This window comes from Roseovarius sp. EC-HK134, from assembly GCF_902498815.1.
In the GTDB taxonomy this organism is placed as follows: Bacteria; Pseudomonadota; Alphaproteobacteria; order Rhodobacterales; family Rhodobacteraceae; genus Roseovarius; species Roseovarius mucosus_A.
Genome location: NZ_LR701544.1, coordinates 881,874 through 1,333,192, shown reverse-complemented (window position 1 = coordinate 1,333,192; position 451,319 = coordinate 881,874). Strand labels below are relative to the sequence as shown.

The 451,319-nt window shown below is 60.0% G+C and carries 452 protein-coding genes, 2 tRNA genes, 2 pseudogenes and 1 riboswitch (2 of these 457 cut by a window edge); of the genes and pseudogenes, 217 read left to right on the top strand and 239 right to left on the bottom strand.

The window, feature by feature from the left end; all coding sequences use genetic code 11:
* A protein-coding gene (gene pyk, locus GC127_RS10380; RefSeq protein ID WP_081507474.1) for a pyruvate kinase crosses the window boundary here: on the bottom strand, positions 1-1,344 show its 5' portion. 102 nt of this gene lie to the left of the window's left edge; only the first 1,344 of its 1,446 coding nucleotides appear in the window; it begins with the start codon at positions 1,342-1,344; its stop codon lies off the left edge, out of view.
* A gap of 106 nt (positions 1,345-1,450) precedes the next feature.
* Between pyk and GC127_RS10375 the strand changes: the two genes are divergently transcribed.
* The 4 genes from GC127_RS10375 (at position 1,451) to GC127_RS10360 (ending at position 4,772) form a co-directional block, all read left to right on the top strand.
* Entirely contained in the window at positions 1,451-2,212 is a 762-nt protein-coding gene (locus GC127_RS10375; protein ID WP_085976963.1) for an N-formylglutamate amidohydrolase, read from the top strand.
* Positions 2,213-2,235: 23 nt separating this feature from the next.
* A complete protein-coding gene (locus tag GC127_RS10370) occupies positions 2,236-2,550 on the top strand; it encodes a DUF1244 domain-containing protein (RefSeq protein ID WP_037296793.1) in 315 nt (104 codons plus the stop codon).
* 53 nt (positions 2,551-2,603) lie between these two features.
* On the top strand, positions 2,604-3,299 hold the full coding sequence (locus tag GC127_RS10365; RefSeq protein WP_151977980.1) for a glutathione S-transferase family protein: 696 nt from the start codon (positions 2,604-2,606) through the stop codon (positions 3,297-3,299).
* Between the two features lie 99 nt (positions 3,300-3,398).
* Complete coding sequence (locus GC127_RS10360) at positions 3,399-4,772, top strand: L-serine ammonia-lyase (RefSeq protein ID WP_037296801.1); 1,374 nt, start codon at positions 3,399-3,401, stop codon at positions 4,770-4,772.
* Between the two features lie 206 nt (positions 4,773-4,978).
* On the opposite strand, the gene arsC is transcribed toward GC127_RS10360, so the two are convergent.
* Genes arsC through GC127_RS10345 form a run of 3 tightly spaced genes read right to left on the bottom strand, consistent with a single transcriptional unit; the run spans position 4,979 to position 6,710 of the window.
* Positions 4,979-5,326 carry an arsenate reductase (glutaredoxin) gene (gene arsC / locus GC127_RS10355; protein WP_199861225.1) on the bottom strand — a complete coding sequence of 116 codons (348 nt, stop codon included), beginning with the start codon at positions 5,324-5,326 and terminating at the stop codon, positions 4,979-4,981.
* Complete coding sequence (locus tag GC127_RS10350; RefSeq protein WP_151977978.1) at positions 5,317-6,375, bottom strand: quinone-dependent dihydroorotate dehydrogenase; 1,059 nt, start codon at positions 6,373-6,375, stop codon at positions 5,317-5,319. Before GC127_RS10350 ends, arsC begins: the two co-directional genes overlap by 10 nt.
* Entirely contained in the window at positions 6,372-6,710 is a 339-nt protein-coding gene (locus GC127_RS10345; protein WP_008279531.1) for a DUF952 domain-containing protein, read from the bottom strand. The genes GC127_RS10350 and GC127_RS10345 overlap by 4 nt, the downstream gene beginning before the upstream one ends.
* A 98-nt stretch (positions 6,711-6,808) precedes the next feature.
* Between GC127_RS10345 and GC127_RS10340 the strand changes: the two genes are divergently transcribed.
* Entirely contained in the window at positions 6,809-7,420 is a 612-nt protein-coding gene (locus tag GC127_RS10340) for a d(CMP) kinase (RefSeq protein ID WP_151977976.1), read from the top strand.
* A gap of 23 nt (positions 7,421-7,443) precedes the next feature.
* On the opposite strand, the gene GC127_RS10335 is transcribed toward GC127_RS10340, so the two are convergent.
* Positions 7,444-7,890, bottom strand: coding sequence for a hypothetical protein (locus tag GC127_RS10335; protein ID WP_151977974.1), 447 nt, complete (start codon positions 7,888-7,890; stop codon positions 7,444-7,446).
* A gap of 226 nt (positions 7,891-8,116) precedes the next feature.
* On the opposite strand from GC127_RS10335, the gene GC127_RS10330 reads away from it, so the two are divergent.
* From GC127_RS10330 to rpsA, 3 genes are all read left to right on the top strand, one after another.
* The gene (locus GC127_RS10330; RefSeq protein WP_008279533.1) at positions 8,117-8,506 is read left to right on the top strand and encodes a DUF4168 domain-containing protein; all 390 of its coding nucleotides are present in this window, start codon (positions 8,117-8,119) and stop codon (positions 8,504-8,506) included.
* 72 nt (positions 8,507-8,578) lie between these two features.
* Positions 8,579-9,007: a pentapeptide repeat-containing protein gene (locus GC127_RS10325; RefSeq protein WP_008279535.1), complete on the top strand. Its 429-nt coding sequence runs from the start codon at positions 8,579-8,581 to the stop codon at positions 9,005-9,007.
* Positions 9,008-9,233: 226 nt separating this feature from the next.
* Positions 9,234-10,913 carry a 30S ribosomal protein S1 gene (gene rpsA / locus GC127_RS10320; RefSeq protein WP_081507470.1) on the top strand — a complete coding sequence of 560 codons (1,680 nt, stop codon included), beginning with the start codon at positions 9,234-9,236 and terminating at the stop codon, positions 10,911-10,913.
* 313 nt (positions 10,914-11,226) lie between these two features.
* Here the strand turns inward: rpsA and glmM are convergent, their stop codons facing one another.
* Positions 11,227-12,567: a phosphoglucosamine mutase gene (gene glmM / locus GC127_RS10315; RefSeq protein WP_037296805.1), complete on the bottom strand. Its 1,341-nt coding sequence runs from the start codon at positions 12,565-12,567 to the stop codon at positions 11,227-11,229.
* Positions 12,568-12,699: 132 nt separating this feature from the next.
* Here glmM and GC127_RS10310 point away from each other — a divergent pair, with 132 nt between their 5' ends.
* Positions 12,700-14,040, top strand: coding sequence for a UDP-glucose/GDP-mannose dehydrogenase family protein (locus tag GC127_RS10310; protein WP_151977972.1), 1,341 nt, complete (start codon positions 12,700-12,702; stop codon positions 14,038-14,040).
* Between the two features lie 4 nt (positions 14,041-14,044).
* Complete coding sequence (locus tag GC127_RS10305; protein WP_151977970.1) at positions 14,045-14,818, top strand: SDR family NAD(P)-dependent oxidoreductase; 774 nt, start codon at positions 14,045-14,047, stop codon at positions 14,816-14,818.
* A 155-nt stretch (positions 14,819-14,973) separates the two neighbouring features.
* On the opposite strand, the gene GC127_RS10300 is transcribed toward GC127_RS10305, so the two are convergent.
* From GC127_RS10300 to GC127_RS10285, 4 genes are all read right to left on the bottom strand, one after another.
* Positions 14,974-15,324, bottom strand: coding sequence for a RidA family protein (locus GC127_RS10300; RefSeq protein WP_037296808.1), 351 nt, complete (start codon positions 15,322-15,324; stop codon positions 14,974-14,976).
* Positions 15,325-15,392: 68 nt separating this feature from the next.
* Positions 15,393-15,872, bottom strand: a complete 480-nt coding sequence (locus GC127_RS10295; protein WP_151977968.1) for a hypothetical protein — start codon at positions 15,870-15,872, stop codon at positions 15,393-15,395.
* Positions 15,873-16,172: 300 nt separating this feature from the next.
* Positions 16,173-16,520 carry an antibiotic biosynthesis monooxygenase gene (locus GC127_RS10290; protein ID WP_008279542.1) on the bottom strand — a complete coding sequence of 116 codons (348 nt, stop codon included), beginning with the start codon at positions 16,518-16,520 and terminating at the stop codon, positions 16,173-16,175.
* 214 nt (positions 16,521-16,734) lie between these two features.
* Positions 16,735-17,046, bottom strand: coding sequence for an NIPSNAP family protein (locus GC127_RS10285; protein WP_151977966.1), 312 nt, complete (start codon positions 17,044-17,046; stop codon positions 16,735-16,737).
* 81 nt (positions 17,047-17,127) lie between these two features.
* Here GC127_RS10285 and GC127_RS10280 point away from each other — a divergent pair, with 81 nt between their 5' ends.
* From GC127_RS10280 to GC127_RS10250, 8 genes are all read left to right on the top strand, one after another.
* Positions 17,128-17,811, top strand: a complete 684-nt coding sequence (locus GC127_RS10280; protein ID WP_008279544.1) for a helix-turn-helix transcriptional regulator — start codon at positions 17,128-17,130, stop codon at positions 17,809-17,811.
* Between the two features lie 107 nt (positions 17,812-17,918).
* Entirely contained in the window at positions 17,919-19,394 is a 1,476-nt protein-coding gene (locus tag GC127_RS10275; RefSeq protein WP_151977964.1) for a PLP-dependent aminotransferase family protein, read from the top strand.
* A 239-nt stretch (positions 19,395-19,633) separates the two neighbouring features.
* Entirely contained in the window at positions 19,634-21,409 is a 1,776-nt protein-coding gene (gene xsc, locus GC127_RS10270) for a sulfoacetaldehyde acetyltransferase (protein ID WP_151977962.1), read from the top strand.
* Positions 21,410-21,412: 3 nt separating this feature from the next.
* Entirely contained in the window at positions 21,413-22,573 is a 1,161-nt protein-coding gene (locus GC127_RS10265; RefSeq protein ID WP_151977960.1) for an acetate/propionate family kinase, read from the top strand.
* Between the two features lie 137 nt (positions 22,574-22,710).
* Positions 22,711-25,530 carry a molybdopterin oxidoreductase family protein gene (locus GC127_RS10260; RefSeq protein WP_151977958.1) on the top strand — a complete coding sequence of 940 codons (2,820 nt, stop codon included), beginning with the start codon at positions 22,711-22,713 and terminating at the stop codon, positions 25,528-25,530.
* Positions 25,527-25,676 (top strand): hypothetical protein, encoded by a 150-nt coding sequence (locus GC127_RS22805; RefSeq protein ID WP_198133556.1) that lies wholly within the window; start codon positions 25,527-25,529, stop codon positions 25,674-25,676. Before GC127_RS10260 ends, GC127_RS22805 begins: the two co-directional genes overlap by 4 nt.
* On the top strand, positions 25,673-26,455 hold the full coding sequence (locus GC127_RS10255; RefSeq protein ID WP_151977956.1) for a 4Fe-4S dicluster domain-containing protein: 783 nt from the start codon (positions 25,673-25,675) through the stop codon (positions 26,453-26,455). Before GC127_RS22805 ends, GC127_RS10255 begins: the two co-directional genes overlap by 4 nt.
* Positions 26,455-27,327 carry a DmsC/YnfH family molybdoenzyme membrane anchor subunit gene (locus tag GC127_RS10250; RefSeq protein WP_151977954.1) on the top strand — a complete coding sequence of 291 codons (873 nt, stop codon included), beginning with the start codon at positions 26,455-26,457 and terminating at the stop codon, positions 27,325-27,327. Before GC127_RS10255 ends, GC127_RS10250 begins: the two co-directional genes overlap by 1 nt.
* An 18-nt stretch (positions 27,328-27,345) precedes the next feature.
* Here GC127_RS10250 and GC127_RS10245 read toward each other — a convergent pair whose 3' ends face one another.
* The gene (locus GC127_RS10245) at positions 27,346-27,927 is read right to left on the bottom strand and encodes a DUF1523 family protein (RefSeq protein WP_151977952.1); all 582 of its coding nucleotides are present in this window, start codon (positions 27,925-27,927) and stop codon (positions 27,346-27,348) included.
* A 12-nt stretch (positions 27,928-27,939) separates the two neighbouring features.
* Positions 27,940-28,206: a hypothetical protein gene (locus GC127_RS10240; protein WP_037296811.1), complete on the bottom strand. Its 267-nt coding sequence runs from the start codon at positions 28,204-28,206 to the stop codon at positions 27,940-27,942.
* Between the two features lie 102 nt (positions 28,207-28,308).
* Here GC127_RS10240 and GC127_RS10235 point away from each other — a divergent pair, with 102 nt between their 5' ends.
* Both GC127_RS10235 and GC127_RS10230 read left to right on the top strand, forming a co-directional pair.
* Positions 28,309-29,124, top strand: coding sequence for a cyclase family protein (locus tag GC127_RS10235; RefSeq protein WP_081507458.1), 816 nt, complete (start codon positions 28,309-28,311; stop codon positions 29,122-29,124).
* Positions 29,125-29,231: 107 nt separating this feature from the next.
* A complete protein-coding gene (locus GC127_RS10230) occupies positions 29,232-30,041 on the top strand; it encodes a PHB depolymerase family esterase (protein WP_151977949.1) in 810 nt (269 codons plus the stop codon).
* Between the two features lie 76 nt (positions 30,042-30,117).
* Here GC127_RS10230 and GC127_RS10225 read toward each other — a convergent pair whose 3' ends face one another.
* The 3 genes from GC127_RS10225 to GC127_RS10215 form a co-directional block, all read right to left on the bottom strand.
* Positions 30,118-30,360, bottom strand: coding sequence for a hypothetical protein (locus tag GC127_RS10225; protein WP_151977947.1), 243 nt, complete (start codon positions 30,358-30,360; stop codon positions 30,118-30,120).
* A 157-nt stretch (positions 30,361-30,517) separates the two neighbouring features.
* The gene (locus GC127_RS10220) at positions 30,518-31,396 is read right to left on the bottom strand and encodes a phosphotransferase (RefSeq protein WP_151992559.1); all 879 of its coding nucleotides are present in this window, start codon (positions 31,394-31,396) and stop codon (positions 30,518-30,520) included.
* 134 nt (positions 31,397-31,530) lie between these two features.
* A complete protein-coding gene (locus GC127_RS10215; RefSeq protein WP_151977943.1) occupies positions 31,531-32,490 on the bottom strand; it encodes a DUF808 domain-containing protein in 960 nt (319 codons plus the stop codon).
* A gap of 234 nt (positions 32,491-32,724) precedes the next feature.
* Here GC127_RS10215 and GC127_RS10210 point away from each other — a divergent pair, with 234 nt between their 5' ends.
* The 5 genes from GC127_RS10210 to GC127_RS10190 all read left to right on the top strand — a co-directional run bounded on the left by GC127_RS10210 (position 32,725) and on the right by GC127_RS10190 (position 37,469).
* Complete coding sequence (locus GC127_RS10210; RefSeq protein ID WP_037296997.1) at positions 32,725-33,216, top strand: Lrp/AsnC family transcriptional regulator; 492 nt, start codon at positions 32,725-32,727, stop codon at positions 33,214-33,216.
* 160 nt (positions 33,217-33,376) lie between these two features.
* A complete protein-coding gene (locus tag GC127_RS10205) occupies positions 33,377-34,519 on the top strand; it encodes a glycine cleavage T C-terminal barrel domain-containing protein (RefSeq protein WP_151977941.1) in 1,143 nt (380 codons plus the stop codon).
* Between the two features lie 28 nt (positions 34,520-34,547).
* The gene (locus GC127_RS10200; protein ID WP_151977939.1) at positions 34,548-34,997 is read left to right on the top strand and encodes an OsmC family protein; all 450 of its coding nucleotides are present in this window, start codon (positions 34,548-34,550) and stop codon (positions 34,995-34,997) included.
* A gap of 21 nt (positions 34,998-35,018) precedes the next feature.
* Positions 35,019-35,819 carry an enoyl-CoA hydratase gene (locus GC127_RS10195; protein WP_151977937.1) on the top strand — a complete coding sequence of 267 codons (801 nt, stop codon included), beginning with the start codon at positions 35,019-35,021 and terminating at the stop codon, positions 35,817-35,819.
* Positions 35,820-35,822: 3 nt separating this feature from the next.
* Positions 35,823-37,469, top strand: coding sequence for an acyl-CoA synthetase (locus GC127_RS10190; RefSeq protein WP_151977935.1), 1,647 nt, complete (start codon positions 35,823-35,825; stop codon positions 37,467-37,469).
* Here the strand turns inward: GC127_RS10190 and GC127_RS10185 are convergent.
* From GC127_RS10185 to GC127_RS10140, 10 genes are all read right to left on the bottom strand, one after another.
* A complete protein-coding gene (locus tag GC127_RS10185; RefSeq protein ID WP_008279564.1) occupies positions 37,466-38,317 on the bottom strand; it encodes an ATP-binding cassette domain-containing protein in 852 nt (283 codons plus the stop codon). The two genes, GC127_RS10190 and GC127_RS10185, sit on opposite strands and share 4 nt — an antisense overlap.
* Entirely contained in the window at positions 38,314-39,153 is an 840-nt protein-coding gene (locus GC127_RS10180) for an ABC transporter ATP-binding protein (RefSeq protein WP_151977933.1), read from the bottom strand. Before GC127_RS10180 ends, GC127_RS10185 begins: the two co-directional genes overlap by 4 nt.
* 4 nt (positions 39,154-39,157) lie before the next feature.
* Complete coding sequence (locus GC127_RS10175; protein WP_008279566.1) at positions 39,158-40,075, bottom strand: ABC transporter permease subunit; 918 nt, start codon at positions 40,073-40,075, stop codon at positions 39,158-39,160.
* The gene (locus GC127_RS10170) at positions 40,072-41,079 is read right to left on the bottom strand and encodes an ABC transporter permease subunit (RefSeq protein ID WP_008279567.1); all 1,008 of its coding nucleotides are present in this window, start codon (positions 41,077-41,079) and stop codon (positions 40,072-40,074) included. Before GC127_RS10170 ends, GC127_RS10175 begins: the two co-directional genes overlap by 4 nt.
* 71 nt (positions 41,080-41,150) lie before the next feature.
* Positions 41,151-42,695 carry an ABC transporter substrate-binding protein gene (locus tag GC127_RS10165; protein WP_085976967.1) on the bottom strand — a complete coding sequence of 515 codons (1,545 nt, stop codon included), beginning with the start codon at positions 42,693-42,695 and terminating at the stop codon, positions 41,151-41,153.
* 126 nt (positions 42,696-42,821) lie between these two features.
* Positions 42,822-43,445: a helix-turn-helix domain-containing protein gene (locus GC127_RS10160; RefSeq protein ID WP_254700065.1), complete on the bottom strand. Its 624-nt coding sequence runs from the start codon at positions 43,443-43,445 to the stop codon at positions 42,822-42,824.
* Positions 43,446-43,590: 145 nt separating this feature from the next.
* Positions 43,591-44,706, bottom strand: coding sequence for a Xaa-Pro peptidase family protein (locus GC127_RS10155; protein ID WP_037296825.1), 1,116 nt, complete (start codon positions 44,704-44,706; stop codon positions 43,591-43,593).
* Between the two features lie 128 nt (positions 44,707-44,834).
* On the bottom strand, positions 44,835-45,635 hold the full coding sequence (phnE, locus tag GC127_RS10150; protein ID WP_008279572.1) for a phosphonate ABC transporter, permease protein PhnE: 801 nt from the start codon (positions 45,633-45,635) through the stop codon (positions 44,835-44,837).
* The gene (locus GC127_RS10145) at positions 45,628-46,431 is read right to left on the bottom strand and encodes a phosphonate ABC transporter ATP-binding protein (protein ID WP_151977928.1); all 804 of its coding nucleotides are present in this window, start codon (positions 46,429-46,431) and stop codon (positions 45,628-45,630) included. The genes phnE and GC127_RS10145 overlap by 8 nt, the downstream gene beginning before the upstream one ends.
* 63 nt (positions 46,432-46,494) lie before the next feature.
* On the bottom strand, positions 46,495-47,352 hold the full coding sequence (locus GC127_RS10140) for a PhnD/SsuA/transferrin family substrate-binding protein (protein WP_008279574.1): 858 nt from the start codon (positions 47,350-47,352) through the stop codon (positions 46,495-46,497).
* Positions 47,353-47,468: 116 nt separating this feature from the next.
* On the opposite strand from GC127_RS10140, the gene GC127_RS10135 reads away from it, so the two are divergent.
* Positions 47,469-48,593, top strand: a complete 1,125-nt coding sequence (locus GC127_RS10135; RefSeq protein ID WP_199861224.1) for an alpha-D-ribose 1-methylphosphonate 5-triphosphate diphosphatase — start codon at positions 47,469-47,471, stop codon at positions 48,591-48,593.
* Positions 48,586-49,374 carry a GntR family transcriptional regulator gene (locus GC127_RS10130; RefSeq protein ID WP_151977924.1) on the top strand — a complete coding sequence of 263 codons (789 nt, stop codon included), beginning with the start codon at positions 48,586-48,588 and terminating at the stop codon, positions 49,372-49,374. The genes GC127_RS10135 and GC127_RS10130 overlap by 8 nt, the downstream gene beginning before the upstream one ends.
* Here GC127_RS10130 and GC127_RS10125 read toward each other — a convergent pair.
* Complete coding sequence (locus tag GC127_RS10125) at positions 49,356-50,393, bottom strand: LacI family DNA-binding transcriptional regulator (RefSeq protein WP_151977922.1); 1,038 nt, start codon at positions 50,391-50,393, stop codon at positions 49,356-49,358. The two genes, GC127_RS10130 and GC127_RS10125, sit on opposite strands and share 19 nt — an antisense overlap.
* A 110-nt stretch (positions 50,394-50,503) precedes the next feature.
* On the opposite strand from GC127_RS10125, the gene GC127_RS10120 reads away from it, so the two are divergent.
* From GC127_RS10120 to GC127_RS10100, 5 genes are all read left to right on the top strand, one after another.
* Positions 50,504-52,024, top strand: a complete 1,521-nt coding sequence (locus GC127_RS10120; RefSeq protein WP_151977920.1) for a tripartite tricarboxylate transporter permease — start codon at positions 50,504-50,506, stop codon at positions 52,022-52,024.
* Complete coding sequence (locus GC127_RS10115) at positions 52,021-52,476, top strand: tripartite tricarboxylate transporter TctB family protein (protein WP_151977918.1); 456 nt, start codon at positions 52,021-52,023, stop codon at positions 52,474-52,476. Before GC127_RS10120 ends, GC127_RS10115 begins: the two co-directional genes overlap by 4 nt.
* Before the next feature lie 47 nt (positions 52,477-52,523).
* Positions 52,524-53,483 (top strand): tripartite tricarboxylate transporter substrate binding protein, encoded by a 960-nt coding sequence (locus tag GC127_RS10110; RefSeq protein WP_151977916.1) that lies wholly within the window; start codon positions 52,524-52,526, stop codon positions 53,481-53,483.
* A 72-nt stretch (positions 53,484-53,555) separates the two neighbouring features.
* Positions 53,556-54,965 carry an aldehyde dehydrogenase family protein gene (locus tag GC127_RS10105; RefSeq protein ID WP_254700063.1) on the top strand — a complete coding sequence of 470 codons (1,410 nt, stop codon included), beginning with the start codon at positions 53,556-53,558 and terminating at the stop codon, positions 54,963-54,965.
* The gene (locus GC127_RS10100; protein ID WP_151977912.1) at positions 54,962-56,479 is read left to right on the top strand and encodes an AMP-binding protein; all 1,518 of its coding nucleotides are present in this window, start codon (positions 54,962-54,964) and stop codon (positions 56,477-56,479) included. The genes GC127_RS10105 and GC127_RS10100 overlap by 4 nt, the downstream gene beginning before the upstream one ends.
* 17 nt (positions 56,480-56,496) lie before the next feature.
* Here the strand turns inward: GC127_RS10100 and GC127_RS10095 are convergent, their stop codons facing one another.
* From GC127_RS10095 to GC127_RS10065, 7 genes are all read right to left on the bottom strand, one after another.
* A complete protein-coding gene (locus GC127_RS10095) occupies positions 56,497-58,350 on the bottom strand; it encodes a heavy metal translocating P-type ATPase (RefSeq protein WP_151977910.1) in 1,854 nt (617 codons plus the stop codon).
* Between the two features lie 124 nt (positions 58,351-58,474).
* A complete protein-coding gene (locus GC127_RS10090; RefSeq protein ID WP_151977908.1) occupies positions 58,475-59,272 on the bottom strand; it encodes a phosphodiesterase in 798 nt (265 codons plus the stop codon).
* Between the two features lie 2 nt (positions 59,273-59,274).
* Entirely contained in the window at positions 59,275-60,084 is an 810-nt protein-coding gene (locus GC127_RS10085; protein ID WP_008279586.1) for a carbohydrate ABC transporter permease, read from the bottom strand.
* Entirely contained in the window at positions 60,081-60,974 is an 894-nt protein-coding gene (locus GC127_RS10080; RefSeq protein ID WP_037296830.1) for a carbohydrate ABC transporter permease, read from the bottom strand. The genes GC127_RS10085 and GC127_RS10080 overlap by 4 nt, the downstream gene beginning before the upstream one ends.
* A gap of 75 nt (positions 60,975-61,049) precedes the next feature.
* Positions 61,050-62,306 (bottom strand): ABC transporter substrate-binding protein, encoded by a 1,257-nt coding sequence (locus GC127_RS10075; protein ID WP_151977906.1) that lies wholly within the window; start codon positions 62,304-62,306, stop codon positions 61,050-61,052.
* A gap of 42 nt (positions 62,307-62,348) precedes the next feature.
* On the bottom strand, positions 62,349-63,383 hold the full coding sequence (locus tag GC127_RS10070) for an ABC transporter ATP-binding protein (RefSeq protein WP_199861223.1): 1,035 nt from the start codon (positions 63,381-63,383) through the stop codon (positions 62,349-62,351).
* Entirely contained in the window at positions 63,383-64,159 is a 777-nt protein-coding gene (locus GC127_RS10065; RefSeq protein ID WP_037297008.1) for a DeoR/GlpR family DNA-binding transcription regulator, read from the bottom strand. Before GC127_RS10065 ends, GC127_RS10070 begins: the two co-directional genes overlap by 1 nt.
* Before the next feature lie 300 nt (positions 64,160-64,459).
* On the opposite strand from GC127_RS10065, the gene GC127_RS10060 reads away from it, so the two are divergent.
* Positions 64,460-65,344 (top strand): HAD-IIA family hydrolase, encoded by an 885-nt coding sequence (locus GC127_RS10060; protein WP_151977902.1) that lies wholly within the window; start codon positions 64,460-64,462, stop codon positions 65,342-65,344.
* Between the two features lie 36 nt (positions 65,345-65,380).
* On the opposite strand, the gene GC127_RS10055 is transcribed toward GC127_RS10060, so the two are convergent.
* A complete protein-coding gene (locus GC127_RS10055) occupies positions 65,381-66,136 on the bottom strand; it encodes a class II aldolase and adducin N-terminal domain-containing protein (RefSeq protein WP_008279593.1) in 756 nt (251 codons plus the stop codon).
* Positions 66,133-66,576 carry a glyoxalase/bleomycin resistance/extradiol dioxygenase family protein gene (locus GC127_RS10050; RefSeq protein WP_151977900.1) on the bottom strand — a complete coding sequence of 148 codons (444 nt, stop codon included), beginning with the start codon at positions 66,574-66,576 and terminating at the stop codon, positions 66,133-66,135. The genes GC127_RS10055 and GC127_RS10050 overlap by 4 nt, the downstream gene beginning before the upstream one ends.
* Before the next feature lie 62 nt (positions 66,577-66,638).
* Between GC127_RS10050 and GC127_RS10045 the strand changes: the two genes are divergently transcribed.
* Both GC127_RS10045 and GC127_RS10040 read left to right on the top strand, forming a co-directional pair.
* Positions 66,639-68,102: an AMP nucleosidase gene (locus tag GC127_RS10045; RefSeq protein ID WP_151977898.1), complete on the top strand. Its 1,464-nt coding sequence runs from the start codon at positions 66,639-66,641 to the stop codon at positions 68,100-68,102.
* Between the two features lie 132 nt (positions 68,103-68,234).
* Entirely contained in the window at positions 68,235-68,522 is a 288-nt protein-coding gene (locus GC127_RS10040) for an HU family DNA-binding protein (protein ID WP_037270194.1), read from the top strand.
* Positions 68,523-68,625: 103 nt separating this feature from the next.
* Here GC127_RS10040 and GC127_RS10035 read toward each other — a convergent pair whose 3' ends face one another.
* Together GC127_RS10035 and GC127_RS10030 are read right to left on the bottom strand one after the other, a co-directional pair.
* Positions 68,626-69,609 carry an NAD(P)H-quinone oxidoreductase gene (locus GC127_RS10035; protein WP_008279597.1) on the bottom strand — a complete coding sequence of 328 codons (984 nt, stop codon included), beginning with the start codon at positions 69,607-69,609 and terminating at the stop codon, positions 68,626-68,628.
* 16 nt (positions 69,610-69,625) lie between these two features.
* Positions 69,626-70,315 carry a COQ9 family protein gene (locus tag GC127_RS10030; RefSeq protein WP_151977896.1) on the bottom strand — a complete coding sequence of 230 codons (690 nt, stop codon included), beginning with the start codon at positions 70,313-70,315 and terminating at the stop codon, positions 69,626-69,628.
* Between the two features lie 106 nt (positions 70,316-70,421).
* Between GC127_RS10030 and rpsU the strand changes: the two genes are divergently transcribed.
* On the top strand, positions 70,422-70,628 hold the full coding sequence (rpsU, locus tag GC127_RS10025) for a 30S ribosomal protein S21 (protein ID WP_008207378.1): 207 nt from the start codon (positions 70,422-70,424) through the stop codon (positions 70,626-70,628).
* 136 nt (positions 70,629-70,764) lie between these two features.
* On the opposite strand, the gene GC127_RS10020 is transcribed toward rpsU, so the two are convergent.
* The 8 genes from GC127_RS10020 to GC127_RS09985 all read right to left on the bottom strand — a co-directional run bounded on the left by GC127_RS10020 (position 70,765) and on the right by GC127_RS09985 (position 77,589).
* Positions 70,765-70,953, bottom strand: a complete 189-nt coding sequence (locus GC127_RS10020) for a hypothetical protein (protein ID WP_008279599.1) — start codon at positions 70,951-70,953, stop codon at positions 70,765-70,767.
* A 105-nt stretch (positions 70,954-71,058) separates the two neighbouring features.
* Entirely contained in the window at positions 71,059-71,778 is a 720-nt protein-coding gene (locus tag GC127_RS10015) for a gamma-glutamyl-gamma-aminobutyrate hydrolase family protein (protein ID WP_151977894.1), read from the bottom strand.
* Positions 71,775-72,728 (bottom strand): amidoligase family protein, encoded by a 954-nt coding sequence (locus tag GC127_RS10010; RefSeq protein ID WP_151977892.1) that lies wholly within the window; start codon positions 72,726-72,728, stop codon positions 71,775-71,777. The genes GC127_RS10015 and GC127_RS10010 overlap by 4 nt, the downstream gene beginning before the upstream one ends.
* A gap of 4 nt (positions 72,729-72,732) precedes the next feature.
* Positions 72,733-73,911, bottom strand: coding sequence for a 23S rRNA (adenine(2503)-C(2))-methyltransferase RlmN (rlmN, locus tag GC127_RS10005; protein ID WP_151977890.1), 1,179 nt, complete (start codon positions 73,909-73,911; stop codon positions 72,733-72,735).
* 115 nt (positions 73,912-74,026) lie between these two features.
* A complete protein-coding gene (gene speB / locus GC127_RS10000) occupies positions 74,027-74,995 on the bottom strand; it encodes an agmatinase (protein WP_151977888.1) in 969 nt (322 codons plus the stop codon).
* Positions 74,992-75,741: a C40 family peptidase gene (locus tag GC127_RS09995; RefSeq protein ID WP_151977886.1), complete on the bottom strand. Its 750-nt coding sequence runs from the start codon at positions 75,739-75,741 to the stop codon at positions 74,992-74,994. The genes speB and GC127_RS09995 overlap by 4 nt, the downstream gene beginning before the upstream one ends.
* Entirely contained in the window at positions 75,738-77,117 is a 1,380-nt protein-coding gene (locus GC127_RS09990; RefSeq protein WP_151977884.1) for a M17 family metallopeptidase, read from the bottom strand. The genes GC127_RS09995 and GC127_RS09990 overlap by 4 nt, the downstream gene beginning before the upstream one ends.
* A 79-nt stretch (positions 77,118-77,196) precedes the next feature.
* A complete protein-coding gene (locus GC127_RS09985) occupies positions 77,197-77,589 on the bottom strand; it encodes a hypothetical protein (protein ID WP_254700061.1) in 393 nt (130 codons plus the stop codon).
* 146 nt (positions 77,590-77,735) lie between these two features.
* Between GC127_RS09985 and GC127_RS09980 the strand changes: the two genes are divergently transcribed.
* A complete protein-coding gene (locus GC127_RS09980) occupies positions 77,736-78,386 on the top strand; it encodes a carbonic anhydrase (RefSeq protein WP_008279607.1) in 651 nt (216 codons plus the stop codon).
* A gap of 112 nt (positions 78,387-78,498) precedes the next feature.
* Here the strand turns inward: GC127_RS09980 and GC127_RS09975 are convergent, their stop codons facing one another.
* The 9 genes from GC127_RS09975 to GC127_RS09935 form a co-directional block, all read right to left on the bottom strand.
* The gene (locus GC127_RS09975; protein ID WP_151977879.1) at positions 78,499-80,697 is read right to left on the bottom strand and encodes a 3-hydroxyacyl-CoA dehydrogenase NAD-binding domain-containing protein; all 2,199 of its coding nucleotides are present in this window, start codon (positions 80,695-80,697) and stop codon (positions 78,499-78,501) included.
* A 15-nt stretch (positions 80,698-80,712) separates the two neighbouring features.
* A complete protein-coding gene (locus tag GC127_RS09970; RefSeq protein WP_151977877.1) occupies positions 80,713-81,924 on the bottom strand; it encodes an acetyl-CoA C-acetyltransferase in 1,212 nt (403 codons plus the stop codon).
* A 15-nt stretch (positions 81,925-81,939) separates the two neighbouring features.
* Positions 81,940-82,575 (bottom strand): glutathione S-transferase family protein, encoded by a 636-nt coding sequence (locus GC127_RS09965; RefSeq protein WP_151977875.1) that lies wholly within the window; start codon positions 82,573-82,575, stop codon positions 81,940-81,942.
* 163 nt (positions 82,576-82,738) lie between these two features.
* A complete protein-coding gene (locus GC127_RS09960; RefSeq protein ID WP_151977873.1) occupies positions 82,739-83,884 on the bottom strand; it encodes an acyl-CoA dehydrogenase family protein in 1,146 nt (381 codons plus the stop codon).
* A 5-nt stretch (positions 83,885-83,889) separates the two neighbouring features.
* Complete coding sequence (locus tag GC127_RS09955) at positions 83,890-84,246, bottom strand: hypothetical protein (RefSeq protein ID WP_151977871.1); 357 nt, start codon at positions 84,244-84,246, stop codon at positions 83,890-83,892.
* 2 nt (positions 84,247-84,248) lie between these two features.
* Positions 84,249-84,461 (bottom strand): hypothetical protein, encoded by a 213-nt coding sequence (locus tag GC127_RS09950; protein WP_008279613.1) that lies wholly within the window; start codon positions 84,459-84,461, stop codon positions 84,249-84,251.
* A gap of 28 nt (positions 84,462-84,489) precedes the next feature.
* Positions 84,490-86,268 carry an acyl-CoA dehydrogenase C-terminal domain-containing protein gene (locus tag GC127_RS09945; RefSeq protein ID WP_008279614.1) on the bottom strand — a complete coding sequence of 593 codons (1,779 nt, stop codon included), beginning with the start codon at positions 86,266-86,268 and terminating at the stop codon, positions 84,490-84,492.
* A 34-nt stretch (positions 86,269-86,302) separates the two neighbouring features.
* Positions 86,303-86,704 carry a MerR family DNA-binding transcriptional regulator gene (locus GC127_RS09940; RefSeq protein ID WP_037296838.1) on the bottom strand — a complete coding sequence of 134 codons (402 nt, stop codon included), beginning with the start codon at positions 86,702-86,704 and terminating at the stop codon, positions 86,303-86,305.
* Between the two features lie 171 nt (positions 86,705-86,875).
* Positions 86,876-87,244: a MerR family DNA-binding transcriptional regulator gene (locus tag GC127_RS09935; RefSeq protein WP_151977869.1), complete on the bottom strand. Its 369-nt coding sequence runs from the start codon at positions 87,242-87,244 to the stop codon at positions 86,876-86,878.
* A gap of 118 nt (positions 87,245-87,362) precedes the next feature.
* Here GC127_RS09935 and GC127_RS09930 point away from each other — a divergent pair, with 118 nt between their 5' ends.
* From GC127_RS09930 to GC127_RS09905, 6 genes are all read left to right on the top strand, one after another.
* Positions 87,363-87,785, top strand: a complete 423-nt coding sequence (locus GC127_RS09930; RefSeq protein WP_008279618.1) for a PaaI family thioesterase — start codon at positions 87,363-87,365, stop codon at positions 87,783-87,785.
* Positions 87,785-88,294 (top strand): PaaI family thioesterase, encoded by a 510-nt coding sequence (locus GC127_RS09925; RefSeq protein ID WP_037296845.1) that lies wholly within the window; start codon positions 87,785-87,787, stop codon positions 88,292-88,294. Before GC127_RS09930 ends, GC127_RS09925 begins: the two co-directional genes overlap by 1 nt.
* Positions 88,287-89,639: an MATE family efflux transporter gene (locus tag GC127_RS09920; protein ID WP_151977867.1), complete on the top strand. Its 1,353-nt coding sequence runs from the start codon at positions 88,287-88,289 to the stop codon at positions 89,637-89,639. The genes GC127_RS09925 and GC127_RS09920 overlap by 8 nt, the downstream gene beginning before the upstream one ends.
* A gap of 55 nt (positions 89,640-89,694) precedes the next feature.
* Positions 89,695-90,117, top strand: coding sequence for an alternative ribosome rescue aminoacyl-tRNA hydrolase ArfB (arfB, locus tag GC127_RS09915; protein WP_037296848.1), 423 nt, complete (start codon positions 89,695-89,697; stop codon positions 90,115-90,117).
* A gap of 105 nt (positions 90,118-90,222) precedes the next feature.
* On the top strand, positions 90,223-91,344 hold the full coding sequence (locus tag GC127_RS09910) for a beta-ketoacyl-ACP synthase III (protein ID WP_008279622.1): 1,122 nt from the start codon (positions 90,223-90,225) through the stop codon (positions 91,342-91,344).
* A gap of 111 nt (positions 91,345-91,455) precedes the next feature.
* A complete protein-coding gene (locus tag GC127_RS09905) occupies positions 91,456-91,914 on the top strand; it encodes a phage regulatory CII family protein (protein WP_008279623.1) in 459 nt (152 codons plus the stop codon).
* A 16-nt stretch (positions 91,915-91,930) separates the two neighbouring features.
* On the opposite strand, the gene GC127_RS09900 is transcribed toward GC127_RS09905, so the two are convergent.
* A complete protein-coding gene (locus GC127_RS09900) occupies positions 91,931-92,506 on the bottom strand; it encodes a HupE/UreJ family protein (protein ID WP_008279624.1) in 576 nt (191 codons plus the stop codon).
* A 139-nt stretch (positions 92,507-92,645) separates the two neighbouring features.
* Positions 92,646-94,043 carry an aspartate aminotransferase family protein gene (locus tag GC127_RS09895; protein ID WP_008279625.1) on the bottom strand — a complete coding sequence of 466 codons (1,398 nt, stop codon included), beginning with the start codon at positions 94,041-94,043 and terminating at the stop codon, positions 92,646-92,648.
* 427 nt (positions 94,044-94,470) lie between these two features.
* Between GC127_RS09895 and GC127_RS09890 the strand changes: the two genes are divergently transcribed.
* From GC127_RS09890 to GC127_RS09880, 3 genes are all read left to right on the top strand, one after another.
* Positions 94,471-95,469 (top strand): ABC transporter substrate-binding protein, encoded by a 999-nt coding sequence (locus GC127_RS09890; RefSeq protein ID WP_037296853.1) that lies wholly within the window; start codon positions 94,471-94,473, stop codon positions 95,467-95,469.
* A gap of 88 nt (positions 95,470-95,557) precedes the next feature.
* Complete coding sequence (locus tag GC127_RS09885) at positions 95,558-96,367, top strand: taurine ABC transporter ATP-binding protein (protein WP_008279627.1); 810 nt, start codon at positions 95,558-95,560, stop codon at positions 96,365-96,367.
* Positions 96,364-97,629 (top strand): ABC transporter permease, encoded by a 1,266-nt coding sequence (locus tag GC127_RS09880; protein ID WP_151977865.1) that lies wholly within the window; start codon positions 96,364-96,366, stop codon positions 97,627-97,629. The genes GC127_RS09885 and GC127_RS09880 overlap by 4 nt, the downstream gene beginning before the upstream one ends.
* A gap of 703 nt (positions 97,630-98,332) precedes the next feature.
* On the opposite strand, the gene GC127_RS09875 is transcribed toward GC127_RS09880, so the two are convergent.
* Genes GC127_RS09875 through GC127_RS09865 form a run of 3 tightly spaced genes read right to left on the bottom strand, consistent with a single transcriptional unit; the run spans position 98,333 to position 99,999 of the window.
* On the bottom strand, positions 98,333-99,178 hold the full coding sequence (locus GC127_RS09875; RefSeq protein ID WP_151977863.1) for a DUF1989 domain-containing protein: 846 nt from the start codon (positions 99,176-99,178) through the stop codon (positions 98,333-98,335).
* A gap of 1 nt (position 99,179) precedes the next feature.
* Positions 99,180-99,395, bottom strand: coding sequence for a hypothetical protein (locus tag GC127_RS09870; RefSeq protein WP_008279630.1), 216 nt, complete (start codon positions 99,393-99,395; stop codon positions 99,180-99,182).
* A 4-nt stretch (positions 99,396-99,399) separates the two neighbouring features.
* Positions 99,400-99,999: a DNA-3-methyladenine glycosylase I gene (locus GC127_RS09865; protein ID WP_151977861.1), complete on the bottom strand. Its 600-nt coding sequence runs from the start codon at positions 99,997-99,999 to the stop codon at positions 99,400-99,402.
* A gap of 108 nt (positions 100,000-100,107) precedes the next feature.
* On the opposite strand from GC127_RS09865, the gene GC127_RS09860 reads away from it, so the two are divergent.
* From GC127_RS09860 to phbB, 3 genes are all read left to right on the top strand, one after another.
* Complete coding sequence (locus GC127_RS09860) at positions 100,108-100,944, top strand: EAL domain-containing protein (RefSeq protein ID WP_151977859.1); 837 nt, start codon at positions 100,108-100,110, stop codon at positions 100,942-100,944.
* A 141-nt stretch (positions 100,945-101,085) separates the two neighbouring features.
* The gene (locus tag GC127_RS09855; RefSeq protein WP_008279633.1) at positions 101,086-102,261 is read left to right on the top strand and encodes an acetyl-CoA C-acetyltransferase; all 1,176 of its coding nucleotides are present in this window, start codon (positions 101,086-101,088) and stop codon (positions 102,259-102,261) included.
* A 170-nt stretch (positions 102,262-102,431) separates the two neighbouring features.
* The gene (gene phbB, locus GC127_RS09850; RefSeq protein ID WP_037270259.1) at positions 102,432-103,154 is read left to right on the top strand and encodes an acetoacetyl-CoA reductase; all 723 of its coding nucleotides are present in this window, start codon (positions 102,432-102,434) and stop codon (positions 103,152-103,154) included.
* A 52-nt stretch (positions 103,155-103,206) separates the two neighbouring features.
* Here phbB and GC127_RS09845 read toward each other — a convergent pair whose 3' ends face one another.
* Entirely contained in the window at positions 103,207-104,244 is a 1,038-nt protein-coding gene (locus GC127_RS09845) for a LacI family DNA-binding transcriptional regulator (RefSeq protein WP_151977857.1), read from the bottom strand.
* 136 nt (positions 104,245-104,380) lie between these two features.
* On the opposite strand from GC127_RS09845, the gene GC127_RS09840 reads away from it, so the two are divergent.
* The 9 genes from GC127_RS09840 (at position 104,381) to GC127_RS09800 (ending at position 112,276) form a co-directional block, all read left to right on the top strand.
* Positions 104,381-104,560 carry a hypothetical protein gene (locus GC127_RS09840; protein WP_008279636.1) on the top strand — a complete coding sequence of 60 codons (180 nt, stop codon included), beginning with the start codon at positions 104,381-104,383 and terminating at the stop codon, positions 104,558-104,560.
* Positions 104,561-104,585: 25 nt separating this feature from the next.
* Positions 104,586-105,734 carry a TRAP transporter substrate-binding protein gene (locus GC127_RS09835; protein WP_008279637.1) on the top strand — a complete coding sequence of 383 codons (1,149 nt, stop codon included), beginning with the start codon at positions 104,586-104,588 and terminating at the stop codon, positions 105,732-105,734.
* Positions 105,735-105,842: 108 nt separating this feature from the next.
* A complete protein-coding gene (locus GC127_RS09830) occupies positions 105,843-106,349 on the top strand; it encodes a TRAP transporter small permease (protein WP_008279638.1) in 507 nt (168 codons plus the stop codon).
* Positions 106,350-106,361: 12 nt separating this feature from the next.
* Positions 106,362-107,687, top strand: a complete 1,326-nt coding sequence (locus GC127_RS09825; protein ID WP_008279639.1) for a TRAP transporter large permease — start codon at positions 106,362-106,364, stop codon at positions 107,685-107,687.
* Between the two features lie 9 nt (positions 107,688-107,696).
* Complete coding sequence (gene hisD, locus GC127_RS09820) at positions 107,697-109,004, top strand: histidinol dehydrogenase (RefSeq protein WP_151977855.1); 1,308 nt, start codon at positions 107,697-107,699, stop codon at positions 109,002-109,004.
* Positions 108,997-109,755: an SDR family NAD(P)-dependent oxidoreductase gene (locus GC127_RS09815; protein WP_151977853.1), complete on the top strand. Its 759-nt coding sequence runs from the start codon at positions 108,997-108,999 to the stop codon at positions 109,753-109,755. The genes hisD and GC127_RS09815 overlap by 8 nt, the downstream gene beginning before the upstream one ends.
* Positions 109,752-110,735 (top strand): zinc-binding dehydrogenase, encoded by a 984-nt coding sequence (locus tag GC127_RS09810; protein WP_008279642.1) that lies wholly within the window; start codon positions 109,752-109,754, stop codon positions 110,733-110,735. Before GC127_RS09815 ends, GC127_RS09810 begins: the two co-directional genes overlap by 4 nt.
* 15 nt (positions 110,736-110,750) lie before the next feature.
* Positions 110,751-111,155 carry a universal stress protein gene (locus tag GC127_RS09805; protein WP_008279643.1) on the top strand — a complete coding sequence of 135 codons (405 nt, stop codon included), beginning with the start codon at positions 110,751-110,753 and terminating at the stop codon, positions 111,153-111,155.
* 8 nt (positions 111,156-111,163) lie between these two features.
* Positions 111,164-112,276: an alpha-hydroxy acid oxidase gene (locus GC127_RS09800; RefSeq protein WP_151977851.1), complete on the top strand. Its 1,113-nt coding sequence runs from the start codon at positions 111,164-111,166 to the stop codon at positions 112,274-112,276.
* Between the two features lie 141 nt (positions 112,277-112,417).
* Here GC127_RS09800 and GC127_RS09795 read toward each other — a convergent pair whose 3' ends face one another.
* The gene (locus GC127_RS09795; RefSeq protein WP_151977849.1) at positions 112,418-113,542 is read right to left on the bottom strand and encodes a transporter; all 1,125 of its coding nucleotides are present in this window, start codon (positions 113,540-113,542) and stop codon (positions 112,418-112,420) included.
* 235 nt (positions 113,543-113,777) lie between these two features.
* The gene (locus tag GC127_RS09790) at positions 113,778-114,224 is read right to left on the bottom strand and encodes a hypothetical protein (RefSeq protein ID WP_151977847.1); all 447 of its coding nucleotides are present in this window, start codon (positions 114,222-114,224) and stop codon (positions 113,778-113,780) included.
* A gap of 381 nt (positions 114,225-114,605) precedes the next feature.
* Between GC127_RS09790 and GC127_RS09785 the strand changes: the two genes are divergently transcribed.
* Positions 114,606-115,370: a Hint domain-containing protein gene (locus GC127_RS09785; RefSeq protein ID WP_008279647.1), complete on the top strand. Its 765-nt coding sequence runs from the start codon at positions 114,606-114,608 to the stop codon at positions 115,368-115,370.
* A 2-nt stretch (positions 115,371-115,372) separates the two neighbouring features.
* On the opposite strand, the gene GC127_RS09780 is transcribed toward GC127_RS09785, so the two are convergent.
* On the bottom strand, positions 115,373-115,873 hold the full coding sequence (locus GC127_RS09780; protein WP_008279648.1) for an Lrp/AsnC family transcriptional regulator: 501 nt from the start codon (positions 115,871-115,873) through the stop codon (positions 115,373-115,375).
* 197 nt (positions 115,874-116,070) lie between these two features.
* Between GC127_RS09780 and trxB the strand changes: the two genes are divergently transcribed.
* Complete coding sequence (trxB, locus tag GC127_RS09775) at positions 116,071-117,015, top strand: thioredoxin-disulfide reductase (protein WP_151977845.1); 945 nt, start codon at positions 116,071-116,073, stop codon at positions 117,013-117,015.
* Between the two features lie 60 nt (positions 117,016-117,075).
* On the opposite strand, the gene yghU is transcribed toward trxB, so the two are convergent.
* Together yghU and GC127_RS09765 are read right to left on the bottom strand one after the other, a co-directional pair.
* A complete protein-coding gene (gene yghU / locus GC127_RS09770) occupies positions 117,076-117,936 on the bottom strand; it encodes a glutathione-dependent disulfide-bond oxidoreductase (RefSeq protein WP_151977843.1) in 861 nt (286 codons plus the stop codon).
* Between the two features lie 112 nt (positions 117,937-118,048).
* Positions 118,049-118,171 (bottom strand): annotated as a pseudogene (locus tag GC127_RS09765) (S-(hydroxymethyl)glutathione dehydrogenase); the annotation flags it as partial.
* On the opposite strand from GC127_RS09765, the gene GC127_RS09760 reads away from it, so the two are divergent.
* Positions 118,172-119,284, top strand: coding sequence for an S-(hydroxymethyl)glutathione dehydrogenase/class III alcohol dehydrogenase (locus GC127_RS09760; RefSeq protein ID WP_151992576.1), 1,113 nt, complete (start codon positions 118,172-118,174; stop codon positions 119,282-119,284).
* Positions 119,285-119,388: 104 nt separating this feature from the next.
* Here the strand turns inward: GC127_RS09760 and glmU are convergent, their stop codons facing one another.
* The 11 genes from glmU to GC127_RS09705 form a co-directional block, all read right to left on the bottom strand.
* Entirely contained in the window at positions 119,389-120,744 is a 1,356-nt protein-coding gene (gene glmU, locus GC127_RS09755; protein WP_151977793.1) for a bifunctional UDP-N-acetylglucosamine diphosphorylase/glucosamine-1-phosphate N-acetyltransferase GlmU, read from the bottom strand.
* Between the two features lie 455 nt (positions 120,745-121,199).
* Positions 121,200-121,421, bottom strand: a complete 222-nt coding sequence (gene rpmE, locus GC127_RS09750; protein ID WP_008279682.1) for a 50S ribosomal protein L31 — start codon at positions 121,419-121,421, stop codon at positions 121,200-121,202.
* Positions 121,422-121,432: 11 nt separating this feature from the next.
* Positions 121,433-121,816 (bottom strand): 50S ribosomal protein L19, encoded by a 384-nt coding sequence (rplS, locus tag GC127_RS09745; protein ID WP_008279681.1) that lies wholly within the window; start codon positions 121,814-121,816, stop codon positions 121,433-121,435.
* A gap of 247 nt (positions 121,817-122,063) precedes the next feature.
* Positions 122,064-122,867, bottom strand: a complete 804-nt coding sequence (gene trmD / locus GC127_RS09740; RefSeq protein ID WP_151977791.1) for a tRNA (guanosine(37)-N1)-methyltransferase TrmD — start codon at positions 122,865-122,867, stop codon at positions 122,064-122,066.
* Entirely contained in the window at positions 122,864-123,373 is a 510-nt protein-coding gene (rimM, locus tag GC127_RS09735; protein ID WP_008279679.1) for a ribosome maturation factor RimM, read from the bottom strand. Before rimM ends, trmD begins: the two co-directional genes overlap by 4 nt.
* A gap of 70 nt (positions 123,374-123,443) precedes the next feature.
* Positions 123,444-124,073: a 5,6-dimethylbenzimidazole synthase gene (bluB, locus tag GC127_RS09730; RefSeq protein WP_151977789.1), complete on the bottom strand. Its 630-nt coding sequence runs from the start codon at positions 124,071-124,073 to the stop codon at positions 123,444-123,446.
* Positions 124,074-124,091: 18 nt separating this feature from the next.
* Complete coding sequence (rpsP, locus tag GC127_RS09725) at positions 124,092-124,469, bottom strand: 30S ribosomal protein S16 (protein WP_008279677.1); 378 nt, start codon at positions 124,467-124,469, stop codon at positions 124,092-124,094.
* Positions 124,470-124,518: 49 nt separating this feature from the next.
* Positions 124,519-124,815 carry a chorismate mutase gene (locus tag GC127_RS09720; RefSeq protein ID WP_008279676.1) on the bottom strand — a complete coding sequence of 99 codons (297 nt, stop codon included), beginning with the start codon at positions 124,813-124,815 and terminating at the stop codon, positions 124,519-124,521.
* A gap of 34 nt (positions 124,816-124,849) precedes the next feature.
* Positions 124,850-125,413: a GNAT family N-acetyltransferase gene (locus GC127_RS09715; RefSeq protein WP_151977787.1), complete on the bottom strand. Its 564-nt coding sequence runs from the start codon at positions 125,411-125,413 to the stop codon at positions 124,850-124,852.
* Positions 125,414-125,486: 73 nt separating this feature from the next.
* Positions 125,487-126,992, bottom strand: coding sequence for a signal recognition particle protein (gene ffh / locus GC127_RS09710; protein ID WP_081507401.1), 1,506 nt, complete (start codon positions 126,990-126,992; stop codon positions 125,487-125,489).
* Positions 126,993-127,146: 154 nt separating this feature from the next.
* Entirely contained in the window at positions 127,147-127,695 is a 549-nt protein-coding gene (locus GC127_RS09705) for a hypothetical protein (RefSeq protein WP_151977786.1), read from the bottom strand.
* A gap of 121 nt (positions 127,696-127,816) precedes the next feature.
* Here GC127_RS09705 and GC127_RS09700 point away from each other — a divergent pair, with 121 nt between their 5' ends.
* From GC127_RS09700 to GC127_RS09690, 3 genes are all read left to right on the top strand, one after another.
* Positions 127,817-128,698: a LysR family transcriptional regulator gene (locus GC127_RS09700; protein ID WP_151979689.1), complete on the top strand. Its 882-nt coding sequence runs from the start codon at positions 127,817-127,819 to the stop codon at positions 128,696-128,698.
* The gene (locus tag GC127_RS09695) at positions 128,683-129,597 is read left to right on the top strand and encodes a DMT family transporter (protein WP_254700051.1); all 915 of its coding nucleotides are present in this window, start codon (positions 128,683-128,685) and stop codon (positions 129,595-129,597) included. Before GC127_RS09700 ends, GC127_RS09695 begins: the two co-directional genes overlap by 16 nt.
* Before the next feature lie 107 nt (positions 129,598-129,704).
* Positions 129,705-130,343 carry a hypothetical protein gene (locus GC127_RS09690; protein WP_151977784.1) on the top strand — a complete coding sequence of 213 codons (639 nt, stop codon included), beginning with the start codon at positions 129,705-129,707 and terminating at the stop codon, positions 130,341-130,343.
* 124 nt (positions 130,344-130,467) lie between these two features.
* Here the strand turns inward: GC127_RS09690 and GC127_RS09685 are convergent, their stop codons facing one another.
* The gene (locus GC127_RS09685; protein WP_081508612.1) at positions 130,468-130,803 is read right to left on the bottom strand and encodes a metalloregulator ArsR/SmtB family transcription factor; all 336 of its coding nucleotides are present in this window, start codon (positions 130,801-130,803) and stop codon (positions 130,468-130,470) included.
* Between the two features lie 147 nt (positions 130,804-130,950).
* Here GC127_RS09685 and GC127_RS09680 point away from each other — a divergent pair, with 147 nt between their 5' ends.
* The 13 genes from GC127_RS09680 to GC127_RS22800 all read left to right on the top strand — a co-directional run bounded on the left by GC127_RS09680 (position 130,951) and on the right by GC127_RS22800 (position 139,246).
* Entirely contained in the window at positions 130,951-131,364 is a 414-nt protein-coding gene (locus GC127_RS09680; protein WP_151977782.1) for a universal stress protein, read from the top strand.
* A gap of 199 nt (positions 131,365-131,563) precedes the next feature.
* Entirely contained in the window at positions 131,564-131,905 is a 342-nt protein-coding gene (locus tag GC127_RS09675) for an AtpZ/AtpI family protein (RefSeq protein WP_008279667.1), read from the top strand.
* Positions 131,895-132,677 (top strand): F0F1 ATP synthase subunit A, encoded by a 783-nt coding sequence (locus tag GC127_RS09670; RefSeq protein WP_037296858.1) that lies wholly within the window; start codon positions 131,895-131,897, stop codon positions 132,675-132,677. Before GC127_RS09675 ends, GC127_RS09670 begins: the two co-directional genes overlap by 11 nt.
* 100 nt (positions 132,678-132,777) lie before the next feature.
* Entirely contained in the window at positions 132,778-133,014 is a 237-nt protein-coding gene (locus tag GC127_RS09665) for a F0F1 ATP synthase subunit C (protein ID WP_008279665.1), read from the top strand.
* An 85-nt stretch (positions 133,015-133,099) separates the two neighbouring features.
* On the top strand, positions 133,100-133,633 hold the full coding sequence (locus GC127_RS09660) for a F0F1 ATP synthase subunit B' (protein WP_008279664.1): 534 nt from the start codon (positions 133,100-133,102) through the stop codon (positions 133,631-133,633).
* A 5-nt stretch (positions 133,634-133,638) separates the two neighbouring features.
* Positions 133,639-134,199 carry a F0F1 ATP synthase subunit B gene (locus GC127_RS09655; RefSeq protein WP_008279663.1) on the top strand — a complete coding sequence of 187 codons (561 nt, stop codon included), beginning with the start codon at positions 133,639-133,641 and terminating at the stop codon, positions 134,197-134,199.
* Between the two features lie 349 nt (positions 134,200-134,548).
* Positions 134,549-134,932 carry a succinate dehydrogenase, cytochrome b556 subunit gene (gene sdhC, locus GC127_RS09650; RefSeq protein WP_008279661.1) on the top strand — a complete coding sequence of 128 codons (384 nt, stop codon included), beginning with the start codon at positions 134,549-134,551 and terminating at the stop codon, positions 134,930-134,932.
* Between the two features lie 10 nt (positions 134,933-134,942).
* The gene (sdhD, locus tag GC127_RS09645) at positions 134,943-135,314 is read left to right on the top strand and encodes a succinate dehydrogenase, hydrophobic membrane anchor protein (protein WP_008279660.1); all 372 of its coding nucleotides are present in this window, start codon (positions 134,943-134,945) and stop codon (positions 135,312-135,314) included.
* A gap of 12 nt (positions 135,315-135,326) precedes the next feature.
* Positions 135,327-137,129 (top strand): succinate dehydrogenase flavoprotein subunit, encoded by a 1,803-nt coding sequence (gene sdhA, locus GC127_RS09640; RefSeq protein WP_151977780.1) that lies wholly within the window; start codon positions 135,327-135,329, stop codon positions 137,127-137,129.
* The gene (locus tag GC127_RS09635) at positions 137,129-137,449 is read left to right on the top strand and encodes a succinate dehydrogenase (protein ID WP_151977778.1); all 321 of its coding nucleotides are present in this window, start codon (positions 137,129-137,131) and stop codon (positions 137,447-137,449) included. Before sdhA ends, GC127_RS09635 begins: the two co-directional genes overlap by 1 nt.
* A gap of 14 nt (positions 137,450-137,463) precedes the next feature.
* Positions 137,464-138,243 (top strand): succinate dehydrogenase iron-sulfur subunit, encoded by a 780-nt coding sequence (locus GC127_RS09630; RefSeq protein ID WP_008279657.1) that lies wholly within the window; start codon positions 137,464-137,466, stop codon positions 138,241-138,243.
* Between the two features lie 15 nt (positions 138,244-138,258).
* The gene (locus GC127_RS09625) at positions 138,259-138,972 is read left to right on the top strand and encodes a ZIP family metal transporter (protein WP_151977776.1); all 714 of its coding nucleotides are present in this window, start codon (positions 138,259-138,261) and stop codon (positions 138,970-138,972) included.
* Between the two features lie 103 nt (positions 138,973-139,075).
* Complete coding sequence (locus GC127_RS22800; protein WP_199861222.1) at positions 139,076-139,246, top strand: hypothetical protein; 171 nt, start codon at positions 139,076-139,078, stop codon at positions 139,244-139,246.
* 51 nt (positions 139,247-139,297) lie between these two features.
* On the opposite strand, the gene GC127_RS09620 is transcribed toward GC127_RS22800, so the two are convergent.
* The 3 genes from GC127_RS09620 to GC127_RS09610 form a co-directional block, all read right to left on the bottom strand.
* Positions 139,298-139,645, bottom strand: a complete 348-nt coding sequence (locus GC127_RS09620) for a DUF2794 domain-containing protein (RefSeq protein WP_151977774.1) — start codon at positions 139,643-139,645, stop codon at positions 139,298-139,300.
* A gap of 53 nt (positions 139,646-139,698) precedes the next feature.
* Positions 139,699-141,345, bottom strand: a complete 1,647-nt coding sequence (locus GC127_RS09615) for a DNA polymerase Y family protein (protein ID WP_008279653.1) — start codon at positions 141,343-141,345, stop codon at positions 139,699-139,701.
* Positions 141,346-141,648: 303 nt separating this feature from the next.
* Positions 141,649-141,915 (bottom strand): I78 family peptidase inhibitor, encoded by a 267-nt coding sequence (locus GC127_RS09610; protein ID WP_008279652.1) that lies wholly within the window; start codon positions 141,913-141,915, stop codon positions 141,649-141,651.
* Between the two features lie 130 nt (positions 141,916-142,045).
* Here GC127_RS09610 and GC127_RS09605 point away from each other — a divergent pair.
* The 6 genes and pseudogenes from GC127_RS09605 to yihA all read left to right on the top strand — a co-directional run.
* Positions 142,046-142,272, top strand: a pseudogene (locus GC127_RS09605) (alcohol dehydrogenase catalytic domain-containing protein); the annotation flags it as partial.
* A 35-nt stretch (positions 142,273-142,307) separates the two neighbouring features.
* On the top strand, positions 142,308-143,177 hold the full coding sequence (gene ttcA, locus GC127_RS09600) for a tRNA 2-thiocytidine(32) synthetase TtcA (RefSeq protein WP_151977772.1): 870 nt from the start codon (positions 142,308-142,310) through the stop codon (positions 143,175-143,177).
* A 45-nt stretch (positions 143,178-143,222) separates the two neighbouring features.
* Positions 143,223-144,740 carry a bifunctional diguanylate cyclase/phosphodiesterase gene (locus tag GC127_RS09595; protein ID WP_151977770.1) on the top strand — a complete coding sequence of 506 codons (1,518 nt, stop codon included), beginning with the start codon at positions 143,223-143,225 and terminating at the stop codon, positions 144,738-144,740.
* Between the two features lie 112 nt (positions 144,741-144,852).
* Positions 144,853-146,688 (top strand): membrane protein insertase YidC, encoded by a 1,836-nt coding sequence (gene yidC / locus GC127_RS09590; protein ID WP_008281347.1) that lies wholly within the window; start codon positions 144,853-144,855, stop codon positions 146,686-146,688.
* On the top strand, positions 146,685-147,428 hold the full coding sequence (locus GC127_RS09585) for an MOSC domain-containing protein (RefSeq protein ID WP_151977768.1): 744 nt from the start codon (positions 146,685-146,687) through the stop codon (positions 147,426-147,428). The genes yidC and GC127_RS09585 overlap by 4 nt, the downstream gene beginning before the upstream one ends.
* Positions 147,428-148,078 (top strand): ribosome biogenesis GTP-binding protein YihA/YsxC, encoded by a 651-nt coding sequence (yihA, locus tag GC127_RS09580; RefSeq protein WP_008281345.1) that lies wholly within the window; start codon positions 147,428-147,430, stop codon positions 148,076-148,078. Before GC127_RS09585 ends, yihA begins: the two co-directional genes overlap by 1 nt.
* A gap of 111 nt (positions 148,079-148,189) precedes the next feature.
* Here the strand turns inward: yihA and ccrA are convergent, their stop codons facing one another.
* Complete coding sequence (ccrA, locus tag GC127_RS09575; RefSeq protein WP_151977766.1) at positions 148,190-149,476, bottom strand: crotonyl-CoA carboxylase/reductase; 1,287 nt, start codon at positions 149,474-149,476, stop codon at positions 148,190-148,192.
* Positions 149,477-149,611: 135 nt separating this feature from the next.
* Positions 149,612-150,985 carry a 1-acyl-sn-glycerol-3-phosphate acyltransferase gene (locus GC127_RS09570; protein ID WP_008281342.1) on the bottom strand — a complete coding sequence of 458 codons (1,374 nt, stop codon included), beginning with the start codon at positions 150,983-150,985 and terminating at the stop codon, positions 149,612-149,614.
* A 187-nt stretch (positions 150,986-151,172) separates the two neighbouring features.
* Here GC127_RS09570 and GC127_RS09565 point away from each other — a divergent pair, with 187 nt between their 5' ends.
* The 3 genes from GC127_RS09565 (at position 151,173) to GC127_RS09555 (ending at position 154,972) form a co-directional block, all read left to right on the top strand.
* The gene (locus GC127_RS09565; protein WP_151977764.1) at positions 151,173-153,152 is read left to right on the top strand and encodes a protein meaA; all 1,980 of its coding nucleotides are present in this window, start codon (positions 151,173-151,175) and stop codon (positions 153,150-153,152) included.
* Positions 153,149-153,595 carry a GNAT family N-acetyltransferase gene (locus GC127_RS09560; protein WP_151977762.1) on the top strand — a complete coding sequence of 149 codons (447 nt, stop codon included), beginning with the start codon at positions 153,149-153,151 and terminating at the stop codon, positions 153,593-153,595. Before GC127_RS09565 ends, GC127_RS09560 begins: the two co-directional genes overlap by 4 nt.
* A 114-nt stretch (positions 153,596-153,709) precedes the next feature.
* Positions 153,710-154,972, top strand: coding sequence for a sensor histidine kinase (locus tag GC127_RS09555; RefSeq protein ID WP_151977760.1), 1,263 nt, complete (start codon positions 153,710-153,712; stop codon positions 154,970-154,972).
* A 418-nt stretch (positions 154,973-155,390) separates the two neighbouring features.
* On the opposite strand, the gene mepA is transcribed toward GC127_RS09555, so the two are convergent.
* Genes mepA through GC127_RS09540 form a run of 3 tightly spaced genes read right to left on the bottom strand, consistent with a single transcriptional unit; the run spans position 155,391 to position 158,280 of the window.
* Positions 155,391-156,314 carry a penicillin-insensitive murein endopeptidase gene (gene mepA, locus GC127_RS09550; RefSeq protein ID WP_151977758.1) on the bottom strand — a complete coding sequence of 308 codons (924 nt, stop codon included), beginning with the start codon at positions 156,312-156,314 and terminating at the stop codon, positions 155,391-155,393.
* Positions 156,299-157,678, bottom strand: coding sequence for an MFS transporter (locus tag GC127_RS09545; RefSeq protein ID WP_151977756.1), 1,380 nt, complete (start codon positions 157,676-157,678; stop codon positions 156,299-156,301). Before GC127_RS09545 ends, mepA begins: the two co-directional genes overlap by 16 nt.
* Before the next feature lie 56 nt (positions 157,679-157,734).
* Positions 157,735-158,280, bottom strand: coding sequence for an acyl-CoA thioesterase (locus tag GC127_RS09540; RefSeq protein WP_151977754.1), 546 nt, complete (start codon positions 158,278-158,280; stop codon positions 157,735-157,737).
* 129 nt (positions 158,281-158,409) lie between these two features.
* Here GC127_RS09540 and GC127_RS09535 point away from each other — a divergent pair, with 129 nt between their 5' ends.
* The 4 genes from GC127_RS09535 to yaaA all read left to right on the top strand — a co-directional run bounded on the left by GC127_RS09535 (position 158,410) and on the right by yaaA (position 162,630).
* The gene (locus tag GC127_RS09535) at positions 158,410-158,697 is read left to right on the top strand and encodes a YggT family protein (protein WP_008281335.1); all 288 of its coding nucleotides are present in this window, start codon (positions 158,410-158,412) and stop codon (positions 158,695-158,697) included.
* A 79-nt stretch (positions 158,698-158,776) separates the two neighbouring features.
* Positions 158,777-160,813, top strand: coding sequence for a DNA helicase RecQ (gene recQ, locus GC127_RS09530; RefSeq protein ID WP_151977752.1), 2,037 nt, complete (start codon positions 158,777-158,779; stop codon positions 160,811-160,813).
* Between the two features lie 220 nt (positions 160,814-161,033).
* Entirely contained in the window at positions 161,034-161,777 is a 744-nt protein-coding gene (locus GC127_RS09525) for a methyltransferase domain-containing protein (RefSeq protein ID WP_199861221.1), read from the top strand.
* Positions 161,778-161,865: 88 nt separating this feature from the next.
* Positions 161,866-162,630 (top strand): peroxide stress protein YaaA, encoded by a 765-nt coding sequence (gene yaaA, locus GC127_RS09520; protein WP_037297862.1) that lies wholly within the window; start codon positions 161,866-161,868, stop codon positions 162,628-162,630.
* On the opposite strand, the gene GC127_RS09515 is transcribed toward yaaA, so the two are convergent.
* The 6 genes from GC127_RS09515 to GC127_RS09490 all read right to left on the bottom strand — a co-directional run bounded on the left by GC127_RS09515 (position 162,615) and on the right by GC127_RS09490 (position 170,831).
* Positions 162,615-164,777: a response regulator gene (locus tag GC127_RS09515; RefSeq protein ID WP_151977748.1), complete on the bottom strand. Its 2,163-nt coding sequence runs from the start codon at positions 164,775-164,777 to the stop codon at positions 162,615-162,617. The genes yaaA and GC127_RS09515 overlap by 16 nt on opposite strands.
* An 86-nt stretch (positions 164,778-164,863) precedes the next feature.
* The gene (locus GC127_RS09510; protein WP_151977746.1) at positions 164,864-166,039 is read right to left on the bottom strand and encodes an acetyl-CoA C-acyltransferase family protein; all 1,176 of its coding nucleotides are present in this window, start codon (positions 166,037-166,039) and stop codon (positions 164,864-164,866) included.
* A 96-nt stretch (positions 166,040-166,135) separates the two neighbouring features.
* Positions 166,136-166,849 carry a metallophosphoesterase family protein gene (locus tag GC127_RS09505; RefSeq protein WP_037297859.1) on the bottom strand — a complete coding sequence of 238 codons (714 nt, stop codon included), beginning with the start codon at positions 166,847-166,849 and terminating at the stop codon, positions 166,136-166,138.
* A gap of 51 nt (positions 166,850-166,900) precedes the next feature.
* The gene (locus tag GC127_RS09500; RefSeq protein ID WP_199861220.1) at positions 166,901-167,761 is read right to left on the bottom strand and encodes a LysR family transcriptional regulator; all 861 of its coding nucleotides are present in this window, start codon (positions 167,759-167,761) and stop codon (positions 166,901-166,903) included.
* A gap of 233 nt (positions 167,762-167,994) precedes the next feature.
* Entirely contained in the window at positions 167,995-169,590 is a 1,596-nt protein-coding gene (gene serA, locus GC127_RS09495; protein WP_008281327.1) for a phosphoglycerate dehydrogenase, read from the bottom strand.
* Between the two features lie 86 nt (positions 169,591-169,676).
* A complete protein-coding gene (locus GC127_RS09490; RefSeq protein ID WP_151977742.1) occupies positions 169,677-170,831 on the bottom strand; it encodes a phosphoserine transaminase in 1,155 nt (384 codons plus the stop codon).
* Between the two features lie 158 nt (positions 170,832-170,989).
* Between GC127_RS09490 and serB the strand changes: the two genes are divergently transcribed.
* Positions 170,990-171,859, top strand: a complete 870-nt coding sequence (serB, locus tag GC127_RS09485; protein ID WP_151977740.1) for a phosphoserine phosphatase SerB — start codon at positions 170,990-170,992, stop codon at positions 171,857-171,859.
* Between the two features lie 15 nt (positions 171,860-171,874).
* Here the strand turns inward: serB and GC127_RS09480 are convergent, their stop codons facing one another.
* Entirely contained in the window at positions 171,875-172,684 is an 810-nt protein-coding gene (locus GC127_RS09480; protein ID WP_008281324.1) for a division plane positioning ATPase MipZ, read from the bottom strand.
* Positions 172,685-172,838: 154 nt separating this feature from the next.
* On the opposite strand from GC127_RS09480, the gene GC127_RS09475 reads away from it, so the two are divergent.
* Together GC127_RS09475 and GC127_RS09470 are read left to right on the top strand one after the other, a co-directional pair.
* Positions 172,839-174,368: an AAA family ATPase gene (locus GC127_RS09475; protein WP_081507136.1), complete on the top strand. Its 1,530-nt coding sequence runs from the start codon at positions 172,839-172,841 to the stop codon at positions 174,366-174,368.
* Entirely contained in the window at positions 174,365-175,084 is a 720-nt protein-coding gene (locus GC127_RS09470) for an SDR family oxidoreductase (protein ID WP_151977738.1), read from the top strand. Before GC127_RS09475 ends, GC127_RS09470 begins: the two co-directional genes overlap by 4 nt.
* Before the next feature lie 10 nt (positions 175,085-175,094).
* Here GC127_RS09470 and GC127_RS09465 read toward each other — a convergent pair whose 3' ends face one another.
* From GC127_RS09465 to greA, 9 genes are all read right to left on the bottom strand, one after another.
* Positions 175,095-175,871 (bottom strand): transglutaminase family protein, encoded by a 777-nt coding sequence (locus GC127_RS09465; RefSeq protein ID WP_151977736.1) that lies wholly within the window; start codon positions 175,869-175,871, stop codon positions 175,095-175,097.
* 63 nt (positions 175,872-175,934) lie between these two features.
* Positions 175,935-176,693 (bottom strand): TIGR02186 family protein, encoded by a 759-nt coding sequence (locus GC127_RS09460; RefSeq protein WP_008281319.1) that lies wholly within the window; start codon positions 176,691-176,693, stop codon positions 175,935-175,937.
* Positions 176,693-177,607 (bottom strand): sulfite exporter TauE/SafE family protein, encoded by a 915-nt coding sequence (locus tag GC127_RS09455; protein WP_081508587.1) that lies wholly within the window; start codon positions 177,605-177,607, stop codon positions 176,693-176,695. The genes GC127_RS09460 and GC127_RS09455 overlap by 1 nt, the downstream gene beginning before the upstream one ends.
* Before the next feature lie 107 nt (positions 177,608-177,714).
* Positions 177,715-178,131 carry a GNAT family N-acetyltransferase gene (locus tag GC127_RS09450; protein WP_151977734.1) on the bottom strand — a complete coding sequence of 139 codons (417 nt, stop codon included), beginning with the start codon at positions 178,129-178,131 and terminating at the stop codon, positions 177,715-177,717.
* Complete coding sequence (tsaB, locus tag GC127_RS09445; RefSeq protein WP_151977732.1) at positions 178,121-178,699, bottom strand: tRNA (adenosine(37)-N6)-threonylcarbamoyltransferase complex dimerization subunit type 1 TsaB; 579 nt, start codon at positions 178,697-178,699, stop codon at positions 178,121-178,123. Before tsaB ends, GC127_RS09450 begins: the two co-directional genes overlap by 11 nt.
* On the bottom strand, positions 178,689-179,252 hold the full coding sequence (locus tag GC127_RS09440) for a NifU family protein (protein ID WP_008281315.1): 564 nt from the start codon (positions 179,250-179,252) through the stop codon (positions 178,689-178,691). Before GC127_RS09440 ends, tsaB begins: the two co-directional genes overlap by 11 nt.
* An 88-nt stretch (positions 179,253-179,340) precedes the next feature.
* Positions 179,341-179,796, bottom strand: coding sequence for a universal stress protein (locus GC127_RS09435; RefSeq protein ID WP_008281314.1), 456 nt, complete (start codon positions 179,794-179,796; stop codon positions 179,341-179,343).
* 121 nt (positions 179,797-179,917) lie between these two features.
* Complete coding sequence (locus GC127_RS09430) at positions 179,918-180,934, bottom strand: hypothetical protein (protein ID WP_151977730.1); 1,017 nt, start codon at positions 180,932-180,934, stop codon at positions 179,918-179,920.
* Between the two features lie 14 nt (positions 180,935-180,948).
* Positions 180,949-181,419 carry a transcription elongation factor GreA gene (gene greA, locus GC127_RS09425; RefSeq protein WP_008281312.1) on the bottom strand — a complete coding sequence of 157 codons (471 nt, stop codon included), beginning with the start codon at positions 181,417-181,419 and terminating at the stop codon, positions 180,949-180,951.
* Between the two features lie 277 nt (positions 181,420-181,696).
* On the opposite strand from greA, the gene GC127_RS09420 reads away from it, so the two are divergent.
* From GC127_RS09420 to GC127_RS09410, 3 genes are all read left to right on the top strand, one after another.
* Complete coding sequence (locus tag GC127_RS09420; protein WP_151977728.1) at positions 181,697-183,346, top strand: electron transfer flavoprotein-ubiquinone oxidoreductase; 1,650 nt, start codon at positions 181,697-181,699, stop codon at positions 183,344-183,346.
* A gap of 110 nt (positions 183,347-183,456) precedes the next feature.
* The gene (locus GC127_RS09415; RefSeq protein ID WP_332306710.1) at positions 183,457-185,169 is read left to right on the top strand and encodes a tetratricopeptide repeat protein; all 1,713 of its coding nucleotides are present in this window, start codon (positions 183,457-183,459) and stop codon (positions 185,167-185,169) included.
* On the top strand, positions 185,159-185,983 hold the full coding sequence (locus GC127_RS09410) for a 4-(cytidine 5'-diphospho)-2-C-methyl-D-erythritol kinase (RefSeq protein WP_151979687.1): 825 nt from the start codon (positions 185,159-185,161) through the stop codon (positions 185,981-185,983). Before GC127_RS09415 ends, GC127_RS09410 begins: the two co-directional genes overlap by 11 nt.
* Here GC127_RS09410 and GC127_RS09405 read toward each other — a convergent pair.
* Positions 185,976-186,977 (bottom strand): polyprenyl synthetase family protein, encoded by a 1,002-nt coding sequence (locus GC127_RS09405; RefSeq protein ID WP_008281307.1) that lies wholly within the window; start codon positions 186,975-186,977, stop codon positions 185,976-185,978. The genes GC127_RS09410 and GC127_RS09405 overlap by 8 nt on opposite strands.
* 56 nt (positions 186,978-187,033) lie before the next feature.
* Between GC127_RS09405 and GC127_RS09400 the strand changes: the two genes are divergently transcribed.
* The 3 genes from GC127_RS09400 (at position 187,034) to GC127_RS09390 (ending at position 188,305) form a co-directional block, all read left to right on the top strand.
* Positions 187,034-187,249 (top strand): DUF2007 domain-containing protein, encoded by a 216-nt coding sequence (locus GC127_RS09400; protein WP_008281306.1) that lies wholly within the window; start codon positions 187,034-187,036, stop codon positions 187,247-187,249.
* Positions 187,239-188,012 (top strand): tRNA1(Val) (adenine(37)-N6)-methyltransferase, encoded by a 774-nt coding sequence (locus GC127_RS09395; protein WP_254700048.1) that lies wholly within the window; start codon positions 187,239-187,241, stop codon positions 188,010-188,012. The genes GC127_RS09400 and GC127_RS09395 overlap by 11 nt, the downstream gene beginning before the upstream one ends.
* Positions 188,013-188,134: 122 nt before the next feature.
* Positions 188,135-188,305, top strand: coding sequence for a YdcH family protein (locus tag GC127_RS09390; protein ID WP_008281304.1), 171 nt, complete (start codon positions 188,135-188,137; stop codon positions 188,303-188,305).
* A gap of 78 nt (positions 188,306-188,383) precedes the next feature.
* Here GC127_RS09390 and GC127_RS09385 read toward each other — a convergent pair whose 3' ends face one another.
* Positions 188,384-188,992 carry an alpha-ketoglutarate-dependent dioxygenase AlkB gene (locus tag GC127_RS09385; protein WP_008281303.1) on the bottom strand — a complete coding sequence of 203 codons (609 nt, stop codon included), beginning with the start codon at positions 188,990-188,992 and terminating at the stop codon, positions 188,384-188,386.
* Between the two features lie 210 nt (positions 188,993-189,202).
* Here GC127_RS09385 and dnaK point away from each other — a divergent pair, with 210 nt between their 5' ends.
* From dnaK to radC, 3 genes are all read left to right on the top strand, one after another.
* Positions 189,203-191,110 carry a molecular chaperone DnaK gene (gene dnaK / locus GC127_RS09380; protein ID WP_081507145.1) on the top strand — a complete coding sequence of 636 codons (1,908 nt, stop codon included), beginning with the start codon at positions 189,203-189,205 and terminating at the stop codon, positions 191,108-191,110.
* A 78-nt stretch (positions 191,111-191,188) separates the two neighbouring features.
* Positions 191,189-192,349, top strand: coding sequence for a molecular chaperone DnaJ (dnaJ, locus tag GC127_RS09375; protein ID WP_008281301.1), 1,161 nt, complete (start codon positions 191,189-191,191; stop codon positions 192,347-192,349).
* A gap of 87 nt (positions 192,350-192,436) precedes the next feature.
* Positions 192,437-193,192 (top strand): DNA repair protein RadC, encoded by a 756-nt coding sequence (gene radC / locus GC127_RS09370; RefSeq protein ID WP_151977726.1) that lies wholly within the window; start codon positions 192,437-192,439, stop codon positions 193,190-193,192.
* A gap of 6 nt (positions 193,193-193,198) precedes the next feature.
* Here radC and GC127_RS09365 read toward each other — a convergent pair whose 3' ends face one another.
* The 3 genes from GC127_RS09365 to secA all read right to left on the bottom strand — a co-directional run bounded on the left by GC127_RS09365 (position 193,199) and on the right by secA (position 198,547).
* A complete protein-coding gene (locus tag GC127_RS09365; RefSeq protein WP_151977724.1) occupies positions 193,199-194,755 on the bottom strand; it encodes a substrate-binding domain-containing protein in 1,557 nt (518 codons plus the stop codon).
* 25 nt (positions 194,756-194,780) lie between these two features.
* Positions 194,781-195,755, bottom strand: coding sequence for a hypothetical protein (locus GC127_RS09360; RefSeq protein ID WP_151977721.1), 975 nt, complete (start codon positions 195,753-195,755; stop codon positions 194,781-194,783).
* A 95-nt stretch (positions 195,756-195,850) separates the two neighbouring features.
* Complete coding sequence (gene secA, locus GC127_RS09355) at positions 195,851-198,547, bottom strand: preprotein translocase subunit SecA (protein ID WP_008281295.1); 2,697 nt, start codon at positions 198,545-198,547, stop codon at positions 195,851-195,853.
* Positions 198,548-198,739: 192 nt separating this feature from the next.
* Here secA and GC127_RS09350 point away from each other — a divergent pair, with 192 nt between their 5' ends.
* Genes GC127_RS09350 through mutT form a run of 3 tightly spaced genes read left to right on the top strand, consistent with a single transcriptional unit; the run spans position 198,740 to position 201,219 of the window.
* Positions 198,740-199,591: a peptidylprolyl isomerase gene (locus GC127_RS09350; protein WP_151977719.1), complete on the top strand. Its 852-nt coding sequence runs from the start codon at positions 198,740-198,742 to the stop codon at positions 199,589-199,591.
* Positions 199,592-199,594: 3 nt separating this feature from the next.
* A complete protein-coding gene (gene argJ, locus GC127_RS09345) occupies positions 199,595-200,824 on the top strand; it encodes a bifunctional glutamate N-acetyltransferase/amino-acid acetyltransferase ArgJ (RefSeq protein WP_151977717.1) in 1,230 nt (409 codons plus the stop codon).
* A complete protein-coding gene (gene mutT, locus GC127_RS09340) occupies positions 200,821-201,219 on the top strand; it encodes an 8-oxo-dGTP diphosphatase MutT (RefSeq protein ID WP_081507152.1) in 399 nt (132 codons plus the stop codon). Before argJ ends, mutT begins: the two co-directional genes overlap by 4 nt.
* Positions 201,220-201,628: 409 nt before the next feature.
* Here the strand turns inward: mutT and infB are convergent, their stop codons facing one another.
* The 5 genes from infB to GC127_RS09315 form a co-directional block, all read right to left on the bottom strand.
* Positions 201,629-204,133 carry a translation initiation factor IF-2 gene (gene infB, locus GC127_RS09335; protein ID WP_037297845.1) on the bottom strand — a complete coding sequence of 835 codons (2,505 nt, stop codon included), beginning with the start codon at positions 204,131-204,133 and terminating at the stop codon, positions 201,629-201,631.
* Positions 204,134-204,139: 6 nt separating this feature from the next.
* A complete protein-coding gene (locus GC127_RS09330; RefSeq protein WP_008281290.1) occupies positions 204,140-204,763 on the bottom strand; it encodes an RNA-binding protein in 624 nt (207 codons plus the stop codon).
* 23 nt (positions 204,764-204,786) lie between these two features.
* Complete coding sequence (gene nusA / locus GC127_RS09325; protein ID WP_081507153.1) at positions 204,787-206,409, bottom strand: transcription termination factor NusA; 1,623 nt, start codon at positions 206,407-206,409, stop codon at positions 204,787-204,789.
* A gap of 4 nt (positions 206,410-206,413) precedes the next feature.
* Entirely contained in the window at positions 206,414-206,989 is a 576-nt protein-coding gene (gene rimP / locus GC127_RS09320) for a ribosome maturation factor RimP (protein WP_008281288.1), read from the bottom strand.
* Between the two features lie 130 nt (positions 206,990-207,119).
* Positions 207,120-208,106, bottom strand: coding sequence for a P1 family peptidase (locus tag GC127_RS09315; RefSeq protein ID WP_151979683.1), 987 nt, complete (start codon positions 208,104-208,106; stop codon positions 207,120-207,122).
* Between the two features lie 156 nt (positions 208,107-208,262).
* On the opposite strand from GC127_RS09315, the gene GC127_RS09310 reads away from it, so the two are divergent.
* Positions 208,263-209,471, top strand: a complete 1,209-nt coding sequence (locus GC127_RS09310) for an aminopeptidase P family protein (protein WP_151977715.1) — start codon at positions 208,263-208,265, stop codon at positions 209,469-209,471.
* A gap of 21 nt (positions 209,472-209,492) precedes the next feature.
* Here GC127_RS09310 and GC127_RS09305 read toward each other — a convergent pair whose 3' ends face one another.
* The 6 genes from GC127_RS09305 to GC127_RS09280 form a co-directional block, all read right to left on the bottom strand.
* Positions 209,493-209,906, bottom strand: coding sequence for a BLUF domain-containing protein (locus GC127_RS09305; protein WP_008281285.1), 414 nt, complete (start codon positions 209,904-209,906; stop codon positions 209,493-209,495).
* A gap of 301 nt (positions 209,907-210,207) precedes the next feature.
* On the bottom strand, positions 210,208-211,281 hold the full coding sequence (pheS, locus tag GC127_RS09300; protein ID WP_037297935.1) for a phenylalanine--tRNA ligase subunit alpha: 1,074 nt from the start codon (positions 211,279-211,281) through the stop codon (positions 210,208-210,210).
* 69 nt (positions 211,282-211,350) lie between these two features.
* Positions 211,351-211,815 carry a DUF1203 domain-containing protein gene (locus GC127_RS09295; protein WP_151977713.1) on the bottom strand — a complete coding sequence of 155 codons (465 nt, stop codon included), beginning with the start codon at positions 211,813-211,815 and terminating at the stop codon, positions 211,351-211,353.
* 81 nt (positions 211,816-211,896) lie between these two features.
* The gene (locus tag GC127_RS09290) at positions 211,897-212,691 is read right to left on the bottom strand and encodes an ion transporter (protein ID WP_151977711.1); all 795 of its coding nucleotides are present in this window, start codon (positions 212,689-212,691) and stop codon (positions 211,897-211,899) included.
* Positions 212,692-212,770: 79 nt separating this feature from the next.
* Complete coding sequence (locus GC127_RS09285; protein ID WP_008281281.1) at positions 212,771-213,157, bottom strand: HIT domain-containing protein; 387 nt, start codon at positions 213,155-213,157, stop codon at positions 212,771-212,773.
* 9 nt (positions 213,158-213,166) lie between these two features.
* Complete coding sequence (locus GC127_RS09280) at positions 213,167-214,744, bottom strand: DUF5928 domain-containing protein (protein ID WP_008281280.1); 1,578 nt, start codon at positions 214,742-214,744, stop codon at positions 213,167-213,169.
* A gap of 150 nt (positions 214,745-214,894) precedes the next feature.
* Between GC127_RS09280 and GC127_RS09275 the strand changes: the two genes are divergently transcribed.
* From GC127_RS09275 to GC127_RS09245, 7 genes are all read left to right on the top strand, one after another.
* Positions 214,895-215,713 carry a sulfotransferase family protein gene (locus GC127_RS09275; protein ID WP_037297933.1) on the top strand — a complete coding sequence of 273 codons (819 nt, stop codon included), beginning with the start codon at positions 214,895-214,897 and terminating at the stop codon, positions 215,711-215,713.
* Positions 215,714-215,871: 158 nt separating this feature from the next.
* The gene (rpsT, locus tag GC127_RS09270; RefSeq protein ID WP_008281278.1) at positions 215,872-216,141 is read left to right on the top strand and encodes a 30S ribosomal protein S20; all 270 of its coding nucleotides are present in this window, start codon (positions 215,872-215,874) and stop codon (positions 216,139-216,141) included.
* Between the two features lie 482 nt (positions 216,142-216,623).
* Positions 216,624-217,970 (top strand): chromosomal replication initiator protein DnaA, encoded by a 1,347-nt coding sequence (gene dnaA, locus GC127_RS09265; RefSeq protein WP_008281277.1) that lies wholly within the window; start codon positions 216,624-216,626, stop codon positions 217,968-217,970.
* A 124-nt stretch (positions 217,971-218,094) separates the two neighbouring features.
* Entirely contained in the window at positions 218,095-219,213 is a 1,119-nt protein-coding gene (gene dnaN, locus GC127_RS09260) for a DNA polymerase III subunit beta (protein WP_008281276.1), read from the top strand.
* A 52-nt stretch (positions 219,214-219,265) separates the two neighbouring features.
* On the top strand, positions 219,266-220,375 hold the full coding sequence (gene recF / locus GC127_RS09255) for a DNA replication/repair protein RecF (RefSeq protein ID WP_151977709.1): 1,110 nt from the start codon (positions 219,266-219,268) through the stop codon (positions 220,373-220,375).
* Positions 220,372-220,803 (top strand): VOC family protein, encoded by a 432-nt coding sequence (locus tag GC127_RS09250; RefSeq protein ID WP_151977707.1) that lies wholly within the window; start codon positions 220,372-220,374, stop codon positions 220,801-220,803. The genes recF and GC127_RS09250 overlap by 4 nt, the downstream gene beginning before the upstream one ends.
* Entirely contained in the window at positions 220,800-221,420 is a 621-nt protein-coding gene (locus GC127_RS09245; protein ID WP_151977705.1) for a LysE family translocator, read from the top strand. The genes GC127_RS09250 and GC127_RS09245 overlap by 4 nt, the downstream gene beginning before the upstream one ends.
* Positions 221,421-221,497: 77 nt before the next feature.
* On the opposite strand, the gene GC127_RS09240 is transcribed toward GC127_RS09245, so the two are convergent.
* The 3 genes from GC127_RS09240 to GC127_RS09230 all read right to left on the bottom strand — a co-directional run bounded on the left by GC127_RS09240 (position 221,498) and on the right by GC127_RS09230 (position 225,488).
* Positions 221,498-221,944, bottom strand: a complete 447-nt coding sequence (locus GC127_RS09240) for a YtoQ family protein (protein ID WP_081507159.1) — start codon at positions 221,942-221,944, stop codon at positions 221,498-221,500.
* Between the two features lie 16 nt (positions 221,945-221,960).
* Positions 221,961-224,360, bottom strand: a complete 2,400-nt coding sequence (pheT, locus tag GC127_RS09235) for a phenylalanine--tRNA ligase subunit beta (protein ID WP_151977703.1) — start codon at positions 224,358-224,360, stop codon at positions 221,961-221,963.
* A 111-nt stretch (positions 224,361-224,471) separates the two neighbouring features.
* Positions 224,472-225,488 (bottom strand): D-cysteine desulfhydrase, encoded by a 1,017-nt coding sequence (locus tag GC127_RS09230; protein WP_008281270.1) that lies wholly within the window; start codon positions 225,486-225,488, stop codon positions 224,472-224,474.
* Positions 225,489-225,585: 97 nt separating this feature from the next.
* Between GC127_RS09230 and GC127_RS09225 the strand changes: the two genes are divergently transcribed.
* Positions 225,586-226,458, top strand: a complete 873-nt coding sequence (locus GC127_RS09225; protein ID WP_081507161.1) for a LysR family transcriptional regulator — start codon at positions 225,586-225,588, stop codon at positions 226,456-226,458.
* A 6-nt stretch (positions 226,459-226,464) separates the two neighbouring features.
* Here GC127_RS09225 and GC127_RS09220 read toward each other — a convergent pair whose 3' ends face one another.
* Together GC127_RS09220 and GC127_RS09215 are read right to left on the bottom strand one after the other, a co-directional pair.
* Positions 226,465-227,169, bottom strand: coding sequence for a hypothetical protein (locus GC127_RS09220; RefSeq protein ID WP_008281268.1), 705 nt, complete (start codon positions 227,167-227,169; stop codon positions 226,465-226,467).
* A gap of 24 nt (positions 227,170-227,193) precedes the next feature.
* A complete protein-coding gene (locus GC127_RS09215; RefSeq protein ID WP_037297840.1) occupies positions 227,194-227,427 on the bottom strand; it encodes a hypothetical protein in 234 nt (77 codons plus the stop codon).
* Positions 227,428-227,620: 193 nt separating this feature from the next.
* Here GC127_RS09215 and GC127_RS09210 point away from each other — a divergent pair, with 193 nt between their 5' ends.
* From GC127_RS09210 to GC127_RS09195, 4 genes are all read left to right on the top strand, one after another.
* Positions 227,621-228,022 carry a hypothetical protein gene (locus GC127_RS09210; protein ID WP_254700046.1) on the top strand — a complete coding sequence of 134 codons (402 nt, stop codon included), beginning with the start codon at positions 227,621-227,623 and terminating at the stop codon, positions 228,020-228,022.
* A gap of 27 nt (positions 228,023-228,049) precedes the next feature.
* Positions 228,050-228,550, top strand: coding sequence for a hypothetical protein (locus GC127_RS09205; RefSeq protein WP_151977699.1), 501 nt, complete (start codon positions 228,050-228,052; stop codon positions 228,548-228,550).
* 72 nt (positions 228,551-228,622) lie between these two features.
* Positions 228,623-229,246 (top strand): ribonuclease HII, encoded by a 624-nt coding sequence (locus tag GC127_RS09200; RefSeq protein ID WP_081507163.1) that lies wholly within the window; start codon positions 228,623-228,625, stop codon positions 229,244-229,246.
* A gap of 96 nt (positions 229,247-229,342) precedes the next feature.
* Positions 229,343-230,455 carry a site-specific DNA-methyltransferase gene (locus GC127_RS09195; RefSeq protein ID WP_081507164.1) on the top strand — a complete coding sequence of 371 codons (1,113 nt, stop codon included), beginning with the start codon at positions 229,343-229,345 and terminating at the stop codon, positions 230,453-230,455.
* An 83-nt stretch (positions 230,456-230,538) separates the two neighbouring features.
* Here the strand turns inward: GC127_RS09195 and GC127_RS09190 are convergent, their stop codons facing one another.
* Complete coding sequence (locus tag GC127_RS09190) at positions 230,539-231,903, bottom strand: MmgE/PrpD family protein (protein WP_151977697.1); 1,365 nt, start codon at positions 231,901-231,903, stop codon at positions 230,539-230,541.
* 129 nt (positions 231,904-232,032) lie between these two features.
* Positions 232,033-232,135: riboswitch (TPP riboswitch) on the top strand.
* A gap of 46 nt (positions 232,136-232,181) precedes the next feature.
* On the opposite strand from GC127_RS09190, the gene thiD reads away from it, so the two are divergent.
* Genes thiD through tenA form a run of 8 tightly spaced genes read left to right on the top strand, consistent with a single transcriptional unit; the run spans position 232,182 to position 238,097 of the window.
* Positions 232,182-232,976 carry a bifunctional hydroxymethylpyrimidine kinase/phosphomethylpyrimidine kinase gene (gene thiD, locus GC127_RS09185; RefSeq protein WP_151977695.1) on the top strand — a complete coding sequence of 265 codons (795 nt, stop codon included), beginning with the start codon at positions 232,182-232,184 and terminating at the stop codon, positions 232,974-232,976.
* On the top strand, positions 232,973-233,959 hold the full coding sequence (locus tag GC127_RS09180; protein WP_151977693.1) for an FAD-dependent oxidoreductase: 987 nt from the start codon (positions 232,973-232,975) through the stop codon (positions 233,957-233,959). Before thiD ends, GC127_RS09180 begins: the two co-directional genes overlap by 4 nt.
* Positions 233,943-234,140, top strand: a complete 198-nt coding sequence (gene thiS / locus GC127_RS09175; RefSeq protein WP_151977691.1) for a sulfur carrier protein ThiS — start codon at positions 233,943-233,945, stop codon at positions 234,138-234,140. Before GC127_RS09180 ends, thiS begins: the two co-directional genes overlap by 17 nt.
* A 1-nt stretch (position 234,141) precedes the next feature.
* Positions 234,142-234,912 (top strand): thiazole synthase, encoded by a 771-nt coding sequence (locus tag GC127_RS09170; protein WP_081507169.1) that lies wholly within the window; start codon positions 234,142-234,144, stop codon positions 234,910-234,912.
* On the top strand, positions 234,912-235,508 hold the full coding sequence (locus tag GC127_RS09165; protein ID WP_008281257.1) for a thiamine phosphate synthase: 597 nt from the start codon (positions 234,912-234,914) through the stop codon (positions 235,506-235,508). The genes GC127_RS09170 and GC127_RS09165 overlap by 1 nt, the downstream gene beginning before the upstream one ends.
* A complete protein-coding gene (locus GC127_RS09160) occupies positions 235,505-236,488 on the top strand; it encodes a HesA/MoeB/ThiF family protein (protein WP_151977689.1) in 984 nt (327 codons plus the stop codon). The genes GC127_RS09165 and GC127_RS09160 overlap by 4 nt, the downstream gene beginning before the upstream one ends.
* On the top strand, positions 236,485-237,417 hold the full coding sequence (locus GC127_RS09155; RefSeq protein WP_081507172.1) for an ABC transporter substrate-binding protein: 933 nt from the start codon (positions 236,485-236,487) through the stop codon (positions 237,415-237,417). The genes GC127_RS09160 and GC127_RS09155 overlap by 4 nt, the downstream gene beginning before the upstream one ends.
* On the top strand, positions 237,414-238,097 hold the full coding sequence (gene tenA / locus GC127_RS09150; protein ID WP_008281254.1) for a thiaminase II: 684 nt from the start codon (positions 237,414-237,416) through the stop codon (positions 238,095-238,097). Before GC127_RS09155 ends, tenA begins: the two co-directional genes overlap by 4 nt.
* Before the next feature lie 5 nt (positions 238,098-238,102).
* Here tenA and GC127_RS09145 read toward each other — a convergent pair whose 3' ends face one another.
* The 4 genes from GC127_RS09145 to GC127_RS09130 all read right to left on the bottom strand — a co-directional run bounded on the left by GC127_RS09145 (position 238,103) and on the right by GC127_RS09130 (position 243,065).
* Positions 238,103-238,486, bottom strand: a complete 384-nt coding sequence (locus tag GC127_RS09145) for a DUF3307 domain-containing protein (RefSeq protein WP_037297929.1) — start codon at positions 238,484-238,486, stop codon at positions 238,103-238,105.
* A gap of 126 nt (positions 238,487-238,612) precedes the next feature.
* Entirely contained in the window at positions 238,613-240,391 is a 1,779-nt protein-coding gene (locus GC127_RS09140; protein ID WP_050775758.1) for an adenylate/guanylate cyclase domain-containing protein, read from the bottom strand.
* A 41-nt stretch (positions 240,392-240,432) separates the two neighbouring features.
* The gene (locus GC127_RS09135) at positions 240,433-241,986 is read right to left on the bottom strand and encodes an NAD(P)-binding protein (RefSeq protein WP_151977687.1); all 1,554 of its coding nucleotides are present in this window, start codon (positions 241,984-241,986) and stop codon (positions 240,433-240,435) included.
* Positions 241,987-242,105: 119 nt separating this feature from the next.
* Positions 242,106-243,065 carry a LysR family transcriptional regulator gene (locus GC127_RS09130; RefSeq protein ID WP_008281250.1) on the bottom strand — a complete coding sequence of 320 codons (960 nt, stop codon included), beginning with the start codon at positions 243,063-243,065 and terminating at the stop codon, positions 242,106-242,108.
* A gap of 94 nt (positions 243,066-243,159) precedes the next feature.
* Between GC127_RS09130 and GC127_RS09125 the strand changes: the two genes are divergently transcribed.
* Genes GC127_RS09125 through GC127_RS09085 form a run of 9 tightly spaced genes read left to right on the top strand, consistent with a single transcriptional unit; the run spans position 243,160 to position 252,015 of the window.
* Positions 243,160-244,041: an ABC transporter permease gene (locus GC127_RS09125; RefSeq protein ID WP_254700043.1), complete on the top strand. Its 882-nt coding sequence runs from the start codon at positions 243,160-243,162 to the stop codon at positions 244,039-244,041.
* Positions 244,041-244,826, top strand: a complete 786-nt coding sequence (locus tag GC127_RS09120; protein WP_151977685.1) for an ABC transporter permease — start codon at positions 244,041-244,043, stop codon at positions 244,824-244,826. Before GC127_RS09125 ends, GC127_RS09120 begins: the two co-directional genes overlap by 1 nt.
* Before the next feature lie 34 nt (positions 244,827-244,860).
* Positions 244,861-246,003, top strand: a complete 1,143-nt coding sequence (locus GC127_RS09115) for a PotD/PotF family extracellular solute-binding protein (RefSeq protein ID WP_151977683.1) — start codon at positions 244,861-244,863, stop codon at positions 246,001-246,003.
* Between the two features lie 53 nt (positions 246,004-246,056).
* Positions 246,057-247,127 carry an ABC transporter ATP-binding protein gene (locus GC127_RS09110; RefSeq protein WP_008281246.1) on the top strand — a complete coding sequence of 357 codons (1,071 nt, stop codon included), beginning with the start codon at positions 246,057-246,059 and terminating at the stop codon, positions 247,125-247,127.
* A gap of 4 nt (positions 247,128-247,131) precedes the next feature.
* Positions 247,132-248,484, top strand: a complete 1,353-nt coding sequence (locus tag GC127_RS09105) for an aspartate aminotransferase family protein (protein ID WP_151977681.1) — start codon at positions 247,132-247,134, stop codon at positions 248,482-248,484.
* Positions 248,484-249,410, top strand: coding sequence for a 3-keto-5-aminohexanoate cleavage protein (locus GC127_RS09100; RefSeq protein ID WP_151977679.1), 927 nt, complete (start codon positions 248,484-248,486; stop codon positions 249,408-249,410). Before GC127_RS09105 ends, GC127_RS09100 begins: the two co-directional genes overlap by 1 nt.
* Positions 249,411-249,449: 39 nt before the next feature.
* Positions 249,450-249,893 (top strand): GNAT family N-acetyltransferase, encoded by a 444-nt coding sequence (locus GC127_RS09095; RefSeq protein WP_254700041.1) that lies wholly within the window; start codon positions 249,450-249,452, stop codon positions 249,891-249,893.
* Positions 249,890-250,912, top strand: a complete 1,023-nt coding sequence (locus GC127_RS09090; RefSeq protein WP_151977675.1) for a histone deacetylase family protein — start codon at positions 249,890-249,892, stop codon at positions 250,910-250,912. Before GC127_RS09095 ends, GC127_RS09090 begins: the two co-directional genes overlap by 4 nt.
* A gap of 2 nt (positions 250,913-250,914) precedes the next feature.
* Positions 250,915-252,015, top strand: coding sequence for an FAD-binding oxidoreductase (locus GC127_RS09085; protein ID WP_151977673.1), 1,101 nt, complete (start codon positions 250,915-250,917; stop codon positions 252,013-252,015).
* A 35-nt stretch (positions 252,016-252,050) separates the two neighbouring features.
* On the opposite strand, the gene GC127_RS09080 is transcribed toward GC127_RS09085, so the two are convergent.
* Both GC127_RS09080 and GC127_RS09075 read right to left on the bottom strand, forming a co-directional pair.
* Positions 252,051-252,716, bottom strand: a complete 666-nt coding sequence (locus GC127_RS09080) for a GntR family transcriptional regulator (RefSeq protein WP_037297925.1) — start codon at positions 252,714-252,716, stop codon at positions 252,051-252,053.
* 19 nt (positions 252,717-252,735) lie between these two features.
* On the bottom strand, positions 252,736-255,669 hold the full coding sequence (locus GC127_RS09075; RefSeq protein ID WP_151977670.1) for an FAD-binding and (Fe-S)-binding domain-containing protein: 2,934 nt from the start codon (positions 255,667-255,669) through the stop codon (positions 252,736-252,738).
* A gap of 140 nt (positions 255,670-255,809) precedes the next feature.
* Here GC127_RS09075 and GC127_RS09070 point away from each other — a divergent pair, with 140 nt between their 5' ends.
* The 9 genes from GC127_RS09070 (at position 255,810) to GC127_RS09030 (ending at position 264,815) form a co-directional block, all read left to right on the top strand.
* On the top strand, positions 255,810-256,994 hold the full coding sequence (locus GC127_RS09070; protein ID WP_151979679.1) for an alanine--glyoxylate aminotransferase family protein: 1,185 nt from the start codon (positions 255,810-255,812) through the stop codon (positions 256,992-256,994).
* A gap of 118 nt (positions 256,995-257,112) precedes the next feature.
* Entirely contained in the window at positions 257,113-258,087 is a 975-nt protein-coding gene (locus GC127_RS09065; RefSeq protein ID WP_037297832.1) for a TRAP transporter substrate-binding protein, read from the top strand.
* A 118-nt stretch (positions 258,088-258,205) separates the two neighbouring features.
* The gene (locus tag GC127_RS09060) at positions 258,206-258,760 is read left to right on the top strand and encodes a TRAP transporter small permease (RefSeq protein ID WP_151977668.1); all 555 of its coding nucleotides are present in this window, start codon (positions 258,206-258,208) and stop codon (positions 258,758-258,760) included.
* Positions 258,760-260,040, top strand: coding sequence for a TRAP transporter large permease (locus tag GC127_RS09055; RefSeq protein WP_151977666.1), 1,281 nt, complete (start codon positions 258,760-258,762; stop codon positions 260,038-260,040). Before GC127_RS09060 ends, GC127_RS09055 begins: the two co-directional genes overlap by 1 nt.
* A gap of 10 nt (positions 260,041-260,050) precedes the next feature.
* Positions 260,051-260,824 carry an enoyl-CoA hydratase/isomerase family protein gene (locus GC127_RS09050; RefSeq protein WP_151977664.1) on the top strand — a complete coding sequence of 258 codons (774 nt, stop codon included), beginning with the start codon at positions 260,051-260,053 and terminating at the stop codon, positions 260,822-260,824.
* Positions 260,821-262,023, top strand: a complete 1,203-nt coding sequence (locus GC127_RS09045) for a CaiB/BaiF CoA-transferase family protein (protein WP_151977663.1) — start codon at positions 260,821-260,823, stop codon at positions 262,021-262,023. The genes GC127_RS09050 and GC127_RS09045 overlap by 4 nt, the downstream gene beginning before the upstream one ends.
* The gene (locus GC127_RS09040; protein WP_151977661.1) at positions 262,020-262,754 is read left to right on the top strand and encodes a 2-keto-4-pentenoate hydratase; all 735 of its coding nucleotides are present in this window, start codon (positions 262,020-262,022) and stop codon (positions 262,752-262,754) included. Before GC127_RS09045 ends, GC127_RS09040 begins: the two co-directional genes overlap by 4 nt.
* Positions 262,755-262,974: 220 nt before the next feature.
* A complete protein-coding gene (locus GC127_RS09035; RefSeq protein WP_008281231.1) occupies positions 262,975-264,231 on the top strand; it encodes a sorbosone dehydrogenase family protein in 1,257 nt (418 codons plus the stop codon).
* Complete coding sequence (locus GC127_RS09030; RefSeq protein WP_151977659.1) at positions 264,231-264,815, top strand: cytochrome c; 585 nt, start codon at positions 264,231-264,233, stop codon at positions 264,813-264,815. Before GC127_RS09035 ends, GC127_RS09030 begins: the two co-directional genes overlap by 1 nt.
* Positions 264,816-264,879: 64 nt before the next feature.
* Here GC127_RS09030 and GC127_RS09025 read toward each other — a convergent pair whose 3' ends face one another.
* The 3 genes from GC127_RS09025 to GC127_RS09015 form a co-directional block, all read right to left on the bottom strand.
* The gene (locus GC127_RS09025; RefSeq protein ID WP_008281229.1) at positions 264,880-265,902 is read right to left on the bottom strand and encodes an aspartate-semialdehyde dehydrogenase; all 1,023 of its coding nucleotides are present in this window, start codon (positions 265,900-265,902) and stop codon (positions 264,880-264,882) included.
* Positions 265,903-265,976: 74 nt separating this feature from the next.
* Positions 265,977-267,149, bottom strand: a complete 1,173-nt coding sequence (locus tag GC127_RS09020) for an MFS transporter (protein ID WP_151977657.1) — start codon at positions 267,147-267,149, stop codon at positions 265,977-265,979.
* Positions 267,150-267,172: 23 nt separating this feature from the next.
* Entirely contained in the window at positions 267,173-268,102 is a 930-nt protein-coding gene (locus GC127_RS09015; protein ID WP_008281227.1) for a histone deacetylase family protein, read from the bottom strand.
* A gap of 270 nt (positions 268,103-268,372) precedes the next feature.
* Between GC127_RS09015 and rsfS the strand changes: the two genes are divergently transcribed.
* The gene (gene rsfS, locus GC127_RS09010) at positions 268,373-268,738 is read left to right on the top strand and encodes a ribosome silencing factor (RefSeq protein WP_008281226.1); all 366 of its coding nucleotides are present in this window, start codon (positions 268,373-268,375) and stop codon (positions 268,736-268,738) included.
* Positions 268,739-269,209 carry a 23S rRNA (pseudouridine(1915)-N(3))-methyltransferase RlmH gene (gene rlmH, locus GC127_RS09005; protein WP_151977654.1) on the top strand — a complete coding sequence of 157 codons (471 nt, stop codon included), beginning with the start codon at positions 268,739-268,741 and terminating at the stop codon, positions 269,207-269,209.
* Positions 269,210-269,248: 39 nt separating this feature from the next.
* On the opposite strand, the gene mscL is transcribed toward rlmH, so the two are convergent.
* The 6 genes from mscL to argH form a co-directional block, all read right to left on the bottom strand.
* On the bottom strand, positions 269,249-269,671 hold the full coding sequence (mscL, locus tag GC127_RS09000; protein ID WP_008281224.1) for a large conductance mechanosensitive channel protein MscL: 423 nt from the start codon (positions 269,669-269,671) through the stop codon (positions 269,249-269,251).
* Between the two features lie 158 nt (positions 269,672-269,829).
* Positions 269,830-272,430 (bottom strand): TIGR02302 family protein, encoded by a 2,601-nt coding sequence (locus GC127_RS08995; protein ID WP_151977652.1) that lies wholly within the window; start codon positions 272,428-272,430, stop codon positions 269,830-269,832.
* A gap of 37 nt (positions 272,431-272,467) precedes the next feature.
* Positions 272,468-273,733: a diaminopimelate decarboxylase gene (gene lysA / locus GC127_RS08990; protein WP_151977650.1), complete on the bottom strand. Its 1,266-nt coding sequence runs from the start codon at positions 273,731-273,733 to the stop codon at positions 272,468-272,470.
* 36 nt (positions 273,734-273,769) lie between these two features.
* Positions 273,770-274,090: a DUF2834 domain-containing protein gene (locus GC127_RS08985; RefSeq protein ID WP_037297828.1), complete on the bottom strand. Its 321-nt coding sequence runs from the start codon at positions 274,088-274,090 to the stop codon at positions 273,770-273,772.
* Positions 274,087-274,269, bottom strand: a complete 183-nt coding sequence (locus tag GC127_RS22795; RefSeq protein WP_037297825.1) for a hypothetical protein — start codon at positions 274,267-274,269, stop codon at positions 274,087-274,089. Before GC127_RS22795 ends, GC127_RS08985 begins: the two co-directional genes overlap by 4 nt.
* Positions 274,266-275,657, bottom strand: coding sequence for an argininosuccinate lyase (gene argH / locus GC127_RS08980; RefSeq protein ID WP_008281219.1), 1,392 nt, complete (start codon positions 275,655-275,657; stop codon positions 274,266-274,268). Before argH ends, GC127_RS22795 begins: the two co-directional genes overlap by 4 nt.
* 24 nt (positions 275,658-275,681) lie before the next feature.
* On the opposite strand from argH, the gene GC127_RS08975 reads away from it, so the two are divergent.
* Both GC127_RS08975 and GC127_RS08970 read left to right on the top strand, forming a co-directional pair.
* A complete protein-coding gene (locus GC127_RS08975) occupies positions 275,682-276,248 on the top strand; it encodes a TlpA disulfide reductase family protein (RefSeq protein ID WP_151977648.1) in 567 nt (188 codons plus the stop codon).
* Positions 276,249-276,301: 53 nt separating this feature from the next.
* Complete coding sequence (locus GC127_RS08970) at positions 276,302-276,706, top strand: hypothetical protein (RefSeq protein WP_151977646.1); 405 nt, start codon at positions 276,302-276,304, stop codon at positions 276,704-276,706.
* A 413-nt stretch (positions 276,707-277,119) separates the two neighbouring features.
* On the opposite strand, the gene GC127_RS08965 is transcribed toward GC127_RS08970, so the two are convergent.
* The 13 genes from GC127_RS08965 to rplO form a co-directional block, all read right to left on the bottom strand.
* Positions 277,120-278,811, bottom strand: coding sequence for an ABC transporter ATP-binding protein (locus GC127_RS08965; RefSeq protein ID WP_151977644.1), 1,692 nt, complete (start codon positions 278,809-278,811; stop codon positions 277,120-277,122).
* A 4-nt stretch (positions 278,812-278,815) separates the two neighbouring features.
* Positions 278,816-280,054, bottom strand: coding sequence for an ABC transporter permease (locus GC127_RS08960; protein WP_008281213.1), 1,239 nt, complete (start codon positions 280,052-280,054; stop codon positions 278,816-278,818).
* Positions 280,055-280,066: 12 nt separating this feature from the next.
* Complete coding sequence (locus GC127_RS08955; RefSeq protein WP_008281212.1) at positions 280,067-281,023, bottom strand: ABC transporter permease; 957 nt, start codon at positions 281,021-281,023, stop codon at positions 280,067-280,069.
* Positions 281,024-281,222: 199 nt separating this feature from the next.
* Positions 281,223-282,833 (bottom strand): ABC transporter substrate-binding protein, encoded by a 1,611-nt coding sequence (locus tag GC127_RS08950; RefSeq protein WP_151977642.1) that lies wholly within the window; start codon positions 282,831-282,833, stop codon positions 281,223-281,225.
* Between the two features lie 205 nt (positions 282,834-283,038).
* Positions 283,039-284,346, bottom strand: a complete 1,308-nt coding sequence (locus tag GC127_RS08945; protein ID WP_151977640.1) for a replication-associated recombination protein A — start codon at positions 284,344-284,346, stop codon at positions 283,039-283,041.
* Between the two features lie 3 nt (positions 284,347-284,349).
* Positions 284,350-285,726: a trypsin-like peptidase domain-containing protein gene (locus GC127_RS08940; protein ID WP_008281209.1), complete on the bottom strand. Its 1,377-nt coding sequence runs from the start codon at positions 285,724-285,726 to the stop codon at positions 284,350-284,352.
* 165 nt (positions 285,727-285,891) lie between these two features.
* Positions 285,892-286,314 carry a 50S ribosomal protein L17 gene (gene rplQ / locus GC127_RS08935; RefSeq protein WP_008281208.1) on the bottom strand — a complete coding sequence of 141 codons (423 nt, stop codon included), beginning with the start codon at positions 286,312-286,314 and terminating at the stop codon, positions 285,892-285,894.
* Between the two features lie 151 nt (positions 286,315-286,465).
* On the bottom strand, positions 286,466-287,482 hold the full coding sequence (locus GC127_RS08930; RefSeq protein ID WP_008281207.1) for a DNA-directed RNA polymerase subunit alpha: 1,017 nt from the start codon (positions 287,480-287,482) through the stop codon (positions 286,466-286,468).
* Between the two features lie 114 nt (positions 287,483-287,596).
* Positions 287,597-287,986: a 30S ribosomal protein S11 gene (rpsK, locus tag GC127_RS08925; RefSeq protein WP_008281206.1), complete on the bottom strand. Its 390-nt coding sequence runs from the start codon at positions 287,984-287,986 to the stop codon at positions 287,597-287,599.
* A gap of 15 nt (positions 287,987-288,001) precedes the next feature.
* Positions 288,002-288,370 (bottom strand): 30S ribosomal protein S13, encoded by a 369-nt coding sequence (gene rpsM, locus GC127_RS08920; protein WP_008281205.1) that lies wholly within the window; start codon positions 288,368-288,370, stop codon positions 288,002-288,004.
* 211 nt (positions 288,371-288,581) lie between these two features.
* Positions 288,582-289,226 (bottom strand): adenylate kinase, encoded by a 645-nt coding sequence (locus GC127_RS08915; RefSeq protein WP_081507195.1) that lies wholly within the window; start codon positions 289,224-289,226, stop codon positions 288,582-288,584.
* Entirely contained in the window at positions 289,223-290,587 is a 1,365-nt protein-coding gene (gene secY / locus GC127_RS08910; protein WP_037297822.1) for a preprotein translocase subunit SecY, read from the bottom strand. The genes GC127_RS08915 and secY overlap by 4 nt, the downstream gene beginning before the upstream one ends.
* Before the next feature lie 111 nt (positions 290,588-290,698).
* Positions 290,699-291,172 (bottom strand): 50S ribosomal protein L15, encoded by a 474-nt coding sequence (gene rplO, locus GC127_RS08905; RefSeq protein WP_151977638.1) that lies wholly within the window; start codon positions 291,170-291,172, stop codon positions 290,699-290,701.
* 379 nt (positions 291,173-291,551) lie between these two features.
* Between rplO and GC127_RS08900 the strand changes: the two genes are divergently transcribed.
* Both GC127_RS08900 and GC127_RS08895 read left to right on the top strand, forming a co-directional pair.
* Positions 291,552-292,190, top strand: a complete 639-nt coding sequence (locus tag GC127_RS08900) for a hypothetical protein (RefSeq protein ID WP_151977636.1) — start codon at positions 291,552-291,554, stop codon at positions 292,188-292,190.
* Positions 292,191-292,301: 111 nt separating this feature from the next.
* The gene (locus tag GC127_RS08895; RefSeq protein WP_037297819.1) at positions 292,302-293,024 is read left to right on the top strand and encodes a VWA domain-containing protein; all 723 of its coding nucleotides are present in this window, start codon (positions 292,302-292,304) and stop codon (positions 293,022-293,024) included.
* Positions 293,025-293,028: 4 nt separating this feature from the next.
* Here GC127_RS08895 and folD read toward each other — a convergent pair whose 3' ends face one another.
* The 13 genes from folD to GC127_RS08830 form a co-directional block, all read right to left on the bottom strand.
* Complete coding sequence (folD, locus tag GC127_RS08890; RefSeq protein ID WP_037297817.1) at positions 293,029-293,919, bottom strand: bifunctional methylenetetrahydrofolate dehydrogenase/methenyltetrahydrofolate cyclohydrolase FolD; 891 nt, start codon at positions 293,917-293,919, stop codon at positions 293,029-293,031.
* Between the two features lie 91 nt (positions 293,920-294,010).
* Positions 294,011-295,687 carry a formate--tetrahydrofolate ligase gene (locus GC127_RS08885; RefSeq protein ID WP_008281198.1) on the bottom strand — a complete coding sequence of 559 codons (1,677 nt, stop codon included), beginning with the start codon at positions 295,685-295,687 and terminating at the stop codon, positions 294,011-294,013.
* Between the two features lie 149 nt (positions 295,688-295,836).
* The gene (locus GC127_RS08880) at positions 295,837-296,442 is read right to left on the bottom strand and encodes an MOSC domain-containing protein (RefSeq protein WP_151977634.1); all 606 of its coding nucleotides are present in this window, start codon (positions 296,440-296,442) and stop codon (positions 295,837-295,839) included.
* 65 nt (positions 296,443-296,507) lie between these two features.
* On the bottom strand, positions 296,508-297,224 hold the full coding sequence (locus GC127_RS08875) for a methyltransferase domain-containing protein (protein WP_232279207.1): 717 nt from the start codon (positions 297,222-297,224) through the stop codon (positions 296,508-296,510).
* Positions 297,225-297,286: 62 nt separating this feature from the next.
* Positions 297,287-299,203 (bottom strand): ATP-dependent zinc metalloprotease FtsH, encoded by a 1,917-nt coding sequence (gene ftsH, locus GC127_RS08870; RefSeq protein WP_037297814.1) that lies wholly within the window; start codon positions 299,201-299,203, stop codon positions 297,287-297,289.
* Positions 299,204-299,282: 79 nt separating this feature from the next.
* Positions 299,283-300,539: a tRNA lysidine(34) synthetase TilS gene (gene tilS / locus GC127_RS08865; RefSeq protein WP_151977632.1), complete on the bottom strand. Its 1,257-nt coding sequence runs from the start codon at positions 300,537-300,539 to the stop codon at positions 299,283-299,285.
* Positions 300,536-301,378 (bottom strand): tol-pal system protein YbgF, encoded by an 843-nt coding sequence (gene ybgF / locus GC127_RS08860; RefSeq protein WP_151977630.1) that lies wholly within the window; start codon positions 301,376-301,378, stop codon positions 300,536-300,538. Before ybgF ends, tilS begins: the two co-directional genes overlap by 4 nt.
* A 20-nt stretch (positions 301,379-301,398) precedes the next feature.
* A complete protein-coding gene (pal, locus tag GC127_RS08855) occupies positions 301,399-301,917 on the bottom strand; it encodes a peptidoglycan-associated lipoprotein Pal (RefSeq protein ID WP_008281190.1) in 519 nt (172 codons plus the stop codon).
* A gap of 74 nt (positions 301,918-301,991) precedes the next feature.
* On the bottom strand, positions 301,992-303,317 hold the full coding sequence (gene tolB, locus GC127_RS08850) for a Tol-Pal system beta propeller repeat protein TolB (RefSeq protein WP_008281189.1): 1,326 nt from the start codon (positions 303,315-303,317) through the stop codon (positions 301,992-301,994).
* Positions 303,314-304,453, bottom strand: coding sequence for an energy transducer TonB (locus GC127_RS08845; protein WP_151977628.1), 1,140 nt, complete (start codon positions 304,451-304,453; stop codon positions 303,314-303,316). Before GC127_RS08845 ends, tolB begins: the two co-directional genes overlap by 4 nt.
* 11 nt (positions 304,454-304,464) lie before the next feature.
* Complete coding sequence (tolR, locus tag GC127_RS08840) at positions 304,465-304,938, bottom strand: protein TolR (protein WP_151977626.1); 474 nt, start codon at positions 304,936-304,938, stop codon at positions 304,465-304,467.
* A 3-nt stretch (positions 304,939-304,941) separates the two neighbouring features.
* The gene (gene tolQ, locus GC127_RS08835) at positions 304,942-305,637 is read right to left on the bottom strand and encodes a protein TolQ (protein ID WP_008281186.1); all 696 of its coding nucleotides are present in this window, start codon (positions 305,635-305,637) and stop codon (positions 304,942-304,944) included.
* A gap of 159 nt (positions 305,638-305,796) precedes the next feature.
* Positions 305,797-306,510 carry a response regulator transcription factor gene (locus GC127_RS08830; RefSeq protein WP_151977624.1) on the bottom strand — a complete coding sequence of 238 codons (714 nt, stop codon included), beginning with the start codon at positions 306,508-306,510 and terminating at the stop codon, positions 305,797-305,799.
* A gap of 299 nt (positions 306,511-306,809) precedes the next feature.
* On the opposite strand from GC127_RS08830, the gene GC127_RS08825 reads away from it, so the two are divergent.
* Positions 306,810-307,523 (top strand): redoxin domain-containing protein, encoded by a 714-nt coding sequence (locus GC127_RS08825; protein ID WP_008281184.1) that lies wholly within the window; start codon positions 306,810-306,812, stop codon positions 307,521-307,523.
* An 18-nt stretch (positions 307,524-307,541) separates the two neighbouring features.
* Here GC127_RS08825 and ybgC read toward each other — a convergent pair whose 3' ends face one another.
* Entirely contained in the window at positions 307,542-307,937 is a 396-nt protein-coding gene (gene ybgC / locus GC127_RS08820) for a tol-pal system-associated acyl-CoA thioesterase (protein WP_081507203.1), read from the bottom strand.
* Between the two features lie 215 nt (positions 307,938-308,152).
* On the opposite strand from ybgC, the gene GC127_RS08815 reads away from it, so the two are divergent.
* Genes GC127_RS08815 through GC127_RS08790 form a run of 6 tightly spaced genes read left to right on the top strand, consistent with a single transcriptional unit; the run spans position 308,153 to position 314,075 of the window.
* Positions 308,153-311,026, top strand: a complete 2,874-nt coding sequence (locus GC127_RS08815) for a monovalent cation/H+ antiporter subunit A (protein ID WP_008281182.1) — start codon at positions 308,153-308,155, stop codon at positions 311,024-311,026.
* A gap of 1 nt (position 311,027) precedes the next feature.
* Positions 311,028-311,390, top strand: a complete 363-nt coding sequence (locus tag GC127_RS08810) for a Na+/H+ antiporter subunit C (RefSeq protein ID WP_008281181.1) — start codon at positions 311,028-311,030, stop codon at positions 311,388-311,390.
* Positions 311,387-312,898, top strand: a complete 1,512-nt coding sequence (locus GC127_RS08805) for a monovalent cation/H+ antiporter subunit D (RefSeq protein WP_151977622.1) — start codon at positions 311,387-311,389, stop codon at positions 312,896-312,898. The genes GC127_RS08810 and GC127_RS08805 overlap by 4 nt, the downstream gene beginning before the upstream one ends.
* A gap of 13 nt (positions 312,899-312,911) precedes the next feature.
* A complete protein-coding gene (locus GC127_RS08800; RefSeq protein ID WP_008281179.1) occupies positions 312,912-313,403 on the top strand; it encodes a Na+/H+ antiporter subunit E in 492 nt (163 codons plus the stop codon).
* Complete coding sequence (locus GC127_RS08795) at positions 313,400-313,669, top strand: K+/H+ antiporter subunit F (protein WP_008281177.1); 270 nt, start codon at positions 313,400-313,402, stop codon at positions 313,667-313,669. The genes GC127_RS08800 and GC127_RS08795 overlap by 4 nt, the downstream gene beginning before the upstream one ends.
* 10 nt (positions 313,670-313,679) lie before the next feature.
* Positions 313,680-314,075 carry a Na+/H+ antiporter subunit G gene (locus GC127_RS08790; RefSeq protein ID WP_151977620.1) on the top strand — a complete coding sequence of 132 codons (396 nt, stop codon included), beginning with the start codon at positions 313,680-313,682 and terminating at the stop codon, positions 314,073-314,075.
* A 97-nt stretch (positions 314,076-314,172) separates the two neighbouring features.
* On the opposite strand, the gene GC127_RS08785 is transcribed toward GC127_RS08790, so the two are convergent.
* Complete coding sequence (locus tag GC127_RS08785; protein WP_151977618.1) at positions 314,173-315,096, bottom strand: sulfotransferase; 924 nt, start codon at positions 315,094-315,096, stop codon at positions 314,173-314,175.
* Positions 315,097-315,261: 165 nt separating this feature from the next.
* On the opposite strand from GC127_RS08785, the gene GC127_RS08780 reads away from it, so the two are divergent.
* From GC127_RS08780 to GC127_RS08770, 3 genes are all read left to right on the top strand, one after another.
* The gene (locus tag GC127_RS08780; RefSeq protein WP_237183574.1) at positions 315,262-315,885 is read left to right on the top strand and encodes a phage tail protein; all 624 of its coding nucleotides are present in this window, start codon (positions 315,262-315,264) and stop codon (positions 315,883-315,885) included.
* 81 nt (positions 315,886-315,966) lie between these two features.
* Positions 315,967-316,590 carry a phage tail protein gene (locus GC127_RS08775; RefSeq protein WP_151977616.1) on the top strand — a complete coding sequence of 208 codons (624 nt, stop codon included), beginning with the start codon at positions 315,967-315,969 and terminating at the stop codon, positions 316,588-316,590.
* Between the two features lie 57 nt (positions 316,591-316,647).
* A complete protein-coding gene (locus GC127_RS08770; RefSeq protein WP_151977614.1) occupies positions 316,648-317,274 on the top strand; it encodes a phage tail protein in 627 nt (208 codons plus the stop codon).
* Positions 317,275-317,331: 57 nt separating this feature from the next.
* Here the strand turns inward: GC127_RS08770 and GC127_RS08765 are convergent, their stop codons facing one another.
* The 4 genes from GC127_RS08765 to GC127_RS08750 all read right to left on the bottom strand — a co-directional run bounded on the left by GC127_RS08765 (position 317,332) and on the right by GC127_RS08750 (position 320,705).
* On the bottom strand, positions 317,332-317,652 hold the full coding sequence (locus GC127_RS08765) for a hypothetical protein (protein WP_037298678.1): 321 nt from the start codon (positions 317,650-317,652) through the stop codon (positions 317,332-317,334).
* A complete protein-coding gene (locus tag GC127_RS08760) occupies positions 317,639-319,480 on the bottom strand; it encodes a carbamoyltransferase N-terminal domain-containing protein (protein ID WP_151977612.1) in 1,842 nt (613 codons plus the stop codon). The genes GC127_RS08765 and GC127_RS08760 overlap by 14 nt, the downstream gene beginning before the upstream one ends.
* On the bottom strand, positions 319,477-320,400 hold the full coding sequence (locus GC127_RS08755) for a hypothetical protein (RefSeq protein WP_254700039.1): 924 nt from the start codon (positions 320,398-320,400) through the stop codon (positions 319,477-319,479). Before GC127_RS08755 ends, GC127_RS08760 begins: the two co-directional genes overlap by 4 nt.
* Positions 320,401-320,628: 228 nt before the next feature.
* A tRNA-Arg gene (locus GC127_RS08750) sits at positions 320,629-320,705 on the bottom strand.
* 147 nt (positions 320,706-320,852) lie between these two features.
* Between GC127_RS08750 and GC127_RS08745 the strand changes: the two genes are divergently transcribed.
* The 5 genes from GC127_RS08745 to pnp all read left to right on the top strand — a co-directional run bounded on the left by GC127_RS08745 (position 320,853) and on the right by pnp (position 326,747).
* A complete protein-coding gene (locus GC127_RS08745) occupies positions 320,853-321,878 on the top strand; it encodes a LacI family DNA-binding transcriptional regulator (protein WP_008282815.1) in 1,026 nt (341 codons plus the stop codon).
* A gap of 107 nt (positions 321,879-321,985) precedes the next feature.
* Complete coding sequence (locus GC127_RS08740) at positions 321,986-322,933, top strand: NAD(P)-dependent oxidoreductase (RefSeq protein WP_008282814.1); 948 nt, start codon at positions 321,986-321,988, stop codon at positions 322,931-322,933.
* 83 nt (positions 322,934-323,016) lie between these two features.
* Positions 323,017-324,009: a calcium-binding protein gene (locus GC127_RS08735; RefSeq protein WP_151977610.1), complete on the top strand. Its 993-nt coding sequence runs from the start codon at positions 323,017-323,019 to the stop codon at positions 324,007-324,009.
* A gap of 155 nt (positions 324,010-324,164) precedes the next feature.
* Positions 324,165-324,434 (top strand): 30S ribosomal protein S15, encoded by a 270-nt coding sequence (gene rpsO, locus GC127_RS08730; RefSeq protein WP_008282812.1) that lies wholly within the window; start codon positions 324,165-324,167, stop codon positions 324,432-324,434.
* A 171-nt stretch (positions 324,435-324,605) separates the two neighbouring features.
* Positions 324,606-326,747 carry a polyribonucleotide nucleotidyltransferase gene (gene pnp, locus GC127_RS08725; protein WP_151977608.1) on the top strand — a complete coding sequence of 714 codons (2,142 nt, stop codon included), beginning with the start codon at positions 324,606-324,608 and terminating at the stop codon, positions 326,745-326,747.
* 314 nt (positions 326,748-327,061) lie between these two features.
* Here the strand turns inward: pnp and GC127_RS08720 are convergent, their stop codons facing one another.
* The gene (locus tag GC127_RS08720) at positions 327,062-327,580 is read right to left on the bottom strand and encodes a glutathione peroxidase (protein WP_037298677.1); all 519 of its coding nucleotides are present in this window, start codon (positions 327,578-327,580) and stop codon (positions 327,062-327,064) included.
* 121 nt (positions 327,581-327,701) lie between these two features.
* Between GC127_RS08720 and msrB the strand changes: the two genes are divergently transcribed.
* Genes msrB through GC127_RS08705 form a run of 3 tightly spaced genes read left to right on the top strand, consistent with a single transcriptional unit; the run spans position 327,702 to position 329,611 of the window.
* Positions 327,702-328,151 (top strand): peptide-methionine (R)-S-oxide reductase MsrB, encoded by a 450-nt coding sequence (gene msrB / locus GC127_RS08715; RefSeq protein ID WP_008282809.1) that lies wholly within the window; start codon positions 327,702-327,704, stop codon positions 328,149-328,151.
* Positions 328,148-328,660, top strand: coding sequence for a peptide-methionine (S)-S-oxide reductase MsrA (gene msrA / locus GC127_RS08710; protein ID WP_008282808.1), 513 nt, complete (start codon positions 328,148-328,150; stop codon positions 328,658-328,660). The genes msrB and msrA (GC127_RS08710) overlap by 4 nt, the downstream gene beginning before the upstream one ends.
* Before the next feature lie 30 nt (positions 328,661-328,690).
* A complete protein-coding gene (locus GC127_RS08705; RefSeq protein ID WP_081507213.1) occupies positions 328,691-329,611 on the top strand; it encodes a DMT family transporter in 921 nt (306 codons plus the stop codon).
* Between the two features lies 1 nt (position 329,612).
* Here GC127_RS08705 and GC127_RS08700 read toward each other — a convergent pair whose 3' ends face one another.
* The 5 genes from GC127_RS08700 to GC127_RS08680 form a co-directional block, all read right to left on the bottom strand.
* A complete protein-coding gene (locus GC127_RS08700) occupies positions 329,613-330,938 on the bottom strand; it encodes an FAD-binding oxidoreductase (protein WP_151977606.1) in 1,326 nt (441 codons plus the stop codon).
* The gene (locus GC127_RS08695; protein WP_008282805.1) at positions 330,935-331,750 is read right to left on the bottom strand and encodes an ABC transporter permease; all 816 of its coding nucleotides are present in this window, start codon (positions 331,748-331,750) and stop codon (positions 330,935-330,937) included. The genes GC127_RS08700 and GC127_RS08695 overlap by 4 nt, the downstream gene beginning before the upstream one ends.
* On the bottom strand, positions 331,747-332,637 hold the full coding sequence (locus tag GC127_RS08690; RefSeq protein ID WP_008282804.1) for an ABC transporter permease subunit: 891 nt from the start codon (positions 332,635-332,637) through the stop codon (positions 331,747-331,749). The genes GC127_RS08695 and GC127_RS08690 overlap by 4 nt, the downstream gene beginning before the upstream one ends.
* A 4-nt stretch (positions 332,638-332,641) precedes the next feature.
* A complete protein-coding gene (locus tag GC127_RS08685; protein ID WP_151977604.1) occupies positions 332,642-333,766 on the bottom strand; it encodes an ABC transporter ATP-binding protein in 1,125 nt (374 codons plus the stop codon).
* A gap of 69 nt (positions 333,767-333,835) precedes the next feature.
* Entirely contained in the window at positions 333,836-334,921 is a 1,086-nt protein-coding gene (locus tag GC127_RS08680; RefSeq protein ID WP_199861219.1) for a polyamine ABC transporter substrate-binding protein, read from the bottom strand.
* 144 nt (positions 334,922-335,065) lie between these two features.
* On the opposite strand from GC127_RS08680, the gene GC127_RS08675 reads away from it, so the two are divergent.
* Positions 335,066-335,761: a GntR family transcriptional regulator gene (locus tag GC127_RS08675; RefSeq protein ID WP_151979676.1), complete on the top strand. Its 696-nt coding sequence runs from the start codon at positions 335,066-335,068 to the stop codon at positions 335,759-335,761.
* Positions 335,762-335,846: 85 nt separating this feature from the next.
* Complete coding sequence (locus tag GC127_RS08670; RefSeq protein WP_008282800.1) at positions 335,847-337,244, top strand: aspartate aminotransferase family protein; 1,398 nt, start codon at positions 335,847-335,849, stop codon at positions 337,242-337,244.
* A 7-nt stretch (positions 337,245-337,251) separates the two neighbouring features.
* Here GC127_RS08670 and GC127_RS08665 read toward each other — a convergent pair whose 3' ends face one another.
* From GC127_RS08665 to GC127_RS08605, 13 genes are all read right to left on the bottom strand, one after another.
* On the bottom strand, positions 337,252-338,316 hold the full coding sequence (locus tag GC127_RS08665) for a YeeE/YedE family protein (RefSeq protein ID WP_151977600.1): 1,065 nt from the start codon (positions 338,314-338,316) through the stop codon (positions 337,252-337,254).
* Positions 338,317-338,417: 101 nt separating this feature from the next.
* Positions 338,418-338,849, bottom strand: a complete 432-nt coding sequence (locus tag GC127_RS08660) for a DUF302 domain-containing protein (protein WP_151977598.1) — start codon at positions 338,847-338,849, stop codon at positions 338,418-338,420.
* Positions 338,850-338,886: 37 nt separating this feature from the next.
* Positions 338,887-340,155, bottom strand: coding sequence for an NAD(P)/FAD-dependent oxidoreductase (locus tag GC127_RS08655; protein ID WP_151977596.1), 1,269 nt, complete (start codon positions 340,153-340,155; stop codon positions 338,887-338,889).
* A gap of 28 nt (positions 340,156-340,183) precedes the next feature.
* The gene (locus tag GC127_RS08650; RefSeq protein WP_008282796.1) at positions 340,184-340,888 is read right to left on the bottom strand and encodes a c-type cytochrome; all 705 of its coding nucleotides are present in this window, start codon (positions 340,886-340,888) and stop codon (positions 340,184-340,186) included.
* Between the two features lie 9 nt (positions 340,889-340,897).
* On the bottom strand, positions 340,898-341,956 hold the full coding sequence (locus GC127_RS08645) for a c-type cytochrome (RefSeq protein WP_151977594.1): 1,059 nt from the start codon (positions 341,954-341,956) through the stop codon (positions 340,898-340,900).
* A complete protein-coding gene (gene soxC, locus GC127_RS08640; protein ID WP_008282794.1) occupies positions 341,940-343,223 on the bottom strand; it encodes a sulfite dehydrogenase in 1,284 nt (427 codons plus the stop codon). The genes GC127_RS08645 and soxC overlap by 17 nt, the downstream gene beginning before the upstream one ends.
* A gap of 26 nt (positions 343,224-343,249) precedes the next feature.
* The gene (gene soxB, locus GC127_RS08635) at positions 343,250-344,947 is read right to left on the bottom strand and encodes a thiosulfohydrolase SoxB (protein WP_151977592.1); all 1,698 of its coding nucleotides are present in this window, start codon (positions 344,945-344,947) and stop codon (positions 343,250-343,252) included.
* 99 nt (positions 344,948-345,046) lie between these two features.
* Positions 345,047-345,904: a sulfur oxidation c-type cytochrome SoxA gene (soxA, locus tag GC127_RS08630; RefSeq protein WP_081507220.1), complete on the bottom strand. Its 858-nt coding sequence runs from the start codon at positions 345,902-345,904 to the stop codon at positions 345,047-345,049.
* Positions 345,905-345,931: 27 nt separating this feature from the next.
* A complete protein-coding gene (gene soxZ, locus GC127_RS08625) occupies positions 345,932-346,261 on the bottom strand; it encodes a thiosulfate oxidation carrier complex protein SoxZ (protein ID WP_008282791.1) in 330 nt (109 codons plus the stop codon).
* A 22-nt stretch (positions 346,262-346,283) separates the two neighbouring features.
* Positions 346,284-346,700, bottom strand: a complete 417-nt coding sequence (gene soxY, locus GC127_RS08620) for a thiosulfate oxidation carrier protein SoxY (protein WP_008282790.1) — start codon at positions 346,698-346,700, stop codon at positions 346,284-346,286.
* 40 nt (positions 346,701-346,740) lie between these two features.
* Positions 346,741-347,211 (bottom strand): sulfur oxidation c-type cytochrome SoxX, encoded by a 471-nt coding sequence (gene soxX, locus GC127_RS08615; RefSeq protein WP_037298674.1) that lies wholly within the window; start codon positions 347,209-347,211, stop codon positions 346,741-346,743.
* Between the two features lie 107 nt (positions 347,212-347,318).
* The gene (locus GC127_RS08610; protein ID WP_151977590.1) at positions 347,319-347,897 is read right to left on the bottom strand and encodes a thioredoxin family protein; all 579 of its coding nucleotides are present in this window, start codon (positions 347,895-347,897) and stop codon (positions 347,319-347,321) included.
* Between the two features lie 15 nt (positions 347,898-347,912).
* A complete protein-coding gene (locus tag GC127_RS08605; RefSeq protein WP_008282787.1) occupies positions 347,913-348,650 on the bottom strand; it encodes a cytochrome c biogenesis CcdA family protein in 738 nt (245 codons plus the stop codon).
* Between the two features lie 85 nt (positions 348,651-348,735).
* On the opposite strand from GC127_RS08605, the gene GC127_RS08600 reads away from it, so the two are divergent.
* From GC127_RS08600 to GC127_RS08590, 3 genes are read left to right on the top strand one after another with little or no spacing between them, the layout of a single operon-like run.
* Positions 348,736-349,098: a hypothetical protein gene (locus GC127_RS08600; protein WP_254700232.1), complete on the top strand. Its 363-nt coding sequence runs from the start codon at positions 348,736-348,738 to the stop codon at positions 349,096-349,098.
* Between the two features lie 5 nt (positions 349,099-349,103).
* Positions 349,104-349,445, top strand: coding sequence for a helix-turn-helix transcriptional regulator (locus GC127_RS08595; protein ID WP_037298673.1), 342 nt, complete (start codon positions 349,104-349,106; stop codon positions 349,443-349,445).
* 42 nt (positions 349,446-349,487) lie between these two features.
* Positions 349,488-350,534 carry a YeeE/YedE family protein gene (locus tag GC127_RS08590; RefSeq protein WP_151977586.1) on the top strand — a complete coding sequence of 349 codons (1,047 nt, stop codon included), beginning with the start codon at positions 349,488-349,490 and terminating at the stop codon, positions 350,532-350,534.
* A 197-nt stretch (positions 350,535-350,731) separates the two neighbouring features.
* On the opposite strand, the gene GC127_RS08585 is transcribed toward GC127_RS08590, so the two are convergent.
* From GC127_RS08585 to GC127_RS08560, 6 genes are all read right to left on the bottom strand, one after another.
* Positions 350,732-351,616, bottom strand: coding sequence for an MBL fold metallo-hydrolase (locus GC127_RS08585; RefSeq protein ID WP_008282783.1), 885 nt, complete (start codon positions 351,614-351,616; stop codon positions 350,732-350,734).
* A complete protein-coding gene (locus tag GC127_RS08580) occupies positions 351,613-352,047 on the bottom strand; it encodes a DUF6691 family protein (RefSeq protein WP_081507225.1) in 435 nt (144 codons plus the stop codon). The genes GC127_RS08585 and GC127_RS08580 overlap by 4 nt, the downstream gene beginning before the upstream one ends.
* A 3-nt stretch (positions 352,048-352,050) precedes the next feature.
* Entirely contained in the window at positions 352,051-352,491 is a 441-nt protein-coding gene (locus tag GC127_RS08575) for a YeeE/YedE family protein (RefSeq protein ID WP_151977584.1), read from the bottom strand.
* 140 nt (positions 352,492-352,631) lie between these two features.
* Complete coding sequence (locus GC127_RS08570) at positions 352,632-354,122, bottom strand: tripartite tricarboxylate transporter permease (protein ID WP_008282780.1); 1,491 nt, start codon at positions 354,120-354,122, stop codon at positions 352,632-352,634.
* Positions 354,119-354,610 (bottom strand): tripartite tricarboxylate transporter TctB family protein, encoded by a 492-nt coding sequence (locus tag GC127_RS08565; protein ID WP_151977582.1) that lies wholly within the window; start codon positions 354,608-354,610, stop codon positions 354,119-354,121. Before GC127_RS08565 ends, GC127_RS08570 begins: the two co-directional genes overlap by 4 nt.
* Positions 354,611-354,686: 76 nt before the next feature.
* Positions 354,687-355,664: a tripartite tricarboxylate transporter substrate binding protein gene (locus GC127_RS08560; protein ID WP_081508596.1), complete on the bottom strand. Its 978-nt coding sequence runs from the start codon at positions 355,662-355,664 to the stop codon at positions 354,687-354,689.
* A gap of 148 nt (positions 355,665-355,812) precedes the next feature.
* Between GC127_RS08560 and GC127_RS08555 the strand changes: the two genes are divergently transcribed.
* A complete protein-coding gene (locus GC127_RS08555) occupies positions 355,813-356,721 on the top strand; it encodes a LysR family transcriptional regulator (RefSeq protein ID WP_008282777.1) in 909 nt (302 codons plus the stop codon).
* Positions 356,718-357,461, top strand: coding sequence for a sulfite exporter TauE/SafE family protein (locus tag GC127_RS08550; protein ID WP_081507229.1), 744 nt, complete (start codon positions 356,718-356,720; stop codon positions 357,459-357,461). Before GC127_RS08555 ends, GC127_RS08550 begins: the two co-directional genes overlap by 4 nt.
* Here the strand turns inward: GC127_RS08550 and GC127_RS08545 are convergent.
* The 6 genes from GC127_RS08545 to GC127_RS08520 are packed head-to-tail and all read right to left on the bottom strand — an operon-like array spanning position 357,458 to position 362,215.
* The gene (locus GC127_RS08545; protein ID WP_151977580.1) at positions 357,458-358,129 is read right to left on the bottom strand and encodes a fumarate hydratase C-terminal domain-containing protein; all 672 of its coding nucleotides are present in this window, start codon (positions 358,127-358,129) and stop codon (positions 357,458-357,460) included. The two genes, GC127_RS08550 and GC127_RS08545, sit on opposite strands and share 4 nt — an antisense overlap.
* Positions 358,126-359,085, bottom strand: coding sequence for a fumarate hydratase (locus GC127_RS08540; protein WP_151977578.1), 960 nt, complete (start codon positions 359,083-359,085; stop codon positions 358,126-358,128). The genes GC127_RS08545 and GC127_RS08540 overlap by 4 nt, the downstream gene beginning before the upstream one ends.
* The gene (locus GC127_RS08535) at positions 359,082-360,836 is read right to left on the bottom strand and encodes an L-aspartate oxidase (protein WP_151977576.1); all 1,755 of its coding nucleotides are present in this window, start codon (positions 360,834-360,836) and stop codon (positions 359,082-359,084) included. Before GC127_RS08535 ends, GC127_RS08540 begins: the two co-directional genes overlap by 4 nt.
* Complete coding sequence (sdhC, locus tag GC127_RS08530; RefSeq protein ID WP_008282772.1) at positions 360,836-361,177, bottom strand: succinate dehydrogenase, cytochrome b556 subunit; 342 nt, start codon at positions 361,175-361,177, stop codon at positions 360,836-360,838. Before sdhC (GC127_RS08530) ends, GC127_RS08535 begins: the two co-directional genes overlap by 1 nt.
* Positions 361,174-361,506 carry a succinate dehydrogenase gene (locus tag GC127_RS08525; protein WP_151977574.1) on the bottom strand — a complete coding sequence of 111 codons (333 nt, stop codon included), beginning with the start codon at positions 361,504-361,506 and terminating at the stop codon, positions 361,174-361,176. Before GC127_RS08525 ends, sdhC (GC127_RS08530) begins: the two co-directional genes overlap by 4 nt.
* The gene (locus tag GC127_RS08520; protein WP_151979675.1) at positions 361,499-362,215 is read right to left on the bottom strand and encodes a succinate dehydrogenase/fumarate reductase iron-sulfur subunit; all 717 of its coding nucleotides are present in this window, start codon (positions 362,213-362,215) and stop codon (positions 361,499-361,501) included. The genes GC127_RS08525 and GC127_RS08520 overlap by 8 nt, the downstream gene beginning before the upstream one ends.
* A gap of 281 nt (positions 362,216-362,496) precedes the next feature.
* Between GC127_RS08520 and GC127_RS08515 the strand changes: the two genes are divergently transcribed.
* From GC127_RS08515 to GC127_RS08500, 4 genes are read left to right on the top strand one after another with little or no spacing between them, the layout of a single operon-like run.
* A complete protein-coding gene (locus GC127_RS08515) occupies positions 362,497-363,912 on the top strand; it encodes a circularly permuted type 2 ATP-grasp protein (RefSeq protein ID WP_008282769.1) in 1,416 nt (471 codons plus the stop codon).
* A gap of 3 nt (positions 363,913-363,915) precedes the next feature.
* Positions 363,916-364,857 carry an alpha-E domain-containing protein gene (locus GC127_RS08510; protein WP_037298668.1) on the top strand — a complete coding sequence of 314 codons (942 nt, stop codon included), beginning with the start codon at positions 363,916-363,918 and terminating at the stop codon, positions 364,855-364,857.
* A gap of 3 nt (positions 364,858-364,860) precedes the next feature.
* On the top strand, positions 364,861-365,661 hold the full coding sequence (locus GC127_RS08505; RefSeq protein WP_008282767.1) for a transglutaminase family protein: 801 nt from the start codon (positions 364,861-364,863) through the stop codon (positions 365,659-365,661).
* A 15-nt stretch (positions 365,662-365,676) separates the two neighbouring features.
* Positions 365,677-366,408, top strand: a complete 732-nt coding sequence (locus GC127_RS08500; protein ID WP_037298666.1) for a proteasome-type protease — start codon at positions 365,677-365,679, stop codon at positions 366,406-366,408.
* Positions 366,409-366,421: 13 nt separating this feature from the next.
* Here the strand turns inward: GC127_RS08500 and GC127_RS08495 are convergent, their stop codons facing one another.
* Complete coding sequence (locus GC127_RS08495; RefSeq protein ID WP_151977572.1) at positions 366,422-370,027, bottom strand: hydantoinase B/oxoprolinase family protein; 3,606 nt, start codon at positions 370,025-370,027, stop codon at positions 366,422-366,424.
* 116 nt (positions 370,028-370,143) lie between these two features.
* Between GC127_RS08495 and GC127_RS08490 the strand changes: the two genes are divergently transcribed.
* From GC127_RS08490 to secB, 7 genes are all read left to right on the top strand, one after another.
* Positions 370,144-371,118, top strand: a complete 975-nt coding sequence (locus GC127_RS08490) for a TRAP transporter substrate-binding protein (RefSeq protein ID WP_237183428.1) — start codon at positions 370,144-370,146, stop codon at positions 371,116-371,118.
* 58 nt (positions 371,119-371,176) lie between these two features.
* Positions 371,177-371,737 (top strand): TRAP transporter small permease, encoded by a 561-nt coding sequence (locus GC127_RS08485; RefSeq protein WP_151977571.1) that lies wholly within the window; start codon positions 371,177-371,179, stop codon positions 371,735-371,737.
* A complete protein-coding gene (locus GC127_RS08480) occupies positions 371,727-373,031 on the top strand; it encodes a TRAP transporter large permease (RefSeq protein WP_151977570.1) in 1,305 nt (434 codons plus the stop codon). The genes GC127_RS08485 and GC127_RS08480 overlap by 11 nt, the downstream gene beginning before the upstream one ends.
* Positions 373,032-373,087: 56 nt before the next feature.
* Positions 373,088-373,528: a winged helix DNA-binding protein gene (locus tag GC127_RS08475; RefSeq protein WP_008282760.1), complete on the top strand. Its 441-nt coding sequence runs from the start codon at positions 373,088-373,090 to the stop codon at positions 373,526-373,528.
* A gap of 38 nt (positions 373,529-373,566) precedes the next feature.
* A complete protein-coding gene (locus tag GC127_RS08470; protein ID WP_254700038.1) occupies positions 373,567-374,475 on the top strand; it encodes a hypothetical protein in 909 nt (302 codons plus the stop codon).
* 255 nt (positions 374,476-374,730) lie between these two features.
* The gene (locus GC127_RS08465; RefSeq protein WP_151977566.1) at positions 374,731-375,504 is read left to right on the top strand and encodes a hypothetical protein; all 774 of its coding nucleotides are present in this window, start codon (positions 374,731-374,733) and stop codon (positions 375,502-375,504) included.
* A gap of 56 nt (positions 375,505-375,560) precedes the next feature.
* The gene (secB, locus tag GC127_RS08460) at positions 375,561-376,055 is read left to right on the top strand and encodes a protein-export chaperone SecB (RefSeq protein ID WP_151977564.1); all 495 of its coding nucleotides are present in this window, start codon (positions 375,561-375,563) and stop codon (positions 376,053-376,055) included.
* Here the strand turns inward: secB and dnaQ are convergent.
* Genes dnaQ through GC127_RS08440 form a run of 4 tightly spaced genes read right to left on the bottom strand, consistent with a single transcriptional unit; the run spans position 376,052 to position 378,801 of the window.
* Positions 376,052-376,747 (bottom strand): DNA polymerase III subunit epsilon, encoded by a 696-nt coding sequence (dnaQ, locus tag GC127_RS08455; RefSeq protein WP_151977562.1) that lies wholly within the window; start codon positions 376,745-376,747, stop codon positions 376,052-376,054. The genes secB and dnaQ overlap by 4 nt on opposite strands.
* Positions 376,740-377,360: a dephospho-CoA kinase gene (gene coaE / locus GC127_RS08450; RefSeq protein WP_151977560.1), complete on the bottom strand. Its 621-nt coding sequence runs from the start codon at positions 377,358-377,360 to the stop codon at positions 376,740-376,742. Before coaE ends, dnaQ begins: the two co-directional genes overlap by 8 nt.
* On the bottom strand, positions 377,357-378,205 hold the full coding sequence (locus GC127_RS08445) for a shikimate dehydrogenase (protein ID WP_151977558.1): 849 nt from the start codon (positions 378,203-378,205) through the stop codon (positions 377,357-377,359). The genes coaE and GC127_RS08445 overlap by 4 nt, the downstream gene beginning before the upstream one ends.
* Positions 378,202-378,801 carry a Maf family protein gene (locus tag GC127_RS08440; protein ID WP_151977556.1) on the bottom strand — a complete coding sequence of 200 codons (600 nt, stop codon included), beginning with the start codon at positions 378,799-378,801 and terminating at the stop codon, positions 378,202-378,204. The genes GC127_RS08445 and GC127_RS08440 overlap by 4 nt, the downstream gene beginning before the upstream one ends.
* Positions 378,802-379,220: 419 nt before the next feature.
* Between GC127_RS08440 and hemJ the strand changes: the two genes are divergently transcribed.
* From hemJ to GC127_RS08405, 7 genes are all read left to right on the top strand, one after another.
* Positions 379,221-379,670, top strand: a complete 450-nt coding sequence (gene hemJ / locus GC127_RS08435) for a protoporphyrinogen oxidase HemJ (protein ID WP_151977554.1) — start codon at positions 379,221-379,223, stop codon at positions 379,668-379,670.
* Positions 379,671-379,793: 123 nt separating this feature from the next.
* Positions 379,794-381,065: a transcription termination factor Rho gene (gene rho / locus GC127_RS08430; protein WP_037298660.1), complete on the top strand. Its 1,272-nt coding sequence runs from the start codon at positions 379,794-379,796 to the stop codon at positions 381,063-381,065.
* Positions 381,066-381,091: 26 nt separating this feature from the next.
* A complete protein-coding gene (gene mnmE / locus GC127_RS08425; protein WP_151977552.1) occupies positions 381,092-382,378 on the top strand; it encodes a tRNA uridine-5-carboxymethylaminomethyl(34) synthesis GTPase MnmE in 1,287 nt (428 codons plus the stop codon).
* Between the two features lie 12 nt (positions 382,379-382,390).
* Positions 382,391-384,253, top strand: a complete 1,863-nt coding sequence (gene mnmG / locus GC127_RS08420; RefSeq protein ID WP_151977550.1) for a tRNA uridine-5-carboxymethylaminomethyl(34) synthesis enzyme MnmG — start codon at positions 382,391-382,393, stop codon at positions 384,251-384,253.
* Complete coding sequence (gene rsmG / locus GC127_RS08415) at positions 384,250-384,855, top strand: 16S rRNA (guanine(527)-N(7))-methyltransferase RsmG (protein ID WP_151977548.1); 606 nt, start codon at positions 384,250-384,252, stop codon at positions 384,853-384,855. The genes mnmG and rsmG overlap by 4 nt, the downstream gene beginning before the upstream one ends.
* Positions 384,848-385,657 carry a ParA family protein gene (locus GC127_RS08410; RefSeq protein ID WP_151979674.1) on the top strand — a complete coding sequence of 270 codons (810 nt, stop codon included), beginning with the start codon at positions 384,848-384,850 and terminating at the stop codon, positions 385,655-385,657. The genes rsmG and GC127_RS08410 overlap by 8 nt, the downstream gene beginning before the upstream one ends.
* 16 nt (positions 385,658-385,673) lie before the next feature.
* Complete coding sequence (locus tag GC127_RS08405) at positions 385,674-386,579, top strand: ParB/RepB/Spo0J family partition protein (RefSeq protein ID WP_151977546.1); 906 nt, start codon at positions 385,674-385,676, stop codon at positions 386,577-386,579.
* Here GC127_RS08405 and hemW read toward each other — a convergent pair.
* From hemW to rph, 3 genes are read right to left on the bottom strand one after another with little or no spacing between them, the layout of a single operon-like run.
* On the bottom strand, positions 386,576-387,733 hold the full coding sequence (gene hemW / locus GC127_RS08400) for a radical SAM family heme chaperone HemW (RefSeq protein WP_151977544.1): 1,158 nt from the start codon (positions 387,731-387,733) through the stop codon (positions 386,576-386,578). The genes GC127_RS08405 and hemW overlap by 4 nt on opposite strands.
* Positions 387,726-388,334 (bottom strand): RdgB/HAM1 family non-canonical purine NTP pyrophosphatase, encoded by a 609-nt coding sequence (gene rdgB / locus GC127_RS08395; RefSeq protein ID WP_151977542.1) that lies wholly within the window; start codon positions 388,332-388,334, stop codon positions 387,726-387,728. Before rdgB ends, hemW begins: the two co-directional genes overlap by 8 nt.
* Positions 388,327-389,043 (bottom strand): ribonuclease PH, encoded by a 717-nt coding sequence (rph, locus tag GC127_RS08390; protein ID WP_151977540.1) that lies wholly within the window; start codon positions 389,041-389,043, stop codon positions 388,327-388,329. The genes rdgB and rph overlap by 8 nt, the downstream gene beginning before the upstream one ends.
* A 116-nt stretch (positions 389,044-389,159) precedes the next feature.
* Here rph and hrcA point away from each other — a divergent pair, with 116 nt between their 5' ends.
* Together hrcA and GC127_RS08380 are read left to right on the top strand one after the other, a co-directional pair.
* Positions 389,160-390,224 carry a heat-inducible transcriptional repressor HrcA gene (hrcA, locus tag GC127_RS08385; protein ID WP_008282742.1) on the top strand — a complete coding sequence of 355 codons (1,065 nt, stop codon included), beginning with the start codon at positions 389,160-389,162 and terminating at the stop codon, positions 390,222-390,224.
* Positions 390,225-390,233: 9 nt separating this feature from the next.
* Positions 390,234-390,794: a nucleotide exchange factor GrpE gene (locus tag GC127_RS08380; protein WP_151977538.1), complete on the top strand. Its 561-nt coding sequence runs from the start codon at positions 390,234-390,236 to the stop codon at positions 390,792-390,794.
* 18 nt (positions 390,795-390,812) lie between these two features.
* Here GC127_RS08380 and mutS read toward each other — a convergent pair whose 3' ends face one another.
* Complete coding sequence (gene mutS / locus GC127_RS08375; protein ID WP_151979673.1) at positions 390,813-393,446, bottom strand: DNA mismatch repair protein MutS; 2,634 nt, start codon at positions 393,444-393,446, stop codon at positions 390,813-390,815.
* A 168-nt stretch (positions 393,447-393,614) separates the two neighbouring features.
* On the opposite strand from mutS, the gene GC127_RS08370 reads away from it, so the two are divergent.
* Positions 393,615-394,478: a ribokinase gene (locus GC127_RS08370; RefSeq protein WP_151977536.1), complete on the top strand. Its 864-nt coding sequence runs from the start codon at positions 393,615-393,617 to the stop codon at positions 394,476-394,478.
* Here the strand turns inward: GC127_RS08370 and msrA (GC127_RS08365) are convergent.
* From msrA (GC127_RS08365) to GC127_RS08355, 3 genes are all read right to left on the bottom strand, one after another.
* Positions 394,469-395,137: a peptide-methionine (S)-S-oxide reductase MsrA gene (gene msrA / locus GC127_RS08365; RefSeq protein ID WP_151977534.1), complete on the bottom strand. Its 669-nt coding sequence runs from the start codon at positions 395,135-395,137 to the stop codon at positions 394,469-394,471. The genes GC127_RS08370 and msrA (GC127_RS08365) overlap by 10 nt on opposite strands.
* Before the next feature lie 129 nt (positions 395,138-395,266).
* On the bottom strand, positions 395,267-395,905 hold the full coding sequence (gene tmpT, locus GC127_RS08360) for a thiopurine S-methyltransferase (protein ID WP_151977532.1): 639 nt from the start codon (positions 395,903-395,905) through the stop codon (positions 395,267-395,269).
* A gap of 5 nt (positions 395,906-395,910) precedes the next feature.
* Positions 395,911-397,137 (bottom strand): argininosuccinate synthase, encoded by a 1,227-nt coding sequence (locus GC127_RS08355; protein ID WP_151977530.1) that lies wholly within the window; start codon positions 397,135-397,137, stop codon positions 395,911-395,913.
* A gap of 125 nt (positions 397,138-397,262) precedes the next feature.
* Here GC127_RS08355 and GC127_RS08350 point away from each other — a divergent pair, with 125 nt between their 5' ends.
* Together GC127_RS08350 and ilvA are read left to right on the top strand one after the other, a co-directional pair.
* The gene (locus GC127_RS08350) at positions 397,263-398,000 is read left to right on the top strand and encodes a threonine dehydratase (protein WP_151977528.1); all 738 of its coding nucleotides are present in this window, start codon (positions 397,263-397,265) and stop codon (positions 397,998-398,000) included.
* A gap of 39 nt (positions 398,001-398,039) precedes the next feature.
* Entirely contained in the window at positions 398,040-399,278 is a 1,239-nt protein-coding gene (ilvA, locus tag GC127_RS08345; RefSeq protein WP_151977526.1) for a threonine ammonia-lyase IlvA, read from the top strand.
* A gap of 3 nt (positions 399,279-399,281) precedes the next feature.
* On the opposite strand, the gene GC127_RS08340 is transcribed toward ilvA, so the two are convergent.
* Positions 399,282-399,617, bottom strand: a complete 336-nt coding sequence (locus GC127_RS08340) for an Hpt domain-containing protein (RefSeq protein WP_199861218.1) — start codon at positions 399,615-399,617, stop codon at positions 399,282-399,284.
* A 168-nt stretch (positions 399,618-399,785) separates the two neighbouring features.
* Here GC127_RS08340 and GC127_RS08335 point away from each other — a divergent pair, with 168 nt between their 5' ends.
* Entirely contained in the window at positions 399,786-401,042 is a 1,257-nt protein-coding gene (locus GC127_RS08335; protein WP_254700037.1) for a PP2C family protein-serine/threonine phosphatase, read from the top strand.
* Here the strand turns inward: GC127_RS08335 and GC127_RS08330 are convergent.
* Positions 401,017-401,460, bottom strand: a complete 444-nt coding sequence (locus GC127_RS08330; RefSeq protein ID WP_151977524.1) for an NUDIX domain-containing protein — start codon at positions 401,458-401,460, stop codon at positions 401,017-401,019. The two genes, GC127_RS08335 and GC127_RS08330, sit on opposite strands and share 26 nt — an antisense overlap.
* Positions 401,461-401,536: 76 nt before the next feature.
* Here GC127_RS08330 and GC127_RS08325 point away from each other — a divergent pair, with 76 nt between their 5' ends.
* The 5 genes from GC127_RS08325 (at position 401,537) to GC127_RS08305 (ending at position 406,100) form a co-directional block, all read left to right on the top strand.
* Entirely contained in the window at positions 401,537-402,535 is a 999-nt protein-coding gene (locus GC127_RS08325) for an Hsp33 family molecular chaperone HslO (protein ID WP_008282730.1), read from the top strand.
* A 4-nt stretch (positions 402,536-402,539) separates the two neighbouring features.
* On the top strand, positions 402,540-403,115 hold the full coding sequence (locus tag GC127_RS08320; RefSeq protein WP_199861317.1) for a CoA pyrophosphatase: 576 nt from the start codon (positions 402,540-402,542) through the stop codon (positions 403,113-403,115).
* The gene (locus GC127_RS08315; protein WP_151977520.1) at positions 403,112-404,257 is read left to right on the top strand and encodes a CCA tRNA nucleotidyltransferase; all 1,146 of its coding nucleotides are present in this window, start codon (positions 403,112-403,114) and stop codon (positions 404,255-404,257) included. The genes GC127_RS08320 and GC127_RS08315 overlap by 4 nt, the downstream gene beginning before the upstream one ends.
* A gap of 42 nt (positions 404,258-404,299) precedes the next feature.
* Positions 404,300-405,523, top strand: a complete 1,224-nt coding sequence (locus tag GC127_RS08310) for a class I SAM-dependent RNA methyltransferase (RefSeq protein WP_151977518.1) — start codon at positions 404,300-404,302, stop codon at positions 405,521-405,523.
* Between the two features lie 73 nt (positions 405,524-405,596).
* Positions 405,597-406,100, top strand: a complete 504-nt coding sequence (locus tag GC127_RS08305; protein WP_151977516.1) for a murein L,D-transpeptidase family protein — start codon at positions 405,597-405,599, stop codon at positions 406,098-406,100.
* Here GC127_RS08305 and GC127_RS08300 read toward each other — a convergent pair whose 3' ends face one another.
* On the bottom strand, positions 406,101-406,613 hold the full coding sequence (locus GC127_RS08300) for a CAP domain-containing protein (RefSeq protein ID WP_008282725.1): 513 nt from the start codon (positions 406,611-406,613) through the stop codon (positions 406,101-406,103).
* Between the two features lie 170 nt (positions 406,614-406,783).
* Between GC127_RS08300 and GC127_RS08295 the strand changes: the two genes are divergently transcribed.
* Complete coding sequence (locus tag GC127_RS08295; protein WP_008282724.1) at positions 406,784-407,389, top strand: L,D-transpeptidase; 606 nt, start codon at positions 406,784-406,786, stop codon at positions 407,387-407,389.
* A gap of 144 nt (positions 407,390-407,533) precedes the next feature.
* The gene (locus tag GC127_RS08290) at positions 407,534-407,722 is read left to right on the top strand and encodes a hypothetical protein (protein WP_008282723.1); all 189 of its coding nucleotides are present in this window, start codon (positions 407,534-407,536) and stop codon (positions 407,720-407,722) included.
* A 146-nt stretch (positions 407,723-407,868) separates the two neighbouring features.
* On the opposite strand, the gene GC127_RS08285 is transcribed toward GC127_RS08290, so the two are convergent.
* The 5 genes from GC127_RS08285 to GC127_RS08265 form a co-directional block, all read right to left on the bottom strand.
* Positions 407,869-409,224, bottom strand: a complete 1,356-nt coding sequence (locus GC127_RS08285; protein WP_151977514.1) for an IS5 family transposase — start codon at positions 409,222-409,224, stop codon at positions 407,869-407,871.
* 79 nt (positions 409,225-409,303) lie between these two features.
* Entirely contained in the window at positions 409,304-410,290 is a 987-nt protein-coding gene (locus GC127_RS08280) for a glycosyltransferase (RefSeq protein WP_151977512.1), read from the bottom strand.
* Positions 410,287-411,522: an FAD-dependent oxidoreductase gene (locus GC127_RS08275; protein WP_199861217.1), complete on the bottom strand. Its 1,236-nt coding sequence runs from the start codon at positions 411,520-411,522 to the stop codon at positions 410,287-410,289. Before GC127_RS08275 ends, GC127_RS08280 begins: the two co-directional genes overlap by 4 nt.
* Positions 411,523-411,605: 83 nt before the next feature.
* The gene (gene hemH, locus GC127_RS08270; RefSeq protein WP_008282720.1) at positions 411,606-412,670 is read right to left on the bottom strand and encodes a ferrochelatase; all 1,065 of its coding nucleotides are present in this window, start codon (positions 412,668-412,670) and stop codon (positions 411,606-411,608) included.
* Between the two features lie 59 nt (positions 412,671-412,729).
* On the bottom strand, positions 412,730-413,548 hold the full coding sequence (locus GC127_RS08265; RefSeq protein ID WP_151977508.1) for a methyltransferase domain-containing protein: 819 nt from the start codon (positions 413,546-413,548) through the stop codon (positions 412,730-412,732).
* Between the two features lie 47 nt (positions 413,549-413,595).
* On the opposite strand from GC127_RS08265, the gene GC127_RS08260 reads away from it, so the two are divergent.
* From GC127_RS08260 to GC127_RS08245, 4 genes are read left to right on the top strand one after another with little or no spacing between them, the layout of a single operon-like run.
* Entirely contained in the window at positions 413,596-414,294 is a 699-nt protein-coding gene (locus GC127_RS08260; protein WP_008282718.1) for a ComF family protein, read from the top strand.
* Positions 414,295-414,326: 32 nt separating this feature from the next.
* Positions 414,327-414,584 (top strand): glutaredoxin 3, encoded by a 258-nt coding sequence (grxC, locus tag GC127_RS08255; protein ID WP_008282716.1) that lies wholly within the window; start codon positions 414,327-414,329, stop codon positions 414,582-414,584.
* A gap of 5 nt (positions 414,585-414,589) precedes the next feature.
* Entirely contained in the window at positions 414,590-415,420 is an 831-nt protein-coding gene (locus GC127_RS08250; protein ID WP_151977506.1) for a carbon-nitrogen hydrolase family protein, read from the top strand.
* Complete coding sequence (locus GC127_RS08245; protein WP_008282714.1) at positions 415,421-415,867, top strand: MarR family winged helix-turn-helix transcriptional regulator; 447 nt, start codon at positions 415,421-415,423, stop codon at positions 415,865-415,867.
* A 179-nt stretch (positions 415,868-416,046) separates the two neighbouring features.
* Here the strand turns inward: GC127_RS08245 and ubiG are convergent, their stop codons facing one another.
* Positions 416,047-416,790, bottom strand: a complete 744-nt coding sequence (gene ubiG / locus GC127_RS08240) for a bifunctional 2-polyprenyl-6-hydroxyphenol methylase/3-demethylubiquinol 3-O-methyltransferase UbiG (RefSeq protein WP_151977504.1) — start codon at positions 416,788-416,790, stop codon at positions 416,047-416,049.
* 48 nt (positions 416,791-416,838) lie between these two features.
* Here ubiG and pip point away from each other — a divergent pair, with 48 nt between their 5' ends.
* Positions 416,839-417,816, top strand: a complete 978-nt coding sequence (gene pip, locus GC127_RS08235) for a prolyl aminopeptidase (protein ID WP_151977502.1) — start codon at positions 416,839-416,841, stop codon at positions 417,814-417,816.
* 4 nt (positions 417,817-417,820) lie between these two features.
* Positions 417,821-418,882 carry a cell division protein ZapE gene (zapE, locus tag GC127_RS08230; protein WP_008282711.1) on the top strand — a complete coding sequence of 354 codons (1,062 nt, stop codon included), beginning with the start codon at positions 417,821-417,823 and terminating at the stop codon, positions 418,880-418,882.
* Positions 418,883-418,990: 108 nt separating this feature from the next.
* Here the strand turns inward: zapE and GC127_RS08225 are convergent, their stop codons facing one another.
* The 4 genes from GC127_RS08225 to tsaD are packed head-to-tail and all read right to left on the bottom strand — an operon-like array spanning position 418,991 to position 421,729.
* Entirely contained in the window at positions 418,991-419,410 is a 420-nt protein-coding gene (locus tag GC127_RS08225) for an EVE domain-containing protein (RefSeq protein ID WP_081507268.1), read from the bottom strand.
* A complete protein-coding gene (locus GC127_RS08220) occupies positions 419,410-419,679 on the bottom strand; it encodes a YciI family protein (protein ID WP_037298645.1) in 270 nt (89 codons plus the stop codon). The genes GC127_RS08225 and GC127_RS08220 overlap by 1 nt, the downstream gene beginning before the upstream one ends.
* Entirely contained in the window at positions 419,679-420,635 is a 957-nt protein-coding gene (locus tag GC127_RS08215; protein WP_151977500.1) for an NAD(P)H-dependent glycerol-3-phosphate dehydrogenase, read from the bottom strand. Before GC127_RS08215 ends, GC127_RS08220 begins: the two co-directional genes overlap by 1 nt.
* The gene (gene tsaD / locus GC127_RS08210) at positions 420,632-421,729 is read right to left on the bottom strand and encodes a tRNA (adenosine(37)-N6)-threonylcarbamoyltransferase complex transferase subunit TsaD (protein WP_151979671.1); all 1,098 of its coding nucleotides are present in this window, start codon (positions 421,727-421,729) and stop codon (positions 420,632-420,634) included. The genes GC127_RS08215 and tsaD overlap by 4 nt, the downstream gene beginning before the upstream one ends.
* 73 nt (positions 421,730-421,802) lie before the next feature.
* Here tsaD and GC127_RS08205 point away from each other — a divergent pair, with 73 nt between their 5' ends.
* The 4 genes from GC127_RS08205 (at position 421,803) to GC127_RS08190 (ending at position 426,312) form a co-directional block, all read left to right on the top strand.
* Positions 421,803-422,534, top strand: a complete 732-nt coding sequence (locus GC127_RS08205) for a uroporphyrinogen-III synthase (protein WP_151977498.1) — start codon at positions 421,803-421,805, stop codon at positions 422,532-422,534.
* A 48-nt stretch (positions 422,535-422,582) separates the two neighbouring features.
* The gene (locus tag GC127_RS08200; protein WP_151977496.1) at positions 422,583-423,776 is read left to right on the top strand and encodes a COG4223 family protein; all 1,194 of its coding nucleotides are present in this window, start codon (positions 422,583-422,585) and stop codon (positions 423,774-423,776) included.
* Positions 423,777-423,795: 19 nt separating this feature from the next.
* A complete protein-coding gene (locus GC127_RS08195; RefSeq protein WP_081507272.1) occupies positions 423,796-425,268 on the top strand; it encodes a heme biosynthesis protein HemY in 1,473 nt (490 codons plus the stop codon).
* Positions 425,269-425,373: 105 nt separating this feature from the next.
* Complete coding sequence (locus GC127_RS08190) at positions 425,374-426,312, top strand: c-type cytochrome domain-containing protein (RefSeq protein ID WP_151977494.1); 939 nt, start codon at positions 425,374-425,376, stop codon at positions 426,310-426,312.
* A gap of 75 nt (positions 426,313-426,387) precedes the next feature.
* Here GC127_RS08190 and GC127_RS08185 read toward each other — a convergent pair whose 3' ends face one another.
* The 10 genes from GC127_RS08185 to GC127_RS08145 form a co-directional block, all read right to left on the bottom strand.
* Complete coding sequence (locus tag GC127_RS08185) at positions 426,388-427,611, bottom strand: hypothetical protein (RefSeq protein WP_151977492.1); 1,224 nt, start codon at positions 427,609-427,611, stop codon at positions 426,388-426,390.
* Positions 427,608-428,159, bottom strand: coding sequence for an SCO family protein (locus GC127_RS08180; protein ID WP_151977490.1), 552 nt, complete (start codon positions 428,157-428,159; stop codon positions 427,608-427,610). Before GC127_RS08180 ends, GC127_RS08185 begins: the two co-directional genes overlap by 4 nt.
* The gene (locus tag GC127_RS08175) at positions 428,156-429,982 is read right to left on the bottom strand and encodes a hypothetical protein (RefSeq protein WP_151977488.1); all 1,827 of its coding nucleotides are present in this window, start codon (positions 429,980-429,982) and stop codon (positions 428,156-428,158) included. Before GC127_RS08175 ends, GC127_RS08180 begins: the two co-directional genes overlap by 4 nt.
* Entirely contained in the window at positions 429,964-438,057 is an 8,094-nt protein-coding gene (locus GC127_RS08170; protein WP_151977486.1) for a hypothetical protein, read from the bottom strand. The genes GC127_RS08175 and GC127_RS08170 overlap by 19 nt, the downstream gene beginning before the upstream one ends.
* 425 nt (positions 438,058-438,482) lie before the next feature.
* A complete protein-coding gene (locus GC127_RS08165; RefSeq protein ID WP_151977484.1) occupies positions 438,483-439,262 on the bottom strand; it encodes a hypothetical protein in 780 nt (259 codons plus the stop codon).
* Positions 439,263-439,479: 217 nt separating this feature from the next.
* Positions 439,480-441,156: a carbamoyltransferase C-terminal domain-containing protein gene (locus tag GC127_RS08160; protein WP_151977482.1), complete on the bottom strand. Its 1,677-nt coding sequence runs from the start codon at positions 441,154-441,156 to the stop codon at positions 439,480-439,482.
* Positions 441,156-441,332 carry an acyl carrier protein gene (locus tag GC127_RS22790; protein WP_219434894.1) on the bottom strand — a complete coding sequence of 59 codons (177 nt, stop codon included), beginning with the start codon at positions 441,330-441,332 and terminating at the stop codon, positions 441,156-441,158. Before GC127_RS22790 ends, GC127_RS08160 begins: the two co-directional genes overlap by 1 nt.
* 86 nt (positions 441,333-441,418) lie before the next feature.
* Complete coding sequence (locus GC127_RS22785) at positions 441,419-443,572, bottom strand: cytochrome P450 (protein WP_199861216.1); 2,154 nt, start codon at positions 443,570-443,572, stop codon at positions 441,419-441,421.
* 5 nt (positions 443,573-443,577) lie between these two features.
* On the bottom strand, positions 443,578-445,077 hold the full coding sequence (locus GC127_RS08150) for an AMP-binding protein (protein ID WP_254700817.1): 1,500 nt from the start codon (positions 445,075-445,077) through the stop codon (positions 443,578-443,580).
* 193 nt (positions 445,078-445,270) lie between these two features.
* Positions 445,271-446,836, bottom strand: coding sequence for a radical SAM protein (locus GC127_RS08145; protein WP_151977476.1), 1,566 nt, complete (start codon positions 446,834-446,836; stop codon positions 445,271-445,273).
* Between the two features lie 661 nt (positions 446,837-447,497).
* Between GC127_RS08145 and GC127_RS08140 the strand changes: the two genes are divergently transcribed.
* Positions 447,498-447,573, top strand: a tRNA-Thr gene (locus tag GC127_RS08140).
* An 80-nt stretch (positions 447,574-447,653) separates the two neighbouring features.
* On the opposite strand, the gene GC127_RS08135 is transcribed toward GC127_RS08140, so the two are convergent.
* From GC127_RS08135 to GC127_RS08125, 3 genes are all read right to left on the bottom strand, one after another.
* Complete coding sequence (locus GC127_RS08135) at positions 447,654-448,070, bottom strand: nuclear transport factor 2 family protein (RefSeq protein ID WP_081507282.1); 417 nt, start codon at positions 448,068-448,070, stop codon at positions 447,654-447,656.
* A gap of 181 nt (positions 448,071-448,251) precedes the next feature.
* The gene (locus GC127_RS08130; RefSeq protein WP_037298637.1) at positions 448,252-449,484 is read right to left on the bottom strand and encodes an amidohydrolase family protein; all 1,233 of its coding nucleotides are present in this window, start codon (positions 449,482-449,484) and stop codon (positions 448,252-448,254) included.
* Positions 449,485-449,500: 16 nt separating this feature from the next.
* Positions 449,501-451,319, bottom strand: partial view of a branched-chain amino acid ABC transporter ATP-binding protein/permease gene (locus GC127_RS08125; protein WP_008282688.1) — the 3' portion only. The gene runs 722 nt beyond the window's last position; only the last 1,819 of its 2,541 coding nucleotides appear in the window; its start codon lies off the right edge, out of view; its stop codon occupies positions 449,501-449,503.

The following is a 451,319-nucleotide window of genomic DNA, read 5'->3' as shown; positions in this document are numbered from 1 at the left end:
GATCTGATCGCTCTCGGTCGCATAGCCATGCGCCCGCGCCGCCCGCGCGGCATTGATCACCGCCATCTTGAATCGCGTCAATTCGCCGGTCATGACGCAGGTCACACCCCAGGTCAGCGCCAGCCGCCGCGCCGTGCCCAAAAGGCTGGTCAGCGCCAGAATCGGCACGCGCGGACGCTCGCGCGCAGTCAAGAGCGCGGTGGTCCCGGATTCGGTATAGCAACAAATCACCTTGATATCGGCGGTCTCGGCGATCTCGCGCGCGGCGGCAACGATCCCGTCCGCCACACTCTGCCGGTTCACACGCCGACTGGCCTCGATCACCTCGCGATAGGTCGGATCGCTCTCGACCTCGATCGCGACATTGTCCATCGTGCGCACCGCCTCGACAGGGTAATGCCCCGCCGCTGATTCCGCCGAAAGCATGATCGCATCCGATCCTTCGTAAATCGCCGTGGCCACGTCCGACACTTCGGCGCGCGTCGGCATCGGGCTGTCGATCATCGACTCGAGCATCTGCGTCGCCACGATCACCGGCTTGGCCGCAGCCCGGCAGCGCCGGATCAACCGTTTCTGGATCGGCGGCACGTTCTGCACCGGCAATTCCACGCCCAGATCGCCCCGCGCCACCATGATCCCGTCGCTGACCGCGAGGATTTCGTCAAACCGCTTCACCCCTGCCGGCTTTTCGATTTTTGACATGATCGCGGCCCGGCCGCGTACCAATTCACGCGCCTCGGTCACATCTTCGGGGCGCTGCACGAAACTCAGCGCCAGCCAATCCACCCCAAGCTCGCAGATGAATTCCAGATCCGACAGATCCTTTTCCGACAGCGCCGCCAAGGGCAGCACCACATCAGGCACATTCACGCCCTTACGATTCGAAATCGTGCCCCCGGCAATCACCTCGCAATCGGCAAACTCGGGTCCGCACGCGGTCACGCGCAGGCGGATCTTGCCATCATTCACCAGCAGGTTCGCCCCCGGTTCCAGCGCCGCGAAAATCTCGGGATGCGGCAGGCAGACACGGGTCGCATCCCCCTCTGCTTCGTCCAGGTCAAGCCGGAACGCCGCCCCGGCAACCAGATCCTCTTCGCCCTTGGCAAACACCCCAACCCGCAGCTTTGGCCCCTGCAAATCCCCCAGGATCGCAATCGGGCTGTCCAGATCCTCTTCGACCTGCCGGATGATCCGGTGCCGCTCGGCAATATCGGCCTGCGTGCCATGGCTCATATTGAGGCGAAACACATCCGCCCCCGCCTCGTGCAACGCCCGGATCGTATCATAATCGGACGAAGCCGGGCCCAGCGTGGCCACGATCTTCACATTGCGGTTGCGTCTCATCTCATGCGTCCTTCATCTTTGACATCACGGGTTATGTTAACGCTAACATCCCCCTTTTGCGCCTTATCGCGCAATTCACATTATCCCGCAACTGTTCTAAAGGACGATGACAGGAAAAACCAAGCCAATGATGTATCACCCCTTTCAGATTGTCGGCCAGGACCGCCCCGAACGCTGGCTCGTGACCTGCGATCACGCCAGCAATTGTGTACCGGAATTCGTCAACGGCGGCTGTCTTGGCGTGGCCCCTCAGGATATGGCCCGCCATATCGCCTATGATGTTGGGGCCGCCGGTGTGACGCGCGCGCTTGCCGAGGCCTTGGGTGGCCCCGCCATCCTCAGCAATTTCTCGCGCCTCGTGATCGACCCAAACCGGGGCGAGGATGACCCGACCCTCGTGATGCGCCTGTATGATGGCACGATCATTCCCGGCAATCGCCACGCGAAACCCGAGGATATCGACCGCCGCCTTAACCGGCTCTATCGCCCCTATCACACCGCCTTGGCCGAACTCGCCGCACGCCGCGCCGATACCGTCATTGTCTCGGTCCACAGCTTTACGCCGCAACTGCGCGGACGCCCACCGCGCCCTTGGCATATCGGCCTGCTCTACGCCGCCGACCAACGCTTGGCCAAGCCGCTCATCGCCCGCCTCGCCCAAGAGCCCGACCTGTGCGTCGGCGATAACGAGCCCTACACCGGCCACCTGCCCGGCGATGCCATCGCCCGCCACGCCATCGCCTATGAGCGGCCCAATGTCCTCATTGAACTGCGCAACGACCTGATCGAAACCCCCGCGCAACAGACCGCTTGGGCGCTTCGCCTCGCCCCCATCCTGCAAGAGGTCGCCGCCCAAACCGGCCTTTGACCCCACCAACAAGGAGAATGATCATGGACGACCAGACCCGCATTGAACTCGAGGCCGCCGCCTTTCGCACCCTGCGTGCGCATCTGATGGAAAAACGCGCGGATGTGCAGAACATCGACATGATGAATCTTGCCGGGTTTTGCCGCAACTGCCTCAGCCGCTGGATGCAAGAGGCCGCCAATGATCGCGGCATCGAGATGTCCAAAGACGCCGCCCGCGAACTCTTCTACGGCATGCCCTATGACGACTGGAAAGCGCAGAACCAGACCGAGGCCAGCGCCGAGCAAAAAACCGCCTTCACCAAATCCTTCGCCGAAAACGTCGACCCCAAGGACTGAGCCCGCCTTTCATCGTTCTCTAAATACTCAAATTCCCCACCCAAGAGGACAGGATGACCGCCCCCTATCGCCTGCATTACGCCCCCGACAACGCCTCGGTGATCATCCGCCTCACGCTCGAGGAATTGGGCATACCCTATGACACAGTCTTGCTCGAACGCTCCAAACAGGCCCATGCCGCCCCCGCGTATCTGGCGCTCAACCCCGGCGGGCTGATCCCCACGCTGGAAACACCCGAAGGGCCTATTTTCGAAACCGGCGCGATCCTGCTCTGGCTTGCAGACCGGCACGCCCGGCTTGCGCCTGCGCCGCAATCGCCCGACCGTGGCGATTTTCTCAAATGGCTGTTCTTCCTTGCGAACACCGCCCATACCGCCCTGCGCATAAGCTTTTATCCCGAGAAATACGTGGGGTCAGATCCCGCCGCACAGGGCCTTTTGCGCGCCACGATGCAGGCGCGCTTTGCCGATCATCTGGATATTCTGGAAACCCGCGCTGCCCCTTGGTTCTCGCCCGAAACCCCCTCGGTGCTGGATTACTATCTCGCCTGCCTGATGCGTTGGCGCGCGCTTTATCCCGAGGGCACGCGCGGCACCTATGACGCAGGCGCTTGGCCACGTCTGCACGCGCTCTTGACGCATCTTGAAACCCGCCCCGCCACAAGCCGCGTGGCCACTGCCGAAGGGCTGGGCCCCCACCCCTTCACAGCCCCCCAGTATTGCAATCCGCCCGAGGGCAGCGCCACCTGATCCGATCACATGGCAAGGAGCCACCCTTGAAGCGTCGCTTTCGGACAAGTAGATCAAGGGTTAAGCAGCGATAAGACCCACGATCAGGGAGCGCGCCACATGTTTCTATCCGTCTTCGATATGTTCAAGGTGGGCATCGGCCCTTCCTCCTCGCATACCATGGGGCCGATGGTCGCCGCCGCGCGCTTTTTGGACAAAATGCGCGCCTCCCCCTTCCATTATGCCGGATTGCGCGGCTCGCTGCACGGCAGCCTTGCCTTTACCGGCGTAGGCCACGCCACCGACCGCGCCACCATCCTTGGCCTCGCAGGCTTTCTTCCCGACACCTATGACAATGACAAGGCCGAGGCGACGCTAGAGCATATTCGCGACAGCCATAGCGTCACCCCGCCCGGCCTGCCCACGCTCAAATTCCATCCCAAGGAAGATCTGGTCTTCGATTTCGGCCCCAACCTGCCCGGCCATGCCAATGGCATGATCCTGATGGCCACCGACGCCCAAGGCGACGTGATCCTGCAGGAAACCTATTATTCCATCGGTGGCGGCTTTGTGCTGACCGACGCGGAATTGGCCGCAGGCAAGGCCACCGACGACGGCACGCCGATCCCCTACCCGTTCAAATCCGCCGCCGAGATGCTGGAAATGGCCGAACGCTCGGGCAAGAGCATCGCCCAGATGAAGCGCGCCAACGAAATCGCCCGTGGCGGCCCTGAAAACCTGCGCTCTGGCGTGGCCCGCATCTGGCAGGTGATGAACGACTGCATCGAACGCGGCCTCAACGCCGAAGGCATCCTGCCCGGCGGCCTCAAGGTCAAGCGCCGCGCCAAGGGCATCCGCGACGCGCTGGTGGCCGAGCGTGGCACCAACCTCACCGCCCCGCACAAGATCAACGACTGGATGAGCGCCTATGCCATGGCGGTGAACGAGGAAAACGCCGCTGGCGGGCAGGTTGTAACCGCGCCCACCAATGGTGCCGCTGGCGTGGTGCCTGCGGTGATCAAATACTGGCTCGAGCATGTGCCGGGCGCGCATGAAACCCAGATCGAAGAATTTCTGCTCACAGCCGCCGCCATCGGTGGTCTGGTGAAATACAACGCCTCCATCTCGGGCGCCGAGGCAGGCTGTCAGGCCGAGGTGGGCAGCGCCGCCGCCATGGGCGCGGCTGGCCTTGCCGCCGTCTTGGGCGGCACCCCCGCCCAGATTGAAAACGCCGCCGAAATCGCGCTGGAACACCATCTTGGCATGACCTGCGACCCGGTGCGCGGCCTCGTGCAGGTGCCCTGCATCGAGCGCAATGGCTTGGGCGCGATCAAGGCGGTCTCTGCCGCCTCCCTCGCCCTGCGCGGCGATGGCACCCACCTCGTGCCGCTCGACGCCTGTATCGAGACCATGCGCCAGACCGGCCTCGACATGAGCGAGAAATACAAGGAAACCTCGCTCGGTGGTCTCGCGGTCAATATCCCGAATTGTTGAAGAGGCAAGTCGCCCCACAGACCCCGCGCGAATAGCACCGAAGGTGCCGCGCGGATCGCTGGGCCGTCCCGCGGCCTAGCGATTTTGAGAGGGCGCGCAATTCAGATGGGTCACACGGACTTGGCTGGCATAAACTGGCATCCACGTCCGTTGTTTCGCTAGTCCCCGGCCCAGCGACCGCGCGTCTCACCGCTTGGCGCAAATAGTCACAAAACCTCCAGCACCGCCTCCGGTGGCCGCCCGATCACCGCACGCGCGGCCCCGATCGCAATCGGACGCTCAATGAGGATCGGATGCGCCGCCATCGCCGCCAACAGATCCTCCGCCGCACTCTCGCGCCCCAATCCCAGCGCCTTGAACTGCGGCTCACAGGGGCGCATCATCTCAATCGGCGCACAGCCCAACAGCACCAAAACAGCCCGCAACTCTGCCACAGCCGGCGCATCCTCCAGATAGCGCCGCACAACCACCTCTGCCCCATGCTCCTCCAACAGCGCCAAACCAGCGCGCGATTTGGAACAGCGCGGATTGTGCCAATAGGTGATCACAGCCATGCGTCCCGCCCGGTGCCCACGGCCTCCGCCACGCTGCCAAACCCATCCCGCTGCAACAACCGCTCCAGACCCCGGGCAATCTCTGCGACCAAAGACATCCCCTGATAGACCAGCGCCGAATAAAGCTGCACGGCACTCGCCCCGGCGCGGATCTTGGCATAGGCCTGCTCTGCGCTGGCAATCCCGCCCACACCAATCAGCGGCATTTCCCCGCCCGTCAGTTGCGACAGCCGCGCCAATACCCGCGTTGATTTCTCGAACAATGGCTGCCCCGACAGCCCCCCCGCCTCACCCTTCGCGGCACTCATCAGCCCCTCACGGCCCAGCGTCGTATTGGTGGCAATGATGCCATTCAGGCCCGAGGCCCGCGCCACATCGGCAATCTCGCTCAATTCCGCATCGCTCAGATCCGGCGCGATCTTGAGGAAAATGGGGATCGGCTGCGGCAACCAATCGCGCGCCTCCATGACCCCTTTCAAGAGACCCATCAGCGCCTCCGCCCCCTGCAATTCGCGCAGCTTCTCGGTGTTGGGGCTGCTGACATTGACCGTTGCGAAATCCAGATGCGCCCCGCAATGCGCCAGCACGCGGGCAAAATCCTCGGCCCGGTCGGCGCTGTCCTTGTTGGCCCCAAGGTTAAGACCGATCACCGCGTCGCGTGGCCGCGCCGCCAACCGCGCCGCCGCCGCTTCCATACCTGCATTGTTGAACCCGAATCGGTTGATCACCGCCCGGTCTTCATTCAGCCTGAAGAGCCGCGGGCGCGGGTTGCCCGGCTGTGCGCGCGGCGTTACCGCCCCCACCTCGATAAATCCAAATCCGGCACGGGCAAGCGGCCCCAGCGCCTCGGCGTTCTTGTCAAACCCCGCCGCCAATCCCACCGGATTGGGCAGGCGCAACCCCGCCAGATTGGTCCGCAGCCGCGCGCTCGTATAGGCCCCCGGTGCGGGCACCAAACCCAGTTGCAACGCCCGGAGCGCCAGACCATGCGCCCGCTCCGGATCAACCCGGTGCAAAAGGCTGAGGCCAAGACGCTCCATCCCGCTCATTCCAGACCTGCCGGAAACTGATGCACGCCGTCCACCAGCGGCAAAGGCTGTGCCCATGCCACATCCGAAAGGCGCATCTCGCGGTAGAGATGCGGGAATAGCGCGCCACCGCGCGACACCTCCCATTTTAGCGCCTCGCCCAGCCGGTCCACGGCAACCGCCACCAGCATCAGGCCCTCGGCCCCGGCAAAATGCTTGGCCGCCGTTTCCGCCGCCTGTTCAGCGGTGGAAAAATGCACATAGCCATCGGCCAGATCGACCGGCGCGCCAGCACTCTCGCCCGCCGCCCGCAGTTGGGCCCATTCCGGCCCACGCAATATCTTGTATATCATCATAGAGGCGTGATGCCTTGGCCCTGCGCGCACGTCAAGCGATGCTTGAGGCCCGCGCCCCAATCGGCTAGTCAGAGGGTCCGATCACGAAAGGGCAGCCCATGGCATTCACCATCGCAATCGACGGCCCCGCAGCGGCGGGCAAAGGCACCATTGGCCGTGCTTTGGCCGCGCATTTCGGCTTTGCTCATCTGGACACTGGGCTGCTCTACCGCGCCACCGGGCGGCGGATGCTCACCGGGCTCGATCCGGTCGAGGCCGCCCAATCCCTGCGCGCCGAGGATCTCGACGCCGATGATCTGCGCACCCCGGATGTCAGCCAGGCCGCCAGCCGCGTGGCCGCCATCCCCGAGGTGCGCCAAGCGCTGCTCGATTTCCAACGCGCCTTTGCCCGGCGTGCAGGCGGGGCCGTGCTAGACGGGCGCGACATCGGCACCGTCATCTGCCCCGAGGCCGAGGTCAAACTCTACGTCACCGCCGCCGATGCCGAGCGCGCCCGCCGCCGCCACGTTGAACTGACCGGCAAGGGCCATGACGTGACCCTCGAAGAGGTGGCCCAAGACCTGCGCGACCGCGACGCCCGCGACAGCGCCCGGGCCACCGCCCCCCTCAAACCCGCCGAAGACGCGGTGCTGCTCGACACCTCTGAAATGACCATCGAAGAGGCAATTGGCAAGGCTGTGGCAGAGGTTGAAAAGCGGCGTACTGCATAAGCTTGGATTACGTAATCCCAAGCCTATCGCGAAGAGACCACCACAACTTCTCGTCGCCCACCGAGAGTAAGAACAAGGCCCAAAATTACAAAAATCGCACCTGCGATGAAGCCCACGAACATGGACGCGCCGACCATCAAACCGCCTCCAATCGTCGCGCCAACTGCTGTTGCCGCTTCAGTTCCCGAAGCTGATGCGTCTGAAATCATGGACGACCCCACTTGCGCACTAAGGCCGGTCATAAACAACGGCATTGCAATGAATAGAACGCCCACCATGAGGCAACCCCGCCCCCAAGCGCGTCTTCCAGAGGGTGCAAACAATGCTGCAAGCGCTGTGATGGCGAGAACGACTAGGAAGACAATGTTGCTTCCGCCACCAGAGACAAATAGCGCTGCGAGTGGTGACGCGACAATTGCCGCCAACACGCCCATCACCAATGCAGCCAGCACCTTTGAAAGCGTTCTCATTCAAGTTACCTCTTTTCGATACAAGGAAATTTCTAGCATCATTGGTGCGCAAAGGTAGCTATGTCTACACTCAAAAAGTGTGGATCGCCATCGTGACCGCCGCCCAAGGGTGAAGCCCCTTCCGGCGAGATGCCGCCCATCCGGTTGCATGCCCGGCCATGGTCCTTAGGTTTGTCTGCAACAGGCCCATCCTGTTGCACTTGAACCAGACCAGAAAGGAGGCAGCATGTCCTTCCACAAGACACTGACCGCATCCACCGCCGCCCTCGCCTTGGCGCTTGCTGCGGCCCCGATGACCGTGTTCACCGCCCAGAGTGCGGTGGCGCAAGAGGCCGCAGAGTATTCCGGAGACCAGCTTGACGCCTTCACCAGCGCCCTGATCGAAGTGGCCAGCGTGCGCGAGAAATACACCCCCCTCCTCCAGAGCGCCGAAACCGAGGATCAGCAAACCGCCATCATTAAAGAGGCCAATGCCGAGATCACCGACGTGATCGAGACAACGGACGGCATAACCATGGACAGCTATCTCGAAATCGCGCAGGCCGCGAGCCAGGATCAGGCGCTGAACCAACGCATCATCAAGCGCGTTCAAGCCCAGAACGAAACCCTCCAGTAACCTATGAACACCGGGGGCACCCCGCCCCCGGTTCTTTCACCCTGTGACTGGAACACCCCGGAGACCTATGCGATGACCCGCCCCCTCGCCTTGGCCGCCTGCCTCATGGCATTGGCAACCCCCACTTTCAGCGATTCGACCGAACTCAGCGATACCGGCTCTTGCCCCGGTTGCGATCTGACAAAGGCGGCTTTTGCCGGTCAGGCCTTCGTCGGGGCCAACCTCATCGGGGCCACGCTCGAGGATAGCGATTTTTCCACCACCGACCTCTTTCTTGCCCAGTTGGACGAGGCCCGCGCCGACCGCATCAACCTGCGCAATGCCTCGCTCAAGGCCGCAACCTTTGTTGGGGCCTCCCTGCGCGACGCCGACTTTCGCGGCGCGGACCTGTCCGGGGCTAGGCTCAAGGACGCCGACATCACCAACGCCCGCTTTGACGGGGCGATCCTGTGCAACACCGTGATGCCTGACGGCGAACTCAGCCGTGAAACCTGCCGATAAAGACCGGCTCCGGCCTCCGCCCCCGACAGGCTTGATTATCCCGCCAAGCCCCTGTATACGCGCGCCTGTCACCAAAGGCGAATAAGGCCACAGGACACAAGAGATCGAGCAGGGTCGGAACCACCGGCCCTCTTTGTTTTGTGACCCGCCCGACCAACGAAACCCTGAAAGACCGGCGGAGACAACCGCTCGGCCAGAAAACCGTTAAAAGGAAACCAGAGACCACATGGCTCAACATACATCTATGGAGGAATTCGAAGCCCTCTTGAACGAAAGCTTCGAAATGGACACACCCGAGGAAGGGTCTGTTGTCAAAGGCAAGGTCATCGCAATCGAAGCGGGCCAAGCCATCATCGACGTCGGCTACAAAATGGAAGGCCGCGTTGATCTGAAAGAATTCGCAAATCCCGGCGAGACCCCCAACATCTCCGTTGGCGATGAGGTCGAAGTGTTCCTGCGGTCCGCCGAGAACGCCAAGGGCGAAGCCGTGATCAGCCGCGAGATGGCCCGCCGCGAAGAGGCATGGGACCGTCTTGAAAAGGCCTATGCCGACGAAGAGCGCGTTGATGGGGCCATCTTTGGCCGCGTCAAAGGTGGCTTTACCGTCGATCTGGGCGGTGCCGTGGCCTTCCTGCCCGGCTCTCAGGTCGATGTCCGCCCCGTGCGTGACGCAGGCCCGCTGATGGGTCTCAAGCAGCCGTTCCAGATTCTCAAGATGGACCGTCGCCGGGGCAATATCGTCGTGTCGCGCCGTGCCATCCTCGAAGAATCGCGCGCGGAACAGCGCGCCGAGGTGATCGGCAACCTGACCGAAGGCCAGACCGTTGACGGTGTGGTCAAGAACATCACCGAATACGGCGCCTTCGTCGATCTGGGCGGTGTGGACGGCCTCTTGCATGTCACCGACATGGCATGGCGTCGCGTCAACCACCCCTCCGAGATCCTGACAATCGGCGAAACCGTCAAGGTGCAGGTCATCAAGATCAACAAAGACACGCACCGCATCTCGCTGGGCATGAAGCAGCTGCAAGAAGATCCGTGGGATCTGGTTGCCGCCAAATACCCGCTGGAATCGACCCATACGGGCCGCGTGACCAACATCACCGATTACGGCGCATTTGTTGAGCTGGAGCCGGGCGTCGAAGGTCTGGTGCACGTTTCGGAAATGTCCTGGACCAAGAAAAACGTCCACCCCGGCAAGATCGTGTCGACCTCGCAAGAAGTCGAAGTCATGGTGCTGGAAATCGACGGGGCCAAGCGCCGCGTGTCGCTCGGTCTCAAGCAGACCATGCGCAACCCGTGGGAAGTGTTTGCAGAAACACACCCCGAGGGCACCGAGGTCGAGGGCGAAGTCAAGAACATCACCGAATTCGGTCTCTTCATCGGTCTCGAAGGCGAGATCGACGGCATGGTCCACCTCTCGGACCTCAGCTGGGACGAGCGCGGCGAAGATGCCATCCAAAGCTACAAAAAGGGTGACATGGTTCATGCCGTTGTATCCGAAGTCGACATCGAGAAAGAGCGTATCTCGCTCTCGATCAAGGCTCTGGGCGGCGACAAGTTCTCCGAGGCCGTCGGTGGCGTCAAGCGTGGCTCGGTGATCACCGTTGCCGTGACCGCGATCGAGGATGGTGGCATCGAAGTGGAATACGAGGGCATGAAGTCCTTTATCCGCCGCTCCGACCTCAGCCGTGACCGTGCCGATCAGCGCCCCGAGCGTTTCTCGGTCGGCGACAAGCTCGACGTGCGCGTGACCAATGTCGACGCCAAGACCCGCCGTCTGGGTCTGTCGATCAAGGCCCGCGAAATCGCCGAAGAAAAAGAAGCCGTCGAACAGTATGGCTCCTCCGATTCGGGTGCATCGCTCGGCGACATCCTCGGCGCAGCCCTCAAGGGCGACCGCTAAGCAAACCGCAACCGGCCCCGCGCCGGTTGCAATGCGCCAGACACGAAGCGGCCCCACCGATCCGGCGGGGCCGTTTTGCGTTTGGGGGGGAAAGGTTTTTAACTCTATTCAGCCCTCGGAATGTCCCCGCGCGGAACAAGGCGCGGCACGCGCCGCCGCGCGGATCGCTGGGCCGTCCCGCGGCCTAGCGATGCTGAGGCGTTGCGCGACACTTCGAAGCCATACGGATTTTGCTGGCATAAATTGCCAGTTACAGATGTTGCGTCGCTAGTCCCCGGCCCTGCAATCCACGCAGCTCATCTCGTGATACCCCTCAGCTCTCCTGCCGCACCGCACCCACCACCGAGTCCATCACCTGATCCAGAACCCCCGGATTAAGCGCCTCTGCCATCACCCGGATCATCGGCTCGGTCCCCGAGGGCCGCACCAAGAGCCGCCCATCGCCCCCCAACAGCTTCTCCGCCGCCGCCACGGCGCTTTGCACCGCATCGGTCGCCATCGGGTTCTTGCCCTTGGCAAAGCGCACATTGATCAACTTCTGCGGCACCGGCTCGAACACCTGCGCCAGACTGCTGGCCTTTTCGCCCGTCTCGACCATCGCCGCCAGAAACTGCAACGCGCCGATCAAACCGTCACCGGTGGTGGCATAATCGGTCATCACGATATGGCCTGACTGCTCTCCACCAAGGTTATGACCGCCCGCGCGCATCTCTTCGACCACATAGCGATCCCCCACCGCCGTGCGCTTGAGCGCAATGCCCTGCGCCTCCAGATGCCGCTCCAGCCCCAGATTGGACATCACGGTCGCCACCAGAGTATTGCCCGCCAGACGCCCCTCACGTGCCCAGCGCGTGGCAATCAGCCCCATGAACTGATCCCCATCTGCGATCCGCCCCTGTTCGTCGATCAACACCACCCGATCAGCATCGCCATCCAGACAGATGCCCAGATCGGCCCGCGTCTCCAGCACCCGGCGCGCAGCGGCCTGCGGCTTGGTCGATCCACAATCGAGGTTGATGTTGAACCCGTCCGGCTCCACCCCCATCGGGATCACCTCAGCCCCCAATTCCCAGAGCACCTCCGGCGCCGTGCGATACGCCGCGCCATTGGCACAATCGAGCACGATCCGCAGCCCCTCCAGCCGCCGGCGATGCGGAAAGGTGGTCTTGGCATATTCCACATAGCGCCCGCGCGCATCCTCGATCCGCTTGGCCCGGCCGATCTTCTCCGGTGCCGCCAGCCGCGCGCCCTCATCCAGAAGCCGCGCAATCCCCGCCTCCGCCTCATCGCTCAGCTTGTAACCATCCGGCCCAAACAGCTTGATCCCATTGTCCGAGGCCGGGTTGTGACTGGCAGAAATCATCACCCCCACATCGGCGCGCAAACTATGGGTCAGATACCCAATCGCCGGCGTCGGCACCGGCCCCAGCAGAAACACGTTCATACCCGTCGAGGTGAATCCCGCCGTCAGCGCATATTCGATCATATAGCCCGACAACCGCGTATCCTTGCCGATCACAACGCGGTGCTCTTGCTTGTCGCGGCGAAAATATCCCCCCGCCGCCGCCCCAAGACGCAGCGCCACATCCGCTGTCATCGGCCAGCTATTCGCCTGCCCCCGAACCCCGTCCGTCCCAAACAGCTTTGCCGCCATCGTCTCTCTCCTTATCCACCCAACGCCACAGGCTTACCTGTTTTCCCCTACAGGACACCACAGCGCGTTGACACACCCGAGTCGACCCCCAATACAGTCTAATCCAGAGGTTTGCGTCAAAGGGCATGTAACATGAAAATTGCGATGATCGGAACGGGCTACGTGGGCCTTGTCTCGGGGGTATGTTTTTCCGATTTCGGCCATGACGTGACCTGCGTCGATAAAAACCCCGACAAGATCGCCATGCTCCTGCGCGGCGAGGTGCCGATCTTCGAGCCCGGGCTTGACGCGCTCATGGCCAAGAATGTCGAGGCCGGTCGCCTCCGCTTCACCACCGATCTGGCCCAGGCCATCGACGGCGCCGAGGCCGTGTTCATCGCCGTGGGCACCCCAACCCGGCGCGGCGACGGGCACGCCGACCTCAGCTATGTCATGGCCGCCGCCGAGGAAATCGCCCGCGCCGCCTCAGAGTATGTGGTGATCGTCACCAAATCCACCGTCCCCGTCGGCACCAACCGCGCCGTCAAGAAGGTGATCAAAAAGGCCAACCCGAACCTTGACTTCGATGTCGCCTCCAACCCCGAATTCCTGCGCGAAGGGGCAGCCATCGACGATTTCATGAAACCCGACCGCGTCGTCGTCGGTGTCCAGACCGACCGCGCCGCCGATGTCATGGCCGCGATTTACCGCCCCCTCTACCTGCGTGATTTTCCCATCGTCACCACCGATCTCGAATCCGCCGAGATGATCAAATACGCCGCCAACGCCTTTCTCGCGACCAAGATCACCTTCATCAACGAAATCGCGGCGCTGTGCGAACGCACCGGCGCGGATGTGAAACAGGTCAGCCACGGCATCGGCCTTGATGGCCGCATCGGCAACAAATTCCTGCACGCAGGCCCCGGCTATGGCGGCTCCTGCTTTCCCAAGGACACCCGCGCCTTGGCCCGCATCGGTCAGGATCACGGCCTGCCCATGCAGATCACCGAAAAAGTCATCACCGTGAACGAAGAAATGAAACGCCGCATGATCGACAAACTGCTCGATCTTTGCGACGGCTCTTTCAACGGCAAGACCATCGCAATCCTTGGCGTCACCTTCAAACCCAATACCGATGACATGCGCGATGCCCCCGCGCTCACCATCATTCCCGCCCTTGTCGGCGGCGGTGCGCGCGTCCGCGTCACCGACCCACAAGGCCAGCGCGAGGGCGAGGCGCTCTTGCCCGGCGTGTCTTGGCAAGAAGACCCCTATAAATGCGCCAACAAGGCCGATCTTTTGGTCCTACTCACCGAATGGAACGAATTCCGCGCCCTCGACCTCAAGCGTCTGGCGCGCAAGATGACCAGCCCCCGCATGGCCGACCTGCGCAATATCTACTCGGTCAAGGATGCCAAACGCGCCGGCTTCATCGCCTATGACAGCATCGGCCGCCCCGCCTATCGCCAAGACGCCACCCCGCAACAGGACTAAGCCCATGACCGACAGCCCAAAAACCGCCGCCCCGAAAACCGCTGTCGTCACCGGGGCCGCGCGCGGCATCGGCCTGGCCACCACCCGGCAATTTCTGGCCATGGGCTGGCGTGTGGTGATGATCGACCGCGACGCCGCAGCCCTGCAAAAGGCGGCAAGCCCGCTCTCGGGCGTTGATCCGGTGCTCTGCGATGTCTCGCAGCCCGATCAGGTGGCGCAGATGGCCGCCCATGTCACCGCCACCGCCCCCTCGGTTGACGCCCTTGTTAACAACGCGGGCGTGGCCGATTTCGGCCCCCTCGCCGAAACCGATTTCGCCCGTTGGCGCATCGTGATGGACACCAATCTCGACGGTGTGTTCCTGATGAGCCAAGCACTGCGCCCGGCGCTCTGTGCCGCCCGCGGTGCCATCGTCAACATCGCCTCCATCTCTGGCCTGCGCGCCTCGACCCTGCGCGTGGCCTATGGCACCTCCAAGGCCGCCGTCAAACACCTGACCCTGCAACAGGCGGCGGAATTGGGCGAATTCGGCGTGCGCGCCAATTGCGTCTGCCCCGGCCCGGTCGCGACCAAACTCGCCATGGCCGTGCATACCCCCGACATCATCGCCGCCTATCACGATGCGATCCCCCTCAACCGCTACGGCAGCGAGGATGAAATCGCATCGGTCATCACCTTCCTCTGCTCACCCGCCGCCAGCTACGTGACCGGCCAGATCATCGCCGTCGATGGCGGGTTCGAGGCGACGGGCATCGGCCTGCCCGCCCTGCGCAGCTAAGGCGCGCAAGAAAAACCCGCCCCGGATCACTCCAAGGCGGGTTCTAATTCGTGGTTCACGCCCTGGGCCTGACCCGGGGCCTCTCGCCCAGCAAAGCAAAGATCCCGGGTCAAACCCGGGACACGCATCACAAGACGCAAAGACGGGGCAAACCCTTACGCCTGCGCCGCCGTCACGATGAATTCGACCAGATAATCCGGCGTCGCAAGCTTCGCCTCACCCGCCGCGCGCGCGGGCGTGTGGCCCTGCGGCACCCAGGCATCCCAAACCGCGTTCATCTCGGCAAAATCCTTCATATCCGCCAGCCACACGATGGTTTGCAGAATGCGCGTCTTGTCGCTTCCGGTCTCGGCCAACAAGGCATCGACCTGCGCCAGACAGCTTTTGGTCTGCTCGGTCACATTGTCACCGGGCTTGCCAACCTGCCCTGCCAGATAGACAATGCCGTTATGCACAACCGCTTGGCTCATGCGGGGGCCGGTATGAAGACGGGTAATCTCACTCATGGGATGTCCTTTCAGATGTGGTCCTGCCCCTTTTAGGCAGCCCATCCCGCCCGCGCCAGTGCCAATCTCTACATCCACCACCGCGCCCGGTCATGCCGGGCCAACCAGCCGCCCACACTGAAATGATCCCGGCGGATCAGCAGCACCAAGGCGATCAGCGCCGCCAGAACCGCCAGATCAATCACCTGATTGCGGTTTACCGGGAATCCCCGCTCATTGACGGCGAAGGGATCAAAAAATCCCTCCCAGCGCCGCGTCACGGTAAAGAAATGCATGATCAACAGGCTGCCATAGGAAAAATACCGCAGCACCCCCAGCGCAACCAACAGGCAGAGCGCGATCTGCCCGCCCCCCGCAAGGTACACTTGGCTCAGGCTCACCTCGACCCCGTCGAAATTGCGCGCAAGATCCTGATACTGCCCCGGCGTGATGATCTTATGCGCCGCCCACAGGAAAATGAACCACGCCAATCCCAACCGCAGCACCAACAGCGCCACAGCATCGATCTTGTCCTGCGACGACAGAGTAATCTTTTCATGAATTGCCATATGCACCGATCCCCGTTCCAAACACCCATTGGCTAACGGCATCACCACATGGGTACAAATCACAGCTTGGCGAAGATTGTGTCAGCCCCCTGCACCTTGCTCCTTTTCTACCGCGTCCCTGCGCCCCTCACCATCACGCCCGCGCCCTGCGCCTAGCCGGGGCATGCCAGTCAAATCCTTGGCGCTCGAAATCCTTGCCCGAAACCCAGCCACAGCGCCCTTGCGCGCCTGATCTCGCCAGCCCCGTCTCAGCGTTCTGCCAGACCTCTGGCGTCAACATCCGCCACCGTGCACCCCAGCTCAGCCGCCATGCGCCGCACGACTGTCTTCGGGGGCTTCATCCCGCTCATGCATGCCGTAATCCCGGATCACGCTGACCACCCGCAAACGGTAGTCGTCAAACATCACCTGACGCCCCGCCCTTTGCGCCCCGCGATGTTCCGCCAGTTGCCGCCACCGGATCACCGCCGCCTCATCCTCCCAAAACGACAGCGACAAAAGCTTGCCGGGTTGGGTCAGGCTCTCAAACCGCTCGACGCTGATAAAGCCGGGAATCGCCTCGGCCAGCGGGCGCATCTTGGCCGCCATCTCCAGATACGGCTCCTTTTGCCCCTCACCGGGGATCACCTCGAATATCACTGCAATCATCTCACACCCTCCCGCTTGCCTGCGCCGTTTGCCATTACTGCGGTCCTTGGCTGCATACTGTGACCGCTTGCCTTGGCTCTCTGCCTTAGCCTATGGCCTCGGCTCTCTTCCACGGCTTTTTGCCTCGGCTTTCCGCTTGGGCGGCACTCCTCCACCATGGCCGCTTGCCCCCGTCTGCCGCCTGCGCACCACCGCGCCAGCCCGACAGTTTCCATCATCCCCCTCCGCTCACCAGCTTCAGGAAAATGCGGTCCTCACGCAACAAGAACCTCTCGCGCTGCGCAAACTCATAGTTCTCGCGCCCCAGCGGATCATCGGCCAGCCGCCCGCGATAGGCCTCATAAGCTGCCAAAGAGGGGATGTTGTAAATGCCATAGGCCAGCGTGCTGCTGCCTTCATGCGGGGCATAATATCCGATCAGATCCGCCCCACAGCGCGGGATCGCCTCACCCCAGTTGCGGGCATATTGTGCAAACTCCTCTCTCTTGGTTGGGTCGATATGATAGCGAATCACACATGTCAGCATGGCACGGCACTCCTTTCCAAATGGTTGCAGCCCCAGATCTACCCGATTGCGCGGCGTTAATGCTTCGGCTACCATCGAACTATGAAAACAGGCCCCGACATCGCCCGCATCGCCGCCCTCATCGGCGACCCGGCCCGCGCCAACATCCTGACCGCTTTGATGAGCGGCAAGGCACTCACCGCCACCGAACTGGCGGCAGAGGCGGGCGTGACCGCGCAAACCGCCTCCGCTCATCTTGCCCGTCTCGAAGCAGGCGGTCTTGTCACCCAAGCGCGACAGGGGCGGCACAAATACACCCGCCTCGCCTCGGATGAGGTGGCGCATCTTATTGAGGCCCTGATGGGCATCGCGGCAGGCGCGGGCCACCTGCGCACCCGCCCCGGTCCGCGCGACCCGGCTTTGCGCCGCGCCCGCGTCTGTTACAACCACCTCGCGGGCGACATGGGCACCCGGATGTATGACAGCCTGCGCGCACGCGGCTTTCTCCAGCAGGACGACACAACCCTCACGCTCACCGACAGCGGCCACCGCTTCATCACCTCCCTCGGGCTTGACCCAGACCACCTCCCGTCGCCCCGCACAGCCATGTGCCGCGACTGCCTCGACTGGTCCGAACGGCGCGCCCATCTGGCCGGGCGTCTGGGGCGTGGCCTGCTCGCGCATATCGAGGCTCTGGGTTGGGCGCACCGCGTCCCCGGCACCCGGATCGTCCGATTCACCCCAAAGGGCGACACGGCCTTCAACGCCGCCTTTCCGACGCCGTGACCGACCTTACAAAATCCCCTTACGGACCTTACACAGCTTACGATCCCCAGCCGCGCACCACACCAGACCAGATTGCGCACGCCATAAGTCCAGTCTAATCTGTCCCCATGGCGATTCCGGTCGAAACCTTTTTTCTCGCCCCCGAGGCTGAGGGCACGCTTCAGGCGCAGATCCAGCAGATGATCGCGCAGGGCATCCTGTCAGGCCGCTTTCGCAAGGGCGAGAAACTGCCCTCTTCCCGCAAACTCGCCGCACATCTGGGTGTCAGCCGCATCACCGTGACCCTGGCCTTGACCGAATTGCAGGCCAATGATTACCTCGCCTCGCGCGACCGTTCCGGCTACTATGTCTCTGAAAACGCACCAGAACCTCCGGCCTTCACAGCCCCCGCACCACGCGGCGACACGATTGATTGGTCCCGTGCACTTGGCCGCCGCTTCACCGGCGGCGATACGCCCGAAAAGCCACAGGATTGGGCGCGTTACCCCTATCCCTTCATCTACGGCCAGACCGATCCCGCGCTCTTCGATCACGCCAACTGGCGCCACTGCGCGCTACAGGCGCTTGGGGCCAAGGATTTTCTGGCCCTCACCGCAGATTACTACGATCAGGACGATCCCAAACTGATCGAGTTTATCGCCCGCCACACTTTGCCGCGTCGCGGCATCATCGCGCAACCCGATGAAATCCTTGTCACAATGGGCGCGCAGAACGCTTTATGGCTTACCGCGCAGGTGCTCTTGACCCAACGCCGCACCGCCGCGATCGAAAACCCCTGCTACCACGCTCTGCGCGACATTCTCATGCAATCGCGTTGTCACCTCATGCCGGTGGACGTCGACCGCGACGGTCTGCCGCCGGAAAACCTGCCCGATGAGGCCGACGTGATCTTTACCACGCCCAGCCATCAGGCCCCGACCAACGCCACCATGCCCCTTGCGCGGCGCAAGGCGCTGCTCACCCGCGCCGCCGAGATGGAGGCGCTGATCGTCGAGGATGACTACGAGTTCGAGGTCTCCTTTCTCCGCGCGCCCCTTCCGGCCCTGAAATCCCTCGATACCGAGGGGCGGGTGATCTACGTGGGTTCCTTCTCCAAGTCGATCTTTCCGGGCCTAAGGCTTGGCTATCTTGTTGGTTCCAAATCATTTATTCGAGAGTGTCGCGCCCTGCGCGCCTCGGTTCTGCGCCATCCGCCGGGCCATATTCAGCGCACAGCGGCCTATTTCCTCTCTTTGGGTCACTACGACAGCCTCGTGCGCCGCATGGGTCAGGTCTTTGCGCGCCGCCGCAGCGTGATGGAGAGCGCCTTGGCTGATCACGGTCTTGACGTCGCCGGGCGTGGCGTTTTTGGCGGCTCCTCCATCTGGATGCAGGCTCCGGATCACATAGACATGGGCCAGATTGATAACGCCCTCCGGCAGTCGGGCGTGTTGATCGAGCCGGGGCATCCTTTCTTTCACGGCACCGACAGACCACGCAATTTCTATCGTCTCGCTTATTCCTCGATCCCTTCAGACCGCATCCCCCAAGGAATTGCCCATATCGCGCGGGAATTGGCCTCGGCCTTCGGACAGGGCTCTTAGGAGATGAATTCAAATATTATTAAATATAATCAACATATTAGAAGATTTCGCCATTCATCCATCAGAGCAGCCAGAAAACTATAACTTCCAATTTTTGATACCCAGATTCTCATTTTTAAAATCTTCTGGCCTTACCCTACGTTGCCTTCTGGCCCTAGAAGTAACCCCCACACACCGCTAGTTTCGCTTCAGATATCCCTTTAACCGCCACTGCGCGCCCGATCCAGAGGACCCAGCCGATGAAGATGACCACCGAAGAGGCCTTTGTCAAAACCCTGCAACTGCATGGAATCCAACACGCTTTTGGGATCATTGGCTCTGCCATGATGCCGATCTCGGATATTTTCCCCAAGGCCGGGATCACCTTTTGGGACTGCGCGCATGAGGGCTCTGCCGGCATGATGGCCGATGGCTACACGCGTGCCACCGGCAAGATGTCGATGATGATCGCTCAGAACGGTCCCGGCATCACAAATTTCGTGACCGCCGTCAAAACCGCCTATTGGAACCATACCCCCTTGCTGCTCGTGACCCCGCAAGCCGCCAACAAGACCATTGGTCAGGGCGGCTTCCAAGAGGTCGAACAGATGAAACTGTTCGAAGATATGGTCGCCTATCAGGAAGAGGTGCGCGACCCTACCCGCATCGCCGAAACCCTTAACCGTGTGATTCTCAAAGCAAAACGTGCATCCGCACCAGCCCAGATCAACATCCCCCGCGATTTCTGGACCCAAGTCATCGACATCGAATTGCCCGCAATTGTCGAGTTTGAGCGCCCCTCGGGTGGCGAAGGCGCGATTGCCGATGCTGCCAAACTGCTGACCGAGGCCAAGTTTCCCGTCATCCTCAACGGCGCGGGCGTGGTGCTCGCGGATGGTATCGACGCCTCGCGCCAACTGGCCGAGCGTCTCGATGCCCCGGTCTGCGTCGGCTATCAGCACAATGACGCCTTCCCCGGCTCTCACCCGCTTTTCGCCGGGCCTTTGGGCTATAACGGTTCAAAAGCAGGGATGGAGCTGATCTCGCGCGCCGATGTCGTGCTCTGCCTTGGCACCCGCCTCAACCCGTTCTCGACCCTGCCGGGATACGGCGTCGACTATTGGCCCAAAGAGGCCAAAATCATTCAGGTCGACATCAACCCCGACCGTATCGGCCTCACCAAGAAAGTAACCGTGGGCATCGTCGGCGACGCCAAGAAAGTCGCCACTTCGATCCTCGCCCATTTGGGTGAAAGCGCGGGCGACACCGACCGCGCCGACCGCAAAGCCTTGATCGCACAGACAAAATCGACATGGGCACAACAGCTCAGCTCGATGGACCACGAGGATGACGATCCCGGCACAAGCTGGAACGAGCGCGCCCGCGCTGACAAACCCGATTGGATGAGCCCCCGTATGGCTTGGCGCGCGATCCAATCCGCCCTGCCGCGCGAAGCGATCATTTCCTCCGACATCGGCAACAATTGCGCCATCGGCAACGCGTATCCGTCGTTTGAAGAGGGCCGCAAATATCTCGCCCCCGGCCTCTTTGGCCCCTGCGGTTATGGCCTGCCCTCCATCGTTGGTGCAAAAATCGGCCAGCCCGATGTGCCGGTTGTGGGCTTTGCCGGCGACGGTGCCTTTGGCATCGCGGTCAACGAACTGACCGCCATCGGTCGCGGCGAATGGCCCGCCGTGACGCAGATCGTGTTCCGCAACTACCAGTGGGGTGCCGAAAAGCGTAACTCAACCCTTTGGTTTGACGACAACTTCGTCGGAACAGAGTTGGATCAACAGGTTAGCTATGCCGGTATCGCGCAGGCCTGTGGCCTCAAGGGCGTCATCGCCCGCACGATGGAGGAACTGACCGACGCGCTCAACACCGCGATCAAGGATCAGATGGAACACGGCAAGACCACGCTTATCGAGGCCATGATCAATCAGGAACTGGGTGAACCGTTCCGTCGCGACGCGATGAAGAAACCCGTGGCTGTCGCCGGGATCGACCCCGCCGACATGCGCGAGCAGCAGGTCTGACCCATGTCGAAACCCGGCAACAGCGATCTTGTTCTGGTCCTGAATGCCGGGTCATCCTCGATCAAGCTCGCCGTTTTTGACGGCCAGCTTACCCAAGTATTGACCGGGATCGCCGATGGTATCGGCGGCCCCGGCACGCTCAAACTGGGCGACGTAAAAACGACCCAAGCCTTCCCAGACCATGCAACCGCCCTACACGCCATCCTGCAGGCGCTTGAAACCAAAGGCTTTCCAATCAGTCGCTTTGCCGCCGCCGCACATCGCGTGGTGCATGGGGGCACGGCACTGACGCAGCCCACGCGCATCACCCCCGAGGTGCTCCGCGCGATCAAATCCTGCACGCCGCTCGCGCCCCTGCACAACCCCCACAATATCGCTGCAATCGAGACATTGGCCGCCCTCGCCCCCGACTTGCCGCAGGTGGCCGCGTTCGACACCGCCTTTCACGCGAGCAACCCCGAGGTCGCCACCCGCTATGCCCTGCCGCCTCAGATCGAGGCGCGCGGCATCCGGCGCTATGGCTTTCATGGCATTTCCTATGCCTCTCTCGTTGACGGCCTGCCCGGTTTGACCGGCACGCCCCTGCCCTCTCGCCTCTTGGCCTTTCACCTTGGCAACGGCGCGTCGATCTGCGCCATCCGTGACGGGAAATCTATCGCAACATCAATGGGCTACTCACCTCTTGAGGGGCTGACCATGGGCACCCGCACCGGCATGATCGACGGCAACGCGGTGCTGCGATTGGCCGAGGAGGACGGTATCGCCGCCACCCACACGCTTCTGAACAAGGAAAGCGGGCTGCACGGCCTCTCGGGCGGCCTCTCGGACATGCGCGCCCTGCTCGCAGACCCATCCCCGGCAAGCACCTTCGCGGTAGAGCATTTTTGCTATTGGGCCATCCGGCACGCCGGATCGCTCATCGCCGCAATGCAGGGGCTGGATGCCGTGGCCTTTACCGGCGGCATCGGCGAAAACGCCGCCCCCGTTCGCGCCCGGATCATGGATGGGTTCTCTTGGCTCGGGGCACAGATCGACGCGCGCGCCAATGCAGCGGGTGACAGCCGCTTGCACGCCCACAGCTCTGGCATCGCCTGCTGGATCATTCCCGCCCAAGAGGAACGCATGATTGCAGGCGATGCGCAACGCCTGCTGTCTGGCGACTGAGGTGAAAATTGGGAAAAAAGACCGTTAAATTCAGAATTCCCGAGATATGTTTTCAGGAAATGAAAATAATCAAGAAGATGGTCGCGATTGGGTTTCATCTGCCATAACGTGACGCCGACAGAGGACAAAGGCCAGCCATGACACATCAGCCACGCATCAACACCTCGCCGCATGTCTCGGATGAGGTGCGCAAAACCACCTGTTACATGTGCGCCTGTCGTTGTGGGATCAATGTGCATCTCAAGGGCGGCACAGTCGCATATATCGAGGGCAACCGCGACCACCCCGTGAACAAAGGCGTGCTCTGCGCCAAGGGATCTGCCGGCATCATGCAGGTCAACGCCCCCTCGCGCCTGCGCGCCCCCCTGAAACGTGTCGGCCCCCGCGGCTCGGGCGAGTTTCAGGAAATCTCTTGGGACGAAGCGCTGCAAATCGCTTGTGATTGGCTGGAACCGATCCGCAAATCCGATCCTTCAAAGCTCGCGTTTTTCACCGGACGCGATCAATCGCAGTCTTTCACCAGCTTTTGGGCGCAGAATTTCGGCACGCCGAACTACGCAGCACACGGCGGCTTTTGCTCGGTCAACATGGCGGCGGCGGGCATCTACACCATGGGCGGTGCCTTCTGGGAATTTGGCCAGCCGGATTGGGACCATACCAAGCTTTTCATCCTTTTTGGCGTAGCCGAAGACCATGACAGCAATCCGATCAAGATGGGCATTGGCCGGATCAAGGCGCGCGGCGCACGTGTCATTGGCGTGAACCCGATCCGCTCGGGTTACAATGCCGTGGCCGATGATTGGGTCGGCATAACCCCCGGAACTGATGGGCTTTTCATCCTGTCTCTCATTCACGAACTGATGCAGGCAGGCAAGATCGACCTCAACTATCTCGCCCGTTACACCAATGCGCCAGTGCTGGTGAATGCCGACCCCAAATCGCCCGAACATGGCCTTTTCCTGCGCGACGCCGATGGCAAACCGCTGGTAATCGACCGGGCCACCGGCGCGCTTACCGCCTTTGATAAACCCGGTGTGCGCCCCGACCTCAGCGCCACACACGTGGCCGATGGCATTACGCACCGTCCCGTCATGCACCTGATGGCAGAGCGCTACCTCGATCCGCAATACGCCCCCGAAGAGGTGGCCGCGCGCTGCGGCGTCACGCCGGATAAAATCCGACGCATCGCCGCCGAGATTGCTCGCGTGGCGTTCGAAGAGGAAATCACCCTAAATCACGAATGGACCGATTTCCGGGGCGAGACGCATCAGACCATGACAGGCCGCCCGGTCAGCTTTCACGCCATGCGGGGGATTTCAGCCCATTCCAATGGCTTTCAGACGGCACGCGCCCTGCACGTCCTGCAAATCCTGCTCGGGACCGTCGAAGTGCCCGGCGGTTTCCGCTTTAAGCCGCCCTATCCAAAGCCCGTCAGCGCCCATCCCAAACCTCATTGCGGCGTGCAACCCGATTGCCCGCTCGACGGCCCGCATCTGGGCTTTGTGCGCGGCCCCGAAGATCTCGCGCTCAAGCCCGACGGCACGCCCGCCCGCATCGACAAGGCGTTTACATGGGAAAATCCGATGTCCGCGCATGGGTTGATGCATATGGTCATCTCCAACGCCCATGCCGGCGATCCCTACAAGATCGACACGCTGTTCATGTACATGGCCAATATGTCGTGGAACTCCTCGATGAACACGCGCGGCGTGATCGAGATGCTGACGGACAAGGATGAGAGCGGCGATTATGTCATTCCCCGCATCATCTATTCGGATGCCTATAGCTCCGAAATGGTCGCCTATGCCGATCTGATCCTGCCCGATACGACCTATCTGGAACGCCACGATTGTATCTCGCTGCTGGATCGCCCGATTTGCGAGGCGGATGCCGCCGCCGATGCCATTCGCTGGCCAGTGATCGAACCTGACCGAAATGTGCGCGGCTTTCAAACCGTGCTGGTGCAACTGGCCAACAAGATGAAGTTGCCCGGCTTCACCGCCGAGGATGGCGCAGCGAAATATACCGATTACGCCGATTACATCGTCAATCACGAGCGTAAGCCCGGCATCGGCCCACTTTCAGGCTTTCGCGGCGATGGTTCTGATACCGGGCGCGGTGCGCCTAACCCCGAACAGCTGAACCGCTACATCGAGAACGGCGGCTTTTTCGTCAGCCACATCCCAGACGGCGCGAATTACTATAAACCATGGAACATGGCCTATCAGAACTGGGCCGTTGGCATGGGTCTCTTTGACACGCCACAGCCCTATGTCTTTGATCTCTATGTCGAAACCATGCGAAAATTCCAACTGGCCGCCGAGGGGCACGGCACCCGCCAACCCCCAGACCATCTGCGCGCGCGGATCAAGGCCACGATGGACCCGCTGCCGATCTGGTATCCGCCGTTCGAGGATGCGCATGTCGATCCCGATGAATTCCCCGTCCACGCGCTGACACAGCGCCCGATGGCGATGTATCACTCTTGGGGCACCCAAAACGCATGGCTCCGCCAGATCCACGGCCATAATCCGCTCTATTTGCCAACCAAGCTCTGGGAGAAACATGGGTTTAGCGACGGCGATTGGGCGTGTGTCACCTCTGCCCATGGCGAGATTACCGTGCCGGTGGCCCATATGGCAGCACTCAATGAGAACACGGTCTGGACTTGGAACGCTATTGGCAAGCGCAAGGGCGCTTGGGCGCTCTCTGACGATGCCCCCGAGGCGACGCGCGGCTTCCTGCTCAACCATCTCATCCACGAACTTTTGCCACCCAAGGGTGACGGCCTCAGATGGTCCAACTCTGACCCGATCACCGGACAGGCGGCGTGGTTCGACCTGCGCGTCAAGATCGCCAAGGCCACCGCGCCATCAGAGGCGCAGCCCGCCTTTGCCCCGATCAAATCGCCGGTCGGACACGGCCCTGACCATCTGGAATGGAAGGTCGGGAAATGAGCGGCAAAACCCTGACATTGCTGGCCATTCTGGCCTTTGTCGCCTTCAGTGTCGGTTCGTTCATCTGGTTCATCGCCACATGGGACAAGAGCCGCGAAGAACCGGTGAGCATCCGGCCCCATATCAATGAGGAGCGCCGCGCATGACAACGCTTCCTGCATCCACCACCCGCAAACTGGGCCTTGTGATTGATCTTGACACCTGCGTCGGCTGTCACGCCTGCGTGGTGTCCTGCAAGGGCTGGAACACCGAAAACTACGGCGCGCCACTGTCGGATCAGCAGCCCTACGGTGCCGATCCGTCCGGCACCTTCTTGAACCGCGTTCACAGCTATGAGGTGCAGCCGCTGGCAACCTCTGCCATGCCGCACCCCGCTGCACAACTGATCCATTTCCCCAAATCCTGCTTGCATTGCGACGATGCGCCCTGCGTCACCGTCTGCCCCACCGGGGCCAGCTACAAGCGGGTGGAGGATGGGATCGTTCTGGTCAACGAGACCGATTGCATCGGCTGTGGTCTCTGTGCCTGGGCCTGCCCCTACGGCGCGCGAGAGATGGATCAAGCCGAGGGTGTCATGAAGAAATGCACACTTTGCGTGGATCGCATCTATAACGAGAACCTTCCAGAGGTAGACCGCGTTCCCGCCTGCGTTCGGACCTGCCCTGCCGGTGCGCGCCATTTCGGCGATTTTGCCGATCCCGAAAGCAATGTCTCAAAGCTGACCGCCGAACGCGGCGGCCTAGACCTTATGCCGGAACAGGGCACCAAACCCGTCAACAAATACCTGCCGCCGCGCCCCAAGGACCGGCTCGATCAACCCAAACCAGTGGGCGAGATCGACATTCTGGCACCGTTCCTGGCCCCCGTGATTGAGGAACCCAAGGGCTTCCTTGGCTGGCTCGACAAGACCTTGGAGAAGCTCTGATGCATCCCGCCCCTTCCGTCATCGTCTTTACCACGCTCTCAGGTTTGGGTTTTGGCCTGCTTTTCTGGCTGGGTCTGGGCCTGCCTGCGGTCACGGGCCGGGTTGCCTTTGCCTTTTTCGCCATCGGCTATGCACTGGCTGTGGGCGGGCTCATGGCTTCGACCTTTCATCTCGGGCATCCCGAACGCGCATGGAAGGCGTTTAGCCAATGGCGGTCAAGCTGGCTCAGCCGCGAAGGTGTGTGCGCGGTTGCTGCACTTGTGTTGATGGCGCTCTATGGTGCGGGGCTCGTGTTTTTCGATGAGCGCTTGGCGCTCCTCGGCTGGCTTGGTTCAGCGCTCTCGCTTGCTACCGTTTTCACGACCTCGATGATTTATGCCCAACTCAAAACCGTGCCACGCTGGAAGACCCCGCTCACCCCCGCGCTCTTGATCGCGATTTCCTTGGCTGGGGGCGCACTTCTGGCGGGACAGGTCAGCACAGCGCTCATCCTGATCCCGATTGCGGGCGTTCTGCAAATCCTCTGGTGGGTGCGGGGCGATGGTGCGTTTAAAGCCTCGGGCACGGATATGGCGACAGCAACGGGCCTCGGGCATATCGGCGCGGTCCGCGCCTTCGAGCCACCCCATACCGGGCCAAATTACCTTTTGCGTGAACTGGTCTTTCAGGTTGGGCGCAAACATGCTCTGAAACTGCGCGGTATTGCCTTTGGTCTTGGCTACGCTGCGCCTGTCCTGCTGTTGCTGGTGCCGTTCAGCCATGCATTGGCTGTGATCGCAGTCATCGCCCATGTCGCCGGGATTGCCGCCTCACGCTGGCTGTTCTTTGCCGAGGCAGAGCATGTCGTGGGCCTCTACTACGGCAAACGCTGAAACGTTGGGGCGCGGTTTTCACCCGCGCCCGACGCTCCATTCGGTATCATCCTTTTCCTGTCGTCCCTGCCAGAACCGCCGCCAACGCACCCGGATCGCCCATGCCGCAGCAGCGAGCATCAGAAGAACCACGGTCTTGACCCAAGGAATGATCCGCACATCCGGCCCCTCGACCGGCCAAATGCTGATGGCATTGGGAAAAATCGAAAAGAACTCAATCCTCCAGCCATAATGGCGCACGACGACCCATTGAGCATTCCCGGCAGCTTTCTTCGACATCATATCCGAGGCTTCGGCCTGTAGGTTCGAGGTGTCGAACTTGAAATAGGGCGGCCAGCCCCAACCCGTATCCTCGTTGCGATAGATCATCGGCTTTTCATTGGCCCGGAACGTCTGGATGAAGAACACATCACGCTCGGTCGCCGAAGGGTCCTCGCCGGTATTGGCATTCGACCAGAACAGCGCATTGTCACCCGGATTGACCCGCTTTTCATAGGTATCCGTAATCCGCACCACGTCATGCTGCGGCAATGTGTAATGCAGAAACGCAATTACACCGGACCAGAACAGCCCCCAGAAAACCCATTTGACATAGACCATCGCGCGGCCCCCTTACATGAAGTTCGTCAGATATATAATGACCACCACCGCCGTCACCGGAACAATATAGACCAGCCAGATCAGCCGTTTGCGCAAAGAGCGCTCATACTGCACCATCCCTGCCTCTATATAGGTAGTCCTGTCGCCGGGACGACCCGCTTCTTCCCAATCAAGCTCCATTTTCCGCCGCCGGGCAGAGCGCGAATACCACGAAATCGCGAGATAGATCACCGTCAGGGCGATCAATCCAAAGATCAGCAACCGCATCAGTGCCACCATGGCATGCCCCTGTTTCCTCTTTGCGACCAAAGCCGCCCCTTGCATAGCGCAGAATCATGCTAGGCTGCACCCCATATGCGCCAAAACCCGAAAGGACATGCCATGTGTGACGCCTGCATCATCAACGCGGTCAAGGACAGGATGCTGTCGCGCCGTAACTTTTTCACCGCTGCAGCGGGGGCCGGGGCGGCGGCCGCCTTCTCGCCTCTCGGCGGCACGCCTGCTCTGGCGCATGGCCACGCCAAGGTCGAGGACCTGACCCATACCTATGACGCCGATTTCCCCACCTATTTCGGCGCACCCGGCATTTCGACCGAGCAGAATTTCAACTTTGCCGAAAACGGCTTTAACCTGATGACGCTGACGGTCAACGAACACACCGGCACCCATGTAGATGCGCCCCTGCATTTCTCTGCGGATGGCGCATCAGTGGATGAAATCGCTGTGGGTGATCTGGTGGCGCCGCTCTGTGTCGTGGATATCGCTGCCCGGGCCGCACAGGATGCCGATACAATGCTGACCCCCGATGACCTCAAGGCTTGGATTGCCGCCCATGGCCCGATCCCCGACGGGGCCTGCGTCGCACTCCATTCCGGCTGGGGTTCCAAGACTGGCACAGAGGCGTTTCGCGGCTTTGACGGCGAGAAACAGCACTATCCCGGCTTTCACATCGAGGCAGCGCAAATGCTGATCGAGGAAACCGGCGCCCGCTCGATTGCCAGCGATACGCTGTCACTCGATCATGGCCCATCGGCCGATTTCGCCACGCATTACGCTTGGTTGCCCACGGGCCGCTTCGGCATCGAATGTCTGGCCAATCTCGACAAGGTGCCCGCCTCTGGCGCGACCATCGTTATCGGCGCGCCCAAACATCGGGGCGGCTCTGGCGGGCCTGCCCGTATCTTTGCGCTGATCTAACCTATAGGGCCCCGGTGCGTTGGAACCGGGGCTCATTCTGACACCTTTGTGAGATGACATCTCAGGCACGGTGGTTAGGCTGACCGCAAGGTATGAGCAGGCGTAGTATGCGTTATTTGGTGGTGATCCTGTGTATATTCTGGGCTGATCTGGCAGTCGCAACCGAGGGCGCAATTGGCCAATGTCATGCCGAGGTACCCTGTATGCTTGGGGATCGATCATATCATGTGCTCGAGCCGGATGGGTGGGACGGCAAGACACCACTGCCAGTAGTTTTGCATTTTCACGGCTGGATGCGGCAAGGCACGATCGTGGTGAAACATCCTCGCGTCGCAGGGGCCACCCGACGCCGAGGCGTGCTGTTACTGGCCCCCAATGGCGAGGGCAAAACATGGGATTTCTGGACGTCCCAAACGGATGACGTCGCCTTTGCCACTGCCGTGATCGAGGATGCCGCCCTGCGTTATCCGATAGACCGCGAGCGTCTCTTTGTCTCTGGCTACTCCTTCGGGTCTGCGATGGCTTGGCGCTATGTGTGCGAGAACGGCAACGGCGTTGCTGCCCTGCTGGCGATATCAGGAACCCTTCGCCAATCAGAAACCTGTCACCAAGCCCCGCAAGAGATTCGCCACGTGCATGGGACCGCTGATACCGTCATGGACTTTCCGTTTGGCCCCAATGGCGAGAGCACATGGCCGGTCAAACTCTGGCGGGACAGGCTGGGATGTGCCGAACCGGGTGAGGAGCGCGGAGACTGGAGCGTGACAGAGATTTTAAGCTTTCAGCGCATCGCGTGGGAGGACTGCACCGAAGGCCGCGTTCTGCTTGATGTGCATAACCGCGGCCATTTCATCCCGCGCGGCTGGATTGGCAGACAGCTGGACGAGCTTTTGGCCCTGCCATCATCCTATCCTTAAAACAGCAAAAAACGGGCACTTATGCCCGTTTTCTGTATTACGTGTCTAAAATCCAGCCAGAAAAGCTGGAATGATCTTAGTTTGTGGTCGTCGTGGAGGACGAACCGTCGCCGCCCGATGCAGCAACTGCACCCACGATGACTGCGCCCGCGACCACAGCAACCACTGTGCCGGTGCTAACACCCAAACCCAGACCAGCGCCCGCACCTTGTGTCGAGACAAACGGATCAGCGTTCGTTTTGGCCTCTTCTGCAAGCACAGGAGCGGCAGCAGAAACAGCCAGAGCGGCAGCGGCGACAAAAGTCGTAATCTTGTTCATTTTATTCTCCTATCCATTATGGACCATGACATCCCAAAAGGACTTAGGGTTGCTTATGCCATAGCTCAAGGCTCAATGGAACCTGAAATTTCGCCATGCGCCTAATCTCGCCCGTAAGAGATATAGTTGCAACGGCAAGATTAATTTTTGTGCAATTTCAGGAAAGTGCCGTGCTCATCGCAGCGATTTCCGCCTCTGCACCTTCGGCAGCAGCGGCATCACCACGCGAATCGAGCCAGAGACAATAGGCCGCCATGCGCCAGTGATAGAAGGCCGCTAGCGCCTGATAACGCCGGATGATCCCCTGCTCTGGATAGGCCGCGAGAAACCTCTGGCGTTCGCTCTCTGATAATGAGGTGCCGCGATAGGCCATTTGCATCGCGGGGGACAGAAACAGGGCGATATCCTCACACGGATCGCCATATGCCGGACATTGCCAGTCTATCAATCGCCAGTCACCCGGATGTCCCACGATATTTCCAGGCACCGGATCGCCATGCAGAAAACAGGAGCGACCCAAAGGCGCAATCACACCAGAGGGACGAAGGCTCATAAAAGATTTTGCTTTGGCCGGGGGACAGCGGGACAGGATATCTTCTGTTTGACGTAGAAGAGCGTCACTCCCATCAGGTACCGCGCGCAGATGCACAGGCCCGCCCATGCCGTGAACCCGGTGCAAAAGCGTGGCAATCTCTGCCACACCCGTCTGCCAGGTTTGGCCAGGAACATGGTCGTAGATCACACAATGTCCCTCAGCCAAGGCAAAGTCATCCAACCATCTTGGGGCAAGGTTCAGACTGTCCAGATACCGAAGACTGGCCACCTCAGCGCTTGCATCATTGGGGAACAAGGGATTGTCAGAGCCCTTCCCAAAAAGTTTGACAACGAGAGAGAGGCCCCCGGCCTCGACCTTCCAACTCTGATTGGTGCGCCCGCCCATAAGGCGGGTCCACAAGGCATCGGATACGGCAAACCCGCGCTGCAAGAGCGCGGCACGCAACCCGGATTGCATCATCTTTGCCGAGTCACTTTTCAAAGGTTGCCACCGTGTCGCCAAGGAAATTTACGCGAAGCTAGAAGGAAGCGGGTGATCCCACAAGAGACGGAGTTTTGAACACCTTGCAAGATAGGAATAGCCATCGCTCTGCCGTTGATAGCCACGGAACGAAATCACAACTTCTCAGGAAAGAGCCAGCCGGACACCGGAACAATGGCGCGCGTGACCACCGGGATCAGTGCAAGGCCAGCCGTTAGCCCGACTATTCCGTCCAGCCCCGCCGTCACACCCCAAGTGACAAAGCCGGGCATCGCCCCGACCGCCTCTGCCGCCCATGTCGCGGCATGTTTGATCTGCTCATAGGGCAGATGCCAGCCAAGGTCATGCAAACCGTGCACAAGAATGCTCCCCCCGACCCACAGCATCGCAACCGTACCGATAGCCCCGATTCCCGCCAATACACCCGGCATAGACCGGACAATTCCACGCCCTAACGCGCGTGTTGGGGCAAAGTGCCCGGTCGTGCTGAGATGCAGGCCGACATCATCGGCCTTCACAAGCAAAGCCACGGCCCCATAAACCAAGACGGTGATGCCGATGGCCACCAAGGCCAAGGCAGCAGCCTGTATCCAAAAGGTACCAATGTCGATCTGTGACAAGGCGATGGTCATGATCTCTGCGGACAGGATGAAATCGGTTTTGATCGCCCCTTTGACACGCTGTTCTTCAAGATGCGCGGCCTCAAGGGTTTCGGCCTCCTGCGGGCCATGGTCCTTGTGTGGCACGATCAGATGCCAGACCTTCTCGCCCCCTTCGAAACACAGATAGGCACCGCCAATCATCAAAAGCGGCGTCAACATCCACGGCAGAAACGCATTCAACAAAAGCGCTGCGGGCAGCAGGATCACCAGCTTGTTGAAAAACGAGGCCCGCGCGATTTTCCAGACAATAGGCAATTCCCGCGCGGCAGGCAGACCAGTTGCATATTTCGGCGTGACAGCGGCATCGTCGATGATCACACCTGCGGCCTTAGTCCCTGCCTTGCTCGCCTGCGCCGCAACATCATCGAGTTGCGTCGCAGCCAGCTTGGCGATGGCAGCCACATCGTCGAACAAAGCCAGTAATCCGCTCATGACTTTCTCCGCCTTGGTTTGGGCCGCTCGCCCTAGACCTCTAGCAAGGAAACCACCCCATATTCAACGATCTCTCGCCAAGACTTGGTTGGCACACGACGATCACCGTCGTTTTTTGAGCAAAAGATGTTGCAATAGGACGACGGGGCGCGGATATGCGCGATACACTCTACAGGGCTTGCGCGGCGCGGCGCGATGACCAATGGCAACCCGGTGGCAAGGGGTTTTAATGGGATGAAACGGCTTGGGCTTGATGCAACGGATATCCGCATTCTCAATGCCGTCCAACAGCATGGCCCCCTGAGCAAGACACGGCTGGCCGAAATTGCCAACATCTCTCCGACACCGTGTTGGGCACGGCTGGACAGGCTCAAAGCGGCTGGATTTATCCGTGGTTATCACGCTGACATTGTTCTCGAAAAGATCTGTGATTTCACCGAAGTGGTCGTGACCGTCTCGCTCACGCATCACCGCAAAGTGGATTTCGATCGGTTCGAGGGGTTCGTGCGTGGCCGGAACGAAATCACAGAATGCATCGCGACCGGCGGCGGAATGGATTATGTCATGCGGGTCATCTGCCCCAGCCTTGCGCGGTTCCAGACCGTGATGGAGGCCATGCTTGCCGCTGAGTTGGGCATCGACCGTTACATGACCTATATCGCCACGCGACGGGTCAAATCCGGTCAGCCGAACCTCGCGATTCTCACGGCCAAAGACGGCAAGTGATCGTTACGACTGCGCAGTCCATACCCGCCCAAAAATCAGGCTATTCAGCCTGCGCGGATCGTTTTTTCAGACCAAATTGCAGCACTGAATGGCCCTAGAAGATCGCCAGTTTCAGACAGTCCGCCGCTTGTGGCGCGACGGGACAGCAAGGGCGAAAACCATGATGCAAGCAGACGACTTCGGCTTCGGCACCCAGATCCGCAAATCCCCTTATTTCGACGCCACCGTGCGGTGGGGCGCCAAGGGATTTTCGGTTTACAATCATATGTATATCCCTCGCGATTTCGGTGATCCCGAACAGAATTTCTGGAACCTCGTGAATGATGCCATCCTCTGCGATGTGGCGGTTGAGCGTCAGGTCGAAATCACGGGACCGGACGCCGCGCGCTTCGTGCAAATGCTCACCCCGCGCGACCTGTCCAAGATGGCGGTAGGCCAGTGCAAATACATCCTGATCACCAATGCGGACGGTGGCATTCTCAACGATCCGATCCTGCTACGTCTGGCCGAAAACCACTTTTGGATTTCGCTGGCAGATAGCGACATTCTTCTGTGGGCGCAGGGCGTGGCGGTACATTCCGGTATGGACGTCACCATTGGCGAACCTGATGTGTCGCCGCTGCAATTGCAGGGGCCGAAATCGGGCCTGATCATGCAAGAGCTTTTTGGCGAGAGCATCATGGAGTTGAAATACTACTGGCTGCGTGAGCTTGAACTGGATGGCATTCCCCTGCTTGTGTCGCGCACCGGCTGGTCAAGCGAGTTGGGCTACGAGATTTACCTGCGGGACAGCGCCCATGGCGATGCTCTGTGGGAGCGGATCATGGCGGCAGGTATGCCGTTTGGCCTCAAGCCCGGTCACACCTCTTCTATCCGCCGGATCGAGGGCGGGATGCTTTCCTATCATGCTGATGCCGACATCAAAACCAACCCCTATGAGTTGGGGCTGGACCGTCTGGTCAACGTCGATATTGAGGCCGAATTCATCGGCAAGGCCGCGCTGCGTCATATCAAGGCGCAAGGGCCGAGCCGCAAACAGATCGGCCTGATCATTGACGGCGCACCGCTCAAGGGGCCGAACACCACCTTCTGGGCGATAAATGTCGCGGGTGTGCAGGTGGGCAAGGTCACATCAGCCGTGTATTCGCCGCGTCTGGAGCGCAATATCGCACTGGCCATGGTCGCGGCAGAGCATGCCAACATCGGTGCCGAGGTCGAGATCGTGACCAGCCAAGGGCCAGTGCGCGCCGTGATGGTGGAACGCCCCTTCTACGACCCCAACAAGAAAATTGCCGCTGCCTAAGCGCGCCCAACCAAACGAGACCTGATAGATGTCTGACCTCGCAATCGAGCTGCATTGGCAGCGCGCCGAACCTGTGCTGCACACCGGCAAATATTCCAACGCCCATACCGTGCAGTTCAACAACCACCATGATGTGCAAGTGGATGCCGCCCCGGATTGGGGCGGCGATCCCGCCCACACCAATCCTGAACAGGCGCTCGCCTCGGCGCTGTCCAGTTGCCACATGATGACCTTTCTGGCGCTCGCGGCCAAGGCGGGCTGGCCAGTCGCGAGCTATCATGACTATGCCGTGGCCCATCTGGGCAAGAATCCCAAGGGACAGATGTCGGTCACGCGCATTGATTTGCATCCGGTGGTGCGGTTCGACACCGGCTTTACTTTGGATGACACGCAATTGGCCGAAATGCAGGACCGCGCGCACCGCTACTGCTTTATCGCCAACACGCTCGCCGAAAGCGTGGAGATCAACATTCTCTGACCTCTGAAAGGACGAGACCCCATGCAGAAAAGCGACATCCTTCTTTGTGACCTCGACGGCGCAGGTATCCTGCGCCTGACGCTCAATGACGTGGGACGGCGCAATGCGCTGTCCGAGGCGATGCTGGCGGAACTGGGTCGGGTCTTTCGAGAGGCCGGGAATGATCCTGCGGTGCGGGTCATCATTTTGGCGGCAAACGGGCCCGCGTTCTGCGCGGGCCACGATCTCAAGGAAATGACGGCTGGGCGCGCCAACCCTGACCGGGGGCGCGCCTATTTCACCACGGTGATGGCACTTTGTTCCGGCGTGATGCAAGCCATCGTCACTTGCCCCAAGCCGGTGATTGCCGAGGTGACAGGCATCGCCACCGCTGCGGGATGTCAGTTGGTCGCAAGCTGCGATCTGGCGGTTGCGGCGGAAACCGCCCAATTCAGCACGCCCGGTGTGCATATCGGCCTTTTCTGCTCGACACCGATGGTGGCCTTGTCGCGCAATGTGGCGGGCAAACATGCGATGGAACTGTTGCTCACCGGCGATATGATCCCGGCACCGCGGGCGGCGGAAATGGGCCTCATCAACCATGCGGTTTCCCCCGAGGACTTGCAGGCCGCTACGATGGCCATGGCCCGCAAGATCGCGTCGAAATCAAGCATGACCCTCGCGACCGGCAAGCGCGCCTTTTACGCACAGCGCGAGATGACCCTTTCGGATGCCTATGCCTATGCCTCTGCCGTGATGGTGGACAATATGCTGGCGCACGACGCCCAAGAGGGCATCGGTGCCTTTATCGAGAAACGCGCGCCCCAATGGCAGGATGCCTGACCCATGACACCGAACCCCTATAACTCTGATCTCGACCGCAACCCCGCAAACCACCAACCCTTGACGCCACTCAGTTTTCTGGAGCGTGCGGCGACCGTGTTCCCGGATCATACCGCGATTGTGCATGGGCCCCTGCGGCGCAGCTATGCGGCCTTCTATAACCGTTCACGCCAATTGGCCTCGGCGCTAGGCGCACATGGATTGGGGCGCGGCGATACTGTCTCGGTGATGCTGGCAAACACACCCGCGATGCTGGAATGTCATTACGGCGTGCCGATGTGCGGCGCGGTGCTGCATTCGATCAACACCCGGCTTGATGCTGGGATCATCGCGTTTCAGCTTGATCACGCGATGGCGCGGGTGGTGATCGTGGACCGCGAATTCATGCCGCTGATGCAAGAGGCTCTATCGCTCGCCAAAGTCACCCCACTTCTGATCCAATATGACGATCCCGAATTCAGCGGTCCAGAAATCGCAACCACAGCACAAGATTACGAAGCGTTCCTGTCAACGGGCGATCCGTCGTTCGACTGGCTGATGCCAGAGGATGAATGGGACGCGATTTCCATCAATTACACATCCGGCACCACCGGCGACCCCAAGGGAGTGGTGTCACATCACCGCGGGGCATATCTTTTGGCGCAGGGCAATGCCCTGACGACGTCGATGGCCAAGCATGCGGTCTATCTCTGGACCCTGCCGATGTTTCACTGCAATGGCTGGTGTTTCCCCTGGACGCTCTCTGCCATCATCGGCACACACATTTGCCTGCGCCAAGTGCGGGCAGAACCAATCTGGGAGGCGCTTGCGCAAGAGCGGGTAACACATCTCTGCGGCGCGCCGATTGTGATGTCGCTTATGATCTCTGCCCCCGAGACGGTTAAACGTTCCTTGGATCACACGGTGCAATTCTTTACCGCTGCGGCACCACCGCCTGAAAAGCTATTGGCGGATATGAAGGACGCCGGTTTTGACGTGACCCATCTTTATGGGCTGACAGAAACCTATGGGCCTGCCGTGGTGAATGACTGGCATGACAGTTGGTCGACGTTGCCCGCCTCAGAGCAAGCCCGCCTGAAATCACGTCAGGGCGTGCGCTATCTGGCACTTGAAGGGCTCGATGTTCTGGACCCGGAGACCATGAACCCTGTGCCCCGCGACGGCACGACCATGGGCGAGGTCATGTTTCGCGGCAATGTCGTGATGAAGGGCTATTTCCGCAATCCCAAGGCCACGCAAGAGGCCTTTGCCGGGGGCTGGTTTCATTCCGGCGATCTCGGCGTGCGGCACCCAGACGGATACATCCAGCTCAAGGACCGCTCCAAGGATGTGATCATTTCAGGGGGCGAGAATATATCGTCTATCGAGGTCGAAGAGGCGCTCTATCGTCATCCGGCGGTGGCCGTGACAGCCGTTGTCGCCATGCCGCATGAGAAATGGGGCGAAACCCCTTGCGCCTTTGTCGAACTGGCTGACGGGCAGGCGGCGGATGCGGAAACCCTGCGGGCGTGGTGCCGGGATCATCTGGCACCCTACAAGGTGCCGGGGCGGTTCGTCTTTACAGAAATACCGCGCACCTCGACCGGCAAGATCCAGAAATTCCTGTTGCGCACACGCGCCAAGGAAATGACGGAACCCGAGGCCGTTTAACCCTGCCTTGCGGCCTGACGCCGCGCGACACGCGCGCGGATAGCCGCGACATCGGTGATAGGTGTCGCGGCGAATAAGGCACGGGTATAGGGGTGCTGCGGATCGGCAAAAAGCGCCTCTCGGCTGCCCTGCTCGACCGCCTCACCTTTTGAGATCACCATCACATCGTCAGCAATGTATCGCACAACCGAAAGATCGTGGCTGACAAAGACGTAAGTTAGCTCAAACTCTTCCTGCAAATCCGCCAGAAGGTTGAGCACCTGTGCTTGCACCGAGAGATCAAGCGCCGACACCGGTTCATCAAGCACCAGCAGTGAAGGATTGAGCATGAGCGCGCGCGCAATCGCGATACGCTGCCGCTGCCCACCCGAAAACATATGCGGATAGCGGTTAAAATGCTCGGGCTGCAAGCCGACCTTCTTGATCATCGCCTCGGCGCGGTCGCGGCGCTCGGATGCGGGCATATCGGTGTTGATCACCAGCGGTTCCATCAGCACATTGCCGATTTTCTGGCGGGGATTGAGGCTACCGTAGGGGTTCTGAAACACCATCTGCACCTTGGAACGCAGGGCCGGGCTGGGGCGTTTGCGGGCAATATCAACGGGGTGATCGTCAATCCGCAATTCGCCGCTCGAGGGGGCATCAATCAGCGCGATAATCCGCGCGAGGGTAGACTTGCCAGAACCGCTTTCACCAACGATGGCCAGGGTCTTGCCCTTCTCGACAGCAAAGTCGATGCCGTTGAGCGCGCGCACCTTGCCCGCGCGGGCAAAAAGGCTGCCCGGCACTGCGTAGTCCTGAACAATGCCCCGACCTTCGACAACGGGAGAGTGGGCGTCAGCGGTCATCGTGCTGCCTCCTGCGCGAAGAAGTCAGAGACAGTGGGCAGCCGGTCGCCGGTTGCATTCTCGGGCAGGGCCGAAAGCAGAGCGCGAGTATAGGGGTGCTGCGGTACCTCGAAGAGTGAAAGGACGTCAGCCTCTTCCATCTTTTTCCCCTGATATTGCACCACCACCCGGTCGGCGGTTTCGGCCACGACGCCCATGTCATGGGTGATCAGGATCAGCGCCATGCCGTAATCCTCTTGCAGTTTCATCAACAGATCGAGGATCTGTTTCTGTATGGTCACATCAAGGGCTGTTGTCGGTTCATCCGCGATCAAAAGGCGCGGGTTCGACGCGATAGCGATGGCGATCATCACCCGCTGGCATTGGCCGCCTGACATCTGATGCGGATAGGCGTTGATCTTGGTCTCGGGCTCGGGGATGCCGACGGCCCGAAAGAGATCAAGCGCACGGGCGCGGGCATCGTCCCGCGAGAGCCCAAGGTTGAGACGCAGCACCTCTTCAATCTGAAAGCCCACGGTGAACGAGGGGTTGAGCGACGCCACCGGTTCTTGGAAAATCATGGTAATCTCGCGGCCAATCAGGTGGCGGCGCTCCGACGCAGAGAGGTTCGAGATGTCGCGCCCGTCATAGGTCATCTCATCAGCGGTGATGGTGGCGGTATCAGGCAAGAGACCCATAACCGCCAGCATCGACACCGATTTGCCAGAGCCGCTCTCACCCACGATGGCCAATACCTCACCTCGGTCGACATGCACGTCGATCCCGTCCACGGCGGTAAAGCTACCGGTGGCGGTGGCGAATTTGACGGTCAGGTTCTTGATGTTCAGAAGTGCCATATCGTCAACTCCGCTTCAGCTTGGGGTCAAGCGCATCGCGCAGCCCGTCGCCCATCAAGTTGATGGCCAGCACCGAAACCAGAATGGCAAGGCCGGGAAAGGTAACAACCCACCACGCGCGCAATATGAATTCGCGCGCCTCTGCCAGCATGGTCCCCCATTCTGGTGCAGGTGGCTGTGCACCCATGCCGAGAAAGCCCAAAGCGGCGGAATCGAGCACCGCCGAGGAAAACGACAGCGTGGCCTGCACGATCAACGGCCCAAGGCAATTGGGCAGGATCGTCTTGAACATCAGGCGCAGGTTGCCCGCCCCCGCCACGCGAGCAGCAGTGACATATTCGCGCTTCATCTCGGTCATCACGGCAGCGCGGGTCAGGCGGGCGAAATGCGGCTGATAGACAATGGCAATCGCGATCATCGCATTGGTCAGCCCCGGCCCAAGCACCGCCACCAGCACAAGCGCCAAGAGAAGCGACGGAAAGGCAAGGATCACATCCATCATCCGCATGATGACATTGTCGATCCAACCGCCAAAAAACCCGGCCAAGAGCCCAATGATGATCCCGCCAACAAGCGCGATAGAGACCACGACAATGCCGATAAAGAGCGAATACTGCGCCCCAAAGATCAGACGCGAAAGCATATCGCGCCCAACCGCATCCGTGCCCAGCAGGAATTGCGCACTGCCGCCTTCGGCCCAGACGGGGGGCACAAGCAACGCTTCGCGGTATTGCGTGGTCGGGTCGTGCGGGGCGATAATTCCGGCAAAGACCGCTGTTAGGACCAGCAGCACGAAGACCACCAGACCGATCACAGCGCCCCGGTTCTGGCTGAAGTAGAACCAGAATTCGGCCAGCATGCGGCGGCGGATCGCGGCGTCGGACAGCTTCACCGGGGCAGCAAGGTTGGATGTATCGCTCATTTCACACGAATCCTCGGGTTGATGAGGCCATAGGTCAGATCAACCAAAAGGTTGACGATCATCACCAGCGCCGCGATGAGCAGAAGGCCAGACTGCACGACGGGATAGTCGCGCCGGGAAATGGAATCGATCATCCATTTGCCGATACCGGGCCACGAAAAGATAGTTTCCGTCAGGATTGCACCCGCCATCAGCACGCCGATTTGCAGGCCGATAGTCGTGACCACCGGCACCATGGCGTTGCGCAGCGCGTGAATGCCAATGACGCGGTATTGTGGCATGCCCTTTGCCCGGGCGGTGCGAACGTAATCCTCGCCCATCACTTCGAGCATGGCAGACCGGGTCTGGCGGGCGATAACCGCAAGCGGGATCGTGGCCAACACCAAAGACGGCAGGATGAGATGGCTCAGCGCCGAGGTGAACGCCCCCTTTTGCCCCGAGAGCAGGCTGTCGATTAACATGAAGCCCGTCACATTGGGGAAATAATAAAGCAGGCTGATACGCCCCGACACCGGCGTCCAACCCAGAATGCCCGAGAAAAAGATTATAAGCAGCAACCCCCACCAAAAGATCGGCATGGAAAAACCCACAAGGGCAAGCGTCATGGAAATCTGATCAAACCAACTACCGCGACGGATGGCGGCAAACACGCCCACGGTGACGCCAATAACCGTGGCGATGATGATGGCGCAAAGACCCAATTCCACGGTCGCGGGAAAGAGGGTCAGGAATTCGTCCAGCACAGGCTTCTTGGTCACAAGCGAATTGCCCATATCGCCCTGCAAAAGGCGCCCGAGAAAATCGAAATACTGAAGCACAATAGGCTGGTCATAGCCCAGTTGGGCGCTGAGTTCGGCATGCCGTTCCGGGGTAACGCCACGCTCTCCGGCCATCAGCAGCACCGGATCACCGGGCAGGATACGCACAAAACTGAAGGCAATGATCGTGATCCCGATAAAGGTCGGGACCAAGTAGAGCAGTTTGGACAGGATAAATCGGATCATGCGCCGCTTTCCTTTGAAAACGCGCGAGGGCTGTGCCCCCGCGCGTCCGGTTTCATACCAAGGCGATCTGGTTATTCGGCAATGTCGACAGTCTCAAAGGTGAAGTCGCCCAAGGGGCTCATCACAAACCCCGAAACCTTGTTCGACATCGGCACGTATTGGGTGGAATGCGCGATGGTGAACCAAGGGGCCTGATCCTTGAAGATCACTTGCGCCTGCTCGTACAGCGCGGTCCGCTCTGCCGGGTCCGCAGTGATTTTGGCATCCTTTAGCAGCTTGGAAAAATCCTCGTTGCACCAGAAGGCACGGTTGGCACCGCCTTCACCAGCAGAATCGCAGGACAAGAGCACCGACAGGAAGTTGTCGGGATCGCCATTATCCCCGGTCCAGCCCAGCATCACCGCACCGTCACGGCCTGCTTCCATCGACTTTTGCAGATACTCACCCCACTCGTAGGACACGATCTCGACCGTGACGCCGACCTTGGAGAGGTCTTCCTGCATCAGTTCTGCCGAGCGGCGGGCATTGGGCATATAGGGGCGCTGTACCGGCATGGCCCAGATTTTCATCGAGAGGTCAGTCACGCCCTCTTCCTCCAGCATCTTCTTAGAGGCCTCGGGATCATAGGGATCATCGACGATCGACTCGTTATAGGACCACATGGTTGGCGGGATCGGGTTCTTGGCGGGTGCGGCAGCCCCTTGGAACACAGCCTCAACGATAGCGTCCTTGTTGATCGCCATGTTCAGCGCCTTGCGGACGCGGGCGTTGTCAAACGGTGCGACGGTGGTGTTATAGGCCAGATAGCCCACGTTCAGACCGGCCTGCTCATCAAGTTTTAGGTTGGGATCAGCTTTGATCGTCTCAATGTCAGCAGGGGCCGGATAGGGCATCAGGTGGCATTCGCCCGCCTTCAGTTTTTGCAGGCGCACGGCCGCATCGGGGGTGATGGCAAAGACCAGATCGTCAATGATTGCCCCGTCGCCCCAATAGTCGGCATTCTTGGTATAGCGGATCACCGCGTCCTTTTGATAGGCCAAGAACTTGAACGGGCCGGTGCCGATGGGCAGGTTGTTGAGATCTTCTTTGGTGCCTGCCGCATCCAGCGTATCGGCATATTCCTTGGACACGATCGAGGCAAAGGGCATCGCGATATTGGCAAGGAACGGGGCCTCGGGCTGGTTCAGGGTGAACTTGACCGTGTAGTCGTCGATCTTTTCGATGGATTTGATCAGCTCGGGCATCGCCATCGAGGTGTAGTATTCATAGGTCACACCGGCGATATACTGGTGCCAGGGATGATCGGCCGAACCCTGACGCTCGTAGGAAAAGATCACGTCATCGGCGTTAAAATCGCGGCTTGGCGTGAAGTTGTCGTTGGAGTGCCATTTGACACCCTCGCGCAGATGAAACGTGTATTCGGTGCCATCCTCAGACACATCCCAGCTTGTCGCAAGACCTGGTTCGACCTCGGTCGTACCCTTCTTGAATTCAGTCAGGCGGTTGTAGATTGGATGCGCAGAGGCATCAAAGGTGCCACCCGCAGTAAAGGGGGCGGGATCAAAACCCTCGGGCGAGGCTTCGGAGCAGTAAACAAAGGTTTTGGCCTCAGACATCGTGGCGGTCAGCGCCAGTGCCGAAGCGCAGAGCAGTAGGTGTTTCACGGGTTATTCTCCTTGTTGGATTTGGAAAGGTGCGCCGGTTAACCCGGCTGATACCTGCGCGACATGCTGTGGCGTCGTTCAGGGGATGTCAGGTTGTTGGGTCTCCGCGCCTGTGCGCGGCACATAGGAAGAAGGGGTTGCCCCATGCAGCATCTTGCCTGTCCATAGCAGGCGCGCCCAACCTTCGCTAACGTTGGACCAAGAATGCGGGTGCTGACCGAGGTAATGCATACTATCGCCGGTCCGCAGTAGAAACTGTTGACCGTTCACCACTTGCAGCACCTCACCATCGAGCACGAAAATCAACTCTTCGCCGGAATGTTGCACGGTTTCAGATTCGTAGCCGGGCGGGACATTGAGGATAAACGATGTGAGCTCATGCCCCGGAAATTCGGCGCCGATCTGTTCGTAGATGATCGAGGTGCCCGAAATTGAAAACTGCGGGCGCGTCTCTGCGCGTGTCACGCTATCTGCCTGTCGCGGGGTCGCGATAAAGTGGTCGATGCTGACATCGAGCGCCGCCGCAATCTCGGCTAGGGTGCCCAAGGTGGGCACCGCATTATCGCGCTCGATTTGGCTAAGATAGCTCACAGATACTCCACATCCGTTGCTGAGATCCTGCAAGGTCATCGACATGAGCTGCCGGCGTTTTCTTATGCGGCGCCCCAAGGCGAGCGGCGCACCGGCAGGTGTATGAGTCATCGGCATCCTTGGGTCAGAAGGCTTTCGTGAGGCCCACATCAGACGAAATGGAAAAGCATTGCAACAAAAATTTTCCCATGTGGAAAATTTTTTGTCACCGAAGCGGACCTATGTTGCCCCACACGCATAGGATGTTTCCACCTGATCACCCAACCAATGGGCGCACGATCAAATCACGCGGCATGTTGGAAAACACCTCTGGACCTTGGGGCCGCAGGATCACGATTTCCTCAAGCCGCAGCCCAAAGCGACCCTCGAGATAGATGCCCGGCTCGATGGAAAAGACATTGCCAACCGACAGCGGCGTCTCAGACGTTGCGGTAATGTAGGGCGGCTCGTGGATATCGATGCCAAGCCCGTGACCAGTGCGGTGCAAGAAACGGTCGCCATATCCAGCGGCGGTGATCACATCGCGCGCCGCCTTGTCGACGTCACGCGCCAATGCGCCGGGGCGCGCCGCAGCGAGAGCGGCGCGCACAGCCTGATCCACCACCGCGAATACTTCAGTATAGGTGGCATCGGGCGTTCCAAAATAGCCGCATCGCGTCATATCAGATGGATACCCATTGAGACGGCAGCCCGTATCGAGCAACACGGGCATGTCGCGCTCCAACCGCGTCGCGCCGGGCGTATGGTGCGGAAAGGACCCCGATGGGCCAAAGCAGACCGAGCAGAATTCCAGCGTCGCGCCATTCGCCCCATAGAAATCCTGAATAATCTGAACCAACTCGCGCTCGGTCATGCCCAAGCGGAGCGCATCAAAAGCGGCCTCAACCGCCCGATCATTGAGCAGGTGCGCAGCCTTGATCGCGTCGAATTCTGCGGCGTCTTTGCAGGCTCGCAGCGCACCGACTGTATCGTCGGTAAAACGTCGGTTCGGGGCCTGAAGATGATCCAGCAGCAACAGCGAAAAATCCGTACGCATGGTTTCATCGAGCACGACCGATAGGCCCGGGCGGTTTGCCTGACAGGCGCTCAGCATGTCTTGCAGGGCCGCATGCGGACCTTCGTCATCCCGCCACAAATGAAATGGTAAATCCGTTGATTGCCGCGCTGAGGCGGCATTGAGTGAGGGCATGAGAAACCCGGCATAATCGCGCGTGACCAACAGCATCACGGGCCGCTCGTCGCCATGCGGATGCACGCCCGAGAGCCATGCCATATGGCTCGACGGTCCAAGTGCCACAAGATCAGTCCCCGTAGCTTCCATACGGGTGCGTAGGTCTGCAAGGCGGGATTGGAGACGGGGAAAGGCGGTCATGACGGCTCCTGCCGATTAAAGGTTCCGGTCGACAGGTGGAGTCGCGGACACCATGCCCGGCGAATCGTCGCGGTTGGCCTTGACCATAGAAGACAATTTGAGGCCTCACACCCGTCTTCTGGGGGCGATCACTGCAGGCGGGCGCGCAATTTGTCTGTGCAAACTTCCATCAGCAGAACAATCACAAAGATCGCCAGAATGATCATCGAGGCATTGCGATACTGAAAAAGATCAAAGGCAACCTTGAGTTCCTGACCAATGCCCCCTGCCCCGACCAGCCCCAACACGACGGAAGAACGGACCGCCTTTTCCAATGCAAACAGCGAGGAGTTGATCAGTGACGGCATGATATCGGGCAGGATGGCCCCGATCAGGATCGACGGTCTGTTTGCACCGATGGCCGCGAGCGCCTCTTGCGGCTCCTTCTCGGCATCCTCCATCGCCTCGGCAAAGAAACGCCCGCAAAACCCGATGGTATCGACCATGATGGTCATCGTCCCCGCCACAGCCCCAAGCCCGATCGAAGCCACGAAGATTAGCGCCCAGACCAGATCAGGCACCGTGCGCAAAAACGAGATAGCCGCCTTGACCAAAACATTGCCGCGCCCGAGCGGGGACACACCCCGCGCTGCGCACCACGCAATAGGCAGGCTGAGGACAATACCGATGGCTGCGCCGACCAAGGCAATCTGAAAGGTTTCGATCATCCTCACCGCGATACGCGCCAGAAAATCCGGTTCTGTGTTGGGTGGCAGCATCCGACCGACCAAGTTTGCCATACCGGGCAACCCGTCAGCCAGCTGCTTGGGCGAGGGGGCGACTTGCCCCATGGAGGCAAGGAGGATCGCCGCAAGTGCGACGATCAAGACAAAGTTCAGCGTTGAAAACCGTCGAAACCTGTCAGGGGCCTGAGCCCGGCGATCAATCATCGAACGTGTCCTTGAGATCAGCAGGCGCAACCTTGGTCACAGGTCGGTCAAAGAATACCTTTCCGCGCTTTAGCGCGACAATCCGGTCGGCATAATCCATGGCATGCGCCATATCATGCGAGGTATAAATCAACGTAATGCCCTGCGTGCGGCACAGATGGGTAAAAAGCTCCATCACGTTGTGGCCGGACAGCGGATCAAGGCTGGCTGCGGGTTCATCGGCAATCAGCAGCCGCGGTCTGCGCACAATCGCGCGGGCGATGGCGACACGCTGTTGCTGTCCACCTGAGAGGGCATCCGCGCGGTGCAACGCCTTATGCTCCAGATCGACATCTGCAAGCGCCTGCATGGCGCGGTTGCGCCACTCGAGCGGCGCAAGGCTATGAGAAAAAGCGCGCCAACTTCCCGGCTCGCCGAACAGGCCATGGATCACATTCGACAGCACCGAGCGGCGTCGCACGAGGCAATGTTTCTGAAATACAAAGCCGGTCTGACGCCGCATGCGCAATCGCTGAGCGCGCCCTGCCTCTGGGCCGACCGGATGACCAAAACAGCTAAGCGTACCATCAGAAATCGAATGCAGCCCAATCAAGCTCTTGAGGAGGGTGGATTTCCCCGAACCGTTGGCACCAATCAGGGCGACGCGCTCGCCCTCATGGATTTCGAGATCAATTCCCTGAAGCACGGTTGCGCGAGTGTCATAGGCCTTGGTCAGCCCACGCGCGACGATCAGCGGTGCGACATCAGCCGCACGACCCTCGGGCGCGCTTGTCGTGGTCCGCTCTAGAACCTGCATCACCAGTCTCCGGAGTGCGTAAGGTCGTGGGCACACACCCCGGCCTTGTGGAATGAAGCCCTGTCAGTTTCCGACAAAGGATTTGGTATCCACGCCAATGGTGCCATACATCGAGCGGACATAGTCATAGTCGCTGTCCTGCACATTGGTCAGAAAGAACCCACCCTTGAATTTCTGGTTGTCCTCTCCGGTCAGGATCGCCGACATCAACTCTTCTGCGTGGTCCACAAACGCTGACTTGACGGCAGCAACAGCGTCCGCGTCGATGCCAGACCGTGCAACAAGAATATCATTGGGCAGATCTCGACCACGGGCGACGACGGTAAAGGACACATCTGGAAAGGCTTCGCGAATGCGACCAAGGTGGCTTTCGTTCATGCCGACCGCCGCAACATCCCCCCGGATCAGCGCCTCGATCGCCGTGTTACGAGAAATGATCTGTGGCTGGTAATCCTTGTTATACACAAGACCGAAATCAGCCAGAACCTGCGCAGGCCCAAGGTGCTGCGATGTCGAACCGACAGACCCAAAGGTCACGACCTTATCCTTGAGGTCCTGCACCGATTTGATCGGCCCGTCCGAAAGGGTGACGATCTGCGCAAAGTAATTCGGGCGCTGCCATGCGGTTACGATCTGTGCATCCGTCAACTCCTTGATGACGACATATTCAGCCGGGCCAGTTAGAACCAGATCCACCTGTTCCTGATTGAGCGCTTCTACGGCCGCAGTGCGTGAACTGACCGGGAAAAGCTCGATTTCCTGTCCTGTCATCTCTTCGAGTTTTGCCTCGAACGCACCAAACTCCTGTTGCAGGGCTTCGAGCCCCTCAATGTCAGTCACGGCGAATTTCAGCGGCTCTGCAAAGGCAGGCAAAGTGCTGGCAAGGGATACCGCAGCAGCGGCGAGCAGGGAACGGATCATGAGAGGTCTCCGGTGGGTTCGGGGCAAATCAGGGTTGCTGTGTATACAGGATCGTCACACAACCGAGGCATACGGGATTCGGTTGACACTTTCGTGACATGGAGATTTGCGACGACATGACGAATAACTGGACACTCACCGGCGGTCAGATGCTCTTGGGCGGAACTTTTGCGGCGCAGCCCCTGCATGTGACCAACGGCCGGATCACGCAAGAACCGGCTTCAGAGGCCGAATCCTACAACGCAGCCGGCCGGTTGATCCTGCCCGGTATCATTGATCTGCACGGCGATGGGTTCGAGGCCCTGGTTCAGCCGCGTCCGGGGGTGCATTTTCCCTACGATCTTGCCTATCGCGAGGCGGATGCGCAGCTCATATCCAACGGCATCACAACCGCCTATCACGGGCTGACGGTGTCGTGGGAGCCGGGATTGCGTGACATAGCGATCACGCGCGCCCTCCTATCGGCGCTGGAGCGCGTCGCGCCGACGCTCGACTGCGACACTCGGCTGAATATCCGGTGGGAGACTTTTGCACTCGACCATATAGACGAAGTTCTGGGTTGGTTGGCACGGCGGTCGGGCGACATCCTATCGCTCAATGATCACACAAGCGCCAATCACAAGCTGAGCGAGGAGAGCGCCAAACTCAAGCGGATGGCGGTGCGCATGGGCCTTGCGCCCACCGATGCCAAGGCTGCGATTGCGGCGGTTCTCGCCCGTCGGGATGAGGTGCCCGAAGCGATAGATCGGATATGCGCAGAGGCCGTCCAACTGGGCCGCCCGGTGCTGTCGCATGATGATATGACGCAAGAGGATCGTCGCACGGGACGCGCGCGCGGCGTGACATTGGCTGAGTTCCCGATGACCCAAGAGGCGGCGCAAGAGGCGCGCATCGCGGATGAGCCAGTGATCCTGGGCGGGCCCAACGCGCTGCGCGGCGAAAGTCACAATGGCGCACTCTGTGCGACCGAGGCGGTTCGGGCAGGTCTTTGCACGGTACTGGCGTCTGACTATTATTATCCCGCACCATTTCATGCCGTTTGGCGGCTGCACGATGCTGATGTCCTGCCACTTGCGCAGGCTTGGGCCTTGGTCTCGGCCAATCCTGCTGAGGCTGTCGGGCTGCGGGACCGCGGCACATTGGACGTTGGCAAACGAGCGGATATCCTTGTGGTAAACCCGGACACACGTAAGGTCGAGGCGGTGTTCGTCCAAGGTAGAAAGGTGTTAGCCCGTGGCTGACCTGTCTGATCTCTCACGCGCCGAGGCCGGACTCGCGGCGCTTGCGTGCACGGCCTATGATGCCCGGTCCACACGCCCAATCTGGCTGCAAATCTATGATCGTCTGGCTCAAGCGATTGAGGGGGCTGTCGTGACCCCCGGCAGCCGCCTGCCCGGTGAGGTCCAGTTGGCCGATATGTTTCAGGTTAACCGTGTCACCATGCGCCGCGCTCTGGCGCTCTTGCAAAGCGAGGGCAAATTGCAGGCGCGTAAAGGTGTAGGCATTTTCGTACGACAGGTGCCACGCGCCTTTGTGATCCGCAACGATATGCGCTTTGCCGACTCGCTGATTGATTGCGACGCCGAGGTGACATCGCGCACCCTCCGATTGGAACGCGCCCACCCCAGCCCCGAGGCCGCGAGTCTCTTTGATCTGGAACCAACCGATCGGGTGATCGTGTTGCACCGGATGCGCCTACTGGACGGCGCGCCGATCTATTTCACGCGCAAGGAATTACCCGCACACCGCTTCCCGGAGTTTGAGAAGATCTACCAAATCAGCCAATCGGTCAGCGCGGTTTACAAAGCGGCAGGCATCCCTTGGTTTCGCCGCGCCGAAACCCGCGTAAGCGGTGGGTTCGCGCAACCCGATGAGGCCGAAATCCTGTGTCTGAACGAAAACACCCCGGTGCAATATGTCACCGCCATTAACCGCGCCCCGGATGGAACGGCAATCGAGTTCAACAGAGGCTGCTGGCCAATGACCGGCGTGGAATTCGTGTTTCAGTCACCCATCGAGTGAACCGCGCGCGACGTGCCGCGCACGATGCATTCCAGCGGACAACGGATGCGGAAGTGATCTTCGCTTGCTCCGGTGATCAGGTCTGTGAACCGCTCGCCTGCAATCTCGCCGATACTGCGGGCGGGAATACGGATGGTGGTCAGGCCTGGCTCCATCTCGCTTGAGCCTTTGAAATCGCCGATTCCGATCACCGAGAGATCTTCGGGAACCCGCAAGCCACAGCTTTGCGCGCCATAGATCACCCCTTGGGCAATCACGTCATTGCCACACAAAAGCGCAGTGGGACGATGGGCGCGGCGCAAGAGATCCTGCGCCACCTGCTTGGCCTGCGCAATGCTATAGGGTGCCTCCCATTGCCAATCCGCAATCAGGGGCACGTCGGCCGCCAAGAGCCGGTCACGCGCGCCAGAGAGTCGGGCACTTGCGCGGTCATTGCCCTCGGGGCGGGGGAAAATCAACCCGATATCCCGATGACCAAGGCTGAGAAGATGATCAGCAGCACTGCGTCCCGCCTCGTGGTTGTCTGCCCCGACACAGGGCAAGGCTGAATCGGCAGCGTAGTTCCAAAGCGCCATCGCCGGGGTGCGATGGTGCTCCAAAAGTCGCAGGCTGGCATCTGAGTGTTCCAACCCAACAAGAGCAATGCCATCGACGCGATGCTCCATCAGTTTGCGCATCATCGCATATTCACGATCAAGGTCATAGGAATGCGACGCGATGAGCAGGGTGAAACCCGCCCGGTCGATAGAATCGGAAAAGGATTGAATCACCTCGGCAAAGATTGCGTGATCAATTGTCGGCACAATCAAACCGATGGTCGCGTTACGCCGTCCGTGCATCGACTGCGCTGCGCGATTGCGGATATAGCCCAGCTTTTCCACCGCACGGGTGATGCGTTTGCGGGTAGCTGGGCTGACAAGGCTGGGATGATTGAAACTGCGTGACACGGTCGATGGCGACACGCGCGCAGCCTTTGCAACAGCCACAATATCCACTTTTTCATTATATCTATCAGACACCTAAACCACCATTTCGGGGATTTTATGAAAACATTTGCATTACTATTTTCATCACTTACCGTAGAAGATCAACCGGCGTTTTCGTCGGAGACCGCAACGGGAGGTGCGCGTTGGAATTCATCTACTACTTCGGAGAGGTCTTTACGCCTATGGCCTTCATGCTGCTTTTGGGCGGCACGATCGGCGGGCTGATCCTTGGGGCCACTCCGGGCCTCTCGCCGACCATGGCGGTAGCCTTGCTCATTCCGTTCACCTTTCGACTTGAGCCAGCTCATGGTCTCATTCTGCTTGGGGCGGCCTATACCTCAACCGTTGCGGGCGGTGCGGTCAGTGCCATCCTGCTCAAGATCCCCGGTGCGCCCGCCAATATCGCAACGACACTGGACGGGCATACAATGGCCACGCAGGGCCGTGGGGCAGAAGCGTTGCAACTTTCGTTTTTATCCTCGGCGGCGGGCGGCATTTTTGGTGTTCTACTGCTGATCTTTCTCACGCCGATGCTGGCGAAATGGGCGCTCGCCTTTGGGCCATCGCATCTCTTTTGGCTGGCCATACTTGGCGTGACCGTGATCGGCACGCTGGATACCAACTCGGTCGTCAAAGGGCTGCTTTCGGGCTGCATGGGCATGTGGCTCGCAACTATCGGCTTTGACGATATCATGGGCGCACAGCGCTTTATCGTTCATCCTTCGCTGGCAGGTGGGATCAGCATTGTGCCCGCGCTGATCGGGCTCTTTGCCATTCCCCAAGTGCTGGCGATGTTCGCGCGAGGGCGTCAGCCAGCTGGGAGCGATGTGATCGCTGTACAAAAACACCCCATCGGCAAGGCAATGCGTGAAGTCATCCGCCGCTGGCGCGCGCTGAGCATCGGGACAGCTATAGGATCTATAATCGGTCTCATTCCGGGTATCGGAGGACAGATTGCCGGGCTGGTGGCCTATGATCAGGCCAAGAAGTTTAGCCCGGAGCGGCAAAAGTTTGGCAAGGGTCACTCTGAAGGCGTGATCGCCGCAGAAAGCGCCAACAACGCCATGGTCGGACCATCGCTGGTGCCACTCCTGACGCTCTCCGTGCCCGGTAGCCCGACAGCGGCGGTGCTCTTGGGGGGCTTGCTTATCCACGGGATTTTTCCGGGTAGCGACCTTTTCGACAATCACCCGGATGTGGCCTGGACCTTTATCAACTCTATGCTCATCGGGCAGGTGTTGATGTGCATCTTTGGCCTTTACGTGGCAGGTCTTGCCGCGCGGGTGGCGCAGGTGCCGCAATATGTCATGGCCGCAGTGGTGCTGGGATTGGCTGTCTTTGGCTCTTACTCAGTTCAAAACTCGATGGGCGATGTCTATGTGATGGCCGCATTGGGCATTGGCATGTTCTTTCTAGAGCGGTTCGGCTTTACCGCCGCACCGCTTGTGCTGGGTCTTATTCTAGGACCAATCGCCGAGGCCAATTTCACGCAAGGTTCGATGATCGCCGACGCGACCGATGGACGGTTCAGTTACTTCTTTGGCGGAACGCTGAATATCGCGCTGATCCTGATCGTGATCGCCTCTGTCGCCTATTCGGCCTGGATGGAGGTTCTGCAACGTCGTCAGGACCGCGCCGATCAGACCAAGGAGGCAAAGGCATGAGACAGTGGCAACATGTCATCCCGTCCGGGGCTATCGCCGCCCTTGGCCTCTGGGTCTGCTATGTCAGCTTTACGCAGCAACCGGCACAGGCGTTCCTGTTTCCAAGGCTGATTTCAAGCGTTTTTGTCGTGCTGGCACTCTGGACATTTGGTCGTGCGGTTATGGGCCTGTCGCGCGCCGGAACAGGAATTGGCCGCACGATGTTTCTCAACATCCTGCCGGGGCTGGTCGTGGCAAGTGTCTATATCTTCTGGGCCGCTGAAACGCTCGGATTTTACAGCGGCAGCGCACTGGCCTTCTTTGCACTGCTCAGCCTCTACGATCCCGCCCCGCATCGCGAAATCAAAAGCTGGATGCGCCGGGCGGTAATCACATCGGGGTTCATTCTCGTGATGTATTTGCTCTTTGCAAAGCTGCTCAGCGTGTTCACGCCACGCGGCCTGTTTTTCTAGAACTGCCGGAGCGATCCGGAAAATCAAAACCAAGGGAGGAGAAGACCATGACCAAGATACTCAAAGGGTTGGCAACGGCCCTATTGCTCGCGGCGTCCCCCGCCGTGGCACAGGACTATCCAGACCGCCCCGTGATGATGATGGTGAGTTATGGTGCCGGGGGAGCCACCGATTTTCAGGCCCGAATCGTGACGATGACGGCGGGAAATGAAGACACGCTTGGCCAACCTATCGCCATCATAAACAAACCCGGCGCAGGCGGGCGTGTCGGCTGGAATTGGCTGGCAACGCAGGCAGAGGCGGATGGCTACGCGCTTGGCGTTTACAACATCCCGCATTTCATCGCGCAGTCCATCGAAGGTGGGGTAGAATACAACGTCGACAGTTTTGAGCCGATTGCCAATTGGGGTGCTGATCCGGCAGTTTTCATCGTGGGTGCCGACAGTGAATTCAACTCGATGCAAGATGTGGTGGCCTGGGCCAAAGAGAACCCTGGCAAACTGACCTTTTCGGGGGCAGGCCTGTTTGTGGGGCACCATATCGCAGCGCTCCAACTCGAAGCAGCCGCAGAGGTCAAACTAGCCTATATTCCCAACAATTCTGGCGGTGCCGGTGCCATGAAGGCCGTGATCGCCGGAGAGGTCATGGGCGGCATCAACAACCTGTCGGACGCCTTTCGTGCCGCCGATGCGGGCAGTGTGAAGATTTTGGGTGTGTTCGACACCGAGCGCAGCAGCTTCCTGCCCGATGTGCCCACCTTGCAAGAGGCGGGCTATGACATCGACGATTCCAGCGTGAATTATCGTGGCATCATGGCCCCCAAAGGCACCCCTCAAGAGGCAATAGACAAGCTGGCAGCCGTGATGCCAGCCATGTTCGCCGATCCCAATGTCATGAAACAAATGGAGGCGGGCGGATCGCCGATCAAGATCATGACGCGGCAAGAGGTGATCGAGATGTGGGCTGCCCGTCAGAAGACACTCGAGAAACTCTTGGCCGGGCTTTGATCCCAACGCAAAGCCTACCTAAGCAGGGCAGCCCCCGGCATGCCCTGCATCCACCCCAATAAGGAACACCACATGAGCGCTGAAGGTGATATCGCCGCTGTCGAAAACGTCATGGCCAAGGCTCGGGCCGCGCAAAGTTCCTATGAGGCGGGCGGGTCGCAAGAGCGCTATGACCGCGCCGCGCAAGCCGCAGCCTGGGCGATCATGGAACCGACCCGCAACCGTGCCTTGGCGGAATTGTCAGTGGCCACCACCGGCATCGGCAATGTGCCGGACAAGATCACCAAAAACCACCGCAAGACGCTTGGGCTCATGCGCGACATTTCCGGGGTTAAGACCTTCGGTGTGATCCGTGACGATCCGACAACAGGGATTACTGAAATCGCGCGTCCCATCGGGGTCGTCGGTGCCGTGGTGCCCTCGACCAATCCGGGGGCCACCCCGGCCAACAACATCATCAATGCGCTCAAATGTGGCAATGCCATAGTGCTGTCGCCCTCACCCAAAGGGGTGCCGACCTGCGAGCGCTTGCTAGAGCATATCCATGCCGAGTTTGCCAAGATCGGGGCAAACCCCGATCTGGTGCAGATGGTGCCCGCTCCGGGCTCCAAGGCCAAAACGCAGCGGATGCTGGAATTGTCCGATCTGGTGGTTGTGACCGGAAGTCAGGACAATGTGCGCCGCGCCTATACCTGCGGCACGCCTGCAATTGGCGTCGGTGCTGGCAATGTATGTGTCATCGTGGATGAAACCGCCGATCTGACGGCAGCGGCAGCCAAGATTGCAGCCTCCAAGACGTTTGACAACGCAACCTCCTGTTCCTCGGAAAATGCGGTGGTGGTGGTGGATGCGGTCTATGACGCCTTTGTCGCAGCTTTGGCACGCGAAGGCGGCGCATTGATCCCCGAGAGCAATTCGCATGAAATCGTTGCGCGTCTCTGGCCCGATGGCCATCTCAACCGCGCAGTGATTGCACAGGACGCCCCCCGCATGATTGAGGCGCTTGGCCTTTCGGGGCGGGTACCAGAGGGAACCCGATTTGTTGCGGTGGAAACACGGGATATCGGGCCCGATCACCCCCTTTCGGGCGAGAAGCTGAGCCTTGTTCTCGCGCTCTATCGCGCCGCGGATTTCGAAGATGCGGCCGCTCTTGTCGAGCGCATCCTTACCCATCAGGGAGCGGGTCATTCCGTTGGCCTGCACAGCGCTGATGACAGCCGCGCACGCCATCTTGGGGCCACGCTGCCCACCTGCCGGGTGATCGTCAATCAGGCGCATTGCTTTGCAACAGGTGGTGCCTTTAACAACGGCATGCCCTTCTCACTCTCGATGGGCTGCGGAGGCTGGGGCGGCAATTCCATCGACGACAACCTCAACTGGCGACATTTCCTGCAAACCACCAAGATCGTGCGTGAAATCCCCCCAAGAGAGCCGACACTCGACGAGATTTTCGCTGATTACTGGCGGGTGGCAGGCCAATGAGGCTGTGCCGCGACACACCGCCCAAGGGCACGCTACGGGACTGGGTCGATGCCCGCGCCGAGGCGGGCGGCCCGGCACTGTCCTTTCCTGATGAAGGCACGGCGCTGGATTGGCCCGGTCTGCGTGACCGGGCCCGCGCCATCGCTGGCATGTTGACCACACAGGGCATCACCAAGGGCGAAAGCGTTGCGATCATGCAGCCCAACGGACAGGCGGCGATCGAAGCGATCTATGGTGCCCTCTACGGCGGATTTCGCGCCACGATGATAAACCTCGTCGCCGGGGCAGAGGCGATTGGCTATGCGCTCGACCATTCCGGGGCGCGGGTGGCTCTGGTGCATCCCTCCCAACAGGCGGTCTTCCAGAGCGTCAATCCCGGCGGGCGCATTGCCGCCCTCAGCCTGACTGCGGCCGCGCCAGACACTGTCCTGCATCCCGTCACACCCGACGACCACGCCTTGCTTATGTATACTTCGGGTACGACCGGGCGCCCCAAAGGGGTCGTGCACACCCAAGCCAGCCTTTTGGCCGGGGGGTGGACCACCGCCATCGCCCATAATCTCGGGCCAGAGGATACTGGGCTATGTGTCTTGCCTGTCTATCATATCAACGGCCTCTGCGTATCGGTGATGGGATCGCTTGTGTCGGGGGGACAGTTGGCCATGTGCGCACGGTTCTCTGCAAGCCGGTTCTGGGCACAGGCAGCCGAGACACGGGCCACTTGGTTTTCGGTCGTGCCCACCATTGTATCGCATCTGTTGCATGGGGAAACAGGACCAGACCCAGAGACGCGCAAACGGCTTCGGTTCGGGCGCTCTGCCTCCTCTCCGCTTCCGGTCGAGGTACATACGGCTTTTGAAGCTCGGTTCGATGTGCCCATTGTCGAGACGATGGGCCTCACAGAGACGGCGGCGCAAATCCTGTCAAACCCCCTGCCACCCGGCACGCGCAAGATTGGCTCTCCGGGTATCGCCTATGGCAATCAGGCCGAGGTCGCGGGGCCGGATATGCGCCCGCTCCCCCCCGGCCAAGAGGGTGAAATCATCGTCAAAGGCCCCAATGTGATGCTGGAATACCTCCGCAATTCCGAGGCCACGCGCACCAGTTTCACACCCGATGGCTGGCTGCGCACAGGCGATTTGGGGCGCAAAGACGCCGAGGGGTATTTCTTTGTTACCGGACGCCTCAAGGAGTTGATCATCAAGGGCGGTGAGAATATTGCGCCGCGTGAAATCGACGAGGTGCTCTATGCGCATCCCGATGTGGTCGAGGCGGCGGCCTTCTCTTGTCCTTGCCCGCGCTACGGCGAGCGGGTCGAGGCGGCAGTCGCCCTAAGGCCCGGCTCGACACTGACGGCTGAGACCCTTTTGACACTGTGCAAAGACCGGCTTGGGGCATTCAAAAGCCCGGATCACATATATTTTCTTGGGGAGTTACCCAAAGGGCCGTCGGGCAAAATTCAACGTGTCAGGCTCAAGGACTTGTTGGCCGGAGACCTCGAACCCAACCCATAAAATTGGACGGCCCACGGTCACGCACGGGGCGCGTCAACAGGGGAAATGCGCAGCGCGCGCAGGGCGTTCAAAATGACGGCAACATCAATCGCCTCTTGCAACAGGGCACCCTGCACCGGGCTGAGATAGCCAAAGGCCGCGGCGATCATGCCAAGCACCGATAGGCCGATCCCGGCAACAACGCTTTCCACTGCGATCCGGCGAGCCGCGCGGGCAATCTCGATCCCCGGCACCAGCCGGTCGATACGATCCACCAGAAGCACCACATCTGCCGCCTCGGCAGATGCGGCCGCACCCCGCGCCCCCATGGCGACGCCCACATCGGCGGCGCTGAGCGCCGGCGCGTCATTAACGCCGTCCCCCACCATCATCACCGGACCGCGCTTGCGCTCGGAAAGAACAAGCAGCACCTTTTGATCAGGCGTGAGACCCGCCCGCAACCCATCTAGCCCAAGCCCCTCGGTCACACGCTCGGCCACATCGGCGCGGTCGCCCGTTGCAAGCAGAATGCGCTCAACCCCTTCTCGCCGCAGCCTGTCGAGCATCGCGCCCGTGCCTTCGCGCAGCGGATCGGACATCACCAGATGCCCGGCCAAACGTCCGTCAATCGCAACCGCGACAAGAACAGCCCCAGCAGCCATGCTGGACGGGACCCCCGATTGCCCCGCGATGCGCGACGCAACAAAGCCATCCCCACCAACAATAACCCGGCACCCCGCGACATGGCCCATGAGCCCTTCACCGGGCAGTTCCACCACCTCTGAGGGCACAGGCAAGCTGAGACCGCGCGCCTTTGCCGCCGCAACGATGGCCTGCGCCACAGGATGTTTCGACGCCTGATCTAGCGCTGCGGCCAAGCGCAGGATTTCATCCTCGCTCTTGTCACTGTGACAGGCGATGGACACGATTTGGGGGCGACCATCCGTCAGGGTGCCGGTTTTATCCAGGATCAGCGTGTGGATACGTGCCATTGTCTCAAGTGGTCCCGCACCCTTGATCAGCACCCCGAAATGCGCAGCACGAGAGAGGCCCGCCACCAGTGCCACCGGCACAGCAAGAATTAACGGACAAGGCGTGGCCACAACCAGAACTGCGACCGCCCGGATCGGATCCCCGGTGAACCACCACGCGGCAAAGGCAATTGCAACCGTCACCACAAGAAACCCAAGCGACCAGCGGTCCGCCAGCCGGGACATCGGCGCCTTGGATGCCTGTGCCTCGGCAACCAACCGGACGATCCCGGCATAGGTGCTGTCTTTGGCGGGGCGCAAGGCTATGAGGTCAAAGGCCTCGCCTGCATTGGTCGCGCCGCTCATGGTCTCGGCCCCGCGCACAAGCCGCACCGGCAGGGATTCGCCCGTCAGCGCCGATGTGTCAACAAAACCAGTCTCTGACGCCAGAGTGCCATCAACCGGCACCACATCCCCCTGCCGGATCAACAGCCTGTCACCCGGTATGATCTCGTCCAGAGGTATATCCTCTAGCCCACCGCTTCGGTGTCTCGTCGCTGTGCGCGGAACGCGGGACAGCAAAGCGTGCATTTCTCGCCGCGCGCGGCCTTCTGCAAAGGACTCTAGAAATGTGCCGCCCGAATACATCACCGCGACGACCGCGGCTGCCAGTGTCTCGCCAAAGGCAAGCGCCGCCGACATAGAAAGCGCGGCAACGATATCGAGCCCGACCTCACCCCGGCGTAAGCTGCGGAGGATCTCGATGACAAGTGCGACGAGCGCGGGCGCAACCCCGGCAATCCAGAGGAATTTGGCTAAGCGGACCTCGCCCATAAAATAGAGCGCAAGCCCCAACAGCAGACCGGCTACCGCCAGCAGCAGAAGCACGATCTTGAGGCGGTCAGATCCGGTTTGTTCCATGCGACCGTGCTCTCCATGGTCACGCACAGGTTTCGCTTTATCCGCATCATCGCGCAGGCGCGACTAAGGGTCCAGTCCGCGTTTTACCGCAGGCTAACCAGCTTCGCGCCAGTGCGGATACGCCTCAGAACGCAAAAGGCCCATCCCCATGGCGCAGCGGCAGTTCTGTCCAGACGCCGCCTGGGCCCGTATCGATCAGCCCGCAACCCGTAGGACCTGTCATAAAGCCGACTGGCGCCTCCTGACGCAGGTCCAGTGCAAATGCACTGCAACAGGATGGTGCCGTCACGACCGGATGCCGCCCTAAAAGACCATGATAAACACCGTGCACATGCCCCGACAAAACCCAGATCGGAGCTTGATGCCGCTCCAGAACAAGGCGCAGGGCGTCGGGGTTTTCAAGCCCTATGGCATCCATGAACCGGATACCCGTGCGGAGCGGCGGGTGATGCAATGCCACCACCACCTGCCTTCCGCCCGTCTCTGCAAGCGCTTGGTCAAGGAACGCAAGACTTTCGGCCCGCAAGATGCCGCCGCCATTGCCCTCTATCAACGTATCAAGACCAATGACGCGCGTGTCTGCGATATCTGCAACCCAGTCGATCAGGCCGGTCGGCCTTATTTCGGGCAGGTCGGAAAACGCAGCTCTGAACGTCTCTCGACCATCGTGATTGCCGGGCACCACAAGCAACCTGTGTCCCAGTCGCTCGAGCTCCCGGCGCGCAATCGCGTAGCTCTCGGCGCTGCCATCCTCACTGAGATCGCCAGTGACAAGGATCGCATCTAGCGGCCCAATCGCATCTAGCCGTGTGCGGAGCGTGTCCACAGCCTCTTGCAGCAAGCGGCCCGTGTCGAGCCGACCAGAGACCAACTGCCCCTCGGGGACGACATGAAGATCGGACAGATGGAGAAACCGCGCCATGTTTACTTGATCCCTGTGCGCAAAAAGGCCTGTACGAACTGGCGTTGAAAGACAAGGAATGCCACGAGCAAGGGCGCCACTGACAGGATTGTCGCTGCGGAAATCACGCTGATATTCACCCCATTCTCAGGTGCGCCAAAGATCGACAACCCCACGGTCAGAGGCCGAGTATCCGGCGAGTTGGTGACAATCAGCGGCCAGAGAAAATTGTTCCAATGGGTCGAGACCGAGACCAGTGCATAGGCAAGGTAAGTGGGCCGCGCGAGGGGCACATAGACCCGCCACAAGATGCCGAACCAGCCGCAGCCCTCGACACGTGCCGCCTCATGCAGCTCAATAGGCACACCCTTAAAGGCCTGCCGCATCAGAAAGATACCAAAGGCAGATGCCATATAGGGCATGCCCACCCCAAGGATCGTGTCGAACAGACCAAGCCGCGAAACCATCACATAATTCTCGACGATCAACACCTCTGGCAGGATGAAGAGCTGCATCAAGACCAGAAGAAACACCACATCCCGCCCCGGAAACCGCACCTGTGCAAAGGCGAACCCGGCCAATGTCGTGACAAAAAACTGTCCGATCAGGATGACCGTCACCAAAAGAAATGTGTTGAGGAAATACTTCAGCCACGGCGCACCCGCCCAAGCGGTGCGAAAGTTGTCCAGAGTCCATGGCGCGGTCAGGTTGAAATTGACCGCATCCGAGGTTGTGTGAAACGCCGCCCAAAAAGCGAAGACCAGCGGCGAGATCCAGATCACGGCCAGCAAAAGCGCGCCAAAAGTCTCAAGATGTCGGGACAGGACGCTCATTGGTAATGTGTCCGCTTATCAAGAATGGTGAACTTGATCCCCGCCACGATGCCAAGAACGAGCAAAATAAGAATAGTCATCGCCGCCGCCTGCGGCGCATCGAAAAAGGCGAACGCCATTTCCCAGATGTAATATAGGATCAGCTTAGAGGCGTCGTTTGGGCCGCCCTTGGTCAGAATAAAGAGGTGGTCGATCAGCTTGACCGAGTTGATCAGAGCGTTGACCATGATGAAAAGCGTGGTCGGCATCAAAAGCGGCAGCACGATCCGGCGCGTATAGGTAAAGCGACTGGCCCCTTCGATATCAGCAGCTTCCTTGAGGTCTTCGGGGATGGTCTGAAGCGCGGCAAGGTAGAAGATCATAAAGAACCCCGCCTCCTTCCAGATCGTCACGATAATCACCGCCCATAATGCGGTTTCGGGCTGGCCCAGCCAATTGACCGACGGCAGGCCAAAGAGCGCCCCAATTTGATCCAGAACGCCCAATCCCGGCGTGTAAAAGAAGAGCCACAGATTTGCGGCGGCAATCATCGGAAGCACGGTCGGCGTGAAATAGGCGGTACGCACGAATCCGCGTGCCGGGATCTTGGAATTGGCCCACAGCGCCATGCCAAGAGCAATCGCTATGGAAATCGGAATTGTTGCGCCAGCATAGATCAGGTTGTTCGTCACCACCTTCCAAAAAGTCGGATCGGCGAAAAGATCCGTGTAATTCTCTGTGCCTACGAATTCACTGGGTTTGCGCCGCGTTTCGCGGCTGAACAGGCTTGTCCACAACGTCGCCATAGAGGGATAAAACGCAAAAGCCGTAAGCAGGATTGCGGCGGGGGATAGCAAAAGCCATCCGTATATCGCCTGTCTGCGGCGTTCTATATTCACGTGCTGCCCCATGTTCGGCCTTTTATACAGTCAATGTCGACGCCAGACCCAAGCCCGACGCCGACAAAAGGATCACCGGGCGACAAATTACCGGTAGTCTTTCAACAGCCGCTCGGCAGCCTCCTGCGCCTCGGCCAGTGCATCGGCGGGCGATTTGCCGCCCGTCAAGGCCGCCTGAATGGCGTTATTGAGCCCATCACGCACGCGCGCCGTCTCGAAAGTTGAGAATTCGGCAATCGCGTTCTCAAGCTGATTGCGCGCAACCAGAGCCGGTGGGAACTCTGCGGTATAGGCCTTGAGCGCCTCCGTTTCGTAGGACGCAGGCGACACGCCCATATAACCGGTAGCAATCGACCATTCGGCCGCCTGTTCGGGTGCAGTCATGAACGCGATCAGTTTGAGGGCTGCGGCGCGCTCTTCTGGGGTTGTGTCCTCGAAGACATAGAAATTGCCACCGCCGGTGGGCGAGCCGGGCCGCACATTCGCCGGAAGCACCGACACCCCGAAATCAAAGCTGGCTTCGTTCTTGACCGCCGTCAGGTTACCGGTGGAATGCCACATCATTGCGGTCTGCCCTTCGAGAAAGGCTTGACGCAATGTGCCCCATTCAACTGTGCCAGTCGGCATGATGCCATGCTCGGTCGAGAGCGATTTCCAGAACTCCAGCGTTTCGACGACTGCCGGGTCGTCGAAATAGGTTTCCAGCCCGTCGCCGGACATCAGCTCCTTGCCATTCTGGATGGCGAGCGCCTGAAACATCCAATAGGGATAGCCGGTCGAGGGGATCATCAGCCCATAGGTGCCATCCTTGGTCAGGGCCTTGCCCATGCTCACCATCTCGTCCCAGCTGGCCGGCGGGGCCTCTGGATCAAGACCTGCAGCGCGGAACATGTCCTTGTTGTAATAGGCCACGATGGTCGAGCGTTGGAACGGGATGCCCCATGTCTTGCCCTCGATCCGGCCATTGGCCATCAGCGCGGGATAAAAGCTATCGAGCCATCCTTGGTCGACGCCTTCGATATCCTCAAAGGCCACAATCTGGCCCTGCTCGATCAGGTCATAGGCGTCGATGGAAAACATCACCGCCAATTGCGCAGACTCCCCCGAGGCAATGGCCGAGAGCGCACGGACGCGCGTGTCGTCGTAGTTGCCCGAATAGATCGCGTTGACCTTGATATCCGGATTGGCCTCTTCGAACTTGGCGACGATGCCATCGACAACCTCGGTCAGCGCGCCGCCAACCGCAATCGGGTAATACATCGTCAATTCGGTTTGCGCAGCCACCGGCGCGGCAGTCAATGTCGCCAACGCGGTGGCCAGAGTGATCTTTCTGATAGTGTTCATGATGTCCTCCCAAGAATTAAACACGGTATTTCCAACGTGACCTCACGCCGTCACGCCATTCGGATGCCGAAGTCTGTTTCCTTCTGTGTCGAAGAAGTGCAGATCCTCATCGGCAAAATCTATGTCGAGCACGTCTCCGGCTGGGATGTTCCGCAATCCCGGCATCGCGATCACCAACCCATTCGCACCGGGATGTGTCAGCCCTACGAAGGTCTCTGACCCGAGGAATTCACATTCGGAGACGCGGCATTTCAGGCGCCCCTTGCCCGGACCGGCCAAACGCAAACTTTCTGCGCGCAGGCCAATTTTATCAGCCCCCTCAAAACCGGGCAGCGTCGCGCTATCAATCAATGCCATCGGCGGAGAGCCGACAAATTCGGCGACGAATGTATTGGCAGGGCGGTAATACAGGTCCTCGGGTGCGCCGGTTTGCTGGATGCGCCCGTCCTTCATCAACACAACGATATCGGCCATACTCATGGCTTCGGTCTGATCATGGGTCACGTAGATGACGGTGATACCCAGATCGACCTGTAGTTTCTTGATATCCTTACGCACGGACGCCCGCAGCTTGGCATCAAGGTTCGACAGAGGTTCATCCATCAAGCAAAGCGGCTGGTTCGCCACAATGGCACGGGCAAGCGCCACGCGCTGCCGCTGCCCCCCGGACAACTCACCCGGCTTACGTGCCTCGTACCCCAACAATCCGGTAATCTCGAGGGCGCGTTGCAACTTTTCCCGCCGCTCAGCCGCAGGCACCCGGCGCACCTTGAGCCCGAAAACAACATTCTCCGCGACACTGAGATGTGGAAAGAGCGCGTAGGACTGAAACACCATCGACAGATTTCGCTCAGACGGTGCGGCCGTGGTCACGTCCCGTCCATCAATCAAGATCTGCCCCTCATCCGGCAGTTCCAGCCCCGAGAGCAGGCGCAAAGTGGTCGACTTTCCGCAACCAGATGGCCCAAGCAGGGCCACAAACGATCCGCGCGGGATCGACAAGGAAACCCGCTCGACGCCAAGCTGCCCCTTCCAACGCTTTGCGACCTCTCGCACGTCTACAAACGCATCCGACATCAGCCAATGTCCTCTGCAAATGTGATCCGGCCTCCCAGACGCTCGACCAGTTGGTCAAACGGCGCGGCTGGCGCGCGGTCACAGATTATATGATCGATCTGGGCAATATTGCCGCCAACGGCGGGGGCCAGACGCCCGAATTTGCTACGATCTATCACAAGGATGGATGTTCGCGCGTTCTGCCACATGCGGTCGGTGGCCCGCACCTCGGCTTGATGGAACTCCAGCAACTCGCCCTCCGCTCCGATCCCCGCCGTTCCAAAGAGGGCGAATTCGGCGCGGTAACGACCAAAGAACTCGACCACCTCCTCGCCGACAAAATCGCGGTCTGGCAACCGGAGTTCCCCACCCGGAACGATGATGCGATTGGAAATCTCTTCGCTCAGCGCCATAGCAGCGCTGAGGTTGTTGGTGACGACGGTCAATTCCCTTTTGCGATGCAGCGCCCGCGCCACGCTGAGCACGGTAGAGCCGATGGAGATAAAGACCGTTGCCCCATTGGGGATCATCGCCGCCGCCGCATTGGCAATAGCGCGCTTTCCTACAAGATTGGTGCCCGCCCGCTGGTCAAACGGTGTATTGCGGCGGCCCTCGGCAAGCTCGATGCGCCCATGCGCGCGGTGGAGGGTTTCACCATCACAAAGCAGATCAAGATCGCGCCGGATCGTCTGCATCGAGACGCCGAACATGTCGGCGAGCGCGCCCACACTCACGCCTCCCTGTTCTTGAACAACCTGTTGAATAAGGTCGTGTCGCCGACTTTTCTTGGACGCCATGTGAGTTTCCATAACTTTGCGCGATTGTTGGTCACGAAATGCAACAAAGCAACATTTTTTTGCTTGGTTTCCCTCTAGTCGCAGGGCCAAAAAATTGAGATCATCACAGCAATCGCGAATACTCTCCAAATTAAACCCCTTTTACAGGCCTAACTCGAAAATATGACACCTATGTGAAATGTCGCTTTGTTGTTTTGTACTTTCAATTTCTTCTCTGCACTGTAAGTTTTCCTGAGCTGGGTCTATTCTGCGGCCTTGCGGCACACGCAGTTCGACCAAGTCGGAGGCTTCACCAAACTGATGGACACTGTCGCGACTATTTTCGACCGCTACGAGGCCGTGCGCCACCGCTTGCCAAGGGTTCACTCGCCAACACGGACGCGGGAAATCAGCTCTCTGCATGACATCGCGGCACAAGCGGATGCCTTTGTCTTTGACGCCTACGGTGTGCTGAATATCGGCGAGGCGGCCATACCCGGCGCAGCGCAACGTTTGAGAGAGTTGAGAGAAATCGGATGCCAGATTCGCATTCTCTCCAACGCGGCCAGCTACACCCATGCCGGCGCCATGACCAAGTTTCAAAATCTGGGCATGGGGGTTAGGGATCACGAGATCATTACAAGCCGAGATGCCACATTGGCGCATCTGGATGACAGGCTTTGGGGATGTATCGCCGCGCCACAGGACAATCTGTCCGACATTTCCGCCCCTACCCGGCGACTGGTGGATGACCCCATCAGCTATGATCAGGTCGAAGGCTTTGTTTTTCTCTCTACCGAGGTCTGGTCGCTGGATCGCCAAGCGCTGCTCGAAACCGCACTGTTAAAGCGCCCGAGGCCAGTGATCATCGCCAACGCCGATCTGGTTGCCCCGCGCGAACACGGCTTTTCGCTAGAGCCCGGTTATTTCGGGCATCAACTTGCGGATCGCGGCATTCCAGACGTGCGGTTCTTTGGCAAACCGTTTCCTGCCGTCTACGAAATGGTTGAGGCGTCCTTGTCTAACCTATCGCGCCATCGAATCGTCATGTGCGGCGATACGCTTCACACAGATATTCTGGGGGCTGCGGCGCGGGATTGGCAAACGGTCCTTGTGGAGCAAGACGGCCTCTTCTGTGGTCAGGACACCAGCGTCTATCTCAGTCAAGCGACCCTTTTCCCAACGTGGCGCCTGTCCCGCATCTGAGACAGGCGCGCCGTACGTCGCTGCAACGGCAAGACACTATTGCGCGTAGTCCGAGCCTTCAGCGTCCAAAATGGCCTTGAGTTCCGACAGATGCCGATCTGCCTGGCCCGGGTAATCATCAAGTTCCTGCGCCGTCTTCTCCGCAACCGCATCCGACAGAACCCGCAGGGGGCGCCCGGTTTGCAACGCCCGGATATAAGTCTCGGCGGCACGCTCGAAATAATAGAGGCGGTTGAACGTGTCCGCGACACTATCGCCGATCACCATCACCCCGTGGTTGCCCATGATCAGCACCTTCTTCTTGGGGTCGGTCAAAAGCCGTGCACAGCGCGCGCCTTCATCCTCGAACGCCAGCCCGCCATAGCCCTCATCGACCACATGCCGGTTATAAAACGTGGCACAGTTCTGGTCGATGGGCGGCAGGCGGCTATCGGCAAGGCTGGCCAACACGGTGGCATGAATAGAATGCACATGCATGGCGCAGCGGGCATGGGCGCAGTGCCGGTGCAGCCCCCCATGCAGGCCCCAGGCGGTGGGATCAGGCGCATTTGGCCCCTCTAGCGTTTCGGGATCATTGGCATCCACAACGATCAGATCGCTGGCGCGGATACGGGCGAAATGCATCTGGTTGGGGTTCATCAGGAACCGCGTGCCATCATCATTGATCGAGAGGCTAAAGTGATTGGCAACCGCTTCGTGCATGTTCAGGCGCGCGGTCCAACGAAAGGCCGCGGCAAGATCCACGCGCTCTTGCCAGTGGTCCATGTTGGGGCGCAGGTTTGTCACATTCATTTCGCTTTCCTTTCAATCTCGGTCAGGGGCCGGGAGGCGACCCACGCATAACCATTGGGGCACAGGATGCAGCATTCGCGCAGCCCGTGGGGTTTGTTGGTGGGCGGTTGCAGGATCATGCCGCCTGCATCCTCGGCGCGGGCGGCAACCGTGTCGGGATCGCTGTCGAAAAGGTGCAAAGACGCCCCGGCCCCGCGCGGCGGGCTCTCAGGCACAAGGCCAAGGATCGGGTTGGCGGCGTAGGTATGATCGGCATGCAGTTGCATCACCTGATCGCCATAGACCATGATCGCAAAATCTGCGCTTAGACGATGGGCCGCCATGCCGAAAACGCTGACAAGAAAAGCCGCCTCAACCCGCACATCGCGCACCAAGAGGTTGAGGCCAAGCCCGCGCAGGCTGGCCCCGAATTCCTCAGGCGTAATCGTTTCGTAATCCATGGCCTCAGCTTGATCATGCCCCCGGCACGTGTCAACCTGAGAGCATGCCGCAGGAGACACGCATGAGCATCAGCACCCCCGACAAGATCGCCCCAGAGGCGTTCACAGAGGCGCGCGCGGCGGTGGATCGGCTCTGTCAGCTTTATGCGGCAAGCACAGAGTTTCTCTGCACAGCCTTTGCAAAGGCTTTGGCCGGGCACCTGCCGATGGGCCGGGTGCGCGCCTATTATCCCGAAATACGTTTGACCACGACGACCTATGCCAAGGTCGACAGTCGGCTCAGCTTTGGCCATGTCTCGAACCCCGGCACCTATGCCGCAACGATCACGCGCCCCATCCTGTTCCGCGCCTATCTGGAGCAGCAGCTGGGCCTCTTGATGGACAATCACGGTGTCGGGGTCATGATCGGCCTCTCTGACACGCCTATTCCTGTGCATTTCGCGGTGGCGGGGGATGCAAACCTGAGCGTGCCACAAGAAGGTGCCGCAGAGTTCACCCTGCGCGATTACTTTGACGTGCCGGATCTGGCGACCACCAATGACGATATCGTCAATGGCACATGGCTGCCGGGGCTGGACGGGGCAGCCCCTTTGGCACCGTTCACTGCGCAGCGGGTGGATTATTCGCTGGCACGCCTCACGCATTACACGGCAACCGATCCCTGCCATTTCCAGAATTACGTGCTCTTCACCAACTATCAATTCTATGTCTCGGAATTCGAGACCTACGCCCGGCGCATGCTGGGGGACGCGAACAGCGGCTATTCGGCTTTTGTCAGCACCGGAAATGCCGAGATCACCGGGCCGGATGATATCCTACCTGCGCCCGAACGATTGCCGCAGATGCCCGCCTATCACCTCAAGCGGGCGGATGGATCGGGGATCACCTTGGTCAATATTGGGGTGGGTCCGTCCAACGCAAAGACCGCGACCGATCATATCGCCGTACTGCGCCCGCATGCTTGGGTGATGGTCGGCCATTGCGCGGGGCTGCGCAATTCGCAATCCTTGGGCGATTTCGTGCTGGCCCATGCCTATCTGCGCGAAGATCGCGTGCTTGACGCCGATCTGCCCGCATGGGTGCCCATCCCCGCGCTTGCCGAAATACAGATCGCACTGCAAGAGGCGGTGGCCGCCGAGACGCAGCTTGAGGGGTTCGACCTCAAGCGCGTCATGCGCACCGGCACAGTCGCCAGCGTAGACAACCGCAACTGGGAACTGCGCGAGCAATCGGGGCCAGTGCAACGCCTCAGCCAGTCGCGCGCCGTCGCGCTGGACATGGAGAGCGCCACGATTGCCGCCAACGGGTTCCGCTTCCGTGTGCCCTATGGCACGCTGCTTTGCGTTTCGGACAAGCCGTTGCAGGGCGAATTGAAGCTGCCCGGCATGGCCTCGGATTTTTACAAATCCCAAGTTTCACGTCACCTCATGATTGGGATTCGCGCCATGGAATCATTGCGCCGCATGCCCCTTGAACGCATCCACAGCCGCAAATTGCGCAGTTTTGAAGAGACAGCTTTCCTCTGACCCGACGGAAATCCGCACAAAATCCAGCAAAAGGGCTTGCTTTTGCCCACTAGCCGTTGTGTTTAGCCACATCATGGCGTTTAATCACGCGCATGAGGCCCAAGGGACGGGCAGTTGTAAGGAGACCATAAAATGGCAAAACCCATGACCAAGACCCAACTCGTCGCCGCTCTGGCCGATGATATGGGCAGTGACAAGAAGACCGCTGGCGCAGCTCTGGACGCCGTGATCGCGATCATCACCCGTGAAGTATCCGCCGGCGGTGCCGTGACCCTGCCCGGCATCGGCAAGATTTATTGCCGTGAGCGCCCCGAGCGTATGGTGCGCAACCCCGCGACAGGCGAGCAGATGAAGAAAGAGGCCGACAAGGTGGTCAAGATGACCATTGCAAAGGCACTCAAGGACAGCGTGAACGGCTGATCTGCGGCCCGCTGGCGCAGAATTCGCGCCGCCAGCCTGCACCAGAGATCAAAAGGGCCGCCCAATGGGGCGGCTTTTTATTTGTCTCGATCGTTGACCCGGGTCACGCAACCTTGAGGACGATTTTGCCGATGTGCCCGCTCGACTCCATCCGCGCATGCGCAGCAGCAGCCTTGGCCAGCGGATATTCGGAATCCATCACCGGCGCGATTTTACCCGCCTCCAGCAGCGGCCAGACATGGGTGCGCAGGCTTTCGGCAATCCGCGCCTTGGCGAGATCGCTTTGCGGGCGCAGCGTGCTGCCGGTGATCGTGAGGCGACGCATCATCACCTGAGAGAAATTCAGCTCGATCTTGGGGCCTTGGAGAAACGCGATCTGCACGAGGCGTCCATCATCGGCAAGCGCCTTGACGTTGCGGGGCAGGTAATCGCCGCCAACCATGTCAAGGATCAGATCTGCGCCGCCCTCGGCAGACAACACCTCGGTGAAATCCTCTTCGCGGTAGTTGATCGCGCGTTCGGCCCCAAGATCCATGCAGACCTGGCATTTCTCGGCAGAGCCTGCCGTGGTAAACACCCGCGCGCCGAAGGTGTGGGCGAGTTGAATGGCCGTGGTGCCGATCCCGGATGAACCGCCATGCACAAGAAACCGCTCGCCGCCCTTGAGTGCGCCGCGCTGAAACACGTTAGACCAGACGGTGAAGAAGGTTTCCGGCAGACAGGCGGCCTGTTCGAGGCTAAGACCATGCGGCACCGGCAAGCAATGCGCTGCGGGCGTGGCCACATATTCGGCATAGCCGCCACCGGGCAATAGCGCACAGACCTGATCGCCAAGCGTCCAATGCGTGACGCCCGCACCAAGCGCCACGATTTCCCCTGCCCCTTCAAGCCCCGGAAGGTCAGAGGCCGTGGGCGGCGGCGCATAGAGCCCGGCACGTTGCAAGGCATCCGGGCGGTTGACACCGGCATAGGCCAGCCGGATCACGACCTCGCCTGCGCGTGGCGCGGGAATGGGGCGAGTGGTCAGTTGCAATACTTCGGGGCCACCCGCCTGCGTGATTTCGACGGCCTGCATCGTCTTGGTCATTCATCTGTCCTTATATTCAGTTCGGGCCATTCCAGCGGCCCGGCATACCCGTCTGTGCGCCCGGCTGCGGCGCACGGATACGGCTCAAAAAACTGAGCGGTCCCGCCATGAGGCCCGACACCAAACGGTTGTCACGGGCCTGCGCCTTGAGCTTTTCGATCTGCATCACACCCTCGATGCGGCGATCAAGAAATTCCCATGTGCGGGTTTGGCCGTCACTGTCGTCACCCAACCAATAAAGAACGGTCGCGCCATAGACACCCGAGAGCGTTGCGCGTTTGGTGTACCAATTCACATCCTGCGATGTGTCCCCAAGAGCGGTCCAGATGTGATCAGCCGTTTGCCAGAGGGCGCGCGCACCATCGGCAGCATAGGGCGGCAAGGAAAAGAGGGTCATCCCCCGACGTACCAGTTCGCGATCCTCGACCGTCTCAAGGCGGACACGCACGGCAAACGCCACGCGATCCCGAAAACGCAGGGCGCTCAGGTCGGTCTCGGCCAGTCGTTTGAGCATCGCGGCATCGCCTGCCGCATGATAGGCAAGCGCCAAATCGACCGCGCCGCGCGGACAAATCGCGGACACAAGGCCGGGGGCAATCCCAGCATCCTCAGCGGCAAGACGCAGGGTGGTTTCGCTCCAGCCATCGAAGGGCACATGGAGCGCTGCGGCATCCAGCAAACGGGTCATCAGATCGGGTTCGGACATCGAAAATCCTCCTTGCGGCGCACCCTAGACAAATCCAAGATGCTTTGCTATACGGCGCCTTCCTGCAATCTATTGCAACTTTAACTTAGGAAGGTGGTGACACCACATGCAGGTTAGTGTTCGCGACAACAATGTCGATCAGGCGCTCCGCGCTCTGAAGAAAAAACTGCAGCGCGAAGGCGTTTTTCGTGAAATGAAGCTCAAGCAACATTTCGAAAAGCCGTCCGAGAAGAAAGCGCGCGAGAAGGCCGAAGCGATTCGCCGTGCCCGGAAACTGGCGCGCAAGAAAGCGCAGCGCGAAGGCATGCTCTAAGAGCGCTCTCCGCAGGTTTTTGCGGCACGTTTGACGACCCCCGGGCAGATGCTTCGGGGGTTTGTCGTTTTTGGGGCTTAGCCCCATCAGCCCAAGCGCCGGTCGCCTATAGATTTCAGCCAGAAACAGGCCGCGGTCAGCTCAGTTGGCAGAGCGGTGCATCCTGACGGATCGAGGTGACAAAACGCCCCTCGGCGGTGTCGCGGATCGCATAGCCATACCCGCGCAGGCGGTGCTTCCATTCCCGCTCGGAAACGGCGAGATGACGCTCGCGCATCACGAGATTGCGGATTTCGGTGCTGCTTTCATTCTGGTTCAGGTTCATTGTTTCTATCCCTGTTAAAATTTGCCTCTGACTTTAGGGATAGGTGACGGATGTGGCGGTAATCGTGCCGGATTATGGCAGGGTCGGGGAATTATCGCGACAGGGTCAACGTGCCACGGCGTCCACGCCGGGCAGTTGCGCCGCATGATCGCGCCGCGCTGCGGCCGCTGCGATGAGCGCACGAAAGATGCCCATTTGCCGATGCGCATAGAAAAGATGCTCGGGGTGCCATTGCACGCCCAAGGCAAAGGGTTCCTTGACCCGCTCGACAGCCTGAATCATGCCAGCACTATCCCGCGCAGCGATACGCAGACCGTCCCCCAAGCGATTAACGGCCTGGGTATGCAGGGCGTTCACCTTCATCGGTTGGGTGCCCGCAAGCTGTGCCAGACGGGTGCCGGCGGTGATCCGAACGGTCTTACGCGGCAGCACGGTGCGAATGTGATCGCTGGCGGCATAGGTCTCATACGCGTCTTGATGCAATGTGCCCCCAAGAGCGATGTTGAGCATCTGACTACCCCGGCAGATACCCAAAACCGGCTTGTCATGCGCAAAGGCGGCCAAGACCAGCCCACGTTCCAGCGCGTCCCGGTCGGGATCTAGTCGCGCGGATTTAACCAGCCGCCCGCCATAGAGATCCGGCGAGATGTCATCGCCACCGCCGATGATGAGCCCATCCACCGCCTCTATGTCAGCCGCGCGGCCCGCTTGCCACCGCAGGGCGCGCCCCCCCGCCAACCACACATTAAGCGCGATAAGCGGAAAGATACGCCACCCTGACCGGCGCGAAACTGTGACCCCGATCACGGGGCGGCGTGCGGTCATACTCGATCAAGCCCCGCCGATTGCAGGATACGACCTGCGCGATTGGCCCAGCTTTGACGCGACAGCGTGAGCAGGCCATGATCGTCCTGCCAGGCCTGCGACAGGCGCTTGAGCAGCGCGGTATCGGCGGCCACCCGTTCCACAGTCAACCAGCGTTGCCATTCATCGGCAATCGACCAAGCGGCCTCGTCTATCCGGCAGTCGGGCAAACGAAAATGAAAGGTCGGGCGTGCCGATGTCTTGTCGGAAATGGCCGCCTTGATCCGATCCGCGTCGAAATGCGCAAAGAGGGGCAGCATATCGAGACCGCGATTGCGGCTTGGCGTCAGTTCGAGATAGCTGCCGATCACCCTCTCACGCGCGGCCTCTGGCCCCATTTCGATCAGCGCACGGGTAAAATCAATCGGGTATGGGTCTGTAAAGGGTAAGAGACGGCGGGCCTCGTCAATAGGATTGGCGGCGCGCAGCCAGTCCTCGATCAGCGCATAGGCAAGCAAAGGGCGAACCGTGTCGGCATCAGAATCGCTGGCCATCTCAATGTTAAGATGCAGGCCAAACCCAAAGAACCAGCCCGCGCCGCTGCCCAAAGCCCCTGCATCCCGAAGCGTCATCCGCAAATCATCAAGGCGGGCAAGGCCATCCATATCAAGCGGTTTGGTGACGATTTCCACCGGCACCACTTCGCGTCCCAGATCTAGCGCCAGATCGCGCAGTTTGCTGTGTTCCGCGTTGCGCAGAAAGATGTCGAGATAGATGTCGATCTGTCCGATCTGGCTATTCTCAACCCGCCAGATATGGCTGTCTACCTGTTGCGCCGTGCCCCCCAATTCGGATGCACACAGGTCCGCCACGCGCGATTCCGGCAAGCCGCCAAGCTCGATTTCGACACCGACAAGGCGGGGATCACCCGTAGCGTTCAATGGCTGCGGCAGGGGGGCAAAGGCGGTCATTGGGCTAAAGCCCTGCCTCGGCCTCGATCTGCGCGCGGGACTTGCGGGAGCGTTCGGTGGCGGATTTCAACTGGCCGCAGGCGGCCATGATATCCTCGCCACGGGGCGTTCGGATCGGGCTGGCATACCCAGCCTTGTAGATGATGTCGGCAAAGCGTTCGATCCGCTCCCAATCGCTGCGTTGATACGGGCTGCCGGGCCACTCGTTGAATGGGATAAGGTTGATCTTGGCCGGAATGCCCTTGATCAGTTGAACAAGGCGGCGGGCATCGGCATCACTGTCATTGACACCTTTGAGCATGACATATTCAAAGGTGATCCGCTCGGAATTGCTCAGGCGCGGATATTCGCGCAGCGTGTCCAGCAGCGTGGCGATGTTCCATCGCTTGTTGATCGGCACCAGAGTATCGCGCACCTCATCCGTAGTGGCGTGAAAGCTGACAGCCAGCAAACATCCGATTTCCTTAGCCGTCTTGGCGATCTCGGGCACAACACCAGAGGTCGAGAGCGTGATACGACGGCGTGACAGGGAAATCCCTTCACCATCCATGGCGATTTTCATGGCATCGCGCACATTGTCGAAATTATAGAGCGGCTCGCCCATGCCCATCAGGACAATGTTGCTGATAAGGCGGGGGCGCTCGCCTGCAGGCTCGCCCGGTTTGGGCCATTCGTTCAAGTCATCGCGCGCCAGCATCACCTGACCGATGATCTCACCCGCCGTCAGGTTGCGCACCAGTTTCTGCGTGCCGGTGTGGCAAAACGAACAGGTGAGCGTGCAGCCCACTTGAGAGGAAATGCACAGCGTGCCGCGATCGGTTTCGGGGATATAGACCACCTCGACCTCATGGCCGCCCGCGATCCTTACCAGATACTTGCGCGTACCATCGGCACTGACCTGCTTGCTCACGACTTCCGGGATTGTCACCACAAAGTTTTCGGCCAATTGGGCACGATAGGCTTTGGCCAGATTGGTCATGGCATGAAAATCACGCACACCCCACTGATAGATCCATTGCCAGATCTGATTGACCCGCATCTTGGCCTGCTTTTCGGGCGTGCCATGCGCGATCAGCACCTCACGCAGCGCATCGCGCGTTAACCCCACCAGGTTGATCGGCCCGTCGGGCAGCTTGCGGGGGATGGTCAGCACATCCTGTGTAATGGGGGCAGTTTGGGTCATGGGCCTGTCGCGGTTCGGGCTGGGATATGATCCCATATAGGATTCGCGCACGGATTCCAAAGGGTTTGGCGGAGCGCGCCGCCAAACCATGCGTCATGTGTGATCTGTTGGGGCCTTACCCCTCGGCGTGTTGCCCCGCCATGACACAGAGCAGCTCAAACATGATCGACGCCCCTAGAAATGCCGTGCCGCCAGAGGCGTCAAACGGTGGCGACACTTCGACCAGATCAGCGCCGATGATGTTGACCCCGTGAAGCCCGCGCACGACCTGCAATGCCTGATAGCTGTTCGGCCCCCCCACCTCTGGCGTGCCGGTGCCGGGGGCAAAGGTTGGGTCAACAAAGTCGATGTCATAGCTGACGTAGGTGTCACCATCGCCTGCAATTTCACGCGCCTCGGCCATCACATCTTCGGGGCCGCGGGCGTGGAATTCCTCGATCAGGATCAGGCGGATACCCTCAGCTGCGGCGAAATCGCGATCTTCGGTGTCATACATCGTGCCGCGCAGGCCGATCATCACGACGCGTTTTGGATCAAGCAGCCCCTCTTCGACTGCGCGACGGAACGGCGTGCCGTGAGTATACATCGTGCCACCGAAATAAGAGTGATAGAGGTCTGTATGGCTGTCGAAATGGATCATGCCCACAGGCGCGCGGCGGGCCAGCGACCGCAGCACCGGCAGGGTCGTAAGGTGATCCCCGCCTGCGGTCAACGGTATGATCCCCGGACCGGTGACCGTATCGTAGAACTCGGAAATCCGGCGCATACTGTCGATGATATCCGCAGGGTTTGGCCCCACATCCCCCAGATCGGCGCAATTCACCGCCTCGAACGGGCGCATGCCGGATGTCGGATGCTGCGCGCGGATCATGGTTGAAGCATCGCGCAATTGGCGGGGGCCATGGCGGGGGCCGGGCCGGTTGGTGGTGCCGCTATCCCAGGGCACGCCGATCAGGCCAATTTGCACATCCTTGTAGCGCTCATGCCCGTTGGGCACATAGGGCAGCCGCATGAATGTGGGCACACCGGCAAAGCGCGGCAGCTCAAACCCGGAAATCGGGTGAAAGAAGGGATCAGAGGTCATGACAGTCCTTTCAGGCGTTTGCGAGAGGTGACGGGGCCGCCCCCCTGCGCGGTGATGCGGGCAATGGCATCCGCGATGGGTTCATAGGCCACGGCCATGTGATGCGCGTTGGCGTGGAGGAGCGTGGCGGGATCAGACACCCATGCGACATGCCCACGCCAGAAGAGAAGGTCGCCGCGTTGGAGGGGGGCGGATTCAGACAAAGGCGCGCCAAGGCTTTGCTCTTGCGGTCCGCTGTCGCCCGGGCAGGCAATGCCACACGCAAGACACCCAGTCTGCACCAACCCCGAACAATCAATTCCAAAACTGGAATTTCCACCCCAGAGATAGGGCGTGCCCAGCAGGGTTTCGGCCACGGTTACAGGATCAGGGTCGAGCACGTCCAGCGATGACAGATGGGCGTGCGGGACGTATCCCTGCGGCGTTTCGGCAAATCGGCCTTGTTGGGACAGCACCTGAAGCCGCGCACCATGGCTAAGGCTGAAGCGCTCGCGGGTCTTGAAATCCGGCGCGGGATAGAGATGCGTGGCGCGGGCGCTGACGCGGTGGGTAACTGTCCCCTCAGTCAGGGCGGAGTTAGGCACAAAACCCGAATAGCCGTCGCGGATGGCTGTAACCTCTGCCCATTCATCAGCGATCGACTGCACCGTGACGCCCTCACCCATCAGAAGTTGTCGATCACGCGGGCCGTCGGGGCGGCGCAATAGGTCAACGAGAGGCAAGGCAATCAGGCAGGGTGTGGTCACAGCCCCAGCACCTCTGGCAGCGCCTCCAAAAGCGCGCGCGCGCCCATGCCGACACCACCCTTGGGGCGTGCGGGGGCAGCCGTCGGCGACCAGCCGTAGATGTCGAAATGGCTGTAGTTCAGCCCACCCGCAAAGCGGCGCAGAAAGAGCGCAGCGGTGATCGAGCCTGCAAATCCGCCCGAGGGCGCGTTGTCAAGATCGGCGATGCCCGGCTCGATCATCGCCTCGTAGGGCGTGTGAAACGGCAGACGCCAAACCGGATCGGCCACGCGCGCAGCGGCGGCCTCGAGTGCCCCGGCAAAGCGAGTATCGTCAGTGTAATAGGGCGCAAGGTCCGGCCCAAGCGCCACGCGCGCTGCCCCGGTGAGGGTGGCCATGGAGATCATCAGATCGGGTGCATCCTCGGCCCCATAGGATAGCGCGTCAGCCAGCACCAATCGACCCTCGGCATCGGTATTGTTAACCTCAACCGTCAGACCATTGCGCGCGGTCAGGATGTCGCCGGGGCGAAACGCATTGCCGGCCACCGCGTTTTCCACCGCCGGAATGAGCACACGCAACTGCACCGGCAAGCCGAGCGCCATGATCATATGCGCCAGCCCCAGCACCGTAGCAGCCCCGCCCATGTCCTTTTTCATCAGGCCCATGGAAGAGCCGGGCTTGAGATTGAGCCCGCCCGTGTCGAAACAAACGCCTTTGCCCACAAGCGTCAGTTTAGGCCCCGTCTTGCCCCACCGCATGTCCATGAGGCGCGGGGCAACAGCCGAGGCGCGCCCAACCGTGTGGATCAGCGGAAAGTTCTGGGCAAGCAGATCTTCGCCCCGCACGCAGGTCACGCGCGCGCCCTGCTGATCGGCGATGGCGGCACATGCCGCCTCAAGCGCATCGGGGCCAAGATCATTCGCGGGGGTATTGATGAGGTCGCGGGTCAGCGCCTCGCCCGCCGCGATGATTTCCAACCGTGCCGCATCGACGCCTTCGGGCGCAACAAGCCTTGCCTTGGCCGGGGATTGGTCGCGATAGCGCTCATAGGCATAGTGCGACAAGAGCCAGCCAAGCGCCTCGGTCTCGGCCTGATCCTCGGGCAGGCCTGCAACGCGGTAGGTGCCCGCAGGCAAGGCCGCGGCAATCCCGGCAAGATGAAACCGCCCCCGTGCGCGCGACGTCGCCGATCCGTAACCGCCCAAACCCATGGCAATCCCACCCGCCGCATCGGGCACAACCAGCACGCGCCCAAGGGCACCCGTGAACCCCATGGCGCGCACCCATGCCGCAACTTCGGGCGCTTGCCCTGTAAGCCACCCCTCAAGGGCCTCCTCAGCTACAAGATGCAGCGGCAGGGCGGGCGTGTCGGGAGCAGCGAATCTGAGGCTCATTCTGGCAGACCTTTTGGCAGGAGTATTGCGCGCCAGCCTAGCCACGATTACGCCGCCTGCAACCCGTCAATTGATCCCGCTAATTGAGCGGGTCCGCCATATCCCAGATTTCGCAGAGCGAGCCTTCGCCAATCCGCAAAAGCCGTGCAAAGGTCGCGGCAAGTGCGTTGGCATCGCCCGCGTCGATAGAACCCGTCACATCCCCCGCCACCCGTGCCAGATGCAGCATGCCGATTTGATCCGCAATTGCGATCAGGCTACGCACACATTTACGCAGATCGGCCATTTGCCCCTCGCGGTAAAGCCGCTCAGCATGCGTGAGCCGCGCCGCCAGCTCCTCAAGCGCACGGCACACGACATCCTCGGCATTCCTATCGCCCAGTTGCAAATAGAGGGCCGCAAGCCGATGCGCGTCGAGCCGCACCTGCTCTTGTTGTTTCAGCAATGTCACCTGTTCCACATTCTCACCCACGTTGTCATGTTCACTCTGCCCCCACGGCGCGGGCATAATGACATTGTCGCGGTTCCCAAATGGTTTCCGGCAGCGCAAATTGTCCCTCGAATTCGAGGCGAATCCCGACTATTGACCAGTCGATTGCCCAAACCCCGGGAGAGACCATGGAACACGCCCGCCCCCTGCCCGCTTATCTGGTGCACCGCTTTCATGGCTGGAAGGCCACAAGCTATACCGAGAACCAGTCGTGGTATCGGCATCTGGCGCAGCAGGGTCAGCACCCGCGCGCCATGGTGATTTCGTGTTGCGACAGCCGGGTGCACGTGACCTCGATCTTTGGCGCGGATCAGGGAGAGTTCTTTATTCATCGCAATATCGCCAACCTTGTCCCGCCCTATGTGAGTGATGGTGCGCAGCACGGCACTTCGGCGGCTGTGGAATATGCGGTGACAGCGCTCAAGGTGGCGCATGTGATCGTGATTGGTCATTCCGCCTGCGGCGGGGTCAAGGGATGTCTTGATATGTGCTCGGGCCATGCGCCGGAACTGGACAAGCAGACCAGCTTTGTCGGTCGGTGGCTCGATATCCTGCGGCCAGGCTATGAGCGGGTCAAGGATATGGCTGACGCCGATGCCCAGATGAATGCGCTGGAAAAGCAGGCGGTGGTGATCTCGCTTGAGAACCTGATGACGTTTCCGTTTGTCGCCAAAGCCGTGTCAGAGGGCGCGCTGACGCTGCATGGGCTCTGGCATGAAATAGGTTCTGGTGCACTGGAGCAATATAGCGGCAATCAGGATGCCTTTGTGCCGCTCTGAGCGCATAGCCTCGTACGCCTCTCTGGGATCAGCCAAAGAAAAGATTATGAGTATTTGATCCAAGAAGAAGCCCGGCGCGCTCGAACAAGGCGCGCCGGGCTTTTTACTATGGTCAGGCTGCCGCCGCCTGTCCACCAAAGCGCCCATAAAAACTCTGGGTCTTGTCGGCCATCTCACGCAGCAATTTGGGGGTTGCGAAACGCGGGCCGAATTGCTCGGCCAACTGATCGCACCGCTCTGCGGCATAGGGCGTGCCAATGATGTCGAGCCAAGCAAACGGTCCGCCCGACCACGGCGCAAAACCCCAAGCGAGGATCGCCCCCACATCGCCTTCGCGGATGTCCTCAAGAACACCCTCCTCAAGCGCGCGAACCGCTTCGAGCACCTGAGCGAACATCAAACGCTGCTGAACCTCGTGCAGATCAGGCTGTTCGTCGGCGCGGGGGTATTGGGCGGCCAGCCCCGGCCAATACCCAAGACGCTTGCCCTTGTCGTCATAGTCAAAGAAGCCAGCCTTGGATTTGCGCCCCAGACGCCCCTCGCCCTCCATGTAAAAGATGACCTCATCCACGGCGGCATCCGGATAGGCGTCGCCCATCGCGGCCTTGGTGGCGCGGGCGATCTTGGCACCCAGATCAATCGAGGTCTCATCGACCAGTTGCAGCGGCCCCACCGGAAAGCCAAGCTGCCGCGCGGCATTGTCGATAAGCGCGGGGGCCACACCTTCGGCCACCATGCGTAGACCCTCGTTGATATAGGGAATGATGCAGCGGTTGCAGTAAAAGAAGCGGGCATCATTGACCACGATCGGCGTCTTGCGGATTTGCCGGACATAGTCGAGCGCCTTGGCGACGGCGCGGGGGCCGGTTTTCTGACCTTTGATGATCTCGACCAGCATCATCTTTTCCACCGGCGAGAAGAAATGGATGCCAATGAAATTCTCAGCGTTGTCAGATGCCTTGGCCAGTTCCGAAATCGGCAGGGTCGAGGTGTTAGTGGCAAAGATACAGTCCTCACCCACAACCTTGAGCACCTCTTTGGTGACTGCGGCCTTGACGGCAGGGTCCTCGAACACCGCCTCGATGATCAAATCGCACCCTTTGAGCGCTGCGTAATCCGTAGTGGCGGTGATAAGATCAAGCGTCGCCGCCTTCTTCTCGGCTGTGGCCTTGCCGCGCTTGATCCCCTGATCCATGAAATCGGCGGTGTAGGATTTGCCCTTGTCCGCGGCCTCCTGTTTCTGGTCGATCAGGACCACTTGCATGCCCGCCATGGCAGAGACAAGCGCGATGCCCGCGCCCATCATGCCGGCCCCCATGACGCCAACTTTCTTCACGCGCTGATCGGGCACATCGGGGCGGTTGGCACCCTTTTCCAACGCTTCCTTGTTGATGAAGAGCGAGCGGATCATCGCACTGGACGAGGGGTTCATCAGCACATTGACGAACCAGCGCGCCTCGATCTTGAGAGCGGTGTCAAAGGGCACGAGCGCGCCTTCATAAACCGCAGAGAGCAGCGCCTTGGCCGCCGGAAACGCACCTTGGGTCTTGCCATTGACCATGGCAGAGGCCCCGACAAAGGTCATGAAGCCCGCCGGGTGATAGGGCGCGCCGCCGGGCATTTTATAGCCCTTGTCATCCCAGGGTTTGACGATTTCGGGATTGCTCAGCACCCATTCGCGGGCCTTTTCGATCAGGTGATCGGCGGGCACCACCTCATCCACCACACCGGCGGCTTTGGCTTTTTTCGGATCGTTGAGCTTGCCCTCGAGCAGGAGCGGCGAGGCGGCCATCGCGCCCAGCTTGCGCACAAGCCGCGTAGTGCCACCCGCCCCGGGAAAAATCCCCACCATGATCTCGGGCAGGCCAATCTTGGCAGACGGATTGTCAGCGGCAAAGATCCGGTGGCAGGCGAGCGGAATCTCAAGCCCGATGCCAAGTGCCGTGCCAGGCAGCGCCGCCGCAATCGGCTTGCCACCCTTGTTGGTCTTGGGGTCCATGCCCGCGCGCTCGATCTTGCGCAGGATGGCGTGCATCCCCATCACCCCGTCAAAAAGCCCCTTTGCAGGATTGTCGCCCGCGTCATCGCGCATCTTGGCGATAATATTGAGGTCCATACCGCCCGCAAACGAGCCCGGCTTGCCCGAGGTGAGGATCACGCCCTTGACGGCATCATCCGCAAGCGCGTCATCAATCAGCGCCTCAAGGTCGAGAAACCCTTGCGCGTTCATCACGTTCATCGACTTGCCCTGCGTGTCCCAGGTGATGATCGCGACGCCATCGGCGTGTTTTTGAATTGTGAAATCAGTCATCTTGGTCAGCTCCTCTTACACGCGTTCGATGATGGTGGCGGCACCCATGCCAGAGGCGATGCAAAGCGTGGCAAGGCCGGTGCCCTTGCCCGTGCGCTCCAACTCATCCAGCAGCGTGCCGATGATGATCGCGCCCGTGGCCCCCAGCGGATGGCCCATGGCGATGGATCCACCGTTTACGTTCACAAGGTTTGGGTCGACATTGAACGCCTGCTGAAAACGCAGAACCACCGATGCAAAGGCCTCGTTCACCTCGAAAAGCTCGATGTCGGAAATCGACATGCCACTGTCGGCAAGAATTTTCTGCGTGGCCGGTACGGGGCCGGTCAGCATGATCGTTGGGTCCGTGCCGATTTTGCAGGTCTGCACGATCCGCGCGCGCGGCTTAAGGCCCCATTTCTCGCCAAATTCCTTGGACCCGATCAGCACCCCTGCCGCACCATCGACGATGCCGGATGAATTGCCCGCGTGGTGAACATGATTGATCCGCTCCAGATGGGGATATTTCATCTTGGCGATCGTATCAAAGCCCGGCATCACCTCGCCCATCGCCTGAAACGCCGGGGTAAGTGCGCCCAGTGTCTGCATATCGGTGCCCGGGCGCATATACTCATCATGGTCAAGAATGGTCAGGCCGTTCTGATCCTGCACCTCGATGATGGATTTCGCAAAGCGATTGTCATCCCAGGCCGCTTTGGCCCGGCGTTGGGATTCCATGGCAAGCGCATCTGCCTCGTCACGGGTAAAGCCATATTCGGTTGCGATGATATCGGCGCTGATGCCTTGCGGCACGAAATAGGTGTCCATCGCAATCGACGGGTCCACGGCAATCGCCGCCCCGTCGCTGCCCATGGCAACGCGGCCCATCATCTCGACCCCGCCAGCGATATAGGCCTCACCGGCCCCGCCCTTGATCTGGTTGGCGGCAAGGTTCACCGCCTCCATGCCAGAGGCGCAAAAGCGGTTGATGGCAAGGCCGGGGATGCTCTCGTCCAGATCAGAGGCGAGAACGGCAGTCCGCGCAAGGCAACCACCCTGCTCCATCACCTGCGTGACATTGCCCCAGATCACATCCTCGACGGCGTGACCATCAAGACCGTTGCGGGATTTCAGCGCATTGAGCACCTGTGCGCTTAGGCGCGCAGCCGTCACCTCGTGTAGCGCGCCATCTTTGCGGCCCTTGCCGCGTGGGGTGCGCAGGGTGTCGTAGATATAGGCGTCAGACATATCGGTCTCCTTCTTTCAGGCGCGGTCAGCGGGGCTGCCGGGCATCAGGTCATAGGGGTGTTTCCAGCCGGGCGTGGCGCTGATGTTGTCCAGCCACCGGTCGATATTTGGCCAATCCTTGCGGTCAAAACCGAAGGGCTCTGGATAGTAAAGGTAGCTGCAACAGCTCAAATCCGCATTGCTCAGCGCCTCCCCAACGATCCAGTCGCGCCCCGCAAGGTGCGTGTCGAGCGTTGTATAGGCCGCCTTGAGACGACCTTGGGCAAAGGGGATCACCGCCTCCGGGCGCTTGTCCTCGGGCAGAAAGTTAATCAGGAACCGCGTCATGCCCGCCTGAGAGCTGAGCTTGTGATTGTCCCAGAACATCCAGCGCATCACCTCACGCGCCTCTTCCGGTGTGGTCCCGCCGAATTTGCCGGTTTTCTCAGTGATATACATCTGCATGACGCCCGATTGGGTCAGGGTCACGTCGCGATCGACCAACACCGGCACCTCGCCCATGATGTTGATCTCGCGAAACGCGGGCTGCCGCGTCTCGCCGCCGAAGAAATCGACATAGACCGGCGTCCAGTCAAGACCGGAAAGCTCAAGCGCCAGCGCCGCCTTGTAGGCATTGCCGCTCTCGCCAAAGCAGTAAAGGTTGATGGTCATATGTGCCCTCCCGGCGTTTCGCCCATGTCGGGCGTTGGATTTGAATATTCTGGGAACAGTGAAAGCGCGGCCCGTGGTTCATCATGGCTGAAATACTCCACGGGGGTCCGGGGGTGTGAAACCCCCGGCTGCGACTGTGCCATGCTGACCGCCGCCCCAATCCTCACAGCGCCCTCGCGATCAGTTCTTTCATGATCTCGTTGGTGCCGCCGTAGATGCGTTGTACGCGGGCATCTGCCCACATTTCGGCGATGTCATATTCCTGCATATAGCCATAGCCGCCATGCAGTTGCAGGCACTCATCCAGCACCTCGCCTTGGCTGTCGGTCAGCCAGTATTTCGCCATCGCAGCCTTTTCAACGCTAAGGTCGCCGCGCATGTGTTCCGTGATGCACGCATCGAGAAAGGCGCGGCAGACGGCGGTTTTGGTCTGGCATTCCGCCAATTTGAAGCGGGTGTTCTGGAATTGCAGGATCGGACCGCCAAAGGCCTCGCGTTCCTTGCAATAGGTGATGGTGCGTTCCACTGCACCCTCCATCGCCCCCTGCGCGCCACAGGCGATGATGAGCCGCTCTTGTGGCAGTTGCTGCATCATCTGATAAAACCCGCGCCCTTCTTCGCCGCCAAGGATGTTCTCCGGCGGGATTTCGACATTGTCGAAAAACAACTCGGACGTATCCCCCGCATGCATCCCGACCTTTTCGAGATTGCGCCCGCGCGCAAAGCCCTGCGCGCCTTCGGTTTCCACAACCACCAAGGAGATGCCCTTAGCCCCTTCCTTGGGGTCGGTCTTGGCCGCAACGATGATCAGTTCGGCATGCTGGCCGTTGGTGATAAAGGTCTTTTGCCCCGAAAGCCGATACGCGTTGCCGTCCCGAATGGCGCGGGTCTTGATGCCCTGCACATCCGACCCGGCACCCGGCTCTGTCATGGCAAGCGCACCGACCATCTCACCCGACACCATTTTGGGTAGCCATTTCTGCTTCTGCGCCTCTGAGCCATAGGCGAGGATATAATGCGCGACGATGCCGGAATGGATGGGATTTCCCCAGCTTGCCAGATTGGCGCGGCCCTGTTCGATGCAGATTACGGCCTCGTGGCCGAAATCGCCGCCAGCCCCGCCGTATTCCTCGGGGATAGAGGTGCAGAGCAGGCCCAAAGCCCCCGCCTCGAGCCAGCAGTCGCGGTCCATGATCCCCGCCTTGCGCCAACGGGCGAAATGCGGCCGCCATTCATCGGTGATGAATCTGGCCGTCATCTCGGAGAGCATCTGATGCTCGTCTGTCATCCAGGCTGATGTCTGGGTCATTTGAGTTACCAAAACCTCCTGATTATCGCCGTTGCGATGCCCGCAGCAAAAAGCAGGACAAGTCCAATAGTGGCCCAAAGGATTGCAAAACCCGCCGCATAACCCGTGCCTACGAACCCTCTTGCTCTGCCGTTAACCGGCCATTGGCCGAGAAATTCTCCACAAGTTAGTGCGCCAGACGGCTCCAGTCTGCATTCGGCGCCCCACTGGATGATGAACTCAAAGCCGAGCAAAATAATAACGAGCGCAAGTGGTCCTAAAAGCACTCCGGCGATAACAAATGGTGCGGTGCGAGCGTTAAAGCGCCCGAACATAAGAGCCGCCAGAATGGGTATCCCTGCACCGATTACGATAAAACCCATTGCTATTTCTTTCGCGCCTCAAGCTCTGAATTGAAGAGCCTGAGGCGATGCGCAAAGGTTTCTTCATTGATCACGCTATCGAAATTCTCGAAGAGAAAGGACAGTGCCTCGCCCTCATCCAGCCCCGAGTCCTGTGCAAAGCGGCGCAGGCGGCGGTAGCCATCCTCGGTCATCGCCGCGTTGAAGCGGCGCGTGAGGCGAAAGCGTTTCGGCATCTGTCCCTCCTCCCCTAGCGATCTCTCCTCAGAACGCTTCGGCCTCGAGCGCCATGACCGTATCAGCACCGCTCTGGATGCGTGCCAGATGCAGGGCCGTCGCAGGCAGGCGGCGCTTCATGTAGAAGCGGCCGGTCGCCAGCTTGGTCTTGTAAAACGCCTCGTCCGACGTTCCCGCCTCTAGCGCAGCGTGGGCCGATTTCGCCATCCTTGCCCACATCAGGCCAAGGCAGACATGGCCAAAGAGGTGCATGAAGTCATAAGAACCGGACAGCGCCGCGTTGGGGTTCTTCATCCCATTCTGCATGAAGAACATGGCCGAGGCTTGCAGGTCCTTAGAGGCCGCCTTGAGTGGATCGAGGAAATCAGCCTTCAGCGCCTCATTGCCTTCGTTTTCCTTGAGGAAGGTTTTGACCAGTTCGAAGAAGGCCATGACATGCTTGCCGCCATCCTGCGCGAGCTTTCGCCCCACCAGATCAAGCGCCTGAACGCCATTGGCACCTTCGTAAATCATGGCGATGCGGGCGTCGCGGGTGAATTGCGACATGCCCCATTCCTCGATATAGCCGTGGCCGCCGTAAATCTGCTGCGCGAGCACGGTCATGTCATAGCCTTCATCGGTGAGAAAGCCCTTGATCACCGGCGTCATCAGCGAAATCAGCCCCTCGGCGGCGGCGTCATTGCCGCGATGCGAGCGGTCGATCAGCTCCGCGCCCCAGAGCATGAAAGCGCGCGCGCCCTCGATAAAGCTCTTTTGATCCATCAGCGAGCGACGGATGTCAGGATGCACGATCAGCGGATCGGCCGGGCCATTGGGGTTTTCGGTGCCGGTGACGGCACGGCCCTGAAGCCGGTCCTTGGCATAGGCGAGCGCGTTTTGATAGGCGACCTCGGCCTGTGCAAGACCCTGCATGCCCACACCGATCCGCGCCTCGTTCATCATGGTGAACATGGCGCGCATGCCCTTGTGCTCTTCACCCAAGAGCCAGCCGGTCGCCCCGTCATAGTTCATCACGCAGGTAGAATTGCCATGAATCCCCATTTTTTCTTCGATCTTGCCGCAAGTCACGCCATTGCGGTCGCCAAGGCTACCGTCTTCTTTGACGATGAATTTCGGCACGATGAAAAGCGACACGCCCTTGATCCCCTCGGGGCCGCCAGGGATTTTGGCAAGCACCAGGTGGATGATATTGTCGGCCATGTCATGCTCGCCCGACGAGATAAAGATCTTCTGTCCGGTGAGCTTGTAGCTGCCGTCGCCCTGCGGCTCGGCCTTGGTGCGCATCAGGCCCAGATCGGTGCCGCAATGCGGCTCGGTCAGGTTCATGGTGCCGGTCCACTCGCAATTGGCCATTTTCGGCAAATAGGTGGCCTTTTGATCCTCGGACCCATGCACAAGGATCGCAGAGGCCGCGCCGTGGGTCAGACCTTGATACATGGTAAAGGCCTGATTGGCGGCCGAGAACATCTCGCCCACTGCTGTGCCAAGGATATAGGGCATGTATTGCCCACCGAATTCCTCGGGCAGGTCGAGCGCGGTCCAGCCGCCCTCTTTCATCTGCTCGAACGCCTCTTTGAACCCTTTGGGCGTGCGCACCACGCCGTTTTCCAACACGCAACCCTCGGTATCGCCCACGGCATTGAGCGGCATCAGCACCTCAGAGGCAATCTTGCCCGCCTCTTCCAACACAGCCTTGGTAAAGTCGGGCTCAAGCTCGGCATAGCCGGGCGTGGTCTGCTCAGACACGTTCAGCACCTCGTGCAACACGAATTGCATGTCGCGGGTGGGGGCGGTGTAGCTTGGCATATGTCTCTCTCCCTAAAACAGGTGCCGGACCGGATTACTCGGCGGCTTTTTGGCTAGTCTTGAGCGAGGCCAGCATACGCTCGCCCCATGTCATCTGTTCGCGCAGCTCAGAGATTGCAGCCTCCAGCTCGTCGCGCTGTTTCTCCATTTCGGCCAGACGCATCCGTGCCACATCATAGGCGCGGGCAATCTGGCTGTGTTGCTGATCCCCTTTGTCGTAGAGGTCGAGCAACTGGCGCAGGTCCTCGAGGCTGAACCCGAAACGCTTGCCGCGTTGGATCAGTTTCAGCCGCGCCCGGTCGCGCCGGGTAAAGAGCCGTTTCTGCCCAACCCGGCGGGGCGAGAGCAGTTCTTTGGCCTCGTAGAAGCGTAGAGTGCGGGGCGTTACATCGAACGCTTCACACATCTGGCGAATGGTCATCATATCGTCGGTCATCAGTTTACCCATGTCACAGCACATTTGCCGACAATCTGCGGATCATGGAGTATGGTTACAACAGCCGGATGGCTTTACGTAACCACTACGTCGCGTCACTTTCAAGTTGACGTAAGATAAGGCAAGGTAAGCGGGGCAAAGTGGAAATATTCTTGCCCCAACGTCACCCGCTCAGCCAAGGCTCGCGGCGGTGTCGTCGCGCAATTTCTTCAATTCGGCCATCACTTCGTCAATCTGACGACGTTGTTCGGCAAGTCCCGCAAGCTGACGATCGGCCAATTCAATCCAGCTGCGCATCTGCGCATCAGTGCCTTCTTTCTCGTAGATCAAAAGCCATTGCCGAATCTCTTCCAAGGCAAATCCGAATTTGCGGCCGCGCAGGATCAGCGTCATGCGCGCGCATTCACGCGGGCCGTAATACCGTGCGCGCCCATCGCGCTCTGGCTCCAAAAGCTCGATGTATTCGTAATATCGCAGGGTGCGCGGTGTAACATCATAGGTCGCACACATCTCCTTGAAGGATAGTTTCTTATCCGACATGGCAAGCCCTCCTGTTGCTCAGACGTTAGGACCAAGACGCAGCCCTTGCAACCGGTGCTCTTGCAGCTTGTGTGGATTAGGGATCATAAAGACGACAGCACGATCCGTGAGGGATACCATGACCGACGCCAAAACCAAAATCGCACAGCAATTCATGCAGGCCCTGCCGCATGCGCGTGCGCTTGGCATGCGGCTCGTGTCCATGGGTGACGGACAGGCCGAGATCGAGATGGACTATGATCCGCGCTTTGTCGGCGATCCCGAGACGGGGGTAATCCATGGTGGGGCGGTTTCGGCCCTGATGGACACCTGTTGCGGGGCGGCGGCGATGAGCCATCCAGCATCGCCCGGCGGCACGGCGACAATTGATCTGCGCATTGACTATATGCGCCCGGCAACACCGGGGCAGCGCATTCGCGCGCATGCGGAATGCTACCATATCACGCGTTCTGTGGCGTTTGTGCGGGCGCGTGCGATGGATGAGGATGAGGCGCGCCCGGTGGCGACGGCCACTGGAACCTTTACCGTGGAGGGCAAATGATGGCCCGTGCCCGTCCCGAACCTGTGCAGGTTGTCAAACAGCGGCGTGATGCGGCGCTGAAAGCCTTGGTTGCGGGGGTTCCCTATATCGGATTTCTTGGGGTGCAGTTTGATCGGCGGGGGGATGAGTTGACCGCCGTGATGCCGTTTGAGGAAAAGTTGATTGGCAACCCCCTTTTGCCCGCGCTGCATGGTGGCGCGACAGCGGCGTTTCTAGAGATCACGGCGATTATCGGATTGAGCTGGGGGATGCTGTGGGAAGAGATCGAAAGTGGTGCGTTCGATCCCGAGGCGATTGTCGGCGGCAAGCTGCCCCGACTGCCAAAAACCATTGATTTCACAGTGGATTACCTAAGATCCGGCCTGCCGCGTGATGCCTATGCACGGGCACAGGTCAATCGCTCTGGCCGTCGCTATGCCAGCGTCCACGTCGAAGCGTGGCAGGACAATCGCAGCCGTCCCTTTGCCCAAGCCACCGGGCATTTCTTGATGCCGCGCCGCGATGGCTGAGGTCGCGCGGGCGGTCACGCATGCCCGTGTTCTGAAAATCGCCCTACCCATTGTGATTTCCAATGCCACAGTGCCCATCCTTGGTGCGGTGGATACTGGCGTTGTCGGGCAGATGGGCGCGGCGGCACCGATTGGCGCAGTGGGCATTGGTGCGGTCATAATTACCGGAATTTATTGGCTTTTCGGCTTTTTGCGGATGGGCACCACGGGACTGACCAGTCAGGCCCAAGGGGCAGGACAGGTGGGCGAGGTGGCAGCCCTGCTGACGCGGGCGCTGATGATCGGCTTTGCCGGGGGTATCGCGCTCATTGCCCTGCAAGTCCCTGTTTTCTGGGCCGCTTTTCAGATTTCGCCAGCCAGCGAAGAGGTCGAATCCCTTGCCCGGCAGTACATGGCGATCCGGGTCTGGAGCGCGCCGGCGATGATTGCGCTGTTCGGCATGACCGGATGGCTGATCGCGCAGGAACGCACGCGGGCGGTTTTGCTGCTGCAAGTTGCCATGAACGGCATAAATATCCTTTTGGATATGTGGTTTGTGCTGGGGCTCGACTGGGGAGTTGCGGGCGTGGCGCGGGCAACGGTGATTGCAGAATGGGGCGGTCTGGCGCTGGGGTTCTGGTTTTGCCGCGATGCCTTTGCGGTGCCCGCGTGGTGCGACTGGCCGCGGGTGTTTGATCGTGAGCGGCTGAAAAACATGGCGTCGGTGAACGGCGACATTCTTCTTAGATCATTGATGTTGCAGATAATTTTCATCTCATTCCTGTTTTGGGGCAGCGATTTTGGCGATGTCACGCTGGCGGCAAATCAGGTGCTGTTGCAGTTCCTGAGCATCACCGCGCATGCCTTGGATGGGTTTGCCTTTGCCGCCGAGGCGCTGGTGGGGCAGGCGTTTGGGGCGCGGTCCGTGGCCCATTTGCGGCGCGGGGCGCTGTTGACGAGCGTCTGGGGTGTGGTGGTCTGTGTGGCCCTCGCAGTCATCTTTGCCAGCTTTGGCGGGGCGTTGATCGACCTGATGGCCAAGGCACCAGAGGTGCAGCTAGAGGCGCGTAAATACTTGATATATATGGCGCTTGCGCCCGTTCTTGGGCTGGCGGCCTATATGCTTGATGGGGTTTTCATTGGGGCTACACGCACCCGCGACATGCGCAACATGATGGCGTTGAGCCTTTTGGTCTATATCGTTGCGGCGCTAGTGTTGGCCCCGTCGATGGGCAATCACGGCCTGTGGCTGGCGCTGTTGATCAGTTTTGTGGCGCGCGGCATCACGTTGGGGCTGCGCTATCCGGCATTGGAACGGGCCGCGAGCCCCCTTACAGACCTTACAAAACCCCCCTCGATTTTGTAAGGTCGTGGCACCGGTTTGCAGCGCCTGCCGGATGCTGAATCACGGAGCAGGGATCATGCTGCATATCACCGATCAGATCGCCATCGAAGACTGGGAATTGACCGAGCAGTTCATGCGCGCCTCGGGGCCGGGGGGGCAGAATGTCAACAAGGTGTCGAGCGCTGTCGAATTGCGGTTCGAGGCGGAGCGGTCGCCCAATCTGCCCTTGCCGGTCAAGACACGGCTGCGGCGATTGGCCGGGCGACGCTGGACCAAAGAAGGGGCGGTCGTGCTGCAATGCGACGAGACCCGCAGCCAGACCCGCAACCGCGAGATTGTGCGGGACAGATTGGCCGATCTGATCCGCCAAGCCTTGATCGCGCCCAAGCGGCGGGTGGCGACCAAACCGACGCTCGGATCGAAGAAACGCCGCCTTGCCGCCAAAAAGCAGCGCGGAGAGGTCAAGGCGCTGCGCGGTCAGGTGGAGGGCGAGGACTGAGCCGTAGCGCGATCGCGCCAAAACCGGCAAGACGGTGGCGCGACGTTGGGCTTGACCCGGCGGCGGGACTGAGGTGATCTGATCAAATCTTTGAGGAGAATGAGAATGGGTTTGCCCGCAATCACGGGAACGGGGGTGTTCACGCCGTCCGAGGTGATCACCAATGAGGAACTGGTCCTAGCCTTTAACGCCTATGCAGAGGCGTTCAACGCGCGCCATGCGTCTGAGATTGCGGCGGGAGAGATCGAAGCCAAGGGGCTATCCTCGCCCGAGTTCATTGTGAGTGCCTCTGGCATCGAGCAGCGGCATGTGATGGACAAGACCGGTGTGTTAAATCCCGAGGTGATGCACCCGCTGTTGCGGCAGCGTCGGGATGACGAACCGGGGATCATGGCCGAAATGGCAATGGACGCCTGCGCGCAGGCCCTTGCACAAGCGGGGCGGGCGGCGTCTGAGGTGGATCTGATCATTTGCGCTGCCTCGAACCACGAGCGGCCCTACCCGGCCATTGCCATCGAGATTCAGCAGCTTTTGGGCGCGGGCGGCTTTGCCTTTGACATGAATGTCGCCTGTTCCTCGGCCACGTTCGGGATTCAGGCCGCCGCGGACATGATCCGGGGGGGATCGGCGCGCCGCGCGCTGGTGGTCAGCCCTGAAATCTGCTCGGGTCATCTGGAATGGCGCGACCGCGACTGTCATTTCATTTTTGGCGATGTCTGCACCGCCGTTCTGATCGAGGCGGCGGACGAGGCCAAGGGCCCGCATTTCGTGATCCGTTCGACGCGCTGTGCGACGCAGTTTTCCAACAATATCCGCAATAACAACGGGTTTCTGCGCCGAACGCGCCCCGATGGTGTGGCCGACCGCCGGGATATGCAATTTGTGCAGGAGGGGCGAAAGGTGTTCAAAGAGGTGTTGCCGATGGTTTCGGCGCATATTCTGGGGCATCTTGCGGAGGAAGGTGTTGCACCGGATGACCTGCGGCGGTTGTGGCTGCATCAGGCGAACAAGGCGATGAATGATTTTATCGGGCGCAAGGTGCTGGGCCGGGTGCCAGAGGCGCATGAGCAACCCAATATCCTGCAAGATTATGCCAATACGTCCTCTGCCGGATCAATCATCGCCTTTTCCAAATATTCCGAGGATCTGATGCCCGGCGACCAAGGGCTGATCTGTTCGTTCGGCGCGGGCTATTCGGTGGGATCGGTTCTGGTGGAACGCGGCTAAGGGCGGCGCAAGCCCTTGGATCAGTTTGGAAATGACATCGGGCGGCAAAGTCAGTAAGGGAAAATTGAGCAAGGGTAGCCCTCGGGACAAGGGCTCTATTGGGGAAAGCGTATGTCGACGACGGGAAGTTACCTGAAAAAGCACACCGAAGCCTTGGTCAAGGATGTTGGAATCGAGGCGGCCTGTCAGTTGACGGGCAAGTCCAAGGCGACGCTTGGCCGCTATTATTCAGACCATGAGGAACACGCCGACAGGTTCATGCCGGTGGACACTGTTGCAGCACTTGAGGCGGCCGCGAGCTATCCGCATGTGACGAGCGCCTTGGCAGAGTTGGGCGGCGTCAGTCTGAGCCTGATCGCAGAGCGGCGCAACGCGCAGGAGCGGGCAAATGTGAACAGCGACGTGATCGCGCTGTCGCAGCGGTTCGCGATGCTCATGGCCGAGTATCAGCAGAGCATCGCGGATGGGCGTATCACCGTGAACGAAGCCAAGCGGCTATTGCGCGAAACGACGCAATTGCAGCAGGTTTTGATCGAAATGAAGCTGCATCTTGAGGAAGAAGTAACCTGACGCCAGTTTCAGGGCGTCAGATGAAGGCGATATAGGCCCCGGCGAGTGCGGTGGCCCCGCCCATCAAGCGGAGCGGCACGGCGCTGGCGTGGCGGGTTTCGCGCGCCGCGGTGAAGGCGATAACGAGACCCGCAGCGTGCAGAAGGGCCGTTGCGATGGCAAAGCCCGCGCCAAATTGCAGCGCCTGCGCCTGCCCCAATTCGCCGCCATGGGCGTGACCGTGAAAGAGTGCAAAGACCGCCACCAGCACCATCGCCAGCCCCGGCGCGGGGCGCAGGGCGAGCGCCACGACAAGGCCAAGGGCCATGATGGAGGCCAAGATCATCGGCTCAACCATCGGCAGGGGCAGACCGATGATGGCCGCCAGAAACCCCACGATCATCGCCAGAACAAAGGCGCTTGGCACAGTCCAGAGCGCGCGGCCGCCGATTTGCGCGGCCCAGAGGCCGACGGCGATCATCGCCAGCACATGATCAAGGCCAAAGAGCGGATGCGTCACACCCGCGAGGAAAGAGCCGTATTCGCCCTCAGGCAGATGCGCCGCAGCGGGGCTGGCGGCGAGAATTAGGAGCGGGGCGAGAAGGTGTTTCATCAAGGGTTCCTTATGGGGTCAACCGGCGCCTCGGGGTGAGTCGCGCCTGAGCCGCAGCATGGGGAAGGCAAAGGCGGGACGCAACAAAAAACCCGGCACGCGGGTGCGTGCCGGGTCAGGTGGGGAAACCCGTTTTGGATCAGCCAAACACGCGGGTCAGGGCCGCATCGGTTGCGGCGATCAGGTGGTTGATATCGTCCTTGGTGGCGATCAACGCGGGCGAATAGCACAGCGTGTTGTTGAAGCCGGGAATCGAGCGGTTGGTGGCCCCGATGATGACGCCCTGCGCCATGCAATCGGCGACAACGGCCTGAACCCGCTTTTCATCCATCGGTTCCTTGGTGGCGCGGTCAGCAACCAGTTCGGCCCCAAGAAACAGCCCCTTGCCGCGCACATCGCCGATGACGGCGTGCTTGTCCTTGAGGGCCGCCAGTTGATCGAGCATGTAATCGCCCATGGCGACGGTATTGCCCAAGAGGTCTTCTTCCTCGATGATCGCCATGTTTTCCAGCGCCGCTGCCGGACCGGCAGTGCAGCCCCCAAAGGTCGAGATGTCGCGGAAATAGTTCATCGGATCGGTGGTATCGTCCTTGAACATATCGAACACACGCTCGTTGGTGACGCAGCAGGCGATCGCTGCATAGCCCGAGGCCACGCCCTTGGCCATGGTCACGAAATCGGGTTCGACCCCGTAATGCTGATAGCCAAACCAAGTGCCGGTGCGCCCGATGCCGCAGACAACCTCGTCGATATGCAGGAGGATGTCGTATTTGCGGCAAATCTCTTGCACGCGGGGCCAGTAGCCGACGGGCGGGACAATCACACCGCCACCGGCGGTCACGGGTTCAAGGCAGAGCGCGCCGATGGTGTCGGGGCCTTCGGCCAAGATCACCTCTTCAATCGCGTTGGCGGCGGCGATGCCGTATTCTTCGCCCTCCAGATCCCATTGCGCGCGGTATTCAAGGCAATGCGGCACGCGCACGAAACCGGGGGTATAGGGGCCATATTGCGCGTTGCGCTGATCCTGACCGCCCGCCGAGAGACAGGCAATCGTGGTGCCGTGGTAATCGCGGTCACGGTAAAGGATCTTGTGCTTTTTGCCGCCGTAACGCTTGTGCGCGATCTGGCGGACCATTTTGAAGGCTTTCTCATTCGCCTCGGAGCCGGAGTTGGTGTAATACACGCGGCTCATTCCGGGCATTTTCGAGATCAGTTTCTCGGAAAACAGCGCGCCGGGGATCGAGCCTGCGGAACCTGCGAAATAGGGCAGTTTGATGAGCTGGTCGCGTACGGCATTGGCGATGCGTTCACGCCCGTAACCCACGTTCACGGTCCAGACGCCGCCCGACACGCCGTCGAGATGCTCTTTGCCCTTTTGGTCCCAGACGCGCATGCCGCGCCCCTCGACGATGATGCGGGGATCCGCCTTGGGGTCTGTGCCGCTCCAGGGCGCGTGCTGAATCAGGTGATGCCAGACATGCGCGCGGTCGGCCTCGACCACGTGGGAAATGTCGTTGTCGCGAAGTTTGCCGTCCATGGGGATGCTCCATCAGGTTGAGGCCCGGCGCGGGGCTCAGGCCGTCTTTATATATCATGGGTTGTTCTGTCCGCATATCAGCCGAGAATCCGGGCAGATCGTTAGGGCCAGAGTATACCATTAAATAGGTCCAGAATGGCCCGCCACCTTCTGAGTCTGGCTGTAACTCTCTGGCAAATTTCGGTTTTTCACCCAAAGGAGCGGAAGGGGCGGCTGTCTAAGGCTATCCGAAAACCCCTTTTCGGAAATACTGAAATGATCTTAGCTCTGCTATAATTGCGTTGATCAGTGCCTGTGGATCGGGTTCACTCTTGGCTGTTGCCTGTTTCGGAGTGCGTATGATCCACAAGACACTGACGCAGGAGAAACCCGCCGATACGTGCGGTGTAAGACAGAAAAACGACTGTAACCAACGGGAGAAGACAAGATGAGTATGAAAAGCAAACTGATGTCGGCAGTGGCTGGCGCGGCGTTTCTGGCGGGGGCCGGAGCGGCCAGCGCAGAGGAAATCACCGTTGCCTATTTCCTCGAATGGCCGATGCCGTTCCAGTATGCCAAGGAAATGGGCACCTATGACAAGGAAATGGGCGTCAAGGTTAACTGGCGCGCGTTCGACACCGGCACCGCGATGAGTGCTGCGATGGCATCCGGCGATGTGCATCTGTCGGTCAGCCAAGGCGTTCCGCCCTTCGTTGTGGCGACAAGCGCCGGGCAGGATTTGCAGACACTCGACGTGGCCGTCAGCTATGCTGACAACGACAACTGTGTCGTCGCCTCGGCACTGGAGATCGACAAGACCAATGCGGGCGAATTGGCCGGCAAGAAAGTTGCCGTTCCGCTGGGCACCGCTGCGCATTACGGGTTTCTCAAGCAGATGAACCATTTCGGCGTGGATATTTCCAGCATGGACGTGGTCAACATGGCCCCGCCAGAAGGGGCCGCCGCCATCGCGCAGGGCGCGGTTGATATGTTCTGCGGCTGGGGCGGTTCGCTGCGTCGCGCGCTGGAACATGGCAATGTGCTGTTGACCGGTGCGGAAAAGGAAGAGTTGGGCATTCTGGTGTTTGACGTGACATCCGGCCCGGCTGCTTTTGTCGCGGAAAACCCCGATCTGGTTGCGAAGTTCCTGAAAGTGACGGCTGATGCCAATGCGATGTGGGCCGATCCGGCCAATCGCGACACGATGCTGCCGGTCATTGCCAAGGATAGCGGCATGGATGTCGAGGCCACGGCAGCAACGATCGACACCTTTGTGTTCCCCTCTGCCGAAGAGCAGTTGACCGCCAAATGGCTGGGCGGCGGCGCGCAGGAATTCATGAAGGGCGTGGCTGAGGTGTTCGTCGAGGCAGGCAGCATCGATTCGGCGCTGGCCACCTATGAGAACAACGTCAACACCGGACCGCTGGCCGCTGCCAACGGCATGTAAGCCCGGCTGACGGACTGAAACGAGGCCCGCCCCGCACAAACGGGCGGGCCTCTGCCCAACAATCCCAAAAAAACAACAGGGGGTGGGGATGTCGACACTTACCATTGATAACATCTCGATGCGGTTCGATCTGCCGAATGGCAGCCATGTGCAGGCGCTTAAAAATGTCTCGCTAGAGATCAAGACCGGCGAGTTGATGAGCGTGCTGGGGCCGTCGGGCTGTGGCAAGACCACGCTTTTGAACATCCTTGCCGGATTTCTGGCCCCAAGTGAGGGGCAGATCACGCTGAACGGGCACCGTGTCACCGGCCCGGATGCCGAGCGCGGCATGGTATTTCAGCAAGGCGCGCTGTTTGAATGGATGAGCGTGCGCGACAACGTGAGTTTTGGCCCCCGTATGGCGGGCAAGCGGGAAAAGGAATGGGCGGGCACGGTCGATCATTTGCTCGATGTCGTGGGCCTGCGCGATTTCAAGGAAAAGGCGGTTTATGAGCTGTCAGGCGGGATGCAGCAGCGCGTGGCGCTGGCGCGCTGTCTGGCGAATGACCCCGATGTGATTCTGATGGACGAGCCACTTGGGGCGCTGGATGCGCTGACACGTGAAAAGATGCAGGGTCTGGTGCTGAAGCTGTGGAAAGAAACCGGCAAGACCATCATCCTGATCACCCATTCGGTGGAAGAGGCGCTGCTTTTGGGCGAGCGGCTCTTGGTGATGGCCCCACGACCGGGGCGGGTGCACAAGGAATACCGCCTGCCCTTTGCCGAAATGGGCGCGGGCCGCGATCTGCGCGAGGTCAAGAAAGTTCCTGATTTCGCCGCCAAGCGAGAGGAAATCCTGACGATGATCTGGGACATGGAAGAAGAGATCATGGGCCGGGCAGAGGAGGCGGGCGCATGATCATCCTGATTATCTATGTGGCGATTTTCGCGGCATCGTTCTTCGTCGTGCGCTTTGGCGTGCGCAAGTTTCGGCAGATGAACGATTTTACCTCACTCAAGACGGTGACATTCGGGGATGAAAGCGCTGTGCGCCCGGATCGCTGGGCGAGCGTGATTTCAATCGTGACGATCTTTTTGATCTGGGGCGCATTTACCGGCAGCAAATGGGTGCCGATCCATGCGCCGGGGCCGTTCATGGGCGATACCGAATTCACCTATACGCTAGAGGCCCCCGACGGCACGCGCGACGATGCGACGGTGACGGTGCGGGTGTTTACCGTGGGCGAGACGGTTGAAGATCCGGTGATCGAGCCGGGCGATGGGATTGCCAAGAATGACGTGCTGACAGTGGGCGCGTGGCGGTCGCAGCTGTTGTTGATGGACAAGAACGACGAGGTGACGCGTGATCAGGGCGCGCGGGTTGTCGCGATTGATGGCAAGCCGGTGAGCGAAGGGCAGACGATCAAGGTGGCCGATGGCACCGTGGCCGTGACCGCCAAGGGATCGCTGAATTTCGCCCCCGCCAAGGGCATGCAGATGGAGCCTATCTGGCTTCCGGCGCCTGAGGCGGTGGTGTCGCGACTGATCGAAGTGTCAAAGCAGGGGTATCAGAATTTCACCCTGTGGGAGCATCTTTATTGGTCGCTGTTCCGGGTGATCGTGGGCTTTGCCCTGGGTGCGCTGGTGGGGATTCCGCTGGGCTATGCCATGGGGCTGAGTGATTGGTTTCGCGGCTGGTTCGATCCGATTGTCGAATTCATGCGCCCGGTGCCGCCCTTGGCGCTGATCCCCTTGGTGATCATCTGGGCGGGCATTGGCGAGAGCGGCAAGATCATTCTGCTGTTTTTGGCCGCGCTCTGGATCATGACGATTTCGGCGCGCGCAGGTGTGTCGGGCGTGGCGATTTCCAAGGTGCATGCCGCCTATTCGCTGGGGGCAAGTAAATGGCAGTTGATGCGCCATGTCATTGTGCCCAACAGCCTACCCGAGATTTTCACCGGCGCCCGCGTTGCGATGGGGGTCTGTTGGGGCACGGTGGTGGCCGCCGAACTGGTCGCGGCGGAAAAGGGGGCAGGCATGATGATCATGGTCGCAAGCCGCTTTCAGCTTACCGATATCGTGCTGATGGGGATCATCCTGATCGGGATCATCGGCTATGGCATCGACATCCTGATGCGCAAGGCCGAAAACTGGCTGGTGCCGTGGAAGGGCCGCGTCTGAGGTAAGGTGCGGGCAGGGCCAACGCGCCCTGCCCCATTCTACGGGCACCCGGACGTGCGATCTTGGGCGCTAGTTGGCTGTCACAATATCAGGTTTAGATTGTAAACCACTTGCCTGAAACAAAAATGTGGATGAGCATAACTGCAAGCCTCGTTATGCTTTATTCATCTTCAGGAGAGTTAAATGCGAGTAGTTTTTCTTCTTGTCGCTGCGGTATCACTTGCGGCTTGTGACACGAGATCTTTGGGGACAAGCGGTCAAACAAAGAGCGGTGAATCTATTGTTGGAGAGATCGTTGTCGACTCGGTAAGAGGACAGACGAAACTGGTTATACAAAATCCTAAAGGTTGGGTATGTGAATCCGAATTCAGACCCATTCCAACAGGCTCTAACCGGACGAAGAACCAGAGCGTTCCACTCGTGTGCAACAATGGCGCAACGGGAAATGCGATTTCGACCTACGACGAGCTTAGCAAAAGCATAGTCGTAGTATTTAGCTTGTCGAACGGTGAGTCAGGCAGTCTACGGATGGGTCGAGTTTAAGTAACACTAAGCATTGCGCGATTGATTATGGCGCCTGATTTTTGTCTCGCACTAAGGATGTTGGTTTTACTCACGGTTAAGACTGCTAGTTCATGCTAACACTTTTGAGCCGCTGGCTTTCGCCATGAGGCAAAAACCTGTGGCTAAATCCTTATCCTTTTTACCGTCCGTGGCTGCCGTTATAGCCATTGCGCGCGGGGCTTTGCCAACCATTGAGCGCGCCGGGCGCGGGTGCAAAAACCTCGACCAGCATCGGGTAACAGGCGGCTGTGTCGCTGGTATGCTCAGAGGAGCAATCGCCGCCGGGACAGGCGCTGAGACATCCCAGAATGTCGATCTCGGCAAAGAACTCCAGATAGTCGCCGGGGCGCACGGGGCTGGCTTTCATGAAATACTGGCCGGTGTCGCGGGTGAAGCCGGTGCACATGAAGACGTTGAGCACATCATGAATATGGGGTTCTGCCTCGGCCAGTGTCACGCCCAATTCATCCGCCAAAGCGCGCGTGAGGTTGGAGTGACAACAGTGGTGATACTGCACACCTGACAAGAGGTTGCCGGTATAGGGATCGCAGCGCGTGCCGATCACGTCATGCACCGAGCCGCCGAAGGCGTCGATGCCATACCAGCCCAAGCTGTCGCCGGTGATCGTGGCCATCGGGCGCAGGTGCGGGAAGGACGACCAGAGCCGTTCACCGGTGGTCACATGGGTGCCGTGAAGCGCGCGGGTCTTGCCGGAATAGAACCGCTCTGTGAGGTCATGCGCGTTCCAAAGGTTGAGATCGCCCACTTGCGGGCCATCCACGCTGGTGATGCGAAAGAATTGCCCCGCCTCGGCGCGAAAGCAGGCCGCCTCGCGCGCAGGCACCAGCACCTCTGACACTTTGGTCGCACTGGCGCGCGCGGCGGCATAGAGCGCCAGATCCGGCACCGGCAGCGTATCATTGGGGTAGCAGATCACAGGCGGCACGGCGCGACGGGCGGCTGCATCGGCGGGGGCGTTGGTCATCTTAGTCCTCTTGGGTGTCGCGGGGATTTACCGCGCAATCCAAAGGCGGTTTGCCGTTGGATGTAAAGACCTGCGCGCCGCAAGCCATGCAGCGGTAATAGGATTGCCCATCGCGGTCTTGTCGCCGGTCCGCGCGCCAGCGGCAGGAGCGTGTCCGCCGGTTGGACAGGATCAACACCAGCACGAAGGCGATGACCAACCCCGCGACGACGAGCATGAAGCTATCCCTTGGCCATGGTGCCAAAGCGGCGGTCAGGGGCGGCCTGTCGCACCGGCGTATGACAGGGGCAGGTGACGAGGTGATCGTTGACCATCCCCACCGCCTGCATGAAGGCATAGGTGATGGTGGGACCGCAGAACTTGAAGCCGCGCTTTTTCAAATCCTTGGAAAGTTTTACAGAAATATCGGTTTGCGCTGGCACCTCTGCAAGCGTCTGCCATTCGTTCTGAATGGGCTGCCCGCCGACGAAATCCCAGAGGTAGCGATCAAAGCCCTCGTTGGCCTCGATCACCGCCCAGGCGCGGGCATTTCCTATGGTTGCCTCGATCTTACCGCGGTGGCGAATGATGCCGGGATCGGCCAAGAGGCGCGTGACCTCAGCCTCGCCCCAAGTAGCGATGACATGGGGATCAAACCCTTGGAATGCCGCGCGAAAACTCTCGCGTTTGCGCAGGATGGTGATCCAGCTCAGCCCCGCCTGAAACCCGTCAAGAATGAGCTTTTCCCAGAGGGCGCGGCTGTCATAGTCGGGCACGCCCCATTCGGTATCGTGGTAGGACAGGTAAAGCGGATCGTCACTGACCCAGCCACAACGCTCCATGCAACTTCCCCTCTGGCCCGGCGCGCAGGCGGTTTCGTTCAAATGCGCGCTTTAAGCCATCCTTAAGCCATCTGCCCCAATTTGAGAACAGGCGTTCCGGAGGGGCAAATGGGACAGAAACACAAATGGGCCGATATTCCAGCGGGATTCGATACTCCGCTGTCCTATGCCGTTTCGGCGCGGGACCGATCCGTGCTCGAAATGGTCAATCAGGCGGTGCATCACAAACAGGTGCTGTTGGCCTATCAGGCGGTGGTGCCTGCGCGCCAGCAGGATCGGCCTGCGTTCTACGAAGGGCTGATTCGTGTGCTCGATGCCACCGGACGGGTGATCCCCGCCAAGGATTTCATCACCCAGATCGAGGTGACGGAAACCGGGCGGATCATCGACTGTCTGGCGCTGGAAAAGGGGCTGCGCACGCTGATCAACTATCCTGATCTGCGGCTGGCCATAAATATGTCGGCGCGCTCGATCGGCTATTCCCGCTGGATGCGGACGCTGAAAAAGGGGCTGAGCGATGATCCCACCATTGGCGAGCGGCTGATTCTGGAGATCACGGAAAGCTCGGCGATGCTGGTGCCCGAACTGGTGACAGGCTTTATGAAAGAGTTGCAGGCCAAGGGAATCAGCTTTGCGCTTGATGATTTCGGGGCGGGCTATACCTCGTTCCGGTTTCTCAAGGAGTTCTATTTCGACATCCTCAAGATCGACGGGCAATTCGTGCGCGGCATCGCTACGGACCCGGATAATCAGGTGCTGACCGCCGCCTTGGCCAGCATCGGCCAGCAATTTGACATGGTGACAGTGGCCGAAAGCGTCGAGAAGCCAGAGGATGCCGCCTATCTTGCGGCGCTGGGGATCGACTGTTTGCAAGGGTATTACTTTGGGGCCCCCACGGTGCGGCCACCTTGGATTGACAGCGCCCTTGACCGCGCCACCGCTTGAATGTGACACTCCGTCCGTTGCCGCAGTGCGGCATCTACGATATGACGCCGCGTAACGGCGGAGGTGACAGACAGGGTGTGCATGAAAATGTGACACTGTCGTGCCATGCTCTGGCCCGGCAAATCCTGGTGGAGGACATAGATGACCAATGTAGTAATCGCATCCGCAGCGCGCACCGCTGTCGGATCTTTTGGCGGCGCTTTCGCCAATACGCCGGCGCATGATCTGGGCGCAGCCGTGCTTGAGGCAGTGGTTGCCCGTGCAGGCATCGAAAAGGGCGAAGTGTCCGAGACGATCCTCGGTCAGGTGCTGACCGCAGCGCAGGGCCAAAACCCCGCGCGTCAGGCGCATATCAACGCCGGTTTGCCGATTGAATCCGCCGCCTGGAGCATCAATCAGGTTTGCGGCTCTGGTTTGCGGGCCGTGGCGCTGGGCGCGCAGCACATCCAGTTGGGCGATGCCGCCATCGTCTGCGCCGGGGGTCAGGAAAACATGACGCTGAGCCCCCATGCCGCCTATTTGCGCGCCGGGCACAAGATGGGCGATATGACCTATATCGACACGATGATTCGCGATGGTCTGTGGGATGCGTTCAACGGCTATCACATGGGGCAGACCGCCGAGAACGTCGCCGACCAGTGGCAGATCACCCGCGACGTGCAGGACGAATTCGCCGTGGCCAGCCAGAACAAGGCCGAAGCCGCGCAGAAGGCGGGCAAATTTGACGAAGAAGTGATCGCCTTTGCCGTCAAGACGCGCAAGGGCGACATCATCGTCGACAAGGATGAATACATCCGCCACGGCGCGACAATTGACGCCATGCAGAAGCTGCGCCCCGCCTTTACCAAGGATGGCTCGGTCACGGCGGCCAATGCGAGCGGTCTGAATGACGGTGCGGCCGCGACATTGCTGATGAGCGCCGATGAGGCCGAGCGGCGCGGGATCGAACCGCTGGCGCGCATTGCGTCCTATGCAACCGCCGGGCTGGACCCGTCGATCATGGGCGTGGGTCCGATCCATGCCAGCCGCAAGGCGCTGGCCAAGGCCGGTTGGACTGTCGCCGATCTGGATCTGGTCGAAGCGAATGAGGCCTTTGCCGCGCAGGCCTGTGCGGTCAACAAGGAAATGGGCTGGGATCCGGCCATCGTCAACGTGAACGGCGGCGCGATTGCCATTGGCCACCCGATTGGGGCCTCGGGCTGTCGCGTGCTCAACACGCTGTTGTTCGAGATGAAGCGCCGCGGTGCCAAGCGTGGTCTGGCCACGCTCTGCATCGGTGGCGGCATGGGCGTTGCGCTCTGCGTCGAGCGTCCGTGAGGCGCGCTGGCGCGGTCTGAGACAGGATCAAGGGCACCTCAGACGGTGCCCTTTTTCTTGATCCCTTCGGCGCAAGCTGCATCGCAGAAAATTTATTGCGCAACAATATTGCGCAATTCAATTCAAACCGATAACCAAGTTTCAACGCACCAGCCATATTGGAGGATATCATGGCAAGAACCGCACTCGTCACCGGGGGCTCTCGTGGAATCGGCGCCGCCATTTCAAAGGCGCTCAAGGAGGAGGGCTATACCGTCGCCGCGACCTATGCCGGCAATGATGAGGCCGCCGCCAAGTTCACCGAGGAAACCGGCATCAAGACCTACAAATGGAACGTGGCGGACTATGACAGCTCCAAGGACGGCATCGCGCAGGTCGAAGCGGAATTGGGCCCGATTGACATCGTGATCGCCAACGCGGGCATCACCCGCGATGCACCGTTCCACAAGATGACGCCGCAGCAGTGGAAAGAGGTGATCGACACCAACCTTACGGGCGTGTTCAACACGGTTCACCCGGTCTGGTCGGGCATGCGCGACCGTGGCTTTGGCCGGATTGTGGTGATTTCCTCGATCAACGGGCAAAAGGGCCAATTTGGTCAGGTCAACTATGCCGCGACCAAGGCGGGCGATCTGGGCATCATCAAGTCGCTGGCGCAAGAGGGTGCCGCCAAGGGCATCACCGCGAATGCGATCTGCCCCGGCTATATCGCCACGGAAATGGTCATGGCCGTGCCGGAAGCGGTGCGTGAAAAGATCATCGGCATGATTCCGGCGGGCCGTCTGGGCGAGCCAGAGGAAATCGCGCGCTGCGTGACCTTCCTCGTGTCCGAGGATGCCAGCTTTATCAACGGGTCGACGATTTCGGCCAATGGTGCGCAGTTCTTTGTCTAACTGACTTGTGTGATGTTCAAGGCCCGCCCCGGTGATCCGGTGGCGGGCTTTGTCATGTTTTGGGGGCGGCGAGCGTGCCCCGAAAACAAAGGTTCGTGTCAAGGCAGACGGGGGTGGGAGCCACACCATCGCCAACCATATCGACCAAGAGGCGCGCCGCGGCGCGGCCCATGTCGCGGTGCGGGACATGCACGGTGGTGAGCGCCGGATCAACCACGGTTGCCAGTTCGATATCGTCAAAGCCGGTGATCGAGACATCCTGCGGCACGCTGAGTCCAAGCTGACGCGCCATTTGCAAGGCACCGACCGCGAGCACATCATTGCCGCAGACCACGGCAGTGGGCGGGGTTGGCAATGCCATAAGCTGCGCCATTCCCTCGGCCCCGTTGGCGATGCTGTAGGGCGTTTCGATCAGGTGCAACGTGGTGGGGTCTAATCCATGGCCGCGCAAAGCATCGTGAACCCCGGCAATCCGGTCGCGAGCACGGTCATTGCCCGCCGCGAGCGCGGAAATCATGCCGATATGCCGATGTCCGAGGCGCAGCACCTCATCGGCCAAACCTGCCATGGCGCGGCGGTTGTCAAAGCCTATCGAGGCGCGCGCCTGTGTGGGATCATAGGCCCAAGCTATCAACACGGGCACGCCGCGCTGCGCGAGAAAGTCATAAATTCCGGGATCGCGGTCATGGCCGATGAGCAAGAGCGCATCCGCCCCACGCGCCACCAAGGTACGAATCTGATCCGCCTCGATTTCAGGGCTGTAAGAGGACGAGGCCACCAGAAGGGTCAGGCCGCTGAGATGCAATTCTTCTTGAAAGGCCTGAATGGCGCGGGCAAAGATCGCGTTTTCCATCGTCGGAATGATTGCGCCGATGATGCCGGTCCGCCGTGCGGCAAGGGCGCGGGCACCGAAATTGGGGGAATAGCCAAGCGTTGCGACCGCGCTCAGCACCCGGTCGCGCGTGGCAGTCTGCACCTGCGCCGGCGAATTCAGGCAGCGGGAAACGGTGGCGGTCGAAACCCCCGCCACGCGGGCGACATCCGCCAGCGTGGGCAGGTTCGGAGCGGTGTCGGAGAGGCGTCGGTTCATCCTGTGGCCCGGTGTCTGCGTGATGGAATCTATCCGTCTGTAAGGACATTGGAGAAATATAACAGCTTGCGTGAAAATATGTAAGCGCTTACATTTCTCTCGAATCGTCGGCAATTCCGGCGAGAGGGAGGGCCGCATGTTCCTGATCGCAGCACTGATCCTGTTCGGCGCCTTTGGCGTGAATGTGGCGTTGGGGGCCTTTGCTAATGCCGCGTTTCTGACAGGTGTGGGGGAAATGCTGCTGCTTTTGGCGGCGGTTGTGACCTTTGTCGTTGCCACGTTGAGGAGCGAGGCGGCGCGCAAGCGCGGAAAATAAATCAGATCTCAGGGAGGAGACAAGAATGACTGAAGAAGCAAAAGAACTTGCGTCCGAAGAGCGGCGCAATTTTCTGAAACTGGCCACCACCGGCAGCTTTACCGCGGCGGTTGTCGCGGCGGCGGCGGGCACGCTCTGGTCATCCGAAGCAAGCGCACAGACCGCCAATGAAGAGCGCGAGCGCGAAGCGGCGGCCGAGCATGTGATGACGCTGGCCACGGAATATGTGATCGGCACCACCCGCAGCTATCCGATGATGCAGCTCGATGTGAAAGAGAACCTGCAAAACGCCTCGAACGGCAAGATCTATGTGAAGCTCGCGCCCGGCGGGCAGTTGGGTGTGGGGTCGGCGCTGGCGCAAAAGGTGCAGGGCGGCACGATCAATGCGGGGCAATTCTCGCTTTCGAATTTTGCCCCCTTCGCCCCGGCGGTGGATCTGATCAACATGCCCTATTTCTGCGGGGCCAATCAGCGGTTCGTCAATCTTGTGACCTCTGACATCTGGAAGACCGAGGTGAATGCGCTGGTTGAGGCGCGGGGCTTTAAGCCGATGTTCTATTTCTGCATCGACCCGCGTGTGATGGCCGTGCGTAAGGGCGGCGGTGGCCCGATCATGACGCCTGCGGATTTGCAGGGGGTCAAGTTCCGGGTGCCCGGTTCGCAGATGCTGCAACAGTTCTATCGCATGGGCGGGGCCAATCCGACGCCGGTTGCATGGGGTGAAACGCCTTCGGCGATCAAACAGGGTGTGGCCGATGCGCTCGACCCGGCGGTGGGCGCGCTCTATGCCTTTGGCTTCAAGGATATTCTGAGCCACGTCACCTTTACCCAAGCGGTGCCGGACAGCCAAACCTATGCCTGCAACCTCGAATGGTACAACACCCTGTCCAGCGATGTGCAGGAGGCGATTGAATGGGCCTCTGAAATGAGCTTCCATCAGAACCTTGCCAAGGTGCCGTCGTCGCGCACCTTTGCCATGGCTGAAATGGCCAAGTCGGGTGTGGAATTCCATTCGCTGAGCGCCGATCAACTGGCGGAGTGGCAGGACACGGTGGGCTATCAGCGCTCTGAGTGGGACAGCTTCAAGACCGAGCTGGCCGGGTCGATGGAGACCTTTGACAAGCTGGTCGAAGCCGCAGGCACGCAGGGCAAATTCTACGTCCACGACGCCTGAGCCGTGACCGACCGGGCGCGCGCGTGACCGCCGCGCCCGGCCTTTGCAACGACGCTAACGATAGGGACAGGGCCGCAACCTGCGTGCGCTGAACCGGAGAGGTTTGACATGCTCAGCACACTGGACCGCAATCTGGAGCGATGGGCGCTTCTGATCTTTTACATGATGCTTGTCGTCACCATGGCGATCGAGGTGATCCGGCGTGAGGTATTCGCCTATTCCTCGGTCTGGGGCGAAGAGATCGTGCGCTATGCCTTTATATATCTCGCGTGGATCGGGGCGGCGGCGGCGGTGCGCGAGCGCGCGCATATCCGCATCGACGTGATCATGCATTACGTGGGGCCGCGCCTGAAGGCGGCGCTGTATATTCTGGGCGATCTGGTGATGGCAGCGGTGGCAGTTGTCGCGCTTTACTGGTCGTGGGAGACGGTGCTGGTTTCGGCCAAGTTTGGCTCGGTCAGTGCCGGGTTGCGGGTGTCGATGGTGTGGTTCCTCTTGGCGGTGCCGGTGGGCTTTGGCCTGATGCTTTTGCGGCTCGTGCAATCCTTCTTGCGCGACGTGCGCGCCCTTCGTGACGGAACACCCGTTCACGAAGGCAATCAGCTGTTTGATTGAGGGGCGCGCGTCATGTGGAATACATTCTCGCAAACCGTCGATCTGGGCTGGGATTTTTACGGGCCGGTGATCCTATTCGTGGTGCTGGTGGCGCTGGCTGTGCCGGTCTGGGCGGCGATTGGATCGGCGGCGATTGTCATGCTGATGTGGTCGGGCGCGCTTCCGCTCAGCCTTGTGGGGGAGAGCCTGTTTGACGGGATCGACGCCTTTGCGCTGACGGCGGTACCGCTCTTTATCCTGACGGGTGATGTGCTGGTGCGAACCGGGCTCAGTCGCAAGTTTCTGAATGTGGCGGAGGCGCTGACACAGTTTGCCAAGGGCGGTTTCGGCTCTGCCACGGTGCTTGTCTGCGGCATGTTCTCGGCCATCTCGGGATCGGATGCGGCGGGCGCTGCGGCGGTGGGGCGGATGACCATCGACCGGCTGGTGGAATCGGGCTATCCGCGCCCCTATGCCTGTGCGCTGGTGGCGGCGGGGGCCTGTACCGGCATCCTTATCCCGCCGTCGATTGCCTATATCATCATCGGTCTGGTCTTGGGTATCTCGGCCTCGACGCTCTTTATGGCGGCGCTTATTCCGGGGATGCTGATCCTTGTGTCGATCCTGATCACCAATATCGTGGTCAATCGTATCTATGGCTATGAGGGCGGCGGCAATGTCGGGTTTGGCGAATATTTCGCCAATCTGGGCCGTGCGTTGGCGTCGGGCTGGTATGCCTTTATCGTGCCGGGGATCATCTTTTACGGCATCTTTTCGGGGCGGCTGACGCCAACCGAGGCGGGCGCGACTGCGGTCATTGTGACGGTGATCCTTGGCTTTATCCTTGGCACGCTCAAGCTGGCGGATTTTCCGGCCATGCTGATCAGTTCGGCCAAGGTCAACGGGGTGATCCTGCCCATCATCGCCTTTTCCCTGCCCTTGGCGCAGGCATTGGCGATCATGGGCGTGCCGCAGGGGTTTGTAACGGCGGTGACGGGGCTGACCGATGATCCGGCCACGCTCATTCTTTTGATGATCCTGATCCTGATCGCGGCGGGCTGCGTGATGGAGACGACGCCCAATATCGTCATCCTCGCGCCCATTCTGAAGCCGCTGGCCGACAATATCGGCATGAACGAGATTCAGTTCTGCATCATGATGATCACCGCCTTGGGTGTGGGCTTTATCACGCCGCCTCTGGGGCTCAATCTCTTTGTTGTGTCGGGCATTACCGGCGAATCCATCCTGCGGATTGCATGGCGTGCCGTGCCGTTCGTGTTCTTCATGCTCATCGTTGTGCTGCTGATTGCCTATGTCCCGGCGATTTCGACCACGATGCTCCCTGATGTCTACAAATAGGACCCTACCATGACCCGTGAATACCTGAAGAAAGCAACCCTGACCTCAACCTCGCACGCCAGTGACGTGCATGAGACCGTGCAAGGGATTCTGGCCGATATCGAAGCGGGCGGTGACAAGGTCGCGATGGACTATGCCGCCAAATTTGACCGCTATGAGGGCAATATCATCCTGACACCGGACGAGATTGCCGCTGCGACAGCGCTCGTGCCGGACAAGCTCAAGCGGGATATCGAGTTTGCCCATGCCAATGTGCGCCGCTTTGCAGAGGCCCAGCGCGAAACCTTGCGTGACATCGAGATCGAAGTGGTGCCGGGGCTGATTGCCGGGCAAAAGAGCATTCCGGTCCATGCGGCAGGCTGTTACGTGCCGGGCGGGCGCTATAGCCATATCGCGAGCGCGATCATGACCGTGACCACCGCCAAGGTGGCAGGGTGCCAGCATATCGTGGCCTGTTCGCCGCCCCGCCCCGGTGTGGGCGTGGCCCCGGCCATCATCTATGCGGCGCATGTCTGCGGCGCGGATGTGATCATGGCCATGGGCGGCGTGCAGGGTGTTGCGGCAATGACATTCGGCCTCTTTGGGCTTCCTAAGGCGAACATCCTTGTCGGCCCCGGCAATCAGTTCGTGGCCGAGGCCAAGCGCATCCTCTTTGGTCGAGTTGGCATCGACATGATCGCTGGGCCAACCGACAGCCTTGTTCTGGCGGATGCGACGGCTGATGCAATGGTGGTGGCGACCGATCTGGTCGGGCAAGCGGAGCATGGCTATAACTCGCCCGTCTGGCTGGTGACGGATCATCGCCCGCTGGCGGAAGAGGTCATGCGCCTTGTGCCGGACCTGATCGCCGATCTGCCCGAGGTCAATCGCGATAATGCCGCCGCCGCGTGGCGTGACTATGCCGAGGTGATCCTCTGCGCGGATCGCGAGGAAATGGCGGCCACCTCGGACGATTACGCGCCCGAGCATCTGACGGTGCAGGCCGAGGATCTGGATTGGTGGCTGGGGCGGTTGACCTGTTATGGGTCTTTGTTCCTTGGCGAAGAAACCACGGTCGCCTTTGGCGACAAGGCATCGGGCACCAATCACGTGCTGCCTACCTCTGGCGCGGCCAGCTATACCGGCGGTCTGAGCGTGCATAAATACATGAAGATCGTCACTTGGCAGCGCGCCACCCGCGAGGGGGCCAAGCCCGTGGCCGAAGCCACCGCGCGCATTTCGCGGCTGGAAGGGATGGAGGGGCATGCCCGTACCGCCGATATTCGCCTGCGCAAGTATTTCCCCGACGAAACTTTTGACCTGACCGCCAATGGCTGAACGGGGGCTATTTGACGTCGCGGGGCGCGTGGCGCTGGTGACCGGGGCGAGTGCTGGCCTTGGGCGGCGCGCAGCGACGGTGCTGGCGATGCGCGGCGCGCGCGTGGTGGGTGTGGCCCGCCGTGCCGATGCGCTGGCGGGATGGCAGGCAGAGGTGGGCGCGAATGGGGCCGTGATCGCGCATGATCTGGCGGATCGCGACGGTCTGGCCGATCTGGCGCGGCGCGCATCAGAGCCGTTTGGCGCGCCCGACATTGTGATCCACGCGGCGGGCATCAACACGCGGCAGGTGGCAGATGACGTGACGCCCGAAGGCTGGGATGTGACATTGGCGCTTAACCTCACCGCGCCGTTTTTCCTGAGCCAGCACCTTGTGCCCGCGATGCGCGCACGTGGCTGGGGAAGGATTGTCAATTTCGCGTCGCTGCAATCGTTCCGCGCCTTTCCGGGGGGCATCGCCTATGGGGCCAGCAAGGGCGGCGTGGCGCAGATGACCCGCGCCATGGCCGAGGCATGGTCGCCGGGTGGCATCAACGTCAACGCGCTGGCCCCCGGCTTTGTGCGCACAGAGCTGACCGCGCCGGTGTTCAATGACCCAGAGCGCGCCGCGCGCAATGCCGCGCAGACCTGCATCGGGCGCAATGGCGAGCCGGAGGATATGGATGGGCCGCTGCTGTTCCTGTGCTCGGATGCATCGAATTATGTCACCGGCCAAATCCTGATGCTGGACGGAGGATTCACCGCAAAATGAAGGCTTTAGTCTATACCGGGCCAGAGGCGCTCGACTATCGCGAGATGGCGGACCCGGCGCCGCAAGAGGGTGAGGCGCTGATCCGGGTTGAGAGCGTGGGCATTTGCGGATCAGATATGCACGCCTATCTGGGCCATGATGACCGCCGCCCCGCGCCGCTGGTGCTGGGGCATGAGGCGGCGGGTGTGGTGCTGAGCGGGGCCATGACGGGCGCGCGCGTGACAGTCAATCCGCTGGTGACATGCGGCACCTGCCCTGCCTGCCGGTCGGGGCGCGATAACCTGTGCAGCACACGCCAGATCATTTCCATGCCACCGCGCGAGGGGGCGTTTGCCGGGCTTTTGGCGATGCCAGAGCGCAATCTTGTGGCGGTGCCCGAGCATATGACCACGCATCAAGCGGCGCTGGCCGAACCGATTGCCTGCGGCTGGCATGGCGTGCGGCTGGGCCGTGCAGTTTTGGGTGAGGGTGCGCAGCGCGCGTTGGTGCTGGGCGGTGGTGCGATTGGTCTGGGTGCCGCGCTGAGCCTTGCTGCGCAGGGCATTGCGGATGTCACGATGGTTGAGCCGCATGCCGCGCGGCGGGCATTTCTGGACCTGCGGTGCGACCAAAAGGCGATTGCGCCCGATGCGCTGGACCCGTCCGAGCAGTTCGACATCGTGGTCGATGGCGTGGGCTATGAGGCCACGCGCGCGCAGGCCTCTGCCCATGCGCGGCCCGGTGGGGTGATCGTGCATATCGGTTTGGGGCAATCCACCGGCGGCCTCGATATCCGGCGCATGACGCTGCAAGAGATCACCTTTATCGGCACCTATACCTATACCGCGCAGGATTTCCGCGATTGTGCGCAGGCGATGTTCGACGGGCGTCTGGGCGCGCTCGACTGGGTGGAGGAGCGTGCGCTGAGCGATGGTGCGCGCGCCTTTGCCGATATTCGTGGTGGGCGCGTGACCAGCCCCAAGATCATCCTTGTCCCCTGAAGAGGAGTGAGCGTCATGTATCGCAAAATCATTGTCGGCCTGTCGCTGGAACACGGGATCAGCGAAAGCGCGTTGGAGGTTGCCCGCGCGCTGCGTGCTGACGGGGGCGAGATCATCGCCCTGCACGCCTATGAGCCGGTCCAAGGCTCGGTGCGGGCCTATCTGGATGAAGAGGTGGTCGAAGGGGCCTATAAGCGCGCGCAGGCGCAATTGGCCGAGCGGGTGGCGGGGGCGCCCGACGTGACGCCTGTGATGCTGCGCGGTCATTCGGGACGGGCGATCACGGATTATGCCGAAAAGCACGGTGCGGATTGCATCATCGTCGGGTCGCACAAACCGGGGCTGAGCGACTTTCTCTTGGGCTCGACGGCGGCGCGGGTGGTGCGGCATGCGCCCTGCGCCGTGCATGTGCTGCGCTAGGTAAGGCGATGGGGGCCGATGCCATTCATTCCGCCGAGGATGCGCGCCGTTTGGCGCGGCGACGTCTGCCGTGGATGGTGTTCGATTATATCGACGGCGCTGCGGGGGAAGAACATGGCGAGGCGCTCAATCGTGCGGCGTTGCGGGATTTGCGGCTGAAGCCGCGTGTTCTGTGCAATGTGGCCAAACGGGATTTGTCGCTGAATGTGTTCGGGCACGCGGCGCGCGTGCCCTTTGGCATCACGCCGATGGGGATGTGCAACCTGAGCACGCCGGGGGCCGATCTTATGCTGGCGCGGCTGGCGGCGCGGGATCGCGTGCCTTTGGGTGTTTCAACCGTCGCCTCGACCCCGCTGGAGCAGATGATCGAGGTAGCCGAGGGGCATGCGTGGTTTCAGCTCTATTTCAGTGGTGATGGTAGCGGCACCATGGCGCTGGTCGAGCGGGCGCGGGCGGCGGGCTATCAAACCCTTGTCGTCACGCTGGATGTGCCTGAAGTAGGCCGCCGCCCGCGCGAATTGCGCCACGGGTTCAAGATGCCGTTCAAGATCGGACCACGGCAATTCGTTGATTTCGCGCTGCATCCGCGCTGGTCGCTGGGCACGCTGCTGCATGGCAAGCCAGAGATGGCGAATTTCCGGCAGGGTGGTTTTGACCGCACCGCCAGCCGGGCGGCGGCGGATTGGTCCTATCTTGACCGTCTGCGCGCGGCCTGGCCCAGCAAGCTGGTGATCAAGGGCGTGCTGGACGTGGAGGATGCCGTGCGGCTGCGTGCGGCTGGGGTGGATGCAATTCAGGTTTCCAGCCATGGCGGGCGGCAGTTGGATGGCGCACCGGAGCCTATTTTGATGCTGGCAGAGATGCGCGCGGCGCTTGGGCCGGAATTTCCGCTGTTTTTCGATTCCGGGCTGCGGTCGGGCGAGGATATCGTCAAGGCACATGCCATGGGGGCGAATTTTGCCTTTCTCGGGCGGCCCCTGCTTTTTGCCATGGCGGCGGGGGGCGAGCGGGGGCTGCACCGGCTCTGGGAGGTGATGACCGAAGAGGTGAGCCTGACGCTGGCGCAACTGGGGCGCAAGAGCATGTCAGGCCTGCAAGAGTGTGTGCGGCGCGCGGCCTGAACCGCGCACCGCGTTACTTGGAGCTGGAGCGTCTGATCGGGGTCACATCGCCTCGGGCCTGACTAGGGACCTCTACGCAGGATCGGCGAGGTCCCGGGTCAAGCTCGGGGCGGGTGTCGTTTCGATGACAGGCAACACAGCTTAGAAAGCGTATTGCCAGCCCAGTGTCGTGGTCCAATCCGTTTCAAGCTGAAGCCCGTTCAGATCCTGATAGACCGGCGCGCCGACCTCGAGCGCCAGACGATGCCCGCGCAGCGCGCCCTTTTGCGCCACAAGGTTGACGCCCGCATAGAGCGTTACCGTTTCGCCGCCGTAGTTATCGGGATTGAGAGTGGGCGACGGGCCGACCATGCGCGAATCGCGCCCGCTGATGTCACCCACGCTCTTGGCCTCGATGCGGCCCGACAGGCTGATCCACGGCTTGGGCTGATAGCTGGCCCATGTGGTCATCGCCATCTCGTTTCCCAGATGGTAGCCGTTGTTCTTGCCGGTGCGGATCACGCCAGTCAGTTGCGCGCCCCAGCCGGTATTGCCCGACCGCGCGCTATAGGTGATGCCAGGCAAGAGATCGAAGGTGCCAGAACCCAACTGCATCCCGTAGGGCATGCGCATTGTCGCGAGCGCCCCTGTTGGGGTGAGGACTGTTGCCTGCTCCGTGGTAGAGCCAGTGGGCAGGCTGGCACCGAAATTCAGGTGCAGCTTGTGATTGCCCCAAGTCCCAAGCCCGTAGAGCGCGGAGACCTTGAGATCGCCCCAACCTTCGGATTGGCTCTTGAATGTGCCCAGACGGGTGGTGCCGGCGGGGCCTGCAAAGGTGATGTGGTTCATCTGCTTGGTGATATAGGGCAGCATGGCCATCAGAGTCAGTCGATCATTCGGCGCATACATTGCGCCAAACATATGCATATCCATGGTCATGCTGGTGGGCGCGACGCGGATGTTGGGCGGCTGGCCCGGCAGACCGAAAAACGTATTGGGCGTCATGGCCACCTGTTCGGGGCTAAGCCGGTTGGTGCCGCTGCGATAGCCCTCCATGTCCATATGCATGAAGCGGTAGGACAGCATCACTTCGCCGGTCTTGTGGCGGTGTTCGCCCATCACACCAATGGGGGCGTGGCCATCGGCGCGCAACGGCGGCAGATCGGTCACGCTAACGCGCAGCCCGTCCTTGGGGGCTGTGGTGCCGTCATGCGCCATAGCGGGCGCAGTCAGCCATAGGGCAAGCGCGGCGCAAAGAGCACCGGCCGTCAGAGAAGTCTGTGTCATGGTCTTTCAGTCTCTTGTTCTTGGGGATGCACGTCGGACCGGGCGCAAAAGAGCCCGCAACAGTCGCGACGGCGATCAATTGAAAATCAGGGTTTCATTCCGATGTCAGTTTTGGCCAAAGGGGGCTGGCATGGCTCACACGGGCGCGATGCAATGTGCTTAGCCCGCCATCTGGCCCGCTCGAGCGACCGATTGCCACGCAACGGCGGGGCGTGCCGGGTGGCACCTATACCAACTATCCCAAGGCAACCACGGGCGGTGCGCGCGGGCTATAGGCGATGGGCAGATCGCCCACTGCTGCGCGCATGTCATCGTAAACGCGCACAACCCGCGAAAAGCTATGCTCTCGCGCAATGAGCGCGATGGTCACATCCGTCAGCACCACCGGCGACTTGAAGAAGGGACAGGGTGTATTCAGATGCGGGCTGTCATGCTTGGCCTCGGCGGGGGGTGCAACAAGCGCGCCGGGATTCTCTTCGACCAGACACAGCGCACCGCCAAGCGCGATGGCCTCGATCTTGAGGAGGTCTTGGGCGTGGTGATGGGCCTGCGCGGCATCGGCCAATTCGTGTTGGCAATCGACGGCGGCGGCTGTGGCGACCCGAACGCTGAGCAACAAGACGAGCAGCGCCGGCGCAAAGCCAACCCTCTTTCGTCTGCGCATCCAGCGTCCAAAAATCATGATCATCAATCCCACAAGCTCAGGGCCTGCGCCACGTTATCTGATGCGTTTCGGGTCTGGGCGATCCGCAATCCCGAGGGGGTTTTAAACATTCCAAATTCAGAATACATCCCGAATGATCACTGCGTCAAGCAGGACAGGCAGGGGGTAGGTGATTCGCGGATATGGCTTTGAATTGTGGCAAGCCGATTGAGCGAAGCAGGGACAATCGCGCCGGATTGCCGCCACTTGTCACGGGCTGCGAACAATTACCCTGAAAGTTTGACTTAAAGCCCGCAACGCCCGCATATTGACCCCACTATACAAACAGATTTGTCCATCTGTCGTTGTCGGTGGGGGCCGACGCGGTTGTGACATCCTTGAATTCGAGGTGACACAGCAATGAGTATCCCCCGCCTGACGGCAAATGCCGCCTATGCGACGCCTGTGCGCCGCATTCTTGCGAATCCTGAAACACCTCGCCTGCCGATGCGGCATTATACCAACCTCTGGCTAAAGGCCGATGGTGGCATTGAGGAACGCGAGCATATGGCCCCGGCCCTGCCGCTGTTTGATGCAGCACATTCTGCCTTCGCGCGCGGCACGCTGATCACCACCACGCGCGGGCCGATTGCAATCGAAGACCTGCTGCCCGGTGATCTCTTGCAGACCTCGGCGCATGGCCCACTGCCGGTGCTCTGGATTGGTCGCATGACCCTGCGCCCCGAGGATATTGCCAGCCGTTCGGTGAAGCTGACGCGCATCATGGCCGATGCCTTTGGCATTGCGCGGCCAATGGCCGATTTGCTGGCCGGTCCCGGCGCGCGCATTCTGACGCGCCCACGCAACATGCGCGCAAGCATTGGATCGGATCACGTGTTGAGCCCGGCGCATGTGCTGGCGGATGGGCTACACGCCTTTGGTGTCACACCGCCGCGTGCGGTGACATTCTATCACCTCTGGCTGCGGCGACATGCGCTGATCACGGCCAACGGGCTTGAGGTCGAGAGCTTTCACCCCGGTGCCGGGTTCGAGCGCGACGTGGGGCCGAGCATGCTGTCGCTCTTCCTATCCCTTTTTCCGCAGATTCAAGAGCCGCATCAATTTGGCCCGCTGGCCCATCTGCGTCTGCCGCTTGATGCGCCTGATACGCTGAGCGTTGCCTGACCTCAGGCTGACTGGCTGAGCCGCGCCTCAAGGATCTCGAACGGCACGCCGGGTTCGTCCTTGGCCCCGCGAATGACCAGCGATGTCTTGACGCTGGCGACATTGTCGGCGGCTGTCAGTTCCTCGGTCAAAAAGCGCTGAAAGGTGCTGAGATCGGGGGCCACGCATTTGAGGATGAAATCCACCTCGCCGTTGAGCATGTGGCATTCACGCACCAAGGGCCAAGCGCGGCAGCGCGCCTCAAAGGCGCTCAGATCTGCCTCGGCCTGACTTTGCAGCCCGACCATGGCAAACACCTGCACCTCGAACCCGAGTTCGCGGGGGTCCACATCGGCGTGATAGCCGCGAATATAGCCCTGCTCTTCGAGCGTGCGGACCCGGCGCAGGCAGGGCGGGGCCGAAATACCCACGCGCTTGGCCAGTTCCACGTTGGTCATCCGGCCATCGGCCTGCAACTCCGCCAGAATCTTGCGATCTATGGGATCAAGACGGGACGCGGCCATGGGGGACTCCTTATTGAATTTCGCAATTGTTATAGCATCATGGGTCACATGCGCAATTATGTTTCGCTATTGCGCAAGATCATTTCCCGAATAGACCCCCCAGCGCCCTGTGCATATCCGCCCTGCAAGGGGTTACATGCCCCGCGCCAGAGGGCTATATCATGCGCCAAATCCGCAGATCACATGAGAGAGCCCCCATGCCCGACACCCGTCACACCAAATGCCTGATCATCGGTTCTGGCCCTGCTGGCTATACCGCAGGCGTCTATGCCAGCCGTGCCATGCTCTCGCCCATTCTGGTGCAAGGGATCGAGCCGGGCGGCCAGTTGACCACCACGACCGAGGTCGAGAACTGGCCCGGCGATACCGAAGTTCAGGGGCCAGACCTCATGGTTCGGATGGAGGCGCATGCCAAGGCGATGGGCTGTGACATCGTGGGCGATATCATCTCTTCGCTTGATCTGGATGTCCGTCCGTTTGTGGCCATGGGCGACAGCGGCACCACCTATACCGCCGATGCGGTGATCCTCGCCACCGGGGCGCGGGCCAAATGGCTGGGCCTGCCGTCGGAAGAGGCGTTCAAAGGGTTTGGCGTATCGGCCTGTGCCACCTGCGACGGGTTTTTCTATCGCGGTCAGGAAATCGTGGTGATCGGCGGGGGCAATACGGCGGTGGAAGAGGCGCTGTTCCTGACCAATTTCGCCTCAAAGGTCACGCTTATTCACCGCCGCGACACCCTGCGCGCCGAAAAGATCCTGCAAGACCGGCTGATGAAGAACCCCAAGATCGAAACCCTGTGGTTTCACACGCTGGACGAGGTCTTTGGCAGCGACAATCCCAAAGGTGTCGAGGGCGTGCGAGTGCGTCATGTCGAAACCGGTGCTATCACGGAAATCCCGTGCAAGGGCGTGTTCATCGCCATCGGTCACGCCCCTGCCAGCGAATTGGTCAAGGACCGGCTGGAGCTGCATAATGGCGGGTATGTCAAGGTTGTGCCGGGCAGCACGCGTACATCTGTTCCCGGCGTCTTTGCCGCAGGCGATCTGACCGACCATGTCTATCGTCAGGCGGTCACATCGGCGGGCATGGGCTGTATGGCGGCACTTGATGCCGAGCGCTGGCTGGCGGAACACGAGGGCTGAGGCCAGTTCAGAAGAAATGCGCCACGACCGCGCCTATGCGGGGCCGTGGCACCATCCGAATTAGCCGATCTTGTCTTGGGTCCGCGTGTCGAAATCCGTGGCCGCGTGGCGCTCGCGCAGTTGCTCCTGCGGCTCGCCAAAGCTGCGGTTGACCATGCGGCCCCGCTTCACCGCGGGGCGCGCGTCAATCTTTTCCGCCCAGGCCATGACGTGTTTATAGCTGGCAACATCCAGAAACGTCGCCGCATTATAAAGCCGCCCAAGGCAAAGCTGGCCATACCACGGCCATATCGCCATATCGGCAATGGTATACTCATCGCCTGCAATAAAGGGCCGCTTGGCCAATTGACGGTCGAGCACGTCAAGTTGGCGCTTCACCTCCATCGCGAAACGGTCGATCGGATATTGCCATTTCTCGGGCGCATAGGCGTAGAAATGGCCAAAGCCACCCCCCAGATAGGGTGCGCTGCCCATCTGCCAGAAAAGCCAATTCAGGGTTTCGGTGCGCGCAGGGCCACTCTTGGGCAAGAAGGCGCCAAATTTCTCGGCCAGATGCATCAGGATCGAGGCGCTTTCGAACACGCGCAGGGGCGTGTTGCCGGTGTGGTCCAGCAGCGCCGGGATCTTGGAATTGGGATTGACCGCGACAAAGCCCGAGCCGAATTGATCACCCTCGCTGATATTGATGTGCCAGGCGTCATACTCGGCGTCATGGCCTGCGGCGAGCAACTCTTCGAACATCACCGTGACCTTGACCCCATTGGGCGTGGCCAGTGAATAGAGTTGAAAGGGATGCGCGCCCTTGGGGAGTTCCTTGTCATGGGTCGCGCCCGAGATGGGGCGGTTGATCGAGGCGAATTGCCCGCCAGAGGGGGCCTCCCATGTCCAGACATCGGGCGGGGTATAGGTCGTGTCGCTCATCTTGTGATCCTCCATCGGGTTTGGCGGCAAATCTAATCGCTGGCGTGCCGCCCGCAATGCAAAACGCCGCACAGGGGGCTGTGCGGCGTTGCATGGGGTCTTGGGATAGCACTTAGTAAATCACCACGCTGCGGATGCTTTCGCCGGCGTGCATGAGCTCAAACCCTTTGTTGATATCCTCGAGCGGCATGGTGTGGGTGATCATCGGGTCGATCTCGATCTTGCCCTGCATGTAATGCGCACACGTGCTGCGGTTGCGGTTGAGGCAGGCCGCCCGATGGAGATCATGGAGGTGAACCTTGAGGGTCCGAAGGCGGGCGAGGTTCTGGTGGAGATCAAGGCGACGGGCCTGTGCCACACCGATGATTTCACCCTGTCGGGGGCCGATCCCGAGGGGGCGTTTCCGGCCATTCTGGGGCATGAGGGCGCGGGCGTCGTGCTCGAGGTGGGCCCCGGCGTCACCAGCCTGCAACCGGGCGATCACGTTATTCCGCTCTACACGCCCGAATGCCGCGAATGCGAATACTGCCTCAACCCGAAAACCAACCTGTGCCAGAAAATCCGCTCGACCCAAGGGCAGGGTGTGATGCCCGACGGCACCAGCCGGTTTTCGATGCTGGATGGCACGCCGATCCTGCATTACATGGGCTGCTCGACCTTTGCAAATCACACGGTCCTGCCCGAGATTGCGCTCGCGAAGGTGCGCAAGGATGCGCCCTTTGACAAGATTTGCTACATCGGCTGCGGTGTCACCACGGGTGTGGGGGCGGTGATCAACACCGCCAAGGTCGAGATCGGCAGCCGGGCGATTGTGTTCGGTCTGGGCGGCATCGGCCTCAACGTGCTGCAGGGGCTGCGGCTGGCGGGGGCGGATCAGATCGTCGGCGTCGATATCAACCCGGGCCGGATCGAGATGGCGACGCGCTTTGGCATGACCGATTTCGTCAACCCCAAAGAGGTCACGGGCGATCTGGTGGCGCATCTTGTGGCGCTGACCGGCGGGGGGGCCGATTACACATTCGATGCCACCGGCAATGTGGGCGTGATGCGCACGGCGCTCGAGGCGGCGCACAAGGGCTGGGGCGAGAGCATCATCATCGGCGTGGCGCCTGCGGGCGCGGAAATCAGCACGCGGCCGTTCCAACTGGTCACGGGACGGTCGTGGCGCGGCACGGCCTTTGGCGGCGCGCGCGGGCGCACGGATGTGCCCAAGATTGTCGATTGGTACATGCAGGGCAAGATCGAGATCGACCCGATGATCACCCACACCATGCCGCTCGAGGATATCAACAAAGGGTTTGAGCTCATGCACGCCGGCGAAAGCATCCGCAGCGTGGTGATTTACTAAGTGCATCCCGGCGCTGTCATAGCCGCGATATTCCAGACGCTTGAGCGCTTCAACCAGCAGCGGTGCCGCCTCGTGATCCCCCAGAACTCCGACAATCCCACACATCAGTTTGATCCTTTGTCGCGTTTTCCCGCGCGTGCTTTCAACATATCGAACAGCTTGCGCGCGCGCCCCGGCATGTCCACCTGTGGGGCGCGTGCAATGGCCAGCGCGTCCGGGGCCACATCGCGCGTAATCACCGATCCCGAGCCAGTCATCGCCCCGTCCCCCAATGTCACCGGGGCCACCAGCATCGTGTTCGAGCCCACGAAAACCCGCGCGCCGATCACCGTCTCATGCTTGCTCACACCGTCATAATTGCAGGTGATCGTGCCCGCGCCGATATTGCTCTCGTCGCCTACACGCGCATCGCCGATGTAGCTCAGGTGATTGACCTTGGCCCCCTCGCCGATCAGCGCATTCTTCACCTCAACGAAATTGCCAATGCGGGAATGTTCCGCCAATTCAGTGCCGGGGCGCAGGCGGGCATAGGGGCCCACCACCGCGCCACGCGCCACATGACAGCCCTCAAGATGGGAAAAGGCGCGGATATGCGCGCCCGTCTCGACCGTGACGCCGGGGCCAAAGACCACATAAGGCTCGACCAGACTATCGCGGCCCAACCACGTGTCATAGGCAAACTGCACCGTATCAGGCGCGACAAGCGTCACGCCAGTTTCCAGCGCCTCGGCCCGTTTGCGCGTCTGAAACGCGGCTTCGGCCCGCGCCAGTTCGGCGCGGGAATTGATGCCCATCGTCTCAGCCTCGTCGCAGGTGACAACGGTTGCCGATAACCCCCGCGCCCGCGCCAGACCCACGATGTCGGTCAGGTAATATTCACCTGCCGCATTCGCATTGCCCACCTCTGAAATCAGATCGAAAAGCAGCGCTGCCGGTGCCAGAACCACGCCGCTATTGCAGAGCGTGATCGCGCGCTCGGCCTCGGTCGCATCCTTGAATTCGACAATTTTAACAAGGCCTTGTCCCTGCATCACCAACCGACCATAGCGGCCCGGATCAGCCGCCTCGAACCCCAGCACAACGATGTCATGGGCGCTGCGCGCCGCTTGCATCCGTTCCAGCGTTTCAGGCTGAATAAAGGGTGTGTCGCCATAGAGCACCAGCGCATCGCCCGGATAATCCACCAGACGCGGCGCGGCTTGCGCCACCGCATGCGCGGTGCCCAGTTGCTCGGACTGGATTACGATCTCTGCGGTCTCGTCAAAGTCATGGGCCGCTGCACGCACCGCCTCGGCCCCGTGCCCGGCCACCACGATCACCTGATCTGGCTCCAATGTCGCGCCTGCCTGCATGGCATGCCCTAGCATCGGCGCGCCGCCGATAGGATGCAGCACTTTGGGAAGGTCGGAATTCATCCGCGTTCCCTGACCTGCTGCCAATATGATCAGTGCCGTCGCCATTCTGCGCCCTTTGCCCGTATGCCTGTCCGTTTTATCCGGTTGCGGCACAGGTGCAAGGGTGGGGGCTGGCTCAGCTAAAAATCGCCAAGATTATCGACAATTTTAACCTCTCCTTCACGCCAACCGGGTGCTGTAGTCCTGCTGCAACCCATTGCAGCGCAAGGAGGTGAGGAAACTGAGAGAACCCGACTTTCGGAAATGGATGGTTTTACTTGCAGCGGGCACGCTGCTCGTTGGGATCATCCGGCTCTTGATGGGGATCTAACCCCCTGAAAGAAAAGACCCTGCGGAGTAGCAGCTCCGCAGGGTCACGTTTTCGGTGAGGACACTGAAAACCGATTTTCGGATGTCCTGCTTATACCCCAATCCTTACCAAAAAGTAAAGCTGCGCCGGTGCCCCATGCAAAACGCCGCCCCAAAGGGCGGCGTTTGTCGTATCCGGCTGGAAACAGGGTTTAGAACCCGAGGCCAGCGTATTTGTTCTTGAACTTGGACACACGGCCACCGGCATCCATCAGACGCGAGCTGCCACCCGTCCAGGCGGGGTGCACCGTGGGGTCGATGTCAAGCGACAGCGTGTCGCCCTCTTTGCCATAGGTCGAGCGCATCTGAACGATGGTGCCGTCGGTCATCTTGACGTCGATGACGTGATAATCGGGGTGGATGTCTTTTTTCATCGTACCAATCCTTACGCGGAAGCGCCCGATTGGGCCTTGTAGTTGGAATCCTCTGCAATACGCGCAGACTTGCCGCGACGCGAGCGCAGGTAATACAGCTTGGCTCGACGTACGCGACCACGGCGAACAACCTCGATGTTGTCGATGTTGGTCGAATAGAGCGGGAACATACGTTCCACACCTTCGCCAAAGGAAATCTTGCGGACCGTGAAAGAACCGGCGATGCCCTTGCCATTCTTCCGGCTGATGCAGACGCCTTCAAAGTTCTGAACGCGGCTACGGGTGCCTTCGGTCACTTTGTAACCGACGCGGATCGTGTCGCCGGCTTTGAAATCGGGAATGGTCTTCCCGAGGGCGGCAATCTGTTCCGCCTCCAACTGAGCGATAATATCCATCGCTTCTCTCCTGATTTGCTTGCGGTTTTTCCCGCAAAGATGTCTCGCGTCCTCAGAGCTCTTGGTCTTCTTCCGGGTCCGCAGATGCGCCCGCCAGAGTTCAGGTCGTCCTTGTCTGTGATCCGTTTGCCGGGGCTGCCGCAGGCGACCGAAGAAAGTCTGGCGGGAGATTTAGCCAATAACAAACGCACCCGGAGCCGCAACCGATTCCAAGCAAGGCGGTGTATAGGCGCAAGCGTGGGCTGGATCAAGCCTTGTCAGGATGGGTTCTGCGGTGTTTTTCCCACAGATCGGGGCGTCGTTCGGCGGTCAGCCGCTCGGACATCGCGCGCCGCCATTCCGCCACCTTGGCGTGATCGCCAGAGGTCAATACCTCGGGGATGACCCGGCCCATCCATTCGGCGGGGCGGGTATAGTGCGGATGCTCCAGCAACCCGTTGGAATGACTTTCTTCTTCCGTGCTCTCGGCATTGCCCAGAACACCGGGCAACAGGCGCACACAGGCGTCGATCATCGCCTGTGCGGCTATTTCACCGCCGCTCATAACGAAATCGCCCAAAGACACCTCTTGGATGCCATAATGCTCGATCACGCGCTCATCCAGCCCCTCGAACCGGCCACAAATAAGGGTGACACCGGGGCGTTGCGACAGGTCTTGTGCCATGGCCTGATCAAACCGACGACCACGCGGGCTCAGGTAAATCAGCGGCCAGCCGGGCGGGGTGCCCGCCATCACCTCGTCAATCGCACGCCCCATCACATCCGCGCGGATCACCATGCCCGCGCCACCCCCGGCGGGCGTATCATCGACATTGCGATGTTTGCCCTCGCCATAGGGGCGCAAGTCAATGGCATCGAGCGCCCAGAGACCGTTTTGCAGCGCGCGTCCTGTCAGGCTCTCGCCCAACACACCGGGAAAGGCTTGTGGGACAAGGGTAATCACCCGCGCTGTCCAAACCCCCGCCAGTTCCGGCGTGGGCGTGATCAACTCGCGCGGGGTCATGGTGGCGCGGATGGATTTGCGCCCATGCGAGCGGGGGGTATCGCTCATGTCAGGCCATCGGGCGGATCGGCGATGATGCGCCCTGCGGCCAGATCGACGGTCGGCACCGCTTCGGTGGTAAAGGGCAACAGGATGGTCGCAGACATCCCCGGCGCATGGATTTCCAGAATGTCGGACGCGCCGTGGTTGAGCACGGCCTTGACCCGCCCCAATACCGCGCCGCCGGTGTCATACACCTCAAGCCCGATCAGATCAGCGTGATAGAATTCATCATCCGGCAGATTGGGCAATTGCGCGCGCAGCGCATAGAGCCGCATGCCGCGCAGCGCATCGGCGGCCTCTTTGGTGCTGATGCCAGAGAGTTGCGCGGTCAAGCCATTGGTGGTCTGGCCCGTCAGGGTCACGTCAAAGGCGCGTGCGCCATCCTCGGTGCTCAGCGGGCTATAGGCCGCGATGTCTTCGGGCATGGCGGTAAAGCTCTTGAGCCGCACCTCGCCACGCACGCCGAATGCGCCGCCGATGGCGCCTACGCAAATGCGGTCACTGTCGCTCATGGGGTTGTCTCCGGTTGTGCGGATAGGGGGATGATCCGCTCAATTCCCTTGATGCGCAACAGGGTCATGCTCAGCGCACCTCGGTTGGCAGGGTTGGACGGCGGGTTTCCCATCCGGCCAGCTCTAATTCGGGTGTGTCGCTCGCGGTCTCGGGCCAGCCGACGCACAGATAGGCCACCAGCGCCCAGTCAGCGGGTACCTCAAGATCGCGCGACAACTGCTCAGGGTCGAGGATCGACACCCAACCCACGCCCAGGCCCTGCGCGCGCGCCGCCAGCCAGAAATGCGTGATCGCGCCCACCACCGAATAGCGGCGCATCTCTGGCATGGTGCCGGCCCCCAGACCTGCGCCCTTGTCGGTTGCCTCGTCGCAATAAATCGCCAGTTGCACCGGGGCCTCTTGCATCCCCGATAGCTTCAAGCCCGCGTAAACGCGCGCCTTGTCGCTCTCATAGCCCGCCAACGCCTGCGCATTGGCTGTGGTGAAATTCTCTAGCGCCGCAGCGCGCGCGCCGGGCGATTGCACCCGGATCACGCGCCATGGTTCGCTCAGCCCCACAGAGGGCGATAGAAGAAAGGTGTCGAGGCAGTCTTGCAAGACAGCCTCATCCACCGCGTCCCTGCGAAAGCGGCGCACATCGCGCCGCCATCGCATGAGATCGCGCAGACCGGTCTGGAAGTCCTTGGAAAATTGCGACATTCCAGCGCCTTTCCAGTCTTATTCCTCGGCGGCTGCCTCTTCGGCAGGGGCGTTGGCGGCCTCGGCCTTGGCGGCTTTCTCGGCAGCGCGCTCTTGCGCTTTCTTGCCCGGAACGGCCTTTTTCAGGTTGGCACGCTCTTTCTTGGCAACGATACCTGCGGCTTCCAGCATGCGGCTGATGCGGTCGGTCGGCTGTGCGCCCTGTGCCAGCCAGTGCTGAACGCGCTCGATGTCCATCTTGACGCGATCTTCGCTGTCTTTCGGCAGGAGCGGGTTATAGGTGCCCAGCTTCTCGATAAAGCGGCCATCGCGCGGCATACGGCTGTCGGCTGCGACGATGCGGTAGAAAGGACGCTTTTTGCTGCCACCACGGGCGAGACGGATTTTCATGGCCATTTGATATTCTCCTTATAATGGCGTGGGTTTGGCGGGGCTCAGGCCCACCTTACGATTGGTGCTTCTGGTGATGTCGGATCACCTCGGCGATGATGAAGTTCAGAAACTCCTTGGCAAAGGCGGGGTCGAGATCAGCCGCTTTTGCCAATTCTTCGAGCCGTTCGATCTGTTGCGCCTCGCGCGCGGGATCGGACGGGGGAAGGTCGTATTCAGCCTTGAGTTTCCCCACGGCCTGCGTGTGCTTGAAACGCTCGGCCAGCGTAAAGACGAGGATCGCGTCGAGCCGATCAATGCTCTGGCGATGCTCCTTGAGAAGCTGCGCGGCAAGGGCGGTTGCGTCAGTCATGCGAGACTCCGGCGGCTGAAAGAAAAAGCGTGGGTCATGCGTAGGCCTCAACCGAGCCGTCATCATCGCGGCCAGAGGCGGCATCGGGGCCGGGGTGGCGATAAAGCAGGTCACGGCCCATGTGGATGTTGTCATATTCCCGCTCGAACCACGCGCCCAGCCGTTCGGCCAGCGCGACAGAGCGGGTATTGCCCGGCACGATATTCGAGGTCAGCGTATCAAAGCCCAGATCTTCATAGGCATAGCGGCGCGCGCGCGCGGCGGCCTCATAGGCGATGCCGCGCCCTTCAAACCCGGCATAGAGCGCCCAGCCCAATTCCGGCTCGGGCCAACCTTCGGGGTTCCAGATGCCCGCGATCCCTGCGGTCTCGCCAGTGTCCTTCATCTCGATGGTGAAATACCCATAGCCGTGAATATGCCAGTGACCGACGTTGAGCGCGAACCACCGCCACGCCTCGCCCCGGTTGGGTGATGACCCAAAGCCCTCGGACCGGTCGCGGTCGAGCAGAAAGGCGATTGTCGCCTCGATATCCCGTGGCTCTGGTCCACGCAGGACAAGGCGCGGCGTTTCCAGTGTGGGCGCTTGGGTCAGGGTCATGGCCGGGCCCCCCTCTGGCGGGGTGCCGGTTGCGGGGTCGGAGATGAGTATTTATGCCAAGAAGAAGCCATGGTCACTTCTTCTTGCCAAAGCCAGAGAGGCCGGGGGGCAGGCCCATGCCGCCGCCGAGGCCCGGCAATTTGCCACCCATACCGCCGGGCAGCTTGCCGCCCAATGCCTTGGCCGCTTCTTCCATGGCCTGCGGGTCGTTCATATCGGGCATGCCGCCCTTGCCAAACATGCCTTTCATCGCCTGTTTCAGCATGCCGCCTTTGCCCATCTTGCCCATTTTCTTCATCATATCCGCCATCTGGCGGTGCATCTTGAGCAGCTTGTTGAGGTCAGACACATCCATGCCCGATCCGGCAGCGATCCGTTTTTTGCGGCTGGCCTGAAGCAGCGCAGGATTGGCGCGCTCTTTCTTGGTCATCGACTGGATCATGGCGATCTGGCGGGTGAGCATCTTGTCGTCAAACCCGGCATCTTCGACCTGTTTGGCCATCTTGCCCATGCCGGGCATCATGCCCATCAGCCCCTGCATGCCACCCATCTTTTGCATCTGCTCAAGCTGACCCTTGAGGTCGTTCATGTTGAACTGACCCTTGGCCATGCGGCGCATCATCTTTTCGGCCTCAGCCGCCTCGATGGTCTCCTGTGCCTTTTCAACTAGGGCCACGATATCGCCCATGCCCAGAATGCGGCCTGCGATACGGTCCGGCTCAAAGGTTTCGAGCGCATCCATCTTTTCGCCAAGGCCGACAAAGCGAATGGGCTTACCGGTAATCGCGCGCATCGAGAGCGCCGCACCGCCGCGCCCGTCCCCGTCCATCCGGGTAAGAACAACGCCGGTCACGCCGATCTTGTCGTCAAACTCGGTGGCGACGTTGACGGCATCCTGACCAGTCAGGCCATCGACCACGAGCAGGGTTTCGCGGGGGTTGGCCACATCCCGCACCGCCGCCGCCTGCGCGATCAGCTCTGCGTCGATATGCAGCCGCCCTGCGGTGTCGAGCATATAGACATCATAGCCGCCCAAGGCCGCTTGGGTCTTGGCGCGTTTGGCGATCTGAACCGGGTCTTCGCCCTTGACGATGGGCAGGGTATCGACGCCAATCTGTTTGCCCAGAATGGCCAGTTGTTCCATCGCCGCCGGGCGGTTGGTATCAAGCGAGGCCATCAGCACCCGCTTGCCCTCGCGGTCCTTCAGCCGCTTGGCCAGCTTGGCGGTGGTGGTGGTCTTCCCCGAGCCTTGCAGACCGACCATCAGAATCGGCGCAGGCGGGTTGTCGATCTTGAGCGCGCCGGGATCGCCTTCGCCGCGCAATGTCTCGACCAGCGCGTCATGCACGATCTTTACGACCTGCTGGCCGGGTGTCACGGATTTGGTGACAGCCTGCCCAGTGGCGCGGCTCTCAACCGTCTTGATGAAATCACGCGCGACGGGCAGGGAAACGTCGGCCTCCAGCAGGGCGACACGCACCTCGCGCAGGGCGGTTTTCACATCCTCTTCAGACAGCGACCCCTGTTTGGTCAGCCGGTCAAAGACACCGGAGAGGCGTTCGGATAGATTTTCAAACATCGCTCAGGCTCCTATGCCGGTTGCTGCCATGTCACCCCATATAGGGGCAACGGTTCAAACGATAAACGCCCCCGTGGGCGCAACGCGCTGACGGGGGGCGATCCCGACACAGGGCCGGGACCGGAAGCATGGGCCTCCGGGATTGCGTGGGCGTTTAGCGCGCGGGTGGGGCAGAGTCAAGCATGGGGTCAGGAGCGCGCAACTCGGCCAACCAGTGATTGATCGCGCGCACCACCTCAGCCGACGCGCGGCTGCTGTCATAGATCTCGGTGATCGGATGCAAGAGCGGCGCGCCGCCCGCCCCATCCCGCAGAACAAGCGTGGGGCGATGCACGGGGCGGCGCACGCGCGACGGATCGGTGCTTGTCTCGCCGCCCGATAGCGTGCTCTCGCCCGTGGCGCGGATCACGTCCGAGAGGTCAAAGACCGTCTCGCGGTGACGCAGGATGGTTCGGCTGCGCAAAATCGCGGTGCCCGCGCGCGCATCCAAGATCACTTGCAGACGTTCAACAAAAATACACACACCTGCAAAGCCCAACCCGCCGCCGCCGATCAAAAAGACCAGCCCACCAACAAGGGTCTGCGGCATAACCAAAAGGCCGACACCTGCAAACAAAACTGTGAACAGGCCCAGCATGATCGCCATGAACCAAGGCATGTCCTCGATCATCAAAAGATCTGGGCTGCTGTGCGTGACTTTCATCGGTTGGCCGCTGCTGTGAGAGACGCGTACAGGCTACGCGCATTACGGGTGATTGCAACCGCCGCGTCGCCGCCGCATAGTTGCTAGGCGAACGGGATAGCTGGGCAGGGTGATCGGCGTGATGGAGAATTGGGACGAGGTGCGGACCGCCTATAATGTGGCGCGGATCGGCACCGTGAGCGGCGCGGCCGAGGTGCTGGGCGTGCATCATGCCACCGTTATCCGCCACATCGACGCGCTCGAAGAGAGGCTGGGCGTCAAGCTCTTTCAGCGCCATGCGCGGGGCTATACCCCGACCGAGGCGGGCGAAGACCTGTTGCGCGTGGCGCAGGCAACCGATGACCAGTTCAATCAGTTGGCCGGGCGGATCAAGGGGCAGGGCAACGATGTCTCGGGCGAGTTGGTCGTGACCTCGGTTGGCGGGCTCAGCCATCTGCTTGTGCCGGTGCTGGCCGCGTTTCAAGAGATGTATCCGGCATTGGTGGTGCGTTATTTGACCGGCGACCGCCTGTTTCGGCTGGAATACGGCGAGGCGCATGTGGCGATCCGGGCAGGCGCTGTGCCGGATCAGCCCGATAACGTGGTACAGCCGTTCTTTCAGCAGCAGTTCACGCTTTATGCCAGTGAAAGCTACGTCGCGCGCCATGGCCTGCCCAAAGGGCCCGAGGATATGCCGCATCACCGCTTTGTCGGCGCGGATGATCCCAAGACACGCGCACCGTTCCTGCGCTGGTTGCAGGACAATGTGCCGGGCGAGGCCATCGTGTTTCGCTCGGGCGATGTGCATGCACAACGCAACGCCATCCTAGCCGGGGCCGGGATCGGATTCACCTCGGTCTTGCAGGCCGCAGAGATGCCGGGGCTTATCCAGGTGACGCCGCCCCGTCCCGAATGGGCGGCCCCCCTTTGGCTGGTCACTCATATGGACCTGCACCGCACCACCAAAGTGCAAGCGTTCCTGAACCATCTCAAAGAGCGCGCGGCGGCATGGCCAGTGACGTGAGCGCGGGCATGACGCCTGCGCTCAAGGGGCATCTGGCGATGCTCTGTTTCTCTGGGCTGGTGGCGGGATCATTCGCGCTTGGGTCTATGGCGGCGCAGCATATCGCCCCCGCCGCCCTCAATGCGCCGCGTTTCTTGCTGGCCGCCGTGATCCTTGGCACAGGGGCGATGCTGGGCCGAGGCATTCCGCGCCGCACATGGTCTGCCCCATGGCGCTACCTCCTGCTGGGTGGGGCGATGGGCCTGTATTTCGTGATGATGTTCGAGGGGCTCAAGACTGCGGCGCCAGTTTCGGCAGCGGCGGTCTTTACGCTTACGCCGATCATGGCGGGCATCGCCGGCTATCTGCTCTTGCGCCAGATCACAACGCCGCGCATGGCGGTTGCCTTGGGCGTCGGGGCGATGGGCGCGCTTTGGGTCATCTTTCGCGCTGATGTCTCGGCGCTGATGGCGTTCGAGGTCGGGCGCGGCGAGGCTATCTATTTCTTCGGCTGCGCGGCCCATGCCATCTATACGCCGCTGGTGCGCCGCCTCAATCGCGGCGAGCGTCCGGTGGTGTTTTCCTTTGGAACGATGCTTGGGGCGGCGCTCTTGGTGACAGCCGCAGGTTGGGGCGACCTGCGCGCGACCGATTGGTCAAGCTTGCCCGCCATCGTCTGGATCACCATTGTCTACACGGCGGTCTTTGCCACGGCGATAACCTTTGTCTGCCTGCAATACGCCAGCCTCAACCTGCCCAGTGCCAAGGTGATGGCCTATACCTATCTCACCCCCACTTGGGTCACGCTCTGGCAGACGGCGTTGGGGCATCCCTTGCCACAGCCGGTGGTGCTCATGGGGGTGGGGCTGACGGTGGTTGCGTTGGTGCTGTTGCTAAAGGATGAGGAGTGTCGGGTCTGAAGTCCGGCTGAATACATGCTTGGCGACATGATCTTGCTTCACGTTCAACCAAGGGTTACGGATGACTGGAACTTTTCAAATGTGAGTGAGGTGAGGTGATGTTGAGCATGTCCAAGTCGAAATTCTGGATCAGCCTGGTGGTAGTTGCGCTGCTTGCAGTGGTGCAGCCAATTCATGTTGCCGCGCAGGGCGCGGACGATCCATTCAGAAAGAAAGTCTTTCTGATGGTGGTTGCCAATTCGGCCAGCAGTGTTCGTTTCGAATCGGCCACATTCTGTCCGGTTGAGCCGAACGGCCAGCTAGATTGCGGGAGAAAGTGGCGAGGCAAGCGGAATCTAAGCTTTAGGGTGAATTTGAAAGATCTGTCGCTGATGGACAATTCCGGGAACGCGAAAAGCCTGCACTGGAACCTGTTTTCACATGAATTCGTCTGGCAGGGACGCTACGCGGCATCGGCCGCCACATTCAGAGGGGTGACCCCCTCGAAAAATGACTTTGGTTTCTTTTTTGAGGCGCGGCCAGGCACGATTTATGTTCTTTATTCCGATGGGATGTCAAAAGAGGTCGCAATCGCCACCGCGAAAAAGGTTCTGTCCGAGGATGAAAGATTTGGGCATCGTCTGGGCGTGCTTGCGTTCGAGCCGGTACAGGCAGCGAAGGTAGCGTGTGAAGCAAGCTGGGAACTTTGCCAATTGGGCCAGAAGATTGATCCTAGCAAATTGAGCATGACCTTTCGACCGCGCTGATCCGAAAGAGAAGCGCTACGCGAAAATTTGGCTTGTACCTCAGAGAAAACTGGCACCCTGAAGATCGCCGCGCAACCGGAGCATTTCCGGCGGGCGCGGTCCGTCGTCCGGCAGGGGGCAGGCGTCAGCCCTCATCCGGCAGTTCCGCCTTGAGAAACCGCTCGAACGCATCAAGATTGACTGCCTCGAACTGCCCAAAGCTCTGCATCCAGATCGAGGCATCGCGCAGCGCGTCCGGTTCCAGCTTGCACCATGTCACGCGGCCCCGTCGTTCCTGAGTGATCAGCCCGGCGCGGCCCAGAATGCCCAGATGCTTGGAAATCGCGGCAAGGCTCATCTCGAATGGCTCCGCCACATCCGTGACCGCCATGTCATCCTCCAGCAGCATCGACAGGATCGCGCGCCGGGTGGGGTCGGCGAGGGCGGCAAAGACCATATCAAGGGCGAGCGCATTCTGCATGCCCTTCATAAGCCCAAGCGCGCGCCCCGCGTCAACGGCTGATCCATGCCGGGTGGGCTGAAACCGCCCTTGATCTGTGACAAGGTCGGGCGGCGCACCAGCCATTAGGCTGGGCGGACGCAAAACGGAAACACGAAAGGAAAGACGATGTTCTCGACAATCCTGGTTCCGGTCGATCTGCTCCACAAGGACACATTGGCCAAAGCGCTCGACGTGGCGGGGGATCTCGCCAAGCGGCATGGGGCGCGTATGATCGTGGCGGGCGTGGGCGGTGAACTGCCCAATGAGCTTGGCCATAACGCCGCCGAATTCACGCAGACCCTTCACAGCTTTGCCGAAAACCTGCGCAACAAATACGCCGTCACGGTCGAGGCCGAGCCGATCATCAGCCATGACCCCGAGGTCGAAACAACCTCGGCGCTGATGCAGGCAATCGAGCGAAGCGGTGCCGATCTGGTGGTCGTGGCCAGCCATGTGCCCGGCTTTCTCGAGCATATCTTTGCCTCGCATGGGGGCTATATCGCGCAACACGCCAAGGTCTCGGTCTTTGTCGTGCGCTGAAACTCAACCAAACGGTTGAATATACCAAACCGCCCCAGATCGCCTTTGGGGCGGTTGCGACGGAATGACCGCCCTGCATCTTCTTGGTAAAAATACTCAATAAAACAACACTTTAACCTAGCGCCACGCAGGGGTCTCTGGCGCTTGACTCAGGCGTGCTCAGGACGTAGCACATGCGCAACATCCTGAGGGGGCTCCCGTGACCGATCCCGAGCAGCGCGCGCAACTGGCAGAGCTGGAAGCGAAGATAGCGAGGCTCAAGGCCAAGGACGCACCACGGCCCCATCAGGAAGAGCATTATTCTCAGGCCCAGATGGCTTGGCGAATGGTGATCGAGCTGGTGGCCGGTCTTTTGATCGGTTTCGGCATGGGATACGGGCTTGATGTTCTCTTGGGGACGATGCCGGTGTTCCTTGTCATCTTCACGTTGCTGGGGGTGGCCGCGGGCGTCAAAACGATGATGCGCAGCGCCGCCGAAATCCAGCAAGGCATGGACAAGCCCGCGCAAGGCGGGGATGAGAGGGCAAAGAATGGCGACTGAAGCGCACGGTGCCGGGGAACCCGGTCTGGTTTTCCACCCGATGGATCAGTTCATGGTCAAGCCGCTCTTTGGCGAGGGTGCCGTGGGCGTGTTCACACTGACCAACGTCACGTTGTGGATGGCGCTGACAGTGCTCGCGATCATTGCGCTCATGGTCATGGGCACGTCGCGCCGGGCAACGATCCCAAGCCGCACGCAATCCGTGGTCGAGCTGCTCTATGATTTCATCCGCAAGATGGTCGAGGATGTGGCGGGCAAGGATGCGCTGGTGTTCTTCCCCTATATCATGACGCTGTTTCTCTTCATCCTCTTCGCCAACTTCTTGGGCCTCTTGCCGATGGCCTTTACCACCACCAGCCATATCGCGGTGACGGCAGTGATGGCGATGATGGTTTTCCTGACCGTGACCGTTGTCGGTTTTGTGAAACATGGTGTGGGTTTTCTGGGGCTCTTCTGGGTCAGTTCCGCGCCGCTCGCGCTGCGCCCGGTGCTGGCGCTGATCGAGGTGATTTCCTACTTCGTGCGTCCCGTCAGCCACTCCATCCGTCTTGCCGGTAACATGATGGCCGGTCACGCCGTGGTCAAAGTGTTCGCCGCCTTCGCGCCGATGATCCTGATCTCGACCGGGATCGGCATCGTGGTGACGCCGCTCTCGATCCTTGCCATCTCGACCATCTATGCGCTCGAGGTGCTGGTGGCCTTCATTCAGGCCTATGTCTTTACCATCCTGACCTGTGTGTATCTCAAGGATGCTCTGCACCCGAGCCACTAACAGGATGTGGTGGGTTTCACCCACCTTACGAAACGACGGCGGGTTCGCCCGCCCCACGACCAACCGATCAATGCCAATTCCAACGTAAGGAGACATCACTATGGAAGGCGATATCGTTCAAATGGGTGCATATATCGGCGCTGGCCTGGCCTGCATGGGCATGGGCGGGGCTGCGATGGGTGTGGGCAATGTTGCCGGCAACTTCCTCGCTGGCGCGCTGCGCAACCCTTCGGCCGCTGCTGGCCAGACCGCGACGCTGTTCATCGGCATCGCCTTCGCAGAAGCGCTGGGGATTTTCTCGTTCCTCGTCGCCCTTCTGCTGATGTTCGCTGTCTAAGTCTCTCGGGTAGCTGATCCTTACGGCTGAGGGGTGGCGCAACGCCGCCCCTCGGTGACACGGAACTTTCCCCTAGGAGGACGACATGGCAAGCGAAACGCATGACGCCGCTGGTCAAGCCGCATCCACGCCGGGCTTGCCCCAGCTGGATTTTACGACCTTTGGCAACCAGATTTTCTGGCTCCTCGTCACGCTGGTCGTGATTTACTTTGTCCTGTCGCGCATTGCGCTGCCGCGCATTGCGGCCGTGCTGGCAGAGCGTCAGGGGGCCATTACCAACGACCTCGCCGCTGCCGAAGATCTCAAGGTCAAGGCTGTCGAGGCCGAGCAAGCCTATCTCAAGGCGCTGGCCGATGCCCGCACCGAGGCGCAGACCATCGTGGGTCAGGCCAAGGCCGAGATCAAGGCAGAGCTGGACGCCGCAACCGCCAAGGCGGATGCCGAGATTGCCGCGCGTGCGGCAGAAGGCGAAAAGAAGATTGCCGATATCCGGGCCACTGCGATGGACAGCGTCAAAGAAGTGGCCGTTGCAGCCGCTGCCGAGATCGTTGCCGTCATGGGTGGCAAGGCCGACGAGAAAACCGTCGGGGCCGCTGTTGCCGACCGGATGAAAGGATAATCGCCATGCAAAAGATGCTTTTGACCATGGTTGCCGCCGTCTTCGCCAGCCCCGCGCTGGCGGCTTCGGGTCCGTTCTTTTCGCTCTCCAACACGAATTTCGTGGTCCTGCTCGCCTTCCTGCTCTTTGTTGGCTTCCTGATTTACGTCAAGGTGCCAACACTCTTGGGCAAAAAACTCGACGAGCGTGCCGCCAATATCAAGGGCGAACTCGACGAGGCGCGCGCCCTGCGCGAAGAGGCACAGACCTTGCTGGCCAGCTACGAGCGCAAGCAAAAAGACGTGCAGGCACAAGCCGACCGGATCGTGGCGCAAGCCAAGGAAGAGGCGAACGCCGCCGCCGAAGAGGCTAAGGAAGAGATCAAGGCTTCGATTGCCCGCCGCATGCAGGCTGCCGAAGAACAGATCGCCAGCGCCGAGGCGCGGGCCATCCGCGACGTACGCGATCAGGCTGTTGTCGTGGCGGTTGCCGCCGCGCGTGACGTGATCGCCAAGCAGATGACCGCCGCTGATGGAAATGCATTGATCGACGCGGCCATCGCGGATGTAGAAGCCAAGCTGCACTAAACAGCGCCATGGCACAGAATAGGCCCGGGTCGTAAGCGCCCCGGGCTTTTTCTTGTCTGCTTCAGTTTTGTGATCACAAAACCATGCGCTGTCCGGGCGAGTCCTAAGAGAGTTTCCCGCACCAGCCCAGAGACTCAGGGAAACCATCAGGGAAAACCTGATTCCCATTGGCCTAATTTGTGATCACACGATTATTTACGTGATCACAAAAGCAATATTTTTGCGGCCAATTGCCTCAAAACAGGGGTTTTGGCGCGCGGGACAGGTGACAGCGCCGAGAAAAAGTATAACAAGAAACCCAGCAAAAGACGGCTGTCGCGCCGCCCGCCATCTGCAAAGGAGTTGCTCCATGGCTGAAACCAAACCGGTTGAACGCCCGCTTTCGCCCCACCTGCAAATTTATCGCCCACAACTGACCTCGATCACCTCGATCCTGACACGGATCACCGGCAATGCCCTGATCGTGGCGGCGCTTCTGATCGTGTGGTGGCTTTTGGCGGCCTCTACCTCTGACGCCTATTTTGCCATGGCCGATGCGGTGCTGACCTCTTGGTTTGGCGATCTGGTTCTGTCCCTCTCGGCTTGGGCGGTGTGGTATCACTACCTCGCGGGGCTGCGGCATCTCTATTTTGACGCGGGCAAGGGAATGGACATTCCCACCGCCGAGAAACTCGGTTGGGGCTGCATCATCGGCTCGGTCGTGCTGACCGTCATCACCCTGCTTCTGGTCTGAGGAGAGCATCATGCGTTATCTGACCGCACGCAAACGCGCCGAGGGCAAAGGGGCCGCTGGCACCGGGACCGAACATTTCTGGTATATGAAACTTTCGGGTGTTGGCCTTGCCCTGATCATCCCGGTGTTTCTGGTGGCCTTTGGCCGCGCCCTTGGCGGTGACCGCGCCGAGGTGCTGGCCGCCTTTTCGCATCCGGCCATGGCCATTCTCACCGGCCTCGTGATTTTCTTTGGCCTGCGCCACTACGCAAGCGGCGCGCAGACCATGATCGAGGATTACAGCCACGGCAGCACGCGCCGGGGCCTGATTATTGCCGTGACCGTTCTAAGTTACGGGCTGATCGCCACCGGGCTTTTCGCCCTTGCCAAGATCGCGCTGTGAGGACCTGAACAAATGGCTGCTTATGAATACGAGACGCATGATTATGACGTCGTGGTTGTCGGCGCGGGCGGCGCGGGCCTGCGGGCGACACTCGGCATGGCCGAACAGGGCCTCCGTACGGCCTGCGTGACCAAGGTTTTCCCGACCCGCTCGCACACCGTTGCGGCACAGGGCGGCATTGCCGCATCGCTTGGCAATATGGGCCCCGATAGCTGGCAGTGGCATATGTATGACACGGTCAAGGGTTCGGATTGGCTGGGCGATACGGACGCAATGGAATATCTCGCGCGCGAGGCGCCCAAAGCGGTCTATGAGCTGGAACATTACGGCGTGCCGTTCTCGCGCACCGAAGAGGGCAAGATCTATCAGCGCCCCTTTGGCGGCCACACCACCGAATTTGGCGAAGGCCCGCCGGTGCAGCGCACCTGTGCCGCCGCTGACCGCACCGGCCATGCCATCCTTCACACGCTCTATGGTCAAAGCCTCAAGCAAAAGGCCGAGTTCTACATCGAATATTTCGCCATTGATCTGGTGATGACCGATGGGGCCTGCACCGGCGTCGTTTGCTGGAAACTCGACGATGGCACCATCCACGTCTTCAACGCCAAGATGGTCGTACTGGCCACCGGCGGCTATGGCCGCGCCTATTTTTCGGCGACCTCTGCTCATACCTGCACCGGCGACGGTGGCGGCATGGTGGCGCGCGCCGGTCTGCCGCTGCAAGACATGGAATTCGTGCAGTTCCACCCCACCGGCATTTTCGGCGCCGGGTGCCTGATTACCGAGGGCGCGCGTGGCGAGGGCGGATACCTCACCAATTCCGAGGGCGAGCGTTTCATGGAACGCTACGCGCCCAATTACAAGGATCTCGCCCCCCGCGACTATGTCAGCCGCTGCATGACGATGGAAATCCGCGAAGGGCGCGGCGTGGGCGCGGATGGCGATCACATCCACCTCAACCTCAGCCACCTGCCGCCCGAGGCGCTGCATCTGCGCCTGCCCGGTATTTCCGAGTCTGCGCGCATCTTTGCGGGTGTGGACGTGACCAAGGAGCCGATTCCGGTTCTGCCCACCGTGCATTACAACATGGGCGGCGTGCCGACGAATTATTGGGGCGAGGTGGTCAATCCCACTCAGGACAATCCCCATGCCGTCGTCCCCGGCCTCATGGCCGTGGGCGAGGCGGGCTGCGCCTCTGTGCATGGCGCGAACCGGCTTGGCTCCAACTCGCTCATTGACCTTGTGGTCTTTGGTCGCGCTGCTGCCATTCGCGCAGGCAAGGTGGTGGATCGCGACTCGGCCGTGCCCGCCACCAACAAGGCCGAGGTCGACAAGGCGCTGACGCGCTTTGACGGGCTGCGCCATGCCACCGGCGCTGTGCCCACCGCCGAATTGCGGCTCGAAATGCAGCGCACGATGCAGGCAGATGCCGCCGTGTTCCGCACCTCGAAAACGCTGGCCGAAGGCGTCGAGAAGATGAAGACCGTCGCGGCCAAGATGGATGACATCAAGGTCACGGACCGTAGCCTTGTGTGGAACAGCGACCTGATGGAAACGCTGGAACTGACCAATCTCATGCCCAATGCGCTCGCCACGATCTTTGGGGCCGAGGCCCGGCAAGAAAGCCGCGGCGCGCATGCGCATGAAGATTTCAGCACCCGCGACGACGAGAAATGGCGCGTTCACACGGTTGCGCGGGTCGACGGCAATTCCGTCGATCTCAGCTATCGCCCGATCGTCACCGATCCTCTGACAACCGAGGATCAGGGCGGCATCAGCCTCAAAAAGATCGCGCCAAAGGAACGGACGTTCTGATGCGGATCGCCTTGGCCTGTCTCGCGCTTGCGGCCCTCAGCGCCTGTGACGCGACCAATCAGGTCGCCGACACCCTCGCGCGCGAGCGGGCCAAGAGCGTGGTCAACACAGTCGTCGCACAGCGCTTTCCGGGCCTCAACGCTGCCCCGATCACCGATTGCGTGATTGATGCTGCCTCTGCCGGAGAGATCATTCAGATCGCAAGCGCCAGCGTGTCAGGCGTAACACCTGAAACCACGCAGCAAGTGATCGCAATCGCACAGCGCCCCGAGGCCGTGCAATGTATTGCCCAAAATAGCCTGACCCTCTTGGGCGGCTGACAAGGAGTAGCAAGATGGTTCAACTCACACTCCCCAAGAATTCGCGCATGACCACGGGCAAAACATGGCCCAAGCCCGAGGGTGCCAAGACCGTGCGCAAGTTCCAGATTTACCGCTGGAACCCGGACGATGGCAAAAACCCGCGGGTGGACACCTATTTCGTGGATATGGACACCTGCGGCCCGATGGTTCTGGATGCGCTGATCAAGATCAAGAACGAGATTGATCCCACGCTCACCTTCCGCCGCTCCTGCCGCGAGGGGATTTGCGGCTCTTGCGCGATGAATATCGACGGGATCAACACGCTGGCCTGCATCTATGGTATGGATGAAATCAAGGGCGATGTGAAAATCTACCCGCTGCCGCATATGCCGGTGGTCAAGGATCTGATCCCCGACCTTACGCATTTCTACGCGCAGCATGCCAGCATCATGCCGTGGCTGGAAACCAAAACCAACCGCCCCGCGAAAGAGTGGCGGCAGAGCATCGAGGACCGCGAGAAACTCGATGGGCTTTATGAATGCGTGATGTGCGCGTCCTGCTCTACCTCTTGCCCGTCCTACTGGTGGAATGGCGACAAATACCTTGGACCGGCCGCACTTTTGCATGCCTATCGTTGGATCATCGACAGCCGGGACGAGGCAACAGGCGAGCGGCTTGATGATCTTGAAGACCCGTTCAAGCTTTATCGGTGCCATACCATCATGAACTGCACGAAAACCTGCCCCAAGGGCCTTAACCCCGCCAAGGCCATCGCTGAGATCAAAAAGATGATGGTCGAGCGGCACGTCTGATCGGACACAGGGACAATGGCAAGCGAGGGCTTATGGTTTGCGCTGCTCTTGGCCCTGATCGCGGGTGCGGCCATGCCCCTTGGGGCGGCGCTCGCGCTCTCCGCAACCTTTAGGCGGCTGCCTGCGCCTGCGACCCATGGCATCGTTGCCTTTGGCGGTGGCGCGCTTTTGGCGGCGATTGCGCTGGTGCTGGTGCCCCATGCGCGCGATACGCTTTCCGCGCCGGTGGCGCTTGGTGCCTTTGCTGGCGGCGGGATCGCCTTTTTTGCCATCGACCGCTTTCTTGAATCGCACGGCGGGCGCGGCGCGCAGCTTATGGCGATGCTGCTCGATTTCCTGCCCGAGGCCATGGCCATCGGGGCCATGCTGACCGCGCAGGCCGAACGCGCGCTCTTGCTGGCCGGCCTCATTTTCCTGCAAAATCTGCCCGAGGGCTTTGCCGCCTTTCGCGACATCATGCGTGGTGGGGCGGTCCGGGGGCATCGGATCGTCTTGCTCTTTGCCGGGCTTGCCCTGCTTGGGCCGGTCTGCGCAGCCATCGGCTTTTCTTTTCTCTCCGAGATGCCGCAGGTTCTGGGGGTTATCATGATGTTTGCGGCGGGCGGCATTCTCTACCTGATTTTTCAGGATATCGCCCCCGCCGCCCGTGCGCGCCACAGTTGGTTACCGCCTCTGGGGGCGGTCTTTGGCTTCACGCTGGGTTTGGCCGGGGATATGCTGATCGGCTAAAATCCGTGCCTTGCATCAGACGCATGGCAAGACTGCGCGCTTGGCGGTTTATGCCGCAGCGCAGAAGATTATGTAAGTGCCATGGAAATATGGAGATAAACCCATGGCTTACCCGGTCAAAACCCCTGTCGCCCCGGCTGTGAAATCGGCCCCAATCACCCCGGATTGGGTCGCCGTCTATTACACGCCCGAGGCCCCCGCAAACCTGCCGCAAGCGCCCCAAGCGCCCGGTCTGGACGCGCTCGAACAGATGTATGCCTATTACGAGGCTTGAACGCCCCGGCACAAATCGGGGCAGGGCCTTATGCCTTGTCCCAGCCTTGCCTCACTCTACCGCCCGGATCAGTTTGCGCTCTAGCACCCGCAGCACGGTCTTCAGATCATGCCCGCGCTTGAGCACCTGACCATCCATGCCAATGACCGCATATTGCCCTTGCTTGCCCTGCAATTTTGGCCGCTTTTCGATCCGGTAGAGCGGATGTTCCGCCGTGCGCCGAAAGATCGAAAACACCGCCACCTCGCGCAGGCAGGAAATACCGTAGTCGCGCCACTCTCCCGCCGCGACCATGCGCCCATAGAGCGACAGGATCACGCCCAGTTCAGTGCGTTGGAACGCCACCTGAGTGGTTGAGGGATGCGCGCCCGCAATCGGGCCGAGGTTTTGCAAACTCATGCCTCCAGAGTTGCGCCAATCCTGCGCCAAATCAAGCGCTTTCCTGACCGGCCTCAGGCAAACCGCCCCTGACAGAACCACCCGCCCGAGATTTGCCCGCCATGGGCACGAAACAGCCACAGCCGCTCGCCGCGCGTCGTCACCACCTGCCAGTAGTCGCGCACCCCGCTGCGCCACGCCGGGTCCTCCAGCCACCATTCCGGCGCAATCCGCTCTGGTCCGCTGGCCCCGGCCACCTCATGCACCCGCCCGCGCCAGCGAAACGGCAGCGTGATATCCCCCGTCTCGGGCCGCGTTACTGCCTCGGGCGACCAGATCAGCAGCGGGCGGCGCGCCTCGGGTGTGGGCCAAGGCGCGGGGGCAGGCTCTGACCAGGCGGCGGCAAGGGTCAGCGCAGATTTCTCGGGAATATGGCTCTCGGCGGGATGGCGGCGGGTGATCGCCTCTAGTCCGATACGCCCGCCCAGCCGGGTGATCAGATCAGCCAGCGCCGCCTCTTGCGCACCGGGCCCCCGCCCACGGCCCAAACCGCTTTCGCCCTGCCGGGTTTCCATTCGCGCGGTCACAATCGTCTCTAGCCGCAGCATGTCGATCCCAAACCCGGCGTCGATCCTGTCAAGCTGCATCTCCAGGAGCGGGCGCATCGCCTCTGGCTGGTCCACCGCACGTGCCAGCCGCACCTCGACCGCTTGCAGCCCACCATCGGCACGATAGGCCTCGAGCCGCAGATGCCGCGCGCCCTGTCCCTTGCCCTGCAACAGAAGGCAGAGCCGCTCGGTCAATCGGCACACTGCGGCCTCCAGATCACCGCGCAATCCGATCGGGTCCGGCAGGCTCAGCCGGGTGGCAAAGCGCGGGGCCGGGGCCGAGGGCGACATCGGCTCTGGTACATGGCCCAAGGCCTGATCCAGCCGCAACATCACCTCGGGGCCAAAGCGGCGGGCAAGGCTGGCGCGCGGTTGCGCCGCCAAGTCCCCGATCCGCCGCAGCCCCAGCCGCGCCAGATCCGCCACCACCACAGGGGGCAGCCGCAGCGCCGCGACTGGCAAAGGTGCCAGCCGGTCTGGCAGATGCCCCGGCGGGGCAATCTCATCCGCCTCAGCGCCCACCGGCACCACAGGGGCCGCGCCGCCGCGCTCCCAATGCCGCCGCTTGGCGGCACGCGACCGGGTGGCGCGGGCCTCTTGGTCGATGGCATCGCCCGAACGCTGCGCCGCCACCCCTTGCCCGGCATAGCGCGCCAATGCCCATGCGCCCCCCACCGTATCCGCCAGCCCACAGCGCAGGCTGAGGCCCAGATCCCCGGCTTCGGCGCGCAGCGTGGCGATCAGCCCCGCTTCGCCGCCAAAGAGATGCGCACAGCCCGTGACATCCAAGAGCAGGCCCGCCGTGCCCTCGATCCCCACCAAGGGCGAGAACCGCCCGGCCCAACGCCCCAATGCGGCCAGAAATGCCGCCTCCGCCGCACGGTTGCGGGGGCGGGTGATCAGGTCCGGGCAGAGCGCCTGCGCCGTGCGCAGCGGCTGCCCCGGTTTCAGCCCCAGCGCCTCGGCGCGCAGTGACACAGAGGTCAGCACCTGATCCTGCGCCTCGGCACTGACCACCGCAAAAAGCCGCGTGTCCGGGTCTGTCACCCGCCGCAACAGGCGCTCGGCCCCAAGCCGGGGAAACCAGATCGACAGGATGCGGCGGGTGGGCATGGTGGGCTTCGTTCTCTATTTGTTCCATATCAAATAGAGCGGGGGATAGGCGGAGTCGAGTCAGCAGCCGCGCGGATTGCTGGGCCGGGGACTAGCGAAGCAGCGGCACCGTCTGGCACTTTATGCACGCAAAGTTCGTGTGATCCCACAGCATAGCGCTCCCTCTCCAAATCGCTAGGCCGCGGGACGGCCCAGCGATCCGCGCGGCGGCGCGTGCCGCGCCTTGTTCCGCGCGGGGGATAGCCGACACTGCCGTACCGCGCTGATCAAAGCCGTCACATCGAATTTCGACGTGGTGACCCCTCACCCACAGGCGATCCGTGTGATCACCCCGTCCGCGTCATGCTCGACATTCAGCCGATCGGGGCGGTAATCCATCGTTACCATCGCCCCCGGTGGCAGAATCCGCACCGCAGCGCGCCCGCTGAAATCCTGCGCCGCAACTGGCGTGCCGATCAGCGCCTGCATCTGCGCCGCACCGCAGGCATCGCCCTCAGGCGCCTTGTCCTGTGGGCCAACACACCCCGCCAATGCCCCGATCATCAGGGCTGTGCTAAGGATTTTCTTCATGGTTTCGCCTCTCTTGCCGGAAATTGCCGCAAAAAGTGCCGCAGTCCGGGGTCTGCGTGACGCTCTCGATATTGAATCACCGCGCCGCATGACGCAAGACTGCGGCAAATTGCAAAGGAAAGGATAACACATGCGCACACGTGCTGCGGTTGCGGTTGAGGCAGGCCGCCCGATGGAGATCATGGAGGTGAACCTTGAGGGTCCGAAGGCGGGCGAGGTTCTGGTGGAGATCAAGGCGACGGGCCTGTGCCACACCGATGATTTCACCCTGTCGGGGGCCGATCCCGAGGGGGCGTTTCCGGCCATTCTGGGGCATGAGGGCGCGGGCGTCGTGCTCGAGGTGGGCCCCGGCGTCACNTGCCTGCCCCCCACAAAACCCCTAAAGCCAGCCCATGCTAGACGAGTCCGAAGAGATCCATCCGCTATTCCACGGCGCGCCCAGCAGCACCGAATTCAAAAAGCTGCGCAAACGGATCGTGCGCCATACCCGCGAGGCGATCGAGCAATATGGCATGATCGCGCCGGGCGGCAAATGGCTCGTGTGCCTCTCGGGTGGCAAGGATAGCTACACCCTGCTCGCCGTGCTCTACGAACTCAAATGGCGCGGCCTTTTGCCGGTAGAGCTTTTGGCCTGCAATCTCGATCAGGGCCAGCCCGGTTTCCCGGCCACCGTCCTGCCGGATTTTCTCAGCCGTATGCAGGTGCCCCACCGCATCGAATATCAGGACACCTATTCCATCGTCATGGACAAGGTGCCTGCCGGGCGCACCTATTGCGCGCTCTGTTCGCGCCTGCGCCGGGGCAATCTCTACCGCATCGCCCGCGAAGAGGGCTGCACAGCGGTCGTGCTCGGCCATCACCGCGATGACATTCTCGAAACCTTCTTCATGAACCTCTTTCACGGTGGGCGGCTCGCCACCATGCCGCCCAAGCTCGTGAACGAGGAGGGCGATTTGTTCCTCTACCGCCCGCTTGCGCATGTCGCAGAAGAGGATTGCGAGCGGTTCGCCCGCGCCATGAATTACCCGATCATCCCCTGTGACCTTTGCGGGTCTCAGGACGGGCTGCAACGCCAGCAGGTCAAACAAATCCTCGACGGCTGGGAAGCGCGCAGCCCCGGCCGCCGTCAGGTCATGTTCCGCGCGCTGATGAACGCGCGGCCCTCGCATCTGCTTGATCCGAAATTGTTCGATTTCGCGGGCCTGACCACCGAATCGATAAAATCCGACGCAAATCCCGAAGGCTTGCCCAAACTCCGTTAACCCCCACCGCGCTAGGCTCATCGCCAGATTGCGGGACAAGGGTTGATGGTCACAGCAGGGCAAGAACGGATTGCAGGGATTGCGGCACGGCTGCGCGCGCGCCATTGGCCGCAATCGCTGGCGCTGATCGCGGCGGCGGGTCTGGCAACCCACTGGTTCGGGCTTGCGGCCCTGCTCTTGGCGCTACCGCTCACCCTTCTGGCGCTTGCCCTATCGGACCGCCGCCAAACCCCGCCCCTGACGGATGAGGCCGCGCGCAGCGCGCCCCTGCGCGCCGCTATCGCCGATAGCCTCTCCAACACGCGGCAGGGGGGCACACGCACCGCCTGCCTGCTTCTTCAGATCGACGAATTCGAGACGCTGACGCATCGCCACGGCCTTGCCGCCGCCGACCGTGTGATCCTTCAAAGCCTTGAACGCCTCGCGCGCATGCTGCGGCCCGCGGATCAGCTTTTCGATCTTGGCGACGGGCGGCTTGGGGTGCTCTTGGCGCCCAAGCCCGGCCTCACGCTGGGCCCGCTTCTGGCCTTGGCCGAGCGGCTGCGCACGGCACTGGCAGAGCCTATCGCGCTCGATGCCACCACGCTGCATATCTCTGCCTCGCTGGGCCTTTGTCTTGATGCACAGGCCCCCGCGCGCACCGCCACAGCCCTTTACGACGCCTGCCAAACCGCCCTGCATGAGGCGCAGCGCCACGGGCCTGCGGCGATCCGCGCCTATGGCCGCGGCATGGCCGCACCTACGCCTCCGCCGCGCGCCCTTGCACAAGAGGTGACAACAGCCCTGCAAGAGGGGCGGCTAATCACATGGTTCCAGCCGCAGATTTGCACCGATACCGGCCAAATCACCGGGTTCGAGGCGCTCGCACGTTGGCAGCACCCCACAGCAGGCTTGATCGCGCCTGCGGAATTCCTGCCGCTGCTCGCCGCCTCCGGCCGGATGGAGGTGCTGGGCGATGCCATGCTCGCCAATGCGCTCCGCGCCCTGCAAACATGGGATCACCTCGGCCTCGATATTCCCTGCGTCGGCCTCAACCTCTCTCCCGAGGAATTGCGCAATCCCACCCTGCCCGAGAAATTCGCCTGGGAGCTGGATCGCTGCGACCTGCCCGCCCATCGGCTGGTGATCGAAGTGCTGGAAACCGTGGTCGCCACCTCTGCCGACGATGTCATCACCCGCAATATCGCGGCACTGGCACGCATGGGCTGCCCCATTGACCTTGACGATTACGGCACCGGCCACGCCTCGCTCGCCACGATCCGCCGCTTTGCCGTCCACCGGCTCAAGATCGACCGGTCCTATGTCACCGCCATTGACCGCGACCCGGACCAACAGCGCATGGTGGGGGCCATCCTGTCGATGGCTGACCGTCTTGGCCTCGCCACACTTGCCGAAGGGGTCGAAACAGCGGGCGAACTTGCCATGCTCGCGCAACTGGGCTGCGCCCATGTGCAGGGCTTTGGCATCGCCCGCCCCATGCCCCTCGCGGCAACGCCCGACTGGATCGCGGCGCATCGCGCCAAACTCGGCCCCTTGCCCCGGATCGCCCGCGCCAAGGGCTGAACCCTGCGATGAATCCCCGCGCCTTGGGGTAAAATCCCCGGAATCCCCTTGACCTTTGCCGCCGCACTCTGTTGAACCGCCCTGACATGTAATACAGGGATGGCCATCGGCGATGGATGATCAGAACAAGAACCTTATCTTGGCAACAGCACTTAGTTTCGTCGTGATTCTAGTGTGGTTCGTGATGTTCCCACCACCCGAACCCGCCCCGGTCGATCCCAACGCCGCCGTACCCACGGCGACCGAGAGCCTGCCCACCCCCTCGGCCACGGGCGGCGCCGAGGCGACCACCGCCACAACCGCAGCCCCCGTGGCAGAGCCGGACGCGCCGCGCCTTACCATCGACACGCCCAGCCTGAAGGGCACGATTTCCCTGCAAGGGGGCCGGATCGACGACATCTTCCTCAAGAATTACCGCGAAACCATCGACCCCGCGTCAGAGATCGTGCGCCTGATGGCCCCTGTCGGCAACGAAACACCCTATTACGCCCTTTATGGCTGGGCGCCCGGCGCTGGCCTGACCCCCGATCAAGTGCCCGGCGCGAACACGCTCTGGCAGGTCGAGAGCGGCGAAAAACTGACGACAAGCACGCCCGTCACCCTCTCGTGGGACAATGGCGCAGGCCTCATCTTCCGCCGCGAACTCAGCGTCGACGAGGATTTCATGTTCTCCGTCCGCCAGTCGGTCGAGAATACCGGGGCAACCGCCGTCAGCCTTGCCCCTTACGGTATCCTTGCCCGTCATGGCCGCCCCGCCGACCTCAAGAACTTCTTCATCCTCCACGAGGGGTTGATCATGATGGCGGATGGCACCCTGTCGGAAATCGACTATGACGATGTCGAGGAATACCCGTTCAACGCCCGCGAAGGTGCGCCCGCCGAAGTCACCCAAGTGACCGAGAATGGCTGGATCGGCTTTACGGATCACTACTGGATGACCACCCTCATCCCCGCAGCGGGCAGCTCGTTCAAGGCGGTGGCCAAGTTCGATCCGCAACGCGGCATCTATCAGACCGAAGCCGTGCAACCGACCCAAACGGTCGAGCCAGGCCAGACCGCAAGCGCCGAAACCCGCCTCTTTGCCGGGGCCAAGGAATGGGCGACGATCCGGCACTATCAGAACGAACAGGGCGTTGACCGCTTTCTCGATTCCATTGACTGGGGCTGGTTCTTCTTCCTGACCAAACCGATCTTTGCGGTGCTGCATTGGCTCAATGCCCTGATTGGCAACATGGGCTGGGCGATCATCGCGCTGACGCTGCTGATCAAGGCGCTGGTGCTGCCCTTGGCCTATAAATCCTACGTCTCCATGGCCAAGATGAAAGACCTCCAGCCGCAGATGGAGAAGATCAAAGAGACCGCTGGCGATGACCGCCAGAAACTCCAGAAAGAAATGATGGAGCTTTACAAGCGGGAAAAGGTCAATCCGGCGGCGGGCTGTCTGCCGATCCTGCTGCAAATTCCGATCTTCTTCTCGCTCTACAAGGTGATCTTCGTCACGCTCGAATTGCGCCACGCGCCTTGGGTCGGCTGGATCAAGGATCTCTCGGCTCCCGATCCTTCGTCGCTCTTCAACCTCTGGGGCGTGCTGCCTTGGGCCGCGCCGGAACCGGGCTCGATCATGGCGCTGATCTTCATCGGCATCCTGCCCTTGGCTTTGGGCATCTCGATGTGGTTGCAGCAGAAACTGAACCCGTCACCCACCGACCCCACGCAAAAGATGATCTTTGCCTGGATGCCTTGGGTCTTCATGTTCATGCTGGGCAGCTTTGCCTCTGGCCTCGTGATCTACTGGATCGCCAACAACGTGATCACCTTCTCGCAGCAATACATGATCATGCGCAGCCAAGGCTATAAACCCGATGTGTTCGGCAACATCACCTCGGGCTTCAAACGAGAGAAACCCGCGGCCGAATCCACGCCCAAAACAACACCCAAGAAAAAATGACAGAGGTTCGCGCCCTCTGGCGGCATCCGATCAAGAGCCACGGGCGCGAAGCGCTGAGCACCGTCACGCTGACCGCCGGGCAGGCCATGCCCGGCGACCGTCTTTGGGCAGTCGCCCTCGAAATCGCCCGGCTGACGGACGGCGAATGGGGGCCTTGCGTCAACTTTTCGCGCGGGTCCAAGACCGGCGCACTCATGGCGATCAATGCGCAGTTGGATGAGGCGGCTGAGACCGTGACCCTCACCCATCCCGACCGCCCCGATATGACCTTTCATCCCGATCACGATGGGCAGGCGTTTCTCGATTGGGTGCGCCCCCTGATGCCGCCCGAGGGCACGCAGCCCCTGCGCCTCTACCGGCTTGATGGGCGCGGCTATACCGATACCGACTACCCGTCGGTGAGCCTGCTCAACCTCGCCTCAAACGCAGACCTCGCAGACAAGATGGGGGCCGATGTGTCACCCCTACGCTGGCGCTGTAACATCCATCTCGACGGGCTTGCCCCTTGGGCCGAATTCGACCTCATCGGTAAAACTCTGCGCCTCGGGACCGCCGAAATGATCGTGCGTGAACCGATCCGCCGCTGCTTGGCCACCACCGCCAACCCCGCGACCGGCGCGCGCGACCTCGACACGCTGGCAGCCCTCAACAAGACCTGGGATCATCAGGATTTCGGCATTTACGCCGAGGTGATCACCGGCGGCACCATCGCCCTTGGCGACCAGCTTGAGGTGCTGTGATGCAACTGCGTTTTCCCATCGCGCCAGAGCCTGAGCACGAGATTTCCGAACAAGGCCGCAAGCTCTTTGCCGGGCCGGTTGATTTCGTCAAAGGCGTCGTCGCCATGTCCGGCCTGCCGCCCGCCGACCGGCTCGAGGTGTGCTTTGCCGGGCGCTCCAATGTCGGGAAATCCAGCCTGATCAACGCGCTCACAGGCCGCAAGGCGCTCGCGCGCGCCTCCAACACCCCCGGTCGCACGCAGGAAATCAACTTCTTCGCATTGGGCGAGAGCCACTATCTCGTCGACCTTCCCGGTTATGGCTATGCCAATGCGCCGCTCGCCGTGGTGCAAAAATGGCAGGCGCTCTTGAAGCAATACCTGTCAGGTCGCCAAACCCTGCGCCGCGCCTTTGTGCTGGTCGATGCGCGCCACGGCATCAAAACCGTGGATGAAGAGATCATGTCGCTCCTCGACGCCTCCGCCGTGACCTTTCAATGCGTTCTGACCAAGACGGATAAGATCAACGCCGCCGACCGCGACCGCGTGCTGGATCAGGTGCGCGCCAAACTTGCCCCGCATCCGGCGGCCTATCCCGAGCTGATCCTCACCTCCAGCGAGAAATCCGAGGGGCTGGCCACCCTGCGCGCCACCATCGCTACGCTGGAATAGGGCACGCCCCTAACTCGGTCACGCCCCGCGCCACACCCAACCCCTTAAAAATAGATCGGCCCGCGAACCCCTCCTGATCCGCGAGCCGCTACTCCCTTTGCCAGACGCGCCTTACCGGCCGGCGTCCAGCACATCCTCCACCGTGCGCAGCCCGGTGCGTGGCGCCTGCACCAACACCGCCATATTCCCCGGCTTATGCTCGTTGCGCAGCATCTTGATATGCGCCTGCGGAATCTCTTCCCATGGGAACACCTCGGACATACAGGGATCAAGCCGCCGCTCGACCATCAGCTTATTGGCCGCCGCCGCCTGCTTGAGATGCGCAAAGTGACTGCCCTGCAAACGCTTTTGATGCATCCACATATAGCGCACGTCAAAGGTGCAGTTGAAACCGCTCGTCCCGGCGCAGATCACCACCATGCCGCCCTTTTTACACACCAGCGATGACACCGGGAATGTCGCCTCGCCGGGATGCTCGAACACCATATCGACGCTCACACCCTTGCCGGTGATGTCCCAGATCGCCTTGCCAAACTTGCGCGCCTCTTTCAGCCACTCGTTATACTCCGGCGAATTCACCTTGGGCAGTTGCCCCCAGCATTTGAAATCCTTGCGGTTGATAACGCCCTTGGCCCCCTGATCCAGCACGAATTGCCGCTTGCTCTCGTCCGAGATGACGCCAATCGCGTTGGCCCCGGCGGTATTCGCCAGCTGGATCGCATAAGAGCCCAGACCGCCCGACGCGCCCCAAACCAGAACATTCTGACCGGGCTTGAGATCATGCGGCGCATGGCCGAACAGCATCCGATAGGCGGTGGCCAGCGTCAGCGTATAGCAGGCACTCTCTTCCCATGTCAGATGCTTGGGCCGCGGCATCAATTGCTGCGCCTGCACGCGGGTGAACTGCGCGAATGACCCGTCTCCGGTCTCATAGCCCCAGATGCGCTGCGTGGGCGAAAACATCGGATCGCCACCGTTGCAATCCTCGTCATCGCCGTCGTCCTGATTGCAGTGGATCACCACCTCATCGCCGACCTTCCAGCGCTTGACCTTGTCGCCCACCTTCCACACGATCCCCGAGGCGTCAGACCCCGCGATGTGATAATCCTGCCCATGCACGTCAAAGGGGCTGATCGGCTGTCCCAGACCGGCCCAGACACCGTTGTAATTGACGCCCGCCGCCATCACCAGAACCAGAACCTCTTGGCTGTCGATATCCCAGACATCAACCACCTCTTTTTGAAACGACACATCGGGTTCGCCATGCCGCTCGCGGCGAATGGCCCAGGCGTACATCTTCTTGGGCACATAGCCCAAGGGCGGCATTTCCCCTACCTCATAAAGGTCCTTTTCGGGGGCGTCGTAGGGCGCGATGCCCGTCTTGGTATCCAGGGCCATGGTCAACCTCCTGTCTCAGAATGCCGCAATGCAGAATCGTCCGTCTTGCCCTGAAATACAAACGGCTAAGTAATAATGCAATAGCATTTGGTGATTTTTTGTAATTTTATAACCGAGCGGATGCAGAAAATCCACCTATCCCCTGCTGCGCCCGCAAAATAGATGGTCGATCGAGGCGGCATAATAGGCCACCACCGGCCGCTCTGCCTCGGTGATCACAAAGGCACCCTGCCGCTCTTCAATCATCCCGCGCTCGCGCAGCACCTGAATCCCAAACCGGGCCGCATATCCCAAATCCTTGCGCGGCAGATGCACATGCGCGCGCGGCACCGCGCCCAGCATCTCCGCCACCGCCGCATCAAGAGCGTCTCGCGTCAGCGGCCCCTCAGCCTGCATCAATGCCCGCGCCACCAAGGGCACCGGCAACACCGGCACTTCCGCCCCGATCCGCGCCATCAGGGCCCGCGCCAACCCCCTTAGCCCTGCCTCCGGATGGTCGCGCTCAAACTCTGCCAAAGACATCGGCGCGCCAAAACTCACCGCCGCATAGCCATGTCGGTGATAGCGCCGCCGCAGCCGCAGCCACACCTGCCGGAGCACGAATCCCGCCACGACAGAAATCCGCGCCGGAAACCGCCGCCCGCCCGCTTCCGCTGCGGCCACCAACAACCGATCCTCGAAGACCCGATCATAATTGATCGCCACCGGCACAAACACCACGTCGCGCCCATCGGGGCTGCGCTCTTCCACCATATATTTCAAGAGGCCCAGCTTGGGCGGCTGCAATCCCCCCGTCAGGCTCAGCCCGCCCTCAGGAAACATCGCCTGTGTCACGCCCCCATCCGTCGCCATCCCGACATAGCGCGCCAGCACCCGGCGATAAAGATCACCGCGCGATTTGCGCCGGATGAAATAGGCCCCCATCGCCTTGATAAGCCGGCTCAGCGGCCAGACCCGCGCCCATTCCCCCACCGCATAGCTCAGCGCCGACCGCTCTGCCGCCAGCCATGTCACCAGCACATAATCCATATTGCTGCGGTGGTTCATCACAAAAACCACCGTCGCTTCGCGGTCTACCGCCGCCAGCGCCTCTTCGTCGAAATGCCCCAACCGCACCCGATACAGCGACCGGCTCAGCCATTTCGCCAGCTTGATCGCAATGCCGAAATAGGCGGTGGCGGAAAAGCTTGGCACGATTTCACGCGCATAGCGCTTGGCCTGCTCAAACGCCACGTTTTCGGGGATGCCCTCGGCCTGCGCATGGGCGGCAATCGCCCGGCTCACCTCGGGATCATAGATCAACCGCTGGATCATGTCATAGCGCCGCGCCAGCTTGAACGGCTCAATCGGGCGCTGCAACCGCGTGTTCAGCCGCGCAACCGCCCGCTCCAGCCTGCGCCGCAGAAACCATCGCACCGACGGAAAAAGAAAATGACTGGCAAAGGTGACGGCCGCAAACCCCACCAACAACACTAACGCCCAGAGCGGCATGTCCACGGTCTGTCCCATAGCGCCACCAAATCAGGGTTTTTGGTTTTGGTAAATGGCAACATCATCCTCGGGCGCAACCCCAGGACCTCCCCAAAAAACATCCCGCCCACATGCCGCAACGCAGCGAATTGACAGCGCAACCTTCTTGCCTATACCCTCCCTCGAAACGTAACAAAATTGCGCACCCTGATTCACGAGGCCCCGTATGTCGCAGCCGCAGCAAGACCGCCCCAAGGACAAGCCTTGGCTCATCCGCACCTATGCGGGCCATTCCACCGCCGCGAAATCCAACGCTCTCTACCGCGCCAATCTTGCCAAGGGGCAGACCGGCCTGTCGGTGGCCTTCGATCTGCCCACGCAAACGGGCTATGACAGCGATCATATCCTCAGCAAAGGCGAGGTGGGCAAGGTCGGCGTGCCCGTCTGCCACTTGGGCGACATGCGCGCGCTCTTCGCGGATATCCCGCTCGACCAGATGAACACCTCGATGACGATCAACGCCACCGCGCCGTGGCTTCTGGCACTCTATATCGCCGTGGCCGAGGAACAGGGTGCCGATGTCACCGCCCTGCAAGGCACGGTGCAGAACGATCTGATCAAGGAATATCTCAGCCGGGGCACCTATATCTGCCCGCCCGCGCCCAGCCTGCGGATGATCGGCGATGTGGCCGAATACTGCTACACCAATGTGCCCAAATGGAACCCGATGAACGTCTGTTCCTACCATTTACAAGAGGCAGGTGCCACGCCCGAGCAGGAACTGGCCTTTGCCCTCGCCACCGCCATCGCCGTGCTCGACGAATTGCGCCCCCGCGTGCCCGCCTCTGATTTCCCGGCGCTCGCGTCGCGGATTTCCTTCTTTGTCAACGCGGGCATCCGGTTCGTGACCGAAATGTGCAAGATGCGCGCCTTCGTTGATCTCTGGGATGAAATCCTGCGCGACCGCTACGGCGTGGACGATCGCAAACACCGCCGCTTCCGCTACGGCGTGCAGGTCAACTCGCTTGGCCTGACCGAGCAGCAGCCCGAGAATAACGTCTACCGCATCCTGATCGAGATGCTGGCCGTCACCCTCTCGAAACGCGCCCGCGCCCGCGCGGTGCAACTGCCCGCCTGGAACGAGGCATTGGGCCTGCCCCGCCCTTGGGATCAGCAATGGTCGATGCGGATGCAACAGATCCTCGCCTATGAAACCGACCTCTTGGAATTCGATGACCTCTTCGATGGCAACCCCGCTGTGGATGCCAAGGTCGAGGCGCTCAAGGATGGCGCACGGCACGAATTGGCCAATCTCGAGTCCATGGGCGGCGCGGTGTCGGCCATCGAATACATGAAGTCCCGTCTGGTCGAGTCGAACGCAGACCGTCTTGGCCGGATCGAGCGCAATGAGACCATCGTTGTCGGCGTCAACCGCTGGCAGGCGGGCGAACCCTCGCCATTGCAAACCGAGGATGGCGGCATCATGACCGTTGATCCAGCGGTCGAGGCCGAACAGGTCGCGCGGCTCAATGACTGGCGCGCCGCGCGCGACACTGCCGCCGTAACCTCCGCACTTGCCGCGTTGCGTGCCGCCGCCGCAGAGGGGCGCAATGTGATGGAGCCGTCAATTGCCTGCGCCCGCGCCGGCGTCACCACTGGCGAATGGGCCGCACAGATGCGCGCCGTCTTTGGCGAATATCGCGGACCAACCGGCGTGTCTGCCAACCCCTCGAACCGGACCGAAGGGTTGGATGACATTCGCGCTGCCGTCAGCGCGGTTTCAGACCGGCTTGGCCGACGCCTCAAATTCCTTGTGGGCAAGCCCGGCCTTGATGGCCATTCCAACGGGGCGGAACAAATCGCCTGCCGCGCCCGCGATTGCGGCATGGATATCGGATACGAGGGCATCCGCCTCACCCCCGAACAGATCGTCAATGCCGCGCTCGAGGATCGCGCCCATGTCGTCGGCCTCTCGATCCTCTCGGGCAGCCATATGCCGCTGGTCGAGGATCTGATGGACCGTATGCGCGCGGCTGGTCTGGGCGACGTGCCCGTGATCGTCGGCGGCATCATCCCCGAGGATGACGCCCGCCGCCTGCGCGAAATGGGCGTGGCACGGGTCTACACACCCAAGGATTTCGAGTTGAACACCATTATGATGGATATCGTCACGCTGGTCGATCCGCAGGCCGTGGCAGCGGAATGACCGCGGCCCTCACCATCCGCCAGGTAGAACCCGCTGATCGCCCCGCATGGGGCGATCTTTGGCGCGCCTATCTCGATTTCTACGAAACCACCCTGCCAAAGCAGGTTTATGACACCACCTTTGCACGCCTCCTCTCGCCGGATCACCCCGACCAGAACGGTCTGATTGCGCTTCTGGCCGGTCGCCCGGTCGGGCTCGTGCATTATATCTACCACGCGCATAACTGGCGTGTGGAACAGGTCTGCTACCTTCAGGATCTCTACGCCGCCCCCGAAGCGCGCGGCCTTGGCGTGGGCCGCGCCCTGATCGAGGCGGTCTATGCCCGCGCCGATGCAGACGGCCGCCCAACGGTTTACTGGATGACGCAAGAGTTCAACACCACCGCGCGCCAACTTTACGATCGCATCGCCACCGTGACCCCATTCATCAAGTATAGCCGTTAACCGCTGATCCGCTCCGGCCCTGCAACCTTTCGGTGGCGCGGTCCGGGGCATCTCGCCTATGCTCGCAGGACGTGCCTTTCGTTTCATCCCCATAGGTCCGCCCATAGGCCCGCCATGACCGACCCGGCTAAATACCGTCGCCAGATCGAGATCCTCCGACACGCGGATGCCACCTCCGTGACGGAAATTCTCACGCGCTACGCCATCGTCATCGGCGCGGCGCTCCTTTTGTGGATCAGCACGGGGCAAACCCTCATGCTGATCTGGGGGTTTGTCTATACCGTGCTGAACGGGGTCTATATCTTCGTGCTGCGCGCACCCAATTTGCCCAAGACGCGCGGGGCCTATTGCGCGCTTTTTCTGGCGAGTATGATCATTTCCACGTGGTATGCGGCAATGACCATCTATCTCACCACCCTCGACAGCCGGGCTTATGAATTCATCGGCATTTGCGGGCTGATCGGCCTTGGCCTCTACAATCTCAGCCGCCACACCGATCTGACTTTTCTGGCGCTGTGGGATACGCTCTTGCTCACGCTCTGTGTCATAGGCATCGTTCTGGCCTTTGTCGCCAAGACCGAGACCCAAAGCCATCAGATCGCCATCGTCTTTGCCGGGTTCGGCATCAATGCCTATTACATGATGACCTATCTCTCGATGATGCGCACCCGCGCGACCCTGCGCAGCGCGCAAGAGGCCGAGGTGCAATCGCAAAAGATGCGCGCGGTCGGTCAACTGACCAGCGGCATCGCCCATGACTTCAACAACATCCTGACCGTGATCCGGGGCAATCTCGATCTCGCGTCGGAACTGCCCAATCTGGCAGAGCGTGAACTCATGCTGGACGAGGCCCGCGCCGGCACAGACCGCGCCGCCCATCTTGTTCGACAGTTACTGGCATTCTCGCGCAAATCCCAAATGATGCGAAGTGATATCGCCCTTGGCCCCTTTCTCGAAGACTTCGCGGTTTCGCTGCGCCGCCTTTTGCCCGAAACGGTGCGCATCGCCCTCTCTGGCACGCTGCCAGACCTCAGCCTGCGCGCGGATCGTCAGCTGTTGGAAACCGCGCTCTTGAACTGCGCCATCAACGCGCGCGATGCGATGCACCCCGAAGGCGGCATTTTGCGGCTCTCGGCCGTGGTCGACACAGCCGCGCACGAGGTGGCAATCCTGATCGAGGATACCGGCCCCGGCGTGCCCCCCGCCATGATCGACCGCATCACAGAGCCTTTCTTTACCACCAAGCAGGTGGGCGAGGGCTCAGGTCTCGGGCTGTCGATGGTCAAGGGCTTTGCTGAACAATCCGGCGGGCGGCTTGAGTTGCGCAATCACCCCTCTCACGGGCTACAGGTCGCGCTGATCCTGCCACTGGCCTGACACGGGCAAACCCCCTCCAAGGGCCCGCGCCCCGGATCTGATCCGCGCCTCACGCCGCCCCCCTTGCGCGCGACGGCAGGCAGAGTACGGAAATGCCGCAGACCTTACATAATCCCCTTACAAACCTTACGAAGCTTACACGCTGCGCCATCCAAATCAAAAGGGCCGTCCCAACCGGGAACGGCCCTCTAGAAGTCGCGGAGGTGGGCCGGTTAGGCGCACCAATTCAGGTCGTTTTCACCTCGGGGCTGCCCTAGGCGATCACCTCCCAAACTGTTCCGACACCTCGCTCCAATCCCTCTATAGACACTGGACCACCTCCTTTCGCTTGTTGAACTTACCCACAGGTTGCCACAGATTTTGCGCTTGTCAAAACAAAATCATGTGGTGCCCGCAAAATTTCTCGCATCATGCTGATTTATTCGGCTTGTAAAACGGCGACGCACTGCCCCGGCAGATCCGCCATTGTCAATTCGCGCTTGGGCTTGGGCGCAGGCGCATTGGGATCAGGTGGCGGCGGATTGAGGATATTGCGCACCCACTGTTCCGCCTCTGCACAGCCATCCCCCGGCGGCATCGCCTCCTGCGTCACGCAACCCGTTGCTCCGCTTGGACAATTCAGCCTGACATGAAAATGATAATGATGCCCATACCACGGCCGCACCTTGCGCAGCCACTCCCGATCACTGCCCTGTTCATCCTTGCACATCTGCGCCTTGGCCCCGGCGAAGATGAAAATCCGGGCTGTGCGCGGGTCCTTGGCAGCGGCTTTGACGATCTCGTGATGGGCGCGGGTCCACTGGCTGTTGGTATAGGCCCCGTTCGCCTTCTGCATTGAAATAGAAGAGATATTTTCTCTCTGCGCCACGCTGAGGTTTAGATTATCCGCCGGTCTTAGCCAGATATCTGCATCCAAACCCATCTGGTGGCTGGCATGTCCTGTCAGCATCGGCCCACCCCGTGGTTGACTGATATCCCCCACATAGAGGCCGCTCCACCCCGGCTGCTGCGCCGCAACGCGCGACAATTTCTGAACCAGATCAATGGTTTCCGGGTGCCCCCAGTTGCGGTTGCGGCTCAGGCGCATGGCCTGCCACGTAGGCCCGCTCTCAGGCAAGGCAACGCCCCCCGCCAAACAGCCCTTGGCATAGCTGCCATAGGCCGCCGGGCTATGCTCGGACGCACCCCGCTGCGCACCAAAAAGTTGTTTGGCTTGAATACCTTGCATCGACGCAGGGATGCTTTGGCTGGACAAAACGCCGGTTGCTTCGGGTTCCGGTTTAGACTGCATACAGCCCGCAAGCCCAAGCAAAAGCGCCGTGACGGCTACGATCCGACCCATGTTTCCTTGTCCCCTTCCGCTTTGACCCAGCGTAGCAGAACAAGGCCGATTACAAAAAGCAAAATCACAGGCGACACCCCGATGCGCGCCGACCCGCTGAGCGTGGTCACAAGGCCAATAAGTGCCGGTGCCATGAACGCCGTCGCCCGCCCCGAAAGCCCATAAAGTCCAAAGTTTTCAGTGGGTAATGCCGGATCAGTATGCCGCACCATCAGTGACCGGCTAGACGCTTGCAGCACCCCGCCAAAGCCGCCGATCAATACGCCACAGCCGAAAAAGATCATATCCGGCAGCGTGGATCCCTCCGCCAAGGGCACCCCGAAAATCTGACTACGATCCATACCCACCACGATGACGCAGACGCCGATCAAGGCCCAGATGGCAACCTTGATCACTGGCTTGGGCCCAAACCGCTTGTCCGCCTTGCCGCCCAACCAGCTAAACACCGCCCCGGCAATCGCCCCGATGATCCCGAACACCCCGACAGAGGTGATTGACCAGTTCAGCACCAGAATTGCATAGGTGCCGCCAAACCCGTACAATCCGTTAAGCGCATCCCGGTAGAACATCGACGATCCCAAATAGGTGCTCAGGCTCAACCGATGCCGCAAGCTCTTGATTGTTTTCATTAATGTTCCAAGCGCCACCGCCACGCCGCCGCCATGCCCCCTTGGGCCCGTGTCCCGCACCCATAGGAAATAGGGCACCATGAAGACCACGAACCAAAGCGCCGTGAATGGCCCCACGGCCCGCGTCCCTTCGCGCAGCGTTGCATCCAGCCCAAGGATCGGATCAAGCCCGATCAGGGTCTTGCCGCTTCTTTGCTCAACAAACAGCGCCAGCACGATCAAGAGCGACAGAACCCCGCCCAGATACCCAAAGGCAAAACCCGACCCCGAGATATCCCCCACCTCCTCCGGCTTGCCGAGCGAGGGCAGTTGCGAATTGATGAAAATCAGCGCGTATTCCGCCCCGACAAAGCCGAACCCAAAGGCAATAAGCCCCCACCAAAGGTTTGATCCATCCGGCAACATGCCCCAAATCGCCGTGGCACCAACCACGTAAATCATTGAAAACACAATGATCCATGGCAATCGCCGCCCGGTGGTATCGGCAAAGGCCCCCATAAACGGTGCCCCCAACCCGATGATCAGCCCCGTCGCCGTCAGACACCAAGACCACATCGCCTGTGCTTGCGCATCGGCCACTTCTTCGGGCAGGCCCGTGCCGATGAAATATTCCGACGCGACCGAGGCGAAATAGGGGCCAAAGATAAAGGTGACGAGCAGCGTGTGATAGGGTTGGCTGGCCCAGTCAAAGAAATACCAACCCCAGATCCGCTTGCGTGGCGATACGCCTGTCATGCCCCAACCCCTTTGGTTTCAAAGGGATATGACAACCCTCACAGGCTTTGCGCAAGCTATTCCTGCGCATCCTGCATCGGTGGCCAAGGACGTGTGGCATCCGCAGCAATCCACGCTTGCGCCCAGTCCGGCAATGCTGGCGCCGCTATGTCTTGCCCTAATTCGGCCACCACGCGATCTGGGGCGATGATCCCCTCACGCCCCGTAATCGCCGCGCGTAACAAGATGTGGTTGGCACATTCGCCAGATGCTTTCCACATGGATTGCTCGACATAGACAAATTTCTCATCCCATGACAGCAAGCGAGAGCGCATTTCGATCCGCTCCAACATGGTGATCCGGCGGCGATACCGCACACTCGCCCCGGCAATCGCCAAACCCCAGCGATTGCGCTTGAGCGCGCCAATCAGCCCCACACGCCCCGCCAGGGGTATTCGCCCCAGATCAAAGATCGTCAGCGTCCGACCATTGTTCAGCTCGCGCCACAGATCGATGTCCCAGGGCATGCAGATATGGTGCGAAACATGCGTCCCCGTAAGCGCGAGGCGCGGGGATTTGCGGTGCAGGAAAAGCTGCCACATCAGGCGCAGAACGGGGTACATCGGCAATCTCCTTCGCGGCTGGCTTGGCATTGCCACATTCATGCGTCAACCGCGACCGCGCGTCAGGCTTGCGCTTTGGCGCAGGCTTGCATAGGTCATAGGCGGCTAGACCCAGAGGATATTCGCCAAATGCAATCGCTTTTCCAGATCCTGATGCTCCTTCTCGACATCCTGTGGTTCTTTATCATCGCGCATGTGATCATGTCTTGGCTGATCAATTTTCAGGTTTTGAACCTGCGGCAGCAATTCGTCGCGCAGGTCTGGTATGGTCTCAATCGCCTGTTAGAGCCGATTTATGGCCGTGTGCGCCGGATTTTGCCGCCAATGTCCGGCATCGACCTTGCACCGCTTGTTGTTCTGGTCGCGGTTTACGCGCTGCGGATCGTGCTGATCAACAATGCGGCGGCGTTTTACTGATCGCCGGGGCTTGTTCACCTAATCTTAGTGTGAAAAACCTCTTGTAAGAGCAGATATAGTCAAAACTTACAGGGGTCTCATGTCAGGCGCTGCCACGCTATTGCGCGATGTGTTCGGATTCGATGCCTTTCGTCCGGGGCAGGAAGAGATCATTCACACCGTCGCCACGGGTTGCAACACGCTGGCAATCATGCCCACGGGCGGTGGTAAATCCCTCTGCTTTCAAATCCCCGCGCTGATGCGCGAGGGGGTGACGGTTGTAATCTCACCGCTCATCGCCCTGATGCGCGATCAGGTCCGCGCCCTGCGCGCCGCGGGTGTCGAGGCGGGCGCGCTTACCTCTGGGAATACCGACGAAGAAACCGCCGAGGTCTGGCAAGCACTTGAGGCGGGGCGCTTGCGCCTGCTCTATATCGCGCCGGAACGGCTGGCGGCGGGGTCGTCGCTTGGTATGTTGCGCCGCATTGGCGTGGGCCTCATCGCCGTGGACGAGGCCCATTGCGTAAGCCAGTGGGGCCATGATTTCCGCCCCGATTATTTGCGGATTGGGGAACTCAGGCGCGCGCTCAATGTTCCGCTTGCCGCGTTCACCGCCACCGCCGATGCCGAAACCCGTGACGAGATCGTCGAAAAACTGTTTGACGGACAGCCGCCACAAACCTTCTTGCAAGGCTTTGACCGGCCCAATATCCATATGGCCTTTGCCGCCAAGGACAATCCGCGCGCGCAGATCATGGCCTTTGCCGCCGCGCGCAAGGGACAGTCTGGCATCGTCTATTGCGGCACCCGCGCCAAGACCGAAACCCTCGCACGCGCGCTATTGGATGCGGGGCACTCTGCCTGCGCCTATCATGGCGGGATGGAGGCCGAGGCCCGGCGCATCGTCGAAGGCCGCTTCAGCAGCGAGGATGGGTTGATCGTTGTGGCCACCGTCGCCTTTGGCATGGGGGTGGACAAACCGGATATCCGCTGGGTCGCACATGCCGACCTGCCCAAATCCATCGAAGGCTATTATCAGGAAATTGGCCGCGCCGGGCGCGATGGCGCACCGGCCGAGACCCTCACGCTCTTTGGTCCCGACGACATCCGCCTGCGCCGCACCCAGATTGACGAAGGGCTTGCCCCGCCGGAACGGCGCATGGCCGATCACGGGCGGCTCAATGCCCTTTTGGGTTTGGCAGAGGCGCTGGAATGCCGCCGGGCCACGCTCTTGCGCTATTTCGGCGAGCAGGCCACACCCTGTGGCAATTGTGACCTCTGCGATACCCCACCCGAAACGTTTGACGGCACCGAGGCCGTGCGCAAGGCGCTCTCGGCGATCCTGCGCACCGGCGAGAGCTTTGGCTCTGGCCATCTGATCGACATCCTCACCGGCACCGCCACCGATAAGGTGCGCCAACGCGGCCACGAGGCGCTGCCAACCTTTGGTGTCGGGCGCGACATGGACAAACGCGGTTGGCAGGGGGTTTTTCGCCAAATGATGGGCCACGACCTGATCCGGCCCGACCGTGAGCGGCATGGCGCGCTGGTGATGACAGAGACCGCCCGCCCGATCCTGCGTGGCGAAGAAGGCGTGACCCTGCGCCGCGACACGATCGACCATACCCCGCGCCCCGCTGTGCGCGCGCTTGTGTCGGACGAGGATGCGCCGCTCCTTTCGGCGCTCAAGGCCAAACGCCGTGCCTTGGCAGAGGCGGCAGGCGTGCCCGCCTATATCGTCTTCAACGACCGAACCCTGATAGAGATGGCCGAAACCCGGCCAGAAACGCTGGATCAAATGGCCCGGATCAGCGGCGTCGGCGCCAAGAAGCTGGAGCGTTTCGGCGCCGAATTCCTCGAAGTCATCACCGGCGCACGAGAGCCTGTGCATCCCACCCGCCGCAAACTGGCCGGCAGCACCGCTGGCGAGGTCTACGACCGCCTGATGCAGGCGCAGGCCGATCTTAACCGGGGAGAGACGGGCATTGACCGCCCGCTCAGTTGCTCTTCCGCGCTCCTGGCCAAGGTTGCAAGCCAGCGACCCCGCACCGCACAAGAGATGCAACGTCTTCTGGGCGAGAAATACGCCGACCGCTTCGGCGCGGCGTTTCTCGCGGCATTACATCTGCAAGAGTGATGGAACCTGCCTGACCAAGCCCTGCTGCTCCGTTGTTGTTCACCGGCTTCTGTGCTAAATCCTGATCATTGGTAACACGCCGCAGAATAGGTTTTGGATGCGACATCTGTTAAAGCGTTTTTCAAATTTGTGGTCGGTTCATTCTTCGCCTTCCCAGACAAAACCTGACTCTGACAAGATACCTGATGCATCACCCCCCAAAAGACGTCCCAAGGACGCATTGCGCAAGAAATTCCTTGAGTCCTATGCGCTGGAGAATGGTCGAGGTTTGGAAATCGGCCCGTTTTGTCGCCCCGTCTTTCGGCGCGAGAGCTATCCCAACATGCTTTATGCCGATGTCAAATCAGAAGATTTTCTGAAACGACTGGTCAGAAAGGGCGACACATACAAAGAAGAAGATATCGTTCCGCTGGATTATGTGCTTGGCAATCAGCATCTGGATGCCGTTGTCGCACATGAAACGCTGGATTTCGTCTTTTGTGCGCATGTCCTTGAGCATGTTCCTGATATGATATCGTCACTCAAGGGGATTGAACGCGTGCTCAAACCCGGCGGTCTGTTTCTATGTTTCTATCCGGATCGCAGGTTTACGTATGACATCGACCGCCCCACAACGACGCTCTCACAGCTAGAAACGCGCCACAAACTTCGGATCACGCGCCCTGCCTCGGACACGGTGCTGGAACATTTCACGTTCAATCGAAAGGTTGACGCGGGAAAGGTGTGGGCGAACCACAACGATGCGGTTGGAGAGCGCCGGTTCACCGCGGAACAAGCACAGGAATTCGCCCTTCAGGCAACGCGCTCTTATGTTGATGTGCATTGCAATGTGTTCTCGGATTCAGAGTTTTCCGACATGATTGAGACTTTGGGCGCGGCGGGTCATATCTCGCTGCGTGTGGATCGCATGGTGCCAACTCGGGCACCGTTCAACGAGTTTCATGTCGCCTTGCGGAAACCATAACACGCCCATCGGGTAATCAGCTTGCAAAGCGCCTATAGCCTTCCATATGCAGGGCTATAACACAGGCACCGCAAACACAGGAAATCCCATGCTCGTCGTCGTATCCCCTGCCAAAAAATTGGACATGACCCCGGTCGAGGGGATTACACCCACCCGCCCCGTATTCGCTCAAGAGGCCGCTGAACTGGCACATGTGGCACAGGGATTGAATGTGGGTGATCTGCAAAAGCTGATGCATATCAGCGAAAGCCTTGCCCGCCTAAACGCCGACCGTTTCGCCGATTTTGGGCAAATGGCGCAGAAACCCGCCGCGCTCGCCTTTGCCGGGGATACCTATCAGGGGCTTGAGGCGGGATCGCTTGACCCAGACGAGATGGGCTGGGCGCAGGATCACTTGCGCATCCTGTCTGGGCTTTATGGTGTGCTGCGCCCACTCGACGCGATTGAGCCTTATCGCCTTGAGATGGGCAGCCGATTAAAGACCGCGCGCGGCAAGACACTCTACGACTACTGGGGGGCACAGATTTCCACGGCCCTGAATACGCAGGCAGAAACGCTTGGGGCAGAAACGCTCATCAACTGTGCGAGCCAAGAGTATTTCGGCGCGGTTGATCGAAACGCGCTGCGCCTGCGGGTGGTGACACCTGTGTTTATGGAGGAAAAGGCTGGCGCGCCAAAGATCGTCAGCTTCTACGCCAAACGTGCGCGAGGTGCCATGGCGCGCTTTATCATCCAGCATCGGTTGACCGATCCGGATGCCATTCTCGATTTCGACAGTGGCGGCTATCGGTATACGGCCAGCCTTTCAAAACCCGATCAACCGGTATTCCTACGCGATCATCCAGCGGCCTGATCCGGCGTCGCCTCGCCCTCTGGCGAACGCACGCCCTTCGGACAGGCGGCACGGATATGTTGGTGGATCATCTCTTTGCGCAGCGGCTTGGTCAGGTAGTGATCGAGGCCCGCTGCCAGAATTTCCGCGTCATCCCCGGTCATGGCATGGGCCGTCATCGCAACGATGGGCACATGCCGCCCGCTCTGCGCCTCGATGGCTCGAATAGCGCGCGTGGCCTCTTTGCCATCCATTTCAGGCATCGAGATATCCATAAAGATCACATCTGGCGCGAGTGACTGAAAGAGATCAACCGCCTCTTGACCATTCTCAGCGAAGGTCAGCTCAATATCCAACCCCTTGACCATGTTCGAAAAGACAAGGCGGTTGGTGCGATTATCCTCTGCCGCCAGCACCCGCATCGCCCGGCTGGATGCATCAGATGGGGGCATCACCCTAGCCAAGGCGTCAAAGAGATCGCGCCGCGCCACAGGCTTTTGCAGCACAGCCTGCACGTGAATGCGCGCCGGGTCCTGATCGGCATAGCCGGTGTTGGGACTGAACAGCAAAAACGGCGTGTCGTGCCCCGCTTCGCGCAGCGCCTCGGCCAGTTCCAGCCCGTCCATCCCGCTCATGTTATGATCGCTCACGATCAGGTCGAACCCGTTACCCGCCTGCGTCAAGGCCTCTGCCGCGCTTTGACAGGAAACTGCGGTGATCCCCAATTGTCCCAACTGTCGCTCCAGAATGGCGCGGCTGGTCGCCTGCGGCTCGACAATCAGGGCGCGGTATGTTCCCGCACTTAGATTGGGAAAGGCGATCTCGCCAACTTCCGCCACCGGCAAGGATATCGAGAAGCCAAAGATCGAGCCGTTGCCCGGCTCCGACTCGACCCAGATTTTTCCGCCCATCATCCGGATCAGCTTTTGCGTGATGGCCAGGCCAAGGCCGGTTCCCTCGAACTTGCGGTTGCGTTCGTCATCGACCTGATTGAACTCGCCAAAGATGTGGTCGATCTTGTCCGGCGGAATTCCAATCCCGGTATCCTCAACCGTCACATGGATACTCGCGCGCCCTTCGGTATCGGAGTAAACGCCCGTCACGCGCACCAGAACATGCCCATTTTCGGTGAACTTTACCGCATTGCCCAAAAGGTTGGTCATGATCTGCCGAATGCGCCCCGGATCACCGACAAATTGCGTTGGCAGGAACAGATCGTAATCCACCAGCACATCCAGCCCCTTATCACGGGCATTAACCTGCATCAGCGTCACCAGCTCGTGAATACATCGCTCCAGATCAAAGGGTTCAGCGTGCAGGATCAGTTTTTCCGCCTCGATCTTGGAGTAATCGAGCACATCGTTGATGATCACCAACAGCGCCTCGCCAGAGTTCTTGATGGTCGAGGTAAAGAGCCGTTGCTCTTCGGTCAGCTCAGTTTCCATCAACAGCTCTGCCATGCCCACCACCCCATTCATCGGCGTGCGGATTTCGTGGCTCATATTCGCAAGAAAGGATGATTTCGCCCTGTTTGCCGCCTCGGCCCGGCGACGAGCTTCCTTAAGTTCCTTCTCATATCGGATCGTATCGGTGATGTTGAGTGCCAGGCTCACGACATCGCCACCGTGCCCCCGCTGGTCAATCAGCTTGATATACTGCCCGTTCCAGAGGCGGATCACCTCTGGTTCGGGTTGCGTGCTCTGCCAGCGATCCAGCATTTTCTCGCGCCATTCCTGTGGTTTCAGCGCGCCGATATTGACGATCCCTTCTTCGGTGATGAATTGCAGGATCTCGATATAGCTGACACCAGGTTTGACCGCCTCAAGCCCGTCAAATACCGCAAGATAGGCATTGTTGGCCGCGATCATCCGGCTGTCGGCGTCAAAAAAGGCAAAACCGTCCTGAATCGTCTCGATCGAGTGCCAAAGACGACGTTCGGCAATCTCCACCTTTTGATAAGCGTCATTAAGATCGGATTTGACGCGCTGATTTTCGTCACGAACGGTTTGCACCTCGGCCCGCGTTTCATGAATCTCATGCGAGAGGGCAAGCGCATGCTTGCCCAATTTGCGATTGGCGGCCTGCAGTTCGGCTTGTTTCTGTTCCAGCAGGCGTTCGGCGGCCAATCTGGCCCGCCGTTCATCTGCCAGTTTGTTGGCGAGGCTCATGCCTGTCCTCCGACATGCCGGATCGTGATGACCTCACCATCCGGCATCGTCGTGAACAAGCGGTTAAAGCCACTGAAAATATGCTCTCAAAACCGCTCGATAGCCAAGGCAATCCCCTGACCACCACCAATGCACATTGTGATGATGGCCCGCTTGCCCCCGGTCCGCTCCAGTTCATAGAGCGCCTTGACCGTGAGGATCGCCCCGGTTGCCCCAACCGGATGGCCAAGCGCAATCGCGCCGCCATTGGGATTGACACGGGCGGGATCAAGGCCAAGGCCCTTGTTGACCGCAAGCGCCTGCGCGGCAAAGGCCTCATTGGATTCGATCACATCAAAATCCGAAGCCTCAAGCCCAATGCGTTTGAGCAGCATCTCGACAGCAGGGACCGGGCCAATGCCCATCACCTGCGGACGCACCCCGGCGTGGGCATATCCAAGAATACGCGCGCGCGGTTTAAGACCCGCTGCCTCCGCCGCATTGGCCCGCGCCAGAACAAGGGCTGCAGCCCCGTCGTTGATGCCGCTGGCATTCCCGGCGGTCACGGTGCCATCCTTTTGAAACACAGTCTTAAGACCGGCGAGCGCCTCGGGCGTTGTGGCCTTGGGATGCTCATCGGTATCAAAGGCCACCATGTCGCGTTTCACACGCACCTCTACCGGCACGATCTGGGATTTAAATCGCCCCTCGCTGATCGCCACACCAGCACGCCTCTGGCTCTCAAGCGCAAAGGCATCCTGATCCGCGCGGCTGATCTCATGTTCCGCTGCGACATTCTCGGCGGTGACACCCATATGGCCGGTGCCAAAGGGACAGTTGAGCGCACCCAGCATCATATCGAGCGTTTTGACATCGCCCATCTTGGCCCCCCACCGTTGGTCGGGGATGATAAAGGGCGAGCGGCTCATGTTCTCAGACCCACCGGCAAGGCCGAAATCGGCATCGCCCAGCATCAGGGATTGCACAACCGAAACAATCGCCTGCGCGCCAGAGCCGCAGAGGCGGTTGACGTTCATCGCCGGTGCCGTATCCGGGATACCCGCCTCCATCGCCGCCACGCGGCTGACATACATATCGCGCGGTTCGGTGTTGATGACATGGCCAAACACCACATGACCAATCTGCCCTCCTTCAACCCCAGACCGGGCAAGCGCCTCGCGCGCCACAATGGCCCCAAGAGCAGTGGGCGGCGTCGCGGCAAGCGCCCCACCAAAAGTGCCAATCGCCGTGCGGCATCCGTCCAGAATCACGATGTCGGTCATGGGTATCCTCCCCCGGGTTGCGTTGGCAGGAGCCTAGCGGCAGGGATGCACATCTGGCAACGGGGACGTGTCGTCAGACACCTTTGCCTGCCCTAGTCAGAGCGGAATACGGCCCCTTTCCGTCAGGAGCCACGCATCACGCCCTTCAAACACCGCAGGCCAGAGCGGGCGGCCATAGGCGGCCCCACCGTCCAAATCTATGCGGTTGCCAAAATGGGTGGGCATCTCGAGCGCGGTGTGACCATGGACAACAAGCCAAGGATGCGCCCCCTCATGGTCGAGAAAGCCGTCCCGGATCCACATCAGATCCGCGGGGTCTTGGGCGGTCAAGGCAACTCCGGGGCGGATGCCGGCATGAACAAAAAGCAGATCCCCCACCTCTTGCCAAAGCGGCAAACCCGCCAGCCAGTCGCGATGCGCCTGAGGCACAGCGCAGCGGGCCGCTTGCCATTGCGTCGCGTTCTCGGTCACGTCAAGCCCGTAGGAGGCCAGCGTCGCGACCCCACCCAAACGGTGATTCAACCATGAGAGGCCAGATCCGATATGCGGCGAATGGATCACGCCGGTATCGAGGAAATCGATCAACATCTGATCATGATTGCCGCGTAACACGGTCCAAGGACAGCCCTGCGCCTGCCCTGTCATAAGCCGGTCGATCACCGCGCGGCTATCTGGCCCCCGATCCACCAGATCCCCGAGGAATATGATCTCTGCCTCTGTCCCGCCATCGCGCGCGACAAGGTCAAGTGCAGCTTCTAGCAGGGCGTCCTGCCCGTGAATATCGGGAATGGCATAAATCGGATCAGTCATGGCCCCGTTGAACCCCTGCACGCGGCAGATGTCCAGCGATTCCCAAGCTGGTCAAAGCATATCGGCCAAACGCTCGCGCAGCCAACGATGGGCGGGATCGTTTTGGGACCTGACATGCCAGACCATAGCAACATCGGTCACCGCAATCGGCTCTGGCAGGGCATAAACCGCAAGGCCCTGCCCAGTAACCAGATGGACTGCAAGGGGCCGGGGCAGAATTGACACCAGTGGTGTGCGCGACAACATCGCCGCAAGGGTATGCACATCCGGCAGGGTAACGACCGTGCGCCCGGCTTTCTGTCCGGGGTTCGCGCCACAATCCGCCCGCGGCAGTTCTGCCAAAAGGTCGGAGGGCACCGTATCGCCGGGCGCAAGCCCCGCCGCCACAAGGCGCGGGTGATCTTGACGCGCCAAAAGCACCTGCCCCGCGCGATAGAGTGGCTGTGCCGCGGCCCAGTCGGGCAAGTCGCACATCGGGCAAAGCGCCAGATCAGCGCGTTTTAGCAGCAAAGCCTCAGAAGGGTCAGGACCGGACATCGTCGCACAGTAAAGAGTGACGCCGGGTGCCACAGACGCCAGATGCGCCATCAACTCGGGCAAGAGATGGGCACCCCAAAACTCTGCGCCCAGAATATGAAAATGCCGCTCGGACCGGGCAGGCTCGAAACTGGTCGGTCGCGTCAAAAGCGCCTCAGTCTCGGCCAGAATGGCACGAACAGGCTGTGCCAGCGATTGCGCATAATCTGTAGGCACCAGATGACGCCCTTCACGCAAGAAAAGCGGATCATTCAGTGCCACCCGCAAACGACCAAGGGCCGACGAGACAGCGGATTGCGAAAGCCCCACCTGTTGTCCCGCCACGGTGGTAGAGCGGGTGATGAGCAGCGCGTCGAGGACGCGCAAAAGATTCATGTCAAACTTTGAAAAATCCATCTTCTAGACGATATGTCCAACAGTGGTTCTCGGGCATTAGTCGGTTTGCATCGTGGATACGGGCAAACGTCGTGTGGTTTTAGGGTGGCAAGAACAGCTTTCAAGATTTTTCCGTTCAATAGTTCATCCCCAAAAAGAAAACCGCCGCCCGGCGCATGCAGGCGGCGATCATTGGTTCAAGTCACGTTGAGTGGCAGAGCTTGCGTTGCGCGTCAGCTCACGTCGAATCTCAATTCGCGGATCTGCTGAAACTTGCCCGTGGCATGCAAAGCCTTGATCGCCGCCTCGGGCACGGGGGCATCCACATAGAGGAGCGCAATCGCTTCGCCGCCTGCGTCCGACCGCCCAAGTGTGAAGTTGGCGATGTTGACGCCGTGATCACCCATTGTCATCCCCAAGGTGCCGATGATGCCCGGCACATCCTCGTTGGTGGTATAGAGCATGTGGCGACCGATTTCAGCGTCGATATTGATCCCCTTGATCTGGATGAAACGCGGCTTGCCATCCGAGAATACCGTGCCCCCGATAGACCGCTCACGCTTGTCCGTGACCACGGTAATTTTGATGTAGCCCTCAAAAGCGCCGGATTTGTCCTGCTTGGTGGTGCTGATCTTGACACCGCGCTCTTTGGCCACCACGGGGGCCGAGACCATGTTGACCTCGGGGTTGACCGATTTCATGATCCCCGCCACCGCCGCAGAGGTGAGCGCGCCAAGGTTCATCTCGGACACAACACCATCATAAAGGATGTTGATCGCCTTGATTGGCTCGTCGGTCATCTGGCCGATGAAATTGCCAAGGTGATCCGCCAGCTTGATCCACGGCCCCATCACCTTGGCCTCTTCCGCCGTCACCGAGGGCATGTTGAGCGCGTTGGTGACGGCGCCGGTCAGAAGATAGTCTGACATCTGTTCGGCCACTTGCAGCGCGACGTTTTCCTGCGCCTCTGTGGTGGCCGCCCCCAGATGCGGCGTGCAAACAACATTGGGCAGACCGAATAGCGGATTCTCAACTGCCGGCTCCTCGGTAAACACGTCAAAGCCAGCCCCGGCGACATGGCCGGATTTCAGGAGGTCAGCAAGTGCCTGTTCATCCACCAGACCGCCACGCGCGCAGTTGATGATGCGTACACCCTTCTTGGTCTTTTCAAGGTTCTCACGGCTTAGAACATTGCGGGTCTGATCGGTCAGCGGCACATGCAGCGTGATGAAATCGGACCGCTTCAGCAACTCGTCCAAGTCGACCTTTTCCACCCCCATCTTGTCAGCTTTTTCCTGACCCAAGAAGGGATCATAGGCGATCACCTTCATCTTGAGGCCGCGCGCCCGGTCACAGACAATACCCCCGATATTGCCCGCACCAATCACGCCGAGGGTCTTATTGAACAGCTCCACCCCCATAAAGGCGTTCTTCTCCCATTTGCCAGCATGGGTCGAGGCAGAGGCCTCGGGCAGCTGTCGTGCCACCGCGAACATCATCGCAATCGCGTGTTCTGCGGTGGTGATCATATTGCCAAAGGGCGTGTTCATGACGATCACGCCTTTCTTAGAGGCGGCTTCTTTGTCGATATTGTCGGTGCCAATCCCTGCGCGCGCGATCACCTTGAGCTTGTGCGCGTTGGCAAGGATTTTTTCCGTGACCTTGGTCGCGGACCGGATAGCGAGGCCATCATAGTCACCGATCACTTCGGCGAGTTTATCCTTGTCCTTGCCCAATTCGGGGCGGAAATCCACCTCGATGCCCCGATCGCGAAAGATCTGGACAGCGGTTTCGGAAAGTTTGTCGGAGACGAGAACCTTGGGCGCCATTGTAGGGCTCCTTGACTGAAAATCTTGAGGGGGAGACCCGGACTCTTGCACAAAGCCCGGGTCGATTTCTTTTCAAGAAATCGGGATCACGCCGATACGGACAGCGCGGCGATCTCGGTCTCGAACGCCCATTTGATCCACGGCATCAACGCCGCGACATCAGCGGTTTCGACCGTGCCACCACACCAGATCCGCAGGCCGGCAGGCGCATCGCGATAGGCCCCGATATCATAGGCGACACCTGCCGTTTCCAGCCGCTTGGCCACCGCCTTGGCAAAGGCTGCACCATCCTTGATCCGCGCATCCCCGAAGGTAAGGCAGACGGACGTATTCGAGCGGATCTCAGGATCAGCCGCCAGAAATGCGAGCCAATCGTTTTGCGTCACAAATTCCTCGACCGCCGCAAGATTGGCATTGGCGCGTGCCTGCAGGCCGGTCAGCCCGCCAATCGACGACGCCCAATCGAGCGCCACAAGGTAATCCTCGACCGCAAGCATCGAGGGCGTGTTGATGGTCTCGCCTACAAAGATGCCGTCAATCAGCTTGCCGCCCTTGGTCAGGCGGAAAATCTTGGGCAGTGGCCATGCGGGCGTATAGCTCTCCAGCCGTTCCACAGCGCGGGGGCTAAGGATCAGCATGCCATGCGCCGCTTCGCCCCCCAGCACCTTTTGCCAAGAAAAGGTCGTCACGTCGAGCTTGTCCCATGGCAGGTCCTGCGCAAAGGCCGCACTTGTCGCGTCACAGATTGTCAGACCCTGACGATCCGCCTTGATCCAATCGCCATTCGGTACGCGCACACCAGAAGTGGTGCCGTTCCAGGTGAACACGACATCCTTGTCGGTATCAACCGATGCCAGATCAACGATCTGGCCATAGTCAGCAGTTTTGACCACCGCATCGAGTTTGAGTTGCTTCACCGCATCGGTGACCCAGCCTGCGCCAAAGCTCTCCCAAGCCAGCATTTCGACGGGGCGCGCGCCGAGCAGGTTCCACATCGCCATCTCGACAGCTCCAGTGTCAGAGGCGGGAACGATGCCGATCTTGTAATCAGCAGGCACGCCCAGAATGGCGCGGGTGTTCTCGATGGCGGCCTTTAGCTTGGCCTTGCCCCCGGCAGCACGATGGCTGCGACCCAAGGGGGCATCAGACAGCATGTCGAGCGTAAATGTGGGGATTTTGGCACAAGGGCCAGAAGAAAAACGCGGATTCTCCGGCCGCGTTGCCGGTGCTTCAATAGCCATATAGCTACCCTCTCAGATAAGCGCCCTTCGTTGGGGAAGGGTGTCCCACTGACGGGATTACGGCCAAGCAGGGTCTTTCGCAAGTGCAGAAATGACGCTAGAACGCCGCTTGAGCTAGAAAATACGACACTGTGCGGCTACGATCGGAAACCTGCCCCATGTTTACCACCACCTTGATCGCAGCACCCGGTGCGCTTGACCCCGCCCTTGCCGAGGCATTGCGCAATGCCTGGGGCGGCGGGGCGGTGCAGTGGTTGGCCCCTGATGAGGCGGCGGAATTTGACATGCCCGAGTTGCCGGGCAACCGATGGGAGGTTTGGGCCGAACTGCAAAACCAAGCCGTTGATCTGGTGGTTCAGCCCACAGAGGGGCGGCGCAAAAAGATGCTGCTCGCCGATATGGACAGCACCATGATCCAGCAGGAATGTATTGACGAATTGGCAGAGGTCGCAGGCGTGGGCGCGCATGTCCGCGCCATCACTGCGCGGGCGATGAACGGCGAGCTGGATTTCGAGGGCGCGCTGATCGAGCGTGTGGCGCTGCTCAAGGATTTGCCCGAAACCGTGATTGCCGAGGTTCTCGCTAACCGGATCACCTATATGCCGGGAGGTTCCGCATTGGTCGCGACGATGCGGGCCAACGGGGCCTATTGCGCGCTGGTCTCGGGCGGGTTCACCGCGTTTACGCAATCGGTCGCCGCACATCTAGGCTTTGACGAAAATCGCGCCAACACGCTTTTGGTTGCGAAGGGTCGCCTGATTGGGGATGTCGCGCGCCCCATCTTGGGCCGCGCAGCCAAGGTGCAGGCACTGGAAGAGATCAGCGCACGGCTTGGGCTCTCAGAGACCGACGTGCTCGCCGTGGGGGACGGGGCCAATGATCTGGGCATGTTGGGGCGTGCGGGCGCAGGCGTAGCGCTTCATGCCAAGCCAAGCGTCGCCGCGCAATGTGACATCCGCATCCAGCACGCAGACTTGACGGCGTTGCTCTATATCCAAGGCTATGCGCGGGATCAGTTCGTGATCTGAGACGCGGACAGAGCGTTAGAAATTGGCGGTCACGCCCGGCAGGTTCAGCGCCTTGATCAATTCGCGCAATTCCTGACGCGCGGCGATGTTCGAGATGTTGAGACCCTTGACCCCGATATCCTTGAGGTCGAGCAGCGTCAAACCACGCGGGAACAACTCCCGAAAGATCACGCGCTCGTTAAAGCCCGGCGCCACGCGAAAGCCGATGCGCTTTGCGAGGTTGTCGACCGCATCGCCCATCTTCTTCTTGTTGACCATCTGTTGTGCGCCCAGACGGTTGCGCACCACCACCCAGTCAATCGCGCGCAGACCGGCTTGTGCCCGCAGTTGTCGCGCGCTCCAGACCATCTCGGAATAGACCGACGGGCCGAGGATCTTCTTGCCGTCGCTGTCGATCCGGGCGAGCAGATCAAAGTCGATAAAACTGTCGTTGAGGGGCGTAATAAGCGTATCGGCGAGGCTATGGGCCACTTGGCTCAGACGGGTGTGCGAACCGGGGCAGTCGATCACGATGAAATCGCTATCCGCCTCCAGTTCCGCCACCGCCGCCGAGAGCCGCCGATCATAGACATTCTCGCCCGGCTTGAGCTGATCCGCCGCCACTTCGGGCAGTTCGTGATACCGTGGGCTCGGCAAATCAAGGCCGGATGTCGCCAAGAATTTGGCACGGTTCTCCGCGTAGCGGCCAAAGGTCCGCTGGCGCAGGTCGAGATCAAGCGCGCTGGTTTTGTGGCCCATTCGGGCTAGGGCCGTCGCCACATGCATCGACACGGTCGATTTGCCCGCGCCGCCCTTTTCATTGCCGACGACGATGATATGCGCCATTGTCCATTCCCCTTGGTCGCGAGGTGCGGATCGTTGCCGCCCCCGGTCTTTTTGCCAGACAGTACCCGGCTGCGCTGCAATAGGGAAGTGCGCCCCGACTGGTCAAGCGCCTTTGGCTCTGGCACCTGCCCCACACCAAGGATAGGGTCGCGCCATGACGCAAACAGCACTGACATATTCGCCCGATCAGGCCGAGGCGCATGACCGTATCGCGGCGGCGCTGCGCAGTGTCGGTGTTGATCTTGACACAGGGCTATTGACCCCACCCCGCGACGGCAAGACTGCGGTCATGGCCGTCACCGGCAAGGCGGGATCCGGCAAGACATTGCTTTTGGCGGCGCTCTACCGCGCGCTGGAAGAGGCAGGCGTCGAGATCGTTTCAGGCGATTACGAGAGCCGCAAACGCCGGGACAAGCGCACGCTGGCCATCCTTGCGCCCACCAACAAGGCCGCGAGCGTGCTTCGGATGCGCGGGGTGCCTGCCACCACCATTCACCGCATCCTCTATACCCCCGTCTATCACCCGGAATATGAGAAGATCGCCGAATGGCTGGCCGGTCAGGGCGAGCGCCCCGAGATCGAGGGCTTGACCGATCTGGCGCTGGACCGTGCCTTTGCGTTTTACCAGAGCAACAAATCCATCCCCGGCGCGCTTGCCGCTGCTGGCCTGCGAGGCTCGGATTTCATCACCGGCTGGAAGCGTCGGGAAGAACCACTGGATATCGGCTTTGTCGATGAGGCGAGCATGCTGGATGGTCAGCAATTCGAGGATCTGCAAGAGATTTTCCCAACCCTTCTGCTCTTTGGCGATCCCGCACAATTGCCGCCTGTGAAATCGACCGGCGGTATGGTGTTTGAAACGCTGCCCGCGCCGGCGCGTCTAGAACTCAGCCGCATTCACCGGCAGGACGCGGACAACCCGATCCTTGACCTGGCCCACGCCCTTGCCGATCCTGCACTGGACTTTCACCAGTTCGAGCGCATGATTGAAGATGCAGCGCAGCGGGACGAACGGGTAAGATGGGCAGAGCGGGTCGAGGTTGATTTGATGGCGCGCTCGCCGGTGCTGGTCTGGCGCAATGCCACGCGCATCCGCCTGATCAATGCCTTTCGCGCGGTGCATGGCGCGCCCGAAACCGAGCTTCTGGCAGGTGAGCCTTTGATTTGCGACGGGATCGAACTACCGCTCAAGCATCGCAAAAAGCGGCTCGATCTCGAGGCGCGCGGGCTGATCAAGGGCGCGCAGGTGGTTTACCTTGGACCAGGACGCAGGCCCGGCTTTTCGCGCCTGCATGTGATCGGAGCGGAAGATCCGCAGATTTCTGCCGCGTCCATCGTCAAGATCGAAAAACCGGATGAAGAAGAGCCGTTCATCCCCTTTGCCGCCAATATGGGGGCAACGTTCCTGCATGGGGCTGCCGTGACGATCCACAAGGCGCAAGGCAGCCAATGGCAAGACGTGCAGGTGTTCGCCCCTGACATTTACGCCGCTGCACAGATGGGCCGCTCAGAGGCGGGGCAACCGCTCTGGAAACGGCTGGCCTATGTGGCAATTACCCGCGCCGAAGAACGGTTGCACTGGATCGTGCGCAACCGGCTATCCAAACCCTCGGCACCACTCACAGTTGATGATCTGCGCGGCGGGCCTGCGCCCCTGCAACTCGAACAGGAGGAAGAGACATGAAAACCGTTCTGATCACCGGCGCAAGCGCCGGTATCGGGGCCGCCTGCGCGCGCGCCTTTCTTGGGGCTGGCTGGCATGTCGGGCTGATGGCGCGGCGGCCAGAGGCGCTGGACGCTGTGGCAAAGGGGCATGATAACGCCGTGATCCTGCCCGGTGATGTCACAAACCCCGGCGATGTGGTGCGGGTGTTCGAGGATTTCATCGCCCGCGCCGGGCGGCTTGATGTGCTCTTCAACAACGCCGGCAGCTTTGGCCGCGCCGCGATGATCGACGAGCTGAGCTATGAGGAGTGGCGGCAAGTCGTGGATGTGAACCTGCATGGCATGTTTCTTTGTGCGCGCGCGGCCTTTGCCCAAATGCGCAATCAGTCCCCGATGGGGGGGCGGATCATCAACAATGGCTCGATTTCGGCGCATGCGCCGCGCCCCGGTTCGGTGGCCTATACCACCACCAAACATGCAATCACCGGCTTGACCAAGACGCTCAGCCTTGATGGACGCCCCTATGATATCGCGTGCAGTCAGATCGACATCGGCAATGCCAGAACCGAATTGCTGGAGGGGATCATCGCCGCCAATCCCGACGCGCCGCCACCCACGATGGACGTCGAGCACGTGGGCGCATCGGTGCTGCATATGGCGGATTTGCCGCTAGAGGCGAATGTGCAGTTCATGACGCTGATGGCAACGAAAATGCCCTTTATCGGGCGGGGCTAAAGACCCAAGATCACACCCGCCGAACATCGACCGCTTGCCAGAGGGGGCGCGCCCAGTCTTCGGTTTCCATGAAGGCCACATCGCTTGCGTCCCGACCAGAGCCGATCACCACCATGTCGGCGGCGCTGCTCATACCGGTGGCATCGACAAGGTGCCACGCCCCCTCTAGCCAAACCTCGGCCACAGCGTGAAAATCGGGCGGGTCCACATCAGCACCATAAACCGAGGTATAGCGCGCCGGGATATTGCCTGCGCGCGCCAGGCTGCATACGAGATGGGCGTAGTCGCGGCACACGCCCTTGCGGGCTATGAAACTGTCTATTGCCGAGGTTGTGGCACTGGATGAGCCGGACACATAGCTGATCTCGGAACGGGCCCAGTCTACAATCGCCGCAATCCGCGCTCCTCCTTCGAGACCGCGAAACTGTTGGGTCGCGAATTCGGTCAAAAGGTCGGATTGGCAGAACCGTGACGGGCGCAAGTAGCTCACAACCTCGCCGGGCAGGTCGCGCATCGCCGTGCCCACGAGCCTTTCCAAATCCGCACATGTGCGTGTCACCTCAACAAGTGCACGATACCGCAATCTCATCCGATCACTCGTCACATGCGCCCAGACCCGGCGCCCCGGCATCCCCTCAACCTCGATCCAACGCAGGTCGGCACCCTCAACGTCAAGCGTGCTCTCGATCACGGTTTGCCCATCGGTCTCGGCCGCTTCAAGCGTCAGGAGCACTGTGTCATGCCCCGTCAGCTGGTAATCCATGGTCACGTCGATGTTCAGGCGCATAAGCTCTCTATCTTGATCTCAGGGTTTTGGGCCGGTGCCTAAACGAAGCCGCCCGCAGCGATATCAGCCACGCCGCATCGCTTGAAACGCTGCGGACGCGCCCCAGCCCGCAGCGATGGCAATCGCCAGCGACATCAGGCCATAGACCAGCGGTTGCTGGCGGGACAGGGTGTAGAGCCAGCGTTCCAGCCCCACTTTCTGCACGTCAATCACGGTTTCGAGTTGCGATACCACACGCCCCTCTCGGGTCAGGAATATCCGGGTCAGATATTCCCCTTCGGTCAGATTGGCCGGGAGTTGGATCGCGCCACGAAAGAGCGTTTCCTGATCCAGCACTACTGCCCCTTCGCGCATGGCATAGGCCCCTTGATCCCGGCGAATACGGATCAGGGCATCTGTAAAGCGCTCTGCATCCTCGGCCATGCTGGCCGCGCCCACAGAACGGATTGCACGTGGGATCGAGACGCGATGCCGCAAATCCTCGGTATCGGACATGACCTTGTCGAGCGGGCCAGTCGTGGCGACGGCATAAAAGCTGGGGGCGGAATCAAGCACGACCATTTCCGTATTCACCCAGATGCCAAAGCGGCGATCCTTGCGGCGTACCGTCACCGGCTCTGACGGACCAGCAACCGCGATGACCACATCCAGCGGAATATCAGGAATCGGGGACTCGCGCTTGACCGCACCAAAGATCAAAATTTCCGAGCCTTCAAAGGTCGCCGTGATCGCCACCTTGTCTTTGCTCAGCCCCAATACAACCTCTTCGGCGCGCAGCGGCAGGGCGGCAAGGCCCAGCAAAAGCAACAGACGCCAGAACATCACGCCCCCCCACCCGTACCAAGCGAGTAGAGTTCCGATGGCGTGGCCAAGAGATCGAACGCCAGCTTGCCACAGACCGCCAACACCATGATCGCAAGAAGGATGCGCAATTGCTCGGCCTTCATCCTTGTGCCGATAGACGTTCCGAACTGTGCGCCGATCACGCCCCCCACCAGCAAGAATACGGCAAGGGCGATATCAACCGTGTAATTTGTCATTGCATGCAAGAGCGTGGTAAACGCAGTGACGAAGATGATCTGAAAAAGTGAAGTGCCCACCACAACCTTGGTCGGCATGCCCAAAAGATAGATCATCGCGGGGACCATGATAAAGCCGCCGCCGACCCCCATGATCGCTGCGAGAACACCCACACTGATCCCCACCAGAAGTGGCGGGATCACCGAAATATAAAGGCCACTGGTCCGAAACCGCATCTTGAACGGCAAGCCATGAACCCAGCCGTGCTTCTTGCGCTTGGGGGGCACGCCGCGCCGGGTGTTGCGGATGGCGCGCAGGCTTTCGATGAACATCATGCCGCCAATGACACCCAGAAAAACCACATAGCAGAGCGTGACCAAAAGATCGACCTGCCCCAACGACTTGAGATAGTTGAACACCATCACCCCAAGAGCGGCCCCAATGAGGCCGCCAATCAGCAGCACCGTGCCCATTTCGAGATCGACGGTCTTGCGCCTGAAATGCGCGAGAACTGCGGAAAAGGAGGCAGCCATGATCTGATTGGCGCCGGTCGCTACAGCGACCGCAGGCGGAATGCCGATAAAGAACAAAAGCGGCGTCAGAATAAAGCCGCCCCCAACCCCGAACATGCCCGAAAGAATGCCCACGATCCCACCCAACCCCAAGAGGAGAAAGATGTTGACCGACACCTCGGCTATGGGGAGGTAAATCTGCATGGCAATTCCTAGCCCCATGTTCCGCCATTTTGCAAGGGCGCGGGCGTGCAGAGCCGTCCAGGTCTGATGAATTTCTTGTAACTGGACCTATCGCGAGGCTATTCGGATCAGTCCAGCGTTTTATGCAGGATCAGCGCGTCCACTTTGGGCCCTTGGCTGCGGGCATAATATCCGGTGCGGCGCGCGCTTTCCCGGTAGCCAGCCGCATCATAAAGCGCGAGGGCCGGCGGATTGTCCTCGGCGACTTCGAGAAAGGCCATGGTCGCGCCGCGCGCGCGCGCTACCACCTCAAAGGCGCTGAGGCAGGCCCGCGCAAGACCGTTGCGGCGATGATCAGGATCGGTGGCAAGCGTCAGCACTTCGGCTTCATCGGCGATGACCCGACCCAGCACAAAGGCCCGCGCATCGCCGGATATGAAAACGAATGCGCTGTCCAGAAGCGTGGCGAATTCCTCAGCAGACCAAGCCCTGCCCGCCCCGGCAAAAGCGCGCGCGTGGCAGGTCGCGAGAGCCTCAGGCGTCATCGAGGATCACCGGTGGCCGATCCCGCGCGGGGGCGGCATCGGCGGGGCGCACATAAAGCGGGGCAGGCGGCGGGCTGTTGTTGGGTGCCAGAGCTGCCAGCCGCGCAATCAGTTCGGCCAGTCGCACCGGATCAGGCGGCAAGACAGGATCTGCGACAGAGGCAAGCGCAACCAATTCGGGCGCGGCGTTGCGGGTCTGGACATAGGCCATGTCGCGGGGTGCGGGCACGCAGGGCGTCCCTGCGCCAGCCTGCGCGCGGATCGCGTCAAGCGTGCTGATCCCGACTGTCGGAATTCCAAGGCTGAGGGCCAGCCCCCTCGCGGCCGCTACAGAAATTCGAATACCGGTAAAATTGCCGGGCCCGATGCCGACACCGATTCGGTTAAGGTCGCTCCATGTGACCCCGGCCTGATCCAGCACCTCTTGCAGCAAGGGCATAAGACGCTCTGCCTGTCCGCGCCCCATCTCTTCGGCACGTGCAGACAAAACGCGGCCTCCCCGCAACAAAGCGGCCGCGCAATGCGCGGCCGATGTGTCAAAAGCCAGTATCAGTGGTTCAGAGACCAACAGGGCGCACCTCTGTCACCTCGGGGATGTAGTGGCGCAGCAGGTTCTCAATGCCCATTTTGAGCGTGATGGTCGAAGACGGGCAGCCCGCGCAAGCACCCTGCATATGCAAATAGACCACGCCACGGTCAAAGCCGTGGAAGGTAATATCGCCGCCATCCTGCGCCACGGCGGGACGTACGCGGGTATCAAGCAATTCCTTGATCTGGTTCACGATCGCCGAATCCTCTCCAGTATGCTCGGCATGGCCGGAGGCCACAGCGCTTTCGCCCAACATGACTGGCTGACCGGATTGGTAATGCTCCATGATCGCCCCCAAGATCGCGGGCTTGATATGATCCCACTCAATCGCCTCGCCCTTGGTGACGGTCACGAAATCATTACCAAAAAACACGCCAGACACCCCGGGCACACGGAAAATACGCTCGGCCAACGGGGAACTTCCGGACTTTTCGGCGCTTGGAAAATCAGCGGTGCCAGCTTCAAGCACGGTTTGACCGGGCAGGAATTTCAGTGTCGCGGGATTGGGGGTGGATTCGGTCTGGATGAACATGGCGCGCCCTTTCGTGGTTACCAAAGATATGCGCCCGACGCCCTCTGGTGTCAAGGATTGGAACGATTCTAAACTGGAACTGCCCTGCTCAGGTAATGGCCTCGAGCCGTTCTTTGGTCAGATCGCCGGGCACAATGGTGATGGGAATGGGCAGGGTGCCAGCGGTCTTGGTCAGTTGCGTGACCAGTGGGCCAGGTCCCTTCTTGCCAGTGGCAGCCCCCAGAACCAGCACGCCGATGGCGGGATCATCCTGCACCTGCGCGATGATCTCGACTGCGGGATCGCCTTCGCGGATTACCAGCTCTGGATTAATCCCCTGCTTGTCACGCATCCATTTGGCAAAAACTTCGAAATGCGCCTCGATCCGCTCACGCTGTTCCTCACGCATGAGATCACCCACGCCGATCCAATGGTTGAATTCTTCGGGCGGGATCACAGCGAGGATTTCCACCCCAGCCCCGGTATGGGCGGCGCGCATGGCAGCAAAGCGCATGGCATTGAGACATTCGCGGCTATCATCCAGCACGACAAGAAACTTGCGCATCGGTTCTATCTCCTCAGGCGCGCATCATGCCGTGGATTTTTCGCGGGGGCAATCGCAGAGTCGGGGGGCGCTGCCCCCCGGCCCCCGAGGTATTTAAGGCCAGATGAAACCGAGGCGCGGATCAGTCGAAGGTGCCCGCGACACGCCCCAAGAGCATGAAGGCGCGGGCCGTGCGGGTTTCGGAGAGTTCCGAAATTTCGGCATCACTGGCGGTTTCGGCAAACTGTGTGAACATCTTGTCAAAGCGGCGCAGAAAATGGTGTGCAGCATCCCGAAAGATCGTGTCCTGCTTCATCCGGGCCGCTGTCAACGCCAAAGACGACCGGTCCCTGATACCGCCCAAGGCGGCGATGGTGCGGCCACGCTCGCCCCCGGCAAAGCGGCGCCAAACCTCGGGGCGGGCCATATCGGGGCGCAGGTCGTCCATATAGATGCCATCATGGGACATCAGCGTCAGGATATCCTGCGAGGCGCGGATCAATTGGGCGGTGGGCCGGTCCTTGAGTGCGCGGCGCAGCGCGGCAAATCCGATCTTGTCCTCGGGGTTGTCGGGGAAATTCAGGGCGCGGATGAAATCAGACCGCTCGAGTGGGGCCTGAATATCCTCAGCAGAGGTTCCAAGCGGCAACGACACCTGATCGCCGGGATCATTTGGCGAGGGTGCCGGGGCAAGCACCGGGCGGGGTTCTGGCAGACCCACACGGATCGAGGAAAACGTCGCCAATGCCGTTTCGGTCTTGCGCTGAGCGGCCGCGATTTCGTCGAGTTTCTGGCTGACGGTCTTGTCGACGGTCTGACCAAGCGTTTGGCTCTGAGCGACATAGGCGGCGCGGATGGCGTCGATGGCCGCGCGCAAGCGGCGACTTTCCTCGCGCATTACCCGGCTGGTGCGGGCGGCCGTGGCACCGACCCAAATCATCGCCACTGGCATGAAGACGGCAATCAGAACGATGACAAATTGCAGCGCACTGCCACCAGTTTCCAACTGCGGAGTGAGCACCAGAAAGAACACAGCCGAGCCCAAGAGCCATAGCGCCGAAAGCGCCACCGCGATCCATTCGATCGCGGTGACAGCTTCGGTTTCAGATTTCGTGTCAAACCCCTTGGAAGGGCCATTTTCGGTGCGGGCTGGGCGCATGATGGGGTGCCTGATCAGATATAGGCGACTTTTATCACCTCATAGCCGCGATCACCACCGGGCGTGCGCACTTCGACGCTATCGCCCTCTTCTTTGCCGATGAGCGCCCGGGCAATCGGCGATTTTATGTTCAGAAGCCCTTTTTCGATGCTGGCCTCGTGTTCGCCCACGATTTGATAGGTGCGTTCCTCGCCCGAATCTTCATCCACGAGCGTAACAGTCGCCCCAAATTTGATCGGGCCCGACAGCTTGGCCGGGTCGATCACCTCAGCCAGGCTGAGGATGCCTTCGAGTTCCTTGATCCGCCCTTCGATAAAGGACTGTTTCTCTTTGGCGGAGTGATACTCGGCATTCTCGCTGAGATCACCATGTTCGCGCGCCTCGGCAATGGCACGGATGATCGCCGGCCGTTCGACCGATTTCAGCTGCTTCAACTCGACCTCAAGCGCGGCATGGCCGCCAGCCGTCATCGGGATCTTTTCCATTTCAACCGTCCATTGTCAGAAGCGGGGCCGCTGGATAGCTGGCCCCGTGATAACATGCCCAAGATTTCAGCGCAGCTTGCCCGAAGCGCGCGCCCGATTGCAAGAGCGGATCGCAGACCCCATGAGATTAGGCCGCTGGCACGTGACGAAATGCCGTTTTCCATCTGGTTTTACGTCGTGTTTCAATTGACGCTTGACGCATGCGCAGGCTAGTCACACTCGCAACTTTGTTGCGCGTCAGGCCTTAGTTGCCGCGCCCGAGAAAAGGATGAGCACGATGACCGAGATAACACGCGAAACGATGGAGTATGACGTTGTAATCGTGGGCGCAGGCCCAGCCGGTCTGTCGGCTGCGATCCGCCTGAAGCAGCTTGATCCTGATTGCGCCGTTGTGGTTCTGGAAAAAGGATCCGAGGTTGGCGCGCATATCCTGTCAGGTGCGGTGCTTGATCCTTGCGGTCTCAACGCGCTGATCCCGGATTGGAAAGAGCGGGGCGCGCCCCTTCACACCCCCGTGACTGAGGATAATTTTTATATGCTGGGCGAGGCCGGACGCATTCGCGTGCCGAATTTCCCGATGCCTCCGCTGATGAACAATCACGGAAATTACATCGTCAGCATGGGCAATGTCTGTCGCTGGATGGCCGAGCAGGCCGAAGAGCTGGGCGTTGAGATTTTCCCCGGCATGTCCTGTTCAGAGCTGGTCTATGGTGGGTCTGGCGAGATCAAGGGTGTTGTCGCTGGCGAGTTTGGCAAGAATGAGGATGGCACGCCCGGCCCGAATTATGAGCCGGGGATGGAGCTGCACGGCAAATACGTATTTCTCTCAGAGGGTGTGCGTGGATCGCTCGCCAAAGAAGTGATCGCAAAATATGACCTGTCCAAGGGCAAGGAGCCGCAAAAATTCGGCCTTGGGATGAAAGAGATTTGGGAAGTCGATCCCGCCAAGCACCGCCCCGGCACTGTCACGCATACTATGGGATGGCCTCTGGGCAGCAATGCAGGCGGCGGATCGTTCATCTATCATCTTGAGAACAATCAGGTTTATGTGGGCTTTGTGGTGCATCTCAACTACAAGAACCCCTATCTTTTTCCTTATATGGAATTCCAGCGATTCAAGCATCATCCGATGGTGGCGGAGCTGCTGAAGGGTGGAAAGCGTGTGGCTTACGGCGCACGTGCGATTTCCGAGGGCGGGTATCAGTCGATGCCGAAAATGGTGGCACCCGGCGTGGCGCTGTTGGGCTGTTCGGTGGGCATGGTCAACGTGCCGCGCATCAAGGGCAATCACAACGCCATGCTGTCTGGCAAGGCCGCCGCAGAGGCAGCGCATGTAGCGCTCTCTGCGGGCCGCGCGAGTGATGAGTTGACCGATTACGAGACCGAAGTGCGCAGCGGTGCAATCGGCAAGGATTTGAAAAAGGTTCGTAATGTCAAACCGCTCTGGTCGAAATACGGCCTCTTGGCGTCGCTTGGTCTCGGTGGGTTCGACATGTGGACCAATACCGCGGGCTTCAGCCTGTTGGGCACGCTAAGTCATGGCAAGACCGATGCCGCCGCCACCGAACCCGCGTCGAAACACAAGCCCATCGACTATCCGAAGCCTGATGGAAAGCTGAGTTTTGACCGACTGACCAATGTCAGTTTCTCGATGACCAACCACGAGGAAAGCCAGCCTGCGCATCTGCACTTGAAGGATTCATCGGTGCCGATTGGCGTGAACCTGCCGAAATATGACGAGCCCGCGCAGCGCTATTGCCCGGCAGGCGTGTATGAGGTGGTGCGCGAAGAGGGCAAAGACCCGCGGTTCGTGATCAACTTTCAGAACTGCGTGCATTGCAAGACCTGCGACATCAAAGACCCAAGCCAAAACATCAATTGGGTCACGCCGCAGGGTGGGGATGGGCCGAACTATCCCAATATGTAAGGTTTGCGTGATCTTTGGGGTGTGGCGCGGCAATTATGCCGCGCCGCATTGCCTTGGGGGGGCGGGCATATTACCTTTGCGACAACCCAGACCATAAAAGGCAGGACAGCGTGACTCATCGACCCCTTGCAGCGCTTGCATTCACCGCCCTTTTGCAGGTCATGCCCCTGCCCGCGATGTCAGAGGTGTCTTCTGGCGCCTATCTCGCGGCACAGCAGGCGCGAGCCAGTGGGGATTTCGCGGCTGCCGCACAGTATTATGCGCAGGCGCTGACCCGCGACCCGTCAAATCCGGCCCTCTTGGAAAATGCGACAGTCGCCTATTTGGCCTTGGGCAAACTGGAGCCTGCAGTCGCCGTCGCGCGCAAGATCGAGGCGGACGGGCTACGCAGTCAGGTCAGTCAGATGGCGCTGGTCGCCGACGAAACGCGGCAAGGGCAGTGGGATGCTCTTTTGAAGCGGATCGAAGAGGGGCGCGGGGTTGGCGATCTGGCGGATGGCATGATTTCAGCCTGGGCCGATCTGGGCAAAGGCGACATGACTTCGGCGTTGGCGCGGTTTGATGATGTGGCCAAGGAACGTGGGTTGCGTAGCTTTGCCATCTATCACAAAGCGCTGGCTCTGGCCTCGGTCGGGGACTTTGAAGGCGCAGACAAGGTCTTCAGCGGCGAAGATGATGGACCAATCCAGCGGACAAGGCGCGGCGTCATCGGCTGGTCGCAGGTGCTGAGCCAACTCGGAGAGCACGAGCGCGCCGTCACGATCATCGACGATACATTTGGCACAGATCTTGATCCCGAGATCGAAACGCTGCGCGCACGGCTCGCGGACGGCGAGAGCCTCCCCTTTGATCTCGTCAACAGCGCATCGGACGGAATTTCCGAAGTCTTCTTTTCGCTTGGCCGCGCCCTGATGCAAGAGGCCAATGATGAGTATGTCTTGATCTATGCTCGCGTGGCCGAGATGATCAAACCTGCCCATGTCGATGCCGTGCTGATGGCGGCAGACCTGCTAGAGGATCTGGAGCGTTTCGATCTAGCAATCGAGGCGTTTAAGAAAGTACCGCGCGATCACCCCTCTTACCATCTGGCGGAACTGGGGCGCAGCGATGTGCTGCGTCGCGCTGGCAAGCCTGACGCGGCGATCGAAGTTCTGGAGCAATTGGCAAAAGACTATCCCAACCTTGCCGAAGTTCATGTTGCAGTGGGCGATCTCCATCGCTCACAAGAGGATTTTTCCGCCGCAGTGCCAGCCTATGACCGGGCGCTCGAGCTGTATCAGTCGCGGGGGAACGATCAATGGTTCGTGCGTTATGCCCGCGCCATCAGCCACGAACGCTTGGACAACTGGCCCGAGGCTGAGGCCGATTTTCGTCGTGCGTTGGAGTTGAACCCGGATCATCCACAGGTGTTGAACTATCTCGGGTATACGATGGTGGAAAAGCACATCAATCTCGATGAGGCACTGAATATGATCGAGCGCGCCGTCGCCGCGCAGCCCGATAGCGGTTATATTGTGGATAGTCTCGGATGGGTTCTCTATCGTCTTGGCCGGTATGAAGAGGCCATCGTGCAGATGGAGCGTGCCGCCGAATTGATGCCGACTGACCCGGTGGTGAATGACCATCTGGGAGACGTTCTCTGGGCTGTAGGCCGCAAGGTCGAAGCGCGGTTTCAATGGAAACGCGCATTGTCCCTGAACGAGAGCGAGCCGTCGCCCGATCTGGAACCTGAGCGCGTGCGCCGCAAGCTCGAAGTCGGTCTGGATCAAGTGCTGAAGGACGAAGGCGCGGAGCCGCTAAAACTTGTCAAAGATGGTAACTGACGGGTTCGCGCCCGCCAAGATCAACCTCTCGCTACATGTCACCGGCCAACGGGCAGATGGGTATCATTTACTCGATTCGCTGGTGGTCTTTGCCGATGTGGGAGACCGACTGCGCGTGCGGCCTGCGCCCGAGGCGCGGCTAACAGTGACCGGCCCCATGGCCGTGGGTGTGCCGGGCGGCCCAGACAACCTCGTGCTGCGCGCTGCGGCATTGATGGGGATCACCGCCGAGATAAGCTTGGACAAGCATCTGCCCGCAGCAGCTGGCATTGGCGGCGGGTCAAGCGATGCGGCCGCCTGCCTTAGGGCGCTGTCAGAATTGCGCGGTCAGCCTGTGCCAAACGATGTCCTGGCTCTTGGCGCCGATTTGCCGGTTTGCCTGCTGGCGCGCGCCGCGCGGATGCGCGGAATTGGCGAGGATGTGGTGCCCGTGGCAGGCTTGCCCACGCTTGATGCCGTGCTGGTCAATCCCGGCGTGCCGGTCTCGACGCCTGCGATTTTCCGCAGGCTGACACAACGTGAAAATCCAGCGATGCCTGCGCAAATGCCCGAATGGCCTGATGCCGCCGCTCTGATCGACTGGCTGCGCGCACAACGCAACGACCTGCAAGATGCGGCTATTACCTTAGAGCCGGTGGTGGCCGATGTGCTGCACGCGATTTCCGCGACGCAGCACTGTGCCCTAACGCGGATGTCGGGATCAGGAGCCACCTGTTTCGGGCTCTATCCCGATACCGTGACTGCTACGCGTGCTGCCCAAGCGCTGAGTGCTGCACACCCCGGCTGGTGGGTGCAGGCCACGCGCCTTAGCTGATCCGCGCCACCACATATCCCGCAAGACGATCGAGCATCCCACGCACCGGATGATCCGGCAGCACGGCAATCGCCGCCCGCGCGCGGGCGGCCCAATCCAATGCTTCGGCGCGGGTCTGTTCCAAGGCACCATGTGCCTGCATCAGCGCCAAGGCATGCTCCAGATCGCCATCGCGCTGATCGCCTTTTTCGATGGTGCGTTTCCAAAACGCACGCTCTTCGGCATTGGCCGCTGAAACCGCCTTGATCACCGGCAGGGTCAATTTCCGCTCGCGAAAATCATCGCCGACATTCTTGCCGGTGGATTTGGCGTCGCCCTGATAGTCGAGCAGGTCATCGACGATCTGGAACGCGATACCAAGCGCATCGCCATACTCGAACAGCGCCTTGATCTGCGTCTCGGGCGCACCTGCAATCACGCCGCCCACCTCGGTTGCGGCGGAAAAGAGCGCTGCCGTTTTACCACGCACCACTTGGAGGTAGATATCCTCGGTTGTGGCCAGATCCTGCGCCGCGCTCAGTTGCAATACCTCGCCTTCGGCAATCGTCGCCGAGGCGTTGGACAGGATATCGAGCACGCGGAGCGATCCCGGCTCGACCATCAATTGAAAGGCGCGTGCAAAAAGGTAATCGCCCACGAGAACACTTGATTTGTTGTCCCAAAGCAAGTTGGCGGTGGGGCGGCCCCGCCGCTGCGCGCTCTCGTCCACGACGTCATCATGCAAGAGGGTGGCAGTATGGATAAACTCAACCGTCGCAGCCAGATGCACATCAAACGGTCCGTCGTAACCACAGAGGTCTGCTGTCGCAAGCACAAGCATGGGGCGCAGACGCTTGCCGCCCGCCTCAACCAGATGCGCGGTGACTTGGGGGATGCGCGGCGCATGACGCGAGGCCATCCGCTCGCGGATCAAAAGATTGACCGCCTCCATCTTGGCTGCAAGATGCGCAGCAAGTTGTTCATGCGGTTTTGTGGCGATTTCGTCCAATCCCATACTTCCCCCGTCAACATGGCTCGACATAGAGCGCGCCCTGCCCTTATCTATGGCCTATGAAACAACTTTTGCGAACCAATGACATCGCGTCCATCGCCTTTGCTCAGGCTCTTCTTCAGGGCGAGGGTATAGACTGCTTTGAAATGGACGTAAACATGAGCATCCTTGAGGGCTCGATCGGCATTTTCCCGCGCCGTCTGATGGTCGCCAATGAAGATTACGAAGACGCACGGATCACGTTGATTGACAATGGTTTCTCGCTTGAGGACTGAGCCATTTGCCGAGGAAGACCTGAGCCACGATGCGTTTTTGGGGGGGCGTCTGCGCATGGCGCAACCCAAGACGGGCTATCGCGCCGGGGTCGATCCGGTGCTTTTGGCGGCAAGCGTTCCGGCGCGGGCGGGTCAGAGCCTGCTTGATCTGGGGTGCGGGTCGGGAATTGCTGCGCTTTGCGTTGCGTCACGGGTGCCGGGCGTCACTCTGGTTGGACTAGAGATTCAGGCCGCCTATGCGGCGTTGGCCCGCCAGAATAGCGCCTCCAATGGGATCGCACTTGAGGTTTTCGAGGGCGATATTGCCGACCTGCCCGCCAGCTTGCGGAGGCGTCAGTTCGATCACGTGATCGCCAACCCACCCTATTTCGAGCGTGACCGAAGCACTCCAGCCAGCGACACCGGGCGCGAAAAGGCGATGGGCGAGGCGTTGGCCTTGGCGGATTGGGTGCATGCCGCCGCTCGGCGTACGGGCGTTGGCGGCACCGTGACCTTCATTCAAAGGGTAGAACGATTACCGGACCTTCTGGCGGCAATGGCGACACATCTGGGCAGTATCGAGATTTTGCCGCTGATCCCACGCCGGGGCCGTGCGGCACGGCTGATTCTGCTGCGAGGGCGCAAAGGGGGGCGCGCCGCACTGCGATTGCACGATGGTTGGCTGCTTCACGCGGGTGAAAATCATGGGCAGGATGGGGCAGATTACACCACTGCAACCTCGGATGTGCTCAGGAACGCAGCAGCGCTGCCTTTTCCGGATTGATTTTTCTAAAATGCCGCAGGCAAAGCGCCGCGCAGTTTGCAGGTGCAGCGTGACAGTATTGTAAAAATGTGGTGCACTTCCCATGTCGAATAGACACATCCACACCACAGAGGAGACTGCCCATGAGCTTGAGTTCGCATATTGAAGAACTGAAGAAGAAACATCACGCGCTCTCGGAACAAGTGGAACGGGCGCAGCGCGCGCCGGGCAGCAGCACGCTGGAAATCGCGGAGCTGAAAAAGCAGAAACTCAAGATCAAAGAAGAAATCGAGCGCCTTTCTGTCAACGCGTGACAGCGCCGGTTCTTTTATTACGGGTCTTGTCCGCCAGTGCGCGGACAAGGCCTTTTTTATGCGCTACGGCGTGGCGCCTCACATCACCACCCGGCAGGTCAGATTGATCCGCCCACCCCCGCGCAATAGGCCTGAGGTGCCGGGTCTGATCCGGTCGATCCCATGATAGACCAGCCGTGCCGCGCCGCCCATGACCACCACGTCGCCAGACGCAAGCCAGAGCGAGTCGGTCTTGCCTCCGCGTGTCACATTGCCGATGCGAAAGAGCGCATCATCCCCCAAAGAAATCGACAGCACCGGCCAAGTAAAATCAGCCTCATCCCGATCTTGATGCAGGCCCATGCGCGCCTGCCCCGTGTAGTGGTTGATCAAGCAGCAATCCGGCAGCCGTGTTTCGCTGACCAAGGCGCGCCAGATTGCCAGAACAGTTTCGGGAATCGGGGGCCAACCCATTCCATCAGGATGATGGCCCGCGTAGCGATAGCCATTTCGGTCACTGATCCAACCACAGCGCCCCGCCGAAGTCATGCGCACACTCATCGCGCGGCCCGAGGGTGTCACCGGTTGAAAAAGCGGTGCCTGAGCCACCACATCGCGCAGGGACGCGATCAACGCCTCTTGTTCCAGAGGGTCGAGCCACCCTTTGTAGATTGCGACATCCCGCAGGATGAGCGTTGGCTCTGGCATCCTGTGCCTCCTTTTGCGCCGGACAGCGCCAATTCGGACCAAATTCGAGGAATTGCCCAGCAGCCACCGCTTGCAGGGGCACAATCCCCTGCCTATATACGCCCGGAACCACTGGTCATGCCACGGGCTGACCTGTCATTCACCGGGGGCCGGATGCCGTAACGGGTCAGGCCTCTGTCACATCGCCTAAGTTAGAAGGGATCGAACAACATGGCCAAAGTTATTGGTATTGACCTCGGCACCACCAACAGCTGCGTCGCGATCATGGACGGCTCTCAGGCCCGCGTGATCGAAAACTCCGAAGGCGCGCGCACCACCCCCTCCATCGTCGCATTTACCGAGACCGAGCGTCTCGTCGGCCAGCCCGCCAAGCGGCAGGCCGTGACCAATCCAGAAAACACCATCTTTGGTGTGAAACGTCTGATTGGCCGTCGCGCGGACGATTCGTATCTCGCCAAAGACAAAAAGAACATGCCGTTCACCGTTATTGATGGTGGCAATGGCGATGCCTGGGTTCAGGCACGTGGCGAGAAATACAGCCCCTCACAGATTTCTGCCTTCATCCTCGGCAAGATGAAGGAAACCGCCGAAAGCTATCTTGGCGAAGAGGTGACGCAGGCCGTCATCACCGTGCCCGCCTATTTCAACGACGCTCAGCGTCAGGCCACCAAGGACGCAGGCAAGATTGCCGGTCTTGAGGTGCTGCGTATCATTAACGAGCCGACGGCAGCGGCACTCGCCTATGGTCTGGACAAGAAAGATACGCATACCATCGCGGTTTATGACCTTGGCGGCGGCACCTTCGATGTCACCATTCTCGAGATTGACGATGGCCTCTTCGAAGTGAAATCGACCAATGGCGATACGTTCCTTGGCGGTGAAGACTTTGACATGCGCATCGTCAACTACCTTGCCGATGAGTTCAAAAAAGAGCATGGCGTTGATCTGACCAAGGACAAGATGGCGCTTCAGCGCCTCAAGGAAGCGGCAGAAAAGGCCAAGATCGAGCTGTCGAGCTCGTCCCAGACCGAGATCAACCAGCCATTCATTTCGATGGGTTCGAATGGCCAGCCGCTGCACATGGTCGTAAAACTGACCCGTGCCAAGCTCGAAAGCCTTGTGGGCGATCTCATCACCGCGTCGCTCAAGCCCTGTAAAGCCGCGCTCAAGGATGCGGGCCTTACCGCCGCCGACATCGACGAAGTGGTTCTTGTGGGCGGTATGACCCGCATGCCCCGCGTGGTTGAGGAAGTGACCAAGTTCTTTGGCAAAGAGCCGCACAAGGGCGTGAACCCCGATGAGGTTGTCGCCATGGGCGCTGCCATTCAGGCGGGCGTGCTTCAGGGCGACGTCAAGGATGTCGTGCTGCTCGACGTAACGCCGCTGTCGCTCGGGATTGAGACCTTGGGTGGCGTGTTCACCCGCCTCATTGACCGCAACACAACCATTCCGACGAACAAAAGCCAGATCTTCTCGACTGCCGAAGACAACCAGTCTGCCGTGACGATCCGCGTCTTCCAAGGCGAGCGTGAGATGGCAGCGGACAACAAGATGCTGGGCCAGTTCAATCTGGAACACATCCCACCCGCACCGCGTGGCATGCCGCAGATCGAGGTGACATTCGACATTGACGCCAACGGTATCGTGTCTGTTTCGGCCAAAGACAAAGGCACCAACAAGGAACAGAAGATCACGATCCAAGCGTCGGGCGGTCTCTCGGACGAAGACATCGAGAAGATGATCAAGGACGCAGAAGAGAATGCCGAGGCCGACAAGGCCCGTCGCGAACTGGTCGAAGCCCGCAATCAGGCCGAAAGCCTTATCAATTCGACCGAAAAGTCGATTGAGGAACATGGCGACAAGGTTGATCCAACCACAGTTGAGGCGATCGAACTGGCCATTGCCGCGCTCAAGGACGAGCTTGAGACCGACAATGTTGGCAAGATCAAATCTGGCATCCAAAACGTGGCCGAAGCCTCGATGAAGCTGGGCGAGGCGATCTACAAGTCCAGCCAGAGCGACCCGGACGACGAACCGCGTGCAGCCGATCGCGGCGGCGATGAGGATGATATCCTTGACGCCGATTTCGAGGATCTCGACGACAACAAGCGCGCCTGAGGCCCGTCTTGACCCTTCGGGGCCGGTTCGGCATCGCGCCGGATCGGTCCCATCAGGGTCACACCAAGGAGATCCCCGATGGCCAAACGTGACTATTACGAAGTGCTCGGGCTGTCCAAGGGCGCCTCGGCCGATGATATAAAAAAGGCCTATCGAAAGAAGGCCAAGGAACTGCACCCCGACCGCAACGCCGACAACCCCGACTCTGAACGCCAGTTCAAAGAGGCGGGAGAGGCGTATGACGTGCTCAAGGACCCGGAAAAGAAAGCGGCTTATGATCGCTTTGGTCATGCGGCCTTTGAAGGTGGCATGGGCGGCGGCGGCGCGCGTCCGGGTGGATTTGGTGGTGGTGCCGGCCAAGGCGACTTTGCCTCTGCCTTCTCTGATGTGTTCGATGACCTTTTCGGCGATTTCATGGGCGGTGCGCGTGGCGGCACCGGGCGGCAGCGTGCCGCACGTGGCGCCGACCTGCGCTATAACCTGCGCATAACGCTGGAAGAGGCCTATGCTGGCCTGCAAAAGACGATCAAAGTGCCCTCTGCCGTGCCCTGCGATGCCTGCGAGGGTTCTGGGGCCGAAGGCGGTGCGCAGCCCAGCACCTGCCCCACCTGTTCAGGCATGGGCAAGGTGCGCGCGCAGCAGGGTTTCTTTACCGTTGAGCGGACTTGTCCCACCTGCGGAGGCCTGGGGCAGATCATCAAGAACCCCTGCAAAAGCTGTCAGGGTCAAGGCCGCGTGCAGAAAGATCGCGCGCTCTCGGTCAACATCCCAGCCGGGGTGGAAACCGGCACCCGCATTCGGCTTGCTGGTGAGGGCGAGGCTGGCATGCGTGGCGGTCCGGCAGGCGACCTTTACATCTTCATCGAGGTGGCCAAGCATGAGCTGTTTGAGCGCGAGGAAACCAACCTCTTTTGCCGCGTGCCAGTGTCGATGACCAAGGCCGCACTGGGTGGCGATATCGAGGTGCCCACCATCGACGGCGGGCGCAGCCGGGTCAAGATACCACCCGGTTCGCAATCAGGCCGCCAGATGCGCCTGCGTGGCAAGGGGATGCCCGCGCTGCGCGGTGGGGCGCATGGCGACATGTTCATCGAAATGGCGGTTGAAACTCCGGTGAACCTTACCTCGCGGCAAACCGAGTTGTTGCGTGAGTTCGAAGCGCTGAGCGAGGACAATAGCCCCGAGAGCAAGAGCTTTTTCTCATCGGTCCGAAGTTTCTGGGACTCGATGAAGAGCTAAACCAAACCCGGCCAGACACGGCCGGGTTTTTTCATGCGCCGCGCAGTCGTTAACCTCTTGCTAAGGCTCTTGCGGCAATGTGGGCGCATGAGCAAACCCCGCGCCTTTTCCGATATGCCCCTTCCCCTCTTTGCCAATGACGTAGCAGAGAGGCAACGGAGTGCGTCACAGCCTTCCTATATTCGCGATCACCGCACCCGGCTGCGCAGTCGCTTTCTTGAAGGAGGGGCCGCAGCGATACCAGATTACGAGCTTTTGGAACTCGTGCTTTTTCGCGCCATTCCCCGGCGCGATGTGAAACCGTTGGCGCATGCGCTTTTGGCACAATTCGGGGATTTCAACGGGGTCATCTCTGCCCCGCTGGACCGGCTTATCGCGCTGCCCGGCGTGGGTGAAGCGGTGGCAACAGAGCTTAAGATCGTGGAAGCCGCAGCGCATCGTCTGGCCCGCGCCCGTGTGCTCCGGCGTCAGGTCATTTCCTCTTGGGATGCCCTGCTCGATTATTGCCACACCACAATGGCCCATGCCGAGATCGAACAGTTCCGCGTGTTTTATCTGGACCGCAAGAATATCCTCATCGCCGATGAGGAACAGGCGCGTGGCACCATTGATCATGTCCCTGTCTATCCGCGCGAGGTGGTCAAGCGTGCGCTACATCTCAATGCAAGCGCGCTTATCCTGGTGCATAACCACCCCTCGGGTGATCCTACGCCCTCCGCCGCTGATATCAGCATGACGCGACAGGTTCAGACCGCCGCAGAGGCGCTCGGCCTGACGCTGCACGACCATATCGTGATCGGTAAATCCTCTGAGGTCAGCTTTCGGTCGTCAGGCTTTCTCTGACGGCTGTCAGCGCACCCAGACTTCGACGCGACGGTTCACTTGCCGCCCCCAGGCTGTGTCATCGCAGGCCATCGGCATCGCCTCGCCAAAGGCATCCAACTCTAGGCCGATTCGCTCTAGATTTGCAGTCTCGGCGGCACGCATCACGGCACGCTGTACCGTCTCGGCACGGCGCAGGGCAATGTCGCGATTGGTGCCTGCCGGACCATCGCCATCGGAAAAGCCGACAAAGACCAATCGCCGTGCATCGTAATGGCCCAGTTCCATCGCTCGCGCCAACTGCTCGGCGTTAGAGCGGGATTGCGCATCAAGCCGCACCGATCCAGCCTCGAACCGAAAGGTTGTGGTCAGACGTTTGAGCGGCCCCAGAACCCTCACCATCCGTTGCAGTTCTTCCAATCCTACCTCTGTGCCTGCCTGCGCGATGGCATTGGCAAATCGGTCGCCTTGGGCGTTAATCTCGATTTCCTCTGGGGTTTGATCCACAAACCCGGCGCGTCGAATGACCAACTGCGCCGACGGATCCCTCAGATAGGTCATGAACTCGCGCCCCAGTTTCGGAAGCCGCCGTGCGGGCAAATAAATAAAGAGGGGGGCGGTCAGCGGATAATCCTCGGTCTTGACGGCGCGACGGGTGGCGCTGAGGGCAAAACCACAGTCCCCGCTCAGCGCCAGCTCCCAAGTGTTACCCTGTTCAGAACGTGTCGTGAGACCAATGGCAAATGGATCGCTGGCTACCGTCTCGGCAAAGGTCGCGCCGTCGGGGTGACGTTGCACGCGTTCCAGCACGTCCCGCCCCTCTGGTCGCAGCACCTGATCGACGCTGGCCTGACCAATGCCGGTCGCCGCATCCCAGAGGTGCACATCAATCGGCGCATCTGGCCCCCCCAAAGCGGCCCAATTGGTAACGTCACCCGACAGCACCTGCGCCAATTCGCGCAGGCTGATATCCTGAACCGGATTGCTTGGTGCGACCACGGGAATGAGTGCATCAAGTGCCAGCACGCGCACCTGTCCCGGGGCCATCAGATTGCCCAATCCCGCCTCGCGCGCGCGCGTGATCTCGTCCTGCCGCGCCTCGCGCAGGGTCATGGCAATATCGGCCTCATTAGCCAAAAGATCGGCAAAACCTTCGTCGGTATTGGTCAGGCGAAACACAAATTCGCCAACTAAAGTGCCGTCGCCCTGATTCAGCGCAAACCGCAGCTCTTGCGGGCTCAGATCTTCGCGGGTCACGTCGTAATTACCGCGAATGGCGAATGCCTCGATCAGAGCGGGCATCAACACCCGACCAATCGTGGGCGCCCCGGAAAACACCAGACGTGCCACGTAATGTTCCAGGTCAGGACAACCCGGCCCCTCACAGGCCACGCCAGAGCCATCTACCGTCAGCTCGCCATAAATCGTGTCGACGCGGTAAAACTCGCCATCAAAGCCCAAAAGATTGCCAGAAATCTCCACAGCGCCGTCGTGCGAGCGTAGCGTGACATCCTGCGCTCGGGCAAAGCCAGGTAAAATCAGAAACGAAAGTGCGGCGAAGAACGCCGCACGCACAATTGTCATAGCTTGCCCCCTGCAACACCGCGCTTTAGTTCGACGCGATCTTCAGGTCATTGAACAGGTTTTTCAACACAAGAAAGTCACCAATCCCCTCGCAGTCGGGCATTGCCAGCACAATATCTTGCACCACGAGTCCCTCTGCGCTCGTCGCGATAGACTGCGCTTCGAAATCCCGGCTGCAATTGGCGTCTGTTACCTCAGCCTCGACCTGAAAATGCACAACGCCATCTTGCAGCATGGCACCAGTGGGAAAGGTATAGACCTCGGCCCTCAGCCCCTGATCGAGATTCGGCTCACCAAGAGATGTCAGGAACCCACCCTCGCCCTTGAGCGCGCGTGTCATATCTTCACTGGCATTGGCCCAGACATGCCCAGAGCCACCGAATTCAGCACCATATTCGAACGCATGCAGATGCAGCACCTCGCCTCCGCGCCATTGCACGACAAAGCGGTCATAAAGCGCCAGCGTGTCCATTGTTGCAGTAGAAATGGCACCTTCGCCATCTTCGAACGCAGCAATAAACACCGCCGCTTCGGCCAATGCGGGGATGGTCAACGTGCTCTCACCCTGATCATCGGTGACGGCTGTGAACATCATGCCGTTGTGGTGCAACGTGAAATTTGTGTTGGGCTGACAGGGCGCACTGAGTGTCACCTCGACCATCGCGGCGGCCTGCGCGCGGGCCTCCATTATGTAATCACAGGCAAAACTGGGCGCGATCTCCTCTTCGGGCAGGGTGTCAGTCAAAGGCACATCCTCAGCCACGGCCAGCGTCACAGGTGTTGCAGGCAAGGCAACAGGCTCTGGCGCTGTCATCGGCGGCACCGCCCCTGCAGAGGTCAGCTCGATCTGGGTAATCTCAACCGGCGCTTCTAGGGCCGGGCCGGGGATTGCAGTGGCATTCTGCGCCGGGCTCTGAGCCCCGGCCTGCATGAAATACCCAATCCCCAAAGCACAGGCGAGCGTGCCGCCTGCAGTGATGTAACGTCTGGCCTTGGACATAAGACTCTCCCTGACACATCAATTGTCAGGGAAAGGCCTAATGCGTAAAAGTGGCCCCGGTATGGCGCGGAATGGGTGTCAATCGGGCGCTGGTGTCAGGCCAGACGCCCGTGGCAATGCTTGAATTTCTTGCCGGACCCACAAGGGCATGGATCGTTGCGCCCCGGATTGCCCCAAGTTGCAGGATCGTTTTCATCAAAACCGGGGGCTGCATTCTCATTCACTTCAGCTGGTTCGCTGGTGTCAGCAGCCGCCATCATCGCTGCGCGCTGCGCCGCCATTTCCTGCATCAGCTGCTGCTGCTCGGCCTCATTCATGGGGCGAATCTGAGCCAGTTTCTGCGTTACATCCATGCGCAGGCTGTCGAGCATGTTTTCGAACAATTGGAACGCTTCATTTTTATATTCGTTGAGCGGGTCGCGCTGTGCATAGCCACGGAACCCAACGACGCTGCGCAGATGCTCGAGCGTCAGCAAATGTTCGCGCCATTTTCCGTCGATGGTCTGCAACAGAATCTGCTTTTCAATCATCCGCATGGTATCGGGGCCGAATTGTGCTGCCTTGGCCGCCATCATCTCATCGGCGGCCTTGTCCAGCCGGGCGACAATATCCTCGTCGTCCACGCCGTCTTCTGCGGCCCAGTCGATAACCGGAAGGTCCATGTTGAGCTTTTCGATCACCGCCGCATAGAGACCTTGGGTGTCCCATTGATCGGCATAGGTCTTGGGCGGCATGTATTGATCGACCAGATCGTCGATCACCTCGCCGCGCATGTCCTTGATGATCTCACTCAGATCTTCGGCGCGCATGATGTCGAGACGCTGCTTGAAGATCACCTTGCGCTGCTCGTTCATCACATCGTCGAATTTCAGCAATTGCTTGCGGATGTCAAAGTTGCGGCCTTCGACCTTGGCTTGCGCGCGTTCCAGCGATTTGTTGACCCAAGGGTGAATGATCGCCTCGCCCTCTTTCATGCCTAGCGTTGCCAGCACCTTTTCCAGCCGTTCAGAACCGAAGATGCGCATAAGATCGTCTTCGAGACTGAGGAAGAAGGCGGATTTACCCGGATCGCCTTGACGGCCCGAGCGACCGCGCAGCTGATTGTCGATCCGACGACTCTCGTGTCGTTCGGTCGCCAGCACAAAGAGGCCACCTGCGGCCTTCACCGCCTCTTCATCGGCGGCATGTTCGGCCTCGATCCGTTTGCGAATTTCTTCGGGATCTGCTTCTGGATCGGCGGCGATAGCCTCCATGACCTTGAAGTCTACATTGCCGCCCAATTTGATGTCGGTGCCGCGTCCGGCCATGTTGGTGGCGATGGTCACCGCGCCCAACCTGCCCGCATCGGCAACGATCTGCGCCTCTTTTTCATGCTGGCGCGCGTTGAGCACGTTATGAGCAATGCCCGCTTCGGTCAGCAGCTTGCTCAGCATTTCGGATTTTTCGATAGAGGTGGTACCCACCAGCGTCGGCTGACCCTTTTCGCTCGCGGTGCGAATGGCCGAGGCAATCGCCTCGTATTTCTCGCGGGCGGTGCGATAGACGGCATCATCCTTGTCGATGCGCGCGATGGGCCTGTTGGTTGGCACCTCGACCACGCCAAGACCGTAGATTTCGCCAAATTCCTCGGCTTCTGTCAGGGCGGTGCCGGTCATACCCGACAGCCGGTCATAGAGGCGAAAGTAGTTCTGAAACGTCACAGAGGCCAGCGTCACATTCTCTGGCTGGATCGTGCAGCCCTCTTTGGCCTCAATCGCCTGATGCAAACCGTCCGACAGGCGCCGGCCCGCCATCATCCGGCCGGTAAATTCGTCAATCAACACCACATCGCCACCGCGCACGATATAGTCCTTGTCCTTGGTAAAGAGTTTGTGCGCGCGCAGACCCTGATTGACGTGATGCACGATGGTCGTGCTCTCGGGATCATAGAGAGATTGCCCCTCGGGCAGCACACCACGTGTCACAAGCAGGTTTTCGAGAAACTCGTTACCCTCTTCCGTGAATGTGACATTTCGGGTCTTTTCGTCCAGTTTATAGTGTTCGTCTTGCAACTCAGGGATCAGCGTATTGATCGACTGATAAAGACTGCTGCGGTCCTGACTTGGCCCAGAGATGATCAGGGGCGTGCGCGCCTCGTCGATCAGGATGCTGTCCACCTCGTCGACCACCGCGAAGTTATGGCCGCGCTGGTTCATATCCTCAAGCGACGATTTCATGTTGTCGCGCAGGTAATCGAACCCAAGCTCGTTATTCGTGGCGTAGGTCACATCAGCGGCATAGGCCGTCTTTTTCTCGGACTCGGGCTGTTGGGGATAGACCACACCCGTCGTCATTCCGAGCGCACCAAACACTTTGCCCATCCATTCGGCATCACGCTTGGCCAAGTAATCATTGACGGTGACGATGTGCACGCCTTTGCCCGAGAGAGCGTTGAGATAAGCGGGGAATGTCGCAACGAGGGTTTTGCCTTCGCCTGTCTTCATCTCGGCGATATTGCCCTGATGCAGAAATATCCCCCCCATCAATTGTACGTCAAACGCCCGAAGACCCAAGGCCCTGCGAGCCCCTTCGCGACAATTGGCAAAAGCCTCGGGCAAGAGGGCCTCTAGGCTTTCGCCCCCGGCGATCCGAGCCCGGAATTCGTTGGTCTTGTCGATGAGCGCCTGATCGCTCAGGCCTTGATACTCGGATTCAAGCGCATTGATCTTTGCGATCAACGGGCGCGTCGCCTTGATCTTGCGGTCATTCGGGGTGCCGAAGATCTTTTTGGCGACCGTTCCAATACCCAACATGTTTTATCCGTTCCGGTGTTTTGCCTATCCTTGGCAGGCAACCGCTTGCCCCTCTTGCCGCGTCCCCCTAAAACGGGGCGCAAGACGGCGGTTCTGCCTTGGTCTCAGGGCGATGTAAGGGCCAGCCGGTTGAGTGTCAACGCTGCGCACCCGCGCACCCCCGCTCTGCGGGCCCCACCAAAGGATGATTTCATGTACCGCCACTTGCTTTCGACCGCGGCCCTTGTCTCTGGCCTTGCCATTGGCGCTCAGGCCTTTGCGCAGGACACCCCAAGTGCCGAAACGGTGATGGCCACCGTTGGCGGCACCGATATTACCCTTGGGCATATGCTCGCGGTTCGCGCAGCCCTGCCCGCGCAATATGATCAGGTGCCCCCAGAGGCTCTGTTCAAGGGCGTTCTGGATCAACTGATCCAGCAGGAATTGTTGAGCCAAGCGCATGAGGGCGATTTGTCTCGTGCGGCTGCACTACAACTCGAGAACGAGCGCCGCGCCGTTTTGGCCGCCGATGTGGCAGAGGACGTTGTCAACGCCGACTTGACCGAAGAGCGCCTGCAAGCCGCCTATGACGCACAATATGCCGGGGCAGAGGACGAAACCGAATACAAGGCCGCGCATATTCTGGTCGAGACCGAAGAGGCCGCTCAAAACCTTGTGATCGAATTGGAGGGCGGGGCAAATTTTGCAGCGCTGGCGCAGGAGCATTCCATCGGCCCGTCCGGCCCGTCAGGCGGGGATTTGGGCTGGTTTGGTGATGGCGTGATGGTTCCAGAGTTCTTTGCCGCTGTGGCGGCCCTCGACGTGGGGGCTGTCTCTGCGCCAATCCAAACACAATTCGGTTGGCATGTTATCCAACTCAACGAGACGCGGATCAAGGAACGCCCGACGCTGGACGGGGTGCGCGACGAGCTGACCAACACCCTGCGGCAAGAGGCCTTTGATGCCTTTATCGCTGCGCGCGAGGCGGCGACCGAAGTGATCCGGACCGACACGACCGCAATGGACCCTGTTGTCATCAACCAAACCGACCTGCTGGAGAACTGAGCCATGGGCGCCAAACCGCCGCTTTCCCCGCTTGCCCCGGAAGGCTTTCCCAAGCTGCCCGTGATCGGCGGCGTGAGCTTTGCCACAACAGAGGCCGGAGTGCGCTATCAAAACCGCACCGACGTGCTTTTGGTGAGCCTCGCGCCCGGCACGGCCGTGGCAGGGGCCTTTACACGCTCGGCCACCCGCTCGGCCGCAGTGCTCGATTGTCAGGACAAGATCGGGTGCGATCCGGTGGCCGGTGCAGCCATCGTGGTCAACTCGGGCAATGCCAACGCATTCACCGGGCGGCGGGGGGCTGCCTCTGTGCAAGCCATCACCGAAGCGACGGCTAGTGCGCTGGGCATTCCAGCGAATCGCATCTTTTCCTCCTCGACCGGGGTGATTGGTGAACCGCTGCCGCATGAGCGTATCATCGACAAGCTAGAGGATCTGGCCTCTGCCCTTTCGCCCCATGCGATTGAAACGGCTGCCCGTGCGATTATGACCACTGATACCTTTCCCAAAGGGGCCTCAGAGGTGGTGATGGTTGATGGGCAGGCAGTGCATATCGCGGGGATTGCCAAAGGGTCAGGCATGATCGCCCCGGATATGGCGACGATGCTTGTCTATATATTCACCGATGCTGCGATAGATCAGGACATCCTTCAGGATATGGTCAGCGCGCTGAATCGTACGACGTTCAACTGCATCACCGTGGATAGCGACACCTCAACCTCAGACACTCTGCTCGTGGCCGCCACCGGTGCCTCTGGCCTTCGGATGACCGAGAACAGCATGGGCTTTATGGAGGGGCTGCGCCGTGTCATGCTCGATCTGGCGCATCAGGTGGTGCGCGATGGCGAGGGGGCGACGAAATTTGTCGAGATCTCGGTCACTGGTGCCGCCTCGGATGCCGAGGCGCATATCCACGCCAAGGCGATTGCGAACTCACCGTTGATCAAGACAGCCATCGCCGGTGAAGACCCCAATTGGGGCCGTGTGGTGATGGCCATCGGTAAATCCGGGGCACGGGCGGATCGTGACCTTTTGGCGATCTGGTTTGGCGATATGCAGGTGGCCAAAGACGGGTTTGTCAGCCCCAGTTATAACGAAGCCAGCGCCGCCGCCTATATGAAGCAACAGGAGATCGTGATTCATGTCGACCTGGGCCTAGGTGGTGGTACGGCACGGGTCTGGACCTGTGATCTGACCCATGGCTATATCGACATCAACGCGGATTACCGGTCTTGAAAACTGTTCTGGTTTCGGCGGTCGCCCTCATTGACGTGGACGGCCGCATTCTCTTGACCCAAAGACCGGAGGGGAAATCCATGGCCGGTCTGTGGGAATTTCCCGGCGGCAAGGTAGAGCCGGGCGAGACACCAGAGGCGGCGTTGATCCGCGAATTGGAAGAGGAGTTGGGCATCAACACCTGGGCCAGTTGTCTGGCCCCGTTGACCTTCGCCAGCCACTCCTATCCCGATTTTCACCTGCTGATGCCGCTCTTTGCCTGCCGCAAATGGGAGGGGATCGTGCAGGGGCGAGAGGGCCAAGCGCTCAAATGGGTGCGCGCGGCAGACTTGCGATCCTACCCCATGCCCCCAGCCGATATTCCCCTGATTCCCATTCTGCGCGACTGGCTTTGAGCCTTTTGTCGGCTTTTGCGCTGCCTAAAAATTCCTCATGTCAATGGTTTTCACACGGCTTTCTTGTGATATCGGGCGCGTCGCAAGAAAATTGAACGCTATGCGAAAAAGTTAGTATCTTTTTCACCATTTATGGAAATACTCAATCAATCTTCACAGCCTTGTTACATTCGGGGGGATGACATGCTGCGCACTGTTCAACTAGGGTCTTGTGTTTCCATTCAGGGTATTTTTGTGCGGCTTCTCAGCAATGGCTTGATGCAGGTCAGGGTAGGGAGCCGTCTTTATTCCGGTCGTCCAGTCGAACAGCGCACCGCCTGATTTCGCTTTATTCGATCTTCTCAACCTCAATCATGCGAAAGGGGCAGCCTAGCTGGCCGCCCCCATTATTTTGTCTCTGTCCTTTAGCTTAGGCCAGTGTCCGCGTCACTTCCTCGCGCTCGAAAATCTCGATCACGTCGTCAGGGCGGATATCGTCATAATTCTCAAAGGCCATACCGCATTCTTGACCGGATTGAACCTCGTTGACGTCATCCTTGAAGCGCTTAAGCGTCTTGAGCGTGCCCTCATGGACCACAACATCATCGCGCAAGAGACGCACACCGGCAGACCGCCGCGCGACACCCTCGGTCACAAGGCAACCTGCCACGCGACCAATGCCCGTAACCTTGAACACTTCCTTGATCTTGGCATAACCAATGAACTTCTCGCGAATTTCATTGCCCAACAGACCGCTCGCCGCCGCCTTCACATCGTCAACCAGATCGTAGATGACCGAATAATACCGGATCTCCACACCTTTCTGGTTGGCGGTGTTACGCGCAGGCGCATTGGCGCGAACGTTAAAGCCGAAGACCGGCGCACCTGACGCTTCGGCCAAGCCAATGTCGGATTCGGTGATGGCACCCACACCAGAGTGCAACACGCGCACGCGCACTTCGTTGTTGCCGATCTTTTCCATCGCCTGAACGATAGCCTCGGCAGAGCCCTGCACATCCGCCTTGACGACGATTGGCAGCTCTTTGACATTCTCGTCTTCCTTGGCCTTGGCCAAAAGCTGTTCGAGCGTGGTGCCAGCACCCACCGCCGCACGCTTTTCCTTAGACGCGTTGGCGCGGTATTCGGCGATCTCGCGCGCTTGCGCTTCGGTCTCGACCACGTTCAGCACGTCACCGGCCTCGGGCGTGCCGTTGAGGCCAAGAACCTCGACCGGCACCGACGGGCCAGCTTCTTTGATCCGCTCGCCGCGATCATTGATCAGCGCGCGCACGCGGCCATATTGCTCGCCCACAACAAAGACATCGCCTTGGCGCAGCGTCCCTTTCTTGACCAGAACGGTGGCGACAGGGCCACGGCCCACATCAAGCTGCGCCTCGATCACAGCGCCTTCAGCGGCACGGTTGGGATTGGCCTTGAGTTCAAGGATCTCTGCCTGCAGCGCGATAGCTTCCAGCAGTTCATCCAGACCCTGCCCGGTCACAGCCGACACTTCGACATCCTGCACATCGCCTGACATCTGTTCGACGATCACCTCGTGTTGCAAGAGATCGGTGCGCACCTTTTGCGGGTTGGCCTCGTATTTGTCGATCTTGTTGATCGCCACGATCATCGGAACCTTGGCCGCCTTGGCATGGTTAATCGCCTCGATGGTCTGAGGCATGACTGCGTCATCAGCCGCAACAACCAGAACCACGATATCCGTCACTTGTGCGCCACGGGCGCGCATGCTGGTAAAGGCCGCGTGACCGGGCGTATCAAGGAATGTGAGCAATGCACCGCTGTCGGTCTTGACTTGATAAGCACCGATATGCTGTGTGATGCCTCCAGCCTCGCCAGCCACAACCTTGGCATCGCGGATCGCATCCAGAAGCGAAGTCTTGCCGTGGTCGACATGGCCCATGATGGTGATCACAGGCGGCCGCGAGGCGAGATCCTCGGGCTTGTCATCGACTTGATCAATCACATCTTCGACATCCGAGTCGCTCACGCGAACCACGCGGTGCCCGAATTCCTCGATGATAAGTTCGGCGGTGTCGGCATCAATCGACTGGTTCTGCGTGACCATCATGCCATTCTGCATCAACGCTTTGACAATATCACCGACACGCTCGGCCATGCGGTTGGCCAATTCCGATACGACAATGGTCTCAGGTAGTTGCACGTCACGCACGATCTTTTCACGCTCTTGCAAGCCGCCCATTGCCTTTTGGCGGGCGCGTTCTTGCTTGCGCTTCATCGCAGCCATAGATTTCGGGCGCCCACCTTCGCCCCCGGCCAGGGCTTGATTGAGCGTGAGCTTGCCCGCGCGGCGGGCATCTTCGCCACCACGCGCCTTGCCACGGCGCGAAACCTGATCGTCTTCTTCGCGCTTGCGCGCGACAGGGGCTGCCTTGGAAGCCGGCGCACGAGTGGGCGCGGCTACGGGCGCAGCATCCGGCTCTGCCGCCGAAGCCGCAGCCTTGAGCGCAGCTTGTTCGGTGGCGCGCTTCTGGCGCTCCTCTTCCTCTAGTTTGGCACGCGCCTTTTCCTCGGCTTCGCGTTGTTCGCGTTCCTTGGCCTCAGCCTCTTCGCGACGGCGATTGCGCTCCTCTTCGCGGGCCTTTTCATCCGCCTCGCGTTGGGCTGCATCATCGGCTTCGCGCGCTCTGGCTGCGGCGAGCGCCTTCATCCGGCGCTCCAGCTCTGCATCAGAAATACCTGCCGGACGCTTGGACGCCGCTGTGATACCCGAAGACGTTCCAGAGCCCGCAGCCCCAGTGGCCGCCGCCGCAGGTTTGGGCACGACGACACGCTTGCGCTTGGTTTCCACCACGACGTTCTTGGTTCTGCCATGGCTAAAGCTCTGCTTCACGTTCCCCGGCCGGGAACCTGCGCCACGCACCCCCAAAGGTTTCTTTCCGTCGTTGTCGCTCATAGTCTTCTACTTTCCTTTCCGGCGCGCTGTCTCGCCGTCCGAGACGCGCAGACCTTTCAGTCTTGCCGCCTCCTCTACAACACGTTGCAACAAACCTCCAGCACCCAGTGCCGCGTGGATTGTGGTTTGTCGGCCAAAGGCCTGACCCAGCTCGTCCGCCGTAAGCCAGCCAATGAAAGAGCCGCCATAGGGCGTGCTCAGTTTAGATTTTCCGCGCTCAGAGCCATCGCTGGCCTGAATGAGAACACGCGCATCCTCGCGCATGAGCATGTCCTTGACCTTTTCATAACCCGACACGGCGCGCCCACCTTTTCGGGCAAGGCTGATGAGGTCGATCACCCGCCGCACCAAAAGCGCCTCGACCTGGTCAACCAACCCCTCAGGCACTTGGACAGTCTGCTTGGCTGCACGCGCAAAAAGCCCCTTATTTGCAGCCTTTTCGAGGGCGGCACGATCCGCCGCGACCCAGATACCACGCCCCGGTAGCTTTTCCGCCAGATCCGGCGCAATCTGGCCTTCGGGGCCGATCACAAAGCGAATAAGCCCATGCTTCGGCTGCACCTCACCCGTGGCGATGCATTTACGCTCGGGACCGTCACTCCGGTCTTTGGGTTCACCACCGCGCCCCATGATGTGCTCCAAGGCCTGAGCGATCAGGCCTCGGCCTCCTCGTCATCATCGCCGTCGATATCGGCCTCGTCAGCATCGGCCTCAAGTTCGGTCGGGTCGACCCAGCCCAGCATCACGCGGGCAGTCATGACCATATTCTGCGCCTCTTCGAGCGAGACGTCAAATTTCTCCAGAATACCTTCGTCTTTGACGCGCTCGCCCTTGACTGTGGTCCATCCACCGGCAAGCTCCCAATCGGCGCAGGTGGCGAAATCCTCAAGCGATTTCACATCATCTTCGGCCAATGCCAGCACCATCTGCGGGGTCAGACCCTCAAAGGCGATCAGGCTATCCTCGACACCCAATTCGCGGGCCTTGTCCAGAGCGGCCTTGGCCTGAGCCTCGATCACGTCGCGGGCACGCGCCTGAAGTTCTGCGGCGGTATCCTCGTCAACCCCGTCGATCACGAGCAATTCATCGACATCGACATAGGCCACTTCTTCGAGGTTGGTGAAGCCTTCGGAAACCAGCAATTGCGCAAAGAATTCATCCAGATCAAGCGCATCAACAAAGAGCTTGGTGCGCTCTTCGAATTCCTTCTGGCGGCGCTCGCTATCCTCGGCCTCGGTCATGATGTCGATATCCAGCCCGGTCAACTGGCTGGCCAGTCGCACGTTCTGACCACGACGGCCAATGGCAAGGCTCAACTGTTCTTCTGGAACCACGACTTCGATACGCTGCGCATCCTCATCGATCACCACCTTGCTGACCTCGGCAGGCTGGAGCGCGTTCACCAGGAAGGTCGCCTGATCTTCGTTCCACGGGATGATGTCGATCTTTTCACCCTGCAGCTCGTTCACAACCGCCTGAACCCGGCTGCCGCGCATACCAACGCAGGCGCCAACAGGATCAATCGAATTGTCATAGCTGATCACGGCGATCTTGGCCCGGCTACCCGGATCGCGCGCCACGGCCTTGATCTCGATGATGCCGTCATAGATTTCGGGCACTTCCATCTTGAACAGCTCTGCCATGAACTGCGGATCGGTGCGGCTCAGGAAAATCTGCGGTCCGCGCTGTTCGCGGCGCACATCCTTGATGTAGCAGCGCACGCGATCATTGGGCCGATACGCCTCGCGCCCGATCTTTTCATTGCGGCGCAGAATCGCTTCGCCACGGCCCACGTCGACGATGACGTTGCCGTATTCCTCGCGCTTGACCACACCGTTGATAATGGTGCCCAAGCGATCCTTGAATTCCTCGAACTGCCGATCCCGCTCGGCCTCGCGCACTTTTTGCAGAATGACCTGCTTGGCGCTCTGCGCGGCGATCCGGCCCATTTCGACGGGCGGCACTTCTTCGACATAGGTGTCACCGACCTTGGGGTCGTCGAGATACTGCTTGGCTTGCGCGACGGTCATCTCTGCCTGATAGTTCTCGACCGCCTCATCCTCGACAACAGTGCGGACACGGGTAAATTTGGCGCGCCCGGTCTTGCGGTCGATATTCACGCGAATATCCATCTCGCTACCGTACCTGCTCTTGGCAGCACGGGCGAGGCTTTCTTCCATCGCTTCGACCACCAGTGCTGGGTCGATCATCTTTTCGCGCGCGACCGCTTCTGCGGTCTGCAACAGCTCCAGCTGGTTGGCGGATGTGATTGCCATGGTGTCAGTCCTCCTCAGAACCGTTCTCGGTTTCGATCTCGTCAAATTGCTCTTCGTTGATCACGCCCGCCGCTTTGCGCTGCCGCAGCATTTCCTTGATCAACTCATCCGTCAGAACCAGCTTGGCATCAGAGAGCCAGTCGAATTCCAGCCCGATCGTGCCTTCCTCGACATTGATCAGCACTTCGCTGCCTTCAACACCCGCAAGAACGCCCTTGAAGCGACGGCGTCCGTCGATCAGCTCGGTGGTCTCGATCTTGGCCTCATAGCCCTCGAACATCTCGAAATCCTTGAGACGGGTCAAAGGCCGGTCAATTCCGGGGCTTGATACTTCGAGCGTATACGCCTCGACCAATGGATCCTCGACATCCAATACAGCGCTGACCGCTGTGCTGATCGCGGCGCAATCATCCACCTCGATCCCGCCTTCGGGTTTGTCCGCCATGATCTGAAGCGTGTGATATTGCCCGCCCATAAGCCGGACGCGCACCAATTCGTAGCCCAGATCCTCGATCACGGGTGTAATGATCTCGGCCAGTCTGCGATCAATCGCTGCCTTTGCAATCAAGTCGTTCGTCATGGTTCCCAAGCACAAAAAAACGGGCGCGCGGCCCGTTACACTCTCCGGTGGTGCATTCGAGTGGACCCGAAAGCGCCGCTGTTGAGGGGCATATACGCCCCTCGCCCTGAGTCTGCAAGAGGATTCCACCTTAGCCGAATCTGTCTTGCCACGCGGGCAGGGTATCGCCCGCGACAGACCGCGCTGCGTGCACGCCGCGTGCAATAGCCCGCGCCATCACGCAAGCGGCTGCGTGGCCAAGCATCACCTGTGCCGCGAGATCAGGCGGGGGATGCGCGCCTGTGGCCAAGGCAAAGATGGCGTCACCATCCATAAGCGTATGCGACGGCACAAGCGCCCGCGCAAAGCCGTCGTGCGCCGCCACCGCCAATCGGGTGCATTGTGCCTGGGTTAGTGCCGCGTCGGTTGCGATGATCCCAATCGTGGTATTGCCGTGCTGCGCCATCTTGGTCGGAGCCAGCAGAGGATCGGGATAGGCCCGCGCCAAGCCGCGCCCACCAAATTCTGCCCCCCTCTCGAACGGGGCCGCCCAAAACTCGGGCCCGTCCCCCACCGTGGCGGACCCAAGCGCATTTACCGCAACCAAGGCCCCCACCGTCACGCCAGAGGGCAAAACAACCGAGGCGGAACCTAGCCCTCCACGCAGGTTTGCCGTGGTCGCCCCGGTTCCGGCCCCAGTGCTGCCGATCTCGAAATCCTCAGACCTGCCCGCCAATGCCTTTCGGCCCAGACCCTTGTAGGGATTCTCACGCCATGCCTTGTCGCCACCGTTCAGCAGATCGAAAAGAATCGCCCCCGGAACGATGGGCACCCGCACATCGCCCACGGCAAACCCGCGCCCCTCATCGCGCAGCCCGTCCGCCACACCCGACGCAGCATCAAGCCCAAAGGCCGAGCCGCCCGACAGAACCAAAGCATCGACCTGCTCAACGACCCGGTCGGGGCTAAGCAGATCCGTCTCGCGCGTGCCCGGCGCACCGCCCATCACATGCACACCTGCGGTAAAGGGCGCATCGCCCACCAGCACTGTCACACCCGAGCGGAGCCGCATGTCCTGCGCATTGCCCACGCACAACCCAGGCACATCGGTGATCAGATTTCGTGCGCCGATTTTCATTCCCATGCCGCAATCCCTATATCCCTGTCGCAAACCCGCTTGCCAGACCCGAGCTAATCGGCAAAAACGCCATAGGCCCGGGCGATGGCGTCGCCCCAAAATGGCCTTTCCCCACAGTCCTGAACGCCGGGACCTTCTTTTGCAAGGAGGGTCACTATGACTGCACGTCCTGAATTCTATCGTTTCCACAACGGCGAAAAGGCACCGCTGGCCTTTGCCACATCTGAATATGAGGCCCGGATCAAGGGGCTGCGCGCGCTCATGGCCGAGCATGGCACGGCGGCGGTTGTTCTCACATCCATGCACAACATCGCCTATTACTCAGGCTTTCTCTACTGCTCGTTTGGCCGCCCTTATGGTCTTGTCGTCACCGACACCGATTGTGTGACCATATCGGCGGGGATTGACGCCGGTCAGCCGTGGCGTCGCTGTTTCTGTGACAACATCACCTATACCGACTGGCAGCGCGACAATTACTGGCGCGCAATCCTGTCGGTCACGGGCGAAGGGCGTGTTGTGGGCTATGAGGGTGACCACCTGACGCTGCTGCAACGCGACAAACTGGAAACTTTCCTAAAGCCTGCTGCGATGGTCGATCTTGCCCCTGCGACGATGCGGCAACGCATGCGTAAATCGGCGGCAGAGATTAGCCTCATCCGGTCCTGCGCGCAGGTGGCGGACGTGGGCGGCTATGCCATCCGCGATGCGGTTCAGATTGGCACCCGCGAGATTGACGTGGCCATGGCAGGCCGCGATGCGATGGAAGCTGAGATTGCCAAACGCTTCCCGGATGCAGAGTATCGCGACAGTTGGGTGTGGTTCCAATCGGGCCTCAACACGGACGGGGCGCATAACCCTGTGACTGCCCGCGCGATTGAACGCGGCGATATCCTGTCACTCAACACCTTTCCGATGGTGTCAGGCTATTACGTGGCGCTGGAACGCACCATGTTTGCCGGCGAAGTAGACGACGCCAGCCTGAAAATCTGGGAGGCCAACGTCGCCGCCCATGAATATGGCATGTCTCTGCTGAAACCCGGCGTCAGCTGCGCCGAGGTCACGCACAAGATCAACACCTTCTTTGAAGAGCGCCAATTGCTGCAATATCGCACCTTTGGCTATGGCCACAGCTTTGGCATCCTCAGCCATTATTATGGCCGCGAGGCAGGTCTGGAACTGCGCGAGGATATCGACACGGTGCTCGAGCCGGGCATGGTCATCTCGATGGAGCCGATGCTGACGCTGGCGGCGGATCAACCCGGTGCCGGGGGCTACCGCGAGCATGATATTCTGGTCATTACCGAAGACGGGAATGAGAATATCACTGGCTATCCTTATGGACCCGGTTTCAACGTGGTTGGCTGAATCAATGACTGCGGCGGGGGATCACCCCGCCGTATCACACCGCGATGCGGCCAGCCGCTGAAAGAACTTTAGCGCCTCCTGCCCAGCCGAAAACCGCTCCAACGCGCCGCCGCGCACTTCGGCGATGCTCCAGACCCAGCTTTGCGCCGGATCGTCCAGCATCGACCATTTGGGAAACATCCGCTCTTGCACTTCGCGGTGCATCAGGCGCACCGGATTGACATGCCGGTCATCCTGAATGATCCGATCATAGGTCGCCTCGACCTTGGGCTTCGGACCTTCCAAAAGTTGAAGATACATATCGCCGCGCACAATCAACGCACCGGTAATGTCGTCACGAGCGTTATAGCGCCGCGCATCCAGCAGGATGCCCGCCAGCATCGCCGGGTCAAAGCCAAAAGGCTGAGAGGCGTAGATCAACTGGGTCAGCGGCATGTCATGGCTCCTAAAGCCGAAAAGATATACGACGCAGACTGCGCCGTCGACGGGGTCTTCACACATCCAGTCAAGATGCGCCATTCCCGTGCCAAAAGCGATAGGCAGGCGCACAACCATGGATTATTTGCAGCACTCTACATGCCACCCAGATACGTATCCTATTGTCCCGTATCAACCCACCCACAGGTATACGCGATACGTTAGAATAGCGTTAAATGGCGATATTGATAGGAAGGAATCGCTTGGCCAGAGGCCTGCGTGATCCTTCCGCTCTGCTTAGCGCTATGGGTCTGCCCCCCTACCGCGACAACCCGCCATGCAGCGTCGGCTGATCAAGGCTCGCAAACCCGTAATGCCGCAGCCAGCGTAAATCAGAATCAAAGAACGCCCGCAGATCAGGAATCCCGTATTTCAGCATCGCGATCCGGTCGATCCCCATGCCAAAGGCAAATCCCTGCCACTCATTCGGGTCGATATTCCCCGCCTGCAACACCTTGGGATGGACCATTCCGGACCCGAGAATTTCAAGCCAGTCATTGCCCTCGCCCACCTTGAGCGTGCCACCTTCCCAAGAACAGCGGATATCCACCTCGGCCGATGGCTCGGTGAAGGGGAAATGCGACGCGCGAAAACGCAGATCGACATTGTCCACCTCAAAGAACGCTTTGACGAACTCTTCCAGCACCCATTTGAGATTGGCCATGGAAATGGCACGGTCAATCGCCAGACCTTCGACCTGATGGAACATGGGGGTATGGGTCTGATCGTAATCGGCACGATAGACGCGGCCCGGCGCAATGATCCGAATGGGCGCGCCATTGGCCTGCATGCTGCGGATCTGCACCGGGCTGGTGTGGGTGCGCAGGACATGCGGCGGCCGTTCGTCCCCGTCCGCCCGATGCGTGTAAAACGTGTCCATTTCGGCACGTGCCGGGTGATGGCCGGGAATGTTCAGTGCGTCGAAATTGAACCAGTCGGATTCTATTTGCGGGCCTTCAGCCACGGCAAAGCCCATGTCGGCAAAGATTGCGGTGACTTCCTCTGTCACTTGGCTGACCGGGTGGATCGTGCCCGCCCTGCGCCCGCGCGCAGGCAGCGTCACATCCAGCCACTCGCCCCGCAAGCGTTCATCCAGCGCGGCATCGCCCAAGGCTTGTTTCTTGGCGGCAAGTGCGCTTGTGATCTCGTCTTTCAGCGCGTTCAGGCGTGGTCCGGCCTCTTGCCGCTCTTCCGGGCTCATCCGCCCCAATTCGCGCATCGCAAGGCTGATTTCGCCCTTCTTGCCAACGGCCTGCACACGCAGATCCTCAAGCGTGGTCTCGTCGCCCGCATGGGCAATCGCCGTCAGATATTTTTCCCGCAGATCACTCATCGCATCCATCCCGCTGGTCTTTCCGGCGAGTTACCGCGCATCGGCGCGGCGTGCAAGCAATTGCGCCGGTCAAGCCCGGTCGATCCGCGCCTGATAGCAATTGTTGCGCGCCGAGCGAACATGGATATAGGCCACATCCCTCTGCTCGAACACCTGTTCGGCATAGGCAGGGATCTCGGCCGCCGCCACAACACGACCGGTGCCGTAAACTATTCGGTCCCGGCTGTTGTAACCCTTGAGCAGATAGTCGGGGCTGTCGCGCAAGACTTCGGGAATCGCTGTGCCGTCATGCCGCGCGCAGGCATCCGCACAGAGGAAAATCGGCCCGGTCTCCGCATAGGGATGCAACCCGGCAAAGGGCCGATAGGCGAGGATCAGCATCGCCGCCCCCTCGGGTATGAGGCGCAGACAATGGCGGCAAGGATTGCCAGATCCCTGCGCCACATGATGTTCAGGCGGGGTTCCATAGGCATCGGGCGCGCCAGCTTGCAAGGCGCGGACAGTCTCTGTGGGCAAGGCGGTGATAGCAATCATTCTCGGGCCTCCGGTTCGGGTTTCCCCAAATCTGCCCCAAGGCTGCGTCATAAGACGACCCGCTTCTTGCGCAATTTGCGCTCACCCTTTCGGTTTCTTGTCCTGAACGTCCCGGAGCAGCGCCTCGAGCTGTGTGAGTCGCGTCAACACCTCATCGCGGTAATTGTCGGTCTTTTCTACGTCCTCAGCGTGATGCGCATCCTGCATCGAGTTGACGATCAGACCGACCAGCAAGTTCACCACCGCAAAGGTCGTGACCATGATGAAGGGCACAAAAAACGCCCAAGCATAGGGGAATTCCTCCATCACCGGGCGCACGATGCCCATCGACCAGGATTCGAGCGTCATGATCTGGAAAAGCGAATAGGCCGAGCGACCCAGATCACCGAACCACTCCGGGTACGCCGCGCCAAACAATTTGGTCGCCATCACGGACCCGATATAAAACAGCATTCCCATCAAAAGGAACACCGACCCCATGCCAGGTAGGGCCGTCACCAACCCCTCGACCACCCGACGCAGTGAGGGCGCAACAGACACGACGCGCAACAGACGCAGGATACGAAGTGCCCGCAACACCGACAGGCCCTGAGTGGCCGGAACCAAAGAAATTCCCACGATAACGAAATCAAAGATATTCCAACCGTTCCGGAAAAATCCCCCGATTCCGCGCGCAAAAAGTTTGGCGGCGATCTCGACCACGAAAACCGCAAGACAGAGCTTGTCGAGCAAAAGGATCAGATCACCCGCCCGCTCCATGATCGGATCAGAGGTTTCCATGCCGAGGATCACGGCATTGAACAGGATCACGCCCAGAATCGCGTTTTGAAACAGAGAGGTGTCGATGAATGCGCCGACGCGGGTGCGAAAATTCATGAAGATGCCTGCCAAGTCCTATGTCTGACCAATGCGCCCCATATGGGCGCATCTCATCTGCGGCACAAGCGGGGCTGACTCAGGTTTCGGCGCGCGCTAGCATGCGGCCCAGCATTCGACCGCCGAGGATATGCAGATGGTAATGCGGCACCTCCTGCACACCATGGGCACCGGCGTTGGTAATCGCGCGAAAACCCTGACCATCTGCGCCCAGATCAACGCCCGTCTGGCGGCACACCTCGGCTACGGCGCGGTTGAAATCGACGATCTCAGCATCACTCGCCTCTGACGCAAAGTGATCGTAGCTGACATAGGCCCCTTTGGGGATCACCAGCACATGCACCGGGGCCTGCGGCTGGATATCGTGAAATGCAAGGGTATGCGCCGTCTCCAGCACCGTTTTATTCGGAATCTCACCGCGCAGGATTCGGGCAAAGATATTCTGGGGATCATAGGCATAGGGCATAGGGCGTCCTCAATCTGCAAACAGGTGGTCGGGCTCTGCGATTTCCTGCGCTTTTTCGCGCGGAATATCAAGGAAGCGCGCCAATAGATCGGCGCGTTGGCCCCGATCATCCGATTGCCGCAGGATCATGTGATTCTCGAATTCGGAATCGCGTATGCGGTCGCTCTCATAGGTCATGTCGCCTCGGATTGTGGGCAACAGCCGCTCTAATGTCTCGGGCGGGGTCTGTTCGCCCGCCAGTCCCACACGCATGGCATGACCAATCAGATACGCATCGGTAAAATGACACTGAACCTCCAAAAGCTTGGTCACAGCGCGGTCACCGCAGAAATCCTGCAAGAGATCAATGCTGCCGGGGTCCATGCAGACAAGCAGGCGATCCGTCTCATAGTAATCGAACAGCATCCGCATCAGGGCCCGCCGATGTCGGGTTCGTTTGGCCAAAGTACCCTGAATACCCCCCAGATCAGGCAGGGCTGTGCCCTCTTCGTTGAAAAGATATTCGATTGCAGGCAGGTTTGTGACCTGTCGGATGCGCTCCAGCAAACGCTTGGCCACATGCCATTTCTTGCACACAACGATCATCAGCTCGCGCTCACGCCCAAGCGTGCTTTCGGTTTCCCAGAACCGCTGCGCAAATCGTCGGCCTTCCCGGCCCCGCGCAGTCAGAAACTGAAACAGGCCGCGCCCCTCGTTCGAAATCTGGAACTGCGCGCGCTCGTCAGAATAGAGCGTGCCCAAACGCCGCTTCAGCTCCAATGCCTCGGGGCTGATCTTGCGGGCAAAAAGATAATCCTGACTGAGCAAGAGGTCGTAGTGGTCGTTGTAGAACGTGACCGGCATCCCATAGTCTGTGAACATGAGAAATGTCAGCGTGCGCGTCTCAATCTCACTCTCAGGCACCAGATGCCGCACAAGCGTTTGAAAGAACGTTTCATCGGGAATCCATGTGGTGCGAAAAAACCGCATCACATCGCGCCGTTTGCGGGTGAATTCCAAAATCCACTCGACTGTGCGCCGCCGCAGGCACCACCACTGGCTTCCGATCTGGATTTGGATGTCAGGCGGAATGGGGCGCGTCAGACCCAGTTTGCGCTGGAGGTTGTATGACGCGTAGAACCGCTTGGGCTGTGTGCGTTCGTTGAAGAAGTGGCGATAAATCAGCCGCTCTTCCTTCATCCCGGTTTTGATCCAGTCACTCTCGAAGTAGTCGAAACTTTCGACATAATCGACATCGCGATTGTCCAAAAATTGATGCGCAAAACGGGCCGACTTGATCGGCGCGCAATCGCCCGAGAGCATGTAAAAATGCGTGGCACGCGGAAATTCGTCAACCGCCGCCTCAACCGCGTAAAGCGTGGCTTGCACCAAAGACCAAGCGCCCCAACCGCATTTGATGCGCTTTCTCGCGAAGGTCACACTGGGATTATCCGCCAGGGCTGTCTTGATCCGGTTAAAAGCCTCAGGCTTGGCGCGTGCGTCAAAATGGATCGCCATATAGTCGCCCGCAGCCGTCAGCATCTCAGCCTGACGGATGATCGCCTCAGGGTCCTTGTGACACAGCAGGATGAATGCGATCTTTGCCATTACGGAAACGGTTTAACCTTCGATTTACCGACTGTTTATAGCATTAACGGTGAACAGCGCCTGAATAAACAGACTTTCTTTGGTTTTTTGAACAGGTTAGACAGGATCAAGCCTGCATCAAGCGGGAAAGTATTGGCGGAGGCAGTGATCATGGGATTTCCCGGAACCTGGATGACCGAAAGCGAGAGCGTGGTCTACCGCGTGGTCCCCAAGTGTGCCTGCTCGACCATCGGGCAAATTCTCTATTATTCCGATCATGGCGTGTTCTTTGATGGCGACATTCACGACGCAACAGAGGGCCTTCATAAATGGGCGCGCGAAGACAGTCAGAAGCTGATCAACGCCAATGTGAAAACCCATACCTCCTATGCGTTTTCCTGCGTGCGCAACCCATATACCCGCATCCTGTCGTCTTTTTTTGACAAGATTTGCGGCATTCAGCGCAACGGCAGCCGCTATCGCGGCAAGCTGGTGCCGACCATCATCCAGAAATACGGAATTGAAGTGGGCGGCGACGACGGCAAGCAAGAGTTTGACCAGATCAAAAGCTTTCGCCGGTTTTTGCTCTTTGCTCGGGATACCATCCGCTGGAAACGACCGATGGAGCCAGATATTCACTGGTCCGCGATGTCGGGCCATATCTCGACCTTTATCGTCAACGGTGGCCGCTACAACAAGATTTTCTGGACAGAGAAATTCGATGACGGCATGGGCGAGGTGCTGGGGGCGATCAACACCAAGCATACGATCGACCTCAAAACCATTCCTCGGTTCAACGAATCCGAAGGCCACGGGCCCAAACGCGCGCATCCTGTCGAAGAGTATTTCGACGACCTCTCGATGCATCTGATCTACGAAATATACAAACGCGATTTTGACCTCTTCAAATATGATTTCGAAAATCCAGCCAACAAGATGCCAATAGGTGAGATCGACCTTGACGAGGTGCATGCCAAGCTGGGCGACTGATCTGCCCCACGAGGGCTTGCATTCCGGGCCAACTGGCGTATACGGCACGCCAGACATGCGCGTGATGCCCGCTTAGGCAAGAATCACCCCGTTCGGCGGGGGTCCCGGTTGGGTATGACGTGCGTTTACACATATCGAACCGAGAAAGGGTCACTTACATGGCCAATACGCCGCAGTCCAAGAAACGCGCCCGCCAGAACGAAAAGCGTTTTGCCATCAACAAATCCCGCCGCTCGCGCATCCGCACCTTCCTTCGCAAAGTCGAAGAGGCCATCGCTTCTGGCGATAAGGACGCGGCCGTGACCGCCCTGCGCAATGCTCAGCCCGAATTGATGCGCGGCGTAACAAAAGGTGTGGTGCACAAGAACACCGCATCCCGCAAAATTTCGCGCCTCTCGTCGCGCGTAAAAGCAATCGCGCAAAGCTGAGAAGCAACCCTTTGAAACTAAAAGGCAGCGTCGTCGACGCTGCCTTTTGCATGTCTGCGGGTCCGGCTGCGGTCAGAGATTCTTTTCGGTCAAAGCCTCTGTCAAGCGCATAGAGTAGTTGCCGCAACAGGCCGGAGGTTGCTAGTTTCAGACCTGCGATTCACGCTTGGGGGGACAGGCTGTATCGGGGTCAAGCAGAAGAGGGAAACCCTCAGCTATGGCACCGCTACTGAGCACTCTGCTCTAGTCATGTCCAATGCGAATGTACTTTGCGGTCAGGAACCGCGTGGCTTTGGGACGGGCCGCGCATATACGGTGATTGATTTCAGAGTACGCGCTTGTTGACGAGGGGACATGCATCCGTTGCACCTAGCATCGGAACGCAAGTTGCTTTGCCGACTCAAAACTGTGTCGCGCCGGATCGAACAACTGCTGTCAGATCCGGCTTGAGAAGAACGGTAGAGTCGCGGAACGGGGACAGAATGACACAAGAGCAATGGGGCCAGTTGAAGCAAAAACTTCAGCAATCCGTCGGGCAGAGCAATTTCAAGAACTGGATAGAGCCGCTGGAATTTGCTCGCGTCGATGATGGTGTCGCGACCTTTCATGTCCCCACGACATTTCTTGGCAATTATGTATCGCAACATTTTGGCGAATTGATTCTCTATCAGATGAGCAATCTGTCTCCTGATGTCAGGCGACTGCAATTCCGTGTTGCCGCCAATAGTGGCGCGCGCCCCTCACGGCCTGCTACCGTAGCCTCGGTGGAACCTATCGCCGACAGCATCGTTCCGTCTGCGCCGCTGGACGAGAGGTTCACGTTTGATAGTTTCGTGGTCGGTAAGCCCAATGAACTAGCCCATGCCGCAGCGCGCCGGGTGGCCGAATGCGGCCCCGTTACATTCAATCCACTGTTTCTTTATGGCGGCGTCGGCCTTGGCAAGACCCACCTGATGCATGCGATCGCTTGGGAATTGAAGATCACCCGCCCCGATCTCAACGTTGTCTATCTCTCGGCGGAACAGTTCATGTATCGCTTTGTGCAAGCGCTGCGCGACCGCAAGATGATGGATTTCAAATCGGTGTTCCGTTCCGTCGATGTTCTGATGGTCGACGACGTGCAGTTCATCGCCGGCAAGGACAGCACGCAAGAAGAGTTCTTTCACACCTTCAATGCGCTTGTGGACCAGAACAAGCAGATCGTAATTTCCGCCGACCGCGCCCCCGGAGAGATTGCCAATCTTGAGGAACGCATCAAGTCGCGCCTGCAATGTGGCCTCGTGGTTGACCTTCACCCGACTGATTATGAATTGCGTCTTGGCATCCTGCAATCCAAGGTGGACCGCTACCGCGCGCAATACCCCGACCTTGCCCTTAGCGACGGCGTGCTTGAATTCCTCGCGCACCGGATCAGCACAAATGTGCGCGTGCTCGAGGGTGCGATGACCCGGCTTTTCGCCTTCGCCTCGCTGGTGCGCAAGCCGATCACACTGGAACTGACCCAAGATTGCCTTGCGGATGTGCTGCGCGCATCCGAGCGCAAAGTGTCTATTGAGGAAATTCAGCGCAAGGTCTCGGATCATTACAATATCCGGCTCAGCGATATGATCGGCCCAAAGCGAACGCGCTGCTACGCCCGCCCGCGACAGGTGGCGATGTATCTTTGCAAACAGATGACATCGCGGTCCTTGCCGGAAATCGGTCGGCGTTTTGGTGGGCGCGACCACACAACGATCATGCATGGCGTCAAGCGTATCGACGAGTTGCGCATTCAAGATGCACAGATTGCCGAGGATCTGGAGCTTCTGCGTCGCACGCTGGAAGGGTAAGTGGCGCCAGCCCTTGACGCTGTCGGTTTTCCAGCCGAAAACTCCAAAAAACACTTGAGGTGCGGGGTGGAGTTGCTACCTTGCCCCTCCCGGCATTGATCCGGCACCTGACAGGAGCGAGGGAATGAAACTCAGCATCGAACGCGGCGCATTGCTTAAAGCCGTGTCTCAGGCCCAATCGGTGGTCGAACGGCGCAATACGATCCCGATCCTCGCCAATGTCCTGATCGAGGCCGAAGGTAACAGCGTACAATTCCGCGCCACCGATCTTGATATCGAAGTGGTGGACAAGGCTCCTGCTCAGGTCGAGCGTGCCGGTGCCACAACTGTATCGGCAGTGATGCTCCATGAAATCGTGCGCAAACTGCCCGATGGGTCGCTGGTCACGCTCAGCGACGACGGGGCCTCGGGCCGTCTTACGGTGCAGGCCGGACGGTCAAATTTCAATCTCGCCACCTTGCCGAAAGAAGACTTTCCGGTGATGGCCTCCTCGGAATATGCCAGCAATTTCTCGGCCCCCGCGCCAGTGCTGCGCCGCCTCTTCGACAAATCGAAATTTGCCATTTCCACCGAGGAAACCCGCTATTACCTCAACGGCGTCTATCTGCACGTCTCGGACGCCGATGGCGGCAAGGTTCTGCGATGCGTCGCCACCGATGGTCACCGCCTTGCGCGTATTGATGCTGACCTGCCTGATGGAGCCTCGGACATGCCCGGCGTGATCGTTCCGCGCAAGACCGTGGGCGAACTGCGTAAACTGCTCGAAGACGATGACATGAAAATCGCGGTCTCGGTTTCAGAAACCAAGATCCGTTTTGCCACGCCCGACATTACCCTCACCTCTAAGGTGATTGATGGCACCTTCCCCGATTACACCCGCGTCATTCCGCAGGGCAACACCCGCCGAATGGAGGTGGATGCCGCAGAATTCGCGCAGGCGGTGGACCGTGTGGCAACCGTGAGCTCAGAGCGCTCGCGCGCGGTGAAGCTCTCGCTTGACGAAGATCGCCTGATCCTCTCGGTCAACGCCCCAGATAGCGGTGCCGCCGAAGAAGAATTGGCCGTGGCCTATGGCGATGAGCGGCTGGAGATTGGGTTTAACGCGAAATATCTGCTGGAGATCGCAAGTCAGGTGGATCGTGAGAACGCGGTCTTCCTCTTCAACTCTTCGGGTGACCCGACGCTGATGCGCGAAGGCAATGACACGACGGCGGTTTATGTCGTGATGCCGATGCGGGTGTGACACCCGTAGGTGCCTGCGGCGGGAGTGTTTCGGAACGATGAAAGGGCCGTGAATGCCCGGCCTTTACCTGTCGGAATTGACCCTCTCGCATTTCCGCTCTCATAAATCAGGGCGACTTTCGCTTGATGCGCGGCCTGTGGCGATTCATGGGCCGAATGGGGCGGGCAAGACGAACCTGATCGAAGCGATTTCACTCTTGTCCCCCGGTCGTGGTCTACGGCGGGCCGCAGCGCAGGACATGGCGCGACGCCCCGAGGCGCTCGGCTGGAAGATCACCGCGATCCTGAATTCTTTGCATCAGGTTCACGAAGTCGAGACCTTCGCCGAAGGCACCGCCGCCCGCCAAGTCCGGATCGACAGCAAGACCGCCACGCAATTGGCGCTTGGCCGTATCGCGCGCCTTCTCTGGCTCGTCCCAGCCATGGACCGCCTTTGGATCGAAGGGGCAGACGGCCGCCGCCGCTTTCTCGACCGCATGACCATGAGCTTTATTCCCGCCCATGCCGAGGTCACGCTCGCTTATGACAAGGCGATGCGCGAACGCAACCGTCTGCTCAAGGATCAGGTGCGCGATGCGCAGTGGTATCTTGCGCTCGAACGGCAAATGGCCGACGCGGGCGCCGAAATCCATGCCAACCGCCAGCACGCGCTCGCCCTGATCATGGGGGCGCAGATGCAAGCCGAAACCGCCTTTCCCACTGCAGAACTGGAGCTGACGCAAACCGAAGGGGAGATGCCGGACAGTGCCGACGATCTGCGTCAAGCATTGGCCGAGAGCCGTTTTCGCGATCTGATGGCCGGTCGCACCCTGATCGGACCGCACCGCGCCGATCTCTACGGTGTCTATGCCGCCAAGGGCGTGCCCGCCGCTGACTGCTCCACCGGCGAGCAAAAGGCGCTTCTGGTCTCGCTCATCCTTGCGAATGCCCGCGCCCTTGCGCGCGATTTCGGGGCGCCGCCGCTCTTGTTGCTGGATGAGGTCGCAGCCCATCTTGACGCCACCCGCCGCGCGGCCCTTTATGACGAAATCTGCGCACTCGGCGCTCAGGCATGGATGACCGGCACCGGGCCAGAGCTATTCTCCGAACTGGGCAACCGCGCACAACATATCCACGTCACAGACACCTCTGGCATCAGCCAGATCACACCAGAGGCCCCATGACCCCGCAACGCGTCACTCTCATTACCCTAGGCGTCGAGGATCTTGAACGGTCGCGTACCTTCTATGAAGCGCTTGGCTGGACCCCGACCGAGGCACTTCCAGAGGTGGTGTTCTACCAGATGAACGGTTTGGTGCTTGGTCTCTTCGGCAAGGCGCATCTCGCCGCCGATCAGGGCCGCCCGGATGCCGCCCTCGGGACCGGGGCAATCACGCTGGCCCAGAACTTTGTAACCGAGGCAGAGGTGGACGCCGCCTTTTCCACCGCGCTCGCCGCCGGGGCTGCCGCGCTCAAACATCCTGAAAATGTATTCTGGGGCGGCTATTCCGGCTATTATGCCGATCCCGACGGTCATGTTTGGGAAGTGGCGATGAACCCCTTTTGGCCACTCGCCGAGGATGGCAGCCTGACCTTGCCAGAGGCCCCATGACCATCGCGGCTTTCGATCTGATGCTCTATGCTGCGGCCATGGCAGGCCTCTGGGCTGTGCCGGGCCCGGTCTGGGTGGCATTGACGGCGCGCGCCCTCTCGGGCGGTATGCGCGGGGCATGGCCGCTGGCTGTGGGCGTTGCCTTGGGCGATCTGATCTGGCCGCTCTGCGCCATTCTCGGCCTTGCATGGGTTCTGTCGATCTATGGTGATGCGCTGAACCTGCTGCGCTGGATCGCAGCGGGCGTATTCATCGGTATGGGCCTCTTGCTGATCCGTGCGCCTGCGCGCGTCCCGGGTGCCGATAGCCGCATGACCCGCCCCGGCATCTGGGCCGGGTTTTCGGTTGGCGTGGCGGCGGTCATCGGCAACCCCAAGGCGATCCTCTTCTACATGGGTTTTCTGCCGGGTTTCTTCGATCTGGCGCAGGTTACCGTGCTAGACATCGCCGCGATTCTTGCGATTTCGGCGATCGTGCCCATGCTTGGAAATCTGGCACTGGCGCTTTTTCTCGACCGCGCGCGTCGCCTCTTGCAGAGCCCGGCAGCACTGCGCCGCATGAACATCAGTTCAGGCATGCTCCTGATTCTCGTGGGGCTTGTGATCCCCTTTACGTGACCGACCTTGCACGCTTCGTCAGACTGAGCATGCCCCAGGAGCAAGCCCGTTCTTGATCAAGGATAGCGCAGCCGCCCCTAGCCCGGCAGGGTACCAGTGAGCACATAGCGCAACAGATCCACAACCTGCGCCGGTTCTCGGGCCACAGCAAGAGCGGCGGCATCTACTTCTTTGAGCGCATGGTCATGTTCGGGGCGTTGCAAGATAATCAGCGACTTGCCAAGTGCCGCTGCATAACCTGCGTCAAAGGCTGCGTTCCATTGCTTGTACTGCTCACCAAAGCGCACCACGACAACATCCGCCTCGGTAATCCCCTTGCGCGTGCGAATGGCGTTGACCATCGCGCCCTTGTGGTCGTGCCAATATTTGTTCGGCTCTTCCCCAAGGATCGCCACGCCGCAATCATCGCTCGCCGCGTGATCCGTGACCGGGCCTGAGAACACCACATCAAGCCCTTTGGACCCTTCAACAATCTGATCGCGCCAATCAGTGTGGATTTCGCCTGAAAGATAGACCTTGAGCATGGTTTTCTCCTCTTGTTCAGCCACGCAGCACTCCGCCGGTCGCCTTTGTTACCTTTTCGATGATCTTGCCCGATACCGCTTCAATCTCGGCTTCGGTCAGGGTCTTGTCGCGGGGTTGAAGGCGTACGGTCAAAGCGAGGGATTTCTTGCCCTCACCCAGATTACCACCGCTGAAGGCATCAAACACGCGAACATCCTCGATCAGCGCCTTGTCGGCCCCAGCCGCCGCGTTGATGAGGGTCAGCGCCTCGGTTTGGACGTCTACCACAAAGGCGAAATCGCGCTCGACCGCCTGCAGATCGCTGATGTCCAATGCGCCCCTGCTGGCAGATGTCTTGCGCGGCAACGGAATTTCCGCCGGATAGAGGGTAAAGGCCACGGCAGGCCCTTTGACATCCAGCGCCTGCAAAATGCGCGGATGCACCTCGCCAAAGATACCCAGTACCTTTTTGGGTCCCAGACAGATCCGCCCATGCCGGCCCGGATGAAACCATGCCGGCCCGTCGCGCAAGATCTGCACCTTGGCAGGCGCTCCAATAGCGGCGAGGATCGCTTCGACATCGGCCTTGGCGTCGAAGACATCAACCGCCCGCGCTGCGCCATGTACCTCTTTGGGCCCCGAGCGCCCTACAAGAAGTCCCGCAACCTGCAAATGCTGTTCACCCGGCTCGCCACCATGAAAGGCGTGCCCCACTTCGAACAACGCCAGATCCATGATCCCTCGCGCCTGATTGCGGGCCGCAGCCCGCAACAGACCCGGAAGCAGGTCCGGACGCATGTGGCTAAGGTCTGCGCTGATCGGATTGGCCAGCATCGTCGCATCATCGCCTCCGCCAAAGAGCGTGGCTGCGGCATGGTCAATAAAGCTGTAAGTGACACATTCGTTATAGCCAAGCGCCGCACAGGTGCGGCGCGCGATCTGTTCGCGCTTTTGCATCGGGCTGAGGATCGGCTTGGGCACGCCAGGCAGGGCGCGTGCCATAGGGCGGCCTTGCAACTTGGTCAGAGATGCAATCCGCGCCACCTCTTCCACCAGATCCGCCTCGCCAAGAATATCAGGCCGCCAGCTTGGGACATAGGCCATGTTACCTTCGAGCTTGAAGCCGAGTGCAGTTAAACTCTGACGCTGCTCGCTTTCAGGAATTTCCATTCCCACCAGCGATTGCACCCGCGCAGGATCAAGCCGGTAGGCGCGGCTCACATCCGGAACCTTGCCCGCGACGACGCGGTTCGAAGGCGCACCACCACATAGGTCGAGGATCATTTGCGTCGCCAGATCCAGTGCTTCCATGTTGAACGCAGGATCAATACCGCGCTCGTTGCGATAGCGCGCGTCTGAGTTGATCCGCAGAGCGCGGCCCGTTGTGGCGATCTGCACGGTGTCCCATACCGCCGCTTCCAGAAAGACATTTACGGTTTCGTCGGTGCAGCCGGTCGCGAGCCCCCCCATGATGCCGCCAATGCTCTCAATGCCGGACTCGTCAGAAATCACCACCTGACCGAGGCCAAAGGTGTATTCCTTTTCATCCAGTCCGATCAATGTCTCGCCGCCTGTCGTGCGGTGTATGCGAAGGTCACCCTTCACCTTGTCCGCGTCAAAAACATGCAGGGGGCGATTGCGATCATAGGTGAAGAAGTTGGTGATATCGACCAGCGCCGAGATCGGACGCAGTCCGATGGCGCGCAGCCGCTGTTGCAACCATTCGGGAGAAGGGCCGTTCTTGACCCCCCGGATCAACCGCCCAGCAAAAACCTCACAGCCGCCGGTTGCCGTATCCGCATCAATCGTCACACCGATGGGGCAGGCGAACTGCCCCTCGATGTCGACAGTTTGCGCCGGTTTCATCTTGCCCATTCCCCGCGCTGCCAGATCAAGAGCAATGCCGCGCACGCCAAGCGCATCGGGACGATTGGGGGTGATGGCAATCTCGATCACGGGGTCAACCTTGGCCGGATCATGGGCGGCCAGCCAATCGGTAAACCGCTGGCCTACCTCGCCCGAAGGCAGTTCGATGATGCCGTCATGCTCTTCGCTAAGCTCCATCTCGCGCTCGGAACACATCATGCCGTGGCTCTCGATGCCCCGGATCTTACCAACGCCGATGGTGGTGTCGATGCCTGGCACATAGACGCCCGGCTTGGCGATCACGACGGTGATCCCTTCCCGCGCATTGGGCGCCCCGCAGATAATCTGGGTCTCTCCATCCGCTGTCGCGACCTGACAGACACGCAGCCGGTCCGCATCCGGATGCGGTTCTGCCTTGAGCACCTTGCCGATGGTAAAGTCACGCAGCCGCGCGGCGGGGTCGGCGATGCCTTCGACCTCTAGCCCAAGATCGGTCAGGGTCTCGGCGATCTCGGTAACCGAGGCCGTGGTTTCCAGATGCTCTTTCAGCCAGGACAATGTGAATTTCATGCGTGCTTTTCCGCCTGCAAATATAGGTTACAGAGCGCTTTACCGGATATGTCAGGCATGGAAAACCCCGCATTGCTGCGGGGCTTTGTCTTGTTCGCCCTTTGGGATGGGTTACTTTTTCCAGCGGCCCGAGAAATCAAAGGCGCTGTCATAGCCAAACAGCGCGACAGACCCCCCGGTATGCAGAAAGACGACGCGCTCACCTTTCTTGAAATGACCCTTGCGGATCAGGTCGATAAAGCCCGCAGCCCCTTTGGCCGAATACACCGGATCGAGCAGGATTGCCTCCAATTCGGCAAACATGTGAATGGCTTCGATGCCGGATTCCGTGGGAATGCCATAGCCTTCGCCAACATAATCGGTATTGGCAACCACATCCTCACGCTTGACCACTCCGGCGCAGCCCAGCTTTTCAGCGGTCGCGCAGGCGAGGTTATAGACGTTCTCTTCTTGCTTGGCCTTGGGCGCGCGGACGCCAATGCCCAAGAGCGGAATTTGCGCGTTCATCGCCTTGAGACCGGTGATCAGCCCCGCCTGCGTGCCAGCACTGCCGGTAGCATGAACAATGTGATCCACCTTGAGCGCCCGATCATTGAACTGCGCCAGCATCTCGAAGGCGCAGTTAACATAGCCAAGCGCGCCTGTCGGGTTCGAGCCACCACCGGGAATGGTATAGACATTGCGCCCATCGGCACGGAACTTGTCCGCGACCTTTTCCATCTCGGCATTCATGTCGCCGCCACCGGGGCGCTTTTCCGTGGTCGCCCCGTGCATGTGATCCAACAGAACGTTGCCGCCATTGTTGTAATTGGCGTTGTTCGAACCCGTGCGATCCTCAAGCAGCAGGTGGCAATCCATTCCCAGTTTGGCGGCAAAGGCCGCCGTTTGACGCGCATGGTTGGATTGCGTGGCCCCTTGGGTCATCACCATATCCGCGCCCTGCAATTCGGCCTCTGCCATCAGGAATTCCAGCTTGCGGGTCTTGTTGCCGCCGGTGCTAAGGCCGGTGCAATCATCCCGCTTGATCCAGATTTCAGGACCGTTCAATTCCTTGGTCAAACGGTCCAGCCGTTCCAGCGGAGTCGGCAGATGGGCGAGAAAACGACGGGGATAGCGGGCAAGATGCATGGGTGTCCTCCATTTAACATGCGTTTTTTGCAGGCTAAAGCGGGACAATACGCGCGTCCAATGCTATTATTGTCGTATATAATGCAAGGAATGCAATATGCGGCTAGAGTGGCTAGACGATATTCTGGCAGTTGCTGATGCTGGGTCATTGGCGCGCGCCGCCGAGACACGGCATGTGAGCCAATCCGCGTTTACCCGCCGCCTACGCGCGATTGAGGACGCGCTTGGCGTGCCGCTCTTTGATCGGCGGCGCAAACCCGTTGTGCTCTTGCCCGAGATCGAGGCGCAGGCGGGCGAGATGCGGGCGTTGGCCACGCAATTGCGCCACTTGCGCGAAAGCCTGATACAGCGCACCGGTACGCGGGGCCTCACGCTCGCCTGTCAGCACGCGATTACCACCACCCATTCCCCGGCGATCGTCAGCATTCTGACCGCCCAAGGAGGACGACCGGTACGGGTGCGATCCGACAACCGCGAGGAATGTCTTTTGCGCCTGCTCTCCGGCGAGGCCGATCTGGCCGTCGTTTATGCCGTGCCCGAGATTGCGCCACTCACGCTCAGCCGAAGTTTCGAACAGGTTCTGTTGGGGCGAGAGCGACTGAGGCCAGTGGCGGCCCCGCGTCTGGCGCAGGGCAGTGATCTGCCATTTATCGGCTATCCGGCAGACGTGTTTCTGGGACAGATCATGGCGCGCGCGATTCTGCCGCGTATCCCCGCAAACCGTATCCTGCGCCGCCGCGCCGAAACCGCGCTGACGCTCGCCGCCCATGAATACGCGCGCCGAGGAATCGGCGTGGCCTGGCTGCCTGAAGGCATGGTGCAACGCGATTTGGACGAAGGGCGTTTGGTGCCGCTTGATCAGGCGCTGCCGGGGCAAGACATGGAGCTTTGGATGATCCGGCTGAGTGAGCGCAACGATGACGGCTGGGCGCATGACTGGTCGCGGCTGGTCGCGGCCTTGGGCGTCTGAGACTGCTCAGATCACCCGGATCACAGCCTTGTCGATGGCCAGCATATACCCGCGCCGCGCAATATTCTTGACCAATAGCTCGCTCACCAACTGATTGCCCAACGTGTCGCGCAGGCGCTTGATGCGCGTTGCACCGGCGGCCTCTTCGCAATCCTCGGGTTTGCGCCCCGAAATCACGGCTTCAATCTCGGCCCCGGTCATCACATCGTCATCCATCCGGGCCTCTGCCAGTACACTCAACGTTTCCATGGCGGCATCAGTCAGCTTGAACCCCATATCGTTGAGATACACTGTCTTTTCATCGCGGCTGATGAGCAGGGAACTGACCTGAATCCCCGAGCGCTCGATCTGCGCCATGCGGCGGTTGAGGGTGATCAGCATCACCAGAAAAACCAGTGACGCCACCAGCAGAGCTGTTGCGAAGACCAACAGCACAAAGATCACCATCCGGTAGCTGACCAGTGTTTCTGAGAATGCCGTACCTGAAAGGGCAAGGATTTCCAGCAGTTTGATTTCGCCTTCACCGGTCAGCGCGTCATTCTCAACAAAGATCCGCTCGACCTTGGCGTTGAAGGCGTTGGCATCTGGCAGGCTGAGAAACAGGAACACCGCAGCACTGGTCAGAATTGCAACGATGGCCCCGACCCCGGCAATCACCACACGATTGCCGGATCGGCGTGCATCAGCGGCGGTGGTGGTTATCCCGCGCATCCGCGCACCCGTTGACCTATCACCTTAGGTTTCCTTCTTTGACAGCACCTTGAGCAAGGTCAGACCTTGCTGTGCCAATTGCGCCCGGAGCGCGGCCTCTGCTGAGGCGCAGGGCGCGTTTACGACGGTGACGTCGTAATACAGCTCAAGCGGTTTGTCGCGCTTGGCCTTGTATTCTACCTGACAGGCCGCCTGTGCCGTGGTTGCGGCAAGCATCAGGCCAAAGGCAAGGATAAAGGGGCGTGTTATCTGTTCCATGCCGCCAAGATGCGCCAAGGCCTGCGGCTATTCAATAACTTGTGCGACGGACTGGCCGGAAAACGGCGTGTTATCTGATATCATTGGGGCGTTATTGCCTGTCTGGGCGGGCTGATCCCATCCTCGGATTACAGCGTTCGGTCATGCGGACCGACGCAAGAAAACGACCGTCAGCATCCTGAAAGGAATGACCATGCACCGCAAGTTCATCGCTCTCATCATCGGCGCGGCTCTGACCGTGTCCAGCCTTACCGCAGCCCCAGCCCAAGCCCAGAACCGCGGCGAAACCGCGGCCATCATCGCCGGGGTTGCGGCGCTGGCCATCGTTGGGGCCGCACTTGCGGATGATCGCAATCGCGACCGCGATCGTCGCAACGACTATGCCACGCGGGGTCATGGCTATCAGCAGCACTATTACACCCCGAAACGGCACCACAAACAGGTCTACAAACCCAATCATCACCGCCACCACTACAACCAGCACCGCTCTTACGAACCGCAGCGCGGCTATGGCCGCCAGCATCAAGGGCGCCCGGTCTATCAGCGGGGCTATGGCAACCATGTCCCCTATCACCGCGACAACCATCGCAACTAGACCACTCGCTTGTGAAAGGATCATCCAATGTTCAGGAAAATTACCACAGCCCTTATTATTGGTGCCGTTGCGCTGACAACCGCCACCGCCACCCCCGCGCTTGCCCGCGACCGCAGCGACAACCGCAATCTTGCCGTGGGGATTGCCTTGGGCGCAATTGTGGGCGCGGCGATTGCCAGCAACAGCAAGCAGAAGAACAACGACGGCTATCGGGACAATGGCTCTTATCGCGACTACGACGGTCGCAATTACAGCACCCGTGACCGTCGGCATGACAAAGCCTATAACGATCACCGCTATGACAACGGCCGTGGGGGCTATGGCAAAAATTATGGCAAGGCACAGCGCGTCAATTTGCCGGGGGCTTGCAGGGTCTATGCAGGCAACCGGGCGGGATACTCTGGCCGCTGCCTGAACCAGCGCTACGGCTCTTACACTGCCCTGCCGTCGGCCTGCGCCGTGCGGGTGGGCGGGCATCATCAGGTGATCTACCGGGATCACTGTCTGAACCAATACGGTTTCTACTGAAAACATCGCGCGCGCAAGGGAGGGGCACGCCCCTCCCTTTGCATTTGCGCTCGGATCATGCGACGTGGGGTCATGCTTGGCCCTGATTTCACCCATGAACGCGCCGCCCTGTCAGAGGGGTATCTCCGCATTGCCGGGGTGGATGAGGTTGGGCGCGGGCCATTGGCTGGTCCGGTGACGGCCGCCGCCGTGATCCTTGATCCGGGCAATATTCCCGAGGGGTTGAACGACTCAAAGAAACTCAGCGCGGCGCGACGTGCCATACTTTGTGAGGCTATCCATGCCTCTGCCGAGGTCAGCGTGGCCCATGCCAGCGTCGCAGAGATTGATCAGCTCAACATTCTGCGCGCCGCGCATCTGGCGATGGAGAGGGCGATTGCAGCACTCGATCCTCCGCCCGATCTTGTCCTGATTGACGGTAACCTGATCCCGCGTGGCCTGACCCTGCCCGCCCGTGCCATTGTGCGCGGCGATGCGGTCTCGGTTTCGATTGCGGCGGCCTCAATTGTGGCGAAAATCAGGCGCGATCAGATCATGTGGGATTTAGCGCAACAGTTCCCCGGCTATGGCTGGGAACGGAACGCCGGATACCCATCGAAAAGCCACAGAGAGGCGCTCCTAAATCTTGGTGTGACCCCACATCATAGACGTTCGTTCAAGCCGGTGCACAACATATTGTATCAAGAAAATAACTAACCCTCTGATTCAAAAAAGAATTTGACGGCGAATCGGGTTTGACTCATCTTGGTCTCCAACGACCAGAGCGCAGAAGCGCCGGGACAGAGGCAGAAGATGACGACAATGACCAAAGCCAAGGGCGCGCCTGCGCTCCCTCTCAATACGATTATCGCCGGGGATTGCATCGAGGTGATGAACAGCTTGCCAGAGGCAAGCGTTGATCTCATCTTTGCTGATCCGCCTTATAATCTACAGCTCAAGGGCGACCTGCATCGACCCGACAATAGCCAAGTGGATGCAGTCGATGACGCGTGGGACCAATTTGCAAGTTTCGCCGCCTACGACAAGTTCACCCAAGACTGGCTCAAGGCGGCGCGCCGCTTGCTCAAACCTCATGGGGCAATCTGGGTCATCGGCTCTTATCACAACATCTTTCGGGTCGGTGCGGCGCTGCAGGATGCGGGCTATTGGATCCTGAACGATGTGATCTGGCGCAAATCCAACCCGATGCCGAATTTTCGCGGCAAGCGCCTGACCAACGCCCACGAAACGATGATCTGGGCGTCGAAATCCGAGGGTGCGAAGTACACCTTCAATTACGAGGCGCTGAAATCGCTCAACGACGGGGTGCAGATGCGCTCGGATTGGGTGCTGCCGCTCTGCACCGGGCATGAGCGGCTCAAGGATGACAACGGCGACAAGGCGCATCCGACGCAAAAACCCGAGAGCCTGTTGCACCGCGTTCTTGTCGGATCGACCAATCCCGGCGATGTCGTACTGGACCCGTTTTTTGGCACGGGCACCACGGGTGCCGTGGCCAAGATGCTGGGCCGCGATTACATCGGGATTGAACGTGAGGCAGCCTATCGCGGTGTTGCGGAAAAGCGGCTTGCGAATATCCGTAAATTCGACCGCGACGCGCTTCAGGTTTCAACATCCAAACGGGCAGAGCCCCGTGTGCCCTTTGGTCAGTTGATCGAGCGCGGAATGTTGCGCCCCGGTGAGGTTCTGACCTCGATCAACGGCAAAGCGGCCAAGGTGCGTGCCGATGGCACGTTGGTGGCCGATGGCGTTAACGGCTCGATCCATCAGATCGGTGCGCATCTCGAAGGCGCACCCTCGTGCAACGGCTGGACCTATTGGTGCTTCAAGCGCGAGGGCAAGGTGGTGCCCATCGACGTGCTACGCCAGCAAATTCGCTCGGAAATGGAAGAGCGACCTAACTGATTACCCAGACACCGCCGGTGCCCAAGGCCTGACTTTCTCGGGCACCATTGACTTGCCCCGCCCTCATGGCGGGGCTTTTTTTGTCATCGGTCCGGTGCAGGCGTGACCAGATCAGCCATCTCGGAAAAAAGCATATCTGGCTGCAACAGTCTGTGTTTCATATCCCAAAGCGCCGCAATGCGCCCCTCCGACAGCACATGCCCGGCCATCGCACCCAGCTTGGTGCGCACGTCCGCTTCGGGCATGGGGGCCTCTGGGCCGCCACGCGCGTTGACATCGCCTGAGGTCAGTCGCCGCCCGTCCTGCAGGATCGCCGTCACATCAGACCAGCGCCCGCCGGGAAAGCGGACAGAATGGCGCGGTTCTTCACGCACCGTGATCCGCGCGTGCAGGCGGGCGACCTCCGGATCATTCAGGCCCGAACCGGTGATGTGCTCTGGCCCGATGCGCCCATGCACCAGCAGCGTGGCAAGCGCAAAACCCAGCGAATACTGCGCCTCGCTCGTCGTCTTGGGAAGGCCCGGAAAAAGCGCGGCGGATTGGGCAAATGTCGCCACTTCAAGCCGCTCAATCTCTGCGGCGCGCAGCCCTTGCTCAACCATCAGCACACGCACCCCTTCCAGCGCGCCATGCGCCCAACGGCAAATCGGATAGGGTTTGATGTAGTTGCGCAGGATGGTCCAATCCTGTCCCAAATCTTCCCAAATATGCGCCACGTCTTCTCTCTCGACCGTAATCGCGGGCGCGCCGGTAAAGCCGCGTTCTGCAAGAAACAGTGACGAAATTCCTACAAGCGCCCCCATTCCCGATCCGTCATGCAACATGGTAGGATTGGCAATTTCGCGCATCATCTGGCTGCGCGGCCCATGATATTCCGCGATCCCCATAGCCTCGCGCAACACATCCGAGGGTTGCCCACGCAGATGCGCCCCAAGGGCCGCAACACCCAGCGCATTCCAAGCGCCCGAGGTGTGATAATCGCTGACCGTGGCATGAAGCGCCACACCGGCCCGTGCCGCCACCTCATAGCCCATCGCAAGCGCAGTGAGCGCCTGCCGCCCGGTCAACTGTGGATGCTGCCCAGCATAGGCAAAGAGCGCTGGCACCAGCGCGCAGCCGATATGCCCTTTGGTCGGGTTGTAGCCGTCATGCCCATCAAGATTGTCGATCTGCGTAGCAAGCGCCCAAGCCGCCCCAGGCATGGCACAGGTTCGCCCGTCAAATAGCAAAGTTGCGCTGTGTTTGTCACTAGAAGCCGCATGAAACTCTACCGCGAAATCGCGTACGATCTGACCCACCTCCAGTGTCGCGGCCCCCGCAGCGACGCCGAGCGTATCAATCAGCAGGAGGGCAATACGCTCCAGCACCTCTTGCGGAACGTCAAGCGCGGGATCGAGCACGAATTTCGCGACGCGGTCGAACTGAGGGCGGTCTAGAACACAGGACATCTGAGCAACTTTCTGCAAGAGGGACTGCCCCAAAGTGGCGTTTTTACACGCCGGTTTGACGGCTGTTTGCGACATTTCCTGTCTCGCATTCTCCTCTTGCAGCGCGCAGAACCGGCTGTTAGCAATCAGGCATATCCGTTGGGGTGCCCGTGTTCAGGGCTGAGAGGTGCAAAGCCAACCCATCGAACCTGATCCGGGTGATGCCGGCGTAGGGAACGGACCTCAGCACGCCCGGCGCGCACTCCGTCCGTTTCCCCGCAAGATGAGAGGAACGGCAGATGATTGCCACAGCTTTGACAATCGCGGGCTCCGACAGCGGCGGCGGCGCGGGCATTCAGGCAGATCTCAAGACGTTTTCGGCACTGGGCGTCTATGGAACGAGCGTGATTACCGCCGTGACAGCCCAAAACACCTGTGCGGTGACCGATGTGCATCCCATCCCTAACGCGACTGTTGAAGCACAGATTTTAGCTGTTTTAGGCGATATCAGGGTCGATTGCATCAAGATCGGCATGCTGGGCGACGCAGGTCTCATCGAAACAGTGGCGCGGGCTCTGGCGGAATATCATGGCCCCATCGTCCTTGATCCCGTGATGGTCGCAAAATCCGGCGCGCGCCTTTTGCCGGACGCTGCGCGTGCCGCCCTCGTGGAACACCTTGTGCCACGTGCCGATCTCCTCACCCCGAACCTGCCAGAGGCGGCAGCACTTTTGGGCATGTCAGAGGCGCGCGACAGTACGGAAATGCAGGCGCAGGGCGCGCTTCTGCGGGACATGGGTACCGTGGCCGTCTTGATGAAGGGCGGGCACGCGCAAGGCGAGACTTGCACCGATTGGCTGATTGCTGACGCAACATACCGCCTCGACGCCCCCCGCATCGCCACGCGCAACACCCATGGCACTGGCTGCACACTATCATCGGCCATTGCGGCACATCTCGCAAAGGGACTAACCTTGCCAAAAGCGGTTGAAACTGCCCATGGCTGGTTGCATCGCGCCATTCTCGCCGCAGATACGCTGGAAATTGGCAAGGGCCATGGCCCGGTGCACCACTTTCACGAGGTTTGGACATGACAGGGCCTGTCACCATCCGGGGCGCGGGCATCGTTGGCCTCTGCGTGGCAACCGAACTTGTCGCGCGTGGCATTGACGTTACTTTACGCGATCCCGCACCATCACCCGGCGCGCATGCCTGCTCTTGGTGGGCGGGCGGCATGCTGGCCCCATTTTGCGAGGGCTTTTCCGCAGAAGAGCCGGTGGTGCGATTGGGTCAAGCGGCCGCCGATTGGTGGGCGGCACAGGGAGTTGAGGTAATCCGACGGGGCTCGCTCGTTGTCACCTTGCAGCGCGACCGCCGCGAACTGGACCAATTCGCCCGCCGAACCAAGGGGCATCGATTTGTAACAGGCGAAGAATTGGCCATGTTAGAGCCGCATTTGGTTGAGCGCCACGACCGCGCACTTTTCTTTCCTGATGAGGCGCATATCAATCCTCGCGCGGCACTGCACCATCTGCACAAGCGCCTGGTGGACGCAGGCGTGCGATTCGAACAAGATGCGGCAGAGCCTCATGGTTCGGTGATCGACTGTCGCGGCCTCGCCGCGCAGGACAGTTTGCCCGATCTGCGGGGGGTCAAGGGAGAGATGCTGGTGCTGCGCAGCCGTGATGTGACCCTGACAAGGCCCATTCGCCTGTTGCACCCGCGGTTTCCACTCTACATCGTGCCACGGGGCGATGGTGTATTCATGCTGGGTGCGACACAGATCGAGAGCACAGAGCGCGGCCGTGCCTCGGCTCGGTCCGTGATGGAGCTGCTGTCGGCTGCCTATGCTCTGCACCCCGCTTTCGGCGAGGCGGAGGTGCTGGAAATTGGCGCTGATGCGCGCCCTGCTTTCCCCGACAACCTTCCGCGCCTTTCCCGCAAGGGGGGCACAGTTTATGTCAACGGCCTCTTTCGCCACGGCTTCCTCTTGTCGCCTGCGGTGGCGCGTATGGCAGCAGAGATGGTCTCGGGCGATACTCAGAAACCGGAGTTTTATCATGAAGATCACGGTTAACGGCACTGTGCAGGACACCGCTGCACCATCGCTTGATGCGCTGCTGATCGAGCTGGGTTATGGCGCGGCCAAGGTGGCGACTGCAGTGAACGAAAGTTTTGTTCCTGCCGTATTGAGGCCAGAACAGAGACTGAATGACGGCGACCGGATCGAAATCGTCGCACCACGGCAAGGGGGCTGACATGCCTGTTTTCTACGAGACCGAGATCACCTCGCGGCTGATGCTAGGCACTGCGCAATATCCCTCGCCCGCGATCCTCGCCGATGCCTTCAAACGCTCTGGCGCGGGCATCGCCACCGTCTCTGTGCGGCGTGAGGCAGGGGGCGAGCGCGCGGGCCAAGCGTTTTGGGATATGATCCGCGACCTTGATGTGCGCGTGCTGCCCAATACCGCCGGCTGCCATTCGGTCCGGGAGGCTGTAACAACGGCTCAGATGGCGCGGGAACTGTTTGACACGCGCTGGATCAAGCTTGAGGTGATCGGCCACGCCGACACCCTGCAGCCAGACCCCTTTGGCCTGGTCGAAGCGGCGCGCATCCTGACCGAGGACGGATTTCAGGTGTTTCCTTATTGCACAGAAGACCTTGTGCTCTGCGAGCGCCTGGTAGAGGCGGGATGCCAGGTGTTGATGCCTTGGGGTGCCCCGATTGGTACGGGGCTTGGCCTCAATAACATCTACGGCCTTCGCTCTTTGCGTGCGCATTTCCCCGATCTGCCGCTGGTGATCGATGCAGGCCTAGGCCTGCCAAGCCAAGCGGCACATGCGATGGAACTAGGCTATGACGCAGTGCTGCTTAACACAGCCGTGGCCAAGGCAGGCGATCCGGCGTCGATGGCCGACGGGTTCGCCCGCGCATTGGAGGCAGGGCGCCTTGCCTATGAGGCCGACCCGATGGAGCCGCGCGATATGGCCGCCCCCTCGACCCCCGTGTTAGGAAGGGCCTTTACCTGATGTCTCTGCCGCGTTTCTATCCGATTTTCGATCACACGGACTGGCTTCGCCGCGTGCTGCCACTTGGTGTTAAACTCGTGCAGTTGCGCATCAAGGATCTTACGGGCGAGGCCTTGAACGCGCAAATTACGCAGGCACAGAGCCTATGTCGGACCCATGGTGCCACTCTCGTGGTCAACGATCATTGGCAAGCCGCGATTGATGCAGGCGCGACTTGGGTGCATCTGGGGCAGGAGGATCTCGACACCGCCGACATTCCCGCCATGCGCCGTGCCGGGCTGAAGCTGGGGCTTAGCACCCATGATCATGCGGAGCTTGACCGGGCTCTCTCGCACGATCCCGATTACGTGGCGCTTGGTCCGGTCTATCCTACCATCCTGAAAAAGATGAAGTGGCACGAACAGGGTCTGGACAAGTTGACCGAATGGAAGCGCCTGATCGGCGACGTTCCCTTGGTCGCCATCGGGGGCATGTCGGTTGAGCGGGCGGGTGGGGCCTATGCGGCCGGGGCGGATATCGTTTCTGCCGTGACGGATATCACGCTCAATCCCGACCCCGAGGCGCGGGTGCAGCACTGGATTGAGGTCACGCGATGACCCGTTATGCGCGTCAGATCGCCCTGCCCGCGTTTGGGGTTGCTGGTCAGGATCGGCTTGCGGCAGCGCATGTGCTGGTGGTGGGTGCGGGCGGCTTGGCCGCCCCGGTGCTGCAATACCTCGTGGGCGCAGGGGTGGGGCGCATCACGCTGATGGATGGCGACCGGGTCAGTCTCAGCAACTTGCACCGTCAAACGCTGTTTCGCATGGCGGATATCGGCCAACCAAAGGCGCAGGTTGCCGCGGCACACATGACCTTGCTAAATCCAGATTGCAAGATTTCAGCCGTATTAGAGCCGCTTGATCCGGTCAATGCACCGGGCCATGTCGCGGTCGTTGATCTTGTGCTCGACTGCGCTGACAGTTTCGCGGCAAGTTACATATTGTCCGACACCTGCCATGGCTTGGGCAAGCCGCTCATCAGCGCGTCCATCGTTGGCACCTCTGGCTACGTCGGTGGCTTTTGCGGCGGCGCGCCCTCGTTGCGTGCGCTGTTTCCGGACCTGCCAGACCGATTAGGCAGTTGCGATGCTGATGGCGTGTTTGGTCCCGCTGTCGGCGTTATGGGCAGTCTTCAGGCGCAGATGGCAATCGCAAATTTAGCCGGAATAGAGCCTGATCCATTGGGGCAGCTTGTGACCTTTGAGGCGATCGGTTCCCGCTTCGGCGGCTTCCGCTTTGACAAAGCATCAGAGCCAAAGGATGGATTTCTTTTTATTGCCCCCGCTCAGATCACGCCCTCCGATTGGCTGATCGACCTGCGCGCCGAGGCAGAGAGCGGGCCCGCTTTGCCAAACGCCATCCGCCGTAGCGTTTCGGATTTCGATCACCCCAACACGCATCCGCAGGGGCCGCGCGCGGTGCTCGCGTGCCGCTCTGGTTTGCGGTCATGGCAAGCCGCAACACGGCTGCGCGGCCACTGGGACGGCGAAATTGCCCTGATCGCCCTTGGCGACGTTCAACAGGAGACAGATACATGAAACACCTCACCCTGATCTTTGCCCTTTTGGCCAGCCCGGCCATGGCGCAGGACAAGATGACCCTGATCCTCGATTGGTTCATAAACCCCGATCACGGGCCCATCATTCTGGCCGAGGAATTGGGATATTTCAAAGAAGCCGGACTCGAGGTAGAGGTCATTGCCCCCGCCGACCCAAGTGATCCGCCCAAGATGGTCGCCGCCGGGCAAGCCGATCTTGCGATTTCCTATCAGCCGCAATTGCACATGCAGATCGAGAATGGCCTTCCGCTGCGCCGCGTTGGCACGCTCGTTGCCACGCCGCTCAATTGTCTCTTGGTGTTAGAGGATGGGCCGATCAAATCGACGGCTGACCTTAAGGGCCGCAAGGTTGGTTTTTCGGTGGCTGGCGTCGAAGAAGTGCTGCTTTCAACAATTCTTGCGCAGCATGGCCACAGCCTGAGCGATATCGAACTGGTCAGCGTCAACTGGTCGCTGTCGCCCTCGCTCATGTCCGGTCAGGTCGATGCGGTGATCGGCGCCTATCGTAACTTCGAGCTTAATCAAATGGAGATCGAAGGCGTGCCGGGCCGCTGTTTCTATATCGAGGAAGAAGGTGTGCCCGCCTATGACGAGCTGATCTATGTCGCCAATCCCGATTCGATGGATGCCGAGATGATCCGCCGCTTTCTGCACGCCACTGAGCGCGCAACGCAGTACATCATGAACCATCCGCAAGACAGCTGGGAGATTTTCGCAGGCACTTCGCCCGAGTTGCAGGATGAGCTGAATGAAAAGGCTTGGGTTGATACCTTTCCGCGCTTTGCAACCCGGCCCGCCGCCTTGGATCACGCGCGCTACAAGCGGTTTGAACAATTCCTGCTCGACGCAGGAATGATCAGTGACGCGACCCCGGTTTCCGGGCTTGCCATGGACCTGAACGCAGAATGACGCGCGATTACGGAACGACCTTTCCCCGCTTGCGCGATGCGGCGGGCACGGTCTGGCAGGACTATACGCATCACGCCTTTGTCGAAGGATTGGGTAACGGCACGTTGCCGCGCAAGGCCTTCCTTGGCTATCTCGTGCAGGATTACGTATTCCTGATCCATTTTGCGCGGGCTTGGGCGCTCGCTGTGACCAAAGCCGATGCACTCGAGGAAATGCGCGCCTGCGCCGCCACCGTTGATGCGCTGGTCAATCACGAACTTAGCCTGCATGTGAAAACCTGCGCCGAGGCGGGGCTAAGCGAGGCGGATCTCTACACCGCAGAAGAGCATCCTGCCAACCTTGCCTATACGCGCTACGTGCTTGACGCGGGCCATTCTGGCAATTTTCTTGACCTTCTGGCCGCCCTTACCCCATGCGTCATGGGCTATGGCGAGATTGGCGCGCGGCTAGGGCCGGTGCCTGCGGATCACCCCTATGCGGATTGGATCAACACCTATGCAGGCGACGCCTATCAACAGGTTTGTCGCGATGCTGGCACGCTCTTTGACGGTGCCGTCCTTCTGCGGCTGGGAGCAGGTGCCGAGACAACCCCGGCCTGGGGGCGGCTTTGCCAGCGTTTTACTACGGCGACGCGGTTAGAGGTAAGTTTTTGGGATATGGGCCTGTCGTTTGGGGCGTGAAACGCTCAGGTCGCGCGGCTGACCACCACTGCGAAAAGCGCGATATACGTAAGCTGGTGCGCGGCCTGATCGAGCCCGAGGTAATACCAAAACCTCGGGTCGGTCTCGGTCAGATCCTCTATGCGCACGAGACGCGCCTTGGACCAGTCTATGTGATAATGCAGCGCCACCTCTGCCAGCACGAGACCAAGAGCAAAATTCCAAGGAAGAGCAAACCAGAGCAGGATAGGCAGGCTGAGTATCCCATGCACCCCGGCGTGCACGATACCCGCCAGATGCCCATACCTTCCTTTGTTCCGTGCGATCCATGCCGTCTGGAACTGAAAATCGCCAAGGTAATGCTTGATCTGAAACAGGATCAAAAGAAGGCACAGATCAAAAATACTCATCGTGAAAACCTCGGCAATTGCCATGAATGCTGGGCTCTGAACGAACACTCCGACGGAAACGTGGTTTGATACAATTTGGGTCTAGCGGTAATTCCGTTAGTCTATCACATCTCGCGGGCATTTGCATCACCGGCGCGGCAAACCCATCGACACAAGCGTTTCCAGGTCATCCTTGATCCCCGCCACCAGCGCGGGCCATTTTGGAAAGTGAAACCCGTATTTGATTACATCCAACGAGAAATCAGGCCGCACGGTCAAGGCCTGCGCCAAGGCACGCTCGGCCGTGGTCTGATCCCCGGCGCGCAAGGATAGAACAGCATAGGCGGAATGCACAAAGGCCTCCGCCCCAGGATTGCGCGCCGCAGGTTCGAGATACTGGCGCATATTCTCACCCAAGCTCATGTCGCGCATCCAGATGGCAACGGCGAGCATCCAGTAAAAGGACCACAGCATCGGATCCTGAGGGCTGAGGCGAATGGCCTCTAGCCCGGCCGCTTCCATCTCTTCGGTGTTGGGGTTCTTTTGGAAGAGGTTGATAAAGGTCTGCGCGTTATAGATCAGCGCATCGTTGTGATTGAGCGCCCGCGCGCGGGCCAACGCCTCTCTGGCATCGTTTTCTTGCCCTTGCAGCGTCAAAAGTTGCGCAAGCGTGATATGCCCAAGCTCGAGCCTGTCATCCAATTCGATGGCGCGATTGGCGTGAAACATGCCCTTCACCACATCCTCGCGGGGATTGCGGCTCCGGCCCGAGTAAATCCGCACCGCATGAACACGTCCTATCAGCGCATGGGGCAAAGCATAGGTCGGATCTGCCTCGGCGGCGGCATGAAAGAGGGCGGTTGCGTTACGGACGCCGCCAGAGGTGCGCATGTCAATCTCGGTCAGGCCACGCTGGCACATTTCCCAAGCTGACAGGCTCTCGGTGGGTTTGGCGCGCGACATGGCACGCTCATGCGCGCCAATCTCCGGTGTCAGCCCAGTCACGATACAGCGCGTGATGTCATCTTGCAGCGCAAAGAGATCAGCCATGTCGCGATCATAGCGATCAGACCATATCTGACGACCTGTCTCGGCCTCGATCAGTTGTGCTGTAACACGCAGACGGGCACCCGCACGGCGCACAGCACCTTTGACCACATAGCGCACACGCATGTCCTGCGCGATCTGGCGCATGTCTTGCGCGCGGTCTTTATACGCAAAGGAGGAGCCGCGTGCGATGACAAAAAGCGAGCGAAACCGCGACAACTCGTTGATCAAATCTTCGGCGATCCCATCCGCCAGAAACCCATCCTCGACCGAAGAGGACAAGTTATCGAAGGGCAGCACGATGACAGAAGGACGATCTGCGCTCTGGGTGACGGTGCTGCGGTTCTCGGCTTCGACCCCGGTTGTGACATGCCAAACCTCAACCGGCGTGGGGATGTTTCGGACAAATTGCATGCCTTGCCCGGTGATCGTCAGGCCCGGTTCCCGCGCCAGCATGTCGCGCACCGTGCGTGACACGCAAATGCCGCCGGGTGCCGATAGGGTTTCAAGCCGCGCCGCAATATTGACGACATCGCCCAGAACATCGCTTCCGTCGATCAGGACACTGCCGTGGTTTATCCCCACGCGCAGCCAGATACGCAGGTCGTCGGGTTCCTGAAGCTGATGCGCGGCAATAGCGCGTTGCGCGCTCAAAGAGGCATGGACCGCTGCGGCAGGGCCGGGGAATTCCACCAAAAGCCCGTCGCCCATGGATTTAACAACCCGCCCACCATGATCTGCAATCGCCGGGTCAATAATGGCGTGCCGCAAGATGCGCAGCCGCTCAAACACCCCCTCCTCGTCCATTGCGACGAGGCGAGAAAACCCCACCACATCCGCGGCGGCGATAGTTGTCGCCCTGCGCTCCAGCGCTTTCACCTCTGTCCCCTTCGTCGCGGCGCCCGTTCCGCCCCCAAAGTTTAAGGTAAGCGGGTGATCTTTGTCACCTGAGCATTTTGAGTGATACTTAGCGTCGGGGCCATTTGTTTCCAGATATCAAGCCAACCTTTTGACAAAACGGTAACTGCTGGCTTGTCGCTGAAAATCAGACCAAGGGTCAGGGGCAATGAAATCCAGATCATGCCATAATAGGCTGGGATTTGTTTCAGCGGGCCATATCCCTGCACCGAATAGGCATATTCCAGCATTCCGGTCAGGATCAGCAGATCATTCTTGGCGAGAAAATCGTAGAAGCTGTCATATTGCAGCAACTCCTTCGGCGCACTCAGCGGCATCGGCAGGGTCAGCCCACGGTAGATCGCCAAGAGCACGTCATATTCCGCCAAGCGCACAAAGATCTCCGCCTTGACCTTATCCTCATTGAACCCGGCCATCCAGTTTTCCGGATCGGCAAAGGGCTGGTTGGCCTCGTAGTAACCTTTGAGCAGGGTGTAGTCGTCATAATCCATCAAGGTGGCTGGGGCAGGCACGCCGGGAAACTGCCCTGTCGTCACCATGGCGCGGATTGAATGGCCTGCGGGGTCCTGGTGATCGGCGGTCAGAAACATGCCCTCGCGGATATTCCCGTCCATGAACCCGCAGGCGGCAAAATGCGCGGCCATCTTGTCATACGCGGGCGAGAGATAACAGGTGCCCAGTTCACAGGGTGTGGGTTGCCCATTGGGCGATGGTGTATCGTAGGTGACGGTATGCGTCTTGCCTCCGAAACGGTCTGTGGATTCGAGGATTTCGACATTGGTATAGCCCAAACCTTGCAGCCGATGCGCGAACATCATGCCTGAAGGCCCAGCCCCCAGCACAATGATAGGCGCCCCTTTGTCGGCAGGTAGCGACCAACCCAGCGCCGCCTGCTGATCCAGCAGCATCCCGCCATATTGCCAGCACTGCAGCACAGATTCAAAGCAGGTCGAGCCATGCACAAAAACCGTGTTGTTCTTGCCCTGCAGGCCCAGATAATTCCACGGTCCGCCACCGCGAAGACCCGTATTATCGAAATGGTCGAAATAGGGCGTCCTCAGATCGACCGGCGCGCCGGTGCTGTCGGTCACAATCTCATAATCCGGATAAGGCCACCAATCGAGCGTCGGCAGCGTCTGCTCCAGATTGGCGAGAAACTCCGCCTCGGTCATTGGCGGATTGGCCGGACCCTGTAGCTGATACACGGTGACAAGGTTCTCGGTCATGGAATTGGCGGTCTCTAACGAGAATTGCTTGGCTGTTTCATTGCGATACCCACTGACATGGCCCGCCATGGCCGAAATCTCTGTCGGCGCTAGAATGATGCCATATTGCGGCGCAGGATTGGGCACTTTTACCCTCACCAATGTGGTGTGAAAGGTAAAGTTGGTCAGCTGATCAAAGACCGCTGTTTCTGCTGCGGTATAGTCACAAATACTGCTCAGATTGCGTGGCTCGCAGGCGACGACCAAAAGATCGCAAGTTTTGGTGACTGGGGCAGCCCCATCAATGGCAACGGTCAGCGTGACGGCTGGGGAGGTCGTTGTGGGCGTCAAAACAGGTCTCCTGGAATCAGTGATGAAAAACTGGCCCGAAACGGGGCAATTTTGACGCTACACTGATTTGCGTAACGGTTGAATCTTTTATGCGGGGCACAAGCCTTGCGCGCAGAGCTCTAGCGATAGGTGCGCTCTTCAATCGGGGTTTCGTCAATCCGGGCCAATAGCCGATCAAGCAGGCTTTGTTCCGCCCGATTGAGCACGGCGCGCGGATTCCAGACAACGTGCACATCAACCGCCGCCGTCTGATCATAGGGGGGTAACTGCCACAAAAGCCCGTCTCGCACATCGCGCTCCGCCACATGCAACGGCAGCGGGCCCACGCCAATTCCCGCGATGATCATGCGCCGCACCTCTTCCAGATGGCTGGAGGTGGCGATGATCTGATCCCCCAATTCCGCCTGTGCCCGCATCAAGGTTACGGGTTTGAGAGCGTCTTGCAATCGGTCGGTTTCAAAGCTGACGGCAGAGCGCCCAGCAAGGTCCGCCCGCGTGAGATCACGTTGCCCAAACAGCGCATGGCGCGGCCCGCAAAACAGGCCAAAGAACTCTCGGTAAAGGCGCATATACTCTAGCTTGGGGTTGCGCTGATGCACAAGGCAGATGGCAAAGGAGGCCGAGCGCGCCGACACCGTTTCAATCGCCTGCGCAGAAGAATGCACCTCGATTGCCAACGTCGCGCGGGGGTTTTCAGCATGGAATTCTGCCAGAACCTGATCAAAAAGCGGGCAGATCACGTGAGAGGCCAAAGACAGGCGCACATGACCCGTCACCTCATCCGTCATATCGCGCATAAGGGTCGAGAGGCGCAAAATAGAGCCTTGGATATCTAGCGCCTCGCGATACAGAACCTCGCCCGCCTCGGTCAGTGCGAAATGCCCCGGTGTGCGGTGAATAAGACGTTTGCCAACCCGTTCCTCTAACCGTTTCAACGCTGTAGACACAGACGGCTGCGTCAGCCGCAACCGATGTGCAGCATCCGTAACAGAGCTGGACTGCGCCAGCGTGACAAAGGTGCGCAAGAGGTTCCAATCCATCTCGCGCATGATGCGTTCGGGGCTGTTACGATCATCCATAGGCTACATCTATTGTCACAATTCCCATTATCTATTTGATTAATGATGGCCTGCTTTGCACCCTCATCGCAAGCCCGCATTTGACGGGTCGCGCATGAAAGGGAGACGCATGTCGGTTGAGGCCCGCGAAGCGAGGCAGCCGTGGATTCTGTTGTCACCCGCCTTGGGGGCGGTGACGCTTCTTTTGCTTGTGCCGCTCATGTTCATCATCGTCTATTCGTTCTGGCTGCGCTCGGCGATGGGCGCGGATACGGTCGGCTTCTACCTCGACAACTGGCAAAAAACCCTCACGGATCGGTTTTACCGCGACATCCTGCTCAACACGTTGAAAATCGCGGCGATAACCACGGCAATCTGTGCCCTGATGGGGTATCCGGCGGCCTATTTCATCGCCCGTTCGCGCGGCAACAAGATGGTGCTGCTGCTCTTGCTTATGCTGCCGTTCTGGATCAGCTATATCATCCGCACGATGAGCTGGATCAACATTCTGGGCACATCCGGCGCGCTCAATTCCCTGCTCTTATCGCTTGGCATCATCAACGAGCCGATCCAGATGCTCTATAACGAGGCCACGGTGATCCTCGGGCTTGTGCATTTCTTGCTGCCCTTCATGGTGCTCAATGTCTACGTTAGCCTTGAGGGCATCGACACAAATCTGGAGGATGCTGCCAATTCGCTGGGGGCAACCCGGTGGCAGGCGTTTACCCAAGTCACCTTGCCGCTCTCGCTTCCCGGCCTTGCGGCGGGCGGCTTGCTCTGCTTTGTGCTGGGCGCTGGCACCTATATTACCCCGGTGATCCTTGGCGGGCCACGCGATGCGATGTTCGCAAATCTGGTGTTTGAGGCGATCATCACCCAGTTGAACTGGCCACTTGGATCGGCGCTGTCGCTCTTGCTGTTGATCGTATTGGGGCTGCTGGTCGCCATCTACAACCGCTATCTCGGCATGGCGCAACTGGCCAAGGGGCTGGGCTGATGGGGTGGCAGATCATCCGCGCTTGGACCGTTATGGTCTATGCTTTCATGTTTTTGCCGGTGGCGGTGGTGGTGCTCTTGTCATTTAACGCCAACCAATTCGGCAGTTTTCCGATGACTGGCGTATCGCTGCATTGGTTTCAGGAACTGTGGAATAACGACGCCGTGATGCGCGCCTTTCGCACGTCGCTTGTGCTTGGTCTGATGACCGCGGTGATCTCGACGACCTTGGGGATTTTGGCAAGCCTTGCCTTGGTGCGCTACAACATCCCCGGTCGCAACGCGATCACCACGCTGCTGATCGCGCCTATCCTTGTGCCAGAGGTGGTGCTGGCGGTGGCGCTCTTGCTATTTCTCAACTGGCTGGGCATCGGCAAGAGTTTCGCACTGCTTCTGGCAGGGCATGTGATCTTTACCCTGCCCTTCGTGATCCTTGTGGTGCAGGCGCGCCTTGTCAGCATCAAGCGCGATGTAGAAGAGGCCGCACTCAGCCTCGGCGCCTCGCCAGTGCAGACCTTCTTTTCCGTGACCCTGCCGTTGATGCTGCCCGCCGTCGCGGCGGGGGCGCTCTTTGCCTTTACCATCAGCTTTGACGACATCACCGGCACGCTCTTTTGGAAACCCGGCGGGGTCGAGACCGTGCCGACGCAGATCTTCTCGATGCTGCGCAATTCGATCAGTCCGGAAATCAACGCTCTTGGCACCGTGATGATCGTTATGACCGTGGGCCTTCCGCTGCTCGGAGCGGCGGTGGCCCGCAAACTCGCCATGAAAGGCGGCGCTTAAGAACCGCATTAACCCTCAACAAGGAGATATGAAAATGGACAATACCAAACGATACGAAAGACTACTCGACCGCTATCGCAACGGCGATCTGGACCGGCGCAATTTTCTGGGCCTGATCGGCGCTGCGGGGCTCGCGTATGGTGTGCAGACACCCTTTGCCAAGTTTGCCCAGGCCCAGGATATGAAACAGGTCCGGTTTGATGGCTGGGGCGGGGTAGTGTCCGAAGCGTTCCGCAAACATGCGTTTGACCCTTACACAGCAGAAACCGGGATTACCGTGGTCGATGGCACCTTTGCGGGCGGCGATGAATATCTGGCACAGGTCCGCTCTAGCCAAGAGGGTGAATATAACATCGCGCATCTGTCCGGCGTGTTCGACTATGCGCGCTATGTGAACTTTGGCCTGACAGTCGAGTTGAACCTCGACAACATCCCCAACATGGCGCTGGTGATGGATGCGCTGACCAATGCCTTCCGCCGGGTGACCCCGGATTACCTCTCGGCTGTGCCTTATGACTATGGAACCACGGGGCTGGCCTATAATCGCAAGTACATCTCAGATGAGGAGATGAAAGAAAAAGGTGCCTCGATCCTCATTGACGCCGCTTACAAGGGCAAGATCGGCGGTTGGTCAGATTGGCGCACGCGGGTCTGGTATGGCGCGTTGCAGACCGGGCAGGACCCGAACAACATTCAGGATATGGAAGCGGTCTGGGATGCGATCCGCAGCCATCGCGATCTGGCGCTGAAATATTGGTCCTCGGGTGCAGAGCTGATGAGCCTTCTGGCCGAAGAAGAGATCTACGTCACCGAAGGCTGGTCTGGCCGCATCGCCGCCCTTCAACAGCATGGCCACGACATCGGCTATTACGACGCGCCCGGCAGCTTTGCTTGGCAGGAATGTCTGCACGTGCTCAAGGGCAGCCCGGTTGAGGCGTGTGAGGAGTTGCTGAACTTTATGCTCGCGCCTGAAACCTCAATCGCTGTGGCCGAGGGGCAGAATTATCCGCCCGCTCTGGATGGGACCAAGGTGGATCTGGGGTCCAAGATCCCAACCCTGCCCGCCTACGACCCAACCGGCACGCTTGAATCGCTGACCTTTGCCAACCCGACGTACTGGAACGGCAATGAGGCCGAATGGTCCGAAACCTTCAGCCGCGTGCAGCGCGGGTATTGAGCCAGAACCGCGTCCCGATATGGGGCGCGGTCCACCCCGAGAGGACCCCGCGAATGAGCGCCGTCACCCTGAAGAACATCGTCAAGCGGTTCGGCACCTTTACCGCCGTGCATCGCACCACACTGGAAATTCCCGAGGGGGCTTTTGTCACGCTGCTTGGTCCGTCGGGCTGTGGCAAGACGACCAATCTGCGAATGATCGCGGGGCTTCTCGATCCCACCGAGGGCGAAATCCTCATTGGCGGCAAGCGTGTCAACGACGTGCCCATTCACAAGCGCAATCTTGGTCTCGTCTTTCAGAATTACGCGCTTTTCCCGCACAAGACTGTGGCAGAAAATGTGGCGTTTGGCCTGAAATACCGCAACGTCCCAAAATCCGAAATTCCAGCCAAGGTGCAGGCTGCGCTTGATCTTGTGCAATTGCCCAATGTCGGGGAACGCTATCCCAAGGAACTGTCGGGCGGGCAACAACAGCGCATCGCCCTTGCCCGTGCCATCGTGATCGAACCAGATGTGCTTCTCCTTGATGAACCGCTCTCGGCACTTGATGCCAATCTGCGCGAAGATATGCGCGTTGAACTCAAACGTATCCAAGAACGGATCGGCGTAACCACGGTCTTTGTCACGCATGACCAATCCGAGGCGCTGGCCATGTCCGATTTGATCGTTGTCATGTCCGAGGGGCGGGTAGAGCAAGTGGGCAAACCCGAAGAAGTTTATAACACGCCGGCCAGCGAATTTGTCGCGAACTTCCTCGGAGCGTCCAATATCTCTGAGGCGCGCTGCGTCGAACATGGCGCAGCGGTCGTCGTGGAGGATGCCATATTTGGCCGAGTGAGCGTGCCCGCCGCCAAGGCGCCTAATCTGAGCGGCACCGGTCCAGCCAAGCTGGTGGTGCGCGCCGAAAAGCTGAGGCTCGCGCGCGATCCCGCGCCCGAGGGTGTGATTTCTGTTCCCGCAACCGTGGAAACAGTAGATTATCAAGGGCAGGCTGTGCGGTATTTCGTGCGTGCAGGTGAGGCGCAGTTACAAGCCATCAACATGATCGACGACCACCCATTTGCGGTGGGCGCTGCGGTGCATCTGCACTTGCGCCCGCAAGATTGTGCGGCGTTACCGGGATAAGACAATGAACGTAAAACCCTCTCACCTTTTCTATCAGGGACGCGAGCGCAAGCCGGTCCTCGATCAGGCGCGCGGCGTCTATATGTGGGACGTGGATGGCAAGCGCTATCTTGATGGCTCATCTGGCGCGATGGTCTGCAATATCGGCCATTCAAACGAAAACGTGCTCGACGCGATGCGCCGCCAGATGGAGAAATCCACCTTTGGCTATCGCTTGCATTTCGAGACCGAGGCATCAGAGAAACTCGCCGCCAAGACCGCCGCCCTCTGCCCTGAGGGGCTGAACCGAGTGTTCTTTGTCTCGGGCGGGTCCGAGGCCGTGGAATCCGCACTGAAGCTGGCGCGCCAATACGCGCTGGCCATCGGAGAGGGCAGCCGGTGGAAGATCATAAGCCGCGCACCATCCTACCATGGCTGTACGCTAGGCGCGCTTGCCATCACCTCTTATGCGCCGCTCACCGCTCCCTTTGCGCCGATGATGCAGGCAATGCCAAAAATTCCCGCACCGCGCGCCTATCTCGATGGGCTGGACGCCGACAAAGAGGCGACCGGGCATCACTATGCCGACATGCTCGAGGCCAAGATCATCGAGGAAGGCCCCGAGAGCGTGCTTGCCTTTGTGGTTGAGCCTATCGGCGGCGCATCAACGGGCGCGCTGGTGCCACCGCGCGGCTATATGGAGAGGGTGCAGGAGATTTGCCGCAAATACGGCGTGCTTTTTATTCTGGACGAGGTAATGACCGGCGCAGGACGGACCGGCAAGTTTCTCGCCTCTGAGCATTGGAATCTCGCTCCTGACATTATCGTCATGTCAAAGGGCTTTGCCGCTGGATACGTGCCACTGGGTGCGATGGTTGCGCATGAGCGGTTGGTCGAGCCGGTCTTGGACGCTGGCGGCTTTCTCCACGGCTTTACTTACGCAGGCAACCCACTGGCCTGCGCCGCCGGTCTCGCCGTGATCGACGAAATTGAGCGGATGGATTTGGTGGGCAATGCCGCCCGCATGGGTGACCGCCTGCAAGAGCGTTTGCGTGGCTTGATGCAGCGCTATGCCATCATCGGTGATGTGCGCGGCAAGGGGCTGCTGACCGCGTTCGAATTCATGGCGGATCGCGGCACCAAGGCCCCGCTGCCCAAGGGTTTGCGCGCCTTCGACCGATTTGTGCAGATCGCCTATGACAAAGGTCTGATCGTCTACGCCCGCCGCACCCGTGACGGGGTTGAGGGGGATCATATCATCGTAGCCCCCCCGATGATCGTGACCGAGACGCATCTGGACGAGATCACCGAAATGCTGGATGCATCGCTGGCAGAGTTTACCGACGAAATTCGCCCGGCACTGGAGCGGGCTGTATAATGCGCGAAATCATAATTACTTGCGCACTTACAGGCTCGATCCATACGCCGTCCATGTCGCCGCACCTGCCCATTACCGGCGATGACATCGCCCGCGCAGGGATCGAGGCGGCCGAGGCGGGCGCGGCAATTCTTCACCTGCACGCCCGTGATCCAAAGACCGGGCGGCCCTCTGCAAAACCAGAACATTTCCAGGCCTTTCTACCACGCCTGAAAGAAGGCTGTGATGCGGTCCTGAACCTCTCGACCGGGGGCAGCGCCACGATGACGCTGGATGAACGCCTCGCCGCGCCGAAAGAGGCCGCGCCGGAAATGGCCTCACTCAACATGGGCACAATGAATTTCGCGCTCTATCCAATGGCAGAGAGGATCGCCGACTGGCAGCACGACTGGGAAAAACCCTTTCTCGAAGGGTCCGACGATCTGGTGTTCAAGAACACGCCCCGCGACATTGCCCGCATTCTGATGGAACTGGGCCAAGAGCGCGGCGCAAGGTTCGAGTTTGAGTGCTACGACCTGAGCCACCTCTATATGCTCCGACATTTCGCGGATCGCGGGCTGATCCGCGCCCCTTATTTCATTCAGTTTGTTTTTGGCGTCTTGGGCGGAATGGGCGCGGACCCCGAGAACCTCACGCATCTTGTGCGCATCGCAGACAAGCTTTTTGGTCAGGACTATATGTTTTCCGTTCTGGCCGCGGGACGGCAACAGATGCCGATGGCGGCGCAGGCGGCGGCGATGGGCGGCCATGTGCGCGTCGGGCTTGAGGATAGTCTGACCATCGGACGCGGCACGCTTGCCCGCTCTAACGCGGAGCAAGTCATCAAAGTGCGCGGCATTGTCGAGGCGTTGGGGCGCGTCGTGGCCAGCCCCGACGAGGCCCGCACTCTGCTGGGCCTCAAGGGTGCTGACCGGGTGGCGATCTGACCGATGGTAGATTTTCGCGCAGTCGAAACAGAGGACGACATGGCGTTGCTAGACGCGGCCCTGCGCCAGCTGAGTGCGGATTTGGGCGATGCGCATAGCGCCGGTCTTGACGCGTTGCGCGCCGGGCTGACAGGCAAGATACCGGCGGCATACGGCCTGCTCGCGCTTGAGGGCGATCTGATCGGTGCGGCCCTCTTTGGCCCGCTTTTTTCCACTGTGCGCGGGGCGGCAGGCGTTTATGTCTCCGACCTTTGGGTCACAAAAGCAGCGCGCGGTCAGGGACTTGGCCGCACGCTTTTGTCCGAGGTAGCGCGCCGCGCAGGTAGGCTGTGGCAGGCGGAATGGATGATGCTGGCGGTTTATGCGCATACACCCGCCTCGCGGCGGTTTTATGAGCGCCTTGGATTCGAGGCGCAACCGCAGGCCACGCAGATGCGCCTGCCGCAGCCTGCGATGCGGCGACTGAAGGGAGAAGACGGATGAAGGCGATTTTCGACGATCGGCAATGGCGACACGACCCCAAACATTTCATGGCGAACGGGGTGATCAAACCCTGCCCCGAGCAGCCTGAGCGTATCGCGCGCCTGACGGACGGGGCCAAAGCAGCCGGTTGTGACTTTGTTGCGCCAAAGGATGCCGGTCTTGGGCCCATCGCGGCGCTTCATTCACCAGAATATGTGACCTTCCTGCGCAACATTTACACCCGATGGCAACGCATCGACGGCGCAGGGGATGAGGTGATCCCAAATGTTCACCCCGCCAATCGCAGCGACAGTTATCCCAAATCCGCCGTAGGCCAAGCGGGCTATCATCAGGCGGATACCGCCTGTCCCATCGGGGCGGGCACATGGGAAGCGGCCTATTGGTCAGCACAGACCGCCATTACTGGGGCCGATATGCTCGCCGCTGGCGAGCGTGCCGCCTATGCCCTCTGCCGCCCGCCGGGGCATCATGCCTTTGGCGATCTGGCGGGTGGGTTCTGCTTTTTCAACAACGCCGGGATTGCGGCAGAGCGGCTGCGCACAAGCGGCCTGCGCCCCGCGATCCTTGATGTTGATGTGCATCACGGCAACGGAACCCAAGGGATATTCTATGACCGCGACGATGTGCTGACTGTCTCGATCCATGCCGATCCGGCGCGGTTCTATCCGTTCTTCTGGGGCCATGCCGATGAGCGCGGCACCGGGCGCGGCACCGGCTATAACCTCAATCTACCGCTTGAGCGCGGCACCGGGGATGACGCCTATCTGAAAACACTCGACACCGCGTTAGAGCGGGTGGCGAATTTCGGGGCTGATGTCGTGGTCGTGGCCCTCGGTCTTGATGCCTATGAGGGCGACCCGTTTCAGGGTCTGGCGATCACCACACCCGGGTTTGCGCGCATCGGGGCCGCGATTGCCGGGCTGGGGATACAGACACTCTTTGTGCAAGAGGGTGGGTATCTCTGTCAGGAATTAGGCCAGAACCTTACATCGGTTTTGACAGGGTATGAGGGGGCTTGATCATGGCCGATGTGATCGTGATCGGCGGCGGTATCGCCGGGATCAGCGCTGCTGCGGAACTGGCGCGCGGCGGGGCTGATGTATTGGTGCTCGAAATGGAGGGGCAGATTGGCTATCACGCCACAGGCCGCTCAGCCGCTATCTTTATCCGCAACTACGGCAATGCCACGCTGCGCGCACTCAATGCCGTGGCAGAACCGATCTTTGAGCAGCCGGGCGAAATCAGCGACCAACCGCTGCTTAGCCCGCGCGGCGAACTTATGGTTGCCTCCGAGGAAGAATTGCCAATCCTCGACGCCTATCTCGACGGCTCGACCGGCATTGACCGGCTGACCGGCAAGGAGGCCGCCGAGATTGTGCCGATCCTGCGCGCCGACCGTATTGCCGGGGCGATGATCGAACGCGGCGCGCGCGGCATCGACGTGGACCGTTTGCTACAAGGCTATGCGCGGATGCTACGCGCAAGAGGGGGACGAATCGTTACAGGTGCTGTGGTGACCGGCCTGTCGCATCGCGCCGGGCTCTGGCAGGTCAAGACCGCACAGGAACAGCATAGCGCCCCGATCATCATCAACGCGGCAGGTGGCTGGGCGGATGACGTGTCCGCCTTGGCCGGAGTGCCGCGCGCAGGATTGCAGCCCTACCGGCGCTCGGCCGCGATCATTCCAACACCCCAGGGCTATGAAACAGAGCATTGGCCGATCTTTGGCTCTATCGCAGAGACATGGTATGCCAAGCCCGAGGCAGGCAAGCTGATGGTTTCCCCCGCCGATGAAGACCCGGTAGAACCGCATGATGCCTGGGCCGATGACATGGTGCTGGCCGAGGGGCTGCATCGGTTCGAGCAGGCAGTCAGCGTGCCGGTGACACGGGTAGAGCATAGCTGGGCAGGCCTCCGCACCTTTGCCCCTGACCGAACGCCCGTAGTGGGATTTGATCCGCGCGCGACAGGCTTTTTCTGGCTGGCCGGGCAAGGCGGCTACGGGGTGCAGACCGCCCCCGCATTGTCACGCCTGACAGCGGCGCTGATTGCGGGGGTGGCACCAGACGTCTCGTCGGAGGTGTTGGCGGCTATGAAGCCGGGGCGGTTCGGGTTGGACTAACAGCATCCCGCTGCACAAGGTCTGCAGCCCTGCGCTCAGGCCTGCGTTTTGGCCTTGATCGATGCGAACTTGCGCAGCAGGTGATCTTTCATCAGTTTACCGCAACGCTCCGCATCCCGCGTGCGCAGCGCGTCCAGAATGGCCTCATGCTCTTCTACTGCCGCGCGCCAGCGTTCGGGGGTCAGGTTGGCCTGATAGCGTGCCCGCTGCACCCGAAAGGCCAAAAGCTCATGCGCGCGCAGCAAAGTCTCATTTTCAGCTGCGGCCAGAACCGCTTTGTGAATGGCTTGATTGATGCGGAAATACGTCGGGCGATCCGCCTCGTCATAGGTCCGTCGCAGGGCCGTTGTCATCTCTGCGATGTCCTGCACGGTCTCTGCGCTTGCCTGCATCGTGGCCAATTCGCCGGCCAAGCCCTCAAGTGCGGCAAGCACGCAGAACACCTCTGCCAATTCCGCCTCGCTCTGACGGGTGATGACAGCGCCGCGATGCGGGATAAGGTCAAGCAATCCCTCTGCCGCCAAAACCTTGAGCGCCTCGCGTAGCGGTGTGCGCGACACGCCGAATTGCTCGGTCAGGGCCTTTTCGTTGATCTTCTCACCGGGCTGCAATTGCCCCTCAAGGATCATCTGACGCAGTCGATTTGTGATCTCAACGGCGAGCGCGGTGCGGCCAATCGGATCGGGTTTGAGGGCGGTCATGGGGGCCTCCGGGCCGGGGTTATCCATCTTTGCGGCCCTCCCTTACAGCATTTTGCGATGCCCTGTCGAAGATTTCCGCGATATGCAGCGCGCGGCGGTCGGTGCCATCTGCGATCTGGTGGCGGCATGAGGTGCCGTTCGCGATCAAGAGATCATCGGATGCTGCGGCGCGCACGGCTGGAAGCAGAGACAGCTCCCCCATTTTTAGGGATACGTCGATGGTTTCAGCCTGATAGCCAAAGGCCCCCGCCATGCCGCAGCAGCTGCTCTCGATGGTCTTTGGGTCAAGGTCAGGGATCAGCGCCAGCGCCTGTCCCATATCGCCCATCACGCCCGCCGCCTTTTGATGGCAATGGCCGTGGACATGGGCAGTGTGCCCCAGAGTGCCCAGCGGCAGATCAAGCCGCCCAGCGCGCGCCTCGCGCGCGATAAACTCTTCGAAGAGATAGGCATTCTTTGACAAGAGCTGCGCCTCATCCCCCGGCAAGAGCGTGAGAAACTCATCCCGCAACGTGAGCAGGCAAGACGGCTCCAGCCCCACCACCGGCACGCCAGCGCGCACATGCGGCAAGAGCGCATCCAAGGTCCGCCGCGCCTCGGCGCGCGCCTTGTCGATCATCCCCGCCGCCAGATATGTCCGCCCACAGCAGAGCGGGCGACCGGGCGCATGTGCGGTGATCACCTCATAGCCTGCACGGGTCAGAACGCGCAAAGCGGCACGTGGAATCGCTGGCTCCATCCAGCGGTTGAACGTGTCAGTAAAGAGAATGATCTTGCCTGCCTTGGTCGACGAGTGGGCGCGCTTGACCTCAGAGTCCTTGAAAAAATCCCCTCGAAACATGGGCAGAGACCGCGCATGTGCCAGACCGGTAATCCGCTCGCCAAGCCCGGCGAGAAACGGCACCCGGTTGCGCAAGGCGATCAGGCCCCGCAGCGCCACCGCAAGTCGAGCATAGCGTGGCATCTCTGCAATCAGCCGCGCGCGCAGACCGAACCCCAGCTTTTGACCCCGCTGATAGAGCACCTCGGTCTTCATCTTGGCCATGTCGACACCGGTTGGGCATTCGCGCTTGCAGGCCTTGCACCCGACACAAAGCTTCAGCGTTTCGGCCATCTCATCCGAGAAAAGCGCGTTTTGGCCAAGCCGCCCCGAAAGCGCAAGGCGCAGCGTGTTGGCACGGCCCCGTGTTGCGTCGCGCTCATCTCGGGTCACGCGGTAACTCGGGCACATCGCCCCGCCTGCCAGCTTGCGACAGGCGCCGTTGTTGTTACACATCTCGACCGCGCCTTGAAATCCGCCGCCCTTGCCTGTCCAGGCAGACCAGTCGTGGCCGGTTTTCAGATCGGCGAAATCATAGCCCGGCGGATAGCGCATAAGGCTGCGGTCGTCCATTTTCGGCGCATGTACGATCTTGCCGGGGTTGAGGCGGGTGTCAGGGTCAAAGGCCGCCTTGACCTCTTCGAATGCCCTGAGGATTTGCGGACCGAACATCGCCCCATGGAATTCAGAGCGCACAATCCCGTCGCCATGTTCGCCCGAATGCGATCCCTTGTATTCCCGCACCATGGCAAAGGCCGCCTCGGCGATTTCGCGCATTTTGCGCACGTCCTGTTCCAGTTTGAGATTGAGGACAGGGCGCACATGCAGGCATCCTTCGGACGCGTGCGCGTACCACGTGCCGGTGGTGCCGTGACTATGAAACACCTCGGTCAGACGATCTGTATAATCCGCCAGATGTTCCAGCGGCACGGCACAATCTTCGACAAAGGACACAGGCTTGCCCGCCTCCTTCATCGACATCATGATGTTGAGACCTGCCTTGCGCAATTCACCAATCTCGGTGGCGAGGGACATATCCCAGACCTCGACCACGCCACCCTCATGGGCGGCACCGCCGCGCCCAAACCCATAGCCAAGGTCCGCCATCGTATCGGCCAGACGGCGCATGTTCTCTTCATTTTCGGGTGGGCTATCGGCGAATTCCACCAGCAGCATGGCAGCAGGCGCGCCGCGCACGAATTGCTCAAGTGTCTTGGCGTAAATGGGAATCGCGCGGGCAAGATCAATCATGGTGCTATCGACCAACTCGACCGAGGTCGGGCCAAGCGCGACCAGCGGCTTGGCGGCCTCCATCGCGGCGCGGAAAGTGGGGAAATGGCAGACACCCAGCACGCGGGTTTTCGATGGCAGCGGTGACAGCTTGATCTCTATCGCGGTCGACGTGGCCAGCGTCCCCTCGGACCCGATCAGCAGATGGGCGAGGTTGATGGGCGCGTCACCGGGGACCAGCGCGTCGATGTTGTAGCCACCGACTCGGCGTTGCACCTTGGGGAAACGCAACGCGATTTCGCCAGCTTCTCGCGCGCCAAGATCAAGCATTTGCCGCAGCAGAGGTTCGGGCACGCGGTTGCCAGAACCGGGGCCGAAATCGAAGGGGGTGCCATCGGCCAGAAATCCCTCAATTCGGGTTACATTATCCCGTGTCGTGCCATAGCGCAGCGACCGCGAACCGCAGGAATTGTTGCCAACCATGCCACCGATCGTGGCGCGCGACGCGGTCGAGACATCGACAGGAAACCACAGGCCGTGCGGCTTTAATGCGCGGTTCAGATCGTCCAGAACAATCCCCGGCTCGACCACCGCGCGCCGCCCTTCCACATCCAGTTCCAGAATGCGATTGAGGTATTTCGAGCAGTCGACAATCAACCCGGAGTTCACCGTTTGCCCACATTGCGAGGTGCCACCGCCTCGCATCGTGAGCGGCAAACCGGCGGCACGCGCGGCGTCGAGCGCGGCCAGAACATCCTGAGGTGCCTTGGCCAGAATCACTCCTGCCGGCATAATCTGATAGATCGAGGCATCCGTCGCGTAACGCCCGCGCGAAAAGGTATCAAAGCGCGTTTCGCCCTGCACCTCGCGGCTGAGGCGGCTTTGTATCGTGCTGTCCAGCATAGGGTCCCGATCCGGTCGATGGTCAGAGTTTGGTCTTGACAGAATATTGAATTCAGAATTCAATTCAACAGAATTCACCTTTGCCCCTGTCCAGATCTTACCGGCGGTGGGCAAGGATGCTGTCTATGGGAGGAATGACAATGACCGCTGGCCGCCACTTTCTGCAAATCCCGGGGCCCTCGAACGTGCCGGATCGCATTCTGCGGGCGATGGATTATCCGACCATGGATCATCGCGGCCCGGCCTTTGCCGATGTCGGCCGCAAGGCGCTTGAGGGGATGAAAAGCATCTTCAAGACCGAAGCCCGAGTGGTCATCTATCCCTCATCTGGCACTGGCGCTTGGGAAGCGGCCTTGGTCAACACGCTCTCACCCGGTGACACAGTTCTGATGTATGAAACTGGTCACTTTGCGGCGCTGTGGCAGAAACTGGCACTCAAACTGGGCCTGAACCCGGTCTTTATCGACAGCGACTGGCGCGCCGGGGCCGATGCCACACGGATCGAAGAGCATCTGCGCGCGGACAAGGCGCATGAGATCAAAGCCGTCTGCGTTGTGCATAACGAGACCTCTACCGGCTCTGTTACCGACGTGGCCGCGGTACGCCGCGCGATGGACGCCGCCAATCACCCGGCGCTCTTGATGGTCGATACGATTTCCTCGCTCGCCTCAGTGGACTACCGACACGACGACTGGGGTGTGGACGTCACCATATCCGGTTCGCAAAAGGGGCTGATGCTGCCGCCAGGCTTGTCGTTTAACGCGGTCAGCGCCAAGGCGATGCAAGTTTCCGAATCTGCCGCGCTGAAGCGTTCGTATTGGAGTTGGGCAGAAATGGCGGGCCCAAATGATACGGGCTACTTCCCCTATACCCCCGCGACAAACCTGCTCTACGGTTTGAACGAGGCAATCGACATGTTGCACGAGGAAGGGCTCGACACTGTCTTTGCCCGGCACAAGCGCCATGGCGCGGCGGCGCGCGCGGCGGTTGAGGCATGGGGCCTAGAGGTGCTCTGCAAGAAAGCGTCTGACCGCTCGCCAGTGCTCACCGCCGTGATGGTTCCCGAGGGGCATTCAGCCGATAATTTCCGTGCCGTGACCCTGCGTAACTATGATATGTCTCTGGGGAATGGTCTGTCCAAAGTGGCGGACAAGGTATTTCGCATCGGTCACTTGGGGGATTTCAATGATCTGATGCTGATCGGCACCCTTGCGGGCGTGGAAATGGGCCTGCGCGATGCGGGTGTGCCGCACCGGGCCGGGGGCGTACAGGCGGCGATGGATCTTTTGGGCCAGAAGTTCGAAAGCGCCCGCGCCGCAGCCTAACGTTATCGGTCCGGGACGGAAGAGGGGCCTTCCCGGACCAACTGTAATGATTGCACAATAAGGAAAGACCAAGGCGCGGCACAGCCCGCGCAGACACGAAAACCAAGGGAGGAAGACAATGAAAAAAGCAATAATTGCATCCGTAGTGGCGTCGTTTGTGGCGGTGCCCGCGATGGCGGCAGATGTCACCATGCGGTTTGGCCATGTGGGCGAACCGGGCTCGCTGTTTGAGGCAACAGCAAACCATTTCGCCGCCTGCGTAGGCGAAAAATCCGGTGGCAAGGCAGAGGTTCAGACCTTTGGCTCGTCGCAGTTGGGAAATGACAAGGAATTGCTGCAAAAGCTCAAGCTGGGTCAGGTCGACTTTGCGTTGCCCTCGTCGGTGATGTCCTCGGTTGATGGGCTGTTCGGTGTTTTTGAAATGCCCTACATCATCAAAGACCGTGACCATATGCGCCGCGTTCAGGATGCCATGATGGACACGTTCCAGACTGCCGCAAACAACAACGGGTATCACATCGTAGGGCTTGCGGAAAACGGGTTCCGGCATATCACCAACAACATCCGGCCGATCAATTTGCCCGAGGACCTGAAGGGGATCAAACTGCGCACGCCCAATGGCGAATGGCGCGTCAAGATGTTCCAAGAATACGGTGCCAACCCCACCCCGATGGCCTTTTCGGATGTGTTTACTGCGTTGCAGACGGGTGTGATGGACGGGCAGGAAAACCCCTATACACAGATCGCGACGGCCAAGTTCCAGGAGGTGCAAAAGTACCTTTCGGTCACGGGCCATGTCTATACGCCAGCGTATATTCTGTCGTCGAAAAAAGGGTTTGACGGGCAGGCAGAGGATGTTCGCGCAGTGCTCGCGGAATGTGCCACAGACACGCAGACCTTTACCTATGAGACGGCTGCACGGATGGAAACCGAACTGCTCGACGTGATCAAGGCTGCCGGGGTCGAGGTGAACGAGGCCGACAAGGACGCGTTCATCGCTGCGTCCAAGCCTGTCTATGACGCTTTTGCAGAGCAGGTCGAAGGTGGGCAAGAGCTGATCGACGCCGTGCTCGCACTTGGTAACGCAAGCTGATCTTACTCTGTGACGGTCCCTGTTCGGGGGCCGTCACAGGCGTTTGTCTACAAGATTTCGCGAACTTGAACCGGCATGCGCATGCCGGGCAACCTTTTGCACCGGAACGTTGCACAACATGACCCCTCTGCTTACCCAAACCAATCGGATCGCAAGCCGCCTGCTTGAATGGATCACGGTTCTGCTGATGGTCGGCTTGACGATCGTCGTGATCGTTGCCGTTATCGCCCGCCTCATGGGCCAGAGTTTCTCTTGGTACGATGAGGTTGCCGCGATCATGCTGGCTTGGATCACCTATTATGGCTCCGCTCTCGCGGCGCTGCATCGGCGTCATATCGGCTTTGACTCGGTCCTTCTCGCCCTACCCAACCGGTACCGGATGATTGCGGTTCTGGTAGGAGAAGCGCTGGTGCTGCTCTTTTTCGTGCTCATGGCGCGCGCCGGGTTTCAGGTGCTTGAAGTGCTGGAAGGCGATACGCTGACCTCGCTTACATGGGTGCCGGTGCAATTGACACAATCGGTGATCCCGATCGGTGCCATCCTCTTTATCATCTGCCAATTGCTCAGCCTGCCGCATTACTGGGTTCAGACATCGCGCGGCATCTCTCTGGAACACGCTGAGATCGAAGAAGAAGTCGAGACCGAATTGGCCAAGAACAAGGAGCGCGTGTGATGCTTATGCTGGGTATTTTCGCGGCCCTTGTGGCGATGATTTGCATCAACATTCCGATCGCCATCGGCTTGGCTCTTGCCGGGGTTTTGGGTCTCTTGCTTACTGAGGGGCCGAGCAGTCTGGTGACCATTGCACTCGATATGTATAGCGGGTCCACCAAGTTTTCGCTGATTGCCATCCCGATGTTCGTGCTGGCAGGGGCCATCATGAATGCGGGCGGTATCACGGACCGGCTGATCAATTTCGTCACCGCCATCATCGGCTTTGTTCGTGGCGGGCTGGCCATGGTAAATATCGGTGTGTCGCTTTTCTTTGCCGAAATCTCTGGCTCTGCGGTGGCGGATGTCGCAGCCATGGGATCGATCCTGATCCCGCAGATGAAGAAACGCGGGTATTCCAAGGAACTGTCGGCGGCTGTTACCTCGTCCTCGGCCTCGTTGGCGATCATCATCCCGCCGTCGATCCCGATGATCCTTTATGCGGCCTCTTCTAATACGTCGGTCGAACAGCTCTTTGTCGCGGGCGTGGTGCCGGGTCTTTTGGGGGCGGCAGGCCTGATGTTCGTGGCCTATGTCTTTGCCCGCCGCTACAATCTGCCGACGGAAGAGGCATTCAACATTCCCCGCCTGCGCGAGACTTTCGTTGATGCACTGCCCGCCTTCTTGCTGCCGGTAATTATCCTTGGCGGTATTTTTGGCGGCTATGTGACCGCAACCGAGGCGGCTGGTCTTGCCGTGATCGCAGCCATCGTCGTGTCAGCTTGGTATCGCCAAGTGGATATCAAACATCTGCGCCGCGCGATGCTGGATGGGGGCATGCAAACGGCTGTTGTCATGTTGCTGGTCGCGGCCTCTGTTTTGATGGGTGGGTTCTTGACCCGCGCACAGATCCCGCAGCATCTGGCGCAGGGCATTCTCAACATCACCGATCAGCAATGGGCAATCTTGCTCATCCTCAACTTCTTCTTCCTGATCATTGGCTTTTTCCTGCATTCCGCAGCAGCGATCATCCTTGTGATTCCAATCGTAATGCCGCTGATCACGGCGGCGGGTATCGACCCGGTGCATTTCGGCCTTGTGGTTACGCTGAACCTTGCGATTGGTCAGCAGACGCCGCCGGTTGCCTCGGTTCTGATTACCGCCTGCGCGGTGGCAAGGGCCAATATCTGGGAGGTATCCAAGGTCAACATCTGGTTCATCCTGGTCCTGTTGGCGGTGCTGATGCTCTGCACCTATGTGCCCTCGGTGCCGCTCTTCCTTGTTGAATACTTCTACCGTTGAGGGGGCTGCGATGACCGAGATTTTGTCGCAGGTCCGGGGGCAGACCCTCTGGATCACATTCAACCGGCCTGATGCGCGCAATGCACTGACCTTTGCGATGTATGAGGGGCTGGCCAGCCTATGCCGCGAGGTGCCGACAGATGGCAGCATCCGCGCGGTGGTGATCCACGGTGCAGGCGGCAAGGCGTTTGCGGCAGGCACCGACATGACGCAGTTTCGGGCCTTTGACAAACCGCAGGATGCGCTTGACTACGAGGCCCGGATTGAGCGTGTCCTAGAGGCGGTCGAGCGCTGCCCCTTGCCAACCGTCGCTGCGATCAACGGCGCCTGCACCGGCGGCGGCGCGGCAATTGCCGGAGTTTGTGACATCCGCATTGCCGCGGCCAATCTAAAGTTCGGCTTTCCCATCGCCCGCACCCTTGGAAACTGCCTGGCCGCCGCCAATCTGGCGCGCCTCTCATCCCTGATGGGGGCCGGGCGCGTGCGCGAGATGATCTTTACCGCCCGCCTAATTGGCGCAGAAGAGGCGCAGGGATGCGGCCTGATCTCGGAAGTGTTGGAGGATGAAGCCGCGCTTATGTCCCGTGCCGGGGCATTGGCCGAAACGCTTGCCGAAATGGCCCCCCTCACGCTGAGGGCGACCAAAGAGGCGATGCGCCGCGTGAGCGCAGCCACCCGTGTCGAGGACGCCGACCTTATCGAAATGTGCTACATGAGCCGCGATTTCCACCACGGGCTCGAGGCCTTCCTTGCCAAACAAAAACCAGAGTGGAGTGGGACATGAACGCCACTGGCCCCCTAGTGGGGATGAAGGTGATCGAACTGGCCCATATCATGGCTGGTCCGGTCTGTGGCCTGATGCTGGCGGATATGGGCGCGGATGTGATCAAGGTGGAAAAGCCAGACGGCGATGACAGCCGGCGCTTTGTGCCCCCTGCGATCAACGGCGAATCTGCTGCCTATATGATGATGAACCGCAACAAGCGGGGTGTGGCGCTGAACCTCAAGGACCCGGAGGCGGTCCAAGTGCTGCACCGTCTGCTGGAAGAGGCTGATGTGGTGATCGAGAATTACCGCATGGGCACGATGGAGCGTCTGGGGTTGGGCTATGACGATCTGCGCGCCATCAACCCGCGCCTTATCTATTGCGAAATCTCGGGCTTTGGCCGTACGGGACCGTATGCAGAGCGTGGTGGCTTTGACCTGATCGCCCAAGGCATGTCGGGCCTCATGTCGATCACTGGCGAGGGGCCGGGGCGGCCCCCGGTCAAGACTGGTGCGCCGGTTTCCGATATTACGGCCGGGATAGTGGCGGCGATGGGTGTTTCTGCTGCCTACGCTCGGATGTTGCAAACGGGACAAGGCCAAAAGGTGGATACCTCACTGTTTGAGGCCGCGATCACCCAAACCTATTGGCAATCGGCGATTGCCTTTGCCACTGGCGTGGCACCCGGCCCGATGGGGTCTGCGCATCCTTTGAACGGTCCCTATCAGGCGTTCCAGACCGCCGATGGCTGGATCAACGTGGGGGCCGCCAACCAACGCAATTGGCTACGGTTTCTCGATGTGATCGGGGCCCCCGAATTGAACGACGACCCGCGCTTTGCCTCAAACCATGACCGCATGCAGCACCTCAGGGAACTCGAAGATATCCTCAACGGCTATCTTCGCCACGAAACGTCCGAGATTTGGCTGGAACGGATGGAAGAGGCCGGTCTGCCTGCCGGCCCCGTGCTGGATATCCTGCAAATGCAGGCCGACCCACAGGCACAAGCCCGCGATATGATTGTTGAAGTGCAGCATCCTGTGGCTGGTCCGGTCAAGACCCTTGGACATCCGGTCAAGTTCGGCGAGACCCCGGCAAACATCCGCTGTGCCGCGCCCGTTCTTGGCCAGCACAGCCGCGAGGTGCTGCGCGAGGCTGGTTATAACACGCAGCAGATCGCGGCGATGATCGCCTCGGGCGCGGTGATCGCAGCATGACCGATCCCCTGACGAAGGCGCTGCTGGAGGCGCGGAACGGCGGCCCCAAACTGCCCGATACCTATGGCGAGGGGTTAACGCGCGAGCGCATCTTTGCGGTCCAAACAGAAGTCGCCTCTGCGCTTGGTTCTGTGGGGGGATTCAAGGTTGCTTGCCCGCCCGGCGCGCCCATCATCATCGCCCCAATCATGGCCCACGACATTTACGAGAGCCCCGCGAAAATTTCCCTCTCAGAGGGCGAAGAAGCGGGCGTCGAACTTGAATACGCCTTTCGCCTGATTGCCCCAGTGCCGGATACTGCTGCGTTTGATTTCGAGACGCGCTTGCGAGACTCGGTAGAACTGCTGCCTGCGTTTGAGTTGGTCCAGAGCCGCCTTGCCAATCCAAAGGGCGCCGGTGCAGCGCTCAAGATGTTGGACAATCAACTCAACGGCGCGGTGGTTCTGGGTGAGGCTTGTCGCGACTGGCAAGGGATTGACGTCACCAGTGCCCAGGCACATCTGACCCTTGGCGATGCCACCCTGCTTGATGGCGTGGCCAAAGTACCCGGCGAAGGTGCCTTTGCCACGCTCTGCGCTCTTGTGCGCGCCTTGGGGGATCATTGCGGCGGCTTGCAGCCGGGGCATATAGTGATCACCGGATCGCTCAACGGGCTGCCTTGGGTAACGCCGCCGATCACCGCCCAAGGCGAAATCGCAGGCCTCGGCAGCGTCACCATGACGCTGGAATGAGACCTACGACTTTGGTCGTAGAAATTTCAGGCAGCAAACCCTTGTTCCGCCCAAAAACTGCGATAGGGTCTGCATGTGCGAATGCAACGTAAACGGTATTCGCAGGGGCCGCGCGAAGGGGAGAGCGCGTTGGGTCAGCTTGAAGAAGTCTAGGATCACGGCCCTGTCTGGGCTTGGCAAGTCAGACAGGTCGAACGGATTTTCAAACGGGAGGAACCAAATGAAGCATCTGCTGTCATCCATCGCCACTCTGGCGCTCAGCGCCGGGCTTGCCCATGCGCAAGCTGCCAACGTGCCGGACAATCTGGAAAAACTTTCAAATTTTCAGTCCACCGGCGTCACTGATTTCACGTTCATCGAACAGGGCGGCGACTATGCCGAGGGGATCAAGAAAACGCTCGAGCAGATCAGCCTGCCCGACGGGTTCAAGATCGGCCTTTACGCGGTTGTGCCCGATGCGCGCCACATGGCTGTAGGTCCGCAAGGCATCGTGACCTTCGTGGGCACCCGCAAGGACAAGGTGTGGTCCGTTACCGACCGCAACAAGGACCGCGTCGCCGACGAGGTCAAGGATTTCGCCCCTTCGCTCCAATTCTCGATCCCCAATGGTCCCTGCTTTTCCAAGGACGGTTTTCTCTATATCGCTGAACAGAACCGCGTGCTGCTCTTTCCCGCCGCCGAGTTCTTTTACGAAAGCCCGGATGTGGCAGCCTTCAACCTTGTGGCCAAGGGTGATCTGATCCCAGAGGACGAAGAAAGCTTTAACCATACCGCGCGGGTTTGTGACATCGGGCCAGATGGCAAGATTTACATTTCGCTTGGTCAGCCCTTCAACGTGGCCCCCAAGGATCGGCTTGAGAAATATAACGAGGTGGGCATTGGTGGCATCATCCGCATGAACACCGATGGCACGGGGCGCGAGGTCTTTACCTATGGCGTGCGCAATTCGGTTGGTCAGGATTTCCATCCCGAAACCGGCGAGTTGTGGTGGACAGACAATCAGGTCGACGGCATGGGCGATGACATTCCGCCGGGCGAGTTGAACCGTCAAACCGAGGCGGGCCAGCATTTCGGCCATCCGTGGTATGGTGGTGGATCCGTGCGCACCAATGAGTACAAGGGTGAAGAAGTCCCTGTAGACGTGGTGATGCCTGCCGTCGAAACTGTGGCCCATGCGGCCGACCTTGGCATGGCGTTCTATACCGGCAAGATGTTCCCTGCCAAATACAAGAACGCCATCTTCTCGGCGCAGCATGGCTCTTGGAACCGCACTGAACCGGTTGGTGCCCGCGTGATGGTTACGTTCATCGACGCAGAGGGCAATGCCACGATGGAGCCCTTTGCCGAGGGTTGGATCGACGAGAACGGCGAATACCTTGGCCGCCCGGTCGATGTGGCGCAGTTGCGCGATGGTTCGATCCTTGTGTCTGATGACCTTGCCGGGGCGATCTATCGCATCTGGTATGAGGGCAATTGATGCTTAAGGCATGTATCTTGGGTCTGGGCGGGGTTTTCCTCGCCCAGATCGCCATGGCAGAGGGACTGACCGGCGACCCAGAGGCGGGGCGCAAACTGGCCGGTCAATGCCGCACCTGTCACGGTATCGAAGGCATGGCCAAAATGCCCATCGTGCCCCATATCGGCGGCGAGAACCCGGCCTATATCGAGCATCAACTGACCGCGTTCCGCGAGGGGCGGCGGGTGCATGAAATGATGAGCGTGGTCGCGGCCAGCCTCAGCGATCAGGCGATTGCCGATCTGGCGGCCTGGTATAGCAGCCAGACGCCGGTCGCCACTCTGGCCCCAAGCCAGACGGCCGAGAATGCGCCCGAGACCTGCACCGCCTGTCATGGCGCAGATGGGATCGCGCTGATCGACGATGCGCCCAATCTGGCGGGTGAGACGGTGATGTATATCGACACACAGCTCAAGGCATTCCGCACCGGCAAACGTCAGCACGACATCATGAGCGGCATCGCCGCTGAGATGTCGAATGACGAGATCCGCGCGGTGGCTGAATGGTATTCTTCCGTTCAGTTCAAGGTCGCGCCGGTGCAGTAATTGCCCCGAAAATGCAAACGGGCGCGCCTGATAGCGCGCCCGTCTTTAATCTGCCTGAGGTAGCTCAGCCCTTTTTCAGCACCCGTTGACCCAGCACTTCAGCGATCTGCACGGCATTCAGCGCCGCGCCCTTGCGCAGGTTGTCGCTGACGCACCACAAGTTAATGCCATTATCAATCGTCGGGTCCTGCCGAATACGGCTGATGAAGGTGGCGTAGTCACCGACGCATTCGATCGGCGTCACGTAGCCACCGTTCTCACGCTTGTCGATCACCATGATCCCGGGGGATTCGCGCAGGATGTCGCGCGCTTCAGCTTCGTCCAGATGATCCTCGAACTCGATATTGATGGCCTCGGAATGGCCGACAAAGACCGGAACCCGCACGCAGGTGGCTGTAACCTTGATCTTGGAATCGAGGATCTTCTTGGTCTCAGCGACCATCTTCCACTCTTCCTTGGTTTGCCCATCCTCAAGAAATACGTCGATATGCGGGATCACGTTGAACGCGATCTGCTTGGTGAATTTCTTGGCAGGCTTGTCATCGGTCGGGTTGTAGACCGCTTTGGTCTGGTCCCACAGCTCATCCATGCCCTCTTTGCCAGCGCCGGATACCGACTGATAGGTCGAGACGACAACGCGCTTGATGCGTGCGCGGTCGTGCAGCGGCTTGAGTGCCACAACCATCTGCGCGGTTGAACAGTTGGGGTTGGCGATGATGTTCTTCTTGGCATAGCCCATGACCGCATCGGCGTTCACTTCCGGAACGACCAGGGGCACGTCGGGGTCATAGCGATAGAGCGAAGAGTTGTCGATCACGACACAGCCCGCCTTGGCCGCCTTGGGGGCGTAGACCTTGGTTGCGTCCGACCCGATGGCGAACAGCGCCATGTCCCAACCTGAGAAGTCGAACGTATCAAGATCTTGGGTCTTGAGAGTTCGGTCGCCAAAGCTGACTTCGGTGCCCAGAGAGCGGCGGGACGCAAGTACCGCGATCTCATCGACCGGAAACTCGCGCTCGGCGAGGATGTTCAGCATTTCGCGGCCCACGTTGCCCGTGGCACCTGCGACGACGATCTTGTAACCCATGTGTGTCTGCCTCCATAGCGGGGGTTGCGGTGCGGGTCATACAGGGATTACAGCCAATGTGAAAGGGGCCGCACTCACTCCATGCTGTCGCGACTGAAGAGATAGATCACCAATCCGATGACAAGGGCAAATGTGAACAGCGCAAAAAGCGCTTTGTAGCCCGCGACTGCGCCCCCGGTCGCGGCAGAAGCAAAAAGCGGCCCCGAGGCAAACTGCGCCACGCCCGCACCGCCAATGCCAAAGAGATTGAGCAGCGTCACACCCCGCCCTGCCAAATGGGCCGGAAAGAACGCCCGCCCATGCGCGATCAGCACCGGGTATGTGGACCCAGCAAGGCCGATAACCGCCAAGAGGGCAATCGACAGCCCAAGGCTGCGTTCCGGCCAGAGCATCAAAATCATGAGGGCGGCTGCGCAGATGACATTTCCGGTAAAGATCACCCATTTGCGCGACTTGAACACCCGGTCGAGGGGGCCATACGCAAAGGTGCCCGCGATCATCGCCATCCCCATGACCAGCGTCGCCTGTCCGACCTGCACCGTATCAAGCCCAAAGATATCGCGCAGATAGGGACCGGCCCAAAGGCCCCGAAGCCCTGCCGCAGGCGCATAGGCCACGAACATCAGCGGTAGAATGGCCCAAACCACGGGCATCCGGAGCAGATCAAGAAGCGAGCCGCGCGTATCCCCTGCGACTGCCTCTGGGTCGCGCACCAGTGCCAAGATACCCAATGACGCCGCGACCGAAACCGCCGCCAATCCCCAAAGCGCCGCGCGCCATCCGATTGTTTCTGCCGCCCATGCCATCGGATAAGAGGCCACCAGATTGCCGAATGATCCCACCCCCAGCATGACCGCCGCCAGAGTGGCAAACCGTGCCGCCGAGAATTGCCGCGCGAAAATGTAGTAAGAAGCCATCAGGACTGGCGCGCAGCCTGCGCCGATCAACACCATCGCAAGGTTGATATGCAGCGGGCTGACAGCCATTGCAAAAAGCGCCGCGCCGCCACCGCCACCCAACAGCAGCAAAGCCGACGCCGTGCGCCGTGGCCCAATCCGGTCGAGCGCCCAGCCCACCGGCAATTGCATCGCCGCGAAGGTCACGAACATCAGACCCGAGGCCGTCGCCAGATCATCCGGTGTGGCCCCGACATCGCGCGCCAAGGGACCGCTCAGCACCGCCAGAAAGGCGCGAAAAAACTGGCTGAGCACATAGGCAAAGCACAGCAGGATCAGTCCGGCGCGCATCAGGTTTCCTTGTTGGTCAGGGATCAGGCTGCGCCGCGCGCAATCAGCACATCGACATGCGCAGCCACACTTTCGGCCAGCGCATAGAGGTTATAGCCGCCCTCAAGACAACTGACCAGTTTCCCACCACAAAGCTCATCCGCCAGATCACAGAGCCGCTCTGTAACCCAAGCGAAATCTTCCGTTTCCAGCATCAGATCGGCCAGCGGATCATCGCGATGCGCGTCAAACCCAGCAGAAACAAGGATCAGATCCGGCTTGAACGCCCGCACGCGCGGAAACACCTTTTCCTCATACTCTCGACGAAACACCGCCCCGCCCGAGCGCGGCGGCAGCGGCACGTTGAGGATCGTATCGTGCGGCCCGGTCTCATGTGCGGCGCCGGTGCCGGGCCAAAGCGGGTATTGATGCGACGAGGCGAAAAAGGCGCGCGGCTCATCCTCCAACAAATCCTGCGTGCCATTGCCATGATGCACGTCGAAATCGACGACCGCCACCCGTTTCAGCCCGTGATGATCCAGCGCATATTTTGCGGCAACGGCCACATTCCCAAAAAGACAAAATCCCATCGTCGTTTCGCGCTCGGCATGATGGCCCGGCGGGCGGGTGGCGACAAAGACATTGTCGGCCTCGCCCGACAACACCAGATCTACGGCGCGCACAGCACCGCCCGCCGCGCGATGCGCCGCCGCCAGCGTTCCCGGCGACATCCAGGTATCGGCATCCAATTGCACCTTGCCCGAAGCAGGAGAGGCCGCCCGGATCGCCTCGACATGGCTTTTGGGATGCACGCGCAAGAGGTCATCCTCGGCCACCAAGGGTGCCTTGACGAGGATCACGTCTTTGCCCTCCAACGCCTCCAGAATACGCTCAAGCCGCGCAACCTGTTCGGGGTGGCCCTCGGGCGTCACATGGCCCAGACAATCGGGATGGGTGATCAGGGCTGTGGTCATGGCGCTCCTCCGTCATTGAGGTGAAAAGAGCCTGAATTGCGCGGCTTGTCCAGACTGGCCTTTGGCCCGGCTTATCAGGTGCCACCGCGATTATGTGACATTACCTGCATTTCGGCGCGATCTGGAACAGGGTTTATTGAAAAGTCACGCAACTCTTGCTACTTTAGCCTTATACCTTGCACCGGGGTCCTGCGGTGCGCAGCAAAGGAGGACGATGTCCTGTCTTTTACGACATATGCGGCGAAGGCCGCTGACCAGGGGGCCATCGCAATGATGCCCACCATGACCGCAGACAGCGAAGCGCAGCTTGCGGCGATCCTGACCTCTCTTGACGATGACAAGGCCGAAGATGTTGTGCAGATCGACCTGCGCGGCAAAACAGCCATGTGCGACTATATGGTGATCTGTTCGGGGCGTTCCTCGCGGCAGGTGTCTGCCATCGCCGAGAAACTGATGGACCGTCTCAAGCAGGATATGGGGATCGTGTCCCGTACAGAGGGCAAGGAAACCGGCGATTGGGTGCTGATCGACACAGGCGATGTCGTCGTTCATGTGTTCCGCCCCGAGGTTCGCGATTTCTATCAGCTTGAGAAAATGTGGCTGCCTTCCGGGCAGACGGCGGCATCTCAAGTCTGAATGCGGGTTCATATCTGCGCGGTGGGCCGGTTGCGGACCGGCCCGGAACGTGTGTTGTTCGACGATTATGTCACCCGGTTCGATCGAACGGGGCGCGCGCATGGCCTTGGCCCAACGACGCTGATTGAGGTCGAAGATAAGAAGGGTGGGGGCATGTCCGCCGAGGCCACCTTGCTTGATCGGGTGATTCCCCAAGGTGCCGTGCTTGCGGTGCTTGATGAGCGCGGCAAAGAGATCACCTCTCCCGAATTTTCCGATACGCTGGCGGGCTGGCGCGATGCCGGGCGCAGCGATCTGGCTTTGGTGATCGGTGGGGCCGATGGCATCGCGCCTGAATTGCGCGCCCGTGCCGATTTCGCGCTGTCCTTTGGCCGCATGGTCTGGCCACATATGCTGGTGCGGGTGATGCTGGCGGAACAGCTCTATCGCGCGGCATCAATCCTCGCCGGTAGCCCCTACCACCGGGTTTGAGAGGACGAGAAGCGTAATTGCTCCTCGCCCTTGCCGTGCTTACTTTTTCAGCGCGTCGCGGATTTCCATCAGAATATCCAGTTCGGACGGGCCGGGATCAGCGGCGGCTGCCTCTGGTTTCGGCTTGGATGTGGCATCCTTGGCGCGGTTGACCAGCTTGACCAGAATGAACACCACCCAAGCGATGATCAAAAAGTTGATAACGGCCATGACGAACCGGCCATAAGCGAACACCGCGGCGCCCGCCTCTTCTGCGGCAGCGATCGAGGCATAGTCGCCCGAGCCCAGCACGATATAGAGGCCCGAAAAATCAATGCCGCCCAAGAACAGGCTGATGATCGGGTTGATCAGATCGGCAACAAGTGAGCCGACAATCGCCGTAAAGGCCGCCCCGATGATGATACCAACGGCCATGTCCATGACATTGCCCTTAGCGATGAAGTCCTTGAATTCCTGAATCATTTCCGTCCCTTTTTTACTGACACACAGGGGCGTGTTCGCGCGCCCGCGTCGGGATTTACCATATACTTGCAACAATTTGCGATAAATTCGAAAAACTGCCTGGGGAAATACCTCTTGCCTCTCCCCGCAAGAGCGGCGTTTGGATCGGTCAAAAAGACCTAGAACCGCTCCAGCAACCGCTTGAGATAGTCCAGTTCCACATCCGGCCGAGCGCCTTCGCCTGACCGCTTGCGGATCTCATCAAGCAATTCTCGCGCGCGGCGATAGACATCCTCACCCTGCAAGAGACTGTCTTGCGTGCCCACCTGTCGGCCCTGCCCGGCCTCACGCCCCAAAGGATCAGCCTGAGCCTGACCGGGCTGGCCTTCGGCCTCGCCCTGACCACCGGGATTCTGTTGTTCCGCCATGGCCTCGCCCATATTGCGCATGCCCTCACGCAGGGCCTCCATTGCCTCGGCCTGATTATCGATGGCCCCCGCCAGATCGTCGCTGCGCAGCGCGTCTTCGGCCCCTTCCATGGCGCGGCCAGCACGCTCCAGCGCATCGCGCGCGGCCTCGCCTGCCTCGCCACCCAGTTGCGGCAAACCCTGCCGCTGCCGCTCCAATTCCTGTCTCAGCGCCTCTTGCCGCTCAGCCAGCGACCCCTCGGCACCTTCGCCACCCTCGGCCTGTTCGCGACCTTCACCACCTTGGCCCTGTTGCTCGCCGCCTTGGCCACCTTGGCCTTGCTGACCATCATGGCTCTCGCCGCGACCCTCGCCGCCGCTGCGGCCCTCATTGTTCTGCGACTGGCCGGATTGCGCACCGGGATTGAACTGTTCTTGCAAATCGCGGAACGCCTGATCCGACAGGCCCTGCTGTTCGCGGAGCGTTTCTGCCAACCCCTCCATCGCCTGTTCGCCGGGGGATTGACCCTGCTGGCCCTGCCCCTGCGTGACCTGCATGTTCTCCATCATCTGCTGGAACTCTTCGAGTGCCTGCTGTGCCTCGGCATAGCGGCCCTGCTCCATCAACTCTTGGATGCGGTCCATCATGTCTTGCAGATCCTGTTGGTTCATCTGCATCATGTTCTCGGCGCTGCGTTGATCGCTTTCTTCCGGGTTTTCACGCTCTGCCTGCTGCATCTTTTGGCGCAGATAATCTTGCGTGGCATCGCGCAAATCCTGCATGAGGCGCGCAATCTCTTCTTCGCTGGCGCCGTTCTTCATCGCCTCGCTCAGGCGCTCTTGTGCAGCACGCATCCGCTCCAGCGCATCGCCCAGATCCCCATCCTCAAGCAAGACGCCAAGATCCCACAGCGCCTGCGCAATCTCATCACGCTCGGCCGCGTCCAGCCCATCGCTCTGCGTCATTGCCTCAAGCTGCCGGATGATGATCCGCAGGCGCAAATACGCTTTCTCTGAGCGAAAAAGCCGGCCTTCTGGCTTGTATGACACCGCCCGCAACACCTGCGCGACACGGGGCGCGTTCTGGCGCGACCACAAAAGATCGCGACGCTGCTCGATCACGGCTGCGGCCATTGGATCGAAAAACCGCCGTGCGGGCAGGCCCATCTGGAACGGCTCGGATTGCCCCTCTTGCCCCGCCGCATCCGCGACTTGCAAGCGCAGGGTGACGGGCAAATGCGCCCAAGGATGCTCGGACAGGTTCTCGACCAATGTCTCGGTAAACTCGGTCCGATCCCCGGCCAAAGGCATCGGTAGATCAAGGCTGATGGGGTCACGCGCGTCAGGCTCTACTGCCAGACCATGCCGCCGATCCACTTGCGCCAAATCGAGCGTAAAGATCGCGCCGCCGCTGACCACACCGTAATCATCGCGCGCGCCAAAGGGCTGGCTCATTTGCCCGTCAAAGGCAGTGCGGGCGTCGCGCTCGATGACCTCGACCGTCGGTGCCGCATCGGCGAGCGCTTGGACGGCCCAACTCCGACCGCCCGGCCCGTCAATGCGCAAGTCGCCAGTGCGGGTAACGTCAAAGTTCTGCTCTGGATCGGTGATTGCGGCCTCGGTGCTGCGACCTGACACTGTCTCAAACAGGCTGAGCGCCCCCACCTCGCCATAGAACCGCAAGGTGATGCGGCTGCCTTCGGGCACTTCGATCACCGCGCCCTGATCGGCCAGATAGAGGCTAGGAAGCCCGGTGTAGGCTGGCGGCTCTATCCAGCCTTCCCATGTCGGACCAGAGGCCAGCGCCGCCGCACCCCCACCTGGCACCATTTGGACGACAGACCCCGCGCGCCAGACCGAACCAAAAAGGAGGGCCACGATAAGACCCAAAAGCGCAATATAGCGGACGCCAAAGGGGTCTTGTCGTGACAAACGCAAATCCGGCTCGACCGCGCGCGCCTGCGCCGCGCGTGCCGCCATGCGCGCCTGATGCGCCTGCCAGAGTGCTGCCGACCCGGCATCGCCCGCGCCAATCGCCTGCACATCGCCAAGTGCTGCCAACGGCCTGCTGGGCATCGCTTCATCCAGCCGCGCCAGGGCCTCGGCCCGACGCGGGAACCGAAACCGGGCCATGCCCAGCACGCCAAAGGCGAGCACGGCTAAAGCGGCCAGCATAGCCGCACCCCAGACCACCTCGAATGCGGCCATATCCTGAAGGCCCAGCATCAGCGCCGCTGCGCTCAACGCGATCACGCTCCAGACCGGCCAAAAGGCGCGCACCAACCGCTCGGCGATCAACCCCGCCCATGTCAGCATGAGCGGTCGCCGCAACCGCGCGGTCATCACCTTCAGGGGGTTTTCGGTCGCAGCCATGCGCGGCACCTCATCTTGGCCCCGCGCGCCCATCGCGTCAGAGCCATTCAGGGATGGTATCGCGATTTATCATTTCGTCAAAGGTCGGTCTGCCCCGGATCACGGCAAAGTCACGCCCATGCACCAGAACTTCGGGCACCAGAGGCCGTGTGTTATACTCGCTCGACATCACCGCGCCATAGGCACCAGCACTGCGGAACGCCACCAGATCACCTTCGGCCAATGGCGGCAGCATGCGCCCTTTGGCAAAAGTATCGCCCGATTCGCAGACCGGCCCCACCACATCATAGGGGCGTTGCTCGACCCCCGGTGCCGCCTCGTGCAGGGGCACGATATCATGATGCGCATCATACATTGCCGGACGGATCAGGTCATTCATCGCGGCATCGAGGATCAGGAAATCCCGCCCTTCGCCGGATTTTACATAGATCACGCGGGCAACCAGAATCCCAGCATTGCCAGCGATCAAGCGGCCCGGCTCGATCTCGATCTCGCAGCCCAGATGCCCCAGCACCTCGCGGATCAGCGCGCCATATTCCGTGGGCAACGGCGGGGCCTCGTTCGAGCGGGTATAGGGTATACCCAGACCGCCACCCAGATCGAGGCGACGGATATCATGCCCATCGGCGCGCAGAACCTGCGTGAGTTCGGCGACCTTTTCATAGGCAAGGCGGAACGGTGCCAACTCGGTCAGTTGGCTGCCGATATGAACGTCGATCCCGATCACCTCGAGCCCCGGCAGGGCCGCAGCCTGCGCATAGACCTCGCGCGCTCGGGCAATCGGAATACCAAATTTATTCTCGCTCTTGCCGGTGGCGATCTTGGCATGGGTCTTGGCATCCACATCGGGATTGACACGAATTGTGATCGGCGCACGAAGGCCCAATTCCAGCGCCACGGCATTGAGCACCGCCATTTCCGGCTCGCTCTCGACGTTGAATTGCCGGATGCCGCCGATAAGCGCCATGCGCATTTCGTCCCGCGTCTTGCCCACACCCGAGAACACGATGCGCTCGCCCGGCACGCCTGCGGCACGCGCGCGCGCATACTCGCCGCCCGAGACCACATCCATGCCAGCGCCCAAACCCGCCAGCGTCTTGAGGATCGCTTGATTGCTCGCCGCCTTCATGGCGTAGCAAACCAGATGATCCATACCTGCCAGCGCCTCGTCAAACAGGCGGAAATGCCGAGACAGGGTAGCCGTGGAATAGCAGTAAAACGGCGTGCCGACCGCCTCAGCGATCTCTGAAAGCGGCACATCTTCGGCGTGCAACACGCCATTATGATAGAGAAAGTGATCCACGCGCCATCCTGCCCCGTTTCATCGTTCCAAAAATACTCAAATGTCGCGTAGGCCGCCCCGCGATGCCCGCAAGAACAAATAGAGCGGCAAACCGCAACTCACCCCAATGCAGAACGTCGCCGGAATGGCGATCAGGCCCAGCCAGTGCCGGTGCTTTACGGCCTCGGCAATCACCCAAACGGTAAGCGCCACGGCGGCAATCGTCAGATCCCAGACCAGACCCGAGCTTGCGGCGTTGGCGTGCCAGGCATCGACCATACCCATGAGATCATATCCGTTTTGCCCGAACCATTGCAGGAACCAGTACATCGGATGAATAGCGCCCCAAATGGCCAGCGCCGCAAAAACCCATCTCACAGGCCCAACCCCACGCCAAGATTGACGCCACCGACGCGAACACCACCGCCGACACCGACATTGACCCCATTGGTGCCAACACCAACGTTCACCCCCGCCGAGGGGCGCACCGGCTCTCCATCGACGCCGCAACCTGACAGAATCGCTAGGCCGAGCAAAGCAAACCCAAGTCGTTTCATCCCAACCGTTCCTTCCACCGCGCCACTTGCGCGCGCACCTGTGACGGTGCCGTACCCCCATAGCTCACGCGTGAGGCAACCGAATTATGCACGCCCAAGACATCATAGACCGACGCGGTGATTTCGCCATGCACCTCTTGCATCTCGGTCAGGCTCAGGTCTGGCAAATCGCACCCCTTGGCCTCTGCCTTGGCCACCAAGGCCCCTGTCACGTGATGCGCCTCGCGAAATGGCATATCGAGTACCCGCACCAACCAATCCGCAAGATCGGTTGCGGTCGAAAAGCCAGACCCGGCTGCGGCCTCCAGATTATCCGTCCGCGCCGCCATGTCGCGCACCATGCCTTCCATCGCGGCCAGCGCCAGCATCAGGTTGTCGGCGGCGTCAAAGACCTGTTCCTTGTCTTCCTGCATATCCTTGGAATAGGCCAGCGGCAGGCCCTTCATGACCATCATCAGTGCCACATTGGCCCCGAAAATCCGCCCCACTTTGGCGCGGATCAACTCTGCTGCATCGGGGTTCTTTTTTTGCGGCATGATGCTTGACCCGGTGGAAAACCGATCGCTCAGCGCCACAAACCGGAACTGCGCCGACGACCAGATCACCAACTCCTCGGCAAAGCGGCTTAGATGCATGGCACAGATGCTGGCCGCGCCCAGAAATTCCAGTGCGAAATCGCGGTCGCTGACAGCATCCAGGCTATTGGCGCAGGGGCGGTCAAAGCCCAGCGCCTTGGCTGTCATCTCGCGGTCAATCGGAAAGGACGTGCCCGCCAGCGCCGCCGCGCCCAAGGGGCATTCATTCATCCGCGCCCGCGCATCGCGCACACGGCTTAGATCGCGGCCAAACATTTCGACATAGGCCATCATATGATGCCCCCAAGTCACCGGTTGTGCGGTCTGCAAATGGGTGAATCCCGGCATCACCCAGTCTGATCCTGCCTCTGCCTGCACCAGAAGGGCATGCATCAACGCCTGCAACGCCTGATCTACCGCATCCAATTGATCCCGCACCCAGAGCCGGAAATCGGTGGCCACCTGATCGTTGCGCGACCGGCCGGTGTGCAACCGCCCAGCAGGCGCGCCGATCAAATCCTTGAGCCGCGCCTCGACATTCATGTGAATATCCTCAAGCGCCGTGGAAAACGTGAATTCCCCCGCCTCGATTTCTGACAAGACCGTGAGGAGGCCTTCCCTCATCGCGGCGGCATCACTATCACTGACGATACCTGTTGCCGCCAACATCGCGGCATGGGCCCTCGAGCCGGCAATATCCTGTGCCGCCATCCGCTTGTCGAATGAGATCGAGGCATTAATTGCCTCCATGATCGCATCCGGCCCGGCGGCAAAGCGGCCGCCCCACATCTGGTTCGAGGTCTTGTCAGTCATGTCTTTGGCCCTTCGGAGGGAATTATGAAACGCATTCGTCAGATCGTCCTTTATATGGCCATGGCCCTTGGTGCAAATGCTGCCATGGCCGATATTGCCACGCTTGAGGCGCTGCGCGACGGCGACATGAAAAAACTGAATTTCCACTCTGCACCCGCGCCCGTTCCTGAGACAGAATACACCCGCGCTGATGGCACCATCGGCACGCTCGCCGATTTTCAAGGGCGTCATGTCGTGCTGAATTTCTGGGCCACGTGGTGCGCCCCCTGCCGCGCCGAAATGCCCACGCTCTCGAATCTGCAAACTGAAATGGGAAGCGAGGATTTCGAGGTTGTGACCATTGCCACGGGCCGCAATGCCCCCACCGCCATGGCCAAATTCTTTGACGAGATCGGTGTCGACAATCTGCCACTGCACACCGACCCCAAAAGCGCGCTCGCCCGCGCCATGGGCGTCTTTGGCCTGCCCATCACGGTCATCATTGATCCGGAAGGCCATGAGATCGCGCGCCTGCAAGGGGATGCGCATTGGGACTCGGAAAGCGCCAAGGCGATCATTGCGGCCTTGGTGGAAGGCGATAGCGGCAGTTGAGCTTGGGCCGGAAGTGTGGCTAGAATCGGGGATTGCAGAAAGGTAACTCTCCGATGAACACCCGCATAGCATCATTGATCAAGGTGGCCTCTCTGGGACTGCTGGCCGCCTGTGCCACGCCGCGAGAGCAATGCATCTCTGGTGCAACCGAGCAATATCGCAGCGTTGAGGCCGCTATCGCAACCGCCCAGGGAAATATCGCGCGCGGCTATGCGCTACACACGCAAACGGTGCCCTACACGGTGCCGTCGACCTGCTATCGTAACGATCCGTACCGGAACATCGTGATCCCCTACCCCTGCCCCACAACGCAGTACCGCACCCAGACCACGCCAGTCGCAATTGACGTATCTGAGGAGCGCCGCAAATTGGCGGATTACCAGAAAATCCTCCCGCAACTGAGAAAGCAGGCGCAGGTTCAGGTCCAGCAATGCGTGGCGCAATTCCCTGAAGAATAAAAGCCCGAGTGCTGCATTGTGCTGAAAGGCCCTGTGCTCTGCAAAGGTCGGTTTCAGACACTGAGCCTTCGCAATCGCGCGATATGCCGAAATCGGGCAGGTGGCATGCCGTAAACGCATGGATTTTCGCCAAAATACCCATTGTGCAAACGCAGAAATCTATTATGTGCGCCCTGTGATCGTGAAAGCGATCCGGGGACGCAACGCTATAACGGAGGCAAGCCGATGACCCGCGACGAATTGAACCGCGAACTGCGCGCGCATAGTGCCTCTTGGCAGGCAGTGGTGATCGTCTATGGCGCGATCATCGGCACGTTCGTTTTCTCTGCCATGGCGATCCTGTAACGCCGCATCATCCATAAATCAGCGCATAGTGGCGCGGAGGGAGAGCCCCCTCCGCACCCGATGTAATATCAAAGGTTCGCACCCGAGACCTTGGGATCGTTTGGATCGATTCGCGCTGCGGCGGCATCGCCGACATTGTCTATCCCGCGCTCTTCGAGCAACGTGGTTAGCCAATTGGGGTCCATCTCTGGCACTGAGCTGAGCAGCAGATCAGTGTAGGGGTGGTGTGGCGGTGTGAACATCTCGTCCTTGGGGCCCTGCTCAACCACTTTGCCATGCTGCATCACCACCACCTCATCGGCGATGGAACGCACCGTTGCGAGATCATGGGTGATGAACATATAGGCCAGCCCCAACTCGTTCTGCAGCCGGTCGAGCAGGCGCAGGATACCTTCGGCCACAAGCTGATCAAGGGCCGATGTCACCTCGTCGCAGACGATAAAGGTTGGTTCCGCCGCAAGGGCGCGGGCAATACCGATCCGCTGCTTTTGGCCGCCAGACAATTCAGGCGGATAACGGTTGTAATATTGCGAGGGTTCCAACTCGATCAGATCGAGCAATTCGTCCACCCGGTTCTTGAGCGCGACCCCCTTGAGCCCCGAATAAAAGGCGGCCGGACGCCCGATGATCTCGGAAATCCGGACCTTGGGATTGAGCGCGGTATCCGCCATCTGATAGATCATCTGGCACTGGCGCAATTGATCCTTGGTGCGGTCCTTGTAGCTGGGTGGAAAGGGTTTGCCCTTGAACAACACTTCGCCCTTGGAGGGCGGCAAAAGACCTGTGATCACCCGCGCTGTTGTGGATTTACCCGAGCCGGATTCACCCACCACCGCAACGGTCATGCCTTCATAAATGTCGAAACTGACATCATCCAGCACCTTGGCCCCGCCGGTGTAGGAGGCGTCGACATTGCGCACTGAAATCAGGGGCACGCCATCCTTGGGGCGATGGCGTTGCGGGCTTTGAAAGCTGCGCACAGCCCAGAGGGATTTGGTATATTCTTCCTGCGGATTGTCGAGCATCTGCTTGGTGGGCGCTTCTTCGACCTCGCGCCCTTTGAGTAGCACCTTGATCGTGTCGGCCATCTGCGCCACTACGGCAAGGTCATGGGTGATGTAGATCGCGGCGGTGTTGAATTGATCGACGATGTCGCGAATCGCGGCCAAAACCTCGATCTGCGTGGTCACATCGAGCGCGGTTGTGGGTTCATCAAAGATGATCAGATCAGGCCGACAGGACATGGCCATCGCGGTCATTGCACGCTGCAACTGCCCGCCAGAAACCTGATGCGGATAGCGAAATCCGATTTCCTTGGGGTTGGGCAGGCGCAACCTCTCATAGAGGTCCATGGCATCCTCTTGCGCCTCTAGCCGCTTTTTCAGACGGTATTGCAGCGGCGCTTCGGTGTGCTGGTCGATGATCTTGTGCGCCGGATTAAAGGAGGCCGCCGCCGATTGCGCCACATAGGCAATGCGCGAGCCGCGCAGCATGCGCCGCTCACCCTCTGAGGCGGTGGTCAGCTCCATCCCGTCGAACTCGATCGAACCGTTGGAAATGCGCGTGCCATCGCGGGCATAGCCCATGCAGGCCGCGCCGATGGTCGATTTACCCGCACCCGATTCACCGATCAGGCCCATCACCTCGCCACGATGGAGGGTCAGGTCCACGCCCTTGATGATGTCCACCCAGGTTTCGTCGGAATAGCCCTGAATTTTCAGGTCACGGATTTTCAGAAGTACGTCTTTGCTCTTGATCATGGGGTCACACCTTCAGGCCGGAGGAACGGTAGAGCATCCAGTCCACCACGAAGTTAACCGCAACGGTCAGAAGCGCGATGGCCGCTGCGGGGATGAGCGGGGTGATATCGCCAAACGAGATCAGCGTTGCGTTCTCACGCACCATAGAGCCCCAGTCGGCGGTGGGCGGCTGAATGCCAAGCCCGAGGAAAGAAAGCCCCGCGATAAGCAAGAACACGAAGCAGAATTCAAGACCGAATTCCGCGATCAAAGGTGCCGTGGAATTGGGCAGAATCTCGCGGCGGATGAGATACCATCTGCGTTCGCCGCGCAGTTTCGCGGCCTCGATGTAATCCATCACAACCACGTTGCCCGCCACCGCCCGCGTCAGGCGGAAAACGCGCGGGCTATAGATGACCGCAACCACCAGAATAAGAATGATCTCGGACGGGTTGAAGATCGTCAGCATAAAGCCACCAAACAGTGCCGCGACCCCCGCAAGGATCGCAAGACCAATGACCCAGCCCATCAGGCTGCGCTCTGCAATTGCCGAGACGAGCAAAAGGCCCGTGATCCCGGTGAACGTCGAAAGCAACCAAAAGCTGGTGGTATCGTTCGCAAGGTCGCCACCAAAGATCGACAGCATCAGCAGGGCAAAGATCAGCGACGGAATCGACATGATCACATCCGAGGTCCGGGCTAGGAATTGGTCGAACCAACCACCCGAGGTTGCGGCCATGAGACCGGCGAGCGCCCCCAGAAGAAACGCCATGACCGTGCCCGCCAGTGCCAGCGCCACTGTGTTGCGCGCGCCATAGACCAGCCGGCTAAAGATGTCGCGGCCCAACTGATCCGCGCCAAGCAGCATATTTGCATCCGCCGGGGCAAAGGCCGAGGTGATAACCTCTGCCTCGCCATGGGGTGCGATGAGCGGAGCAAAGATCCCCGCGACGGCAACGGTAAAGATCACAAACATGCCAAAAGCCGCCGTGAGCGGCGCCGTGCGCAATTCCTTGGCAAGGTTCTTGGACGCTATCGCGACCAGAAACTCGCGGAAGGCATAGGAAACCATGGCCGAAAGCGCCAAGAGCCCCGCGAGAATGGCCACGATGCGAAGAGCCGAAACGCCGCCGATGATGCCCAGAACAAAGGAAACCAACGTCAGGGAAAAGAGCAGCAAAAAGGCGGACCGCTTGTTGAAATAGGCTGCAAGGCAGGATGCACCGAGCAACAGGGTATAGTAGGCGATGACGAATACACTCATATCTCTAGACCCTTACTTCGGATGCCGCAGGCGCGGATTGGTCAGGATTGAGCCCACATCCGCTGCGAGGTTGAGAAGGATGAAGGTCGCGGCAAAGATCAGGCAACACGCCTGAACCACGGGGAAATCCCGTTTGCTGACCGCATCGACCAGCGCCTGACCAATGCCCGGATAGACAAAGACAACCTCAACCAGCACCACGCCGGTGATGAGATAAGCCAGGTTGAGCGCCACCACGTTGATGATCGGAGCCCAAGCATTGGGCAGGGCATGTTTGACAATGACCTTCCAGGGGGGCGCACCCTTGAGGCGGGCCATTTCGATATAGGGCGACGCCAAAAGGTTAATGATCGCCGCGCGGGTCATCCGCATCATATGCGCAGTCACAACCAGAACGAGGGTCAGCGCCGGCAGGAATGTGCGGTAGAGCAGGTCACCAAAGCTCATGTCATTGCTGAGGCTGGCGATGGCGGGAAACATGCCCGTCTTGACCGCGAGATAAAGAATAAGAATGTAGCCCAAAAAGAACTCTGGGCTTGAAATCGAGGTGAGCGTCGCAACATTCGCCACCCGGTCAAAGATCGAGTTGCGCAGAAGCGCCACAAGGACACCCAGCACGATGGAAATCGGCACGGCAATCGCGGCGGCGTAGGCGGCGAGAAAAAGCGTATTGGCAAAGCGCTCGCCAATCGTTTCGGCCACGCTGGCCCCCGTCACGATGGAATTGCCGAAATCGAGCATCACCGCCCCAGAGAGCCAATGCAGATAGCGAATGATTGCGGGCTGATCGAGGCCCATTTCCTTGCGCAGTGCCGCCAGATTCTCGGGCGTTGCGCCCTGTCCCAGCACCGCCTGCGCGATGTCGCCGGGCAAAAGCTCGACCATAAAAAATATGATCACGGATATGACCAGTAGAATGATCAATCCCAATCCGAGCCGTTTTGCGACGAGCCCAAGGATATCCCCCATCTTTCCCTCCTGCTGTTTTTGCCTTTCGCCTTGTCACGTGGCGCGGCCTTTATGGCTTAGGCTAACAGTGTTTTGGGTCTCGGCGGAAAATATTTCCGCATCAGACCCATCGCAGTGACGCAAAATGCCGAAGCGGGCTTGCCCAGGCTTCGGTGGTTGAAAACCCGGCACCCTATGGTGCCGGGTCTTGAAAGTGGCGTCAGGCCTCAAACCACCAGCGGCTTGCGGCGCGTGCGCCATCACAGCCCCAGCTTGCCGCAACCTGTTCCGGGCGCTTGACGCCCTTGCCGCGCGCATAGACCCAGTTGTTGAAGAACGGAAGAAGGGTGCCACCGTCGTCGCGCATCAAAAGGCACATCTCACGATACATCTCGGCGCGCAGGGTCTGATCCAGTTCGGCCTTGGCCTTGAGCAGTAATTCGTTGAAGCGCTCGTTCTGCCAACGGCTTTCGTTCCAGGCGGCATCGTTCTTGTAGGCCAGCGTAAACATAACGTCGGGGGTCGGGCGTGCGCCCCAAGACACGGCGCTAAACGGCTTTTTCAGCCAGACATCAGAATAATAGCCATCGCTTGGCTCGCGCACGACCTTGATGTCGATCCCTGCCGCCTTGGCCTGTTCGGCATAGAGCACGCACATATCAACCGCGCCCGTATAGACGCTCTCGGCCACCGAGAGATTGACGGAAAGCCCCTCTTGCCCTGCCTCTTTGAGCAGCGATTTGGCCTGTTCCGGATCATATTCCCGCTGCGGGATATCCTCGGGCCAATAGGGCTGGACCGGCGAAAGATGGAAATCGTTGCCTTTGGTCGCGGCGCCAAAAGCAATCTTTTCGATAATTTCATCCCGGTTCATCGCAAGTTTCAGCGCGGTGCGCACGCGCACATCGCTAAAGGGTGCCGTGTCGCAGAACATCGGCATCGTGATTGCGCCGCCAGAGGGGATGTTGTCGACCGATATGTCCGGATTGCGCTGCAAGAGCGCCAGCGTCTTAAGCTCAATCAGCGACACGCAATCCACATCCCCCGTCACTAGCGCAGTTTGGCGTGCATTGGGATCGTTGAGGACGATCATCGTTACCTTGTCAAAATAGGCACCATCGCCGTGCCAGCCATCGTGGCGCGTCAATTCCCAGCGAATGCCGAATTCGCCAGAGTCGATCTTGTAGGGGCCAGAGCCGTCACCCGACTGCCAGTCAATAGTACCATCGCCATTCGAGGGGCAGATCGCAAAGTGATAGTCGGTCATGAGCCAAGGCAAATCGGCATTGCCACGGGCAAGGCTGATTGTAACCGTGTGGTCGCCATCAGCGGTGATGTCGGTCACATCCGTCAAAAGCGCCTTAGCGGCCGAGGTCGAGGCATCGCCCCGGTGATGATTGAGGCTGTCGATCACATCCTGCGCCGTCACCGGCTTGCCGCTATGAAAGGCAGCATCTGGATTGAGCGTGAAGGTCCACTGCATGGCGTCTGGCGTCGCCTCCCATCCGGTGGCCAAATCGCTACCAAGGGAGTTGTCCGGCTCAATCAGGGTCAGATAGCTGCGATGTGTGTGGGCCAAAAAGATCATCTGACGGGTCACATACGTACCCGGATCATGGGTGTCCGAGGTGTTGCCATCGTGAATGCCCCAGCGGAATGTGCCGCCCGGTGTCGGGTTGGCGGCGGCGGATGTGCCCCAAAGGCCGGTCGCGGCAGAGGCGGTCAGACCCGCAGCAGAGGCGAAATGCAGGAACGACCGGCGAGAGATTGCGCCGGTGCAAGCAGCCTGCGCAAGCCGGTCCAGAAGGACTTGATCAATATTCTTTTTCATAGGGTTTCCCTGTCTTGTTTTGTTTCTTGGATTTGCGAAGACGCGACATCAGCCCATCCAGAAACCTTGGGTTTCGGAGGGTCAACAAGGATGCACAAAAGCGACATTCTTATAACAAAACACGAAACGCGGCGCGTTTCCAGACCTTAATCGCACCCTGCCTATAGATAAAAAGGTCATAAATTCTGAGGTTTTATTGGTTTCCTCAGGTGCGACGCAGACGGAGCTTGGCGAAATACTCGAGTCGTTTTTTGAGCTCGCGTTCGTAACCGCGCTCGACCGGTTGATAGAGAACCGGTCGTTTCATGCCTTCCGGAAAGTAGTTCTGGCCAGAGAAACCATCCTCGGCGTCATGGTCGTAGGCATAGCCATCTCCGTAGCCCTGTTCCTTCATCAACCGGGTGGGAGCGTTGAGAATATGCTTTGGCGGCGGCGCGCTCCCGGTCTTTTTCGCCTCGCGCAGCGCGGCCTTGTAGGCTGCGTAACCTGCGTTCGATTTGGGTGCGAGCGCGAGATAGGCCACCGCCTGACCCAATGCTAATTCGCCTTCGGGGCTGCCGATCCGCTCATAGGTTTCCCAAGCATGCAGGCAGATGGATTGCGCTTGCGGATCGGCGAGGCCAATATCCTCGATCGCCATGCGCAGGATGCGCCGTGCAAGATAGCGCGGGTCCTCGCCCCCTGTCAGCATGCGCGCCAGCCAGTAGAGCGCTGCATCCGGGTCCGATCCACGCACGGATTTATGCAGCGCAGAGATGAGGTTGTAATGTTCATCTCCCGACTTGTCATATTTGGCGGCGCGCTTCATCAGGCGCGTGGCCAGAGCGGCGCTGTCCAGCTTGCCTTCGACTTTCCACGCGGCGACTTGTTCAATCAGATTGAGAAGCGCGCGCCCATCCCCATCGGCCATGTCAAGCAGCGCCTCTCGCGCCGGACCGTCGAGCGGCAAGGCGCGGCCCAACTCTTGTTCGGCGCGCTGTGCGAGGCGTTCCATATCTGCCAGAGTGAGGCGCGTCAGCACCAAAACTTGCGCGCGGCTGAGCAGCGCGGCGTTCAACTCGAAACTCGGGTTCTCCGTCGTGGCGCCAACCAATAGGATCGTGCCATCCTCCATATGCGGAAGGAACCCGTCCTGCTGCGCCTTGTTGAAGCGGTGGATTTCATCGACGAAAAGCAGCGTACCACGGCCCTGAGTGCGGCGATGCTTTGCCTCGTCGAACACTTTGCGCAGGTCTGGGACGCCGGTGAAGATTGCGCTGATCTGAACAAAATGCAGGTCCGTCTCAGCCGCCAAGAGCCGGGCAATGGTGGTCTTGCCCACACCGGGTGGGCCCCAGAACACCAGCGACGAAAGGCTTCCTGAGGCGAGCATCACCCCAAGCGGGGCCTCAGGGCCAAGCACCTGTTCCTGTCCGATCACATCCATCAGACGGCGCGGCCGGAGCCTGTCTGCCAGCGGACGGGGGCCAGTATCCGGGCGAGGCGTAGCGCCGCTATCGAAAAGATCTGCCACCACTTAGATCCTAAACCGCAGCGCCATGCGCCGCCCATCCCGCAAGACATCGAGGCTAAGGGTGGTCATCGCCTCTTCCAGCGCGTCCTTTGCGGCACGGCTGGTGCCGACGGGCACGCCGTTGACCGCGCGGAGAATGTCGCCGGGCCGCAATCCGGCCCGCGCACCAAATGGGCCGGGATCTTCCACCAACGCGCCCTCTGACATCAGCGGCAGCCGATATTGATCAATCACGACCGGATTGATGGTCACAAGGGTCAGTTGCGGGATTGCGGCGCGCGGACCAGTTTCCAAAGGGTCGCGCGGCGGGCTGTCGGGCGCGGCGATCATCGCAATCTCGATTTCCTGCTCTGTCCCCCCACGCAGGCGGGTAATATTGGTCGTTGACCCAATACCAGCGACTGACATGCGATAGATCACCTCGGCCGGGCTGTTGACGGGCTGGCCACCGACACGGGTGATGACATCGCCGGGGCGAATATCAGCGGCAAAGCTGCTTTGGGGATGAACCTCGGAAATCACGACGCCATCGGGGCGGGCGATACCCAGCCCCTCGGCCATGTCGGGCGTCACGGGCTGGCCCCCCAGACCGGCCCAAGGCCGCTCGAATTCCGTTTTGCCCGCGCGTGCCTGTGCCACGAATTGCGCCACAAGGCCGGCGGGGATTGCGAAGCCGATGCCGTTCGAGCCGCCTGAGCGCGACAGGATCGCCGTGTTGATGCCGATAAGGTCGCCGTTCACATCGACCAGCGCCCCGCCGGAATTACCCGGATTGATCGGCGCGTCAGTCTGGATGAAGTAGCCGCGCGCATTGCCCGTAGCCGTGCCCGACCGCGCAAGACCCGAGACTATGCCGCTTGAAACGGTCTGGCCCACACCAAACGGGTTGCCGATGGCCAACACCAATTCGCCCACTTGAACGGTGTCACTGTCGCGCAGGGTCAGGGCAGGCAGACTTGGGGCATTCTCGACCTGCAATAGGGCCAAATCCGCCTCTTCATCGGCCAAAAGGACGCGGGCGGCATATTCACGGCGGTCGTTCAACACCACGCGGATATCCGTGGCCTCACCCACAACATGATAGTTTGATACGACGATACCATCCGCCGAGAGGATCACGCCAGAGCCCAGGGAATTTTGCACACGTGGGCGGGTGCTGCCGAAATCGTTGAAGAAGCGCTCAAAAAACGGATCTCCACGAAATGGGCTGCGGCGTGCCTCGACGATGCGACTGGCATAGATATTGACCACCGCCGGAGCGGCCTCTTGCACCACCGGAGCAAAGCCGAGCTGGATTTCAACCTGCGAGGTTGGCACGCGGGTTTCGGCGCGCGGCAGGCCGGGAAGGGCCAACAGAACAAGGCAGAGAAAGCGGAACATGACAGGCTCCCCAAGGATTTTCTTGGCCTTTGAGATATGCTGGGAGTGACGCGGCAATGCAAGGCTTTGCGGCGCCTTGTGATGGTATGTTCCCGATGCCAGACATGCAAAACCCCCGCCGGTGAGGGCGGGGGTTAATCTGTAACCATCTGAAATGGTTAGATCTTATTCGTCGTCTGCCATCTCAAAGGCCGCATTGCGGGCCTTGTCCGATGCGCCTTTGGCATCAACGTCACGGTCCACGAATTCGATGATCGCCATCGGTGCCATGTCACCATAACGGAAGCCAGCCTTGAGCACACGGACGTAGCCGCCCTGACGGTCCTTGTAGCGGGGTCCGAGAATGTCGAACAGCTTGGCCACATAGGCGTCTTGCTTGAGTTGGCTTGCGGCCTGACGGCGGGCGTGCAGGTCGCCACGCTTGCCCAAAGTGATCAGCTTTTCGATGATCGGGCGCAGTTCCTTGGCCTTGGGCAGGGTGGTCTTGATCTGCTCATGTTCGATGAGCGAGCCAGCCATATTCGCCCACAGCGCCTTGCGGTGCTCATGGGTGCGGTTCAGGCGGCGGTAGCCTCTTGCGTGACGCATTTTCTATCTCCTTAGCGTGTTTTGCTTTGTCCGGCGGTCTGATGCGTGTCAGCCGCTCTCCTTGGGGCATTGGCCCGTATTTTCCCCGGCATTCCGGGCATTACCCCACCCTACGAAGCTCTCCGTAGGGTGGGTGTATCGCACGCGTATCTCAGAACGCGTCTTCGAACTTCTTGGCGAGGTCCTCGATGTTGTCTGGCGGCCAATCCTCGACATCCATGCCAAGGTGCAGGCCCATGCCCGAGAGCACTTCCTTGATCTCGTTGAGCGACTTGCGGCCAAAGTTCGGCGTGCGCAGCATCTCGGCTTCGGTCTTTTGGATCAGATCGCCGATGTAAACGATGTTGTCGTTCTTGAGGCAGTTGGCAGAACGGACCGACAATTCCAACTCGTCCACTTTCTTGAGCAGGAGCGGGTTGAATTCGAGACCGTCATCGTCATCCTGACGGCTGGCCGACTCGGGTTCGTCGAAGTTCACGAAGATCGACAGTTGATCCTGCAGGATGCGCGCGGCATAGGCCACGGCATCATCCGGGGTGATCGATCCGTCGGTTTCGATCTTCATCGTCAGCTTATCATAGTCCAGAACCTGACCTTCGCGGGTCGGTTGAACCTCGTAGCTGACGCGCGAGATCGGCGAATAGATGGCGTCGATCGGAATAAGGCCGATAGGCGCATCTTCAGGCTTGTTCTTGTCAGCCGACACATAGCCCTTACCCTGATTCACGGTCAGTTCCATGAAGAGGTCAGCGCCTTCGTCGAGGTGGCAGATCACATGATCCTTGTTGAGAATCTCGATACCCGCGCTGTCAGAGATGTCACCGGCAGTGACAACGCCCGGACCCTTGGCATTGACCGAAAGACGCTTGGGCCCTTCGACTTCCATGCGGATCGCAACACCCTTGAGGTTGAGAACGATGTCGGTCACGTCTTCGCGGACACCGGCCACCGAGGAGAACTCGTGCAGCACATTGTCGATCTGCACGGCGGTGATGGCCGCCCCTTGCAGCGAAGACAGAAGAACGCGGCGCAGCGCGTTACCCAGCGTGAGACCAAAGCCGCGCTCGAGCGGCTCGGCGATCAGAACCGCCTGACGCAGCGGGTCATTGCCGGGTTTTACTTCAAGCTGTGTCGGCTTGATCAATTCAGCCCAATTCTTGTGGATCATGCGTCCCTCCATTCTTGCCCTGTTCCCATGTCCAAAGGTTCAGAGCGCCCGAGGATGTAAAATGACGAAAGCGGGACCGCGCCAAGGCGCGGCCCCACCAAGAGATGTATCGGATCAGACCCGGCGGCGCTTCGGTGGGCGGCAGCCGTTGTGCGCCATCGGTGTCACATCACGGATCGACGTGATGTTAAAGCCGACAGCTGCCAAAGCGCGCAGCGCCGATTCACGGCCCGAACCCGGCCCCTGAACTTCGACGTCAAGCGAGCGCATGCCGTGTTCCTGTGCCTTGCGGCCAGCATCCTCAGCGGCCATCTGCGCCGCGTAGGGCGTGGATTTGCGCGAGCCTTTGAAGCCCATGGTCCCAGCCGAGGACCATGCGATGGCATTGCCCTGCACGTCCGAGATCAGGATCTTGGTATTGTTGAAGGAAGAGTTCACGTGAGCAACGCCAGTGGCGATGTTCTTGGAAACCTTTTTCTTGGTGCGTTTGGTATCGCGTGCCATATCTGCTGCCCTCCCTTATTTCTTCTTGCCGGCAATGGCTTTTGCCGGGCCCTTGCGGGTGCGGGCGTTGGTGTGGGTCCGCTGACCACGCACCGGCAGATTGCGACGGTGACGCAGGCCGCGGTAGCAGCCAAGATCCATCAAACGCTTGATGTTCATCTGGGTGTCGCGGCGCAGGTCGCCTTCGACAGTGTAATTCGCGTCGATATGTTCGCGCAGGGCCAGAGCCTCGGCATCCGAAAGCTCGTTTACGCGACGCGAAACGTCGATGCTGAGCGCTTCGCAGATGGATTTGGCCGAGGCATGGCCGATTCCGGTGATGTAGGTAAGGGCGATGGGAACCCGTTTGTTGGTCGGGATGTTGACGCCGGCGATACGTGCCAAGTGTAGCTTCCTTTTTCGTTGCGGTTCCGTAGCACCAGAACCTTTTTTCACAACGTAAGCCCGAAGCGATCACGCACCGGGCCGCGGCTGATTCCAAATGAGTGATTCGCATACCGGGTGGGACCCGGAACCAGAATCAATCTCGTGTTCGAGATAGGGCTGGTTATGGGGAAATGGTCGGGGCGTCAAGGCCCCGAAACCCTAGCAATCGCTATTTGTCAAGCGCTTCTGCAATCTCAGCCTGCACCGCGTCAATCTCAGCCAGACCATCGACCGAGGTCAGTTGACCATGGGCATAGTAATAGCCAAGCAGCGGCGAGGTTTTCTTGTAATATTCCATCAGACGATTCCGCAGCGCGTCTTCGTTGTCATCCGCACGGCGTTTGACATCTGTAGAGCCACACTTTGCGCATTTGCCATCCGCAGGCCACGGCTTGGTGATATCGTTATAGACCTCGCCGCACCCACCACAGGTTGAACGTGCCGTGATGCGCTGAACGAGCGCTTCGTCATCGACGCGCAATTCGATCACGGCCTCCAAGGTCTCGCCGGTTTCTTCGAGCAGATCGGCCAAGGCATCCGCCTGAGCGAGTGTACGTGGGAAGCCGTCAAAGATGAAGCCGCCTTTGCGCGCGCCTTGCAACTGCTCGCGGATCAGGCCGATCACGATTTCATCGGTCACCAGATCGCCGCGCGCCATGACATCTGCGACGATGCGCCCCATCTCAGAGCCGCTGTCCTTGGCGGCGCGCAACATGTCGCCGGTGGAGAGCTGGATCATATCCCGGCTTTCGACAAGATAATGCGCTTGCGTGCCCTTGCCTGCGCCCGGCGGTCCGAGAAGGATGATATTCATCGCCGCGCCGGTGCCTTTCTGCGGCTGCGTTTCTTGCCCTTGCCGCTCAGTTGGGATTTCTCGATCAAGCCCTCGTATTGATGGGCCAGAAGATGCGACTGAACCTGCTGAATAGTATCCATCGTCACGGAAACGACGATCAGAACCGAGGTGCCGCCAAAGTAGAAGGGAATGGCGAACTGGTTACGCAGGATCTCTGGCAGAAGGCAAACCGCAGCGAGATAGGCAGAGCCGATGACCAGCACACGGTTCACAACGAAATCAAGATATTCCGCCGTCCGTTTGCCCGGACGAATACCGGGAATAAAGCCATTCTGGTTCTTGAGGTTCTCGGCCACGTCATCGGTTTTGAACGCAACGTTGAAGGTGTAGAAATAGGCAAAGAACACGATCATGATCGTGAAGAACAGCAGATAGAGCGGCTGTCCAGGGCCGAAATAGGCCATCACGGTCGAGAGAACCGGATTGGTGGTATTTCCGGAGAACGTCGTGATCGTGGCCGGAAGAAGAAGAAGAGACGAGGCAAAGATCGCCGGGATCACGCCCGCCGGGTTGACCTTGACCGGCAGGTGCGACGAGCCGCCATCATAGATCTTCATACCGACCTGACGGCGGGGATATTGAATGTGGATCTTGCGCAAAGAGCGTTCCATGAAGACCACAAAGGCGATCACGGCCACGACCATCAGCATGACACCCACGATCACCGCAGGGCTGACCGCACCAGACCGGCCCGATGCGAAAAACTGTGCCAGGGCCGCGGGAACTTCGGCGATGATACCGACAAAGATGATCAGCGAGATGCCGTTGCCCACGCCGCGCGCGGTAATCTGCTCGCCCAGCCACATCAGGAACATGGTGCCCCCGATCAGCGTGATCATGCAGGACGCGATAAAGAACATGCCGGGATTGGAGACCATATCGCCCGACTGCAGCGATACGGCAAGCCCGTAGGATTGCAGCGTTGCAAGCGCAACCGTACCGTAGCGGGTATATTGGTTGATCTTCTTGCGACCCTGCTCGCCTTCTTTCTTGAGTTGCTCAAGAGCAGGCACCATGGCGGTCATCAGCTGAACAATGATCGACGCCGAGATATACGGCATGATGCCCAGAGCAAAGATGCCCATCCGCCCGAGCGCGCCGCCGGTAAACATGCTGAGCATGCCGCCGATTGAGGCCTGCGCGCCCTCCATGAATTCGCGCAGCGCCACACCGTCGATACCCGGAACCGGGATGAAGGTGCCCAGCCGGTAGACGATCAGCAGGCCGAGGGTGAACAGGATTCGTTTGCGCAGTTCGGTGGCTTTGCCCAGCGCGGACCAGCTGGTGTTGGCCGCCATTTGCTCTGCTGCAGATACCATTCGCGGGTCTCTTTCATTTGACAACGCCGCCTTGGGCTGTTTTCCAGCTCAGGCGGCGTCAAAGGAAAACTTGGGCTATATGTAAGCGGCACAGATGCCGCTCACAACCTCTTATTCAGCCGCTTGCGCGGTTGTGACCGAGAGGGAGCCGCCGGCCTTTTCGACCGCTTCAATCGCAGCGCGCGAGGCACCTGTGACCTGAATGGTCAACTTGGCGGTCACGTCACCCTTGTTCAGGACGCGGATACCATCAAGTCTGCGACGGACGAGACCCGAGGACACCAGTGTTTCTTCGGTGATCGGCGCAGAGCCGTCAATCTTGCCAGCCTCAACGAATTTCTGGATCAGGCCAAGGTTGATGACAGCAAAGGATTTGCGGTTCGGCTTGTTGAAGCCGCGCTTGGGCAGACGCTGATAGAGCGGCATCTGGCCACCCTCGTAGCCACCGATCGAAACACCCGAACGGGATTTCTGACCCTTGATACCCCGGCCAGCGGTTTTACCCATGCCGGAACCCGGACCACGGCCAACGCGCTTCTTGCGCTTGGTGGCACCGGGATTGTCGTGCAGTTCATGCAGTTTCATGTCGCTATCTCCTTGCCGGATGCGGCCCCCAGCGACGGGAGCGGCCGAACGCGGCGTGTGTGGGTTGAGTCGGACCCCATTACGAGGCCACCGGGGGCGTATAGACGGTGCCGAGGTCCTTGACAAGAGCGGCGCATCGCGCCCGGAACCGCGATAGCCTCGCTGGAAATTCTCGCGAGAACCCTGATTTTGCGCTATCCGTTGAGCGCAGCGCAGACAGGAAAAGACAAGCCACTGAGCCAGTCGGCGGTCGCGCCGGTAGCTTGATCAGCGGAATACCAGACTCCTCGATTTTGTCGCGGGCTGTGTTCGCTCGACAGAGCTTGGGGTCGAAATCGGACCATTTGGTCGCCCCCTCCTGACCGGACCGGATTGGAATGTGCGCTACGCCGATGTCAGCACCACAAACGAGCTGAGACGCCTTGCCAAGAGCAGCCCGCTGAGGCGCGTAGATCGGGTGGTTGAGGTCGATTATGTGCTCAGGAACATCACCCTGCCGCGGGCAATTCCGGGCACAGGGGTGCGCTTTGTCTTTGGGTCCCATGTTTATGAGCATATAGCCAATCTGCTTGGGTTTTTCCGTCAGCTTGCGGCTGAGATGGGTCCGGGCGGTGCCGTCATCGGGGCGTTTCCCGACCGTCGTTATACCTATGACATTGATCGCCCCAGAACGACACTTGGCCAGTTCATCGACCGCGAGACGCGCGATATCGCCAGCCCGGACGCACAGACGGTTTTTGACCATTTTTATCATTTCAGGCCGGTCAAAGCAGGACAGGTCTGGCAGCACGGCGCCAATCATGGTGTCGCGCGCCAGTTCTCGTTGGCACATGCGCGTAAGATGATGAACACCGCCCGCATCAGCTATGTCGACGTGCATTGCAACATCCTGACGGATCAAGAGTTTGTTGAACTGACCGAGACGTTTCCAGAACTTGGCATCAACCTTACTCTTCACAAATTGGTCGAGACTTTTCGACCGATGAACGAATTTCATTTCTGCCTGAAAGTCGTGTGACCGGTCGGAGAAAGCCCGTGCATGCTGCGCAAGTTTGGCAGGGTCAGTTCTCTGGACATATGCTGAGACCGCGATAGGCTAAGCGTGCGATCCTGAGACCGGAGGCCCCTGATGCGCGCGATTGCTCTCTGCCTAGCCCTCGCTGTTCTGCCGGGCCCAACGCCACAGGCGGCCACGGGCTGTGCCGCTGATGCGATGCTGGTATTTGACGGGTCTGGGTCCATGGCCGAGGTCGGACATGATCCAACTGCCGCAACCCGGATCATCGAGGCGCGCGCGGCGCTGCGGCGCGTGATGCCCGACGTTGCGCCCTATCGGCGGATTGGCCTCTTGTCCTATGGGGCTGGGGGTAGTCATCCCTGTTCGGGGATCACCCGGCACTTTGCCCCTATGCCGGATGCGGCGGCTGCGGTGGTGGTGGCGGTCGACGCGCTGATGCCCGGCGGCCTGACCCCGATTGCCGCCTCGGTGGCGGCGGCGGCAGAGGTTTTAGAGTATCGCACACAACCCGGGATCGTGGTCTTAGTTACGGATGGCAACGAGACCTGCGGCGGTACGCCCTGTGCGCTTGGGGCCGCTTTAACCGCAGAGGCGCGCGATTTGACGGTGCATGTGATCGGATTTCGCGTGGTGCATGACCCGTTCTCGTGGAACAGCCCCGAGGCGCAGGGCTATGACGGGCAGACCGTCGCAAAATGTCTGGCAGATGCGACGGGGGGAGTTTTTGTATCGACCGAAACAGTCGACGAACTGGTCGAAGCCCTGCGCGAGACGCTTGGTTGCCCGCTGATTGGTGGGCTTGGGGCAGGCGCCCCGCCACGTGGGCGGGGCTGATCGTTCAGGCCGTCAGGCCCTCTGGCTCTGCCAGACCATTGGCGCGGCAGCAGGCAGTGAGGGTATTGGCCAAAAGGCAGGCGATGGTCATCGGGCCAACGCCGCCCGGCACTGGGGTGATCGCCCCGGCAACAGCGGCGGCCGAGGCGTAATCGACGTCGCCGACCAACACAGTCTTGCCGTCCCGTTCGATCCGGTTGATGCCCACGTCGATCACGGTAGCCCCCGGTTTGATCCAGTCGCCCGGCACCATTTCAGGGCGACCGACGGCAGCCACGACGATATCGGCGCGACGGCAGACATCGGCGATATCCTTGGTCCGGCTATGAGCAATCGTGACAGTGCAGCTATCGCCCAAAAGAAGCTGTGCCATCGGCTTGCCCACGATGTTCGAGCGGCCAAGCACCACAGCATCCATGCCCGCCAACGAGCCGTGATGGTCGCGCAGCATCATCAGGCAGCCCAAGGGCGTGCACGGCACCATGGATTTCTGGCCAGTGCCCAAGAGGCCGACGTTGGAAATATGAAAACCGTCCACATCCTTGGCCGGATCAATAGAGTTGATCACCAGATCGGAATCAAGATGCTTTGGCAGCGGCAATTGCACGAGGATGCCGTGCACGGTGGCGTCTTTGTTGAGACGGTCGATCAGCGCCAGAAGATCAGCCTCTGACGTGTCAACATCCAGCTTGTGCTCGTAGGAATTCATGCCCACTTCGACGGTCTGCTTGCCTTTGGAGCGAACATAGACCTGACTGGCCGGGTCTTCGCCCACAAGCACCACCGCGAGGCCCGGCGTGATGCCGTTTTCCTCTTTCAGGCGCGTCACATGCGAGGCCACCTTGGTCCGCACCTCTGCGGCAAAGGCTTTGCCGTCGATCACTTTAGCCGTCATTCCCAGCCCTTTCATCGTGCTTTAAATCGTTCTGCGCAACGCGCAAGGCCGCCCAGAGCGCGATACTCTGGGCGGCCTTATTTGGTAAGGTTTAGAACAGGCCTTCGATTTGGCCGTCGTCGTTGAGACGGATCGTCTCGGCAGCAGGTTTGCTGGGCAGACCCGGCATTGTCATGATCTCGCCACAAACGACGACGACAAAGCCAGCACCGGCCGAAAGACGCACTTCGCGGACCGGTACGGAATGGCCGGTGGGCGCACCGCGACGGTTCGGATCGGTGGTAAAGCTATACTGCGTCTTGGCCATGCAAACTGGCAGATGGCCATAACCCTGCGCTTCCCATTCCTTGAGCTGGCTGCGGATCTTTTGATCGGCCAACACCTCGTCAGCGCGATAGATGCGCTTGGCGATGGTTTCGATCTTTTGGAACAGCGGCATGTCATCGGGATAGAGGGGCGCGAAATTGGCATTCCCGGCCTCAGCCACTTCGACCACTTTGCGCGCCAGAGGCTCAGAGCCTTCGGAGCCCAGTTCCCAATGGCGCGACAGCACGGCTTCGGCACCATGATTGGCGACAAAGGTTTTGACGGCTTCGATTTCTGCTTCCGTATCGGTGACGAAATGGTTGATCGCCACAACCACCGGCACGCCAAAGGATTTGACGTTCTCGATGTGGCGCCCAAGGTTCGGGCAACCCGCCTTGACCGCATCAACGTTCTCGGCACCCAAATCTGCCTTGGCGACGCCGCCGTTCATCTTCATCGCACGCACGGTGGCCACGATGACCACGCAATCGGGGGCAAGACCCGCCTTGCGGCATTTGATATTCATGAACTTTTCTGCACCAAGGTCAGCGCCAAAGCCCGCTTCGGTCACAACATAGTCGCTGATCTTGAGCGCGGTCGTGGTCGCGATGACCGAGTTACAGCCATGCGCGATATTGGCGAAGGGTCCGCCATGCACGAAGGCAGGGTTGTTTTCCAGCGTTTGCACAAGGTTGGGCTGCATCGCATCTTTGAGAAGCACGGTCATCGCGCCTTCGGCCTTAATATCGCGGCAGAAGACGGGGCTGCGGTCGCGGCGATAGGCCACGATCATAGACCCAAGACGCTCCTCAAGATCCTTAAGGTTCTTGGAGAGGCAGAGGATTGCCATGACCTCGGACGCGACAGTGATGTCAAAGCCATCTTCGCGCGCAAAGCCATTGGAAACACCGCCCAGCGACGAGGTGATCTGGCGCAGCGAACGGTCGTTCATGTCGACCACGCGACGCCACACAACACGGCGGGTGTCGATGTTCTGCTCGTTACCCCAATAGATGTGGTTGTCGAGCATGGCGCTGAGCAGGCTGTGTGCGCTGGTGATGGCGTGGAAATCGCCGGTGAAGTGCAGGTTCATGTCCTCCATCGGGACAACCTGTGCATAGCCGCCGCCGGCTGCGCCGCCCTTCATGCCAAAGTTTGGCCCAAGGCTGGCCTCGCGGATGCAAACGGTGGCCTTCTTGCCGATGCGATTCAGGCCGTCACCAAGACCAACAGTGGTCGTGGTCTTGCCTTCGCCTGCAGGGGTGGGGTTGATCGCAGTCACGAGGATCAGCTTACCGTTCTTGTTGCCCTGAACGGAGTCGATGAATTTCTGGCTGACTTTTGCCTTGTCATGGCCATAGGGCAGAAGATCGTCGTTCGAGATGCCCCGCTTTTCGCCGATCTCTTGGATCGGTCGCTTCTTGGCCTCCCGTGCAATCTCGATGTCGCTCTTGTAACCCATAGTCGTTTCCTTCCCTCGTCTGTTGGGCTTGATCTGACCACGGTGATAGCCAATTCTCGGCATCCCACAGCATGCGAATCCGACACATGGGCCTGTGCTTGCGGCGGATCACCGCAGACGGTGTCGGATCGGAAACCGAGAAAGGGGAGTCAGAGCAACGTGCCGCGCACACGCGAGAGTTCGGACCAGACCGGCTGATCGGGAATATGCAGGCGCAGCATTTGACCCAAGGCCAGCCGCCCTTCACGCTCGACCCAAGCGGTGACACCGCGCCGCCCGAGAGCCGCGCGCTTGAACCGTGCACCAAAACCTGGGGCGTGGGTCTCGATCACCTTGGCAGGCAGGTGACAGGGGCGATTTTCCATATCAATCACCAGCGTCACCCCATCCGGCCCTTGCAGGCGCGATGAGGGAGGTAAATGGCTGAGGTCGGGAATGCCACTGATCACCAGCGAGGCACCCAGCCAGCTTGGTTCAAGCCGTGCAACACCCATGGTGGCGGCGATAGCTGTCAGCTCTTCGTCTGAAAGGACGGAAAATTGCCGCGCATTGCGGATTTCGGTGCCTCTGGGGTGCTGGGAAATGACGCGGCTACATGAAGGGCGGGTCAGGCCCGCGTGCTCTTCGCCCGCGACACCGGCAAAGGTCACGTCGACCGCGTCGAGCGGTTCGGCTGCCAGAGACGCATCGCGCTGCGCCACTCGGCCCAGCCAAGTGATTCGGCCCTCATACTCGGTTGGCATCAATGCGGGCATTGATCTTTGCGCCTCGTTTCTTCTTGGTGGAAAATACTCGCCCCGCAGGGCCGTTCAAATTCAGGTCAGACGGTCAGGGTAAAGAACATGCGGCGGAACGGGAACAGCACAGTACCATCGGCACGAACCGGGTAGGCGCTATGCATCACCTCTTCGTAACGACGAATGAGATCGGCCTTTTCATCCGGCTCGAGCGCGGCCAGAACCGGACGGGCATAGGTGCTTTCGGTATAGCGGCGCACCGGGTGGCTCCCGGGTTCGGCGGTCAGCCTTTGATAATAATCCGTTTCCCAGAGGCGGAATTGACCGAGCGGCGCCAGAAGTTCCTCGTATTTGATCGGAGACATCACACCGGGGGTGCCCATCTTTTCGATCCGCCCGGCAAAGAGTTCCTCTGCCAGCGAGAGCCAGACACGGTGCGAGGGGGCCTTGTTCTGGTGCGGCATCTGCACAGCCAGCGTCCCGCCCTTGCCCAGCATGCGGACGAGCCGGGGCATAAGTGCTTCGTGATTACCAACCCAATGCAGGGCCGCGTTGGAATAGATCAGGCCCGGCGCGCGGCGCGGGTGCCACTCGGCGATGTCGGCCTGTTGGAGGGCGTCATAGCCCGTCCCTTGTGCCTTTTCGAGCATGGCGGGGCTGGCATCGACCCCCACAACCGCGCGATTGCCCGCGCGGGCACGCAGGGTTTCGATCATCACGCCGTTGCCGCATCCCAAGTCCACCACATCGCCCGCGCCCATCTGACCAACGGCGTTCAAAAGATCGAGGGCAGGCCGCAAGCGTTGATCCCGGAACCTTGCATAGGCTCCGGGATTCCAATCCTGTTTCGCGGCATTCGTGCTCACGTTGAGGGCTCTGGCTCCAGCCCGCCGTCGCCGGGCGTGGATTTGGGCTTGGTTTTCGGGATTGCGGTGACAGAGGGCTTGCTGGCTTCGGCACTGCCGTCGTCATCGTCATTCGCCGAGGGAAGTTCGCCCCGCATCACGCGCTTGATCTCGTCTCCGGTCAGTGTCTCGTATTCCAAGAGACCCTGCGCCAGACGTTCCCAATCTTCCTGACGATCAGTCAGGATTTTCTTGGCCCGAATATAGGCCTCGTCGATCAGGCGTTTGACCTCTTCCTCGATCAGCTCTTTGGTATGTGCGGAAATCGAGAAGCCACCGGCACCATTGCCCATATAGCCTTCGTGCGCCTGCTCATAGTCGATATTGCCAACTTTGTCGGACATGCCCCAGCGCATCACCATGGCGCGCGCAAGGCCACTGGCCTGTTGAATATCGCCAGCAGGGCCGTTCGACACGTTATCCTCGCCGTATTTGAGGATTTCGGCGGCTTTGCCTGCCATGGTCATGGCCAGCTTTTCCTCGCACTCGGAGCGGTGCCAATTGAGCCGGTCAATCTCGGGCAAGCTCACAACCATACCGAGGGCACCACCGCGCGGAATGATCGTAGCCTTGTAGACAGGGTCACATTTGGGCAGGGCAAGACCCACCACCGCATGCCCGGCCTCGTGATAGGCGGTCTTTTCCTTTTGATCGTCGGTCAGCACCATCGAACGGCGCTCGGCCCCCATCATCACCTTGTCTTTGGCGTTCTCGAAGTCGACCATAGTCACAAAACGTCGGCCGACACGCGCAGCCATCAGCGCCGCCTCGTTGACGAGGTTGGCAAGGTCCGCACCAGAGAAACCGGGCGTGCCGCGCGCAATCAGGCGCAGGTCCACATCGGGGCCAAGCGGTGTCTTGCGAGCGTGAACGTTAAGGATTTTCTCGCGGCCCTTGATGTCGGGATTGGGCACGGTCACCTGACGGTCAAAACGACCGGGGCGCAGAAGTGCGGGGTCAAGAACATCCTTGCGGTTGGTGGCCGCGATGATGATCACGCCTTCGTTGGCCTCGAATCCGTCCATTTCAACAAGCAGTTGGTTCAGCGTCTGTTCGCGCTCGTCATTGCCGCCGCCATAGCCCGCCCCACGGTGGCGGCCGACCGCGTCAATCTCGTCGATAAACACGATACAGGGCGCGTTTTTCTTGGCCTGCTCAAACATATCGCGCACGCGGGATGCACCCACACCCACGAACATTTCCACAAAGTCAGAACCAGAGATGGTGAAGAAAGGAACGCCCGCCTCACCCGCAATGGCGCGGGCAAGCAGCGTCTTACCAGTACCCGGAGGGCCGACAAGCAGCGCGCCCTTGGGGATTTTACCGCCAAGGCGCGAGAATTTCTGCGGGTTGCGCAGGAATTCCACGATTTCCTCAAGCTCTTCCTTGGCCTCGTCGATGCCTGCCACGTCATCAAATGTGACGCGACCGTGCTTTTCGGTCAGCATTTTGGCTTTGGACTTGCCAAAACCCATCGCGCCACCTTTGCCGCCGCCCTGCATGCGGTTCATGAAATAGATCCACACGCCGATCAACAGAAGGAAAGGCAGAAGCGATACAATGAAGGTCTGAAAGCCCGATTGCTGCTGGCTCTCGGCCTTGACCGGAATACCCGCATCAATCAGACGTTGGGTGATTTCTGCATCCTCAGGCTTGATCGTTGCATAATCCTGCCCATCAGCGCCGCGATAGCGCACAGTCTCGCCATCCAGCGTTACCTGGCTCACACCGCCACTGTCCACTGCCGCCACAAACTCGGAATATGGCACTGCGCGGCTCTGGAGGGTGTTGCCCGACCCGCTGAACAGGTTGAACAGCGCGAGGATCAAAAGGAACAGCACCAGCCAGAAGGCGATATTTCTTGCGTTACCCAAGGGTTCTCTCCCAAAATTCGTATCCCCGTGCGTCTAGCACAGGGCGCATGGATCATAAATAGAGATCACGGCCCTATCTTCAATGACATAATATGGACATCAGCAGATTGTCCTGCTCAGGCTTGAGGATCAGCGCCCAGCCATTCGGGTGACCCATGAGCGGGGCGGCGATCAGAGTATCCCCTTGCCAGAGGCCGGGGGCGCAGAGCGCAGAGGCATGCGGCAGGCCACTCAGGCGCCAATCCGGGCAAGCCTGCAGTCCGTTGGGTCCAAGCGCGGCTATCTCGACACCGGGCGATGCGGGGCCGGTCGCCTGCCAGCGATTATCCCAGAGGGTGTTTACGGGCGCGCGCAGTCCCTTGACCGCGGCATATTCCCGCGTGAGGCGAAGCTGGCCGTTCTTGGGCGGCAGAAGAAGGCAGCCGTGCAGGGGCATTGTGTGGCCATCACGGGCGGCTTTGATAAAACTCGCGAGAGCGGTGCCGCGCGGCGGATACTCCTCCCCCGCAAGCCATTGCAGCATAGCCTGCATGAGACGGCGCGCGATTTCCTCAGGGAGATCATTAAATCCGGGGTGGTCGATGAGAATATCCCCAGACTGCACCTGAAGAAGTGCGCGGGCGGCGGTCAGAGTGGCATGATCCAGCGCTGTGCGAACCCCGGACAGGGTGCGCGCCACATCGGCCAGCGTCGCGGCACCAAGCCCCATGGGCGCGAGGGCCGTGAGACTCTGACGTGCGCGGGGGCGCAGGTAGGTGGTATCATCGTTGGTTGGATCATCGATCCACGATTGACCAAGTCTGCGCAGATGATCGCGCAGGGCCTCGCGGGAGAGGTCGAGTAGCGGGCGGTGAAAGGTCACCCCCGACTGCGTCCAACGCGGGCGCATCGCCGCAAGCCCATCCACACCCGCGCCGCGTGCAAGACGCATCAAAAATGTTTCGGCGACGTCGTCTTGAGTATGGCCAATGGCAATATCACGCAGGTCATTTGCGCGTGCCCAGTCAGTGAGGAGCGCATAGCGCGCCCGGCGTGCGTGGTCAGGAAGATTTCCGGAGCCATCCCAACCTTGCCACTGCACGGTGTCGTGCGGGATCGCCAGACGGGCGCAGATCTGTGCCACGTCCACGGCTTCTTGCGCAGAGGAGGGGCGCAGCCCGTGATCAACGGTGACTGCGGCGGGAGTGGGGCCACCCACAAGGGACCAGCCGTGAAGAAGGTGCAAAAGCGCCAGCGAGTCGCTGCCACCGGACACGGCAACGCCCAGCCGGGTAGGGATATGCCCCGCGAAATGCGCCGCGAGGCTGCTTTGTAACGGCGCGTCTGGCGGGATCACGAACAGCCCAGACGGCCCATCTCGGATTGCGCCGAAGAGACCGCCGCCGCAGTGGGATAGCGGGCTTCGACCTGGCCCAAAGTCACGCAGGCCTCTTGGGTTTGGCCCAGACGACCCAGCGCACGCCCTAGACGAAAGAGCGCCTCTGGGGCCTCTGCCCCGTCGGGGGCTGCGCTGAAACTGTCAAGATAGGCGCGCGCGGCCTCGCTCTGTTGGCCAGCCGCCTCAAGCGCCTCACCGCGCAAAAGACCTGCGCGGCCAGACAACGGGCTGCCCGGATAGGTCGACAGGAAGGCGGCAAAACCTGCCGCCGCCTCGCTGTTATTGCCTGCCTGCAAGGCGGCTTCGGCGCGGTCGAAATCGTCTCGCTCACCGATGGCAAGCTGCGGATTATCGCCGGTGCTGACCTCTGGGGTGGTCGGAAGTGGAACCGCCCCGCCACCCGCCGTCACAGGATCGACCCCGCCTAACGTGCTGCCGGGTTCCAGCGTGGCAATGTCACAGCTAGGTTCCAGTTCGCAGAGGCGGAATTCTAAATCGCCGACGCGATTGGTGCCATCGGACACCACGCGATCAATGCGAAATTCCAGCTCTTCAGTCTTGGAGGTGAGGCGCTGCACCTCGCTTTCAATCGCATTCACGCGGTCCACCAGAGACCCGCCGCCACTCAGTTGGCCCGCAGCACCGGTGGTGCTGAGTTCACGCTTGAGATGCTGCAAGGTGACGAAAAGCACTGACAGTTCCTGACGGATGTCTGCCAGCGTCTGATCCGTCTGCGCCGGAGCAGTTTGCGGCGCAACAAAAAGACCTGCTGCCAGAATGAACGCGAAACGACGCATGGTGCGGCCCTCTTCCTAGGTTAGCTGCCTAGACCGGCCGCCAGCACAGTCACCGCGCGCCGGTTCTTGGCATAGCACGCCTCGTTGCTGCAAATCTCGATCGGGCGCTCCTTGCCGTAGCTGACCACGCGCAAGCGGTTCGGGGAAACACCGCGACCAATCAGATATTCCTGCACTGCGTTGGCGCGACGTGCACCAAGGGCAAGGTTGTATTCTCGGGTGCCTTGTTCGTCGGCGTGGCCTTCGATCACGGCAGTGAAATCACGGTTGGTGGTCAGCCAGTTGGCCTGACCGTCAAGCGTGGCTTGTGCGTCTGAGCCGAGCGTGGATTGATCGACGGCAAAAAGCACGCGATCCCCCACCGTCTGCTGGAAATAGGCCGGCGAGGTGGGATCTTGCGCCGAGCCGGCAAAGCCAGCCCCAGAGTTCGCGCCATTGTTGAGATCGACAGCGCTGCCGTCGTCAAATCGGTTGGGATTGGTACAAGCGGCCAGTGCCAGCCCTGCACAGAGGATCAGTGTCTTGCTCAGATAGGTCATTTTAGCCCCATTCGTTTCTGCCTTGGCCTGTCATATCACAGCCCGCGTCCCAAGGAAACGCGGGCCTTGTGGGTTCAATTCTGAAGCGGTGACCACGAAGGATCGCTGGCCCCGGTATTGGTTGGGACCTGTTTTAGATTACGCCCGGTGATGTCCACCGAATAGAGGCTGGCCTGACCCTGTTCGCCTTGGGTTTCGCGGGTGAACATGATCACGCGGCCATTGGGGGCCCATGTTGGGCCTTCATCGAGGAAGGAGGCGGTCAAGAGACGCTCTTCGCTGCCATCGGTGCGCATGACGCCGATGTGAAAGCGCCCCTTGGACTGTTTGGTAAAGGCCACAAGATCGCCGCGCGGCGACCAGACGGGCGTGCCGTAGCGCCCCTCGCCAAAGCTGATGCGCCGGGCCTCGCCGCCACCTGCGGACATGATGTAAAGCTGCGGTGTTCCGGAGCGGTCGCTCTCGAACACGATCTGGCTGCCATCGGGGCTATAGCTGGGTGCGGTTTCGATAGAGGGGGCGGTGGTTAGCCGGGTACTGGCACCACTGCCGATGTCCATCGTATAAAGATCGGTATTGCCGCCTTGGGTCAGCGAATAGACCACGGTGCGCCCATTGGGGGCAAAGCGGGGCGCAAAGCTCATGGTGGCGTCCTGTGTGGGCAATTCGCGACGCCCCACATTGGCCACGTCGAGCACATAGATGCGCGGAAAGCCAGTTTCATAGCTGGTGTAAAGCACCCGGTCGCCGGTGGGGGAAAAGCGGGGTGCCAAAACAATGCTGGTGCTGTCGGTCAGATACTGCACATTGGCACCATCATAGTCCATGATGCCCAACCGCTTGGCGCGCTGATCCTTGGGGCCGCTCTCGGCAACAAAGACAACGCGGCTGTCGAAATAACCGCCTTCGCCAGTGATGCGGCTATAGACCTGATCGGCAACCTTGTGGGCAATACGCCGCCAGCCGTCCTGTGTCCCGACAAGCTGTTGACCTGCGCCCAGTTCCTGACCGGAAAACACGTCATAGATGCGGAATTTGGCGATGATGCGCCCGGCACCATCCGTGCTGACCGCGCCTGTAATCAGGGCCTGTGCATTGATCGCGCGCCAGTCGGCATATTGCACCGGGCTCTCAAAGCTGGTGATCCGGCTGATGTGGGCGGAACTCGGGATCTGGCGAAAGAGCCCTGTGCCATTAAGATCGGCGGCTATCACGCTGGCGATGTTGCGGCCAAGTTCCTGACCCGCCGCACTATCCGAGACGAAATCGGGCACGGCAAAGGGCAGCGGTTCGATCACACCTTCAGTGATCTCGATCCGAAGCGGGCCATTGCCCTGCGCCAGAACGGGCATGGCCCAGAGTGTGAGGGCCGCAAGGAGGGTCATCATAAAGCGCATCATTTGATCCTCATACTCTCCGGATTGAATGTCATTTCGATGTCACGCCACTGGTCGTATTTTGCCGGCGGCAAGTTGAAACCGTTGGCGCCGCAGCGGATGATCGCCCGGCGTGCTGCCTCGAAAGCCTGACGCGCTGCCGCATCGCCCCCGCCGGAAAAGCTGTCCATACGGATCGAACCATTGTCCGGCCTGCCATCCTCGCCCATGCGCACCGAAACCACAACCGTAGTGCCCAGCGCCTCGGTGCTGAGCGAGCCTACGTTCCAGCATTGCTGCACAGCGACACGCAGCGCATCCTTTTCGCCAGAAGTGAGCGGCGGGCCGCTGGGGGCGGTGTCGGTCTGCTGACCGGTACCAAGGGCGGCGGCCAGTGCATCGTTGACGGCGCTCTGATCGGTCGCGGGCGCAGCGGGTCTGGGTGTTTCGGTGGTAGCTGGCGCCGGAGTTTCGGTGGGCGTTGGTGCTTCGGCCTGAGCAACCGGGCGCGCGGGGCGCGGTTTGGGTCGCAGAGAGGACGTGGGCGCGGCGTCTTTCGACTCTTCCGCCTCGGTCACGATCTCGGTTGCCGCCTCTTCCTGTGCCGTAGCCTCGGCGGGCTCTTGCGGCACTTCGGCACCTTCCTCGGGCGCGACCTCGGGCTGGGCCACCTCATCAATGCGCACATCCGGTTCCGGCGGTGCCACGGCCTCGGGGGCAACGCGGGGCGCGGGGCGCGGCTTGGGCCGGGGCGAAACCTGCGGAACCACGACCGCCACATCCTCTTGCGGGGTTTCAAGCACCGGCGCTGTATCCGTCACCTCGGCGGGCGCAGGCGGGGTAATTTCCGAGACATCTGGCGCGGGATCAGGGGGCGCGGTTTCCTGTGCCGGGGGCGGCGTGCTCTCAGGCGGGGTATCGGGGATAGAGGCAAGCGGCGGCGCAGAATCGCCGGGCGCGGGCGGCTCTGGTGTGTCGACATTGGCGACAGCCTCGGGGGCGCTCTGACGTGCGAGCAGGGCCGCGAATTCCTCAGAGGAAATAGTTGTGGCCTCCACCACCTCGAAGGGGGGCGGATCAGAGCGGAACACGCCCCCAAGCAGGGCCCAGCCGATAAATGCCAGATGGCCCGCGCCCGATATGATCTGTCCGGTGTTCACCAGATGCGCCCCTAGCCGCCCTGCCCGTCAAGTGCTGGACCGCCAGCATCTGTCACCAGCCCAATATTCGCAAAGCCGCCGTTGTTGAGTGCGCCCATGACCTGCATCACGTCTTGATAAGGCACTGACCCATCGGCGCGCAGGAATACGCGGGTACTCTCGCGCTCTGTCGCAATGGCGCGCAGACGGGCGACCAGTTCTTCGCGCGGCACCTCAGAGGTCTGGATCATCACGATACCCTCGGCGGTGACAGTGACGGTCAGCGGCTCTTCTTCTTCGCTGGAAAGGGAATTGGCGGCGGTTTTGGGCAATTCCACCGGCACGCCCACCACCATAAGGGGGGCGGCCACCATGAAAATGATCAAAAGCACCAACATCACATCCACAAAGGGCGTGACGTTGATCTCGGACATCGGGCGCGAGCGGCCACGCCCGCGCCTCCGACGCCCTGAATCGCCTGATTTCTGAACGACACCCGCGCCCATGGTCTAGCTGTCCAACTGTCGGCTGAGAATGGTCGCGAACTCGTCGGCAAAGGCCTCGTATCCCGCTACAATCCGGTCGGCATCGGCGCTGAGCTTATTGTAGAAGATAACCGCCGGAATGGCCGCGATGAGGCCAAGGCCGGTGGCCAAGAGTGCCTCGGCGATGCCGGGTGCGACAACGGCAAGGTTGGTATTCTGCTGCTCGGCAATTTCGACGAAGGCATGCATGATGCCCCAGACGGTGCCAAAAAGCCCGATGAAGGGCGCGGTAGAGCCAACTGTCGCCAGCACCTGAAGCCCACTCTGAAGGCCCTCGGATTCTTTGGCGATGGCCACGTCCATACTGCGGTCAATCCGCGCCGTAGCCCCGGCGATGAGATTGCCGTCATTGCGATGGCTGCGCCGCCATTCTGTCATGCCGGCGGCAAAAATCCGCTCGGATTGACCCGCAGGTTCTGGCCCGATTTCGTCGAACAGCCCATCGAGCGGCTCACCGGACCAAAAGCGGCGATCAAAGATTTCAGCCTCAAGCTGTGCCTTGCGATAGATGATGATCTTTTGAATGATGATCGACCAGGCCCAAAACGAGGACACGATCAACATGAACATCACCAGTTTAACGGTGAGAGTGGCGCGTGCGAAAAGCGCCCACATGGAGAAATCTATCTCCTGTGCCAATGCCAGGGTTTCTGCTTCCATTTGCCTGCTCTTTGTGTGTCTGGCCGTTCTCCGGCCTTATTGCAGAGCAAACTATCCTATTTGAAACGGGAAAGCCAACACCATCCGCAAGCCAGCGCTGGTTTACAGCGGAATTCGCCTCAGGATCGGGCGGATATTTGCCGGAACGTGGCGGCGGGGTCAGACTTCGTCCAGCATTTGCGCTTCGAGGAGCATATAACCTCGACCATGAACGGTCTTGATGCGGCGGTTTCCTTCCTCGCCCGCGAACAACTTGCGACGCAAGCGGCTGATGATGCCATCCACGGAACGGTCGCTGATCGACCACTGATCTCCGCGTACCGATTTGATAATCTGGTCGCGCGACAAGATCGCATTGGTATGGGCCACCAACACCATCAGCACGTCAAATTCGAATGTGGTCAATTCAATGGGCTGCCCGCCAATTCGAACAGAGCGACGCACGCCGCAGATTTCCACATTTCCTACCCGGCGCAACGACGGGCTGGGCATTGGGCGGGCCCCATCGGCATCGGGTGCCGCAGCCGCTATCCGTCGCACCACAGCCCGCACACGGGCGCAAAGTTCGCGGGGGCGCACGGGTTTGACCATATAGTCATCTGCCCCCATTTCCAGCGCAAGAACGGCGTCGATCTCGTCTTCGGAATTACCCAACAAGATTAGCCCGGCACCGGATTTGTGGCGTAACTGGCGCACGATATCATAGCCATCTACGCCACGATAACGGGCCCCCACCACGCAGATGTGTACGTTGTTGCGCTCTACCGCGTCCAAAACAGCAGAAATATCCGGACACAGCACCGTTTCGTAACCCTCTTCGGCAAGGCGCTCTGTCACAAGAAGCTTGGTTGCGCGGTCCTCTTCAAGAACCATGGCCCTTAGTGGCATATTGTCTCGCATCGATGTCTGGAGATGAATATATCGCGAGGCGAAAACCAAGGACGTCTGCGCGGGGTGAATTGGGACCGAACCAAAAATCCCATGCACTCAGGACATTTAGAAGAGTACTATCAAAGTCACCTTTTAGACACAAGCATCTACGACCGATGGGCGATTTTTGTGTTAAGACATAACGTTAAATGCCTTTGCCCGATTTTAAACACATTTGGTTTCAATCCTCTCACTGTTGCAGGCATCAACAACTTTCAATCAGAGGACGATGGGGCGCTGGCATGACCATACAATTCTTTACTCCACGCGGGCCGGGAAACGAGGTTTTGAAACTGCCCAGCTCGTTGCGAAAAACTGTAAAGTGGCTGCCGCAGATCGGAGATCTGTTTCCCGATTTTGCTGTCGAGACCACACAGGGGACTTTGCGCTTTTGGGATTGGGCTGAGGGCAGTTGGGTGCATCTGTTCAGCCATCCCGCCGCATTTACGCCGGTCTGTACCACCGAGATCGCGTCACTGGCCAGCTATTCAAGATCCTGGACTGCGTGTGGGATCAAGAACCTAGCCCTGACTGCCTCTTCGATCGCAGAGCAGCAAGCGTGGCATGCAGAGATTGAGGATATGTTCGACGTGAAAGTCGATTTCCCCTGTGCCTGTGATCACGGCATGCGACTTGCGCGGATATTCGGCATGGTCCACGAAAAGGAATCCTCGGAATGGCCCATTCGCAAGAGTTTTCTGATTGATCCGGCGCAACGGATACGGATGATTTTCGAGTATCCTGTATTTGTTGGCCGGAATACCGACGAGGTTCTGCGTGTGGCCAAGGCGCTGCAACTGCGCGACAGGACCGGCGCGGCCACCCCTGCGGATTGGTATGATGGGGATATAGCGATTATCTCTGACAACCGACCAGAGGCAGATGTGATCCGCGAGTTTGGTGTGGGTTCAACGCAGTTACGCCCGTATTTACGGGTAGTCGGACAATGCCCGTGACGCGTCGAGCCGGCGCGCTCAGCCGGTCGTACGCAGAGGCGCAGGCAGTTTGACCGGCTTTCCCGCAAGGGTCAGGCAAGCGATCGTGACCTGCGCGGTAAAGATGACATCGGTGCCGCGTAGCACAGATTGCTCTATCACCAACCGCGCGCCAGTTCCGGCAACGGCGCGCGTTTCAACCGTAAGCCGATCATCAAGCCGCGCGGGACCAAGATAATCAGCCTCGACCCGGCGCACAGCAAATATGAGGCCGTCGCAATCGCGCATGGCGTTCTGATCAATGCCCTTGTCGCGCACCCAAGCGCTGCGGGCGCGTTCTATGTATTTCAGATAATTTGCGTGATAAACGATCCCGCCCATATCGGTGTCTTCGTAATATACGGTAATAGGAAAGCTATGTAGGGGGCTGGTCACTGTCGGATCCTGTGTTGGGTACGCTTGCAGCAGAGCATCCCAAGGACCTGCGTTCAAGCGTCGCGGTTTCACGAGGTGGAAAATCGTCACAAGCTGGGTTGTGGCGCGGCAATGCCGCCGTATATTACGCTGGATCAACTGAAACGGCACGTAAAATGCACCCGCGACGTGGTGCCAAGGCCGAGGCAGAGAACAGGGAGAGGGGCGGGAGACGGATGGACAATGCCGCAGGATTTTTGCCGATCATCGCGGCGTTGCCGTTTTTGGGAGCTTTGTTTCCCGGCCTGATGATCCAAGCCGGGCGCAACACCTGCGCCGCCTTTACCGCAGCGCCCACGATCCTTGCGCTCATATTGCTGCTGCTTTGCGCGCCTGCGGTGATGCGGGGCGAAGTGCTGACCTTTGGCATCGAGTGGTTGCCGTCGCTTGGTCTTAACGTCAATTTCATGCTGGATGGTCTGGGGCTGCTCTTTGCCGGGATGATCCTTGGCATCGGCCTTTTGATCATCCTCTACGCGCGGTTTTACCTGTCACGCGAAGATCCGATGGGGCAGTTTTATACCTACCTGCTGCTGTTTCAGGGCGCGATGGTGGGAATTGTACTGAGCGATAACATTTTGTTATTGTTGATTTTCTGGGAACTGACGTCGCTGTCATCCTTCCTTTTGATCGGATATTGGAAACATTTGCCCGAAGGGCGGCAAGGCGCGCGAATGGCGCTGACGGTGACGGGCCTTGGCGGTCTTGCCATGATCGCGGGCATGTTGATCCTTGGGAATATCGCCGGAAGCTATGATCTCAGCGTGATCCTGACGCAGAAAGACGCGATTCAGGCGAGCCCGATGTATCTGCCGGCCCTTATCCTGATTTTGCTTGGGTGTTTCACAAAATCTGCGCAGTTTCCGTTCCATTTCTGGCTGCCCCACGCGATGGCCGCGCCGACACCGGTCTCGGCTTATCTGCATTCGGCCACGATGGTGAAAGCGGGGCTTTTCCTTATGGCGCGCATGTGGCCGGTTCTGGCGGGCACACCGGAATGGTTCTGGATCGTATCCTCGACGGGCCTCATTACCATGGTGATGGCCGCAAAAATCGCGCTCTTCAAGGATGATCTCAAGGCGCTTTTGGCCTTTTCGACAGTGTCGCATCTGGGCCTGATCACCATGCTTTTGGGGCTTGGCACCAAGGCGGCGGCGGTGGTCGCGGTGTTTCACATCATCAATCATGCCACATTCAAGGCCGCGCTGTTTATGACAGCGGGCATTGTAGATCACGAGGCGCATACGCGAGATATCAAGCGCCTTGGCGGGTTGCGGCATCTGATGCCAATCACCTTTACGATTGCCACTATTGCAGCACTGTCGATGGCTGGGATTCCGCCCTTCAACGGGTTCCTGTCCAAAGAAATGATGCTGGCAGAAGTGGCCGAGACCCATTGGATCGGCCCACATTGGATGATGGGCGCGTTGGCAACTTTGGGCGCGCTTTTCTCGGTGGCCTATTCGTTCCGATATATCGCTCATGTGTTCCTTGGCCCCAAGCGCGACGATTATCCGGCCAAGCCGCATGACCCGGGTTTCGGCATGTGGGCCGCGCCTGCATTCCTGACGCTTCTGGTGATCCTGATTGGGATTATGCCAATGACCTTTGCCGGGGATCTGGTGCGGGTCGCGGCACATGCTGTGACACAGTCTGATCCTTACGTGAAAATCTATCACATCCATGGGCTGGTGCCTGCATTCTGGATGTCGGTGATCGCGGTGGTTGGCGGCGCAATCCTGCTACGCCTGCATGCGCCACTGATGGCGATGTGGAACGCAACGCCACGACCCGAGGCCAAGGTGATGTTCGACGCGGTGACGCGGGCTGCCACGGCCCTGAGCACGGCGCTGACAGATGGTGTGCATAATGGCGCGCTCACCCGCAACGGCGCGATTTTCGCGGTCACGGTGATCGGCGCGGGTGTGCTTGGTTATATGGGCGGCGGCATGGCTGCGCCCACGCGCGAGATGTTGCCCGTAACGTTGGTGCCTGCGATTGGTTGGCTCTTGCTGGTGTTGGCGACAATCTGTCTGGTCGCGTTCCATCGCAACCGCTTTTTAGCGCTGGTCCTGATGGGGATTGTGGGCCTGATTGTGTCGATGGGCTTTGTCTATTTCTCTGCGCCAGACCTTGCGTTGACTCAAATCTCGGTCGAGGTGGTGACGATCATCCTGTTGCTTCTGGCGCTGAATTTCCTACCGCGCGAAACCCCGGCCGAAAGCAGTGTTGCCCGGCGGATGCGCGATGCTGGCATTGCTGCCGTCGGCGGTATTGCAGTAGCGGGTCTGACCTATGCCATTCTTCTGCGCGATTTCGCGTCAGAGAGCATCTCGGTCTTTCACCTCGCGAATTCCTACAAGGGCGGCGGCGGCACCAATGTGGTCAACGTGATCCTCGTCGATTTCCGGGGCTTTGATACCTATGGAGAAATCATCGTTCTGGGCATCGCCGCGCTTGTCATCTACGCGCTGACAGAAACCGTGCTCAAGGGACCGGGCGGGCGCTGGCTTTCGCAATGGAAGGCGGATCGCTATCCCGAAGCGGGGGATCGCCACCCGCTGATGATGGTTGTAGCCACCCGCGTGATGATGCCCATCGCGCTAATGGTCGGGGCCTATATTTTCCTGCGTGGCCACAATCAACCGGGCGGCGGATTTATCGCCGGTCTGATCGTAGCGATTGCGTTTCTCATGCAATATATGGCCTCTGGTTTTGCTTGGGCCGAAGCACGGCAGCGCGTGACCTACCATGCCACAATCGGTGTGGGTGTGCTGATCGCCAGCGTGACAGGGATCGGGGCATGGCTGGCAGGGCGACCGTTCCTTACATCCGATTACGGCTATCTGCATTTCCCGCCGATCGAGGAATTCGAATGGGCTACGGCCATGGCGTTTGACACCGGCGTGTTCCTGACCGTGGTAGGCGCGGTGATGCTGGCACTCAACAGCCTGTCAAGCATGGCGCGGCGGTCGGGTGAGACGGTGAACGTCGCGCCCATGGACATCAACCCGGCCCTCAGCACCGCGCCGGGCGAGAAGGAGGCGTAAGATGGAGCTTCTGTTTGCAAGTGCAATAGGCCTCTTGACCGCTGGTGGGCTGTATCTGGTTCTGCGGCTGCGCAGTTTCCCGGTGATCATCGGCATCTCGCTGCTCAGCTACGCGGTGAACGTGTTCCTGTTTGGCACAGGGCGGCTGGTGGTGAATATGCCGCCCATCTTACAGGACGGTGTAGAAAGCTATACGGATCCGCTGCCGCAGGCCTTGGTTTTGACAGCCATCGTGATTTCTTTTGGCATGACGGCGGTGGTGGTTATGCTGGCGCTTGGGTCGTTCCTCTCATCGCGCGATGACACCGTGAATATCGGATCCGAGACACCGCCAGAGCAGCCCGCGCAGGAGAATGAGGCATGAGCCACTGGATTATTGCCCCGGTCATCCTGCCGGCAGTGCTGGCCGCGATCCTTACGCTGGCGATGCGGCACCACCCATCGTTGCAGCGGGTTTTTTCCATTGCAGGCGTTGTTGCGGTTCTGGCGATTGCCATTGGCCTTACCGTGAAGGCGTCAAGCGGCGCGATTGAAGTGTATGAGCTGGGCAACTGGCAAGCCCCCTTTGGTATCGTTCTAGTTCTCGACCGGCTGTCGGCGCTGATGGTTCTGGTCACAGCGGTTCTGGCACTGCTGGTGCTGCTCTATGCCGTGGGCACCGGCTGGGACCAACGCGGCAATAATTTTCACGCCCTCTATCAGTTTCAGCTTATGGGCATTTTCGGTGCCTTCCTGACCGGCGACGCCTTCAACCTCTTTGTGTTCTTCGAGGTGCTGCTGATCGCCTCTTACGGTCTGATGATCCACGGTGGGGGTCGGCGCAGGCTCAAGGCGGGTGTGCAATATGTCATCTACAACTTGCTTGGCTCGACCCTGTTTCTCTTTGCGCTTGGCACGCTCTATGCGGTGACAGGCACGCTCAACATGGCCGATCTGGCGGTGCGGGCAGCTGAGATTCCAGTTGAGGACAGTGCGCTACTTCGGGTTGGCGCGATGCTGCTCTTCCTTGTCTTCGCCATCAAGGCAGCACTTTTGCCGCTGCATTTCTGGCTGCCAGAAACCTATGCCGAGGCCCCTGCCCCGGTGGCGGCGCTGTTTGCCATCATGACCAAGGTCGGGGCCTATGCGATTCTGCGCACATACACATTGGTCTTCGGCCCCGATCTTGGGGCGACCGCGGCGCTGATCGACCAAATGCTGATCTATGCCGCGCTGATCACGCTTGTGGCCGGGATGGTGGGTATTCTGGGGGCCAAACGGCTTGGGCGGCTGGCTGCCTTCGCCGCAATCGGCTCTATGGGCACGCTGCTGATTGCACTGGCCGGGTTCCGGCCCGAAACTACGGCTGCGGCGCTCTATTACATGATCCATTCCACGCTGGCCGGAGCGCTCTTGTTCCTTGTGGTCGATCTGGTACGCGAGCGGCGCGGGTCTTTGGCAGGCGCTATGCAACCCGGACCGCGCATGGCGCAGCACGGGATGATTGCCGCGCTCTTCTTTGGGTCGGCGATTGCCACGGCTGGTATGCCGCCGCTCTCGGGATTTGTTGGCAAGCTGCTCATTCTCGACGCCGTGCGCGGAATGGAGCAAGTCTGGCTTATCTGGGCGGTGATCCTGGCCACGTCGCTGGTTGCGATCCTTGGTCTGGGTCAGGCGGGCAGTGCGATTTTCTGGAAGCTGGCACCTGAGACGGGCGAGGAACCCGCCCCCGAGCCACAACCCGCCCTACCATTGGTCGTATGTTTCGCAATGCTGGGCGGCATTGTGGCGCTGTCGGTGCTGGCGGGGCCGGTGATGGGGTATATAGAGGCCACGGCGCAGCAATTGCATGCGCCAGAAGGCTATATCGCCGCCGTGCTGAACGGTGGTTGAGGGAGGAAAGACGATGCTGCGCAAGATCCTGCCCCATCCGTTCCTGACGCTGACCCTGATCGTGGTCTGGCAGATGATGGTGAACAAGCTGACCTTTGGTAACCTTCTCTTGGGGACGATCCTCGGGCTGATCATCCCGATCATCACCTCGCCCTATTGGCCCAACCGCCCGCGCCTGTCGAGCCTGCCCCGGATTGTGGAATTCGTGCTGGTGGTTCTGTGGGACATCTGCGTGGCCAATGTGCAGGTGGCCATGATCATTCTGTTCAAGGCCAATGCCAACACCAAGCCTGCTTGGATCACGATCCCATTAGATCTGCGTACACCAGAGGCGATCACAGTGCTGGCAGGCACGATCACCATGACGCCCGGCACGGTCTCAAGCGACCTGTCAGCGGATGGTCGCAGCCTGCTCGTGCATTGCCTCGATGCGCCCGATCCAGACGCGGTGCGCGATGACATCAAGGCGCGCTACGAACGCCGGCTCAAGGAGATTTTCGAATGATCGACTATGCGCTGTTTTTTGCCTTTGGCTGTTTTGGTCTGGGATTGCTGCTCAATATCTATCGGGTGATCAGTTCACCCACCGTGGGCGACCGGATTCTGGCGCTGGATACGATGGTGGTGAATATGATCGCGCTCTTGGCGCTGTTTGGTATTCTCAAAGGTACAATGATGTATTTCGAGGTGTCGATGATCATTGCCATGACTGGCTTTATCTCGACCGTTTCTTACACGCGCTTTCTCTTGCGCGGCGATATCATCGAATAGGGGGCGGAACATGGTTGTAGACATTCTCATTTCGGCCTGTCTGGTGATCAGCGGCGTGTTTGGCTTGGTGGGGTCTTTTGGGCTAATCAAACTGCCAGACCCGATGATGCGCCTGCATGCGCCGACCAAAGCCACGACGCTTGGGGTGGGCGGAGCGCTGATTGCCTCGATGATGTATTTTTACTTTGTCGTGGGGCAGTTCTCATTTCATGAACTGATGATCACGCTGTTTCTATTGCTGACCGCGCCAATCACCGGGCATTTCATCGCCAAGACGCATCTGCATCTGGTGCATAAACCCAGTGATCTGCCGCCCACAGGCACAGATCGCCCCTGGGCCAGCTATGAGAGCGATGCCGAACGGGCGCGGATCGAAGCAGAGGCAACAGGGACGCAAAACGGCTAAAGCGCGTTCACTTAGGCCGTGCCGCGATGCGCTCTGTTGAATTCCTCTCGACGTCGATCAGATCACAGAACGCCCAGCTACAGGCAGTCAGCGGCATTTAGAAATGATGCGCATCTATCTCTGCTTGTAGGTCACGCGCGCGCGTGACCACGTCAGACGGAAACTGTGAAATATCATGCTCTTTGCTTCGCCCAATCGTGGTGGGCTGCAAGAGGTTGGCAGGGAGTGACGTGTGATCTGGCAAGTCCAAGAAGCGGCGAAGGCGTGGCCAGTGTCTTTCCGGATCAGCGCAATAGGCCTCGTATGACATAACAAGAAACCGTCCGGGCATGTGAGCCCTGCCAAAATCTATTGCTGCGCTATTTGCAGCTATCCAATAGCGCAACTGATGCAACGCAAGTGAGGTATTCGGGTCCTGTGGCAGACCGAACAAATGGCTCCAATGCCGGGCTTGCCATGTGTTCTTGCTGAACGCCATGTCGAGCCCGTCCCGCACGACGTGAATATAGCGGCATTCAGGGAAGGCTTGGGCGAGATGCGGAAGAAACACATGGGTGTTTGGCTCTTTCCAGCCCCAAGGCTGATCGCTGCCCACTTTCGGTGGACCACTACTGATCAGGCTCTCGGCATCCGCTGCGCGTGCGCCGTTTTGCCAAGAGCCATTTGGCGGAAGCAGATCGCGCAGGCGCATCAGAAGCGCGTGTTCCTCAACGCTTAGGGTGCCGCACAGCCCGGTTGTCATGGCGCGTCGCAGAAGCTTTGCGGCTATCTCGACCTCTGCCGCTGGCGGGCCATGCTGAATCCAATCCGCACGCTTGAAAAGCACGGTGAACCAGAGGTTATCAAGCGGCACGTTGAGCTGCGCCCCAAGCCGGATACCCGCTTCGGAGAGTGTGGCTGCAAATACCCGCGTTCCTGAACCGCCAAGGCCACCAATCGCGACATGCGGATTTGTGACGGGCGGGGTTGCGACACGGATGCTTAGATGTGGGTGCGAAACCCTGTATTTTTGGTCAGTCATCAAAACCTTGTCACGCACCAAATCCGACCGGATCTCGGACCAGGCCTTTGGCCTGAAACGGTGCTCTTTTGGCCCCGAACCTTAAGAATAGTTTTTGCGTTTTATTGGGAATCGTAAGACACTAAATACTCAACTTTGAGTTTAACATATATTTGGAGATGTCGTATGAATTGTCTGAAAAAATCGACTGCTATTTTGGTACTAGGACTTGGACTCCTAGCCGGGGGAAGCCTAGTGCCACATCGGGCAGAGGCCGGTCTTAACCCATTTATTGGGGATATCATTGCTGTTGGCTACAATTTTTGTCCGCGTGGCTGGATGAGTGCGGAAGGACAAATTCTTGCGATTTCCAGCAACACGGCACTTTTTTCTTTGATTGGAACAACCTATGGCGGCAACGGCACAAGCACCTTTGGCTTGCCCGACTTGCGGGGTCGGGGTGCAATGGGAGAAGGAACCGGACTTGGCCTGTCACCGCGCAGCCAAGGTGAAATGACCGGAGCAGAGTCTGTCACGCTAAGCGCTGCTCAAATGCCGCTGCATAGTCATGCGGTGAATGCAAACAACCTCGATGGAGATCTACCGGGACCGGGTAACAAGCTCTTGGCGGCAGCACCGCCAAGCGGAGTGGGCTCTGAGACGATCTATTCTGATCAGGGGCCCACGGTCACGATGGCGCCGACGATGATCGGCGTTTCCGGCCAAAGCCAGCCATTCAATGTCGAAGATCCGGCGCTCGTGATGCAGTATTGCATTGCTACCCAAGGGGTATTTCCGTCGCGACCCTGAGCATAGCCCAAGGCCCCGGCTGACGCTGCGGGCGCGATTTTTTGCGGATATCAGACACAACTTTAATATTTGGAGTTAGCAATGAAGAATTTGAAGAAGAGCATGCTTGCGGCAGTGGGAGCCCTGAGCCTGACTTTGAGCCTTGGCGCTACGCCGAACCAAGCAAAGGCTGGATTAGAGCCCTTTCTTGGGGACATCATGATCGTCGGCTTTAACTTTTGCCCACGCGGTTGGTCCGAAGCGGCAGGTCAATTGTTGCCGATTGCACAAAACCAAGCACTGTTTTCCCTACTCGGCACGCAATTTGGCGGAGACGGGATCACGACATTTGCCCTGCCGGATCTGCGCGGCCGGATTACGGTGGGCCAAGGAACCGGGAACGGCCTGACACCACGGCTGGCGGGGCAAAGGTTTGGCTCTGAGACCAAGGTCATGACAGAGGCAACGATGCCGCAGCATAGCCATACGGTGCAGGCGAACAATCTGGACGGCGATTTGCCTGGTCCGGGGAATAAGCTGTTGGCGGCGGCACCGACCGGCGGCAGCGGCAACGAGACAATTTATTCTCAGGCAAACCCGAATGTCACGATGAGCGCGGCAATGATCGCCCCCGCCGGGGCAAGCACCCCGATCAGCACTCTGGATCCGACCTTGGCACTCTACCACTGCATTGCAACAGTGGGTGCGTTCCCATCACGTAATTGATCCCACCTTTGGACGAGCGACAGGTTGCCGTTCCGTATCAAGACTTTGGAGACTTTGATGACACATTTGAAAACGAAATCCCGTGACGCGCTGATGGCGATTGGGCTTGGCATTGCCGCATGTACAGCGCCGCAAGCAGCACTGGCAGACGCAGACCCCTATGTTGGCGAGATCGCACCGATGGGTATCGTCAATTTTTGTCCGACTGGCTGGGCAGAAACCAACGGCCAACTTCTTGCAATCAGTGAAAATAGTGCACTCTTTGCCCTGATTGGAACGACGTTTGGTGGCGATGGGAACGTATCCTTTGGCCTGCCGGATTTGCGTGGTCGTATTCCGGTTGGCCAAGGCACCGGCACCGGTCTGAGCCCGCGGTCTTGGGGGCAAAGCAGCGGACAACAGACAGTGACACTGACCACAAATCAGTTGGCCGCGCATAGCCACGCGGTGAACGCGACCAACAGCGATGGCAATTTCCCCGGACCGGGGGACAAGATTCTAGCGGCGGCACCGGATGGTGGTTCCGGACAGGAGACGATCTATTCGGACCAACCCGCCAATGTGCAAATGTCGCCGCAGATGATCGTGCCCTCAGGGGGAAACCAGCCAGTTGCTGTGCAGGACCCAACGCAGGTCATTCGCTATTGCATCGCCCTTGAGGGCGTATTTCCATCGCGCAGTTAGGCGCACTAATACACCTCTTGCGGCGGGAGATATCCGCCGCAGGGGGCAAGAATGTCCTTAGACGACCGGATAGACAAACCCGCCCAAACGGGGCGCAGGTTTATCAGGGGGCGCGAGATCGAGCCGACCATTCTCAAGCGCGACCTGCAGGGCGCTGAGCAAGGCCGCCATGCTCTGCTCGCCGTCTTCCATGGCACGGATGGCTGTCTGCGCAAGCAGTCCCTCAGCACCGTAAACCTCTGCAAAAGGGCGCGGGGCGGCATTCAGCTCTGCCATTGGCGGTACAAGACCCGCTGTTTCGACAGGGCCCTCTACCGGATGCGCACCAAGAAGGGTCATCATCCGCTCTAGAAACTCAGGGTGGTCAATCTGCGGCAAAGTGCATCCTCCCTATTTTCTTGTGAACCCAATCCGGCTGGGCAGATTTTCGAACGATCACCCCGCCGATGGCAAGAAGGTCCAGATGGGTGTTGAGAAAACAGTCAATAGCGTCCTTGGGGCTACAGATGATCGGTTCCCCACGTACGTTGAACGAGGTGTTGAGCAGCATCGGACAACCAGTCATCGCATGGAACGCAGCGAGGATTGCACCTGCCCGTGTGCCAATACCGGGTGTTACGGTCTGCAACCTCGCGCTGAAATCCACATGGGTGACGGCGGCAAAATCGCTGACAACAGCGTTCTGCAATTGCATCGGGCTGTGCAAGCCGCGCCCACGTGCGTCTGACAAGGTAGTATTTCCGCAAAATTCCGTTCTGAGTTGAGCGACAAGCAACATATAGGGGCTATCGGTTGGGTCCTCAAAATAGAGGGGCGCCTGATCGGCCAGCACGATAGGGGCGAAGGGACGCCAGTCTTCACGGAATTTAATTGATTTATTGACGCGGCTTAACGTGTCCTTTCCGCGCGGATCGGCAAGGATTGAGCGGTTCCCCAAAGCACGCGGTCCGAATTCCATCCGCCCATGAAAATGACCTACAATCTGCCCCTCGGCCAGCGCCCGTGCGACCGTATCGGCATAGGTCGCTGGGTCGGGCAGCTGCTGATAGACCAATCCCGCAGTCTCTAACGCCGCGCAGATTTCAGCATCGGTGAACTGTGGCCCAAGAAAGCCGCCTGCCATGGTATCGTTTGGAATAGGCTGCGGCTCGGTTGCAGCGCCATCGCGCGCCACTTCTAGCGCCGCGCCCAAGGCACCGCCCGCGTCACCGGATGCAGGCTGAATCCAGAGATTGCGAAGGCCGGGCAGGTCGCGGATCAGCCGACTATTGGCCACACAATTCAGCGCAACACCCCCCGCAAGGCAGAGGTTCGTGCTTTGCGCGCGGTCCAAAGCGGTTTTGGCAAGGGCCAACACCGCCTCTTCCAGCACCGCTTGGGCAGAGGCGGCGAGGTTCATGTGGACCTGTGTCATCGGATCAGACTCTTTGCGCTGCGGTTGACCAAACAGCATTTCAAAAAGCGGCGATGTGGTACTCAGCCCCCGGTCAAAGTCGAAATACGCCATGTTGAGGGCAAAGCCACCGTCAGGTTGCAGCTCGATCAGCTCATCAAGGATCTTTTGGCGGAATTCGGGCGTGCCAAAGGGGGCGAGGCCCATCAGTTTATATTCGCCAGAATTTACCTTGAAGCCGCAGTATTGCGTAAACGCGCTATAAAAGAGACCGAGTGAGTGCGGAAAGCTGATTTCTGCCTCGGCCTTTAACCCTGTGGCCTTGCCTGACCAAAGTGTCGTGGTGGAATATTCACCGACCCCGTCCAACACCAGCACTGCCGCCTCGGCAAAGGGCGCAGGATAGAACGCTGACGCAGCATGTGATCGGTGATGCGGGACAAAGACTATTCGGTCTGTATCCTCGGCGATCTTCCTCAATTGCACCGGCAGCTCTTCTGCAAGGCTTCGCAGGGTTTCCACCATCCGCGGCCAGAGCCGTGCACCGGTCGGAAGCCGGGTTTGTGCAGTTTGCAGAATGCGCCGCAGTTTGAGTCCGGGATCCTCATAATAGGCGACGCGATCAAGCGACGCGCCTTCCGGAAGCTGCGACAAACAATAGGTGATTGCGTTCATAGGAAACTGCCAATCAGCCTTTCGCCGGGTGAAGCGCTCTTCCTGCGCGGCGGCAAGGATGTGTGTGCCCTGCACGAGCGCCGCCGCAGAATCGTGGAAATGCGACGAGATGCCAAGCGTGTAGCGGGGGGCGGTCACGGGTCGCTCCGACGGCCGAGATCCGTGCCAATCAGCCGCCTGATGAGCGGCTGCAGCCGATCAGCAAACAGGCTGTTGGCTCTGGCGTTTGGGTGAATATCCCGTGGCAGAAATGTGTGATCCCGGTCGTGAGGATTTGAAATATTGGTCGCTTCTGGAAACCGGCTGAAAACAGCGGAGTTAAAATCGGGGTCCAGCGCATCCAGCAGGACAATCTGCAAAGGGATGCTTGCCGCCTTGGCCGTCTCGCAGACCATGCCGAGCACTGCACACGTGGCAAGGTTGATCATATGGTCATCCGGTAGAAAAACTCCGAATTCAACGTCACGCAGCGCCGGTTGCCAAATCTCGCGATACACGATCTGAAGCTGGCCCTTTCCATCAAATCGCGCAACGGGCACATGTTCGACCCTCAATTTATACCAATCTTCGCTGAGATACTGCCGCATGCGTTGTGGATGGGCGATGTTGCGAAACCGATGATCGCTGATCATGGCGAAAACGGCGGCATCCATTGTTCCTGCGGCAATGTCACGACGTAGCTGCAGAAGGTTCTGCACAGTACCGTGCCCGCCAATGCCACGATTCAAAATCTGGACACCTAGCATGTCGCGCTGGAGGAGGGCGGTAAAGGTTTCATCATCCGACAAACCGGTGCCATAGGTAAACGAGCAGCCATAAATTGCGACACGCGGTCCCTGCGCGGTCTGGGATCCAGGGACATAACGCCAGCCATCAGCCGCAATGTTCTGAAAAATGCCACTGCGAAACGCCACACGGACCGTATGTTCGGGCGACAGCCGCCAACCCAAAACGGGATCCGGGCGAAACATGAGCCGCGGCTTGCTTACGATTTTGCGTGTTTCAAGATGGGAAAATGGCATGATGTGATTGTATCGCTGCTCGTCTTGTGTCGCCACTCATAAGGTCAAATTTCAGGCTTTCCAAAGTTAATCGGCCAGATCCCCATATCCCGAACGCAGCCTTTAGCGCATTCGTTCGCAACGCTGCTGATCCTTGTGACGGCTCAACTTTTACAAGTTATGTACCACAGTCCACCGCTTTTAGCTGAATTCGGCGCAAAAAATCATGGAGCGCTTTATGCACTCCTGCACAACCTCCTGAGAGAACAATATTTCATTGGTTTTTGGTGACCCCGGCAGGATTCGAACCTGCAACCTGCCCCTTAGGAGGGGGCTGCTCTATCCTGTTGAGCCACGGGGCCACGCGGGGAACTGATTAGCGCGAGCGAGGGCCTTTGTCATCGTCCGATTTCCCTGTCAGCGTGTTTTGCCGTGGATTCACGCAGGCAGCTTGATCCTGTCAGGGTGTTCGCGGTAACAAAGGCGTAGGACCTTGTGGACATCCCTCCGTGACCCAGCATGACAGACATCCCCTGACCCTTCGCGACGTGTCCGAGGCCGCGGGCGTGTCTGAAATGACGGTAAGCCGCGTTCTGCGCAATAAGGGCGATGTTTCGGAGGGCACGCGGCAACGGGTGCTCGAAGCGGCCAAGCGGTTAGGATACGTGCCCAACAAGATTGCGGGGGCTTTGGCCAGTCAGCGCGTCAATCTTGTTGCGGTTATCATTCCGTCGATGTCGAACATGGTTTTTCCCGAGGTGATGACCGGAATTAGCCGGGTTCTTGAGGAAACCGAGTTGCAACCCGTGGTCGGGCTGACAGGATATCGGCCTGAGAAAGAGGAAAAAGTCCTCTACGAAATGCTGTCCTGGCGCCCGTCTGGCGTGATCATCGCAGGGCTGGAGCATTCGGATGCAAGCCGCGCCATGTTGCGGGCAAGCGGGATTCCCGTGGTCGAGATCATGGATGTGGACGGCACACCGATTGACTCGGTCGTGGGGATTTCGCACCGGCGCGCCGGGCAGCAGATGGCGCAAGCTATCATCAAGGCAGGCTATCGGCGGATCGGGTTCATGGGCACCAAGATGCCACTCGACCACCGGGCGCGCAAACGCTTTGAGGGATTTACCGAAGCTCTGGCCAAGGCTGGGATCGAGATGGCGGATCACGAGTTTTACTCCGGTGGATCAGCGCTGCTCAAGGGGCGGGAAATGACCGCTGAGATGCTACGGCGTACACCGGATCTGGATTTCCTCTATTATTCCAACGACATGATTGGGGCGGGCGGGCTGCTCTATCTGTTAGAGCAGGGGATCGACATTCCCAATGATATGGGGCTCGCTGGCTTTAATGGCGTCGAGCTGTTGGAAGGGTTGCCGCGGGCACTCGCAACCATGGACGCCTGCCGGCTGGAGATCGGGCGGCGTGCCGCCGAGATCATCGCGGCCCGCGCGTCAAACCCCGAGGATAGTGCCCCGGTGCGCATCACGCTCGAGCCGACGCTGAGCCTTGGCGATACATTGCGGCGGCGCTGATCATCTTTTGCCTGAAACTGTCGCAAATGGCTTTGCAATTCGGAACCGAATCGCAAAAGGCTGCGCGGAGTCGTCCAAAGAGCGGCGCAGGGAGAGGATAAAAAAACATGAAGATCGGTTTCATCGGGCTGGGCAATGTGGGCGGCAAACTGTCGGGCAGTCTGCTGCGCAACGGCCATGATCTGACAGTGCATGATCTGAACGCGGATCTGGTCAGTGATTTTGTCGCGCGCGGGGCCAAGGCAGCCACAAGCCCGGCACAGATGATGCGCGACTGCGAGGTGGTGATCACCTGTCTGCCGTCGCCCGCGGCGTCGGATGCGGTAATGCAGCAGATGCTGCCAGAGGTCGGGCCTGGCAAGATCTGGATGGAGATGTCCACCACCGATGCCGATGAAATCCGCCGTTTGGGCGGGCTTGTGATCGCGGCAGGCGGGGCGGCGGTGGATTGTCCGGTTTCAGGTGGGTGCCACCGGGCCGATACCGGCAATATCTCGATCTTTGCGGGCTGTGACCGGGCCACGTTTGAACGGATTCTGCCGCTCCTGAAAACCTTGGGTCGGCGGCTCTTGCATACGGGCGAGATCGGTAGCGCGTCCTTGCTCAAGGTGATGACCAACTATCTCGCCACCGCCAATCTGCTGACGCTGTGCGAAGCGATGGTGACGATGAAGGGCGCGGGGCTGGACCTTGCGACCACTTATGAAGCGATCAAGATCAGTTCCGGCACGTCCTTTGTGCATGAGACCGAAAGTCAGGTGATCCTGAACGGCAGCCGCGACATCAGCTTTACCATGGATCTGGTGAAGAAAGACATCGGCCTGTTTCAAAAGATTGCCGATGACGCAGGCGTGCCGCTGGAAATTTCCCCCCTGATGATATCGATCTTTGATGACGGTATCCGGCGTTATGGCGCACGTGCGCAGTCAGATGACATCATTCGGCGACTGGAAGAGGCGACCGGCCTCGACATTCGTGCGCCCGGCTTTCCGGCCGAGATGGTCGACGACGAGCCCGAGGAACAGGGCTATGAGGTGGTGCCGCCGGGGCGGTAGACGGTTAACCACGCTTACAGGAAAGATTTGCCAGACGGGCGCGCCGGGCGTCTAATCGTTGCGGGTCAAATGAGTGGCGTGCAATGTTGATGTTTGCGAGTCTTTTGGGGATGGTCGCGGTTGGGGCGGCGGCGTTCGTCGGCCTTCAGCCTGCGACCGACGAGCCTGAGGACGAGGGCGACCAGTCGGAGAGTGACAACGAGGGGCCTCGTCTGCTTGATGGTATATTTGGGCAGGATGCGCCCATCGGCATGGGCGAGATTATCAACGGGACGCCCGAGGCAGAGACGCTGACCGGAACCAAGGGTGGCGATCAGCTCCACGGGCAGGGGTCGGACGATACGATTTTCGGCGGTGTGGGGGATGACAGCCTGCTTGGTGGCATCGGCAATGATCGGATTTCCGGAGATGCCGGCGATGACACCCTCCATGGTGGCGACGGGATGGATTCCCTCTTTGGCGGAGAGGGCGCAGATACTCTCTATGGCCACAATGACGCGGATGAACTCTCTGGCGGCGATGGCGATGACAGTCTGGTCGGTAGCGCCGGGAATGATCTGTTGCGCGGGGATGCGGGCCACGATGCGCTGCATGGCGATATCGGCGATGACACGTTGCAGGGGGGGCTCGGGCAGGACACGCTGTTTGGCGGTTGGGGCGATGATGTGCTGGTTGGGCTGGTCGATGACACCGCAACGCCCACGCTTGATGACAGCGACGCGCGCGACTTTCTGAATGGCGGCTCCGGTGACGATCTTATCCTTGCTGGACATGGTGATCTGATTACCACCGGGGCAGGTGCCGATACGGTGCTACTGGGGGATTGGATCGAAGAAGGTCAGGCGGTAGAAATCGTTGATTTTCAACCCGAAGAGGACCGGCTGATCGTATTCTACGATGCGCAAGCTGGCGACGAACCAAGCCTGAGCCTTGAACCGGAGCCAGAGGGAGGGACATCGCAAGCCGTGTTGCTGAACGGGGTCCGGATTGCGACGATTGGCAATGCCACGGGCCTGACCCTTGATCACATCGCGCTCTTGCCACGCGAGGCTCTGCCAGTGATCCGCGGTCTCTAGCCGCAGACAAACGGCACATCGCGATTCACGCTTTCCATTTCAGGCATTTTCCCCTATACGCGCGTATCCTTTGGGCACGGTCCCAAGGGTGTTCCATGGACCTTGCTGGACGACATCCCGGCTTGTGCCCGACACTTTTATGCAAGGAGACCCCGATGTCGATTACTGCCGCAGAAAAAGACCGCGTTATCAAGGAATTCGCAACCAAAGAAGGCGACACAGGTTCGCCCGAAGTGCAGATCGCAATCCTGACCTCGCGGATCACCACGCTGACCGAGCATTTCAAGACCCACAAGAAAGACAACCATGGTCGTCGTGGTCTCTTGATGATGGTCGCACAGCGCCGCAAGCTGCTGGATTACCTCAAGGGCAAGAATGAGGCCCGCTATCAGGACCTCATCAAGCGCCTCGGCATCCGCCGCTAAGACAAAATACCGCGCCCCCAATAGGGCGCGGTTTTCGTATGATCCGATTGCTGTCCCGGTTTGGCTTTGCCGAGAGAGCAGGATGAAGAACCAAAAGCCGCGGGGCAATGCGGCCCCGGATGCAAATGGGCCCGACGGGATACGCCCGGACCGGCCAACTTAGGAAACGTGATGTTCAAAGAGACGAAAAAATCGATGCAGTGGGGGGAGGAAACCCTCACTCTGGAAACTGGCAAAATCGCCCGTCAGGCGGATGGGACTGTGATTGCCACGCTTGGCGAGACCTCGGTCATGGCCAATGTGACCTTTGCCAAAGAGGCAAAACCCGGTCAGGATTTCTTTCCGCTGACCGTGCATTATCAAGAGAAATACTATGCCGCAGGCAAAGTGCCCGGCGGCTTTTTCAAGCGCGAAGCGCGCCCCTCTGAGAAAGAGACGCTGACCGCACGCTTGATCGACCGTCCGATCCGCCCGCTGTTTGTGCCGGGTTTCAAACATGAAACGCTGGTAATGTGCACCGTGCTGAGCCACGATCTGGTGAATGATCCCGATATCGTGGCCTTGATCGCAACCTCTGCGGCATTGACGATTTCGGGCGCGCCCTTCATGGGTCCGATTGCAGGGTGCCGCGTGGGTTTTGTGGACGGGGAATATATCCTCAACCCCGAAATCGACGACATGCACGATCTGCGCAACAACCCCGAGCAGCGTCTCGATCTGGTTGTCGCAGGCACCAAAGATGCCGTGATGATGGTGGAATCCGAGGCCTATGAGCTGACCGAAGAGGAAATGCTCGGCGCGGTCACCTTTGCGCATGAACAGCTCAAGCCGGTTTGCGATCTGATCATCTCGTTGGCCGAAGACTGTGCCAAAGAGCCGTTCAATTTCACACCGCCGGATTACTCTGATCTTTATGCGGCTGTGAAAGCAGGCGGTGAAGAGCAGATGCGCGCCGCCTTTGCCATTCGCGACAAGCAGGAGCGCACCCATGCGATTTCCGCTGCCCGCGAGGCGATCAAGGCCAAGCTGAGCGACGAGCAGCTTGAGGATCAGAACCTTGGTTCGGCGTTCAAGAAGCTGGAATCGACGGTTCTGCGCGGTGACGTTGTCAAGAATGGCAACCGGATCGACGGGCGTCGTTTGGATGAAATCCGTCCCATCGTATGCGAAACCGGCCTCTTGCCGCGGACCCATGGCTCGTCGCTGTTCACGCGTGGCGAAACGCAGGCACTGGTTGTGACCACCCTCGGCACCGGCGATGATGAACAGTTCATCGACGCGCTGCACGGCAATTTCAAATCCAACTTCCTGCTGCATTACAACTTCCCTCCCTATTCGGTGGGCGAAGCTGGGCGGGTCGGGGCACCGGGACGTCGTGAAATCGGTCACGGCAAACTCGCGTGGCGCGCGCTTCAGGCGGTTCTGCCGCCGGCGACGGATTTCCCCTATACCGTGCGTCTGGTGTCCGAGATCACGGAATCGAACGGTTCTTCGTCCATGGCGTCAGTCTGTGGCGGGTCGCTGTCGATGATGGATGCGGGCGTGCCGCTCAAGACATCCGTGGCCGGTGTGGCCATGGGTCTGGTTCTGGAAGAAGACGGCTCTTTTGCGATCCTGTCGGATATTCTGGGGGATGAAGATCACCTGGGCGATATGGATTTCAAGGTGGCTGGCACCGCAGACGGTATCACCTCGCTTCAGATGGATATCAAGGTCGCGGGCATTACACCCGAGATCATGAAAAAGGCGCTGGAACAGGCGAAAGCCGGGCGTTTGCACATCCTTGGTGAAATGAACAAGGCACTCTCGGGCGCGGCAGAGTTCAGCGTACACGCACCGCGTATCGAGACCATGCAGATTCCCACCGACAAGATCCGTGAAGTCATCGGGTCGGGCGGCAAGGTGATCCGCGAGATCGTCGAGGTGTCTGGCGCCAAGGTCGATATCAACGACGAAGGCATCATTAAGATCGCATCGCCGAACGGGGAATCGATCAAGAAAGCCTATGACATGATCTGGTCGATCGTGGCCGAGCCGGAAGAGGGCAAGGTCTATGACGGCAAGGTCGTAAAACTTGTGGATTTTGGCGCTTTCGTCAATTTCTTTGGCAAGCGGGACGGTCTGGTGCATGTCAGCCAGATCGAGAACCGACGCCTGAACCATCCGAGCGATGTGCTCAAGGAAGGGCAGGACGTAAAGGTCAAACTCTTGGGCTTTGACGATCGCGGCAAGGTGCGTCTGTCGATGAAAGTTGTCGATCAGGTCACTGGCGAAGAAATCGTGCCTGAGAAGGGTGAAAAAGAAGCCGAGTAAGAAGGCATCTCAAGACGTGAAAGGAGGCCCCGGTGGAAACACTGGGGCCTCTCTTTTTTCAATCTGGCCAACGGCGGCGCAAAGGTAAGGTTTTCCATACGGGCCTTTAACCTGATTTATTCCCCATGAATGAAGGCGTGGTTTCTGCGATATGTATCCATGTGGATAGGTATACTTGTGCTCTGGTCTCTGTTGTTTTGTAATTGGCTGTGCCATCACTCACGTTCTTGCACGCCAATGCGCGCCCCGGTGGAAACACCGGGGTTTTGCATTTTGGGGCAATCGGCATCAGTTGCGCGTGATTTGCGGCCCAGTTAGTTGAGCATCGCCTCAATCTTTTCCGTGATCTGGCCCGAGGTTGGGCGCGTGGTAGAGCCCCACGTGCCAGCAACACGGCCATCAGGGGCTATCAATACCTTGTTGAAGTTCCACGTTGGCGCAAAACCGGTCTCGGCCAGAACCGACGCATAGAAGGGGTGCACCGCCTCGCCGCGCACCGAGGTGATCGTCGTCATTGGAATGTCGAGGCCAAAGTTTACCTCGCAAAATTCCTTAACCTCTGCCTCGCTCGACAGCTCTTGCCTAAAGTCATCCGACGGCACCGCAAGCACAACAAGGCCACGGTCACGGTACTGATCATAGAGGGCCTGAAGCCCGTCGTATTGAGGGGTAAAGCCACAGCGCGAGGCGGTGTTGACCACAAGAACAGGTTGCCCCGCCCACTCAGAGAGGCGAATTTCACCGCCGTCAATATTGCCAAAAGGCGCGTCTAGATCGAGCGCCATGGCTGGTACCGAAATAAGGGACGCAAGTATGATCGCGATGACACGCATGGTATCCTCCTGCTTTGGTAAGAGTACGCGACACGCTCGGCTTCGGATCACCACGTCAGGTATTTGATTTTCGCAGCGAAGATCCATCTGTTACCATGGATCTATCACAGGAGGCGCAGACTTGACCCAATATCTCAAGACGTCGGAAAAAATCGCGGCCCTCAGCCCCGAGCAATTCCGGATAACACAAAAGAACGGAACGGAGCATCCCGGAACCGGCAAATACCTGCACAACAAAGAGCCGGGGATTTACGTGGATGTCGTAAGCGGGGAGCCGCTTTTTGCCAGTTCGGATAAATACGAGTCCGGTTGCGGCTGGCCCAGCTTTACCAAGCCGCTGGAGCCTGCGCATGTCAAGGAGTTGCATGATTTCACCCTTGGCATGATCCGGACCGAAGTGCGCAGCGCTCATGGCGACAGCCATCTTGGTCATGTTTTTCCAGACGGTCCACGCGACCGCGGGGGCTTGCGCTATTGCATCAACTCAGCGAGCCTGCGATTCATACATCGTGACGACATGGAAGCAGAGGGATACGGGGCGTATCTCGATCAGGTGGAGGATGTGACATGAGCGAACGCGCTGTTTTGGCGGGGGGTTGTTTCTGGGGCATGCAGGATCTGATCCGCAAGCTGCCCGGCGTAATCTCAACCAGCGTGGGGTATACGGGCGGGGATGTGGCGAATGCGACCTATCGCAATCACGGAACCCATGCAGAAGGAATCGAGATTTTCTTTGATCCGGCGCGCATCAGCTATCGCCGGTTGCTCGAGTTCTTCTTCCAGATCCATGATCCGACCACGATGAACCGGCAGGGCAATGATATCGGGCTCAGCTATCGGTCTGCTATCTACTATTGCAATGATGCGCAAAAGGCCGAAGCGCTGCGCACGATTGCCGATGTCGAGGCCAGCGGCATTTGGCCCGGCAAGGTGGTGACAGAGGTGGAGCCAGTTGGAGAGTTCTGGGAGGCGGAGCCAGAGCATCAGGATTATCTCAAACGCTTCCCTCAGGGCTATACTTGTCACTTCCCACGCGCGGATTGGGTGCTGCCCCGAAAGGCCGCAGAAACCGACGCTTAACACCGGACAGAGGGTGTTGGAGCCAAGACCATGCGCCCTCTGACGGGAATATCGCTCAAACTTATTTCGGTGATGCTCTTCATCACCATGTCATCGCTGATCAAGGCCACGGCGGCGCATGTGCCGCCGGGCGAAGCCGTGTTTTTTCGCTCTTTCTTTGCCATCCCAGTGATTCTCGTGTGGTTGACGCTGAGAGGGGATCTGCGCACAGGGCTCAAGGCCACTTCACCACTCAATCATTTTTGGCGGGGCTTTGTAGGCACAGCCGCAATGGGGCTTAGTTTCGCCGCCTTGGGCATGCTGCCGCTACCCGAGGTGACGGCGCTTGGGTATGCCGCGCCGCTTTTGGTTGTGGTTTTTGCAGCGATGTTTCTCAATGAGCAGGTCGGCGTTGTCCGGATTGGCGCGGTAGCGCTTGGTCTTGGGGGGGTGCTGATCGTTTTGGCACCACGCCTGACGGCACTGAGCGGGCCAACAGTAGAGACCGTGCAAGCGGTCGGCGCGATGCTGGCCCTGACGGGGGCAATCTGTGCGGCGCTTGCGCAGATTTATGTGCGCAAACTGGTCCAGACCGAAGAAACCAGCGCGATTGTGTTCTATTTCTCGGTCACGTCGACGGTGCTGTCCTTTCTGACTATTCCGTTCGGCTGGGTCATGCCGACCGGACCGGAGCTTGGGCTGCTTGTTCTGGCGGGGTTGCTTGGCGGGTTGGGCCAGATCTTTCTGACCTCCTCGTATCGCTTTGCCGACGCCAGCGTAGTGGCTCCGTTCGACTATGCCTCGATCCTGTTTGCGCTTGGCATTGGCTATTTCATCTTTGACGAAGTGCCAACGCGCGCCATGCTGACAGGCGCATCACTGGTTATTCTGGCGGGAATTCTCATCATCTGGCGCGAGCGGCAATTGGGCATAAGGCGCAACAAAGCGCGCTCTGCCCGTACTCCAGAATAGATCAGCCTCCGGTGAGTGTCGCCAGCGCATAAGGTGGCCACAGCATCGCGCGGCGAAAACGGCCCAAGGGCCATTTGCCCGGCGGTTTGGCCATGATTTCGGGATAGAGGGTGCGGGGGGTGCGGTTCATCGCCAGATCGGCCAGGATCGCGCCAGCATAGCTTGCCATTGCCACACCATTGCCGTGATAGCTCAGGCCGGTGAAGGCACCCGGCATATCCGGAATCGGCCCGGCGTAGGGCGTTAAATCCGGGGCCAATGAGAGCAGCCCATTCCAGCTATATGGTGTCTCGACATGGCGCCACGCCGGAAACATCGCCTCGAAATGCCGCCGGATCGTGCGATGCATGCGGACATCAAATCCCGGCGAACTGAAAAGGCCCCCGCGCATACCAAAGAGCATGCGGTTGTCAGGCATCAGGCGAAAATAATGCAGAAAAAAACGGTCATCATAGCACATTTGCCGCGTGGTCCAGCCTTGGTCAGCCAACTCTGCCTCGGTCAGGGGGCGGGTGACGATGACGTTGGATTGTGTGGGGATATAGCGCCCACGCATCCATCCCGGCAGATCGTCCGATGAATACCCATTTGTGGCTACGATCAGACGGCGGGCGGTGATCTGTGCCTTTGGGGTTGTGAGAGTAAAGCTGTTGGTCTGTCGAATGCCGGTCACAGGTGAGTGGCCGTAAATCCGTGCGCCTGCCCGGCTTGCGGCACCGGCAAGACCGATTGTGTATTTAAACGGGTTGAGGGCCACGCCAAGAGGAGTCGTAAGCGCCGCGTAGAACGGGCCTTTCATCCCCATTTGGGTCAACTCAGAGCCGGGGATCAGCGTGGGTGTAACCCCATAATCGGCTTTGATCCGGGCGGCGCGGTCAGCAAAGCCTGCGGCGGCTTTGACGGTGTGAGCAAGCACCGTTTCACCGTCGGAATGAACATCCGGCCTAATCCCGTGGGTGTCGATCAAGGAGCGGGTCAAGCGCACCGCTTCAACCTCGCTCTGGCGGTATTCGCGGCGCGCGGATTCGCCGTGCATCTTGCGGAGCATGGCATCAGACGCCGCAGAGCCACCAAGGCAGCAGAAGCCGCCATTTCGCCCAGAGGCACCCCATGCGGGCGTCTGCGCCTCGAACACACGCACATCTTGCCCCGCCTCAGCAAGATGCAAAGCAGCGGAAAGCCCGGTGAACCCTGCGCCAATCACTGCAACATCGCAGGTGATCGTTCCCTCTGCGGTAGGGTAATCAGGCCGGTCTGCCGTGGTTTGCCAATAGCCACGCTCTCTTGGCCCTTCACCATAGGTATGGGCCGGAAATACCCGACTCATGCGCGCACGGCGGCGCGTTCGTCAGCCTGCTGGCGCAGGGAGGCACGTTTGGTAATCAGCGAGGCCGAAATCACGCCGACAGCGACAATGCCAATCATGATGGTCGAGAGCGCATTGATCTCGGGCGACACCCCAAGGCGCACCGCCGACCAAATCTTGATCGGAAGGGTGGTTGCCGAAGGACCAGCAGTAAAGCTGGCAATCACGAGGTCATCAAGCGACAGGGTAAATGCCAAAAGCCAGCCCGAGATAACCGCAGGCGCGATGATCGGCAGCGTGACAAGGCGGAAGGCGTCAAAATGCGAGCAACCCAGATCAAGCGCCGCTTCTTCCAGAGAGCGATCAAAGGTCACAAGCCGCGACGAGACAACGACAGAAACGAAACACATCGAAAAGGTAGTATGCGCGAGGATGATGGTAAAAATTCCGCGATCAAGACCAATCCCGATGAATAGAAGCAGCAACGACAGGCCAGTGATCACCTCTGGCATGACCAAAGGCGCATAGATCATACCTGAAAACAGTGTGCGCCCATAAAAGCGCCCAGCGCGGACCAAAACGAGGGCCGCCATAGTGCCCAAGATCGTTGCGATGGTAGAAGAGGCCACCGCCACCTTGACCGTCACCCAAGCGGCATCAAGGAAGGACTGGTTGCTGAGCAATTCACCGTACCATTTGGTCGAGAACCCGGCCCAGACCGTGACCAACTTGGACTCGTTGAAGCTATAGGTGATCAGGATGATCATCGGCAGGTAAAGAAAGGCAAAACCAAGCGTCAGCGAGGTGGCGTTGAACCATGTGAGCCGTCTCATTCTTCGGCCTCCCGCTGTTTTTGCTCGTTACGTTGAAAGAGCACGATAGGGATGATCAGGATCAGCAAAAGAACAACTGCCACGGCACTGGCCACAGGCCAGTCACGGTTATTAAAGAACTCCTCCCACAGGACCTTGCCGATCATCAGGGTCTGCGATCCGCCCAAGAGGGAGGGAATAACGAACTCGCCAATGACTGGGATGAACACAAGAAAGCAGCCCGCAATGATACCGGTCTTCGACAGCGGCACCGTGATCAGCCAAAATGCCTTCATTCTCGAGCAGCCAAGATCCTCGGCCGCTTCAAGTAGGGAACCATCCATCCGCTCGAGCGCGGAATAAATCGGAAGGATCATGAACGGCAGGTAGGTGTAGACAATGCCGATGTAAACCGCCGTGGGCGTGTTGAGGATGATCAACGGCTCAGAGATAACGCCAAGTTTCAAGAGCACCTGATTGAGATAACCTTCCGTCGAAAGAATACCCATCCAAGAGTAAACCCGGATGAGAAAACTGGTCCAAAACGGCAGGATCACGAGCATCATCAAGGTCGGGCGCCAGTGATCGGGTGCGTTGGCCATGCCATAGGCTATCGGATACCCAACCAACAGCGTGAGAAGAGTAGCAAAAAAGGCGATCTGGAGTGAAGAAATATACGCCTTCCAATAAAGATCATCGGTCGTCAAAAAGAGGAAATTGTCAAAATCAAGCGCGCTGAAAAACGTCTTGATGCTCTCCCAACCCTGCGAGAACTCCAAGGTTGGGGTATAGGGCGGAATGGCTGTGGCGATATCGCTCAGGCTGATCTTGAATACGATCAGGAACGGCACCAGAAACAGCGCCAGAAGCCAGATATATGGCAGGAATATCAGGGCAAAGCGGCGCATCCCCCTACCCTTTCAAGAGCACGGCGGCGGTGTCGGTCCACGACAGCCAGACGGTGTCTTCCCAAGTAAAGCCACGCCGGGACAGGCGGCGCGTATTGGCGGTTTGCGCCTTGATCATCTGACCATTGGGCAGGGCCACGTGATAGGTCGAGAGATTGCCAAGATAGGCGATGTCGATGATCTTGCCCTGCACGGCATTGCGGCGGTCAGCCGGTTGTTCGGCGCTGATTGCCACTTTTTCAGGGCGAAGTGCGATATGACAGGTCTCGCCATTGTCAAAGGCGGTCTCTGTTTCGGCATAAAGCGGCGTCATGCCTTCGGCATAGGCGATTTCATACCCTTCCCCAGATTTGCGGGCGGTGCCGGGGATGATCGTGACCTCGCCGATAAAATCGGCCACGTAAACGGAATTCGGCAACTCATAGATGCGCGCGGGCGTGTCGGCCTGAATGATGCGGCCATTGTCCATCACCGCCACGCGGCTGGCTACGGTCATCGCCTCTTCCTGATCGTGGGTCACGATCACGAATGTGGTGCCAGTTTTTTCTTGGATGTCCATCAGCTCGAACTGGGTCGCCTGACGCAGTTTCGCATCAAGGGCGCCAAGCGGTTCATCGAGCAAAAGTAGTTTGGGTGCCTTGGCAAGGCTGCGCGCAAGGGCCACACGCTGACGCTGGCCGCCAGAAATCTGATGCGGCTTGCGCTTGGCGAATTGTTGCAGGCGCGTCAGCTTGAGCATTTCGTCAACACGGGCGGCGATTTCGTCCTTTGGCTTGCCATCGCGCTTGAGACCAAAGGCGATGTTTTCCCAGACCGACAAATGCGGAAACAGCGCATAGGACTGAAACATCATGTTCACAGAGCGCTTGTTTGGGGGGATCGGCGCAAGGTCTTGACCGGCTAGGATAATCTTGCCTTCGGTCGGCTTTTCAAATCCCGCTAACATGCGCATCATCGTCGTCTTGCCGCAGCCCGAAGGGCCAAGCAATGCAAAGAACTCGCGTTCGTAGATGTCGAATGTCTGGTTGTCGATCGCGGTAAAATCACCAAACCGCTTGGTCACGCCCTTGAATTGGATAAGCGGCTTTGCCTTGGGATCATTCCAAGGCTCGAAAACAACTTGTGCCATACCTGCCCCCGACTGTTTGAGAGTGCCCGCGCAGGGCCTAGTCCTGCGCGGGCGATGATCCTGTTCGGGTCAGGTGCCAGACTTGATCTTGGTCCAGAGGCGGGTCACGGTCCGCTGCACGCCGGCGTCATAAGGCGTGGTTGTGAAGAGGTTGTTCAACGCCTCTTCCGACGGATAGATCGCCGGGTCGCCGATCACATCTTCGATCAGAAACTCTTGGCTCGCCTTGTTACCATTCGCGTAATAGACATAGTTCGACGCGGCGGCCATGTTCTGTGCGTCCATGATGAAATTCAGGAACACATGCGCGCCTTCGGGATTGGGGGCATCGACCGGGATCGCCATTTGGTCAAACCACATCTGCGCCCCTTCTTTGGGTGCGTTGTAGACGATCTCGACGCCATTGTCGGCCTCTGCCGCGCGGTCACGCGCCTGAAGAATATCGCCGGACCAACCAACAGCCACACAGATATCGCCATTGGCGAGCGCGTTGATATATTCTGAGCTGTTGAATTTCTGGATATGCGGACGCACAGCCATCAGCACGTCCTCGACCTTGCCAATCACATCGGGATCATGGCTGTTGGGGTCTTCACCGATGTATTTCAGGGCCATCGGGATCATCTCGGCGGGCGCATCAAGGAAGTGCACGCCGCATTCTGCCAGCTTGGCCATGTTGTCGGGGTTCAGCACCAGTTCGAGGCTATCGAGCGGTGCATCCTCACCAAGCAATTCCTTGACCTTTCCGACATTCGCGCCGATGCCGGTGGTGCCCCACATGTAGTTGATGGAATAGGCGTTATCAGGGTCGTACTGAGCCGTGCGGCTGCTCACTACATCCCACATGTTGGCATGGTTCGGAAGCTTGGAGAGGTCCAGTTTCTGGAACGCACCAGCCTGAATTTGACGCTGCAGGAAGGTGCCAGAGGGCACAACAACGTCATAGCCCGAACCACCTGCGAGCATTTTGGTTTCCAAAACCTCGTTGCTGTCGAAGACGTCATAGATCAACTTGAGGCCCGTATCTGCCTCGAACTTTGTCAGCAACTCTTCGTCGATGTAATCAGACCAGTTATACACCCTTACTTCTTGGGCCTGCGCGGCAAAAGCGCCAAGCGCGATAGCGGCTGTTGTGGTCAGTATCAGATTTCGCATCATGTTCTCCCGTTGGTCGGCATGTGTCTGCCTTAGTGCGGATTTGATCAAAAATTTCCGCTCATGGCAATATGGTAATGTTTTCATGCACAGGCTAAACTCGCAAGGCCGGACATTGAGATGCCTGATTGGATTGCCTTGCCGATGACCACCGCCGCACAGAAATTCAGCACGATCGACGGGGATTTAACGCGCCTTCCGGCGCATGAGTTGATCTATCGGCAATTGCGCGATCTGGTCTTGTTTGGTGATTTGGCACCGGGAGAGGCCGTAACTATCCAAGGACTCTCGGAACGTTTGGGCGCAGGGATGACCCCCGTGCGCGAGGCCATACGCCGCCTGATTGCGGAGGGCGCGCTAGAATTTCAGGGCAATCGCCGGGTCTCTGTGCCGCTGTTGACGGCCGATAACATCAGCGAATTGATTTATGCGCGACAATGGCTTGATCCCTATCTGACGCTGCGCGCGACCGAGCGGGCAAGCCTAGAGGATCTGGATTGGCTTGCGGGTCTGGACGACGAGCTGGATCGCGCGATTCTACGCGGTGATTTGCGCGCTTACCTCGAACTGAACTATCGCTTCCACAAACGGCTGTATGAAATCGCACAGGCGCCTATTTTGGCTGATGTGGCCGATGGGCTCTGGCTTCGGTTTGGGCCATCGCTCCGGGTGGTTTGCGGACGCATGGGCACGCAGAACCTGCCAGACAAGCACAAGGATATGCTCACCGCGATGCATGCCCGCGATGCAGAGGCCGCCGCCCGCGCCATTCGCGAGGACGTGATCCAAGGAATGGAACAAGTGCGCCATTCTCTAGAGCGATCGGGCGCGCTCTACTGATTCGATTGACACTGGATAATTTGATCATATTTTTGAAGTGAGGGTCGCGCATGCGTGGCCGAACCGATTCGGGAAAGGGAATGCCATGACGATGATCACTAACCATATGCCGACCGCAGAGTTGCAGGCGCTGGACGCCGCACACCACATGCACCCCTTTACCCATGGCAATCAACTGAGCGCCAAAGGCGCGCGGATCATCACCCGAGCCAAAGGCGTGACCCTGACCGACAGCGAGGGGCATGAGATCCTCGACGGTATGGGCGGGCTTTGGTGCGTGAATATCGGCTATGGGCGCAAAGAGCTGGCAGATGTCGCAGCGCGCCAGATGATGGAATTGCCGTTCTACAACACGTTTTTCCAGACGAGCCATGTGCCCGCCATTGCGCTCTCGGCCAAGCTGGCAGAGCTGGCACCGGAGGGGTTCAACCATGTGTTCTATGCCGGGTCCGGATCTGAGGCGAATGATACCAACCTGCGCATGGTCCGTACCTATTGGGCGCAGTTGGGCGAGCCCGAGCGCAACGTGGTCATCAGCCGCAAGAATGCCTATCACGGCTCTAGCGTGGGCAGCGGTAGTCTTGGGGGCATGTCGGGCATTCACGCACAGGGCGGCCTACCTATTCCCAACATCTACCATATCGACCAGCCGCATTGGTATGCCGAGGGCGGCGATAGCGACCCCGAGGCATTCGGTCTGGAACGCGCCCGACAGTTGGAGGCCAAGATCGAGGAATTGGGCGCGCACCGCGTCGCCGCATTCATCGCAGAGCCAGTGCAGGGCGCGGGTGGCGTGATCATTCCGCCCGACAGCTATTGGCCCGAGATTCAGCGGATTTGCGATAAATACGGCATCCTCCTGATTGCCGACGAAGTGATCTGTGGGTTTGGCCGCACTGGCAACTGGTTTGGTAGCCAGACCTATGACATCCGTCCCGATATCATGACCATCGCCAAGGGTCTGAGTTCTGGGTATGCGCCGATTGGCGGCTCTCTTGTGTCGGATCGGGTGGCCAAGGTGATCAACGCCTGCGAATTCAACCACGGTTACACCTATTCGGGGCACCCGGTGTCCTGTGCCGTTGCATTAGAGAACCTGCGCATTCTCGAAGAGGAAAAGATCATCGAGCGCGTGGCGCATGACACCGGGCCGTATCTCCAAGAAAAGTGGAACTCTCTGGCAGAGCACCCGATGGTTGGTGAAACCCGGATTATCGGCATGATGGGGTCGCTGGCGCTGACCCCGCACAAAGCGAGCCGCGCCAAGTTTGCGTCCGAGCCGGGCACCGCAGGCTATATCTGTCGCGAGCGGTGTTTTGCCAATAATCTGGTGATGCGCCATGTAGGCGACCGTATGATCATATCGCCGCCACTTGTGATCTCGAAGTCCGAAATCGACACGCTGATCGAACGGGCGTGGATATCGCTCGATCAAGCGGAAAAGCAAATCCGCGATGAAGGCTTGATGAAGGCCGCCGCCTGAGGCGGAATTACGATGTGGCCGGGCGCAACACGCGCCCGGTCAGCATGAGATGCGTGGCCATTGCACCGATCCACATGCAGGTCACGGCCACCCATGCGGTCAGAGCGAATATCGCCCCACCCGACATGCCCGCACCCACCGCACAGCCACCCGCGAGCATGCTGCCAAAACCCATCAGCGCAGCCCCGATCAGATAACGCTCCATCGGGGTGTCGGGACCAAATCGCTCGATCTTCCATTCGCGGGTTAGGATGGCCATGGTGGCGGCACCGGTAAACACCCCCGGCACAAGGCCCACACCAAAACCAAGCGGCAGGCTGGTGCTGTTGACCAATCCCATCAGCGTATCTGTGGACGGGCCCGTAAAGGTAACAGAAGAGATTTCGACCACCTCGAACGAGGTCTGGGCAATGGCATAGGTAAGCAGCCAGCCAAGACCCACCGCACAGCCAACCAAAGCGGCGGCAAGGGCGTGGCTGAAGCGCACGTCGCGCTGAAACGCTAGAAAACACCCCGCCGCCAGAACCAGTGCCGCGATCAGTGCCGCCATGCCCGGGCTCATACCGAGGAGTGACAGGATATTGCGCGCCTCACCCCCTGGCATCAGCCAAAGGCTTGCCAATGCCTCACGCGAGGGGGCCAGAACACCCCGCAGCGCCGATTGCGCCACGAGTGTCAGGACAAGGCCGGTTATAATGGCGCGCAAGTTGCCGGTAGCAGAGAGCACAAGCAAACGGCTGGCACAGCCGCGCGCAAGGATCATGCCCGCCCCAAACATCAGGCCACCGATAATGGCCCCGGACATACTGCCCGTGGCTGCCAGTGGCCGCGCCTCTGAAACGTCAAGCAGGCCAAGCGCAATTGCCCCTTGCACCGAGGCGACACCAGCCGAAAACGCGATAAGCCAGATCGAGAGGCGTGGCCCGAACCTGCGTTCTGCCACCTCGATTGAGGCGGCACGCAGACAAAACCGGGAATGTTGGGCGGCGGCACCAAAAAGAACGCCGACCAGAGCGCCCGCCATGGCCAGAACCGCCCCGTCGCCAAATCTGTCTATCAAGGATTCAAGCATCTGCCGCCCTGCGATGAAAGATGTGACCAGATATTAAGTCAGGGGTCTACACGCCTTGATATGCGTCAATCGGACCGCCGAAGCAGCCCGATTGCACTGGCTTATTGCAGCGCCTCTTGAACAATATCGTCCAGCATCGCCTGCACCTTTTGCATCTCGCCCTCTGGGAAGTTGCGATAGCCGATCAAGACCTCGCCGCCCTGATCGGCGACAAAGATACCATAGGGGCAGTGGGCGATGTTCATGGGGTTTGCCTCCATCACCTCGCGCGAGAGAGTGGCGGAACAGAACAGAAAGATATCCGCTGCGTCGAAGATTTTGACATCGCTGCCCACATCTGCGCCGGTGCGGTTCAACATGTCACCCACGTGACTTTGCAGGTCAATGACCAGCCCGCGACCGACAATCGCGCTTTCGACAGCAAAGGTTGCATCGTCAAAGCTGCCGTCAAAGGGATAGGTGGTGGCCTGCTCTGATGCCGCGGCGGGCAGCGAAATCAGGGCCAGAGCACCAGCCAGAACTGTGCGTTTCAATGGAAATCTCCTCTTTCAGAGTGGCGATCGCGCGTATTCAGTTGAACATGTCCGTGGTGATCCCGGCATACCAGCCGACAGATTCCTCATAGGTTGCCTTGCGGGTCACAGCATCCTCGCCAGTCTGCGAGACGAAACCGTCGACCTTGGCGATCTTTTCCGGTGTTGCCTCGTATGTAGCGCCAACCTTGACGCCATCGTCAGGCGCGATGAGCGACCAGCAGGTGTTGGTGAACTTGGCTGGAAAGACCTTGGAGCCGGTCAGCGCACCGCGCACCGCCATGGCGCAGACCTTGGCCTGAGAATTAGCGGCAAAGCCTGATTTTGGCATATCGCCCTGTTGGGCCGCATCGCCCAGAACATGCACGTCCGGGTCCGCCTTGGAGGACATATCCGCGGCATTGACAGGCGCCCAGTTGCCATCGGTGACGCCCGCCATATCGGCAATACGTCCGGCCTTTTGCGCCGGGATGACATTGCAAACGTCCACCTTTTCGACCGATCCGTCGATGTCCAAGGTCATCGCCTCGGGATCGACGGTCACGTTTGTTGCGCCGAAATCCGGGCCGACCCGCTCGATCATGCCGCTGTAGTGGCGTTCCCAGCCTTCCTCGAACAGCGCCTGTTTCGAAAATGTCTCTTTTGGATCGACCAGCAAAATCTTGGCGGTCGGGTTGGTTTGCTTGAGCACATGCGCCACCATGGAAATCCGCTCATAGGGCCCCGGAGGGCAGCGGAACGGGTCGGGCGGGGCGACCATGGCAAAGCGTCCGCCCTGCGGCATCGCCATGATCTGCGCCTTGAGAAGTTCGCTCTGCGATCCGGCCTTGTAGGCGTGAGGCATCTTGTTCTGCGCGGCAACGGACCAACCGGGCACGGCGCCCTCGACGAAATCAATGCCGGGGCTGAGGATCAGTTTGTCATAGGACAGAACCGCGCCCCCCGCGAGGCTGACGGTTTTGGCATCCCGGTCCACATCAACGGCCCAGTCATGCACGACGTTGATCCCATATTTGGCTGCAAGTGTGCCATAGGTGTGGGAAATCTCGTCTAGCTCGGTAAAACCGGCGATATAAAGGTTGGAAAAGTAGCAGGTGAAATAACTGCGCGAGGGCTCGACCAGGGTCACATCAATCGCGCCCTTGCTGTCCTTGGCGATATAGCGCGCGGCGGTGGCCCCGCCCGATCCGCCACCAATCACCACGACACGGGGCTTGCCGTGGGTATCGGCAAGGACATGCGGTGCCGAAAGGGTCGCAGCGGTTGCCGCGCCAACGGCAATAAACTTGCGTCGGTTAAAGGTCATTTTCAGTCCTCCCTGAATGGACCTCGGTTCAGTCGAGGTCCTTGAAATAGGCCGCCAATGCCGCGATCTCCTCGTTCGACAGGCGTCCGGCCATCATCTGCATCACCGGGTGGGGACGCAGTTTGTCTTTGTATGCGTGCATGGCGACCACGAAATCCTCTTCGGGCCAGCGGGTAATGGATGGGATCCCGTCGCTCGAGCCATCGGCCTGATGACAGCTTACGCATTCGCTAGACAGGTATTCGCCATATTCGGGGTCGCCCTGAATCGCCAGAATTGCGGGATCAACGGTGTGATCCGTGCCCCGCGCGGTTGGAGCGGCCTCGGGGATATTTGCGGGGCTTGCAGAAAAGCGGCGCAGATAGGCCATAAGATCCGCACGATCCTGCGCGTCCTTCATGCCGCGATAACTCATGCGGGTTTTAGACACGAGCGCGCGGGGATTTTCGATATAGGCGTCGAGCGTGTCAAAGCCCCATATCAGCCCATCAACCCCAGCGCGCTGCATTGAGGCGGAATAAGCAAAGCCTTCGTGCGACGCGACACGCCGCCCGAAGAGGCCATTGAGATGGGGGCCGATCCGGTCCTCGGCCCCCTTCCCGATTTCATGACAGCCTTTGCACTGCCCATAGAGCGTCTCACCAGCCTCTGCGTCACCTACCAATTCGGCCTGCGCTGCGCCTGCCGCGAAAACAGCGGTCAGGGCAATGAGCAAGAGGCGGCGCGCTATCATGGCCTCAGTCTACTTACTGAAACTTGAAAGATAAGCTGAAATTGCCGTGAGGTCCTCATCCTTTTTGAGGCCTGCAAAGCTCATCTTGGTGCCTTTCATAAAGCCACGTGGATTGGCGAGAAACGCGATCAGCGTTTCATCTGTCCAGATCAGGCCATCCGCCGCCATGGTTTGCAGCACGTCAGAGTATTTGAACCCTTCCACCGACCCCGCCGCACGCCCCATAACCCCGTTTAGCATCGGGCCAACGCGGTTGCTGGCACCTTCGCCAACCTGATGACAGGCGCTACATTTCTTAAAGACCTTTTCGCCGACAGCGATAAGGGCCGGATCAATTTCATCCACCTCGGCAGCGGCGGGGGCCGCCTCCTGTTCAGTGGTGGCCTCGGCCACGTCGACAGGCTCTGCTGCGCTCGCCTCTTCTGGGACGGACTGTTCGTCTGGCGTCACATCCAGAACGGTGGCGTGCATCGTGATTTCGACACTTTCCTTGCAGTTTTCCATGCAAGGATCACCGTGCCAGATCGCATATTCGGTCTCGGCGCGGTCATCGACGATGAAGCCGCCCGCGTTGGGCAATTCCACATCCATGAAATTCTCGTGGCTCAGCTCAAAGTCATCTTCCACAAGGTTGTTGGAGTAGAGGATATAGGCAACGATGGCATAGACCTCATCCGGTGTCAGGCTCTGCGCGTTGCCAAACGGCATGGAGCGGTTGACGTAGTCAAACACGGTCGAGAGATGGGGCCAGTACGAGCCCACCGTCTTGAGCGGGTCGTCACGGTCAAGCGTATCGGCACCACCAGCCAGTTTGGGCCAGTTGCCAATACCTTCAGCGAAATCGCCATGGCAGACCGCGCAATGCTCGCCAAAAACCTCGTCGCCGGTCCAGACGTCGCCCGATCCTTCGGGAAGACCGCGCCCGTCTGGCATGACCTTAACATCCCACGCCGCGATCTCTTCGGGCAGGGCGGGCCGCCCTAGGCCGTATTCACCCGCCCAGAGGGCAGTTGCCGTGGCGCTGAGAGCAAACCCTGTGACCAACGTAAACTTAAGAAACTTCGACATTTTCTGCCTCCCCATTGGGCCGCACCCACCATGTCTGAATACAGTTGTTGTGATAGACCGAGTTAAGGCCGCGCACCTCGCGCAGTTGCGCCTTGGTCGGCTGGATATATCCGGTCTCGTCCATCGCACGGCTCTGGAGCAGCATTTCTTCGCCGTCCCATGTTGTGTCGAGGTAGAAACGGGTCAGCGCCTTGGCCTCGCCCGGTTTGGCGAGACGGGCAGTTTCCCAGGTCTTGCCACCATCCTTGGACACGTCCACGCGCGTGATCGCACCATGACCGGACCAAGCAAGACCAGTGATCACGAGCGGGCCTTTGCCATGTTTGATCGGCGATTGCGGACTGGGCGAGGTGATGACCGATTTGGCATCCATCACCCAAGTCCACTTGCGGCTTGTGCCATCCTCGAGCGTGTCGGTGTATTTGCTGGTTTCTTCGCGGCTTTCGACAGCGGCGTCGGTCACTTCGATGCGACGCAACCATTTGACCCACATATTGCCTTCCCAGCCGGGTACGACAAGGCGAACGGGGTATCCATGTTCTTTGCGCAGCGCCTCGCCATTGGCCTTGAACGCAACAAGGCAGTCGCCAAGCGCTTTGGCCATGGGGATCGAACGGCCATTGGAAGACGCATCCGCGCCCTCGACATAAACCCATTTATCCTTGAGATCACCCGCCGCGTCCAATCCGGCCTCTTCCAGCAAGGTGCGCAGGGAGACGCCGGTGTATTCCATGTTGTGGATCATGCCATGGGTGAACTGTGCGCCGTTCAGTTGTGCGCCCGCCCATTCCATGCCGGTGTTGGCCGCACATTCGCAGAAGTAAACGTGGTTCTCGCGTGGGAACCGCTCAAGATCCTCGTAGGTAAAGACCAGCGGCGTATCAACAAGGCCGTTGATCATCAGGCGATAGTCCTCTTTCTTGAGGTCGATTGCGCCGGAATGGTGCCGCTCGAACGCGCAGCCCTGCGGTGTGATCGTTCCGTCGAGCGCGTGAATGGGGGTAAAATTGATCGAGCTGATCGGATCGGCGGTGAGCCACGGCACATTGCGCCGCACCACGTCCGCCTCATATTCAATGGGCAGGCCATAGGGCGTGGCATCAACCCCATCGCCAAGGCTGATGGCCCAATCCTGCACTTCGGTAATCAGTGGATCTGGGGTGGCGGCCTGTGCCGCACCCGCCGCGACGGCCCCAGCCGCCGCTGCCACGCCACCGCGCAAAAAGGCGCGCCGGGAGGTGGGTTTGCCTTTGAATGTCCCTGACATCTCAAATGCCTCCTTTCAGCAAGTCGTTACGCGCCAATCACTTGGACGCTGTTATTGGGGGCGACACTGACCGTGCCGAGTTTGCGAATGTGATTTTCGACCACGTCCCAGATTTCCGGGCCTTCGGTATTTTCATTGACCGAAGCCCAGCCAGCGACGACATAGGATTTCGCCGGATCAATCGCCTCGCCGGTCTTGAGCAAGGTCATATCGCTGATCCGGCTGCCCTGCGGCTGGTTGATGTCGATCCGGTATCCCATGCCACCGATGCGCACCATATCGCCGCCCTGCTGGTAATAGGGGTCGGGGTTGAAGATGTTGTCGGCCACGTCTTCGAGAATGACCTTGATGAATTCGCCGGTCATTTCAGAGCGATAGGCTTTGCCATAGGTCATTGAGGTGACGTTGAAGATATCCTCGCGGGTGATGTCCTGACCGGGGATCAGGCTTGGCCCCCAGCGAACACCGGGGGACATGGCGATATCGGCCTCACGCTCGGACAAAAGCGCGTCACAGATCAGATCATCCCACGTGCCGTTGAAATTGCCGCGCCGGTAGAGCAGGCTGTCGGTCTTGCCAATCACCTCGGTCAATTGATCGAGATAGGGCGCACGTTGTTCCTCGATGAGGGCGGCCACCTCTTTGTCAGGTTCGATGACATCCGAGAAGATCGGGATCAGCTTGTGGCGAAAGCCCATCATCCGGCCATCGCGCACATCAAGATCAACGCGGCTCACGAATTTGCCGTTGGAACCAGAGGCGACGATGATCGTCTCACCAACCAGAACGGGCTCTGGCAGGGCGTCATGGGTGTGGCCTGACAGGATCACGTCAATGCCGGTCACACGGCTTGCCATCTTCTTGTCCACGTCAAAACCATTGTGGCTAAGGCAAACAACGAGTTCAGCACCTTGGCCGCGCACCTCGTCCACCATGGCCTGCATATTCTCGTCGCGGATACCAAAGCTGTATTCCGGGAACATCCAGCCGGGGTTGGCAATGGGCATATAGGGAAAGGCCTGACCGATGACGGCGATCTTGACGCCACCCCGCTCAAAGAACTTGTAGGGTGGGAAGATCTCGACCGGCTCGTCCCATTCCGCGTCAAAGATGTTCTGTCCAAGCGCAGCAAAGGGCAGGCTTTCGACGATTTCCTGAACGCGGGCGGACCCAAGGGTGAATTCCCAGTGAAAGGTCATCGCGTCGGGCTTGAGCGCGTTCATGACATTGACCATGTCTTGGCCTGCTGTGTGGTAGCAGGTGTATGACCCATGCCATGTGTCGCCACCATCGAGTAGAATGGCATCAGGGCGGTCGGCGCGAATGGCATTGATCACGGTCGCCATCCGGTCCAGCCCGCCAACCTTGCCATAGGCCTGCGCAAGCGCGCTGAAATCGCCAGCGGACAGGGCATAATGCGAGGCGCTGCCATCGTCGATGCCATAGAGCTTGCGGAAGTCTGCGCCTGTAACATGCGGCACGGCCCCCTTGTTTCCACCCACGCCGATATTGATCGACGGCTCTCGGAAGTAGATCGGTTTGAGTTGGGCGTGAATGTCGGTGATGTGGATCAGGCTGACATTACCAAAGGTGTCGAATTGCAACAGTTGGTCCTGAGTGAGCGCCTGTTGAGCCGCCAGTTTCGCCCAATTGCCAAAGGAAGACGCTCCAAGAATGGCTGACGCCGCCATGCTTGTCTGAAGAAAATCACGCCGCGAGATCATGGTGGACCTTTCCAACTCCCGCACTTATCACATGCGGATTCTTGAATGTTTTTGGATATAGAAAACCCCGCCGACTGAAAGTCAGGCGGGGTATTCCGGTTAGTTTCGGATCGACGGGCCTTCGACCGACAGACCGTTGCCGCGCGACGCGACATAAAGCTCAAGCGCGATGAACTCGGGGCTGCCAACAGCAAAGGTTTCGCCGCGCGTGTCGCGGATACAGCCACGGAAGCGGTTTTGAACGCCGACCAACGCAGCATCCTTGAGGCGGTAAGCGGGGAAGGCGTTGATCTGACCCTGACTCAGGTGATCGGCCCGGATCATGTTGCCATAATTCTGCTCGTGACAATTGGCGCAAGACAGTTCGAGCTGACCGTAGCGGGTATAGTACATTTCCTTGCCCAGCTCCCAAGTCGCCTGAGCCGGGCCATCAATTGCAACGTTAACCGGCAATCCGCGCGAGACAGAGGCGAGCAGCGCGGTCATGTTGATCATCTCGGTCCCGCTGTATTTCCACTGTTCTGCGCCCATACGCTCGGTCCGGCAGCCGTTGACCTGCATTTCAAGCGTGCGCACTTCGCCAGCGGTCTCGTTCCACTTGGGATAGACGGCGCGTACGCCCTTCATGCTCTCGGCGGCATCACCATGACAGCTTGCGCAAGATTTGCCTTCGGTGCCTTCGGCGGTTTCCCACGCGGTCATCGCATTCTCAACAAAGATCATGCCGGGATTGTCGAAATCATCGGCTTGCATGGCGCGGGTTTCCGCTTCGCGGAAATGCCACCCTGACAAGACTTCATCAACACTGTCTGCAAGATGCGCAGGGGCTGCGGTGCGGGTGATAATCTCGATTTCTTCGTTCACGATCAGCGTGTCATCCACAGCTTCGGCAAAGGCCGCCCCTGCCAAGAGCGCCGTTGCGCCGATCAGACCGGTAATCCGTCCTGTTCTTTTCATTCTCGTCCCTCCCTTGACGATTGACCCTTACTTCAACTCGATTGGCTTGATGTCCTCGTAAACCGAGCCGTCGTCGTCGTACCAAGTGAACTTGAATTCACCGGCTTCGGGCACGATGGCCGCGAATTCGATGTAAGGGTTGGTCGAGATTGCGGGTTCCATCGTCACGTCGACGATGCTCTGTCCGTTGAACTCACAGGTGAACCGATTGATGATAGAGCGCGGAATGATATTGCCTTCTTTATCCTTGCGCTGACCGGATTCCATCGGGTGGCTGATCAAGGTCTTGATCGCAATCGCTTCGCCAGCGGCTGCGGATTTCGGGACCTTGACGCGGGGTGTGACGTCTTGTGCCATTCTGGTTTCTCCTACCTATGCCTCAGCCGCCGCAGCCGCCGATTGTAACCTTGACGTTGCTCGATGCCTTGGCAAAAGAGCCGTCGCTCATCTTGGCAATCGCCACCACGTCCTGCGTGCCTGCAAGACGAATGCGCGTGGACGCGGTTTGCGATGCGGCCAAGGGGCCGAATTTGAAGGTCGCAACACCGGGGGTCGGGTTGCCCATAGCCAGCACAAGGATTTCAACGGCACCTGGGGCCGCAACCTCGATCGGCACGGTATTGCCATTCTCGGCGATTTCGGGGGCGGTCAAGGTGATCCCGCTATCGGCAATAGCGGCGCCTCCGGTGAATTCGGCGATGCGATCCTCGCCTGCTGCGGTGGCGCGCATGGGCAAGCCAAAGGCGACAAAGGCGCCTGCCCCCATGATCATCACGTTGCGTCGTGTCAGTGTCATGTTTTCAAACTCCTGATCTTGGTCACGCTGTCTTGCGCGATTACTCTTTGAGGGTCACCAGATAAGCGACCACATCTTCAACTTGCTGTGCGGTGAGGAGGGGGCCGAATGTGCTGTCAGCCGCTTCGCCGGTAAAGGCGTTGCCCGGTCGCGTATACCCGTCCGTCCGATAGAAAGACGGCATCAGCGAGTCAGGGAACATCATCTTGGCGTTGGCCACGATGCCACGCAGTTCGGCTTCGCTCCACCGGGAACCCGTACCATCCAGCATGGGCCCGATTTCACCATGAAACGGAACGTCACTCATCTCGGTGATCTGATGACAGGCAACGCAATTGCCCAACGCTCGGTTGGCCAACACCTCACGGCCTGCAACCGGGTCACCGACCGTGCCGCTTAATGAGTCTGTTATGGCCCCATCGGTAAACTTGACATCCGTCGGCGCAACTTCGGCCGCTGACGCGCTCATTGTCGCGCATATCAGCGACACCGTGAGAATTGATCGTTTCATGCGTCCTCCCTAACACATTCAGATTTTTGTATATCATAGAACACAATAGCGCGCTCACACAACAATAAATTCGTATTCTTGAATTTAATGTGTTTCCGCGCGTGTTCTCACTGCGATTTCTCAGCCTCCCGTTCGGCGATGCGGCGTGCATGATAGCGTTGGAAATCTTCCTCAGTATCAAGCGCATAGCGCTTTTCTTGCACCCAAGTGAGCAGATCCAACGTGGTGCCTGGACCAAAGGCGCCGGGCATCATTGCCACCGCCGCCTGTGCCGCTGTCTGATCCTCTGCCACCTCTTCGGGCAGGAACAGAATCGACGGCGTAAAGAGCAGGCCCCATTTACGCGCCGCCTGTTTCTCGCTCAGCGACTCGCCATCGAAATCGATCACTTCCAGATCACCATGCAGGTTGAGCTGCACGACAAAGAAGTTCTCGCGAATGAAATCGGCAATCTCGGGGCGGGGAAACACCTCTTCGTGCATCTTGGTGCAGTAAATGCAGCCGCGCTGCTCGATCATCACCATCAGCCTTTTGCCCTCGGCGTTGGCATCCTCCAAATCCTCGCGCAGGTCCTTGAAGGTGTCACGCATCCAGTCGGTCTTGTGCAGGCCATCATCGCCCAATTCCGCCGCAGCGACCGGCAGAGAAAACAGGACGGCGGCCAGCAGAGTCAGAACTCGGTTCATCTTGGTCCTCCTCGATTAGATGTTTTGGAAGGCTGGGAATGTCTCCAGCATCCATTGGGCGATGTAATTGACGCTGTCGGTGGCAATGAGCGCGGCGAAGATGATCAGTAGCAGCCCCATCGCCTTTTCGACCTTGGGCAGGTGGCGGCGGAATTTCGAAGCAAAGCGCAGAAACGGCCCGATAAAAAGCGAGGCCACCATGAAGGGCGTGGTCATGGCCAGACCAAACACCAAGAGCAGCACCAGCCCTTTCATCGCCGTGGCCTCGGTGCTTGCAGTGAAAACCACGGCTGTCAGCACACCGCCCACACATGGCGTCCAACCTGCGGCAAAGGCAAAGCCAACCACATAGGCGCCAAGCACCGACATGTTCCGGGTATCGCCCGCATCCATCTGAAACACCCGGTTGAGAAAGCTGATGCGCAGCACGCCCAAAAAATGCAGCCCGAGGATCAGCACGACGAGCGCAGCAAAGAGGCGAAACTCGGTCTGAAAGCCGCGGAACGCCTGGCTGAGGCCAAAGGCGGCTGCCCCTAGCAAAACAAAGACAGTGATGATTCCCGCCGAGAACATGACCGATGCGGCAAAGGCACGGCGGCGCACACCCGGGGCAAGACGGCCCTCGGCGCTGATCTCTGACATCGACGCTCCGGCCATGTAGCTGAGGTAAAATGGGACGATGGGCAGCACACAGGGCGAGAAAAAGACGATCAATCCCCCGACAAAGGCGCTGAGCAGAGAGACATCGAACATGGGGAATCCTTAGACGGGTTGATCCGCAAACATATTCAAACTATCATATGTTTTAGTCTGTCCGTCAATCGGAACACCGATGCGTATGCTTGCTACCTTTCTCGTCAGCCTTTTTCTGGCATTCGGCCTGATGGGTCCGCTCTTGGCGGCAGAACTGGTCATGGTCGAGCGGCATGGCTGCCATTGGTGCGAGCGGTGGAATGCCGAGATTGGCCCGGCCTATCCCAAAACCATCGAGGGCACACGCGCGCCCTTGCGTCGGGTGCAGATCAACGCGCTGCCCGAAGATATCGCCTTTTCCAGTCGCCCCATTTTTACCCCAACTTTTGTTCTGGTCGAGGACGGTCAGGAACTGGGCCGGATCGAAGGCTATGCGGGCGATGAATTCTTTTGGTTTCTGCTGACACAGCTTTTGGATGCGCATCCCGGCGCAACCAAAGCGCCGTGATTCCGATGCTACGCCGCGCTCCTCCTCCGCAACTGGATGTGTCGAACGAAAGCGTCGATGCGATGCTCGATCTGGCGCATACGGCGGCAGAGTTTCTCAAGGCAATCAGCCATGAGGGGCGGTTGATGATCCTGTGTCATCTCGCAACCGGTGAAAAGACAGTAACCGAACTTGAAGATCTGCTCTCGGCGCGACAGGCGGCCGTGTCACAACAGCTCTCACGCTTGCGCTTGGAAGGGTTGGTTACACCACGACGTGAAGGCAAAGCCATCTATTACCGTTTGACAGACCGGCGCGCGATACAGATGCTCGAAACTGTATACGATCTGTTTTGCAAGCAGCCGTGATTCACGCGCCGCGGCCTTGCCAGCGTCAAACGGAGGAGCATCATGCCCGGTGGCATTTCTGAACCCCTGATGATCCTGATATTCGGCTTTGCGGGCGGCATGATACTTGGGCTTGCGGCGCGCATCGGACGTTTCTGCACCTTGGGCGCGATTGAGGATCTGCTCTATCAGCAGAGCGATACGCGTCTGCGCATGTGGGGGCTGGCGATTGGGGTGGCGGGGATCACGGCCTTTGGGCTGGCTGGTCTGGGCCTCTTTGACATTTCAGCCAATGCCTATTGGATCACGCCTTGGTCGCCGCTGGCCAGTGTTTTGGGTGGGCTGCTCTTTGGCTATGGTATGTCGCTGGCTGGGAACTGCGGCTTTGGTGCGCTTGCGCGATTTGGCGGGGGTGATCTGCGGGCCTTTGTGATCGTGCTCGTGATGGGGATTTCAGCCTATGTGATGATGTCAGGCCCCTTTGCCCGGCTACGGATCATGGCGACAGAGGCGACAAGCCCTGCGTTTGAAAACCAGTCCTATGCGCAGATTCTGGGTGCGCTCACTGGGCTACCGATGATCTGGGTCGGATTGGCGATTTCAGCGCTGATATGCCTAGCGGCGCTTGCCTCACGCGACTTTTTACAGAACCGTCGGGCGCTCTTTTGGGGGGCGATGGTTGGGATTGCGGTCACATCGGGCTGGTTTGGCACCTCTTGGGTGGCCACGCATGGATTCATGCCGCAGCCGGTGCAAACGCATACATTCTCTGCGCCCCTCGGCGAGACTATCATCTTTCTGATGACCGCCAGCGGTGGTGGCCTCAGCTTTGGCGTGGCGTCGGTGTTTGGCGTGCTGGCCGGCGCGTTTTGCGGCAGCCTGATCAAAGGCCATTTCCGGTGGGAAGCCTGTGAGGACCCGAGGGAATTGCGGCGGCAGATGCTGGGCGCGGTCTGCATGGGCTTTGGCGCAGTGCTGGCCTTTGGTTGCACGGTCGGGCAGGGGATTTCCGCCTTTTCGGTGCTGTCCTTTAGCGCGCCGATCACCTTTGCCGCGATATTTGTGGGGGCGGCGATTGGCTTGCGCCAGCTCATCACCGGCTTTGCCTGATCGCCCCCACGGAATAGGGCACACGAGAGTGAAAGGCGCGGCTGGTGCCAAATACCCCACAGGGACGGATCGAGGCATACAGCCTCGCAAGATGCGCCTAGGCCAGAGATTGTGGCATAAGCATGATCACTGCCGCTAGACCGTCGTTGGTTAGCATGATCCGAGCATAGCGCCCCCTGCCCTGCCTTGGCGTCGGCTCAGAGACGGTTAACAGGGAGCTTCAACATCGGGTTGCCCGCGCTATCACGGGGCAATTCGCCCGCGCGCATGTTGACCTGCAAAGACGGCAATATCAGCCGGGGCATGGCAAGCTGTGCGTCGCGCTCTGTGCGGAACTTCACAAAGTCTTCACGGGTCTTGCCGCCGCCTACATGGATGTTATGCGCCCTTTCCGCCCCGACGGTGGTTTCCCACTGAATATCGCGGCCGTTTGGGCCGTAATCGTGGCACATGAAAAGACGCATGTCGTCGGGCAGGCGTAGAACCCTTTGGATGCTGTCATAGAGCTCACCCGCATCACCGCCGGGGAAATCCGCCCGCGCAGACCCACCATCAGGCATGAAGAGCGTGTCGCCAACAAAGGCGGCATCGCCCATCACATGCACCATGCAGGCGGGCGTGTGGCCGGGCGTGTGGATCGCAAGGCAGTTCATTTGGCCTACCTTATAGGTGTCACCATCTTTGAACAAAGCATCGAACTGGCTGCCATCACGCTGAAACTCGGTGCCTTCGTTGAATATTTTGCCAAAAGTGTCCTGAACCACCAGAATCTTTTCACCAATTCCAATCTTGCCGCCCAGCTTCTGCTGAATATACGGCGCTGCCGAAAGATGATCGGCGTGGACATGGGTCTCGATGATCCATTCAAGCGTCAGGCCGTGATCCATAACATGGGCAATCATTGCATCGGCATGGGCATAGGTGATCCGCCCTGCTGCCATGTCGATATCCATCACGCTATCAATCACGGCACAGGCGCGCGATTCGGGGTCCTTAACCACATAGCTGATCGTATTCGTGGCCTCGTCAAAGAATGCTTTGACCTCTGGCTTGACGCCCATGTTCACGGGATAGTCGGTCATGCCGTTATCCTTTTGTCTGACTGTTTCGTTTGAATCATATTCGCCACCCAGATCCCGGACAAGAGCGCGGCTACAAAGGCCAGCACCTCGTATTTGCCAGAGCCAAGCGCCGGAATAGCCGCGCCGGGGCAAAACCCGGCGATGCCCCAGCCAAGGCCAAAGACCGCTGACCCCCCAATCAGACGGGTATCAATGACCGTCTTGGTGGGCAGCTTGAACTTTGGCTCGAGGATTGGCTTGGGGCGTCCGAGCACCACGCGGTAACCGACAAAGGTGGTAAGCAGCGCACCACCCATCACAAAGATCAAGCTTGGGTCCCATGTCCCGGCGATGTCAAAGAAGTTGAGCACCTTAGCCGGATTGATCATGCCAGAGATGGCAATTCCCACGCCAAAAACAAGACCGACAAACAAGGCTGACAGAATGCGCATGGCTCAGGCTCCAATCACGTGACGCAGGACATAGACAGTCGCAAAGGCCACGACCATAAAGGTCAGCGTGGCTACGAATGACCGAGGCGAAAGCCGCGCAAGGCCGCAAACCCCATGACCCGAGGTGCAGCCAGACCCAAAGGTCACGCCGATGCCCACGATGAAGCCCCCAATCAAGATCATCGGCAGACTAATCGGCACCTCGACTGCGGGCATCTGCCCGGTCAGCCCCAGCATCAAAAGCGGTCCGGCGATCATGCCTACAACCATCGCCGCGCGCCAGATTTTATCGCCCGGCACCCCGCCGGTAATCAATCCCGACAGAATGCCAGTGGCCCCCATGATCCGACCTTGAAAAAACATCAGCAACACGGCTGACAAGCCGATCAACACACCGCCCGCGAATGACATTAGCGGGGTAAATTCAGTTTCGGTGCCTGTCATCTCTTTTCCTCTCTGGTCACGGCAAAACACCCGTCAGGGTGCCTGTGACGATTATATAAGATTTTTTGAATATAATAAAGGAAGTCACGGTTTCGCAGCCCCAAAGGAGCTGGTCACGAAAATTTCACCTTACTCCGCGCTCAACCTTTGTCTCGTGCCTTGTCAAGCGTGCCGCGTGCAATCGCCACGACCGCGATCAGGGTCAAAGTCCAGAAGAACCAGGTAATCGGCCCACGCAACAACACATCTGGCGAACCGCCTGACATCAGCATCGCTTTGCGGAAATTATCCTCGAGAAGCGGGCCAAGGATGAAGGCGATCAAGAACGGGGCGGCGGGTATGTGGTACCGGGACAAGACAAAGCCAACCCAACCCATCACGAACATGACGCCGACATCGAAGATGTTGTTGTTAACCGCAAAGACCCCGTAGATGCAAAGCACAAGGACGATGGGCATCAGGATACGCTTGGGGATGTCGGCCACGGGTTTGAACCCACGAATTGCCAAACCTCCGACGATCAAAAGCAAGCCTGAGGAAAAGATGAGGCCGATGAAAAGACCATAGATGATATCCACGTTCATCACGAACATCATTGGCCCCGGCTGCAAGCCATGCACCATAAAGGCACCGATGATGATGGCGGTGATGACATCGCCGGGCACACCCAAGGCCAGAAGCGGAATCAGCGTGGCGCCAGCGACACCATTGTTGCCCGCCTCAGACGCGGCGACACCCTCTATTTCGCCTTTTCCAAAATTGGCCTTGTTGGGGGATTTGCGGCGCGCCTCTGAATAGCTGAGAAAGGCCGCAGGGGCCGCGCCGATACCTGGGATCGCGCCGAGAAACACACCGATAAAACTGCCCCGCACGATAGAGCGGAAACACCGCCGATACTCGGCGAATGTAACCCATTTACTGCCCAGTGTCTGCACCTTGCCCATATGCCCGGTGGGGTGCCAAACCATGTTGATGACTTCTGGAATGGCAAAGAGACCGATCAGCACGGCGATAAAGTTCAGACCGCCCATGAGGTTGGGATCGCCGAAAGTAAAGCGATTGGTGCCATAAACGAGGTCAAGCCCAATGGTGGCCAAAAGCAGGCCCAAGAGCGCAGAGAGAGCGCCACGCAAGAGGCTCTCGCCCGACACGCCCGCGATAATTGTGAGCGAGAAGAGGATGAGTGCAAAGAACTCTGGCGGACCAAAGCTGAGCGCAAAAGACGCAAGCCAACCCGCAAAAAGGATCAAGGCCAGGTTCGAGATCACGTCTGCCGTGCAGGAGGCCCAAAGCGCCATGCCCAGCGCGCGCCCCGCTTCGCCACGTGCCGCCATCGGATGCCCGTCGAGCACCGTAGCCGAAGATGCAGGCGTGCCGGGCGTCTTGATCAGGATGGCAGGGATTGAACCGCCAAAGATACCGCCCTTGTAAACACCCAAAAGCAAAAGGATGCCATTGATAGGCTGCATCGGAAAAGTAAAGGGCAAGGTGAGCGCCACCGCCATCGTCGCAGAAATCCCCGGAATTGCCCCACCGATGACCCCGATAACGATCCCGATCGCCAAGGACACAAGCGCGTCTACATTTCCGACCAATGCGAGGCCAGCCATTAAATTGTCGATCACGCTCATGGCAGCCTCACAAATTCACCCTGCGGGATCGCGACACCGGCGACATGGGCGAAGAACCCATAGAGCAGAAGTGGCACCGCCACAGCGCAAATCAACGCCGTTTTCGGATGACGTGTCTTCACCAAAAAGGCGAGCGATGCAAAGGCCAGCATCGACGCCCAGACCATACCGATGCGCGGCAAAAGCCAGAAGGTGACAGCCATCAAGACCGCCATGCCCGCCAACCGCATCAGCCCAGCGCGCGGGTCTTCGATCGGGTCATTGGCCGGCGTGCCGTCAGCATCCTCCTTGCGGCCAGCAAAGAGCATGCCCAGCCCAACCAGCCCTGTCAGACCGGCGATGGCGTAGGGCCAAAACCGGGGCGACAGCACGATGTTGCGAATATTGCTCGGGGCAGAGATCCAATAGGGAATTGCATAGAGGATCAGAAAAACACAGGCCACACAGGCACCGATGCCCAGTTGCACCTGAATTGCGCGTTTGTTCACCCTGATCCTCCCCGATCAGTTTGCTAGCACTGAAAGGCCGGGCATCTCTGCGCCCGACCTATGCGTGCGCTATGCTTTAGCCCTCGATCCGCATGCCGAGCTTGTCGACCAGCGCACGAAAGGTTTCATACTGCGCCTGAATGAAAGCGTTGGCTTCTTCGGGACTCATGACATTGATGACCGAACCCATCGCGCTCATCTGGTCCACGAATTTCGCGTCTCCGGCTGCTGCGGCCATCCATTCACCCCATTTTGCCGCAACCTCGTCTGGCAAGTCATCCGGCCCAGCGATACCGGTCCACCCCACAAGCTGTGTCAGATCAGGCTTGCCCAAATCGACGGCTGTCGGTGCGTCAAAACCCGGGACCGGTTCCGCCGTCGTTACGAGGATCGGCTTCAACTGCCCATTGGCCACAAAATTGGCAAGCGCCGATGTGTTGGTGCAGATAAAGGTTACAGTGCCGTTGAGAACAGCCGTGGCCGCCTCACCACCGCCGCCTTGGGGAATGTGAATCGCCTTATCCAGCGGGTTCTCGACACCGAATTCATCCAGCACCATCACCGCCGCGAGATGCAGCATCGAACCCACGCCAGAAGAGCTATAGCTGGTGCCCTCGGATTCCGTCAGAGCGATGAGATCCTCAATGGTTTCGATGCCGGAATCAGGGCGCACGGCACAGGCGACGGGGTTGATTTCATACACCGTCACAAAGCGGAAATCATCGAGCGTGTAGGGCAGCGTGGCCTTCATCGCCGGATTGACCGTGTGCGAGCCGACGCGGGCAAAAAGCATGGTATAGCCATCCGCCTTGGCGTTTTGCACCGCAACCGATCCGGTGGCACCCCCTGCCCCCGTGATATTCGACATGACCAGCGGCTTGCCGACCACGGTGCCCAAGGGCTCTGCGATGGTGCGGGCCGAAATATCGGTCGCGCCGCCTGCGCCATAGGGAATGACCATGTTGATGGGGCGTTCGGGATATTCGGCCAACGCGGCAGTCGCCGTCAGCCCAAGCCCCATAGCGCACACCGCGCCCAACTGTCTCAGCTTCATGTTTTCCTCCTCCTCCTCTGTGGTGTCGGCGGCAGGCTTGTTCGCTGATTGCAACGCCGTCGTCTTTAGGTGTAACTTTAAGACACGCTTAATATAAGCAATATTCCGTTACAGGATGCGTTAACTAAACTTACGAAAGAGGCGGGACATGTCAATCCGGCGCTTGCGCACCCTGATTGCGGTGGATGACCACAAGACCTTTAGCGCTGCTGCCGAAGCGGTTTTTGTGACCCACGCCGCCGTCAGCCAACAAATGCGCAGCCTCGAGGAAGAATGGGGGGTTGTGCTTTTTGACCGCTCACGCCGGTCGCCGGAACTGACCCCGACGGGGCGTGCGTTGGTGGCGCGGGCGCGCGATATCGTGCGTGCCTACGATGCCATCGTGCCGTCGGTCTTGGGCGACGAAGGGTTTCGTGGCGAAATCTCGTTGGGGGCCGTTCCTATGACCCTGACGGGCCTGACCCCGCTGTCAGTGCGCTTGCTCAAGGAAAGCTATCCAGACCTGCATGTGCGTATCGTACCCGGGATGACCACCTCGCTCATCGCAGAGGTTGAACGCGGCGCGCTTGATGCGGCGGTGCTGTCACGGCAGGGCCCGTTACCCCCGGAAATCGACCATGCCGACATTGCGCAAGAGCCAATGGAACTGCTCGCCCCACAAGAGGCCAAGGGCGACGATGTGCGAGATCTTTTGCTCCGGTATCCGTTTATCCGGTTCAGCCGCGACGCTGTTGTCGGTGGGCTGATCGACGGTTGGCTGCGCGAGCACGGGATTCCCGTGTCGGTCACGATGGAGTTACAGGGACTCGAAGCGATTTCGAGCATGGTGCTTGCGGGTCTTGGCGTTTCCATCGTTCCTGCGCGCTGTGTGCGGGGGGTGCAACCGCTGCCGCTGCGCCGCGTGCCACTGCCTGAGGGCGCGCCCGTGCGCCAACTGACACTGGCCTATCGGCGCGACAATCCACGTATCCGCATCATTCAGGAAATCCACAAAGCCCTGTTGGGTGCGGTCGAGATCGGCATTTTCACCCCCTCCACAGGCGGACCAACGGGATGAACGCCGACGCCCTGCCCTATGTCATTGCGGGCGCAATGGCAGGCGGCTTCATCAACGGTCTTGCCGGGTTTGGCACAGCCCTTTTTGCGCTTGGCTTCTTTCTCGCCGTTCTGCCGCCCCTTCAAGCGGTGGCCATGTTGGTCGTGTTATCCGTGGTCACGGGCCTCCAAGGGCTTTGGGTCGTGCGCGCGGCCATAGGACAGAACAAGCGGCGGCTGGCGCGTTTTCTCATACCAGGATTGGCGGGCATCCCGATTGGTGTGACGATCCTCAGCGTGATTGACGCCAGCACGCTCAAGACCGTCGTGGCGGCGATGCTGCTGCTTTACGGTGGGTATTTCACTCTGCGTGCAAACCTTCCAACGTTCGAACGCGCCACGCCATTCTGGGATATGCTGGTGGGGTTCTTGGGCGGCATTCTAGGCGGTGCGGCCTCGCTCTCGGGGGCGCTGCCGATGATGTGGTGTACGCTGCGCCCTTGGCCACGGCATGAGACACGCGCCGTTCTTCAACCGTTCAACGTGGGTGTTCTCGCGGTAGCGACAGGGACGCTGGCACTCAAAGGTGCCTACACGCGCGAGACCTTGATCTATCTTGCGATTGCAATCCCGGCGGCGCTTTTGGCGGCGCAGATTGGGATAAGCGTGTTCAAACGACTAAGCGACACGGCCTTTCGGCGATTGCTGATCGTCATGACCTTTGTTTCGGGCGTGGTTTTGCTTTTGCGCGAGCTGATCTAACCAATCACCTCGTCAGAGCGATCATCCGTCTCGCCATAGCGCTTGAGCGTCGCGGGGCGCGTGCCTTCGTAGGCCCGTTCAAGGTTCTTGGCGATCTTGGCGTTCTCGCGTTCAAAAAGGCAGTTTCCGTCCAAATCAGACGCCACAATGAACGGCCCCATCTTGTTGCAGCGAATGACCCACATCGCCTGCGCCAATCCCAATTCATCCTGCCAGTGCACGGCCTCGACCTTTTCGATGCCACGACCTAACAGCGCCCCGGTGCCATAGCCCACGGTTGAAAGGTAAATCGCACCATTGGGTACGAAATAGGATTTGTAATCCTTCGACGACATGCCGCCTTTGCCGATAATCAGCTTGGCCCCTGTCTTGGCCATCCATTCCGGCAACCATTTGGCAAAGCGGAAAGAGGCGGTGGCTGTCACCGCCCCCATGTTGAACGATCCATCGGGGCGAATGGCGGCCGCAGGAGAGCAGTGGAAATTCGCTGCACTCTGGCTGGGCAGTTCCAGCGGGATATTCGCCTTTTGCTCCAATGCGCGCATGTAGACGCCTTCACGGGCCGTATAGAGCAACCCATCAAGATAAACGATATCGCCGAGGCGCAGTTCGGCCAGCGCCTCGGGCGTTGGGGTGGTGCTCAGGCGGATTTCGCGGGGCTTGGTCATTCTGCCGCCTCCTGTGCACTGCCCGGCCAATCCACGGTTTCGCGGCGCTGATAGGGGGTAAACCATTCGGGATCGGTGCGGTAGTGGACCCGCCCATCAGGATAGAGGCGCGCGACGGCCCGACGGGACGAGAGGCAAAAGGCATGCACCGACATCTGCATGCCTCCGGTATGGCAATAGCCCACCTCGATGTTGCAATTGATCACCATGTTCTTGCCGACAAACCCCATCGCGCCCATGCCGATGGAGTTGCCCAAATCCTTGAACTCGCGCTCTAACGCGGCGATCTTCGGGTCCGGGTTCTCACTGCCCACGACGCGCAGGCAGGCAGCGCGCTTGCCCAACACCATGCAGGTATCCTTGGACCCACCCAGCCCGATGCCGATAATCGCAGGCTGACAGGCCAGCCCCCGTTTGCCAAAGGCAACAAGACTGTCGAGATAAAACCGCTTGATCCCTTCGATCCCGTCAGACGGAAAGAGCATGCGGTAATCCGTGCCAAAGAGACCGCCTTTGTGCACCGTTATAAGATCAATCCAGTCGCCATCCGGCTCGTACGCGTACTCGATCTCAGGCGCGCCGATGCCAACATTATTGTTGTGATCCGTGCGCCAGAGGGGATGCACGCGATTGGGGCGCAGGGGCACGTCATAGGTGGCCTTGGCTGTCGCGCGGCGCAACGCGGATTCGAGCGCGACCGGCCCCCCCTCAATCCGGGCCTCGTTGCCCATCTTCACATACCAGCGCGGGCACCCCGTATCACCGCACATCGCGCGGCGGTCCTCCTTGGCGGCTTTGTAATTCTCAAGCATCGCTTGAAGAACGAAAGACGACAGATCACCATCCTCGGTCTCGGCTGCTGCTTGAAGGCCAGTCAAATAATCGTCTGGAATTTCGATCGCAGCCTTGTCCATCAGGCGCTCGGCGGTGTTCTGGATAAGGTCGATTGGGATCATTGCGCGGCCACCAATGTTTCGGGTTCGGTCTCGGGCAGGATTGTTTCGCCGGGGCGAATGATCGTGAATTGCACCGCATCACGGCGGACCGTCAGATCGCTGCCCTTCTGGGTGATCACGGTGAAATAGGACGCATCAAGATCACCCTCGTCCGGGAAATCCTCTCGGTAATGCGCGCCGCGCGAGTTTTCGCGCGCAAGGCCCGCCAGCGTAATCGCCTCGGACACGTCACAGAGTGAGCGCAGGTTTAGCCAATCGTGCCATGTAAGATTGAAGGCAAGATTATCGCCTGCGACGCCCACAGTCATCAGCGCATCGGAAATCTCGGCAACGCGGGTCAAACCACGCTCCATGCCCGCCGCTGTGCGCATCACGCCAACGTCTTCCCACATCGCCTCTTGCAGCGCGTGACGCAGGGGATGAACCGGCGCGGGCTGACGGCTGAGGGGATGCAAGGCGCGGTCAACCTCGGCCTGCAGCGCGTTGGGGCAGGGATCGCGCAGCGTGCCCATGGTGCGAATATCCGCGCCCATCACATCACCCGCGACACCGCCATAAACGGTGGAATTGGCCACGCCATTGCCCCCCAAACGGTTCGAGCCATGCGCGCCGCCGGCATCCTCGCCCGCCACATAGAGCCCTTCCATCGCGGTGCGGGTATCGGGATCGACCACCACGCCGCCCATGAAGTAATGCGCGGTTGGCACGACCTCGACCAAACCACCTGCCAGATCAAAGCCGCTGTCAGCGCAGCGTTTGACCATACCGGGGAATTTGGCGCGCACGTTGTCGGGGCCAAGATGCGCCATAGAGATAAAGACGCCACCATTCGCAGACGTATTGTTCTTGCGCATTTCGGCATAGATGGCGCGGCTGACGACATCGCGGGTCGCGCGCTCGCCCTTGGGGTCATAGTCGAACATAAAGCGGTTTTCGGCACCGTTCAGAAGCTGACCGCCCGCGCCGCGCAACCCCTCTTCCAGCACGGTGCCGGTCATCCGCGTGTGATCCCCCGCCAAGAGGCCGGTGGGATGAAACTGCACCATCTCCATATCGCGCAGTTCCAATCCTGCACGCAGCGCCATGGCGAGACCATCCATCGTCTTGTCGCCAGAAGGGGTGTTGTACTTGTACATCGTCGGCCCGCCACCCGTGGCCATAAGGACCGTCTTGGCGCGCACCAGGCGAAAGCCGCCCGTGCGCATGTCGATAAAGAGCACACCCGCCAAGGCGCTACCGTCGCGCGTAGGGATAAGACCAATGGCGCGATGTTCCTGCAGCTTTTCCACGGGGCGCGCCAGAACCTGCTCCATCAACCGGCTGATGATCTCGATGCCGGTCAGGTCGCCCTTGTGGACCGTGCGGTCGGCGGTCTGTCCAGCAAAGGCTTTTTGGTGCAGGCTACCATCGGGGTTGCGGTCAAAGAAGCAGCCGATTTCATTTTCCAACTCGTGGATGCGCACCACCGCCTGTTCGCAAAGTTTCCAGGCCATATCCTGATTGGGCAGCCATTTGCCGCCCTTTACGGTGTCCATGAAATGCCGCTCGACACTGTCGCCGCCACCCAGCGCCACGTTATAGCCACCCTGCACCATGCGCGTGCAGCCACATTTGCCAATGAGGCCCTTGACGGCAATGGTGATCCGCGTGCCTACAGGCGCCGATTGCTGCGCATGCAGCGCCGCAAAAAGCCCCGCACCGCCGGTGCCGATGATCAGAATATCGGTATCATGTCGGTCGATATGGGTCATCAGATCGCCCTCAGGAAAAACGTGCCGGACAGAAAGAGCGCCGCGCCAACCGCCCCCGCGGCCAGCGTTTTCTGGCGGTCGGACCATGGCAGGAATTCGAGCGCCATCAGGCGCAAGCCGCCGAACATATGAACAGCAAGCAGAAAGACGAGACCGAATTCGGCGATCTTGACCAGGGGATTTTCGGCAAAGGCGAGAAAGCCATCAAGTCGCGCAGGGGCGGTAATCGCCTGTGACAAAAGCCAGAAATGCGCAGGCAGAAAGAGCGCAAGCGCCAGACCAGAGATGCGGTGCAGCACAAAGGCAAACCAGAGTGGATGCGAGCGGGGCGGTTGCTTCATGGCAGCGTCACCGCAAATACCGCGCTCAGGCCAAGGGCAAGAAGGGCCGCACAGATGCCCCATGTCAGCATCCCAAGCGCGATGCCGCGCAGGCGCAGCCATTCGTGCGCAATGACACGCACACCAATCGCGGCATGGACGGAGACCGCAATGACAAAGGTGCCGTAAAACAGGAACCACAGGAGGCTGCCTTGGGTGCGGCCCAGAATTTCGGCCGTGCTGAGACCGCCTTGAATGGCATAGATCATCACGGCGATATGGCCCAGAACCAAGGGGGCCATCACCAAAGCGCTCAGGCGTTGCGCCATGTAGAGCCGCAGATCAAGCATCGCGCTTGCCCCGCAAGGCCGCCTTGACCGTTTCCCGCTTTAATCCCGCAATCGCGCGCATCGGGTTCAGCCCGTTGGGGCAATACTGCGCGCAACTGCCCATCGAGTGGCAGTTATGACAGCCGCCCTTGCCCGAGACCGCCGCCAGAATACTGGGCCGGTCTGCATCACGGCTGTCGTTGAGAAGGGTCCAGGCACGCTGCAATGCGGCGGGTCCCAGATAATCGGGGTTGCCTGCCACGGTGTCACATGCGGCATAGCAGATGCCGCAATTGATGCATTCAATGCCAAGATTGGCCTCTGCTCGGTCGGGGGCGTCAGGCTTGATCGGGTCAAACTCTTCCAGTCGTCCGCGTGTCGGGTGATGCCGCGCCTCTGCGGCCACCCATTTGTCAAAGAACGGGTCCATGTCTGTCGCCAAATCCTTGATCACCGGCAGGTTGCGCAACGGCGCAATATCCAGCTGCCCGCCGCTGGCAACGCGGCTGACATGGGTGCGGCAGGTCCAACGCGGCACTCCGTTGACCATCATGGCACAAGATCCGCACATTCCAACGCGGCAAGCAAAACGATAACTGAGCGTTGGGTCGGCCTCTTGCTGAATCCAACTCACCACATCAAGTACAGTCTGATTCTCCCGCGCCGGGACCTCAAAGTGCTCTTTTCTGGTGTCGTTTGCCGTGCCGCGCTGAACGGTGACGTGCAACATCTCGGGCGTTCGGGTCACGGTAACCTCTGGCTGATCTTTGGGGCTATGGGCTCTTTTATAATTATGAGTTTTACTAACAAAAAGGAATAAAATCTAATGTTTGTCGTAACAAAAGCTTACACAGATGACCTCAGGTAATTCTCTGGGCGCGGCGACAACTCTTTGCCAAAGCTTAAAATTTGTGCATGATTGAGGGATAAGCGGGCATGAAACCGCATTGGGACCCGTCTGTCGCAACAATTTCGATTGCACAGGCCCCCAGACAGGGAAAGCATGATCCTATGGATATGTTCGATGAAATGCAGGGGCAGAATGGGCAGATTCGTGGCCCCTATGCCAAGTTTGATGCCTGGCTGAGCGAGGAAGATGCCGCTCGCCTGCGTGCCAAAAGTCGTGAGGCGGAGGATCTTTTTCGCCTTACGGGGATTACGTTCAACGTCTATGGGCGGTCAGAGGCCGAAGAGCGTCTGATCCCCTTCGACATCATTCCACGCATCATTTCGGGACGGGAATGGCAGCGGCTGGAGCGCGGCATCGAGCAGCGGGTGCGCGCGATCAACGCCTTTTTGCATGACATCTACCACCGACAGGAAATCCTCCGGGCCGGGCGTTTGCCGCAAGAGATGATCTCAAACAACGTGGCGTTTCTTCCCCAAATGATCGGGATGATGCCGCCGGGGGGTGTCTATACCCATATCACCGGCATCGACCTTGTGCGCACCGGACCGGATGAGTTCTTTGTGCTTGAGGACAATGCGCGCACGCCGTCGGGTGTGAGCTATATGCTGGAAAACCGCGAAACCATGTTGCGGATGTTTCCAGAGCTGTTCTCTCGCAATCAGGTGCGCCCGGTATCGGATTATCCGCGCAACCTGCGGCGCTCGCTTGCGGCATCTGCTCCGGCGGCCTGTGAGGGCACACCGACAGTGGCGGTTCTGACCCCCGGCATTTTCAACTCGGCCTATTACGAACATGCCTTTCTGGCCGACAAAATGGGCGTCGAACTGGTCGAGGGGCATGACTTGCGGATCGTCGACGGGCGCGTCGCCATGCGCACAACACGCGGATATCAACCGATTGATGTGCTTTACCGCCGGGTGGATGATGACTTCCTCGACCCTCTCAACTTCAATCCCGAGAGCGCGCTTGGCGTGCCGGGGATCATGGATGTGTACCGCGCGGGCGGGATCACCATCGCAAATGCCCCCGGCACCGGCATTTCCGACGATAAAGCGATCTATAGCTACATGCCCGAGATCGTCGAATTCTATACAGGTGAGCGCCCCATCCTTCAAAACGTGCCAACATGGCGCTGCAACGAAAAAGAGAGCCTTGATTACGTTCTGGCGCATTTGTCAGAACTGGTGGTCAAAGAGGTGCATGGATCGGGCGGCTATGGCATGCTGATCGGCCCCGCAGCGAGCAAGAAGGAATTAAAAGAGTTTGAGCGCAAGCTGCGGGCGAGACCTGGCAATTACATCGCGCAACCTACGCTCAGCCTCTCGACCGTGCCGGTCTTTACCAAATCCGGGTTGGCCCCGAGGCATGTGGATTTACGGCCCTTTGTGCTGATGTCGCCCGAGGGGATAAACGTGACTCCCGGTGGGCTGACGCGGGTTGCGATGAAAAAGGGCTCGCTGGTTGTGAATTCGTCCCAAGGTGGCGGCACCAAGGACACTTGGGTGTTGGAGGACTGAGCCATGTTGGGGAAAACAGCCGGAGGGCTCTTTTGGATGGCGCGTCTGCTGGAGCGCGCCGAAAACACATCACGGATGATCGAGACCGGCCAACGCATCGCGCTTACGCGCGCGGGCAGTGGGGCTGACGATTGGCTGTCAGTTTTGCAAGCTGCGGCAGTGGCCTATGGCTATCAACAGAAACACACCGAAGTGTTGCCGGAATTGGCAATCGACTGGATGTTGCGCGATCCCGACAATCCCTCTTCTGTGATGGCGGTGGTCACGCAGGCGCGGCACAATGCACGGCTGGTACGTACGGCGCTGACATATGAAGCATGGGAGGCGGTCAATTCCTTTTGGATGCTGCTCAAAGAGGCGCTTGCCCGCAAAGTGGCAACCCGCGATCTACCCAAAGTTCTATCGCTGATCCGCGAACGCAACGCGCTGGTGCGTGGGGCCATCCTTGGGACCATGCTGCGCAATGAAATCTACGATTTCATTCGGATCGGCACCTTCATTGAACGCGCTGACAATACCGCGCGCATTCTCGACGTGAAATACTATGTGCTGCTGCCCTCAGCGGCGGCGGTCGGTTCGCGGCTCGACAATGTGCAATGGGACACGATCCTGCGCTCGGTCAGTGGTGAAGGTGGCTATCGCCTGACCATCGGCCCCGATGTGACGCCAATGGGCATCGCGCAGTTTCTGATTCTTGACAAACGTATGCCACGCAGCCTGAATTTCTGTTGTGGCAAGCTGCGCGATAACCTCAACTATCTGGCAACGGATTACGACCTGCGCCTGTCATGCCACCATCAGGCCGACACACTCTGCCGACGGTTCATGAGCCATGATGTCGCCGCGATCTTTGATTACGGCTTGCATGAATATGTGCAGGAGGTGCTTGGCCATCTGGGCAGGCTGAGCAAACAAATCGAAATCGACTACAGGTTTTACGGATAGCCCATGCACCTCGCCATCAAACACCTCACCCACTATTCATATTCCGCGCCAGTCCCATATGGCGTGCAACAGGTGCGGCTCTATCCCAAACCAACGCGCGGACAGCGGCTGGTGAATTGGTCCGTTACCGTAGAGGGCGCCACGCAGCAGGCGGAATTCATTGATCACCACCGCAATCACGTGGTGATGTTCACTTTTGAGTCCGATGTGACCGAGTTGACCATCCGCTCCGAGGGCGTGGTAGAGATGACTGACACCGCCGGAATTGTCGGCCCGCATGAGGGCATGGCACCTCTGTGGCTATTCCAGCGCCCCACTGAACACACCCGCGCCGGCAAAGGATGTCGGGAAATTCTGCGTCATATCGAGGGTGAGGGAGACTTGGCGCGACTGCATGATCTGTCCACACGGGTGCATTCGGCAATAGCGTATGAAACCGGTAAATCCGAGATTGCCTGGACGGCTGAGGATGCGCTTGCCGCAGGGCACGGCGTCTGTCAGGACCACGCGCATGTGTTCATCGCCTGCGCGCGTGCAATGGGTCTTCCGGCGCGGTATGTTTCAGGGTATCTGCGGATGGACGGTCAAGACGAACAGAGCGCGACCCATGCCTGGGCAGAGGCCCATGTAGAGGGTCTTGGATGGGTCGGGTTTGACGTATCCAACGCCATCTCGCCCGATACACGCTATGTGCGGGTGGCGACTGGGCTAGACTATACCGAGGCCGCGCCGATATCCGGGCATCGTTACGGGGCGGCGACCGAGAATATGGATGTGACGCTGCAGGTGACGCAGCAACAGTGACAGAGGGTTTAAGACGTGACCTATTGCGTGGGCCTGTGCCTTGATCGTGGCATCGTATTTATGTCCGACACGCGCACCAATGCCGGGCTTGATAATATCTCGACCTTCCGCAAGTTGCACACGTGGCAATTGCCCGGTGAACGCGCGATGGTGCTGTTGACAGCTGGAAATCTGGCCACCACCCAAGCGGTTGTCAGCCTGCTGGAAGAACGCACCAAGGCGCATGACGAGCGTGATCCAACCATCCTGTCGGTCCCGTCGATGTTCCAGGCCGCGCGTCTTGTTGCGGGCACGCTGCGCGATGTGATCGAAACCCACGCCAGCACCGGACAGCGCGCTGACAGTACCTTTAACGCGACGATGATCCTTGGCGGTCAGATCAAGGGCGGGCCGCCACGCCTGTTTTTGATATACCCCGAGGGCAATTTTATCGAAGCCAGCCGCGAGACGCCGTTCTTCCAGATCGGTGAAACCAAATATGGCCGCCCAATTCTGGTGCGCGCCTATGAGCCAAGCATGCGCTTTGCCGATGCAATGAAGCTGTTGCTCGTGAGCTTTGACTCGACCATCAAGGCCAATCTATCCGTTGGCTTGCCGCTCGACATGTGCATTTACGAGGCTGATAGTATGCGGCTGCCGTCGATCCATCGGATCGAGGCAGACGATCCTTATTTTCGCACGATCTCTGATGGCTGGGGCGACGCCCTCAAACTCGCGTTCGAGAGCCTGCCAAACCCCGAGATTTGAAGGGCGGCCGGGGTCAAGCCCGGCCAAACCCCCCCGCAGTCGGTGTGATGACGGTCACGGCTTCGCCTGCCTGAAGCACCGTCTGGTCACAGGCGTTCAGCACCTCGATCTTGCCCGATAGACGGCGGACTTCGGTCCGACCCGCCTCGCCCGCGCCGCCGCCCGAGCCGCCTTGCGGTGCGCGGTTACGGTGCGACGACAGGATCGCGCAATCCATCCGGGTGAGAAACCGCAATGTACGGCTTGTGCCATCCCCGGCATTGACAGCCCCTTTGCCGCCAGACCCCGGACGCAGGGCGAAATTCTCTAGCAACACGGGAAAGCGCAATTCGAGAATTTCCGGATCGGTCAGGCGCGAATTGGTCATATGCACATGCACGCCCGAAGTGCCGGGAAACGTCCGCCCGTCGTTGAACTGCCCGGCAGGAGAGCCGGAACAGATGGTTTCATAATACTGAAATTCGTCATTGCCGAAGGTCAGATTATTCATCGTGCCCTGACTATTGGCCATCGCCCCCATCGCGCCAAACAGCGCGTTGGTCACATGCTGCGATGTTTCGACATTGCCCGCAACCACCGCCGCCGGATAGCGTGGTGAAAGCATAGAGCCTTCGGGCACGATGATCCGAATGGGGCGCAGGCAGCCTGCATTCATGGGAATTGGGGCCTCGACCATGATCCGGAACACATAAAGGACGGCGGCGCGCGTCACCGGCTCTGGCGCGTTGAAGTTGTTTTTGCGGACCTCGGAGGTGCCGGTGAAATCCACCGTCGCTTCGCGTGCGGCGCGGTCTACCGTGATCTTGACCCGGATCACCTGACCGGTGTCGGTTTCATACTCATACGCGCCATCCGACAATTTCTCCAGCACCCGCGCCACCGCCTCGGCGGCGTTGTCCTGAACGTGGCCCATATAGGCCTGCACCACATCGAGACCAAAATTGCTCACCATCTTGCGCAGCTCGTTGATGCCGCGCGCATTGGCGGCGATCTGCGCCTTGAGGTCGGCCACATTCATGTCGATGTTGCGGCAGGGATAGGGGTGGTCACTGAGGATTGAGCGCAAAGCATCCTCGCGGAATTGTCCCCGGTCTACCAGTCGAAGATTGTCGATCAACACACCCTCTTCATCCACGGTGGTCGCAAGCGGTGTCATCGAACCGGGAGCGGTGCCGCCGACATCGGCATGATGACCGCGCGACGCGACCCAGAAGAGGATGGCTTGCCCAGCCTCATCAAAAACCGGCGTGACAACGGTAATGTCGGGCAAATGCGTGCCACCGTTATAGGGCGCGTTGAGGGCGAAGACATCGCCGGGGTGAATGTCGCCTTCATTGAGGCGAATGATCGTCTCGACGCTGCGATCCATAGAACCAAGGTGCACCGGCATATGCGGGGCATTGGCGACCAAGGCACCCGTGGCGTCAAAGACCGCGCAGGAAAAATCCAATCGCTCCTTGATGTTGACCGACTGCGCGGTGTTTTGCAGGGTCACGCCCATCTGTTCCGCGATCGACATGAAGAGGTTGTTAAACACCTCGAGAAGGATCGGATCAGCCTCGGTCGTGCCAATCGCCATGTCACGGGCCATCCGCTCGTGGCGGGATAAGAGCACATGGTCATGTGCCGTAATCTCTGCGCGCCAGCCGGGCTCGACCACGATGGTCTGGTTCTCTTCGATGATCAGGGCAGGCCCGGTGATGGTAGAGCCGGGTGTCAGGCCCGCGCGGCGGAACACGCTCGCAGGGGTCCAGTCACCATTACAAAACAGCCGTGTGCGCGTGTCGGTCTGCGCCTCGGCTACGTTGCGGGCGGCCTCGCTCTCGGGGGTGTCAGGAAGGACGGCATCTGTGGCCTCAACCTCGGCGCTGTCGATGATCACGCGCTTGTCGGGCGTGGTGAAGCCGAATTGCGCCAGATGCGCCGTCTCGAATTCCGCACGCGCCTGTGCGGGGGTATCATAGGCCACCGGCAGAGCAGTATCGGTGCCGTCATAGCGCAGATAGAGGCGGGGTCGAGTGTCTGCCCCGGTCACGCCCTGCGCCTGCATTTCCTGCATGACCTGCGCAGTCAGATCGTTCAGCACGCATGTGATGACGTTGTCGCTGCCGTCCTCCAGCGGCTCCACCACCATCTGTTGCCGCGACGCGCTAACGCGGGCAAGCCCGATGCCATAGGCTGACAGAAGGCCAGAAAGCGGGTGGATCAGAACCTTTTCCATGCCCAAGGCATCGGCCACAAGGCAGGCATGTTGCCCACCTGCGCCACCAAAGGAATTAAGCAGGTAGCGGGTCACGTCATAGCCGCGCTGTACCGAGATTTTCTTGACCGCGTTGGCCATATTTTCCACCGCGATACGCACAAATCCTTCGGCCACCTCTTCGGGTGATTTGCCGTCGCCTGCCTCTGTGGCGATCTGTGCAAAGCGGGCTGAAACCATATCACGATCGAGCGGTTGATCCTGACCGGGGCCAAAGATGGGCGGAAAGAAATCTGGGTTGAGTTTACCCAGCATGACATTGGCATCAGTCACCGTGAGCGGCCCGCCGTTGCGATAGCAGGCAGGGCCGGGATAGGCGCCGGCGCTGTCGGGGCCAACACGAAACCGCCCCGGTTCGGCATGCAGGATAGAACCGCCACCTGCCGCCACCGTATGCACCCGCATCATGGGCGCACGAATGCGCACGCCCGCCACCTCGGTATCAAAGGCGCGCTCGTATTCGCCCGCAAAATGCGCGACATCGGTCGAGGTGCCGCCCATATCAAAGCCGATCACCTTGTCAAAGCCAGCAATCGCAGCCGTCTGTGCCATGCCAACGACACCACCTGCTGGCCCTGAAAGGATTGCGTCCTTGCCCTGAAACCGCTCTGCGGCGGTCAAGCCCCCCGAGGACATCATGAATTGTAGCGTGGGGCCGGGTTCGCCCGGCGGGGTCGCACCAAGCGCGGAGGCCACCCGCGCCACATAGCGGCGCAGAATGGGCGAAAGATAAGCATCAACCACGGTCGTATCGCCGCGCCCCACCAGCTTGATCAACGGCGACACTTCGTGACTGACCGAGACCTGTGTAAATCCTGCATCGCGCACTGCTTCGGCAAGGGCCAGTTCGTGCGCGGGGTTTTTCCAGGAATGCATAAGAACAATGGCGGCGGCATCTATCCCTGCGGCGCGCGCCTCGGCCAGATCCTTGGCAATGACCGTCAGATCAAGGGGGGCTTCTACAGTTCCATCGGCGCGCAAGCGCTCAGGTACTTCGATCACGCGGGAGTAGAGCTGTTCGGGGAGCAGAATTTCCTTGGCGAAAATATCTGGTCGCGCCTGATAGGCGATGCGCAAAGCGTCGCGAAACCCGCTTGTGATCAAGAGAACCGTGGCATCCCCTTTGCGTTCCAAAAGCGCGTTGGTTGCCACGGTCGTCCCCATACGCACGGTGCCGATGCGGTCTGCATCAATGGCACCGCCCAAAAGACGCCGGATGCCTTCAATGGCGGCATCCTCATAAGCCTCGGGATTTTCGGACAAAAGCTTGAGCGGTTCAATGCTGCCCTCGGGGTTGCGTCCGATCACATCGGTAAAGGTGCCACCACGATCAATCCAGAAATCCCATACTTTGGTCATCTTGTTCATCCCCGCTATGCTTCATTTACATTTTGTTGACAAATTATAAATGATCCGTCAAGCTTTCCTTGAACCGGGGATACAACCGGTCACTTCGCTCAATCAGGGAGACGACCATGAAACACTTCACCACCCTCGCCCTCTCAGGAGCCTTTGCCCTCAGCTTCGGTACTGCACAGGCGCAAACGGCTTGGGATATGCCCACGCCTTATGGCGACTCTGTCTTTCACACACAGAATATCGTGCAGTTTGCCGAGGATGTCGCGGCGGCGACGAATGGCGAGCTAACCATCACCGTGCATTCAGCAGGTTCGCTCTATGCGCATCCTGAAATTCGCGACTCCGTGCGCCGCGGGCTGGCCCCCATTGGGGAAATCCTCATGTCGCAGCTGGCAAATGAGGATGCGGTCTTTGGTGTCGACTCAGTCCCATTCCTTGCGGCAAGCTATGACGATGCCAAGAAACTTTGGGATGCCTCACGCGATGAGGTTACAGCACGTTTGGCAGAGCAGGGGCTGACCCTGCTCTTTGCTGTGCCATGGCCGGGTCAGAGCCTCTATCTGACAGAGGAAGTGACCGCGCTTGACCAGATGAAAGGTGTCAGTTTCCGCGCCTACAACACTGCAACCGAACGTCTGGCGCAATTGATGGGCGCTGTTCCAACGACGGTCGAGGCCGGGGATATTCCGACCGCTTTCTCGACATCGCGCGTCGCGGCGATGATTACCTCTCCCTCGACGGGTGTCTCGTCACAGGCGTGGGATTTTGTGAGCCATTATATCGACACGCAGGCTTGGCTGCCCAAGAACATGGTGTTTGTGAATACAAGCGCCTTCGAGGCCCTGAGCGAAGCGCAGCAACAGGCGCTGTTCGAGGCCTCTGTCACGGCAGAGGCGCGCGGCTGGCAAATGTCGATGGCAGAAACCGAGGAAAAGATCGCGATCCTCAAAGAGAATGGCATGCAGGTTTCTACTCCTTCTGAGGATTTGGCCAATGGCCTGCGCGAGATTGGCGAGACGATGGCCAACGAATGGAAAGCCAGCGCCGGTGACGTGGGCGTGGCGATCCTGTCCGCCTATACGGCACGCTGACCCCTTTGGCGCGGGGGCAAGCCCGCGCCACATTTCTCTGACATAAGGGAGACTGCGGATGCTGCGCGGGCTGCTTGATCGTCTTTATGCAGCGGGGTTTGTTTTGGCCGCCCTCGCGCTTGTTACAATTGCCGGGCTGGTTCTGGTGCAAGTGCTGGGGCGAGTAATCGACAAAACCTTGCTCGCCATTGGCCAAGAACCGGTGGGTATCGCCATTACATCCTTATCAGAATTGGGCGGGTTCCTGTTCGTTGGTGCGGTTTTTCTGGCACTTGCGGGTACGCTTCGGTCGGGTGGCCATGTGCGAGTGACGCTGCTGATCCATTCAGTGCCGCCGTCTGCTGCGCGGATGCTATCTGGCGTCGCTCTTTTTCTGGCACTCGGCCTATGCAGCTTTGCGCTCTACAGCGCGGGGGTGCAGGCATGGGATTCATGGGCCTTCAACGCAGTCTCTTTCGGTATGGCGAAGTTCCCCCTCTGGGTGCCGCAAACGGTGATGGTGGTGGGGCTGTGCCTATTCTGGGTGGCCTTGCTCGACGAGTTTGTCACGCTCTTGCGCGGGTCCGTTCCATCATTTCAGCAAGCCGAGGATGGCAAAGGGGTTCAGGATGGGCATTGAAATCCTCTCTCTTCTCTTGATTGTCGTCCTTTTTGGGGTGTTGGCGCTTGGCCTGTGGGTTGGGTTTGGCCTGATAGCAGTCGGGCTGGTGGCAATGATGCTGGCCAGCACCGCACCGGCCGAGCTTGTATTTGGCACCAAAGTTTGGGGCGCGCTGAACATCTGGGATCTTACGGCGCTGCCGATGTTCATTTGGATGGGTGAGATCCTGTTCCGCTCGCGTCTGTCGTCTGACATGTTTTCGGGTCTTGCCCCCCTGACTGGACGACTGCCGGGGCGTCTGCTCCATGCCAATATATTTGGCTGCGCGCTCTTTGCCGCAGTCTCTGGGTCGTCCGCTGCGACGACGGCAACCGTTGGGCGGATGTCTGTGCCAGAACTCACGAAGCGCGGTTATGACGACCGGATGATCATCGGCACACTGGCCGGATCGGGCACATTTGGGTTTCTCATTCCGCCTTCTATCATCCTGATCGTCTATGGCGCTGCAACAGAACAAAGCATCGCGCGGCTGTTTCTGGCGGGGATCGGGCCGGGAATTTTGCTTGCTGTGCTTTTTTCCGGTTACACAATGATCTGGGCGCTGATGAACCGAGAGCGCATGCCCGAACGGGAACCGGCAACATCATGGGGTGAAAAACTCCGGGCTCTCACGCTCTTGGGGCCAACGATCCTGTTGATCGTCGCGGTAATCGGGTCGATCTATGCTGGATTGGCATCGCCGACAGAGGCCGCTGTCGTGGGCGTGTTAGGTGCGCTGATCCTGTCGGCCATTGGTGGTTCGCTGGATTGGCAGAGCACGTGGGAGGCACTGCGCGGTGCGACGATCACCACCTGCATGATTGCCTTTATTCTGGCAGGCGCAGCCTTTTTGACTGTTGCCATGGGTTATACCGGCATTCCGCGCGCCCTGGCGGCGTGGATCGGAGAGCAGGGGTATTCGCCCATTCTGTTGCTCGCGGCACTTGTGGTGTTTTTCGTCATTCTCGGCATGTTCCTGGACGGAATATCCATCGTTGTGCTGACCACCTCAGTGATCCTGCCCATGGTGCTTGCTGCCGATATTGATCCGATCTGGTTCGGCATTTTCCTTGTCCTCGTTGTAGAGATGAGCCAGATCACACCCCCTGTGGGGTTCAACTTGTTTGTTCTGCAATCCATCACCGGGCGCAGTATTTTCGAGATTGCGCGCTATGCCTTTCCGTTTTTCCTGCTCTTGGTGCTGGCCACCGCCATTCTGACGCTATTTCCGGAGATTGCCCTATGGATACCCCAAACAATGCTGGCGCGTTAGGGCCTGTTGTCTCATCGGCACATCTGGCCAATTCGGGATTACCGGAACTGTCAGAGATGGAGTTTGCCCTGACCATGGCGAACCACGCATTTCAGCGCTGGATGGTGCGCTGCATGACGGCGGCAGGGATGCCGGGACTGACCCCGCTAGAGGTTTTGATCGTGCATCTGGTGCATCACCGGGAGCGCGCCAAAAGCCTTGCCGATATCTGCCTCGTGCTGAATATCGAGGATACGCATCTGGTCAATTACGCTGTGAAAAAGCTGGAAAAGCAGGGGCTTGTGCGCTCTGGCCGCAGCGGCAAGGAAAAGACGATCACCATCACCGAGGCAGGGCAAGACTATTGCGCGCAATATGGACGGGTGCGCGAAGCGCTGCTTGTTCGTTCTGTGCAACAGATGGGGGTTGACCCGGCAGAGGTGTCGCGGCTTGCAGCGCTGCTTAGGGCGCTGTCGGGTGGGTATGACCAAGCGGCACGTGGGGCGGCAGCGATTTGATTGCGCTTCTGCATGGTTTGGCGCGGCAGGGGCGCTTGATGCTTGTTCTAGGGTTGGTCGTGGGCATCTTGGCACCCAGATTAGCCAAGGAATTGGCGCCCTTCATCTTTCCGATGATTGTTTTCCTTTTATTTCTCAGCACCCTTCGGGTTGACGTTCTGCGCGCCTTTCCTGCTTGGGCCGATGTTCCCGGCTATCTGGGAATTACGCTGATGATGCAGGTCGCTTTTCCGATGGGTGCCATCGGGCTATTGGCGGTGATGGGTGCGCTGACTTCTATCCTTGGGATCGGGATGGTGTTGGTGCTGGCCGCCGCCCCGCTGACGGGCAGCCCGGGCCTTACCCTGATGGTGGGGGGCGATCCGGCACCGGCCTTGCGACAGTTGATCATTGGCACGATGCTTTTGCCGCTCACCGTCTTGCCGGTGTTTTGGGTGATGCCGGTGTTCGGTAGCCCTGCAGTGGTGGCCATTGCAGCGGCAAAGCTGCTTGGTGTGATTGCTGTTGCGGGCGGGCTTGGCCTGATTTTGCGCCGGTGCTTTAGTTTCTTTCAATCATTCCAAGGGGAAAGAGCGGTTGAAGGCCTGATAACCGTGGTAATGACCGTGGTTGTCGTTGGGTTGATGTCCGCAGTAGGCCCAGCATTGCTGACGGCAAGCCCTGAGCTTTGGCGCACATTGGCAGTTGTTTTTGGTCTGAATTTCGGGGCGCAGATCACCATTTTCTTGGGGGTGACCCGGTTTGGCCGCGCAGAGGCCGCACCAGCACTTGCCGTTATTGGAGGGAACCGCAATCTAGCGCTCTTTCTGGGCGCGCTGCCTGCGAATACGGCCTCTGACTTGTTGCTTTTCATCGGCTGCTATCAGGTTCCGATGTACGTTACCCCATTGGTTATGGCTCCATTGATGCGGCTTTTGAAAAGGCGCATGTCGGATATGCCCTCTTAGATGTCTGATTTAATACAACTCTAGCGTGATTAGACCTTTGGGCTCTTTCAATTGCGCCTTTAACTTGGGCCTATGGTCTGGTATCTTTCAACGGTCGACCAAAGTGCCGTTTTGTTGGTAAATCTTCCATTCCCTTGATGAAAACAGATTTCGGGCCGCAAGACGGTCCTGAAAAAAGGACGCTGCATGCTGGTATCGTTTCATCATATGGTTGTGTTCTTCTTTATCTGAGTGAACCCACCGACTGAGAGTACATTGATAAAAAAGGATATCAAACCGCGTTTCGACGCGACGCCAGACTTCGGAGCTGCGAAGGGCAATGATCCTTTGCGGATCAATACGCGTGCCAAACCGGGGTTTGCGATTACAACGATCTTGCTGAGTCTCGGGGTTGCGACTGTGGTGTTTGCAACGACGGTTTTTATCCTCCCGTCGCTTTGGTGGGCTGTTCTTGCGGCGTATGCAACGCAGGTCAGTTTTATTCTGGTGATGTTTGGCGCGTATTACATGCGCAACGCCGCGCAAGCACCGCAGAGCCCCTATGATGCAGAGCGGTGGGACGGGATCAACGACAGGCTCATTGATACAGAACCGCCCGTTTGGCTGTCATATCAGCCGAAAATGGAGGGTTTGAACCGTGTGCGGCGGGTCGCGGTAAGCGCGGCAAGCGATCGAAATAGCCGCAAATGTTGTGAATGGCTGGCAGAGTATGATTGCGAGGTGCATTTGTGTTCCGACCATGACACATTGATTGGAGACTTGATTGCAAGGCCAGAGCGGTGGTCCTTGCTTGTGCTCGATGTCGACCACATTGGCGGGTCAGACGCTGTTCCAAGAGAGTTGGAGTATATCCGCAGCGGTCTTGCACAGGTGCCCGTGATCCTGATGAGCAGCCGGGCCGCGAAGGCAAGGTTGGATGTGTTGGTGCCTCGCAAGCAAAATATGGTGTTGGCTAAGCCTTTCTTTCGCAAGTGTTTGTTTTCGGCTGTTGAAAGGCTGAACCCATCCACGGCACAGGATGGGCATTGAGGCAAGGCCCGCGTCCTGCTAAGGGAATGAGAAGATTATCCCTTTAGGAGGTTTTCATGCCCGAACATGAAAATGGCACCGCACAAGCCGGGCCACAAATGAAAATGAACATCCTATCGCAATTCATCCGCGATATGTCCTTTGAGAATGTGCTTGCACAGCGGGGCACTGGGGGTGAGGTGCAGCCGGATGTGCAGGTGTCGGTCAATCTCGATGCCAAGAAGCGCAGCGTGGAGCATCAATATGAAGTGGTGGTCAAACTGACCATCAACTCGCGCAACAAGGCCGCAAATGAAGTTTTGTTCGTGCTGGAGCTGGAATATGTGGGTGTTTTCCACATCGAAGGCGTGCCGGAAGAGCAGCTGCATCCGTTCCTGTTGATCGAATGTCCGCGCATGGTTTTCCCGTTCATCCGGCGTATCGTCAGCGACATTACGCATGATGGTGGCTTCCCGCCGTTGAACCTTGAAAACATTGATTTCGTTCAGCTTTATCGCAACGAAATTGCGCGCCGTCAGGCGCAAGTGTCTGCGCCCAAGGCTGACGCCTAAGAGAATTTCCGCCAGAGCGCGGCGTCGCCCATCTTGGCCACAAAGGCCTGATGGGCGTCATTCTCTGTGGCTGTCAGACGAGAGGCGAGCGGCGTCGGTCTGGGCTGTGGCCGCCAGTGAGCTGTGTCGGTCGAGCCACCAGATTTTGCGGTTGGCCCCGTGGCCAACACGAAATCAGGTTGGCGACCACCGATCAATTCCAGATAAACCTCTGCCAAAATCTCGGAGTCGAGCAGGGCACCATGCAGGGTGCGGGCGGAATTATCTATTTGAAATCTGCGACATAGCGCATCAAGCGAGGCCGGAGAGCCGGGAAATTTCTTGCGTGCGATGGCGAGGGTATCAACCGCCTGATCCCATGGCAGTTGTGGCAGTTTGAGCCAGCCGAGTTCGGCGTTGAGGAATTTCATATCAAACGCCGCGTTGTGGATGACAAGCCGCGCATCCCGCACGAAATCAAGAAATTCCTGAGCAATTTCAGCGAATAAGGGCTTATCGCGCAGGAAATCATCGCCAAGGCCATGAACCGCAAAGGCGGCCTCGGGCATAGCGCGCTGCGGGTTGATGTATTTGTGAAAGGTTCGGCCTGTGGGCATGTGGTTGTAGAGCTCTACAGCGCCAATCTCGACGATGCGGTCGCCGGATTCTGGTTCAAAACCAGTGGTTTCCGTGTCGAGAACGATTTCACGCATGGCCTGCCCTTTGTCTTATGTCGCGAAGGATAGATTGGACCTGTTGGCGGGCGGATTCAAGGGTTTCGGTCTCGATCACATAATCGGCGCGGGCGCGTTTTTCGGCATCAGGTATCTGTTTTTCAAGAATATTCTCAAACTGCTCTGGGGTCATGGTACCACGCTCCAGGACGCGGGCGCGCTGCACTTCGGGGGGGGCGCTGACCACCACGGTGTAATCCATGCCACGATCTGCGCCGGTTTCAAAAAGCAGGGGAATATCGAGGACGAGGACGGGCGAAGGGTCTGTAAGATCTGTAAGGTTCTTACGGTGATTATGTACAAAATCCGCACGGTCGCGCGCGACCAGCGGATGCACGATGGATTCGATCTGAGCGAGGGCAGAGGGATCGCGGGACATGATCGCCTTGAGCCGGGCGCGGGAGATGGCCCCGTCCTCGATCGCCTCGGGGAAGGTGGCCGCCATGGGTGCCACGGCGGCACCACCGGGAGCGTAGAGCCGATGCACAGCGGCGTCGGCATCCCAGACAGGACACCCCTCTTCGTTAAAGAGGCGGGCGGTGGTTGATTTGCCCATTCCGATGGAACCAGTCAGGCCAATCAGAATGGTCATCGCAAGACTGCGGCGCGGGTGGCGCTATCCACATTGGGGCGGACGCCAAACCAACGCTCGAATGCGGGAACCGCCTGATGCAGAAGCATGCCCAAACCGTCAACGGTGACGCAGCCCATTTTTTCGGCCTCGATCAGGAACTGGGTCTTGAGGGGTGCGTAGACGAGATCTGTGACCAACGCGCCGCGCCGCAAGCCATCAAGCGGCACGCGCAGCGGCGGCTTGCCCAACATACCAAGGGACGTGGTGTTGACGACGGTCGTCGCCTCTTCCAGCATATTGCCGGCCTGTACCCAATCGACCACGATCAGACGCTTGCCAAATTCGGATTGCAACGCTTCGGCGCGGATGCGGGTGCGGTTGGAAATGAAGATTTCCGGCACGCCAACATCGAGAAGTGACGCCACCACCGCACGTGCAGCACCGCCGGCACCGAGGACAGCAGCGGGGCCCAACTCTGGCTGCCACGTGGGGGCGTTTTGGCGGAGGTTCTGAATGAACCCATAGCCATCGGTGTTATCGGCATGCAGTTTGCCATCCTTGCGGAAAATGAGCGTATTGGCTGCGCCAATCAGAGTGGCGCGATCTGTTACAAGATCGGCCAAGGCCAATGCGCGTTCCTTGTGCGGGACGGTGATATTGACGCCAACGAAGCCCATTTTTGGCAAGGTTTGTAACACATCAGCCAGATTATCAGCGCTGACATCCATCGGAATATAATGGCCTGCAATACCGTTGGTCTTGAGCCAGTGCCCATGCAATTGCGGCGATTTCGAATGCGCTATAGGCGATCCAATGACGCCCGCCAGTGGGATTCTGGCGAGGGGCTGTTTGTCATCGCTCATTGTTGCAGGTCTCCTCGGAGGGTGAGAAAGGACAAAAGATCGAGCAGCGGCAAGCCGAGCACCGTAAAATAATCACCATCCACGCGAGAGAACAAGCGCACGCCTTCCGCTTCGAGCTTGTAAGCCCCGACGCTCACGGAAATGTCAGGCCAGTTTCGGGCAAGATACCCCTCGAGCCAGTCGTCAGAAAAGGGGCGGACCGTCATGCGCGCCATACCGATATGACGCCAGAGCGGGCGACCCCCCTGACAGATCACCGCCGCTGAGAGAAGATCATGGCGTTTGCCACGCATGGCAAAGAGCTGTGCGCGGGCCTGATCCATGGTTTCTGGCTTGGATAAAAGCTCTCCTTCAAGATCGAGCACTTGATCGCAGCCAATGACAAGCGCTGCGGGATGGCGGGCGCTGATTTTGGTGGCCTTGAGCTCTGCCAAAGCATCGGCGATGTCACGCGGCTTGGCGCCCTCGGCCAGAAGGGCGGCGCGCACGCTTTCTTCGTCGACGCGGGGTGTGACCGCCTCAAAGGTAAGACCGGCGTTTCGCAAGAGGCTCTGGCGGATAGAAGAGCCGGAGGCGAGAATGATGGGGGCGTTCATGTGGATAACCTGCGGAACAACATGCAGGACTGTTTAGGAATAATCCCGGGAGAAATCCATCCCATGCAGCAGAGCGGGGACAACTCTGAATTTCAGGAAGGATCTGAGGTGAGTCATCCTCTGTGGGAAAGAACAACTTTGGTGTGAGGACAATGTTTGATTGGCCGAGTTATCCCAAGGACACGCCGATAACGCAACTTTGGGGAGTTTAGTGTAACCTATTGCGGTTATGAGATATTTTGACGGTCACATCGTGAAAACAACAGAGGCTTGAAAAACCGTCAACAGTGTTGTCCCCATGGGGATGATCCTGTGGGTATGGATTTAATCCACAGTTTCGGCGTGCCCTACTTCACACAACATCCTTTCTTATCTCTTTCTTAATATTTAAGAAGAACAGGGTTAGATCGGAGAAATGCATGAGTGACGTCTTGAGTGTGGCTTATCCTTGGATCAAGGCGCTGCATATTATGTCTGTGATCGCTTGGATGGCGGGGTTGTTCTATCTGCCACGGCTGTTTGTCTATCATACGGAACAGTCCGAGCCGGGGGATAGCTGGGACAGCGTTTTTCAAGTCATGGAATACAAGCTTTTGCGGTATATCATGCAGCCGTCGATGATCGCGACCTGGGGTTTTGGCCTGTTGCTGGTGATGACACCGGGTATTGTCGATTGGGGATCTTTGTGGCCCTATGCAAAATTGGCGGGCGTCGTCGTGATGACATGGTTTCACATGTGGCTGAGCGCGCGGCGCAAGGAATTTGCCCGAGGGGCCAATACGCGCACCGGCAGACAGCATCGGATTATGAATGAGGTGCCGACACTGGCGATGGTGGTGATCGTGCTTGCTGTCGTGGTCAAGTTCTGAGCCGGATTGACGCGGCGGGCCCTCTTGCTTATGTAAGCGCTGGGCCGCTGTTCTGGTGGCTGTCAAATTCCCGTATCTGACCATAGGCCGCATCCGAAATCGGATGTCACCAGAGGATTTCCCATGTCCGAAGACCGTTTGAACCTGTCCGACCTCAAAGCGCTGAGCGCCAAGGAGTTGTTGACGATCGCCGAAGAGCTGGAAATCGAGAATGCCTCGACCATGCGCAAGGGCGAGATGATGTTCTCGATCCTCAAGGAGCGGGCCGAGGAGGATTGGACGGTTTACGGCGATGGTGTGTTGGAGGTTCTGCAGGACGGGTTTGGATTCCTGCGGTCACCGGAGGCCAATTATCTGCCGGGCCCGGACGATATTTATGTCTCGCCTGACATGATCCGACAGTATTCGTTGCGCACTGGCGATACGATCGAAGGGCAGATGAAGCAGCCTGATGAGACGGAGCGGTATTTTGCGCTAACCTCGGTTACGCAGATCAACTTTGAGGACCCGGAGCGGGCGCGGCACAAGATTGCGTTTGATAACCTGACGCCGCTCTATCCTGATGAGCGGTTCAAGATGGAAATCGAAGATCCGACCATCAAGGATCGGTCGGCGCGGATCATCGACCTTGTTGCGCCAATCGGGAAGGGGCAGCGGTCTTTGATCGTGGCACCGCCGCGCACGGGTAAAACGGTGCTGCTGCAGAATATCGCGCATAGTATCGAGAAAAATCATCCGGAATGCTATCTGATCGTTCTCTTGATCGATGAGCGGCCGGAAGAGGTGACGGATATGCAGCGCTCGGTCAAGGGCGAGGTTGTGAGTTCGACCTTTGACGAGCCTGCGACGCGGCATGTGGCGGTGTCGGAGATGGTGATCGAGAAGGCGAAACGGCTGGTGGAGCATAAGCGGGATGTTGTGATCCTGCTTGATTCGATCACGCGGTTGGGGCGGGCCTATAACACGGTGGTGCCGTCCTCGGGGAAGGTGCTGACCGGGGGTGTGGATGCCAATGCGTTGCAGCGGCCCAAGCGATTCTTTGGGGCGGCGCGGAATATCGAAGAGGGTGGATCGCTGACGATTATTGCGACGGCCTTGATTGATACGGGCAGCCGGATGGACGAGGTGATCTTTGAAGAATTCAAGGGCACCGGCAACTCTGAGATCGTGTTGGATCGCAAGGTTGCGGATAAGCGGGTGTTCCCGGCGATTGATATTCTCAAGTCTGGGACGCGGAAAGAGGATCTGCTGATCGACAAGGGCGATTTGCAGAAGACATTTGTTCTGCGGCGGATCCTGAATCCGATGGGCACGACCGATGCGGTCGAGTTTCTGTTGTCGAAGCTCAAGCAGACCAAGACCAATTCCGAGTTCTTTGACTCGATGAACACCTGAGGCGGAGCGAAAGCGGAGGTGTCCGGATGGACACGGTTTATGCCTTGGCGACAGCACAGGGGAAGTCGGGTGTTGCGGTTGTCCGGGTTAGCGGGCCGCGCGCCTTTGACGCCTGTCTGCGCATCTGTGGTGACGTGCCGGAGCCGCGCAACTCTGCCTTGAGGATGTTGCGAGATGGGCAGGGCGCGCAGTTGGATCAAGCGCTGGTGCTGACGTTTGCTGACAAGCAGAGTTTTACCGGCGAAGAGACAGTGGAATTTCATCTTCATGGTAGCGTGGCCGTTGTAGCGGCAGTGCTGGACGTGCTTGGGGGAATTGACGGTCTTCGGTTGGCGGAACCCGGCGAGTTTACCCGCCGGGCCTTGGAAAATGGCCGACTTGATCTGGCGCGGGTTGAGGGGCTGGCTGATCTTATCGATGCGGAGACAGAAGCACAGCGCAAGCAGGCGCTGCGGGTGTTTTCTGGTGCATTGGGCGGGAAATGCGAGGCGTGGCGGGGTCTTTTGCTGCGGGCGGTGGCGCTTTTGGAAGCCACGATTGATTTTGCCGATGAGGAAGTGCCCGTAGACGTTTCGTTTGAGGTGACGGCGCTGGTGAGAGAGGTAGCCGAGGCTCTCGAGCGGGAAATCGCTGGCAGCTGGGTTGGGGAGCGGATTCGTAGTGGATTCGAAGTTGCGATCATCGGGGCACCGAATGTGGGAAAATCCACTCTTCTCAACAGTTTGGCAGGTCGGGAGGCGGCGATTACCTCGGAATATGCCGGGACGACGCGGGATGTGATTGAGGTTCGCATGGATCTGGCCGGGTTGCCGGTGACATTGCTCGATACGGCGGGCCTGCGTGAGACGGTAGATGCCGTGGAGTCCATTGGCATTGCGCGGGCGCGGGCGCGGGCGGATGCCGCTGACTTGCGGGTGTTTCTTGTTGAGGCTGGGGAGAAGCCGGAGATGGACCCCCGTGAGGATGATATCATCCTTTGGGCTAAGGCAGATTTGTTGGGACGTGTTGAGAACGCCATTTCTGGCAAAACGGGTGCTGGTGTGTCGGAGTTGGTAGCGCGGATTGGGCAGGTGTTAAGTAAACGTGTCGCTGGTGCGGGGATTGCGACGCGCGCGCGGCATCGGCAAGCCATGGAGCGCGGATTGGGTGCGCTACAAGCTGCTTTGGAGCTTCTTTCGTATGGGGAGGCATCGGCGGAGGTTGCGGCGGAGGAGCTACGTGTGGCTATCCGAGCGCTTGATTCTCTGGTAGGACGTATTGATGTCGAGATGGTGCTCGATGAAATTTTCGCCAGCTTCTGCTTGGGTAAATGAGAGGTGTTTCACGTGAAACATTTTGACGTCATTGTTATTGGTGGTGGGCATGCTGGCGCGGAGGCCGCGCACGCGGCCGCGCGGATCGGTGTGAGAACCGCACTGGTGACGTTGAACCGGGCTGGTATCGGGGTGATGTCTTGCAATCCAGCGATTGGGGGGCTTGGCAAGGGCCACCTCGTGCGTGAGATTGATGCGTTGGACGGGGTCATGGGCCGCGTTGCGGACCGTGCGGGCATTCAGTTTCGGTTGTTGAACCGGCGCAAAGGGCCTGCAGTGCAGGGGCCGCGGGCACAGGCCGATCGCAAGATTTACCGCGAAGAGATGCTGCGAGAGCTTGAGTCTTGCTCAACCTTGGAAATTGTTGAGGGCGAGGCCGCCGATTTTGTGATGCAGGGCGAGCGCGTCGCCGGCGTGCGTTTGGCGGATGGAAGCGAGATTTCCGCATCCGCAGTGGTGCTAACAACCGGGACCTTTTTGCGTGGTGTGATTCACATTGGGGATGAATCCTATCCGGGGGGTCGTATGGGAGACCGCCCCGCAGTGATGTTGGCAGAGCGTATGGATGGGTTTGGGCTGCCGATGGGCCGGCTAAAGACTGGCACGCCGCCCCGGTTAGATGGGAAGACGATTGACTGGTCGCGACTGGAGGAGCAGCCAGGGGATGATGACCCGGTGCTGTTTTCGTTTCTGTCCAAGCGCCCAACGGCCCGTCAGGTGTGCTGTGGGATCACGCATACGAACGCACAGACCCATGATATAATTAGGGAAAACCTGGATCGCTCGGCGATGTATGGCGGCCATATAGATGGGATTGGGCCCCGCTATTGCCCGTCGATCGAGGATAAGATCGTACGGTTTTCTGACAAAACCTCGCATCAGGTGTTCTTGGAGCCAGAAAGCTTGTCGGATCACGTGATCTATCCCAACGGGATTTCGACATCGCTACCGGCGGTCGTTCAGGAGGCCTATGTGCGGTCCATTGTTGGGCTGGAGCATGTCGAGATACTTCAGCCTGGTTATGCGATTGAATATGACTATGTCGACCCTCGCGCGCTTGACAGTCGTCTTGCTGTCAAGGCTGTTCCGGGCCTGTTTTTGGCCGGACAAATCAATGGGACAACTGGATATGAGGAGGCCGCTGCGCAAGGCCTGGTTGCAGGGCTGAATGCGGCGCTGGAGGCGAAAGGGCGCGAACCGGTTCAGTTTAGCCGCACCGATAGTTATATCGGCGTGATGATTGATGATCTGACCACACGGGGTGTGAGTGAGCCCTATCGCATGTTCACCTCGCGCGCGGAGTTCCGTCTTTCGTTGCGTGCGGATAATGCGGATCAGCGCCTAACGCCTTTGGGTCTGGACCTTGGCTGTGTTGGAGATGGCCGCCGGGCGGTTTTTGGCGACAAGATGGAGCGTCTGGTGCAAGGAAGACAGCGGTTGGAGGCGACAACTTTTACGCCGCGCCAATTGTCTGAGAGCGGTTTCAAGGTGAACCAGGATGGTGCACGGCGCAGCGCATTTCAGATCCTATCCTTTCCCGATGTTGATTTTTCGGATCTTCTGCGGCTGGATCAGGGGTATTCGGAGATTGATCCGGAGTGTCAGCAGCAGCTTGCGCGTGATGCTCTTTACGCCAGCTATATTGAACGCCAGGCGCGTGATGTGGCGATGATGAAGCGTGACGAGGCGCATGTTATTCCAGAGAATTTTGCTTATGATCGCATTGAGGGCCTATCGAATGAGCTCAAGGGTAAGCTGGCGCAGGTGCAGCCAGAGAATCTTGCTCAGGCGGCTCGGATCGAGGGGATGACACCCGCGGCGCTAAGCCTGATTCTTGCAAAACTGCGCCAAGCGGCGCGGGAGAAGATCGCGTGACCGGCTTGCCGGATGTTTCACGTGAAACACAGACTCGGCTTGAAATTTATGCAGATTTGTTGGTCAAGTGGAACCCGCGCATCAACCTGGTCTCAAGAAAAAGCCTTGATGAGATGTGGACACGGCATTTCGCCGATTCTGCGCAAATTCATGCACTTGCTCCGCCTTCGGTGGATCATTGGATTGATCTGGGATCAGGGGGCGGCTTTCCAGGCTTGGTGGTTGCAATTTTGGCTCAGGATGGCGGTTCGCCCCGACGGGTGACGTTGATTGAATCGGATGCCCGTAAGGCGGCGTTTCTGCGGGTTGTGATTCGAGAGACAGGGCTTAACGCGATGGTTCTCAATGACCGGATTGAAAAGGTCAGACCCCAAGAAGCGGATGTGCTCTCGGCGCGCGCGCTGACGGATTTAAGTGGGCTTTTGGAGTTTTCCGAGCGCCATTTAGCACAGGATGGTGTTGCACTTTTCCTCAAGGGGGCCCGCTGGGAGAATGAAATGGCCGCAGCCGAAAGGACGTGGTCATTCACCCACCGGCTTGTTAAAAGTGCAACAGAAGATGGATCTGTCATTTTTGCCATCACAGGAGTGTCCCGTGCCTGATCCGACGCGCCCCGAAGGACCGAAGATCATTGCGATTGCCAACCAAAAGGGTGGGGTGGGCAAGACCACGACAACCATTAATCTGGCGGCCGCGCTGGCAGAAACCGGCGTGCGGGTGCTGATCGTTGATCTTGATCCGCAGGGCAACGCCTCGACTGGTCTTGGGCTGGATGTGGCGGCGCGGAAATTTACAGTTTATGATCTTTTGTTGGATGAGGCGCCGCTGGGGGATGTTATTCAGCCGACCGCGCAAGATGGGCTTTCGATCATTCCATCAACGGTCGATCTTTCCTCTGCTGATATCGAGCTGATTGCAAACGAGAAACGTAGTTTCCTGCTGCATGACGCCCTGCGACAGCCTGCAATGGATGCGTATGGGTTTGACTATGTGTTGATTGATTGCCCGCCGTCGCTCAATCTTTTGACGGTGAATGCAATGGTCGCGGCGCATTCGGTTCTTGTGCCCCTGCAGAGCGAGTTTTTTGCGCTTGAGGGTCTGTCGCAGCTTATGTTGACCATTAGAGAGATTCGTCAAACCGCGAATCCGGCGCTGCGGATCGAAGGGGTTGTGCTGACAATGTTTGATTCGCGCAACAACCTCTCTACCCAGGTTGAGCAGGACGCACGTGACAATCTTGGGGAGCTGGTCTTTCGTACGCGGATTCCCCGAAATGTTCGCGTAAGCGAGGCGCCGTCTTATGCCATGTCCGTGCTAAGCTATGATCCGCTGTCCAAGGGGGCGCAAGCGTATCGCGAGTTGGCGCAGGAACTGATTGAAAACACGGCGCGAATCGCCGCCTGATCAAAGGGGATCGGCAATGACCAGCAAGAAATCTCAACCACGTGGTCTTGGCCGTGGGCTGTCAGCGTTGATGGCGGATGTCACGACAGAGAGCCCGGAACGCCCCGCTGATGCGCCGCGGCGTCCGGATCTGATGGTGCCGGTGGAAAAGGTCCGGCCTAACCCGAACCAGCCGCGTCGGGATTTTGATGGTGCGCTTCTCGAGGATCTGGCGCGGTCGATTTCTGAAAAGGGTATCTTGCAGCCCCTGATCGTGCGGCCCGCCCCGGACCGGGATGGGGAATATGAAATCGTGGCCGGCGAGCGCCGGTGGCGTGCGGCTCAGATGGCTAAGCTGCATCAGATTCCGGTTTTGGTGCGTGATTTCAACGATACCGAAGTGCTCGAAGTTGCCATCATCGAGAATATTCAGCGCGCCGATCTCAATCCGGTGGAAGAGGCCTTTGGCTATCAGCAATTGATGCAAAAGTTTGGTCATACACAAGAGCGGCTGGCTGACGCGCTGGGTAAAAGCCGGAGCCATATTGCGAATTCAGTGCGCCTTTTGTCTTTGCCCGATGAGGTTTTGACGTTTCTGCGTGAAGGCAAGCTGTCCTCGGGTCATGCGCGAGCGTTGATTACATTGGACGATCCTGCGGCTGTCGCGCGTCAGGTCATACAGAAATCGCTGTCGGTGCGTGAGACAGAGAAATTGGCAAAGGCTGGAATCGGTAACATCTTTAGCGACACCGGGCGTTCGGCGAAGCCGCGCAAAGAGATCCTCAAGGATGCTGATACACGAGCGCTGGAGGATGATCTTTCGGCCAATTTAACGATGAAGGTCGAGATCGAGCATGTTCCCGGTCAGGAGAACGGGAGAATTACGATCCATTATGCTTCGCTTGATCAATTGGACCGCCTGATTGGCATGCTCAGCATTTAATCCGGCAAGAGATCGCGAATCACAGCATTGAGCACCGCCCGTCCTGAACGGGTGGCGCGAAGGCGGCTGTCGTGCGTTTCGATCATCCCGATGGACACCAAATGATCGACAGCGGCGGGGTCAAGAGGTTTGCCTGCGAGCCTTTCGAAACGCGCCGGATCAATTCCATCGGTGATGCGCAGGCCCATTAACAAGTATTCTACGGCCTGATCCGGACCAGACAGGCGCTCGCGTGTCTCAATCACACCGCTGTTTTCCACAGATTCCAGCCATTTACCCGGTGCCCGATGGGTCTCGGTGGCGTATTTCTGGCCATTGTGCGTGATCCGCCCATGAGCGCCCGGCCCGATGCCGATATAGTCACCATAGCGCCAGTAGATCAGATTGTGCCGCGATTCCGCACCAGCGCGCGCATGGTTCGACACTTCATAGGCTGGCAGGCCAGCAGATGCGCAGATCTCTTGTGTCGTCTCATACATTTCTGCGGCGATATCATCCTCTGGCAACCCGCGCAGCTTGCCCGCTGCGTAGCGACCGCCAAAGGCTGTGCCGGATTCGATGGTAAGCTGGTAGAGCGACAGGTGATCCACCGCCATAGAGAGCGCGCTGCGCAGTTCCGTTTTCCAAGAGTCGAGAGTTTGATCTTGTCGGGCATAGATCAGATCAAAACTGACACGCTCAAAGTTTTCTCTCGCGATATCAAAGGCTTGCCTTGCCTCGGAAACGCTGTGGATACGGCCCAGCCGTTTGAGATCGGCGTCATTCAGGGCCTGAATACCCATAGAAATACGCGAGATGCCCGCCTGTGCGAAGGCGCGAAAGCGCCCGGCCTCGACCGAGCCGGGGTTCGCTTCGAGCGTGATTTCAGGGTCATTCGCCATAGGCCAATGGTGTTTGATCCGCTCAATAATCGCTGCCACCGTTTCCGGAGCCATCAGGCTGGGTGTGCCGCCACCAAAGAACACCGTATTGAGCACGCGTCCGGGTAGGAGTGCGGCGTAGCGATCAATCTCGGTGAGATAGGCCGCGCACCAGCGGCTCTGGTCGATGTGGCGCGCGACATGGCTGTTGAAATCGCAATAGGGGCATTTGGCCTCGCAAAAGGGCCAATGCAGATAGAGACCAAAGCCGCCCTGTTGCCAATCCTCAGCCAAAACAGCCTGCGACCAATTTACCAAACGCGTCTGCGCGGTGGCTGATCCTGTTCTTCTTTGCGGGCGACATTTCGGCAAAGGTCAGATCGTGACCGAGCGGCTGGAACATCGGATCGTAACCGTGCCCTTCTACGCCACGTATGGGCCAGACCACCCAGCCCTCGACCGTGCCTTCAAAGACCTCGTCGTGCCCATCGGGCCAGGCCAGGACCAATGTGCAACAGAATCGTGCTGTCCAGGGCTGTGGTTCTTTGCTGGCCAACAGCGCCTCATGGGCGCGAGACATCGCTTTGCCAAAGTCGCGGCCCGTCTCTGTTTCGGCCCAATCTGCCGTATAGACGCCCGGTGCGCCGTCAAGTGCGTCAATCGCTATCCCGGAGTCGTCCGAGAGTGCAGGCAGGCCTGTCGCCTGCGCCGCGGCATGGGCCTTGATCCGCGCATTGCCGACAAAACTTGTCTCTGTCTCTGCAGGCTCCTGCAGCCCCATCGCGGCGGCACCAACCACATCAACGCCGTAGGGCGCCAGAAGCGCCCGAATCTCGTCAAGTTTTCCGGCGTTGTGGGTGGCAACGAGCAACCGGTCGTCGGTGAATTTACGCACCCGTCGCCTCGCGTTGTTTCGCCACCAGCTGGTCAACGCCGAGTTCGGCCAGATCAAGCAGCGCGTTCATCTGCTCGCGGCTATAGGTTGCGCCTTCCGCGCTCATCTGCACTTCAATAAGGCGCTTTGTGCCGGTCATGATGAAGTTGCCATCCACTCCGGCCTCGCTGTCCTCGGGATAGTCGAGATCGAGCACGGGTTGCCCAGCATAGATGCCACAGGAAACGGCTGCGACAGGGTCGATCAGCGGATCGCTGAGCACATCGCCCGCTTTCATCAGCTTTTGCACCGCCAGTTTCAGGGCAACCCAGCCGCCGGTGATCGAGGCGCAGCGGGTGCCGCCATCGGCCTGAATCACATCGCAATCCACCGTGATCTGGCGTTCGCCAAGGGTCACGCGGTCGACGCCGGCGCGCAGGCTGCGGCCGATCAAGCGTTGGATTTCAACGGTGCGCCCGCCTTGTTTGCCTGCCGTCGCCTCGCGGCGCATGCGGCTGCCGGTAGAGCGGGGCAGCATGCCATATTCTGCCGTGACCCAGCCCAGCCCAGAACCTTTGACAAAAGGCGGCACGCGCTCTTCGATAGTGGCGGTGCACAAGACATGCGTATCACCAATCTTGATCAGGCAAGAGCCCTCTGCATGTTTGAGCACCCCTGTTTCGATTGAAACGGAGCGCATTTCGCTTAGATTTCTACCTGACGGCCGCATGGCATGTCCTTTTCCTTGGTTGCCCCGAGATATATGGGCAAGCCCTCCTATGGCAACCCCGATTGACCTTTGGCCTCTGCGGTCCTTAATAGCCCAAGAGACAGGAAGCACAGCCGATGACAGACGCCGCCTCGATCCTCGAACAGCTCAACGATCGCTCGCGCGAAGTGTTTCGCCGCGTGGTCGAGAGCTATCTGGCCAATGGCGATCCGGTTGGGTCGCGCACCCTGACCCGTGACTTCAGCGAAAAGGTTAGTGCCGCCACGATCCGCAACGTGATGCAGGATCTGGAATATATGGGCCTGTTGGGCAGTCCGCATATCAGCGCGGGGCGCATTCCCACGCAAGAAGGCCTGCGGATGTTTGTCGATGGTCTGCTTGAGGTCAGCAATCTAGAGGCTACGGACCGGCAGGCGATTGATGCGACGGTCGGCAGCAATTCGCAGGATGTGGGCGGTGTGCTTGATCGCATCGGGGCTGCGCTCTCTGGTGTTACGCGGGGCGCATCGCTGGTTCTTGCGCCCAAGCATGAGGCGCCGATCAAACATATCGAATTCGTCAGTCTTGGCCATGACCGCGCTCTTGTGGTGCTGGTGTTTTCCGATGGGCATGTCGAGAACCGGATATTCACCCCGCCACCGGGCCAAACGCCAAGTTCCATGCGCGAGGCCGCGAATTTTCTTAATGCGCTGATCGAGGGCAAGACGCTCTCGGATTTGCAGACTGTGATCTCACGTCAGATTGCCGCGCGGCGGCAGGAAATTGATCAGCTTGCCCGCGACCTGATTGATAGCGGGCTTGCAGTGTGGGAAGGCGAGGGCGACAAATACGAGCGGCTGATTGTGCGAGGTCGCGCCAATCTGCTCAATGCGACCTCTGAGGAAAAGGATCTGGAACGGATTCGCATCCTGTTTGACGATCTCGAACGCAAGCGCGATATCGCCGAATTCCTTGAATTGGCCGATGAGGGGGCCGGAGTACGCATTTTTATTGGCTCCGAGAACAAACTTTTCTCACTTTCGGGTTCCTCTTTGGTGGTCTCTCCATATATGAACGCTGACCGTAAGATCATCGGTGCGGTAGGGGTTATCGGCCCCACGCGCCTCAATTACGGGCGGATTGTGCCGATTGTGGATTACACGGCGCAGCTCGTGGGTAAACTGATCTCCGACCGGAGCTAGAGGTGAAGAATGGCAGAGCCGAAAGAAGACAGCTTTCTCGATGATATCGAAGAGGCCGCCGCGCAAGAGCGCGAGCGTATGGATGACGATATGAGTGATGAAGCGTTGGAGCTTGACGCGCTGCGCGCCGAGCGGGACGCCCTGCGCGACAAGTTCATGCGCGCGCTGGCCGATGCCGAGAATGCGCGCAAGCGGTCCGAGAAGGATCGGCGCGAGGCCGAGAATTACGGCGGATCCAAGCTGGCGCGCGATATGCTGCCGGTACATGACAATCTGAAGCGGGCGCTTGAAACCGTAAATGAAGAGCAACGTGCTGCGTCAGCCGCCTTGTTTGAGGGGATCGAGCTGACTTTGCGCGAATTGCTCAATGTCTTTACCAAGCATGGCATCACCGTGATTGATCCGCAGGTCGGAGACCGATTCGATCCGCAGCATCACGAGGCGATGTTCGAGGCGCCGTTGCCCGGCACCAAGGCAGGAGAGATCATTCAGGTCTCGACCCAAGGCTTCATGCTGCATGATCGCATTTTGCGCCCGGCGCAGGTGGGCGTATCCTCGAATCGTGGATGATGTGCGATGGGGCGGGGGTTACCCCGCCTTGTCGGCCTGTTCCTGACTAAGCGACTTCAACTCATAAATCAGTTCAAGCGCTTCGCGGGGCGTAAGCGCATCGGGCAGGATCGCGCTCAGGCGCTTTTCCACCACCGACTCGCGGGGTGGTTTGGGGGCTGGGGGCGGCGCGAGTGCCGCAAAGAGCGGTAGATCGTCGATCAGCGTTTTTTGTGCGCGGTGGCCTTCGCGGTCGCCTTTTTCCAGCGCATCGAGCACCACCCGTGCCCGCGCCACCACCGAGGCAGGGAGACCGGCCAATTTGGCGACCTGCACGCCGTAGCTACGATCCGCAACGCCCCGCCGCACCTCGTGCAGGAAAATGACATCGCCGTCGTGCTCTTTGACGCTTACGGTGGCGTTCTCGACGCGGTCGAGTTTGTCACTTAGATGGGTCAGTTCATGGTAATGCGTGGCAAAGAGCGCGCGGCAGGCGTTGACATCGTGCAGATGTTCCAGCGTGGCCCATGCGATGCTGAGCCCGTCCCAAGTGGCTGTGCCGCGCCCGATTTCATCGAGAATCACCAGCGCATGATCGTCTGCCTGATTCAGGATTGCAGCGGTTTCGACCATTTCGACCATAAAGGTCGAGCGTCCGCGCGCCAAATCGTCTGACGCGCCGACGCGGCTAAAGAGTTGGCTGACCAAGCCGATATGGGCGGATGTCGCAGGCACATAGCTGCCGATTTGGGCCAAAAGGGCAATGAGTGCGTTCTGGCGCAGAAAGGTGGATTTACCCGCCATATTCGGGCCGGTTAGCAGCCAAATATCGCTCTTGCCGCCCAGATCACAATCATTGGCAATGAAGGGCGCGCCGCCCTGCGCGCGCAGGGCGCGTTCCACAACCGGATGCCGCCCACCTACGATGTTGAGCGCGCGGCTCTGGTCTACGTTCGGGCGGCACCAGTTTTCAGCCCGCGCGAGATCGGCGAGAGCGGTGGTCAGGTCTAGTTCGGCGAGGGCGCGGGCGCAGTGTGCAATTTCGGCGGCGCGGTCAAGAATCTCGGTCTTTAGGGCATCATAGAGCCGCTTTTCGATCTCGAGCGCACGACCGCCTGCGTTCAGAATCCGGGTTTCCATCTCGCTCAGGGGCACGGTGGTGAACCGGAGCTGATTGGCCGTGGTTTGGCGGTGTTTGAAGGTTTCGTTCAACGGCACGCTCAGCATGCGGTCGGCATGGGTGCTGGTCACTTCGATGAAATAACCCAGCACGTTGTTATGTTTGATCTTGAGCGAGGGAATGCCGGTTTGGGTGATATAGTCGCCCTGCATTCGGGCGATCACACCGCGCCCTTCGTCGCGCAATTGGCGTGCTTCGTCGAGGTCTCTGTCATAGCCTGGCGCGATAAAGCCGCCATCGCGCGCCAGAAGCGGTGGCTCTGCGACCAGGGCCTGATCGAGGAGGTCAAGAAGGGTGTCATGCCCGGTCAGACTCAGAGCCGCTTGGTGCAGAAGCGGGGGAAGGTCCGTATTGGCGAGGCGCTGGGCAATTTCCATGGCCTGTGCCAGCCCGTTGCGCACCGCCGCCAAATCGCGCGGACCGCCACGATCAAGGCCCAGGCGTGACAGAGCACGGTCAAGATCGGGCACCTTGCGCAGGGATTCGCGCAGGTCTGCGCAAATGCGGCTCTGTTCCACCGCGAAATGCACTGATTCAAGGCGGGATTGCACGGTGTCGAGCGCGCGGCTGGGGCTGGAGAGGCGACGTTCGAGGAGCCGTCCGCCGCCCGCTGTCACGGTTCTGTCGATCGTCGCAAGAAGCGAGCCGGCGCGGCCGCCATTCAGGCTGTGGGTTAATTCCAGATTGCGCCGGGTGGCGGCGTCGATCTGCATGACGCGCGCCTCGTTTTCGCGGGTCGGGGGCTGTAACAGGGGCAATTTGCCCTTTTGTGTGATGTCGAGCCAGTCCACGATCGCGCCCATCGCGGCGATTTCAGGGCGCGTGAAAGACCCATAGGCGTCGAGCGTGTCAACGCCATAGAGCAGGCAAAGCCGTCGCTCGCCTGCTGTGCTGTCAAACGCGGCCTGCCCCAGCCCGGTGAGAGAAGCGCCAGATTCAGAGACTAATTCGCCGAGATTTGCAATATCTGCCTCGGTCAGCAGCACTTCGCGCGGGGCGAGGCGGGCCAATTCGGGGCCAAGGCGCGCGGGCGACAGGGGCATGACATGAAAAGCGCCGGTGGAAATATCGACCCAAGCCAGCGCGCCCGCGCCACGCACGGTTGCAAAACTGACAAGGTAATTGTGGCGGCGTGCCTCAAGCAGGCTTTCCTCGGTCAGGGTGCCGGGGGTTACAAGGCGCACCACCTCGCGATGGACCACGGATTTCGCCCCGCGCTTCTTGGCTTCGGCGGGATCCTCCATCTGTTCGCAGACGGCGACGCGAAACCCTTTGCGAATGAGGGTTAAAAGATAGCCTTCGGCGGCATGGACCGGCACGCCGCACATGGGAATATCCTGCTCGAGGTGCTTGCCGCGCTTTGTCAGCGCGATATCGAGCGCCTCGGCGGCGGCGGCGGCATCGTCAAAGAACAGTTCGTAAAAATCGCCCATGCGATAGAAAAGCAGCGCCTCGGGATATTGCGCCTTGATCTCTAGGTATTGTGCCATCATCGGCGTGACGGTTGATCCCGTGGTATTCACCTGCGCCCCCTTGTTGCTTGAGCGACCTTACAAATCCATGCTGCGCGGTGAAAGACCAAAGCGCGATTGCGGGCGGGTGTCTGGCTGTTATCCTTGGAAAAGAAAGTTGAGTATTTGGGCCAAAAAGAAGCGGGTGGTATGATTTTCAATCTCGGGTCGATCAATGCCGATCATGTCTATCGCCTGGCGCAGTTGCCACATGCGGGTGAGACTGTCACGGCGCAGGGCTATGCGCGGTTGCTGGGTGGCAAGGGGGCGAACCAATCGATTGCCGTGGCTCGGGCCGGGGGGCAAGTGGTGCATATCGGCGCGGTGGGCGCGGATGGCGATTGGATGGTAGAGCTTTTGTCTGCGGATGGCGTGGATGTGCGGCATGTGCGCCGGGACCAAGGGGCGTCGGGCCATGCGGTGGTTACAGTTGAGCAGAGCGGCGAGAATGCGATTTTGATCCACGCCGGGGCCAATCGGGCCTTGCGGATGCAGGATGTTGAGGCCGCGTTGGCGGAGGCGGGGCCGGGCGATTGGCTCATGCTACAGAATGAGACGAATGTGCAGGTTGAGGCGGCGTGCATGGCCCAAGACAGGGGGATGCGTGTCGCCTATTCTGCTGCGCCTTTTGATGAGGCGGCGCTGCGGGCGGTTCTGCCCCATGTCACCCTTTTGATGGTGAACGAGGGGGAGGCGGCGCAGATGACGCAGGCCATGGGTGCTGTTCAGGTGCCGATGCTCTGCGTTACGCGGGGCGCGCGCGGTGTTCTCTGGACAGAGGCAGGATGCCGAGATGCAGTCACTATTACGGCGCGAAAGGTTGTTCCGGTGGATACGACTGGCGCCGGAGATACCCTAGCCGGGTATTTGGTGGCTGGGTTGGCTGCGGGCCTGAACCCAGAGCGGGCGTTGCAAGGGGCGGTTGGCGCTGCCGCCCTTGCGGTTACGCGCCCCGGAGCATCAGGAGCGATCCCCCTGGCGGCCGAGGTGGCCGCGTTTCTTGGTCAGGAGTGACCGGCGAAGGGCGCATCCTTGCCCCAAAGCTCTTTGACGCGGGTATCTCTGCCGCAGGCGTCGCGATAGAGCTTGTAGGCGCTGGCTTTGGTTCGGGGGCCAAAGCGCGTGAGGATGATTTCGCTGCTTTTGTAATAATCCTGATGATAGGCTTCGGCGGCATAGAAGGGCTGAGTATTGAGAACGGGGGTCACTATTTTCTGGCCCAAGGCTGATTTTGCCTCAGCGATGGCACCCTCGGCGATCTGCTTTTCTGCGGGATCAGAGACGAAAATCGCGGTGCGATAGTTGTCACCCCGGTCGCAGAACTGACCGCCTGCGTCAGTTGGATCGACCGAGCGCAGGAACAGGTGCAGGAGTTGTGCGCGGGTGACTTGGGCGGGGTCGAAGGTCAGGCGCACGGCCTCGTAATGACCGGTGCCGCCGGATGTGACCTGTTTGTAGCTGGGGTTTTTGACCGTGCCGCCGGTAAAGCCCGACTCTGCCGCGATGACGCCCCGGACCTGTTCAAAATCTGATTCGACACACCAGAAACAGCCGCCTGCGACGATGAGCGTTTCTGTTTCTGCCGCATGGGCACGGCCACCGTGGACGCACAGGCCAACGATGATAAGCCCTGCGAGCAGCGCTGCCTTGAGTTTCCGAACATTGCTCAGCATGGTTTTAACCCTCCTGCTATTGCCAGCAACATGACGCAATTGCAGGGAGAGGCCAAACAACGACGTCGTGAGGTCACGCGGTGTTGAGCAATGTTTCGCTTTTTATGGCACCGTTCGGCAATAGATGGCCTAGCGCGGTGTGAGATGCAGCGCCATTTCGCGTGCGGGGCAGACGCCCTTGAGCCCGCCGGGCACGTCGAGATTGGCGAGCGTGGTGATCCGGTACTGAGTGGCGTAGTGGCGGTTCACCTCATCGAAGGTGACGCAAAACGGTGGGCCCGCCATGATCGCGGGATCGTATTCGAAGGTTATGAGCAATTGCGGGGCGGTGGCCGTAAGGGCCACAATATGCGCGGTGTAGCGGGTGCGCATATCGGGCGGCAGCGCCACCAGCGCGGCGCGGTCATAGATTGCATCGACAGAGCCGAGCAGATCGGGGGTGAGCGCGAAAATGTCGCCTGCAAACACAGTGACGCCGGGGGCGGCATAGGCGCGAAGGGTGCCGTGATCGGTGATTTCCGGCACGGTGCCCAGCTCCTCGAAAAGCTGGCGCACGGCGATGTCACTGAGTTCCGCGCCTGCGACGCGGTAGCCTTGGGCCAAGAGCCAGGCGATATCGCGGGTTTTGCCACAGAGGGGCAGAAAAATCCGCGCGCCTGGCTTGAGACCAAGCGCGCCGATATGGGCCGCAAGCATGCGGTTTACGTCGCCTTCATGAAAGCCGATCTGCATGTTTTCCCAACGGGTATGCCAGAAATCGGCCTCCACGATCCTTAGCCTTTGAGCCTGCGGTCGCGCGCTGCAAGGAGTTTCAGGCGCAGCGCGTTGAGTTGGATGAAGCCGGCCGCGTCTTTTTGATCATAGGCGCCAGCGTCATCTTCAAAGGTGACGTGGGCCTCGGAATAGAGGCTGTGATCGGACCAGCGGCCAACACAGGACACCGAGCCTTTGTAGAGTTTGAGGCGGACGGTGCCTGTGACATGTTCCTGGCTTTTGTCGATGGCGGCCTGAAGCATATAGCGTTCGGGCGAGAACCAGAAGCCGTTGTAGATCAGTTCGGCATAGCGCGGCATGAGCGAATCCTTGAGATGGCCCGCGCCGCTATCAAGGGTGATCTGTTCGATGCCACGATGGGCCTCGAGCAGGATGGTGCCGCCGGGTGTTTCGTAGATGCCGCGCGACTTCATGCCGACAAAGCGGTTTTCCACGAAATCGAGCCGCCCGATGCCGTGTTTGCGGCCAAATTCATTGAGGTCGGTCAGGATGGTTGCGGGGCTGAGAGGGGTGCCGTTGATGGCCACGGCATCGCCACGCTCGAAGCTGACTTCGATGAACTCGGGCGTATCGGGCGCGTCTTCGGGGCTTACGGTGCGCTGATACACGTAATCGGGGGCCATTTCGGCGGGGTCCTCAAGCACGCGGCCTTCGGAGGAGGTGTGCAGCAGGTTGGCATCCACCGAAAAGGGGGCCTCGCCACGCTTGTTTTTCGCGATCGGGATTTGGTTTTCTTCGGCAAAGGCGATCAGCTTGGTCCGGCTGGTCAGATCCCAGAGACGCCAAGGGGCGATCACCTTGATATCGGGATTGAGCGCGTAAGCGGCCAGCTCGAACCGGACCTGATCGTTGCCCTTGCCGGTGGCACCATGGGCCACGGCATCGGCACCGGTCATCGCGGCAATCTCGACCAGGCGTTTGGAAATCAGTGGGCGGGCGATGGACGTGCCCAAGAGGTAGAGCCCTTCGTAGAGCGCATTGGCGCGGAACATCGGAAAGACGAAATCGCGCACGAATTCTTCGCGGACATCCTCGATATAGATATTCTCGGGCTTTATCCCCAGCATCTCGGCCTTTTGGCGCGCGGGGTCCAGCTCCTCTCCCTGACCGAGATCAGCGGTGAAGGTCACAACCTCGCAGCCATATTCGGTCTGGAGCCATTTCAGGATGATCGAGGTATCGAGGCCCCCGGAATAGGCCAGAACAACTTTCTTGGGCGCGGACATGTCATTCCCCTTGCGTCAAATCTGGCTGGCGAAGTAGCGGCTTTTGCGGTGATGGGCAAGTGGACGCGGTTGACTGCGCCTTTGGTTGTGCTAGCGACGGCGGGCAATTGTCAAAAGGTGCGATTATGGCGGCGTGGCGTATTTTTATCCATTCAGTGCAGATGATTTTCAACAATCTGCCTCAGGTGGTCCGGATTGTGCTGGTGCCCTTGGGGATCGGGATTGCGACGTTGGTCCTCTTTGCGGTTCTGGGTGTCTCGATGGACGGGACGGATACGGAGGGTGCCACGGTGGGACAGATCGCGGGGCTAATCTTGTTGGCGCTTGTGCTGATCGGTCTGGCGCTATGGGTCATTGTGGCGTGGCACCGCTTTATCCTCTTGGCGGAATACCCCCAAGGCTGGGTGCCGATGCTGCGCACGGATCGCATGCTGTCTTATATCGGACATTCGCTCTGGCTTGGCCTTGTGATGATGGGCCTGATGCTGCCCCTCTTTCTGGTGGTTGGGGTTATTGGCGGGCTGGCCCCCCTGATTGTCACGATTGTGAGTATCGTGGTGATCGTCGCGGCCAATGTGGTGTTCTTTCGGCTCTCAACGATCCTGCCTGCGGCGGCGATTGGCAAGCCGCTTGCGTTGAAAGAGGCGTGGACCGCGACCGAAGGCAGCAGCGCTACGATTCTGATCCTTGTTCTTATTCTGGGGGTGGCGCAATTCGCGCTGCAGCTTTTGCTTGGGTTGCTGCTTTTGACGCCGGTGATCGGGGCCGTGTTGATGGTGCTGGGCACGGTGGTGTCGGGTCTGGTCAATATCAGCATTCTGACCACGCTTTACGGCTATTATATCGAAAAGCGCGCGCTCTGAGCCTTGTCAGAGGGGTGTGATTGGGGCACTGAGGCGGGCATGACCGAGTTTCAGGAAAATGCCCGCGCCGCAGAGGCCGCGATGCGCGCCGTGTTCGAGCCGACACCGCTCCAACGCAATGATCACCTGTCCGAGCGCTATGGCGCTGAAATCCTGCTTAAGCGCGAGGATCTGAGCCCGGTGCGGTCCTACAAGCTGCGCGGCGCGTTCAATGCGATGCGCAAGGTGCTGGCGGCGCGGCCAGATACGGCGACGTTTGTCTGTGCAAGTGCGGGCAATCACGCGCAGGGCGTGGCCTATATGTGCCGGCATTTTGGGGTCAAAGGCGTGATTTTCATGCCGGTGACGACGCCACAGCAAAAGATCGGCAAGACCGAGAAGTTTGGCGGCGATGCTGTGGCGATCCGGCTGACGGGCGATTATTTCGACGACACGCTGGCGGCGGCGCAGGCCTATTGCGCGCAGGTCGGTGGGCATTTCCTGTCGCCGTTTGACGACGAGGATGTGATCGAGGGGCAGGCATCCGTTGCGGTCGAGATCGAGGCGCAGTTGGGTGGCATGCCGGATCGTTTGATCCTGCCGGTGGGCGGTGGCGGGTTATCGGCGGGGGTGCGCAGCTATGTGGGCGCACGTGCCGCGCTGACGCTGGTGGAACCGGCGGGCGGTGCCTGTCTGGGTGCGGCGCTGGCGGCGGGGGAACCTGTGCGCCTGCGGCATGTGAACACCTTTGCCGATGGGGCGGCTGTGGCGCAGATCGGCGCACGCACATTCGCGCGGCTGGCGGATATGGACCCAAGTGCAGCGATGGTGATCGAAGAGGATCGGCTTTGCACCACGATGCTGGAGATGCTGAATATCGAGGGGATCGTGCTGGAGCCTGCGGGGGCGCTGGCGGTTGATGCGCTCAAGGATACGGCGGATGTGATCCGGGGCAAGACGGTTGTTTGTGTGACCTCTGGCGGGAATTTCGATTTTGAACGGTTGCCGGAGGTGAAGGAGCGGGCGCAGCGGTTTTCGGGGGTGAAGAAGTATTTTATCCTGCGAATGCCGCAGCGGCCCGGCGCGCTGCGCGAGTTTCTGGAAATTCTGGGACCCGAGGATGATATTGCCCGGTTTGAATACCTCAAGAAATCGGCGCGCAACTTTGGCTCTGTGCTGATCGGGATCGAGACGACGCGGCCTGAGAATTTTGCGCCGATCCTGGCGCGGCTGGATGCTGCCGGGTTTGAATATCGCGATATCACGCGCGATGAGGTGCTGGCCGAGTTCCTAATCTGAGCCTCAGGCGGCGATGACCCGATCAAGACCGGCCACGAATTCGGATTTCGAGTGCGCGTAACAATCGAGCACGGCGGTCAGATCAACGCTGGCACCCACGCCCATGGCGGCGGCGCGTTCGCCGCTGTGACAGAGATCGGCAAAGGCGGTAAAGCCGAGATTGAGCGCGCTGCCCTTGAGGAAGTGCAACAGCGCCTCAAGGTTCTGGCCCGCGTTTGGCAGGCGCAGTTTCCCGATCTCGGTATCCACCTCGTCAAGGAAAAGCTCTACCACCTCGGCAAAGGCGTCTGCCCCGATTTCATCGCGCAGGTCCTGCACGCGGCCCCAGTCGATCATCATCTACCCTCCGACACATGGGATCAGACTGGGCGCCAAGGGCTGATAAAGGGTTAAGCTGGGCTGGAAATTCGTGCGAATTTTAACATTCATATCCCGTTAAATCCTGTGAGCCTAGGAAGGGGGCGGACAGTGTAAAAGGTGGCCCCGGTGCGATCACGAGCGGAACAGGTGACAGGGACGGATGCGGGCGGCGGGGTGATCCAGCGCGTGCTGGTGGTGGATGACAGCCGATTGCAGCGGCGTATCCTGACCGCCTCTTTGCAGCGCTGGGGATTCGAGGTGCAGGAGGCCGAGTCGGGCGAGGAGGCGCTGCGACTTTGCCGGGATCAACCGCCTGATCTGGTGATGAGCGACTGGATGATGCCGGGGTTAAGTGGCCTTGAATTCTGCCGCAAATTCAGAGACTTGCAACAAGAGAGCTATGGGTATTTCATCCTTTTGACCTCTAAAAGTGACAAGGATGAGGTGGCGCTGGGCCTTGATGCGGGGGCGGATGATTTTCTGACCAAGCCGGTCAATGCCGCCGAACTGCGCGCGCGGATTTCGGCGGGGGCGCGTATCCTGCGGATGCAGCGCGAGTTGACTGAGAAGAACCGGCTGATCAAATCGACGCTGGACGAGTTGCAGACGCTTTATGATTCGCTCGATAGCGATTTGGTCGAGGCCAAGAAGCTGCAGCAATCGCTGGTGAGCGAACGCTATCGCGATTTCGGCGCGGCCGAGGTGTCCTTGATGCTGCAATCGGCGGGGCATGTGGGCGGCGATCTGGTGGGGATGTTCCCGATTGGGGCCACGCGCATCGGGCTATACGGGATCGATGTGTCGGGCCATGGGATCAGTTCGGCGCTGATGACGGCGCGGCTGGCGGGGTATCTGTCGGCCTCTGTGCCGGAGCAGAACCTGGCCCTGCGCAAGACCCGCGATGGAAGGTTCGTGGCACGGCCGCCCGCGCAGGCGATTGCGATGCTGAACCGGCTGATCATGTCAGAGATGGAAACCGAGCATTATTTCACCCTTGTTCTGGCGGATGTCGATCTGGAGAGCGGGCGGGTGATCCTGTCGCAGGCGGGGCATCCGCATCCGGCGTTGCAGCGGGCGGATGGCACAGTGGAATTTGTGGGCGCGGGCGGTTTGCCGGTGGGGTTGATCGACGGGGCCGAGTTCGAGCAATTCGAGGTGCAGATGGGGCCGGGTGATCGCCTTTTGATCCATTCCGATGGGGTGATTGAATGTGCGGGCCAAACCGGAGCGCTGCTGCAAGAAGAGGGGTTGGCGCATATCCTGCGGGATCTGCGGCAGACGCGGGGCATGGCGCTGCTCGAATCATTGATCTGGAAACTGTCGGATTTTGCCGGGGATGCTGACTTTGATGATGATATTTCCGGGGTACTGCTGGAATTCAAAGGCAGTGCGTTTCCCGGCTGACGAAATGCCGGTCGCCAGCGTTCCCGAGGTCACGTGCCGCCTGCTCCGGTGCGATCCAGACCGCGCGGTGCCCCGGCTCGCTGGGTGGGCCCAAGCGCCGGACCGGATGGGCGCGGTAGATGATGCAGAGCTTTTCCGCCCAGAATCCGTATTCCGGCATATAGGTGAACCGGCGAAAGGCCCCGAGCCGTCGGGGCCGGGCGATGAGCCAGCCGGTTTCTTCGAACACCTCGCGATAGAGCGCCTGCACGGGTGATTCGCCGGGATCAATGCCGCCGCCGGGTAATTGCAATTCTGGCAGCGGTTCTGCCTGATGGGTCACAAGCAGCCGCCCGCGATGCGGTAGGATGGCATAGGCACCGGGGCGCAGGCGATAGGCCACATCGGGCCGGGGGCTGTCTCCGAATCGTCTGATCACGTGGCACCTCTCTTGGGGTTGGCTTGTCCTGACGGTACAGGCGCGATATGCCAAGTCGAGACCCAAAGGAAAGCCCATGACACTTGGACAGAAAATCGCTTGGGATGATACGATCCTGCCATTCCAACTTGACCGCGCGGATATTCGAGGGCGGGTGGTGCGCCTTGATGGGGTGCTGGACGGGATTCTGAAACAGCATGATTACCCGCCACAGGTTGAAGCGCTGATTGCGGAAATGGCGCTTTTGACGGCGTTGATCGGGCAGACGATCAAGCTGCGGTGGAAGCTGTCGTTGCAGGTGCAGACGCGCGGTGCGGTGCGGATGATTGCCACCGATTACTATGGGCCAAGCGAGCCGGACGAGCCTGCGCGGATGCGCGCCTATGCCAGTTTCGACGCAGAGCGGCTGAGCCATGCGCGTCCGTTCGATCAGTTGGGCGAGGGGTATTTCGCCGTGATGCTGGATCAGGGGCAGGGCACCACGCCCTATCAGGGGATTACGCCCATTGCCGGAGAGGCGTTGCGCCACTGTGCCGAGGCGTATTTTGCCCAGTCCGAGCAGTTGCCCACGCGTTTTGCGCTTAGTTTCGGGAAATCGACAGAGGCGGGCGGTGTGGAGCATTGGCGCGCGGGCGGTGTCATGTTGCAGCACATGCCCAAGGCGTCGCCCTTTGCCAATGACGGCGGGTCGGGCGATGGCGGGCTGTTGCAGCCGCAGGATATTCTGGACGGCGACGATGCCGAAAATTGGAACCGCGCCAATGTCTTGCTGGATACGGTCGAGGATCTGGAGCTGATCGGCCCGTCGATTGCGCCAACGGATCTTTTGGTGCGGCTGTTTCACGAAGAGGGGCCGCGCGTTTTCGATATGCAGGCGGTGCGGTTTGGGTGCACCTGTTCGGAAGAGCGGGTGCGCAGCAGTCTGTCGATCTATTCTGCGCGCGATATTGCGACCATGACCACCGAAGAGGGGATTGTGACCGCCGATTGCCAGTTTTGCGGGGCGCATTACCGGCTGGACCCGGCCACTGTCGGGTTCGAGGCCAAGGATGACGGGGCGGGGGGCAGTGACTGATCCGCTGGAGCGAGCGCTGCGCGCATTGCGGGCGGCGCGCGCGCCTTCGTCGGATTATGATCTAAATCCCGGTGTTGTTTTGCCCGAAGGGCGCAGATTGCGGGCGGCGGCGGTATTGGTGCCGGTGCGCGAGGGGCGCGTGATTCTGACCAAACGGTCCTCGAAGTTGCGGCATCATCCGGGGCAGATTGCGTTTCCGGGCGGCAAGCAGGATGCGGGTGATCCTGATATCACGGCCACCGCGCTGCGGGAGGCGGAGGAGGAGATCGGGCTAGACCGGCGCAGCGTCGAGGTGCTGGGGTTCTTGCCCCGGCACGAGACCGTGACCGGCTTTGACGTGACGCCGGTTCTGGCGCGGGTGCATGGGGCGTTCGAGCCGCGGGCCGAGCAGGGCGAAGTCGATGAGGTGTTCGACGTGCCTTTGGCGCATTTGCTAGAGTTGGGCCGATATAGGGTCGAAAAGCGCCGCTGGCGGGGGGATTGGCGGCGCTATTATGCGGTGCCCTATGGCCCCTATTACATCTGGGGGGCGACGGCGCGCATTCTGCGTAACCTGGCGGATCTGGCGGGGCCGGAATGAAGGTTTCCGGCGCATGGATCGAGGATAAGGCGACGCAGGCGGTCTGTGCCATGCTGACCGGGGGCGGGTATCAGGCGCTCTTTGTCGGCGGCTGCGTGCGCAACGCGCTGTTGGAGATGCCGGTGGGGGATATTGATATCGCCACCGATGCCCGGCCCGAGATGGTGATGGAGCTGGCCCATGCGGCGGGGCTAAAGCCGGTGCCGACGGGCCTTGAACATGGCACGATTACGGTGGTTTCGGGTCACATCGGCCATGAGGTTACGACCTTTCGCGAGGATGTGCAGACCTTTGGTCGTCATGCGGTGGTGGCCTTTGCCAGCGATTTGCGCACCGATGCGCGGCGGCGCGATTTTACGATGAATGCGCTTTATGCCCAGACTGATGGTGCCGTGGTCGACCCTTTGGGCGGTTTGGAGGATTTGCGCGCGCGGCGGGTGCGGTTTATCGAAGATGCCGATCAACGGATTCGCGAGGACTATCTGCGTATTCTGCGGTTTTTCAGGTTTCATGCCTGGTATGGTGATCCCGAAGGCGGGCTTGACGCCGAGGGGTTGGCGGCCTGTGCTGGCAATGTCGAAGGGATTGGCGGGCTGTCGCGCGAGCGTGTGGGGGCGGAAATGCGCAAGCTGCTCGCCGCACCTGACCCGGCACCGTCTGTGGCCGCGATGCAGGCGACGGGAGTGTTGGCTGTGGTTCTGCCCGGAAGCGATGCGCGCGCCTTGCCGCTGTTGGTGCATCTGGAATCAGAGACAAACACAGCCCCAGATGCGATTCTACGGTTGGCCGCGCTGGGCGGAGAGGCGGCTGCGGAGCGGCTGCGCCTGTCGCGGGCAGAGGCGCGGCGGCTGGATAGTTTGAGGGGCGCGGCGGCAGACATGATGCACGCGGCAGAGTTGGGCTATCGCCACGGGTTCGCGGAGGGGCGCGCGATCTTGCTGTTGCGCGCGGCGCTGCTGGAAAACACCTGGCAGGCGCGCGATGCCGAGGATTTGGCGAAAGGGGCCAAGGCAAGGTTTCCAGTGACAGCGGCGGACCTGATGCCAGAGTATACCGGCCCCGCGTTGGGTGAACGGTTGCACGCGTTGGAGCGGCGCTGGATCGAGTCGGGGTTTGCGCTGACACGCGACGATCTTCTGTGAGTGGGCTTTTATAGCGGCGCGGCGCGGGGTAAAGGCGCAGGCATGAGCGAGCATGACATCATACGGTTGGGGCATCAGGGCGACGGCATTGCCGAGGGGCCGGTGTACGCACCTCTGACCCTGCCCGGTGAGCGGGTTTCGGGCACTTTGAACGGTCAAACCCTGACCGATGTGCGCATTCTTTTGCCATCCTCGGATCGGGTGAGTGCGCCCTGTCGGCATTTCCGATCCTGTGGCGGATGTCAGGTGCAACATGCGTCAGACGGGTTTGTTGCGTCGTGGAAGCAAGAGGTGGTGCGCGCGGCGCTGGCAGCGCATGGCATCGTGGCTGAATTTCAGCCGATCCATACTTCGCCACCGCGATCCCGTCGGCGGGCAACATTTGCTGCAAAACGCACGAAAAAGGGGGCGATGGCCGGGTTTCATGCCCGTGGCAGCGATGTGATCATTGAGGTCCCTGATTGCCATCTGCTGCATCCCGAGGTGATGCGCGGCCTTAGCGTGGCCTGTGATCTGGCTGAGACAGGCACGAGCCGCAAGGCGGCGCTGGCGGTCAGCGTCACGCGGTCTTTGGTTGGGTTGGATGTGGCGGTTACGGATGGCAAGCCGCTGGATGGACCATTGCGTGTTGCCTTGGCGGCTTTGGCTGAGCGGCATGATCTGGCGCGGCTGGCCTGGGAGGACGAGGTTGTGGTGACGCTGCGCGCGCCGGTGCAGGTGTTTGGCGGGGCACGGGTTGTGCCGCCGCCTGGTGCATTCCTGCAAGCCACGGCAGAGGGTGAAGCGGCGCTTTTGGCGCAAACAGAGACTATTTTGGCGGGGGCGCGGCGGATCGTTGATCTTTTTGCTGGCTGCGGCACCTTTGCCCTGCCTTTGGCGCAGCGGGCGCAAGTACATGCGGTTGAGGGGGAGGCCGAGATGCTGGCGGCGCTGGATGCCGGACGGCGTGGGGCTGCGGGGCTCTATCCGCTGAGCACAGAGGCGCGTGATCTTTTCCGTCGACCGCTCTTGGCGGATGAGTTGGCGCGCTATGACGGGGCGGTGATTGATCCGCCGCGTGCCGGCGCCGAGGCGCAGATTGCCGAGATTGCCCGCGCGAGCCTGCCCCGGCTGGCCTATGTGTCCTGCAATCCGGTGACATTTGCCCGAGACGCCAAGACCCTGATTGCGGCGGGCTATGCGATGGGTCCGGTGCGGGTGGTGGATCAATTCCGTTGGTCGGCGCATGTGGAATTGGTGGCCGGATTCACACTGAATAAGGCGTGAACGGAGCAATTTTTCTACCAAGCCCCGCATTTTTTTTGGTATTAGAATCACGAGCAGTGAGCGGATAAAAACAATGAAATCTAACAGACGGTTCGTGTTGCTGGCGGGGCTGAGCGCCTTGGCAGCGTGTGGCAGGCAGGATTCTAAATTTCGCACCTATCGTGGCCCCGATGTGACGCGGGTGATTGTCAACAAGGGTGAGCGAGAGATGTTTCTCTTGCATCACAATCGCGCGCTGGAGCGGTACAAGGTTGATCTTGGCTTTTCGCCTTCGGGGCATAAGCAATTCGAGGGGGATGGGCGCACGCCGGAGGGCGAGTATCACATCGACCGGCGCAATCCCAACAGCGCGTTTCATCTGTCGCTTGGGATTTCCTATCCCAATGAGGCGGATATTGCCTATGCCAAGGCCTTGGGCAAATCACCGGGTGGAGATATCTTCATCCATGGCGAGCCGAACGCACTGGCCTTTTTAAGCCCAGATTGGACGGCTGGCTGTATCTCGGTCAAGAATCGCGAGATGGAGGATGTCTATGCCATGGTCCGCGACGGGACGCCGATCACGATTAATGCGTGATCAGGTGCCGAGGATCATTGTCCACCAGATCTTGCCGCCATCCTCTTGAAGCCAGGAAAAGCCCATTTTGCGCGCCTCGGGAGAGAGGATCACGCGGCGCGTGCCCTCTTGTTCCATCCAAGCGGCGAGGGTTTGAAGCTCTGTCTCGTAGGTTTCCGAGATAGTCTCGCCGACGAGGGAGCCGGAATATCCAACGCGACGCACGCGGTCGAGCGGCGAGGAGCCATCTGAGCCAAAGTGCCAGGGGCGATTCTGCACCGACATATCGCGCGAATGGGTTGCGGCGGCGGCGGTGAGGGCAGAATCAAGTGTGAGCGGCGGCTGACCGGCGGCCTGACGCAGAGAATTGACCGAATCGAGCATGCGGAACTGCACCTCGGAGGTCTGGCCCGCGGCGATTCGGTAGACACGCGGCAGCGGTTTGCCATCCGAGCCCAATTGTGGTGGGGGCGGTGCGGCGCAGGCGGAAAGAGCCAAAAGAGCCGAGACCAACAGGATGTAGAGACGCGCCATGATGCAGAACCACCCGAAAATTGTTTAGACCTCTGCTTTAGCCCGGCTTGCGTTGCGATTCAAACCCACATGCGCAGAACATCGCGCGTTGTGACTTTCTTGATTTGCGGCGGAAATCTTGGCACCCTATACCTTACGGATCATCGGCTTGCCTGACTGGAGTTTCTCACATGACCCATGACTCTCGGATTTCGTGGAACCGGCGCACGTTTCTGACCGGAGCAGCGGCGTTGCTGGGTGCCCCGGCACTTGCGCAAGGTGTGGACGGTGCGGATACCGTCGAACTGGAGCGTGGCCTAGAAGAAGAAACGGTGCGGCGCAATATTTCCGGGTTCCGGATGCTGGATTGGCGGCCCTATTTTTCGAACCTGAACAACGGGGCTATTCTGGTCGATATCGACTCGCGCGCGGTGCATTTCTGGAGCGCGGATCAGTCGGTTTATAAACTTTACCCATCCTCGGTGCCGCTGACCGACGATTTGACGCGGCGTGGCCGCACATCGGTGGTGCAAAAGGTGGAGGGGCCAAGCTGGCGCCCTACGCCCTCGATGCTCAAGCGCAATCCGGAATGGCCGGCCTTTGTGCCGCCGGGGCCGGATAATCCGCTGGGCACCCACGCGCTTTATCTGAGTTGGACCTATTACCGCATTCACGGCACCCATGACACGCGCAAAATTGGGCGGCGGTCGTCGAATGGCTGTGTCGGACTTTACAACGAGCACATCGCGGAATTGTTCTCTTTGACCAAGGTCGGCACGCAGGTGTTGCTAATTTGACGAAAAAGAGGCGATTTGTTGGGTGGCGGACCCAAGATAGAATTGCAATCGCTCTGGATTGCTGATTAGAAAATCTTACGAGGTTAAGTCTTGGGTGCTTGGCGTTGTATATTGCAACGTCATGCCAAAATCTGGAGGATAATCATGAAGAAACTCGTTCTCGCTGCTGCCCTGAGCGCCGCTGCTTCGACCGCTTTTGCAGGCAACCTGTCGGAGCCCGTTATCGAGGCACCGGTCGTTGTTGAAGAAACCGCTGCAAGCTCGTCCGCCGCTGGCGTTTGGGTTCCGCTGGTTCTGCTGGCAATCGTCGCGGCTGTTATCGCTGCTGACTAAGTCTGGCAACGGCACCAAAAGAAAAGGCAGTGGGAAACCACTGCCTTTTTTTGTGCCTGATTGGGATTGGTCCCAGACACGGGCCATTACTCTGTCCGACTTTGCGCAGCGCGGTCAAACCACTTAGTTCATCCTGAACAACGATCTCAGGCGACGGTTTGCAGTTCATGATGGCGGTCGATGCCCCGAGTGATCCTTCGGAACACAGTTATCAGCCAGATGAGCTGGCGCAAAAAGACCCTCAGGTGGCGCAGGATCATGCGGATGTTGTGACCGCAGCCGCACAGGACCGCGAAGAGCGCGTCGCCTGTCGTTCCCTTGAGGGGGCATCGGGTCAGGCGGCCGTCGGTCTTCATGTGCCCGATCATGGGCTCGATGGCGCTTCGCCGTCGCAGCAGTTTCGCGATCGCCCTGGTGACGCCGCGCCGGGCGCCGCTGATTAAGACCTTCACGGTCTCGACGCCATGGCCGCGGTAGCCGCGATCAACGAAGGCCATGTCCGGGCGCCGGTCGGTCAGGATCTCCACCTGTTCCAGCGCCTCGTGCAGGGTGTGGCCGTCATAAGGATTGCCGGGCAGTGCCCGCATGCCGACGACGAAGCCGCCTTGCGTCGTGGTCGCGACGCTGACCTTGGTGCCGAACTCGTAGCGCTTGTGCGCCTTGCCCTTCGAGATGCAGTCCACGGCCGGCTCATGCAGGCTGTAGAGCTTCTTGCGGTCCTTCGGCTTCTGCGCCAGCAGCCGGTTTACCAGCGCTGTCACCTCGGTGATCCGTGCTTTCAGCGGTCCCTCGGCCACCTTGTCCACCTGCCGTTCGATGTCGCGCAGCACGCGCCCGGTATAGCCCTTGAGCCGACGCAGGGCCTTGCGCATCCGTTTGAACTGGCGGGCATGGGCATAGCGGCCGACCTGACCGCAAAGCCGGGGGCCGAGGCGGTTGTAGTTCTGGCGCAGACTGATGTCGGCCTCGCGGGCCAACCTGACCAGCTTGCGCCGTGCGACCTCGTAAAGCCGGGCATCGGTGGGGTGCGCGATATTCTTTTCCATCACCGTGGTGTCGACGGTGACCTTCTTCAGATGGTCGTCCTGCACCGTCCCGGCGCGCTGCCCAGCCCTGATCGTCTCGGTCAGCAGCCACTCCACGCCTTCTTCACCAATCCGGTTGCGCCAGCGGGTCATCGACGAGGCATCGATCGGCAGGCGATGCTGAAAGAAAGTCTCGCCGCAGAAATGCTGCCAGTAGGGGTTCTCCGCCCACCGCGCCACGACGGCTTCATCGGACAGCCGGAATGCATGCTGGAGATAGAAGAGCCCCGCGACCAGGCGGGTCGGCGTGGCGGGCCGACCGACCGGGGAAGGGAACAGCCCCGCCCATTCCCGCTCGAAGACCTCCCAGTCGATCAGGGCGGCGAGCTTCACCAGTTCGTGGCGCATGTCGATCATCTCGACCAATCGTGGGCGCAGAAGATCATCCTGTTCCAGGGGCGGCTTTCTGGGCTTCATATCGCAGCTCGAAATTGCAGGGTTCTGACTGCAATAATACCAAAGGCTGCATCCAAAACCAAAGAAAAACGCTGCTTTATCAAGCGAAATCAGCAGGATGAGAGTTGTTCAGGATGAACCACTTAAGTTGCTCAGCCACGCATGGGGTTAGCGGGTGATCTATCGAGGGCAGGTAAGAGCGCAGCGATGCCAGCGATGCCAGTTCGGCCTTGTCCAGCCCCGGTGTCACAAAGGAATGGCGTCGCATGAGCATCGCGGCGCGAAACGCCAATTCAGCCAGAAAAACCTCATGGCTGGTGGGTTTGAATGTCGACATCATCCGCCGCATCCGAACCTCAAGCGCGTGGCAATGTCTATTCCAAGCGTTCAAACGGTCTTCTACCGCCCAGTCTATGGTGCGGGCCTTTGAGGCAGACATGCGTTCTTGTGGCTGAAAGACCCGTTTGCGATAGAGCGCTTTTGGAACATGAATTACTGGCCCGGCCTCTAGAAGACCGAGGGCGTATTCCGCCTCGACGGCAAATCCGCCCCATAAATCTGTTGGGAAGCCTTGGGTCACTGCGATGGCGCTTTGGCGCGTCACGCCGCGCCACGGCATGGCATGGGCCCCCTGCACCATAAAGCGGATCAGATGTGTCATCCGATCCTCGCCCTGCGGCAAGGCCACCGATCTAAATCCGGTTATCCCATTGGCGTCGAACATCGTCATATCGCCATAAGCAACCGATGCCTTTGGGTGTTCAGAGACCAAAGGAAAGAACGTTGCGAGATAGTCGGACGCCCAAATGTCGTCATGGGGGAGCGGGGCATAGAACGGGGTTTCTACCCGTTGCAGCAGCGCGTTGAAGTTTCCTGCCCATCCCAGACGTCGGGGATTGGTAGAGATATTCACGCGCGGATCGTCGCGAAACGGCTCTAGCGCCGCCTCTGTGCTGTCTTTATCCCCTTCGGATGGGTCGATCGCGATCTCGATACGAAAATCATCGAAACTTTGCGCCAAGACGGAGGACACCGTTTCGCCGATGAAGGCACCGGCCTGATAGGCGGGAATACATACGGTGATCACGCATCAAGCCCCATCTCAGACAACACGCGCAAAGCTGCCTCTTCTCCGTATTTCGGTGCCATAACGTATTTGCCGGTGTTGATCGAGTGATACCTTGGCAGGCTTGTCACACCTATTTCTGCCCGGCTGTGCAATCCGCTGTTGGGATCGGTGATGCCAGAGGTGCCCCAGGCTGAAATGTATCCGCCCCGCACCTCGAAATCGTTTGTATACTCCGCAAGCGCGTTACCGTAGCCGGGCATATAGCGCGCGAGGGCCGCGATACTTTGTTCGGTGATGTGCCGAGCTGTGCTGGGCGTTATGCAGACCGGTGCCGGATCAGGTGCCAGCGCGACTTCGCTTTTCAACATGCCTGCCGGATACCAGCTTGCGTAAACCCTGTCTCCGTATGCGACCGTGTCGCCGTATTCGCCAATGACAAAGGTCACGTTGGGTGTTCGCTCTGCAAGGTCTTTGCTCTGAAGATGCAAGCCACATTTGAAGCGATGCAGAGCTTGGCGCGGTGGCGACAGGTTTAGACACCGGTCAAGCCGCAGCCGCTGTTCCCAGCTTGCGTTGATGACTGCGCCGAATTTCTCGCGCAGGCCATCGGCCCCCCATGTTATCACCAAGTGATCATCTTCGCGGGTGATCCCCGTGACTTCGGCCTTTGTCCGCGATTCCACCAGAGGCTGCGCGCCAAGGGCAGATAACAGAAAGGGCCGTTTCGTCCTTGGAGAGCTTGCAAGCTCGTTGGTTTCCCATGCGGCCGAAATTTCGGTCGTGTCGAAGAGGGCGCCCAATTCGCTGGCGTTAAGAGGGCGCAAGCGCAGGTCGCGTTTGCATATCAGGTCTGCTCCGCAAGAATCGGCTTCCTCCTGAGTCTGCGCGAGATGGGCTGCGACCCCGTCCTTGGGCACCATGCTGTCACGGGGGCAAGCGTAAAGAAACGGTTTTTCTGACAGTCCGAGACCGGCCTCGGGTATCCAGCGGGTCAAGATTGGCCGAAAACGCACCGCCCCTGAGAGAAGCCGCCGCGTTGTCGTATGGCTGGAATCGAGCACATAGGTATATCCTAGGTGGATTTTGCCCTCGCACACGGCACTTGCACCGGAAAAGAGCGTTTCATTGCGCTCGAACAGCACCACCCGGAGCCCGGCATCCGCAAGGCGCATCGCTGCTGTTATGCCTGCAAGCCCGCTTCCGATCACTGCAACCGGGCCGCCCGTAATCGTCGCGCTGCGATACGACATCTTTACCCTCGCCATAAAAGAGGCAGTTCAGGTGGGACCACCAAGATCACCGCATCCGGGCACTGCCAAGGCGCGGGCTAGCTTTAATCGAGCCAGCCTTTGAGATTGGTTTCTACAATGGAGGAGAGCGCCTTGATATGGGCGTCATCGTCGTTGAGGCAGGGGATATAGGTGAATTCTTCACCGCCGGCCTCTTCGAAACTTTCGCGGATTTCCTCGTTGATCTCTTCCAATGTCTCGATGCAATCGGCGGAAAAGGCGGGGGCCATCACCGCGATGCGCTTTTTGCCATCTTCGCGGGCCAAGCGGGCCACTTCGTCTACGGTATAGGGCTTGAGCCATTCTTCGGGGCCAAAGACCGACTGAAACGTTGTGGTGATCTCGGTATTTTCCCAACCCAGCCGCTCTTTGAGCAGGCGGGTCGTTTTCTGGCATTGGCAATGATAGGGGTCGCCCTGCATCAGGTAGCGTTTCGGCATGCCGTGATAGGAGACCACAAGGATCTCTGGCCGCTTTTCAACCTCTGCGTAGGCGCGTTCGACTGATTGCGCGAGCGCCTCGATATAGAGCGGGTTCTGAAAATAGGGTTCGACCACGCGGGCGATGGGCTGCCATGTCTCATCCATCAGGGCGCGAAAGAACTGATCATTCGCGGTGGCCGAGGTGGCACCGGCGTAATGCGGATAGAGCGGAAAGAAGAGAATGCGTGTGCAGCCCGCCTCGACCATCTGGCGCACTTTGGATTTGGTTGAGGGATTGCCATAGCGCATACAGAAATCCACCATGACCTGATCGCCATAGCGCTCCTGCATCGCGGCGGCCATTTTGGTGGTCTGGTCGCGGGTGATGGTCATCAGGGGGCTTTCGCCCTTATCCTCGTTCCAGATGGATTTATAGGCATGCCCGCTGGTAAAGGGCCGCTTGGTCAGGATGATGAGCTGCAAGAGTGGCTGCCATTTCCACGGGCTGTAGTCGATCACCCGGCGGTCCGACAGGAACTCGTTGAGATAGCGGCGCATGGGCCAGTAGGTGTAGTGATCCGGTGTCCCGAGATTGGCCAAGAGCACACCGGTTTTCGCGCGCGGCACCTTGGGGTGATCGGCGGCGGCGTGTTCTGGGCGGGCGGCATCATGGCTGGCATCAAGCATGGCTTGGTCATTCCTGTGAGTTCCGGGACAGGGGTGACATATAGGCTGTGCCTGAAAGGTCAATCTTTCAACGGGGTTTCCACCGCGCCAAGCGCATCGGCAAGGCGCGCGCTGGCTGATCCGGGGCGCAGCGGCTGGGGCTGGCTTGCGTCAGGGGCCCAGCCGGTGAGGAAGATCATCTCGAACGTGGCGGGGATGCGTCCGTCATCCATACCAAAGGCTTGTGAATATATGTCGCAGGCGCGGTAGAGCATGCGGCGCGGGGTTAGTGCGCGATGGCGCGCGCTCATGGCATTGGATTCGCCCATCGCGCGCAGGTCGCGCATCAGCGCCAGAGGATCGGCATAGCTGGTGCGAAGCGGCAAAGTATCGGCCACCGGCAGGGTAAGGCCCGCGCGCTGCATCAGCGCGCCCAGATCGCGGATTTCGGCCATTGGCAGGACGCGGGGCGAGAGGCCGCCGCTGACCTCTGCTTCGGCCTGAGCCAAGGCGCTGCGCAATTCGTGCAGCGTGCCACCGCCAAAGAGCGCGGCGAGCAGCAGGCCATCGGGGCGCAGCGCGCGGCGGGCCTGAATAAGCTGACCCACAGGATCGTTGGCCCAATGCAGGCAGAGGGCGAGGATGACCAGATCATGCGCGCCGGGTTCCAGCATCAGCACCTCATCATCCGCGACGATGCGCGCCTCTGGCAGCCGGGATTGCCAGAAATGCGGAAAACCCGTCACCACGGCGGGTGCGGTAAAGGATTTGTTAACCAAGGTCAGGCGATCCTCGACCTCATCCGCCGCTATCTCGTGCAGAAAGAGCGCCGGTGCGCGCTGGGCGCGCAGGCGGTTGCGAGTGAGGGCGGCGCGATCTGTCAGGAGCGTTTGGGTCATGGGGCAAGGATAGAGTGCTGGCAGCAGCTTTTCAAACGGCGGTTCGCATGGTTTATCCCGCCCGTTGCACGCTTTGCGGCGCGGTGGTGGATAGCGATTTCGGTCTTTGTGGCCCGTGCTGGCGGGATACGCCGTTCATCTCGGGGCTGGTCTGCGAGACCTGCGGCGTGCCGCTGCCCGGTGAGGGGCATGCGGAGGCCGCGCATTGCGATGACTGCCTGCGCATGGCGCGGCCGTGGTCGCAGGGGCGCGCGGCGATTCGCTATCATGAGAATGGGCGCAAACTGATCCTCATGCTCAAGCATGGCGACCGGCATGATGTGGTGCGCCCGGCGGCAAAGTGGATGGCGCGGGCGGCGCAGCCCCTGTTGCGGCCCGATACGCTGATTGCGCCCATTCCGCTTCATTGGGGGCGGATGCTGTCGCGGCGGTTCAACCAATCGGCGCTTTTGGCACAGGGATTGGCGCGCGAGACCGGTTTGCCATGCTGCCCTGACCTGCTGACGCGGTTCAAACGCACGCAGAGCCTGAAGGGGCTGAGTGTCGAGGCGCGACACGCCATGCTGACCGATGCGATTCGAGTAACGGCGCGGCATAGGGGATTGATTGCCGGGCGTTCGGTTCTGATTGTTGACGATGTCATGACCTCGGGGGCGACGCTGTCGGTGGCGACGCAGGCCTGTTTTTCAGCCGGTAGCGGGGAAGTGAGCGTTGTGACACTGGCGCGCGCCGTCAAGGATGCCTAAGTTCGCGCGACAGCGAACCGGGGATCCCAATCATGAAACCAGTCGAAATCTACACCTCACCGCTCTGCGGGTTTTGCCATTCGGCCAAACGCCTGTTGCAGAAGAAAGGCGTTAATTTTTCAGAAATCAACGTGCTGGCACAGCCCGCGCGCAAGTCTGAGATGATGAAGCGCGCCAATGGCCGCCATACAGTGCCGCAGATTTTCATAGGCACCACCCATGTGGGTGGCTGTGATGATCTTTATGCGCTGGAACAGGCGGGCAAGCTTGACGCGCTGTTGCGCGGGTGACGGCGATGCGCGCGGCGCTTTTGCAGCTGAGTAGCAGCGATGACCCCGAGGCCAATCTGGCGGTCACGCTGTCTATGATGGATGCGGCGATTGCGGATGGGGCCAAGTTTATCCTGACGCCTGAGGTTACCAATTGTGTTTCGGGCAGCCGCACGCATCAAAATGCCGTGCTGCACCCCGAAGAGAGCGATCCGACACTGGCGGGCCTGCGCGCGCGCGCGGCAGAGGCTGGTGTCTGGCTTTTGATCGGGTCGCTCGCGCTGAAAACCGATGATCCCGATGGGCGCTTTGCCAACCGGTCGTTTCTGATTGGCCCGGATGGCGAGATTGTCGCGCGCTATGACAAGATTCATATGTTCGATGTGGATGTCACCCCCGAAGAAACCTATCGCGAATCGGATGGGTTTCGCCCCGGTGATCAGGCGGTTCTGGCCGATATGCCACTGGGCAAGCTGGGGATGACGGTGTGTTACGACGTGCGTTTCCCGCATTTGCACCGGCGTCTGGCGCAGGCGGGGGCCACTGTGCTGACCGTTCCGGCGGCGTTTTCGCATGTGACCGGGGCCGCGCATTGGGAGGTGCTGTTGCGCGCCCGTGCCATTGAAACCGGCTGTTTTGTGCTGGCTCCGGCACAGACCGGCATCCATGCCGCGACAACTGGACGCACCCGTCAAACCCATGGGCACAGTATGGTTGTGGCACCATGGGGAGAGGTTCTTGTCGATGGTGGCGTTGAGCCGGGCATCGTGATGGTTGATCTTGACCCCGATGCGGTGGCACAAGCGCGCAGGCGCGTGCCTTCGCTGCGCCATGATAGAGCGTTTGACGGGCCCTGAATGACCGATACGACCAGCAATTCCCTTGCCGTGGCGCTGTTTAGCGAGATCCTTACGAATGAGCAGTTGATCCGCAGCCGTCTGACACGGGTGTTGCCGAAGGGGATGGAAATCTCGCATTTTTCGGTGCTCAACCATCTGGCGCGGATCGGGGATGAGCGGAGCCCGGCACAATTGGCGAAAAGTTTCCATGTCACACGCGGGGCGATGACCAATACCCTGTCCAAGCTGGAGTGGGCGGGATATGTGCATATCCGCCCCGATTGGGATGATGCGCGGCGCAAGATGGTGGCGATCAGCCCCTCGGGTCGTCAGGCGCGCGATGCCGCAATGGCGGCGATCACGCCGATGGTTTCGGACCTGATCCGCGATCTGGGCGAAGATCGCGTGCGCGCCAGCCTTCCGGTTCTGCGGGAATTACGGGCGCGGCTGGAGCCGGGGACGTGAGTTCGTCTGCTACCCGCGCGGAACAAGGCGCGTAGCGCCGCCGCGCGGATCGCTGGGCCGTCCCGCGGCCTAGCGATTTCGAGAGGGAGCGCTTCACCGTGAAGTCATACGGACTTGACTGGCATTAAGTGGCATCCATGGCCGTTGCTTCGCTAGTCCCCGGCCCAGCAACCCGCGCCTCAGCGCTTCACGCTTGCCGTCACGTAATTTACGCTCAGGTCCCGGTCTGACAGGCGCCAGCCCCATGTGATCGGGTTAAAGACAAAGCCTTTGCGATCCACAGGTTCGAGCGCGGCGTTGCGCAAGAGATCGTATAGCTCGTCTGGCGTGATGAATTTGGCCCAGTCATGCGTACCTTTGGGCAACCAGCGCATGACATATTCCGCGCCCACAATGGCCATCGCATAGCTTTTGGGGTTGCGGTTGATGGTCGAGCAGATGTGGAGCCCGCCCGGTCTCAAAAGCTGCTGGCAGGCCGTGAGATAGGTCAGCGGATCGGCCACATGCTCGACCACTTCCATGTTGAGCACGACGTCGAATTGTTCGCCTGCTGCGGCCAGATCCTCGGCGGTGGTGTGGCGATAGTCGATGTCGAGCCCGGATTGCGCGGCATGCACCTGGGCCACGGGAATGTTGCGGGGGGCGGCATCGGCCCCGACCACGGTTGCACCCAAACGGGCCATCGGTTCGCTCAAAAGACCGCCACCGCAGCCGATATCAAGCAGGCGCAGCCCGGCAAAGGGCGTCTGATCGCGCAAATCACGGTCGAACTCTGCCGCGATCTGGGTTGTGATGTAATCCAGCCGACAGGGGTTGAGCATGTGCAGGGGCTTGAATTTTCCGTTCGGGTCCCACCATTCAGCGGCCATCGCCTCGAACTTGGCGACCTCGGTGGGATCAATCGTGCTCTGAGCGGCTTGCATTCTGCTCTCCATATGCTCTTTTGGTCTTGCGGCATATATAGGACATTCATGGACAAATTCTCAGGCCAAAAGAGCGCAGTGCAATATCTCCATCCTCCGGTCGAGCCCTTTGACCGGCGTATGCTGGATGTGGGCGATGGGCACAGCGTTTATATGGAGCAATCGGGCCACCCCGATGGCCTGCCAGTGATTGTGCTGCATGGCGGGCCGGGGGGTGGATGCAGCCCGGCGATGCGGCGCTATTTCGATCCGGCGGTTTACCGGATCATCCTGTTTGATCAGCGCGGCTGTGGCCGGTCGCGCCCGCATGCCAGTGTCGAGGCGAATACGACATGGCATCTGGTGGCGGATATCGAGTTGATTCGCCGGACCTTGGGCATCGACCGCTGGATCGTGTTCGGCGGCAGTTGGGGGGCGACGCTGGCGCTGATCTATGCGCAGGCGAACCCTACGCCGGTGCAGCATCTGGTGCTGCGTGGGGTTTTCACCATGACCGAGGCGGAATTGCATTGGTTCTATGGGGGCGGTGCCGGGGCGTTTTGGCCGGAAACATGGGCGCGATTCGTGGAATTGATCCCCGAAGATGAGCGCGACGATCTGATTGCCGCCTATCACCGCCGACTTTTCTCGGGCAACCTGAGCGAGGAAGTGGCCCATGCCAAGGCATGGTCAGCCTGGGAAAATGCACTGGCGACGGTGCATTCCACCGGGGTGGGTGGTGATAGCCCTGCCGATTACGCCCGCGCCTTTGCCCGGCTTGAGAATCACTATTTCACCCATCGTGGATTTCTGGATCATGATGGCCAGATTCTGGATGACATGCCGCGCATCGCGCATATTCCGGGCACGATCGTGCAGGGGCGCTATGATATGATCTGCCCGCCGGTGACGGCGCATCGGCTGGCCGAGCGGTGGCCGGGTGCCGATCTGCGGATGATCCCCGTGGCGGGGCATGCCCTGTCAGAGCCGGGGATCAGCGCCGAATTGGTGGGCGTCATGCAGAAGCTGGCCCGCGGCGCGCGCTAGGCCGATGGAAACCCTGCCTGATCTTTATGCCCGCCTTGTGGCCGATGGCAAATTGACCCGCGATCCGGCGCAAGAGGCGCTTTTGCCCGAGTTCGAGCGGATTCGTGCAGGCCTCGACGAGGCCCCGCGCAAGGGCTGGTTTCGCCGCGCGCCGGAGCCGCCCAAGGGGTTGTATATCTGGGGCGGGGTCGGGCGCGGCAAATCCATGCTGATGGACCTGTTTGTAAGCACGTTGGCCGTGCCCAGCCGACGGGTACATTTCCATGCCTTCATGCAGGAAATCCATGCCGGGCTGCATGCCGCACGAGCGCGCAACGAGGCGGATGCGCTGGCCCCGGTGGCGGCGGAGGTGGCCAAATCGGTGCGGCTGTTGGCCTTTGATGAGATGCAGATCACCGATATCACGGACGCAATGATCGTGGGGCGGCTATTCGAGGCGCTGTTTGCGGCGGGGGTGGTTGTGGTCACAACCTCGAACCGGGTGCCGGATGACCTGTATAAGAATGGGTTAAACCGGCAGCTGTTTCTGCCCTTCATCGAGCTTTTGAAAGAGCGGATGGTCCTGCATGAAATGGTCAGCCCGACCGATTACCGGCAGGATCGTCTGACCGGCAGCCCGAGTTATTTCACCCCGATCAATGCCGAGAGTCGGGCCGAGATAGAGACGATTTGGCAGAGTTTGACCGAGGGTCGCGGCGGGCCGCATACGATTATCGTGAACAAGCGGGCGGTGGAAATACCGGCGTTTCACAATGGCGTGGCGCGGGCCACGTTTTATGATCTTTGCGGTAATCCCCTTGGACCGGCGGATTATCTGGCCTTGGCCGAAGCGGCGCGGGTGCTGATCCTAGAAAACATCCCACAGATGGGGCGCAGCAATTTCAACGAGGCCAAGCGTTTTGTGACGCTCATTGATGCGCTTTATGAGGCGCGCGTGCGGCTGATTTGTTCGGCGGCGGCGGTTCCGGAATACCTCTATATCGAAGGCGAGGGATCGTTCGAGTTTGAGCGCACCGCCAGCCGCATGCGCGAAATGCAATCCGAAGGCTGGGGCAAAGAGGATTAGAGCGCCTTGCGTCTGATCGGGGTCACATCGCCCCGGCCCCCATGACGTCTCGGCGAGGTCCCGGGTCAGGCCCGGGACGGGTGTGTTTTCGATGGGGCGCAACACGCCCTAGCCCGAAAGGCCTGCCATATCGCAGATGATGCGCCATTCGTCGGCCGTGACGGGCTGCACCGAGAGGCGAGAGTTTTTCACCAGCACCATATCGGCCAGACGCGGATCGGATTTGATCGTGTCGAGCGTGACAGGTGTCTTGGCGGAGGCGACGGCCTTGATATCCACACATTCCCAGCGTGGATCGTCGGATTTGCTGTCAGGATGGGCGGTGGCGATGACCTCGACGGTGCCAACTACGGCTTTTTCGCTCTGGGAATGGTAGAAAAAGCCACGGTCGCCCACGGCCATCTCGCGCATGAAATTGCGGGCCTGATAGTTGCGCACGCCGTCCCATTCCTCGCCTGCGTCGCCCTTGGCCAGCTGATCCTGCCAGCCCCAGGTTGAGGGTTCGGATTTGAACAGCCAGTAGCGCATCAGATGACCTTTTTCCACGGGATCAGCTCGACATTGGCGAAAAGCCCCGCCTTGGCGTAGGGATCAGCGGCGGCCCAATCCTGTGCTGCCTGCATATCGGCCACGTCGAGGATGACGAGTGAGCCGATCATCTGGCCTGCGTCATCGAGCAGCGGACCTGCCTGAGACACCACGCCGGTGTCCTTGAGATAGGCGACATGGGCCTCGCGGGTGTCGAGGCGGGTTTGCAGAGCACCGGGTTTGTCGCGGGCGATCAGGGCAATGAGCATCATTCTTCCTTTAATGGGCGTGACAGCAGCATATCCATCGCCTGCGCCACGTGCAATTCGCCTGTGACAAGCGCGGTGACGGCATGGGTGATGGGCATATCGAGAGAGAGCGCCTGTGCGCGGGCCAAGACGGCGCGGGCGGTGGCGGAACCTTCGACGGTAAGGGAGGGATCAAACCCTGCGCCTTTGCCGATGCTCAGGCCGTAGCGGTAGTTGCGCGACTGGTCAGAGGTGCAGGTGAGCGCCAGATCACCAAAGCCCGAGAGGCCCGCAAGCGTCTGGGGGTGCGCGCCCAGCGCATGGGCAAGACGGTTCATTTCGGCAAAGCCACGGGTCATCAGGGCGGCGCGCGCGCTCTCGCCCAGACCGGCCCCGATGACGGCACCGCAGGCGATGGCGATCACGTTTTTGAGCGCGCCGCCCAGTTCCGCGCCCAGCGTATCGGTGCTGCGATAGAGGCGCAGGGTAGGCGTTGTAAGGCAGCGCTGCAGCATTTGGCCGGTGTGGTCGTCGCCGCAGGCGAGCGTCAGCGCCGTTGGCAGGCCAAGGGCGATGTCACGGGCAAAGCTGGGGCCAGTGAGGATTGCGGGGGTTGCCGTAGGACAGGATTGCGCGATGAGGCCGGTGGGGCCGAGGCCCGTGGTCAGGTCCATGCCCTTGCAGCAGGCAACCAGCGGGCGGCGGGCGAGGGATTCGGCATGTTCCAAAAGGAAACCGCCCAGCGTCTGCATCGGCATGGCAAGCAGGCAGGGGGTATCGCCCTTGGGCACGGGGCCGGTGGTTAGGGTCACGCTGTCCGGCAGGGAGATGCCGGGCAAGCGGCGCGTATTCTCGCGTGTCTGCTGCATCTCGGCGGCGTGGGCCGGGTCGCGCGCCCAGAGGGTGACGGGGCCGTTTTGCGCCAATGTCACGGCAAGGGCCGTGCCGAATGCGCCCGCGCCACAGATGAGGATCATGCCTTGGCCCCTTTCTTGCCGCTGCCGAGCATGGCAGGGCTGGTGTGATCCAAGGGCCAACGGGGGCGGGCGGCAAGGGTCATGTCATCGCGGTGGCCAAGCGCAAAGAGTTCGGCCCCGGCATAGGCGATCATCGCGGCATTATCAGTGCAGAGCGCCAGCGGGGGCGCGACAAAAGCTGCGCCCATTTCTGCGGCAACAGTCTCTAACCCGGCGCGAATGTTGGTATTTGCGGCGACACCGCCAGCGACGGCGATGACCGGGGTGGCGGGTGCCTCTGCCAGATAGGCGGTCAGGGCGCGGCGGGTTTTTTCAGCCAGAACATCACGCACGGCGGCCTGAAACCCGGCACAAAGATCAGCACGATCCTGACGCGTCAGGCCGGATTTCTGGGCCACGATCTCATCACGGGTGCGCAGGAGGGCGGTTTTCAGCCCGGAAAAGGACATATCGCACCCCGGACGATCGAGCAAAGGCCGGGGAAAGCGAAAGCGGGTGGGATCGCCCTTTAGCGCCTCGCGTTCCACATTGGGGCCGCCGGGCTGTGGTAGGCCCAAGAGGCGCGCGGTTTTGTCAAACGCCTCGCCGGGGGCGTCGTCGATGGTGCCGCCAAGGCGGGTAAAATCATCCGCGCCGCGCACGATCAGGAATTGGCAATGCCCGCCCGAGACCAGCAGCATGAGATAGGGGTAAGCCACATCATGGGTGAGGCGCGGGGTCAGGGCATGGCCCGCAAGATGGTTGACGCCAATAAGCGGGAGGCCTGCGCCCGCAGCGATCCCCTTGGCACACATCACCCCAGCGATCACCCCGCCAATCAGCCCCGGACCAGAGGTGACGGCAACGGCGCCCACATCGCGCAGTGTCAGATGCGCTGCGGTCAGCGCTTCGCGCACGCAGATATCCAGCTTTTCCGCATGGGCGCGCGCCGCGATTTCCGGCACGACCCCGCCGAAATCGGCGTGCAGCGCGGTTTGACCATGCACCACTGAGGAGAGGATTTTTGGCCGGCCATCTGCGCCAATGCGCAACACCGCAGCGGCGGTATCATCGCAGCTGCTCTCAAGTCCCAAGAGGATCAAAGGCTCTGTCATCGCGGCCATGCGTTGCGTGAAAGGTCCAAGGCAGGTAACACCGAATGAGACAGGCAACAACTCTGGATGGGCCATGACCGTCACGATCCTGATCACCCGGCCCGAGCCCGAGGCCAGCCGCATGGCCGCAGAGGTGCAAGCGCTCTGCGGTGATGTTGCTGTGATGGTCTCGCCGGTGATGCAGATCGCTTATGGTGGGGCGCTGCCCGATCTTACCGGGGATGAGACGCTGATTTTCACCTCGCGACACGGGGTGGAGGGATTTTGCCGCCTGAGCGCGCGGCGGGATTCCCCCTGCTATGCGGTGGGCGATGCGACGGCAGAGGCGGCAGAGGCCCAGGGGTTGCGCGCTATTTCCGCCGGGGGTGATGCCGGGGCGCTGTTGGCGCGGATCGCAGAGGATGGCGCATGTGGGCCGTTCCTGCATCTGCGCGGGGCGCATGTAGCGGCGGATGTGGCCGGGGCCTTGCGCGCTGCGGGGCATGCGGCGCGCGATGCGGTGGTGTATGATCAGGTTGAGGCGGCGCTGAGCGCCGAGGCGCGGGCGCTCTTGCGGGGTGCGGAGCCGGTGATCCTGCCGCTGATGTCCCCCCGCACGGCGCGGATTTTTTTGGCGCAGGCCGAGGGCGTCAGCGCGCCGCTCTTGATCGCGGCCATAAGCCGCAATGCGGCGGATACGCTGCCAGAGGATGTGGCGGCGTGCGTGCGAATTGCGGAAATGCCGGATTTGCCGGGCGTCTTGGCCGTGGTGCAAGACCTCGTGCAGATGGCCAAGCGGCTTGAGGGTGGAAAACGACCGCAGTAAGGTCAGATTGACAGGGACGTGTGGTGAGATTCGAAAGGATGGCACAAGGTGGCTGACAAGAAGCAAGCTCCGAAGGAACCGGGTGAGGCAGACATCGTGTCGGATGCTGTGGAGCCGGTCGCGGAGACAGCGCCCGAACTGTCAGAGCCAGAGCAGCCCAAGAGCACAGTGCAGGACGCCTCGGATGCGTCAGAGCAGAATATAGATACGCCTGCCACGGAGAGCCAAGAGCCTGAAATCAGTCAAGACGGTGCGCCCGGCGCGATTTATGTCGGGGGCGACACGCCCGAGCCTGAGCCGCTTGCCCAAGACAAACCCGAACCGGTGATCGTGCGCCAAGGCGGGTTCTGGCCGATGTTGCTGGGCGGTGTCGTGGCGGCGGGTGTGGGTGTTGCGGCGGCGCCTTATGTGCTGCCCCCTTCGTGGTTTGCCCCCGAAGAGAGCGGCGTTGAGGCGGCGCTTGCGGAACAGGACGCGCGGCTGACGGCCCTGCGCGCTGATTTGGATGGGGTACAAAGCCCGCCGGATTTGAGCGGCGAGATGCAGGGCCTGAGCGAGACACTGACCGCGCTTACTGGGCAAATCGCCGATCTGGAGGGGCGTATCGCGGCGCTAGAATCCCGTCCGGCGACGCAGGGCGGCGGCGTACCGGCGGCCGAGATCGAGGATTTGCGCGCATCCCTCGCGGCGCAAGCGGCTGAGGTTGAGGCGTTGCGATCGGCGGCAGATGCGCAGGAGGCGGCGGCACGCGATAGCGCTGTGGCCACGCTGCGCCGCGCCGCGCTGACGCAGGTTTTGACCGCGCTCGACACTGGCAGTGATTTCGCCCCGGCGCTAAGCGATCTGCGGGAGACCGGTGCCGAAGTGCCTGACGTGTTGGCCGATCAGGCGGAAACCGGCGTGCCGACACAGGCCGCGCTGATCGAGAGTTTCCCCGAGGCGGCGCGCGCCGCCCTTGCCGCGGCACGGGCGGAAAGCGGCGATGCTGTGGCCGGCGTGGGCGGCTTTCTCAAGAGTCAGCTTGGTATCCGCTCGCTTAGCCCTCAGGAGGGGGATGATCCCGATGCGGTCCTGTCTCGGGCTGAGGCCGCCTTGGCCGAGGGCCGCCTAAGCGATGCCTTGACCGAGATTGCAACGCTTTCAGAGGCCGCGCGCGCGCCCCTTGATGGGTGGGTCGCCGAGGCCACGCGCCGCCAAGAGGCGCTGGCCGCCGCAGAGGCGCTGGCCGAAACAGTGAATTGAACGAGAAAAGGCGAGCGCCATGCTTTGGTCGATTATCAAGATAGCGGTTTTCATTGCCCTGGTGGCGGGCGTGACGCTGGGCGCGAGTTTCCTGCTCGAACTCGATGGCGGTGTGCGGATTGTCATGGCGGGGGTCGAGATCAACCTGACCCCGATCAAGGCGGTGATTGCGCTGGGCGTGCTGGTGTTCATCATCTGGCTTTTGATGAAGTTGACCGGGCTTTTGGTGGCATCTCTCAAGTTCATCAACGGTGATGAAACCGCGCTGTCGCGCTATTTCGATCGTAGCCGTCAAGACAAGGGCTATCGCGCGCTGTCCGAGGGGATGCTGGCGCTGGCGTCTGGTGAGGGCGAGGTGGCGATGGCACAGGCTGCCAAAGCTGAAAAATACCTGCGCAAACCGGCGCTGACCAATCTCATCACGGCGCAGGCGGCTGAGATGGCGGGCAATCGGCGCAAGGCCGAAGAGGTTTACAAACAGCTTTTGACCAATGAGAAAACCCGCTTTGTCGGCGTGCGTGGAATTCTGCGGCAAAAGCTGGCGGAGGGGGATACCGAAACCGCGCTGAAACTGGCCAAGACAGCCTTTGCCCTTAAACCGCGACATGCCGAGGTTCAGGATACGCTGCTTGATTTGCAGGCGAAAACCTCGGACTGGAAAGGCGCGCGCGAGACGCTGAACGCCAAGCTGAAATACGGCAGCCTGCCGCGCGATGTGCACAAGCGCCGGGATGCGGTGCTGGCGCTGTCGGAGGCGCGTGATGTGCTGGATGAGGGCAAGACCATCGAGGCGCGCGAAGCCGCGATCGAGGCCAATCGCCTGTCGCCCGATCTTATTCCGGCGGCAGTGCTGGCAGCGCGCGGCTATATTGACCAAGGCAATACACGCAATGCGCTGCGCGTGATCAACAAGGCGTGGCTGGTGCGGCCGCATCCCGATCTTGCGGCGGCCTTTGCCGCGATTGAGCCGAATGAGTCGCCACGCCAGCGTTTGAAACGATTTGCCAAGCTGCTCAAGGTTCATCCTGAGAACCGTGAAACCCGGCTGTTGGAGGCGGAACTGAATCTGGCCGCAGAGGATTTCCCGGCGGCGCGCCGTGCGCTGGGCACGCTGGCCGAGGTCGAGCCGGATGCGCGCGCGCTAACCATCATGGCGGCGATTGAGCGGGGCGAAGGGGCATCCGACGCGGTGGTCAAGGGCTGGCTGGCGCGGGCGCTGTCGGCGCCGCGTGGGCCGCAATGGGTCTGCGATAAATGCCAGCATATTCATGCCGAATGGGCACCTGCCTGCGAGAATTGCAATTCCTTCGACACGCTTAGCTGGCGCGCGCCCCCCAATAGCCCGATTGCCACGCCCACGGGACTTGAGATGCTGCCGCTTATCGTGGGCGCGCTGGACGAGCCCAATTCCGAACCTGTGAAGACAGAGGATGACACCGTTCCCGACGCTGAAATCGTAGAGGAAGAGCACATGGACAGGGCCGAAAAATAAGGCTTCCCTCCAGTGCATTACGATGCCGTCGTGCTACTCTTGGCGCTGTAGCACCGATGCTGATCGCGGGTGGTTTTGGCTTGATCTGAGAAGGAGACCCGCACAATGGCCCTGCAGATCAAACGCGCCAAGGTAGGCATTTGCGGTGTCGCGTCGAACGCGATTGGCTGGGCCATGGTATTGATAGGTCTCGGCTCGGCTGCGAAAGCCGAGACTTGGGATGTGGTCTTGCCCATCTTCGAGGAGCGGTGTGTCGCCTGCCACAGTGGTGAATTCGCCCCGCTTGCCCTGCGCCTTGAGACCTACGAGTTCCTGATGAGCGGATCCGAAAACGGCCCTGTGGTCCTTCCAAGTGATGCCGCGGGCAGCCCGCTGATCGCTCGCGTGGAAGGCCGTGCAGAACCCAGGATGCCGCTGGACGGGCCGCCTTTTCTTGACGAGGCGCAAATCGCCCTGCTTCGCGGCTGGGTTGATGCCGGGGCACCTGGCCCCTCGAAACCAACGGAACTGCCGCTTGCTACAGAAGACCCGCTGGCGGACGGTATCGTAACCTATCCCGAGGTTCGGCCCATCTTTGGCCAGCGCTGTATCGAGTGCCATTCTGACAACGGGAAATACGAAACCCCGCCCGAAGCGCTCCGGCTTGACACGCTTGCGGATATTCTGCGCGGCGGCGACCGGATTGCCGTTATTCCCGGCAATCCGGTCGCCTCAGAACTTATCCGCAGGGTGCGCGGATTGTCTGATCCGCGGATGCCCTTGGATGGGCCGCCGTGGTTGGAAGAGACCGATATCGCCTTGCTTGAGGCGTGGATCGAGGGTGGCGCGCGGGATGCTGAGGGCGCGCCAGCCCCTATGCCGGTGGGCGGCCGCGTGCGGCTGCGCGGCACCCTGAGTGCCCCGAATGCGGTGGACGGCGCAGTATTTGCCACCCATGCCGGAACTGAAATTCGCGACGCGGTGCAGCAAGGAGACCGTGTTGAATTGCGTGCCAGGATTGCAGCCGACGGCACTCTGGCGGCAGAACGCTTGCGGGCGCGTTAGCGCGCAATCTGCCCCAAGGGCTTGGATATTGTGCTCAAAAACCCCGTGCCGGTTCCGACTTTTGGGCAACATGCTCTAGGGCATCGGGACAACGGCGATTTCTTCGGTGCCGGTCAGTGGAAAACGCGCGTAGTCCAGTCCGATATCTACAAGCACCGTATCCCCAAGCGCCCTGAGCAGCCCCGCCCGGGTGACATCGCGCCCAGCCGCCTTTAGCGCCTCTGCGAGAACGGCGCCCGCCTCTTGTGCATGGATCTGGATCGGATGCGTCTGCACGGTGATGGCATCCGAGACAATGCGTGGGGTTTCGATGGCGACCATGATCGTTTGGTCGGGTGCGGCTGTGGTGCTTCGCGCTGCAAGGCTTTGCCACGTGATCCAGATCCTTGCTGCGCTGTTCTGTGGCAGCGGGGAGGCATCGAGCACGACGATATCCTCGGCCTCTTTTGCATGATCTGTCTGCGCGCGGTCTGGTGCGGCCAGTGATAGCGCCAGTGCAAAGGCGCTGCGTTGCGCCGGGTCTTGCGACACGACCAAGATCGGCCCTTGCCCCTTGATCGCGACTTCCCCCGCGAGCGCTGCGTGCAGCGCATCCCGCGAGGGCGTGATGCCGCGCAGGATGCTGGAATCCTCGTTACCCGAAAGCGCGCCAACAGGTGCCAGAACAGGCAGGCCAAGCTGTGTGAAGGGGTTCACCGCCGCAACTGGCAGGCCGATCACGGCCAGCAGATCGTGCGCCATGCCGGGCTGTGTTGCATCAACGGGTACCAATTCTATCTGCCGCCCGTAAACGCGGTCGCCGCCCAGTCGCTCTGACAGCGATTTCGCCAGCGCAGCCCTGTAGCCATCGGAAATTTCAGCGGCACCGGGAATGGTGGCAACCCCGATCCGCAGCCTGTCGGATAGCACGCCGCGCCTCTGGATTTCGTGCAGTCGGCCCAGATAGGCACGCAGGGTGTCTGTCTCGGTGCGGTTGAGCGCGTAACGCGGCATGAGGCGGCTGAGCGCCCTGCCATCCACCGCGATACCTTCTGTTACGGCACGGTGGAACGTATCGGCACCGTATCCCGGCCTGTCAGCGGAGGCCACCGAAAGACGCGACCATTCGATTGGCGGCACGTCGCCCTCGATTCCCCCCTGCCCGTCGCGCCCGTGGCAGGTGTGGCACGGAAAACGGATAAGACTGCGTTCGCCAGCCGGATCGGCGACAGCGGCTTGGCCGGTGAACATCTCGTGCCCGTCTTGCGCCATGCTGGCCGTGCCAAGAAACAGCAGCGCTGCCAGAAAAAGCCCCCTCACCGGATCAGCGATGCGACCAGATCTGCCAATTCTTGCGCCTCGGGTATGGATTGTGACCTGTAAAAGCGTTCCGACTGCAAATCCCCGACAATAAACACCGGGTCATGAAGGACGATATTGGCGAAATCTGCATCGAACGCTGCCAGAAGGCGCGACACCTCGCCCGGCGTGCCGGTCAGCCATGACCAGCGCTCACTTGCGCCAAAGGTGTCTGCCGCTTTGCGCATATGGGCGGGCGTGTCGCGACCTGGGTCGATGGTGATTGACAGCAGCCGCACCGGCGCATCGGTCGGCAGCATATCGTCCAGTTCGGCCATCACGTCATTGCCGATTGGGCAGATCGACTCGCAGGTTGTGTAGTTGAAGTTGATCACAAGCATCTGCCCATCGGTCAACGGGCCGTGGAACGCCTGCTCTCGGGCATATTGGTCAATCAGCGTCACCTGCGGCATCGCCAGACGTTCACGGGCAAAATCCGCCGTTGCAGGCCCATCGGCCAGAGCGGGGGCAGCGGCCAGAAAAAGCGTAAGAAGCGCTGTGCGGATCATGGAGTTTCCTTCTCGGAGCGTGCCTTGAGGATGAGAGCAGAGCGTAGCGCCAAGCCTTGCGGCAAGTCGCGGGGCTGTACCACGAATGGCCCTTCATGCGGCAAGGTCAGGCGCGCCCGCAGGAGACCGGCCGCGTCGGCGGTTGCCGTCGCCTCAACCATCGTGCCCGAGAGCATGCTTGGCACCATCAGGTGAAGGCCGGGCAGGGGTAGCGGGCGGTCGTCGGGGCCCGTCACTTGGAATACGAGGTCAAAGGGTTCCCCGGCGACCGGGACTTGGGCACCCTCGCGCACAAGCCGTACCGGGGTTAGGGCATGCTGTTCGACGAAGCCGCGAACATGAAAGGGCACGCAGGTTGAGAGTTGGCCCGCGAAGGTTGTTAGAATCAGTTCGCGCGCGCCCGCATCAAAGGCCCATACTGTTTCGAAGACGCCGGTTTCCACCTCTTGAAAGCTGCGGTCGATCACCTGCAGCGATTGCGGAATACCACCGCGCAAGCGGATCGAGTCCATCGGCGGCATCTCGACGGTCGAGGCCAACTCGCCCACCAGCCAGCCGGTCTGAAACCGCGGCTCGACCGCGATGACCTGTGGCGAGGGAAAGAGCGGCACCAGCAGCCCATCTGTGCCCTCGGGCCGCTCGGTCTTGGCCCCAAGGTCGATCTTGCGCAGCACGGCCGCCTTGCCCAGTGCGACAGTGGCGAGATCAATCGCACCAAGAAAGCCGCCATCATGGCTGAGGATGAAGGCGGCGTTATCGGTAAAGGTGACTTCGCTGACGCTGGCATCCGCCAGTTCCACGGATTGCACCACGCGGCCAAGTGCCAGGTCGATCAGCGCCACAATGCTATCGCCGGGGGTATAAGCCAGAGCGATACGCGCATCGGGCCCGGTTTCGATTCGGGCGAATGTCTTGCCAAGTGGGATCGTCAGTGGCGCATCGGGGGCATCGGCATAGCGCATCTCGGCCTGCGGGGCGTCGCGCAGAACGGCCAACAGGCCGGTATCGCCGACGATGCTCAGGTCTGCCACGGGGCTGGAGAAGGTGGTGTTCAGGATGTCTCGCCCGGTTGCCCCGTCAAGCAGAAACGCTGCGCCCGCTGATGTATAGGCGGCGATACTGTCGGTTTCAGGATCGCGCGGACGGGTCAGCGTAACCGCGTCAACACCCAAGCGCCGCGTCTCGCGCAGGGTGCCGTCTGGTGACAGGCGCATCACCTGCCCTGCACGATCCCCAGCCCAGAGATCACCCGTGCGCGCCGTGACCAGCGAGGTAACACCGGGCAGCCCCTCGGCCAGCACATGCCGATCCGGGCCGGTCAGGCTGGCGGCGAGAATGATCCCGTCATCGGGATAGGCCACGTAAGCCCGCATTTGTCGTGCGCTGGTGGCGACAGAGGTGGGTGCGCCATCAAGGCGGTGCGCGGCGACCAAGTTCGAGGAATAGAAGTTCAGCTTGGGATCAACCACGCTGAGGCTTGCGTCGCTGTTGTAGGTGGCCAGCAGGATTCCGTTCAAGTCTACAGACCCAAGCGGTGTTCGACGGGTCGCGCGGTAGTTTTGTGCAGCCCTTTCGCAGCCGGGATTATCCGCAGCCACGCCCCGCACCCAGCCCAACAAATCCACGCCGCGCGGTGGCAGGCCAGTTACGGGATCGGTGAGTTGGACGCGCAGGCGCACGGGTTCCCCGTCATCTGCGGTGGTGGGCGCGCCGGTGATAGGGTCGTGCAGGGTTAGTGCCGCAGTAAGGCTGGCCTGCGCCCTGCCTTGCCCCGTCGTGGCCAGAACGGCCAGCAGGAGGGCGATCAGCGGCGCGCGCTGCATGATGTCGCCTTGGGGTCGCGGGCCTGCGCCGGTGTCAGCACGTCGAGCAGCCCCCAAACCCCACCTGCACGCAGGTGTAGCGGGCCGTCAAACCACAGGTAGCAGCCCGGCTCGACCACTTTGGTCAGCGACGCCGTGATCGCCTTGCCCGGAGCGAGCAACGCGGCACGGGGGAAACCAAAGCCCGGGAACAGATCGCTGTAATCCTGCGCGATGGTGGCGAAGGCACGCTGGCGCGCGCGACCGCCCGGATGGACCACGTGCACCACCACCTCTTCGCCCGCCACAGCCCTGAGAACCGGCATCGGTGCCTTGGTCGCGGTTGGGATTTCAGTTGGTTTCAGTTTCCAGAAGGCTGTGCCAAAGTCTTTTTCATTGAGGTTATAGTGGGATTCGACGGGCCCAAGATTGGTATCCTGCAGCCGCACATGGAATGGCTCGCTAAGATAGCTCACGCCCTTGTCGCCCCAATCGTAGCTGTCATCACAGATCGCGCAATCCTTGATCAGCCGCTCATTCGAGCCCCCGAGCGCCCAGATATCGGCGGTGTCACGGTCGCGCTGGTTCAACCCGTCCTGCCAGAACAAGGTGAATTGCCGGATCGGGTGGCTGCCTGCACCATCCGGACCGCGGGCGCGCAGTGTCGCGTGCCACATTGGTGGCCAAGCGCTGCGTGCGCCGGCTGGCGGCACGATCACGTAATTCTCACACAGGAGGCGGATCGTGCGGTTCGGCAGGCGCTCAAGCTCGAGCCAGCGGCGCGCCTGAAGCTCGCCCAGATCATAAAGGCGGAGCTGCGGCGCGATGCTGGTGCCCGGTGCCACGAGCCTGTTTTCACAAGCCTCGAAGCGTATTTTGCGGCCACGGACATCGCCGATAGAGGCGTTTTGTGGCACCACGGTAATGGCCCCGATCAACCCATGCGTCGGATGCCCGATCACATCGCCGAACGATTTGAGCGGCAGTGCGCCATAGGCATAGGGAATGAAATGCGTGACAAGTTGACGCTTGATAATCCCAAGACTGTCCGGGCCGGGCACAAGACGCTCTCGGTCGATCTCGAACCCGTCGATTATGTCTGCCAAGCGACGGTCAAGGTCAGCTGGTCGCAGATTGGGGATGCGGTTCAACTGCCCGAGCGAGTCTCGGAGCAGGGTATCCCCCGGCAGAACCACGCGGGCCTCGCCCGACATTTGCGGGACACGGCCTTCGAGTTGACGCAAGGTTCCCTGCGGGAGACGCCCGATATCGCGGAGCTGCCCGTCGATCGCGGGCACGCGGATTGGGGGGTCAACCTCGGGTGTGGGTTGTTGCGGGACCCCCTCAAGAGTTGTGCGCAGGCGTGAGATGGCCCCGTCGCGCTGGTCACGTAATTGTAGCAACTGATTGCCAAGAAGGGTCGGCGCGTTGCCCGAAGGGGCCGCCAGCGGAAGCGCGGCTATGCCCTCGGGGATCGTGATGCCACGGCCCAGATCACCGAGGAAATCGGCGGTTTGAGGGGCCAATGTTTCGGACAGGCTCGCGACAAGCGGCGTGGGCAGCGTGTAGCGATAATCGGCATAGGCAAGACCTGCGTAGAACTGGAACTGCTCAATCTCGGCAATGCGTGGCCGTTTTAGCCGATCGGTGCGGTCGCGGATCGACAGGGTTGGGTCGCGCTGATCGGCGGGAATACCACTGAGCGCCCAGATCGCATTGTTCCCAAAGGGCCGGCCATAGCTGCTCTGCCGCGTCAGGATCGGCAAGGGCAGCGTCACCGCGAGCCGTGCGGAGGGCACCACGTCTGTGCTGCGGTCGCTGTCGGCGTTCATCTCGTGCGGTGTGTTCTCTTCTTCCGAAGCAGCCTCCCATGGCCGCTCGACGTTGAGCGAGGTAATGCCGGGCATGCGCGCATCGCCTGTGCCGTCCGCAAGACCCGGAATGCGCCCGTCTTGGTAGCGCAGCGCATTGAGCAAGGTCACGAAAACGCAGTCACCGGCGTTCACGTTGATCACCAGCGGCTCTGGCTTGTCATAAAAGCGGCGGACGGCGTCGATCACCCGAGAGAGCGGGACCGCTTCCCAGTTCGTGCGCAGTTCGAGATCAAGGTCGGACACGCTTTGCGGCATATCGGGATTGATCAGAACTCGCGGATCGACAAGCGCAAAGAACAGACCGTCAGGATCATTCAAACTATTGCCGTAGTTGGTGCCCGCCTGCCCCGGAAACACCGTCTCGGATTCGATGGCGACGATGGCAGTATAGACGTTGGGGGCGTTGCGCGGGCACTCTGCGACCGGCTGGTAATCGGGCACCTCGGTCTTGCCACGAAAGAACAGCTCAAGCTGGTTCAACTCGGGCCGCAGAATCGGGCTGCGCTCGGGCACCGGAAGCTGAAGCCGTTTGAGCGCCCGATCTTGGCGCAGCTCTGGCAGCGCTCGCAAGGTGCGTTGTGCCTCATCCTGAAACCGCTCGAGCGGAACGATCAGCGGCTCTGGTGTGGCGGCGGTGTCTTGATCCGGTGCGGCATCAAGGGTGCCGAGATTACGCGGCAGCGCCCGCAGTTGCGGATCAGTCGACAGCTCTGGCAAGCGCTTGACCGCTTCGTCGAGTGGAGCCAAGAGGAGGCGCGTGCTGTCACGCAACAGGGCAGGTGGCGGCGGCGCATCGGGATTGTCGCGTACCAGCGGCTCGACCTCGGCGATGAACCGGTCGACCTGTTCCAACAGCGTGACATATGCAAGGTAATTGCGATTGTCCGCCGCAACCCGGATCAGCCCCCAGGCCCCATTCCAAAGCGCATCCTGCGATCCGAAGTGATACGGCGTGTCGGACACGCGCGTGCGAAGCACCAATTGCTCGCGCCGCTCGCGCAGCAAATCCAGCAGCGTTTGCACCGAGGTAATGCGCCCGGGCGCAAAGCGGTTGCGGCTCACCTCTTCGCCCAGACCACTGAAATTGTTGTCATAGAGAAAGGCGGCGCGGAACTCGAAATGCTCTGATATGCCGATTTCCTGTGCGGCGATGCGCCCGTCGGCGTTGAAGCATTGCGCAAGCTGCGCCTCGATATCCGCCCAAAACTGCCGTTGCGAGGAACCCGCAGGCCAATGGTTGGCCCCATAGGCAGCCCATTGGCGATATTCGTCGGGTCGACCAGCCCGAGCCATGCGCACGCTGCTGGCTGCGCCCTCATTGGTTTCGCAGGTTCGCACCAAGGTCTCGCGCGGGGTGATCGGCTCGCGTTCCGAGGTTGCGCTTGGGAACATCTGGTCGATATTGCGGGGCAGTGTCATGCCCTCAACCGTAAACGTGTGCTGCACCTCTTGCGCGCCCTGGATCAATCGGAACTGCAAGGGTTCGTTATCGAGCGCCTGAAAGATCGGCGTTGCCGGGTCTTGGTGCAGCGCGCTCAGCATGACATTCGCCGGATCACCGGGCTCACCTGTCTTTTGGCGACTGATCTCGCAGCGGTCTGTGACGCCGTTGAGCAGGGGGGTCACCCAGTCCTCGACACGCGGTGTAAGTGCACAGGATGATCCCGCACGGGAATCCTCGCCCAATCGCAAGGGAAAGGGCTCTCCGCGATAATTCACCAGATATGGATCGTGGTGGTCGACCGAAATGCTCTCGGGCCGGGCGGGTGGCGAGACGGGGCTGGCCAGCAACGCCTCTGGACCGGGGGCATGGCCCGCCGCCTTGGCGCGGTAATCGGTCATGTAAAGCTGGAGGAAATCCGGTGCCGAATAGTCTGTGCCGTGATAGTTGACGGTAACCTGATCAAGAAGCGCGGGCGCAAGGCCAGCCTGATGCGCCGGATCACCCGGGCGGCCCGCCGCAAGCCAGGCCGGTGGCAGATCGCCCATGGCACCAAACCAGCCGGTTCCATCCTTGGCCAAGGCGGAATCGCAGATATCAGACATGTCCTGAAGCCGCGCATCAACCTGCACCGAGGGCGCGCCGCTGGCCTCGAGCGCGGCGGCGCGGGCACCATGGCGCGCCTCACAGGCGAGGGTCAGCATGCCCTTCATCGCCATCGTGTCACCGCCCTGAAGCGCCTTTTCAACAGCCTCGACGGGCACGTTATTGCGGGGATCGTAGAGCAGCGCGAAATCAGCGATGGATACCGCGAATTCACGGTAGGTCAGCACATCGGTGTCGACCGGAAGCAGGTCTACGATCACCTTGCGTGCCCCGACATCCTGCGGCCCCGCTGTAACCAGCTCGCGGTCGACGCGTGGGGCGGTGCAAGAGACCTTACCTGGATCGCAAATCTGGGCGATCTGCGGCTCAATCACCAGCGCGGTGTAAAACCCGTGTTGCTGGATAGAGGATGGACCGAAATGGTCGTGGCTGAACACCGTGCGAAGGGTGCGATCAGCCTTGCCTATGCCACTGCCGTCATCCGGCGCGCGCGTGTCCGACAGGATCGGATCGGCGAACCACCGTTGCGTCGTGGTCTGAAACAACTCGCGATACCCCGACAAGGGGAGTGTCCAGATCTTGTGATCATAGGCCTCGCTTACCTTCCAAAGCCCGGTCTTTGGGTCCTTTGCACATAGGTCGCCCTTGTCGCCGGAATATTCCCGCATCAACAGCTCACCCGGACTACGGCTGAAACTGACATCTGCAATGGACGCGGTGTTTTTGGCCGCACAGATGCGCGCTGCGATTTCGCCCGGCGCAAAAGTACCGTCCTCGTAGTTGAAGCCGTTGCTCGACCCGTCCGAGGCGGTGACGTCAAACTTTACCAGATGGATGTGCTGGCCGATGGTGTCGGTCGGGGTTTTGACCTGAAAATCGTCGAGTTCCAGCTCTTTGGGCAACTCGTTGGTGTGGCGAAATTCGATGCATTCGCCCGAGAGTGCGCGAAAGAAGAATGGCTCTTCACTGGCTGTCACCTTGGGTGAAATGCGACCGCCGCCCTTTTTGTAGCTGTCCGAGCCGGGATAGCCACCCGCCGGATGAGTCAGAACGTTGATCCGCGCCTGCGGGTCATGCCAGCCTGCGCGGTTGGTGATCATATCCACCTGCACCGCCGAGCCCTCGTAGCGGCGGTATCCGATGACCGCTGGATCGGGCGTAAACTCCACAGACTTGAGGCCCTTGAGAAACGGATCACTTTCAAACACATGGGCACCGCGTTCGATCACCCGCGCTGTCGCACCATCCATGTAGTAGAGCGTGGGAGGGCCGTTCGGAAAACGGTCGGTGCGTTCGTGCTCGACCCAATTCGAGACTTCGGCGTCGCCTGCATCCGCACCGCCAACCAGCGGTTGACCTGCCGAAACGGTCAGGATTGGAAAGCTGGCCCCGCCGGAAACAAAGCTGTAGTTGTCCGCGTCAACCCGCGTGATCTGGCCAAAAGCCGAAGGTGCGCCACACGGATCAGCGAATGGCGCGCCAGGTTTGGCGGGCGCGCCGTTGACGGTAAATCGCTTGGCTCCGCCCTGTGTCGGATATCCGCCATCCGAGGGCTCGAACAGCGAGCTGCTGCCGTCCGGTGCCAGCACCGAAAGCGCCGTGCCATCCGGCAGAACACCGTTGTGGTGAAAAGCCATGGCCGAGCGTTCGATCGGCTCGCCATCGTATTCCAGCAGGTCGATCGTGAGGGCCTTGAGCTTCATGGTCATGTCGCCAAGCGATAGCGCTGTGGCAAGGATCTGCGTTTGCAGCGCCTCGCGCTGTCGCAGCGCAGGATCTGCCAACGCCGAGGCAAGATTGCTCGTGCCGGGATCAGCCGCAAGACGGTCTGCCACGCTTTGCGGCACGGTAAAGGGCAAGGCGCGGGTGCTGTCATCGGTGACCACATGGCGCGGCATGCCGCCGTCGAGATAGTCACCCGTCACCATATCGCCATCCAAGGCGCGGGCGATGTCCATCGGTGCCTGTGGTGGGCGGTGGCCCGGTTGGCCTGCGATGTAGAACGGATAGCCTGCGAACGTGGTGATCTCGCTTACTGGATCGGCAGATACGCCGCCCTCTTCGTCAAGTTTCGCCACATCCATGGGATAGCTCGGCAGCACTGGCCAGGCCTGTCCCGGCAACGGTACAATCGCTGGCACTGGTGTGCCGACGTTCTGTGGGCCAAGCCCAGCTGACGGCTCTATCCAACGGCCGGTCGCCTGATCAACCGATCCTGGCCGTTTGCGCGCCTTGATCTTTTCACCCATCTCGGCCAGCGACAGGACCGGTTCCCATTGCCCGTCTGGAAGTTTGCGAGAGCCATCCTCGAGCACGTCATGAACGCGCCAGAGTTCCCACATCCCTTGGGCAAAGTGCGGATAGAGATGGCAATGAAAGATCGAATCCCCCACCGTCCGGTTGCGGTTGCCTGACCCCAGCGTCTCGTACCAACCTTGCTCTCCCTGCGTGCCGCGATGATAAACCTCCATCCCGCCACCGTAGATGTCGTAGGAAAAGCCCTGCTGCGGTGCGACAGTCTGGCTGTCCAGATACGCGCCTCGATTGCCGTCATTGCCCGCAAACCATTGATGCGCGTGAAGATGGAAGACATGCGTCTCCTTTGGTCCGGCATGGAAATTGCGGAAAACCACCGGATCGTTGAGATAGGAATGATGCACGTTTGACGGATCGTCGCTGTAATGCTCTAGAAGAGCGGGATCGCCATTGGCCCAAGAGGTCAAGAAGAATTCCTCATAGAGGCATTCCTGGCAATTGGCGGCGGGGCCGATGCCTTTGCGGTTGGCAAGCAGCATGTCCCCCATCCCGCTGGCCCCGTAATTGATGGCGAACCCGTCGCGGACCCCGGAAAGCTGGCCCGCACCAAAGGCGCCCAGTTCCTCGAAGTTGCGCGGATAAAAGGTTTTCAGCTCGTCATGGAAGAAAACCGAGAATTCTCGGAAGGCGAGCGGGCGGCCCGCTTCGCGATCTTCGCGATACACGATGGCGTTGAGATCGGAATGGACCACCTCGAACACGCCTTTGGCGAAATACGCATTCGGGTCTTCGTCGCGGAGTGCCGCGTCGGCGCGATCCACACGTGCCAGCATGTTCAACAAAGGCAATGGGCGGCCCGAGATGGGATCGCGCTCCACTACCTCGTAGCGAGATGGATCATCAATATCAGCGGCGCGGATCGCATGGCGCACGGCGTTTTCCGCAGCCCGCCATACTGCCCGGAACGCGCCTTGCGTCACCTGGCTGCGATACCAGCGTGATGCGGATGGCTCGGCCATGACAGCCCCAAAAAGCCCGTGCGTCAAGCTGCCGCCATCCCCCTGTCCGCCCGAAGGCGCGCCGGTGCTTGCCATGAAGAACGGGCCCTCACGTTCGATCATGTAAAAGCAATCGATGGCCGCGCCCGGTTTGATCGCGGCAAGACCCTTGCAGGCATCAGGGGCCTCGATCATCTGGCCGTCCCGTAACCCAAAAGATGTCAGTCCCTGAATGGCCAAATTTGCGCCGCGCGTCATTGGCCAATTGCCATCAGCGCTGGGTCGTGGAGAGCCGTTTGCCGGTCGGCAAGACGCCTCATCATGATCAAGCTGCCCGGAAACGATCTCTTCTGACACTGCGGCGCGCAGGTCATGCAGCTCTGCGCCATAGGGCATGCCCGGCTCATCTGCACGGGTCTTGCAGAATGTCTCGGAAAATCCCGGCACCTCTGCGCGTAGCGCATTGGCTAATCTGATATGAAGAATGTCACCGACATTGGCGCGTAGCGTCAATGGTCTGGGCCGCTTGCAATCGCGCAGGCGGACCTTGCCGGGGGCAAGGTCAGTGCCGTGGCTTTCGATGCCGAGGCCCATGTCGCATTGATCGGCTGTCAGCGCCTTGACCGGGGTTGCACTGCTGACAACGTCCCGCCGGAGCGCATAGATCATCCCGTACGGGTTGAAGCTGCCAAAGCGGTTGTAAACCATCATCTGGTCAAGCGCGACGATATCCGCACAGAGCGTGCGAGCGAATCGAGCAGCGCCTTCCGCTTGATTGACGGTGTCGTGGATATTGCTGCACTCAATAGGTTTTTCTAAATTTCCCTGTTGCGCCAATACTTTACTTGGAAAATTCAGCAGCATCGCAACCGAGAGCGAAATACAAGCGACGCGATTAAAATTACTAAAAATTCGGTCCACCGGAATCTCCTGATAAACTGAAAATATTCTGCAACCTATCACATAAACTTGATTGCAAAAACCCGCATTGCGTGTTTTGCCCCGCCCGGCTTTACTTTGGGCAAGCGCTCTTGCAGCAGAGTGTTGAGAATGTTCCGAAATTCCTGCTTATGTCCTGCGCTGACCTGCCCGTAGAACCATGGCCCGGAAAGCAATGCCGAACGGCTTGTTGAAGACGCGGCTGCTCTCCTCAGAATCTCTGAACTTTGCGGCGGGTGTCGCCCTTTTACTCTCGTTACGACGCTTGAGGGGCTGCAAACAGAATCGGTCAACCACCTGTAATCGCGGATGAATCGCCACTTTCCGTGAAGACAAGCGAACCAGCTCATCAGTGTCGCGCAGACTGACCACTGACATCTGATAGGCTGACCGCTTTGCGATGGTCGCTAAGCTGTAGCGTCGTGCTCATCCACGACGGTAATCCTGTACTCACGCAGAGTATCGACGTTCCACGTCAATGGCCCGTGCAACGGGTTGGTCAGGAAAAGCTGAAGTGTCCAACTGCCAGCGATGGCAGGTGCGCGGAATTCAAGTAGCTGGCCGCTCGTCGCTGTCTTGGCAATGGCGATCACCTCTAAATGCGGCAGCACGCTGGCATCGCATTCCCAAACGGCCAGAACGTCATCGCCGACCTGAAGTTCGGCGCATTTGATCAAGATCGTGATATGCTGCCTTGTCGCAACCGTCTGCGGGATCGTTTCTGGCGCCAAGGCCGACCGATCTGAAACTGCTGGAGCTTTTGGCAGGGCAAGAGCGTGACGCACCTCGCCTGCAAGCGCGGATATCGTATCCGGACGAAAATAGGTGCCGTGCCCCCCTGGCAATATCCGGCAAGTGGGATTCACAAAAAGCCGATTCCAGGCGGGCCATGGATCAATATTTCTCAGAAAGGGATTATAGTCCTTGCTTTCGGCACCAAAGAGCAACGTGGCCTGCAGAGGCAAAGCCGGAACCTCTATCCATTCCATTGCTATGAAGCCTTGCACATTTATAGCTTTGAGAACCAAGTTGCGGGCCAATTCCCCTGCGATTGCTGCCCCTTGGCAATTGCCGCCCACTGTGCACGGCCTGTCGCGCAGATAGGATGCCAGGTCGTTGGCATAGGATGCTGCAAGCGTTCGGTTGTGCCAAGTGGTCAGGGATTCTCTTCGGATCACCGTATTCAAGGACCGCATGCCGATCAGGGGCTGATCTGGCCCAAGGGCCTCTGCCAGTGCCGGGAATTCGATCGCGCTATTGAAAACCCACAAGAGTGGCGGTTTGCTGCCAGCCTCGTTTGTGATTGCGATGTGGTTAAAGGCCCCAAACTTTCGGCCCGGCCATGGTTCCACAAAATTGCCAATGACCTTAAGCCAGTGTTCACACCTATGCGTGTCGCTCATTCTATTTCTCGATCAGATAATCATCTATCAGCACAGCATCCAAACCTGACGTCGCAAAAACGGCGAGAGCGTCTTCTACTGAATGAATGATGGGCTTGCCCATGATATTGAAGCTTGTGTTCAGAACGATGGGCACGCCTGTCAGCGCGCCAAAGGCTTGCGTCAAATCATGCATCCACGCTGCGTTTGTTGGTGATACGGTTTGCAACCGTCCGGTTCCATCCTCGTGAACGACGGCAGGAACGCGCGCCATTCCAGCAGCACGCCACGGCAATGTCACCGACATATACGGAGAAGGTTGTGGGCGCTCGAACCACTCTGACACCTGGTTCTCTGCAATCACTGGGGCAAAAGGGCGATACGGCTCACGTCCCTTGACGCAGCGATTAATACGATCCTTCATATCTGGTGATCTTGGATCAGCAAGGATGGATCGGTTGCCCAGGGCGCGCGGGCCAAACTCTGCCCGCCCGCGCATCACGCCGATGATCTTGCCTTGAGCCAAATGCTTGGCAATCTGTCCCGCGCTATCGCCCGAGATATCGCTGACATGGCCCAACCCTTGTAAATGAGACAGGCGCCCCACGGCCTTTGGTGCCGAGGAGCTGCCCAAGTAGGCCGAACCGTTCGAGACAGGGATGCGGGTTTCACCCGTTGTTTGCATCCAACTGAGCATTGCCGCGCCAATCGCGTTGCCATCATCCGCAGGTGCGGGCGGAACAAAGACACGCTCAAAGCCGGTGCGCCCAACGATGGTTCCGTTGTAAGACGAGTTTAACGCGCATCCACCGCTGAGGATCAGGGTTCCATCAGACCCCTCAAGGCAAGAAGCCAAGATCTGGTCGGTGAGATCCGCAAAAACCGCCTGACCGCTTGCTGCCAGATCAGCAGCCTGCAACACGGGTGCTGTATCGCTTCGGCCAAACTGAGACAGCGTTTCATGCGCCTTCACAAGAATGGTGTGATCGGCAAATCGCAGACGCCCCTGTTCCACGCTCAAGACCGAGGCCAGAACCTGCTGCAGCTCGGCCTTGGGAGTACCAAAAGCTGCCAGCCCCATGACTTTCCATTCTTCGCCCAAGCGCCAGTCAAATCCGCATAGGGTGGTCAGCCACGCGTAAAATGTCCCAAGGCTGCCGGGCCCCCAAGACCGCCACCGGCGCTTGAGCCGTCGGTCGCGCAGATCAAACAAGGAGACTGCCCCCACCTCACCTTCGCCGTCGATCACAAGGCATGCGGCATCGCTGGCCGTGGCGAACACAGTGGCGGATACGGCGTGACACAAATGATGATCAAACCGGCGTATCTTTGGCATCGTAGAGGCAAGGCGCAGACGCAATAGCGTGGCACCGGCCCCACGCTGGGCTGCTGATTGCAGCTCTCGCAGCCATAACCCGTCTGTAGCGGGCAGTAGAACGTTGGATAATGTGACAGGCACGTCAGCCTTGACGTGTTTCCAGCTTGTGGCAACCTGTAAGCTGTCGGTTTCTGGGTCAAAGCCGATGGACGACAATGCCGATTGAAGATGCGTCACATGATCCGGGGCGATGCCCCAGGCGCGCTTGTCTTGCATAAATCGCTCGGTCGCTTCGGCAAAAACAACGCGGCCCATTTCATCAACGATTGCAAGGGCAGGATCGTGCCCCGAGGTCGAAAGGCCAAGATGGTACTGTCCCATCAGGCTTCTATACGCCCCGCGATCTCTCGTACAAAGGCACCCAACGTGTCATGCGCAAAGATGTCCGCAGGATCAATTTCCACTTGAAACTGATCCTCGATTTCACCGCTGAGCAGAACGGCCTCGATTGATTGCAGGCCAAGATCCGTAAGGACAGAATCTGCCGTAATTTCCATATCGGCAGCCTTCGTGCGAACCTTTATTTGTTCAACAGCGAATGCAAGCACCTGCTCTTCAATAGACTGAGGCATTCTTCTTACTTTCATGAGGAGAGCACGCAGGGCAACGCCGAGAGTGCTACGGTTTGTGACATCGGGAAATAGCGCTGTCCTTGGTTTACAAGGGATAGGTTGGGAAACCGCTCGAATACGGCAGGAATCGCGCGTCGGATGATCAATCGCGATAAGGCTGCACCAACACATCGGTGCATGCCCTGCCCAAACGACAGATGCAAGGCCCCCGGGTTGCGGTCACGGTTGATAGCCTGAAGTGTGAGGCGCGCTGTATCTCCGGCTTTCATCGCCATGCCGGCCAGCTCAAGATCAGCGCGAGCCATGCGGTAGATATACTTGGGGCTTGCGCATAGGGCTATCAGCTCTTCAAGGCGGGTAGAAATCCAGTCTGGCGTCTCGATGTTGGCGCGCTCTTCGACCGGGCCCGACAAAATCAGATGCAGAATATTTGCAAGGGTGTGGGACAGATTGAAGCTGGCCCCGTAAAGCACCAAGACAACCGCTTTGAGATCATCGGTGGAAAACCCCTCGGGGGGCTCTGCCAAAAGATCGCTGAGAAGTGAGCAGTTTGCGGCAGTGGGCACTGTCATCAGCGCCATCGCTTCGTTGAACTTTTCCTGAACGGCCAAAAGATCCCGCATCGACAGCCATGGCTCGAGAACAGCCTGAAGCTCTGGCGCCAGACGCTCAAACTGCGATGGATCGGACGGGAACACGCCAAGGATTGGCGCAATCACAGTCTGGCGCAATAGATCGGTGAAGCCGGTGACCAGATCCGGATTGGGCATGCGCGTCAGGTTGTCGAGCGCGTCGGCGATGGCCGTGTCCGCTAGATCTGTCCAGTCTTGCAGCCGCGTTGCTCCGAGGCGTCTGCCAATTGCGGTGCGCAGGGCTTCGTGGCGCGGGCCATCCATGAAGAACAGGGCATTCTGCGATATTTTAACCGCTATCGTCAGATCGCGCCCACTGTGCTGGGCTAACGTCGATAGGTAATTGGTCATCTGCGGCGGCGAGAAACGATCATTGTCGCGCACCACCTCATGGGCCAGCGCGGTATCACGGATATCGCACAGCCGCGAGGTGGCCCGATGCGATCCTTGCGCCGTTTCGCAGGGCAGCGCAGTAGGGGCCTGCATCATGGGGGTTTGAACAAAACTGCATTGCTCTTTGTTCAGCACAATGCTCGGGAAACGGCGAGCCAATGCAGGGATCGACTGCGCAAAGACCATCTCGCTTAGGAACGATCCGGGGCATTTATGTGCGCCGCTGCCAAAGCTCATGTGCCGCACGCCTGATTTGGTGTCACTGCGCAGGCAGCTGTTGGTTTTGACGATGTCCACAACCGCCGCTTGCCCTTTGTGGAACGGGCACCCGGCGATGGTGGTCGCCTCGGGTGCGACCCGTACAAGGGTGCGCGTTGATTGATAAAGGCTAAGAAGCCGCGGCAACTCGCGCTCGGCCCAGCCAGGGCGCGCCGCGTCTTGCCAGTTGCGGGGTGGTCCGGTCAGCAGACCGTAGAGTGCAAAAGCAACAGACTGCGTGGCCGAGTTCGAGCCCACTAGAATTCCCAGAACCAGATATCTTGCGTCAAGCCCGGCAGGCAGATCGGAGCGCCGCCGATAGAGATACTCGATCAGCGTTTCGGGCTGGTCGGGGCTTTGATGCGCTGAAGGATTGGGAAAGGCGCCGATCAAGAGACCCACCGCATGTTCGAGTTTGCGCAGAGTGGGCACGGAAAGATAAGGTTCGGTCAGCCGCTGAACCGTCTCGATGGCTCTGAAATGCGCCTCACTTTCGTCGATCTTGAGGCCAAACATCTGCGGCATGACCCGCAAAAACAACGGGATCGTGAAATTGGTGACCAGATCGGGCTTGGGCGCTGCTGAAAGCTGCGCAAGCGCATGGGAAACCCCAGCGTCCAGAATATCTGCCCAGTGCTTCAGCCCGTCTTTGCTGAAAAAGGGCGCAATGGCGCGGCGTGTCTTAAGATGATCGTCACCCGTCATGGCAACAAGCGTATTTTCTGACAGGCGGTTGAGGTTTTCGAGCTTGATATCGCTGTTGTCTGACAGGGCTGCAAGATATTGGTCGATCCGAGGCAGCTCTAGGTCCCGAAGCACTGCTGCCGCATCCGATGGGGTGCTGAAAAACGATGTAGGATCTGCCCAGATGTTGCCGCGCATGGCCGTTATTCCCGCCTGAGAACATCGTTGGGGTTGGCGACATAGGTGTCTGCCAAAACTTGACGGCGTATCTTTCCACTGCTTGTCCGAGGTAGCTCGCCCCGTGGCAGAATACGAATATCATCAAGTTTTATGCTGTACGTGCCAGTAACCGAGCGGCGGATAGCCGACACAAGCTGACGGTGGTCGCGCTGCGGCGTCATGCCTTGCCGAACCTCGATAAACAAAGCTGCATGGCCATTTGGCGCACCGGGCGGCACAAAGACGGCGGCCCCCATCGGATTAAGCGCGGTATCCTCTTTCGCCGCCAACCATTCAATTTCTGCTGCGGCGACATTCTGGCCGTTCGTGATGATGATGTCTTTCAGACGCCCGCTGATAAGAAGAAACTGCCCCGAGACCCGTCCGAGATCCCCCGTGCGCAGCCACGTTTCGCCATCCGCCGTTTGCACGAAGGTTTGCGATGTGTCCTTAGTCTGGCCAATATATTCCGCAGCGGCGGATCCCCCGCGCAACCACAACTCTCCTGTCGCACCCTCAGGCAGCACATGGCCACTATTTGGATCGCAAATCCGGATGTTCGCGCGCGTTTCCGCAGATAACAGACAAGGCGCGACGGTGGAGTTGGAAAGCGTGGCCTCGGTTGCCGGGATACCCGGCTCTCCGGCGATGAAGAGCGTGTATTCCGCCATGCCATAGCAGGCAAAGGCGGCTTTTGGATCAAGTCCTTGCTTTGCAAACCGGGTCGAGAAGCGCCCCAAAAGGTCTGCAGGGATGGGTTCTGCGCCGCAAAACGCGCGTTTCCAGCTTGATAGGTCAAGAGTATCACAGGCGCTTTCAGGAACACGATTCAGGCATTCCTGAAACGCAAACGCAGGCCCGCCACTGAAGGTTGCACGATAGGTTGAAATCGCCTTGAGCCAGGAGAGCGGGCTGCGGATCATTTCAAACGGGCTCATCTGCAGTGACTGCCCGCCGCTGAGAAGGGTGTACAGGATACCCCCCATCAGCCCCATGTCGTGATAATGCGGCAGCCAGTTGACTGTAACAGTTTCCGCGTTCACGCCCCAAAGCCGTTGAAGCATCGCGCAGTTGGCGCGGATCTGTTGAGCAGTGATCGGAACGGCCTTTGGAAAACGGGTTGAGCCAGACGTGTGCTGTATGATCGGAGCCACTATCTTGGGTGCGCTATTGAGCGTTGCCAGCGGCACATTCGGGCCGTCCATCACATAGACCGGACAAATCTGATTGCCCTCATCATCACACAGCTGGGCAGCAACAGCCGCTTGATGGGCGCTTGTGCATAAAACCACCGTCGCGCCGCAGGTTTGCACAATATGGCGCATCCGGCCCGGTGCATCTGATGGTCGCGGTGGCGCGATGGGCACCAGACAGCCTTCGCCGATCAGCGACGCAAGCAGCGGGAACAAAAACGCCTCGCCAAAAGGGAGAGCGGCGATCATCACCTGCGGCCCGTTCCCCAGACAGGTGGCCCAGTCTTTCAAGCAGTTTTCTGCTTCTTCCAGTAACTGGGATCCGGTGTAGTGGGTTGCGCGATCCCCACGCCCCAGCACACTGATCTGGCGCGTATCTTCACGCGCAGTCAGAACATCCAAGATATCCTGTCGCAGACTGACGGTCGTTCCATGGGTGGACTCCCGTCTCGCAAGACGGCCGCCCTGCGTCGCACGTTCCATATCAGGAGACGCGATCAAGCTGAGATGAGCGTATCATGGAGGATCGCTTGATGGCGAAATAGGTATTCAGATATTTGACCAGGATTGGCGAGAGGTCCCATGCGATTTCGGGGCGCGCACGTGTCATTTCGTTCACTGCATCAATGACGCGTCTGGCGTTGGGGTCCTTGGCCCCAGACCGCATGAGTTTCAGCATGACACCGGAACCGGCAATCTTTGCCTTTGACTGGCGTCGCAAATGTTCGGGCGCTGGCTTCAAAAGTTTAGCGACATGCTCGAACCGCTTGATCACATTGTCTGGCTCAAAAAGCGCGTCCACAAGCCAGATTGCGCCCTCGGCCAATTGCTTGCGGGTCATGTTCTTGGGGATGATATTGGTCCAGCAATCCGTGCCGGCAAAGCTGATTTCATTGCCGTTCTGAACAAGGCGTCCTTCGGCCTCCATTGTTGCGTAAAGAGGTGTTGCAACCGGCGCGACCAAAACAGTTACCCTGATCGTCACAACCGGAAGGGCCATGCCAAATTCGAACTGGCGTTCAAAGCAGCTAAGATCATCGCTGTCAAAACCGATCATCATCCCAGAGGACACCACGATGCCGGATTCCACCACAGTCTGGGTTTGCTTGACGAGATCCTGCTTCAGGTTCTGACGCTTTTTTGACTCTTGTAGTGCCTCGTCGCTGTTGGTTTCGATGCCAATGAAGATGTCTCGTACGCCAGCTTCGTTGCACAAATCCATGATGCCCTGGTCGCGTGCGATATCTATGGATGCCTGGGTGGAGAATTGGACAGGCTCCCGACCGTCACGCCCATTCCAAGCCGCCAGCACCTCCAGCAACTCTCGCGTTCTTTTGCGATAGACCGTAAAGTTGTCATCCGAAAGGCTGATGTTTCTATAGCCGTGGTCATAGAGCAATTGGCATTCTTCGATGACTTTTTCGGGCGGTTTGTGTCGCTGGGTTCGCCCCAGGTACTGGATCACATCGCAAAAATGGCATTCAAACGGGCAGCCGCGACTGGTTTGAATAACTCCGGTGACGACACGCTCATTTCGATAAAGATCCCAGCGCGGCAAAGGAGAAAGCGCCATATCCGCCTTGCCACCTACATATCGCGGCTTGAGCGCGCCATTCCGCAGGTCGCGCATGAATTCCTCTGCCGAAGTTTCGAACTCTCCGATCACGAGGCAATCAGCGTCTGCTTCGAAAACCTCTGGGGCCAGTGAAACATGTGCGCCCCCCATGACGACAGTTCGCCCCATTTTCTTGAATTCCTTAGCGATTTCGATGCCGCGCCTTGCTTGGGAAACATTCATGCTGATGCAAACGATCTGTGCGGGATTGGTGAAATCCACATCTTCAATCAGTTCATCACACAGCGTTAAATTTACATCCGGGTCAAAGAACGCGGCGACGGTCACAATGCCCGCAGCAGCCATAAGTGTGAACCGCTCGTCCAGATTGAGGGATGCGTCGGAAATAAGCGTGTCGCGTCCAAATTCCGGTGTTGGAGCAATAAGGTAAACGTCCATTTCAGAAGAACCCCATTTTAACAGACCACCCAGCAAACGGTGGCGTGTCGCCCGACAGGGCTCGATGTCGTTGTTGACCCTAACGGCAGGGCTCGTAGCCTTGGGTTTGTGGGATGCTTCAGCGACATGTGGCCACGAGGTATCGTGGCTTTAATCGGACGATCAGCACCAACCAGAACCTAAGAAATTACGGGTACTTACAAGATAACTAGCAAAGCTATAGTGCGACGATGGTCGCGCACGCTCAGCATATATAGCTGCCACAATCCCACCAACCCATCCATGAGAGGTAGTAACATCCTCCGGAAGATCGGTTTAAGCTCCATACTCAGTGGTCAACTCAAGCGACTGTACATCTTGACGCGTGGGGCTTGGTTTTTCACGATCTTCAAGGACGACTTGTGATCGCAGTCCCCACAGCATCTCTCATCTGCGGATGACCCAGCGTAGCGGTCTTGGCGACAAATGTCATCCCTCAAGCGGGCATGGCGCGCTAAAACAGCAGGGGCCACCCCTGCACTGATTCCACCTTGCGCGCCGCAGTTCAGTCGTTTAAACGCCGCTTCGCGTTGCCTCGATTGATTTGTGGGTGGAGCATGTCGTTCGAAATTTGCGGGTCCGCTCGCGAATGACTTGCAAAACCATAGGGTTCAAGGCAAATGAGAAGAACCAGTAGGGCCATAGTAGCGCCCGCAAAGCCCCATTAGCTCAGCTGGTAGAGCAGGTCCTTCGTAAGGACAAGGTCGGCGGTTCGAGTCCGTCATGGGGCACCAGTTCTCTCGGGCAATGCGCTAAATTCTAACCAAAAATTGGCTGATAGCTGCCTCTTCGGGTCCAGTTCGGGTTCTCGGGATCAGAGCGGGGCTTCGGCCAGGCCGGCGCGGTGCAGCAGAATTTCCGCACTGTCGTTCCAAACATTCGTTGACGTTATTTTGCCATCCCGCACCACGAACATATCCATGTAACGGTTGGTTTCGAACGGCGTGCCATCCGGCCATTCGCCGTATAGAAACCCAGTGTTGTAGACGTATACGGACCCTGTTTCGGCGTCGTAGGCGGCGTCTGTTCGCAAAAAGCGCTTTTTGACCCATTTGTAGCGTTTGGCGTTAAACGCAGTTGTATCCGCCGGTCCGGTAAACTGACGCCCGCCGGTAAAGATGACCTCGAAATCATCAGCGACATAGGCGGCGGCCCCGATAGGGTCTGGCACCATGGAGCGTTCCAGGTAGGCCTCAACGATTTCTTTGGCGGCGGTAACGGGGTTTGACATGGGGTATCTCCAGGTGGGCTTGGTTCGGTAACTTGTGAGGGCGCGATCAGGGGGCGACGCAGCCTTTGATCTGACAGAGGTCTTTTGCGCCAAATATCAGCCGATTGAGAGGGCCGTTCGCCTGTCCGCCCAATCTGGGCCTGTCTCTAAAGGCGCCTGGGCGATCCTCCATCCTCAACGCTTAATGGCTGTGCAATTCAGGCAATGCATGGGTGAACACGGGCTTGCCGCGTTTGAACCCGTACATTGGCTGAGCAAGCTCGGCCACGGCCATTGTCGCATCCCGGGCATCAATTACGACCAGATCTGCGGGTGCGCCTTTCTGGATCCCGTAGTCTTTCAGGTTCAGAAGTTTGGCGGAGCGGGAGGACACCATATCAAGGCATCCGGCCATATCTTCGCGTCGTCCGATCTGTGCGATATTGGCGTAGAGATTGGCCATTCGGATCAGGGAGCAATCGCCAAACGGAGTGAACGGGTTGAGCACATTGTTTGTGGACAAAGAGCAATTTACCCCTTCGGCGGCCATCAGATGTATTGGCGTTACGCCACGCGGCACGCTCAGATTCTCTGTGTGGTCGCGATGCATCAGGAAAAGATCGGTGGACGGAAGAACCGTGACGGCGACACCTGCATCCGCAAGGCGCCGTGAAAGCGCGGTAAGCCGATGGGCAGACATATTTGCGAATTTGGTGACATGGCCCACCGCGACCCTGCCGCCCCAACCATATTCATCCGCCTTTCGGCAGACATAGTCCACGTCGAGGGACGTGGCATCGGACCCGAAATCGAGATGCATGTCGATGTCTACGTCGAAGTCGCGCGCCATCTCGAAAACGCGGTCAATCTGGCCATGTGGGTTCGTGTCTGTGTAAGGTGCTGCCCCTACCGAGCCTGCGCCGTCCTTTAGGGCTGCGACCATCAATTCATCCGTGCCGGGGTTATTGAGCAGCCCATCCTGTGGAAAAACGCAGATTTCCACATCAATCGCCCATGCAAATTCCGCAATTGCATGCTTCACGCCCTCAAATCCCCGCAGACCAACGACAGGATCGACCTCGACATGGGTGCGCATCTGCGTGGTGCCCTTGAGCACACATTTTCGCAGCGTCTTGGCCGCGCGGAAAGCCACATCTTCTTCGGTAAAAGCGGCTTTCAGGCCAACGACCTCGGCGATGGCTTCCTGCAGGCCGCCTTTCATCTGACACCGGTCAAGAATGCATGATTTGTCGAGATGGATATGCGTCTCGACAAAGCCGGGGAGAACGATCCGACCGTTCAGGTGGAGGGCTTTGTCGCCTTGCTCCAGCGTGCCCGCCGCTTTCATCTCGACAATCTTGCCACCGTGCACACCCAGATCAAACGCCTGACCTGGCTCTGAGGGCAGGGTGATATTATGAAATGTCAGATCCATGAGGCTCCCTTTCTTCTCATTGCGCAGCCACCTCGGCACCGAGATAGGCTTGCTCGATTGATGCATCCTTTTGCAAATCCACCGATGTTCCCGATTTCACGACTTGTCCGCTTTCCAACACATAGGCGCGGTCGGCAATGGCCAGCGCCAGCGTTGCCATTTGGTCCACAAGCAAAACAGTGACCCCTTCGTCACGCAGATCGGCGAGCACATCGTAGAGCTCTGCTATGATAGACGGCGCCAAACCCAGCGATGGCTCGTCCAGCAAAAGAATGCGTGGGTTTGCGATCAGGCCGCGGGCAATCGCGAGCATCTGCTGTTCCCCACCCGAGAGAACGCCAGCGGGCGCGTCGATCCGATCGCGCAGCCGCGGAAAGCGCTGAAGCAGTCTGTCGATCTCTGCCTCGGCGTCAAGATCGGTCCGGTTATAAGCGCCCATCAGAATATTGTCGCGTACGCTCATCAGTGGAAAGACCTGCCGTCCTTCTGGAACAAGCGACAAGCCCGCGCGTGCGATCTGGTGGGCTGGCCGCTCTTCAATGGGCACCATATCAAGCAGGATCGCCCCCGAGACAGGCCTGTGCAGCCCTGCAAGGGATCGCATCATCGTTGATTTTCCGGCACCGTTTGCCCCCAACACGGCGACCATCTCGCCGGGCTGAACATCCATGTCCAAAGAGTCGAGCGCTGCGGCGGCCCCATATCCCGCGGTCAAACTGCGTGTGCTGAGCACGTCCTTTTTGCCGCCTCGTATCCAAGGTGTGCTGCGTTCGCGGCCTTGATAGGCGCTGTCGCCAAGATAGGCCCGACGCACGGCGGGATCATTTTGAACATCACTCGGCGCTCCGGTTTTGATCGGAACACCGGCATCCAGAACGATAATCTCGTCTGAAATGCGCATGATCATCGACATATCATGTTCGACCAGAACAACGGCAACGCCAGCCTCTGCAATCTTGCGGATCAGCAGGCTTAGTGCCTCTTTGTCGCTATGCATCAAGCCAGCCGCAGGTTCGTCCAAAAGAAGAACAGAAGGTTTCGTGGCCAAGGCGCGGGCGATTTCCACCAGACGCTTGTCAACATGGGGCAAATCGCCGGATCGGCGCGCCACGGGGCCTTTGTATCCCACAAAGGCAAGTAGGTCGTCGGCGAGGGCGATCTGAGCATCGCGAGGCGGGCGTCCCAGCAACCAGCCAAGGTGCCCGGTGCCAAGGGCGATCAGGATATTTTCACGCACACTCAAGTCTTCAAAAAGCTGTGTGGTCTGGTAGGTGCGTGCAATGCCAGCACGCGCTGTGCGCCAAGCCGGGCGACCTGCGATATCCTCTGACATTTCGATGCGGCCGCTGTCAGGTTTGTAAAACCCGCTGATCATGTTCAGCACGGTTGTCTTGCCCGCGCCATTTGGCCCGATCACACTGGTTATGCGCCCTGCGGGGGCGGTGAATGACACATCCTTTGCCGCCTGAACCCCACCAAACTTGATCCCGAGGTCAGTGACCTTTAATCCGCCGGTGTTTTCGTTCAGGCCTGAGAGAAAGTCACCAAGGGCCTTGCCGGATGCCTTTGCTGTAGTTGGATCTTCGGCGCTTAGGTATCCCATCAGCCCGCCGATGATCCCTTTTGGTGCCAGCAGAAGCACGCCCATCATGATGCCGCCAAAGATGAGCAATCGGTATTCCGCGAGGCCTGATAAAACCTCGGGCAACAAAACCACGATCAGGCTGCCTATGACTGGCCCCAAAAGACGCCCGGTTCCGCCGACAATCACAGCCAGAAGAAACAGAATTGACTGGAAGAAAGGGAAGGAACCTGGGCTGATGAAGAGTTGTAGC

Bases quoted from the DNA above. Each gene is read 5' to 3' on its own strand.
- GC127_RS10375 (WP_085976963.1), top strand. From the start codon at position 1,451: ATGACAGGAAAAACCAAGCCAATGATGTATCACCCCTTTCAGATTGTC.
- GC127_RS10370 (WP_037296793.1), top strand. From the start codon at position 2,236: ATGGACGACCAGACCCGCATTGAACTCGAGGCCGCCGCCTTTCGCACC.
- GC127_RS10365 (WP_151977980.1), top strand. From the start codon at position 2,604: ATGACCGCCCCCTATCGCCTGCATTACGCCCCCGACAACGCCTCGGTG.
- GC127_RS10360 (WP_037296801.1), top strand. From the start codon at position 3,399: ATGTTTCTATCCGTCTTCGATATGTTCAAGGTGGGCATCGGCCCTTCC.
- arsC (WP_199861225.1), bottom strand. From the start codon at position 5,326: ATGGCTGTGATCACCTATTGGCACAATCCGCGCTGTTCCAAATCGCGC.
- GC127_RS10350 (WP_151977978.1), bottom strand. From the start codon at position 6,375: ATGAGCGGGATGGAGCGTCTTGGCCTCAGCCTTTTGCACCGGGTTGAT.
- GC127_RS10345 (WP_008279531.1), bottom strand. From the start codon at position 6,710: ATGATGATATACAAGATATTGCGTGGGCCGGAATGGGCCCAACTGCGG.
- GC127_RS10340 (WP_151977976.1), top strand. From the start codon at position 6,809: ATGGCATTCACCATCGCAATCGACGGCCCCGCAGCGGCGGGCAAAGGC.
- GC127_RS10335 (WP_151977974.1), bottom strand. From the start codon at position 7,890: ATGAGAACGCTTTCAAAGGTGCTGGCTGCATTGGTGATGGGCGTGTTG.
- GC127_RS10330 (WP_008279533.1), top strand. From the start codon at position 8,117: ATGTCCTTCCACAAGACACTGACCGCATCCACCGCCGCCCTCGCCTTG.
- GC127_RS10325 (WP_008279535.1), top strand. From the start codon at position 8,579: ATGACCCGCCCCCTCGCCTTGGCCGCCTGCCTCATGGCATTGGCAACC.
- rpsA (WP_081507470.1), top strand. From the start codon at position 9,234: ATGGCTCAACATACATCTATGGAGGAATTCGAAGCCCTCTTGAACGAA.
- glmM (WP_037296805.1), bottom strand. From the start codon at position 12,567: ATGGCGGCAAAGCTGTTTGGGACGGACGGGGTTCGGGGGCAGGCGAAT.
- GC127_RS10310 (WP_151977972.1), top strand. From the start codon at position 12,700: ATGAAAATTGCGATGATCGGAACGGGCTACGTGGGCCTTGTCTCGGGG.
- GC127_RS10305 (WP_151977970.1), top strand. From the start codon at position 14,045: ATGACCGACAGCCCAAAAACCGCCGCCCCGAAAACCGCTGTCGTCACC.
- GC127_RS10300 (WP_037296808.1), bottom strand. From the start codon at position 15,324: ATGAGTGAGATTACCCGTCTTCATACCGGCCCCCGCATGAGCCAAGCG.
- GC127_RS10295 (WP_151977968.1), bottom strand. From the start codon at position 15,872: ATGGCAATTCATGAAAAGATTACTCTGTCGTCGCAGGACAAGATCGAT.
- GC127_RS10290 (WP_008279542.1), bottom strand. From the start codon at position 16,520: ATGATTGCAGTGATATTCGAGGTGATCCCCGGTGAGGGGCAAAAGGAG.
- GC127_RS10285 (WP_151977966.1), bottom strand. From the start codon at position 17,046: ATGCTGACATGTGTGATTCGCTATCATATCGACCCAACCAAGAGAGAG.
- GC127_RS10280 (WP_008279544.1), top strand. From the start codon at position 17,128: ATGAAAACAGGCCCCGACATCGCCCGCATCGCCGCCCTCATCGGCGAC.
- GC127_RS10275 (WP_151977964.1), top strand. From the start codon at position 17,919: ATGGCGATTCCGGTCGAAACCTTTTTTCTCGCCCCCGAGGCTGAGGGC.
- xsc (WP_151977962.1), top strand. From the start codon at position 19,634: ATGAAGATGACCACCGAAGAGGCCTTTGTCAAAACCCTGCAACTGCAT.
- GC127_RS10265 (WP_151977960.1), top strand. From the start codon at position 21,413: ATGTCGAAACCCGGCAACAGCGATCTTGTTCTGGTCCTGAATGCCGGG.
- GC127_RS10260 (WP_151977958.1), top strand. From the start codon at position 22,711: ATGACACATCAGCCACGCATCAACACCTCGCCGCATGTCTCGGATGAG.
- GC127_RS22805 (WP_198133556.1), top strand. From the start codon at position 25,527: ATGAGCGGCAAAACCCTGACATTGCTGGCCATTCTGGCCTTTGTCGCC.
- GC127_RS10255 (WP_151977956.1), top strand. From the start codon at position 25,673: ATGACAACGCTTCCTGCATCCACCACCCGCAAACTGGGCCTTGTGATT.
- GC127_RS10250 (WP_151977954.1), top strand. From the start codon at position 26,455: ATGCATCCCGCCCCTTCCGTCATCGTCTTTACCACGCTCTCAGGTTTG.
- GC127_RS10245 (WP_151977952.1), bottom strand. From the start codon at position 27,927: ATGGTCTATGTCAAATGGGTTTTCTGGGGGCTGTTCTGGTCCGGTGTA.
- GC127_RS10240 (WP_037296811.1), bottom strand. From the start codon at position 28,206: ATGGTGGCACTGATGCGGTTGCTGATCTTTGGATTGATCGCCCTGACG.
- GC127_RS10235 (WP_081507458.1), top strand. From the start codon at position 28,309: ATGTGTGACGCCTGCATCATCAACGCGGTCAAGGACAGGATGCTGTCG.
- GC127_RS10230 (WP_151977949.1), top strand. From the start codon at position 29,232: ATGCGTTATTTGGTGGTGATCCTGTGTATATTCTGGGCTGATCTGGCA.
- GC127_RS10225 (WP_151977947.1), bottom strand. From the start codon at position 30,360: ATGAACAAGATTACGACTTTTGTCGCCGCTGCCGCTCTGGCTGTTTCT.
- GC127_RS10215 (WP_151977943.1), bottom strand. From the start codon at position 32,490: ATGAGCGGATTACTGGCTTTGTTCGACGATGTGGCTGCCATCGCCAAG.
- GC127_RS10210 (WP_037296997.1), top strand. From the start codon at position 32,725: ATGAAACGGCTTGGGCTTGATGCAACGGATATCCGCATTCTCAATGCC.
- GC127_RS10205 (WP_151977941.1), top strand. From the start codon at position 33,377: ATGATGCAAGCAGACGACTTCGGCTTCGGCACCCAGATCCGCAAATCC.
- GC127_RS10200 (WP_151977939.1), top strand. From the start codon at position 34,548: ATGTCTGACCTCGCAATCGAGCTGCATTGGCAGCGCGCCGAACCTGTG.
- GC127_RS10195 (WP_151977937.1), top strand. From the start codon at position 35,019: ATGCAGAAAAGCGACATCCTTCTTTGTGACCTCGACGGCGCAGGTATC.
- GC127_RS10190 (WP_151977935.1), top strand. From the start codon at position 35,823: ATGACACCGAACCCCTATAACTCTGATCTCGACCGCAACCCCGCAAAC.
- GC127_RS10185 (WP_008279564.1), bottom strand. From the start codon at position 38,317: ATGACCGCTGACGCCCACTCTCCCGTTGTCGAAGGTCGGGGCATTGTT.
- GC127_RS10180 (WP_151977933.1), bottom strand. From the start codon at position 39,153: ATGGCACTTCTGAACATCAAGAACCTGACCGTCAAATTCGCCACCGCC.
- GC127_RS10175 (WP_008279566.1), bottom strand. From the start codon at position 40,075: ATGAGCGATACATCCAACCTTGCTGCCCCGGTGAAGCTGTCCGACGCC.
- GC127_RS10170 (WP_008279567.1), bottom strand. From the start codon at position 41,079: ATGATCCGATTTATCCTGTCCAAACTGCTCTACTTGGTCCCGACCTTT.
- GC127_RS10165 (WP_085976967.1), bottom strand. From the start codon at position 42,695: ATGTCTGAGGCCAAAACCTTTGTTTACTGCTCCGAAGCCTCGCCCGAG.
- GC127_RS10160 (WP_254700065.1), bottom strand. From the start codon at position 43,445: ATGACTCATACACCTGCCGGTGCGCCGCTCGCCTTGGGGCGCCGCATA.
- GC127_RS10155 (WP_037296825.1), bottom strand. From the start codon at position 44,706: ATGACCGCCTTTCCCCGTCTCCAATCCCGCCTTGCAGACCTACGCACC.
- phnE (WP_008279572.1), bottom strand. From the start codon at position 45,635: ATGATTGATCGCCGGGCTCAGGCCCCTGACAGGTTTCGACGGTTTTCA.
- GC127_RS10145 (WP_151977928.1), bottom strand. From the start codon at position 46,431: ATGCAGGTTCTAGAGCGGACCACGACAAGCGCGCCCGAGGGTCGTGCG.
- GC127_RS10140 (WP_008279574.1), bottom strand. From the start codon at position 47,352: ATGATCCGTTCCCTGCTCGCCGCTGCTGCGGTATCCCTTGCCAGCACT.
- GC127_RS10135 (WP_199861224.1), top strand. From the start codon at position 47,469: ATGACGAATAACTGGACACTCACCGGCGGTCAGATGCTCTTGGGCGGA.
- GC127_RS10115 (WP_151977918.1), top strand. From the start codon at position 52,021: ATGAGACAGTGGCAACATGTCATCCCGTCCGGGGCTATCGCCGCCCTT.
- GC127_RS10110 (WP_151977916.1), top strand. From the start codon at position 52,524: ATGACCAAGATACTCAAAGGGTTGGCAACGGCCCTATTGCTCGCGGCG.
- GC127_RS10105 (WP_254700063.1), top strand. From the start codon at position 53,556: ATGAGCGCTGAAGGTGATATCGCCGCTGTCGAAAACGTCATGGCCAAG.
- GC127_RS10100 (WP_151977912.1), top strand. From the start codon at position 54,962: ATGAGGCTGTGCCGCGACACACCGCCCAAGGGCACGCTACGGGACTGG.
- GC127_RS10095 (WP_151977910.1), bottom strand. From the start codon at position 58,350: ATGGAACAAACCGGATCTGACCGCCTCAAGATCGTGCTTCTGCTGCTG.
- GC127_RS10090 (WP_151977908.1), bottom strand. From the start codon at position 59,272: ATGGCGCGGTTTCTCCATCTGTCCGATCTTCATGTCGTCCCCGAGGGG.
- GC127_RS10085 (WP_008279586.1), bottom strand. From the start codon at position 60,084: ATGAGCGTCCTGTCCCGACATCTTGAGACTTTTGGCGCGCTTTTGCTG.
- GC127_RS10080 (WP_037296830.1), bottom strand. From the start codon at position 60,974: ATGGGGCAGCACGTGAATATAGAACGCCGCAGACAGGCGATATACGGA.
- GC127_RS10075 (WP_151977906.1), bottom strand. From the start codon at position 62,306: ATGAACACTATCAGAAAGATCACTCTGGCCACCGCGTTGGCGACATTG.
- GC127_RS10070 (WP_199861223.1), bottom strand. From the start codon at position 63,383: ATGTCGGATGCGTTTGTAGACGTGCGAGAGGTCGCAAAGCGTTGGAAG.
- GC127_RS10065 (WP_037297008.1), bottom strand. From the start codon at position 64,159: ATGGCGTCCAAGAAAAGTCGGCGACACGACCTTATTCAACAGGTTGTT.
- GC127_RS10060 (WP_151977902.1), top strand. From the start codon at position 64,460: ATGGACACTGTCGCGACTATTTTCGACCGCTACGAGGCCGTGCGCCAC.
- GC127_RS10055 (WP_008279593.1), bottom strand. From the start codon at position 66,136: ATGAATGTGACAAACCTGCGCCCCAACATGGACCACTGGCAAGAGCGC.
- GC127_RS10050 (WP_151977900.1), bottom strand. From the start codon at position 66,576: ATGGATTACGAAACGATTACGCCTGAGGAATTCGGGGCCAGCCTGCGC.
- GC127_RS10045 (WP_151977898.1), top strand. From the start codon at position 66,639: ATGAGCATCAGCACCCCCGACAAGATCGCCCCAGAGGCGTTCACAGAG.
- GC127_RS10040 (WP_037270194.1), top strand. From the start codon at position 68,235: ATGGCAAAACCCATGACCAAGACCCAACTCGTCGCCGCTCTGGCCGAT.
- GC127_RS10035 (WP_008279597.1), bottom strand. From the start codon at position 69,609: ATGACCAAGACGATGCAGGCCGTCGAAATCACGCAGGCGGGTGGCCCC.
- GC127_RS10030 (WP_151977896.1), bottom strand. From the start codon at position 70,315: ATGTCCGAACCCGATCTGATGACCCGTTTGCTGGATGCCGCAGCGCTC.
- rpsU (WP_008207378.1), top strand. From the start codon at position 70,422: ATGCAGGTTAGTGTTCGCGACAACAATGTCGATCAGGCGCTCCGCGCT.
- GC127_RS10020 (WP_008279599.1), bottom strand. From the start codon at position 70,953: ATGAACCTGAACCAGAATGAAAGCAGCACCGAAATCCGCAATCTCGTG.
- GC127_RS10015 (WP_151977894.1), bottom strand. From the start codon at position 71,778: ATGACCGCACGCCGCCCCGTGATCGGGGTCACAGTTTCGCGCCGGTCA.
- GC127_RS10010 (WP_151977892.1), bottom strand. From the start codon at position 72,728: ATGACCGCCTTTGCCCCCCTGCCGCAGCCATTGAACGCTACGGGTGAT.
- rlmN (WP_151977890.1), bottom strand. From the start codon at position 73,911: ATGACCCAAACTGCCCCCATTACACAGGATGTGCTGACCATCCCCCGC.
- speB (WP_151977888.1), bottom strand. From the start codon at position 74,995: ATGACCTCTGATCCCTTCTTTCACCCGATTTCCGGGTTTGAGCTGCCG.
- GC127_RS09990 (WP_151977884.1), bottom strand. From the start codon at position 77,117: ATGAGCCTCAGATTCGCTGCTCCCGACACGCCCGCCCTGCCGCTGCAT.
- GC127_RS09980 (WP_008279607.1), top strand. From the start codon at position 77,736: ATGGAACACGCCCGCCCCCTGCCCGCTTATCTGGTGCACCGCTTTCAT.
- GC127_RS09975 (WP_151977879.1), bottom strand. From the start codon at position 80,697: ATGACTGATTTCACAATTCAAAAACACGCCGATGGCGTCGCGATCATC.
- GC127_RS09970 (WP_151977877.1), bottom strand. From the start codon at position 81,924: ATGTCTGACGCCTATATCTACGACACCCTGCGCACCCCACGCGGCAAG.
- GC127_RS09965 (WP_151977875.1), bottom strand. From the start codon at position 82,575: ATGACCATCAACCTTTACTGCTTTGGCGAGAGCGGCAATGCCTACAAG.
- GC127_RS09960 (WP_151977873.1), bottom strand. From the start codon at position 83,884: ATGACCCAGACATCAGCCTGGATGACAGACGAGCATCAGATGCTCTCC.
- GC127_RS09955 (WP_151977871.1), bottom strand. From the start codon at position 84,246: ATGGGTTTTATCGTAATCGGTGCAGGGATACCCATTCTGGCGGCTCTT.
- GC127_RS09950 (WP_008279613.1), bottom strand. From the start codon at position 84,461: ATGCCGAAACGCTTTCGCCTCACGCGCCGCTTCAACGCGGCGATGACC.
- GC127_RS09945 (WP_008279614.1), bottom strand. From the start codon at position 86,268: ATGCCAAGCTACACCGCCCCCACCCGCGACATGCAATTCGTGTTGCAC.
- GC127_RS09940 (WP_037296838.1), bottom strand. From the start codon at position 86,704: ATGACCGACGATATGATGACCATTCGCCAGATGTGTGAAGCGTTCGAT.
- GC127_RS09935 (WP_151977869.1), bottom strand. From the start codon at position 87,244: ATGTCGGATAAGAAACTATCCTTCAAGGAGATGTGTGCGACCTATGAT.
- GC127_RS09930 (WP_008279618.1), top strand. From the start codon at position 87,363: ATGACCGACGCCAAAACCAAAATCGCACAGCAATTCATGCAGGCCCTG.
- GC127_RS09925 (WP_037296845.1), top strand. From the start codon at position 87,785: ATGGCCCGTGCCCGTCCCGAACCTGTGCAGGTTGTCAAACAGCGGCGT.
- GC127_RS09920 (WP_151977867.1), top strand. From the start codon at position 88,287: ATGGCTGAGGTCGCGCGGGCGGTCACGCATGCCCGTGTTCTGAAAATC.
- arfB (WP_037296848.1), top strand. From the start codon at position 89,695: ATGCTGCATATCACCGATCAGATCGCCATCGAAGACTGGGAATTGACC.
- GC127_RS09910 (WP_008279622.1), top strand. From the start codon at position 90,223: ATGGGTTTGCCCGCAATCACGGGAACGGGGGTGTTCACGCCGTCCGAG.
- GC127_RS09905 (WP_008279623.1), top strand. From the start codon at position 91,456: ATGTCGACGACGGGAAGTTACCTGAAAAAGCACACCGAAGCCTTGGTC.
- GC127_RS09900 (WP_008279624.1), bottom strand. From the start codon at position 92,506: ATGAAACACCTTCTCGCCCCGCTCCTAATTCTCGCCGCCAGCCCCGCT.
- GC127_RS09895 (WP_008279625.1), bottom strand. From the start codon at position 94,043: ATGGACGGCAAACTTCGCGACAACGACATTTCCCACGTGGTCGAGGCC.
- GC127_RS09890 (WP_037296853.1), top strand. From the start codon at position 94,471: ATGAGTATGAAAAGCAAACTGATGTCGGCAGTGGCTGGCGCGGCGTTT.
- GC127_RS09885 (WP_008279627.1), top strand. From the start codon at position 95,558: ATGTCGACACTTACCATTGATAACATCTCGATGCGGTTCGATCTGCCG.
- GC127_RS09880 (WP_151977865.1), top strand. From the start codon at position 96,364: ATGATCATCCTGATTATCTATGTGGCGATTTTCGCGGCATCGTTCTTC.
- GC127_RS09875 (WP_151977863.1), bottom strand. From the start codon at position 99,178: ATGACCAACGCCCCCGCCGATGCAGCCGCCCGTCGCGCCGTGCCGCCT.
- GC127_RS09870 (WP_008279630.1), bottom strand. From the start codon at position 99,395: ATGCTCGTCGTCGCGGGGTTGGTCATCGCCTTCGTGCTGGTGTTGATC.
- GC127_RS09865 (WP_151977861.1), bottom strand. From the start codon at position 99,999: ATGGAGCGTTGTGGCTGGGTCAGTGACGATCCGCTTTACCTGTCCTAC.
- GC127_RS09860 (WP_151977859.1), top strand. From the start codon at position 100,108: ATGGGACAGAAACACAAATGGGCCGATATTCCAGCGGGATTCGATACT.
- GC127_RS09855 (WP_008279633.1), top strand. From the start codon at position 101,086: ATGACCAATGTAGTAATCGCATCCGCAGCGCGCACCGCTGTCGGATCT.
- phbB (WP_037270259.1), top strand. From the start codon at position 102,432: ATGGCAAGAACCGCACTCGTCACCGGGGGCTCTCGTGGAATCGGCGCC.
- GC127_RS09845 (WP_151977857.1), bottom strand. From the start codon at position 104,244: ATGAACCGACGCCTCTCCGACACCGCTCCGAACCTGCCCACGCTGGCG.
- GC127_RS09840 (WP_008279636.1), top strand. From the start codon at position 104,381: ATGTTCCTGATCGCAGCACTGATCCTGTTCGGCGCCTTTGGCGTGAAT.
- GC127_RS09835 (WP_008279637.1), top strand. From the start codon at position 104,586: ATGACTGAAGAAGCAAAAGAACTTGCGTCCGAAGAGCGGCGCAATTTT.
- GC127_RS09830 (WP_008279638.1), top strand. From the start codon at position 105,843: ATGCTCAGCACACTGGACCGCAATCTGGAGCGATGGGCGCTTCTGATC.
- GC127_RS09825 (WP_008279639.1), top strand. From the start codon at position 106,362: ATGTGGAATACATTCTCGCAAACCGTCGATCTGGGCTGGGATTTTTAC.
- hisD (WP_151977855.1), top strand. From the start codon at position 107,697: ATGACCCGTGAATACCTGAAGAAAGCAACCCTGACCTCAACCTCGCAC.
- GC127_RS09815 (WP_151977853.1), top strand. From the start codon at position 108,997: ATGGCTGAACGGGGGCTATTTGACGTCGCGGGGCGCGTGGCGCTGGTG.
- GC127_RS09810 (WP_008279642.1), top strand. From the start codon at position 109,752: ATGAAGGCTTTAGTCTATACCGGGCCAGAGGCGCTCGACTATCGCGAG.
- GC127_RS09805 (WP_008279643.1), top strand. From the start codon at position 110,751: ATGTATCGCAAAATCATTGTCGGCCTGTCGCTGGAACACGGGATCAGC.
- GC127_RS09800 (WP_151977851.1), top strand. From the start codon at position 111,164: ATGGGGGCCGATGCCATTCATTCCGCCGAGGATGCGCGCCGTTTGGCG.
- GC127_RS09795 (WP_151977849.1), bottom strand. From the start codon at position 113,542: ATGACACAGACTTCTCTGACGGCCGGTGCTCTTTGCGCCGCGCTTGCC.
- GC127_RS09790 (WP_151977847.1), bottom strand. From the start codon at position 114,224: ATGATTTTTGGACGCTGGATGCGCAGACGAAAGAGGGTTGGCTTTGCG.
- GC127_RS09785 (WP_008279647.1), top strand. From the start codon at position 114,606: ATGAGTATCCCCCGCCTGACGGCAAATGCCGCCTATGCGACGCCTGTG.
- GC127_RS09780 (WP_008279648.1), bottom strand. From the start codon at position 115,873: ATGGCCGCGTCCCGTCTTGATCCCATAGATCGCAAGATTCTGGCGGAG.
- trxB (WP_151977845.1), top strand. From the start codon at position 116,071: ATGCCCGACACCCGTCACACCAAATGCCTGATCATCGGTTCTGGCCCT.
- yghU (WP_151977843.1), bottom strand. From the start codon at position 117,936: ATGAGCGACACGACCTATACCCCGCCCGATGTCTGGACATGGGAGGCC.
- GC127_RS09760 (WP_151992576.1), top strand. From the start codon at position 118,172: ATGCGCACACGTGCTGCGGTTGCGGTTGAGGCAGGCCGCCCGATGGAG.
- glmU (WP_151977793.1), bottom strand. From the start codon at position 120,744: ATGGCGACGGCACTGATCATATTGGCAGCAGGTCAGGGAACGCGGATG.
- rpmE (WP_008279682.1), bottom strand. From the start codon at position 121,421: ATGAAAAAAGACATCCACCCCGATTATCACGTCATCGACGTCAAGATG.
- rplS (WP_008279681.1), bottom strand. From the start codon at position 121,816: ATGGATATTATCGCTCAGTTGGAGGCGGAACAGATTGCCGCCCTCGGG.
- trmD (WP_151977791.1), bottom strand. From the start codon at position 122,867: ATGAGCGATACCCCCCGCTCGCATGGGCGCAAATCCATCCGCGCCACC.
- rimM (WP_008279679.1), bottom strand. From the start codon at position 123,373: ATGAGCGACAGTGACCGCATTTGCGTAGGCGCCATCGGCGGCGCATTC.
- bluB (WP_151977789.1), bottom strand. From the start codon at position 124,073: ATGTCGCAATTTTCCAAGGACTTCCAGACCGGTCTGCGCGATCTCATG.
- rpsP (WP_008279677.1), bottom strand. From the start codon at position 124,469: ATGGCCATGAAAATCCGTCTCGCCCGTGGTGGCAGCAAAAAGCGTCCT.
- GC127_RS09720 (WP_008279676.1), bottom strand. From the start codon at position 124,815: ATGACTGACGCAACCGCCCTTGCCGCGCAGCTTCTCAAGGAGCATCGC.
- GC127_RS09715 (WP_151977787.1), bottom strand. From the start codon at position 125,413: ATGACCCTGACCCAAGCGCCCACACTGGAAACGCCGCGCCTTGTCCTG.
- ffh (WP_081507401.1), bottom strand. From the start codon at position 126,992: ATGTTTGAAAATCTATCCGAACGCCTCTCCGGTGTCTTTGACCGGCTG.
- GC127_RS09705 (WP_151977786.1), bottom strand. From the start codon at position 127,695: ATGAAAGTCACGCACAGCAGCCCAGATCTTTTGATGATCGAGGACATG.
- GC127_RS09700 (WP_151979689.1), top strand. From the start codon at position 127,817: ATGGAGAATTGGGACGAGGTGCGGACCGCCTATAATGTGGCGCGGATC.
- GC127_RS09695 (WP_254700051.1), top strand. From the start codon at position 128,683: ATGGCCAGTGACGTGAGCGCGGGCATGACGCCTGCGCTCAAGGGGCAT.
- GC127_RS09690 (WP_151977784.1), top strand. From the start codon at position 129,705: ATGTCCAAGTCGAAATTCTGGATCAGCCTGGTGGTAGTTGCGCTGCTT.
- GC127_RS09685 (WP_081508612.1), bottom strand. From the start codon at position 130,803: ATGCAGAATGCGCTCGCCCTTGATATGGTCTTTGCCGCCCTCGCCGAC.
- GC127_RS09680 (WP_151977782.1), top strand. From the start codon at position 130,951: ATGTTCTCGACAATCCTGGTTCCGGTCGATCTGCTCCACAAGGACACA.
- GC127_RS09670 (WP_037296858.1), top strand. From the start codon at position 131,895: ATGGCGACTGAAGCGCACGGTGCCGGGGAACCCGGTCTGGTTTTCCAC.
- GC127_RS09665 (WP_008279665.1), top strand. From the start codon at position 132,778: ATGGAAGGCGATATCGTTCAAATGGGTGCATATATCGGCGCTGGCCTG.
- GC127_RS09660 (WP_008279664.1), top strand. From the start codon at position 133,100: ATGGCAAGCGAAACGCATGACGCCGCTGGTCAAGCCGCATCCACGCCG.
- GC127_RS09655 (WP_008279663.1), top strand. From the start codon at position 133,639: ATGCAAAAGATGCTTTTGACCATGGTTGCCGCCGTCTTCGCCAGCCCC.
- sdhC (WP_008279661.1), top strand. From the start codon at position 134,549: ATGGCTGAAACCAAACCGGTTGAACGCCCGCTTTCGCCCCACCTGCAA.
- sdhD (WP_008279660.1), top strand. From the start codon at position 134,943: ATGCGTTATCTGACCGCACGCAAACGCGCCGAGGGCAAAGGGGCCGCT.
- sdhA (WP_151977780.1), top strand. From the start codon at position 135,327: ATGGCTGCTTATGAATACGAGACGCATGATTATGACGTCGTGGTTGTC.
- GC127_RS09635 (WP_151977778.1), top strand. From the start codon at position 137,129: ATGCGGATCGCCTTGGCCTGTCTCGCGCTTGCGGCCCTCAGCGCCTGT.
- GC127_RS09630 (WP_008279657.1), top strand. From the start codon at position 137,464: ATGGTTCAACTCACACTCCCCAAGAATTCGCGCATGACCACGGGCAAA.
- GC127_RS09625 (WP_151977776.1), top strand. From the start codon at position 138,259: ATGGCAAGCGAGGGCTTATGGTTTGCGCTGCTCTTGGCCCTGATCGCG.
- GC127_RS22800 (WP_199861222.1), top strand. From the start codon at position 139,076: ATGGCTTACCCGGTCAAAACCCCTGTCGCCCCGGCTGTGAAATCGGCC.
- GC127_RS09620 (WP_151977774.1), bottom strand. From the start codon at position 139,645: ATGAGTTTGCAAAACCTCGGCCCGATTGCGGGCGCGCATCCCTCAACC.
- GC127_RS09615 (WP_008279653.1), bottom strand. From the start codon at position 141,345: ATGCCCACCCGCCGCATCCTGTCGATCTGGTTTCCCCGGCTTGGGGCC.
- GC127_RS09610 (WP_008279652.1), bottom strand. From the start codon at position 141,915: ATGAAGAAAATCCTTAGCACAGCCCTGATGATCGGGGCATTGGCGGGG.
- ttcA (WP_151977772.1), top strand. From the start codon at position 142,308: ATGCTAGACGAGTCCGAAGAGATCCATCCGCTATTCCACGGCGCGCCC.
- GC127_RS09595 (WP_151977770.1), top strand. From the start codon at position 143,223: ATGGTCACAGCAGGGCAAGAACGGATTGCAGGGATTGCGGCACGGCTG.
- yidC (WP_008281347.1), top strand. From the start codon at position 144,853: ATGGATGATCAGAACAAGAACCTTATCTTGGCAACAGCACTTAGTTTC.
- GC127_RS09585 (WP_151977768.1), top strand. From the start codon at position 146,685: ATGACAGAGGTTCGCGCCCTCTGGCGGCATCCGATCAAGAGCCACGGG.
- yihA (WP_008281345.1), top strand. From the start codon at position 147,428: ATGCAACTGCGTTTTCCCATCGCGCCAGAGCCTGAGCACGAGATTTCC.
- ccrA (WP_151977766.1), bottom strand. From the start codon at position 149,476: ATGGCCCTGGATACCAAGACGGGCATCGCGCCCTACGACGCCCCCGAA.
- GC127_RS09570 (WP_008281342.1), bottom strand. From the start codon at position 150,985: ATGGGACAGACCGTGGACATGCCGCTCTGGGCGTTAGTGTTGTTGGTG.
- GC127_RS09565 (WP_151977764.1), top strand. From the start codon at position 151,173: ATGTCGCAGCCGCAGCAAGACCGCCCCAAGGACAAGCCTTGGCTCATC.
- GC127_RS09560 (WP_151977762.1), top strand. From the start codon at position 153,149: ATGACCGCGGCCCTCACCATCCGCCAGGTAGAACCCGCTGATCGCCCC.
- GC127_RS09555 (WP_151977760.1), top strand. From the start codon at position 153,710: ATGACCGACCCGGCTAAATACCGTCGCCAGATCGAGATCCTCCGACAC.
- mepA (WP_151977758.1), bottom strand. From the start codon at position 156,314: ATGGGTCGGATCGTAGCCGTCACGGCGCTTTTGCTTGGGCTTGCGGGC.
- GC127_RS09545 (WP_151977756.1), bottom strand. From the start codon at position 157,678: ATGACAGGCGTATCGCCACGCAAGCGGATCTGGGGTTGGTATTTCTTT.
- GC127_RS09540 (WP_151977754.1), bottom strand. From the start codon at position 158,280: ATGTACCCCGTTCTGCGCCTGATGTGGCAGCTTTTCCTGCACCGCAAA.
- GC127_RS09535 (WP_008281335.1), top strand. From the start codon at position 158,410: ATGCAATCGCTTTTCCAGATCCTGATGCTCCTTCTCGACATCCTGTGG.
- recQ (WP_151977752.1), top strand. From the start codon at position 158,777: ATGTCAGGCGCTGCCACGCTATTGCGCGATGTGTTCGGATTCGATGCC.
- yaaA (WP_037297862.1), top strand. From the start codon at position 161,866: ATGCTCGTCGTCGTATCCCCTGCCAAAAAATTGGACATGACCCCGGTC.
- GC127_RS09515 (WP_151977748.1), bottom strand. From the start codon at position 164,777: ATGAGCCTCGCCAACAAACTGGCAGATGAACGGCGGGCCAGATTGGCC.
- GC127_RS09510 (WP_151977746.1), bottom strand. From the start codon at position 166,039: ATGACCGACATCGTGATTCTGGACGGATGCCGCACGGCGATTGGCACT.
- GC127_RS09505 (WP_037297859.1), bottom strand. From the start codon at position 166,849: ATGACTGATCCGATTTATGCCATTCCCGATATTCACGGGCAGGACGCC.
- GC127_RS09500 (WP_199861220.1), bottom strand. From the start codon at position 167,761: ATGAATCTTTTGCGCGTCCTCGACGCGCTGCTCATCACCCGCTCTACC.
- serA (WP_008281327.1), bottom strand. From the start codon at position 169,590: ATGGCGCCCAAGGTTCTCGTCTCCGACAAACTTTCCGAAACCGCTGTC.
- GC127_RS09490 (WP_151977742.1), bottom strand. From the start codon at position 170,831: ATGGCTATTGAAGCACCGGCAACGCGGCCGGAGAATCCGCGTTTTTCT.
- serB (WP_151977740.1), top strand. From the start codon at position 170,990: ATGTTTACCACCACCTTGATCGCAGCACCCGGTGCGCTTGACCCCGCC.
- GC127_RS09480 (WP_008281324.1), bottom strand. From the start codon at position 172,684: ATGGCGCATATCATCGTCGTCGGCAATGAAAAGGGCGGCGCGGGCAAA.
- GC127_RS09475 (WP_081507136.1), top strand. From the start codon at position 172,839: ATGACGCAAACAGCACTGACATATTCGCCCGATCAGGCCGAGGCGCAT.
- GC127_RS09470 (WP_151977738.1), top strand. From the start codon at position 174,365: ATGAAAACCGTTCTGATCACCGGCGCAAGCGCCGGTATCGGGGCCGCC.
- GC127_RS09465 (WP_151977736.1), bottom strand. From the start codon at position 175,871: ATGCGCCTGAACATCGACGTGACCATGGATTACCAGCTGACGGGGCAT.
- GC127_RS09460 (WP_008281319.1), bottom strand. From the start codon at position 176,693: ATGTTCTGGCGTCTGTTGCTTTTGCTGGGCCTTGCCGCCCTGCCGCTG.
- GC127_RS09455 (WP_081508587.1), bottom strand. From the start codon at position 177,607: ATGCAGATTTACCTCCCCATAGCCGAGGTGTCGGTCAACATCTTTCTC.
- GC127_RS09450 (WP_151977734.1), bottom strand. From the start codon at position 178,131: ATGACGCCTGAGGCTCTCGCGACCTGCCACGCGCGCGCTTTTGCCGGG.
- GC127_RS09440 (WP_008281315.1), bottom strand. From the start codon at position 179,252: ATGTTCATCCAGACCGAATCCACCCCCAATCCCGCGACACTGAAATTC.
- GC127_RS09435 (WP_008281314.1), bottom strand. From the start codon at position 179,796: ATGCGCAAGTTTCTTGTCGTGCTGGATGATAGCCGCGAATGTCTCAAT.
- GC127_RS09430 (WP_151977730.1), bottom strand. From the start codon at position 180,934: ATGCGCCCAGCCCGCACCGAAAATGGCCCTTCCAAGGGGTTTGACACG.
- greA (WP_008281312.1), bottom strand. From the start codon at position 181,419: ATGGAAAAGATCCCGATGACGGCTGGCGGCCATGCCGCGCTTGAGGTC.
- GC127_RS09420 (WP_151977728.1), top strand. From the start codon at position 181,697: ATGACCGAGATAACACGCGAAACGATGGAGTATGACGTTGTAATCGTG.
- GC127_RS09410 (WP_151979687.1), top strand. From the start codon at position 185,159: ATGGTAACTGACGGGTTCGCGCCCGCCAAGATCAACCTCTCGCTACAT.
- GC127_RS09405 (WP_008281307.1), bottom strand. From the start codon at position 186,977: ATGGGATTGGACGAAATCGCCACAAAACCGCATGAACAACTTGCTGCG.
- GC127_RS09400 (WP_008281306.1), top strand. From the start codon at position 187,034: ATGAAACAACTTTTGCGAACCAATGACATCGCGTCCATCGCCTTTGCT.
- GC127_RS09390 (WP_008281304.1), top strand. From the start codon at position 188,135: ATGAGCTTGAGTTCGCATATTGAAGAACTGAAGAAGAAACATCACGCG.
- GC127_RS09385 (WP_008281303.1), bottom strand. From the start codon at position 188,992: ATGCCAGAGCCAACGCTCATCCTGCGGGATGTCGCAATCTACAAAGGG.
- dnaK (WP_081507145.1), top strand. From the start codon at position 189,203: ATGGCCAAAGTTATTGGTATTGACCTCGGCACCACCAACAGCTGCGTC.
- dnaJ (WP_008281301.1), top strand. From the start codon at position 191,189: ATGGCCAAACGTGACTATTACGAAGTGCTCGGGCTGTCCAAGGGCGCC.
- radC (WP_151977726.1), top strand. From the start codon at position 192,437: ATGAGCAAACCCCGCGCCTTTTCCGATATGCCCCTTCCCCTCTTTGCC.
- GC127_RS09365 (WP_151977724.1), bottom strand. From the start codon at position 194,755: ATGACAATTGTGCGTGCGGCGTTCTTCGCCGCACTTTCGTTTCTGATT.
- GC127_RS09360 (WP_151977721.1), bottom strand. From the start codon at position 195,755: ATGTCCAAGGCCAGACGTTACATCACTGCAGGCGGCACGCTCGCCTGT.
- secA (WP_008281295.1), bottom strand. From the start codon at position 198,547: ATGTTGGGTATTGGAACGGTCGCCAAAAAGATCTTCGGCACCCCGAAT.
- GC127_RS09350 (WP_151977719.1), top strand. From the start codon at position 198,740: ATGTACCGCCACTTGCTTTCGACCGCGGCCCTTGTCTCTGGCCTTGCC.
- argJ (WP_151977717.1), top strand. From the start codon at position 199,595: ATGGGCGCCAAACCGCCGCTTTCCCCGCTTGCCCCGGAAGGCTTTCCC.
- infB (WP_037297845.1), bottom strand. From the start codon at position 204,133: ATGAGCGACAACGACGGAAAGAAACCTTTGGGGGTGCGTGGCGCAGGT.
- GC127_RS09330 (WP_008281290.1), bottom strand. From the start codon at position 204,763: ATGGGGCGCGGTGGTGAACCCAAAGACCGGAGTGACGGTCCCGAGCGT.
- nusA (WP_081507153.1), bottom strand. From the start codon at position 206,409: ATGGCAATCACATCCGCCAACCAGCTGGAGCTGTTGCAGACCGCAGAA.
- rimP (WP_008281288.1), bottom strand. From the start codon at position 206,989: ATGACGAACGACTTGATTGCAAAGGCAGCGATTGATCGCAGACTGGCC.
- GC127_RS09315 (WP_151979683.1), bottom strand. From the start codon at position 208,106: ATGAAAATCGGCGCACGAAATCTGATCACCGATGTGCCTGGGTTGTGC.
- GC127_RS09310 (WP_151977715.1), top strand. From the start codon at position 208,263: ATGACTGCACGTCCTGAATTCTATCGTTTCCACAACGGCGAAAAGGCA.
- GC127_RS09305 (WP_008281285.1), bottom strand. From the start codon at position 209,906: ATGCCGCTGACCCAGTTGATCTACGCCTCTCAGCCTTTTGGCTTTGAC.
- pheS (WP_037297935.1), bottom strand. From the start codon at position 211,281: ATGAGTGATCTGCGGGAAAAATATCTGACGGCGATTGCCCATGCGGGC.
- GC127_RS09295 (WP_151977713.1), bottom strand. From the start codon at position 211,815: ATGATTGCTATCACCGCCTTGCCCACAGAGACTGTCCGCGCCTTGCAA.
- GC127_RS09290 (WP_151977711.1), bottom strand. From the start codon at position 212,691: ATGAATTTTCGCACCCGCGTCGGCGCATTCATCGACACCTCTCTGTTT.
- GC127_RS09285 (WP_008281281.1), bottom strand. From the start codon at position 213,157: ATGCCCTATGCCTATGATCCCCAGAATATCTTTGCCCGAATCCTGCGC.
- GC127_RS09280 (WP_008281280.1), bottom strand. From the start codon at position 214,744: ATGGCAAAGATCGCATTCATCCTGCTGTGTCACAAGGACCCTGAGGCG.
- GC127_RS09275 (WP_037297933.1), top strand. From the start codon at position 214,895: ATGGGATTTCCCGGAACCTGGATGACCGAAAGCGAGAGCGTGGTCTAC.
- rpsT (WP_008281278.1), top strand. From the start codon at position 215,872: ATGGCCAATACGCCGCAGTCCAAGAAACGCGCCCGCCAGAACGAAAAG.
- dnaA (WP_008281277.1), top strand. From the start codon at position 216,624: ATGACACAAGAGCAATGGGGCCAGTTGAAGCAAAAACTTCAGCAATCC.
- dnaN (WP_008281276.1), top strand. From the start codon at position 218,095: ATGAAACTCAGCATCGAACGCGGCGCATTGCTTAAAGCCGTGTCTCAG.
- recF (WP_151977709.1), top strand. From the start codon at position 219,266: ATGCCCGGCCTTTACCTGTCGGAATTGACCCTCTCGCATTTCCGCTCT.
- GC127_RS09250 (WP_151977707.1), top strand. From the start codon at position 220,372: ATGACCCCGCAACGCGTCACTCTCATTACCCTAGGCGTCGAGGATCTT.
- GC127_RS09245 (WP_151977705.1), top strand. From the start codon at position 220,800: ATGACCATCGCGGCTTTCGATCTGATGCTCTATGCTGCGGCCATGGCA.
- GC127_RS09240 (WP_081507159.1), bottom strand. From the start codon at position 221,944: ATGCTCAAGGTCTATCTTTCAGGCGAAATCCACACTGATTGGCGCGAT.
- pheT (WP_151977703.1), bottom strand. From the start codon at position 224,360: ATGAAATTCACATTGTCCTGGCTGAAAGAGCATCTGGAAACCACGGCC.
- GC127_RS09230 (WP_008281270.1), bottom strand. From the start codon at position 225,488: ATGCATCTTGCCCGCTATCCCCGTCGTTTTCTCGCCCATCTGCCGACT.
- GC127_RS09225 (WP_081507161.1), top strand. From the start codon at position 225,586: ATGCGGCTAGAGTGGCTAGACGATATTCTGGCAGTTGCTGATGCTGGG.
- GC127_RS09220 (WP_008281268.1), bottom strand. From the start codon at position 227,169: ATGCGCGGGATAACCACCACCGCCGCTGATGCACGCCGATCCGGCAAT.
- GC127_RS09215 (WP_037297840.1), bottom strand. From the start codon at position 227,427: ATGGAACAGATAACACGCCCCTTTATCCTTGCCTTTGGCCTGATGCTT.
- GC127_RS09210 (WP_254700046.1), top strand. From the start codon at position 227,621: ATGCACCGCAAGTTCATCGCTCTCATCATCGGCGCGGCTCTGACCGTG.
- GC127_RS09205 (WP_151977699.1), top strand. From the start codon at position 228,050: ATGTTCAGGAAAATTACCACAGCCCTTATTATTGGTGCCGTTGCGCTG.
- GC127_RS09200 (WP_081507163.1), top strand. From the start codon at position 228,623: ATGCTTGGCCCTGATTTCACCCATGAACGCGCCGCCCTGTCAGAGGGG.
- GC127_RS09195 (WP_081507164.1), top strand. From the start codon at position 229,343: ATGACGACAATGACCAAAGCCAAGGGCGCGCCTGCGCTCCCTCTCAAT.
- GC127_RS09190 (WP_151977697.1), bottom strand. From the start codon at position 231,903: ATGTCCTGTGTTCTAGACCGCCCTCAGTTCGACCGCGTCGCGAAATTC.
- thiD (WP_151977695.1), top strand. From the start codon at position 232,182: ATGATTGCCACAGCTTTGACAATCGCGGGCTCCGACAGCGGCGGCGGC.
- GC127_RS09180 (WP_151977693.1), top strand. From the start codon at position 232,973: ATGACAGGGCCTGTCACCATCCGGGGCGCGGGCATCGTTGGCCTCTGC.
- thiS (WP_151977691.1), top strand. From the start codon at position 233,943: ATGAAGATCACGGTTAACGGCACTGTGCAGGACACCGCTGCACCATCG.
- GC127_RS09170 (WP_081507169.1), top strand. From the start codon at position 234,142: ATGCCTGTTTTCTACGAGACCGAGATCACCTCGCGGCTGATGCTAGGC.
- GC127_RS09165 (WP_008281257.1), top strand. From the start codon at position 234,912: ATGTCTCTGCCGCGTTTCTATCCGATTTTCGATCACACGGACTGGCTT.
- GC127_RS09160 (WP_151977689.1), top strand. From the start codon at position 235,505: ATGACCCGTTATGCGCGTCAGATCGCCCTGCCCGCGTTTGGGGTTGCT.
- GC127_RS09155 (WP_081507172.1), top strand. From the start codon at position 236,485: ATGAAACACCTCACCCTGATCTTTGCCCTTTTGGCCAGCCCGGCCATG.
- tenA (WP_008281254.1), top strand. From the start codon at position 237,414: ATGACGCGCGATTACGGAACGACCTTTCCCCGCTTGCGCGATGCGGCG.
- GC127_RS09145 (WP_037297929.1), bottom strand. From the start codon at position 238,486: ATGAGTATTTTTGATCTGTGCCTTCTTTTGATCCTGTTTCAGATCAAG.
- GC127_RS09130 (WP_008281250.1), bottom strand. From the start codon at position 243,065: ATGGATGATCGTAACAGCCCCGAACGCATCATGCGCGAGATGGATTGG.
- GC127_RS09125 (WP_254700043.1), top strand. From the start codon at position 243,160: ATGAAAGGGAGACGCATGTCGGTTGAGGCCCGCGAAGCGAGGCAGCCG.
- GC127_RS09120 (WP_151977685.1), top strand. From the start codon at position 244,041: ATGGGGTGGCAGATCATCCGCGCTTGGACCGTTATGGTCTATGCTTTC.
- GC127_RS09115 (WP_151977683.1), top strand. From the start codon at position 244,861: ATGGACAATACCAAACGATACGAAAGACTACTCGACCGCTATCGCAAC.
- GC127_RS09110 (WP_008281246.1), top strand. From the start codon at position 246,057: ATGAGCGCCGTCACCCTGAAGAACATCGTCAAGCGGTTCGGCACCTTT.
- GC127_RS09105 (WP_151977681.1), top strand. From the start codon at position 247,132: ATGAACGTAAAACCCTCTCACCTTTTCTATCAGGGACGCGAGCGCAAG.
- GC127_RS09100 (WP_151977679.1), top strand. From the start codon at position 248,484: ATGCGCGAAATCATAATTACTTGCGCACTTACAGGCTCGATCCATACG.
- GC127_RS09095 (WP_254700041.1), top strand. From the start codon at position 249,450: ATGGCGTTGCTAGACGCGGCCCTGCGCCAGCTGAGTGCGGATTTGGGC.
- GC127_RS09090 (WP_151977675.1), top strand. From the start codon at position 249,890: ATGAAGGCGATTTTCGACGATCGGCAATGGCGACACGACCCCAAACAT.
- GC127_RS09085 (WP_151977673.1), top strand. From the start codon at position 250,915: ATGGCCGATGTGATCGTGATCGGCGGCGGTATCGCCGGGATCAGCGCT.
- GC127_RS09080 (WP_037297925.1), bottom strand. From the start codon at position 252,716: ATGACCGCCCTCAAACCCGATCCGATTGGCCGCACCGCGCTCGCCGTT.
- GC127_RS09075 (WP_151977670.1), bottom strand. From the start codon at position 255,669: ATGCTGGACAGCACGATACAAAGCCGCCTCAGCCGCGAGGTGCAGGGC.
- GC127_RS09070 (WP_151979679.1), top strand. From the start codon at position 255,810: ATGACCGCTGGCCGCCACTTTCTGCAAATCCCGGGGCCCTCGAACGTG.
- GC127_RS09065 (WP_037297832.1), top strand. From the start codon at position 257,113: ATGAAAAAAGCAATAATTGCATCCGTAGTGGCGTCGTTTGTGGCGGTG.
- GC127_RS09060 (WP_151977668.1), top strand. From the start codon at position 258,206: ATGACCCCTCTGCTTACCCAAACCAATCGGATCGCAAGCCGCCTGCTT.
- GC127_RS09055 (WP_151977666.1), top strand. From the start codon at position 258,760: ATGCTTATGCTGGGTATTTTCGCGGCCCTTGTGGCGATGATTTGCATC.
- GC127_RS09050 (WP_151977664.1), top strand. From the start codon at position 260,051: ATGACCGAGATTTTGTCGCAGGTCCGGGGGCAGACCCTCTGGATCACA.
- GC127_RS09045 (WP_151977663.1), top strand. From the start codon at position 260,821: ATGAACGCCACTGGCCCCCTAGTGGGGATGAAGGTGATCGAACTGGCC.
- GC127_RS09040 (WP_151977661.1), top strand. From the start codon at position 262,020: ATGACCGATCCCCTGACGAAGGCGCTGCTGGAGGCGCGGAACGGCGGC.
- GC127_RS09035 (WP_008281231.1), top strand. From the start codon at position 262,975: ATGAAGCATCTGCTGTCATCCATCGCCACTCTGGCGCTCAGCGCCGGG.
- GC127_RS09030 (WP_151977659.1), top strand. From the start codon at position 264,231: ATGCTTAAGGCATGTATCTTGGGTCTGGGCGGGGTTTTCCTCGCCCAG.
- GC127_RS09025 (WP_008281229.1), bottom strand. From the start codon at position 265,902: ATGGGTTACAAGATCGTCGTCGCAGGTGCCACGGGCAACGTGGGCCGC.
- GC127_RS09020 (WP_151977657.1), bottom strand. From the start codon at position 267,149: ATGCGCGCCGGACTGATCCTGCTGTGCTTTGCCTATGTGCTCAGCCAG.
- GC127_RS09015 (WP_008281227.1), bottom strand. From the start codon at position 268,102: ATGACCACAGCCCTGATCACCCATCCCGATTGTCTGGGCCATGTGACG.
- rsfS (WP_008281226.1), top strand. From the start codon at position 268,373: ATGATGCCCACCATGACCGCAGACAGCGAAGCGCAGCTTGCGGCGATC.
- rlmH (WP_151977654.1), top strand. From the start codon at position 268,739: ATGCGGGTTCATATCTGCGCGGTGGGCCGGTTGCGGACCGGCCCGGAA.
- mscL (WP_008281224.1), bottom strand. From the start codon at position 269,671: ATGATTCAGGAATTCAAGGACTTCATCGCTAAGGGCAATGTCATGGAC.
- GC127_RS08995 (WP_151977652.1), bottom strand. From the start codon at position 272,430: ATGGCTGCGACCGAAAACCCCCTGAAGGTGATGACCGCGCGGTTGCGG.
- GC127_RS22795 (WP_037297825.1), bottom strand. From the start codon at position 274,269: ATGAAACGACTTGGGTTTGCTTTGCTCGGCCTAGCGATTCTGTCAGGT.
- argH (WP_008281219.1), bottom strand. From the start codon at position 275,657: ATGACTGACAAGACCTCGAACCAGATGTGGGGCGGCCGCTTTGCCGCC.
- GC127_RS08975 (WP_151977648.1), top strand. From the start codon at position 275,682: ATGAAACGCATTCGTCAGATCGTCCTTTATATGGCCATGGCCCTTGGT.
- GC127_RS08970 (WP_151977646.1), top strand. From the start codon at position 276,302: ATGAACACCCGCATAGCATCATTGATCAAGGTGGCCTCTCTGGGACTG.
- GC127_RS08965 (WP_151977644.1), bottom strand. From the start codon at position 278,811: ATGATCAAGAGCAAAGACGTACTTCTGAAAATCCGTGACCTGAAAATT.
- GC127_RS08960 (WP_008281213.1), bottom strand. From the start codon at position 280,054: ATGAGTGTATTCGTCATCGCCTACTATACCCTGTTGCTCGGTGCATCC.
- GC127_RS08955 (WP_008281212.1), bottom strand. From the start codon at position 281,023: ATGGGGGATATCCTTGGGCTCGTCGCAAAACGGCTCGGATTGGGATTG.
- GC127_RS08950 (WP_151977642.1), bottom strand. From the start codon at position 282,833: ATGAAAAAGAATATTGATCAAGTCCTTCTGGACCGGCTTGCGCAGGCT.
- GC127_RS08940 (WP_008281209.1), bottom strand. From the start codon at position 285,726: ATGTTCCGCTTTCTCTGCCTTGTTCTGTTGGCCCTTCCCGGCCTGCCG.
- rplQ (WP_008281208.1), bottom strand. From the start codon at position 286,314: ATGCGTCACGCAAGAGGCTACCGCCGCCTGAACCGCACCCATGAGCAC.
- GC127_RS08930 (WP_008281207.1), bottom strand. From the start codon at position 287,482: ATGATCCACAAGAATTGGGCTGAATTGATCAAGCCGACACAGCTTGAA.
- rpsK (WP_008281206.1), bottom strand. From the start codon at position 287,986: ATGGCACGCGATACCAAACGCACCAAGAAAAAGGTTTCCAAGAACATC.
- GC127_RS08915 (WP_081507195.1), bottom strand. From the start codon at position 289,226: ATGAATATCATCCTTCTCGGACCGCCGGGCGCAGGCAAGGGCACGCAA.
- secY (WP_037297822.1), bottom strand. From the start codon at position 290,587: ATGGTATCTGCAGCAGAGCAAATGGCGGCCAACACCAGCTGGTCCGCG.
- rplO (WP_151977638.1), bottom strand. From the start codon at position 291,172: ATGAAACTGCATGAACTGCACGACAATCCCGGTGCCACCAAGCGCAAG.
- GC127_RS08895 (WP_037297819.1), top strand. From the start codon at position 292,302: ATGCGCGCGATTGCTCTCTGCCTAGCCCTCGCTGTTCTGCCGGGCCCA.
- folD (WP_037297817.1), bottom strand. From the start codon at position 293,919: ATGACGGCTAAAGTGATCGACGGCAAAGCCTTTGCCGCAGAGGTGCGG.
- GC127_RS08885 (WP_008281198.1), bottom strand. From the start codon at position 295,687: ATGGGTTACAAGAGCGACATCGAGATTGCACGGGAGGCCAAGAAGCGA.
- GC127_RS08880 (WP_151977634.1), bottom strand. From the start codon at position 296,442: ATGCCCGCATTGATGCCAACCGAGTATGAGGGCCGAATCACTTGGCTG.
- ybgF (WP_151977630.1), bottom strand. From the start codon at position 301,378: ATGCGTCGTTTCGCGTTCATTCTGGCAGCAGGTCTTTTTGTTGCGCCG.
- pal (WP_008281190.1), bottom strand. From the start codon at position 301,917: ATGACCTATCTGAGCAAGACACTGATCCTCTGTGCAGGGCTGGCACTG.
- tolB (WP_008281189.1), bottom strand. From the start codon at position 303,317: ATGATGCGCTTTATGATGACCCTCCTTGCGGCCCTCACACTCTGGGCC.
- tolR (WP_151977626.1), bottom strand. From the start codon at position 304,938: ATGGGCGCGGGTGTCGTTCAGAAATCAGGCGATTCAGGGCGTCGGAGG.
- tolQ (WP_008281186.1), bottom strand. From the start codon at position 305,637: ATGGAAGCAGAAACCCTGGCATTGGCACAGGAGATAGATTTCTCCATG.
- GC127_RS08830 (WP_151977624.1), bottom strand. From the start codon at position 306,510: ATGGTTCTTGAAGAGGACCGCGCAACCAAGCTTCTTGTGACAGAGCGC.
- GC127_RS08825 (WP_008281184.1), top strand. From the start codon at position 306,810: ATGACCATACAATTCTTTACTCCACGCGGGCCGGGAAACGAGGTTTTG.
- GC127_RS08815 (WP_008281182.1), top strand. From the start codon at position 308,153: ATGGACAATGCCGCAGGATTTTTGCCGATCATCGCGGCGTTGCCGTTT.
- GC127_RS08810 (WP_008281181.1), top strand. From the start codon at position 311,028: ATGGAGCTTCTGTTTGCAAGTGCAATAGGCCTCTTGACCGCTGGTGGG.
- GC127_RS08805 (WP_151977622.1), top strand. From the start codon at position 311,387: ATGAGCCACTGGATTATTGCCCCGGTCATCCTGCCGGCAGTGCTGGCC.
- GC127_RS08800 (WP_008281179.1), top strand. From the start codon at position 312,912: ATGCTGCGCAAGATCCTGCCCCATCCGTTCCTGACGCTGACCCTGATC.
- GC127_RS08795 (WP_008281177.1), top strand. From the start codon at position 313,400: ATGATCGACTATGCGCTGTTTTTTGCCTTTGGCTGTTTTGGTCTGGGA.
- GC127_RS08790 (WP_151977620.1), top strand. From the start codon at position 313,680: ATGGTTGTAGACATTCTCATTTCGGCCTGTCTGGTGATCAGCGGCGTG.
- GC127_RS08785 (WP_151977618.1), bottom strand. From the start codon at position 315,096: ATGACTGACCAAAAATACAGGGTTTCGCACCCACATCTAAGCATCCGT.
- GC127_RS08780 (WP_237183574.1), top strand. From the start codon at position 315,262: ATGAATTGTCTGAAAAAATCGACTGCTATTTTGGTACTAGGACTTGGA.
- GC127_RS08775 (WP_151977616.1), top strand. From the start codon at position 315,967: ATGAAGAATTTGAAGAAGAGCATGCTTGCGGCAGTGGGAGCCCTGAGC.
- GC127_RS08770 (WP_151977614.1), top strand. From the start codon at position 316,648: ATGACACATTTGAAAACGAAATCCCGTGACGCGCTGATGGCGATTGGG.
- GC127_RS08740 (WP_008282814.1), top strand. From the start codon at position 321,986: ATGAAGATCGGTTTCATCGGGCTGGGCAATGTGGGCGGCAAACTGTCG.
- GC127_RS08735 (WP_151977610.1), top strand. From the start codon at position 323,017: ATGTTGATGTTTGCGAGTCTTTTGGGGATGGTCGCGGTTGGGGCGGCG.
- rpsO (WP_008282812.1), top strand. From the start codon at position 324,165: ATGTCGATTACTGCCGCAGAAAAAGACCGCGTTATCAAGGAATTCGCA.
- pnp (WP_151977608.1), top strand. From the start codon at position 324,606: ATGTTCAAAGAGACGAAAAAATCGATGCAGTGGGGGGAGGAAACCCTC.
- GC127_RS08720 (WP_037298677.1), bottom strand. From the start codon at position 327,580: ATGCGTGTCATCGCGATCATACTTGCGTCCCTTATTTCGGTACCAGCC.
- msrA (WP_008282808.1), top strand. From the start codon at position 328,148: ATGAGCGAACGCGCTGTTTTGGCGGGGGGTTGTTTCTGGGGCATGCAG.
- GC127_RS08705 (WP_081507213.1), top strand. From the start codon at position 328,691: ATGCGCCCTCTGACGGGAATATCGCTCAAACTTATTTCGGTGATGCTC.
- GC127_RS08700 (WP_151977606.1), bottom strand. From the start codon at position 330,938: ATGAGTCGGGTATTTCCGGCCCATACCTATGGTGAAGGGCCAAGAGAG.
- GC127_RS08695 (WP_008282805.1), bottom strand. From the start codon at position 331,750: ATGAGACGGCTCACATGGTTCAACGCCACCTCGCTGACGCTTGGTTTT.
- GC127_RS08690 (WP_008282804.1), bottom strand. From the start codon at position 332,637: ATGCGCCGCTTTGCCCTGATATTCCTGCCATATATCTGGCTTCTGGCG.
- GC127_RS08685 (WP_151977604.1), bottom strand. From the start codon at position 333,766: ATGGCACAAGTTGTTTTCGAGCCTTGGAATGATCCCAAGGCAAAGCCG.
- GC127_RS08680 (WP_199861219.1), bottom strand. From the start codon at position 334,921: ATGCGAAATCTGATACTGACCACAACAGCCGCTATCGCGCTTGGCGCT.
- GC127_RS08675 (WP_151979676.1), top strand. From the start codon at position 335,066: ATGACCACCGCCGCACAGAAATTCAGCACGATCGACGGGGATTTAACG.
- GC127_RS08670 (WP_008282800.1), top strand. From the start codon at position 335,847: ATGACGATGATCACTAACCATATGCCGACCGCAGAGTTGCAGGCGCTG.
- GC127_RS08665 (WP_151977600.1), bottom strand. From the start codon at position 338,316: ATGCTTGAATCCTTGATAGACAGATTTGGCGACGGGGCGGTTCTGGCC.
- GC127_RS08655 (WP_151977596.1), bottom strand. From the start codon at position 340,155: ATGACCTTTAACCGACGCAAGTTTATTGCCGTTGGCGCGGCAACCGCT.
- GC127_RS08650 (WP_008282796.1), bottom strand. From the start codon at position 340,888: ATGATAGCGCGCCGCCTCTTGCTCATTGCCCTGACCGCTGTTTTCGCG.
- GC127_RS08645 (WP_151977594.1), bottom strand. From the start codon at position 341,956: ATGTCGAAGTTTCTTAAGTTTACGTTGGTCACAGGGTTTGCTCTCAGC.
- soxC (WP_008282794.1), bottom strand. From the start codon at position 343,223: ATGTCAGGGACATTCAAAGGCAAACCCACCTCCCGGCGCGCCTTTTTG.
- soxB (WP_151977592.1), bottom strand. From the start codon at position 344,947: ATGATCTCGCGGCGTGATTTTCTTCAGACAAGCATGGCGGCGTCAGCC.
- soxA (WP_081507220.1), bottom strand. From the start codon at position 345,904: ATGAAAAGAACAGGACGGATTACCGGTCTGATCGGCGCAACGGCGCTC.
- soxZ (WP_008282791.1), bottom strand. From the start codon at position 346,261: ATGGCACAAGACGTCACACCCCGCGTCAAGGTCCCGAAATCCGCAGCC.
- soxY (WP_008282790.1), bottom strand. From the start codon at position 346,700: ATGACACTGACACGACGCAACGTGATGATCATGGGGGCAGGCGCCTTT.
- soxX (WP_037298674.1), bottom strand. From the start codon at position 347,211: ATGAAACGATCAATTCTCACGGTGTCGCTGATATGCGCGACAATGAGC.
- GC127_RS08610 (WP_151977590.1), bottom strand. From the start codon at position 347,897: ATGAACCGAGTTCTGACTCTGCTGGCCGCCGTCCTGTTTTCTCTGCCG.
- GC127_RS08605 (WP_008282787.1), bottom strand. From the start codon at position 348,650: ATGTTCGATGTCTCTCTGCTCAGCGCCTTTGTCGGGGGATTGATCGTC.
- GC127_RS08600 (WP_254700232.1), top strand. From the start codon at position 348,736: ATGCTTGCTACCTTTCTCGTCAGCCTTTTTCTGGCATTCGGCCTGATG.
- GC127_RS08595 (WP_037298673.1), top strand. From the start codon at position 349,104: ATGCTACGCCGCGCTCCTCCTCCGCAACTGGATGTGTCGAACGAAAGC.
- GC127_RS08590 (WP_151977586.1), top strand. From the start codon at position 349,488: ATGCCCGGTGGCATTTCTGAACCCCTGATGATCCTGATATTCGGCTTT.
- GC127_RS08585 (WP_008282783.1), bottom strand. From the start codon at position 351,616: ATGACCGACTATCCCGTGAACATGGGCGTCAAGCCAGAGGTCAAAGCA.
- GC127_RS08580 (WP_081507225.1), bottom strand. From the start codon at position 352,047: ATGCGCATTCTGTCAGCCTTGTTTGTCGGTCTTGTTTTTGGCGTGGGA.
- GC127_RS08575 (WP_151977584.1), bottom strand. From the start codon at position 352,491: ATGACAGGCACCGAAACTGAATTTACCCCGCTAATGTCATTCGCGGGC.
- GC127_RS08570 (WP_008282780.1), bottom strand. From the start codon at position 354,122: ATGAGCGTGATCGACAATTTAATGGCTGGCCTCGCATTGGTCGGAAAT.
- GC127_RS08560 (WP_081508596.1), bottom strand. From the start codon at position 355,664: ATGAAGCTGAGACAGTTGGGCGCGGTGTGCGCTATGGGGCTTGGGCTG.
- GC127_RS08555 (WP_008282777.1), top strand. From the start codon at position 355,813: ATGTCAATCCGGCGCTTGCGCACCCTGATTGCGGTGGATGACCACAAG.
- GC127_RS08550 (WP_081507229.1), top strand. From the start codon at position 356,718: ATGAACGCCGACGCCCTGCCCTATGTCATTGCGGGCGCAATGGCAGGC.
- GC127_RS08545 (WP_151977580.1), bottom strand. From the start codon at position 358,129: ATGACCAAGCCCCGCGAAATCCGCCTGAGCACCACCCCAACGCCCGAG.
- GC127_RS08540 (WP_151977578.1), bottom strand. From the start codon at position 359,085: ATGATCCCAATCGACCTTATCCAGAACACCGCCGAGCGCCTGATGGAC.
- GC127_RS08535 (WP_151977576.1), bottom strand. From the start codon at position 360,836: ATGACCCATATCGACCGACATGATACCGATATTCTGATCATCGGCACC.
- sdhC (WP_008282772.1), bottom strand. From the start codon at position 361,177: ATGAAGCAACCGCCCCGCTCGCATCCACTCTGGTTTGCCTTTGTGCTG.
- GC127_RS08525 (WP_151977574.1), bottom strand. From the start codon at position 361,506: ATGCTTGATCTGCGGCTCTACATGGCGCAACGCCTGAGCGCTTTGGTG.
- GC127_RS08520 (WP_151979675.1), bottom strand. From the start codon at position 362,215: ATGTTGCACGTCACCGTTCAGCGCGGCACGGCAAACGACACCAGAAAA.
- GC127_RS08515 (WP_008282769.1), top strand. From the start codon at position 362,497: ATGGATATGTTCGATGAAATGCAGGGGCAGAATGGGCAGATTCGTGGC.
- GC127_RS08510 (WP_037298668.1), top strand. From the start codon at position 363,916: ATGTTGGGGAAAACAGCCGGAGGGCTCTTTTGGATGGCGCGTCTGCTG.
- GC127_RS08505 (WP_008282767.1), top strand. From the start codon at position 364,861: ATGCACCTCGCCATCAAACACCTCACCCACTATTCATATTCCGCGCCA.
- GC127_RS08495 (WP_151977572.1), bottom strand. From the start codon at position 370,027: ATGACCAAAGTATGGGATTTCTGGATTGATCGTGGTGGCACCTTTACC.
- GC127_RS08490 (WP_237183428.1), top strand. From the start codon at position 370,144: ATGAAACACTTCACCACCCTCGCCCTCTCAGGAGCCTTTGCCCTCAGC.
- GC127_RS08485 (WP_151977571.1), top strand. From the start codon at position 371,177: ATGCTGCGCGGGCTGCTTGATCGTCTTTATGCAGCGGGGTTTGTTTTG.
- GC127_RS08480 (WP_151977570.1), top strand. From the start codon at position 371,727: ATGGGCATTGAAATCCTCTCTCTTCTCTTGATTGTCGTCCTTTTTGGG.
- GC127_RS08475 (WP_008282760.1), top strand. From the start codon at position 373,088: ATGGAGTTTGCCCTGACCATGGCGAACCACGCATTTCAGCGCTGGATG.
- GC127_RS08470 (WP_254700038.1), top strand. From the start codon at position 373,567: ATGCTTGTTCTAGGGTTGGTCGTGGGCATCTTGGCACCCAGATTAGCC.
- secB (WP_151977564.1), top strand. From the start codon at position 375,561: ATGCCCGAACATGAAAATGGCACCGCACAAGCCGGGCCACAAATGAAA.
- dnaQ (WP_151977562.1), bottom strand. From the start codon at position 376,747: ATGCGTGAAATCGTTCTCGACACGGAAACCACTGGTTTTGAACCAGAA.
- coaE (WP_151977560.1), bottom strand. From the start codon at position 377,360: ATGACCATTCTGATTGGCCTGACTGGTTCCATCGGAATGGGCAAATCA.
- GC127_RS08445 (WP_151977558.1), bottom strand. From the start codon at position 378,205: ATGAGCGATGACAAACAGCCCCTCGCCAGAATCCCACTGGCGGGCGTC.
- GC127_RS08440 (WP_151977556.1), bottom strand. From the start codon at position 378,801: ATGAACGCCCCCATCATTCTCGCCTCCGGCTCTTCTATCCGCCAGAGC.
- hemJ (WP_151977554.1), top strand. From the start codon at position 379,221: ATGAGTGACGTCTTGAGTGTGGCTTATCCTTGGATCAAGGCGCTGCAT.
- rho (WP_037298660.1), top strand. From the start codon at position 379,794: ATGTCCGAAGACCGTTTGAACCTGTCCGACCTCAAAGCGCTGAGCGCC.
- mnmE (WP_151977552.1), top strand. From the start codon at position 381,092: ATGGACACGGTTTATGCCTTGGCGACAGCACAGGGGAAGTCGGGTGTT.
- GC127_RS08405 (WP_151977546.1), top strand. From the start codon at position 385,674: ATGACCAGCAAGAAATCTCAACCACGTGGTCTTGGCCGTGGGCTGTCA.
- rph (WP_151977540.1), bottom strand. From the start codon at position 389,043: ATGCGGCCGTCAGGTAGAAATCTAAGCGAAATGCGCTCCGTTTCAATC.
- hrcA (WP_008282742.1), top strand. From the start codon at position 389,160: ATGACAGACGCCGCCTCGATCCTCGAACAGCTCAACGATCGCTCGCGC.
- GC127_RS08380 (WP_151977538.1), top strand. From the start codon at position 390,234: ATGGCAGAGCCGAAAGAAGACAGCTTTCTCGATGATATCGAAGAGGCC.
- mutS (WP_151979673.1), bottom strand. From the start codon at position 393,446: ATGATGGCACAATACCTAGAGATCAAGGCGCAATATCCCGAGGCGCTG.
- GC127_RS08370 (WP_151977536.1), top strand. From the start codon at position 393,615: ATGATTTTCAATCTCGGGTCGATCAATGCCGATCATGTCTATCGCCTG.
- msrA (WP_151977534.1), bottom strand. From the start codon at position 395,137: ATGCTGAGCAATGTTCGGAAACTCAAGGCAGCGCTGCTCGCAGGGCTT.
- GC127_RS08355 (WP_151977530.1), bottom strand. From the start codon at position 397,137: ATGTCCGCGCCCAAGAAAGTTGTTCTGGCCTATTCCGGGGGCCTCGAT.
- GC127_RS08350 (WP_151977528.1), top strand. From the start codon at position 397,263: ATGGCGGCGTGGCGTATTTTTATCCATTCAGTGCAGATGATTTTCAAC.
- ilvA (WP_151977526.1), top strand. From the start codon at position 398,040: ATGACCGAGTTTCAGGAAAATGCCCGCGCCGCAGAGGCCGCGATGCGC.
- GC127_RS08340 (WP_199861218.1), bottom strand. From the start codon at position 399,617: ATGATGATCGACTGGGGCCGCGTGCAGGACCTGCGCGATGAAATCGGG.
- GC127_RS08325 (WP_008282730.1), top strand. From the start codon at position 401,537: ATGACACTTGGACAGAAAATCGCTTGGGATGATACGATCCTGCCATTC.
- GC127_RS08315 (WP_151977520.1), top strand. From the start codon at position 403,112: ATGAAGGTTTCCGGCGCATGGATCGAGGATAAGGCGACGCAGGCGGTC.
- GC127_RS08310 (WP_151977518.1), top strand. From the start codon at position 404,300: ATGAGCGAGCATGACATCATACGGTTGGGGCATCAGGGCGACGGCATT.
- GC127_RS08305 (WP_151977516.1), top strand. From the start codon at position 405,597: ATGAAATCTAACAGACGGTTCGTGTTGCTGGCGGGGCTGAGCGCCTTG.
- GC127_RS08300 (WP_008282725.1), bottom strand. From the start codon at position 406,613: ATGGCGCGTCTCTACATCCTGTTGGTCTCGGCTCTTTTGGCTCTTTCC.
- GC127_RS08295 (WP_008282724.1), top strand. From the start codon at position 406,784: ATGACCCATGACTCTCGGATTTCGTGGAACCGGCGCACGTTTCTGACC.
- GC127_RS08290 (WP_008282723.1), top strand. From the start codon at position 407,534: ATGAAGAAACTCGTTCTCGCTGCTGCCCTGAGCGCCGCTGCTTCGACC.
- GC127_RS08285 (WP_151977514.1), bottom strand. From the start codon at position 409,224: ATGAAGCCCAGAAAGCCGCCCCTGGAACAGGATGATCTTCTGCGCCCA.
- GC127_RS08275 (WP_199861217.1), bottom strand. From the start codon at position 411,522: ATGTCGTATCGCAGCGCGACGATTACGGGCGGCCCGGTTGCAGTGATC.
- hemH (WP_008282720.1), bottom strand. From the start codon at position 412,670: ATGCTTGATGCCAGCCATGATGCCGCCCGCCCAGAACACGCCGCCGCC.
- GC127_RS08265 (WP_151977508.1), bottom strand. From the start codon at position 413,548: ATGACCCAAACGCTCCTGACAGATCGCGCCGCCCTCACTCGCAACCGC.
- GC127_RS08260 (WP_008282718.1), top strand. From the start codon at position 413,596: ATGGTTTATCCCGCCCGTTGCACGCTTTGCGGCGCGGTGGTGGATAGC.
- grxC (WP_008282716.1), top strand. From the start codon at position 414,327: ATGAAACCAGTCGAAATCTACACCTCACCGCTCTGCGGGTTTTGCCAT.
- GC127_RS08250 (WP_151977506.1), top strand. From the start codon at position 414,590: ATGCGCGCGGCGCTTTTGCAGCTGAGTAGCAGCGATGACCCCGAGGCC.
- GC127_RS08245 (WP_008282714.1), top strand. From the start codon at position 415,421: ATGACCGATACGACCAGCAATTCCCTTGCCGTGGCGCTGTTTAGCGAG.
- ubiG (WP_151977504.1), bottom strand. From the start codon at position 416,790: ATGCAAGCCGCTCAGAGCACGATTGATCCCACCGAGGTCGCCAAGTTC.
- pip (WP_151977502.1), top strand. From the start codon at position 416,839: ATGGACAAATTCTCAGGCCAAAAGAGCGCAGTGCAATATCTCCATCCT.
- zapE (WP_008282711.1), top strand. From the start codon at position 417,821: ATGGAAACCCTGCCTGATCTTTATGCCCGCCTTGTGGCCGATGGCAAA.
- GC127_RS08225 (WP_081507268.1), bottom strand. From the start codon at position 419,410: ATGCGCTACTGGCTGTTCAAATCCGAACCCTCAACCTGGGGCTGGCAG.
- GC127_RS08220 (WP_037298645.1), bottom strand. From the start codon at position 419,679: ATGCTCATTGCCCTGATCGCCCGCGACAAACCCGGTGCTCTGCAAACC.
- GC127_RS08215 (WP_151977500.1), bottom strand. From the start codon at position 420,635: ATGATCCTCATCTGTGGCGCGGGCGCATTCGGCACGGCCCTTGCCGTG.
- tsaD (WP_151979671.1), bottom strand. From the start codon at position 421,729: ATGACAGAGCCTTTGATCCTCTTGGGACTTGAGAGCAGCTGCGATGAT.
- GC127_RS08205 (WP_151977498.1), top strand. From the start codon at position 421,803: ATGACCGTCACGATCCTGATCACCCGGCCCGAGCCCGAGGCCAGCCGC.
- GC127_RS08195 (WP_081507272.1), top strand. From the start codon at position 423,796: ATGCTTTGGTCGATTATCAAGATAGCGGTTTTCATTGCCCTGGTGGCG.
- GC127_RS08190 (WP_151977494.1), top strand. From the start codon at position 425,374: ATGGCCCTGCAGATCAAACGCGCCAAGGTAGGCATTTGCGGTGTCGCG.
- GC127_RS08180 (WP_151977490.1), bottom strand. From the start codon at position 428,159: ATGATCCGCACAGCGCTTCTTACGCTTTTTCTGGCCGCTGCCCCCGCT.
- GC127_RS08175 (WP_151977488.1), bottom strand. From the start codon at position 429,982: ATGCAGCGCGCGCCGCTGATCGCCCTCCTGCTGGCCGTTCTGGCCACG.
- GC127_RS08160 (WP_151977482.1), bottom strand. From the start codon at position 441,156: ATGGGACAGTACCATCTTGGCCTTTCGACCTCGGGGCACGATCCTGCC.
- GC127_RS22790 (WP_219434894.1), bottom strand. From the start codon at position 441,332: ATGGAAATTACGGCAGATTCTGTCCTTACGGATCTTGGCCTGCAATCA.
- GC127_RS22785 (WP_199861216.1), bottom strand. From the start codon at position 443,572: ATGCGCGGCAACATCTGGGCAGATCCTACATCGTTTTTCAGCACCCCA.
- GC127_RS08135 (WP_081507282.1), bottom strand. From the start codon at position 448,070: ATGTCAAACCCCGTTACCGCCGCCAAAGAAATCGTTGAGGCCTACCTG.
- GC127_RS08130 (WP_037298637.1), bottom strand. From the start codon at position 449,484: ATGGATCTGACATTTCATAATATCACCCTGCCCTCAGAGCCAGGTCAG.